Origin of the sequence: Micromonospora lutea (genome assembly GCF_016863535.1) — a bacterium.
Taxonomy (GTDB): domain Bacteria; phylum Actinomycetota; class Actinomycetes; order Mycobacteriales; family Micromonosporaceae; genus Micromonospora; species Micromonospora lutea.
On the sequence record NZ_BOPB01000002.1, the window covers coordinates 1 to 461,373 of the forward strand.

Consider the following 461,373-nt stretch of genomic DNA (forward strand, 5'->3'; position numbering starts at 1 on the left):
TCCGGCATCGGATCGGCCACGTCCGGCATCGGATCGGTCACGACCGGCACTGGGCAGGCATCGGGCGGCACCAGGTTGGCCTGGGCTGATGTCGCCAAGGGCGGTTGCATCCTGCTGGTCCTGCTCTGGCACGTGATCGTCAAGGACTACCTCCAGATCGACTGGCGGCTCGACGTGCCGGTGCCCGGTGCCTGGGGGACCTTCGGCGAGCTGCTGCTGCCGATGCGGATGCCGCTGTTCTTCACCATCTCCGGCATGTTCGCGGCGGCCGCCGTGCAGCGGCCCTGGCGGTCGGTGACCCGGCCCCGGATCACCCGCTTCCTCTACCTGTACGGCGTCTGGCTGGTGATCCACACTGCCGTGCTGACCCTGGTCCCGGATTTCCCGACCGACCGGGCGAGCGACCTCGGTGGTCTGCTGGCACAGCTGACGGTCACGCCGTCCAACCTCTGGTACCTGTACGCGCTGGCGCTGTACTTCGTGCTGGCCAAGGCGCTGCGACGGGTCCATCCGGCGGTGCTGCTGGTCGCCGCCGGCACGTTGAGCGCCATCGCCGCCGCAGGACTGCTCGACACTCCGGGTAACCGGGGCGGGCTCTACCAGAACCTGGTGTTCTTCCTGGCCGGCCTGCATCTACGCGGGTACGTCCTGCGGTGGGCCGACGCCGTCGACGGCCGACGGTTGCTGCTGGCAGCAGGGGCGTACGCCGCCGCGCTGGTCGCCGTGGCGGCGACCGGCACCGCTGCACTGCCCGGCGTGGCACCGCTGCTCTCCGTCCTCGCGGTTCTGTTCGGCATTGCCGTGGCGGTCCGCCTGGCCGCCTGGTCGACGGTCGGCGAGCCACTCGCCGCCCTCGGCCGCCAGACATTGCCGATCTACGTGATCCACATGCCGGTGCTGGCCCTGCTGCATCGACTGATCGCCGATCCGATCGCGGGTTTGGACGACCCCACCCGGTTCGGGCTGGCCCTCGGCTTTCCGTTCTCCCTCACCGTCGCTGTGCTGGCGGTCAGCCTCGGCCTGCACCGGCTGCTGCTGACAGCCCGAGCGACGTGGCTTTTCGACCTGCCTGGCCGGGGCGACGCCGCCAGACGCCCGGCACCCCGACCACTCGTCCCGAAAGCACCACCCCCGTCCGCGCCGAGCAAGCCAGAGCCGTCCGCGCCGAGCGAGCCAGAGCCGTCCGCGCCGGGAGCGCCTGAGTCGTCCGCGCCGGGAGCGCCACACCTGTCCGTGTCGGGGTCGTCAGCGGCGTCCGCGCCGACGGCATCTCGCTGATCGACGTCAAAGGAGAGGACATGTCCCACATCGATCCGTCCGGAGCCGCCCCGGCTCCCATCGACGTGCCGGAGGCAGCCCGGTGGCTGGCCGGCCGGGTGTTGCGTACCCCGGTGCTGCGCGCACCCGCCATCGACCGGTTGGCCGGCGCCCGGGTGCTGCTGAAGGCGGAGAACCTGCAGGCTGGTGGCTCGTACAAGATGCGCGGCGGGCTGTTCGCGGTGAGCCGGCTGGCGGCGGCCGGACACGCCGGGGTGGTCGCCCAGAGCACCGGCAACCACGCGGTGGCGGTGGCGCTCGCGGCTCGGCGGTTCGAGTTGGCCGCCACGGTGGTACTCCCGGTCGATGCGGCACCGACGAAGGTGGCCCGGGCCCGTGCGGCGGGGGCCCGGGTGGTCCTCGCCGGTACGACGGTCGAGGAGCGGCTGGCCGTGGCGGGCCGGGTGAGCGACGAGACCGGTCACCCGATCGTCGACGCGTACGACCATCCGGACGTCATCGCCGGGCAGGGTAGCGCCAGTCTCGAACTGATCGAGGAGGCCGAGCGGGCCGGCACCCCGTTGGACGCCCTCGTGCTGCCGGTTGGTGGCGGTGGGGGTGCGGCGGGCGCGTGTCTGGCCGCGACAGGTCGGCCCATCGAGGTGTACGGCGTGGAGCCGCGTGGTTGCGACTCGTTGGCCCGCAGCCTGGCGGCCGGTCGCCCGGTTCCGGTCACGCCCGCGCCAACGATCGCTGACGGACTGCGCCCGTCCTGCGTGGGCGAGCTGCCCTTCGCCGTCCTGCGCACCCGCCTGCGCGGGGTGGTGCGGGTGGACGACGACGAGATCGTGGAGGCGTTCCGGCTGCTTCTGCTGGAACTGAAGGTGCTGACCGAACCGTCGGGCGCGGCCGGTCTGGCTGGCGCGCTACGGCTCGCCGCTGACGGTGCGCTGTCGGTCGCCGAGCGGCTGCCAGCGGCGGCTGCCGGTGGGCAGCGTCGGCGCACCGTCGGCGTGGTGTTGACCGGCGGAAACGTGGAGGCGCAGCTGGTCGCCCGACTGGCGGCTACCGCCCGACTTGAGGAAGAGGTGGCAGTGGCATGAGCGAGCTGATCATCGTGTGGTCGGGCCGCAGGCCCGGTGACGAGCGAAGCGAGGTAGGGGCATGAGTGCACCAGTGCGGATCGGAATCCTGTTCGGCGGGCCGTCGGCGGAGCACGACGTCTCCTGCGCCTCGGCGCTCGGTGTGGCCCGAGCACTGGCCGGCGGCGGGTACCGCATCGTCGCCATCGGGGTCACCCGCAGCGGTGGGCTGCGGCTCGTCCCGGATGCGGCGTTGTCCGGATTCCTCGGTGGATCGGCCGGCTCGCGGGCCATCGACGACCGCTTGACGGTGATCGGTCCGGCGGTGGAACTGCGGGCCGGGCCGCGCCCCGGTACGGCGGTGGTGACCGGGATGGACGCTCCTGGCGCGGTGCACGCCGAACTGGACGTGGTCTTCCCGGCGCTGCACGGCCCGTTCGGTGAGGACGGGGTGGTGCAGGGGCTGCTCGAATCCCTGGGCGTGCCGTACGTCGGGTGTGGCATCCTCGCCTCCGCCGTCGGAATGGACAAGGTGGCGATGAAGCGGGCGTTGCGGGCCGAGGGGGTGCCGATCACCCCGCACGTCTCCTTCGACGCGACCACCTACCGGACCACGGAGGATCCGGAGAAGCTGGTGCTGGGACTGAACCGGCCGCTGTTCGTCAAGCCGGCCCGGATGGGTTCCTCGATCGGTATCTCCCGGGTGGCCGAGAGCGACGACCTGGGGGCGGCCATCGAGGAGGCGCTGCGACACGACACGGTGGTCGTGGTGGAGCAGGGGGTGAACGGCCGGGAGCTGGAGTGCGGGGTGCTCGGCGGTACCCGTCCGGACGCCTCAGCGGTCGGCGAGGTGCGGGTCAGCGGCGGCTGGTTCGACTACCGCCAGAAGTACTTCGGTGACATCGATCCGATGATCGTCCCGGCCCCGCTGCCGCAGGAGGTGACCGAGCGGATCCGGGAGTTGTCGGTGCGGGCGTTCGCCGCGATCGGCGGTTGGGGTCTGGCCCGGGTCGACTTCCTCTACGACGAGGACTCCGGCGAGCTGTACGTCAACGAGTTGAACACCATGCCAGGTTTCACCGCGCACTCGATGTATCCGAAGGTGTGGGCGGCGGCTGGTGTCGGTTACCGCGAGATCCTGGATCGCCTGGTCGCGCTGGCCTTCGCCCGGCACGCGGAGCGTCCCGCCGGGGGAGCCGGGCGATGATTCTCCTCTGCGATCCGCGGGTCGCGGCGGTACGCGGTGCCGACGACGGTGAGCCGCTGGTCGACCTGCGCGAGATCCCCGAGTTGCGGTTGGACGAGCGGGCGGCCGATCCGGTCGGCGCGTACGCCCGGTTGCGTCGGTCGGTGGTGGAGCGGCTGCTGATGGCGCAGCGCGCGTTGCCGGACGGGGTACGCCTGTTGATCATCGAGGGTTACCGGCCCTACCAGGCGCAGCTGGACATCTTCACCGGCTATCAGGAGGAACTGCGGCGGGCCCACCCGGAGTGGCCTCCGGAGCGGTTGCACCGGGAGACCACCAAGTTCGTCTCGCCGGTGGAGGTGGCGCCGCACAGCACCGGCGGCGCGGTGGACCTGACGCTGTGCACCGTCGACGGCGTCGAACTGGACATGGGCACCGCGGTGGACGCCACGCCGGAGGCGAGCGACAACGCCTGCTTCACCGCGTCGACGTCGATCGGTGTCGACGCTCGCCGGCACCGGCAGGTCATGGCGGATGCGCTGCTCGGGGCCGGCCTGGTCAACTACCCGACCGAGTGGTGGCACTGGTCGTACGGGGACCGCTACTGGGCGTTGTTGACCGGCTCGCCGCGCACCCGTTACGGCCCGGTATGACCGGCCCTGTCGCCGGTGTCGTCGAAGCTTGTTTCGATAAGTGTCACGACGATGAACTGGAAGGCGTTCCCCGGCCGTACCAGCCCTCGAACACAAGGGTGTGAGGACTGGAGGAACAGGTGAAGCTGCAGCGGAAGCACGTGCTGGCGGCGGGGGTGGCGGTGGTCGCTGCGGCGACGGTGGCGGTGGGCACCGGACTCGGGTTCGCGGACAGCGCACCGACCCGACAGAGCGTCTGCTCGGGATCGATCACGTTCTCGGCCGAGGAGGGCGCACCGGCCGCCACCAGCAACCAGTTCCCGGTCGGCACCCGGCTGCGGGTGACGAACCTGGACAACGACAAGTCGGCGGAGGTGACGGTGGTCGGGCCGTCGGGCAGTTGCGTACTGCTCAACGCCGCTGCCATGGAGCTGGTCCGCGAGCCGGGCAGGAACGTGATCCGGCGCAACGTGGTCGAACGGATCGGCGACGCCGTCGTGCAGCCGGGCGCGGGACGCCCCGGCATGGTCGGCGACCGGCCGGGTTCGGTCTCGCCGCCGGCGGCCCGTCCGGTCAACGGCTCGGCCTGCCAGGGCGCGATCACCTTCTTCGACGAGGCCGCCGGGCCGGCCGCGACGAGCGACCGCTTTCCGATCGGCACCCGGTTGCGAGTGACCAACCTGGACAACAACAAGACGACCACGGTCACCATCACCGGCCCCTCGGGCAGTTGTGTGCTGCTGAACTCCGCGGCGATGGAGCAGATCCGGGAACCGGGCAAGAACCTGGTGCGCAACAACACCGTCGAACTCCTGCGCTGAGCGGGTCGGCCAGCCACCGGACCGGCGAGCCGCGACGCGGTCCGGGACTGCTGACCGGCGGAGCTGCTCGGCGGGCGACGCTGACCGCCGAGCAGCCGTCGCGACGTGGCGCGGCGCACATGCGGGGTGCTCGATGGCCAGCCGAGGTCCGGCCCCGGTAGTAGCCTGACCGGCGTTCCCCCGTCGGGGGAGGAACGGTGGTTGATCATGTCGGTACGTCGGCACACGGCCCGGCTCGCAGCGGTCTGCGTGTTCCTGGGTGCCCTGGTGGCGCTCGGTGGCGCTCCCGCGCACGCCGACGAGGACCGGGTGCGGGTGCGTTCGGCGGGCAGCTTCACCGCAGGCCGTTCCGTCGGGGGTGTCACGGTGGAGGTGCGCAAGCGCACCGACGGGTGCGTGCGGGTGCGCACCGCGCTGGGTCTGAGCCTGCCCGACGTACGGTCCGACCAGGTGGCGGTGCAGGCGAACGTCGGGGGTCGCTGGGTGCCGGTGGGCGTCTCCGGTCAGACCGGACTGGTCACCACCGCACGGGTCGCCCCGGGCAAGGACGAGATCTGCAAGGGCAAGCGGGTGGCGATGCGGTACCGCGTGGCCTTCGCCGCGGATGCCCCCGGCGGTCGGCTGGTGGTGACCGGCGAGGCGACCACGGCGCGGGGTGTCGTGCTGGGCCGGGCGGCCGCGTCGTCCCGGGTGGTGGGCGGGCGAGTCTCCGCGTCGCCCTCCCCGTCACCGACACCATCGCCGTCGCCCAGCACGAAGGTGGCCGAGGAGCCGGCCGTCGAGCCGTCGCCGACCGTGGCGCTCGCCGCCGAGACGACGGGCGATCTCGCTCAGACCGCGGGTGAGTCCTCCGGCGGGTCACCGGTGATGTATTTCGGCATCGCGATGGTCGCCGCCGGTGCGCTGCTGATCGGGCTGTTGATCCACCGCTCCCGCAAGGATCGCAAGGACCGGAGACGACCGACCGGTGGGCTGGAGATCCCGCCGCCGCGCAACCCGGGCGGCACCACCTACCGTTCCGGCACCGGTCAGGGCGCCGCGCCGGTCAGCTCCGCCCCGGTACCGCCGGGCACCGTGCCGGCACCGCCACCCGACCTGGCGGGTCTGCCGCCGGCAGCAACCGGCCAGGCGTACGGGACGAGTCGGCCCAGCACACCACGGGTCTACGGCGGCGCCCCGGCACCCCGCCCCACCGGCGGTCTGTACGGTGCCCGGCCGGCCGACCCGAGCGAAGCGACCCGGCCGGGTGACCCGGCTGGTCCGCCCCGGGCGGTCCCGCCCGGCACCTCCGCCCGTGCGGCCGTGCCACCTGCGCGGCCCGTGCCGCCCACCTCTGCCCCGCCACCCAACCTGGCCGCGCCGACGTCGTGGCCGGTCGGACCGATCTCGGGCCCACCGTCCGGGTCGGCCTCCGTGCCGTCGAGTGAGCCCGGTCAGGGCGTGGTGCCCGGACATCCGGACGGGTCACCGGGCGTCGAGAAGGGCGACGAGCCGGAGTACGGGCGCGGGCTCGGCGGCTGAGCCGGGGTGAGTGTCTTCACTCCGATACGCTCAGCTTCGTTGACGACTTGCAGGCGAGGAGTGAAATCGGTGTCTGATCTGTCCCGGATCGTGAAGGCGTACGACGTTCGTGGGACGGTGCCGGAGCAGTGGGACGAGCGTGTGGCCGGTGCGCTCGGCGTCGCCTTCGCCCAGATGCTCGACGGCGTCGGCGAGCCGGGGCAGGCGGTACTGATCGGGCATGACATGCGGGCCTCCGGGCCCGGGCTGGCCGCTGCCTTCGCCACCGGCGTACGCGCCGAGGGGCGGCCCGTCATCGAGATCGGGCTCGCCTCGACCGACATGGTCTACTACGCCTCCGGTTCGCTCGGGTTGCCCGGTGCGATGTTCACCGCCAGCCACAACCCGGCGCAGTACAACGGCATCAAGCTGTGTCACGCCGGTGCTCGCCCGGTCGGACAGGACAGCGGGCTGGCCGAGGTCCGCGACCGGGCCCAGGCCCTGCTCGACAAGGACGAGCCGCTCGGCGAGCCGATCGCCCCGACGCAGCGGCGTGACCTGCTGCCCGACTACGCGGCACACCTGCGCACGCTGGTGGACCTCTCCGGCATCCGGCCGTTGACCGTGGTGGTGGATGCGGGCAACGGAATGGGTGGGCACACCGTGCCGAGTGTGCTCGGCGACGCCGCCCTGGCGGCCCTGCCGCTGCGGATCGTGCCGTTGTACTTCGAACTGGACGGCACGTTCCCCAACCACGAAGCCAACCCACTGGATCCGGCCAACCTGGTCGACCTGCAGCGCGCGGTGGTGGCGCACGGCGCGGACATCGGACTGGCCTTCGACGGTGACGCCGACCGCTGCTTCGTGGTGGACGAGCGCGGCGAGCCGGTCTCCCCGTCGGCGATCACCGCGTTGGTGGCGGCCCGCGAGTTGGCCAAGCACCCCGGTGCCACGGTGATCCACAACCTGATCACCTCCAGCGCGGTGCCCGAGATCATTCGCGAGCACGGCGGTGAGCCGGTGGTGGCCCGGGTGGGTCACTCGTTCATCAAGGCCGAGATGGCGCGCACCAATGCGGTCTTCGGTGGTGAGCACTCGGCGCACTACTACTTCCGGGACTTCTGGTTCGCCGACACCGGCATGCTGGCGGCGATGCACACCCTGGCCGCGCTCGGCGAGCAGCCACTGCCGCTGTCCACGCTGGCCGCCGAGTACGAGCGGTACGCCGCCTCGGGCGAGATCAACTCCACCGTGGCGGACCAGGCGGCGAAGGTGGCCGAGGTGCGTGCCGCCTACCCGGACGCCGAGGCCGATGAAATGGACGGATTGACTCTGCGCTTTGCCGATGGGGCGTGGTTCAACCTGCGCGCCTCGAACACCGAGCCGCTGCTGCGGCTCAACGTCGAGGCACCGACCGCCGAGCGGATGGCCGCGCTGCGCGACGAGGTGCTCGATCGGGTTCGCCGATAGGATCGCTCGGTCCGGTCGGCACCGCCGACCGGTGAAGCCGCGTACGTGGAAGGAGCCGCGCAGTGGCCCTCGACCCGCAGTTGCTGGAAATCCTCGCCTGCCCGGACACACACCATGCCCCGCTGACCTATGACGCGCAGGCACAGACGCTGACCTGCACCGAGTGCGGCCGGATCTTCGAGGTCCGCGACGACGTGCCGGTGCTGCTGCTGGACGAGGCGCGTGGCCCCGCGGAGGGATCGTGATCGACGGAACGGCCGGCGTCAGCGGACACCGCAACGCCGACGAACGGCTCCTCGACGACCCGCAGGCGCTCGCCGAGCGGGATCCGGGCGGCATGCTGCGGCACACCGCCTCGGCGGGCGCGCAGGTCCGCGAGTCGGCGGCGCTGGCCGCCGAGGCGAATCTCGCCGTCCTCGCCGACGAGGGACGCCCCCGGGCGGTCGTGATCGCCGGCATCGGCACCGCCGGGCGTACCGGTGACGTGCTGGCCACGGTCGCCGGGCCGCGCTGCCCGGTGCCGGTCATCGCGCACCGCAGCGCCGGTGTGCCGGGCTGGGTCGGCGCCGCCGACGTCGTGATCGCGGTCAGTGCCTCCGGTCGCAGCCCCGAGGCGTTGGGGGCCGCGGAGGCTGCCCACCGCCGGGGTGCCCGGTTGGTGGCGGTGGGCCCGGCCGACTCGCAACTGCACTCGGTCGCCGAGCGGGCCCGTGCCCCGTTCATCCCGGTGCCCCGGCGGGCGCCGGCCCGGGCCAGCCTCTGGGGGCTGACCGTGCCGGTCCTGCTCGCCGCCCGGGCCCTCGGGCTGGTCAAGGTGAACGAGGCGGATCTGGCGGAGACGGCGGCCCGCTTGGACGCCGACGCCGACCGCAGCCGCCCGAGCGCGGAGTCCTTCGTCAATCCGGCGAAGTCCCTCGCCCTCGGCCTGGCCGGGTCGATCCCGATCGTGTGGGGCTCGTCGCCGCTGGCCTCGGTCGCCGCCCGTCGCTTCGGCGACACCCTGTCGGCCAACGCCCGGTACCCGGTGGTCACCGGTGCGCTCGGCGAGGCGGGTCGGGGCCGGGTCGGCCTGCTCGACGGTGTGTTCGGTGGGCTGGCCGAGGGGGAGCGGGACATCTTCGCCGACCCGGACGAGTCGGACGGTGAGGGCACCCGCCTGCGGTTGGTGCTGCTGCGCGACGGCGGCCTGAACGCCGAGGACGACGCCGACGAGCCACTGGCCGTCGAGGAACGGCGCGCGGACGCGGTGCAGACCCTCGCCGAGCGTCGGGGCGTACGGTGCGACGTGGTCACCGCCGAGGGCGGTTCGGCGCTGGAGCGACTCGCCTCCCTGGTGGCGGTGCCGGACTTCGCGTCCATCTACCTGGCGTTGGCGCACGGTCTGGACCCGATGGCGGTGCCGGCGATCACCGAGATGAAGGAACTGGCCAACCAGTGAGCGCGAACGGTGGCGTCAAGGCGATCGTCGCCGCGCTGCTCGCCAACGCCGGCATCGCCGTGACGAAGTTCGTGGCCTACCTGCTGACGAGTTCGTCGTCGATGCTCGCCGAGTCCATCCACTCGGTCGCCGACGCGGGCAACCAGGCCCTGCTGCTGCTCGGTGGCAAGCGGGCGCGGCGGGCCGCCACTCCGCAGCACCCCTTCGGTTACGGTCGGGAGCGCTACGTCTACGCGTTCATCGTCTCGATCGTGCTGTTCAGCCTGGGCGGCTTGTTCGCGCTCTACGAGGCGTGGCACAAGTGGTCCGATCCGCACGGCATCACCAGTTGGCAGTGGGTGCCGGTGACCGTGCTGGTGGTGGCGATCGTGATGGAGTCGTTCTCCTTCCGGACCGCCATCAGGGAGTCGAACCTGGTCCGGGGCCGCGAGTCCTGGACCCGGTTCATCCGCCGGTCGAAGGCGCCGGAGCTGCCGGTGGTGCTGCTGGAGGACTTCGGCGCGCTGGTCGGCCTGGTCTTCGCGCTGTTCGGGGTGGGCATGACCCTGGCCACCGGCAACGGCCGGTGGGACGCGGCCGGCACCGCGATGATCGGTCTGCTGCTGGTGACCATCGCGATCGTGCTGGCGGTGGAGACCAAGAGCCTGCTGCTGGGCGAGGGAGCCGAGCCGGCGGACGTCTCGGCCATCGAGCAGGCGGTCACCGCCGGCCCCGAGGTGGAGCGGATCATCCACATGAAGACCCTCTACCTCGGTCCGGAGGAGCTGATGGTGGCCGCGAAGATCGCGGTGTCGCGGTGCGAGAGCGCCGAGGACCTGGCCCGGGGAATCGACGCGGTGGAGCAGCGGATCCGGGCGGCCGTACCGGTGGCCCGGGTCATCTACCTCGAACCGGACATCTACCGGGTCCCGGCTGAGCCCTCCACCACGTCCGGGCGTACCGGGAGCTGACCGTGGAACCGCTGCACGGGCCGATCAAGGACTACGCCTGGGGCTCCCGCTCGGCGATCGCCGAACTCCAGGGGCGGCCGGTGCCGAGCGCGACGCCCGAGGCGGAGCTGTGGCTCGGGGCGCACCCGGGCGCGCCGGCCGCCGTCGAGCGCGAAGGCCGGCGGATCGCGCTCACCGAGGTGCTCGCCGCCGAGCCGGTCGACTGGCTCGGCCAGCCGGTGCTGGACCGGTTCGGGACCCGCCTGCCGTTCCTGCTCAAGGTGCTGGCCGCGGCGGCGCCGCTGAGCCTTCAGGCACATCCGGACGCCGAGCAGGCCCGGGCCGGTCACGCCGCCGAGCAGGCCCGGCCCGGTGGGCACCGCAACTACGTGGACCCGTTCCACAAGCCGGAGCTGCTGGTGGCGCTCGGGCCGATGGAGGCGTTGTGCGGGTTCCGGGATCCTGCAGCCTCGGCGCGGTCGCTCGCCGCGCTGGGCGTACCGCAGCTGCGGCCGGTGCTGGACGCGTTGGCTGCCGGGCCGGCGGGGCTGGCCGAGGCCGTACGCCGGCTGCTGGAGTGGCCGACGGCGGAGCGTGCGGGCCTGGTGGCGGCGGCCCGGACGGCAGGCGGGCCGGACGCGGACCTGGTGGCCCTGCTGGCCGGTGCCTACCCGGCTGACCCGGGAGTGCTGGTGGCGCTGCTGCTCAACCGGGTACGGCTGGCGCCCGGTGAGGCGATCTGGATGCCGGCCGGAAACCTGCACGCCTACCTGAGCGGTACCGGCGTGGAGGTGATGGCCGCCAGTGACAACGTGTTGCGCGGCGGGCTGACCCCGAAGCACGTGGCAGTGGCCGAGCTGTTGCGGGTGCTCCGCTTCGAGGTGCTCGACGAGCCGGTGATCGCGCCCCGGAGCGTCGCCGACGGTGTGGTGACCTGGCCGGTGCCGGTGGACGACTTCGCGTTGCATCGGGTGACCGTGGGCGGTGGGCCGCGCGAGGTGACGTTGGCGGTGCCAGGCCCCCGGGTGGTGTTGTGCACCGCCGGTCGGATCACCGTGACCGACGGGGTGGCGTCAGTGGCTCTGAGCCCGGGTCGGGCCGCTGTCGGGCCGGCCGCTGGGGGTGCACTGACGGTGACCGGCGACGGTGAGACGTACGTCGCTTCGACCGGCCAGCTCTGAGCCTTTCGTGAGTCTGGCGACGGCATCAACCTCAAACTACAAGTCCGACTTTTCCGGAATAGCTTGACTCGCCTCTCGCTTAGTGTGACTCTATGAGTGCGCAGCGTTATCGCGACGATGGTCCGAGAGCGCGCGGGGGAACCAAACCGGGGGGATGCACGGGGCGGACGGAGATGGGCGGCACACGTCCACGCCGGCCGCCCCGTGCGCTGTCCGTAACCGACCCACCAGCCCGTCGGGGGCGCGCGTAAGGTGGGAGGTCGCGCAGCACCATCGTCCGACAGGAGCTTTCATGACCAGCACTCTCCCGGCGTCCGCCAGCGGCACGTCGTCCGAGGCCCGGCCGCGTACTGTCGCCGAGGGCGACTACAAGGTGGCGGATCTGTCGCTCGCCGAGTTCGGGCGCAAGGAGATTCGCCTCGCCGAGCACGAGATGCCGGGCCTGATGGCGATCCGCCGCGAGTTCGCCGACGCGCAGCCCCTCGCGGGCGCCCGCATCACCGGGTCGCTGCACATGACGATTCAGACCGCCGTGCTGATCGAGACCCTGGTCGCGCTCGGCGCACAGGTCCGCTGGGCGTCGTGCAACATCTTCTCCACCCAGGACCACGCTGCCGCCGCGATCGTCGTCGGCCCTGAGGGCACCGTCGACGCGCCGGCCGGCGTTCCGGTGTACGCGTGGAAGGGCGAGACTCTCCCGGAGTACTGGTGGTGCACCGAGCAGGTGCTCGACTGGCCCGACGGAGACGGCCCGAACATGATTCTGGACGACGGTGGCGACGCCACCCTGCTCGTCCACAAGGGAGTCGAGTTCGAGAAGGCCGGCGTCGTGCCGCCGGTGGAGTCCGCCGACTCCGAGGAGTACGCGGTCATCCTCGACCTGCTGCACCGCTCGCTGGCCGCGAACGGTCATCGGTGGACCCGGATCGCCGCCAGCATCAAGGGTGTCACCGAGGAGACCACCACGGGCGTGCACCGGCTCTACGAGATGCACCGCGCCGGCACGCTGCTCTTCCCGGCCATCAACGTCAACGACTCGGTGACCAAGAGCAAGTTCGACAACAAGTACGGCTGCCGCCACTCGCTCATCGACGGCATCAACCGCGCCACCGACACGCTCATCGGCGGCAAGATGGCCGTCGTGCTCGGCTACGGCGACGTCGGCAAGGGCTGCGCGGAGTCACTGCGTGGCCAGGGTGCCCGGGTCGTGGTGACCGAGGTCGATCCGATCTGCGCGCTCCAGGCGGCCATGGACGGTTACCAGGTCGCCACCCTGGACGACGTGGTCGAGCAGGCCGACATCTTCATCACCGCCACCGGCTGCTACGACGTCATCACCAACGAGCACATGGCCCGGATGAAGCACCAGGCCATCGTCGGCAACATCGGCCACTTCGACAACGAGATCGACATGGCCGGCCTGGCGAAGCGCTCGGACGTCACCCGGGAGAACATCAAGCCGCAGGTCGACGTGTGGCGCTTCGACGACGGTCACGCCATCATCGTGCTCTCCGAGGGCCGCCTGCTGAACCTCGGCAACGCCACCGGCCACCCGAGCTTCGTGATGTCGAACTCGTTCGCCAACCAGACGATCGCCCAGATCGAGCTGTACACCAAGACCGACGAGTACCCGATCGGCGTGTACGTGCTGCCCAAGCACCTCGACGAGAAGGTCGCCCGGCTGCACCTGGACGCGCTCGGCGTCAAGCTGACCACGCTCAGCAAGGAGCAGGCCGCCTACCTCGGCGTCGCGGTGGAGGGCCCCTTCAAGCCGGACCACTACCGCTACTGAGCATCGACACCACCTCCGGGGCCGACCCACGGCGGCCGACCCCGGAGGTGGTCGTCCGGGCTGCTCTTCGACATCCGGGACCGCTCCGCCCTACCGGGGGCGGAGCGGTCCCGGCCGAAGTGGCCCGCAGTCGGAGTCAGCGTCGACGGTGGTGGCGGGTGGGGCGGATCCAGGTCCAGAGACACCACAGCAACCAGGTCACGGAGACCAGCGCCGCCAAGGTCCGCAGCCGCAACGCGCTGAGCAGCAGCACCAGCGCGAGCACCGCCAGCCACGGCCCGAAACCCCTCATCCTGACCTCCTGGTTCGCTCAGCGGTCGACGCGGCCGGGACGCCGGACCACAGTGCCTCGGTGAGCGCGCGTTCACCGGCGAGGCGACGACGGGCCCGTCGGTGCCGCTCGGCGATGACGGCGGCCAGGTACAGAGCCGCTGGCAGCCCGGCGGGAGGCGGCGGGCTGGTCACGTCGGCGACCTGCCGCCACAGCAGCCGGGCCAATTCGCCGCGCGCCGGCTCACTGAACCCGTGGGCCCGGGCCAGATACTGCCGGACGGCCAGCGCCAGGTCCGCGTCCAACCGGCTCAGGTCCAGGGAGTACGCCCAACCGGCCAGCTGCGGCGCCGTCGCCGGAACCGCTCGCCACCTGGTCGCGGGTCGGGTGTGCACCACCAGCGTGCCCGCTGCCAGGTCACCCAGTCGCCGGCCACGGTCGTCGCTGAGCATCACGGTCAACCCGACTGCCCAGGACAGCAGTGGCAGCACCAGACCCGGCCACTCCACAGCGACCCCGACCAGCGCCCGGGTCAGCGACTGCCGGAACCCGACCGGAGCGCCGTCGACGCTGACCACGCGCAGTCCGACGGCAGCCTTGCCCGGCGTCCGGCCGTCGTTGAACCGTTCCCAGATCACGGGGTAACCGACCAGTACCAGGACGAGCCCGACGGTGAGCAGGGCCCGCTCCATCGCCGCGTCGAGCAACCCGTACGGCAGTGCGGCCAGGGTCAGCCCGGTCAGCGCGGCGAGCAGCAGACCGGCCACCAGTTGCACCAGCACGTCGATCAGGAGGGCCAGCGTCCGGGAGCCGATCCGGGCGGCCCGCACGTCCAGCTCGACCGCTTCGCCGCTGACCAGCCCGGCGTCACCCCAGCGGGGGGTGGTCCACGCTCGCGCCGCTGTGCTCACCCCGACAGTGAACACTATGATCGCGCGGTCGGAGGTGGCTGGTGGATGTCGACGCGTACGTCGCGGAGCACAGCGGACAGTGGCGTCGGCTGAATCAGCTCTGTGCTCAGCGACGGCTCGACCCGGCCGAGGTCGACGAGCTGGTCGCGCTCTACCAGCGGGCCACCACGCAACTGTCGGTGCTGCGTAGTCGCTCGCCGGATCCGGCGCTGGTCAGTGAGCTGTCCCAGGTGGTGCTCCGGGCACGGGCGCGGCTCACCAGCCGGCCCCGTCTCTCCTGGTGGACCCTCCGACGATTCCTGGTGGCCGGCCTACCCGGCGCCATCTGGCGGGCCGCGCCGTGGTGGTGTGCGGTGGCGACCGCTTTCACCCTGCTCACCTTCACCCTGATGTGGTTCGTGGCGGACAACCCGGAGACGGCGGCGGCGTTCATCGGTGACGACGATGCCGCCGAACTGGTCGAGTCCGGTTTCGCCGGCTACTACACGGAGTTCTCCGCGCCGACGTTCGCCTTCCACCTGTGGACGCACAACGCCTGGCTGGCGGCGAAGTGTCTGGCGGCGGGCGTGCTGATCGTGCCGGTCGGCTACCTGCTCTGGCAGAACGCGGTGAACATCGGCGTGGTCGGTGGGGTGATGGTCTCCTACGACCGGGCGGACGTCTTTTTCGGCCTGATCACCCCGCACGGTCTGCTGGAGCTGACCGGGGTGTTCGTCGCCGCCGGGGTGGGGCTGCGCATCGGGTGGGCGTGGATCGCGCCGCCGGAGCAGTCGACCCGGGGACAGGCGGTGGCTCGGGCCGGACGCGACGGCATCCTGGTCGCCGTCGGCCTGGTCGGGCTCTTCGCCGTCTCGGCGGTGATCGAGGCGTTCGTCACCCCCGCCCCCCTGCCGGTGGCCCTGCGCATCACCATCGGCGCCACCACCTGGCTAGCCTTCCTGACCTACATCCTGACCCTAGGCCCCACCCCCACCCGCCCGGTTGATCATGAGGTTGTTGCCCGCGACACGCCGTCCGGGTGGCAATAACCTCATGATCAACGGGGTGGGGGGGAGGGCGAGTGGGTGGGGTCAGAGTTGGGCGGTGGATTTGAGGGTCAGGTAGGCGTCGGCCAGGGCGGGAGCCAGGTGGTCGGCGGGGGCGTCGACCACGGTGACGTGGTGGCGGGTCAGCGCGGCGGTGAGGCGGTTCCGTTCGTCGAAGGTGCGCCAGGCGGCGGCTGCGGCGTACGCGTCCTCGGGACGTCGTGGCGGCGTGGCGGTGAGCCGGACCAGCACCGGGTCCTGTGCCGCGGCCACCAGCACCCGGTGCCGGGCGGCCAGCCGCGGCAGCACCGGCAGCAGTCCCTCGCCCAGCGCGCCGGGCTCCAGGGCGGTGAGCAGCACCACCAGGCTGCGTGGCCGGTGTCGCCGCAGCAACTCGCCCGCGATCAGGCGGAAGTCGGTCTCGACCAGCGCGGGTTGCAGCGGGGCCAACGCGTGCGCCAGCCGGCTCCACTGGCCCGGTCGTTCGGCACCAGCCACCGAGGCACGGGGCACGACGTCCGCCGCGAGCACGTCCACCCGGTCACCGGCCCGCCCCGCCAACGCGCTGAGCAGCAGCGCCGCCTCGATCGAGGCGTCCAGGCGGGGCTCGTCACCCACCCGGACGGCCGAGGTACGCCCGGTGTCCAGCACACAGATCAGCCGCCGGTCCCGCTCCGGACGCCAGGTACGCACCAGCACCTCCGCGCGTCGGGCACTGGCTCGCCAGTCGATGGAGCGTACGTCGTCGCCGGACACGTACTCACGTAACGCGTCGAACTCGGTGCCCGGTCCGCGTCCCCGGCCCACCTGGGTGCCGTCGATGACGCGCAGCCGCGACAGCCGCTCCGGCAGGTGCCGGCGTGCCTCGAACCGGGGCAGCACCCGCAGCGTCCACGGTGGGGTGCCGGGCCGGCCATCCCACTGCCGGAACGCCAGCCCGAGCGGCCCGAACGAGCGGATGGTCAGAGCCACGGCGGGCCGGTCACCCCGGCGGGTGGGGGTGAGGTGGCTGGGCAGGGCGAGAACCTCACCGGGGGCGGCGTGGACCACCCGGGTCGGCGGCACCTCCGGTCGGGCTCCGGCCGAGGGCACCCAGGCGTCGCGGACCCGGGCGCGCAGCGGCCGGCCGGAGGCGTTGCGCAGGTACAGGGTGACCGTGGCGGTGCCACCGAGTCGTACGGCCCGCTCACCGGCGCGTTCGACGGTCAGCGCCCCCAGCGGCGCGGCGAGCGCGAGATCGAGGCCGACCAGCAGCAGCACCACGCAGACCATCACCACCAGCCCGACGAAGGGTGCCGGCCATCCGGGCAGGGTCAACGCGCCGGCCGCCAGCAGCGCCGCCGCCCGCCAGGTCATCGCGGGATCGGCACGGTGGCCAGCACCGTGTCCAGGACCGGATCCACCTCGACGCCCTCAAGTTCGGCCTCCGGACGCAGGCGCAACCGGTGCCGCAGGGTGGGCCGCGCCATCGCCTTCACGTCGTCCGGCACCACGTGATCGCGGCCGTTCAACCACGCCCACGCCTTCGCGGTGCCGAGCAGGGCCGTCGCACCGCGCGGCGAGGCGCCCAGCTCCAGCACCGGGGTGGCGCGGGTGGCCCGGCACAGGTCGACGACGTAGCCGAGCAGGGAATCGGCGACGTGGACGCGGCCCACCGCCGCGCGCGCGGTAGCGAGATCGGCCGCGTCCGCCACCGGGCGTACGCCGGCAGCGCCCAGGTCCCGAGGATCGAAGCCGGCATGGTGGGCGCGGAGCACGCCCAGTTCCTCGTCCCGGTTGGGCAGCGGCACGGTGAGCTTGAGCAGGAACCGGTCCAACTGGGCCTCCGGCAGCGGGTAGGTGCCCTCGTACTCCACCGGGTTCTGGGTGGCGGCGACGATGAACGGATCGGGCAGGACACGTTGCTCGCCCTCGACGGTGACCTGCCGCTCCTCCATCACCTCCAGCAGTGCGGACTGGGTCTTCGGCGGGGTGCGGTTGATCTCGTCGGCGAGCAGCAGGTTGGTGAAGACCGGCCCCTCGCGGAAGGTGAACGCCGCGGTTCGCGCGTCGAAGACCATCGAACCGGTGACGTCGCCGGGCATCAGGTCGGGGGTGAACTGGACCCGTCGCGAGGTCAGATCCAGTGCGGCGGCCACGGTACGCACCAGCAACGTCTTGGCGACTCCCGGTACGCCCTCCAGCAGTACGTGACCACGGCAGAGCAGGGCGACGATCATTCCGGTGACCACGCCCTCCTGGCCCACGACCGCCTTGGCCACCTCGGCGCGTAGCCGGTGCAGCGCCGCCCGGGTGGGGTCGGCGGCGAGCGGGTCCACGGTCATCGCGGGTCGGGTCACCGGTGATCTCCTTCGGATCGGGGCTTCGGCAGCCGGGCCGGGGCCGGCGCGTCGGGGAGGGGCCGGGTGGGCGCCGGCTCGCCGGCACGCGTCACGCGGTCCAGCTCACCGGCGAGCTCCAGCAGGCCCCGGTCGGTCTGTGGCGCGTCACCGTAGAGCAGCTCGTGGATTGCCTCGGGCCGGTCGCCGGTCCGGGCGGCCACCGTGGCGGCGACCGTGCTGGGCGGCGCCTCGGTGGGCAGGTGCAGGCGTCGTGCCAGCCGGGCCAGCGTCGCGGTCCGGAGCACTCGGGCGGTGCTCTCCCGAGCCCGCGCCTGCTGGTAGAGCCGACCTCGACCGAGCACCGTCTCGGCGGCGGGGACGGCGACCGGGAGTGGTTCCGGGTTGGGCGGACCGAGGCGGCGAGCCCGGCCGATGGCGATCAGCAGCGCCGCCAGGGCGAGTTGCAGCAGCAGCGCCCAGAACCACGGCGGGAAGGCCGACCAGAGCGGGTTCGGCTCCCCGGAGGAACCTCGTGCGCCGGGGCCGGACGCTTCACCGCCCGGCCGGGCACCCGGTGCCGTCTCGCCGTTCCCCTCGCTGTCCAGGTCCTCCTGCTGGTCGGGTTCGTCGATGCCGTCGTCGCGCTCCGGGGGAGGCCGGGTGGGGGCGGGAGTGGGTTCGGGTGGCGGCGGCTCCGGACCGTCCAGGTCGAGCCAGACCACCCGGCCGGTGGTGGCGAGCAGGCCGGTGGCGAAGGTGAGGTTGTCCCATTCGTCGATCCGGCCGTTGCGGAACGGATCGCTGGCACCCACCACCACGCTCTCGGTGGTCCCGGTGAGGCGGGCCAGGCCGGCGGCGTAACAGAGGTCGACGCTGTCCGGAGCACCGGTGGGTACGTACCGCTGGCGGGCGACGGCGGCCGTGGTGGCCGGGACGACCTCGGTCAGCGGGCAGGACCGGTCGAGCTGGTGTGGTGGCACGGCCCGGGTCGCCCACCGTCGGCCGGTCGGGCGCAGTGGTAGTCCCGCGGCGGCCAGCACCCGCCGGGGCGGGTCGACCAGCACCAGCCGGGTGCCGTCGGGCAGCAGACCCAGGTGACCGACGGTTCGCGGGTGCAGCAACTCGGGTGCCGGGACGAACAGGGTGGCCGGGCCGGGCCGGGTGGCCAGCAACGCCCGGAGCGCGTTTGTCTCCCGCTGCACCACCACCCCCTGCCGGGCCAGGCTCGCGGCGAGCCGGCTGCCGCCGTGGTCACCGGTCACCGTCGGGGAGAGGAAGCCCCGGTCGGTCGGGTCCGGCTGGTCGATCTCGTGGGTGACCAGGGTGATCGTCATCAGCAGCGCCGCCGCCAGCACGGGCACCACGATCCGGTGGCGGCGTCCGCGTGCGCTCATTGGTCGTCGTCCTTGAGCTGGGTGACCGCCGCGAGCAGGTGGTCCAGCCGGCCGGCGTGGTCGCGCATGCGGTGATCATGGTCGGCGGTGGCTGGGCGTTGCGCGTACCACACCTCGGAGAAGAGGGCGGCGGCTGCGGCCAGCGGCGGTCCGGCCGGCGGATGGTTGACGGTGGCCTCGGTGACCACCTCGGCCACGGTCATGCCGGGCCGGACCCGCACCACGCGTCGGTTGCTGAGCTGGTGAAGCATGCTCCGCAACCGCTCGCGGACGGCCTCGTCGTAGCGGCCCTCGGCGGCCAGCCGATCCGCCACCACAGCCGTGCCGACCGGGCCTGCGGGCGGCTCCGGGGTGACGGGCACCGACGGTACGGTCGTCGGTTGCCGCTCGGTCGGCCGGGCGGAGCGGCGTCGGCGGAGCCGGGGCAGCCGGCGGGGGAGCCAGGCGGGGAAGGTGTACCAGGCGGTCGCGGTCAACACGGTGGTCAGGACCAGCAGCAGCGCGGCCAGCGGCAACGGCAGCTGGTCTCCGAGGGCGGCGGTGGTCTCGGTCCACCAACGGCTGAAGCTCATCCGCCGACCGCCAGCAGGTCGGTGCTGCCCGGCGGGCCGGGTGCGCGGGAGACCCGGATGTCCAGGCCCTCGCTGCGAATCCGGGTTTCCAGGTGTACGACCGCGTCCAGGCAGGCCAGCGCGGCGTAGGCGACCATGTTCACGGCTGCCCAGATGAGCATCGCCACGGCATTGGCCCAGCCCTCGGCGACCAGGTCGAGGGTGGTCAGCCCGGTGAACGCCCCCCAGCCGATCCCGACCCGGAGGATCCACCAGACGAGATACCCCAGTACCCGCAGTGCGGTGGCCCGTCCGCCCAGGCGAAACGCGAGCGTGACGGAGCGTCCGAGCGCCCGTACCGGCGCGATCCGGTCGACGACCAGGGCCGGTGCCACCGCGCCGAGCAGGGCGAACCCGAGGAACCAGACGGGGCCGAGAAGGGACGCGAGCAGCATGACCGCGCCGACCACGGGGCCGAGCAGGAGGGTGGCGCCCCAGCGTCCGCCGCGGGTACCCACCAACTGCCCGACGGTTGGGCGGCGGCCGACCAGCGCGCTGGCGGCGGCGCGGGCGGCCGGATTGCCGAGCAGCAGGATGATCACCGCTTCGGTCGCGGCACCGAGGGCGAGGATGAACCAGAAGGGGCTGAGTTCGCTCAGGCTGGACGGCCACCACAGCGGCCCGGTGGCACCCACGGCGGTGCGCAGCGGCAGCAGCAGGAGTTGTTCGCCGACGGCCAGCACGGCGGCGAGCGGCAGCAGGACCGGTGCCTGGGCGCGCAGCAGCAGTACGGCGGAGTCGAGCAGTTCCCCGATGGTGAGCGGGCGTCCGGGGAGTACGACGGTCGGGCCTGTTGCGGGCACGCGTACTCCTGGAAAGGCGGTGGCGGTGGCGCGCTGCGACGCACCCGGGGATCATGTTGACATGCGCGGTCGTCCGGGGTGCAAGTCCCGTCCCGGGGCGGCACGTGCGAGCGGTACAAACCGAGCGGGTGCTGGGCACGGCCCACCTGACGGCAGTAGCGTGCGGGTGACGCCGAGCCCACCGAACTGACGGGATGGAACCATTAACCCCATGAGAGCCCGGGTACTGGTGGTCGACGACGACCCCGCGCTCGCCGAGATGCTCGGCATCGTGCTGCGCAGTGAGGGCTTCATGCCCTCGTTCGTGGCGGACGGGGAACGGGCACTGGCCGCGTTCCGCGACAATCGGCCCGATATCGTCCTGCTTGACCTGATGCTGCCCGGAATGAGCGGTATCGACGTTGCGCGGGCGATCCGGGGCGAGTCCGGGGTGCCGATCGTGATGCTGACCGCCAAGAGCGACACGGTCGACGTCGTGCTCGGTCTGGAGTCGGGTGCCGACGACTACGTGGTCAAGCCCTTCAAACCCAAGGAGCTGGTCGCCCGGATGCGGGCCCGGCTGCGCCGGGGCGAGGACGCCGCGCCGGAACTGCTCACCATCGGCCCGCCCGGCAACCAGATCGCCATCGACGTGCCGGCGCACACCGTCAGCCGCAACGGCGAGGAGGTGAAGCTGACGCCGCTGGAGTTCGACCTGTTGGTCGCGCTCGCCCGCAAGCCGCGTCAGGTCTTCACCCGCGAGGTGCTGCTGGAGCAGGTCTGGGGCTACCGGCACGCGGCGGACACCCGGCTGGTCAACGTGCACGTGCAGCGGCTACGTGCCAAGATCGAGCCGGACCCGGAACGGCCGGAAATCATCCTCACCGTTCGCGGCGTGGGCTACAAGGCTGGTACCGGATAGCCTGGTGGCACTGTGGCCACCTCCCCGATCCCCGATCTTGACCCGACGTCCCGCCGGCGTGGTGCCGTGCGGGAGTTGTGGCGTGGGGTGAGCGGCCGTCTGGCCCGTTCGGTGGCGAGGCTGCACCAGACGTGGCGCCGCTCGTTGCAGGTGCGGGTGGTGACCATCACGTTGGTGACCTCCAGTCTGCTGGTCGGTGGCTTCGCCTACCTGATCGCCGACAAGATCACGAGCATCCTGCTGGACAATGCCAAGACCGACGTCCAGTTGCGGCTGCTCAACGGCGCGGAGTACGCGGCGAAGCAGTTCAGCCTCTACAGCCAGCCCCAGGAGGCGCAGCTCCAGGAGACGATCGACGGCACGGTCAACTACCTGGCCGGTGGTGACCCCCAGCAGAACAGCGGCGTGGTGGTGGCCCTCACCGCGGAGAACTGGCCCGGAGTGATCGAGGCGCGTACCTCGCCGTCGGCGAACGTCCGACCCCTGATCAGTCCCGAGATGCGCGCTGCGGTGGCCGATGGCAACGTGGCCAACCAGATCCGTACCGGCCGGCTCACCGCAGACGGCGAGCGGAAGTACCTCGTCTACGGCTCTCCGGTGCCGACCCGGTTCGGGCAGGTGGAGCTCTACTACTTCGTGCCGCTGACCCTGCAGGACGCCACGGCAGCGCAGGCGCGGGCCACCGTGGTGGCCACCGGGGTCGCCCTGGTGCTGCTGCTCGGCCTGCTCGCCGCGTTGGTGACCCGGCTGGTGGTGATCCCGGTACGGGTCGCCGCCCGGACCGCCCAGCGACTCTCGGCCGGCCTGCTCGACCAGCGGATGGCCGTCAATGGTGAGGACGACCTGGCGCTGCTCGCGGCCTCGTTCAACCAGATGGCCACCAACCTGCAACGGCAGATCCTGCGCCTGGAGGAGATGTCCCGGCTGCAACGCCGATTCACCTCGGACGTCTCACACGAACTGCGGACCCCGCTGACCACCGTACGGATGGCCGCTGACCTGATCTTCGCGGAGCGCGACGGGTTCGATCCGGCGGTGGCACGCAGCGCCGAGCTGCTCCAGGCCGAGCTGGACCGCTTCGAGGAGTTGCTGACCGACCTGCTGGAGATCAGCCGGTTCGACGCGGGTTTCGCGGTGCTCGACGCCGAGCCGACGGACCTGGTGCCGGTCGTGCACCGGGTGGTCGACCGGCTGGCCGGGCTGGCCGAGCGGGTCGGGGTGGCCATCGAACTGGACGTACCGACCGCCCCGGTGATCGCCGAGATAGATCCGCGACGGGTCGAACGAGTGCTGCGCAACCTGGTCGGCAACGCGGTCGAGCACGGCGAGGGACGGCCGGTGCGGATCACGTTGGGGATGGACGAGACCGCCGTCGCGCTGACCGTCCGCGACCACGGTGTCGGGCTCAAACCGGGCGAGGAGAAGCTGGTTTTCAACCGGTTCTGGCGGGCCGACCCGTCCCGGGCACGGCAGACCGGCGGCACCGGGCTGGGACTGTCGATCAGCCTGGAGGACGCCCGACTGCACGGCGGCTGGCTGGAGGCGTGGGGCGCGCCCGGGCAGGGCGCACAATTCCGGCTCACCCTGCCGGCGCGCGCTGGTGACCGGCTGACCACTTCGCCGCTGCGGTTGGTACCGGCCGACGTCGCGCTGCCGTTCAGCGGCGCGCCGGCCGGCGGACCGCTGGTCATCGAGCCCGGCCCGGCCGGCACGCTCGCCATCGGCCCGGCGTCCGGTCCACCACCGCAGGCGGAGCAACGGCGCGCGGAGGTGAGCTCGTGAGGCGCCTGCTGACCGGGCTGCTCGGCGGCGCGCTGGTGCTGACCGTCTCCGCCGGCTGCGGGATTCCCGACCGCAGTGAGGTGCAGATCGAGCAGCGCGGCCCGGCCGCGGAGACGAACTGGTCGCTGGGACGCGGCACCGAACCGCCGACGCGTGAGGCCAGCGGCAGCGACGCCGAGGCGTTCGTGCGCAACTTCCTGGCCGCGGCGGCCGGCGAGCCGGATCGGGCGTACGAGCGGGTCAAGCGGTTCATCGCCACCTCCGAACGGAGCGGGCTGCCGGAGAAACAGGGCAGCGAGGTGGCGTTGTCGGTGGTGCGGCTCACCGACGATCCGGTGATCGAGCCGGACGTCGACAGCATGAAGGTCACCATCAGCGTGCAGCAGGTCGGTCTGTTGCGGGCCAACGGGATGTTGGTGCCACCGGTGGCCACCGAGTCGACGTACGAGTTCCGGCTGGTCAGCGCCGGTCCGGTGGGTGAGGACGACGCCGGCTACTACGTCAGCGACCCGCCGAACGTGCTGCTGCTCAGCGACGACGCGCTGCGCCGGTTCTACCAGGCGGAAGCGATCTACTTCTGGAACTCCGACCGCACCCGGCTCGTCTCCGATCAGCGCTACCTCTCCTCGGCCGTGCCGGCGGAGCGTCGGGTGAGCGAGGTGATCCGGTGGTTGACCGCCGGTCCCTCGGAGTGGCTGCGGATCGGCGTCTCCGGTCTGCCCGACCGCACCGAAATGATCAACAATGCCACCGGTTCGGACGGCCGGTGGGAGGTCAACCTCGACATGCCGGGCGCTGACGAGCGTCGGCTGGAGCAGTTCGGCACCCAGCTGGCGTGGTCTCTGCGGGAGCTGCACGGCACCGTCGAGGTGAAGATCCTCAACCAGTCCCGCAAGGTGATCGACCTTGAGGAGCAGCGCCGGCTGAATCCGTTGGGCCTGATCGACGGCAACGCGCGGCGGTACTGCGTCTACGAGGGGGCGATCCATTCGCTGACCGTGGCCGGCGAAGCCGCCGGCTCGGTGCCGGTGGCACCCGAGGTGAACCGCGACATCGTCTCAGCCGAACTGCGTCGCGCCGGCGAGAACGTCCTGGCCGCCGTGGTGGTCACCGGCGAGGACGGGCGGCAGCGGCTGGCCGTGGGGCGCGGCGGTGGCGTGGTGGAGGGCCTCACCACCGGCCCCACCGGGTACGCCGCGATGAGCCGCCCGGTCTGGATCCGCACCGACGGTCCTCGCCCGGCGGGCCTGGTGGTCGCCGACGGCCGGCTCTACCGCTTCGACGACCAGGCGGCGACCCGCCAGGTCCAGCTCGGCCTGCCGGGCCGGGTCACCGCCGTGGCGGCGGCGCTGGACGGGCACCGGCTCGCGCTCATCGTCGACGGCGCGCTGCACGTCACCACGATCAACTGGGAGGGTGGGGTGCCGAGCGTGGGTCCGGCCCGACGGTTGGTCAGCTCGTTGACCGACGCCACCGCGGTGGACTGGTCGGCGGCGAACCGCCTGCTGGTGGCCGGCTCGGCCGGCCGGCCGGCGATCTACGACGTGAGCGTGGACGGTGCCGTGGAGACCCCGCTGCGGGAGGACACCGGCAGCCAGGTCGACCACCTCGCCGCGTACCCGGCCACCCCCGAGCGGTCCCCGCTGGCCGGGTCGTTCATGTACGAGGCGAACGGGGTGGCGTACCGCAGCAATCCGTTCGAGCGGATCAACCGGGACCAGGTCCAGGACGTCACACCGCCGCCGGCCGGCGTGCGTCCGGGCAACCCCACCGCGCCCGTTTTCCTCTACTGAGGCCGCCGTGGCTGGCGGGCTCTGGGCGGACCTGGCCGACCTGGTGCTGCCCACCGACTGCGCCGGCTGCCGGCAACGCCGCCCGGGGCTGCGGCACGGGGTCTGCCCGGAGTGTGTCGACGCGTTACGGGCGCTGCGTCCGGGCCCGGTGCGACCGGTTCCCGCCCCAGCGGGCCTGCCGCCCTGCCACGCCCTCGGCGCGTACGGCGGGCCGCTGCGGGAGACGCTGCTGGCGTACAAGGAACATGGCCGGCACGGCCTGGCCCGGCCTCTCGGCGCGCTGCTCGCCGAGGTCGTCGCCGCAGCAGCCGGCCCGCTCGGCCCGGTGCTGCTGGTGCCGGTGCCGGACACCCCGGCGGCGGCCCGGGCCCGTTTCGGCGATCACCTCGGGCGGCTGACCCGGCACTGCGCCCGTCGACTGCGGGCGGCGGGCTGGCCGGTGCGGGTGCAGCACGCGGTACGCGCCGCGCCCAGACCGGACTCGGTCACCCTGGACAGCGCCGGTCGGGCGGCGGCGGCCACGGCGGCCTTTCGGGCCCGGTCGGGTCACGGCCCGACCGCCGCGGGGTCGAGGGTGATCCTGCTGGACGACATCGTCACCACCGGAGCGACGCTCGCGGCGGTCAGTCGCGTACTGACCGTGCAGGGGCTGTCGCCAACCGGGGCGGCGGTACTGGCCGCGACACAAAAAAGGCACCCACGGTAACCGATCGTGTTTCCGTTTCACACCTTCGTGTATGAAGTGTGGAAAATCTCGGGACGTGTTGGCGGCCAGGGGTGACTGTCGGACTGATAAGAGTTAGCGTTTGGCTGTCGAGGGTAGGAGGGCTATCCCACCCACCCCCGGCGGTGAGAGGAGGCGTAGCCGTATTGACCGGTCGACGCCGAATGGGGCCGTCCCGGGCGCGACCGGAGTTCCGGATCGAAGACCGTCCGAACAAGGAGGTCACGTGGACATCGTGGTCAAGGGCCGTAACGTTGAAGTGCCGGATCATTACCGAGTGCACGTAGCCGACAAGCTGGCGAAGATCGAACGCTACGACCACAAACTTATTCGTGTCGATGTAGAGCTGTTCCACGAGCGGAATCCGCGCCAGGCCGATCATTGTCAGCGGGTGGAAATCACCTGCTATTCCCGTGGCCCGGTGATTCGGGCCGAGGCCTGCACCAGCGATTTCTACAGCGCTCTGGACGCGGCCATCGCCAAGCTCGACTCCCGGCTGCGTCGCGCGGCCGACCGGCGTCGGGTACACCGTGGCCGGCACGCGCCGCTGTCGGTCGCCGCCGCGACCGCCGGCCTGCCGGTGGCCGACCTCCCCGCGCTCTCCGCCCCCGCGGAGACGGCCACCGCCACCGCCGTGGCCGAACGGCCCGAGGAGGAGGAGTACGCCGACGACCAGCCGTGGCACATCGCCCGGGAGAAGGTGCACCCGGCCGAGCCGATGACCGTCGACGACGCCCTGTTCCAGATGGAACTGGTCGGCCACGACTTCTACCTGTTCCAGGACAAGGAATCCGGCCGCCCGAGCGTGGTCTACCGACGGCACGCCTACGACTACGGCATCATCTCGCTGGACATCTGACCGGTGGCGCCGGTTCGGGTCGGGACGGCCCGACCCGAACCGGCCGGCCCCGCAGTGCCTGCCGGTCAGTCAGTCAGATCCGCCGGCAGCAGGCCGTAGACGGTCGAGTCGGCCCGGTTGCCCGCCGCGCCGGGCAACTGCCCCCGCAACAGGCCCTCCCGGCGAAACCCGGACCTCTCCAGGACCCGCTGCGAGGCGACGTTCCCCGGCAGGGTGCCGGCCCACAACCGGGCCAGGCCGACCTGGTCGAAGCCCCACCGGGCGAGCAACCCCACGGCGCGGGTCGCGTATCCGTGCCCGCGCCACTGCGGCAGCAGGCTGTAGCCGAGCATCGCCTGACCGGTGTCGAGCCGGTCGGGGAGCAGGGCACAACCGCCGACGAAGCCCCCGGAGGCGGCGTCCAGGATGGTCACGGCCGCGGCGATGCCGGTCAGCCAGTGGCTCTCCGCGTCGTGGCAGCGTCGCTCAGCCCAGTCCCGGGTGGGTGGTTCCGGTGGCACCCGGGTGGCCACCACCGACGGCTCGGTGTGCAGGCGGTACGTCTCGTCGACGTCCTCCGGGCCGAGGCGGCGCAGCACGACCACACCGTCGGTGAGCCGGCCGCCGGGCAGGTCCGGCAACGGGCGCTGCCACCGTCCGGGTGGGTCGTCGGCGAGTCGTACCCAGACCGTCAGGTCCCGCCGGCCACCGCCCCGGGCCGGCGAGGCGGACCGGCGTACCCCTTCGGGCCGGAACCCGGCGGCCAGCGCGACCCGCTGGCTGGCCGCGTTGCCGACATCGGTGACCAGTTCCAGCCGGGCGATGCCGGTGGCGAAGGCATGCTCGGCCAGGGCCCGGGTGGCGGCGGTGGCGACGCCACGGCGGCGGGCCCACGGCGCGACCCAGTAGCCGATCTCCGCCTGGCCCCGCTGCGGCACCGGGTGGCTCAGACCGACCGTGCCGAGCAGCCGGTCGCTGGCCGGGTCGGCGACGGCGTACGCGGCGCCGCCACCGGCGAAGGCGGCGGGCGCCCCCTCGGTGATCCACCGGTGGCCGTCGGCGATGGTGTACGGGCTGGGAAGACCGTCGAGAAACCGCTGGGTGAGCGGGTCGGCGCAACCGGCGGTGACGTCGTCGGCGTCGTCGGGGCGGAACGGTCGCAACCGCACCCCGTGCGCCTCAATGGTTTCCGGGGTCACGTGAGGTCCTCCGCGAGCAGGGCGCCGACCCAGGCATCGACCCGGTCGCCCCGGTGGTTGAGCGCCCGGCGGGCGGTGCCCTCCAGCGTGAAGCCGGCCTTCTCGGCGACCCGGCGGGAGGCGACGTTGCCGACGTTGGCCCGCCATTCGATCCGGGCCAGGCCGAGTGTGGTGAAACCCCAGGCACAGACCGCAGCCAACGCCGCCGGCTGGTAGCCCCGCCCCCGGGCGTGCGGTGCGGTCATGAAACCGACGTCGGCCAGCAGCGGATCGGCGGCCGACAGCCGCAGGTCGATCGAGCCGGCGTACCGGTCGTCGGCGTCGGCGATGACGAAGCAGGCGCTGCTGGCGGCGGCCCAGGCGGCCCGTACGAATGCGAGGTAGTCCTCGGCGTCCGCGTACTGGTAGCCCTCCGGGACAGTGGTCCAGCGCAGCGTCTCCGGATCACGACAGGTGGCGATGATCTCGTCGAGGTCCCGCTCCTCCATCGGGCGCAGGCTCAGTTCGTGCGTGCCGGCGGTGGCGAACAGGGCGGGCTGCGCCCGGCCGAAGACGCCCGCCCGCCGCGCCTCCAGAGTGCCCGGTCCGGCCGGGCCGACCGCACCGGGTGCCGGCACCTCGCCGGGCAGCAGCGAACCGATCCAGTCGTGCCTGCCGCGCTGCGGGTCGGTGGTCCGCAGCAACCCGTCGACCCGGAACCCGGTGCGCAGCGCGACCAGCCGGGAGGCGTGATTACCCACCAGGGCCCGCCAGATCAGCCGACGTAGCCCCAACTCGTCGAAGGACCACCGGGCGAGGGCCCGGGCTGCGCGTACGGCCACGCCCCGGCCACGGGCCCAGGGAGCGGTCCAGTACCCGATCTCGCTGTTCTGGCGGGCGCTGCGGTCGATCTCGATCAGGCCGCAGGCGCCGAGCAGTTCGCCGGTGGCCGGGTCGCCGATCGCGAAGGGCGCCCCGGTGTCGTTCGCCCACTGCCGGGCGGCCGACTCGGTGACGAACGTGTGGGCGTGTTCGGGCAGGTACGGGCTGGGCAGGTTGGTCCAGCGCTGGATGTCGGGATCCTGGCAGGCTCGGTGTACCGCGTCGGCGTCGGTGGCGCGCCACGGCCGCAGCACCAGACCGTCCTCGGCGATCTCCACGGGTTCCACGCGAGCCATCGTGCCGGATCGTTCGCCCACGGCGTAACCGGATAACCGGGACGCGGAGCGGAGCGGGGAGTGTTATGTCGGTTTCGCGGAAGCCGACCACCGCCACCAGTGACCATCGGCCCGATGGAACGCCTACGATGGTTCGAGACTGTCTAGGGGAGCGTTGATCCGTGTCGATTCTGGAAAAGGTCCTCCGCGCGGGCGAGGGGCGCATGGTTCGCCGCCTCAAGGCGATCGCCGCCGCCGTCAACTCGATCGAGGACGACTACGTCAACCTCACCGACGACGAGCTGCGCGACATGACCGAGCAGTTCAGGGAGCGACTCGCCGACGGCGAGACCCTGGACGACCTGTTGCCCGAGGCGTTCGCGGTCTGCCGCGAGGCGGCGGCGCGGGTGCTCGGCCAACGGCCGTACGACGTGCAGGTGATGGGTGGCGCGGCGTTGCACTTCGGCAACATCGCCGAGATGAAGACCGGTGAGGGCAAGACCCTGACCTCGGTGATGCCGGTCTATCTCAACGCGCTGTCCGGCAAAGGCGTGCACGTGGTCACGGTCAACGACTACCTGGCCCAGCGCGACGCCGCCTGGATGGGCCGGGTGCACGAGTTCCTCGGCCTGACCGTCGGGGTGGTGCTGCCCAACCGGCCCTCCACCGAGCACCGCGCGGCCTACGAGTGCGACATCACCTACGGCACGAACAACGAGTTCGGGTTCGACTACCTGCGCGACAACATGGCCTGGTCGAGGGACGAGTTGGTCCAGCGTGGCCACAACTTCGCCGTGGTCGACGAGGTCGACTCCATCCTGATCGACGAGGCTCGTACCCCGCTGATCATCTCCGGCCCGGCGGAACACTCGGCCCGCTGGTACGGCGAGTTCGCCGCCGTGGTGGCCCGCCTCCAGGCGGGCAAGGACGGCGAGGGCGACTACGAGGTCGACTACTCCAAGCGCACCATCGCGGTCACCGAGCGGGGCGTGGCGAAGGTCGAGGACCGGCTCGGCATCGACAACCTCTACGAGTCGGTGAACACTCCGCTGGTCGGCTACCTGAACAACGCGATCAAGGCCAAGGAGCTGTACAAGCGGGACAAGGACTACATCGTCAGCGACGGCGAGGTCCTGATCGTCGACGAGTTCACCGGGCGCATCCTGCACGGCCGTCGCTACAACGAAGGCATGCACCAGGCGATCGAGGCCAAGGAGGGGGTGGAGATCAAGCAGGAGAACCAGACCCTGGCCACCATCACCCTCCAGAACTACTTCCGCCTCTACGACAAGCTCGCCGGCATGACCGGTACCGCCCAGACCGAGGCGGGCGAGTTCAACAAGGTCTACAAGGTCGGCGTGGTGACGATCCCGACCCACCGGCCGATGATCCGCGAGGACCGGGCCGACGTCATCTACAAGACCGAACAGGCCAAGTTCAACGCGGTGATCGAGGACATCGCCGAGCGGCACCAGGCGGGTCAGCCGGTGCTGGTCGGCACGGTCTCGGTGGAGAATTCCGAGGTTCTGTCCCAGTTGCTGCGCCGCCGGGGCATCCCGCACTCGGTGCTGAACGCGAAGTTCCACGCCCGGGAAGCGGAGATCGTCGCCCAGGCGGGTCGCAAGGGTGCGGTCACGGTGGCCACCAACATGGCCGGCCGAGGCACCGACATCCTGCTCGGCGGCAACCCCGAGTTCCTCGCGGCCAACGAGCTGCGCCAGCGCGGGCTCGACCCGCTGGAGAACGCCGAGGAGTACGACAAGGCACTCGAAGAGGTCCTGCCGAAGTGGAAGCAGGCCTGCGACGCGGAGGCCGAGGAGGTCGCCGCCGCCGGTGGGCTCTACGTGCTGGGCACGGAGCGGCACGAGTCACGTCGCATCGACAACCAGCTCCGTGGCCGGTCCGGCCGGCAGGGCGACCCGGGTGAGTCGCGGTTCTACCTGTCCTTGCAGGACGAGCTGATGAAGCGGTTCCGCTCCGGTGCGGTGGAGGCGGTCATGGACCGCTTCAACATCCCGGAGGACGTGCCCATCGAGTCGAAGATGGTCACCCGCCAGATCAAGAGCGCGCAGGCCCAGATCGAGGGGCAGAACGCCGAGATCCGCAAGAACGTCCTCAAGTACGACGAGGTCATGAACAAGCAGCGCCAGGTGATCTACGCCGAGCGGCTGCGCGTACTCAACGGCGAGGATCTCTCCGAGCAGGTGCGCAACATGATCGACGACACGATCGAGGGGTACGTGCGCGGAGCCACCGCGGACGGCTACGCCGAAGACTGGGATCTTGAGCAGCTCTGGTCCAGCCTCAAGCAGCTCTACCCGGTGGGCGTCACCATCGAGGAGTTGGTGGAGGAGGCCGGGTCACGGGCGAGCATCGACGCCGACTTCCTGCTCGCCCAGCTCAGGGAGGACGCGAACGCCGCGTACGACCGGCGTGAGGAGCAGCTCGGCGCCGAGGGCACCCGGCAGTTGGAGCGGATGGTGCTGCTCCAGGTGATCGACCGCAAGTGGCGCGAGCACCTCTACGAGATGGACTACCTCCAGGAGGGCATCTCGCTGCGGGCGTACGCCCAGCGCGACCCGGTGGTGGAGTACCAGCGCGAAGGCTTCGACATGTTCGCCACCATGATGGAGGGCATCAAGGAGGAGACCGTCGGCTTCCTCTACAACCTTGAGGTCCAGGTCAACGAGCCGGAGCCCGAGGCCGAGGAGGTCCAGCTGCTGGACAAGCCGGTGGAGATCCGGGCCAAGGGTCTGGGTCGTGCGCCGCAGCAGCAGGGGCTTCAATACTCCGCGCCGACCATCGACGGTGAGGCCGGTGCCGGTGGCGTCGCCGTGCAGCGTGAGGAGCAGCGCGCTCCCGCGCTCGGCATCGGCCGCCCGGATCAGGCCGCTCCGGCGACGCCGGGCCGGACGGCACCGTCCGCACCGCAGCGTCCAGCCGCCGGCCTGCGCGGGCCGGCGTTGCCGACCGGCAACGCCCGGCAGACCGCACCGGGGCAGGCGAGCGCCAGCAACGGCCCGTCCCGCAACGCGCCGTGCCCCTGCGGCTCAGGTCGTAAGTACAAGCGCTGCCACGGTGCGCCCGGCGGCACCGTGAACTAGTGCGATCCGCAGCGGGTGGCCGGACGAAGCGAAACGGCCACCCGCTGCGGCGGTTGCGCGATCTCGTCCCCCCGGTGGCTGGCGCGGGGTGAGCGCTCATCGAAGCGGTGGGATCACAGCACCCGCAGGTCGGTGCAGAGCCAGTTGCCGCGCCGCTGCTCCAGCCGCAGCGCCATCGCCCAGCTACGACCAGCCGCACCGGTGAGCACTGCGGCGGCCTCGATGGCGGTGGCGCGGGGCTCGCAGACGCGGAGTCGCCGTAGCTGCACCCCGGGGCGCGTCGAGCGTCGCCGAGGCAGTGCCCCGCGGGCGGTGGCGCGGGCCAGTTCGGGCAGCAGCACCGCGAGCCGGGCCGGGTCGAGGTGACGCCGTAGCTGCACCGGTGGTCGGAAGCCGTTGACCACCTCCAGACAGGTGGCGACGAAGCGATGGGCGACCCGGGTGGCCGCCGGGGTGGCCGTGGCCAGGGCTTCGGGCGGCAATCCCCGGGCGGACTCCTGGCCGGGGCCCGATGCTCCGGCTCCGACGGGCCGGCTCAACGCGGCAGGCCTCGGCGCACCCGGCGCGATCAGTCGGCTGCCGGAGCGCGCCGCCCCCCATGCTGGTGGCCGGGCTGCGCCGCCACCGCCGGGCCACTGGCGGTTTGCGGCGAAGAGATCAAAAGCGAGCTGGCCGTTGGCCGGGTGGGGCCAGCCGGCGGTGTCCTCCTCGACGGTAGGCGGCTCGAAGGCGGGTGCCGGTCGTAGCCGCACGGGTGGGCGGGCCGGCCCGGGTCGCCGGAGGTTGGTCATGGCTGCCCCCTGCTGTCATGCCGCTTGGTTGCGTTTGCCTTCGTTTGCTTCCGACAGCGTCGATTCTCAGGCATGGCAGAGCCGGCGGTCAATGTCGGGGTGCGGTCCTATCGCTCCTCGGGATCGCGTTCCGCCAGGGGGTTGTCGCGTACCCAGTCGGCGGTTTCCGCGTACTTACGTTGGATGTACTCCTCCAGGCGGGCCCGCTCCACCCGCCACTGCCCCCGACCACCGATCTTGATCGCGGGCAGCTCGCCGCTGCGTACCATGTGGTAGACCTGCGAATCCGACACGTTCAGCTCGGTGGCCACGTCGGACAGGAGCAGGAACCTCGGTTCCACCGAAACTCCCCGGGTTGACGTCGTTCGCCTCAGTTTGCCACCGGCTGCCTCCCGGCGGCCAATCGCTCTCGGTGGGGACACACCGGCCGCTGCCGGAACTTCCACGAAAGCGCTCCGAGGTGTATGACGGTCAGGGCGTACGGACAGGTCCGTACGCCGGCTCGGCGGTTGTCGCCGCCGGACGGAGCAGAGCGGGGGAGATCACGGTGACCGACGAGCTTGTCCGGGTCTACGTGCCGGCGACCGTGCCGATGCTGACCAGGCTGCCGGAGCACGGACTCGCCGCGACGCAGGCGCACGCGGTGACTCCGACGTTGCGCGAGTGGTACGCGGAGGGTGACGAGGAGGAGTTGGAGTACGTCGCCTTCACCCGCGCCGCGCAGGATGCCCTGCAACTGATCCGCCACGACCCCGCCGCGCCGCACCGGCGGGTGGTCGTCTCGGCGGACCTGCCCGCCACGACGGTGGGCCGGGGGGACGGGGAACTGGGTTCCAGCGTGGTGGAGTTGCCGACTCCGGTGCCGCTCGCCGCCGTCGCGGCCGTGCACGTGGACGGGGCGGACGCCACGACCGACGTCGCCGCCGCCGTCCAGGTGGTGCTGGAGGCGTTGGCCGGTGACCCCGACGCCCAGTTCACCGTCGATGGGGCCGAGGACCACGAACTGGAGTGGTACGACCCCAGCGAGCTGGAGTCACTGCTGCGGGTCGTCGGCGGGTGAGCCGAGCGTACGACCGAAGCTGATCACGGCGGTCAACGCGCCGACGAACAGCACCCAGATGGCGTTGTCCACCCGCGAGGTACCGAGCGAGGTCTGTGCGACCGCGTCCGCCTCGCTGAGCGCAGCGGCCAGGTCGATCAGCGAACGCCCACCGATCCGGATGATCACCTCGGTGAGCAGGAGCAGAAGCCCCGGCCCCGCGCCCGCCACCAGGTACGCCGGCCAACGCAGTGCGGCCTCGCCGCCGTCGCTTACGGCTCGTCGCCGCGCCCAGCTGAGGTAGCCGAAGGCCAACCCGCCGGCGATCAGCCCGGCCAGCAGGGACTCGGTCCGGGAAACCCAACTGGCCGCGTTGATCAGCGACTGCTGGGTGTCGCCGGCACCGAAGAGGTTGAACAGTGGGTCGCGGGCCAGGCTGAAGGCCACCACGAAGAGCAGAGCGCCCAGCGCGGCGGTGGTCACCGCGCCCACCACGGCACCGTTGCGGGCACCGGCGAGCGCGCCGCCGATGACGGCCGCGGCGGCCGTGGTGCCGGCGATGGTGCGGGTGGTGACGTCACCCGCGTAGCTGAGATCGATCGCGAGCGCGGCGAGCAGCCCGACCAGCAGACCGGCGCCGACCGCCGCCGCGAAGCGCAGGGTCACCCGTTCGGTCCGGCGGGCAACCGGTTCGCCGGCGGCCAGCCCGACGGCGGCGCCCGCCACCAGCGCCGCCGAGATCACGCCGGGCAGCGCGAAGGCGGAGAGGCTGACCGCGGTGACACCGGCCGTCGCCGAGCTGATCGCCTCCCGGGTCGACCAGAGCATCGCGGCCAACCAGCCGGCCGCCAGCAGGGCCAACGCCGTCGCCCCCGGAGCGGGTGCCGCACGGCCGGTGTTCGGGTGATCGTCGACCCGGGGTGCGAGGGCCTCGGACTGGTCGGGCGCAGCGGCGGTCGGCCCACCGGGCTCGTTGCTCATGGTCTCCCCTTCGCCGCCGGGCCCGACCGGGCCGGAACGTCACCGGCAACCCAGCGTACGCGGCGGGGAGCGGCGGGAGCCCGAAGCCCGCAGAGCCTGCATTTCTTCGGTTACAGGTCCGCTTCGGGTACGAATCGGTTCCCGGAGCCTGGAACCACCTCCTGATCGATGGTCGACGAGCGGCCGGGGTGTCGTTGACCGACGCTGGACGTGGGAGGATTGGCGCAGGTCCCGCCACTGCGGGTCCGGTTTCGCCACCGCTGTCGAGATCGCCAGGAGCCCTGATGGACGCCGTGTTCTCCGTACCCGAGCCGCGTAACGAGCCGGTGCGCACCTACGAGCCGGGTAGCGCCGACCGTGAACGTCTCCAGCGGCGGCTCACCGAGCTGGCCGCCGAGCGCATCGACCTGCCGATGACGATCGCGGGCGAACAGCGGATGGCCGGTGGCGAGGCGATCCAGGTGGTGCAGCCGCACCGGCACGCCCACGTGCTCGGGGTTTCCGGCCACGCCACCCACGACGACGCGCGGGCGGCGGTCAAGGCCGCCAAGGACGCCGCACCGGGTTGGCGCGCGCTGCCCTTCGAGGAGCGGGCCGCGATCTTCCTGCGCGCCGCCGAGCTGCTCTCCGGACCGTGGCGGGACACCCTGAACGCGGCCACCATGCTCGGTCAGTCCAAGACCGCCGTGCAGGCCGAGATCGACTCGGCCTGCGAGTTCATCGACTTCCTGCGGTTCAACGTGCACTTCGCCCGCAACCTGCTGGCCGAGCAGCCGATGTCGTCGCCCGGTGTGTGGAACCGGTTCGATCACCGGCCACTGGAGGGCTTCGTCTACGCGGTCACCCCGTTCAACTTCACCGCAATCGCCGGCAACCTCCCCTCGGCACCGGCCCTGCTCGGTAACACGGTGGTCTGGAAGCCGGGCCCGACCCAGCAGTTCGCCGCGCACTTCACCATGCGCCTGTTCGAGGCGGCCGGCCTGCCACCCGGGGTGATCAACATGGTGACCGGCCGGGGCGAGGAGGTCTCTGATGTGGTGCTGGCCGACCCCGACCTGGCCGGTATCCACTTCACCGGGTCCACCAAGGTCTTCCAGCAGCTCTGGCGCACGGTCGGGGAGAACATCGCCAGCTACCGGGGCTACCCCAGGCTGGTCGGTGAGACCGGGGGCAAGGACTTCGTGGTCGCCCACTCCAGCGCCGACGTGGACGCGCTGCACACGGCGCTGATCCGGGGCGCCTTCGAGTACCAGGGACAGAAGTGCTCGGCGGCCTCCCGCGCGTACGTTCCGCGCTCGCTCTGGGAGGGCGGTCTGCGTGACCGGTTGGCCGCGACCGCCGACGGGCTGGCCTACGGCGACGTCACCGACTTCCGCAACTTCGGCGGCGCGGTCATCGACGACAAGGCGTACGCCCGGCACACGGCGGCGCTGGAGCTGATCTCCTCCGACGACAGTTGCCGGATCATCGCCGGTGGCACCGCCGACGACTCGGTGGGCTGGTTCGTCCGCCCGACGATCTTCGAGTGCGGTGATTCTGCCCACGAGACGTTCACCACCGAGTACTTCGGCCCGATCCTCGGCGTGCACGTCTTCGACGACGCCCGCTTCGACGAGGTGGTCACCCAGGCCGAGGCGATCGCCCCGTACGCGCTGACCGGGTCGATCTTCGCCACCGACCGCCGGGTGGTCGACGCGGTGGCCGCGAAGATGCGGTACGCGGCCGGCAACTTCTACATCAACGACAAGCCGACCGGCGCCGTGGTCGGTCAGCAGCCCTTCGGCGGCGCCCGGGCGAGCGGCACCAACGACAAGGCCGGCTCCTGGCACAACCTGATCCGCTGGATGTCCCCCCGGACGATCAAGGAAACCTTCGTCCCCCCCACCGACCACACCTACCCCCACATGGACTGAGATGTAAGGAAGGGCACCTTCTTAACGTCTGGTGTATAGGAAGGGGCCCTTCCTAACACTCCCGCTCTCGGGCGGGGGCGGGGGCGGGGTGGGCGTGGGGTGCGGTTGGTGGACCGTCGCGCTCCGACAGTGCACATAGGAAACCCCATTGGGTGGCGAAAAGGGGAAATCCTGGACGCCGGCCCGGCAAAGTGGCAGCGTGAGGGGCATGGCGGAATCCGGAGTGAACCCCACGGCGGCGGCCCTGCTCGGGCTGCTCCACGAGGGGCCCATGACAGGTGGTCAGTTGATGGCCGCCGCCGAGCGCCGACTGGCGCCGTACTGGTCGATGACCCGCAGCCAGGTCTACCGGGAGTTGCCGGTGCTGGCCGAGCGAGGTTTCGTCCGGTTGGGTAAGCCCGGGCCGCGGATGAGTCAACCGTATGCGATCACGGCAGCCGGAAAACGGACATTCTCCCGGTGGCTCGCCGAAGATCCGGGGCGGGACACCATCCGCAACCCGATCGCCCTGCGCATCGCCTTCGGGAACCTGCACTCGCCGAGCCAACTGAAGAACCTCCAGGTCGCGGCCAACGAGTACCACACGGACGCCCTCGCCCGGGTCCGCGAGCAGGTCAAGAACGCCAAGAAGGAAGGCGACACGTACGACGCGAGCGCGCTTGAGTTCGCCGTGGCGTACCACCGTGCCGCCCTGTCCTGGCTCAAGAGCGCCGCCGTCGGTTGATCGGATGCCGGCCCGAGCTGGTTTGGCAGTACCCTTGTCTGTCGTGACTGCTGCCGACTTCGCCGAACAGCTCAAGGAACTCGACGCCACCCTGCGCCGCATCGAGGCGGTGCTCGACCTCGACCGCCTCCGCGAGGACAAGGCCCGCCTGGAGCAGGAGGCGTCCGCCCCCGACCTATGGGACGACCAGGCCCGCGCCCAGCAGGTGACCTCGCAGCTGTCGTACGTCAATGGCGAGATCGACAAGTTGGGCAGCCTGCGGTCGCGGCTGGACGACGTGCACGTGCTGCTGGAACTGGCCGAGGCGGAGTCCGACTCGGGGGTGCTCACCGAGGTGGAGTCGGAGATCGCCGGGCTGACCAAGGCCATCCAGGAGATGGAGGTCCGCACGCTCCTCTCCGGCGAGTACGACTCCCGGGAGGCGCTGGTGGCCATCCGGGCGGGTGCCGGTGGCGTGGACGCCGCCGACTTCGCCGAGATGCTGCTGCGGATGTACCTCCGCTGGGCCGAACGGCACGGCTACCCGACCGAGGTCTACGAGACCTCGTACGCCGAGGAGGCCGGTCTGAAGTCGGCCACCTTCACGGTCAAGGTCCCGTACGCCTACGGCACGCTCAGCGTGGAATCCGGCACCCACCGGTTGGTGCGGATCAGCCCGTTCGACAACCAGGGGCGGCGGCAGACCAGCTTTGCCGGGGTCGAGGTGCTGCCGGTGGTCGAGCAGACCGACCACATCGACATCCCCGAGAACGAGATGCGGATCGACGTGTACCGCTCCTCGGGCCCGGGCGGGCAGAGCGTCAACACCACCGACTCGGCGGTGCGGATCACCCACGTTCCCACCGGCATCGTGGTGACCTGCCAGAACGAGAAGTCGCAGTTGCAGAACAAGGCCTCCGCGCTGCGGGTGCTCCAGGCCCGACTGCTGGAGCGCAAGCGCCAGGAGGAGCAGGCCAAGCTGCAGGGGCTCAAGACCGACGCCGCCGGCTCCTGGGGCGACCAGATGCGCTCGTACGTGCTGCACCCCTACCAGATGGTGAAGGATCTGCGGACCGAGCACGAGACCGGAAACCCGAGTTCGGTTTTCGACGGCGACCTGGACTCCTTCATCGAGGCGGGCATCCGGTGGCGCAAGCAGCAGCAACTGGCCGGCGACCGTGCGTGATCGATCGTGGGCGGAGCGCGCCGTCGATCTCGACCTGACGTGCTGATTTGGCGACTTGCCGCGTAACCGCGGGGCGTGGGACTTGGCATGACAGTTACACGGCGTAGACTCACCACCCGTGATTCAGCTTGAGCAAGTGACGAAGACGTACCCGAAGGCGTCGCGGCCTTCGCTCGACAACGTGTCCGTGTCGATCGACAAGGGCGAGTTCGTCTTCTTCATCGGCCCATCCGGCTCCGGCAAGTCCACGATCATCAAGATGCTGCTGCACGAGGTGACCCCCAACAAGGGACGCGTCGTCGTCAACGGCAAGGACGTCACGTCGATGCGGTCCTGGAAGCGCCCGCACTTCCGTCGCTCGATCGGCTGCGTCTTCCAGGACTTCCGGCTGCTGCCCAACCGCACCGCGTACGAGAACGTCGCCTTCGCGCTGGAGGTGATCGGCAAGACCAAGGCGGTGGCCCGTCGGGTCGTGCCGGAGGTGCTGGAACTGGTCGGCCTCGGCGGGAAGGAGCACCGCTACCCGCACGAGCTCTCCGGTGGTGAGCAGCAGCGTGTGGCGGTGGCCCGGGCGTTCGTGAACCGTCCGCTGATCCTGCTGGCGGACGAGCCGACCGGAAACCTGGACCCGGACACCTCCATCGAGATCATGCGCCTGCTGGACCGGATCAACCGCACCGGCACCACCGTCGTGATGGTCACGCACGACTCCAACATCGTGAACCAGATGCGCCGTCGCGTCATCGAGATCGAGAGCGGCCGGATCGTTCGCGACCAGGCCCGCGGCGTCTACGGGTGACGGCCCTACCCACCGCACCCCGATCTGACGACGAACACCTCACGCCGGAGAGCCGGAGGAAATCCCGATGCGGATGAAATACGTCATGTCCGAGGTACTGGTCGGACTGTGGCGCAACGTGACGATGACCATCGCGATGATCATCACGATGGCGGTCTCGCTGACCATGCTCGGTGCCAGCGGCCTGATCTACACCAAGGTCGCGGACATGAAGCAGCTGTACTTCGAGAACATCGAGGTCTCGATCTTCCTGGACGCCGACGTGACGGACGAGCAGCGCAGCGCGCTTGACGCCCAGTTGGATGCCGACCCGCTGATCTCGCAGGCCACGTACGTCAACAAGGACGAGGCCTTCCAACGCTTCCAGGAGATGTTCCGGGACTCGCCGGACCTGCTCAGCGCGGTCAAGGCGGACCAGCTCCCGGAGTCGTACCGACTCAAGCTGGTCAACCCGGAGGAGTACAAGACCATCTCCGACCAGTACACCGCGGTCGAGGGAGTCGACCAGGTGGTCGACCAGAGTCAGGTGCTCGACAAGATCTTCAACCTCTTCACCGCCGGGCAGAACATCGCCCTGGTCGCCGCGATCGCGATGGCCGTCGCCGCGCTGCTGCTGGTCGCCAACACCATCCAGGTCGCCGCGTACAGCAAGCGCCGTGAGGTCGCGGTCATGAAGCTGGTCGGCGCGTCGAACTGGTTCATCCAGGCGCCGTTCGTGCTGGAGGCGGTGGTCGCCGGTCTGATCGGCTCGATCCTGGGCCTCGGCGCCCTGGTCGCGCTGAAGATATTCCTCTTCGACGGCGCGCTCAGCGCACTCCAAGGACTCTTCGCGCCGGTGAGCTGGGGCGAGGTCTTCCTGACCTTCCCGGTGATGGCCGGTGTCGGCGGTCTGATCAGCGCGGTCACCGCCTGGGTCACGCTCCGCTTCTACCTGCGGGTCTAGTCTCCCGGGCCGGAGGCTCATCCGCTTGCTCACGCTGAACAAGGGCCCTCCCACGCCGGAATAAACGGCGCGGGAGGGCCCTTGTCGTTCGGGTAGCATGATCTCCGCCTTCGACCGGCCGAGCCGGCCAGGGGTGACGACGAAAGGGAGGTGGCGCGGCGATGCCACGGGAAAAGGGGCGCAAGGTCGTCGCCTCCAACAAGAAGGCCCGGCACGACTACGCCATCCTCGACACGTACGAGGCGGGCATGGCGCTGACCGGCACCGAGGTGAAGTCGCTGCGGGCCGGGCGGGCCTCGCTGGTCGACGCGTTCGCCCAGGAACGGGACGGCGAGCTTTACCTGCACAGCATGCACATTCCCGAGTACGTGCAGGGCACCTGGACCAACCACGAGCCCCGGCGTACCCGGAAACTGCTGCTCAAACGGCTGGAGATCGACCGGCTGATCGGCAAGCTCCGGGAGAGCGGGCTGACCCTGGTGCCACTCCAGGTCTACTTCTCCGACGGCTGGGCCAAGGTGGAGATCGGCCTGGCCAAGGGCAAGAAGGCGTACGACAAGCGCCAGGACCTCGCCAAGCGGGACGCCGACCGGGAGATCCAACGGGCGGTGGGCCGGCGCGGTAAAGGAATGGACGCGTAATTCGTCCGGATCATCCTGCCCCGATACGTGGCTCCGGGCTCGGGATGAATCCGGTTGCGGCAGGCGTTACGCTTGTCGGAGCCGCCGGAACCCGGCGGCCTGTCGAGGGGGTGACTGGTTTCGACTTCGTACGTTGCGGCAGGGGAAGCGAGCCGAGGAAGCCGACGTCGTCTCGAGAATCGTTCGTCGGAAACCAATAAGCGCCAAGAACAATCGCGCTGACTTCGCTCTCGCCGCCTGAGGCGAGTAGCAAGTCTGTCGGCCTGGGAGCGCCTTCGACCCAGCTAGCCGGCATCAGCTAGAAGGCTGGCCAACCGGACCCGGTCGCGGGGTCCGTGCGGCGAGATCAATCAGCGACTGGGCCCGTCACACCGACTCGCTCGCGTGATCGGAGGGGCCGAGTAGAGGCACAGCGAGCTGCGCTCGGAGAAGCCCTGACAAGGCGGCGAAGGACCCGGGTTCGATTCCCGGCACCTCCACCACCGCACTGCGCGCCCCGGTCACCGACCGGGGCGCGCAGTCGTCTTCCGGGTCGGGGAACCGGCCGGGTGGGCGCGCCGTCTGACCGGTCATGCGCCGTACCCTCGCCCTGTTGGGCCTGCCGTTGCTGATGATGTCCGCCGGCTGCGCCCCGCCGGGCGGCGGATCAACTCCACCGGGCCTTGCCACCGACCGGCATCAGGCGTTCGAGGAGCGGGCCGCGACAGTGGCGGAGCAGTGGGCTCCGGGTGCGGCGTGGACCACCGGCTACCTGCCGCTGCAGGAGCCCACGCTGCTCGTCGGCGACCCTGAGTTCACCGAGGAGACCAAGCTGGCCTTCAACGCCGGCTGGTACCGGGAGCAGGTGCCGTTGCCGCCCGAGCGGCCGGGTGACGGCACGATCGAATTCTCCGACGGCAAACTCCGCGTGCCACTGATCACCGCTACCGAGGCGTACCGACAGATCGACCAGGGTGACCCGCCGCCCTGCCCCGGGCGGCCGAAGGACCCGGGTACGCCGCCACCGGCCAACCCGCCGGACGGGCCGGACGCTCCGGTCAGCAGCGAGTTCCAGGCCGCCTGCATCCCGCTCACCGTCACCGACGTCGAGCTGGGTCACGCACCGGTGCACACCACCCGGGGCACCGCGCAGGTGCCGGCCTGGCTGTTCACCGTTGAGGAGATCAACGCCGTGGTGGCCCGGGTCGCGGTCGCCCCCGCCGCCACCGGTGCGCTGCCCGAGCCGGTCGCGCCGTCCGCGCCCGCGCCGCCGGACCTGGTCAGCGGGCAGGACATCGTCTCCGTGGACGGTACGACGCTGACCGTCCGGCTCGGTGTCGGCAGCTGCGACACCGAGGTCACCCCACTGGTGCAGGAACACGACCACCTGGTCGTGGTCGGCGGCACAGTGGTGCGGTCCACCGATGTCTGCGACGACATGCTCAAGCTGGAACCGGTGGCGGTGACGCTTCGGGCGCCGTTGGGCGCCCGTCCGGTCCTGGACGTGGTCAACGGGAAACCACTGCGCTTCGCCGCAGGCTGACCGGCCTACCCATCAGAGGATCGGCGGCACATCGGTGCGGATCGGCACCGGCAACACCGTCGGCCCGTCGGCTCGTAGCGCCGTGGCCAGCGTCTCGCCGAGCTGATCGGGAGTCTCGACAACGGCGGTTGCGCATCCGTAGCCGCGGGCGATCGCCGTGATGTCGACGCCGGGCAGGTCCAGCCCGGGCACACCCGGCGTCTGCTTGAGTTCGGCGAACGCCTTGAGGATCGCGTACTGCTGGTTGACCGGCACGACAACGACCAGCGGCAGCCGCAACTGGGCGGCGGTCCAGAGCGCCTGGACCGAGTAGTGGAACGAGCCGTCGCCGATCACCGCGACCACCGGCCGATGGCGACCGGTGTCGCGCTGCGCCAGCGCGATGCCGACGGCAGCCGGCAGTCCGTAGCCGAGACCACCGCTGGCCATCGTGAAGTACGACCCGGGAGTGTCGAACCGCAACCGACGACGCAGCGCCGACAGGTTGGATGGCGACTCCTGCACCAACACCCCGTCCTCCGGCCAGTGCCGGGCGAGCGCGGCGAAGAGCGCGTCGGCGCTGAGCGGAACCGAATCTGCCACCGGTGACAGAACGGGCCGGGCCGGTGGCGGCGGCCGGTCCGACGGTGGCATCAGGTCGGCCAGCGCCGCGAGGGTGAGGCCGGCGTCGCCGAGGAGGCTGTCGCCGACCGGTGCTCGGGCCGCTTCCTCCGGATCGTCGGTGACGTGCAGCAACCGGGCACCGTCCGGCAGCGTCTCGCCCGGCACGTGCGGGTAGTACCGGAACACCGGTGCGCCGACCACCAGCACGGTGTCGTGTCCCTGGAGCTGTTCGGCCAGCGGGCCCATCGCGTAGGGGAGCACACCCCGGAAGTGCGGGTGGTTCTCCGGGAAGGGGGTCCGTTCGGGCGCGGGCGCCGACCAGACCGGGGCGGCCAGCCGTTCGGCGAGGGCGACCCCGGCCGCCCACGCGTGCGCCCGGTCCACGGCGGCACCGAACACCAGGGCCGGCGACCGGCTCGTCGCCAGCGCCGAGGCGAACTGACGCAGCCGATCGGGGTCGGGAGCGAACCGGGTGGCCACCGTGCGGACCTGCGGAGGCGGATCGGCGGGCTGCGCCCAGTCGTCCAGCGGGAGGGAGAGGAAGACCGGCCCGGTCGGTGGCTGGATCGCGGTGGCGTACGCCCGCATGAGCGCCGCCGGGACGTCCTGGGCCCGGACCGGTTCGTGGGCCCACTTGACGTAGGGCTGGGGCAGTTCGGTGGGATGGCGGGCGGTGAGCCGGGGTTCGAGCAGCAGCATCTCCCGGGTCTGCTGGCCGGCGGTGACGATCAACGGTGTCCGGTTGTGCCAGGCGGTGACGATGGTGCCCATGGCGTTGCCGGTGCCCGGCGCGGTGTGCAGATTGACATGGGCCGGGGTGCCGGTGACCTGTGCGTAACCATCCGCCATGCCCACCGCCGACGCCTCCTGCAGGGCGAGCACGTAGCGGAAGTCGTCGGGAAAGGCATGCAGGAACGGCTCCTCGGTGGAGCCGGGGTTACCGAAGACGGTGGTCATGCCCAGGGCCCGGAGCAGGTCGTAGGTGGTGTCGCGGACCGTTGCCATCGCCTCTGAATGTATCGGGGCGACCCGGGGGCCCAAGGGCGTTTCGGCACTGCCGGGACAGCGGGTCGCGCGGCGTGCCCGGTGGGGGCGGAGTCGACCATCAGCGCGGTCCGGTTCGAGCATTCCGAGTGTCGATCACCCGGCCCTCAGACCTTCGCCTGGGTCGGGGACGCAAGCTATGGTGCCAGGCATGGCGATGACAGCGCGGATCACCGGTTGGGCACACCGTCGATGAGTGTGACCGGTTCCGCCTTCCCGCGTACGACTGACGGGTGCGCGTGATGCAGGGAGAGGGGCAGGCGATCGGCGGGCGGGCGACGGAGTCGATGACCGGGAAGCTGCTGGTGGCGACACCGGCGCTGAAGGATCCGAACTTCGACCGTACGGTCGTGCTCCTGGTCGCGCACGAGCCCGGCGGTGCGCTCGGCGTGGTGCTCAACCGGGCCACCGAGGTGCCGGTGGCGGACGTCCTGCGCGACTGGGGCGACCTGGCCCGCCACCCGGCGGTGCTCTTCGAGGGCGGCCCGGTGCAGCCCGACTCCGCGATCTGCCTGGCTCGGATGCGCCCGCCGGTGCGTCGCCTCAAAGGCTTCCACCAGGTGTCCGGCGCGGTGGGCACGCTCGACCTGTCGGTCGATCCGCAGCGGCTGCGGGAGAACGTGCAGAGCATCCGGGTCTTCGCCGGTTACGCGGGCTGGGGCACCGGGCAGCTGGAGCAGGAGATCGAGGACGGCTCCTGGTTCGTGCTCGATGCGCTGCCCGGCGACGCGTTCGTCGACCGCCCCGACGACCTGTGGCCGATGGTGCTGCGCCGCCAGGGCGGCATGATGGCCGCGGTCGCGCACTTCCCGCCGGACGTGGCGCTGAACTGAAGGGCGTCGGCGGGGCACCCCCGCGAGATGACCATGCCGAGCGGCGTGTGTATAGTTCTTCCAGTGCCCGGGCGACCGGGCGCGAAAGTAAGGGGCCGTGGCGCAGCTGGTAGCGCACCACACTGGCAGTGTGGGGGTCAGGGGTTCGAGTCCCCTCGGCTCCACCCTTATCTACAGGAAGTCGGCATTGGTCATCGACCAGTGCCGATTTTTTGATCATCGTGCTCACACACATGCTCACACTTCAAGAACAAGAAGCCACCGTCGGCCGACATCCGCTGACATTGGACGTGATCTGTAGATCTGAATGTTGCCCGTTCGAGATGTGCTGACATCGGCCGGAATGACGTGACGGATTCGTTGCCATACTGGCATTGGAGATCGTCGTGCGGGGCAGCGTCTTATACCTGGCGCTGTTCCTTCCGCTCCGCGTCGTGCTGAAGGTCCTGGTCGCCGAAGCCGCCCAGCGCGGCATGGGGCGCGGGCCGGTACGCCTCGTCCTGAGCTCGGGCGATGTTCGTGGCCGCGATCGGGTGGCTGCCCCCCGGTCGGCGGCCCACCTCAACCGGCCAGGAGGGCGATCAGGTCGCTTCCGGTGACGATGCCCATCGGTAGGCCGTCCGGGTTGATGACCGCGACGGCGTCTACGCCTCCGGCTCGCATCAGCCGCGCGGCGTCGACCACGTGCGCCTCGGAGTTGACCACCGCCGGGTCCGGGTCCAGCGCCTGCGCGACGGTGAGCTGGGACAGTGCGGCGTTGTCATGTGCCCACGCCGCGGCGACCGCCCGGTCGGCGAGTACGCCCACGCATCGCCCGGCCGCGTCGACGACGACAAGGTGGCGACGCCCGGTGCGAACCATCGCCTCCAGCGCGTCACCGAGCCGTGTGTCGACGGAGACGGAGATGACAGGGCTGCTCATCACCTCGGTTACCGGTCGACGTACCCGTCGTGCGGCTCCGCCTTCGGCCTGGTGTCCTGATACGTAGATCGCCCGCATGATCGTCTCCAAGCGTCCTATATCGCGTGCAATCCGAGTGTCGACGTCACGTAATGCCGCCGAAGGTGCTGCGTTCGGACCATCCTTCAACGAGCTGGGTGTCGTCGAAGTCGAACCAGAGCTCGTTGACCACTTGCACGACGCCGCTGACCTGTGCGGCGAGGCGGCCGGCAATCTCCACCGAGGTCTTGCGATCCAACCGCCCACTCAACCGGACCACTCCGTCGTGCACGGTCACCTGGACGAGGCCGTCCTGCACCGCGAGGACCCGGCGCAGCACCTCCTGGACCACATCGTGGCGGATCTCGGCGTCCGAACGCAGGTGCACCAGGTCTGCCTCGGATACGACACCGACGACGTGCTGGAACCGGTCGACCACCGGCACCGCACTGACGTGCCGTTGCATGAGCACATCAACGATCTCCCGGTACGGCGTGTCGTCCTGTACCGTCGCGACGTCCGTACTCATCACGTCTCGCACCTGCCAGCTCCGCATCGCGACCTCCTCGTCCGACTCCACTGTACGAGCCTGCCGACGGACTGATCAGAGTCGGACGTCCGCAGTCGACGGGACCTGCGGCCGGCCAGTTCCGGGCGATACGGCTCTGCCCCACGGCAGAGGCACAGGACGCCCTACGAGGGCTGATGTGGCTCACCGTCCGGATACTCGTCGCCCTCTGACTTCGTTCGCCTGCACGTTGGTGCTGACGATCACCACTGAGTAGAAAGATGTAGACCTCGCTGCGACAGCGGGGCCTACGTCACACCGATGAGGGAGACTTGATGAGTACTTCGACCGAGTCCGCCGCGACCACCCCGAGGGCCGTCGGCTCGACCGTGCGGCTGCTGTCGATCCTGGTGATCGTCGCGGGCCTGATTATGCTGGTGGCAGGCGCGGCTACCTGGTTCACCGTACAGAGCCAACTGGCCGACGAGCGCATCACCGTGTCCGACGACGCGGACTGGTTCGCCGGTGAAAAAATCAACGGTCCGCTCACCGCGTACTCGGAGGCGGAGGTTATCGAGAAGCACGCGCTGGAGGCTAGCGGAGGGAAGACCTACGCCGAGATGGACCGGGAGGATCCCGCGCGAACGGTCGTGATGAACGGTTCGTTCCTGCGTGCGTCCCTGTTCACCTCGGTGGTGTCCTTCGGCGTCGCCGCCATGGCAATGGGCCTCGGCGTGGTGGTAATGCTGATCGGCTGGGCTCTGTTGGCCGTGTCGCGCCAGCTGAACGCCGTCGCGTCACCGGCGGCCTCCTAGCTGCTCCACTCGGTGCCTGGGCCGGGAAACGGCTGGGCGGCTGCGTTGAGCCGCCCAGCCGTTCGCGGTTGCGGTGCTGTCGCCGGGCCTAGGCCGTTGGCGACGAACGGCGTCGCGTGGCGGTAGAGGCCACTTGACCGACCGGAAGACCGATGGCATCGGCGGGAAGCCTTCGGCGCCGCGGTCCGTCTGCACACCGATCGGTCGCCACATCACCCTCGTACGCCCGACCTGGCCACGAGCGGGATCGTAGGTCCGGCTCGCGAGCGGCACCGCGGGACGCTGCGGGACCACTGTCCGGCGGCGAACTGGACCGGGCCCGGCGATGGCGCGCGCGGCTCGGCGTCCGGCAGACCGGTAGGCCCCAACCATCCGTCGCGTCGCGGCCTGGCCGGTCCAGTCGGTCAGGCCCGGGTGAGCACGACCTTCAGGGCGCCGGTGTCGCCGGGACGGGTGAACACGTCGTAGGCGGCCGGGAAGTCGGCCAGGGCGAATCGGTGGGTGACGAAGCGTGCCGGGTCGATCTGACCGGCAGCGACCAGTCGTAGCAGGGTCGGTGTGGAGTAGGTGTCCACCAGGCCGGTGGTGATCGTGACGTTCTTGATCCACAGGTCTTCGAGGTGCAGCGGGGCTGGCTTGCCGTGCACGCCGACGTTGGCGACGCGGCCCCCGGGGCGGATCAGCCGCGTGCACAACTCGAAGGTTTCGGGCACGCCGACGGCCTCGATGGCCACGTCGGCACCGAGGCCGTCGGTGAGGTCGTTCACCCGGGCGACCGGGTCCTGTTGTCCGTTGTTGACTACGATGTCGGCGCCGAAGTTCCGGGCGGCGTCCAGCCGGCTGTCGGCAAGGTCGATCGCGACGACGTGGCCCGGCGACAGGAGCCGGGCGGCCAGGATCGCGGCCAGCCCGATCGGGCCGGCGCCGACGACTGCGACGGTGTCGCCGGGCCGTACGCCGCCGTTGAGGACGCCGACCTCGTAGGAGGTGGGCAGGATGTCGGCGAGCATGAGCACCTGTTCGTCGCTGACTCCGGGTGGGACCGGGTAGGTGGAGTTGTCGGCGAACGGCACCCGTACCTGCTCGGCCTGGGTGCCGTCAATGCGGTGTCCGAGGATCCAGCCGCCTCCGCCCCGGCACTGCCCGTACGCCTGGTCCCGACAGTAGCGGCACCGGCCGCATGCGGTGATACAGGACACCAGCACCCGGTCGCCGGGCTTGACGTTCTTCACGCCCGCACCGATCTCGGTCACGGTGCCGACGGCCTCGTGGCCGAGGATCCGGCCGTCGGTGACCGCCGGCACGTCACCTTTGAGGATGTGCAGGTCGGTGCCGCAGATCGTCACCGTGTCGACCCGAACGACCGCGTCGGTGTCGTCGATGATGGTCGGGTCCGGCACCTCCTCCCAGCTCTTGTTGCCGGGTCCGTGGTAGACCATCGCACGCATGGCCAAATCTCCATTTCCTCGACGACGATTCCATCCTCGCAGGCTAAGAGCCGTCCCCCAGCGGAAAGGCCTCGATGTCAGCCGATACGACGCTCCGAGGTCCGAGGCCCGGCAGGTAGGCCCAACGCGGGACCCGCGGTTCTGCCGAGGGCCCCTCAGCCGCGTGTCGCCGGCTCCGCGGGCGGCGCTGCCGACACCGGCACCGGGATGACGACCACCGGGCACGCCGCGAGCCGGATGCACTCCTCGCTGACCGAGCCGAGGACGGTGTGCCGCAGCCGGCTGTGCCCGTGGCTGCCGAGCACGAGCAGGTCGGCCGTGCGGGCCGCTGCCGCGAGTGCCGGCGCGGCCCGGCCCTCGACGACTTCCCCGGCGACGGGATGCGAGGTGCCGTGCCGGGCGGCCAGTGCGGTGAGTTCGCGTTCCAGGATCGCCTCGGCGTGCCGCTTCTCGTCGGTGGGGTTGGTCGCGATGGCCGGGCCGGTCTCGATGCCGTCCCATCGCCACGCGATCACCGCCTGAACGGTGCCGCCGCGGGCGGACGCCTCCTTGGCCGCCCAGTCGAGCGCCCGACGGCCGCCCTCGGAGCCGTCCACGCCGACCACGATCAGATAGTTGCCCGTCATGGTAGGACCTCACCTTCGCCCACATCCTGCACCCAGTATCCGACCGGTCGTGGCGAATCGGGCAGAAGCCAAAGCCCTCCCCAGGAGGGCCGATAGGCCCGGCCGGCTGCTCTGCGACGAGGGCGGAGCACCGTCACCGTCGCCCGGTCGCATCCGAGCCAGGTGGGCCGAGCGGGCATTTGAGGCACAGCCTGAACTCGCCTCGCTACGCCGGACGGGTCCGGTCGTCACCGGGGCTGGATCGGGTATCGGTCAGGCGATCGTCCGTCAACTCGCCGCGGAGGGAGCCACCGTCGTCGGATGCGACGTCGACGCCGCTGGCCTGGCGTTGACGCTCGAGCTGACGGAGAAGGACGGGTTCAGCGCCACCTTCGTGATGAGCGACCCAGACCTGCGCCACGGCGTCCACGAGGATCGACGACGGGACCCGCGGTAAGAGACCTGGCACGCGCTCGCACCGGGCACCTTTTCGGATCTCCGGCGGTTCATCGGGACCTGCCGGCAAACTCGACGCGGAAGGCGGGGTAGCGCGCAGCGATTTCTTCGAACTCGGCCAGGGGTGCGTGCCGGTCGACCGGGAGGTGGGGTCGTGCTCCCGGCACCTTCTGCAGATACCGCTTCAGGATCGGCGCTCGCTGGTCGATCGGAACCGGGACCAGGCGGCAGGCCCTGGCGCGTCCATGCCGGATGGTCGCTTGGCCGTCGGCGGCGTGCACGTTGCGTACCCAGTTGCAGTTCTCGCCCAGCATGGACACCAGGTACCACTCGCCCTGCCAGTCGGCCATGCCCAGCGGAAACCGGGTGAGTCGTCCGCTACGACGCCCGACGACCTCCAGCGTCACCCAGCGCCGGGGAAACAGACCGACGCCCTGCACGGCCGCCCAGAAACGCGCAAAGCGGCGAGCCGTGGCATCACCCCGCCCTCCCGCGTACATCTTGCGAAGGTCGTCATCGGAAAAGGGCCAGCGTCCCATCGCTCCTCCATCTGGCTGCCGCGCGACCGTTGCCCGGGTCCGGCAGCCTACTCTTGCCTGCGGAGCTGTGCGGGCCCCGCCGACCTCACCCAGCCACCAGTGGAGGACTGGCGGTGCACGCCTGCTCTACCCGACGCCGGTGTCGCCGGGTGACATGCTTCCGCTGGTGTACGACCTGGATGCGTTGGCCGCCGAGGCGGACCGGAGCCTCACCGAGTCCCTCGCCGGTCTCGCGGCGCGGTACCCGGATGTGCAGGTTCAGCGGCGGCTGCTGCGGGGGTCCCCGGCCAAAGTGCTGGTAGAGGAATCGAAGATCGCTCAGCTGGTTGTCGTCGGAGGCCGTGGTCGAGGCGCGCTCAGTGGGCTGCTGCTCGGCTCGGTCAGCCACGCGGTCCTTCATCACGCTCACTGCCCGGTGGCGATCCTGCACCACGTACGGGATGCCGCAGCGGCCGTGGACAAGCCCCACCGACAGCACTCTTGATCCGGTAGGCGCAGGCGCGGTGTGGCCGGGAATGATGTGGACATGGTTCAGCCAGCGACGACGTCGGCCCCCGCGTGGTACGCACTCCCCGCCGAACGTGCTGTGCAGGAATTGGGAGTGGACCAGGCGAGCGGCCTGTCGTCGGTGGAAGCGGCCCGCCGGTTGGAGCGCTACGGTCCTAACCGGCTCGTTGAGGCAGCGCGAGAGTCTCGGCTGCGGGCATTCCTGCGGCAGTTTCAGAATGCGCTGATCCTGATCCTGCTCGGCTCGGCGATGGTGAGCCTGATCGTGAGCCGGGAGTGGGAGACACCGGTCGCGATCGCGGTGGTGGTGCTCTTCAACGCGATGATCGGCTTCGTCCAGGAGGCACGGGCGGAGGCGTCACTGGAAGCGTTGCGGCGGATGCTGGTTACGACAGCGACGGTTCGCCGGGACGGGCGACTGGTGCGGCTGGACGCCGCGCAGTTGGTTCCGGGAGACGTGGTTGAGGTGGAAGCGGGCGCACGGGTCCCTGCCGACGCTCGGCTGCTGCGCTCGGCCTCCCTGGAGGTACAGGAGTCATCCCTGACCGGCGAGGCGCAGGCGGTGGTCAAGGCGGCGGACGCGGAGGTCGACGAGCGGGCCCCGTTGGGCGACAGGGCGACTGCGCTGTTCATGAACACCATGGTGACCCGGGGCCACGCGATAGCCGTCGTCACCGCCACCGGGATGGCGACCGAGACCGGTCGCATCGCTGGCCTGCTGCAGGACGCGAAGCCGGGAGCTACGCCGTTGCAGCGCCAGATCGACACGCTCGGCCGCACCCTTGCCGTCATCGCCGGCGTGGTCATCGTGATCGTGTTCGTCCTGGGCTTGGTGCGCGGGCAGGACTTCGGGGACCTGTTCATCAGCGCGGTCTCGCTGGCGGTGGCCGCCATCCCGGAAGGGTTGCCCGCGGTGGTGGCGTTCACGCTGGCGGTGGGTACTGGCCGGCTGGCCAGACGCGGCGCCATCGTCAAGCGGCTCGCGTCGGTGGAAACGCTGGGCAGCACCTCGCAGATCTGCACCGACAAGACCGGCACCCTGACGCTCAACCAGATGACGGCCCGGGAGCTGGTGCTGGCGGGTCGGCGGTTCACCGTGTCCGGAGAGGGGTACGCCACCGAAGGGCGGATTCGCACCACCGACGGATCGCCGGTGCCCGACACGCTCGACGAAGCGTTGATCGCCATGGCCTTGTGCAGCGACGCCGTGCTGCGTGACGGCGAGCTGGTCGGCGATCCCACCGAGGGGGCGATGGTGGTGCTGGCGGAGAAGGGCGGCGTCGATGTGGACGTCCTGCGTCAGCAGCGCCCCCGGCTGCTGGAGGTTCCGTTCGACGCGGACTACAAGTTCATGGCGACGTTCCATCGGTGGACCGACGAGCACGGCCGGGACGTGGTCCGGTGCTTCGTCAAGGGTGCCCCGGACGTGTTGGCCGCCCGCGCCGACCGCTACCACGGCGGCGCGGAGGTCGTGCCGTTCGATGACGACGTCCAGGCCAAGTACGACCAGGCCAACGCGAGGCTGGCCGGGCAGGGCATGCGGGTGCTTGCCGTCGGCACGCAGGACTTCCCGGCGGATGGATTCGATCCCACTGACGACCTGAAGGACATGCTGGATCGGGTCGTCGTGGTCGCGCTGGTGGGGATCGTGGACCCGCCGCGACCTGAGGCGGGTCAGGCCATCGCCGAGTGCCGGGCCGCCGGCATCCGGGTCCGGATGATCACTGGCGACCATGTCGTCACGGCCGGCGCGATCGCCGCGGAGCTGGGCATCGCCGGACAGGCGGTGAGCGGCACGGACCTCGATCGGATTGAGGATGACGCCGAGTTGGGCCGACGACTCGATGACATCGGGGTCATCGCTCGCGTCTCCCCGGAACACAAGATCCGCATCGTTCGGGCGCTGCGGGCCCGCGGTGACGTGGTGGCGATGACGGGCGACGGGGTCAACGACGCTCCTGCGCTGCGCGAAGCGGACATCGGGATTGCGATGGGCCGCAGCGGCACCGAGGTCACCAAGGAAGCCGCAACGATGGTCCTCACTGATGACAACTTCGCCACCATCGTGCGGGCGGTGCGCGAGGGGCGCGGCATCTACGAGAACATCGTCAACTTCACACGCTTCCAGGTCTCGACCGCGTTCGGCTTCGTGTTGACGTTCCTCGTCGCGTCGCTGACCGGCGTCGCTGGCGGCATGCCGTTCACCGCCTTGCAGATCCTGTTCGTCAACCTCGTCATGGACGGCCCACCGGCTATGTCGATCGGCGTCGATCCGATTGGTGTGGATGCGATGAAGCGGTCACCGCGGCCCGGCGGGGAGCGCATCCTCACTCCGCAGCGGCTCTGGCGGATCCTGCTGGCTAGTGCCGTGATGGCCGCCGGAACCCTCGCGGTCCTGGCGCTGGCGCCAGGACCGGAGCCGCAGCCGGGGCTTGCCACCGTGGCGGGCACCATGGCGTTCGCCACCTTCGTGTTCTTTCAGGTGTTCAACCTGCTCAATGTGCGGCATTTCACTCGCAGCGTCTTCGCTCGCGAGACACTGAACAATCCGTCGGCGTTCGTCGCCACCGCGGTCGTCGTCGTGCTCTTGGCGCTGGTGGTCGAAATGGAGCCCTTGCGCCGCTTCTTCACCACCGTCGACCTCACCTCCGGCCAGTGGCTTGCATGCGTCGCGGCCGGTTCGACCATCGTGGTGGCCAGTGAACTCCTCAAGGCCCTCACCCGTGCCAGACTGCGCCGGCGGAAGGTTGCGTGGACACCTGCGACGTAGGAGACCGAGCGGGACGCACGTCCCAAGTCGGCGTCCGACGCGACGGCGGAGCAACAGCATCAATGCCCGGGCAGCGTGCTTGTGAAAGGATCGCGTTCGTGACTGCCTTTGTGAACCAGCGCGCCGCGCTCGACATCGACGATCACCTGCCGGCAGTGCTCGCACACCCCAGCGAGGAGGAGGTCGCGCAGCTGGACGCGTGGTGGCGGGCCAACAACTACCTGACGGTGGGGCAGATCTACCTGCGCGGCAACCCCCTGATGCGGGAGCCGCTCAGGCCGGAGCACATCAAGCCGCGGCTGCTCGGGCACTGGGGCACCAGCCCTGGCCTGTCATTGATCTATGCGCACGTCTCACGGCTGATCAAGCGGACCGGACAGCAGACCATCTACCTCACTGGGCCGGGTCACGGAGGGCCGGCCCTCGTGGCGGCCGGTTACCTGGAAGGCACCTACAGCGAAATTTACCCGGGCGTCTCGCAGGACGAGGCCGGCATGCTGCGGCTGTTCCGGCAGTTCTCCAGCCCCGGCGGCATTCCCAGCCACGTGTCGGTGACGACCCCCGGCTCCATCCACGAGGGTGGCGAGCTGGGCTACGTGTTGGTACATGCCTTCGGTGCGGTGATGGACAACCCCGATCTGCTGGCGGTCGCGGTGGTGGGCGACGGCGAGGCCGAGACCGGCCCGCTGGAGGGCTCGTGGAAGGGCGTCTCGTTCATCAACCCGGTCCACGACGGCGCAGTGCTGCCGATCCTGCACCTCAACGGCGCAAAGATCGCCGGTCCGACGGTACTCGCCCGCAAGAGCCGCGAGGAGGTCCGCTCACTGCTGGAGGGCCACGGCTACGAGCTGATCGAGGTCGAGGGCTCCGACCTGCCGGGCATGCACCATCGGTTCGCCGCCGCGCTGACCGCCGCGTGGGTCAAGATCAGGACCATCCAGCAGGCCGCCCGCAGTGGCGACTGGGACGGCAGCCGGCCACGCTGGCCGCTCATTGTCCTGCGCTCGCCAAAGGGTTGGACCGGTCCCGAGCAGGTCGACGGGGTGACCGTGACCGGCACGTGGCGATCCCACCAGGTGCCGCTGTCCGGCGTCCGGGACAACGCCGAGCATCTGCGGATGCTCGAGCAGTGGCTGCTGTCGTACCGGCCGCAGGAACTGTTCGACGACAGTGGCGCGCCCAGCGAGCTGGTCCGGGCGCTGGCACCCGAGGGTGAGCTGCGGATGAGCGCGAGCCCGCACGCAAACGGGGGTCTGGTCACCCGCGACCTGGACCTGCCCGATTTCCGCGACTACGCGGTCGACGTCACGCAGCCGGCGCAGCTGCGTGCCGAGTCCACCCGCAAGCTGGGTGAGCTGATGCGCGACATTTACGCCCGCAACCCCGACCGGTTCCGGCTGTTCTGTCCCGACGAGACCAACAGCAACCGGCTCGGCGCGGTGTTCGAGGTCACCGACCGCGGTTTCATGGAGCAGGTGCATCCCGAGGACACCGCGATCAGCCGCGACGGGCGGGTGATGGAAGTACTCTCCGAGCACAACTGCCATGGCTGGCTGGAGGGCTACAACCTGACCGGCCGGCACGGAATTTTCGCCACCTACGAGGCGTTCGCCATGGTCAGCGCCTCACAGACGGTGCAGCACGGCAAGTGGCTGCAGGAGGCCGCGCACCTGCCCTGGCGGGCCAAGGTGCCCAGCCTCAACATCCTGCTGACCTCGACCGCCTGGCGCAACGACCACAACGGTTTCTCCCACCAGGGCCCCGGGCTGATCCAGGTCGTGCTCAACCAGCGCGGCACCGTTTCCCGGATCTACCTCCCGCCGGACGCGAACTGCCTGCTGTCGGTCGCCGACCACTGCTTCCGCTCCCGGTCCTACGTCAACCTGATCGTCATCGACAAGCAACCGCAGCTGCAGTGGCTCACCATCGACCAGGCGATCGAGCACTGCGCCCGCGGGGCGGGTGTCTGGGAATGGGCCGGCACCGACGACGGCGCCAGCGACCCGGACATCGTGCTCGCCTGCGCCGGTGACGTGGTGACGATGGAGACGGTGGCCGCAGCGCAGATCCTCAAGCAGCGGCTGCCCACGATGAAGGTGCGCGTGGTCAACGTCGTCAACCTGATGACACTGCCGCGCCCCAAGGACCACCCCCACGGCATGAGCTCGACCCAGTTCACCGAGCTGTTCACCGACACGGTGGACGTGGTGTTCGCGTTCCACGGCTACCCCGGCGCGATCCACCAGCTGGTGCACGGCCGGCCCGATGCCGACCGGTTCCGGGTGCGCGGCTTCATCGAGGAGGGCACCACCACCACACCGTTCGACATGACCGTCCGCAACCGGGCGTCGCGCTACCACCTCGTCATGGATGCGATCAACAACGCCAAGCGGTTGCCACGCGGTGCGACGGACCTCAAGGAATGGTGCGAGGCGCAGCTTGCCCGCCACCACGAGTACGTGGTCGAGCACCTGGAGGACATGCCCGAGGTTCGCGACTGGTCACTCGGCGACTGGGCCGAGCCGGCCTGACCTTTCCGTTGGTGAGGTCGTGGTGTACCGACCTGCGGCAGCCGGCCCTCCTCCGGCACCGCGATGCGGTCACCGAACGTAATCGCTATCCGCTCAAGCGCTGGTGAGCCTGTTGCGGCAAATCGAAACCAAGCCGACCGGCACCGTAGCACCGGTCGCTCTTAGGAGAGCTTCAGTGTGGTCAGGCAGGTGGGCGCATCCTGACCGGTGGCAATCTTGGCGGTGCCGGTTCTGCCGTCGTGGGTGACCCGCAGGGTGCCCTGGATGTCCCGGGGGAGCCAGAAGCCGACGAAGCCGTTGGCGAAGGTCGTCTGGGTCCGGTCGACGAGCAGCGTGCCGGTGGTGTCATCAACGATCTCGACCTGTACGTCCGTGCCGGCGAGCTCGCCCTTGCAGGTGGTCAGCGAGTGATGGAAGCAGTCGTGGGTGCGGTTCACGTACGGCGCGACAGACAGGTAGAAGCGGTCGTCGGGGATGTCGAGGGTGAGCTCCTGCCCTGCGCCGGACAGCACCAGTTCGTGCGAGCGTACTGATGCCTTCAGGTCGGCGGGCCGATCGTCGCCGGCCAGCCGGTCAAGGTGGTCGATGATCTCGGTGGTGTTTTTGCCGGCGAGGCCGTGTCTGTCCAGCAGCGCTTCGGTGTCGGCCGATGCCGCCGATGAGGCCGCCGCCGTCGGGTCGGCGGTCTGGTCGTCTCCTCCGGTCGCGCAACCGGTCAGCAGCAGCGCTGACACCGCGGTCGTGGCGACGAGTCGCTTCATCACTTTGTCCTCCGAACCTGGCCGGGCGCCTACCGTGGGCAACCGCGTTTCCACGATCACCTGGCCGTAGCCGGCGTGCCAGGGTATTTGGTCTGGTATGGCCGGGACCGTTGGGGTGGCCGGCTGAGGGAGAGAAAGCGGCATCCTCCGGTCGATCGCACGGAGCGAAGGTCCCGTCCCCGCCGGATTCCTCGACCGGCCGGGGTTGTGGGGTGCGACGCCCGTTCGGTCTGCGACGATCTGCAGGGTGGGGGAGCCGCGGCAGTGCGTACCGGAGCAGCCGGCGCGGGCCGACCGGGGCCGCCGGTTGCTGCTGTGGGCGCCGCTGGTCGGGCTGACCGTGCTGGTGCTGGCCGGTGCGGCGGCCCGGATCGCGGGCCGGCTCGGTGTCGGCGACCTGTTGTGGGTGGCGGCCACCGTGGTGGCGCTGGTGCCGGCGGTCGTGTCGATGCTGCGGGACCTGCGGCAGCGCCGGTACGGCGTAGACGTGATCGCCGTCCTCGCGTTGGCCGGGTCACTCGGTGTCGGCGAGTATCTGGCCGGGGCGGTGATCGCGGTGATGGTGGCGACCGGCCGGGCGCTGGAGGCGTACGCCCAGGGTCGGGCGACCCGCGACCTGCGTGCGCTGCTCGCTCGCGCCCCGCGTACCGCCCGCCGGCGGACGCCGGACGGCTCCATCGAGGTGGTGCCGATGGACCGGGTGGCCGTCGGAGACGCGCTGCTCGTCGGCCCCGGTGACGTGGTGCCGGTCGACGGGCGGCTCGACGAGGCGGCCACGCTCGACGAGTCGGTGGTCACCGGCGAGTCGCGGTTGGTCCAGCGCCCGGCGGGGGAGCAGGTAGCGAGCGGCGTGGTCAACGCGGGCGCCGCGTTCGGAATGCGGGCGACGAAGGACGCGGCCGCCAGCACGTACGCGGGGATCGTCCGGCTGGCCCGCGAGGCCACCGCGCGGAAGGCCCCGACGGTGCGGTTGGCCGACCGGTACGCGGTCGCCTTCGTTCCGTTCACCCTCGTCCTCGCCGGCCTGGGCTGGCTGGTCTCCGGCGACGTCGTCCGGGCGGTGGCGGTGCTGGTGGTGGCCACACCCTGCCCGCTCCTGCTGGCCACGCCCATCGCGATCGTGTCCGGGCTGTCCCGCTCGGCCCGGCACGGCGTCCTGGTCCGCGACGGCGGCTCCCTCGAGCTGCTCGGCCGTGCCCGCACCCTGCTGGTCGACAAGACCGGCACGCTCACCACCGGGCGGCCGGAGGCGGCCGAGACGGTGACCGCGCCGGGCGTCACCGAGGACGAGGTGCTGGGCCTCGCCGCCTCGGTGGAGCAGCTCTCCCCGCACGTGCTGGCCCGCGCCCTGGTCGAGCACGCCCGCAAGCGAGGGCTGGCCCTCACCGAGCCGGTTGGCGTCACCGAGGAGCCCGGCCATGGCGTCCGCGGTCAGGTCGAGGGTCGGGAGGTGCGCGTCGGCCAGCTGGACGGCCCGCTGCCGCAGTGGGCGGAGTCGGCCTGCGCCCGCGCCGAACGCACCGGCCGGTCGGTGGTCTGGGTCGCCGGCGACGCCGGGCCGCTCGGCGCGATCCTGCTGGAGGATCCGGTACGCCCCGACGCCCCGCGCACCGTCGAACGGCTGCGGGCGGCCGGGCTGCGCCGGATCGTCATGGTCACCGGCGACCGGCCCGAGACCGCCGAGCGGGTGGCGCGCGCCGTCGGGGTCGACGATGTGGCCGCCCGGTGCACGCCCGCAGAGAAGGTGAACCGGGTCCGCGCCGAGGTCGACCGGGCGGTCACGGTGATGGTCGGCGACGGGGTGAACGACGCCCCCGCCCTGGCCACCGCGCACGTCGGCGTGGCGATGGGCGCCACCGGGGCGACCGCCTCGGCGGACGTGGCAGACGCGGTGCTCACCGTGGATCAGCTGGGCCGGCTGGCCGACGCCGTGGAGATCGCCCGGTACGCCCGGCGCATCGCCGTGCAGAGCGCCACGGTCGGGATGGGGCTGGCCGTGCTGGCCATGTTCGTGGCCGCGATCGGCTGGCTGCCCCCGGTCGGCGGTGCCTTCCTCCAGGAGGGCATCGACGTCCTGGTGATCCTCAACGCCCTGCGCGCCCTGCTCGGCCCACCCGGGCAGCGCGGTTGAGACGGGCTCGACGGGCCTGGTGGTGTCGCGGCGATTGAGCATCCAGACCACCTACTGGGGCAGCCGGCCGGAGTTGATCGAGGTGCTCGAACTGGGTGCCCGCGGGCTGGTCCGGCCGAAGGCGAGCACGTACGCGCTGGCGGACGCGATGACCGCGTACCAGCAGATGACCGAGGGCACGCTGGAAGGCCGCGCCGTCATCGTCCCCTGAGCCCTCGGGTGAAAGGAAGGGCCTTGTCAACCCACCCTCGGTAGTAAAAGGGTCCCTTCCAATCACCCCCGGGTAACGAATGCGCCCATGACGACCACGAACCAGCCGAACGCCGTGCGGAGTACGGCCTCGGGGACGCGCCCGGCGAGCCGGCCGCCGGCAAGGCTGCCGACGACGGCAGCGGTGGTCACCGCGGCCGCGAGGCTCCAGTCGATGCTGACGCTGGGCAGGTAGCCGGCCAGGCCGGCGATGGATTTCATCGCGATGACCACCAGCGAGGCGCCGACAGCCACGGGCATGGGCAGGCCGCCGAGCAGGGCGAGTGCGGGGACCACCAGGAAGCCTCCGCCGGCTCCGACGAGCCCGGTGACCAGGCCGACGACGGCGCCGTCCAGCACGACGCGCAGCAGCGGGAGTTCGCGGGACATGGGTGAGTGATGGAGGAGATTGATGGCAACCGGCGAGGCGATCACTTGCCGCGCAGGATGGGCAAGAGGCGAACCCGCAGCCAGTCCTCGCCCACCGCGACGATCGCTCCACAGACCAGGCCGGGGCGATGTGGTGACGGTGGGTGAGTCATTGCAATTGGATAAACCTCGACCATCGACAGTCACGCAAAGAAGTTGACAAGCTGCGTCGAGTGATTCGCCCCTTTGTGGTCGCCGGCATTCCGACTCGACCGGCGCTGCGGCAATCGGCCTTTCCTCGCTGTCGGTGTTGCAGATATTACGTACCGGGATCTCCGGCATTCGGGTGAAACTGCCGGCGATCGAACGGAACTGCCCAAAGCGGTGCCGCAAGCCGTCGTCGCGTTTACGCGTAGGGGCGCCGCGATGTGTCCGTGTGCGAGCAAGAACCGGCAACTCTGTCCCGATGAATCCCCGCGAAATGGCATTACCGCCGATTTTTCCGCGTAGTGGGTAGCCGTGCCGTGCCCGACTGGCGGCAGCGCTCAGGGCGCACCCGTGAGCGCTGCCGCCAGTCAGGAGCAGCCGTCGATCCGTAGCCTGGGCAGGGTGCCTGGCCTGGCCTTCATGTCACTGCTGATGACGAAACGTCGTCGTTACCCGCAGGACATCCGGCGAACATGTGTTTTTCACGGTGTGGCGCGGATTGAGCGGCCAGGTCCCTTGTCGGGTGGCGTGGAAGCGGCCTGCTCAAGAGTGGTTTCGAGCAATGCGGCGTAGTGGCTGCGCGCATTGCAGGCAGGGTCGGCCCTTGTGGGTATTGGTTTGTGCGTCGGTGGACGCGAATCGCGCTGAACCACGCGGTGAAGGCCGCTTTGCGAGAACGACAAAGCGGCGCATGTCACAACGGCCGAAGCGCTTTCATGGCCCTCGGTCTGGTGTGCGCGTATACACCCGAACTGATCTGGCGGTGGCCCATGGTAACAGGATCCTGTTCTCTTTCAACCCTGTATTCGCTCGCATTGACCTTGTACGCTCCTCCTGTCCTAACGGGAGACTCCTGCGTCGGCTATCGTTCTGATGAATGTGCTGGTCAGGAGCACTTGGCGCAGTATCGGACACACGGGGGTGGTCCAATGGTCTGTCCGTATTGACCTGTATCGCGGCGGCTGCGTAGCTCGTGAGAAACACATGGGTCGGCGGTCGTGAAAAACGCATGGATCCGGTATCCAAATTTGTGGAACCGGCCAGTAATCACTTTTTTGATGTCACTTAACGAAAAGGTTAAGCGGATGCACGACGCCCCTGCACACGCCTTGCACGCACCCGTCTCCGATGTCCCGCCACAGGTTTCGAACGGAACGCCACCCCCGGTGCTCGCCGTCGCTGATCCGGCCCGTGCTGCCGACGAGCTGTACCGCCGGCTGATCAGCACGCAGCCAGGTCGGCCACGGCGCAAGCTCATGACCGCGTTCCTGGTGGGGCAGGTGGCGGACATCGCCGGCCTCGCCGCCACCGAGATCGACGAGACCCGGCCGTTCGCGGAGCTCGGCCTGACCTCGAAGACGATCGCCGAACTCGCGGAACGCCTGCGGGTGGCGACCGGGACGGAGCTGTCGGCGACTGTCGGCTGGCGCTACCCGTCCATCGCGGCGCTGGGCGACCACGTGGCGGAGCTGATGGGTGTCCAGCTGGACCGCGCCACCGAGAGCGTCGGGCAGAAATGAGCGCGCCTCAGCGTACGGACATCGCGGTCCTCGGTGTGAGCTGCAGGTTCCCCGGCAACGTGCGGGGCCCGGAGCAGTTCTGGGAGTTCCTCCGCGCCTCGGGCGACGGCATCGTCGAGGTTCCACCGGACCGTTGGGACGTCGACGAGTTCTACTCGCCGGAATCCCAGGTCCCCGGCCGGATCAGCAGCCGCTGGGGCGGGTACCTGGACCGTGTCGACGTCTTCGACCACGAGTTCTTCTCCATCGCGGAGCGCGAAGCCCAGATGATGGATCCGCAGCATCGGATCTTCCTGGAGTCGGCGTGGGAGGCGTTCCAGGACGCGTCGGTCGATCCGACGACCCTGGCCGGCTCCCGGACCGGGATCGTGCTGGCGATGACCGGCATCGAGTACGCCGCCGAGGTCTTCAGCGACCTCGGCCGGATCTCCGCGTACTCGGCCCTGGGGACGTTGCCCAGCATGGCGGTCGGCCGGCTGGCGTACCTGCTCGACCTGCACGGACCCGCCACGGTCCTGGACTCCGCGTGTTCCTCCGCGCTGGTGGCGGTCCACCGGGCCTGCCGGGAACTGCAGACCCACGACGCGGACATGATGGTCTGCGGTGCGGTCAACCTGCTGCTGGGTCCCGAGGCGAGCATCGCCCTGTCACAGCTCAACGAGTCGTTCGTGGGCGATGGGCGGATCAAGGCGTTCGACAAGGACGCCGACGGCTTCGTCCGGGGTGAAGGCTGCGGCGTCCTGATCCTCAAGCGGCTCGAGGACGCCGTACGCGACGGCGACCCGATCCGGGCGGTCATCGCGGGCTCGGCCGTCAACCAGGACGGCAGGGGCGCGGGGCTCACCGCCCCCAACGGCGCCGCGCACCGCGACCTCATCCGCCGTGCCCTCGACGACGCGGGGTTGACGCCCACCGACGTCGGTCTGATCGAAGCCCACGGGACCGGTACCAAGCTGGGCGATCCCATCGAGGCGCAGGCCCTTGCCGAGGTGTTCGCGGGCGACAGCGGGCCGAATCTCCTCCTGGGATCGGTCAAGTCCAACTTCGGGCACCTGGAGACCGCCGCCGGCATGGCCGGCCTGATCAAGGCCATCCTCGCGGTCGAGAAGGCGTTGATCCCGCCGACCTGCAACTTCTCCGAGCTGAACCCGCGTATCGACTTCACTGGCAGTCCGCTGCGGGTCGTCACGCAGGTCGAGCAGTGGCCGGACCGGCCCGCCGGGCGGGTCGCCGGGGTGAACAGCTTCGGCCTCAACGGCACCAACGCCCACGTCATCGTCCGGGAGGCGCCGCCGCGCGTACGTCGGGAACCCGGCGAGCCGCGTGCGGTCGCCACGCTGGTGCTGTCGGCGAAGACGCCGCGGGCGTTGACCAAGACCGCCCGACGTCACCAGGTCTGGCTTCGCGACGACCTGCCGCTCGACACGCAGTGCGCCGCGGCCACCGTCGGGCGCACGCACTTCCGGCACCGCCTGGCCGTGTCCGGCCGGGACGTCCAGGAGGTACGCCGGTCGCTGGCCGAGTTCGTACGCGGTGACTCGTCCAGCCGCCTGCTGGTCGGACAGGCGGCGAAGGACCCGGAGGTGGCCTTCCTCTTCAGCGGTGCCGGCACCTACTACGACGGCGCCGCCGCCGGGCTGCTGCGGCAGGTGGAGGCGTTCCGCACCGCGGTCGCGGAGGTGGACGTCGTGGCGAGGAAACTCGCCGGCTGGTCCGTCCTCGAAGCGCTCGAACGGCCCGCGACGGCGGACGACCCGGACGCACGCACCGAGCACCAGACGCTACGCCTGTTCGCCATCGAGTACGCGCTGGCGACGACCTGGCGGTCCTGGGGTGTCGAACCGGCGGCGTTGATCGGGCACTCCCTCGGGGAGTACATCGCCGCGACGTTCGCCGGTGTGCTGGAACTGGAGCAGGGCATCGGGCTCGTCCTGGAACGCTCACGGCTGCTCGACGCCCTCGACGCACCGGGCGTGATGGTCGGCGTCTTCGCCGGTGAGGACGAGGTGACGTCGATCCTGCGCTCGCATCCGAAGACGGCCGACATCGCGATCTCGGCGGTCAACGCCCCCACGCAGCTGACGTTGTCCGGGGATCCGGAGGGAATCGAGCAGGCCACGCGGCTGCTGCGCGAGGCCGGATTCGAGGTCCGTCCGGTCGCCGCGAACCGGTCCGGTCACAGCCCGCTGGTCGAGCCGATCCTCGGGTCGCTGCGCGAGCACTGCCGGGAACTGCAGATGGCGCCTCCGGCGATCCCGCTGGTCTCCAACGTCACCGGCCGACCCATGCCGTGGGATCAGGCACCGGACCCGGAGTACTGGTGCCGCCACACCCGTTCGCCGGTGCGCTTCGCCGACGGGGTCTCCTACCTGGCGGATCTGGGGATCTCCACCTTCGTCGAGGTGGGGCCCGGCGCCGAACTGCTCGGGATGGCCCTGGGCAACTTCGCCGCCGCCGACGACGTCCTGATGGTGCCGAGCCTGCGCCGACGTCAGGACGACCTGGGTGCGATCAGCACCGCGTTGTCCCGGCTGTACGTGCGCGGCGTGGACATCGACTGGTCGGCGTTCTATCGCGGGATCGACCACCACGCGATCACCGCGCCGACCTACCCGTTCGAGCCGGTCAGGTGCTGGCACGGGATCGACTCCGCTGCTCGACGCGCGCTGGCGGACGGCGTCGCCCCGAGGGTCGACGCCCCCCGTACGGACGACGATCCCGCCGACGTCCGCGACGGCGCGACGGCATCGGCTGTCTTCGCGGTCACTCGTGACGACCTGGCCAGCCGGACGCCCAGCGAGGCCAAGGAACTGCTGGTGCAGCAGCTCACCGCGGCACTCACCGCGGCCATGGGCTTCTCCAGCACGGGGATCGACCCCGACGTCACCCTCACCGAGCAGGGAGTTGATTCGTTGATGGCGATCGAGTTGCACAACGCCGTCCAGGGCGCGCTGGCGGTCGATCTCACCATGACCGATTTCCTCCGGGACGCCACGGTCAGCGGTTTGGCATCGACCATCCTCGCCAGGATCGAGGAATCACGCAGCGACGAGCCGGCCCAGACTCCGATCGCCGTCATCGACCGCCGTCAGCTCCTGGCGGAGCAGTTGCTCAGCCGAATGGGCACCGAGGACAGCACCGGGACACGCGCATGACGCAGAGCTTCGACGAGCGCCTGGCCCAGTTGACGCCGGAGCAGCGGGCGCGCTTCGACCAGATGATGGCCGAGCAGGACCAGAGCGTCAGTTTCCCGCTCTCCGTGCTGCAGGAGGGCATGTGGTTCCTGGAGCAGTTGCAGCCGGGCAACCCCGCCTACATCGGCGTCTCGGCGGTGGAGGTCATGGGACACCGGCTGGACGTCGGCATCCTGGAACGGGCCTTCGAGGAGGTGGCGCGGGTCCACGAGGTGGCGCGGACGACTTTCGCCGTTCAGGACGGTCGTCCGGCCCAGGTGGTGTCGGCGCCGGCGAAGGTGTCGATCCCCGAGATCGACATGCCGGGTGCCGACGACCGTGCGGTCGCCGAACGGGCGTGGCAGGTCGTGGCCGCGGCGGGCTTCGACATCCAGGTGGCGCCGCCGCTGCGCTTCGCGGTCATCCACACCAGCCCGCAACGATCCGTGCTCGCCGCCGCCGCGCACCACCTGATCTTCGATCGGCAGGCGTTCGGGATCCTGCTCGGGATCCTGTCCGACGCCTACCTGGCCCTGCTCGACGGCAAGCCCGCCGACGTCGTCGCACCGCGGATCCAGTACGGCGATTTCGCCGTCTGGCAGCAGCAACAGCGGGCCGGTGGCGCGTGGACCAAGGAACTCGGGTACTGGCGACAGGAGCTCCAGGGCGCACCCGCGTCGCTCGACCTGCCGGTCGACCGGCCCCGTCCGCTGTTGCAGGGGATGCGGGGTGAGCAGGTCCCGGTCTCGCTGAGTGCGCAGCTCATGGAGGGCATCGCCGCGCGGGCCCGGGAGACGGGCGCCACCCCTTACATGGTGCTGCTGACGGCTTTCATGATCGTCCTGCGGGGTTGGAGCGGGCAGGAGGACATCGTCGTCGGCTCACCGGCGTCGAGCCGCGACCGGGCCGAACTCGGCAACCTGCTGGGGTACTTCATCAACGCGCTGCCGATCCGCGCCGAGGTCCGCCACAACGACAGCGTCCGTACCGTCATCGCCAGTGTCCGCCGGGCCTGCCTGGGTGCGTACGAGTACCACGACGTGCCGTTCGACCTGGTGGTGGCGGACCTCAACATCCCGCGCGACCTCAGCCGACCCCCGGTCTTCCAGGCGAGCTTCACCTACGGACGCGAACCCGTGCCGGGCAACGGCTTCGGGGGACGGCTCCGGCGGCTGGAGACGCCCAGTGAGGGGTCCCGCTTCGACATCGAACTCCAGGCGTTCCACCACGACGCCGACCTCGCGGGATGGATCGAGTACGACCGGGACCTCTTCGACCGGGCGACCATGGAGCGCCTCGTCCGCCACTTCCGCCACGTCTGCGCGGAGATCGTCGCCGACATCGACCGACCCGTCGGCGAGGTCGACCTCATCGACGCGCAGGAGCGGCGTCAGCTGGTGGCGGAGTTCAACCCCGTCGACACCCCGTGGACCGGGGGTCTCCGGTGGGTGGACGAGTGCTTCGCCGACCGCGCAGCCGACCAGCCAGGCCAGCCGGCGGTGGTGTTCGGCGCGGAGGAACTCACCTATGCGCAGCTCGACGAGCGGGCCAACCGCCTCGCCCACGCGCTGGTCGCCGCCGGGGCGGGCCGGGACCGGATCGTGGCACTCGCCCTGCCCCGCAGCGTCGATCTCGTCGTGGCGGTGCTGGCCGTCATCAAGGCGGGCGGTGCCTACCTCCCGCTCGACCTCGATCATCCGCCGCTGCGCATCGCGGGGATCGTGGACGAGGCACGGCCGGTGGTCCTGCTCACGCAGTCGGCGCAGGCGTCCCGGCTCACCGGCCTCGATGTCCCGGTCTGGACCCTGGACACCTGCGACGACCGGCTCGCCGCCATGCCGACGACCCGGCCGGAGGTGACCCATGCCCCGGACGACGCGGCCTACGTCATCTACACCTCCGGATCGACCGGCCAGCCCAAGGGCGTGATCAACACTCACCGTGGGTTGCGCAACCGGCTGTTGTGGATGCAGCAGGCGATGCCCATCGGCACCGCGGACCGGGTCATGCAGAAGACCCCGTACACCTTCGACGTGTCGGTCTGGGAGTTCCTGTGGCCGCTCATGACGGGCGCCGCGATCGTCGTGGCGGCACCGGACGGGCATCGTGACCCGGAGTATCTGGCCACGGAAATGCAGCGGGCCGGCGTGACGACGCTCCACTTCGTACCGTCGATGCTTCGGGCGTTCCTCGACTCGGTGGGCGAGCTGCCCGCAACGGTCCGCCGGGTCATCTGCAGTGGAGAGGCCCTGAGCGCCAGCCTGCGTGACCGGGTACTCGACTCGTCCGATGCCGACCTCCACAACCTGTACGGTCCGACCGAGGCGGCCATCGACGTCACCTGGTGGGACTGCCGCAGGGAGCCGCGTACCCCGGTCGTGCCGATCGGACGACCGATCGCGAACACCCAGGTGCACCTGCTCGACGAGCAGGGACGGCTGGTGCCGCTGGGGGCGCGCGGGGAGATCTGCCTCGGCGGCGACAATCTGGCGCGCGGATATCTCGGACGTCCCGAACTGACCGCCGAACGCTTCGTCGAGAACACCGTCGACCCGGCTCGCGGCCCTCGGCTCTACCGCACCGGGGACCTCGGCCGTCGCCGCGCCGACGGTGTCGTCGAATACCTGGGGCGGCTCGACGACCAGGTCAAGCTCCGCGGTCAGCGGATCGAACTGGGTGAGATCGAGTCGGTCGCCCTGCGGCATCCGGCCGTCTCGGCGGCAGTGATCGTCATGCGCGAGGTCCGGCCAGGGGACGAGCGTCTCATCGCGTACCTGGTCGCCGTCGGCGGCGCCGACGCCGACACCGAGTCGGTACGCGACCATCTGCGCGCGCACCTGCCCGACTACATGGTCCCGGCGCACACCGTCTGGCTGGATGCGATACCGCTCAACCGAAGCGGCAAGGCCGACCGGAAAGCGTTGCCCGCCCCGGCCCTGACCCGGGAGCCGACGCGCGACTACGTGCCGCCGGCCGACGATCTGGAGGAGCGGATCGCGACGCTCTGGGCCGACCTTCTCGGTGTCGACCAGGTGGGACGGGACGACAGCTTCTTCGACCTCGGCGGTCATTCGCTGCTTCTCACCAGGCTGCGCGATCGGCTGGCCACCGAGATCGGTCACGAGGTGAGCCTCGTGGACCTGTTCCAGAACCCGACCGTCGCCTCCCTCGCCCGCCTCCTGGCCGGCGGGGACGACGCACCCGCCGCGGTCGCGGATCGCGCGGCCGACCGGGCCGCGAAGCGCCGTGGGTCCCACGCCTCTCGTCGCGCGTCCGCGGCGCGACGGTCCGCCGCCTCCAGCACACGAGAAGGTTCGTGAAATATGCCCCAGGACACAGATCTCCCACGCGTTGCGGTCGTCGGCATGGCCGGTCAGTTTCCGGGTGCCGGCGATGTCGACCACTTCTGGCGCGGTGTCGTCACCGGCCGGGACTGCCTGACGAGGTTTGACCCCGAGTCGGCCGCCGCCGTCGAGCCGGGTCATGTCCCGGTCAAGGGCGTACTGGAAGGTGCGGATCTGTTCGACGCGGGACTGTTCGGTTTCAGCCCGAGAGAGGCTGAGGTCCTCGACCCGCAGCAGCGGATCTTCCTGGAGTGCTCGTTCGCCGCCCTCGACGACGCCGGCATCGTCCCCGCGTCCTTCGACGGTCGAGTCGGTGTCTTCGGCGGCTCATCGCTCAACACGTACCTCGTGAACAACGTGCTGCCGGATACGACGGCGATGTCCTCGTTGGGGCCCTACCAGGTGATGCAGGCCAGCGACAAGGACTTCCTGTGCACGCGCGTCGCCTACAAGCTCGGGCTCACCGGGCCGGCCATCACGGTCCAGACCGCGTGCTCGACGTCCCTGACCGCCATTCATCTGGCCTGCCAGAGTCTGCTGGCCGGCGAATGCGACGCGGCGCTGGCCGGGGGCGTGAGCATCGGTTCGCCGCTGGATCAGGGCTACCCGTACCAGGAGGGCGGCATCGCCAGTCCGGACGGGACGTGCCGGCCGTTCGACGCCGAAGCCAACGGAACCGTGCCCGGCAACGGCGTCGGCGTCGTGGTCCTGCGGCGCCTCGAAGACGCGATCGAGGACGGCGACACGATCCTCGCCGTGGTCCGGGGTACGGCGGCCAACAACGACGGCGGACACAAGGCCGGCTACACCGCGCCGAGCGTCGACGGTCAGGCCTCGGTGATCCGGGAGGCGCTCGCCGTCGCCGGGGTCCGGCCGGAGGAGGTCGGGTACCTGGAGGCGCACGGCACCGCGACCGAACTGGGCGACATGATCGAGGTCGCGGCCCTGCGTCAGGTGTTCGGCGAAACGTCACGCAAGGCCTGCGTGCTCGGGGCGGTCAAGGGCAACGTCGGTCACCTGGACGCCGCCGCCGGGGTCTGCGGCTTCATCAAGACCGTGCTGACGCTGGCCAACGAGTGCCTCGCGCCCACGGCCCACTTCACCTCGCCGAACCCCCGGCTCGCGCTCGACGCCAGCCCGTTCGAGGTGTTGGGCGAGGCACGGCCCTGGCCCCGGGGCGGCCGGCCTCGGCTCGCCGGGGTGAGCTCATTCGGTATCGGCGGAACCAACGTCCACGTCATCCTGGAGGAAGCGCCGGAGCACGGCCCGGTGTCTCCGTCCGGAAGCGACGACGGCACGCCGCGGCTCTTCGAGCTATCCTCCAGCAGTTCCCAGGCGGTCGTGGAGACCGGTCGCGGACTCGCTCGGCACCTGGAAGAACGGCGTCCCCACCTTTCGGAGGTCACGGCCGCCCTGTCGCGTCGCCGCGACCTCGACTGGCGGGCGGCCGTCGTGGCCACCGGTCTGGACGAGGCGGTCCGACGGTTGGGCGACCTGGCCACCGGTCAGGTGGTGAAGGCCCGTTCGCGCCGCCGCATGGTCTTCATGTTCCCGGGGCAGGGTGCCCAGTACCCCGGCATGGCCGCCGGGCTGCACGCCGCCGACGAGACCTTCGCGCGCGCCTTCGACGAGTGCCTCGCGGCCTTCAAGGAGCAGGCCGGCCTCGACCTGGCCGATTTGGTCCTCGGCGAACGCACACCGCAGGCCGACGAGCGTCTGGCCCGGACCGAGTTCACGCAGCCGGCGTTGTTCGCCGTCGAGTACGCGCTCGCCCGTACCTGGATGTCGGCGGGCATCGAACCGGTGGCGATGGTCGGGCACAGCATCGGCGAGTACGTCGCGGCCTGCCTGGCCGGAGTCATGGACCTGCGCGACGCCGTGCGCCTGGTCGCGGCCCGGGGACGGCTGGTCCAGACGATGCCGACGGGGGCCATGCTCGCGGTGACGCTCGCCGCGTCCGACGTGGCGAAGGTGCTCGCCGAGGAGGCCCCGGACTGTGTCGTCGCGGCGGTCAACGCACCGGAGCTGGTGGCGGTGTCCGGGCCGGCGGCGTCCATCGAGCGGTTGGAGAAGCACCTGACCTCGGCCGGCGTCGGTCACCGCAGGCTGCACACCTCGCACGGATTCCACAGCCCGGCGATGGACGGGGCGGTGGAACCCCTGACGGCCGTCGTGGCCACGACGGCGCTGCGCCCACCGCGCATCCCGTTCTACTCGAACACCAGCGGAACGTTGATCACCCCGGATCAGGCCCAGGACCCCGGGTACTGGGGCCGGCACGTCCGGGAGCCGGTGCTCTTCACCGATGCGATCGCCGATCTGCTGACCGACGACCGGACGGTGCTGCTGGAGGTGGGACCGGGCCGCACCCTGGGCGATCTCGTGCGGCTGCGTCCCGACCGGACCCCGGATCACGTCGTGCTCTCCTCGCTGCGTCACCCGAACGACCGGGTCGACGACCGGGAGACGATGCTGGTCGCAGCGGGGGCGTTGTGGGCCGCCGGTGTCGAGTTCGACCACCACCGCCTGGCGCCGGCGTCCCCGCGTCGGGCCCGGCAACTGCCGCCCCGCGCGCTGACCCGCGAGCGCTACTGGATCCACCCCGAGAGCCGGGGGACGGCATCGGCCGACGCCCTCGCGGTCGGTCCGGTCGTCGTTCCGACCTGGCGTCGAGCCGCAGTCGAACCTGCTGGTCAGGCCCGCCCCGAACAGCGGTGGGTGGTGCTCGACGACTCCGCCGGGCTCGGCCGGGCGCTCGCCGAGGCCCTCGACGCCGCCGGCCGCGCCGTCCGCCGTCTCGAGGCAGCGGCACTGGACGCAGCGTCGCTGCCGCGCCACCTCTCCGACGCCCTCGCCGACGGGGGGACCGAACTCATGGTCGTGGTCGTGCCCGGCGAGGCGACTGACGAGACCGAGGAGCGACAGCGTGCCGCGCAACGGCTGATCGACCTGTCCCTGGCAGTGGAGGCTCTCGGCCCCGAGACGCCGCTGACGGTCGCCGCGCTCACCCGCGGGGTCTTCGACGTGCTCGGCGACGAGCGGACAGTCGTCACCGACGCCATCAGCCAGGGCCTCGTCGGCGGGCTGGTGCACGAGCGACCGCGCTCTCGCCAGCTGATCGTCGACGTCCCCGGTGACGACCCCTGGATTCCGGCGGTGGTGTCGGCGCTCACCTCGCACACCGGCGTCGTCGCGGTACGCGGGCGACACTGTTGGATCCGGGAGTACGCGGCGGCAGCCACCACCCCCGGACACTCGGCACTCCGCGACGGCGGGACGTACCTGATCACCGGAGGGCTGGGTGGCGTCGGCCTGGCGTTGGCGCAGCACATCGCCTCCCGAGTAGCCAGGCCCACGCTGGTCCTGGTCGGCCGGCGCGGTGAAGTCGCCGGTGAGCTCGCGGAGCAGTTGGCGTCCGTCGCGGCGATGGCGGACGTCGTCACGCTGGCCTGTGACGTGTCCGATCCGGCGGCGGTGGCCCGCCTGGTGGACGATCTCGCCAGCCAGGGTCGCCGGCCCGACGGAGTGATCCATGCCGCCGGGGTCAGCGGCGGTGCCGTGGTGGCCCGGTCGACCGTCGACAGCGTCGACGATGTCGTCCGACCCAAGCTCGACGGCGCCCGTGCCGTGGCGTCCGCGTTCGCCGACCACCAGCTGGACTTCCTCATGCTGTGCTCGTCCCTCACGGTCACCACCGGCGGCTTCGGGCAGGGCGACTACGCCGCGGCGAACGCGACGCTCGACGCCCTCGCCACGCAGGGGTTGGCCAACCACCCGGTCGTGTCGGTCCAATGGGGACGCTGGGAGGGCGTCGGGATGGCCGCGGCGTTGCCCGTCGGCGCGCCCGGTCGGTCCGAGTCGCCGGAGCTGGACCATCCCCTCATCGGCTCCCGGGCCGTCGTGTCCGAGAACGAGGAGACCCTGACGACGATCCTGCGTACCGACAAGGACTGGGTCATCGACGACCACCGGTTGATGGGCCATGGGCTCGTCCCGGGAACGGCCTACCTCGAGATCGTGCGAGCCGCCCTCGCCGACCGCGCGGCAGGCGGAACGCTCGAGCTACGCGACATCATGTTCGTCCAGCCGGTCGTCGTGCCCGATGGTGCCGAGCGGACCATCCACACCACCGTGCGGGACGTGGGCGAGGGCAACGTCGAGTTCACCATCCGCAGCCGAGACACGAGCGGTGGGGTCTGGCAGACCCATGCCACCGGATGGGCGCGCATCGTCGACGCGAGCGGAGACAGCCGGCGTGACCTTGCCGCGGTACGCGAACAGTGCCGTGTCCGGGAAACCCTCAGGTCGCGTCAGGAGATCCTCGGACGGGCCCGCGCGGAGCGGTGGACCGACGGTCCCCTCCGGTTCCAGGTCGGCCCCCGGTGGGAGGTCCTGGACACCCTGGAACTCGGCGAGGGGCACGTGCTGGCCAGGATGGCCCTCGACGAGCGGTTCCGGGACGACGTCACGACGTACCACCTGCATCCCGCCCTTCTCGACATGGCGGTGGGCGTCTTCCGGATCGACGCCGACGACCCGAACTACCTGCCGCTGAGCTACGGCGCTGTCCGGCAGCACCACCCCCTGACACCGGTGATCTGGTGCCACGCGTGGGCAGCGGATCGGAACCGGGACTCCGTCGAGACCCTCTCCTGCGACATGGAGATCCTCGACGCCGAGGGGAAGGTGCTCGTCGAGATCACCGACTATTCGGTCAAGCGGGTGCATGACGTCGACACCCTCATGGAGCAGATCACCGGCAGCGTCGAAGCCGCCCGTGCGCTCGTGGACGGTCCAGGTGAGCCGAACGTCCTGGACGAGCTCTCCCGGGGCCTGGACCTGTCGACCGCCCGGGCCGCCTTCGACGCCGTGCTCGCCTGCCGGGACCTGCCCCGCCACGTGATCGTCACCCCGCGTCCGGTGGCAGAGATGGTGACATTGGCGGACCGGGCCACCGAGGTGCTGTTCGGGGTGGTCGACCACTCGGAGCACGTGGGCAGCCGCCACCCTCGGCCGGCACTCGACACGCCCCTGGTCGAGCCGCGCACACCGATCGAGGCGGACATCGCGGCGATCTGGGAGGAGACGCTCGGCATCGACCGGGTGGGGGTGCTCGACGACTTCTTCGCGCTGGGCGGCCACTCCATCGCCGCCGTGCAGATCGGCACGCGGGTGCGGAGCCGGCTCGGCGTGTCGTTCGACCTCAAGGACTTCTACGGGACGCCGACGGTGGCCCACCTCGCGGCACTCATCGCCGGTGCCGAGGAAGCCCCGCCGGAGGCGGTACCGCTGGTCCGGGTCGCCGACGAGATCGACGACCTGGTGACCGACATGACTCCCGAGGAGATCGACCGACAGCTGCGAGCGATGCTCGCGGAAGGGCATTGACATGGCCGCGATAGACCCGGATCAGCTCACCGTCGAAGAGAAGCGGGCACTGCTGATCGAAGGACTCCGCCGCAGCCGGCAGCGAGAGTTCCCCGCATCGTTCCCGCAGCAGCGGATGTGGTTCCTCGACCAGCTCATGCCCGGGAACACGTCGAACAACCTTCCCCGGGCAATCCGCATCACCGGTCCGCTGGACGTCGAGGCGTGGTCGAAGGCGGTCAACCGGATCGTCGAACGTCACGAGGCGCTGCGGACCACCTTCCGGGACGAGGATGGCAGCCCGATACAGGTCGTCCACCCCTGGTTGGAGCCGGAACTCGTGATCGAGGACCATCCCGAGCTGGCCGCTCCGGACGCGTGGGACGCGATCCAGGAGCGGGCCCAACGGGAATTCAACCGGGCGTTCGACATCGAGACCGGCCCGCTGTTGCGGCTGAGGTTCCTCCGGCTGAGCGCCGACGACCACATCCTGCTGGTCACGATCCACCACATCGCCGCCGACCTCTGGTCGACGACGCAGTTCCTGACCGAACTCTCGGCGCTGTACGGGGAGATCACCGGTGGCCGCCCCGCCGAACTGCCCGAGCTGCCGATCCAGTACTCCGACTACTCGCAGTGGCAACACCGTCGGGTGAAGGAGGGAGCCGCCGCGTCCGACCTCGACTACTGGCGGCAGGCGCTGGAGGGAGCCCCGGGCGGTATCGACCTGCCGGCCGACCGTCCCCGTCCGCCGATCCAGGGAATCCGGGGCTCCACCGTCCTGTTCGAGCTTGAGCCGGCCATGTTCGACCGGCTTCGCGCGTTCTGCAAGGACGCGGGGGTGACCCCGTTCATGGCCACCCTGGCTGCCTTCTCCGTCCTGCTGGCGCGGGTCAGCCGTACCGACGACGTCGTCGTCGGTGTCCCCACCGCCAACCGCGATCGCGACGAGATCAAGCACCTGATCGGCTACTTCGTGAACATGCTGCCGATGCGGGTCCGCATCGACCCTGCCGAGGGCTTCCGAACCCTCGTCCAGCAGGTGCGGTCCACCGCGCTCGGCGGCTTCGCCCACCAGGAACTCTCGTTCGAGCAGATCGTCGACGGCGTGCAACCCGAACGGGACCCCGCGCGCAGCCCGCTCTTCCAGGTGTCCTTCATCTACCAGAACATCGAGATCCCGACGTTCTCGGCCGGCGGACTGTCGCTCGAACCGCTCGACATCCCGAGCCGCACGGCCCGTTTCGATCTGGAACTCCAGGTCTTCGAGGGCGCCGGACTGACCGGCTGGTTCGAGTACAGCACCGACCTGTTCGACCAGGCGACCATCGAGCGGCTCGGGCGTGAACTCACCACGCTGATCGGCGGGCTGCTCGACGAACCCGACAAGCCGGTGTCCGCCGTCAACCTCATCGATCCGGCTGACCTCCGGGAGATCGAAGCCCTCGGACGGGGACCGCGCAGGGACTGGGACACCACCGGCCTGGCTGACGAGCTTGTCCGGCGGAGCGCTGCGGCGCACCCCGACGACGTGGCCGTGATCGGTCGTGGGCGGCTGACGTACCGCGAGTTGCTGGCCGAGGTGGACTCGCTGGCGGCTCGGCTCCAGGCACGCGGCGTGGGCCGGGGGAGTCTCGTCGGCATCTGCCTGCCCCGGGACGAGCGGATCGTCATCGCGCTGCTCGCGGTGCTCAGCTGCGGTGCGGCGTACGTCCCCATCGACCCCGCCTTTCCCGAGTCGCGGATCCGGCACATGGTCGAGGACTCCGGGCTGAGTCTCGCCATCGCCATCGAGGAGACCAGCGGGCCACTGGGCGCGCTGGCGACCGAGACGCTGGACCTTCCGGGAGCCACTCCGGCGACCGACGGCGGCGCGGTGCCCCGTCCTGTCGAGGGGCGATCCGGTACGGACATCGCCTACGTGATCTACACGTCGGGCTCCACCGGCGTGCCCAAGGGCGTCGTCGTCCCGCACCGGGCGCTCGACAACTTCCTGCGGTCGATGGCCGAGCGGCCCGGCATGTCGGCCGGCGAGGTGCTGGTCGCCGTGACCACCTTCTCGTTCGACATCTCCATGCTCGAACTGCTGCTACCGCTGACCGTCGGCGGCACGGTGGTGCTGGCCGGTCGGGACGTGGTCGTCGACGCCGTACGCCTGGCGACGCTGCTGGACGACAGCGGCGCCGACCTCATGCAGGCCACGCCGACCACCTGGCGGATGCTGCTCGACCAGGGGTGGCGTCCGGCGGGCTCGTTCCGCGCCCTCGTCGGAGGGGAGGCCCTACCACCGGCGCTGGCCGTGGAGCTGACAGCCGTCGTCGACGAGACGTGGAACATGTACGGCCCGACGGAGACCACGATCTGGTCCTCCGTCGACCGGGTGGGTGACGGTCCGGTGCGCCTGGGCGAGCCGATCGCCAACACCGACCTGCTGGTGGTGGAGCCGAGTGGCCAACCCGCGCCCGTGGGCGTTCCCGGTGAGTTGTGGATCGGTGGCAGCGGCGTGAGCCTCGGCTACTGGCTGCGCCCCGAGCTGACCGCCGACCGGTTCGTCACCCGTGCGGACCGGGAGGGGCTCTGGTATCGCACCGGTGACCTGGTGCGCCGGGACGGCAAGGGTGACCTCGAGTTCCTCGGGCGGCTCGACCATCAGGTCAAGCTCCGCGGTTACCGGGTCGAACTGGGTGAGGTCGAAGCAGCCCTGCTGGCGGACGAGGCGATCGTCGAAGCGGTGGCGGTCGTACGCGAGGACACCCCCGGCGACCAGCGGCTGGTCGGATACGTCCGCCTCGCCGACGGTGCCGGACCACTCGACCGCACCGCTCTCCAACGGCGTCTCGCCGACCGGCTGCCCGAGTACATGATCCCGCCGGTGATCGTGGAGCAGGAGCGGCTCCCGCTCACCGCCAACGGGAAGGTCGACCGGTCGGCGCTTCCCCGGCCCGGCATGGTCGAGCGCGAGTACGTCGCCCCGCGCAGCGCGACCGAGAAGGTCGTCGCGGCGATCTGGGAAGAGGTCCTGGACGTGGACCGGATCGGTGTCCGGGACGACTTCTTCGCGCTCGGCGGACACTCGCTGCTCAGCACGCGCGTGCTGGTCCGGGTACGCACCGCCTTCGGGGTGAACGTTCCGCTGCAGCGGATCTTCCGGGATCCCACGGTCGCGGGCCTCGCAACGGCGGTGGGTGAACTCGCCGACAGCCCGGAGGCGGTCGAGCGGATGGCGGAGCTGATTCTCGAGATGTCGAACCTCGGTGATGACGAGGTCGCCGCCGAGCTGCATGCTGAGGCCAACCGATGAGTCGTCGGCTGAACCTCAGTCCGGAGCGGCTCGCTCTGCTGGACAGCCGGCTGCGGTCCGAGGGTGTCCAGCGGGGGCCACGGCTGACCGTCGAGCGACGCGGTGAGCCCGCGCGCCCGGTGCTCCTCACCCCGCAGCAGCGGCAGATGTGGATCCTCGACCAGATCGTGGGCGAGGTCTCGCCGTACGTGATCCTCGGCGGGTTGCGGATCGACGGACCGCTCGACGTGGAACTCTTCACGCGGGCGTGCCGCGCGATGTCGCAACGCCACGAGTCGCTCCGGACGGTCTTCCGTGACTTCGGGGACGGGCCCTGCCAGGTGGTGCTGGACACTCTGGAGCCCCGGGTGACGGTGTCGGAGAGCCTGGGCGACCCGGTCGAGGCGGTTCACAAGCGTCAGGACGACATGGCGCTGGAACCCTTCGACCTGGCGTACGGTCCGCTGCTCCGCGTCGACGTGCTGCGTTTCGGTGCCGACGACCACGCCGTGATCTTCGGGATGCACCACATCGTCTCGGACATGTGGTCGATCGGCGTGCTGATGCGTGAGGTGATGCAGATCTACCACGGGCTCGTCCGGGGGTCGGCCGCACTCACCCCGCTGACCATCGACTACCCCGACTTCGCGATCTGGCAGGCGGCCCGGGAGGGTGACGACGAGACCGCTGACATCGCGTACTGGACGGACAAGCTCGCGGGCGCCGACCCGGAGACCGGGCTGGTCGGCGATCGGCCCCGGCCGGCGGAGAAGTCGTACCGGGGGCAGTCCGTACCGATCGCGGTCCCGGCCACGGTGTCCGCCGCGGTCACCAGGTTGGCCAAGGAGCTGGGCTGCACCCGCTTCATGGTGCTGGCCGCCGCGTTCGCGACGTTCCTCGTACGGGTCGGTCAGCACGAAGAGGTCGTGATCGGCACCCCGGTGGCGGGTCGTCCCCTGCCCGAGCTCGAAGGGCTGATCGGCTGCTTCGTCAACACCGTCGCCCTGCGCCTCGATGCCGCCGACGATCCCACCTTCGGCGAGTTCGTGACGCGGACCGCGACCACGGCGCTGGACGCGTTCGCGCACGATCGGACACCGTTCGAGAAGGTGGTGCAGAACCTCGCACCCGGCCGGAGTCTCTCGCGTAATCCCCTGTTCCAGGCGATGTTCTCGTTCCAGAACGCCCCGCTGCCGCAGTGGGACCACGGTGACCTGCGCATCCGCCCGCTCGGCGTCGAGGCGTTGACGGCGAAGTTCGACATCCAGTTGGACCTGATCGAGGACGGCGACGATCTGTGGGGTCGGCTCGTCTACAGCGCGGACCTGTTCGACGAGGCGCGCGGTGCGCTGCTCGCGGAGCAGTTCAACCGGGTGCTCAGGATCGCCGTCACCGAGCCCGGCCAGCGGCTGAGCGCGATCGACGTGCTCGACCTGGCGTGGCGGCGACGCGTCCTCGGCTGGAGCGACGGCGGTGACCCGCTGACGCCGGAAGCCGCCAACGTCTACGAACTGGTCGCGCGGGCGGCGCAGCAGCATCCCGATGTCGTCGCCGTCGCGACCCACTCCGGTGTCACGACCTACGCCCAGCTCCTCGGTAACGCCGACCGGCTGGCGGCGCGGCTCGCCGCCGCGGGGGTGACCGCTGGGGACGTCGTCGGTCTGGCGTACGAGACCGATGAACGCTTCCTCACGACGATGCTGGCGTGCTGGCGGCTGGGGGCGGCCTACCTTCCCCTCGATCCCGAATGGCCGGACGAGCGGATCGCCTTCATGCTCCGGGACTGCGGCGCGTCGGTCGTCGTCGGGGATCGCGAGCCCGGCGGGTTCGTCCTGCTGACTGCCGAGGCGGTCGAGGAGGACTCGGCGCAGGCACCGGCCGTCGACACCGACACCGGTCGGCCCGCCTACGTCATCTTCACCTCGGGCACGACCGGGCGCCCCAAGGGGGTGGCCGTCCCACAGCGGGCCCTGCTGCACTACGTCCGTAACGTTCCGCCCAGGCTCGGATGGGGCGGCACCGGGGAGAGTTACGCGCTGCTCCAGCAGGCCTTCACCGACTTCGCGCTGACGACGCTGGTCACCTCGCTGACCACCGGTGGCACCCTGCGCATCCTCGGGCGTACGGAGGCGACGGAGCCGGCCGTGGTGGCGACCACGTTGAGCGAGGTCGACCATGCGAAGCTCGTTCCGTCGCACCTGATGGCGATCGTCTCGACCGCCGGTCCGGAGGCGGTCTGGCCGCGTCGCAGCCTCGTCCTCGGCGGTGAGAGCATCGCGGCTGACGACCTCGTCCGGCTCTGCACCGAGCGGCGCGCCCGTCGGCTCGTGAACCACTACGGGCCGACGGAGACGACGATCGGTGCGCTCACCGGCCCGGTGGACGAGATCGACGTCACGCGCGGCACCCTTGCCCTCGGCCGGCCCGTGCCGGGCATGCGCGCGCTCGTGCTCGACGCGGCGGGTCGGCTCGTCCCGCCCGGGGTGATCGGCGAACTTCACCTGGCCGGCACCCAACTGAGCGAGGGCTACGTCAACCGGCCGGACCTGACCGCCGAGCGTTTCGTGCCGGACCCGTTCGGCCGTGCGGACGCGGTGATGTACCGGACCGGCGACCGCGTCTGGTGGGACATGGACGGAAGGATCCGGTTCGTCGGCCGGGTCGACCACCAGGTGAAGATCCGGGGCTACCGCATCGAGCCGGCCGAGGTGGAGATGGCCGTACTCGCCGCTCCCGGGGTGACCGCCTGCTGCGTGTGCGCCCGGTCGGACGACAACTCGGCCCGGTTGGTCGCCTATGTCACCGGCGAGCCGGGAGCCGAGGCGGTCACCCGGCGAGAGGTCCTGGATGCGGTGTCCCAACGACTGCCGGCGCACATGGTGCCCACCGATGTCGTGGTGCTCGACGCGATGCCACTCCAGAGCACCGGCAAGATCGATCGGGCGGCCCTGCCCTGGCCGGTCGCGGCAGCCGACGATCTCGCGTCGGTGGTCGCGCCGGCCGCGCCGGACGAACTGGCCATGGCCGAGGCGTTCGAGGCCGTCCTCGGCCGGCCGGTACGTGACGCACATGCCACCTTCTTCGACCTCGGTGGCGATTCCATCAAGGCGATCCACCTGGTGTCTGCGGCCCGTGAAGCGGGTTTCGCGCTGACCACCCGCGATGTCTTCCTGCACCAGAGCGTCGCCGCGTTGGCCGCAGCCAGCCCGCGATCCGAGGTGCGGGCGATCGTCCACGACCCGGGTACGGGGGTCATCCCCACCTGGCCCGTGCTGGCGCGAATGCGCTCGGCCGGCACCCGGCTGGCCGGATACACGCACCGGGTGCTGCTCCGGCTACCCCCGACGTCCCGCCCCGCGGATCTCCAGCGGGCGCTGGACGCCGTCGTCGCGCATCACCGGATCCTGGCGGCGCGTCTGGAGACCGGCAGTGCGCAGTGGCGGCTGGTCGTTCCCGACGCCGTGGCGTCCTCCGTCGAACTGGTCCTCGTCGACGCCGGCGGCGTTGCCGACGACGCCGTCGACGGGCTGATCGCGACGCACGTCGGCGCGGCCAGCGGCGGTCTGGACCCCCGGGAGGGACGTAACGTCGCGGCGGTTCTGTTCGACCGGGGTGCCGGCGAGCGGCCGCTGTTGGCCGTGGTCATCCACCATGTCGTCGTCGATGCGGTGTCGTGGGGAATCGTCCTCGGTGACCTGCGCAGAGCGTGGCAGCAGATCGCCGCGGGTGGCGCGGGGGAGTTGCCGGCGGTACCCGTGTCGATGCACTCCTGGGCACAGGCCGTCGTGGACCTGGCAGGCCGCGAGGACGTCCGCCGTCGAGCCGGGTTCTGGCGCGAGATCGGGGCCGGCACGAAGGCCGTCCTCCCGGTGCCTGACGTCGGGGCGCAGACCCACGAGTTCGTTCAGGAGATCGACACGCGACTCAGCGCACGGCTGCTCGACACCGCTGCGGTGGAGTTCGGCGTCGGTGTCGACGAGCTGTGCCTGACCGCGATGGGGATCGCCCTGTCCCGGACCTTCGAACCGGGTGTCGACGAAGCGGACGTACTCGTCGAGGTCGAAGGGCACGGCCGCGACGTGGCGGGAGCGGACACCGTCCGGACGGTCGGGTGGTTGACCGAGATCCACCCGGTACGGGTGCCGGTGCGCGCCGGGGCGACCGGTTCGGCGGCAGCGCTGGCCGACGCGGTCCGGGACACGGTGGGTGCCGTCCGCACGGTGGCGGAGGTCGGTTGGACCTACGGCGTCCTGCGTTATCTCGACCCCGCCGGGGAGGAGATGCTCGGTGCGCCGGACCCCCAGATCGTCTACAACCATCTCGGGTGGGTGGGTCAGCGTTCCGGCCAGGGCGACTGGGAGGTCGACACCAGCCGGGCGGCATCCCTTCGCGACGCCGCGCATGGTCTTGCGCCCCGATTGACTCGGGCGCTCAACCTGAACACCCGGGTCGAGGGGGACGGCGACCCCCGGGTGGTGGCCGAATGGACCTGGCCTGCCGGCGCGGTGCCGGACGAGACGGTCGACGCCGTGGCCCGGGCGTGGCGGGAGGCACTCGTCCGCCTCGCGGAGGTGGCGGAGAGCGGCGCGGGCGATATCCGGCTCGCTCCTCGACGCCCGGGTGCACGGGTCGCCCGGGTGCCCCGACGCAGGCCGATGCCGCTCTCCTTCCCCCAGCTCAACAACGCGCTTCAGCCGGCCGGCCTGGACAACCCGCATCACAACGTCGTCGTGGCCACGGTCCTGGAGGCCGCGCCGGGAGCGCCGGGGGCCACCGTCGACGTGGCGGCGCTGCGCCGCGCGCTGGTGGAGGTGGTACGCCGACACGAGGTGCTGCGTACCCGGATCATGGAAATCGACGGCGAGTGGCGGCAACTGGTGGTCGAGGAGCCCGCCTGGCCGCTGCGTGTCGTCGACGCCTCCGCCGCCGGGTCCGCGTGGTCCGTCGTCGCCGACGTCATCGCGGACGAGCAGCGGGTGGGCTTCACCATGGCCGACGGACGTCCGGTGCGCTCCGCCCTGGTGAACCTGGGCGATGGACGCCACGTCCTGGTCATGGTGCTGCACCACATCGTGATCGACCCGTGGGGGTACGCCCAGCTTCAGCGTGACCTGGCCGAGGCGTACCAGAAGGCGATCGGCGGAAAGGACCCTCGCCTCGCACCACTGCCGGTGTCCTACCTGGACTTCGCGGTGTGGCAGCAGGACCGGTTGGCCGCAGGCGAACTCGACGAGCAGGTGGCCTACTGGCGCGAGGCACTGCGTGACCTGCCCGAACCGCCGACCTTCACCGCGCCGGAGCACCAGCTCGACCGCCCGGTCGACGGCTTCACCCAGGGCTTCACCCTCTCCGAGGCGGTCACCCGGGACGTGCACGAGGTGTCCCGGCGGCTCGGCGTCACGCCGTTCATGTTTCTCCTGGCGGCGTTCGACACCCTGCACGCCTGCTACTCCGGCTCGGTCGACCTGAGCGTGACCGTGCCGCTCGCCGGCCGGGACCAACCGGAGACACAGTCGATGGTCGGCTACTTCATCAACGAGATCGTGGTGCGGGTACGCCTCGACTGGGCGCAATCCTTCGCCGATGTCACGCGCCTGGTCCGGGACTCGTTCCTGCAGGGCCAGGCGAACCAGGAGGCACCGCTTCGGCTGCTCTTCGGCGGTCAGCAGCAGCTCGACCCGATGCGGACCATGTTCAACCTGGTCAACTACGAGCCCTTCGCGCTCGACCTGGGGCCGCTGGTGTCCAGCCCACTCAAGGACGTCGGCACGGACAACGACGAGGCGATCATCCCTGAGGTGATCACGGCGATGCAGCCGTTCAACCTCGACTTCTACCTTGCCATGCACGAGCGCGACGGTGTGCTCAACGGCATCTGGCTCTTCTCTCCCGACGTCGTCGGCAGAGACGTGATGGGTGCGATGGTCGAGGCCTTTCCCCGACTGGTGTCGATGGCGGTGGCGGATCCCGAGACGGCCCTCTCCGCCCTGCGTGCGGCGGTCCTGGCCGAAACGTCACAGGAGCAGCGATGACTGCCGTCGACCTGTTCTGCCTACCGTACGCGGGTGGCAGCGCCGCACTGTTCCGGCCGTGGGCGATCGATGCTCCGTCCGGCATCGCCGTCACCGCCGTGGACTACCCCGGGCGTGGCACGCGACGGGACGAACCGCTGCTGTGGGATCTCGGCGCGCTGGTGGAGGACGTCATCCTCACCTGTCGGCGGGCATCGGGTCCGTTCGCGCTGCTCGGCCACAGCCTGGGCGGGGCTGTCGCCCTGGAGGTCGTCCGGGAACTGGCCCGTCGTGGGGAACCGCAGCCGGTCCGGCTGATCGTCTCGGCGGCCGGTCCACCGGGCACGTGGCAGCGGCCACGATCGTTGGCCCGGTCTGACGACGCGGCGGTGCTCGCCGAGATGCGCCGCATCGGCGGAACGCCCGAGGCGCTGCTGCGCGAGCCGGAGATCCTCGGGGAAGTGCTGGACGCGTTCCGCGCGGGTGTGGAGATCCTCGGCCAGATGCCACTGAAGCCGGCCGTGGTCCTCGACATCCCGGTGACGGTGCTGGGCGGGGCGGACGATCACGTCGTCCCGGTCACGACGCTGTCCGGCTGGGACGCCACCACCGTCGGCGCGGTCAGCCAAACGATCTTTCCTGGCGGGCACTTCTTCGTCGTCCAGCACCGACGGGCCGTGCTGGACACCGTGGCCCGTCAGCTCCGACAGGATCTGCTTCGCCCGCCGGCGGCCCACGCCGTCGGGTCACGCCCGGAGGGCGGCGAAGCCGCAGACATCAACGCGCCGACGAGACGGGGGGTACTGGCGTGAACGAGCCAGGCGTGGCCATCGTGACCGGTGGGAGCAGGGGAATCGGACGGTCGGTCGTCCTCGAACTGGCCCGCCAGGGGTACGACGTGGGCTTCTGCTTCGCGTCGCGGTCGGAGGCGGCCCAGAACGTGGAGGACGAGGTCCGGGCCCTCGGGCGGGAGGTCTACTCGCGGCGGGCCGACGTGTCCGACCGGGCGCAGGTCGACACCTTCCTCGACGGTGCGCGGGACGCACTGGGGCCGGTGACGTGCCTGGTGGCCTCGGCCGCGGTCGTCCGCGACACCCCGTTGCTGACGATGCGGGACGAGGACTGGCAGCGGGTGATGAGAGTCGACCTCGACGGCGTGTACCACGTCTGTCGTGGCGTCGTGGAGGAGATGGTCGGGCGGCGTCGTGGCGTCGTGGTCACCGTGTCGTCGGTCTCCGGTATCCGGGGCAACCCGGGCCAGAGCAACTATTCGGCGGCCAAGGCCGGGATCGTGGGGTTCACCCTGGCGTTGGCGCAGGAAGTCGGCAGGTTCGGTATCCGCGCCAACGTGGTGGCTCCCGGCTTCGTGGAGACGGAGCAGGTCGTCGAGCTGCCCGAGGCGTTGCGTACCGAGGCGAAACGCCGGGCCGCGCTGCGGCGCTTCGGCCGCCCGGAGGAGGTCGCGGAGGCGGTCTCCTTCCTGGCCTCGCCCCGGGCGTCGTACATCACCGGGCAGGTCCTGACCGTCGACGGCGGGTTGTGGTGACCCAGCCCGACCGTCGCCGTTGGGCCATTCTCGCCTTCGCCACGCTGGGACAGTTCGTCGTGGCGATCGACGTGACGGTGGCCAACGTCGCGTTGCCCTCGATCCAGGCCGACATCGGGCTGTCGGACCCGGCCCGTCAATGGGTGATCGCCGCCTACTCGCTGGCGTTCGCGGGGGCCCTCCTGTCGGGCGGCCGGCTGGCCGACACCGCCGGGCACCGACGGACGTTCATCGCCGGGCTGGTGTCGTTCGGTCTCGCCTCGATCGTCGCCGGTAGTGCCCAGGAGCCGGTGCTCCTGTTGGTCGGGCGGGTGTGGCAGGGACTGTCGGGAGCGGTACTGGCGCCCTCGGCGCTCGCCATCGTCTCCGCGACGTTCCCGAGGGGTCGCGACCGGGCCAGGGCGATGGGCATCTACAGTTCGGTGGCCGCCAGCGGCCTGGCCCTGGGCCTCGTCGTCGGCGGCCTGCTCACCCAGCTCCTCACCTGGCGTTGGGCGTTCTGGTTCGTCCTTCCCTTCGTCGCGGTCGCGGCGGTGGGCGGTGCGGCGCTGCTGCCCCGCGAGGCACACGCGGTACGGGTGCCCCGCCGGGATCTCGTAGGTGGTTCGCTGCTCCTGGCGGGTCTGGCCGCGCTCGCCCTCGGCGTGGCCCGGTCGCAGTCCGACGGTCTCGACACGACGGCGGTCACCCTGCTGACGGCCGGCGTGGTGTCGATCGTGGCCCTGGTCGTCGTGGAACGTCGGGCGAGCGCCCCGTTGCTGCCGCCGGCTGTGGTGGCGCAGCCAGCCCGGGTTGGGGCGTACCTCGTCACGACGTGCGTGCTGATGGGCCTGTTCGGTCTCTTCATCCTCGCGACCTTCTACCTACAGGAGGTCAAGGGGTACTCGCCGGTGGCGACGGGGCTCGCGTTCATTCCTCTGGTCGCGAGCATGGCGCTGGGGGCGATGGCGCTGTCCGGCCGGTTCGCCAACACCCATCCCCGACTGCTCATCCTGGCCGGTCTCGCCCTCGCGGTGGCCGCAGTCATGATCATGCGAGGGCTCGACCCCACCAGTTCCTACGTGACGGTGCTGCTGCCGGCGGAGATCCTCCTCGGTCTCGGGCTGGGGACGGTTCTCGTGCCGTGCACGAACATCTCGACCTACGGAGTCGGCCCTCGCCAGGCGGCCGGGGCGTCGGCGATCTACGCGGCGGTCCAGCAGGTGAGTGCCGCGATCGGCACCATCGTCCTGAACGGTATGGCGGCCGTCGGCGCGGCCTCCTGGGCGGCGGATCATCCGGACGCCGGACCGTCCGAGAGCACCATCGCCGGCCTCGTCGATGCGCTGGGGCTCACCGTGGGGCTTCTCGTCCTGGCGGCGGTCGTGGCCGTGGTGTTCATCCGACCCACCGAGCCACCAGATCCCACCCCGCCGAGCCGTTCGCCGGACTCCGGCGCTCTCGCTGTGGCCGCGCACCCGACATCCCGTACTAGCAGGGAGGAACCCTGATGACGCAGGTGACGACCGGACTCACGTCGGCCATGCGGCGGCAGATTCTCGAGCAGATGCTCATTGCCCGAGCGGTCGACGAGGAAGCGATCCTGCTGCGCAAGCAGGGGCTCATCGACCTCTGGGCACCGTGCACCGGCCAGGAAGCCCTCCAGGTGGCTGCGGCGTACGCCCTCGACGGGGTGGTCATCGTGCCCTCCTACCGCGAGGTGGCGGTGGCCCTGGTCCGAGGAGCCACCCCGGAGCAGGTCGTCGCGGGATGGTCGGGACGCTCGTTCTGCGGCTGGCAACCGCGACCGCTCCGGATGTTTCCGTTCACGCTCGTGCTCGCGAGTCAGATGCTTCCCGCGGTGGGTTATGCGCTGGGCACCCGGATCCAGGGACGAGCGGAACCGGTCGCGGTCTTCTTCGGCGACGGCGCGAGCAGCGAGGGCGATGCCGCCGAGGCGTTCAACCTCGCGGCGGTCGAACAGGCCAACGTCCTGTTCCTGAATGTGAACAACGGGTGGGCGATCTCCAAGCCCACCTCCGAACAGATGCGGACGAGCATCGCCGCGCGGGCCGCCGGCTTCGGCATCGCCTCTCGTCAGGTGGACGGCCGAGATCCCGAGATCGTGTACGACGCCGTCACCGCCGAGTTGAGGCTGCTGGCCACCGAGCCCGGCCCGCGCCTGATCGAGTTCTCCGTCGACCGGATCCTCAGCCACACCAGCTCGGACTCCCAGGAGATCTACCGCGACGAGGCGGACATCGCGGCGGCGGTCAGCCGGGACCCCGTGGCCGCCTACCGTCGGCGCCTGCTTGAGGACGGGACCGTCGACCCGGACTGGCTCGCCGAACTGGAGCGGAGGACCAGTGACCTGCGCGCAGACCTGCTGAAGGAGTACGCCCGATGACCGAATCGAGAAGCCAGACCCTGGCGGCAAGCATCAACTCCTCGCTGGCCGGGCTGATGGAGGCCGACGACCGCGTCGTCCTGCTCGGCGAGGACATCGGCCGCCTCGGGGGAGTCTTCCGGGTGACCCGTGGCCTCCAGGCCACGTTCGGCCCGCAGCGGGTGCGGGACACGACACTGGCCGAGTCCAGCATCGTCGGACAGGCCATCGGCATGTCCCTGAGTGGACTGCTGCCCATCTGCGAGATCCAGTTCGACGGCTTCTGCTTCCCGGCCGCGAACCAGATCATCACGCAGGCGGCGCGTCTCCACGGCAGGTGGGGCGGCACCGACGACCTGCACCTGGTGGTGCGGATCCCGTCGGGCGGCGGAACCCGGGGCGTGGAGCACCACTCCGAGTCGAACGAGAGCATCTTCGCTGCGGTACCCGGGCTCCGGGTGGCCTACCCGAGCACCGGCGAGGACCACCGTGCGGTACTCGACGAGGCGCTGGCCACACCCGGCCCGGTCCTGCTGTACGAGCCCATCCGGCTCTACTGGAAGCGGGTGCCACCTGCCCCGGCCGCCGTGCCACCCAGGCATCCGATGGCGGTGCGGACGGTACGGCCCGGAACAGACGTGACCCTGGTGACCTACGGCGCGATGACGCTGACGGCGCTCGCCGCCGCGGACGAGGTCGCCAGCGAGGTGGATGTCGAAGTGCTGGACCTGCGCTGGATCTCCCCGATCGACCACGACGGGGTGCTGGAGTCCGTCCGTCGAACCGGTCGGCTGCTCGTCGTCCAGGAGTCCTGCCTCACCCACGGCGTCGGCGCCGAGGTGGCGGCGACCGTGGCCGAGCACGCCTTCACCTCGCTGAAATCTCCGGTCCGCCGGATGGGCGCGCCGCACGAGCCGATGCCGCCGGCCAATGACGAATACCACCACGTCGTGCAGCACAAGGACATCGTCCAGGCCCTACTGGAGGTCGTGTCATGAGCCACGAATCGATCAAGATCTGTGTGCCCCCGTTCGGGCAGGGCCTCGAAGAGGTGCTGCTGATCCACTGGGCGGTCGAGCCCGGGCAGGAGATCCGCCGGGGTGACGCGGTGGTCGAGGTCGAGACGGCCAAGGCCACCCAGGAGGTCGTCGCCGAACGTGCGGGAGTCATCGAGTCACTGCTGGCGGAACCCGGCGCGATGCTCAATGTCGGCGATCCGCTCTACCTGCTGCAGATATCCGAAACCATCGACGAGAGCGAGAAGCCATGAAGAGCGCGGTCACCCCCGAACAGATCCACCAGGTAGTGGTCGACGTCGTGACGGAGAAACTGTCCGCCTACGACGAGCGCGCCGACGAATCGGTGCTGGACGAGCCCATCGCCCAACTCCCGTTCGACAGCCTCGACTCGCTGGAGGTCACCCACGAGTTGGAGCGCCGGCTCCACCTCCAGACCGACGCCGCGGTGGTCGCCGCATTCGAGACGTTCCGCGAGTACGTCCCGTACCTGCAGTCGTTGGTGGAGCCGTCGTGGCAGCAGGACTGACCGACATCGAGGCGTGGGTTCCCCCCAACCGGATCTCCAACGAGCACTTCTCCGGGATCTCGCTCACCGATGCCTGGATCACCCGGCGCACCGGGATCCACAGCAGAGCCTGGTTCGCCGACGAGGCCGATCTCACCGCTGCCGCAGCCGATGTCGTACGCACCGTCGTCGACCGCGGCCCGGATCCCGAGCGGATCGGGGCGTTGCTGCTCGTGAGCACGTCGAACGACGCACGGGTACCGGGACTGGCGCAGGCGGTGGCGACCCGGGCCGGTCTCCGGCCGTCCGTGCTCAGCGTCGACCTGAACGCCGCGTGCTGCGGCACGGTGTACGCGCTGACGATGGCACTCGGCCTGGTGACCGCCGGCACGGTAGCGGAGGCCCTGGTCTGCTCCGTGGAGGCGATGTCGCGGATCACCGACAAGAGCGACCGCCAGACCGCCTTCCTCTTCGGTGACGGCGTCGGCGTGCTGCGCGTGGCGGACCGGGAGCAGTTCGCGCCACCGCGCTCGGTAGCCGGCTGCGACGCCGCCTTCGCCGACCTGATGACGATGGGCCCGAACGGGGTCCAGATCCGAGGCATCGAGGTCTACGAACGCGCGGTGGCGCGGATGGTGCGGGTTCTCGCCGACGTCTCGGCGGACTACAAGCCGGACGTCGTCGTCGCCCACCAGGCCAACGGCCGGATCCTGCAGGAGGTGCGCCGCCGGCTCCCCGACCCCGCTCCGGTCTTCGTCAACCGAATCGCCGAGCTGGGAAACACCTCGTCGGCGTCCATTCCGCTCGCGCTCGCCGCCGAGCTGACCGATGGGGCTGTCGCCCGTCGGGCCCGGCTCGCCGCCGTGGCCTACGGCGCCGGAGAGGCCTACGGTGCCGTCTCCATCGACTACGACATCGACCATGAACTACCCGTCGGACCGCAACCGTTCGTGAAAGGTGAGGCGTGATGGTGACGACCGAGGCATGGGTCCTGCCCGCCGCGGCCGTGGCCCCGGACTGGGACGGCACCGCAGGCGGTGCCCTCCAGCGCACGGTCATCGAGATCGGCGACCCCGGGCCGGGCGAGGCGCTCGTCGAACCGCTGCTCGGCTCGTGGGAGGCCAACGTCGACCACGCCCTGACCCGTACCCCGATCGACGTGTGCAGCGCCCGGGGCGAGGAGTCGGTCATCCTGGGCAACCTCGGCGTCGTCCGGGTGCTGGACAGCAACCCTGTCCCGGGCGGGCCCTCGCTGGCCCCCGGCACCGTGTGCATGCTCATGCCGTTCGGGCGTCTGGACCGCCACGGCTACGTCGAGCTCGTGCACGCCTACGACTGTCCCGGCACCATGGGACTGCTCGCCCGACGCAGTGTCCTGCCGCTGGCGAACCTGCTACCGCTACCCGAATCGACGCCCTACAGCGTCGAGCAGTGGGCCACCTACGGTCGGTACTTCACGGCCTGGGACAACTGGCGGGCGGCCCTGGGTTGTTGGCGGACGCAACTGCCGGACGCCGATCCGGCCGAGCATCTGGTGCTCGGCTGGGGCGGCGGCGTGGCGCTGGCCGAGCTGACGCTGGCTGCTCGGGCAGGTTTCCGTACCGCCATGACGGTCGGTAGCGACGAGCGCCGCGAACTGGTCGAGAAGCTGGGCATCACCGCGCTCGACCGACGGAACTGGCCAGGGCTCACCGTCCCGTCCCGGGGCGCCGCGCCCGACGAGGTCGCCCGACACGAGGCGTCGACGGCCGCGTTCGTCGCCACGGTGCGGGAACTCAGCGACGGGCAGGGCGCCGCGATCCTCATCGACAACATCGGCACGCCGCTGTGGAAGCTCACCTCCTCGGTGCTGGCCCGTCAAGGCGTGATCTCGACGTGCGGATGGAAGGCCGGGATGCGGATCCCGGTGTTGCGGGGTGCCGAATGCCTGTCCCGGCACCTGCACGTCAACACGCACGTGTGGCGTAGTCACGACGTTCAGGTCATCAGGGACGTCATGGAGACGACCGAGTTCCTTCCCCCGCCGCAGGCGATCGAGGTATGGGACTTCGACGACGTCCCGTCCCTCGCGCAGGACTACAACCAGGACCGGGTGGCGTCCTACTTCGCGCTCTACCGCGTGAACGACTGATGAGCGACGAGTCCGTCGTCCGGTCAGCCCGCAGGCCGGCGACGGACGCGCTCGGCGTCGACCCGACGTCCGACCCGGCCGGCGGGCGGACCGGTACCGCTCGGATCTGGTAACCGCGGCCTCGCTCGCCGCCCCTCATCGACTGACAGGAGTCCCGATGCCCCGCAGCATGGCGCAGATGTTCCGCGACAGCCTCACCGCCCGGGAGAATGCGTCGACGTACCGTTTCCTCGACGACGGCGAAGGCCAGCCGAACGCCCTGCTCGATCGGGAGCTGGATCGACGCGCTCGGGCACTGGCTGTCGCCCTGCTGGCGAGATTCCGACCCGGGGAACGGGTCATCCTCGCCTGCCCGTCAGGCCCCGACTACCTCACCGCCTTCATCGGCTGCCTCTACGCAGGTGTGGTGGCGGTTCCCGCGTATCCGATCGAGGGCGGGAACTCCGCACGCTCGTTGGCGAAGCTGCACGGCATCGCTCAGGACTGCCAGGCTGCGGGCCTGCTCGTACCCCAGACCAGCCCGGAGCAGGAGGCCACCCACGCGACGCTTTCTCCCGTGCTCGCCACACTTCCGCGGATCAGCATGCAGGAAGTGACCGCTGACCCCGCCGACTGGCGGGAACCCGACCTGGACGGCGACGACATCGCGTTCCTCCAGTACACGTCCGGCTCGACCGGGCAGCCCAAGGGCGTCATGGTCACGCACGGGAACCTGCTCGCCAACCTGGCCTGCATCGACCGCACCTTCTTCCCACCCGAGGTGGAAGGCCGACGCATGGTGTCGTGGCTGCCACCGTTCCACGACATGGGCCTCATCGGCGGACTGCTCGAACCGGCCTTCGGTCGATTCCCGGTGACCGTGATGGACCCGATGTCCTTCCTCAAGCGGCCCGTACGCTGGCTCAGGGCGGTCAGCGACATGCGGGCGACCATCAGCGGCGGCCCCAACTTCGCCTACGAGTTGTGCCTGTCGAAGGTGACGCCGGCCGATCTGGAGCAGCTCGACCTGTCGAGCTGGGACGTGGCGTTCAACGGCGCCGAACCCGTGAAGTCCGCCACCATGGAGCGCTTCACCACCTTCTTCGCCCCGGCCGGTTTCCGCTCGTCGACGTTCTTCCCCTGCTACGGGTTGGCGGAGAACACGCTGATGGCCACGGCCTCCCGCCGTGGCGAGGATCCGGTGGTCAGCCGCTTCGACCCGGCCACCGTCGAGGAGGGGCGCGTCAGCCCCGACGAGGAGGGGCGCGAGTTCGTCAGCTCGGGAATGGTCGGCGCGGGCGGTGATCTCGCCATCGTCGACCCGGACACCGCCCGTCGGTGTCCGGACGGGCAGGTCGGAGAGATCTGGCTGCACGGACCGTGTGTCGCGCGGGGCTACTGGGGCCGCCCCGAGGAGGAGTTCGTCAGCCGGATCGACGGCGACGAGCGGGGCTGGTTCCGCACCGGTGACCTCGGGTTCGTCCTCGACGGCGAACTGTTCGTCACCGGACGGATCAAGGATCTCGTCATCGTCAACGGGCGTAACGTCCACGCCCACGACATCGAGGCATCCCTGGCCGGCGCCCACCCGTTGCTCCGGCCCGGCGTCGCCGCCTGCCAGATCGTCGAGGACGGCAGTGGCCGCCTACTCGTGGTGAACGAGGTGCTGAAGGCACCCGCGCCGGAACAGGCAGCCGAAATCGTCGCCGCGATCCGCCGCGTCGTGTCGCGGGAGCACGATCTGGCGGTCGACGAAATCGCGCTGGTGCGGCGCGGCGGGATTCTCAAGACTTCAAGTGGGAAGACCCGGCGTCGGGCGATCGCGAGCGCCTTCCTGCACGGCGAGCTCGCGTCGGTCCACACCTGGTCGAAGGGCGGCGCGCTCACCCCAGCCGACAACCCGGCGGCCACCGCCGACCAGCGGCCGGATCCGCGCGAGACGCCCACCGCCGACCAGCGGCCCGATCCGCGCGAGCTGACCACCTGGCTACGCGAGCAGGTGGCCGCCGCCGCCAGGGTGCCGGTGGACCAGGTCGACGTCGGCGCACCCCTGGCCGAACTCGGGCTGGGCTCCAGCGACCTGGTCGGGTTGGCCGGGAGCCTGGAGACCCGGGTCGGCACCGACGTGCCGGCCACCCTCATGTGGGAACACCCGACCATCGAGGCGGTCGTCGGCCACTACTGCGATGCGCCGTCGTCGACGGCGGCCCCGGCGAGCCGGCCCTCCGCGAACCCGGGCGAGCCCATCGCCGTCGTCGGCATGGCCTGCCGTTTTCCGGGCGCACGCGACCTCGACGGGTACTGGGAACTCCTGACCGCCGCGCGGGACGCGATCAGCGAGGTGCCGGCCGACCGTTGGGACGTCGACGAACTCTACGACCCGACCGGGGCGGTGCCCGGCACCATGCGGACCCGATGGGGTGGCTTCGTCGAGGGGGTCGCCGACTTCGACACCGACTTCTTCGGGATCTCGCCGCGGGAGGCGGCTGAGATGGACCCGCAACAGCGGATGTTCCTCGAGGTCGCCTGGGAGGCACTGGAGGACGCGGGGATCCGGGCCGACGACCTCGCGGGCTCGCGCACGGGCGTGTTCGTGGGCGCGTCGACCAGCGACCACGCCAAACTCGCCACCCGTGATCTGGCGTCGATCACCGCCTTCACCGGAACGGGGAACGCCGCCAGCATCATCGCCAACCGGCTCTCCTACCTCCTCGACCTGCGTGGGCCGAGCATGACACTGGACACCGCCTGCTCGTCGTCGTTGGTGGCGTTGCACCAGGCGTGCGAGAGCCTGGCCGCCGGCACGTCGTCGACGGCGGTGGCCGGTGGAATCAACGTCATCCTCGGACCGGAACTGGCGGTCAACTTCAGCCGCGCCGGGGCCATGGCCGCCGACGGACGGTGCAAGACCTTCTCGGCCGCGGCCGACGGCTACGTCCGCAGCGAGGGGTGCGGCGTGGTCGTGCTCAAGCCGCTGTCCCGAGCGATCGCCGACGGGGACCGGATCTACGCCACCGTCCTGGGATCGGCAGTCAATCAGGACGGCCGCACCAACGGCCTGATGGCGCCCAGCAGCGCATCCCAGAAGGCGGTGCTGCGGGACGCGTACACCGCCGCCGGTGTCGCCCCGGACACGGTCGAACTCGTCGAGGCACACGGGACAGGCACGTTGCTCGGAGATCCGATCGAGGTGGCCGCCCTGGCCGATGTCCTGGCGGACGGACGGTCCGTCGACAACCCGCTGCTCATCGGGTCGGTCAAGACCAACATCGGGCACCTGGAGGCCGCCGCGGGAGTGGCCGGCTTCATCAAGGCCGCCCTGGCCCTGCACCGGGGCAGCATTCCGGCCAGCCTGCACTTCGACGAGCCGAACCAGCACATCCCCTTCGCGACCCTGCACGTCGACGTCGTCACGGAGGCGCGGAAGTGGCCCGGGCCCGGTCCTCGGCACGTGGCCGGGGTCAGCTCGTTCGGCTTCGGTGGGACGAACGCGCACGCGGTTCTGGCGACGCCGCCGGTCCAGGTGGATCAGAATCTGGAGCAGGCGAGCGGCCCCCTGTTGCTGCCCCTGTCGGCCAGGACCGACGACGCGTTGCGACGGCTCGCGGGACGGTACGCGTCGATCCTCACGTCGGCCACCTCCGCGCAGGCCCGGGCGATCTGCGGGGCTGCGGCCCGCCGACGTACCGCGCACCCGTACCGGGCGGCGGGCTCAGCCGGATCCGTTCCCGCGCTGGCGGCCATGCTGAGGACGTGGTCCCAGGGGCAGGACGCGGAGGGTGTGTCGACGCGTCGTGCTCTCACCGGAGGGCCCACGTCCACCGTCGCCGTTTTCCCGGGGCAGGGAAGCCGCTGGTGGCCGATCGCGGCGGACCTGCTCGACAGCGGTGGTGCCTTCGAACAGACGCTCCACCGCGCCGAGAGCTGGTGCCGGGAGCACCTCGGCTGGTCCCTTCTTGCGGACATCTCCCAGCCGGACGGTGGGCGCATGGCGCGTAGCCCCCGTCTCGCTCAACCCGCCCTGGTGGCCACGCAGGTGGCTCTCGCCTCCTGGCTGCTCGAGCACGGTGTGGAGTTCGGGCTGGTCGTCGGACACAGCGTGGGTGAGATCTCGGCGGCCTGCGTCGCCGGTGCCCTGGACCTTGAGGTGGGCATGCGGATCGCTGCGGCCCGTGGGGAGGCGATCGAGTCGGCCGCGGTCCCGGGTGCCATGGCGATGGTCGCGCTGAACGCCCAGGAAACCAAGCTGCGCCTGGACCGCCGGCAGGTGCCCGACCTCTGGATCTCGGCCGAGAACGGCCCCGGCTCCACCATCCTGTCCGGCAGCCAGGAGGCGGTGGCGGCCTGGCTGGTTGAGGCCGAGGAGGAGGGAGTGTTCTCCCGATCCCTGGCGCAGGTCACCTTCGCCTCCCACTGCCCGATGATGGACAGTGTCCTCCCCGCCTTCCGCGCGGCCATGGGCGAGGTGTCCGGCGGCGAAGCCCGGATCCCGATGCTCTCGACCGTCCTCGGTCGCCTGGTCGACGGCGACCGTCTGGACACCGACTACTGGCTCGACAACCTCCGTCAGCCGGTGCTGTTCGACTCGGCGATCCGCGCCGCCCTGGAGCAGGGATGGCAGCGGTTCACCGAGATCGCCATGCACCCGGCGCTGACCCGGTCGGTCCAGGACCGTCTCGATGACGACCAGGTCGACGCGGCCGTCATCGAGACGGTACGGCGGGACTCACCCGCGCTTCCCGCGTTGTGGCGGGCCGTGGGTGAGGCGTTCTGCAGCGGCGCCGACATCGACTGGGGTGCGGTGCACACCGGCCGACGGATGGTTGATCTCCCGAGCTATCCGTGGAGCCATGAGCGTCACCTCGGCGTGCTGGCGGCGCGGGCGGCGCACGTACCATCCGGCGGGCACCCGCTCGTGCACACCGTGGTGGAGGCCGGCGCGGAACCAGGATTGTGGCTGGGCGTCGGCGAGGCAGGTGTGGAGCGGCTGCCGTGGCTGGCCGCACACCGGGTGGCGGGCACGGCGGTGCTTCCGGCCACCGCGATCCTCGACGCCGCGCTGACCACGGCCCGGACGGCACTGGGCCGGGACGACATCCAGCTCGAAGATGTCGAACTGTCCTCGATGATCCCGGTCGGTCAGGCGGACGAGCCCCCGACACAGCTGCGGACCGTCCTGCGCGAGCGGGCTGGTGCCATGGCCGAGGTGGAGCTGCTCTGGCGGCGAGCGGACGCGGCGACCTGGACGTTGGCCGCGCGGTGCCGCATCGGAGAATCCGTCGGCCTGGCGACGGCGTCCGACAACGTGGTGCGAGAACAACGGGCGGTCGCCCCGGCCCGGCTGTACGCGGCGTTCACCGCTGCCGGCATCGAGTACGGGGAGGAGTTCCGGGGTATCCGGTCGGCCTGGACCGCCGACGGGGCGAGCGGCGGGGTGGTGGCACACGAGGAAGGCTGGCGCTCCGGGCTGCACCCGGCCGAACTGGACGCCTGCCTCCAGCTCGTGGCCGCCGGCCTGGTCGACACGGCCCAGACCGATCCACGGGTGCCCGTCCGGGTGGGCAGGTTCTCCTGCGTACCGGTGAGCGACGGCGACCTCGATGTGGTGTGCGTCGGTTCCCCCACCGACGGCTACCTGGTCGAGGTGCGTGATCAGGCTGGCCGGATGGTGGCCCGGCTGGACGGTCTTGAACTCTCCTCGACCGGCCGGCGGGACGAAGGGCTGCCGCTGCACCAGGTGAGCTGGGAGGAGGCCACCGGCCGCCCGACTCGTCAGTCGACCGAGCCTGGTCACTGGGTGATCCTGTCGGCGGGCGCCGCGGTCGACGCCGCGGTGACGTCCGTCCTCGCGGACCGCTCGTCGGCGGTGGCTCCGCAGGATCTGGACCGGGAACGCCTGGCGGAATTCCTCCGGGCCGAGTCGCGCGAGCACGGATCGCCGGTCGGCGTGCTGCACGCCCTCGCGTTGGCCGAGCCGGCTGACGACGACGCGCTCCACGGCCTGGACCTGGTGGAATCGCTGGTGACGGTGGCACAGGCCATGCGGTCGGCGGGACCGTCGGTGGTGGCGGACCTGGTGGTCCTGACCGCGGGTGCCCAGGAGGTCCGGGGGCAGGCGCGCCTGGACAGCGGGCCGGCTGCCCTGTGGGGTGCTGCCCGGACGCTCGTGCTGGAGGCGCCGGAGCTGGGCGTACGACTGGTCGATCTGCCCGGCGGAGCGGACGGGTCGACCGGGGCGAGGCTGGACACCTTCCCCTCGGGTGCCGAGGCGGCGTGGCGGGAGGAACGATGGTGGGTGCCCCGCCTGCGGCGGTACGACCCGGAGAACCCGACCGGCTGGCCGGTACGCGAGCTGCGGACCGGTGGTGAGCGGGACTTCCGGCTCCTGGCCCGGGAACCTGGCGACCTTGCCAGCGTGTCGCCGTTCGCCTTCGGCCTCTCGGGTCCGGCACCCGGCGAAGTCGTGATCGACGTACGGGCGGCAGGACTGAACTTCAACGACGTGCTCAAGGCGCTGGGGTCCTGCCCCGGCGTGGAACCTGGTCGGGTTCCGTTGGGTGCCGAGTGTTCGGGCATCGTCGCGGCGGTGGGTGAGGGAGTGAACCGGGTCCGCGTGGGCGACCCGGTGCTGGCGGTGGCGCCCTCCAGCTTCTCCGGGCGGGTCGTGGCACCGGAGGCACTGGTCGCCCGGATCGGCGAACGGACCGATCTCACCGAGGCGGCCGGGGTCCCGATCGCCTTCCTGACCGCCGTCTATGCCCTGGACCACATGGCTCGCCTCGCACCGGGTGAGACGGTGTTGATCCACTCCGCCGCCGGCGGGGTCGGCCTCGCGGCGATGCAGATCGCCCGCCGCCGAGGGGCGACGATCCTCGCCACGGCTGGCACCGCCGAGAAGCGGGAGCTGCTGGCCTCCCGGGGAGCCGCCCACGTCTACGACTCGCGGAGTCTCGAATTCGCCGATCAGGTACGGGCGGACACCCAGGGCAGAGGCGTCGACGTGGTGCTCAACTCGTTGGCCGGGGAGGCGATGAGAGCCAGCCTGGCCCTGCTGGCGGAGAACGGCCGGTTCGTCGAGATCGGCAAGCGCGACATCTACGACGACGCCACGATGGGGCTGTCCGTGCTCGCCCGGAACCGTAGCTTCATGGCGGTCGACCTGGAGGCGTTGTTCTCCCGACGGCCGGAGGCGATCACGCCGGTGCTGGATGCCGTGGCACGGGCGCTGGACGCAGGAGAGCTGACGCCGGTGCAGACGACCGTCTTCCCGATGACGCAGGCGACGGAGGCGTTCACCACCATGGCCCGGGCCCGGCACGTGGGCAAGATCGTCCTCGTTCCGGACGGGGTCGCCGAGGTGATCGTGGCCCCAGGGTCCGCACCCGTACGCCGCGACGCCAGCTATGTGATCACCGGTGGACTCGGGGACCTGGGGTTGGAGGCGGCACGCTCGCTGGCTGAGCGGGGCGCGGGCCGGGTCGTCCTGGTGTCACGCAGCGAGCCGGCCGAGGCGGTCCGGACCCGCCTGGACGAGATCACCCGGACGACCGGTACCGCGATCATGGTGGCCAGCGCCGATGTCGCTGACGCGGACGCGTTGACCGCCGTCGTGGCCCGAGCCGGCGAAGGTGGGCTGCCGGTCCGGGGCGTCGTCCACGCTGCGGGCGTGCTGGCCGACGCCGCCCTGGACGAGCAGGACGCCGCCTCGCTGCGTCTGGTCTGGACGGCGAAGGCCCTTGGCGTGATCAACCTGGCCCGGGCGTGTGAGCGTGTCGACCTCGACTTCTTCGTCACCTACTCGTCGGCGGCCGGTGTTCTGGGGTCCCCCGGACAGCTCAACTACGCCGCAGCCAACGCGTTCGTCGACGCCTGGGGTCGCGGCGCGCGCCGCAGGGGAGTCCCGGTGGTCAACCTGGTGTGGGGTCCGTGGGGTGAGATCGGCCTCGCCTCGCGGCAGGGCAGCGACGTGTCGCTGGCCAGGCTGGGACTCAAGCCGATCGACGCCGAGCTCGGACGCGCCGTGTTCGACACCGGGACGGATGTCCCGGCCGAAATCGTCGTGCTCCCGATCGACTCTGCCGCCATCGCCCAGATGCCGGCCGACGACCTGCCGGGGCTGTTGTCCGGGCACGCGGCATCCGGGGTCGGAGGCACGGACGCGGACCCGGCCGGGTCGGGTCTCACCGACGAACTCCTGCGTCTCCCCCCGGGTCGGGCCCGTCGCGTCGCGGTCGTCGAAGCCTGCCGCAACGAGGTCGCCGCCGTGCTGCGCAGTTCACCGGAGGCGGTCGCGTCGGACCGACCGTTCTCCGAGATGGGATTCGACTCGTTGATGTCCCTGGAACTGCGCAAGCGACTGCAACGCCGGACCGGCGTCTCGCTGCCCAGCACGGTGGTCTGGCGGTACCCGAACGTCGACGCGCTCGCCGAGCAACTGGCGGCTGCCATGGGCGTCGATCTCGGCAGTCACCACCCGCAGCGCGTGGAGACGGCGCCAAAACCGGCGCCAAAACCGGCGTCGGAACCGGCGTCGGAGGCTGGGCCGGACGACGAACTCGCTGGCCTGTCGGAAAGCGAGCTGGAGACGCTACTGCGTTCGACCCTGCACGACCTGGAGAACTCGGATGGCTGAATCTGCGGCGGGATCCGGCACGGCCGAAACCCTGCGGCGTGCCCTGCGGACGATCACCGACCTGAAACAGCGCCTCGCGCAGGCGCAGCAGGCGCAACAGGCGGCACGGGCGCCGATCGCCGTGACCGGACTCGCCTGCCGGTTTCCCGGGGCGGACGGACCGGAGGCGTACTGGCGGCTGCTGTCCTCCGGAGAGAACGGGATCGTCGACATCCCGGAGCAGCGGTGGCCGGTCGATCGGTACTACGCCGATCAGCCGGGCAAGCCGGGCCGGACCACGGCCCGGCGGCTCGGCCTCGTGACCGACCTGGAGCGGTTCGACCACGGCTTCTTCGGCATCGGCGCCGACGAAGCGTCCGACATGGACCCGCAGCAACGTCTGGCGCTGGAACAGGCCTGGTTGGCGCTGGAGGACGCGGGCATCGACCCGACCCGACTCGCCGGCACCAGGACCGGCGTCTTCACTGCGGTATGCACCTACGACTTCGCCCTGTCACGGTTTCGCGACGTCTCCGGGATCACCGCTCATTCGAGTATCGGTACCGCCCACGGTGCCGTGGCAGGTCGGATCAGCTACACGTTGGGGCTCGCGGGGCCGTCGATCTCGGTCGACACGGCGTGTTCCTCGTCGCTGGTGGCGCTTCACCTCGCCTGCCGCAGCCTGCGCGACGGGGAGTCCGACGTGGCGTTGGTGGGAGGGGTCAACGTGCTGGTCTCCCCGTACACCAACATCGCGTTCTCCCAGCCGGGAATGGTCTCGCGCAGCAGCGAGTCCAGACCCTTCGACGAGCGGGCGGACGGACCGGTCATCGGCGAGGGCTGCGGTTTCGTCGTGCTGCAGCGCAGGGCGGACGCCGAGCGTGACGATCGGCGCGTCCGAGGGTGGATCCTCGGCTCCGCGATCAATCACAACGGCCGCACCGCCTCGCTCACGACGCCGTCGGTGGACGCCCAGCGTCAGGCGGTGGCCGCGTCGCTGGAGTCCGCCGGCATCAGCGCGGCCGACCTGGACTACGTCGAGGCGCACGGGTCCGCAACCCCGTACGGGGACATCATGGAGGTCGAGGCGCTGGCCGGCCTGACCGCTGACCGGAGCACGCCACTGTTCCTCGGCAGCTGCAAGGGGCACGTGGGGCACCTCCAGGCGGCCGGCGGCATGGCGGCCCTGCTCAAGGTGCTCCTTGCGATGGAACACGGGAAGATTCCCGCCACCCTCGGGTTGGAACGGCCCAACCCCGGGCTGCCACCGGGGCAGGCCGGCATCGAGCTGGTGACGACCCTGCGGGACTGGCCTGCTCGGGCGGACCGTCGGATCGCCGGGGCCAGCGCATTCGGCTTCACCGGGACCAACTGCCACATCGTCGTCGCTGCGGCGGATCCGGCTCCCCCTCGTACCGAAGCCGGATCGAGCGCGAGCTGTGTGCTCGCGTTGTCCGGCCGCGACGAGCGGGACCTGGATCGAGCCGTCGTAGCCATGCGCACGTTCCTGGCCGAGGATCCGACGCGATCGTGGCCCGACGTGGCGCGGTCGTGGAACTGCGGCCGGCCCCACTGGGGCTGGCGCACGACGGTCGTCGCGTCCGATCCGCTGGAGGCCGTCGAAGCGCTGCGGACGGCACCGGCCCACCGGCCGATGCCGTCCGCAGGGCTCGCCTTCCACCTGGGCGAATCCACGATTCCCGACGCCGGGTGGGCGGAGACGCTGCGGAGCGTGCCACTGCTCGCGGCGCTGGACGAGCAGTGCCGGGCGGCGACCGGCGGTGCGAGCGAACCGGTGATCAGGCAGTGCGTGGTCGCCCGGGCCCTGCTCGCGGTGGGTGTCGTTCCCACCGTGGTCACGGGGGTCGGCGTTGGCGAGTACGTGGCGGCGCACGTCGCGGGCGCCATCGACCTCGCCGGCCTGCTCCAGTTGGTTTCCGGCGTCGTACCCCCCACCGGTGCTGGTGCGCGAGCCCCCGAACTCCCATGGGCTCCCGCCTCGCTCGGACGGCTGTGGCCGTGGCAGGAAGTGCCCGGCACCGCGCAGTGGAAGAGCGCCATCCACGAGCCTGCCCGGTGGCCGGGCTGCTTCGACGCGGCTGACGACCTGGACACCACCGGGTGGCTCGGAATCGGAGCCGACCCGGCCGCCGACGACCCGTTCCGCAGGATGTGTCAGGAACGCGGTCACGCCCTGTGGACGGTGGGCGAGGCGCCCGGGGGCTCCGGTGACTGGTGGTGGCGAACGTTGGGATGGTGCTACGAGCAGGGTGTGTCGGTCGACTGGTCCACGGCGCTGCGCGGAGTGGGCCGTGCCGTCGGTGTGCCGACGCACAGCTTCGACCGTGAGGTCACCGTGCCGATCCGGTGACCGGGGCGACCTGGCCGGTCGGGGCCGGCGGTAGCTGCGACAGCAGAGCAGAGGAGATCAGATCCGCGATCGCCTCGGCATGGTCCAGGATGAAGAAGTGGTCACCCGGGAACACATGGTGGGTGAAGGCCCCATGGGTGACCTCGGCCCACGAGGTGGCGGAGGCCACCGGCACCGACGTGTCCTCCGCACCGTTGAGCACGGTCACCGGGCAGTGGAGCAGCCGGCCCCGGTGGTACCGGTACGTGGACAGGACACGGTAGTCGGCCCGAATCACCTGTAGTGCGAGGGCGCGCATCGCCGCGTCGTCGAAGATCCGGCGATCGGTGCCACCGAGGGCGCAGATGTGCTCGATGAGCTGGGCGTCGCTCAGCAGGTGCTGGCCGCCCTTGGGCGGCGACGAAGGATCACCCCGACCCGAGAGGTGGAGCGCCACCGGTTCTCGCCCCTCCGCCGCCAGGATGCGGGCGGTCTCCAGGGCGACGAGCGAACCCATGCTGTGGCCGAGCAGCGCGACCGGACCGTCGACACAGGTCAGGATCGCCTCCGCGGTCTTCGCCGCAAGCTCGCCGATCGAGCGGGAGAAGGGCTCCTGGATCCGGTGGGCCCGCCCCGGGTACTGGACGACCATCGTCGCCAGCCAGGACGGGCACGCCCGCACGAGCCTCAGGTACGCGGCGGCCGACCCGCCCGCGTGCGGGCAGACGACGAGACTCGCCCGCGGCTCCACAGGAGTCGGCGTCATCGTGACCAACCACGGCGACGTGGGCCGGTCGGTCTGGGATCGTGCGTCCACGCTCATCCCTTGGCGAGGTCTCTACGCCGGAACACGACAAGCGCGAGGCCCATGAGCACCACGATCACGGCGACCATTCCGGCCGACGCCGTGGCCGACCATGAATCGACCGGCACCTTGCCGGTCCACTCCACCGGCGAGATGTGCCGCAGCCCTTCGCTGAGCTGCAGCATGTCCGCCCGCAGCGCCACGACCGCAGCCCACGCGACCAGGGTCCAGGCCAGCGCGGGAAGCCGCGCGTCCAGCGACCCCAGGGCGAGCGAGAGCGCCGCTATGAGCAACGCCGCGGGGAGTTGCTGGGCGTTGCTGCGAAGGGCCTCGCCGAACCTGCTCCAGTCGTCGAGGCTGAGACTCAGACCGAGGCCGGACAGGCAGGCGAGAGCCAGTTGCGTGGTGATCACGGCCGCGAAGGCGATGACGATGCCGTTGGCTTGCCATCGCGTACGGGTCGGCAGCCCGGCGAGCACGCGTCCGGTCCGCCCGGACAACTCCTCGCGGGAGAAGGCCATGCTGACCAGCACCCCGGCTGCGGCCGCGACGATGGCGTTGAGCTGAACCAGGAGGACGATCCGGGCGGTGAGCCCGTCGGTGGCCATGTCCTTTGCGAAGAAGCCGAAGGTGAAGGCGACCGCGCCGCCCGCGAGGAGGACGGCCAACGTCGCGCCCCGGACGAGGCGGAGGAGCAGCGTCCGCGGACCGACGAGCGTGGCACCGGCCTCGCGTGGACCGGCGGAGGCGGCGAACATACCGCCGCCGAGGTCACGTTTGGTGGCGAAGAAGATCCCCAGCAGGGCTTGCCCCGCGATGGCCGCCCCGAAGAGCAGGTAGGGCCAGGCCGGCGGAGTCTCGGCGAACGGCTTGGTCTCCGCGAGCCAGGACAACGGCGTCGACCAGACCGCGTCCCAGGACCGGACGTCGATGGCGCTGCGGAGCAGGTAGAAGCCGATCACCACGGCGACGGCGGCGAAGGTCGCCTCGGCGCTGTTGCGGAAGAGCTGGCCGGCCAGCGCTCCGAGGGAGACCGCCCACAGGAAGAAGAGCAGCAGCGCGAGCGCCCACAGCGCGGAGCCCACGGTGTCGTATCCGCTGGCCACCAGCGCGGCGAAGGAGAGAACCGAGGCGAGCAGGCAGGTGAGGGCCCCGCAGCAGAGGCCACCAACGGTGGGTGCCAGCCGACTGATCGTGCCGGCGGTGATGATGTCGAGGTAGTTCTTGTCCTCCAGCCAGCGGGTGAAGCGGATGCCCACGTAGACCCCGACCAGGGGCACCAGGAACAGGATCACGACGGCTGTCTCCTGGGCGAAGATGCCCCCGATGCTCGTGAGGTCGTAGCCGCGTCCCTGGAACACCCGGACCGCGACCGAGTCGGTCACCACCTCGGCGTACGCCAGGCGGTGTGCCTCGTCCGGGTACATGTCCTGAATGGAGGCCGCAGCCGACCAGACGAGGCCGGCGATGACGACCGCCGGCACGACCACCCACAGCCACATCGTGCGGAGCAGCACCCCCGTGGTGCGCGCGAGACCCTTCACCGCGCGCTCGCCACCGGCTCGGGCTCGGGCTCGACGCCCTCGCGATAGTTCGAGAGGAAGACCTCGTCCAGGCTGGGCGGGGCGACGGTCAGACCGGTCAGCCCCGCTCCGACGAGTACGGGCATGACGTCGTTGAGCGCTGTCGGGGGCACCTGGAACGACGTCTTGGTCCGCCCGCCGACGTCCTCCGAGACCAGGTGGAGCACGTTCCCGGACTTGAGCAGCGCCTCTGGGGAACGCTCGGTGGTGGCGAGGACCTGTAGCGTCGTGCGGCCCCGTAGCTGTTCCAGCGTGTCAGACGCCACGGTCTGGCCGCGCCGGATGATGGTCAGCCGGTCACACAGGGCTTCCACCTGGGAGAGGATGTGGCTGGACAGGAGGATCGACTTGCCACTCTGCTTGATCTCGCGCACCGTCTGCTGGAAGGCCTCTTCCATCAACGGGTCGAGACCGGACGTGGGCTCGTCGAGCAGGTAGAGGTCGGCGTCTTTCGCGAACGCGGCGACAAGCGCGACCTTCTGCCTGTTGCCCTTCGAGTACGACCGGGTGCGCTTGCTCACGTCGAGTTCGAATCGGTCGACGAGTTCATCGCGACGACGGCGGTCTCCACCGCCTTGCAGACGCATGAGCACGTCGATGCTTTCGCCGCCGGAGAGCCCATCCCACAATGCCACGTCTCCGGGAACATAGGCGACCCGCCGGTGAACGGCGACGGACTCCTGCCAACAATCGTGACCGAAGATTCGGCATTCGCCGCCGTTCAGTCTCAGTTGACCAAGGAGTGCCCTGATTGTGGTGGACTTACCCGCACCGTTCGGGCCAAGGAACCCGTGCACCTCGCCGGCGGCAACTGTCAGCGAGAATCCATCGAGTGCGCGCGTCGCGCCGAACGACTTTCGAAGGTCGATGGCCTCGATTGCGAGGTGCGGTTCACTCCCCGCCTTGCCTGAAGTGTCGTGCTGCACGCATAAGTCCTAACAGGATCTGGGAGTGCGCCGTCCGGCAAACTCCAGGCTGAATGGTGACGCAGGTATCGTCGCTGGTCCATGCCACAGGATCGGTGGTCGGTGCAGCGACAGTCTAGGGGATCCGGCGCGGCTCTGTCTCTCCGCGGCGACTGTCCTGCCCGGAGTGTGCAGAAGTCCCAGTGGTGCAAGGAGTCGTGCCGAAAATGCTGGTCGGGCAAGCGAACAGCGTCCCAGGTTAAGCACTTGTGACGTGATCGGTAGTGCAAAATTCACATGTATTCAAAGCCCCGGTGGCGGTGCCGGCCTCAGCAGACCCGGGCGGGGGCGGGGACGGCGTCGGGACCGTCGTGCTGCACCGTTGTCAGGTTGGTGATGGTGGTGGCGGCGATGTTGTGCAGGCCGTCCTCGGTGAAGAACGCCTGGTGCCCGGTGATCAGCACGTTGGGAAAGGTGGTGAGCCGGGCGAAGTCGTCGTCACCGAGGACCAGTTCGGAGCGGTCCTCGAAGAACAGATCGCTCTCCTCTTCGTACACGTCGAGGCCGAGGTAGCCGATCCGGCCGCTCTTGAGCCCGTTGATCACGGCGCGGGTGTCCACCAGCGCGCCCCGACCGGTGTTGATGATCATCACGCCCTCACGGAGCAGGGCGATCCGTTCGGCGTCGATCAGGTGCCGGGTGCCCGGCGTCAGCGGGCAGTGCAGGGTGATGATGTGCGACTCGGCGAACAACTGCTCCAGCGGGACGTACTCGACCCCGGCGGCGATGGCCGCGTCGTTCGGTTCCGGATCGCTGGCCAGCACCCGACAGCCGAAACCCGCCATGATCTGGGCGACACAGACACCGATCCGACCGGTGCCGACGATGCCGACCGTACGGCCGTGCAGGTCGAAGCCGAGCAACCCGGCGAGGGCGAAGTTGTGTTCGCGTACCCGGTTGTAGGCCCGGTGGATCTTGCGGTTGAGGGCGAGGATCAGGCCTGCGGTGTGCTCGGCCACCGCGTGCGGGGAATACTCCGGCACCCGCACCACGGTCAGGCCCAGCTTGCGGGCGGCGGCCACGTCGACGTTGTTGAAACCGGCCGAGCGCAGCGCCACCACCTGGACACCCGCGTCGGCCAGCTGGTCGAGCACCTCGGCGCAGAGGTCGTCGTTGACAAAGGCGCAGACCGCGTCGGACCCCTCGGCGAGCCGGGCGGTCTGGGTGGTGAGTCGAGGCTCCAGGAAGGTCAGGTCATGACCGCCTGCGGCGTTCGCCTCGGTGAGGAACGTCCGGTCGTACGGCTTGGTGCTGAAAACTGCCACTCGCATGGGGCCACCTCCACCCCTCACGCTACGGTCGGGCGTCCGTTCGGAGGCAGGGTTCTATGGCACCTTGACACGGGCCGGTCAGGCCAGAAGGGCGTCGATCTCGGCCACCTCCTCCGCCGTCAAATCGAGGTTGTCGACCGCGGCGACGTTCGCCTCCAGCTGCGGCACGCTGCTGGCACCGATGATCAGGCTGGTCATCCTCGGGTCGCGCAGCGCCCAGGCGAGCGCGAACTGCGCCAGGGACTGGCCCCGGCGTCGAGCGATGGCGGCCAGCGCCCGGATCGTGGTCAGGCGCTGCTCGGTCACCTCGCTTTCGCTGAGGAAGACGCTGGTGCGGACCCGGGAATCGGCCGGAATGCCGCCGAGGTAGCGGTCGGTGAGCAGGCCCTGGGCCAGCGGGCTGTAGGCGATGCAGCCGGCACCGACCCGCTCCAGCGTGTCGAGCAGCCCGTCCTCCTCGGTCCATCGATTGAACATCGAGTACGCCGGCTGGTTGATCAGCAACGGGGTACCCAGGTCACGCAGGATCGCAGCGGCCCGCTGGGTCTGCTCCGAGGTGTAGTTGGAGATGCCGACGTAGAGGGCCTTGCCGGAACGGACGACGGCGTCCAGGGCACCCATCGTCTCCTCCAGCGGGGTGTCCGGGTCGTATCGGTGGCTGTAGAAGATGTCGACGTAGTCCAGGCCGAGTCGGCGCAGTGACTGGTCGAGCGAGGCGACGAGGTACTTGCGGGAGCCCCACTCACCGTACGGACCGGGCCACATGAGGTAGCCGGCCTTGCTGGAGATGACCAACTCGTCGCGGTACGGCTTGAGGTCCCCGGCGAGCATCCGACCGAAGTTCTCCTCTGCAGAACCGGGCGGCGGTCCGTAATTGTTGGCCAGGTCAAAATGGGTGACGCCGAGATCGAAGGCGCGCCGAACGATGTCCCGCTGGCCCTCGAAGGGGCGGTCCGGCCCGAAGTTGTGCCACAGGCCGAGCGAGATCGCGGGCAGCCGAAGCCCGCTGGCTCCGCTGCGCCGGTAGGCCATCTGGTCATAGCGCGAGTCAGCCGCGAGGTAGGTCACGATCATGACGATAGCCCGAGGCCGAGCCCGCGACGCCCGTCGGAGGAGGAACCCGTACCGAACGTTGCGACGGCCGCCGCGATCTGCGACGGGTAGCGTCGACCCATGCGTTACGTGCGGCTCGACACCCCGAAGCCCCTGTCCAGGATCGGCCTCGGTACGTGGCAGTTCGGTTCGCGGGAGTGGGGCTACGGCCCCGACTACGAACGGTTGGCGGCGGACATCGTCCGACGCGCCGTGGAGTTGGGCGTGACCCTCTTCGACACCGCCGAGATCTACGGTTTCGGTCGCAGCGAACGGCTCCTCGGCGCGGCGCTGGCCGCCGACCGGGACAAGGTGGCCGTCGCCACCAAGATCCTGCCGGTGCTGCCGGTCGCGTCGGTGGTGCAGCAGCGGGCGGTCGCCTCGGCGGCTCGGCTCGGTGTCACCAGCATCGACCTCTACCAGGTGCATCAGCCCAATCCCGTGATCAGCGACCAGCGGACCATGCGCGGGATGCGCGCGTTGCAGGACGTCGGCCTGGTCGCCGAGGTCGGCGTGAGCAACTACAGCCTGCGCCGTTGGCAGGTGGCGGAGGCGGCGCTGGGGCGACGGGTGCTCAGCAACCAGGTCCGCTACAGCATGCTCGACCGCAAGCCGGAGGAGGATCTTCTTCGGTACGCGGAGCAGGCGGGTCGGCTGGTCATCGCGTACAGCCCGCTGGCGCAGGGGTTTCTCTCCGGGCGGTACGACGCGAACCATCCGCCGGTCGGCGCGATCCGCCGGGCCAACCCGTACTTCCTGCCGGAGAACCTGGAACGCGGCGGCGCGCTGATCGAGACGTTGCGCCAGGTGGCCGCCGCGCACGACGCGACACCGAGCCAGATCGCCCTGGCGTACGTGCTGCGTCACCCGAACGTGGTGGCGATTCCCGGCGCGTCCAGCGTGGAACAGATGGAACGCAACGCCGCCGCCGCGGAGATCGACCTGACCGAGGACGAGTACGCCGCACTGGTCAACGCCGCTCGGGCCTTCCGCCCGATCACCGGCCTGGCCGCGGTACCGCAATTCATCCGGTCCCGTACGCGCGGCTGATCGTACGGACGAGGTCCACCGCACCCACCGGCATGATGGGGCGATGGGTCCTCGCGCTGCGCTGCGTCCACTTGTCGCCGGCACCACCTGGCGACGTGGCGTGTTCCTGCTGCTCGGCGGGGTGCTCGCGCTGCCGTACGCGCTGCTCGGGGTGGCCTTCGCGCAGTTGTTCGTCAGCTCCGGGGCGCCCCGACCGCTGGTGATGGTGCTGCTGGTGCCGGCGGCCGCCATCGCCGTCGTGCCGATCTTCCTCGGCGGTAGCCGTGCGTTGGAGATCGCGGCGGTACGCGGGTTGCTCGGGGTCGAGCTGCCCGAGCCGCTGCCGGGGCGTCGGCTCGACCGGGAGACCCGGCTGCGCGCGGCCCTCTGGATCGGGTTGCACCTGACCAGCGGCGCACTGGTGGTGGCGGCGCTGTTCAGTGCGGTGCCGATGGCGCTGGCGTTCATCGTCGCGCAGGCCGGTGTGGACGTCGGTATCACCGGGGCCGAGCGGTTCGGGCCGTTCGACGGCGGCGACAGCGGTTGGCTGACCCTCGTCGGGGTGCTCGTGCTGGTCGCTCTCGGCTACGTCGTGGCCGGGCTCGGCGCGCTGGCCGCGTCGATGGCTCCGGCGCTGCTGGGACCGGCGTCGGCTGAGCGGATCGCCGCGCTGGAGGCTCGGGCGGCACGGCTGGCCGAACGTAACCGGTTGGCCCGGGAGCTGCACGACTCGGTCGGCCACGCGTTGACCGTCGCCACCCTCCAGGCCGGTGCCGCCCGCGAGGTGCTCGACGCCGACCCGGACTTCGTCCGCCGGGCGCTGACCGCCATCGAGGAGACCGGGCGGCGAGCGATGGACGATCTCGACCATGTGCTCGGATTGCTCCGGGAGAGCGGGGAACCGGCGGTCGTCGCGCCGCAACGGACCCTGTCCGACCTGGACCGGCTGGTCGCCGACACCAGGTCGGCCGGCACGCCGGTGAGCAGTCAGGTACGTGGACCGGTGGAGAGCCTGCCGCCGGTGGTCTCTCGGGAGGGCTACCGGATCGTGCAGGAGGGGTTGACCAACGCCGCCCGGCACGGCCGAGGAGTGACGTCCCTGCGGGTCGACGTGGTACCGGACGCTCTGGAGATCGAGCTGGTCAACGCTGTCGCTCAGCCGGCGTCCGGCGGCCCGGCGGTGCCGGGTGGTGGCCGGGGACTGATCGGCATGCGGGAACGGGTGCTGCTGCTCGGCGGCCGGATCACCGCCGGAGCGGACGGAGAACGATGGCGGGTGCGGGTGCGGCTGCCGACCGGAGCGGACGGATGAGTGTGGACGTGCTGATCGTCGACGACGACGAACTGGTCCGGATCGGGCTGCGGACCATCCTCGACGCCCAGCCGGACCTGCGGGTCGTCGCGGAGGCCGCCGACGGGGCGGAGGTGCCCCCGCTGGTCGCCCGGCACCGACCGCAGGTGGTGCTGATGGACGTCCGGATGCCGGGGATCGACGGCATCCAGGCCACCCGGCACCTGCTGGCCACCTCCGCCGAGCCGCCCCGGGTGCTGGTCGTCACCACGTTCGCCAACGACGAGTACGTCTACGAGGCGCTGCGCGCCGGAGCCAGTGGGTTTCTGCTGAAGCGGGCCAAACCGGCGGAGGTGGTGGCGGCGGTGCGGGTGGTGGCACGCGGCGACTCGCTGCTCTTTCCGGCCGCGATCCGGCGGCTGGTCGGGGCGTACGGGCGGCGGGACGCCGACGGGCTGCGGGCCGCCCGGCTCACCGAACGGGAGGCGGAGGTGCTGCGGCTGATGGCCGCCGGGCTGTCCAATCCGGAGATCGCGGCGCGTCTGGTGGTCGGCGTCGAGACAGTGAAGACACACGTCGGGAACGTGTTGACCAAGCTCGGAGTGCGCGACCGCACCCAGGCGGTGATCGCCGCGTACGAGTCGGGATTCGTCGTCCCCAACGGTTGAGGCCGTCCCCCGCGAGGGGGAGACGGTTCCCCGCCGCTCGGGAGGGCAGGCCGGCTGCCTCGGTCGAGGCTGGGAAGCATGACCAACGTAGCCGTACTCGAACACCGCGACACGTCCCGCCGTCCCGGTCTGCTCGCTCCACTCGCCGCCGGCTGGCTCGGGCTGTGGGGCCTGCTCGCCCTGGTGGCGGCGCTCACCGGCACCGGCTACCCGTTCGGTGCCGACGACCCGCACCTCGATTCGACCCTGCTCCGGCTGCTCCCGACGGAGGCGGGACCACCGTTCTTCGCCGGGACGCTGCTCGCCGCCGCCGTGCTGGCCCTGGCCAGCCGGACGATCCGTCCTGCCGGACCGCTGCGGCTGCTGCTGCTCGGCTACGGCTGGGCCGTGGCGTTCGTGCTGGCCGTGGTGGTCCCCGGCATCCAGGTGCTGGCCCTGCTCGGATACGCGCCGATGCTGCTGTTCGGGGCACCCTTCGGCTGGCCACCGGTGGACTACGCCGACGTCTTCACCTGGGCGTTGGCCGTCCGGGTCGCCGCCATGGTGGGCGGCGTGCTGCTGAGCGGGGTGCTGCTGGTGTGGCAGCGACGTACCGCCGGTTGCTGCGTCGGGTGTGGTCGCGGCGGCACGGGCCAGGGCTGGGCCACCCCGGCGGCCGCCGCCCGCTGGGGTCGGTGGGCCGTCTGGGTCGCGGTGGTGATCCCCTTCGGGTACGCGCTGACCCGGTTCGCCTGGCTGGCCGGCATCCCGCTCGGTCTCGCCCGGGACGACCTCGCCGAGTTGCGGGAGAGCGGCGCTGTCTGGGCGGGGGTCGGGCTGGGTGCCTTCGCCACCGTCGGCTCGGTGTTCACCCTGGGGCTGGTGCAGCGCTGGGGTGAGCGGTTCCCGCGCTGGATGGTGGGGCTGGCGGGTCGGCGGGTGCCGGTGCGGCTGGCCGTGATCCCCGCGACGGTGGTCGCGGTCCTGGCCACGGCGGCCGGCCTGAACGCCCTGAGCCTGCCCGAGTTCTGGGAGCCGGGCCGAGGGCTCAGTGTGGCCGGCGCCCCGCTGCTGCTCTTCCCGCTGTGGGGGCTCGCGCTCGGTGCCGCCGCGTACGCGTACCACCTGCGTCGCCGGGGCGTCTGCGGGCATTGCGCGCGGGGGTGACCGGCGGGCCCCGGTCCGTCGTCCGGCACGGGGCGGACGACGGACCGGGTGCTCACAGCAGCTCGCGGGCGTAGCAGACGGAGAGCGCCTCGCCCCGGTACGGCCCGAAGTTGTCGATGCGCCGGTAGCCCTCCCGTTCGTAGAAGCGCATCGCGTCGGGTTGGCCGGTGCCGGTCTCCAGCAACAGGGTGCGCACACCGGCGTCGCGGGCGGCCTGCTCCAGGGCGCGCAGGACGGCGGTCGCGACGCCTGTGCCCCGGGCCGGCGGGCTGACGTACATCCGTTTGATCTCGGCGGATCCGGGGGCGAGGAATCGCAGGCCGCCGCAGCCGACTGCAGTGCCGTCGGTGTCGCGGGCGATCAGGAAGACGCTGACCGTCTCGGCGGTGGGCGGCGCGCCTGGCTCGTGGTCGTCGCAGCCGTAGCGGGCGTCGAGTTCGACCCGCTGGGCGTCGCGCAGCCGGAGGGCGTCGGCCGACTCCCAGGGTTCGCGATCGATGGAGAGCACCACGGCCCCTCCTCTTCAGCACGGACAGAGTTCATGATCATGCCAGGTTGGTGGGGGTCGAGGGAGACGGTTGCGCGCTAGCGTGGGCGGGGTGAGTGAGTCATCGCGTGTTTCGCCGCTCCCACCCGCCGACCTGCCCACCACGCTCGGTGCGCTGCGCGCCGCCGGGCACCGCTACCGCACCGTCAAGCAGGAGCTACGCGACAACCTGCAGGCCCGGATGCGCGCTGGCGCGCCGCGGTTCGACGGCATCGTCGGATACGACGACACCGTGCTGCCGGAGGTGGAGCGGGCGCTGCTCGCCGGGCATGACATGGTGCTGCTCGGTGAGCGGGGCCAGGGCAAGACCCGGCTGATCCGGTCGCTGGTGGCGCTGCTCGACGAGTGGACGCCGGTGATCGCCGGGTCGGTGCTCAACGAGCACCCGTTGCACCCGATCACTCCGACGTCGCGGGCGTTGGTCGCCGAGACCGGCGACGATCTGCCGGTCGATTGGCTGCACCGTTCGATGCGGTACGGGGAGAAACTGGCCACCCCGGACACCAGCGTCGGCGACCTGATCGGCGACGTGGACCCGATCCGGCTGGCCCAGGGGCGTACGCTCGGCGACCCCGAGACCATCCACTTCGGGCTGGTGCCGCGCACCAACCGGGGCATCTTCGCCGTGAACGAGCTACCCGACCTGGCCGAGCGGATCCAGGTGGCGCTGCTGAACGTGCTGGAGGAGCGGGACATCCAGGTGCGTGGCTACCAGCTGCGGCTGCCGCTGGACCTGCTGCTGGTGGCCAGCGCCAACCCGGAGGACTACACCAACCGGGGCCGGATCATCACCCCGCTCAAGGACCGCTTCGGCGCGGAGATCCGTACGCACTACCCGACCGAACTCGAACTGGAGCTGGCGCTGATCCGGCAGGAGGCCGACCTGGTCGCCGAGGTGCCGGAGCACGTGCTGGAGGTCCTCGCCCGGTTCGCCCGGGCGGTGCGCGAGTCACCGTCGGTGGACCCCCGGTCCGGTGTCTCCGCGCGGTTCGCCATCGCCGCCGCGGAGACGGTCGCGGCCGCCGCGCTGCGCCGGGCGTGCCTGCTCGGCGAGGACTCGTCGGTCGAGGACGACGTGTTAAGAAGGGCACCTTCCTCTACCGGAGACGTTAACAAGGTGCCCTTCCTTGCAGCGGTGGCGCGGGTGGGCGACGCGGTGTCGGTGACATCGACGCTGCGCGGCAAGGTGGAGTTCGAGAGCGGCGAGGAGGGCCGGGAGATCGAACTCCTCGGTCACCTGCTGCGGACCGCCGTCGCCGAGACGTTCCGGGCCCGGCTGGCCGGGCTGGACCTGTCCGGCTTCACCGCGCTGGTCGAAGAAGGCCAGACGATCGAGACCGGCGAACTGGTCTCCGCCGCCGAGCTGTTGCGGCAGGTCGGCACGGTGCCGGGGCTGGCCAAGGTGCTCGATCGGCTCGGTGCCGGCGACGCGCCGAGCACCGGGCAGGCCGCTGCGGCCGTCGAGTTCGTGCTCGAAGGGCTGCACCTGAGCCGCCGGCTGGGCAAGGACGTCACCGACGCCGGCCGTACCCGCTACGGCGGCCGGACCTGAGATGGCCGGAAACCGGTTCCGGTACGGGCAGTGGCACGGTGGCCCCGATCCGCTCGCACCCCCGTACGACGTGCAGGCCGCGGTGGACCAGGTCGGCGCGGAGGTGCTGGCCGGCGGCAGCCTCCGTGACGCGCTGCGGGACCTGCTGCGCCGGGGCCCGCAGGGGCGTGGCGGGTTGGACGAGCTGACCGCCCGTGCCCGCCGGCTACGCCGCGAGGCGCTGCGTCGGGGCGAGCTCGACGGTGCGGTGACCCGGGCTCGTGCGCTGCTCGATCAGGCGCTGGCCGCCGAGCGGGACGAGTTGGCCCGCCGCACCGACGAGGCGGCCCGGTTCGCCGAGACGGTCCTGGACGACCTGCCCCGCTCGACCGCGCAGGCGGTGCGGGACCTCGCTGACTACCGATGGGCCAGCGACGACACCCGGCGCACCTACCAGCGGATCCTCGACGGGCTGCGTGAGGAGGTCCTCGGTCAGCGCTTCGCCGGGCTGCGCGACTCGGCGCGACTGGCCGCTGACCCGGCGGTGCAGGAGCGGGTCGCCGAGATGACGCGGGATCTCAACGCCCTGCTGGTCCGACACGCCCGTGCCGAGGACACCACCGACGCGTTCGCCGAGTTCATGCGCCGCCACGGCGAGTTCTTCCCGGAACACCCACGTGACGTGGACGAACTGATCGACCTGCTGGCCCGCCGCACGGCGGCCGGGCAGCGGCTGATGAACTCCCTGTCGCGGCGGCAGCGTGAGGAACTGGCCGGGCTGATGCGCGAATCCCTCGGTGACCGGCTCGCCGGCGAGTTGGCCGCGCTGGAGGGGAACCTGCGGGCGCTGCGGCCCGACCTGCGCTGGGGGCGAGGCGAACGGATGCAGGGCGACCAGCCGTTGGGTTACGGCGAGGCGACCGGGGCGCTCGACGACATCGCCGAACTGGACGACCTGCTCGACCAACTGGGCCAGACACACCCCGGCGCGACCCTGGACGACATCGACGTCGAGGCGGTGGCCCGGACGCTGGGCCGGGACGCGACCGACGACGTACGCCGGCTGCGGGAACTGGAGCGGGAGCTGCGCCGGCAGGGTTGGGTGACCCGTGACGCCGATGGTCTGACCCTGAGCCCGAAGGCGTTGCGTCGCCTCGGCGGCACGGCGCTGCGGCAGGTCTTCGCCGAGCTGACCGCCGGCCCCCGAGGCCAGCACGACCTGCGCTCGGCCGGGGCGGCAGGTGAGGTGACCGGCGCGTCGCGTCCCTGGGAATACGGCGACGAGCAGCCGCTGGACGTGGTGCGGACGCTGACCCGGGCGGTCCGTCGAGCCGGTCCCGGGGTGCCCGTGCCCCTGGCCGTCGAGGACTTCGAGGTCGTCGAGACGGAACGACGGGCCTCGGCGGTGGTGGCGCTCTGCGTCGACCTGTCGTACTCGATGATCTCGCAGGGGCGCTGGGGGCCGATGAAGCAGACCGGGCTGGCGCTGGCCCACCTGATGGCGACCCGGTTCCCTCAGGACGCTCTGCAGATCATCGGGTTCGGCCGGCGGGCGGAGACGCTGACCCAGCAGGAACTGGCCGCCGTCGAGCCGGACATGACGCAGGGGACCAACCTTCAGCACGCATTGCGGCTGGCCGGCCGGCACCTGCGGCGGCATCCGGACGCCGAGCCGGTGGTGCTGGTGGTGACCGACGGGGAACCGACCGCCCACCTGGACCCGGACGATGGCGAGGCCCTGTTCGCGTGGCCGTCGTCGCCGGAGACGATCGAGGCGACGATCCGGGAGGTGGACCGGCTCGGCCGCTACGGTGCCACCCTGAACCTCTTCATGCTCGGTGACGACCCCGGCCTGCGCCGCTTCGTCGACGCGGTGGCCCGGCGCAGCGGCGGCCGGGTCTTCACCCCCGACGCCGACGACCTGGGCGAGTACGTGGTCAGCGACTACCTACGGTCCCGCCACGGCCGCCGTCGTCGGTGACGTACCGTCGGTCCGGCCCCGGCCGCCCTCGGCTCAACCGATGATCCACAACTGGGCCGGGTTGCCGTCGCAGGGTGCTTGGACGATGTCGGTGCCGGCCGCGGTGCCGCCGTCACGGGCCTGGGCGCACTTGCCGCTGTGCACGGCCACCACCACCACGCCGTCGCCCGCCGGTTGCAACCGCCACTGCTGGTTGCCCTCACCGTGGCAGCCGAACTGCTGCAACCGGGCGCCGTCGTCACTGCTGCCACCCTCGACGTCGAGGCACTGGTTGTGGGCGGCGTTGGTCAGCGTCACCGATTCCGGTCCGAAGGCGTTGACCACCCACTGCTGCTCCGGCCCACCGCTGCACTCGGTCAGCTTGGCGACCGCCTTCTCGCCGTCGCCGTCGAGACCGAGGCAGCGGCCCGAGCCGACCCCACGGAACACCTTCGGTCCGACGACCGCGTCCGGATCCTTGCTGGGGCTCGGTGTGGGGGAGGGTGCGGACGGCGTCGGGCCGGGCTCCGCTTCACTCTCGGTCGGGCTGGGCTGCGCCGTGCTCGGGCTCGGCGCGGCCACCGTCGGTGCCGGCGTCGGGTCGCCGCCGCCGAGCACGCCGGTCGCGAAGAGCACCCCCAGCAGTACGCCGATCAGCCCGACGGCCAACGCCGTGACCAGCAGCGGGTCGCGAGCCGGCCCGGGACGGCGGTTGCCGTAGACGGTGCCCGACCCATCGGTTTCCGACATGCCGGCATCCTGTCCCACGGCATCCGGTGTCGGTCAGCCGCCCCCGGTGGCGGTGACTGAGTCGGCAACCCGCGCGTGCTGTCAGAACGCACTTTTACCTGATCGGGGTGCGAAACGTCTCCGATGGACATCCCACCGAGCACCGGCCAGACGCGTAAAGTGATTCCATGCACGCCCTGCGTGATCATGACCAGGCGGTGGCCGAGCTGCGACGGTCGTACGCGGCGGTGCCACCCGGCCAGCCGGTGCGGCTGGCCAAGCGCACCTCCAACCTGTTCCGCCCGCGCAGCGCCCCCGCCTCCGGGCTGGACGTCAGCGGCCTCGGCGGGGTGCTGGGCGTCGACCCCGGTGCCCGTACCGCCGATGTGCAGGGCATGTGCACCTACGAACGGCTGGTCGAGGCGACCCTGCCGTACGGCCTGATGCCGCTGGTCGTGCCGCAGCTTCGCACCATCACCCTTGGCGGGGCGGTGACCGGGCTGGGCATCGAGTCGACCTCGTTTCGCAACGGACTGCCGCACGAGTCGGTGATCGAGTTGGACGTGCTGACCGGTGCCGGTGACGTGGTCACCGCCCGGCCTGACGGCACGCACGCCGACCTGTACGCGGCCTTCCCCAACTCGCTGGGCAGTCTCGGGTACGCCACCCGGCTGCGGATCGAGCTGCAACCGGTCCGCCGCTACGTGGCACTGCGCAACCTGCGGTTCACCAACCTGACCGCGTTGACCGAGGCGATCGGCGAGATCACCGAGACCCGCCACTGGGCCGGCGAGAGCGTCGACGCGTTGGACGGGGTGATGTTCACGCCCGGTGAGGCGTACCTGGTGCTGGGTAGCTTCACCGACGACGTGCCGGCCGTCTCCGACTACACCGGCCAGGAGATCTACTACCGTTCGCTGCGCCAGCGTCAACACGACGCGCTGACCATCCACGACTACCTGTGGCGCTGGGACACCGACTGGTTCTGGTGTTCGGCGGCGTTCGGCGCGCAGCATCCGGTGGTGCGACGGCTGTGGCCGGCACGGTGGCGGCGCAGCGACGTCTACCACCGCATCGTGCGCCTGGAGCACCGGCACCAGGTCGCCGCCCGGGTCGACCGGTGGCGTGGCCAGCCGCCCCGGGAGCGGGTCGTGCAGGACGTGGAGATCCCACTGGACCGTACCGCCGAGTTTCTGCACTGGTTCGCGGGCGACGTCGGGATGACACCGGTCTGGTTGTGCCCGCTGCGGCTGCGCGAGCCGACGGGCGCGGGGTCGGCCCGGTCCTGGCCGCTGTATCCGCTGCGACCGGGGCGGGACTACGTCAACATCGGGTTCTGGGGGAGTGTGCCGATCGCCGAGGGCGCCGCCGACGGCGACGTCAACCGGAGGATCGAGCACGCGGTGTCGGAGTTGGGTGGGCACAAGTCGCTCTACTCCGACGCGTACTACGACCGGGATTCGTTCGACCGGCTCTACGGCGGCGGAACGTGGCGCGCCGTACGGGACCGGTACGACCCGGACCATCGGCTCACCGGACTGTACGAAAAGGCGGTAGCACGCGCATGAGCCTCACTGACCGAAGCCAGGGAGCGGCCGGCGCTCCGGCCACGCCGCCCGCTGGGGGCCGGCGGCGTGGCGCGACTGTGGCGGACATTGTCCGAGCGGTGACCTCGGGACCCCTGCCGGTACGCGTCACCGGGTACGACGGCAGCTCGATCGGCCCGGCCGACGTCGGGATCACCTTGTCGATCCGCTCCGAGCGGGGGCTGTCGTATCTGCTCACCGCACCGGGAGATCTGGGCCTGGCGCGTGCCTACGTCAGCGGTGACCTGGGCCTGGAAGGAGTGCATCCGGGCGACCCGTACGAGGCGCTGCGGGTGCTCGCGGGGCTGCGGATGCGACCCCCGGCGCTAACTGAGGGGCTGGCCCTGGTGCGTGAGCTGGGTTGGGAGCGACTGCTGCCGCCCCCGGCTCCGCCGCAGGAGGCGCGGCCTCGCTGGAAACGCGTCGTCGATGGACTGCGGCACTCGCGGACCCGCGACAGCAGCGCCATCTCGCACCACTACGACGTGTCGAACGCCTTCTACGAGAAGGTGCTCGGCCCGTCGATGACGTACACCTGCGCGGTGTACCGCAGCTCGGACGACACGTTGGAGCAGGCGCAGGCGAACAAGTACGACCTGGTCGCCGGCAAGCTCGCGCTGCGGCCCGGGATGCGGCTGCTGGATGTGGGCTGCGGCTGGGGCGGCATGGTCCGGCACGCGGCCCGCGAGTACGGCGTCAAGGCGCTCGGCGTGACGTTGTCGCGGGAACAGGCGCAGTGGGCGCAGGCGGCGATCGAGCGGGAAGGGCTGTCCGAGCTGGCGCAGGTACGGCACCTGGACTACCGCGACGCACCGCGCGAACAGTTCGACGCGGTCTCCTCGATCGGCCTGACCGAGCACATCGGAGTCCGCAACTATCCGGCCTACTTCGGGTTCCTGCGGGACCGGCTGCGCCCGGGGGGACGGCTGGTCAATCATTGCATCACCCGGGCGGACAACCGGGCACCGCACCGCTCCGGGGCGTTCATCGACCGGTACGTCTTCCCGGACGGTGAACTCGCCGGGCCGGGTCGGGTGATCAGCGAGATCCACGATGCCGGGTTGGAGGTGCATCACGAGGAGAACCTGCGTCAGCACTACGCGCTGACGCTTGCCGCGTGGTGTCGCAACCTGGTGCGGAACTGGGACTTCTGCGTCGCCGAGGTGGGCGCGGGCACCGCCCGGGTCTGGGGGCTCTACATGGCCGGATCGCGGCTGGCCTTCGAGCGCAACGGCATCCAGTTGCACCAGGTGGTGGCGACGCGCAACGGCCCCGACGGCGTGAACGGCTATCCGCTGCGCCCGGACTGGCTGCCCTGACCGGCTGATCGAGGGACTGAGCGGGCCGCGCCGGACCTGCCGGCGCGGCCTTTCTCGACGCCATCGACAAGGCAGACGCGGCAGCGCGTCTACTACAGGTCGACCAGCGAAGGGTTCGAGGCATCACCGAGGGCACCTACCAGGCGGTCACCCGGTCGTACTGGCTCTCACCCCGCCTGGTCGGTCGGATCGGGCTGCGCCGCACCCGCGACGAGCTGAGCCCGGGCTACCTGCTCGACCTGATGGAGGAGGTCCAGGCCCGACGTCGCCGCCCTGGACCGCGCTGCTCCGGAACTGCCGTCGATCGGCGTTTCCGGCGAGATCCGCGTGCCGGCCGAACGCCGGCAGGAGTTGCGGCGCTGAACCGATGATCCTCGCTGCCCGCTTCGCCGCCAGGGTGGTCGATCTGGAGCCCGGCCGGAAGGTGTCCGTCGACTGGGGAGCGCCCGGCGTCACCAGCTGGGAACTGGCCGAGTCCGAGGGCCGCACGAAGCTCGCCTTCGTGCAGAGTGGCTTCGACGAGCAGAACCCGCCGTACGCCGCCTGGGCCGGGAATGTCTCCGGGCTGGCCGAGCTGCGCCGCTTCCACGAGGTGCCGGCGGGGCAGCCGATCTGGCTGCCCGAGGAGACCGCCACGATCGTCGGCTGAGCCCGCTACCGACATGGGCGGTCGCATCTCGACGTGCCGCCCCGACCATCCCTTCCCGACGGACCGCACGAACACCCTTAGAACGACCGGCAGTAGGGCTGGCGTGCCGCAGCCCCGCCAGCCCTATTGTCGGTCACTCTTAGTAGCAAACCCTGGACGGCGGGATCTCGCCATCGCCTCCTTTGCTCTGCTTACTCATACGCACAGGTTGCGGTGAGTGACTGAGCTGACTGCTGCGTGCTGCAGATAAGGCCAGCTCAGTCGGGGAGTGCGTATAGGTAAGCAGAGCAAAGGCGCGAAGCAATGTGGTCAGGGCGGGCCGGCTGGTGACTTTCGGTGACGACGTTGCGGTTGTCGCGCTGCGTCACGGCGGGCGGCGGTCGGGCGGGGCGGCGAGCACGGCTGGTGCTGTGGGCATGGCGGGTGCTGTGGGCATGGCGGGTGCGGTGGGCATGGCGGGTGCGGTGGGTACGGCGTGTGGGTGTGTTTGCGGCCTGCGGCCCGTGTGGGGCGTTGCGGCCGCTGCGGCCCGTGCGCGGCCGGTGGGGCTGGTGGAGCGGGGTGCGGTGGCGGGTTTGGTGGGGGGTTCGGTGGCGGCGGTTGGTGGCCGCTGGGTGCGCAAAGGTCAGCGGAACGTGATGGTTTGGCAACGGGGAACGATGGGATGTAACGGAGGGCGTGACGGGGGCGCTACGGGGAGTGGGAGAGTCGCTCGGCGGCTGGCGTGACACCAGGGTTGGTGCGCCACGACGCGCCAGGGATGTCGACTCGGGTGCGGGGTAACTCTGGCGGGGTGGTTACGGGCGTGGCTAGGCTTTCGGGGTTTGCCAGGGCCGGGTCCTCACCGTCGAGGGTGTACGCACGAGAGAGAGCCGGAGCGATCGCTGTGTCGCGGAGGGACGTCGAGCGGTCTGCCGCGCGCTCGCCCGGACGGGACCGGGTGGGCCGGGTGGGGCTGGTCGGTGCGGCTGTCGTCGTCGTGATCGAAGCTGTCTGGCTGGCGTTGCAGTTGCCCGATGGCGCGTTGGTCAGCGATCTCGGTGCGCTGACCGTGGCGGGCTGGGCGGCCGGGGCCTGCGTCGTGGCGGCCCGTCGACATCCCACGACGATGCGTCGGTTCTGGCTGCTGCTGGCCGCCACCATGGCGTTGTCGTTCGCGGGTCGAGCACTGTGGACGTCTCAGCGGCTGCTGGGGGAAAGTCTGCCGCACACCCTGCCGGTCGGGTTGATTTTCGCGGCCAGCCTGGTGACCGGGACCGCTGCGCTGTTCTGCTCGGTCACCGCGCCGCGTACCGCGGTGGGTCGGGTCCGGACCCTGCTCGACGGGGTGATCGTCGGGCTGGCGCTGATCCCGATCGGCTGGTTGCTGATCTTCCGCAACGTCAGTCTGGCCGACCTGGACGAGCCACTGCGTTCCACCGGCCTGCTCTACCCGATGTTCGACCTGATGCAGCTGACCATCCTGGTCGTGGTGGTCGGCCCACGCCGGCCGGTCTGGCGGCCGATGGCGCTGCTCGGTGTGAGCCTGACGATGCGAGCTGTGGCGGACACGTTCTACGTGCTGCTGGTGGCCGCCGGCACCTATCGGAGCGGCACCCTGGTGGACGTGCTCTGGCCACTGAGCTACCTGGTGATCGTGGTGGCGGCCCGCACGTCGCCGCCACGGGACCACAACGCTGCCGAGGAGGCCGGGCAATCACCGCTACCGCCGTGGTGGCGGGTGGTGCTGCCCTACCTGCCGGTGGGTGGCGCGATCGTGGCGACCATGCTGGCCCGCGACGCCACCGGCAACACCCCGATGCCGATCTTCCTGACGATGATGGCGCTGTTGGCGACGCTGGCTCTGCGGCAAGGGTTGGCCGCCAACGAGAACCTGCGGCTCGTGGTGCAACTGCGCAAGCTGGCCTACGTCGACCAGCTCACCGGACTGCCGAACCGGCTGGCGTTCACCCGCCGGCTGCGCGGCGCGCTGCGCGGCACCAACCGGGTCGCCGTGCTGCTGCTGGACCTGGACGGGTTCAAGCAGGTCAACGATCGGTTCGGGCACACCACCGGTGACACGCTGCTGTCCGGCCTGTCCCGACGGATGCGTCGGGCGGTCGGCGACGGCGGCATGATCGCCCGGATCGGTGGTGACGAGTTCGCCGTGCTGGTCACCGACGCCCGGCCGTTGGCACCGGAGCGGCTGGCCGAGCGGTTGCTGGCGGCGCTGCAACCATCTCCCGGTGAGGAACTGGTCGGGGTGCATCCGTCGGCCAGCATCGGCATCGCCGAGTACGGGCCGCAGCACATCTCTCACACGGATCTGCTGCGCGACGCCGACATCGCCATGTACGCGGCGAAGGCGGCCGGCAAGTCCGCGTACCGGCGGTGCACACAGGGTTTGCGGGAGTCGGCGGTGAGCCGGGCCGAGTTGATCGCCGACCTGCGGCGGGCCGTCGACGAGGAGCAGCTGCACCTGGAGTTCCAACCGATCGTGGACCTGGCCACCGGGGCGGTACGCAGCGCGGAGGCGTTGGTGCGGTGGCGCCATCCCCGGCTGGGCATCCTCAGCCCGGCCCGGTTCCTGCCGCTGGCCGAGGAGACCGGACTGATCCTCTCGATCGACCGGTGGGTCATCCACGAGGCGTGTCGGGCGGCGGCCACCTGGCAGGATCGGGTGCCGGCGGCAACGGTGGCGGTGAACATCGCCGCGTCGCATCTGCGTCGACCCGACCTGATCGCCACCGTCACCGAAGCCACCGCGGGCGCCGGGCTGGCACCACGGGCACTGACCCTGGAACTGACCGAGTCGGCGCTGATCGAGGGCAGCGACGCGGTGCTGGACCGGCTGGGGCAGTTGCGGGAGCTGGGCATTCGGATCGCCATCGACGACTTCGGCACCGGGTACTCGTCGCTGAGCTACCTGCACCGGATACCGGCGACCGAGTTGAAGATCGACAGGTCGTTCGTGGCCCGGATCTCCGAGGACGCCCGGGCGTACGCGACGGTGGAGATGGTGACCCGGTTGGCCGGCGCGTTCGACCTGACCGTGGTGGCCGAGGGGGTGGAGACCGAGCGGCAGCACGACGCGGTGGCCGCCGTCGGCTGTGTGCAGGGGCAGGGCTACCGCTACGGTCGTCCGACCGCCCTGGCCGAGTTGCGTGCCGTCTTGGCGAAGGCCAACCCACCTGCTGTGTCCGGTGTCGCAGAATCGGGCTTGACCCTCACGTGACGGCAGGCGGGACCGTGGTTCCGGAAAGGGGGAACCATGGCCCACACGGTTGGTCAGGTGGCGAAGCTCGCCGGCGTGACGGTCCGGACGTTGCACCACTACGACGAGATCGGTCTGCTGACGCCGAGCGGGCGTAGCGGCTCGGGATATCGCCGCTACTCCGAGGCGGACCTGGAACGGTTGCAGCTGATCCGGTACTACCGCGAGCTGGGGTTCCCGTTGGACGAGATTGCCGTGATCATTAACGACCCGGCGACGGGCCCCGGCGCGCACCTGCGCCGCCAGCATGAGCTGTTGACGCTGCGGATCAAGCGCCTTCAGGAGATGGTCGTGGCGATCGAATTCGCGATGGAGGCGAGCAAGATGGACATCCAGCTGACCCCGCAGGAGCGGTTCGAGGTCTTCGGAAACTTCGACCCGGACGCGCATGCCGAGGAGGCGGAGCAGCGGTGGGGTGGCACCGAGGCGTACCGGGAGTCGAACCGGCGGGCGTCGAGCTACAGCAAGCAGGACTGGTTGCGGATCAAAACGGAGATCGAGGACTGGGGGCGGCGGATCGTCGCGCTGCTCGCCTCGGGTGCGCCGGCCGACGGGCCGGAGGCCATGGAATTGGCTGAGGAGCATCGGCAGCAGATCAGCCGGTGGTTCTACGAGTGCTCGTACGAGATCCACACCGGGCTGGCCGACATGTATCTGGCCGACGAGCGGTTCACCGCGTACTACGAGGCGATGGCGCCCGGTCTGGCGGAGTATCTGTCCGAGGCGATCCACGCCAACGCGATCACCCGCGCCTGACCGGTAGCCCGGCCCGGTGCCGGAACGGCAGATGGCGATCGCCGAGGCCGAGGTGCACAGGTTCCCGGTCGGCACGGTCGATTCGTACTGAGACGCGCGGGCGCGGGGCCGGACGGGTCGGGGAGAACCCGTCCGGCCCCGCGCGGTCCGCACCTCGCCGCGAGGTCCCATCACGTCGCGCCGCCGATCGGACGGCGACCCTCATCGACTCGTACGTCTGATTGGCGTTCCGGAGGCCGGTTACGTCACAGTCCGGGCTGGGCAGCGAACGGTGCGCAACGAAACCACCAACTCGTCCTTATTGCTCCACCGTTCGGGTAATTCGCCCACTTATAGCCGTGTCCATCGCGGTGCCCCCAGCCGTTAACACTGTGACACCCCATTTGGTGGCCTGCGGTTGGTGGCATGCGCGGCGAAGGAGTCGGCGTGGCGAGGACTGATTCGACGGGTTCGACATGGCGGTACCGGTGGGCGCGCCGGCAGAACGAGCGCCGGCTGCGGTTGTTCCGCAGCGCCGAGGGAAGCTGGCGGCGACGCGACGACGAACTGCGCCGCCTGCGTACGCTCGCTGAGCAGTGCCAGGGCTCAGCCACGGCCGGCGACGGTCTGCCGCTGGAACTGGCCCCCGACGAGGTCGTCCTCCGGGTGGTGCCGGCCGCGCAACTGGTGGAGATGCGGCACGACGGCGTGCTGCCCGCCCCCGACCTGTCCGTCGGCGCGCCGACCGGTCGACTGCGCCGACGCCTTCCCGACGGGGTACGGGTCACCGACGCCGGCATGGCGGTGATCACCAACCGGCGGCTGGTGCTGCTCGGCGGGCGGGGTCGACGCGACTGGGCGTACGGCAGGATGACCGGTCTGGCGCACGACCCGCACGCGTCGGTGACGCTGATCCAGGTGCTGGACCGCCGGCGGACCTCCGGGGTGCTGCTGCGCCCGGACGTGGCGGCCGAGTTCCGGTTCGTGCTCACCCTGGCCTTCGCCGACGCCATCGAGCAGCGTCAGGCGGTCATCGACCAACTCGACGAATTGATCAACGAGCACAGCCGGCTGCGCCCGTCCCGGCCCGGCATCGCCACGCCCGGGCAGGCCCGGCTGTCGGCACTCATCCCCGGCGGCCGACGGACCGCCGTGGTCGCCGCCGCGCTCGCCGTGCTGGTGCCGGTGGCCCTGGCGAACTCCGGGCCGTCCGACCCGACCAGCACCGAAACCGCCGTGGCCGCCACTCCCGCGCCCGCCGCAGCCAGCGCCGCGACGACACCGCGCGCCACCGGCTCAGCCAAGCCACCCCCCGCCAGCCCCAGCCCCGAGCGGCGCTGCGGCGCCCCGAAAAACCCGATGGGGTACGACTTCTGCAGCGGCAAACGGATCCGTGAACCCGCCCACGAGGTGTGCGAACACTTCGACTGCGTACCCGGCTTCTGGGAGGGACGCGGCTACCTGGTGCAGTGCGACAACGGCAAGGTCAGCCTCGCCGGTGGCAGCCCCCGAGCGTGTGGCCTGCACGGCGGCGTACGCCGCACCATCTGGTCCTGACCCGTCGTGGTCAGGCGGGGGGTGGGGTGCCCTCGGCGGCGAGGCGTTCGGCCCGGCGCTGGCCCCACTCGCCCAGCGGGCCGAGTGCCTCGTTGAGTGACCTGCCGTGTTCGGTCAGGGCGTACTCCACTTTGGGCGGGACCTCGCGGTAGACCTCACGGTGGAGCAGGCCGTCCTGCTCCATCTCACGCAGATGTTGGATGAGCATCTTCTCGCTGACGCCGGGCAGGCCCCGTTTCAGCTCGCCGAACCGGCGGGTGCCGTAGTTGGCCAGCTCCCACAGGATCAGCGACTTCCACTTGCCCGACACCACGTCCATCGCGGCGTCGATCCCGCAGATGTACGGGCCACGCCTGTCGCTCGATGCCACGCCTGCGCCTCCTCGATGGCCGTTCAATACTTACCTGGAGGTAAGTATTGAACAAAATAGTGGGTACTTGCCCGGTCGGTTGTGGTCGCCAAGCATGGTGATCGGCGCGCCCGTCAGATCACCGACCAGAGCAGGGGACCATCGGATGACCGTCAACACCACCTTCCTGGGGCTGGGCGCGATGGGCAGCGCGCTCGCGACGACGGCGTGGGACGCCGGCCACCGGGTCGTCGCCTGGAACCGCACCGGCCACCGGGCGCAGAGCCTGCGTGATCGGGGCGTCGCCATCGCCGACAGCGTCGAGGAGGCGGTCGCCGACGCGCGTACGGTCGTCGTCTGCCTCTTCGACGACGCCTCCGTACGCGACGTGCTCGGACCCGTGTCGACGGCCCTGTCCGGTCGCAGCGTGATCAATGTGACCACCACGACGCCGAACCAGTCCCGTGACCTCGCCCGATGGGCGGAGGAACGCGGCATCGACCTCCTCGACGGCGCGATCATGGCCGTCCCGGAGATGATCGGCGGCCCGGGTTCGACGATCTTCTACAGCGGATCGGCAACTGCCTTCGCGAGTCACCGGCCCCTGCTCGACCTGTGGGCAGAGAGCAGCTACGTCGGGTCGGATCCGGGCATGGCGGCGCTCTACGACACGGCGATGCTCTCCGGCATGTACGCGATGTTCGCCGGCTTCCTGCACGGCGCAGCCATGGTCGGCTCCGAGGGAGTGTCGGCCGGCGAGTTCGTCCGGCGGCAGGCGCCCTTCCTCGCCGCGATGACCGAGCAGTTGGCCGGCTTCGCCGCGACGGTCGACGAGCAGGACTACCTCGGGCCGGGCCAGCAGAGCCTGCGGTTCACCGAGACGGCCCTCGCCACCGTGCGACAGGCCAGCACCGGGCAGGGCGTCACCGACGAGGTCCTCGAACCGGTGCACGACATCATCCGTCGGCAGATCGCCGCCGGTTTCGCCGAGCACGGCACCGCCCGCATGTTCGAGGAAATGAGGAGTGCCCGATGAGCGGAGATGGCGATCTCCGGTCGGTCACCGTCATCGGCCTCGGACCGATGGGGCGGGCGATGGCCGCCGCCTGGACCGCCCTCCATGAGGTGATCAAGGCAAGGCGGTGAGTCGCCGTCAGGGCAGCTCGGCGGCGTGCTCGGCCAGGCGGGACAGGGCGGGCACGGCGGCGCGCAGCCGCTCCCGGTCCGCCGGGTCGAGATCGGCCAGGGCGGCGGCGAGCAGCTCCCGGCGGTGCTGCCCGTAGGCGACGATCCGCTCGCACGCCAGCTCGGTCAACTCCAGCCGGACGGTACGCCGGTCGGCCGGGTCCCGGTTCCGGTGCAGCAGGCCGGCGGTGGTCAGCTCGCCGACCAGGGTGCTCACCGTGTTCGCGGCGGTGCCCATCCGTTCGGCGGCCTCCCGGACGCTGATCCCGGGTTGGCGCTGCACCAGCCGCAGCACCTCGACCTGTGCGTCCGGCAGAGCGGCGCGTCCGGTCCGCAGGACAGCCCGCCGACGAAGCACCCGATGCAGGTCACTGAGGGCGGCACCGAGCTGGTCGAGCGTCTCGTCGGTCACAGTGCCGCCCTTCCACGCTGCAATACCTCTGTAGGCAGAGCTATCGTAGCCGGACGCCACCGGCGGCCCCGGCCACGCCGTGGTGACGCCGACCGCCGAGGAGAACCACCCGATGCCGCAGACCGACGTGCCCGTACGCCCGCCGGAGCGCATCACCCCACCCACCGGCCGCGCCGCACTCGCGCTGCTGGTGCTGCTCGGATGCCTCACCGCGATCGGTCCGCTGTCGCTGGACACCTACCTGCCGGCGTTTCCCGGGATGACCCGCGATCTGGCCGCCAGCCAGGCACAGATCCAGCTCTCCCTGACCACCTGTCTGATCGGCATGGCCCTGGGTCAGCTCGTCACCGGCCCGCTCAGCGACCGCTGGGGCCGGCGTCTGCCGGTGCTGGTCGGTGTCGCCGCGTACGCCCTGTTGTCGCTGGTCTGCGCCGTCGCGCCGTCGGCGGAGACCCTCGCGGTGGCCCGCTTCGCGCAGGGTTTCGCTGGTGGCATGGGCACGGTCGTCGCCCGCGCCGTCGTGCGGGACCTGTATTCCGGCCGGGCCGCCGCGAAGTACTTCTCCCGGTTGGTCCTGATCTTCGGCATCGCGCCGATGGTCGCTCCCGCCCTCGGCAGCCTGGTGCTCAACATCGGCGACTGGCGTACCATCTTCGTCGCTCTCGCGCTGGTCGGCGTCCTGCTCGCCACCGCCGTCGCGTGGCGGCTGCCGGAGACCCTGCCCGCCGGGCGACGCCACACCGGTGGTCTGGCCGCGACCGCCACCGCCGGCCGCGTCCTGCTCGCCGACCGCGTCTACCTCGGGTACGCGTTGACCCAGGGCCTCGCCTTCGCCGGACTCTTCGCCTATCTCTCCGGTTCCCCGTTCGTCCTGCAGGACGTCTTCGGCCTCTCCGCCGGCATGTTCAGCATCCTGTTCGGTCTCAACGCGCTCGGCTTCGTCGCGGTCGGCCAACTCAACGCCCGGCTGCTCGACCGCTACGATCCCCGCCCACTGCTGGTCAGCGGCCTCGGTCTCAGCCTGCTCGCCGCCCTCGGTGTGCTCGCCGGGTCCCTGCTGGACAGCCTGCCGATGGTGATCGTCGCGCTCTTCGTCTTCCTCGGCTCGCTCGGCCTGGTGATGCCCAATGGCACCGCCCTCGCCCTGGACCGGCACGCCGCCCACGCCGGCACCGCCGCCGCGCTGCTCGGCGGCATTCAGTCCGTGGTCGCGGCCAGCGCCGCACCACTGGTCGGGCTCGGTGGGGAGGGCAGCGCGATTCCGATGGCCGTGGTGCTCAGCGGCGCGGCCGCCGCCTCCCTGCTGACCCTGCTCACCCTCGCCCGCCCGGCCCGCGCCTGACAGCCGTGGCTGCGTCGGCTGTTCGGGCTGCGGCTGCTCGACCTGCGCCGGCTACTCGGGCTGTGCGGGCCGCGCCGCCTACTCGGGCTGCGGCTGTTCGGGCTGCTCCGGCTCGTTGGCGAGAGTGGCGGCGAGCCGCTCCAGGAAGGCGTCGACTTGCCCCATGTCGTAACCGCGCAGCGCGACGGTGAGCGTCCTGGGGTCCAACTCCGCCCTGACCGCCTGACGCTGCGCCGCCGTCCCCGAGGCGAGCGCGTCCAAGCCCCGCTTGACCAGGTCGTCCACCGTCCGCTTCTCATAGCCGCGCAACGCCAAGTCGAAGACCGGCCCGGAGACACCCTGCTCACCTCGTCGGGCGTCGATTCGATCTTGCCGGGCATCGGTGAAGCGACCACCGCTGACCCGGTGCAACTCGGCGGCCACCTCGTCGGCCGTCTCCCGCACGTCGGCGAGGTCGAGCAGGGCCAGAGCGGGCCGGCCGTCGACCGGGCTGTGACTGGTGAGCGGCCTGTCGATCGTCGACCCGACGCCCGGAACCAGCAGCAACGACAGGGTGGGGAGTGCCGCGCCAGCGGCGCGCGTCGGCTGGCCCAGCACTATCGCGTCGATTTCAGCCCACGGCACCAGCCGGTTGAGCCCGGCGACCCGCAGGTCCAGCCCGTCGACGCCGATCCGGAACCGGAACGGCCGGAGCGACCGGGCGGTGATCCAACCACCCGTCAGTAGTGCGGCTCCGGCGACGATCCAGACACCGGTCCCGGGGGATTCCTTGCCCAGCAGTAGCGACACCCCGAACGCGAGCAGCAGGACCCCGAGGGCCAGCGAACGCCGATTCCTGCGCAGCTCCATAGCGACACCTCGATCATTTGAGCGGCCGTGCAGAGCATGGCACGCCGACGCAACCGGTGCTGACCTCACCGGCCCCGACCATCGCTGATCGCTCCCGCTCAGCCGGATTCGGTGACCTGGCTGCCCTGGTCGGGCGGGGTGCCGTGGTCGGGTGGGTTGTCCTGGTGGCGTGGGGTGTCCAGGTCAAACCAGCGGACGATCAGGGCCGCGAGCTCGTCGAGTGCCGCGTCCACAGCGGTGCGGTCGTAGCCCAGCTCATGGGTGGGCAACTCGGCCGCCCGTCGAGTGGGCTCTGCCCCTTGAACGGTCCGTCGATCGTCGAACCCGCCGCCGGCACCAGCAACAGACAGGAGGAGATGGACTTTTTCACCTCGATCGTCGGCACCTGCTGGTCGAGGATGATCGCGTCGATCTCGGCCCACGGCACCGCCCGGTTGAACCCGGCCACCCGGGCGGCCAGCCCGTTGGGCCCAATCTTGAATGTGAACGGCCGGCGTTCGGCGAAGACGATCCCGCCGCCCAGCAGCAGGGCGATGAGGCCGATGATCCACCCCAGCACGGTGAGCTCGAAGCACCCCAGCAGGACCACGCCGGCCACGAAGAAGAACAGGCCGAGCACCAACGGGCCACGGCTTCTGTGCAGCTCCACATCGACCCCCTCGAATCAGCGAGTCGTCGGAGAGAGCATGACACGGCCAGCGCCTCGTCGGTTGCCCCGGCGGCGGGCACCGGTGCCGGTGGGTCAGGGCGTGCCGAAGTCGGGGATGGTGATGGTGCCGTCCGCAGCGATCGGAAAGCCCGGATTCCAGGCGATCTCCCAGAGGTGACCGTCCGGGTCGGTGAAGTAGCCGGCGTACCCGCCGTAGGAGGTGTCGCGGGCCGGTCGGGTGACCGTGGCCCCGGCCTGGGCGGCGGCGGCCATCAACCGATCCACCTCGGCGCGCTCGCGTACGTTCTGCGCCAGCGCGACCCCGGCGAACCCGCCCACACCCCGGTCCTCGACACCGGCGTCCTCGGCCAGCGACTGCCGCGCCCACAGCACCACGACGAGCCCGCCGGCCTGGAAGAACACGGTCTGCTCGACTTCCTGGCCGTGCCAGCCGAGCTGCCCGTAGAAGTCGCGGGACCGGGCCAGGTCGGCGACGCCGAGCGTGATCAGACTGAGTCGCTGTTCCATCGCAGCACGGTAAACCGGATCTGCGACAACTACCCGAGGGGGACCCGGACGGCGACGTCGTGTTTCGGGGCGGCGCCGCTCCGCGTCGCCGGATCCGGCAGCTTCGCCAGGAAACAGCGAACTCCCGGTGCCGCGAGCGCGACACCGGGAGTTCCTGCTCAGGTCAGCTCAGCGGCGCGCCGCCGGGCTGGACCACGTTGTTCACCGTCAGGGTGTACGGCGCGTACTGCGTGACCTGCTCGGTCGGCTCGTCGTAGGCGACGATGGCGACCACCTTCGGGAAGGCGGTCAGCAACGCCGTCTGGATCAGACCGAGGGTGAAGCCGGACTTGCCGTCGACCTCGACCTGGTAGGCCAGCTTGAGCTTCTCGTCGATGCCGACGAACCGGAGGTTCCAGTTCGCCACCGGCGTCGGGTTGAGCTCCGACGGCGAGTCGAACGGCTCCAGGCTCGAACCGTCGCTGACCAGCGTGCCGCCGACCGCGACGTCGTCGATCAGCAGACCGCCCTCGTTGACCCCGCCGTCGCTGACGTACCGGAAGCTGACCAGCACGTCCTGCCCGGCGTACGCGGACAGGTCGAACGAGTGCGGCTCGAAGCCCTCGGTGGTGCCGTTCAGCGCCGGGCCGAGCGGACCGGCGACCGTCTCCTCACCGGGGATGACGGTGTAGGTCTTGCCGCCGTCGGTGGAGACACTGACGTAGCCGTAGTCGTAGCCGGCCTCGGCGCCGTACTTCGCCAGGAAGGTCAGCGTCGGGTCGGCGGCCGGCACGGACACCTCGGTGACTGCGGCGACGTCCAGGCTGTTGCCGTTGCCGGACCACAGCACCGGGTTACCGCTGCGGTCCGGGTCGTTGCTGACGACCTGCCAGGCCAACGGAACCGCCGGCAGCGTCTTCGCGCCCTGGAACTTGATCGAGCGCAGGTCACCCCGACTCAGTGGCTTGCCGTTGGCCTTCTGCAGCAGGACGTAGTCGGCACCGTTGGGTGCCGCGCCGGCAGTCTCGTACGAGGCGGGGTTGACCAGGTTCACCGTGGCGTTCAGGCTGGGCGAGGTGACCCGACGCTTGTCCACCCCGAGCGTGACGCCCAGCTTGGAGTTGCCGACGATCCGGTCCACCAGGTTCATCGTCTGGTAGTCGTGGATCACCTTGTACATGTCCTTGACGCCTTCGGCCTTCAACGCCGCCTCAAGGCTGGCGAAGCCCTGACGCTCGCCGTCGCGGTGCAGCCGTGAGATGAAGTCCAGGCCGTAGCGGTCGTACAGGAACAGGATGAACGAGTAGGCGTTGCCGTAGTCGGCGAGCACCCCGCTGGAGGTCTTGCCCTCGTTCCACAAGTTGATCGAATTCTCTGGGCCGCCGCAGTCGCGTGGATTCGTGTTGTAGTCCGTCTGGACGATGCCGAAGCCCTGGAAGCAGTGGATGTGGCTGTCCGTGCCGGGCTGGTCGACCCGGGCCCTGGCGTCGACGTACCCGGCGAGCGTCTGCACGAAGTCGGAGAGACCCTCGTTCAGCCAGACCGTCTCGAACGGGTCGGCGTAGTAGTGCGCCAGGTGCTGCCACTCGTGGATGAACGTGGCCTCGTACAGGTTCGGGCGGGCCGGCCGGCTGGTGCACAGGTCGTCGGTCGGCTCGTTCGGCGGGTTGACGCCGGTGCGGTGCGCCCAGTCGAACGCGTCGACCGTCATGATGTTGCGGTCGAGCAGCTCGTTGAAGAGCGAGAAGTGGAAACCGGCGACGTAGCTGGGGGCGGCCGGGAAGTCGTAGAAGTTGTCGTCGCGTACGTTGTCGACGAGGGTGACGGTCCGGTTGCCGGCGCCGGTGAAGTCCCCGTCGATCTGCGCGTTGCTGCCGTCCCGCTCCGGCGGGGTGCTGAAGGCGGCCGTCGACTTCGGGTACATGTTGGTGTCGAACTCGTTGACCAGGTGCGCGACCTGCTCGTCGGTGACGACCGTCGAGTTCGGGATCTGCCGGCGGCAGTCGCCCTCAGGGAACTCCGTGTCGTTGGCGACCCACACCTCGATGTTGTCGCCCACGCCGCGCAGCGTGTAGTCCTTCAGGTAGATCACACCCTGGTAGTCGTCCAGGGCGAGCCACTGCCGCACCGTACCGACCGGCGGCGTCTCGGCCGCCGCCTTCGACCGGGCCTGGGTGCGGGGCTGGTACCGGGTGGGCGCCTCCAGGCGCTGCCCGTTGAAGGTGAAGTCCTTGCGGCTCAGCTCGCGGACATCGCTGGCGACCCCGGTGGCCGGCGCCGGCACCGGCTTCACGGTCGCGGCTTCCGTGGTGGCCGAGGCCGGAGACGGCGCGGCGATGACGAGTAACGGTAGGACGATGGCGCTGGCTGCTATCCCCGCGAAGCGGCGTCGTGCCACGAAACCTCCTCATAGGTCAGGGACTCGCCCGGGGCAGGCGTGGCCGGATGTCGTGGATCCGTACCCGCCGCCCCGGGCGTCCGCTGTCCCTCGTATCCTTTGCACACGATCATCGATCAAACAACCCCCGGACGGATCGAGGTCGATGATCAAGCATCGCAGCCACCCGCACAGTCCGGTCCCCGCCCGATCCGACGCCACCCGTGTCGGTCGGCGCCGGCCGTGGTGCCGGTTTGGCCAGGGCGCTCGGCCACCAGGTGCGGCGGCCCAGGTCCAGCGTCAGCGCCGGGACGAGCAGGCTGCGCACCAGGAACGTGTCGAGCAGCACACCGACGCTGAGGATGACCGCCATCTGCACCGTCGGCACCATCGGCAGTACGCCGAGCGCGGCGAACGTGGCAGCCAGCACCACACCCGCGCTGGTGATCACGCCACCGGTGACGGTCAGCGCGTGCAGCACACCCTGCCGGTGGCCGAGCCGCACGGTCTCCTCCCGAGCCCGGGTGGCGAGGAAAATGGTGTAGTCGACGCCGAGCGCCACCAGGAACAGGAACATCTGCAACGGGGTGGCGACGAAGAGCTCCGGATAGCCCATCGCGTCGAGGATCAGCCCGGCCACCCCCAGCGCGGCCACGTAGGACAGCAGCACGCTGGCCAGCAGCAGCAACGGCGCGACCAGCGCACGCAGCAGCAGCACCAGGATGGCGAAGACCACCGCCAGGACCAGCGGCACCACCGTGCGATTGTCCCGGTCGATCGTCCGCTCCTCGTCGAGCAGGTACGCCGTGTCTCCGCCGACGAGCGCCTGCGCCTGCGGAACGGTGTGCAGCGTGTCGCGCAGCCGCTGCACGGTGGCCAGCGCCGCGTCGCTGTCCGGCGAGTCGGCCAGGACCGCGGCGAAGCGTACCCACCGGTCGTCCGGCGACAGTTCCGCCGCGCCCACCTCGGCCACCCCCGGCACGGTACGCGCAGCGGCGCTCACCTGGTCGGCGGTAGCGGCGGTGGCGAGGATCTCTGCCGGGGCGACAGTACCGCTCGGATAGTGCGCCTCGATGATCCGCTGGCCGGTGATCGAGCCGACCTCGGTGGTGAAGGTCTTCTCCCCGGGCAGGCCGATGCTCAGGTTGCCGATGCCGAAGCAGAGGACCACCAGCACCGCTGCCGTACCCAGCCACACCGGCCGAGGCCGCCGGCCGACGAAAGCGGCGATGCGACGCCACAACCCATGCTGGGCCGCCACGTCGAGCCCGGCCGCATCGGGTGAGTAACGCGGCACGAACGGCCAGAACAACCACCGCCCGAGGATGACCAGCACGGCCGGCAGCAACGTGGTCATGGCCAGGAAGGCGGCCACGATCCCCACCGCCGCGACCGGACCGAGCCCCCGGGTTGCGGGCAGGTCCGCGGCGAGCAGGCAGAGCAGGCTCAGGGCGACGGTGGCAGCCGAAGCGACGATCGCACCGTACGACCGGCGCAGCGCGACCGCCATCGCCACGTGCCGGTCGGCGTGCCGGCGCAACTCCTCCCGGTAGCGGGCGATGAGCAGCAGCGCGTAGTCCACGCCGACACCGAAGACGAGCACGGTCATGATGCTCTGGCTCTGGAAGTCCACGGCCAGGTCGGCGTGCTCGGCCAGCAGGTACACCGCCGCGCTGGCGAGCTGGTTGGCCAGCGCGACCGTGATCAGCGGGATCAGCCACAGCACCGGGCTGCGGTAGGTGATGAGCAGCAGCAACGCCACGGCTGTCGCGGTCGCCAGTAGCAGTGCCCCGTCCATGCCCTCGAACGCCTCGGAGACGTCGTTCTCGGTGGCGGCCGGGCCGGTCAGGACGGTCGTCAATCCGGCCGGTGTCTCGCCGACCAGGTGGTCCTTGACCGCCGTGACCGCCTCAGCGCGCTGCTCCGCGTCCCCGGCGACCGGGAAGGCGAGCAGCACCGCCTGGCCGTCCTCGCTGGGCGCCGGTGGGGGCACCTGGCCGCCCTCGGCGTACCGGGAGAACTTCGCCCGGTCGGCCTCGACCCTGGCCCGGTCGGCGTCGGTGATCCCGCTTTCGCGCAGATAGACGGCGACGGCGACCGCGTGTGGATCATGCGACTGCGGGAACGCCTGCTGCGTCCGCTGGATCGCCCGGCTGGTCTCGGCGCTGGTCGGCAGCGCGCCGAGGGTGTCGTTCTCCTGCGCCTCGGTCAGCTTGGCGGCCAGCGGCCCGGCGGCGACGACCAGGAGGAGCCAGAGGAGCAGCAGCGCGTACTTGCTGCGGCGTCCCGGCGTCAGCACGGTTCTCTCGGTGATCATGCCTTCGATCCTCGGTCGGCCACCGCCCACGGTCAGGAATGCCTGCTCCCGTACCCGAGGTGGTGACAGCACCACCGATCCGGCCGCGCCGGTGCCGGAGAATGAGCGTCGTGGACAGCTCCGTACCGGCCCGGATGTGGCGATGGATGCGACCCGGCGTGCTCGCCGCGGTGCAGGGCATCGTCGTGGCGTCACTCTGCCTGACCCTCAACGTGGCGCTGTTCGTGCTGTCGGTGGTGTCGCTGGCGCTGGTCCCGGTGCTCGGCATCGGGATCGTGCTCTTCCCGGCGGTGACCATGCTGGTGCGCTGGGCACTGTGGGGGCAGCGCCGGCTGAGCCGGTGGAGCCCGACGCCGATCGCGTCGCCGTACCAACCGATGCCGACCGGCGTCCGCCTCGGCACCTGGCGGTGGTTCCGGTGGGTGATCTCCGACGCGGCGACCTGGCGGGACCTGGCCTGGCTGCTTCCCGGCACGGTCACCGGCCTGCTCTGCCTGCTGGCGGCCGGGATGCAGGCGTACGGCGTCGAAGGCGTCCTGCTGGTGCCGGTGCTGCTGTACTCCCTCCTCGACTGGTACGGCTACGGCGTCTTCTGGCCGATGGAGAACCTCGCGCAGGCCTGGCTTTCCGCACCGCAGGGGTGGCTGCTCCTGCTCGGCGGGCTGACCGTTGCGCCGTGGCTGGTGCGGGCGCACTTCCGGGTCGCCGCCTACTTCCTCGCCCCGACCCGGGCGCAGGAGCTGGCGTTGCGGGTACGGCACCTCGCCGCCACCCGCGCCGACACCATCGACACCCAGGCCGCCGAGCTGCGGCGCATCGAACGTGACCTGCACGACGGGGCGCAGGCCCGGCTGGTGGCGCTGCGGATGAGCATCGGCCTCGCCGAGGAACTCATGGCCGACGACCCGGCGCGGGCGGCGCGGCTGCTCAGCGAGGCACAGGAGGCCAGCGGTCAGGCCCTGGTCGAGCTCCGTGATCTCGTACGCGGGATCTACCCACCGGTGCTCGCCGAACGCGGCCTCGACGGCGCGGTGCGGGCCCTCGCCCTGACCGTCGCCCTGCCCGTGGAGCTCGAGGTGGAGCTGCCCGGTGGCCCGCCGGCGGCGGTCGAGTCCGCGGTGTACTTCGCGGTGGCCGAGCTGCTGACGAATGTGGTCAAGCACAGCGGTGCCGGACGGGCCTGGATCCGGCTGACCCACTCGGCGGGACGGCTTCGGGCGGAGGTCGGTGACGATGGGCGGGGCGGGGCCACGGTCGGCGGGGGAAGCGGGCTGGCGGGTGTGCGCCGCCGGCTGGCGGCCTTCGATGGCACGATGACCGTCACGAGTCCGCCCGGCGGACCGACCGTCGTCACCATGGAGCTGCCGTGCGCGTTGTCATCGCCGAGGATCTCGCCCTCCTCCGGGACGGGTTGACCCGCCTCCTCGACGCGTACGGCTGCCAGGTCGTCGAGGCCGTCGCCGACGGGCCGTCGGTGCTGCCGGCGCTGATCCGGCACCGGCCCGACGTGGCGGTGCTCGACGTACGGCTGCCGCCCACCTTCACCGACGAGGGCCTGCAGGCGGCGCTCGCCGCCCGTCAACAGCTGCCCGGCCTGCCGGTCCTGGTGCTGTCGCAGCACGTCGAGCAGTTGTACGCGCGCGAGTTGCTCGCCGACCGGGGCGGCGGAGTCGGATACCTGCTCAAGGACCGGGTGTCGAACGTGGGGCAGTTCGTCGACGCGGTCCGCCGTGTCGCCGACGGCGGCATGGTGATGGACCCGGACGTGGTGTCGCAGTTGCTGGCGCGTAACGCGGGCGCGGACCGGCTGGGGGTGCTCACCGCCCGGGAGCGGGAGGTGCTGGGACTGATGGCGCAGGGTCGGTCGAACGCGGCGATCGCCGGGCGGCTCTTCGTGACCGAGAAGGCGGTCAGCAAGCACATCAACAACATCTTCAGCAAACTGGGACTACCGCAGTCGGGGGACGACAACCGGCGGGTGTTGGCGGTGCTCGCGTACCTGGACGGCTGAGGTAGGGCCCCGGCCGTCGGGTGGCGCGGGTAGCCGAAGATGTCGCCATGATGATGGCGAAAAGCCGCCGGAAGAAGCGGGGCTCCTGTCGTGACGCCGGCTGCGACGGCCTGTCCGCCTGCGACTGCTCCCTGTTCACCACCCTGCTGCTGGCCGGTGCCACCCTCGCGCAGGTCGTCCCGCCACGGCTCGCCGACAGCGCCGGCCGGGCGGCCATTCTCGGGTACCGCCGGTGGCTCTCCCCCCGCTGGCCGGGGCAGTGCCGGTACGTCCCCACCTGCAGCACCTACGGCCTCGCCGCCGTCGAGCAGCACGGCCTCGCCGTGGGTGGACGGATCGCGGCGGCGCGGATCAGCAGCTGCACCGCAGACCTGCCGCCGGCCAACCCACCCCGACCCGGAAGCTGACCCGCCGCCGGTCGGTCCACCCGACCGTCAGCTGACCCGCCGCGTCGACCCGTCGAGGCAGGACAGCGCCGTCTCCAGGTGGGCGCTGGCCTGCTGTCGGATCGGCGCGTACTCCTCCACCGGATAGCAGCGGGTGGCGTCCTCGGTGAGCAGGATCAGGTCCAGGTACATCTGGTACAGCCGCAGCCGACCGTGTTCCGCGTCGGTGAGGTGATCCCGGCCCAGGTAACCGGGAAGCAGACCGGGCACCTCCGCCGGGTCGATGAAGAGCGCCAGCGACACCAGCTCGGCGAGCGGGTCACCGTAGAAGGCCCGCTCGCCGTCGATGATCCCCTCGACGGCGAAGCCGTCGCCGTCCGGCTGGACGAAGATGTTGCCGTCCCACAGGTCGAAGTGGACCAGTGCCGGGCGGGTCACCTCGTCGAGCAGGTCGGCGTGCCGGTGGATGAGCCGGCCGATCGTCTCCGCCGGTGCCGGCAACTCCCGGTCGTAGGTCACGGCATCGGCGAGGATGTCGTCGATGATGGCCAGGAACGACGTCCGCCAGCTCGCCGAACGGGTACGCCCGTCCCGGCGCGGATAGCCGAAAAGCTGCCCGGTCACCGTGTTCAACCGGGCCGCGAGCGCGCCGATCTGGTGGCGCAGCGCCGTCACCTGCGCCGGGCTCATCGCCTCCTTGGCGGTTTCGAACGACTCGCCACGTAACCGGTCCACGATGAGGTACCCGACATCCGGGTCCGCGGCGCGCAGCGCCGGCAGCGGCAGCCCGACCTCCGCCGCCCGCCGGTAGAACTCCACCTCGGTACGCATCAACTCGACCTCGTACCGCAGCAGCGGCAGCTCCGGCGAAGGCGCGACCTTCATCACCAGCTCGCGACCGTCGGCGAGGGTCACCCCGTACGTGGCGTTGAAGTAGCCGTCCGTGAACTCCATGACGTCGCGCAGCTCGACCTGCGCCCCCAGGGCCTGCCGCAGCAGACCGGCGATCTCGTCCCGGGACAGATCGCGCTTGGTGATGCTCCGCACGCGGGGGAGCATCCCACCCGTGGAAAGACTTCCACAACCACCGATAAGTCTGTTGCTCAGCGGAGTGCGACGAAGGGGCGGTTGAGGTGCGCGGTGGCGAGCACCGCGCGCTCGCGGCGGGCCGCGTCGAGCAGGCGGTGACGGGTCAGCCGGGCCAGGTCCTGGTCCGCCTCGTACCGGTAGGCGACATCCGGGGCGGCGAGTTGGACGGCGTGGACGAGCACGTCGCCGGTGACCACCACCTGGTCGTGGCGACCCCCCTCCACCAGCACCGACTGGTGTCCCGGCGTGTGGCCGGGGGTGGGCACCACCCGGATGAGATCGCCGTGGCGGGCGGCCGGGCTGCGGCGGGCGGGGTCGCCGTTCAGCACCACCGCACCGTCCACCGGGTGCAGTCGCCCCGCCGCCCGCAACGGTCGCACCACGTACCCCAGCATCTCGCTGCCGGCCGCTTCCAGCGCGTCGATCTCGCGCTGCTGCACCACGTACCGCGCGTTGGGGAACATCGGCACCCCCTGGGCCGTGACCGTCCAGCCGGCGTGGTCCTCGTGCAGGTGCGTCAGCACCACCGTGTCCACCTGCCGTAGGTCGATGCCGCTGCTGGCCAGCAGGTGCGGTAGGGCCCCCGGCACGGGTGCCCACGCCGCGGCCGGGCTGCCCTCCGGCCCGATGCCGGTGTCCACCAGCGTGTACCGGTCGCCGGGACGGCGGATGGCGTAGCAGCGGAAGTCCAGGTGCCACGCCCGGTCCGGCCCGAACGCGGCCGGGTCGATGCGCCGCGCCGCCGCCCAGTCCCGCTCCGACGCCCCGGAGAAGGCGTCGTCGTAGGTGAGGAAGAACGGGCCGGCGGCGTCGCGCAGCGCGAGAACCTCGAAGCAACCCACCGACCGGACAGCCGGCCGCTCGGGCTGGACCTGCGCGGGTCGGGTCGCTGCGGTGCGGGCCTGCGCGGGTCGGCCTTGCGCGGGCGGGGCCTGCGCGGGTCGGCCCTGCGCGGGCGGGGCGGTGAGGACCGCGCCGCCCACCGCCGCCGCCCCGAGCAGCAGCGTCCGCCGCCCCACCGATCCATTCTGGTACGACACAGAGCCCTCCTTCGTCCACGGTCGCGTACGACGACCGGCTGGTGGCAACTTCAGGGAAGGTGTCCCTTCGTCGCGGCGGGAGGCCGCTTCTTCCCTGAAGTTGCCAGCAGATCAGCGGGGCGAGGGCGGGTGCCAAGCATTCGAGAGGCTTCTAATGTTGGCGCTGTGCTGACCCTGCACGTCGACGCGGACCGGCTCGTCCGGTCACGGTTCGCGCTGTCGCGGCTGGCGGAGGTCACCAACGCCCTGGAGGTGCTCGCCCACCCCGAGCGGGCACCGTACGCCCGCGACTGGGTGACCCACGCCCGGCGAGCCCTCGACCCCGACTCGGTCGACGTGCTGTTCGCGCTGGTCAACGCCGCCACCGGGTACATTCCCGACTTCCTGTCCCCGCTGCCCGGCAGCTACCAGCCCACCCTCGACGCGGAACTCGCCGCCGTGGCGGCCACCACCGCCGAGGACGTCCACCGGCAACTGCGGACGGCGTTCCGGATCGGCCCACCCCCGCCGGACCTGCTGGAGCGCAGCCCGACCGGACGCGACCCGCGGCCCCCACTGCCGGCCACGGTCGCCGATCTCCTCGCCCGACGTGGCGAGACGGCGCTGCTCACCCGCGTCGTCGACCAGCTCGCCCGCTTCTGGCGGCACACGCAGGCCGACCTGTGGCCGACCCTGCACCGGGTGCTCGACGACGATGTCCGCCACCGCGCCACCCGGGCCACCCGGACCGGGCTCGCCGACATCGTCCGTACCCTCGACCCGAGGCTCACCTGGGACGGCCGTCAGCTCACCCTCGACTCGCCCGCCGACCTGTCCCTCGACGCGGCGCAGGGGCTCATCCTGTCCCCGTCGGCGTTCCTGCCCCGCCCAGCGGTGTATCTCGGCGCACCCGGCCTGGTCATGGTCGGCTACCCGGCGCGGGGGCGGGGCCAGGTATGGTCGCGGCCCGCCCCGGTCGACGAGAAGACCGGCATGCTCGGCGCCCGGCGCGCCGCGCTCCTGACCGACCTGAACATGCCGCTGACCACCACCGAACTGGCGGCGCGACACCGGATCAGTCCGGCGACCGCCTCGTACCACCTGGGGCGGCTGCGCCGCGCCGGCCTCGTGGTGTCCCGGCGGGAAGGACATGAGGTGCGGTACGAGCGGACCCGCTCGGCGGTGCAACTGCTGCGAGCACTGCGCGCCGGCGACGACCGCCGCGCCTGACCTGCGCTGACGCCTGCTCAGTGCCCACCCGGGATTGTCGGAGTTCCGTTCTCGACGCTTCGATCGCGGGACGGGTGTCGCCCGGCAACCTGAAAACTGCGGTTGCCTGAGGATTGGGCGGACAACGGTGAACTCTGCTTATAGCATCAGTGCTATGGCCTGGGGTAGCGTGTCGGAGGATCATCCTGCTGACGGCGTTCCGGAAGACCACGATGCGAGAGGACCGTGAGGTTGAGCGAGCTCGCCGGGCGCTCGAGCGTTGCTTGGCTGAACGGCACACCGTGGTCGAGGGGGCAGAGTATGAATGATCGAGTGGACTGGAATGACCTGCGGGAACGCCGGATGGCCGAGCCCGGTGTGGCGGAGGCATACGAGGCGACCCGCCTAGCTTTCGAGCTCGGTCAGGAGGTGCGGCACCTCCGGGAGCGCAATGGCTGGAGCCAGAGTCAGTTGGCTCGGGCCGCAAGCATGACGCAGTCGGCGGTAGCCCGCTTCGAAGCTGGCGGCACCGTGCCGACCTTGGCGGTCCTCGAACGTCTCGCCCGTGCCCTCGACCGGAAGCTGGATGTGAAGTTCAACCCGAAGGCTGACGCCGCCTGATCAGGTAAAACTGCGGCCTCGGCGCGGTGAACCATGCGTCCATCGAGCGGTGGTGGGGTACGACCTGGCCTGATGCCAGGCTGTCAGGCGGCGATGGCGCGGGCCAGCAGGTCGAGCCGATCCGGGTCGTCCAGGTGCAGCATCCGCCCGATGGCCCGGCCCAACTCGCGGTCGTTCCGCCCGGCAAGGCTCTCGCCCGGCGAGCAAGGCAGCAACCGTGGACGTCGCTGGATCAGTGGCCCGGGGCGGCCGTGGAGGAGTGGATCACCAGCGGCGGCCGTCGCGGGGCGGTGGGCTCGACGGCGGCGGATGCCTGGCAACGCTCCCGGAGGCCGGACGCGGCCGGGTGGCGCAGGTCGTCGAAGATGTCCAGCGCCTGTCGCCAGGCGGCCAGCGCGGCCTCGCCGGCCCCGGCCAGCTGCTGGCAGTCGCCGAGGTGCACCAGCGTGTCAGCCTCGTTGTAGCGGTCGCCGACCTCCTGGTAAAGCTCGACGGCCCGCTGGTAGGTCGAAGCGGCCTCGGCATACCGGCCGAGCTTGTGGTAGGCGAAGCCGAGGCTGTCCAGGGTGTATGGCGATTCGTGGTGGCCGCCGAGCTCGGACTGCAACGCCACCGCGCGGCGGCAGTGGTCGAGGGCGCGGTGGTACTCGCCGAGCTGGGCGTGGTACCAGCCGACGATGCCCAGCGACGAGGCGTACCCGGGACGGTGGCCCGCCGCCCGGAACAGATCCAGCGCCCGCCGCGCGTGCTCCAAGGCCGCCGGATACCGGCCGCACAACTCCAGGGTCAGCGACAGGTTGAGGTGGCAGCGGGCCTCGACCGCCGGGTAGCCGAGTCGCTGGCACAGCTCGATCGCTGCCGCCAGATGAGCGCGGGCCTTGCCGTACGCACCGAGCCGGTTCTCCGCCCGCGCCAGCAGGCGGCGGGCGTGTACCTGTCCGAGCTGGTCGCCGGCCCGGGTCGCGGCGACCAGCGCTACGCCCTGTACGGCGGCCAGATCCGGCCAGTGCCCGCGCCAGTCGAGGTAGGAGGCGAGCGTCCAGGCCAGCTGCCAGGCGTGCCGGGCGAAGCCGTGGGCGGCGGCCTGCTCCACCGCGCCAACGAGCACCCGATGCTCGCTTTCCAGCCAGCGTAGGGCCTGGTCCCGGTCGGTCAGCCGCTCCGGGGTGACGTCCGGCGCGGTCGGCACCAGCGTGATCGGGTCGTCGGCGGGGTAGAGCCGCACAGCCGCCGCATACGCCGTGCTCAGGTAGTGGTCCAGGCCGCGGCGAACCGCTGCTCGCCGGATCGCCTGGCTGTCGACCCGGCGGGCCTGTTCGGTGGCGAAGATCCGCAGCAGGTCGTGCATCGTGTACCGGCCGGGCAGATGCTCGACGAGCAGGTGCGCACGGGTTAGTTCGGCCAGCGCGGACCGTACCGCCGGGACGGCGACGCCGGTGAGGCTCGCCGCGACCGCTGCAGTGAGGTCCGGGCCGGGATGGCCGCCGACGCGCCGGAACAGCTCCGCCGCCGCCGGGCGAAGCCGACGGTACGAGCCGGCGAAGGCCGCTCGCGGGTCGGCCGAGCCCGTCTCCCCGGTGAACGGGTCGAGGGTGTCCTGGGCGTCGCGGAGTTCCTCGGCGAGCGTCGACAGCGCGAAGCCCGGTCGGGCGCTCGCCCGAGCCGCCACGACGGCCAGGGCCAACGGCAGCCGGGCGCAGCGGTGGATCAGCTCGTCGACGGTCTCCGGCTCGGCCGCAACCCGCCGGTCGCCCAGCCGGCGGGCCAGCAGGTCGCGCGCCTCGCCGACCGGCAGCACGTCGAGTACGACGTGGTGCGCTCCCTCCACGGTCACCAGGCCGGTCAGCTGATCCCGGCTGGTCACCAGAGTGAAGCAGTCGGCCGAACCGGGCAGCAGCGGTCGGACCTGGTCGACGTCGCGCGCGTCGTCCAGAACGATCAGCATTCGCCGGCCGGAGACAAGGCTGCGGTACAGGCCCACCTGCGCGGCGTCACTCGGTGGCATGGTCCGCGCGGTCACCCCCAGCGCGGCGAGCAGGTCCCGCACCACCTCGGTCGGGCTGACCGGTGGCCGGTGGGGGTCGAACCCCCGAAGGCTCACGAAGAAGTGGCCGTCCGGGAAACGGTCGGCCACCCGGTGGGCCCAGTGGACGGCGAGGGACGTCTTACCGACTCCGGCGCTGCCCGACAGCACGGCGACGGTCCCGCTCGGGCCGGGTTCGGCCGACCGGGTCCGGCCGGCCCGGCACCGGACCAGATCGTCCAGTTCAGCCAGCTCCCGGCTGCGGCCGGCGAACGGGAAGCAGGCCATCGGGAGCTGTCGCGGTACCGGGGAGTCCAGGGTCCGCTTGGGGCGCCGACGGTTCTCGTGTGCGCGGTCCCGAGCGGTGGCGAGGGGGCCGCGTTCGGCCGGCGTCGCGCCGAGCAGGCTGACCAGGACGTCGAAGCGGTCTGTCGGCGGCAGGATCCGGCCACCGAAGTAGCCGGCGAGCGTACCGATCGACCAGCCGGTCCGGGCGGCCAGTTCGCGGTAGGTGAGCTCGGACCGGCCGCACTGGCGGGCCTGACGGCGGCGTAGCTGACGGAGCAACTGGGCCACCTGCTCGGTCGAGGCCGCCGTGCCGAGGTCCAGGTCCGTGACCGGGGATGGCTCTTGCGTCATGTGTCAAGACCTCCGCAGGTAGGTCCCGGTGCCCACACCGAGCCGGCCACCACTCGCTGCGAACGCCGCCATGACACTACGCAATCCTGCCGGTACGGCGAGATACCTTCTCGCCCATTGGTCAGTCCCGATCGCATCAGGACGATCGATGGGGGCCGCGGCCCGGACGCCGTCCCGAGCAACGGTGTTCAACGGTGTTCAGCGGCGTTCAGGATTTGAGGCGGGCGGTGTCCGGCAGGGCCATCATCTGGAACGGCACGCCGGCGCGCCCTACGCCGTGCGGCTGATGAGGTTCCCAGAAGGGGGAGACCGTGAGGATGGCTGTTCGCATCCCCGGCCGGACAGGCTGGTCAGCAATACCGGCCCTGGTGGCACTCCTCGGCGTGGCGCTGGTGGCCACGACCGTAGCCAGTCCCGCCCAGGCCGAATCGAAGCCGGCCGCGCCAGCGGCCGCACTGCCGCCCACACTCGAGGTCCAGATTCATTCCCGGCTGCAGAATCTGCTGAACCCGGTGCTGTCCGTAGCTGCCGACACGCAGGTGCGCACGCTGGTCCGCAATGCCGCAGCCCGCCAGTTCGACGGCGACACCAACGCCCTCTGGTCCACCGTGATTCGGGAGGCCGAGGAGAGCCGCATCGTCAACCCGAACGCTTCGAACTGGCTGGCGTTGAAGAACGCCGTGGCGCAGTTCCAGAGCATCAACGGATACGCGTACGACCCGCAGGTCTACATCCCGAACCTCGATGAGGTCATCATTCCGACGTCGAGTGTGACGCTGGCGGTGGCCCCTGCGGACGAGGCGGCGACCTCGGCCACGGGTTACCGGGTGGACCAGTACGGCAACGTCGAGATCCTGGCCACCCCGATCAACGAAGCGTACGTAGAGACCAACGAGGTCTGGGTGCTCTCGGTCAACGAGCGGATCACCCTTGGCGGCCCGCCGGTACACCTCCGTGAGGTGCCCGAGGAGAAGGAGGCGGACGGCAAGGAGGCCGAGCGGTTCGATCAGAACGTCCCCGCCGCCGGAGCTGTTGAGGCGCCGCAGGCCCAGCCGATGGCCGTCTGCAGCCCGACCGGCCTGCGCAACAATCAGGGTGAGGAGTATCTCCAGCGGTGGCGGGTGCCGGACAAGAACTCGTTCGGCGGGCTCTTCGAGGGCAAGCGGGAGATGCGGCTGTTGGTGGTCACCAGCACCGGGATTCAGGTCAAGAACTACCTGTTCCCGAAGGTGAAGCGGAAGCACATCGACTCGTGGCAGAACTCGAACGTGTTCATCACGACCTGGGACCGGGCTGTCTGGGGCGAGGTGCTGGGCTACCAGTGGTACGAACTGGACGGCGGCGACACGGTCAGCAGTACGATCAGCATTCCGGTCCAGGGCGGCGGATCGATCAGCACGACGGTGACGTCGCAGGAACGGGACGACGACGGCGGTAGCGCGGCGGTGCTGTTCTCCGAGTCGACCTACCGCGAGTACGACACCGGACGGGTCCGCTTCAACCTGTGCAGCCAGGGTGGCGACGGTGGTACCGGCACCGACAACTTCGCCTGCGGCGCGATCGCTTCGGCGTCCAGCACCTACTCGGGCTACGCGCCCGGGCGGGTGACCGACTGCAATCGGGACACCCGGCTCGGTGGCGCTTACAGCTGGGCCAACGCGCTCGGGACGTGGCCGCCGGGGAACCCCGAGTGGGTACAGGCCGACTTCGGCGTCAACCGGACGATCCGAAGGGTGGTCGTCTATACCAGTGAGGGTTATCCGATCCGCGACTTCGACGTGCAGGTGTGGAACGGCGTCACCTACGTGACGGTGGCCTCGGTGACCGGCAACACCCAGTTGGCCGTCACCGTGAACTTCTCCGCTCGGACGACGCGGATCGTCCGGATTCTTGGCCGGAGCGGGCCGAACCATCAGCAGACCTACGTACGGGTCAACGAACTGGAGGCGTACGCGGTCTAGGTGAACCGGAGCGGCGCGGGCGGGGGTGGGCCGTGGTGGCCCACCCCCCGAGCTCAAGCGGCGATGGCGCGGGCGGCGGCGTACATGTCGGCGGGCAGCGGGTGCCTCAGCTCCCAGATGATCCGCATCGGACGGTCGCCGCTGTGCTTCTGGTACGTCATCGGCCCGGCGTACAGGTAGGCCGGCGCGCCCAGGTCACGGTCCGGAATCCTCGTCTCCCGGACGAAGAGGTGCACCGTCGAGCCTTGCTTCTCATGGTTGATGTAGCGCTGCCCGGTCGGCGACGCCGATGACGTGGTGCTCTGCGACTCCCACTGGAACAGCGACTCGGTGATGGCCCGGTCGGCGTACATCGTGGTGGGGGAGTAGTGCTGCTCGGACTTGACCAGGGTGACGAAGAAGATGTCGGCCTGCGCGTCGGGCAGCCACTTCACGCCTTCGCGCAACGAGCCGGGGTTCGGCATGCCGAAGGCGGCGCATGCCTCATTGCGGCTGTACCGGGCGTGCACCCGCAGCGGCAGCCCGTCGACGGGCTGGGTGACCCGGTGGATGCGGTCCCGCAGCACCTCGGCCACCTGCCGCAGCTCCGCGCAGCGGGCCGGCTCGGCGAGCAGCCGCGCCAGCCGGGCCTCGCGCTCGGTGAGCGGCGCGTTCGGCCCCCAGAGGTCGAAGTGCAGCATGTCCCACAACCGCCCGGCCTCCGGCCGCTCGCCCGCCGCAACCCGGGCCAGCAGGTCGAGCCGGTCCGGGTCGTCCAGGTGCAGCATCCGCCCGATGGCCCGGCCCAACTCGCGGTCGTCCGGCCCGCCCGGTGAGGCTTCCAGCCCGGCGAGCCGCCGCAGCCCGGTCCACCCGCCGACGCTCGCCGACCGGTAGACGTCCTCGATCTCCACGCCGGCCTCGTGCAGGAAATCGGCCAGGCTGACGTCCCCGAGCAGCCGCAACTCCTTCGTCAGCCCGGTCTTCGAGGTCGGTACCGCCGAGCGCAGGTTGGCCAGCACGATCTCCTTGGCCACCCGGTCGAGCTGGATGTGGCAGCCGCTGGGCAGGGACGGGAAGTCGTCGCGTACCGCTTCGGTTGTCGCGCGGCGGCTGACCCCGGTCAGAGCGCGCCAGCGGAGGTCGAAGCGGAAGTTGGCGTGCTGCCCGCCGATGAAGTCGAGCACGGTCAGGCAGGGCTTGTCGTCGTCCAGGCGCAGCCCACGACCGAGCTGCTGGAGGAAGATGGTGGCGCTCTCGGTGGGCCGCAGCATCAGGATCGTGTCGACCATCGGCAGGTCGACACCCTCGTTGAACAGGTCAACGGTGAACAGCACCCTGAGCGTGCCGTCCTTGAACTGCTTGAGCAGGGCCTGCCGATCTGTGGTCCGCGACGTCACCGCCGCCGACGGCACGCCGTGCCAGCTGAACCAGTCCGCCATGAACTCGGCGTGCCCGATGCTCACGCAGAACCCGAGCGCCCGCATCCGGTCGACGTCGACGGTGTCACGTACCGCCCGCAGCACCATCCGTGCCCGCGCGTCGTTGCCGGTGTAGACGCCGTCCAACTCCGTCGGGTCGTACCCCTGCCCGCGCTTCCAGCGCAACTGCGACAGGTCCACGTCGTCGTGCAGCCCGAAATACTGGAACGGCGCCAGCAACTGTCGTTCGAGGGCCTCCCACAGGTGCAGCTCAACGGCGGCGCGGCCATCGAACCACCGCCGCACGTCGCCGCCGTCACTGCGGTCGGGGGTTGCGGTCAATCCCAGCAGTACGCGCGGCTTCAGCCGGTTCAGCAGTCGGGCGTACGTCGGCGCTTCCGCGTGATGGAACTCGTCGACGATCACCATGTCGTACGCCTCGGGGTCGATCTCCCGTCGGTGCAGTGACTGGATGGAGGCGAAGACGTGCCGCCAGTGCTGCGGCGCCCGGCCCCCGACGAGCGTCTCGCCGAAGCTGCCGTCCCCCATGACCTGCCGGAACGTCGCCAAACTCTGCCGCAGGATCTGCTCCTGATGCGCGACGAAGAGCAGCGAGTCGACGGACTTCTCCCGGTGCAGCCGGCGGTAGTCGAGCGCCGCCACGATCGTCTTGCCCGTACCGGTGGCCATGACCACCAGGTTGCGCCAGCGGCCGTGGACCTTACGCTCGGCGTCGAGGTCGGCCAGGATCTCCGCCTGGTACGGGTACGGCCGCACATCCAGGTTGGCGATCTCGATCGGTGCCTCGCCGTCGCGGCGCTCCCCGCGCAGCGCTGTGCGGAGTCGGTCGGCGTCCCTGCCGGGGTGGTAGTCCTCAAACGCCGGATCGTGCCAGTAGTCCTCGAAGGTCGCGGTGAACGTGTCGATGACGTACGGCTGCTCCATGTTGGAGATCCGGACGTTCCACTCCACGCCGTCGACCAACGCAGTCTTGGACAGGTTCGACGAGCCGACGTACGCGGTGGTGGTGCCGTTGTTGCGGCGGAACAGCCACGCTTTGGCGTGCAGGCGGGTGGTACGGGTCTCGTAGGAGACCTTGATGTCGGCGCCCAGCTCGGCGAGCCGGTCCAGGGCACGCTGGTCGGTGGCGCCTAGGTACGTCGTGGTGATGACGCGGAGCCGGCCACCACGGTCGATCAGGTCGCGGATGGCGGGCTCGATGAGACGCAGGCCGTGCCACTTGATGAACGCGCAGAGCAGGTCGACCTGGTCGGCGGAGGCCATCTCGTGGGTGACCTCGTGACCGATGCGGGGCTGGTGCCGGCCGTTGACCAGCAGCGCGCCGGTGGAGAGCGGGGTGGTGGGGCGTGACGGGAAGGCGGGGGCGGCCGGTGGGATTGGCGGGGCGGCGATGGCGTGCAGGAGGCGCTTGGCGTCGGCGACCTGGTCTCGTTCTGTTGCTGCCTGCGGGTTGAGAGTGGCGATCGCCTCGGCGATACGGTTGGCCAACTCGACCTGGTGGTGGAGCTTGTCGTCGCCGCCGACGGCGTGCAGGGCGCGGTGGGCCAGGGTGGCGATGTGCCGGGCGAGCGCATCCGGGGCGGCAGCCGGGTCGAGGTTCGCGTGCTGGATCAGCGCGGAGTCGACGTGCTGGAGCCGGTCGGCCAGGTCGCGCGTGACGATGTGCTCGTAGACGCCCCGTTCAAGATCCGTCACCTGGGAACCTGACCACTTCTCGTCATTCCTACTGCTTTCAGATATCGGCCGGGCAGGCAATTAGACACCGCAGACGATCACGCAGGGTCCAACGCCGGCAGCAAGCCGGCTGACTGCAGTCGGTTGTAGGCCAGCTTGATATGCGGGGGTGTGAAGAGGCGTGCCTTGCGGCCACTCCACCTACGAACCCGCTCGGTCAACTCGGCGAGGTCGCTGGTCGGCGGGTGCAACGTAGCCGCGTAGTGCACTGTGGCCAGCAGCTCAAGGCTGTAGGGGGCCTCGAAGCCGTCGACTAGACGGGCCAACTGGTCTAGCGCGTCAAACGATGGCGTGCCGTGGGCCGCGCACCAGTTTGCGATGGCCTCGGGGGTGCCGGCGGTGAGCCGGATCGGCTGGAGCTCCTCCACCCGTGCGGACCGGTCACCGAAGCCGGTGAGGTAGTGCCCTTCCAACCGGTCGAGGACGTGGTTGAGGTTGTCGGCGTACGGGCCGTATCGGCCGCGTCCGAATTCCAGACGTAACGGCTGCCCCAGGACCTGGAGGAAATAGGCGATCTTCTGAATTTCCAAAAGGGTTACACCGTCGCGCGGTTCGAGTGCCTGTGCTCGTTGCAGATAACGCTCGATAGCGCGCAGCAGGGTGGCGCGTCCTTCTGTCAGTCGGGGCTTCTCAGTGGCTACCGGCATGTCAGCCGGGTGCGGTGCCCCTTCCGGAGGAAAAAGCAGCACTTGCACGTCGGGTAGCGCGGCGAAGGCATGCTCGATCGCGGGCCTGACCTCGTCCCAGTCGAGCCCGCCGTTGCCGCAGCCCAGAGCGGGAATAGCTACGGACGTGATCCGGCGTTCACGCACCACGCGGACGAGATCAGCGAGCCCTGCCTGGATGTCAGACAGCTTCGAGTCGGCCCGCCAGTGCCCCTTGGTGGGGAAGTTAATTACATATCTACGGTAGCCTAGGCGGGCTGAATCAAAAACGAACATCTCGCCTAGTTTGACTCTATTTGCAGCGCACGCTGCTCGGTAAGCTGCATAATTCGCTGGGTAGGCTCGCTTGAACTGAAGGGCGATTCCCTTGCCCATCACGCCTACCGTGTTAACCGTGTTGACCAATGCTTCAGCGTCAGCGGTCAGGAGGTTGCCGTGGCCGATGATGATCATTCCTCTGCCCCCTTCCGCTTGTACCCGTAGTACCAGTTCGGTCTGACACGAACGTACGGGTCGATGATGCCAGCTGTCTGTAGGACGCACCTCAGCTGTGCTGCCCGCTGTGATGTCCGTACGGCGTAGCCGACGAGCAGGTCCAGCGGGAACTCGCGGTGGACCAGGAACTCGGCCATGCGTCGCCTGATCCGATCCTGGTCGTCGGGAAGGTTCTTCCAGATCCGCTCTCGCATCAGCGGCCAGTCCACGAGCTCCGCAAGCTCGTCCAGGGAACGACTGAAGTTGGTCAGGTGATGTGCACAGTTGCCGTCGCTCGCGACCCAGCTGAGACGGGCCTCGTGCACTCTCTCCACGGTGCTGACGAGATACACGAGTGGATCGTCCCCGTCTGGGTAGCATCCCGTCTTGCCGTCCCGGTGCTCACAGGCGATCCGGTACATCATTGGCGAGCGTTCCGCGAAGTAGAAGGGCACGTAGTCAGCCACCACACCGCCCGGTTGACAGGTGATGATGCGGTCGCGACGGCTCGCCTTGATGTCGGCGGCGCCGACGTTCGTGGCAAGTCGCGTTCCTACAACGTTGTCTGGAAACAGCCGGCCCGCTGCCAGGATGGCCGGCAGGTTGTCGATGTGCGTGAAGTGCATGATCAGGGTCGCACCAGGTCGGCTGACGTCGGTCGCCATCGATCAGTCCAGCTCGCTCGGGTCGATGCGGGCCTTCACCTCCGCGTGTTCAGCGAGCAGGTAGATCAGGTTGGAGCCGTCGATCAGCTCCAGCGGCTTGCCGGAGGCGAACTCGTACGACGCGGGCCCGTAACCACTGGTGGTCACCAGGATGCCTTTGGAAGCGCCCTCGTTCTGCACTGTGCCGAAGAGGTCTCGGACCGACGAGACGTCGACGGTGTTGCGGTAGCGCTTGGCCTGGATGACCACCTTGCCGCCGAAGATGGGCCGAGGGTCGAAGGCGACGCAGTCGACTCCGCCATCACGGGAGGGGCGGGTCTGCTTGGTGTCCAGTCCCATCTTCGCGAACAGGTTCTGGATCAGGCTCTCGAACTCGGTGGGGCTCAACTTGAGCAGGTTCGGCCGCTGGTCGAGGTCGGCCAGCACGTCGACCTCGTCGACGAAGCGTTTGTCGACCATGTCGAACTCCAGCACCGGGCGGACGGGTGCCAGCTCGGCCGGGCGCTTCGACACCGAGGCGTTGAGATGCTGCAGGCAGGAGTTGGGATCCACCATGCCGAGGTTCAGCCCGCCGAACACTTCGCGGGTGGTCCGGAGCGTCACCAGGCAGGGCTGCACGGACGCCCCGGTGCGTGGATCGGTGGTGTCGACGATGCCGTTGAAGACGATCGTGTCCACAAGCCCAGAGCGGTCGGCTTCGAAGAGTTCGTGCACGGTACGCAGCGTGAGCTGAGCCACGAGGTTCGCGTACCGCTCCTTGATTTCCTTCGCCGGCCGGGCGGCCGACGTGATCTCGTCGCGGACCTTGACGTAGCGGTACTCCCGAACCGGTGGGACGACATCAAGCGTCGGCAGGTGATACTCCACGACCAGCTGGCGGGACTCCGGGACGTACGCCAGGCGGTACTGCTGCGGGAAGTCGTCGGGGTAGACCGAGTTGCCGAGCACCATGCTGAAGTACTCGACGACCACCGCAGGCTCACCGGCGGTGAACGCGGCGGCGAATTGGTCGATCTCGGCGTTGTGCGCGGCAGCGTCCGCGTCAGCCTTGGCGCAGCGGCGCTGGTACGCCTGGTGCATCGAGGCGAGTTTGCGCTGGCGCCCGGCTTCGGCGGTCGCGTGCTCCGCCTGCGCCTGAGTAAACGCGTGCTGCGCGACGGACAGCCGCTGCTGGTATCTCGCTTCTCCCCCGAACATCTTGGCCAAGCCCCCCGGCGGTGATGGTTCGAAGCGGCGCCAATCCGGCGACGGCAGAGGGACGCCGAGCTTTCCAGGTTTGAACGGCTGATGGGTGACGCTTTTCTTCAACCGGCTGAAGTCGATGTGATCGTCAACTTCGAGAGTCGCGGCCAAGAGGTCGTCCAGCGCGTCAAGGCGAAGCTGGAGGTCCGAGTTCATGGCTGCCACCTCTGCGGCACGCGCTTCGGCGTACAGCCGCTTGCGTTCGCGTTCATTCGCAGCGGCAACGCGCTGAGCTGCCTTCTTGGCTCTCTCCGCCTCTCGCAGCAACTGCTGGTGGTGCCGGTAGGCCGCAGCCTGAGCCTGCCGCTGGGCACGCACCTGTCGTGCATGCGCCCGCTGCATCTCCTTGAGGATTCCCACGTCTGTCCTAAGGGGTAGGAAGGTGCGGAGCCGCACCCGGCCAGCAAATCAGGAGGGCGCATCCACTCGGCTGGCAGCCACACCCTCTCGCGGTGAAGCATCCGTTCATACCCGGCGACCGAGGCGCTGCTCTGTCGCGTGCCGGACAGTTCCTTCGATCTTGTCGGAGCTGTTGAGATCAACCACCTAAACGGACAGATCGCCTGCGGCTAACCGGTCGAAAACCTAATCGAGTGGGGAGCGGTGGCGGCCCGTACGGGGTTCACATCTGGGTATCACCGACAGTAGTGTTCCCGGTATCAACAATCCTGCATGTGGGGGATTGCTGGCAAACACTGGAACTTGTAGCGTGCCCGTCGTGGTGGAGCCCATCGAAGACCTCGAAGGTCGGATCGACGACCTACGGGCTGCGGTGCGACGAGCGGTGGTAGCGCGGGACACGGCTCGCGCGAAGGCGCTGCGGGCCGAGCTGCGCGCTGCCGAGCATGACTGGGAGCTGGCCATCATCGACCTCGCCGACAACGCCGAGGCTGACCTCCAGCCCGTACGTGTCGAGGCTCCCCTGGTGTCGATGCGCGACCAGGTTCACCACGCCCTCACCCTGCTCTCCGCCCCGGCCGCACCGAAGCTGATCGCCGAGGTGCACAACGCCTTCTTCGGTGCCGCTGGCCAGAGCATCGTCCCGGGCAGGCTGACCCACCTGCGTCGCGACGAGGAGCGCTCGTTCCGCACTGCCCCGCACTCCCGGCCGTACCATCTCTGCTCGGCGCTCACCGCCGAGCACCTTGTGCCGGCGCGCGGCCTGCTGGCCGTCTCGACCTGGCCGCTGGAGCGGCGCATCATCGGCCCGCTCAGCCTCCGGGTGGATTTCCTGACCGCCGCCATCAACGTCGCCGAGCAGGTGGCGCGGCTGCCCGAGCAAACCCTCACGGTGGCCCGCCTGCTCCGCCGGTTCGCCACCAGCATTCCCGGAGCCGTCGGCGGGCACGAGGCCGTAGAACCGGCGATCGTCGTCAAGGCCGCCCACGCGGAGCTGGTGATCCACGCCGACGCCGACCGGTCGCAGCGCACCGCGGCGGCTGACCGGGCCCGAGAGCAGCTCGACGAGGCGGAGCAGCTCTTCGGCAACCGGCTACGGGGCGCCCGGGGGTCGGCATGAACCTCGCCCAGCGGCTGGCTGCCATCCGAACCAGCAGCGTCGGCACCGCGATCGGCGGCGTCGCCCCGGCCCGACACAACGCCCGCACTTTCACGGCCCTCACTAGAAACTCGGGCTGCGGCTGGCGAGCAGTGTTCGACTGCGCCGGCGTCGACAATCAGCCCTTCGCCGCGTACACCGACCATCCGGCGCGGTGCGGCCCGCGCCGTACGACGACCGCGTCCCGACCGCCGAGGACGCCCAGGAGGAATGCTCGTGACTGATTCGACCAGCGAGATGATCCTCTACCGAACGGGTGACGGCCGTACCCAGATCCAGCTGCGAGCGGTCGACGGGACGGTCTGGCTGACCCAGGCGGATATCGCGACGCTCTTCGATACGACACCACAGAACATTACGCAGCACATCCGAACCATCTACGCAGACGGGGAGCATCAGGAGGAACGAACCTGTAAGCAGCTCTTACAAGTTCGCCAGGAGGGCTCTCGCCAGGTACGGCGGACAGTCCAGGCCTACAACCTCGACATGATTCTGGCCGTCGGCTACCGGGTCCGGTCGCCACGTGCCGTTCAGTTCCGGCAGTGGGCGACGACGGTGCTGCGTGAATACCTGGTCAAGGGGTTCGCGCTCAACGACGAGCGGCTCAAGGAGCCGGGCGGCCATGACTACTTCGATGAGCTGCTCGCCCGCATCCGCGACATCCGGGCCTCGGAGAAGCGGTTCTACCAGAAGGTGCGGGACGTGTTCGCGCAAACCAGCGTCGACTACGACGGCAGCAGCGAGATGGCGCGGAGGTTCTTCGCGACCATCCAGAACAAGCTGGTCTACGCGGTCACCGGCCGTACCGCAGCCGAGCTCATCGTGATGCGAGCCGACGCGGAAGCACCGAACATGGGCCTCACCAACTGGGCCGGGGCGCGCGTGCGTAAGAGCGACGTGACGATCTCGAAGAACTATCTGAACGCCGAAGAGATCGACGAGCTGAACCGCCTGACCACTATGTTCCTGGACTACGCAGAGGACCGGACACGGCGGCGCCAGCAGATCCGGATGGCGGAGTGGGTGACCCAGACCGACCGGTTTCTCGACTTCAACGAGCGCCAGGTGCTCAACAACGCCGGACGGGTCTCCCAGGCCGACATGCAGCGCATCGCTCACGAACGCTTCGACGCCTTCGACGATCAACGCCGAGCCCGTGAGCTCGCTGAGGCGGACCGGGAGGCAGCCGAGGAGTTCGCCGCGCTGGAGGCGGAGGCCCGGCGGCTGCTGGAGCCAGGGGAGGCAGATCACGTGGACGACTGGAAACCGTGATGCCGACGGCGGCACCGCGATCACCGGAGACACCACGAAGCGCTGATCCGACTGCCGTGCCACCCACCAACAGACGTTCAGATCCGTGAGGGAGCTGATATGAGCAAGTTGGGCACGATCCTCGACCAGATCGACTCCGGCACCGTGCTGCTGCCCGAGTTCCAGCGCGGCTACGTGTGGAACCGGGACCAGGTCCGTGGCCTGATGCGCTCGCTCTACCTCGGTTATCCGGTCGGTGCGCTGCTGGTCTGGGAGACCGAAGCCGACCACGGGTCGGTGCGCGGCACCAGCAAGGCTGGCGGCGGAATCAAGCAGCTGCTTCTGGACGGTCAGCAGCGGATCACCTCCCTCTACGGGGTGGTGCGCGGCAAGCCGCCGGCGTTCTTCGAGGGCGACTCGGCGGCCTTCACCGGCCTGCGGTTCAACGTCGACGAGGAGACGTTCGAGTTCTACGCGCCGGCCAAGATGAGGGACGACCCGACCTGGGTCGACGTCACCGAACTCTTCGTCAACGGCATCGAGCCGCACATCGGCAAGCTCTCGGCCGACCCGGCCACCATGCCGCACTTCGCCACCTACATGGGCCGGCTCATCCGGCTGCGCAACATCCTCGAGCGCGAGTTCCACCAGGAGAAAATCACCGGGGCCGACAAGCGCGTCGAGGTCGTCGTCGACATCTTCAACCGCGTCAACTCCGGCGGCACCAAGCTCTCCAAAGGCGACCTGGCGCTGGCGAAGATCTGTGCCGACTGGCCCGAAGCCCGCTCCACGATGCGCAAGCACCTCAGCACCTGGTCGACTGCGGGATTCCAGTTCAACCTCGACTGGCTGCTGCGCAACGTCAACGCGGTGGCCACCGGCCGAGCCCAGTTCGAGGCCCTGGAAGGGGTCGGTTCGGCCGACTTCGCCCAGGCGTTGAGCTCCAGCGAGCGCTACATCAGCGGGTTCCTCGACGTGACTTCCGGACGCCTCGGGCTCGACCACGACCGGGTGCTGATGGGCCGCTACGCCTTCCCGGTGATCTCCCGCTTCCTGCACCTCAACGGCGGCTCGTTCACCGACGCCACCCAGCGTGACCGGATGCTCTTCTGGTACGTGCACGCCGCGCTGTGGGGACGCTTCGCCGGTTCGACCGAGACGATCCTGACCCAGGACTACGAGACTGTCGCGCGCAGCGGCATCGACGGCCTGATCGCCAGCCTCAGTCGGTGGCGCGGCGGCAACCTCGTCATCGATGGTCAGGACTTCGAGGGATTTGGCCGCGGTTCGCGCTTCTACCCGCTGCTCTACCTGCTCACCCGCGTGCTCGGCGCCCGCGACTTCGGCTCCGGGCTCGAGCTCAGAGCCGAGATGCTGGGCCACCTCACGTCGCTGCAGGTGCACCACATCTTTCCGAAGGCGCTGCTCTACAAGCACGGCTACGGCCGCTCCGAGGTCAACGCCGTCGCGAACTTCTCCTTCCTGACCCAGCAAACCAACCTGGCGATCGGCAAGCGGGCGCCGGAGGACTACTTCGCCGAGACCCAGCAGAAGCACCCGGGCGCGCTCGAGTCGCAGTGGATTCCCACCGACCCGCAGCTCTGGCGCCTCGACCGCTACCGCGAGTTCCTGGCCGCCCGCCGAGAACTGTTGGCCGAGGCCGCCAACGGCTTCCTCGCCAGCCTGCGTGACGGGACCAAGCTGGCGGCCGAGCCGCTGCGGCCGGTGGTCGTGGTGGCCGAGGAGGACGACGACATCCGCGCCCGCCAGATTAAGGCGCTGGTCGAGGAGCTGACCGCGGCCGGCTGCGCCGAACCCGCGCTGGACAGCGAAATCGCCGACCCGGCGACGGGACGTGTCCTGGGGGTGGCCGAGGCGTACTGGCCGGACGGTCTCCAACCAGGGCTCGGCAACCCGGTGATATTGGAACTCGACGCCAACCCCGACCTGCCCCGCATGGAGGAGCTCGGGTACGAGGTGTTCACCTCGGTGGATGCGCTCCTCGGCTACGTGGCCCGGCGCAACGAGCAGGCCGCCGGACGGTCAGAGGACGACGACCACGTCGGCCCCGACGGCTCGACCGCCGAGGATGCGGCGCCGACGCATGATCCGGCGTCGGCGACCGTGCCGGCGCAGGCCGCGCCCGGCGGCACCGGCGCCGACTTCGACCGGGCAATGCGGCACCTGTACGTGGCGGCGCGCGACGAGGCCGGCTACAACGCCACGCTCTTCCTCAGCATGCTCGCCGAGCATGGCAGCATCTCCACCGCAAAGAAGCTGCTCGCCAGCCCGGTCGTGTCCGACGGGTTCGTGGCGCTGTGGGAACGCGGCCGCCTCGACCTGACGGTCGAGGCCCTGGTGACCAGGCCGGAGTTCGAGTGGCTGTTCGATCCCGCCGAGCTGGAGGTCGCGCGCACCCGCCTGCAGCAGTTCGAGTACGAGACGCGGTGACGCCCATGACCGTCAGCAACCTGCTGCTTCCCCGACAGCCGGCGCCATCGCCGTCGGCTCAGGCCGAGCAGGTCATCACTGCGGTCCTGGCCGACCTGCGTTCCGGCAAGCATCGTGGCGTGGTGGCCGACTCGCCGCCCGACGCCGGCAAGTCGACCCTGGTGGTCCGCGCCGCCATCGAGCTGGCCCGCACCGGCGAGCCACTGATCGTCATCGCGCAAACAACGAGCGCCGCCTTTCGGCGAACGACTACACCGCCACCGAGCGAATCAGGCGGTACGGGACGGTCCGGGTGGCCGCCAAGGTCGCCGACCTCGGTGGTCCCTCCGTCATCATCGGTACGGCAGCCAAGTGGTCGATGATGTCGGAAGGCTCCTGGCCCTGGGCGACCGTCGACGAGGCGTACCAGATGCGGTCGGACGCGCTGCTGCGCGTGGCCGGCCGGTTCGAGGGGGCGCTGTTCGTCGGCGACCCCGGCCAGCTCGACCCGTTCTCCACCGTCGAGACCGAACGCTGGGTCGGCCTCACCTGGGACTCGATGCAGTCCGCGGCCGCCGCGCTGCTGCGGCACAACCCGGATCTGCCGGTACACCGCCTGCCAGTGTCGTGGCGCCTGCCGCCGTCCGCCGCGCCGGTAGTCGCCGAGACGTTCTACCCGTTCACCGGCTTCCAGGCCGGCACGACCCTCGGCGAACGTTCACTCTCGTTCACCAGGGCCGGCTTCCGACACGGCAAGATCGACGCGGTGCTGGAAACGGCGGCGGCGACCGGCTGGGCACTCCACGAACTGCCCGCCCGGCACACGCTACGCACCGACGCCGAAGCCGCCGCCGCGTGCGCCGCCCTGGCCCGCCGGCTACTGGAACGCGGAGCGATCGCCGTCCCCGAACGCGAGCCCGGCGGAGCGCCGGTCACCCCCGACCGGATCGCCATCGGCGCCGCCCACCGCGACCAGGTCGCCGCCATCCGCGCCCACCTCGGTGAGGCCGAATCCGGCGTCACCGTCGACACCGCCAACCGCCTGCAAGGCCGGGAGTACGACGTGACGATCGTGCTGCACCCGCTGTCGGGGCGGCGGGATGCGACCGCGTTCCACCTGGAGTCGGGGCGGCTCTGCGTGCTCACGTCCCGGCACCGACAGGCTTGCATCGTGGTGGCGCGGGCGGGCATTGCTGAGCTGCTGGACGCCCACCCGTCGGCCGAGCCGGTGCACCTAAACGTGCCGGTCAAGTTTCCCGATGGCTGGGAGGCGAACCAAGCCGTCCTTGCCCGTCTCTCGCCCAATCGAGTAGGCCGGTGACTAAGGTTTGGCTTTGCTCATCAAAGCCGCAAGAGTCTTTGTTTTGTCGGGTTCCGGACATTCTGTGGTGCTGATGGAGGCAGGAAGATAAATTCTTGGTCCGTCTGTGCTGCTTCGCGATCGGGCTCCAATGGAGACAATCGGATGTCGGGCACCGCTAAGCGGATCCACTGGAGTGGCTAGGGAAAGTGGGGCGTGGATATTGCCATCGAGCTGGAATTCGGCTTTGGTGTCAGGAAGCCTCGCGCTCCTACTTGTTCTGGTTGGATTGATCGCATTTATGATGGCAATGTACTTGCTTGGCTCTGCCCGAGGTGGTCAAAATCCGAATGAAGAGCAGCTGCGAGTCGCATGCATGCGTGATCACTCAAGGGACCTCGAACGATCTCTGAATCTTGCGCTTGGTGAATGCCGGTATCGAGCTGGAAGCAGCGCGGCGCCTCAAGTGCGACTGGATGCCGCTTGGCGCGTTAGGCCCAAGGATTTCCAGGGTGCAACTCGCGATATCGCCGAGGTGATTAAGTCTCGTCGCGTCGTGTCCATTGATCTATCGCTGATGCAGCCTTACGAGGCAGCCCGGCTAATCGACTACTGCCATGGGTTGGCTGCTTGCTCGGAGGCGTGGATTTTCCGCTTGGCGGAAAGTGTAATCGTCATCTCTCATGATTCCTGACGGAGGCATTTTGCCAGCCGCAAGCCAGCAAGAAAACTTGTTGCTACTGAATCACAGGATTCGACAGACGGAGCAGGCGCTGGAGTACGCGCGCCGGCGGCGAAAGCTGTCTTATGTGAGCATGGCTTTCGGGCCGATCTTGATCGCTGCTGTCTACGCAGCCATATGGCTGCCGTGGTGGGGCGGTGAGTCGAAGAAGATTGTCCTGATACCCACTTTCTTCGTGGCGCTGTGTTTTGGTGTGGCTGCTTTTAGGCTGACCAAAGATCCGGGTGGGCCTATCGATAAAGAGCGGTCCGATAAGCGGCCGTCCGAGCCGGAACTGGAACTTGCGCTTGCTCGGCTTCGGGATGAACGGAAGCTCGTAGTTGCCGGAATTCAAGGCGACTTGAAGGTGCGCCGCGTGGCGTATAAGGAGGACGCCTATTCTGATATCGACCAGCTAAGAACGGAGAGTAGGAAATACAGGGTAGTAAATAACGCCCTCCAGGGCTTCTTGATCATCGGATCCCTCGCGGCCACGGGGATTGCCGGAATTGCGGATAGAATGACCTGGGATCGATGGACGATCCTCGGGCTCACTTTCCTTGTGGGTGTCACTAGCGGCTTCATGGGTTACTTTAAATATAAGGAGCGGAGTTTCTACCTACAGCAAACCGCTGATGCCATTGAGTCGGAGTGGGAAGCTGTCGAGGTTGGAGTGGGGAGATACAAGAGAATTCCCAACGAGGAGGATCAGCTTGCTGAATTTGTCGAGGAGGTGCATCGACTGAAGACTGAGCAGAAAAAGCGGCAGCAGAACCTCGAGCAACCGCCGGAATCCCGGAACTCTGGTGATTAATTTTGGTCAATGGCGAGTCTCCGGCGCCTGTGTAAAGACATGGCAGCTCGAACTCTTCCGAGGCGGAGTGCACCTCACTGACGTTCGCCTACCTCGACATCCTCACCTGGAAGCATGGGGGTGGCGGACGGCTCGATCAACCCTTGCCGTCGCATGCAACTGCCCGGCCTGAGTCCTTTTGTTGCGGCCGTCGCCGGGGGACCAAGGTCCCGTGGTCCAGTGACATGGACCCTGCCGGCGACGGTCCGGGCAGGAGCAGGCTGAAGATGACCGGTTCGGCCCCCGTGAGCCGTACCGCTGGTGCCGTCGTCAGGAGGGCACGATGACCGCGCAGCTTGCTACCCGCGCACCGCAGCGACCGCCGATTCACCGGCAGTCGCGTCTGCTCGCCTGGGCCCTGGCCGCCACGGCCGGTGCGATCGCGGCAGCGGCGCTCGTCGGCCCGCTGGGGCTGGGTTTGATGCGGTACCGCACCTCGGACACCACCCTCAACCAGCTGCTGGGCAGCGACGCGGCCGCGCTCTTCGTCGTCGCTCCGCTGGCGCTCGTGGCGGCACTGCTCGCCGCCCGCCGGCACCCGGTGGCGCCGCTGCTGGCGACCGGCGTCGGCGGGTACGCCGTCTACACGTACGCTCAGGTCATCATCGGTCAGGAGTACCTGCGCCTGCCCGGCAACGTCGAGCGTTTCTTCCCGCTGCTGCTCACCGTGTTCCTGCTCGCCGAGGCGTTGCTGGTCCTCGGCTGGCGGGGGACGCCTGCCCACCTGCCGCCACCGTCACCGCGGCTGGCTCGTACGGCCGGCGTGACGCTGCTGGTGTTGGCGGCCTTCCTGGTGTTCGGCCAGCACCTGCGTCCGATGCTGATCGCCTGGCAGGACCCGTCCCGGCTGACCGAGTACGCCTCCAGCCCCACCCCGTTCTGGATGGTCAAGCTGATGGACCTCGGCATCATCGTCCCGGCCGCCGTCGCCACCGGCATCGGCGTGCTGCGGCACGCCCCTTGGGCGCGTCGAATGATGTACGCGCTGCTCACCGGCTACAGCTGCCTCGCTGTCTCGGTCGCGGCGATGGCGGTGGTGATGATCGCCAACGGCGACCCGGACGCGTCCCCCGCGCTGGCGGTGGGGTTCGGGCTCTTCGCCCTGCTCTTCGTCACGCTGACTGCAATGCTGTACCGCCCCCTGCTCCGGCGGAGAGTAGACGACTACGACGGGCCGTATGCAGCCGCCGACGAGTAGCCTCCCGTGCATGCCTGACTCCATGGTCGACAGTTTGCTGGCCGGCTTCACCGCGCCGCGGCCCTACACCAAAGAGGTCGTCGCCGACGCTCCTCGCGCGCCTGGTGTGCACGTGGTGATCGATGGCGGCGCCGTCCTCTACGTCGGCCGGACGGGAAACCTGCGCAGGCGACTCCAGCAGCACCTGACCGGCAACCGCGAGTCGTCGGTGCTGCACCTCCAGGTCGGCGAGTTGCTCGACCGGCAGGGGCCGGCGGCCACGGCGGAGGGCATCGCCGGCTGGCTGGGCCGCCGCGAGGTCCGCTGGCTGGAAACCGACAACCCGGAGGGTACGAAGGACGCCCTGGTCCTGGCTCTCAAGCCCCGCTTCAACCGTCAGGTGCCGAAACCCCGGTGACGGGCGGGATCAGCCTCCGTGGAGTTAGCCGAGCTGCTGGTTGCCGTCGGGCCCGGTCGCTCATTGGCAGCAACCGGGCCTCCTCCGTCCACAAGCCAGGTGTTTTCGGGAATGCCGCCTGGGTACCACATCCTCCGATCGGTAACAGATCTTGTACGCAAGGCGGCATCCACGGCACGGCACCTTGCGGTTAGCGTCGTTGTTCGCACACCCGATCCTGGCCCCCGGAGTCATGTTGGTGACGAGCCGGCCGGCGGCCTGTCTGGAGGTCTGTGTATGGCCAGCGGCCAGCCCAGGAGACTCGTCAATGCCGTCCAGCGGGCGTTGCAGGCGGGGCCGGTGTCCCAGGACGAGCTGATCACGAGCTTGCATCAGGCTGGAATTCGAGTGGACGTGGGCGTGCTGTGGGAGACGTGCCGTACTCACGGCTTGGCCGATCTTCACGGCGACCAATGGGTGCCGAGGGGGTGGGCGGCAGCCATCAACGAACGTCGCGACACCGCTGGGTCGGCTTCGGCGGGTGGCCTGGGGCCGGGATTGCCGGCGCAACGAACCAGGGCGGGTCCGCCTACGCAGGATCGCCTGGCACGGCGCGCGGACGCGCAGGTACGACGGCTGGCGGACTCGGTCGGACTGGGGATGCCGGAACCCGTACCGCCGGTCGGGCCGGTGCCGGCCGGCTGGAACGAGGTGGCGCGGGGTGCATGCCGGGCGCTGGCCGACGAGCTGGCGAAGGTCACCAGCCGGCGCACCGAGACGGATGTGCCGCTCATGGATGGCCAAGAGACGGGCCAGACCGCCACGCGACGGTTGGTGCGATTCGAGGCGCAGAGCGAGATCGGCACGGCCGAGGGAACCCGCGGCCTGCTGGTCGTGCAGGAATTGCAGATCGAGGTCGAGGTGATCTCAGTCTTCGGCGCGGTTGTCACCCTCTCGTTGCCGTCCGACGCTCCGGTGACACGCGAGGCGACGCTCCGGCTCGACATGTCATGGCTGTTGAACGTCCAGAGCAGGCGGCTGCGGGAGCTGATCGACGGAGGTCCCGGCTTTGATGCTGCGGCTGCCCTGGCGGTTGTCACGCCCGAGAAATCGGCCGCCACGCCGACCTCGCCACCTGCTGGGGCACGGCTTCGGTCCGCCGAGGTTGAGGGCCTCAACGAGGGCCAGCGCCGAGCCGTCGAACTGGCCCTGACGCATGGAGTCACGTGGTTGTGGGGACCACCTGGTACGGGCAAGACCACGACGGTCTCTGCCCTGGTAGCTGCCTTGGCGGCACGGGGCAAGCGGGTGCTGCTGGCTGCACCCACGAACGCGGCGCTGGACGTGGCGGTCACGTCCCTGTTCGAACGTGCGCCGCAGCTTGCCGAGAACGGAACACTCGTCCGGCTGGGCCAACCCACCGACAGGCTTCTAAGTCATCGCGCCGGCAACGCAGTCCTGGTTGATGTTGTCGCCGCGCAACGCGGCGCCCTGCTTGCCGCCGAGCGTGTGGACGTCGGGCGTCGGCTGCAACAGGCTCGGCACGATCTGGCCGAGCTGCGGCGCGTCAAGGGACCGCTCACCGATGAGCAGCAGCAGAGGCGTTCCGAGCTGGAGAGCGAGGCGGCTGAACTCGCGTCGGTGGCAGAAGGGCTGGATCGCCTCCTAGCGCAGTTTCGCCGCAAGATCTGCCGGGAGGCGACGATCGTGGCCGCCACCGCTCACCAGACCGTGCTCGAGACGCTCAAGGAATTGACGTTCGACGTGGTGGTGCTCGACGAGGCGAGTATGACCACCGCTGTGCTGGCCATGCTGGTGGCCGGCGCCGGGCGAGGGCACACCGTCATCGCCGGCGACTTCCGGCAACTTCCGCCGGTAGCCGTCGCCGATACGCCCGCTGCCAGGGAGTGGCTGCACAAGAGTCCCTTCGAGAAGGCCGGCGTGGCACGCGCCGTCAAGGAGGGTCGTCTCCCAGATCGGCTCGCGGCGCTGACCACCCAGTACCGGATGCGCCCCGCCATCGGCCACGTCGTCAGCACAGCCTTCTATCGGGAAAGCCCTCTCATCACTGGCGACTCGGTCCCCGGACGCAAACGGGGCAGCCGGATTCGCTGGGCCAGCGGCGAGTTGCTGGTGCTGGATACCTCACGGCTTGCCGCCCGCACCGCCCGCCGGCAGGGCAGCACCTCGCGGTACAACCTCATGCATGCTCAGGTGATCGCCGCATTACTTGGCAGCGCCACCACCCAGACCCGCGACCTGGCGATGATCACCCCGTTCACAGCGCAGGCGCGGCTGCTGGAGTCGCTACTGATCGACTTTGGCCTAGACGGGTGGGCATCCTCAACGGTGCACCGCTTTCAGGGCGGCGAGCGCGACATCGTCATCTACGACACGGTGGACACCGGACGCGGCGTGGCCAAGCTCCATTCCTGGTTCACCGATCTTGATCCGGACAGTACCGGCAACCGTCTGCTCAACGTGGCGGCGAGCAGGGCGAAGGATCACCTCGTCGTGGTGGGCGCGTTCGATCAGCTTCACCGCACTGGCTCGTCCGTCGATCCGCTGTGGCGGTTCTTCGCTCACCTGCTCGACCAGGCGGTCCACTTGTCGTGGCAGGAGGCCATCGATCTTTCTGACGGGACCACGGAGCACGTCCCGTCCACGGATGTGTTGCCGCGGCTTCGCGAGGACATCGCCGACGCGACCGCAGTCGACATGTGGCTACCTTCCGCTCCGCTGGTCGGTCTGCCGAAACTGCTGCCGGCCCTGCGATCGCTACCGACACCCCACGGCGAAATTCAGTCCAACACGATCTGGGTGGGGCCAGACGGAGACGGGTACCTCCCAGCGGAGGCGCTCCATGCCCGGCGTGAAGGCGTCAACGTGCGTCCCTGCACACCGATCCTGGAGTCCAGCGCTGTGGTAGGCGACGTCGTCTGGTCGGCCGGGTCGTCACTCCTTGGTCCCGACCCAGGGGTGGTCCTGCGCACGGAGAGCCCCGGGTTCGCCGACCTGGTGCGTCGCACCCAGCGTCGGAGACGATCGGCGGCGGTACCGGGCACCGGCCAGCTCGGCGACGAATGCGGGCGCTGCCAACGGATGCTCGTCCGCCTGGAGCTGCCTCGCCGAGGCGCGCCGGACGTGCGCTACGAGTGCATGTTGTGCGACCGGTCGCCCAGACGAGAAAGAAGACGGTGACAGCCAGGACGGTCCGGATCGCGCGAGGACGGCTGGATAGGTTCAGACGGGACTGCCCGAGCGTCGCCGCCGGCAGCGGTCACCGGTCTGGTTGACCCCCGGCTGAATTCAAGACCATCATGACCCAGCGGCCAGGCAGGCCGCATGACTACACCTGACACCTAGCGGTGCAGGAGACAAGTCCGTCCCGAAGGCAGGTGGCATGAGATCACGTCGCGTGAGCCTGACGTCTGGCGAACTTATAGACAGGTCGGACTTGCGCACTCCCCGTGATCCTCTTGGCAGTTCGTCCTCTCGCACCTCTCTGCCTACGAAAGAGAGCGAGATCCGGTACCGCTTGGATGTGAACCTGACGAACCTCGTCGCCGCGATGCAGGCCGGCAGAGAGTCATCCGCACGGGAGCTGCTACGGGAGGCGCGAGCCCTGGTTGCTCGGCTTCCCCGAGGCTCTTGCGCACCTCAACGCCGCAAGATCGAGGCCGCTGCCCTTGTACTTCGCTCCCCCGTTTGGCGCCAGGAGGCCGCCGCTAGAAGACACGGCCAAAGTAGGTGGCAAAACACTTAGGCGCTGTCTGAGGGAGGTTTCGCCGGCTGCAGCCGGGGGCCGAGGCGCCGATGAGGCAGCGGCGTCACTGTCCGCCGATTTGTCGTTGGCTGTGTCAGCTCGACGAAGGGCGTCCACTGGGCGTCAGGCTCGTCGCTCTTGATCGATCGGAGTCGGGTCGCGAATTCAGCCGCCACGGCCTCCGAGCTGGCTAGGAGCGGTGCGGCAGCGGCGATCATCTTTAGCTCCCGTGCTTCGCGCAGTAGTGGCCAGTCCGGGTCGGTGGTGACGTCGTGGCCGTATGCGGCTGCCAACGCCGCATGCAATCCGCTCCCGCCGAAGCGAGCTTCACCGACGGCGACCGCAGCGAGGTCGACCTGCCAGGGGCCGACACACGTGGCGTCAAAATCGCAGAGCACAACCAGACCGGACGGGTCGCGTAGCAGGTTGCCCACGTGGGCATCGCCGTGGACGAGCCCTCCTGCGGCACGCTGTCTGAGATCGCTAACCCGTGGTTCGAGGCGGTTGCACCAGTCGAGCAGGTAATCACGATCGTTCTCGGCGAGTCCTTCGGCGTCGGCGATCCGCCGGCGAGCGTCTCCTACCGGGTCCCATGGCGCTAGCGGAAGCGGGGGAGTGCCGTGGGCGTGGAACTCCCGTAAAACCTGGCCGAGTTCGTTGACGGTTGGAGCTGGGGGCGTGGGTGGGATGTAGGTCCACACGGAGGCGAGCAGGTCACCCACGACCAGTGGTTCCGAAGCTGCCGGGGCGAGCCGGATCGTGGGGGCGTTGATCAGCGCAAACCAGCGTGCCAGTTCGATGACCTTTGCCACCCGGTCGTGGAGCCGATGGGTCCGCGCAATCCGGATGACCAGTTGCGCCTCGGGAAGGGCGAATACGGCGTTGTTCGTGAGCTGTAGCAGTCGGGCATCGCCGGCCGGGACGGCAAGATGGGCGGCAATCTGCCGCATGGCGTCGGTCATCGCCTCCTCGGTGAACCGGCCTGTGGCCCGCATACTCACGCCCCGAGTTTGAAAGTGGCGAGGTCCTGCGCAAACCTGGCGACTTCTGGGAGGTCCCGGTGCCATACCAGATCACGGCGCAGGTTGGCGACCCGGTCGATTACCCGCGCCGATCGGATGCTCTGGGCTCGCCGCAACACGCGGTGCCCAACGGTCAGCGCCTGCTCAGGCTCGTCGGCGAGGAAGAGCGCGCTGCACAGCCCGACCTCGTTGAGCATGCTGCTACGCACGTTTCCGGGACGGAAGGCGTCGATCGCGTCGGTCACGAAGCGCACCGCTGCCGGCCCGTGCTTCTTGTCCTGCCGAGCCTTGTCCCGGTATACACGGCCGTACTGGGCGAGCAGCTCGCCACGGTCGTAGAACGCCATCCAACTCGGTTCTCGCTCTGGGCAGATTCGCTCGAACTGCGAACTGGCCTCGCCCAGCGTTCGCTCCGCAGCTCGCTGATCGCCGACTGCCGCGAGCGAGGCTGCTTCCGCGCCCAGTAGCAGTGCTTCGACTGCTGGCGTGGCCTGCGATCCGAGCTGCCCACGAGCGAGCTGCAAGGCTGCCAGGGCGTCGCGATTGTGTCGCAGGTGTTGCAGCTGCTTGGCCTGCGAGTACCGGATCATGGCGGTCAAAGGGCGGTCGTCGGCGGCCAGCGCGGCTCGTTCACCGGCGACGAAATGCCGCTGGGCCTCCGAGTGTCGGCCCGCGTCCAAGGCGGTCCAGCCAGCCAGCTGTCGAGCCGCAGCTACGGCGGCGACAAGCTGCGGTGTCAAGCTGGCAGGGTGCGACCAGTCGAGCATCCGGTAGACCGACTCTGCGAACCGGGTCACCTCCTGGTACAGCACGCCGCCGCCGCACTCGTAGTCGACCGACCGGTACAGCTCGAGCACGGCGTTCAAGCGCGCGACATCAGCGGTGCCGATACGTCGGGACTGTAAGCCGGTGCTGCCGCAGAAAAATCCCGCGCCGGCAGCGACAGCAGCGATACCGGCCAGCAGCGTCCGCCGGCTCTCATCAGGACCCTTCGCCGCCATGGCGGTTCGAGGAGCCGATCTACTCACGGTACGGCGTTCCCCTCCCACCATGTCGAACCACAGGTGCTCTGACGGAACACGCAACAGTGTCGCCCAATGCGAGAGCCGGTCGAGGTGGACCAGCGGCGGGCCGTTTTCGACCCGGCTGAGCTGTGCTTGCGTGATGCCCAGCCACCCCGCCACCACGGCTTGCGGCAACGCGGCCCGTCCGTGGTAGGGGTGGTGCCGGTACGCCCGGATGACGCGCCCGAGATGGCGCTCGACCAGGGCCGCCCGCAGCGGCGGGTGCGACCAGAACGACGCCGGTACGTCCGGCGGCGCGCTCAGGCGGTCGCGTTCGGCGGACTGGCAGGGCGTGCAGCGTCCGCTGTCGTTGTCACGGGCCAGGCGGCCCCCGCAGCGGGGGCAGTTCGCAGGTGTCACCGGCAACCTCGCCGTTCGCGGGTGGCTGTGTCCGTCGCGCTCCGTCGAGCGTATCCATTCAAGCCGTTACGCGGGCTCGCGGTATACGTGCCACGTATATCGACGATTCTCGTGGCGTCATTCGGGCCGAGCGCGGCCGGGCGCAGCCTGCGGTGAGGGACCATCCGACGAAAGGATCAGGATGCTCACCATCGACCGGGTCAGCACCGGCCGGGCGCTCGTCTCCGACGAGCTGTTCGCCCAGCTGACCGCCCGCATCGCCCGCGACCATCCCGAGCTGGCCAGCGATCTGCCGGCCAGGATCATGGACCAGGCGCTCGCCTTCCTCGCCGCCTGCGCCACCGCCGCCGAGCCGCTCGGCCCGAGCGACCTGGTGGACATCGGCTGGCACACGTTCATCCTGCACACCCGCGAGTACGCCAACTTCTGCCAGCGGATCGCCGGCCGGTTCATCCACCACCAGCCCGATCCGCCGCCCGACGAGACCGGCCCCGCCGCTCCGGAACCGCTCGGGGTGCCGATCTCCCGGGCAGTAGCCGCGATCCGCGCCGCCGGCTTCGCCATCGACCAGGCGCTGTGGGGCGGCGCGGCGCAATGCCAGTCAAAGTGCAACCAGTGCCACGCCGGCTGCCACGACAGCCCGACGCGCTGACCCCTTCGGACGGCGGTCCCGGGCATACGCTTGCCGGGATCGCCGTCCGGAAGGGCTCACCGATGCCGCCCCACCGCCACCATTGGCACGACCTTCCCCGGGCGGTGCGTCACGAGGTCGAACAGCACACCGGCGGGATCATCCGGGCCGAGTCGCTGCCGGACGGGGCTTCCTGCGAACTCGCCCTCACCCTGCACACCGCCACCGGCCCGGTCTTCTGCAAGGGCGGGCAGTCGGATGGCCGGACCGCCTGGCTCTACCGCAAGGAGGCCAGGGCCAACCGGTGGCTGCCCGACGCCGTACCCCGCCTCCGCTGGACCGTCGAGCGCGACGGCTGGCTCCTGCTCGGCTTCGAGCACGCGCCCGGCCGCCATCCGCGCCTGGAACCCGGCTCCCCGGACCTCGACGCCGTCGCCGACCTGCTGGCCACGCTCGCCCGGAAGCTGACACCCTGTCCGCCGGTCGAGGTGCAGCCGTTCACCGAGCGCTGGCGTGGGCTCATCGCCCCTGAGCTGGTCGACGGGGACACCTTGCTGCACACCGACATGACGCCCCGGAACTTCCTGCTCGGCGACCGGCTCCGGCTGGTCGACTGGTCCGCCCCTTGCCGGGGCGTCGCCTGGATCGACACCGCGTTCATGCTGGTCCGGCTTGTCCGTGCCGGACACAGCCCGGCCGAGGCCGAGCGCTGGGCCGCCCGCATCCCCGCCTTCGCCGCAGCCGACCACGAGGCGGTCACTGCTTTCGCCGACGCCCTGGTCCGCCTTTGGGAGCGGAGGCAACGCCGCGCCCCGGCACCACATCGCGAACCGCTCCTCGACGCCGCCCGTCAGTGGCACACCCACCGCCTGAACCGGCAGCCAAGCGCCACCTGACCAGCGTCCGGGCGTATACGGATCGTGCATCCGTATCACGATCATCGCGGCATACCGGCACCTCCGCTCCGGGTCGACCGTGGACGCAAGGCCCGGGGCGGGTGCTGGGCTCCGGTGGGCGTCGACCGGTGAGACGTGTCGCCGTCCCCGCCCGTCTCGGTGCCGCAACCGAGCCAGGGAGGGGACATGGACGCGATCGACCAGGTGCTCGGCGAGTTGCCGTTGCCGCCGTACGTGACCGCCGAGGACGTCGGCTTCGCCGTCAAGGCGCTGACCGTGCACGCCGCCGAGCAGGAGGTGACGCAGCGATGCTCTATCTGACCGGGGAACGGCTGCATCCGCACCACGTCCGGGCCGCCACCTTCGACCGTCGCTGGCGGGGGATCGACCCCGCCCAGGTGTACGACTACCTGAGCCGGGTCGCCGACGAGATGGACCGCCTGCACCGGGAGCTGATCACGGCGAACACCGAGGCCGAGCGGATCCGGCAGGCGTTGCGGCAGTGGCAGGCCCGGCAGCACAACAGTCGCCCCGCGGGGCGGCCGGCGGGGGAGCGTCGGTGAGCGTGGAGGCGGTGACCCGGTGGCTGCGCCTGATCGAGGAGGACGCGGAGCTGTCGCCGTACCTCATCGGGGTTGATCTGGATCGGCTCACCGCGCACCTGACCCGGCAGCTCGCGGCCGGCGGCCCGGTGTTGGACGGATGGCCGGGGCTGCCGGAGGCGCAGCGACGGCGGGCGGCCGACTACCTGATCGGGGTCCTCGCCACGGACGGCCAGGGGGTGATCGATGGGGCCGCCGCCGAGTTCCGGGCGGGCTTGGCGGGACGCTGCCCGCTGCCGGCACCGGTGACGGCGCTCGTCGTCGCCGCGCTGGCCCGGCTGGTTGGCGGTGGTACCGACCGGGCCGGGCGGTTGGCGTTGCTGGCGGTGCTCGGCCGGGTCCACCGCCGGTACCGGCTGCGACCCGAGCATGGCCCGCTGATCGGTGCCGCGCTGGCACCGGTCGCGCCGCGACTGTGCCCGCCACAGGTCGGCTGGGAGCGACGGTGGCGGCGGACCTGGGCGCTCATCGAGCGGGCCGCCGGGCTCGTCGGCGACGGGCCGGCGTTCTGGCCGGCCGAGGTGGTCGGCCGCGACCTGCCCGCCGAGGGCATCGCCATTCTGACGGTACGCCCCTGGCGGCGGCTGCCGTTCCGTCCCGGTCAGGCGGTGCCGCTCTGCCTGCCGCAGCACCCGGGCCGGTGGCGCTGGTACTGCCCGGCCAACGCCCCGCGCCCCGACGGCACCGTCGAGCTGCACGTCCGCGCGGTGGCCGCCGGCACCGTCTCCCGCACCCTCGTCCACGAGGTACGCCCCGGCGACCTGCTCCACCTCGGCCCACCCGTCGACGTCGGCCTGTGCCTGCCGTCCAACCCGGAACGTGCCGGGTGGCCCGCCGTCGCGCGGCCGGCCGGTGCGACTCCGGTCGGCTCGGGCACCACCCCGGTCGACTCGGGCGCGGTCGGCGGGCGGGATCTGCTGCTGGTGGCCGGCGGGACCGGGCTGGCGCCGCTGCGGGCCCTGGTCGAGCAGGTCGCCGCCGCGCCGGACGGCCGCCGGGTGACGCTGGTCGTCGGCGTACGCACCTTCGCCGACCTGTACGACGCGATCACCCTCGACAAGCTCGACCGGGCCCATCGCTGGCTGACCGTGGTGCCGGCGTTCTCCCACGACCGGTGCGTCGCCCCCGCCGAGCAGGGCGACGCGCTCACCCTCGCGCTCTACCACCACCGCCCCGGCCAGAACGTGCACGTCTGCGGCCCACCCGCGATGCTCGACGTTGCCCGACACCGACTCCCCGCCGCCGGAATACCCGCCAACCGCATCCACCTGCCGGACCGGATCCCCTGGCGATAACCGCCCCCCGAGTCCCCACTCCCCCGAGTCCCCACTCCCCCGAGTCCCCACTCCCGCGATCATGCAGTTGTGGCTCCTGAAACGAGGTGTTGTGTCCTGTTTGTTTGGTGCCACAACTGCATGATCGACGAGGGCGCGGGGGCGGGGCGGGGGCGCGGGGGCGGGCGCGGGGGAGGGGGAGGGGGCGTAGGTTGGGGGTATGGGATTGACGGGTGATTACGAGCCGAGTGCGTTGGAGTGGGTCCGCGAGCAGGTCGAGCAGATCGTGCGTACCGGCACCACCGACGGCGTCACCATCGCCGGCCGGCCCATCGTGCTGATGACCTACCGGGGTGCCAAGACCGGCAAGCTGCGCAAGACGCCGGTGATGCGGGTCGAGCATGAGGGACAGTACGCCGCTGTCGCATCCATGGGTGGCGCACCCAAGAACCCCCAGTGGTACGCCGGCCTGGTCGCCGATCCAGTCATCGAACTGCAGGACGGCACGGTGACCGGGGAGTACCGGGCCCGTGAGGTGTTCGGAGACGAGAAGGCGCTCTGGTGGGGCCGGGCGGTCGAGGCGTACCCGGACTACGCCGACTACCAGCGCAAGACCGACCGCCAGATCCCGGTCTTCGTCCTCGAACCGATTGCAGCGACACCCTGACCCGTCGCACGAAATCAGGCATCCCGGATGCGTGACCTGCTACGAACGGGAGCCGGCCAGCGACTGAGCCTGCCCGAGTACGAGGCAGACTTCTATGTCACGGTCGAGTCCGTGGATGGACCGATTCTCAAGACGGAGCGGATGCAGACCTTCCGTGCGCCGGGCAGCCCGAGTTGGGGGGCGTTCGCGGTCGGCAGCCGGGCGGTTTACGAGGTCCGCTACGACGAAACCAGGCTCGCGCTCGGAGCGGACAAGTTCGTCGCCGAGCGGTGGTGGACGTGTGCCGGCCAGATCACTTCCAGCACGCGATCTTGGTCACCGAGCGCCCCTCCGGGGGCCTCGCGCGTCCAAGGTCTAGTTCGGTGGGGGTGACTTTCGGGATATATCGGGCGAGGTAATCGGTCTAACGGTCAGATCGCCGTGGAATGGTGGGGTGCGCGATCCCAGCCCCAGCCCTACAGGAGGGTCTCTGCCGGGCTCTAGCATGGGCGGCGCTCAACGAGCGGCTCGGCGCCGGCACCTACCTCGCCCTGCCCCCGATGTCGGCCACCGTTGCGGTCTTCGGCGGCGGCTACGCGGTACGTGCCCTGGCCCCGCTGTCCTGGCTGCACGAACGTGAGCTGAGGTGCTGGGGTGACATCGGCACCCACGGTTTCGCGATTCTCGATCGGCTTCGCCAGGTGTTTCCGCATACCGCTCCGTCGTGGAGAAGATGCTGACAGGTTGACCCGCTACTCGCCGACGCGGGTCGAGGGCCTACGCGTTCGTGTCGCCGTACTCGCGGACGCCGTCGACGTCGAGGGTGATCCGGCTGTTGTCGGCCCACCCGCCGGTGGCCTGCTGCCAACTCCTGTCGTCGCGTTCGTCGATGGCCGACCAGTTCGGGCGGTGGTGACGGAGGTAGATGGGGCCGGTCGACTCGCCGGGGGCCAGGTACCTGCCGGCGAAGGTCAGCTCGATCCAGCCGGGAATCGGTGTTCCGGGCGGTGGGAAGACGGTCGGCGTGGGCGTCGGGGTCGGTGGTGGCGAGACCGGCGGCGGTCCCGGTGGCAGGGGTGGCGGGAAGAACTGGATGTGCCGCTGCACCCTGGCGCAACCGATCGCCGCCCAGTCACAGTTGGTGACCAGCGACGTGTTCCCACCCTCGAACGTCAGGTGGTAGCGCACCCGCACGTAGGCCAGATCCAGCGGCGCGGTCCCGGTGTTGACGACTTCGAGGGCATGCTGAATCTGGCTGTCGGTCGGCGACCAGCTCAGGTTGAGGTAGCTCACCCGCGCCTTCCCGTACGCGGTGCGGACCGGAGTCACGGGCGAGTCGAGAGAGTATCCGCCGTTGACGTACGCCCAGACGGTGAGCCGGTACTCGGTGCCCGGCGCGAGGTCGGTCAACGTCAGGCTGGTGCCGGTGGTGGTGCCGAGGCTGCGGTAGACGTTGGGGCCGATCCACGCCCGGACCTCGTGCCGGATCGGCGGCGTGCCCGGCTCACCGATCCAGTCCGACGGCGTCCAGGTCAGGCTGAGCAGGTGCGGCTCGTTTGTCACCACCACCGGCACGCCCGGGGTGGTCAGGACCGGGTCGTCGGCCGCGTGAGCGACAGCCGTTCCGGAAAGCCCGAGCGTGGCGGCGAGAAGCAGGACGAGAGTGACGCGACGAGCACTCATGGTGCGCATGTTAATGGGAACATGCACCCTGATCAATGACCGAAGGTCCTTGTTGTATGCGGTCCGAACGGTCCCGGCCGGCCGTTGCTCGGCAGTGACTTCCCGTCGCCGGGATATCCGCTAACCGGGCCTGTTTGTCGAGAATCGTGTGGTGATGGTCGAGGACTTGCATTTCGGCAATTGCTTGGAGGTCGGCAATTGAGGCAATTTGAGAATGGTGATGAGCTGATCGGAGGGCGACTCCTGGTGATCTGAGCTGGCCGTTTCCTACGCTGGATTGGGGTAGCCGACATCTCCGTGAGTGGGACGTCGGCTCGCTTATCCGGACTGAGATCCGGCGTCGAAGCTACGCTGCGGGGGGTTCAGATGTCGATCACCTTTCCTTTTCGGGTGCTGTTTGCGCCGATTGTTGCCGTGCTCGTCGTCGGGGGGACGCTGCCCGCGCCGGCCCTGGCCGGGACGCCGGCGCGGGTGGCGGTGCGCGAGGAGCTGACGCGGTACCTCGCAGCCCACCCAGGTGGCACAGTGCTCAACGACAACGAGATCAGCTACCAGGGCGGTGAGGTGATCGTCACCCTCGACGCTCCGGTGGGCACCTACGGGGTGGCCGACTGCCCCTCGGGGTGGTTCTGCTTCTACGAATGGCCGCACTACGGTTACCCGCGCGGCAAACTCTCTTCCTGCGGCTGGCAGAATCTCTCCAACTGGAGCTGGCAGTTCCGGGTGGAGTCGGCGCACTACAACCTCGGCAGCGGTCATGTCGGCTTCTACTACCACGACCAGGAGCTCTTCCGGGTCAATCCGAGCAAGCGGGTCCACAGTGATGCCGGCCAGTGGCGCAACTGGGCGAACCGCGTCTACCGGTCCTGTCTTTAGAACGATCCGCTAAAGGCAGGGTTCGTCCATCGTGTCCGTTCGGGTGGCGTGGATCAGGTGATGTCGGCTGAGAAGCAGGTCGCCTTGGGTGAGGTCGTGCCGGAGTAGTCGGCCGTTGCTGTCGAACAACAGCGTGTCCCGCCGGCCATCCCGGTCCTCCGCCTGGAAGGCCACGCCAGGCTCACCCTCGTCATCCGTGTAACTGCCCGCGAACTCGATTCCCGACATCGCGGCGAGTTCCTCCAGCAGGACGGCGCTCTGCGCGGGGGTGAGCGGGTGATGCAGGAAGATCCGGGCGACGATCTGCAGCATGCCGTTGGTGGTACGCAACTCGGGCACCAGTTTGTCCCACTCCCGCCACAGTTGGACGCGCAGGGTCTCCGGGTTCTCCTTCGGCACCGGGCTGACCTCGGTCATCTTGCCCGAGGTGAACGTCGTGGTGACGGCACGTCTCGATCCGGTCGGGCCGAACTCGGTCACCACTCTTCTGCCCGCACGCTCGGCCGTGAACCACAGCTCGTAACGGTGGCGGGTGAGCTTTGACCGGCCCTCACCGTGCTCCCAGGACAACACCTCGTAGCGGGTGCACGCGTACCTGCCTGGCGGTGTCTCTCCGACCAGGTTGGCGACGTACTCGGCGAATTCGCCGAGGTCGTTGGGGAGCACCGGGTCGCGTTCGGCGCTGCGTCCGGGGGCCGACGGGACGTCTCGCGTGGGGGTCACCGTGACGGTCCGGGTCGGCGCGGTCAGCTCATCCCGTCGTTCGGGCAGCATGACGAGATACGCACTTCCGACCAGTCCCATACCGGCCAGGGCGGCGGCCACCACCGTGCGTAGGCGGACCGACGGCAGGCGCAGTCGATTCCCACCTGCCCGGCCCAGGTTCGCGGAGTCGTCGTGTAATGAGTTACGGCGGTGGGCTGCCCGGCCACGCTCCTCCGGCCTGTCGGCGACCGGTGTCACGTTGGCAGGCCAAGGGGAGGGCGCGTCACGCCGGGTCTCGGCCGCGGCGTCAGGGGGGCGGGTTGCCGGGTCACTGGCTGGTGAGAGGGGGACGCTCCAGAGGTGACGACGCGACCAGGGGGTCAGCCACCGCTGGTCGAAGCGGGCACCCGGATCGTTGGTGTGCCGGCGATCGGCACCCGGCGTGGAGGACGCGATCAGCGGCGGTCGCAGGGCCAGCATCACCGTGTCGTCCGCCCGTGACAGCGGTGGTCGCGGCGTCGGCAGCGTTGCGGTCTCCGCCCGCGACGGCGGTGGCTCAGGGGCCAGCGCCGCAGGGCTTGCATTGACCAGCCTCAGGTACGCCTCCCACGCCTTCGCCGCCAACCGCAGACACCAGCGGTGTCCGGCTTCGCCGATGTCGTCGAAGGTGAGGTAGACAAGGGCCTGGCTGGCCACTTCGAGGCACCACTGCTGGCGCCAATCCGACCCGTAGTTGGCCTTCTTGGCGTGGTTCAGCCCGGCGCGGTGTACACGCTCGATGAGTTGGGCGAGACCCGGCAGCAGCTTGCCCGGTCGCCGGGTGTCCGGATCGACGAGGCAGCAGATGATGGCGTCGGCCTGATCGTGCGGAAGCACCTCGGCCGGGCCTCCGACGGGCGAGCGCGGTGCGACCGTCCTGAGTAGCGTGCTCAGCAGCACGAAGACCGCGTCTCGGGTGAGCGGACCGTCAGACTGGTAGCCGCCGAGATCGACGAGCAGGAAGGCCCCGTAGCAGGGTTTGCCCCGCTCGTAGGGGATGAGGACGTTGCCGCCGTTGAGGTCCCCGTGGGTGTGACCGACGAGGCAGTCCATGGTGCGCCGGGCCAGCCGCGAGTCGCAGTGGGTAAGGAGAGCGAGGAGATTTGGTACGCCGTCGAGGTCCGGCACCGGACCGACGTTGTCGGTGACGCCGAGCCGGGCGGCGGCGGCCAGCACCGAGCCCACGGAGGCCAGCTGCGCGACCTCCTGCTGTACGAACTCGCCGACGGTGGTCTCCCGGGTTCGCAGGCGGACGCCGCGTCGACCGGTGTCGGGGGTGTTCCAGTCGTTGATGAGCGCGTCGACGATCCGTGGGATGGCGTCCTGCCGGTCGTCGTCGCTCAACGCGGCCAGGCTCACGACCGCGTCACCGCCGTTGGCGACCTGCTGGATCAGCAGCCGGCGGTGGCTGTCCACCCGGTACCAGTCCGGCTGCTTGACGATGTGCCGATCGGCGAATCCGGGCGGCTGGGAACGCTGCGCCCTTTCATGCCCGGCGATGAGTTCGTCTGCGGTCTCCGCCGGAACCACCTTGACGATGTACTTCTGCTTGGTCGACCCGTCGTCGTCCCGCCAGGTGACTGACACGCAGTAGAGCTGGGCGTCCGACTTGTGTGGGTCGGGAGCGAACTCCGGCACGATCTGGACGTCGGTCGCGTTGGCCCACTCGCGTACGGCCGAGAGGACGACGGTGTCCGGTGCCGGGTGCCCATTGGCGACTCTGTAGCCCATGTCCTTCGTTGGACCTTCCAAAGGGGTGCAAGCGGACGGGCCACCCACAGATCGCCCGCCCAGAGGGGTGGCACGCTTGCTTGTGCGCCGGCTCAATCTAGCTGACTGTTGGACCAATCAGTGAGTCTTTCCTATGTCGCCATAAGAGCTACCAAAAGGTAACTCGCGTAGCTTGCTGCCCGTGTGCGTGATGCAGCCGAGAGTGACAATTGGTGATCTTGATTTAGAATCGGTTACCGGACCCGGGAGGCCGTAGTGACCGATCCCGCCACGTCCCTGCTCAGCCGACAGACCGAGCCCGAGATGATGACCCTGCTGCGGGCCATGTCCGTCTGCCATTCGCGGGCGCAACGACTCGACAACCTGCGGATGATCCTGTCGATCCTGCTCGGCGTCGCCGGCGCGGCGGTAGCCCTCACCGGCGTGTCGTCCACACTGGTCACCGCGCTCGGAGCGCTCTGGGCACTGATGAACGCGGTCGGACTGGGCACCTGGTCGCGTGGCCAACTCAGTCGTGGCGCCGTGCTCCAGGAAATGTTCGACGTCCGGCTTTTCGGTCTGCCGTGGAACGCTGTGGCTGCCGGGGCCGAGGTGAGCGCAGCTGAGGTCAGCCGTCTGGACCGGGCCTATCGGGGCGACGAGCGGTACCTGCGCGACTACTACGAGGTGCCACCCCTGCCCACCCCGTACGACGTGCTCGCCTGCCAGCAGCAGAACCTCGGCTGGGGTGCCCGGGTGCGCCGCCGTTACGCCTATGTGGTGCTCGGCGGCACGGCGGCCTGGAGTCTGCTCGGTGTCGTCTTCGGTATCAGTGCCGGGCTGACCGTCCTGCAGCTACTGCTTCAGTGGTACGTCCCGTCGCTCGGCGCGCTTCTGCTGGGCATGGAGATCTACCGCAGTCAGCGGGACGTCGCGAACGACCGGGAGCGCGCACTGGCGGTGATGCAGGAGCGGATTACCGCTGCGGTCGAGCGGCATGGTGTGGACGCCTCGGCTGAGCTGCTCGCCCTGGCCCGGCAGGTCCAGGACCTGATCTTCCGTAGTCGGCAACGGCAGTCCCGCGTACCCGACTGGTTCTTCCGGCGGTTCCACGCGGCGGACCGACACGATTTCCAGGTCGCCATGGCCGCTCTCACCCGCATCCTTCAGGATGCCCGGCTCGTGGCCCCCGCTCCCAGGGAGGGGCCGGTCACCTGACTCGACCTCGGCGACGAACGCCGAGGTGAGGCAGGGGAGCCGATGGTGGGATTACTCAGCGGGACTCGATCCGGCCCAGCGAACCCGGATCCACCTGCGACCAGGCTGGGTCGTCCGGGTTGAACACGCTGCGCAGGTACGCCGTGGTGACGTGCTGGATCAGGGCCACGCGGTCCGGGCTCTCGTCGGTGGTCTCGGTGACGCCGTGGCCGGGGACGCCGCCCAGGGAGTGCTCGCCGCCGAAGACGGTGAGCAGGCTCTTCGGCCCAGGGCTCAGGTGGTACGGGTCGGTGAACCAGTCTGGTCCCCGTACCGACAGCGGTGACGTGTCCTGGTCGCCCGCGACGACCAGGGCGGGCGTCGTCATCTCCGCGAAGCTCGGACTCATGAACGGGAAGTGCTCGGCGGCGAACGGCGTCAGGTCGGCGCCGCCGGTGCCGGTGGTGGCGAGCAGCACGCCTGCGGTGACCCGGGGGTCGGACAGATCCTCGCCCGGGGTGCCGTCGGCGTCGAGTACCCGGGCGCCGAGCAGCAGGCTCGCCGTCTGGCCGCCCCACGAGTGACCGGCCACCGCGACCCGCTCGTGATCGATCCGCCCGGCGAGTCCGGGGACGTACGCCTCGATCGTCTCCATCGAGTCGAGGAGTTGTGTCAGGTCGGCGGCTCGGATGCGCCAGATCACCGGGTACCGAGGATCGTCCGGGCCGACGGCCAGGGTCCGCGAGTCGAGATGGGTGGGCTGAAGCACCGTGAAGCCGTGGGCTGCCCAGTGCTCGACCAGGGGCGCGTACATGTCCATGTTTCCGCCGAAACCGTGCGCGAAGACGACGACTGGCAGCTCGGTGCCGGAGACCGGGGCGGTGACCCGCACCTGCAGGTCCGTGCCACGCGTCGGCGCGGGCAGCACCACCGGCCGCACCGAGATGACCGGGCTGGGCTGTTGCTCTGGGACGCTCATTACTGTTGCTCCTCGATGAGGGAAGACAGACGATAGAAGCGGAACCGCGTTCCGCCTAGACGATACGGAACCTGGTTCCGTTTAGCATCCATTGTGACGGAGGCCACAGGAACGTGCCGGCTCGTGACACCGACCCACCAGCTCCTCGGAAGAGGGCCGACGCCGAGCGCAACAAGCAGGCGCTGCTTGAGGCCGCCGCCGCAGCCTTCGTCGACTCCGGCGTCGATGCTCCGGTGCGTGACATCGCCGTCCGGGCCGGCGTGGGCGTCGGTACGATCTACCGCCATTTCCCGACTCGCGCCGACCTGATCGTCGCCGTCTACCGGCACCAGGTGCAGTCCTGTGCGCAGGCCGCACCGGCGCTGCTGGCGAGCAGCCAGACCCCGCACCACGCGCTCACCGCGTGGATCGACCTGTTCGTCGACTTCCTCATCACCAAGCACGGCCTGGCCGAGGCGATGCACTCCGACGCCGCCGCCTTCGAGCCGCTGCACGCCTACTTCCTGGACCACCTGCTCCCGGCGGTCACGCTGCTGTTGGACGCTGCCGTCGATGCCGGCCAGATCAACCCGATCGACCCGCTGACCCTGCTGCAGGGCGTCGGCAACCTCTGCATCGGCGCCTCAGCCAACTCCCCCTACAACCCCCGCCCCCTGGCCGCCCTCCTAATCCGAGGCCTCCAAACCACCCCCTCCTAACAGCTCCTAACCCACCCCCCGCCCCCAGCTCCCCCCACCCCCCCCAGCTCCCGCGATCATGCAGTTGTGGCACCGAACAAAGAGGACATAGCGCTCCGTATCGGGAGCCACAACTGCATGATCGGCGAGGCGAGGCGAGGCGAGGCGGGGCGGGGCGGGGCGGGGCGGGGTGGGGTGGGAGTAGGGGTTATCCCGGATTGTGGTGTGGGTTGATGTCGTTAGCCTCGGTGGGTGCGAATTGACCGGGCACAGTCGACACCACGGGGAGAACGTCGCATGAACAGAGCTGTCCGATGAGGATGCGACGGGTTGTCGCGGCGTCGATCACCACCGTCCTGGTCGCGGCGGGTCTCGCCGTCACCGGCGGGAGCGCCGTCGCGCACGGCAGGGGCTACTCGGCGCTGATCCAGCGCGCATCCCACGGCGTACCGCACATCACCGCTCGCGACTTCGCCAGCCTCGGCTACGGCGTCGGGTTCGCGCAGGCAGAGGACAACATCTGCCTGATCGCCGAGCAGATAGTCACCGTCCGCGCTGAGCGGTCCCGCTGGTTCGGTGCCGACATCGCGAACATCAGCAGCGACCTGTTCCACCAGAAGTCGCTCGACGGCCGGGCCGCCGAGCGCTGGCTGGTCGGCCCGCGCGACGGCGTCCGCGCGCCCTCCAACGAGGTACGCGACCAACTGCGCGGCTTCGCCGCCGGATACAACGCCTACCTGCGGGACGGAAAGAAGAAGATCAACGACCCGGCCTGCGTCGGGAAGGAGTGGGTGCGTCCGGTTACCGAGCTGGACCTGTGGCGGGTCAACTGGGCCAGGATGGTCCGGGCCAGCTCCGGCGCGCTCGCCGACGGCATCGTGGCCGCCGCACCCCCTGCCGGCGCCGCACCAGACGCGCGTACCTCGAAGGTCGACGTGAGCCCGGTGGGGACCGAATCGACGCGGGGCCGCGCCGGGGAGCTGACCGGGTCGGCGGGGGAGCTGACCGGGACACTGCCGGCGCCCGGGGCGGCGGCCGTGGTCGAAGCCCGCGACGGCGCGCCGGCCGGGGTGGGCAGCAACGCGTACGGTCTCGGGCGCGACGCCACCACCAGCGGCGCGGGCATGCTGCTGGCGAACCCGCACTTCCCGTGGGACGGCGACGAGCGCTTCTACCGGATGCGGCTGAAGGTGCCCGGGCGGTACGACGTGGAGGGTGCGGCTCTGGTCGGTGACCCGCTCATCGAGATCGGACACAACGGCAAGGTCGCCTGGTCACACACCGTCTCCACCGCCCGACGTTTCGTCTGGCACCGGCTCTCGCTGGTGCCCGGGGACCCCACCAGCTACCGCTACGACGGGCGGACCCGGAAGATGACCGTCCGCACGGTCACCGTCGGGACTCCCGGCGGGCCGGTCAGCCGTGCCTTCTACGACACCCACTTCGGCCCGGTCGTGGTGGTGCCGGGCCGCTTCGACTGGACCACCGACACGGCGTACGCGATCACCGATGTCAACGCCACCAACAACCGTGCGTTGGACGGCTGGCTCGCCATGGGGCGGGCGACGTCCGTGCGTGACCTGCGGTCGGTGCTGGACCGGCGGCAGTTCCTGCCCTGGGTCAACGTGATCGCCGCCGACCGGGACGGGCGGGCGCTCTATGCCGACCACTCCGTCGTGCCCCGGGTCACCGACTCCCTCGCGGCCGCGTGCATTCCGGCTCCCTTCCAGAGTTTGTACGCGACCAGCGGCCAGGCCGTCCTCGACGGCTCCCGCTCCGCCTGCGAGCTGGGCCGGGATCGCGATGCCGCGGTACCCGGCATTCTCGGGCCGGCGAACCTGCCCACGCTGGTCCGCGACGACTACGTGACCAACTCCAACGACAGCTACTGGCTGGCCAACCCGGACCGCCCGCTCGTGGGGTATCCGCGCATCATCGGCGACGAACGGACGGTCCGCAGCCTGCGGACCCGGGTCGGCGTGCATCAGGTGCGGCAGCGCCTCGCCGGCACCGACGGACTGCCCGGTCGGGGGTTCACCACCGGCAGGCTGTGGGACGTGACGCTCGGCAACCGGGTGTACGGCGGCGAACTGGTCCGTGACGACCTGGTACGGCTCTGCGAGGCTCAGCCGATGGCCACCGCCTCGGACGGCACCACCGTCGACCTGACGGCTGCCTGCGCGGCGCTGCGTCGCTGGGACCTCCGGGTCAACCTGGGCAGTCGGGGCTCCCACGTGTTCACCGAGTTCGCCCGGGCCGGTGGCATGCGTTTCGCCGATCCGTTCGACCCGGCTGCCCCGCTGACCACGCCGAGTCGACTCGCCATCGACGATCCGGCGGTACGCACGGCACTCGCCGACGCCGTTCGACTGCTCGACGGCATCCCGCTGAACGCCCGACTCGGTGACATCCAGACCGAACCGCGCGGCACCGCACGCATCCCCATCCACGGTGGCTGGCCGGAGACCGGTGTCTTCAACATGATCATCAACCAGGTGCAGCCGGGCGTCGGCTACCCGAAGGTTCGGCACGGCACGTCGTACCTGATGGCAGTCGAGCTGGGCCGCGGCGGGCCGTCGGGTCGGCAGCTGCTCACCTACTCGCAGTCGGCCAATCCGAACTCACCCTGGTATGCCGACCAGACCCGGCTGTACTCAGCCAAGGGCTGGGACACGGTCAAGTTCACCCCGAAGCAGCTGCGGAGCGACCCGAACCTGGTCACCTACCGGGTAGGGGAGCGTCATAGCTGACGGTCCAGCCCGACCGGGTCACGGAGCCGGCGGGTGGTAGGAGATGGGTAGCCGGACGGCGGCGTCGATCTCCGCTGCGGTCAGCAGCGGCACGATACGGGCATCGACGCCGCCTGCCGCCCGTACGGCGATGCCGAGTGCGGCAGCGGTCAGGTTGTCCGGCACCTCGCAGAGCACGTACAGGTCGACCTCGCCGAACGCGTAGTAGACGGCCTCCACCTGCCCACCGGTGTTCTCGATGAGGGACTTGATCACCTCGGCCCGGGCCGTCCCGCCGTCCTTGGCCAGCCCGGCCATTCCCGGAATTGTGTAGGACGCCGTGACCAGGAACTTTGCCACGCTGGCACCGCCTTCCCCACCTCAGCCCCAAACCTTGACCGCGCGTACCCGTTTACGGCCCTGGCAAGCCTCTTTACGGCCCTGGCACGCCTCGCGTGGCAGAGCCACCGTGGGCGTGCTCACACAATGCTCTGCTGATGGCAAAACGGGCGGCGAAGTGTCCTTGCCGGGGGCTACTGTGCCGTGCGGGCTTGACCGCCGCGTCGCGCCGATCATTGGGCGCCATGTCGGCCACCACCGCTCGTCCTTCGGACAGATCCGACAACGGGAGACCTCGTGACACAGCCACCTGTGGCGGCATCTCAGCCTGTGCCGACCTCGGACAAGCTCGACGCTGCGGTGCTCAAGGTGGCCGGCGTTGTCGTGCTCGGCGCGCTCATGTCGATCCTCGACGTGACGGTGGTCAGCGTCGCCCTGCCGACGTTCCAGAGCGAGTTCGACGCGTCGTACGCCCGCGTCGCCTGGACGATGACCGGTTACACGCTCGCCCTGGCCACGGTCATCCCGCTCAGCGGGTGGGCCGCCGACCGGTTCGGCACCAAACGCCTCTACATGATGGCTCTGGCGCTGTTCACCATCGGCTCGGGCCTGTGCGCCACCGCCGACACGATCGGTGAGCTGATCACCTACCGGGTGTTGCAGGGGCTCGGCGGCGGCATGCTCATGCCGATCGGCATGGCGATCATGACCCGGGCGGCCGGACCGAACCGGATCGGCCGGCTGATGGCCGTGCTCGGCATCCCGATGCTGCTGGGCCCGATCGGCGGTCCGATCCTGGGCGGCTGGCTGATCGACGTGGCGAGTTGGCACTGGATCTTCCTGATCAACCTGCCGATCGGCGTCGTCGCGCTGGTCTACGCCCAACTCGCCCTGCCGAAGGACAGCCCGCAGCCGTCCGAGTCGTTCGATTTCCTCGGCATGCTGATGCTCTCACCAGGTCTGGCCCTCTTCCTGTACGGCGTTTCCACGCTGCCCGAGGCCGGCACCTTCGCCGACTCCGAGGTGTGGGGGCCGATGCTGATCGGTGCCGTGCTTGTGGTGTCGTTCGTCCTGTACTCGTTCAAGCCCCAGCACCCGCTGCTCGACCTGCGGCTGTTCCGTAACCGCAGGCTGACCATCGCGGCGTTGACGCTGTTCGTCTTCATCATCGCCTTCATGGGCGCCGGGCTGCTGTTTCCGAGTTACTTCCTCCAGGTGCGTGGTGAGTCGACGCTGCACGCCGGCCTGCTCATGGCCCCGCAGGGCATCGGTGCCATGGTCACGATGCCGATCGCCGGCATGCTCGCCGACAAGGTGCCGGTCGGCCGGACGGTGCCGTTCGCGCTGCTGTTCATCCTCGCCGGGTTCTTCACCTTCACCCAGCTCGACGCGGACACCTCGTACGTGCTGCTCTGCGGCTCGCTGTTCGTGATGGGCCTGGGCATGGGCGGCACCATGATGCCGATCATGACCTCGGCGCTGAAGACGCTGAGCGGGCCCGAGGTGGCCCGAGGTTCCACGTTGGTGAACATCCTCCAGCAGATCGGCGGTTCCGTCGGCGCCGCGGTGATGTCAGTGATCCTCACCAACGAGCTGAACAGCTCCCGGCCGATCCCCGGCCTCACCGACGAGAGCGGCAATCCGATCACCGAGGCCGGCCTGGCGATCGCCGCCCAGCAGCGGCCGGAGCTGGCGCAGCAGGTTCCCGATCCGTCGCTCATCGAGCGCGGGCTGGACTTCGCCGCCAACTCCTTCGCCACCACGTTCTGGGTGGCCTTCGCCCTGGTGGCGGCGACGCTCATCCCGGCGGCGTTCCTGCCGAGGCGGCGGGAACGGTCGCACCTGCTCGACGACCAGCCGGGAGACCAGCCGAGGACGCCGGTCATCGTGCACTGACCCGGCCCGGTCCGGTCGACTCGGCTGGCAGCACCGCTGGGCGCCGCTGAATCGCGCGGAAACGGTGTCAGCCCGGTCCGCTACCGTCGGTGGCTATGAGGGGGCAGGCGGGCGGATTCATGATCGGACGGGATCATCCGGCCAGTCTGTTGCGGGCCGAGGTCGACCGGGCCAGCGCCAGCCACGGCGGCTTGATGCTGGTCGCGGGGGAACCCGGGATCGGGAAGACGATGCTGGTGACCGCCGCCGCCGACGAGGCCCGCCGACAGGGCGCGCTGGTGCTCAGCGGTGCCTGCTGGGATTCGGCGAGTGCCCCCGGCTACTGGCCGTGGACGCAGGTGCTGCGCCGGCTGCGCCGGTCACCGGAGGACTGGGCGGTGGCTCGGGAGTCCGCCGAACCGGCGCTGGCCCTGCTGCTCGGCGAGGGTAGCGCTCCGACGCCGGCCGCCACCCACGGTGAGGGCAGTCTGCTGGCATCGGCCGCCACCCACGGTGAGGGCAGTCTGCTGGCATCGGCCGCCTCCCGCAGTGGCGGCGACGCCGAGCAGGAGGCGTTCGCCCTCTATGACGCGGTCACCACCGCGCTGGTCGCCGTCTCGCAGCGTCGGCCGGTCATGGTTGTCCTCGACGACCTGCACTGGGCTGACGCGGCGTCGATGCGACTACTGCGGTTCGCCGCCCAGCACACCTGGTTCGAGCGGCTGTTGCTCGTCGGCACGTACCGCGACGCCGAGGTGGAGGCCGTCGATCACCCGCTCCGGCCGCTGCTGATGTCGCTGGTGGCCAAGGCCACCACGATCAGCCTCGCTGGTCTGACCCGGGACGAGGTCGGCGCGCTGATGACCCGCACCGCCGGTAAGGCGCCCGATCCGAACTGCGTCGACGATGTTTACCGGCGCACCGGCGGCAACCCCTTCTTCGTGGAGCAGACCGCCCGGCTGTGGCACGCCGACGGCGCGCTCGCCACCATCCCTCCCGGCGTACGGGAGGTGGTACGGCGGCGACTGGACCACCTGCCCGCCATGGTGACGGACGCGCTCACTGTCGCCGCGGTGCTGGGGCGGGAGTTCCACGGTGAGGTTCTCGCGGCCGGTGCGGGGCTGCCGCCCGCCCGGGTCGGCGAGTTGCTGGATGTCGCGGTCACCGCGCGACTGCTGCTCAGCCTCGGCGACGGCCGGTACGCCTTCGTGCACGACCTGGTCCGCGAGACGCTCTATGACGCGCTGACCGACGACGACCGGAGGGCTCGGCACGCCGCCGTGGTGCGGGCCGTCGAGGAGCACGACGCGCTGGACCAGTTGCTGATCCCAGCCGACGTGGCCCGCCACGCCTGGCTGGCCGGCGCACAGCTGGACGCGTTCCGCGTCACCGAGTTGCTGCTCGAAGCCGCGCAGGACGCGAGGTGCCGGCTGGCGCTCGAAGAGTCCACCGTCCACCTCAGACGGGCGTTGGAGGTGGCACGGGACGACGTCCAGCGGATCAAAATCATGACCGCGTTGACCGACCAGCTCTTTCACGCCGGTGGCCGGGAGGAGGCGCGTCGACTGCTCAGCGACGCCACCGCGCTGGCTCTGGCGGGCGACGATCCGGCGGTGCTGGCCAGGTTCGCGCTCAACGTGCGTCGTCACTGGCAGCTCGAACCCGTACCCGGCATCGACGGCGAGGGACTCCTGCGTGAGGCGTACCGGCGACTCATCGGCGAACCGGACGACAGTGTCGGGCTGACCGTCCTCGAAGCGGATCTGGTCACCGCCACCGAGACGCTGGCCCGGTCGATGCGGGACGACGAGGCGCTCACCATCAGTCTGTGGGTGCGACACGACTCCACCTGGGGGCTGGGTACCGCTCCCGAACGAGCCGCCCTCACCGGCGAGATCCGCGATGTCGCGCGCCGCAACGGCGACCGGGAGACAGAGCTGTGGTCCACCTCGCTGCGCTGGGTCGCGTTGCTTGAACTCGGCGATCCGCACTATTTCGACGAACTCACCGCCTTCGTCACCGGGGGCCGACAGACCGGCAAGCCCCGGCATCGGATGGCGGCAGCCATCGACGGCGGCATCGTCGGCGCTTTCCGCGGCGACTTCGCCGGCGCTGAGGTCTGCTACGCCGAGCTCGGCGAGCTGGACGACTGGGACCAGGCCGATCATGCCTTCCTCGGTCGCCACCTACGCTGGGCGTTGCTGTTGCTGCACGGTCGACTTGACGAAGCCGCCGCCCTGCTCGACGAGCTCACCGCAGCTGACCATCCGCATCTCAGCCTGCTGCGGGCGATCACCGCTGCCGAAGGCGGTGATCACCGCACGGCGGCCCGTCTCGCTGCGGACCTCGAAGCCGCGGGCACCCGGTTCACCGGGTCGATCTCGCCGATGTGGTTGCGGTTGCAGGCCCAGGCCTCGATCGCCGATCCGACCCGCTGCGCGGAGGTCCGTCAGGCCCTGTCGCCGTACCGGGGCCAGTGGCTCGTCTCGCTGTACGGCTGTGACCTCGGCGGCCCGGTTGATCACTGGCTTGCGGTGGTCGACGCCGTCGAACAGCGTTGGGACGACGCCGTCGCCGGTTTCTCCGCCGCTCGCGCCGCCGCTGACCGGATGGGTGCCCGGCCGTGGTCGCTGATCGCTCGGGCCGCGCTCGTCGACGCGCTGACCGCGCGTGGTCGCCCGGGTGACGTTACGAGCGCCGCCGCTCTGCGCGCCGATGCCGACCGGGAGGCGCGCGAACTCGACATGCCGCAGGTCCTGGCCCGACTCGCCGCCGCTCCGATCACCGACGCGCCGGAGGGGTCCGTCGAGACCGGCTCGGCGTACGAGTTCCGGCGCGATGGTGCTGTCTGGCGACTCACCTTCGATGGCAGCACCGCCCACCTGCCCGACGCCAAAGGGCTCCACGATCTGCGTCTGCTGCTCAGTCGACCGGGCGTCGACGTGCCGGCGGTCGAGTTGCTCGACCCGGCAGCCGGGCCAGAACTGGTCGCCGCCCGTCGGATGGGCGGCGACCAGGTGCTCGACGACGAGGCGAAGAGCCGCTACCGGCGTCACCTTGATCGACTCGACGACGAGATCGACCTCGCGGCCGGGCGTGAGGACGGGGTCAAGGTGGCGGCGCTGGACGCCGAGCGGCAGGCGCTGATCGACCAGCTCCGAGCCGCCGCCGGGCTGGCTGGACGTACCCGTCGGCTCGGTGACGAGGCGGAGCGGGCTCGCAAGACGGTCACCGCCCGCATCCGCGACACCCTGCGGCGTCTCGACCAGCGGCACCCACCGCTCGCCGCCCACCTGCGCGTCAGCGTCTCCACCGGCGCCGCCTGCCGCTACCTCCCACCCACCCCCCTCCCCTGGCACCTCTAACCCCACCCCCACCCCCCCACCCCCAGATCGGAAGCGTGATCATGAGGTTGTTGCCGATATCGATCTCCCTGAGCGCAATAACCTCATGATCAACAGGGCGGGGGGTGGGGTGGGTGGGTGGGGTGGGTGGGTGGGGTGGGTGGGTTAGCGGCGGTTGTAGCGGTGCATGGTTAGGGTGCCGAAGATTAGGATGAACGCGGCGCTCCAGAGCACGATCCAGATCATGGCCGAGGAGTCCGTGGCGCCGGCCATGGCCGCGCGTACCGACGACACCAGGTGCGTGATCGGGTTGGCCTTGACGAACGCCTGGAGCCAACCGGGCATCGTGGACGGGTCGACGAAGACGTTGCTCAGGAAGGTCAGCGGGAACAGCACCATCATGCTGACCCCCATCACCGACTTCTCACTGCGCAGGACCAGCCCGAAGAACGTCCAGACCCAGGAGAAGGCGAAGGAGAAGACCACCAGCAGGCCGATCCCGGCGAGGACGCCGAGCACGCCGCCGTCGGGGCGGAACCCGAGCACCAGCCCAACGCCGAGGATCACCAGCGCGGCGAGGACGTAGCGCAGCACGTCGCCGACGATCATGCCGACCAGCGCGGCGGGTCGCCACACCGGCAGCGTCCGGAACCGGTCGAAGACGCCCTTCTCGATGTCGGTGTTCAAGCCGACACCGGTGTACATGGTGATCATCACGACGCTGGTCACCATGATGCCCGGCAGGAAGAACTGCAGGTAGTCACGGGGACTGTCGGCGAGCGCGCCGCCGAACAGGTACGTGAACATCAGCACCATGATGATCGGGAACGCGGTCACGTCGAACAGCTGCTCGGGTACGTGCTTGATCTTCAGCAGGGCGCGCCAGCTGAAGGTCAGCGACGCCGACAGCGGGCTTGGCCGCGGCGGCCGTGCGCCTGGTGCGAGGACCGTCGCGAGCGCCTCGGACGAGGGTACGTAGACCGTCGGCGCGCGACCGGTCGAGGTGGCGGTGTCGCTGCTCATCGGGCTGCCTCCAGCTCGTCGTCCCGCTCGTCGGTGGCCGGCCCGGCGGGACGGTCGGTCAGGGCCAGGAAGACCTCGTCCAGGCTCGGCTGGCCGAGAGAGAAATCGTCGACCACGATGCCGGCGCGGGACAGCTCGCCCAGTGCCCGGGCGGCCTGCGCGCTGGCATCCAGTGCGCTGCCGTCGCCGCCGACGCGGGCGGTGATCGCCACCGGGTCGGCCTCCAGCTGAACCGGCACGCTCAGCGTCGTCTGCAACAACCGCTCGGCCTCGGGGCGCTGGTCCGCGTTGCGGAGCCGCAGGTGAACCGTGCCGGAACCGACCGATGACTTCAACTCACCCGGGGTGCCCTCCGCGATCACCCGGCCGTGGTCGACCACCGCGATCCGGCTGGCCAGCTTGTCGGCCTCGTCCAGGTACTGCGTGGTCAGCAGCACGGTCGTGCCGTGCGCGACCACCGCTCGGACGATCTCCCAGACCTGGTTACGGCTGCGCGGATCCAATCCGGTCGTCGGCTCGTCGAGGAACAACAGATCGGGGGTGTTGAGGATGCTCGCCGCGATGTCGATGCGTCGCCGCATGCCACCCGAGTACTTCTTCACCTGCCGTCCGGCCGCCTCGGTCAGCCCGAACGCGGCCAGCAGCTGCTCGGCCCGCTGCCGGGCGGCGGACTTGGGCAGCCCGAGCAACCGACCCAGCAGGATGAGGTTCTCCGTGCCGGTGAGGTCCTCGTCGACCGAGGCGTACTGGCCGGTCAGGCTGACCCGGGCGCGTACCGCGTCGGCCTCGGAGAGCACGTCGTGGCCGAACACCCGGGCCTGCCCGCCGTCCGGGCGCAGCAGCGTGGCCAACACGCGTACGGCGGTGGTCTTGCCGGCCCCGTTCGGACCGAGAAGCCCGTACACGGTACCGGCCGGAACCTGCAGGTCCATGCCGGCGAGCGCGCGGGTCTCGCCGAACGACCGGGTCAGACCCTCGGCCTCGATGGCGAGGCCGGAGGTACGTCTACTCATGATTGCGAAGTGTCCTTCCATTCGTCATGCCGGTGAGCCGGGACGCCGCGACCCGGCGGCCCACGACACCCCATGGGTACGACAGAATTCGCCCTTTCCATGTCGCCCGTCAGCTACAACGACGGTGGCTGGCGTCAGGTCGGCTCACTCCACAGGCGCGAGACGGCGGACAGCCGCCGCTAGACCAGACCTAGCGGCGGCTGTCCTGACGCCCGCGGCACGGTTCGTACACCACCTGTCGGCAGTTGTCCGGGGCCAACCCGCGTTAGCAACCAGCTCGCGGTGTGGCCGGCCCCGTCATGCTGCCGGCCTCCGTTACCAGGCGGTGTCGAGCCGGTGCCGTTGCTCGGGCGTCAGCTTCAGGTCCACGGCGGCGAGGCTCTCGTTGAGCTGCGCGACCGAGGAGGCTCCCACCAGCGGGATGGTGGGGACTTCGCCGTCGATCAACCAGGCCAGCACCACCTGGTTGGGCGTCGCACCGGTCTGCTGCGCCACCTCTCGCAGCGCGGCCAACCGCACCGGCGCGCTCGGCAGGTCGTACTCCGGGCCCAGCGGCTTGTCCGGACGTACGTAGGCGCCCCACAGCAGTGAGCCGTACGACACCAGGGTCAGGTCGGGCTCGGCCCGCAGGTAGCTGATCAGTTCACCGCTGGCCGCGCCCACGTTGCCGTCGGCGTCGAGGTCGTTCGGCCCGTCCAGCCGGGCCGGCAGGTAGCTACGGTGGTACTGGAGCACCTCGTACCCGGGCAGACCGGCCGCGGCGGCCAGTGCCCTGGCCCGCTCCACCCGCCAGGTTCGGTGGTTGCTCGCGCCGAGCAGCCCCACCGTGCCCTCGGCGACCAGTTCGGCGAAACCCTCCACGGTCTCCCGGATCGGCACCTGGTGATCCTCGATGTGGGCGTAGAGCAGGTCCAGCCGCTCCACGCCGAGACGTTCTCGGCTGCGCTCGGCGGACTCCCGGATCACCGTGGCCGACAAGCCCTCCGGGTTGTCCAGGTAGCTGGTGCCGGGAGCCAGTGGCCGCGCGCCGAGCTTCGTGGCGATGACGATCTCGTCGCCGATGCCGCGGCTGCGCCGCCACCGGCCGAGCAGTTCCTCGCTCTCGCCGCCCTGCCCGCCGGTCATCCAGAACGCGTAGTTGTCCGAGGTGTCGATGAAGGTGCCGCCGGCCTCGACGAACCGGTCCAGAATGGCGTACGAGGTGGCCTCGTCGGTCTTCGTGCCGAACAGCATCGCGCCGAGGCTGAGCACGCTCACCTCGCGGCGGGTACGCCTGTCGCTGCCGATCGTGCGGTACCGCATGGAAACTCCTCTCGTGCGTCCGAACAGGTGGACGCGGCACCAGCCTGCGACTTGGAGCGCACTCGAGGTCAACCCCGAGCGAGGCGTCAATTCGGATCGCCGTGCGGTGCGTTCCGCAACCCATGGGGTCCGCCGCATTCGACCAAAGGTCCAATGTCTACGGCACCTGAGCCCGGTGCGCAGCGGCACACCCACCCATACGGTGTGTTCCTGCCCGCTCTCACTGCGTAGAGGAGCCGCCTCGTGCCACAGTTGCCGGACCTGCCCTTCGGCCTGGAGTACGCGGCAGTCGGGGTCTTCCTGTTGGCGGTGCTCGTCGCGGTGATCCAGCAGTTCTTCGCCGACTGGATCAAAGCCCTGCTGGCCCGGCTCTGGGGCCGCGTAGCCGGCCGGCGACGCGGCATCCGGGCCGACGAGTGGCGCCGCTACCGTGCCTGGGTCGCCCGCACCTACAACCGGATGGAACTCGGCTTTCTGCGGGATGTCTCGGTCACGCTTGACGAGGTGTACGTGCCGTTGGAGTACGTGCAGAACGGCCGGCGGATCGACATCTACCGCGACGTCCAGGGCCGCCGCCGTACGGTGATCCTCGGCGCGGCCGGAGCGGGAAAGTCCATGCTGCTGCGGCACTCGATGGTGCGCTGGGCGGCGGCGCCCGAGCGGTTCGAACGGGTACCGGTGCTCGTCGAACTCGCCAGGTCCAACCGGGACGGACGTACGATCCGGCAACTGATCGCGGAGGCCTTCGGCCGGTTCGAGGAGGAACCTGGGCGTCATCGTCGCCACCGACGCACCCGTCCGCTGGTCGCCGACGCGGAGCAGGTCGTCGAGGTGGCGCTGGCCAGTGGCCGGCTCTGTGTGTTTCTCGACGGGCTCGACGAGGTGGTCACCGAACGCCGGGGCGCGGTCGCCGAGGACATCAAGGAGTTCGCCGAGCGTCATCCGACCACGCAGATCGTGGTGACCTGCCGGGACGCGGTCTACGACGGTGACCTGCGACCGGTCTTCGACCGGGAGATCCGGGTGGCCGGCTTCGACGACGCCGGTATCCGGCACTTCCTGCGCCTCTGGTTCACCCGCCGTCGGTCCGCCGGTGCGGAGCAGCACGCCGGGCAGGACCGTGACGAGGTGTCCGCCGACCGCCGCCACCTCGTGGAGCAACTCCTCGCGGAACTGCGGTCCAGCCCGACGGTGATGAGGTTGGCCCGCAGCCCGCTGATGCTCACCATGATCACCACTTTGTACGAGGCAGACGCCGGTGCGGGGCCGATGTTGACCAACTCGCGGGCCGAGTTCTACCAGCAGGCCGTCGAGCACCTGCTCCGCCGGGACCGGGATCTGGGCCGACACCGCAACCTGGCCCGCTACCAGGCCGGCCACAAGCTGATGGCGTTGCGCGCCATCGCACTGGCCGCCCAGGGCGGTCGGTCCCAGGGCACCGACCGCCGGGTGATCGGCGAGGCGGAGGTGTACGCCGAACTCGCCCGTATCCTGCCCCGGTTCCGCCTGGCCGAGGAGCACCTGCCACGCATGGTCGACGAGATCGTGGAACGCAGCGGGCTGTTGATCCGCATCGACGACAACAACCTGCTCTACGAGTTCGCCCACCTGACGCTGCAGGAATACCTGGCGGCGGTGGAACTCGCGGATGATCCCGACCGGCTGCTTCGGCTGTACCGGGAAAACCCGAGCAGGTGGCGGGAGACGGTGAAGCTCTGGTGCGCCGGTGCCAACCGCGACGCCTCCGACGTGGTCCGACAGGTTTTCGCCGGAGATGACCGGGACAAGCTGCTCGCCCTGGAGTGCGTCGCCGAGGCCCGGCAGATCGACGAGATTCTCGCTTCGATCATCGTGGACGACCATGTCCGGCTGCTCGGTACGCCGGTCGCCGACAAGCACCTGGTGCTGGCGGCGCTCGGGGCGGTGGCCGGCAATCCGGGGCCGTTCGGTCAGCGGCTCTTCGACAGCCTGGCGCAGCAGGCACGGTCCGGCGGCCCGGTGGCCGAGGACGCCGTGGTGGTCCTCGCGGAGTCCCGGCGTCGCGAGGCGATCGAACTGCTCAGCGAGATGGCGGTGCGGGTACCGGCGGCCCGTACCGCCTTGCGGGCCACGGGTGAGCTGGCCATCCCGACGCTGGCCGCCCGGGCCGGCGCAGGCTCGGTGGCCGCCGTCGACGACCTGGCCGCCGTCGGCACCCCCGCCGCCGCCGTGGCCCTGGCGGAACAGTTGTGGGCGAGCGACCCGCAGGTCGCCGTACGCGCGGCGTGGCGGCTGGCCGTTCTGGTCGGCGCGCCGGACGTGGAGAACGAGCTGCGCACCTTCGACCCCGCGGCCGTGGAGGCCGCGTCCGTGGCCGCCGAGGCGGTGCGGTTGGCCGACCGGCGGTCGGGACGACTACCGGGCGCGGACTGGTACGACTGGCTGTGGGCTCCCTTCGAGCCGGGTACCCCGCTGGCCCGGACGATGGGCCGCCTCGGTTGGTTGATTTCCAACTCGGAGGGCGACGCCCCGAGCGATCTCGGCACTGTCGACGTACGTCTCGCGGTCGGCCTCATCGCGCAGCCCGGTGTGCTCGTACGGCCCGGCATGTTCAACACGGGCAAGGTGTCCAAGGAGCTGACCGAGGAGCTGAGTCGCAAGGCACACGGTTTCGGTCACAAACGGCTGCTCTCCGGTGCCTTCGGCCCGTACGAGATCCGCATCATGCTCGACCTGGTGGCCCGGCGGGAGCCCGAGGCCGCCCGTGAGATCGCGATGCGGGCGCTGGCGCCTCGGATGCCCGGCTGGCGGGCGGCGGTGCTGACCAGCCTGCCGACGCCGGTACTGACGGAGCTGGCAAGTCGGCTGTGGAGCAGCACCACCCTCGACGCCGACCTGCGGGACTGGCGGACGCTCAACGAGCGGCCGGAGTCACCCACCGTCCTGACCTTCCTGCGCAACGTCGCGGTAACCCTCGGGGTGCTGGCCGGCGTGGCCCTGATCGGCATTGCCATCACCCGCTCGATCGGCACGGGGCTTGGCTGGTGGGCATGGGGTCCAACGGGGCTCGCCGGGCTCGTGGTGCTATGCGCGGTGGCCGGGGCGGCGGCCTTCATCGTCGGAGTGATCATGTCGGCTGACAGCGACCGGTTGTGGATGCCCGCCGTCGTCTTGCTCATCAGCGCGGTGGGACTGGTCGGAACGGGTGCGCCGGTGGCTTTCGCCACGGTGGCCGGTTGGTTGGGAGTCACGGTCACGGTGGTGGTGGGTGTGACGTTGGTGGGCGCGATCGTCGTGCTGGCGCGCTGGACCAGGCACCGCGAACGGGCCTTGCGAAATCCGTATCGGGCCCTGTTGGATCGGGCACCGTCGGTCCGCACCGCCGAACAGACCGTGATCGGCCGGCAGGCCACCGGTGGCAGCGGCCGACCACGTCAGGCGGCCAACACCGGCGGCTGAGGCATACCGGTGCCGGATCAGCGGCGGCGCAGCGCGGTGGAGGCGAGCCGGTAGCCGATGGTGTGCTCGACCAGCCGCTCGACCAGGTCCGCCTTGCGCAGCCCGCCGACGCCGCGCAACCCCAGCTCCGCAGCCAGCTCCCGCAGGTCACGAAGCGGCCAGGGGGCCAGGTACGCGGTGCCCTCGGCGCGGCTGGTCATCGTCGCCAACTGCCCGGCCGCGCCGGTCACGTCGCCCCGACCGCTCATGCCGGCTGCCGGTCCGGTTGCAGGTGGTCGAGGAACTCGGTGGCGAGGTTACGCAGTTCGTCGCGGACGGCGGGCACCGTGACCCGGTCGCGCAGCACCACCGGTACGCCGCGCGGGGTGTTCGTCGCGTAGAGGGTGACGTTCTCCCGGAGTGCGGTGGGGAAGACCGGCAGGCCCAGGTTGCGGACCTGGTCCATGTAGCTCTGATGGGTGGCGATGGGTCGCTGCGACAACAACTGGATCATCGTGAAGACCACACCGGCCACGCCGGGCGCGACCTTCTGGTGCCGGCGTACGGTGGCGAACCGGCGGGCGTCGGCGTTGTACTGCTCGACCAGTTCCCGCACGTTGCCGTGCAGGTAGTCGATGCCCAGCGTGCTCAGGTAGTCGGCCCTGGCCGGAATGACCAGGTGGTCGCTGGCGATGATGGCGGACTGGGTGACCACGTTGAAGTTCGGCGGGCAGTCGATCAGCACCATGTCGTACGGGTCGAGCCCGTCGGCGAGCAGTCCCTCGGCGAGGGAACCACGGACCCGGAACAGTTCGGCGTCGTACTCTTCGCCACCGGCGACGCTGCGGGCCAGGGCCAGGTCGATGTCCACCAGTTGCAGATGAGACGCGATCAGGTCGAGGCGTCCGGCGCCGGTGAGCCGGGCGTTCGCCGGGCCGGGCGACACCACCAGATCACCGAGGGTGACCGATGGGCTGCCCTCGCGCAGGCCGTCGTACCAGCGTTTCACGGTCCGGTTGTCGCGCAGCCGTTCCCGCCAGTCGTCCGGGTCGTAGAAGCCGAAGGTCAGGCTCGCCTGCGGGTCGAGGTCGATGAGCAGCACCTTCATCCCCCGGTTGGCCAGTTCGGCACCGAGGTTGGCGGTCACTGTGGTCTTGCCGACCCCACCCTTGTAGTTGATCACGGACACGATGTACATCGACGTACCTCCCCAAGACGACTGACGGTAGCGGGCCGTCCGGCGGAAAGTCGATCATCCTGCTGCGCGTACCACCATCACCACCGCCCGTGGCCGTCGTGGTCCGTGGCGGCTGCGACCACGACGGGCAATCCGGTCGAGTCGGGCAATTGCCGACGCCGGGTGCAGCCACGGAGAGTAACGACCAAACGTCGTTTCGTATCGGCTGATCAGGCCCTTTGCGCTGGCATAGAGATGTATCAGGATAGCGGGACGTCCGGCGTACGGGGGTAAGGGAGCCGGACATCCATAGAGGAAGGACGTGGCACATCGTGGTGCCTTTCTCCGGTAGGAAAGTGCTCGCCGCCATCGCAGCCGGCACGCTCTTGGGCACGACAGCGCTGGTAAGCCCGGCGTTGGCCAGCCCGAACAACAACTCGGTCAAAAAGCTGACCAAGGCGGTGACGGTCAAGGGGGTGCTCAAGCACCTCGACAAGTTCCAGGCCATCGCCGACGCCAACGCCGGCACCCGCGCCTCCGGCACCCCGGGCTACGACGCCAGCGCCGACTACGTGGCCAAGCTGTTGAAGAAGGCCGGCTACCAGGTGACCCGGCAGCAGTTCGACTTCGCGTTCTACGAGGAGTTCGGTTCGTCGTTCGCCCAGGTGGCACCGAACGCGACCACGTACACCGACGGCGTCGACTACGAGTTGATGGACTACTCCGGTGACGGCACCGCGGAGGGACTGGTCGTCCCGGTCGACCTCGCTCTCGAACCGCCGCGCGCCTCGTCCTCCGGCTGCGAGGCGACCGACTTCGACAACGTCGACGTCACCGGCAAGATCGCGCTGCTGCAGCGGGGCACCTGCGCGTTCGGTGACAAGGTCGTCAACGCCGAGGCCGCCGGTGCCATCGGCGCGATCATCATGAACCAGGGCAACGGTACGCCGGAGGCCAACGCGGACCGCTACGACCTGTTCGCCGGCACCCTCGGCGCACCGGTCGGCATCCCGACCGTCTCCGTGTCGTACGGCACCGGTGAGCAGTTCGCGGCCACCGCCGGCCTGGTGGTGCGGATCGAGGCCGACACCACGTCGGAGATCCGTAGCACCGAGAACGTCTTCGCGCAGACCCGGCACGGCCGGACCGACAACGTGGTCATGGCCGGCGCGCACCTCGACTCGGACCCGGCCGGGCCGGGCTACAACGACAACGGCACCGGCAGCGCGGCGCTGCTTGAGGTGGCGCTGCAGATGGCGAAGGTGAAGCCGAAGAACGCCGTCCGCTTCGCGTGGTGGGGCGCGGAGGAGGCGGGCCTGGTCGGCTCGCAGTACTACGTGGACAGCCTGACCGAGCAGCAGATCGCGGACATCGCGCTCTACCTCAACTTCGACATGGTCGGTTCACCGAACTACGTGTTCGGGGTGTACGACGGCGACGACTCGGCGCAGGAGGGCTCCGGCCCGGGTCCGGAGGGCTCGGCGGAGATCGAGAAGGTGTTCGAGCGGTTCTTCGCCTCTCGCAAGCTGCCCACCGTGGCGTCCGACTTCTCCGGCCGCTCGGACTACGGGGCGTTCATCGCCGCCGGTGTGGATATTCCGGCCGGTGGCCTGTTCACCGGGGCTGAGGGCGTCAAGACGGAAGCCGAGGCCGCGCTCTTCGGTGGTTTGGCCGGGGTTGCCTACGACCCCTGCTACCACCAGGCGTGCGACAGCCGTACTCCAGTCGCCGACGGGGCCGACGCCGCGACCTACCAGGCGTTGGGCAAGAAGTACAAGCTCCAGGGCAACGTGAACGTCTACGCGCTGGACGTGAACTCCGACGCGATCGCCGCCTCGGTGATCACCTTCGCGTACGACACCTCGAAGGTGAACGGTGTGACGACGCCCGGCAAGGGCAAGGGCAAGGGCAAGCACGGCCACGGCCACAAGCACGGTCACGGCCACAAGCACGGCCACGGGCACCACTGGCGGTAATCAGCCATCCGCCAGGCGGGCCGGACCCCTGTTTCCGGGGTCCGGCCCGTTCGGGTCAGTCGGGCAGTGCGGCGCGGCGGGTCAGCCGGACGTGCTGCCGCTTGCCGGCGTCACGGACCACCACCCCGTAGCGGGACAGTTCCTTCCGCAGTTCCCGGACCTCATCGTTCCGGTCACGCTCCAGCGCCTCCCGCCGGGCACGCAGCAACGCGTCCGCGCCGGCCGGCAAGCCGGGTAGGTCGGGCACCCAGAGCCGGTACGCCTCGCCGTGCGGATCCGCCTCCGCCCACGGCCAGCCGTGCTCCCGGAAGGCTTCGGCCAGCCGCTTGGCCGGCAGGTCGTTGGGTTGCCGAACCAATTCGGCGTCGTCCGCGTCGAGCAGCACCAGGTTCTTGCCGTCCAGGAACACCACCCGGGTGTCCCGCCGGCTGATCACCCGCTCGGAACTGCCCTCCCGGACCTGGACCTCGGTGCCGGACACCGTCACGGCTACCCGCTCGTTGGTGCCGATGACGGCGATCACCAGCCCGACTAGGACGCCGACGCCCACTCCGCCGGGTATCGCGTACTGGTCGGGTAGCCCGTCAACCGCACGGAACAGGCCCTGCGCCGGTGCCCACGGCAGGCCTGCCACCCAGCCTGCCCCGGCCACCAGCAACCCACCCAGCGCGCCGCCGAGCAGCGGGATCCCGCCCCAGAGCACGACCAGTTCGGTGAGGCCACCGCTGACCACTGTCGGCTTCCCGTACGCCCTCACGCCACCTCCCGCCGCATGGTGCGGATCATCCCGGCGACCAGCGGCACGACCATCCACAGCAGCAGCGACACCGCGAGTCGTTGCCATTGTCCGGCGGTCACCTCGGCGGTGAACAGCGGCTCCATGGTTCGGCCGGTGTCCAGCCACTCGGCCGCGCGGTGCAGCGGCCGGACCAGTTCCCCGACGATCGACCAGACGATCGGCAGCACCAGGTAGGCCACGATGGCCAACGGGGTGTTCAGCAGCAGCAGTCCGAACGCCGCCCCCATCAGCACGCTCGCCACCTGGAACACCACGCTGTGCGCCACCAGGGCCCCCTCGACCTGCCAGGTGCCCGCGCCTCCCGTGGCGCCGGCGATCGCCGTGCCGGCGGCGGCGAACGCCAGGCTGGCCAGGACCGCCCCGAACGCCGCCAGCACCACCGCGACGAGCTTGGCGGCGATCACCCGCTCCCGCCGGGGTACCAGGGCGAATGTGGTCAGCGCGGTGCGTTGCGACCACTCGCTGGTGATCGACAGGATGCCCAGCACCGGCAGCAGCACCCCGACCGGCAGCAGCGCGGTGACGTAGAAGGTGGTGAAGGTCTGTTCCGGCGCTTCGGCGTACACCAGGAGGAGCGCGACGACGGCGGCGCTGAGCAGGCCGATGATGATCAGCAACCAGCGCCCGGCCCGGGTGTCGACGAGTTTGCGCAGTTCCACGACGGTCAGCCGGGCCAACGACGGCTGGGGCGCGCCCGAGCGGTGCCCCGGGGTGGTCTCTGGTGCGGTGCTGACGATGGTCATCGGACGACCTCCCCGGCCGGCTCGGCGATGGCGGTGGCGGGCGCGGCGGCGGTCAGGGCGAGGAACAGCTGCTCCAGGCCACCTCCGCCAGCCGGACGCAGTTCGGTGAGGGCCACCCCGGCGGCCAGGGCGACCTCACCGACCGCGTCGGTGTCGGCGCTGACCAGCAGCCCTTCGGAGTTGTCGCTGACCGTCAGGCCGGCTCGGTGCAGCGCGGCCCGCAACGCGGCACCGTCGCGGGCGCGTACCACGGTGCCCGCGCCGGCCAGCAGGTCGTCCTTGTCTCCCTGGGCCACGATCCGGCCGCCCCCGATCACCACCAGCCGGTCCGCGACCGCCTCCACCTCGCGCAGCAGGTGGCTGGAGAGCAGCACGGTGCCGCCCCGGTCGGCGAAGTCTCGGAGCAGGCCGCGCATCCAGAAGATGCCCTCCGGGTCCAGCCCGTTGGCCGGCTCGTCGAGCACCAGCACCCGAGGGTCACCGAGCAGCGCGTGTGCCAGGCCGAGCCGCTGTCGCATGCCCAGCGAGTAGGCGCGCACCCGGCGTCGGGCGGCGGCCGGCCCCAGCCCGACCAGGTCGAGCACCTCGTCGACCCTGCGTCGGTTCACGCCCATCGTGGCGGCGGCCACGGTCAGCGTCTCCCGGCCGGTCCGGCCGGCATGCTGGGCGGAGGCGTCCAGGAGTACGCCGACCGTGCGGCCAGGGTTGGGCAGTTGCCGGTAGGGGCGGCCGTCGACCGTGGCGGCACCGGAGGTCGGCGGGGTGAGCCCGCAGATCATGCGCATCGTGGTGGACTTGCCAGCCCCGTTGGGGCCGAGGAAACCGGTGACCGTGCCCGGCTCGCAGTGGAACGACACGTCCTCGACGGCGGTGTGCCGTCCGTACCGTTTGGTGAGCTGCTGTACGGCGATCATAGGGGCAGCGTGTCCGAGCCGGCCGGCCATCCGCAGCGGCCGTCGGTCTGCCGCCGCTCGACCAAGGTCGACGTTCAGGTCTCGACTTTGGTAGCTGGTCGGTCACCCCGGCGGCTGCCTACCATTACGCCTGTGACCAGCGTCGTCGTCCTTGATCACCCGGGTCTGCTGCCCGGGGCGCTGGGCACCACCGGGCAAGATCGACGACCCCGACGCACCACCCGCGACTGGCTGGTCGACAGCTTCTGCTTCCTGGCTTCACTCGCCTGGGTGACGCTGGTCACCTTCGACGCCGCCAGCCCGGCCCCGATCCTCGCCGAACGGCTGCCGTACGAGTGGATGATCCTCGCCGACGCACTGCTCGGCCTGGCCTGCGTGGTGGCGCTCTGGTGGCGGCGGCGCTGGCCGGTGGGGCTGGCGTTGGTGACGCTGCCGCTGACGATGTTCTCGATGACGGCCGCCGTCCCACTGCTGATCATCTACTTCACGGTGGTGGTGCACCGCCGGACGGCGATCGCGCTGGCGATCACCGCGGGCGGGCTGGTCACCAACATGTTCTTCGCCCTGCTGCGGCCCGAGCCTGGCAACCCGTACTGGGTCTCCACCGCCTGGGGCGTGGTTTTCACCCTGCTGGTGCTGGCCTGGGGGATGTTCGTCCGGGCGCGCCGGCAGCTGGTGCTGTCGCTGCGGGAGCGGGCCGAGCGGGCCGAGGCCGAGCAGCAGCTACGGGTCGCCCAGGCCCGACAGTTGGAGCGCACCCGCATCGCCCGGGAGATGCACGACGTGCTCGCCCACCGGATCTCGCTGCTCAGCCTGCACGCCGGGGCGCTGGAGTTCCGCCCCGACGCCCCCGCGCAGGAGGTGGCTCGGGCGGCCGGGGTGATCCGGGGCAGCGCCCACGCCGCCCTCCAGGACCTGCGCAAGGTGATCGGCGTGCTCCGGGCCGAGATCTCCCTCTCCGACGAGCCGGAACGGCCCCAGCCCACCCTCGACGACCTGCCCGGGTTGATCTCCGAGTCCCGGGCCGCCGGGGTCCGTGTCGACCTGCGCGAGCAGGTCCGCGCACCGGACCTGCTGCCGGTGGCCGTCGGTCGCAGCGTCTACCGGATCGTCCAGGAGGGGCTCACCAACGCCCGCAAGCACGCTCCCGGGGCCGCCGTCACCGTGGAGATCGGCGGTGCTCCCGCTGACGGGTTGAGCGTGGAGATCCGCAACCGTTGGCCGGTGGGCGAGCCCGCCGCGTTGGCCATCCCGGGCACCGGCACCGGCCTGATCGGCATCGGGGAGCGGGTCACCCTGGCCGGTGGCCGGCTGGAGCACGGACGCGACGAGCGGGGCGACTTCCGACTCGCCGCCTGGTTGCCGTGGCCGGCGACATGACCGGCCCGCTGCCGGCCGCCGGCGCTGAGAGCGGTGTGGCGCCGGCCGCCGGTACAGGGTCGCCGGCGAACGAGGAGCGTCCGGTCCGGATCCTGATCGTGGACGATGACGCGCTGGTACGCGCCGGACTGTCGATGATCCTCGGCGGCACGCCTGATCTGGACGTGGTCGGCGAGGCGGCCGACGGCATCGAGGTCGTCCGGGCCGTTGCCGCGTGCCGGCCGGATGTGGTGCTGATGGACATCCGGATGCCCCGGCTGGATGGGCTGGCCGCGACCGAGGCACTGCGTGCGCTGCCCCAGCCGCCGGAGGTGCTCGTGCTGACCACCTTCGACGCCGACGAGCACGTCCTGCGGGCGCTGCGGGCCGGTGCCAGCGGGTTCCTGCTGAAGGACACCCCGCCGGGGGAGATCGTCCGGGCGGTGCGCCGGGTGGCGGCCGGCGAGGCGACCCTGTCGCCGACGGTGACCCGGACGCTGATCGAGCACGTCACGGCGGGACCGGTGGCTGATCCGCGTCGGGACCGGGCCGCGCGGCTGATCGAGGGCCTGACTGAGCGGGAACGGGCCGTCGCCCTGGCTCTGGGCATGGGGCGCACCAACGCCGAGATCGCCGCCGAGTTGTACATGAGCGTGGCCACCGTCAAGGCGTACGTCTCCCGACTGCTGACCCGTCTCGGGCTCAACAACCGGGTGCAGGTGGCGCTGCTCGTACACGACGCCGGGCTGGTTTGAAATCGGTTTTGAACCATCCCGCTCCGGTGGCCGTACCACTGCTTGAGGTGCGGTGCTCAAGCGCACCGCTACCGGAGCTGCGGGAGGTCTGGCCGTGCGAGTTGATGAGCAGTCGACGGATCCCATCGATCAGATTCTGGGCGAGTTGCCGGTCCCGACGCCGTTGACCCCTGAGGACGTCCGGTTGGCCGTCCGGGCGGTGGTCGTGCACGCGGCCGAGGAGTGGCCGTCCGGGGCGCTGTGCCGCAACGACGGTGCCCGGTTCCCCTGCCGGCTGCATCGTTGGGGTCGGCGGGTGCTGCTGGACCACGGGCTCAACGAGCGACAGCTCGACGCCCTGATCCGGCACGGCAATCCGTTCGTGCACGTGCCGTTCCCGTTCCTGATCAACGGGCCGTCGACGGGACGTACTCCTGCCGCGCGGCCGGCGGGCGCCGACCGTGCCGCCGGGTACCCCCCTCGGGCCGCCGGTCATCCGACCCGACCCGATCGCGTCGCCGGATACCCGGCGCGGGGCCCGGTGCCCCGAGTGGCCGCCCCCGCCGCGCGTACCGGCGTTCGGGCGCCCGGTTCCAGCCGGCCGGTGGCACCCCCCGCCACCGCGCCGCGCTGGCCGCGGGCGAGCTGAGCGGGCTCGCCCGACGGTACGACGCCGGCCCGGAATGCGCGGTCCTTCCCCCGCCCACGCCCGGGCCGGCGTCGCGATGCGTCGTGCCTCAGCGGTTTCCGGCCGGGATTCCGCAGTCGGGTGCCGCCCAGTAGGTGTTGTTCGTGCTGCGGTCCTGGTTGTTCTCCCGCCGCGAGTCGACGTGGACGTGGGTGTTGTGCCCGGCCACGCCGGGCCCGATGATGCCGCTGAAGCCGTGGTTGCGGGCCTGGCGAGCGATCTGGCACAGCGACTTGTCGCGTGAGACGAGGTCGGCGGCGTTGCCGTAGAGGTGCTGGCTGTCCGACGCCCCGCCCACCTGGCTGTTGCAGGCGCGGCTGCGGAATCCGCTGGTCACGATCAGCGGTTTGTCGCCGAGGCTCTTGCGCAGCGCTTCCAGCTTCCACATGGTGCGCAGGGCGCTCTGGCGGGTCTGTGCGGCGCTCAGGGGGCCGCCGTTCCACCCACTGCCGCCGCAGCCGTCGTCCATCTCGCGGTAGCTGAAGTGCCGGGGCGTGCAGTTGTCGTCCTGGATCTGGTACAGCTTCCGGAACGTCTGTGGCCCGGCGATTCCGTCGACCCGGATGCCGTACGCGGCCTGGAAGCGGCGGACCGCGGCGGCGGTCTTCGGGCCGTACCGCCCGTCGAGTTCCACGATGTTGTTGTTGCCGGCCCAGCCGGCCATCCGTAGTTGCAGCTCACGTACGTCGCTGCCGGAGCGCCCCTGGTAGAGGGTTCGGTCCCAGGTGTAGCAGCCGTCGGCATGGGCCGCTGGCGCGGCGACCACCGAGGCGATCGCGGCGCCCGGCAGGGCCAGGGCGAGGGCGACGACTGCCCGTTTCAAGGTGTGTACGCGCACAGAAGTCCTCCCGATAGGAGAGTGAATGGGGTGGCATCCGGGACTTCGACCGGGCTGTCCCGTGGATCCACCCTCGCACCGGAGCAGTCGGTTGGCGGCGATTAACGAGAATTGTCCTCACAATTCGCTGTACCTGAGCATTACCTGAGAATTAGGGGCGTTTGCGAATCCGGCAATCGGCGGCGAGGCGCCCTAGACGAGCCATTCCGGCGCGGAATGTCGCAACTGGTGACACGGAGGGTGATGTTCTCCGGGCCTGGCGGCCCGGTAACGTCAGCGCGGGCGACGACGGGGAGGTCGACGTGGCGCGTGGTGGCATCTTCTGTGTCGAGGGTCAGTGGCACCGCGATCTCAACGAGCGCGGATCCGTGCTGCCCACCCTGGAACTGCTCGAACGGCTGGGCAAGGTCCGCTTCATCCACAAGGACGCGGCCACCCGGGACGAGCTGTTCTACTTCATCGACCGTTGGCTGCTGAAGCAGTACGCCGATCACCGACTGGGCTTCTTCGCCATGCACGGCGAACCGAACCGGCTGTGCCTGACTGACTGGCACTCCGTGGAACTCGCCGAGGTGGCCGACCTGATGGCCGGGCGCTGCGAGGGGCGACGCCTCTACTTCGGCAGTTGCTCGGTGCTGCGCACCCCGGAGTCAGTGCTGCGGGACTTCCTCGACGTCACCGGGGCCGCGTTGATCTGCGGCTTCACCCGAGAGGTGGACTGGGTCGAGTCGGCGGCGTTCGAGACGGTCCTGCTCGACGTGCTCGCCAACGGCCGCCGGCACAACGCTGCCGAACTGCGGATGGGCTCGGCGCACTGGGCACCGCTCGCGTCGTACCTGGGTTTCCGGATCATCTACGCCAACGGCCGCGCCTGGCGACCGTCGATGCGCCCCCGCGTGCCCAGCCAGCCCTCCGCCGGCCAGCACGTCTGAACGCCGACGGAAACGGCCGGCGACCTGCCCGGAGCCCGTACCGCCTTGACCGGGTGTGGGGCGCGGCCGGTGCCGCGCCCCACCCGGGATCAGCGCCGGGCCGTCGCGTACGTGGCGCAGCCGATCAGTTCCATCGACACCTGGAGCCGTTCCAGGCTGATGTTCTTGGCGATGGTGTCCTCCGGGCTGTGGTACGGCGGCTCCAGCAGCGCCGGTGACTCCTCACCACGCCAGGAGAAGTTCGCGCTGGCGATGCCGACCTCCTGGAACGACTGGTGGTCGCTGGCGCCGCGCTGGGTGACCGGCGAGATCTGCGGCTCGTAGCCGAGCCGCCGGGCGGCGGCGGTGACCTCGTCGGTGGCCCGGTTGCTCTCGCCGGTGAAGGACAACAGCCAGTACCGGGTCGCCGGGTCCCAGCTGGTGGCGACCATGTCGTTCTGGTAGACGGCGATAATCCGGTCCCGCTCGGGCTGCGGCAACTGGGCCACGTAGTAGCGCGAACCGATCAGGCCCTGCTCCTCCGAGCCCCACAGGGCGAACCGCACCGTGGCGTCGATCGGCACCGCCTTCAGCACCCGAGCCAGTTCCAGGCAGAGCACCGTGCCCGAGCCGTCGTCGTTGGCGCCGGGTGCGCCGATGACCGAGTCGTAGTGGGCGCTGACCATGACCACCGGACCGTTGCCGCCCGCGCGACCGCGTCGCTCCGCCAGCACGTTGTGCGAGGTCAATCCCCGGTGGGCGGTGGTGGCGATGGTCAGGGTGAGGGGGCCGGCGGCCAGCAGCGCGCGCAGCCGGTGCTTCTGCGCCTGGGCCACCCCGACGACCGGGATCGGCAGCGGCGCGGCGGCCGAACCGGGCAGGGTGGGGGAGAACGCCGAGGCCCGACGAGGCTCCACCAGGTCGGCCGGGAGGAAGACCACTGCCGCTGCTCCGGCCGCCACGGCGGTGGCGGCGAGCTGCTCGCGCTGGGCCGCGACATAGTCGACCAGCACGATCCTGCCGGTGACGTCCGCGGGATAGTCGCCGGGCGTACCCGCACCGACGTCGACCACGGTCGCGGTGACCCGGGTGTCCAACGCGGCCTGCCCGCTCGCCCCGGCCTGCCAGTTCAGGTCCGTGGGAAGCCCGGCCGGCGAGCTGAGCTGGGCGAGGAACTTGTCCGCGACGGGAAAGGGTTGCAGGGTGGTGTCGTAGCGCAGCTTGTCGAGCTGGCCGGCGAGGTAGTGCGCGGCCCGGCGCTCCGAGTCGGTGCCGCCGATACGTGGCCCGATGTCCTCGGAGAGCACCTTCAGGTGTTGCAGGGCGCGCCTCGCCGACAGCTGCGCCACGACGACCCGGTCCGGTGGGGTCAGGGCCGGCGGCCGGTGTGCGCCCGGGCGGTGGTCGTCGGCCGCCCAGACGGGGGCGGGCAGGGCCACGGTGGCGGCGCCACCGAGGGCGACGGTCAACATCCGCCGCCGGTTGAGTGAGCCTGATCCAGTGCGGCGGGACGATTCGTGCGGTGAAGTCACGGTGTCGTCGAACGAAGCCAAGACGGCGCCCTCCTGATTCGAGGTCCGATCCGGGCGTCAGGGGTGTGACGCCCGGATCACAGAGACTCGAATCTATCCGGCTAGTGCGGTGTCCAGGAACGTGGGCGGTGTCGCGGCCCGGTGCGGCCCGGTGAACGTTTCTGGACACCGCACTGGCTGCCCTTGCTCAAGATCAGAGATCAGTACGCGGCGGTGAAGCGCATGTTCCGGAAGCGTCCGTTCTCGATCTCGTCGACCACCGCGACCGCGAGATCCTCGTAGCTGAGCACGCTGCGGCCCTGCGGGTCGGTCACCGGCTGATCGGTGCCGGTGCGGTACCGGCCGGTGCGTTCACCGGGGTGGAACTCCAGCGGTGGCGGCGAGAGATACGTCCAGGTCACCCCGTCGGCCGAGGAACGGTAGAGGTCCAGGGCCGCCGCCTGCCCCAACGCGGAGTCGCGGTACTCATCGGGAAAGTCCGGTTCGTCCAGCAACCGGGTGCCCGCGGGAGTGAGCAGGGTGGCACCGCCGCCGACATGGATCACCCGGGGCGCCGCCGGCATCCCGCGCAACGCGTCGAGCACCGTCCGCGCCGCGTCGGCCCACAGCGTACGACTGCCGCCGCCGATCGCCAGCACCAGCGCGTCCGCCTCCGGGGCCAGCTCCCGCACGCTCCGCGCACTTGTCGCGTCCCCGGTGACGACCCGAATCCCGGCCGGCAGGTACGACGCGTCCGCCTCGGGGCGGCGTACCGCGGCCACCACCCGGTGCCCGCGGTCGAACGCCTCTTTGGCGATCCGCGAACCTGCGGTGCCGGCCGCACCGAACACGACGATGTCACTCACGCCGCCGCCCACTCCGCGCTGCGTCGGCGCGAGGCGCCCGCCGCGGCGCTTGCTGGTTCGCCCGCTCGCTCACGCCTCCCAGGCTAGGGAGCGCGCCCGCCGGTCGTCGGTGGAACGGGAATCCCGGCGCTCAGTCGACCAACGCCGAGTAGACCAGTTGGCGTAACTGTGGGCGGATGGGCCAGGTGCTCGACGGCATCAGCTGGGTGAAGAACATGGCGGTGATCTCTTCGACCGGGTCGACCCAGAACGCCGTGCTCGCCACGCCGCCCCAGTAGTACTCGCCGACGCTGCTCGGCACCCGGCTCGGTACCGGGTCGTCGACGACCGCGAAGCCGAGGCCGAACCCGATGCCGTCGAGGTTGGTCTCGGCGAACCCGCCGGTGGACAGGGTGCCCAGGTCCCGGTCGGCGGGCAGGTGGTTGCGCGTCATGAACCGCACCGTGCGGGGACCGAGCAGACGCGTGCCGTCCAGCTCACCCCCACGCAGCAGCAACTGGGTGAAGCGGTGGTAGTCGGCGGCCGACGAGATCAGCCCACCGCCGCCGGAGAGCAGCGCCGGTTTCTCGTACGCCAGCGCGCCGAGCGCGTCGTGACGCACCGCGCGACCGGAGGTCGGGTCCGGTACGTAGAGCGCGGCCAGCCGCTCGGCGTCGGCGCCCTCGACGTGCCAGCAGGTGTCGGCCATGCCCAGCGGACGCAGGATCCGTTCGGTCAGGAAGGTGTCCAGGCGTTGCCCGGAGACCACCTCGATCAGCCGGCCGAGCACGTCGGTGGCGACCGAGTAGCCCCAGGCGGTGCCGGGCTGGAACAGCAGCGGCAGCTCGCCGAAGACCCGGCATGCCTCGGCCAGGTCGACCTCGGCCGGCGGATAGAGGTCGTAGCCGGCGGCCCGGTACAGCCCGTCGACCACCGAGGTCTGCATGAAGCCGTAGGTCAGCCCGGCGGTGTGGGTGAGCAGATGCCAGATCCGGATCGGCTCGATCGCCGGCACGGTGTACGGCTTGAGCGTCGAACCCTTCGCGTAGACCCGCATCTCGGCGAACTCGGGCAACCAGCGCCCGATCTCGTCGGTCAGCTCGAAGTGGCCCTCCTCCCACAGCATCATCGCCGCGACCGAGGTGATCGGCTTCGTCATGGAGTAGATCCGCCACAGGGTGTCCGGCTGTACCGGCGTGCCAGCCTCGCGGTCCCGCAGGCCGTACGTCGAACTGTGCGCGATCTCCCCGCGTCGGGTGACCACCGCCTGCCAGCCGGCCAGCCGGCCGGCGTCGACGTATCTGGCGAAGTGTTCGTCGATCCGGGCCAGCCGCGTCGGATCGAATCCGACCTGCTTCGCCTCGATGCGGGGTGCGATGTTCACCCCAGGGAACCTACCGGCCGGTATGCGCGGCGGGAAGGCGTCTTGTCGGGCTCACTGGTTACCCTGCGGGCATGCCGGAGTTGACCGAGGACGCCACCTTCCGGGACGAGGACTGGTATGCCGAGGACCTGGCCGACCGACACTTCGTCAACTGCAGCTTCCACCGGGTGGATCTCACCGAGGCGACCAGCCGGGGTGCGGTCTTCGAGGGCTGCACCTTCGGCGACGTGGCGTTCAACGTCTCCCGGCACACCGACTCGGCCTTCACCCGCTGCGTCTTCACCCGGTGCAACCTCTTCGAGGCGGAGTTCACCGGCTGCAAGCTGGTGGGCAGCACCTTCGACCGTTGCGATCTGCGGCCGTTGACCGTGGCCGGGGGTGACTGGTCGTTCCTCACTCTCGCCGGTGGCGACCTGCGCGGCGCGCGGTTCACCGGCGTACGAATGCGCGAGACCGACCTGTCCGGGGCCGACCTGACGGGTGCGGTGCTGACCGGGTGCGATCTGTCCGACGCGCAGTGGCGCGGAGCTCGACTGTCTGGTGTGGACCTGCGGGCCAGCGATCTGACCGGGCTGGACCCGACCACGGTGCACCGCGCCGAGACGGTCATTGACATGATGCAGGCGGCGACCATCGCCCGGGCCCTCGGCTTCGACATCCGCGACTGAGCCGTCCGCACCGTGCACCTGCGGCGGCCAGGGACTTCGACCCGCGCCCTAGCGCGGGGGGCCCCGGCGATGCCAGGGTGAGGCGTCCACGCATCCGGGGCGCAGCGTGCCGGTGCGAGTCCGGTCCGGCAGAAGTGGAGAGTCGGTGGCGGAGGAGAACCCCCCACGGGCAGCTCGCGGCCGAGCCCCCGGGCACCGCGTACCGGCGATCCGACAGCCTTCCGGCGAGGACCAGGAGACCCGGGCCGCCCGTCGGCTGGCCCGGACCCGCAGGCGTCGCCGCTGGGCCGTGGAGGGGATCGCCGCCCTGGCCGGCCTGCTCGCCCTGGTCGGGTACGTGCACTGGTGGTCGGAGCCGACACCGGAGCAGCCGGCCGAGCCGGATGGCCTGCCCGCGGTGGTCGGACGCCCGAGCCTGCCCAGCGGCGGGCCCAGTGCGCCGGCCGTGCCCGGCTTGCGCCCCCGGGAACGCTCACCGAGCCCCAGTCCGGTCCCTACGCCCAGCCGCACCTCCGCCACCCCACCTGCCGCGTCGATGCTGCTCACCGTCGATCGGTCGGACATCCCGGAGACGGTGAACCTGACCCGGGTCGGTGACCGCGACTGGGTGCACTGGGGACTGCGCGGTGCCCGGACAACGGTGCGCAAGCGCAACGGCACCGCCGAGATCCGTGACCTGGACGTTCGGGGCGAGCGGAGCGGCTGGGACGGCAACCAGGAGCTGTTCCGGTGGCGCGACGGCACGCCGGTGCGGTCCACCGACGCCACGCCCGACGGGGTCTACACCTGCGGGGAGGGCAACGGCTTCAGCCTCGCGGTCGTCGCCGACGGCCAACCGCGTACGGTCATCGTCTACCTCGGTGTGTGGATGGCCCGGGGCCGGCTGGAGGCGCGGCTGGGCGACGGCGGCCCGCGCCGCACCCTGCGGCTGGAGGAACGGCACACCAGTCAGTCCACTGGCGCGACCATCCGGTTCCAGGCTCCGAGGGGCACCCGACTGCTGCTCAGCTGGACGGTGGAGGAGAGCTTCACCCCGCACTGTGGCAACGTCGGCCTCCAGGCCGTCGCGTTACGCTGACGGCGGGCGGAAGAGCAGCCCGGTGGCTGACCGGTCGGTGGCGTTGCCCGACTGCGACGGACGGGACGATGTCGGGGAGGACGAAGGATGCCTGCCTTCGCACTGGCGCATCTGCGGAACCCGCAGATCAACGAGGACGTGTTGACCTACCTGGAGCGGATCCAGGCCACCCTGGAGCCCTTCGGTGGCCGGTTCCTGGCGCACGGCCCGGAGGTGGAGGTACGCGAGGGCGAGTGGCCGGGCAGCGTGGTCGTCCTTGAGTTCCCCGACCGCCAGCAGGCGCACGCCTGGTACGACTCGCCGGCGTACCAGGAGATCCTGCCGCTGCGGACGCGGCACATCGACGCTTCGGCGATCATCTTCGACGGGGTGGGCCCGGGCTTCGAGCCCGGCCAGAAGGCGGCGATGCTGCGGGCGCAGGCGGCCACCGGCTGACTCCTCGGGACAGTTTGTCCGTCACCCTGGGTCCATCGAGTCGTAACGTCCTGCTGTCCGTGTTCGACCGTCCAGTGTGGAGGTCAAGCCGATGAACAGCAGGAGCAGTACCGTCCGTCCCGGCCCGCGGCCGGGCGAGCGGGCCGGGACGGGGCTGCGGGATATTCCCCTGCCGCCCTACGTGACCGCCGAGGATGCCCAGTTCGCCGTACGCGCTGTCGTGGTGCACGCGCCACGAAGCTGGTCGGGGGGCACGATCTGCCGCAACGACGCCAGCCCGCATCCGTGCCGGCTGCATCGATGGGGGACCCGGGTGCTCGCGCTACGGGGTCTGCACGACGCCGACATCGCCGCACTGATCGAACGGGGTGATCCCGCGGCCCCGCTGCCGCCGCGGTCCCCGGCCTGAGACGCAACCGGTGCGGATACCCGCGCAGCGCGCCGTCATGCCGCGAATCGCGCCGGTATCCGTCTATTTGACGGACTCCTCGACAGCGGGCACCGTGGAGGGCTGGAGGGGCTTTGAGCTGCCCCGATGCGGCCCTGGAGGCAGTGCCCAGGAGCCCAGACATCCACGAGGAGTCCCACCATGCTCACGATGACCGACAACGCCGTCCTGGTGATCCGTGATCTCGCCGCGCAGCAGGACGTCTCCGAGGGCGGCGGCGTACGCATCGCCGCGGACACCATGGCCGGCTCGCTCACCGTCGAACTGGTTCCCGCCCCGGTCGAGGGCGACCACGTGGTCGACAACCAGGGTGCCCGGATCTTCCTCGATTCGGACGCGGCCGACCTGCTCGGTGACGCCTCGGTCGACGCGTCCGTCGACGACGAGGGCGTCGTGCAGTTCGGGTTCACCGAGAAGGAATAGCGCGGGCGGGACGGGCCAGCGCGTCCAGTACGTGGGCCAGATGGTGCGAGGTGCTCCACGCCATCCAGTTGGTTGCCGAGCCCGCCCCGGCACCCCGCCGAGCCCGACGCGAGATCTCCTGGTCGCCCCAGGAGAAGCTCGCACCCGTCGCCGGCCAGTGCGGCCCCGACACCAGCGTGCGGCACAGGTCGGCGACCCGCTGGTCGCCCTGGCCCCGGCGTCGGGACCAGCGGTGGACCCACCAGGCGCCGTTGCCGGTGTAGGTGACCGTCAGGTGTCGGTCGGCGGTCGGTTGGGCGGGGATCGCGGCCGGGGCCACGCCGTAGTCGCCGAAGGCGACGCCCAGATCGGTCAGCCGTTGCCAGAGCAGCCAATCCCAGCGATTCACCCGTACCGGCTCGTCGACGGGCAGTCGGGACAGGGCCGGCGGGATGCCACCGGCCACCACACTCACCGAACGCCAGGCGTGCCGCCGGGCCCAGCACAGCACCCGCCGGACCCGGGGCTCGGCCAGCCGGACGTCCGCCGGGCAGCACACGTCACCGCAGTCGACCACCAGGTCGCACTGCTCAGGCCCCAGCCGTGCGTGCCGCCCGATCCGCTCCACAGCCGTGGTGGTGGCGTCGGGACCGGCCCGGTCCTGACGGAGCCGTAGGCGTACCACGGCCCGGTGGGCGTGTGCCCGGGCCGTGTCACCGTGCGCCGCCAACCGCCGCTCACCGTCCGTCAGACCGATCACCGGCATCAGCGGTACGCCCCAACGGGCCAACGCGGCTGCCGTCGTGTCCGGTAAAGCGCCGATGTCGACGGCTGGGAGCAGCCCGGGCGGCAGTCGGGCCAGGGAATCGATGACGGGCCGGTCGATGGTGGACAATTCCAGGATCGGGCTGAGCATGGGGGTGTGGGCGTCGTCGAGGTGGCTGAGCGCCTCCAGCTCCCCGCGCCGTGCGGCGAGGACAGGACGATAGACCAGCTCCTCCGCCCGACCTGCGGGGGCGGGCACCATAATTCAATGTAGCCAGACGATTACCCACCTCCCAGGGCGGGGCAGCGGGAATTCGCGGGACAGGTGTCAGCTCCCCGACTATCCTCGCGCGGTGTCCGACACACCGCGCCGGTACCGGTCCGCCGAAGAGGACAGCGCCCGTTGGCGGGGCTTTCCCTTCCGTCCCGGGGACATCGTGATCAGCACCCGCTCCAAGAGCGGGACCACCTGGATGCAGATGATCTGCGCGCTGCTGGTGCTGCGTACGCCGGAGCTGCCGGCACCGCTGATCGAGCTGTCACCCTGGCTCGACTGGCTGGTCGAGCCGCAGGAGCGGGTGTACGCCCGGTTGGCCGCTCAGCGGCACCGTCGCTTCGTCAAGACGCACACCCCACTGGACGGAGTGCCGAGCGACCCCCGGGTGCACTACGTGGTGGTGGCCCGCCACCCGCTCGACATGGCGGTCTCGCTGCATCATCAGGGCGCCAATCTGGATCGTGTCCGCCTCGCCGAGTTGACCGGCAGGCCGGCGCCGCCGGCGCCGGACGGCCCTCGGCCGTCAGTCGAGCAGGCGCTCGTACGCTGGATCGACGCTGATCCGGATCCGCACGCCGAGCTGGACTCACTGCCCGGCGTCATGTGGCACCTGGGTGACGCCTGGGCCCGCCGGCATCTGCCGAATGCGCACCTCGTTCACTACGACGACCTCCAGGCCGACCTGGCCGGGCAGATGCGGCGGCTGGCCGAGCGGCTCGACCTCGAACCCCCGAGCGCCGATCTGGTGGAGGCGGCCACCTTCGCCCGGATGCGGGCGCGCGCCGACCGCCTCGCGCCCGACTCCGCCGGCGTCATGAAGGACCGCAACGCCTTCTTCCGCAGCGGTCGGTCCGGTCAGGGCAACGCACTGCTCGACGAGGAGACACGGACCCGCTATCACTCCCGAGTGGCCGCCCTGGCACCGTCGGACCTGCTGGCCTGGCTGCATCGCGCCGAGGCGTGAAACGTCGGCACCCCCGCAGCGGGGGTGCCGCTGCGGGGGTGCCGGTGGGCCGTCACCGGCCCGAGAAGCTCGGGTCAGTCGTTGTCCCGGTCGTCGTCATCGTCGTCATCGTCGTCATCGTCGTCGTCGTCATCGTCATCGTCATCGTCGTCGTCCACCGGCTCCTGCTCGGCCTTGACGATCTCACCGGACTGCCGGTCGATGTCGATTTCGTGTTCGGTGTCGCCGTTGACGATCTCGACCTCCCAGACGTCCCGGCCGTCCTCCCGGTCCCGGTCGGTCTCGGTGATCCGTCCACCACCGGCGTGTGCCAGCGCGATCTCGCCAGCCCGCTCGCGGCTCACCGCATCACCCTCCGCGGGCGGTTGGCTCTGCTCCGCCGGCACACCGGTCGGGTCGGCAGTGGTGGTCACGGTCGGGTCGGCGGGGGTGGCGGTCACGGTGGGATCGGCCGTGGTGGCGTCACTCGGGGCGGCGGTCGCCGCGGTCAGGGTCGTCTGCCGCGCCTGATTGCCGTCCGCCGCCGCCACGCCGAGGAACACCCCGACCGCCGCGAGCACCGCCGCCGTACCGCCGACCGACGCCAGCATCAGGGGGTTGCGTTTCATCGTCTGCACCTTTCCTCGGTTGTGGTATCGAGGATCGGTCAGGCCACGATAGCGGCGCGCTGTCCGAACCCTAAGCCCCGGTTAAGACTCGATTCGGAGCTCAAGCGTCACGCCGACCGAGCCGGAGCGTGACTTCGGCCCCGCCGCCGGGTCGTTCGCCCAGCTCCAGCCGCCCGCCGCTGGCCTGGGCCGCCCGGCGGGCGATGTCCAGCCCGAGTCCGGTCGACCCGGCCTGGCTCGCTCCCCGGCGCACCGAGTCGGCCGTGAGGCCAGGGCCCTCGTCGGCCACCGTCAGTACCACCTGATCGTCGAGGGCGCGGAGTCGGACGGCGAAGGGGGTGCCGTCCGGGGTGTGCGCGAAGACGTTGCCGAGCAGGGCGTCCACGGCGGCGGCCAACTCGTCGGCCGCAACGCCGACCGGAACCGGGCCGGGTGCCAGGTCAAGGTCGACCGCACGGCCGGTCTCCTCAGCCAGCACCGACCAGAAGGCGACCCGGTCCGCCACGGTGTCGACGGCATCGGCGACCACCGCGCCATCGGTGGGGGTACGCCAACGGGCCTGCCGGATCAGCCCGGTGACCGCCCGTTCGAGTCCGTCCACCGCGTCGATCACCCGGGCGGCGTCCTGCGGGTCGCGGAGCGACTCGGCCTCCAGGCGCAGCGCGGTCAGCGGCGTACGGAGCCGGTGCGACAGGTCGGCAACCTGTTCCCGCTCCTGCACCAGCAACTCCTGGATCCGGCCGGCCAGGTGGTTGAGGGCCCCACCCACCTCGCGCAGCTCGACCGGCCCCGACGGGTTCACCCGCGCGTCCAACTCGGCGTTGGCCAGCCGGTGCGAGACCTCGGACAACTCGCTGATCGGGCGGACCAGCGTGTGGGCCAGCCGATCGGCGACGGCCAGGGCGATCAGCACCAGCAGCGCGCCGAGCATGGCCAGCACCAGCCAGGCACGACCCACCCCGGCGTTCATCTCCGCCTGCGGCACGACGGTGCGGATCACCGCGGTGCCGTCCGTGCGCCCCTGCACCGCGATGACCACCTCCCGGCCGCCGGCCGTCTCGGCGGTCAGGCTCTGCCCACGCCCGGCCAGCTCCACCGCCGGGGTACGGGTGGTGTCCGAGCCGAGCACCGTGCCGTCGGGCAGGAAGACGCTGACCGGCCGCGCCGATTCGGCGGCGAGCTGTTCGACGGTCAGCCGTACGGTCTCGACGTCGGCGGTGCCGACCACGGAAGCGAGGCCCTGCGCGTCGGCGGTGGCCCGCACCGTCGCCCGGTCCTCGGCGGCGGTGCGCAGCAGCAACGCCAGTGGCACCAGGAAAGCGATCACGATGAGGACGCTGACCGCGGCCACCAGCAGTGCCAGGCGCGCCCTCACCCGCCGGCCTCCGGAGTCACCAGCCGCACCCCGACCCCGCGTACCGTGTGCAGGTAGCGCGGACTCTGGGCGCTCTCGCCGAGCTTGCGACGAAGCCAGGACAGGTGCACGTCGACGGTCTTGTCCGCCCCGCCGTACGGGATCTGCCACACCTCGGTCAGCAACTCCCGCTTGGTCACCACCTCGCCGACCCGGCTGGCCAGATGCCGCAACAGGTCGAATTCGCGCGGGGTCAGTTCGACCGGCTCCCCGTCGAGGCTGACCTGCCGGGACCGGGGGTCGATCCGCAGCCCACCGATCACCATCGTCGGGTCCTCCTCGGCCGGCCCGCCTGGTCCACGGCGCAGCACCGCGCGAATCCGCGCGTCGAGCTGCGCGGCGGTGAACGGCTTGACCACGTAGTCGTCGGCGCCCGCGTCGAGCACCCGGACGATCTCCCGCTCGTCGTCGCGGGCGGTGGCCACGATGACCGGGACGGCGCTGACCGCCCGCAGCATCCGCAGCAGCTCACGACCGTCGAGATCAGGCAGCCCGAGATCGAGTACCACAAGATCGGGGCGGTCGTCGAGCGCGTCGCGCAACCCGGTCATCGCGGTGGAGGCGGCGGCCACCGCATGTCCCCGCTCGCGTAACGCCCGTACCAGCGGAGTGCGGATGGTCAGGTCGTCCTCGATCAGCAGCAGGCGGGGCACAGCAGGCAGCGTATCCGCACGGCCTGTCGCCGGCCGGGTTCGTTAACTGTCCCTTAGCGTTGCCCGAAGGTCGCCCCAACCGAAGATCGGGGATAGTCGGGTGATGGGCCGTCGCACCTTCCTCGTCGTGGCCGGATGGCTGGCCACCGCAGTCGTCGCCACCCTGATCGGGCTCGCCGCGATCCGCTTGGTCGGTGAGAGCCTGACCGGGACGCCGGGCGGGGTCCGCAGCCAGGAGGAGATCGCCCGTGCGCTCGCCGAGCCGGTGCCGAGCGGCACCACGGTGGCCGGCGGTGCACCGACCGACGCCTCGACACCCGGCACCGACCCGAGCGCAACGCCGGCGAGCCCGGTGTCGCCGGCCGGTCCGAGTACGGCGCCGCCTGATCGGCGCAGCTTCTCCACGGTGGGTGGCAGCGCGGTGGCCGAGTGCCGGCCGGGCGGCGTGTACCTCGTCTCCTGGTCGCCCCGACAGGGATACCGGGTCGACGACGTCGATCGTGGCCCGGACGACGACGCGGACGTGACGTTCGTCGGCCCGAGCGGCGAGTACGAACTGTCGGTGCGGTGCGTCGGCGGGGTGCCCATCCTCGACCCCGACGACTGACCCTCGCGCACGTTGGAGGCGTCGTCGCAGGTCAAAGCCTTGATCGACAACTCGGATGTCCATGATCGGACAGTCCTTTGCCTGGCTGACGACAGGGAACGCGACATACGTTCGAGGCACAAAGGGGTCTGATCGGTGCTGATCCCCCATTAGTCGTCGCAAAACAAGTCAACACGCCAGAGCCGCTCGGCCGGGCTGAGAGGAGAGCGATGTCCAGCGCGAGAGCCAGGAGCAGAGGCGAACCCCAGCCGGTGCCGGAGGACGAGGCCATGGCGCACGCCGACGCTGAACACACCACCTGCGCCGGGGCGGGCATGCCGTTGACCGCGAGAGTTCTCTTCGCCGTCGTCAACGCCGACGGCCTGCTGGTCCGAGGGCTGGGCGCGGCGGCGGCGAGCCGGCTGCGGACCGGGATGTACCAGGTGATCTTCGACCAGGATGTGACGGGTGCCAGCCTGGTCGGGACCGTCGGCCTGGTGGGCAGCGCCGGCCTGGCTCCGGCCGGCCAGATCACGGTGGCTGGTCGTACCGGCATTCCAAATGCCGTCTTCGTGACCACCTTCGACGGTGCCGGGTCGGCCGCCGACCGCCCCTTCCACCTGGCCGTGCTCTCCTGAACAACCCCGTCCTGGAGAGGTCGGCGCGCACGAGCGCGCGGCGCCGTTGACCCGAGGGTCGAAACCGCGCCGCGCTCGACCGTCTCCCACCGCCGCAGCCGTACGGCGGTACGTCAGCGGGGACCTGGCATGACCGGTCGCACCGGTCGCTGGTGTCGATCCCCGATCGGCAGTGGTCCAAACCCTCCGACAGTGGCCAGTTCCACCATTTGCGAAGCGCGGCGTGGACGGGCCTGCGTTGGGGTATGTGTCAGGCATGGAGCACTTCACTATCGCGACCGTTGCCGAGAAGAGCCCGGACTTCCGGCGGGTGCTGTGGACCGGGAAGCACACCCAGTTGGTGATCATGACGATTCCGCCCGGTGGTGAGATCGGTGAGGAGGTCCACGAGGACATCGACCAGATCCTGACCTTCGTCAGCGGCACCGGTGAGGCACGAGTGGCCGGGGAGAAGCGTGAGGTGGTGCAGGGCGACCTGGTGGTCGTACCGGCCGGCACCCGGCACAACTTCGTCAACACCGGGCCGAACCCCCTGGTGCTCTACACCGTCTACGGGCCGCCGGAGCACGCCGACCAGGCTGTCCACCACACCAAGGAGGAGGCCGAGGCCGCCGAGGCCGCCGGCAAGGACGAGCCGCCGACCTCCTGAGCTGGTCCGCCGGCCCGGCCCAGCCGAGGCCGGCGGCACCGCGTGGGGCGTGATGAGCCCTGAAATCGCGGGTACGCCGATCGCATGGAGCAGCCGGCGATCTCCGACTACGGGTATCTCTCCGACTGCCGCTCCGGTGCGCTGGTCAGCCGGACCGGCTCGATCGACTGGTGGTGCCCGGACCGGTTCGACTCGCCCTCGGTCTTCTGTCGACTGCTCGACCCGGACGGCGGCGGTCACTGGCGACTGGCACCGTCGGCCGTGGGGTATCCCGGACACCGGGTAGAGCGTTCGTATCAGCCGGACACGCTGGTGCTGCGTACCGTCCACCACACCCCGGAGGGAAGCGTCGCGGTCACCGACGCCCTCGCCGCCGAGCCGGGTGCCCGCGCCCACGACTTCGGCCTGCGCTCGCCGGCCGTGCTGCTCCGCGTTGTCGAAGGGCTCTCCGGGCGGGTGCCGATGGCCCTGGACTACCGCCCGCGACCGGAGTACGGCCTGCTCACCCCGTACCTGCGGGAACTGCCCGACGGTGCGGTGGTGGCCGTGGCCGGCCCGGTGGAACTGGTGCTGCGTTGCGCCGGCCTACCCCTGCGCGCCGAGCACGACCGGGTGCGGCACACCTTCACCGTCGAGGAGGGCCAGGTCCTCGGCTTCGACCTGGCCTACGCGTCGGGGTACGGCAACCCACCGGCACGGCTCGACCCGGTCCGGGCGCTGGCCGACACGATGCTGGCCTGGCGGTCGTTCCGCGAGGACCACCGGTACGACGGACGCTATCCCGAAATGGTGCGACACAGCGCCACGGTCCTCACCGGACTCACCTACGCGCGCAGCGGCGCGATCACCGCCGCATCGACCACCTCGCTACCGGAACGGATCGGCATCGACCGCAACTACGACTACCGCTTCTGCTGGCTGCGCGACTTCGCCATGACGATGCGGGCCTTCTGGGTGGCGGCCTGCCCGACCGAGGCGTCCCGGCTGTTCGAGTGGGCGGCCCGTTCGATCGGCCGGGTCGGCCCCGATCCGGTGCCCGTGCTGTTCGGCCTCGAGGGGGAGCGAGACGTCTCCGAGCACTCCTGTCCGCACCTGCGTGGATATCACGGCTCCGGCCCGGTACGCATCGGCAACGACGCCTGGCGGCAGCGACAGCTCGACGTGCCGGGGGAGGTCATCTCGGCGGTGTGGCGGTTGCGCAACCGCCTCGGCGACCAACTCGCCGCCGAGGTACGCGACATGGTGGTCGGTCTCACCGAGCAGGTGGCGGCCACCTGGCGACTGCCCGACCGGGGCATCTGGGAACCGCGTGACCGTGAGCGGCACTACCTGTCGTCCAAGGTGCTCTGCTGGGTGGCGATGGACCGGGCGGTACGACTGGCCCCGCAGTTGGGCGAGGGGGCGGACGTCCGGCGCTGGGCCGCCGTCCGGGACGAGATCCGGGCCACGGTGCTCCGGGACGGTTTCGACGAGCGCAGGGGCGTCCTCACCGGTGCCTTCGGATCACCGGAGCTGGACGCCGCAGCCCTGTACCTGCCGGTGGTGGGGTTCCTGCCGGCCACCGACCCCCGGATGCGGGCGACCATCGACGCGGTCGAACGGGAACTCGGTAGCGCGGACGGCCTGATCCGCCGCTGGGACGGTGACCCGGCCGGCTTTGTGCTCTGCTCGTTCTGGCTGGTGGAGTGCCTGATGCTGGCCGGTGAACGGGAGCGGGCCGCCCGACTGTTCGACCGGATCTCCGGGCAGGCCAACGACGTCGGGTTGTTCAGCGAGCAGATCGACCTGGCCACCGGGGCGCACCTGGGCAACACGCCTCAGGCGTTGTCCCACATCGGCCAGGTCAACGCCGCGTGGCGGCTGACCGAGCCGACCGCCGAGTGACGCGCAGGCACCGGATGCCGCCCCGGTCGCCGCCCGTCAGCGCGGCAGCACCGGTACGCCGGAGACGTCGATCGTCTCCGGGTACTTCACGCCCGCGCCGGTGTTGAGCACGACGACCCGTTCGCCCGCGCGGATCCACCCGCAGGCCCGCAACCGACGCGCGGCCGTCAGACAGGCCGCGCCCTCGGGGCAGAGCAACAGGCCTTCCCGGGCGGCGAAGTCGCGCAGGTCGGTCAGGATCTCGGCGTCGTCCACCGCGATCGCGGTGCCGGCGGTGGCCCGCAGCGCGGCGAGGATCAACTCGTCACCCAGCGGTGCCGGAACGGTGATGCCGAACGCCACCGTGTGGGCGTCCTCCCACGGCCGTGCCCGGTCGTCCCCGGCGGCGAACGCCCGCACGATCGGCGCGCAGCCGGTGGACTGCACCGCCACCAGCCGGGGCAGCTTGTCCTCGACCCAGCCCAACTCCCGCAGTTCGCCGAGGGCCTTGTGGATGCCGATCAGCCCCACCCCGCCACCGGTCGGATAGATGATGACGTCGGGCACCTGCCAGCCCAACTGCTCGACGATCTCGAATCCCATCGTCTTCTTACCTTCGAGGCGGTACGGCTCGCGCAGCGTACCGGCGTCGAAGACGGTGCCGTCGGAGGCGGCGACGAGGGCGGCCACCTGACGCCCGGCGTCGCCGATCAACCCGTCGACCAGGCGCAGGTCGGCACCGGCGGCCAGACACTCCTGGCGGCAGATGGTCGGCGCGGACAGCGGCATCACGATGGTGGCGCCGAGCCCTGCCCGGGTCGCGTAGGTGGCCCAAGCCGCACCCGCGTTGCCGTTGGTCGGCATGGCGATCCGTCGGACGCCCAGTTCCCGGGCCCGGCTGACACCCACGGCCGCGCCACGCGCCTTGAACGAGCCGGTCGGGGTCAACCCCTCGTCCTTGACCAGCAGCTCGTCGATGCCGATGTCAGCCCCGTACGCCGGCACCCGCAGCATCGGCGTCCATCCTTCGCCGAGCGTGGTGACATTTCTCGGGTCGGCCACCGGGAGCAGTTCCCGGTAACGCCACAGATCGGCCGGGCGTAACCCGAACCGCTCCGGTTCGACCACCCGCGCCGCAGCCGCGAGGTCGTAACGCGCCAGCAGTGGCGAGCCACATTCGCAGAGGTTCTGCAACACACCAGCGTCGTGTTCCCGGCCGCAGCGCGGGCATTCGAGGTGGGTCAGGTACACGCCGCTCCTCGCCGTCTCAGCTCGTGTCCACGCTGCGCCACGCGCGGCTGCGGCGGCCCGGCTCGTAGGCGGAGTCCAGCCGCTTCGCCACCACCCCGGGCAGGCCCTGTTCGCGTGCCGCGCGCATGGTTTCGGCACCGGCGCCGGGAAACCACGGCGGAGTCTGCCAGTGTGGCCCGGCCAGCGCCAGCGAGTCGAGCAACTCGCGGCGCTGTGGGTACGGCAACTCCAGGCTGCTCACCCCCTCCAACCAGAGCAGGTCGACCAGCAGGTACTGGGCATCGACGGTGCTGCGGCCACCCCGAGCCGGCCGGACCTGCCCGGCGCGGTCGATGCGGACCAGGACGCCGTCCAGCACGACCTCCGTCGGGGCCAGGGCCTCCGCCATCGGCCGCAGCCACGGGTACGCTCCGGTGATCTCCTCACCGGCGTCGGAGAGCAGCCGCAACCGTCCGCCGGAGACGTACGCCACCGCGCGCACTCCGTCCCAGCGCAGCTCGTACCCCCAGGTGGCCTGGTCGGTGGGGAGCCGGCGGCCCGGCGTGGGGTGCATCGGTGCGACCAGCTCGGGCATGGCGGTCCAGCCCGGCGGCGGCGGGTCGGTGCGTCGCACCATCCAGTCCCGGCCGTCGCGACCGCCGGTGGCGAAGAGCACGTACCGTCCGCTGGTCCGGGTGCCCCGTAGCTCGACCACCACCTCGCGGTCCTGCCACTTCTCGCAGCGATAGGTGCCCTGATCGTGGATGACCATGCGACCGCCGCCGTACTCGCCGGCCGGGATCTCACCGGAGAAGTCGAGATACTCCATGGGGTGGTCCTCGGTGTGCACGGCGAGATGGTTACGCCCCGGATCACGGGGCAACCCGCGCGGCACCGCCCAGGAGACGAGCACCCCGTCGCGCTCCAGCCGCAGATCCCAGTGCAGGCTGCGGGCGTGGTGCTGCTGGATGACGAAACGGGCCCGGTCGCCGGCCCGGGACCGTCGGGGACGCTCGGCCGGCACCGGCTCCGGGGTACGCGCAGCGTCCCGCTTGCGCCGGTACTCCTCCAGCCGGTCAGCCACATCTGGCATTCTCCGGCACATCACGCCGTCGCGCCGGACAGCGGCGAGTCGACGCGCCTGATCCCGCGCATGCCGAGCACCATCGGGGGTAGAACGGTCGGTATGAACCACAGTGACCACCCCACCGCCCTTCTCCCCGGTGACGTCCGGATACCCCTGCTCGGCTTCGGCACCTGGCAGGCGACCGGGGAGGAGGGCTACCAGGCCGTGCTCGCCGCGCTCGAGGCCGGCTACCGGCACATCGACACGGCCACCATGTACGGCAACGAGGAGGAGGTCGGCCGAGCGATCCGCGACAGCGGGCTGCGGCGGGAGGACGTCTTCGTCACCACCAAGCTCCCGCCCGAGCGGGTCGGTCGGGAACGGGAGACGATTGAGGAGAGTCTGCGCGCCCTCGGGGTCGACCACGTCGACCTCTGGCTGGTGCACTGGCCGCCGAGCGACCCCGGCGACCTGATTCCGGTCTGGCGGGAGATGCTCGCCGCCCGCGACGCGAACCTGACCCGGGCGGTCGGGGTCAGCAACTTCAGCACCGCACAGATCGACGAACTGATCCAGGCGACCGAGGAGAACCCGGCGGTCAACCAGATCAAGTGGGGGCCCCGCCTCTACGACCGGCAGCGGCACATCGAGCACCGCGACCGTGGGGTGGTGCTGGAGGGCTACAGCCCGTTCAAGACCACCGACCTGTCCGACCCGGTGCTGACCCGGATCGCGGAGGCGCACGACGTCTCGCCCGCCCAGGTGGTGCTGCGCTGGCACCTCGACCACGAGATCGTGGCGATCCCGAAGTCGGTCACGCCGGAGCGGATCCGCGCCAACGCGGACGTCTTCGGCTTCTCGCTGAGCGCCGAGGAGATGAACGACGTCGACGCCCTCGGCCGTTTCTGACCCTGGCGACGATCAGCCCGTCTCACCGGTGACCGACGCCGATGGTGCCGAGAGGTTGTTGCGGAAGCCGGTCAGCAGCGCGGCGGCAGTGGTCGTGTCGAGGTGGTCCGGCTCGTAACTGAGCACCGCGGTGTCGGTGGCGTCGGCGTACCCGCTGCCGGCCGGCCAGACCTCGGTCATGGTCCGGTTCGCCAGCGCCGGGTACGGGGTCCGGACGAACCGGGTCCGTATCCCGGGTAGCTCGATCCGTGGTGGCGGATTGTTCTGCAGCGCGAAGACATGCTCATGGAGGTGCCGGGCGGAGCCCGCCGCGCGTACCACCTCCTCGAAGACGAGGTCCTGGCTGGACAGCGCGGCGGTCCAGGCGGCCGTGGCGGCGGCCACGTCCCGGGACGGGTCGGCACCGACCGGCAGCGTGATCCGTACCGGCAGCATCTCGACGAAGTTGCCGACCACCAGGTCCAGCCCGGCGGCACCCCGGCGGTTCACCGGGACCGCGAAGGAGACGTCCCGCTGCCCGGTGACGGTGTGGACGGCGCGGACGTAGGCGGCCAGGACGACTGGCATGGCCGTAACCGGCGGCAGTGCGGTGGTGCGCACGATCGGTGCCGTGGCCGGCTGCCGTCCGGCGCGGATGGCGCTGGCTCCGGGGAATCGCAGTTCGGGGGCGTCGTGCAGGGCGGCGCGGATCCGATCGCGCTGCCGGTCCAGGTCTCCGGCGGCGCGTTGCCGGCGGTAGGACCTGTTTGCCGTATGGCCGTCCGGGACGGTCGGCCAGTCGATCGGACGCCGGTCGAGGCGGGCCCGGTACGCCCGGCCGAGATCGGCAGCTATGACACTCTCGCTGTAGCCGTCGAACGCGACGTGATGCGCGACCATGCCGATGACGACGCCGGTCGGCGTACTGACGACCACTGAGCGGAAGACGTCACCCGCCGTGGGTCGCAACGCCACGGTGAGCAGTGGCTGGCAGCGTGCCAGCGCCTCGGCCGTCGTCTGCGCGACCAGCCGGACGGGGGCGACCGGCGGGCCTGCGGGCACCGCGCCGCCGGACAGGGTGTACGCGCAACGCAGCAGTTCGTGACGCCACTGCACGTCCATGATCGCTTCGGCGAGCCGATCCGCGTCGACCGGACCGTCCAGGATCCAGAGCAGGATGCAGTTGCCGGCGGTGTCGGTCGGGGAGACGAGCTGACGGAGCAGGCAGCCGCGGGCCAGTGAGGTCAGCGGAATCCCGCCGCCCGTCGCCTCGGGTACGGTCGGCACGCCGCCGTTGCGCCAGTGCTCGGCCAGCGCGGTGACAGTCGGTGCCGTCATCGCGTCGGCCAGGGAGAGGGTGATCCCGGTCCGTCGCTCCAGCTCACCGCAGACCCTGAGCATGTCGAGGGAGGTCACCCCGAGCCGGCTCAGCGAATCGTCACCCAGCACCGTCGTGCCCAGTACGGCATCGACGACCGCGTCGACCCGGTCTGTCGGATCATGACGTATCGACATCTCACCTCCTAGCGGGCCACGGGCTGCAACGGCCTCGCTGCGGCGGCGAGCCGGTCGCGGACGATTCCGGCCAGCGCAGGTCGGTCGAGCTTGCCGGCCGCGTTCTGGGGCAGCCGGTCGAGCAGGACGTACCGGTCGGGACACATCGCGCCCGGCAGGGTCGCCGCGACGGCCTCACGCAGCGACCTGATCAGGTGCGGGTCCAACTGCCCGGTCCTCGTGGTGACACAGGCGACCAGGAACGTCGCCGGACCCACCTCGCCGAGACACACCCCGGCATCGGTGACCAGGTCGGTTCGGCGCAGCACCACCTCGATCTCCTCCGGTTCGATGCGGTAGCCGCGCACCTTCAGCTGTTGATCGAGGCGGCCGAGGTGTTCGAGCGACCCGTCGGGCAGTCGCCGGCCGAGGTCGCCCGTCCGGTACGCGGGCGAGCCGTTCCACGACACGAAACGCTCGGCGGTCAGCTCCGGCCGGTTCAGGTAACCCAGGCCGACCGTCTCGCCGGTGATCCAGAGCTCACCGGTCTCCCCGGTTGGCACGGCGCAGCCGTCGGGGCCCACCACGACGACACCGGCCCTGGGCAGCGGATGGCCGATCGGTGACCGGACCCCGGACCGCAGGTCGGCCTCGGTGATCTCCTTCGTGGTCGCGAAGACCGTGGTCTCGGTCGGGCCGTACATGTTGACCACCGCCGGCACCGGGTCGTCCACGACCTGGCGGAGCTGGGCTACCAGGTCCAGCCGGATCGCCTCGCCGACCGAGAACAGGTACCGCAGGGCCAGCTGCGTTGCCGGGGATCTGGCGTGGCCACGCCGGGCGAGCGCCGGCAGCAGATACTGCAGCGCGGACGGGACCTGCGACACGACTGTCACCGCCGCGTCGCCCAGCAGCCGCGCGAAGACCGCCGGATTGCGCAGCGCCGGCTCCGGCACCATCACGGCAGCTCCACCGGTGGCCAACGCTCCCCAGAGTTCCCAGACCGAGGCGTCGAAGGCCAGCGAATGGAAGACGGTCCAGCGGTCGTCCGGGGTCAGGTCGAACAGCGACACTGTCTGATCGAGAAACGCCAGGACGTTGTGCTGAGTGATCAGGCAACCCTTGGGCCGCCCGGTCGAGCCGGACGTGTAGGCGAGGTAGGCCAGGTCGGTCGGTAGCGGGACGCGGCGGGACGCCACCGAACCGGTGACCGTCGGCCGGTCCGTGTCTTCGCAGCTCTCCACGATCAGGCCGATCTCGGCGTCCGCGCGGATGAAATCGATCCGGTCGGCCGGATAGGACGGATCCAGGGCCACGTAGGCGGCTCCGGTCCGCAACACGCCGAGGATCGTCGCGATGGTCTGGGCGTTGCGGCCGACCTTGATGCCGATCAGGTGGCCGGCCCCGGCACCAGCGGCCACCAGCTCGTCAGCGATCGCTCCGCTGGTGCGGCGCAACTGCTCGTAGGTCATGGTCCCGCCGCGGTCCACCACGGCTGGCCTGTCCGGGTGCTGGCGGGCCACCTCGTCGAAGCGGCGGGCGAGCGCGCCGGTCATCGAGCCGTCTCCAACGTGGCATCGAGAGCCGCAGCCAGCGCTGCCGGTGTGCGGTGGTCGAAGACCTGCTCGGGGTCGATGGTCAGCCCCGCCTCCTCGGCCTGGATCACCATCTCGATGAGGAGCAGCGAGTATCCGCCGTGGTCGAAGAAGTCGTCGTCGGGCCCGATGGTCGTGGCGAGCAGGCGGCTCCAGATTTGGCAGATCAGGGTCACGTTCGCTGAGGTCATGGCAAGTCTCCGTGGACAGTGGCAGCGGTGGGACGGGGTTGCCCGTACCGGTCAGAGCGGCGCCGCGCCGGTCAGGGCGGCTATCCGGGCGACCGGGACGGGCCCGGTCGCGGCGGCGAGCAGCAGGCTCTCGATGCCATGCAGGAGCTGTTCGCTGCGGGCCGCGGAAAACAGGTGGGAGTCCGTCACGAGTAACACGTCGTACGCGCTCGCGGCCGAGGTGATCCGGACATAGAACCGCATGTCGTTGTCATCGAGCCCGTCGAGCCGGGTGAGCACGCTGCCCGGACTGGCCGATCGGCCCCGGCGCCGCGGCGGCTCGACCGGCCGACCGTCCGGATGCATGGTGCGGGCGTCGTTGAAGTAGGCGGTGAGATCGAAGGTGCTGCTCGACGCCGCCTCGATGCGGGCGCGGAGGCGGTCGAACTCGGCAGGCGGGTAGCGCGAGTGGCAACACGCGATGGTCGCCGACCGGTACGCCAGCCGTACCGTCTCGTCGAAATCGGTGTCACCGAGCGACACCACCGCGAGCGCGTCCTGCGCCATCGCCGCCGCGAGAGAACGGAATCGCGGGACGAACCGGTTGGAAGCGATGATCTTCATTGGGACCTGCCGGTCGCCGCAGGAGGTGGCGAGCGCCGCGGCGCTCGCCGCGAGGAGGACCGCCGCGGTCGACGTCCCGCACCGGTCGGCGATCGTCCGTGTGGCGGCGACGATCGCGGTCGAGCGCAGCTTGTGCGCGTGGAAACGCGGCGATCGTGCCTCGCCGGTCAGCGGGGCGAACACCGCAGGCCGCACCGACCCCAGGCACCTCTCGAGGTACGCCCGCGTGCTGGGGCTGATGCCGACGCTCTCGTGGCGGACGTGCTCGATCGGCCCGTACCGTTCCGGTCGCAGCCGGTGCCGGCCGTCCAGGCAGTCGAGCAGGTCGGCGAGGAGCCGATCGGTTGCCCAGCCGTCCAACGCGATGTGCGAGGCCACCAACACCACCCCGGTCACCTCATGCCGCTGGACCAGCAGACCGAACCGGACCGGCCACTGGCGGTCCAGGTCGATCCGGACGGCGGCCATGTCGGCCGTGGTGCGTACCGCCGTTCGGCGGGCCTGGGGGCGGCGTACCGGGATGACGGAGACGTGGTGCGTCCCGTCGGTGGCGACGTGCTGGCGGGGACCATCCGCACCGGCGACGAAACGGGTACGCAGCACCTGCCGCTGCTCGATCAGTATCCGGATCGCTTTCACCGCCCGCGCCAGGGGCACCGGATGGGACAGCAGACGCCAGCGCGGCAGGTTGAACCGCTCGGCCGCGCCGCCCAAGCGCTGCACCGCACGCCACATGTTGGCCTGCCCCCAGGTCAGTTCCGCGGTGCCGCCGGCACAGTCGCTGAACGGAACCGCGATCGTCGTCGCCTCACTCATCGGCCACCCCCTGGCCCTCGTCGGGTCACCTCGACGCTATGGCGGTGGTCGATCGCCGGCGTCCCTGCAGAGTGGTATGTCCGGCTACCCCTGTGGGGGTAGTGAGCCGCCGGTGCCGGAAGCCGGGCCGCTATCGTCTGGCCGTGCGGATGCTCCTTCGTTCCGTCCCGGTGGACGTGCTGTTGGCGGTGACGCTCACCGGGCTGACGGTCGCGACGGTGATCGGGCAGCGCGACGGCGCACCGCACTGGGCGGTGGTCGTTCTGGCCGCGCTCACCGTCGTCCCGATCGCGCTGCGGCAGCGTTTTCCCGTGCTCACCATGGCCGTGATCCTGGCCGCGCTCACCGGGCTGAGCCTGTTGCGCTACGACGACATCCCCAACGGCGGGATCGGGCTCCTGATCGGGATGTTCACTGTCGCCACCATGCGTTCGCGCCGGGTGGCGGGCCTCGTGTTCCTGGCTGCGGTGGCGGTGACCGCCTTCGCCTACTGTGTGCAGAACACCGAGCAGGTCTACTGGTCGCAGGTGGCCCAGGTGACGCTGATCGTGCTCGGGGCGTGGGCGCTCGGCGAGAGCACGAAGATGTGGTCACGACGCGCGGAGCGGCTCGCCGCCCAGGCGGCCCGGGCTGCGTCCGACGAGCGGATGCGGATCGCCCGGGAACTGCATGACATCGTCTCGCACCACATGTCGGTCGTCTCCTTGCAGGCGGGCCTGGCCGAATGCGTCCTCGACACGGAGCCGGAAACCGCGCACACGGCGATCACGACGGCCGGTGCGGCGAGCCGCCAGGCCATGCTCGAACTGCGCCGCCTGCTCGATGTGCTCCGGACCGAGCCCGGCCGCGATCCCGGGGACCGTTCCCAACCCGGCCTCGCGCATCTTGAGGAACTGGTGACCAGCACCCGCAGGGCCGGGCTGCCGGTCCATCTCTCGGTGGCGGGCGACGCGTTTGCGCTGCCCCCCGGGCCTGACCTCTGCGCCTACCGGGTGGTGCAGGAATCGCTGACGAACGTCCTCAAGCACGCCGGTCCGGCGATCGCCAAGGTCGACCTGGACTACGGAGCGAGCGCGCTCACCATCCGGATAAGCGACAACGGGACGCGGACGGAGCCACCCCGTCAGCCGCCGCCCACGTCCTACGGGATCCGGGGGATGCGGGAACGCGCCGAGTTGTACGGGGGCGTCCTGACCGCCGGGCACGCCGAGAACGGCGGCTTCACCGTCCTGCTGCGCCTGCCGGTGGAGGGACGCGCTGGTGAGTGAGCCGATCCGGGTGCTCGTCGCCGACGACCAGGCGCTGATCCGCGCCGGGCTGGTGTCGCTGTTGCGGACTGCACCGGGCACGGAGGTCGTGGGCGAGGCGGCCGACGGGGCCGAGGCCGTGGCGCTGGCCGCCCAGACCCGGCCGGATGTCGTCCTGATGGACATTCGTATGCCGGTCCTCGACGGCATCGCCGCCACCCGGCGGATTCTCGACGGCGTCGGCGAACAGCAGCCGCGCGTCGTCGCCCTCACCACGTTCGACCTCGACGAGTACGTTTACACGGCGTTGCGGGCGGGCGCGTCCGGATTTCTGCTCAAGGACATGCCGCCACAACGGATCATCGCAGCCGTGCACACCATCGCCGGCGGCGACATCCTGGTCGCGCCGCAGATCACGCAGCGGCTGATCGCGGCGTACGCCAGCCGGCACCGGGCCGCCGACGCGGGCCGGGAGCACCTGCGGGAGCTGACCGCCCGGGAGACCGAGGTACTGCGGTTGGTTGGTACCGGTCGGTGCAACTCCGAGATCGCCGACCACCTGGTGCTGAGCGAGGCGACGGTGAAGACACACGTCAAGCGGGTGATGGCGAAGCTGGGCCTGAACAGTCGGGCGCAGGCGGTGGTGGTGGCCTACGAGAGCGGACTGTGCGTGCCGTCGGCTCAGCGGCCAGGTTTTGGCTGGCGTGCTGAACCATGACCGGAGGCGCGGCGACCGCCGCGCCTCCGATCAGCCGTTCGTCAGGAGCGGGAACAGGCGGTGCCGTTGAGGGTGAAGCTGGTGGGGTTGGAGTACGACCCGCTCAGCGTGCCCTGGTAGCCGAAGCTGGCCGTGCCGCCGGGGGCGATCGTGCCGTTGTGGCCGACGTTGCGGGCGGTCACCGACGATCCGCTCTGGCTCACCGTGGCGTTCCAGGAGTTGGTCACCTGCTGCCCGGAGGGCAGCGAGTAGGCCAGCGTCCAGCCGTTGATGGTGCTCGACCCCCGGTTGGTGATCTGCACGTCGGCGGTGAAGCCGTTGTTCCACGAGTTGGCCGTGTACTTCACCGCGCAGGAGCTGTTGCCGGAGGGCGGCGGGGTGGTGGTGGGCGGCGGAGTGGTGGGCGGCGGGTTGTTGTTGCCGCCGCCGTTGACCGAGGCCGAGAAGTTCGTCACGGCCAGACCGACACCACCCTGCCAGGGCTCGAAGCCGGCCTGGATGCTGGTCAGGTACCAGGAGTTGGTGATCGCGCCGCGGTTACGGGTGTCGTTGATGAACGCCAGCAGGTTCAGGTTGGCGCTGCTGATGGCCGACGGGGCGACGTAGGAGATGACGTTGTTGGAGCCGTTGCTGCCCCGCCAGACCTCCCAGTTGCGCCCGTCGATGTTGGCGTTGCCGACCGGGGAACCGATGGGCTGGATGGAGCCCTGCCGGTTGAACCAGATCATGATCTCCATCTGGTTCACCCCGTCCCGCTTCGGCGACGGGTCGAGCCAGATGTCGTACGAGGCGTTGTAGATGCCGTTGCTCACGTACCGGTAGTTGATGCTGCTGGTCGCGCTGCTGATCTGGCTGACCTGAATCGGCAGGTTGGTGCCGGGGGAGCAGTTGGTGTAGTGGCAGCCGAAGAAGACCGACGGGTACGCCGTCGGGGCGCCGTTGGTCGGGTTGCTGCCGTTCTGGGTGGTGATCTCGAAACCGCTGCTGGTGACGTTGATGCACTGCTGGGCGGTGGTGCCCCACTTGTTGTTCTGCACCACGTAGCGGTTCTGGATAACCGTGGAGCCGTACTGCTCGCAGATCTGAGTGTCGGCGGAGGCGGTGCCGCCGAGGGCCACGGCGACAATCGAGCCGGCGGCGACCAGCCCGATGGCCATGGTGGCCCGCAAGGTACGTCTCATGATGCTCCTAGCGCTGCGGCGTCGCCCGGACGCCTCTCACGAATGCGGACGGAGCGGTCGGGATCGCCAACCAACGGTGCGGGAGCGCTCCCATGCTCATCGTCACATTTACATCCTTGAAACAATGTGCGCAACTGGTGCGGGTGATTGGCGTCAATTGCGTTGACTGTCACGGACGCCACCATCGGGCAGTCGACCGGCTCTGGCCGGCCGGTGGCCGGCGCCGACAGGTGGATACGACGATGCCGAGGGATGTCGGGGGTGAGCCGGTTGCCTCTGGTGTGTGCCGATTGCGCCGAGTAGTCTCTTGCCTTCAACGCGTGCCGAACCCTCCGGAGGCGTACACCCCCATGCGTGGCTCCCCCCTGCGCATCCTCGTCGTCGGCGCGGGCATCGCCGGGCTCGCCGTGGCCCGCGCGCTGCGCCTGGCGGGCTTTCGGCCGGACCTCACCGACAAGGCTCCGCCACACGACCTCACCGATGTCGGTCTCTACCTTCCCGGCAACGCCGCCCGCGCGCTGCGCCGGCTGGACCTCGACGACCCGGTCCGCCCATACGGCAAGGTCATCCACCGGCAACGGTTTCTCGACTCGACCGGCGCGCCGCTGTGCGAGGTCGACCTCGACACGCTCTGGGCCGGGGTCGGTGAGTGTCGGGCGATGGCCCGCTCCGACCTGCACCGGGTCCTGCTCAGCGGTGCCGGTGGCGCGGTCCGGCACGGCGCGGAGGTACGCACCATCGATCTGCTGCCGAACGCCGTCGGGGTCACCTTCGTCGACGGCACCCAGACCGAGTACGACCTGGTGATCGGTGCCGACGGGCCGCGATCCTCGATCCGAGCGCTGGCCGCGCTCGGCGGTCCACCCCGCCCCGCCGGGCAGGTGGTCTACCGCAGCGTCGTACGCGACGGCCCGGCGATCGACGAGTGGACCGCCCTGCTCGGACGGCGCTGCGGCTTCCTCGTGGTGCCGATCGGCGCTGGACGGTTGCACTGCTACGCCGACGAGGCCGGCACCGACCTGCCGGCCGACCCGCTGGCCCGGCTGCGCGAACTGTTCGGCGAGTACGGCGGACCGGTCCCGGAGGTGCTCGACGCCCTTCCCGGGGTGTACGCCACCACCACCGACGAGGTCGAACTCGGACGCTGGTACCGGGGTCGGGTGCTCCTGATCGGCGACGCCGCCCACGCCACCGCACCGACCCTGTCCCAGGGGGCCGCGATGGCCCTGGAGGACGCGGTGGTGCTGGCCGAGTCGTTGCACGCGGCGGGCAGCGTCGAGGCGGCGCTGACCGCGTACGAGAGCCGCCGTCGGCCGCGTACCCGCTGGGTGCAGGACCGGACCCGGGACCGCAACCGCACCCGCGACGTGCCGCCCGCGCTCCGGGACCCGCTGCTGCGCGGACGCGGCGACCGCATCTTCGGGGAGCACTACCGGCTGCTTCTCGGTCCGCTGTGATCCACCTCCGGGCGACCCCACGCGGTGCTCCCACCTGCCGGGGACTATCCTCCTTGCGGATGACGGCCCGCCGATACAGCGCGTGCCGAGCGGGACAACCCAGAACCGGAGGCCCCTCGTGACCACCGTCGCACCCAAGCCGGTCGTGACCCGGCCCTGGCCGGTCCGGGAGCCGGTCAAGGGGTCGGCCATCGCGCGGCTGCTGCGGACCACGGACGCGAAGCAGATCGGGATCATGTACATGGTCACCGCGTTCGCGTTCTTCATGATCGGTGGCCTGATGGCCCTGATCATGCGGGCCGAGCTGGCCCGGCCCGGGCTGCAGTTCCTGTCGCCCGAGCAGTACAACCAGATGTTCACGATGCACGGCACGATCATGCTGCTGTTCTTCGCGACGCCGATCGTGTTCGCGTTCGCCAACTACCTGGTGCCCATCCAGATCGGTGCTCCCGACGTCGCCTTCCCGCGGCTGAACAGCTTTGCCTACTGGCTGTACCTGTTCGGCGGCACCCTGGCCACCGCCGGCTTCATCACTCCGGGTGGGGCGGCGGACTTCGGCTGGACCGGGTACACCCCGCTGGCCAACGCCGAGCACTCGCCGGGCGTCGGCGCCAACATGTGGGTGATGGGCCTGGTCATCTCGGGTCTGGGCACCATCCTCGGTGCGGTCAACATGATCACCACGGTGCTGACGCTGCGCGCGCCCGGCATGACCATGTTCCGGATGCCGATCTTCACCTGGAACATCCTGGTCACCAGTCTCCTGGTGATCCTGATCTTCCCGCTGCTGGCCGCCGCGCTGCTCGCGCTCGCCGCCGACCGGCTGCTCGGTGCCCAGGTCTACAGCGCGGACACCGGCGGGCCGATGCTCTGGCAGCACCTGTTCTGGTTCTTCGGCCACCCCGAGGTGTACGTCGTCGCGCTGCCCTTCTTCGGCATCGTCAGCGAGATCATCCCGGTCTTCTCCCGCAAGCCGATCTTCGGCTACAAGGGTCTGGTCGCCGCGACCATCGCCATCGCCGGCCTGTCGATGAGCGTCTGGGCGCACCACATGTTCGCCACCGGTCAGGTGCTGCTGCCCTTCTTCAGCTTCCTGAGCTATCTCATCGCCGTGCCGACCGGCATGAAGTTCTTCAACTGGATCGGCACCATGTGGCGGGGGCAGATCAGCTTCGAGACGCCGATGCTGTGGTCGATCGGCTTCCTGGTGACGTTCCTCTTCGGTGGTCTGACCGGGGTGCTGCTGGCCAGCCCGCCGCTCGACTTCCACCTGCACGACTCGTACTTCGTGGTGGCGCACTTCCACTACGTGCTCTTCGGCACGATCGTGTTCGCGGTCTTCGCTGGCATCTACTTCTGGTTCCCGAAGATGTTCGGCCGGATGCTCGACGAGCGGCTCGGCAAGATTCACTTCTGGCTGACCATGATCGGCTTCCACACCACCTTCCTGATCCAACACTGGCTGGGCAACGAGGGCATGCCCCGGCGGTACGCGGACTACCTGCCGAGCGACGGCTTTACCACGTTGAACATGATCTCCACGATCGGTGCCTTCATCACGGGCATCTCGACGTTGCCGTTCATCTACAACTGCTGGAAGTCCTACAAGGCCGGCCCGGTGGTTGAGGTCGACGACCCGTGGGGCCACGGCAACTCGCTGGAGTGGGCGACCAGCTCGCCGCCGCCGCTGCGGAACTTCGACCGGATGCCGCGGATCCGCTCCGAGCGGCCCGCCTTCGACCACAAGTTCCCGGAGTTGGCTGCCGGGCAGACCCTGGCCGGTCCGCCCGAGGGCGGTGCCAAGCCGCTGACCAGCGAATCCGACGGTGGTGCCAGCTACACCGAGGATGTGGCCAGCGACATCGACCGCCGCTGACCCACCGCGTCGCACGACGGGCGCCGATCCCTCACCAGGGTCGGTGCCCGTCGTCGTTGCTGTCCACCGACCTGCCCTCCACCGACCTGCCCTCCACCGGCGGCCCTCGCTCTCCGTAGCGAGCACCCCTGTGCCCTCGGCAATGACTCTGCGTGATATCTCGGGGCTAACTGCCTGTTGTCCCTGCGCCCCCTTTGCTCTGCTTCAACCCACGCACTGGTGCCTGACCTGCGCAGACGCGACGGTTCGATGAAGAGATGTTGGCCAGGCAAGCACGGTGCGTGATTTCGTTGCGTCCGTGTAAGCAGAGCAAAGGGAGCGTGGGGAAGGGGTGGGGTGCCGGCGGACGGTTACCCAACGCGTACGCCGGGTCGATGTCGCGCCAGGCGAGTAGGCGCGGGCGGGACGGCTGGCAGCGCGGTGGGGCGAGGTCAGGAGACAGTCGGGGCGAGGGGCGTGGGAAGGCGCTCGTCGCCGTCTCGGGCGGCGGTGGCCGCGACGTCCGCGCGGCGGTGGCGAAGCTCGATCGGCAGTACCACCAGGGCCACCAGGGCACCGATCGCGCCGGTGACCGCGAACCCCCACAGCGGTGCCGAGGCGTCGATGACCGCACCGGCCAGCGGGGCGCCGACCGCGATGCCGACGGTGACCGCGGAGCCGTGCATGCCCATCGCCTCGCCGCGCACGCTGGCCGGGGCCAGCCGACTGACCGCGTCCGAGGTGGCCGCGATGGTGGGCGCGCAGAGCAGACCGGCCGGGATCAGGGCGAGGCAGAGCAGCCACCAGTGTGCCCCGCCGAGTCCGACCGGGATGGTGCACAGGCCCAGCGCGCCCACCAGCGCCACCGGAGAGAACGAACGGTGCACCGCCCCGTACGTGAAGCCGCCGACCAGTGACGCCACCGCCCAGATGGAGAGCACCGCGCCGGTGAAGCCGACATCGCCGTTCTCCCGGAGCACCGCGATGACCGCCACGTCGGTGCCGCCGAGCACGAGGGTCGCCGCGGCGCTGACGGCGAACACAGCGACCAGTCGTGAGGTGAGCCACTGCCGCCGGGCGACGCGCGGCTGAGGACCGGTCGACGCCTCGGCGGCGCTGCGTACCGCTGGGTTCAGCAGCCACAGCGCCACTCCGGCGACGACGATGCCGGCACCGACGAGATAGAGCGTGAGGCGAGCGGAGATCGTGGTGACCCCCACCGTGGCCAGCGCAGGACCGATCATGAACGACAGCTCGACCGACATGGAGTCCAGCGCGTACGCCGGCCGGCGCTTCTCCGCCGGCACCAGCGCGGCGATGGACTGCCGGATCACCGAGAAGATCGGCAACGCCAGCAGGCCGGCCAGGAACGCGGCCGGCAACAGCAGGTAGTACGACAACATCGGCGCGGTGGACCAGAAGGCGGCCTCGGCGACGGTGGTGAGCACCAGCACGGGCCGCAGGCCGCGACGATCCACCAGGCGCCCGAGCAGCGGGCCGCCGACCGCCGCACCGACGGTGATTGCCGCGCCGACCAGGCCCGCCGCACCGTAACCGCGCCCGAGATCCTGTACGACGTAGAACGTCAGCGTGACGCCGGTGGCGGTCAGCGGCACCCGGGCCAGCACCGCCACGAGCAGCAGCGACCGCAGACCGGGCAGAGCGAGCGCCGCCCGGTAAGGTTTCATGTTCACGTCGGTCCGTACCTCCGCCGGACATCCTTGACCGGCGGGGCGACGGCTGCCAACGAATTAGCGGCTCATGCGGCTTTGCTCACAGGGGCGCCGACCGTGGTGATCCCGGCACCCTCGAAAGCCCGCAACGCGACATCGGTGGTGTCCGGCGCGACGGCCGCCGTCAGGTCCAGCAGGACGGTGGTGGCGAAACCCTCCCGAGCGGCGTCCAGGGCGGTGGCCCGTACGCAGTGGTCGGTGGCGATGCCGACCACGTCGACCCGGTCCACGCCGTGTCGCCGCAGCCAGTCGACCAGGCTCTCGCCGCCCTCGGCCTGCCCCTCGAACCCGGAGTACGCGGCGGAGTACTCGCCCTTGTGAAAGATCGCCTCGATCCGGTCGGTGGCCAGCTCCGGGTGGAACTCGGAACCGGGGGTGCCGACCACGCAGTGCCGGGGCCAGGTGCTCACGTAGTCCGGCGAGTCGGCGAAGTGCGTGCCCGGATCGATGTGGTAGTCCTTCGTCGCGACGATGTGATCCCAGCGGTCCGGTTCGTCGGCCAGCAGCCGGGAGATCCCGGCCGCGACACCCGCCCCGCCGGCCACCGCCAGCGAACCGCCCTCACAGAAGTCCTTCTGTACGTCCACGATGATCAGCGCGTTGCTCATCGACTCCACTCCTCTCACTCGGCGGGTACCACGGTCACCGGGATGGCCGGGTCGCCCGCGGAAAGCTTGAGACCCTCCCAGGGGATCGAGATGAGGCACTGTCGCAGGTGCTCCCGCGACTCGTCCAGCGTCGGCAGGCTCACCGGCTCGCCGTCCACGACGTACGACCGCTGCAGCAGCCGGTCGTTGGGGCGGTGATCCGGCACACCCTGCGGGACGACGATCTCCTCGGTGGCGGTGCCGGTCGGCTTGTGCCGGCGGACGGCGACCTTGCGCCCACCGATGGTGGCCTTCTGCTCGGACCGCTTGACCACCGGGCGGCCCGCCACCTCCACCAGCTTGTAGACCAGCCCGGCGGTGGGTGCGCCGGAGCCGGTCACCACGGCGGTGCCGGCGCCGTACATGTCCACCGGCTCGGCGGCCAACGCCGCGATGGCGTACTCGTCGAGATCGCCCGAGACGATGATCTTCGTCTCGGTGGCACCGAGCGAGTCCAGCAGCTGCCGGGACTGCTGAGCGATGACCGCCAGGTCGCCGGAGTCGATACGCACCGCCCGCAGCTCCGGCCCGGCCACCTCGATCGCGTTCCGGATGCCCTGGCTGATGTCATAGGTGTCGACCAGCAGCGTGGTCTCCTTGCCCAGCGTGGCGACCTGGGAGGCGAACGCGGCCCGCTCGTCCTCGTGCAACAGGGTGAAGGCGTGCGCGGCGGTGCCGGCGGTGGGAATGCCGTACCGCTGGCCGGCGGCCAGGTTGGAGGTGAACCGGAAGCCGGCCAGGTAGGCCGCCCGGGCCGCGGCGACCGCCGCCTCCTCGTGTGCGCGCCGCGACCCCATCTCGATCAACGCCCGGCCGCGCGCGGCGGTGACCATCCGGGCTGCGGCGGCGGCCACCGCGCAGTCGTGGTTGAGCACCGACAACACCAGTGTCTCCAGCACCACGCACTCGGCGAAACCGCCGGAGACGGTCAGGATCGGCGAGCCGGGAAAGAAGAGTTCACCCTCGGCGTACCCGTCGATCTCGCCGCCGAACCGGTAGCGGGACAGCCAGTCGGCGGCGGGATCGTCCACCACACCGGTGCGGCGCAGAAACTCGATGTCGGCCGGGTCGAAGCGGAACTCGCGGATCAGGTCGATCAGGCGTGCGGTGCCGGCGACCACGCCGTACCGGCGGCCGGCGGGCAGCCGTCGGCTGAACACCTCGAACACGCAGGGCCGGTCAGCCGTACCGTCCCGGAGGGCGGCACTGACCATGGTCAGCTCGTAACGGTCGGTCAGCAGTGCGGGACGAAGGCTGTGCACCCCCTCAGACTAGGGTTCACGTCGTCGTCGTGCCGTCATGCCCCGGGATCGTGCCGAGGGCCACCCTGAGCTCTGCCCGGCTGGTCACCCCGAGCTTGCTGTACACGCGCTGCAGGTGGTTCTCCACCGTGCGGGCGGAGAGAAAGAGCTGCTCAGCGATGGCGCGACTGGTGCCACCATCCGCCGCGAGCCGAGCCACCTGCCACTCCCGGTCGGTCAACGTCGGAGTGGCCGCCTGCAGCGCGGGAGTGTGCACCATGTCACAGCAGGCGAGCAGCGCGCCGAGGCGTGCTCGGGCGTGGGCGACCTCGGGCGAGCGGCGTTGCCGCAACAGCTGCACGGCTTCGGCCGCGGCCTCGGCGGCCAGCAGATCGAGCCCGCGCTCTGCGAAGTCGTCGGCGGCGGCGAGCAACCCCTCCGGCACACCGTCGGCCGATGCCCTCGCGTGCCGCGCCAACAGCGGCGGCAACTCTCCGTCGACCTGCTCGGACAACTCCGTCATCCGCTGCGCGATGGTACGGCGGCTACCGTCGGAACACCTCGGCCCGGTCGGCACCCCGGCCTGCCCCAGCCGCACCAGGTCGTGCAGCGCCAGGGCCTCGTGCCCGGCGAAACCGTCAGCGCGGAGCCGATCCACCAGACTGTGCAGCCGGCTCACCGCTGTGGACAGGTCACCGGCGGCGGCCAGCGTCGCCACCCGGGCCTGTTCCAGCCACGGGTACAGCACGGCCATGCTCGGTGAGTGGAGACGGTCCGCCTCGGCCATCGCCTCGGCGGCCTGCCGCGCGTCTCCGCGCAGCGCGGCGGCCTGGGCCCGCTCCGACTGGGCCAGCCCCGCGTAGACCCGGCTGGTCGCCAGGACCGCACAGGCGCTGAGCGCGGCCTGCAACGCGGTGTCGCTGCGTCCGCGCAGCCGAGCCGCGTACGCCCGCAGGATAGCCAGGTAACCGGTGCCGAGCCGGAAGTCTCCCGCGTCGGCGAGGTCGGCGAACTCCTCGGCGACCAACGCGTCGATGCCGACGAGATCGCCGGAGAGGGCCAGCCGGGTGCCCCGGGCCAGCTCCACCGCCAGTTGCAGGTACGGCATGTCCGCCCGCCAGCTGGCCACCTTCGCCTGCACCAGGTCCACCGCCGCCGCACTGCGGCCCAACTGTCCCTGCACGGCCTGCAGGTGCGCGATCGTGCAGCGCGCCAGCTCGCGAGCGGCGATGCTGGCAGCCGGCCGGTCCAACACGCCCTGCGCGAGCCGTAGCGCGGCCGGCGCCTCCAGCCGGTGCAGCCGCATGATCGCCTCGAAGGCGCGGACCCGGGCCTGAGCGGCGGCGTCACCCAGCTTCGCGCCCTCGGCGGCGATCTCCTCCACAGTGGAGGCCTGGCTCAACCCCCAGTAGCTGACCATGCCGCGCACCGTCAGCCAGCGGCTGAGCCGTTCCTCCTGGCCGGCATCGGTGGCGACGGCATCGAGCACGCCGAGCGCCTCGGCGGGCCGGTCGGCGAACATCAGAATGGTCGCCAGCAGCTCGGCCGCGTCGAACCCGCCGTCGGTGTCGAGCGCCGCGCGGGCCAGCCGGGTCGCCAGGGGCACGTCGTAATGCGCGAACGCCTCAGCGGCCGCCGCGATCAGCATCGCCGGGTCCTGTGCGGTGCCGGAGGCCAGTCGCCACCTCGCAACCCGGAGCAGATCCTCCCGCCGACGCTTGCCGACCTTCTCCAACAGGTCCGCCAGGTTCGCCTGCAACCGGCGGGTCCGACTCACCGGGCACTGCCGGCGTACCACCTCGCCGTAGAGCGGATGCGCCAGTCGGACGTCGAGCCGCCGGTCGGACTCCACCATGGTGATGAGTCCACGTTCCTCGGCGTACTCCACGTCGTGCTGTTCCACGGCCTGATGCAGGAGCCGCAGGCCGAGCGGCTCGCCGAAGGCGACCAGCTCGACCACCGCCCGCACCCCGGGGGTGAGCTGACCGATCCGGATGTCGATCAGCTCGGTCAGGCTGGGTGCCAGATCCAGCCGGCCGGTCCAGGTCCAGACGCCGTACCTCTCGACGAGTTCACCGCTGTTGGTGGCCGCGTACACCAGCTCGCGCAGCAGCAGCGGGTTGCCGGCGCTGAGCCGACCGAGGCGGTCGGTGGAGCCGCTGTCCACCTGACCGCCGACGATGGCGTTGAGCATGGCGGCTGTCTCGTCCGGCGTCATCGGGCCCAACTCGGCCCGCTCGACCAGTCCGTCGGTCCACAGTGCCCGGATCGGCAGGGGGATCTGCTCTCCGTCGCGGAGGGTGCCGACCACGGAGGCGTTCTCGGCCCGGGCCACCAGATGCACCAGCGCGGCCGACGGTGGATCGAGCAGGTGGGCATCGTCGACCGCGAGGACGATCCGCCGGCCGGCGGCCTGCTGTTGCAAGACGTCGACGGCCCACCGCAGGATGCCGGCCGGGGACAGGCCCTGGGGCTGCTCCGGAAGCACCTGGACCAGCCCGCCGAAGGCCATCGCGGATGTGGTGGCACTGGCCGCGATGCGCCAGACGGCGTAGTTGTCGCCGGGCAACGCGTCGACGCCCTCGTGCAACAGCCGGCTCTTGCCGATGCCGGCGCTGCCGGTGAAGAGGATGCCGCGGCCGTGCACACCGGCCACCGCCACCCGGAGACGGTCGAGTTGCTCAGCCCGGCCCACGAAGCTCCACCGACTCATTCGCGCAGCATATCGATGGAACCGCGGCCCGCACGGTGGCGCGCGAGGGCCAACTTGAGTAGTCGCGGAGTTACCCGTGAGTATCGCAATTGTCCCGTTCCTGACGCTCGCACCCTTACTCTTCCGGAATCCGAATGTCGTCACCGGATGTTCACTGCGGCCGGTTCACCGGTCGCCCTGCCTCGGAGGCCGCGACTGATGAAGCCGGGCCCACTCCACCACCTCGGTACGCCTGACAACTCAGCGGGGCCACCTGGTCGCCGACCCTTTCCGGAGCGGCTCGGCGTGTCGACGACCGACGGGCGGGAGCCGATCGCCGTGGTGGCAGCCGGGCCGGCCAACGCTGGACGGACCGCCGTACTCGCCGCGCTACTGGAGATCGACTCGGGACTGCTCGCCGTGCCGGACGGTAGCTGGCTGGTGGTGCGGCACAGCGCCACGTCGACCCGGGCCGCCTACGTGCCCGGCTACCGCACGCCGCACTCGTACCGGCCCGACCTGCCGACGGCGGGGCCTGCGCTCGCCAGGCCGCCGCGCCGGGTCGAGCTGAGCCTGCCCCAGCCGTTGGTGAAACGCTTCGTGCTGGTCGACACGCCGGACATCACCACGCTGGGTGCAGCCGGGTGCGGCGTCCTGCTCGACGCGGTGGGCCGGGCCGGCGCGCTCCTGTTCGTGATCGCGGCTGACCAGTCGTTCGGCGCCGCGGAGCTGAACCTGTTGTCCGACCTCGCCGGGACCCCGGTGCGGGTGTTCTTCGCCGTCACGCCAGGCATCGACGGCTGGGCGGCCGGGGAGGGCACGGCGGCGGTGCGGGGTTCGGGGGAGTCCGGTGCCCCGGCGGTCGATCCGGTCACGGTCACCGTCGAGGCGCACCGGGCCGCGCTGCTCGCCGCCGTGCCCGGGCTGTCCGATGCCCGCTGGTTTCCCATCGCCACCGACGGCGCGACCGACGTGCGGCGGGCACTGGCGGACTGGGCCGCCGACGAGGAACTGCGACGGGGCAGCCTTGAGCCGCCCGAGTTGCCGGGCGAAAGTGGCCGGGTGCCGGTGCTGGCCGCACCGGACGAATGGTCGGAACACCTCGACCGCCAGGCTCGCACGGCCGCGCGTCGAATCCGCCAACACCTCGCCCTGGAACTGGCCAACATGCACATGCGGACGGTGCAGCAGATCGTCTTCGGCGTCGGCTGTGCCGGCCTGCCGCAACTGCTCGATCGCGAGATGGCGGCGCTGTCACTGCTGGCCACCGCGCAGTGCGACCACCATGCCGGCGAACTCGTCGATGACGCCGCCGGGCGGCTGTTCGGCGCGCCGTTGCCCGAAGGGGTTCGCCGGCGAATCGACAAGGCGGTCCGCTGGGGCCTGGTCGACGACGCCACCGGGCAGGAGATGGAGCGGGCGTTCCTCGTCACCAGTGCTGCGGGCGTGGCGACGCTGACCGGTGCGGCGGCGATCGACATGCTGTCCGCCTACCCCGCGCCGTCCCGTACGGCGGTGCTTCCGCCGGTGGCCGTGGCGTTGTCAGGAGGTTGCTGGCAGCACTGGCGTTCGCCCGGCAACAACGATCCGAGCGCGGCGCGGGCCTGGGCGCAGCGGGCGTTGCGGGAAATCGAGTTGGAGCTGTCACGGGAGGTCGCCCGCCGCTTCGAGGCGGTCCGCCTCTCGCTCGGCACGGTGCTGTCCGATGCTGCCGAACACGGCACCCTGCTCGCCTGACCGGGCCGCCGTCCACCCCGCCGGCAGGGCCGGTGGGGGGTCCGTCCATGCCCGGGACGCGACCGGCGGTGGCGACGACACGGCCGTGGGTGGCGATCCGGGCTGGTCCGGCGTTCCGGTTCCTCGATTCCCCGGATCCGGTGGCACGATGGGGGGCATGGCGGCTCCGCAGGTTGCACCGGTCGAGACTCCGGACACCCATGAGGTGCCGGCGGCTGACCGACCGTGGGTGACGATCGTGTGGGACGACCCGGTCAACCTGATGACCTACGTGACCTGGGTCTTCCAGAAGCTCTTCGGGTACAGCCGGGAGAAGGCCGAGGAGCTCATGTTGGATGTGCACCACAAGGGCAAGGCGGTGGTCTCCAGCGGGGCCCGGGAGCGCATGGAGCACGACGCCTCCCAGCTGCACGCGTACGGTCTCTGGGCAACGGTGGACCGGTCGTGAGCATGTTCCGACGCCGGGGTGACCGGTACGTCGCCACCTTCGCGGTCGACGAGGTGCGGGTGCTCCGTAAGGTTGCCTCCGAGGTGGTCGGCCTGCTCACCGACGGTTTCGACCACTCCGACCCGGTTGTCTGCCGACTCTTTCCGGAGGCGTACCCGGACGACGCCGCCGGCACCGCGGAGTTCCGCAGGTACACCGAGGGTGATCTCAAGACCGCGAAGATCGATCAGGCCGGCGCGATCCTTGCCGCGTTGCCCGGCGACAGCGGCGGGGAGGTACGCCTCGACGCGGAGGCGGCCGAGGCATGGTTGCGCGCACTCAACGACGCCCGGCTGGCGATGGGCGTACGGCTGGAGATCAAGGACGGGACGGACCTGGGCGCGGAACTCGACGACGCGGTCGCCGATGATCCGAGTTCCAGCCGCGTGTTCCAGCTTTCGGTCTACGCGTATCTCGGTTATCTCCAGGAGTCCCTGCTCAACGCCCTGATCGACTGACTGTGACCGGCACCGCCTCGCCGTCGGCCGCAATCTGACGCTACCCTTGGCCACGTGCTGAGCATCGACCGGTCGATCGTTGACGCGATCGTCGCCCACGCCCGTCGGGACCACCCCGACGAGGCCTGTGGCGTGGTTGCCGGTCCCGTCGGCAGTGACACGCCGACCCGGCACATTCCCATGGAGAACGCCGCCCGCTCGATGACCTTCTACGAGTTCGACTCGATGGAGCATCTGCGGGTGTGGCGCGAGATGGACGACCGGGACGAGGAACCCGTCGTCATCTACCACTCGCACACCGCCACCGAGGCGTACCCGTCACGGACGGACATCTCCTTCGCCGGCGAGCCCGGCGCGCATTATCTGCTCGTCTCCACCCGAGAGCCCGACACGGAGGAGATTCGCTCCTTCCGGATCGTGGACGGCGTGGTGACCGAGGAGCCGGTGCGGATCCTCGACGCCGGGGTGGATCCGCACGCCGTGCAGTCATACATGTTCGGGCAGAGCCCGGCGACGGTCGACTACGAGTGTTCGGGCCGCTGATCACCCTCAGCCCCGGTTCGCCCTTTCCCGTCACCGAGCACCACACCCGATCGAGGAGTACGACAACATGGCCATCGAGGTTCGCATCCCCACCATCCTGCGCAGCTACACCGGCGGCGCGAAGGTCGTCGAGGGCAGCGGTGACACGCTGAACGACCTGCTCGCCGACCTGGACTCCCGGCACGGCGGGCTGCGTGACCGACTGGTCACCGAGGCCGGTGCGCTGCACCGCTTCGTCAACGTCTACGTCAACGACGAGGACGTCCGATTCCTCGGCGCGTTGGACGCCAAGCTCAACGACGGCGACAGTGTGACCATCCTGCCCGCGGTGGCCGGCGGCGCGTTCGGGTTCGCCGCCGCGGCGGCAATGGCGCAGCACGTCGCGGTCGCGCCGGCAGCGGGCCGGGCGCGCGTCACCGCGAGCTGAGGCGGCCGCGATGGCGCGGTACGACAGCCTGTTGGACGCCTGTGGCGGGACACCGCTGGTAGGGCTGCCCCGACTGTCGCCGACGGTGCCCGAGGGGGCACCGCCGGTGCGGCTCTGGGCGAAGCTCGAGGATCGCAACCCGACCGGCAGTGTCAAGGACCGGGCCGCCCTGTTCATGGTCCGGGCCGCCGAGGCTGCCGGCCGGCTCCGGCCCGGCGACACCATCCTGGAGCCGACCAGTGGCAACACCGGCATCTCCCTGGCCATGGTGGCCAAGCTGCGGGGGTACCGGCTGGTCTGCGTGATGCCCGAGAACGTCTCCACCGAGCGGGTGCAGCTGCTGCGGATGTACGGCGCGGAGATCATTTTCTCGCCGGCGGCGGGCGGCTCCAACCAGGCGGTGGCCACGGCCAAGCAGATCGCCGGCGAGCATCCCGACTGGGTGATGCTCTTCCAGTACGGCAACGAGGCGAACGCCCGGGCGCACTACGAGACGACCGGGCCGGAGCTGCTGCACGACCTGCCGACCGTCACCCACTTCGTGGCCGGGCTCGGCACCACCGGGACCCTGATGGGCACCGGGCGCTACCTGCGCGAGAAGGTCGAGGGCGTCCAGATCGTCGCCGCCGAGCCGCGCTACGGCGAGCTGGTCTACGGGCTGCGCAACATCGACGAGGGATACGTTCCCGAGCTGTACGACGCGACCGTGCTGACCCGTCGCTTCTCCGTCGGCACCCGCGACGCGGTGCTGCGGACCCGGCAACTGGTGGAGGTGGAGGGGCTGTTCGTCGGATTCTCCACCGGCGCGGTGCTGCACGCGGCGCTGGCCGTGGCGCACGAGGCGGTGCGTGCCGGCCGCCGTGCCGACGTGGCGTTCGTGGTCAGTGACGGCGGCTGGAAGTATCTGAGCACCGGGGCGTACGGCGGGACGCTCGCCGACGCGGAGGAGGCGCTGGAGGGCCAGCTCTGGGCCTGACCTGCGACACGTTCGACGTGTGACGAGGCCATCGGCGTTCTGCCGGTGGCCTCGTCACGTCGGCTCGTCCGATCCGGCCACTTCGGTGACGGGTGGTCGATCGGACGGGCGAAACCGGTGTCACGTTGGTGACAACTTCCAGCAGATCATTCTTGCCCTTGCACGCGCGGGCGTAGGCTGCCCTGCGTGGCGTACGCGTCGGTAGTGATCACCGCCGGAGCGGCGGCCGGCACGATCACTACCTACCGTGACAGCGAGACAACTCGATGCGACTGACCGTCCTGGGCTGTGCGGGCAGCTTCCCCGGACCCGAGTCCCCCTGCTCCGCCTATCTGGTCGAGGCCGAGGACTTCCGGCTCCTGATCGACTTCGGCTCGGGCTCACTGTCGACCCTGCAACGCTACGCCGGGCTGCACGCCCCCGACGCCATCCTCCTGACCCACCTGCACTGCGATCACATTCTCGATGCCGCGACCTACGTGGTGGTGCGGCGCTACGCCCCGGACGGGCCGTACCCGCCGTTGCCGGTGTACGCGCCGGCCGGTGCCCCGGACCGGCTGGCCGCCGCGTACGGGCAGGAGGACAGCACCGTCGAGGACGTCTACCAGTTCTACGCGCTGCAACCCGGCACCTTCCCGATCGGCCCGTTCACCGTCACCGTCGACCGGGTGCTGCATCCGGTGGAGACCTACGGCGTACGCCTGGAGCACGGCGGCCGGGTGCTCTGCTATTCCTCAGACACCGCTCCCTGCGAGGCGTTGCTGCGTCTGGCCCAGAACGCCGACGTGTTTCTCTGCGAGGCCAGCTACCTCGACGGCGTCGACAACCCACCGGATCTGCACCTCACCGGCAGCGAGGCGGGTGAGGCGGCAGCCAAGGCCAACGTGGGGCGGCTGCTGTTGACCCATCTGGTCCCCGCCTGGGGCAGCGAGGCGCTCACCGTGGCGGCCGCCGCCGCGGCGTACACCGGCCCGTTGGAAGTGGTCCGCCCCGGCGCCAGCTACGACGTCTGATCCACCTCAGCGCGGCTTCGCGCCGTCGCCGCGGAGGAGCGGACACCCGGGGAGGGTTCGATCAGCGCACCACATAGGGTGCAGGCATGGCGCGACCTGACGGGCGGCGACCCGACCAACTTCGACCGGTGACCCTGACTCGTGGTTGGAGCACCCACCCCGAGGGGTCGGTGCTCGTGGAATTCGGTGGCACCCGGGTGCTCTGCACCGCCAGCGTCACCGAGGGGGTGCCGCGCTGGCGTCGTGGTTCCGGGCTGGGCTGGGTCACCGCGGAGTACGCCATGCTGCCCCGGGCCACCAACACCCGTTCGGACCGGGAGAGCGTCAAGGGCCGCGTCGGTGGGCGTACCCACGAGATCTCCCGGCTGGTGGGCCGGAGCCTGCGCGCCGCGATCGACCTCAAGGCTCTCGGTGAGAACTCGATCGTGCTCGACTGTGACGTCCTGCAGGCCGACGGCGGCACCCGGACCGCCGCGATCACCGGTGCCTATGTGGCGCTGTACGACGCGGTGAACTGGCTCGCCGGCCGCAAGGCACTGACCGGGAAGCCGGAAAAGGTGATGCACCGGTCGGTGGCGGCGGTCAGCGTCGGTGTGGTTGACGGCGAGCCGCGGCTGGACCTGTGCTACGACGAGGACGTGGCCGCCGAGGTCGACATGAACGTGGTCTGTACCGGCACCGGCGACTTCGTCGAGGTGCAGGGCACCGGCGAGGCGGGGATCTTCGCCCGCGAGCAGCTCGACGCCCTGCTCGACCTGGCCGTGGTCGGCTGCCTGGACCTGGCCGAAGCCCAGCGGAAGGCGCTCGCCCTGTGAGCGCGAGGAGTGAGCTTGCGAGCCCGCAGTCGCGAACGAAAGGTAGCTCAGCGTGAACAAGGTGCTGCTCGCCACGCGGAACCGCAAGAAGCTGATCGAGTTGCAGCGCATCCTGGACGGGGCGCTGGGCGCGCATCGGATCGCCCTGGTCGGGCTCGATGACGTCGAGGCGTACCCGGAGTTGCCCGAGACCGGGTTGACCTTCGGCGAGAACGCGCTGATCAAGGCCCGGGAGGGCTGCAGGCGTACCGGGCTGCCGACCATCGCCGACGACTCCGGGCTGGCCGTCGACGCGCTGAACGGGATGCCGGGGGTGTTCAGCGCCCGCTGGGCTGGGCGGCACGGCGACGACCAGGCCAACCTGCAACTGGTGCTCGACCAGATCGGCGACGTGCCGGACGAGCACCGGGCCGCCTCCTTCGTCTGCACCATCGCGCTGGTGCTGCCCGGTGGCAAGGAGCACCTGGTCGACGGCCGGCAGCCGGGCCGCCTGCTGCGCGCCCCGCGCGGCGACGGCGGATTCGGCTACGACCCGATCTTCCTCGGTGACGGCCAGGACCGCACCAACGCCGAACTGACCCCGCAGGAGAAGGACGCCGTCAGTCACCGCGGCAAGGCGCTGCGCGAACTGGCCGCCCTGATCGCCAAGGTCCTCTGACCGCCGCCGAGCCTGAGCATCAAGATCTTGGTACGACACTGCCCCTCGACGGGCACTTTCGTACCAAGATCTCGTTTCGCGTCGATCCACCGCACTAATCGAGGGTGCCGATCGCCTGCTCGATGGTGGTGCGGAGGGTGGGGGTGGCGACCACCTCGCGGGCGGCTTCCATGAGCGGGGCGAGGAAGACATCGGGGCCGGGCTCGCCGGCGATCTCGCCGAGCGCGGCGATGGCCGCCCGGCCGGCCGGCGACGGGGTGAGTGGCGCGCGTAGTTGCAGTCCGCGTACGGCGGCGAGCAATTCCACCGCGAGCAGGCTGGTCAGGTTGTCCAGCACGGTACGCAGCTTCTTGGTCGCCGCCCAGCCCATCGAGACGTGGTCCTCCTGCATACCGCTGGTGGGCAGCGAGTCCACCGAGGCGGGTGCGGCCAGCCGACGGTTCTCCGCGACGATCCCGGCCGCCGTGTACTGGGCGATCATCAGCCCGGAGTTGACCCCCGCGTCGGGGGAGAGGAACGCCGGCAGGTCCCGGGACCGGGTGACGTCGAGCAGCCGGTCCACCCGACGCTCGGCGATCGCGCCCACCTCGGCGGCGGCGATGGCCAGGAAGTCCGCGGCGAACCCGAGCGGGGCGCCGTGGAAGTTGCCTGTCGACTCGACCCGGCCGTCCCGCAGCACCACCGGGTTGTCCACCACCGAGACAAGTTCCCGGGCGGCGGTCGTCCGGACGAACTCCAGGGTGTCCCGGGCCGCGCCGGCCACCTGCGGGGCACACCGCATCGAGTAGGCGTCCTGCACGGCGTGGTCCACGTCGTCGCGGTGCGAGTCCATCACCGCCGAGTCCTGCAACAGCCGGTGGATGTTTGCCGCCGAGCGGCCCTGCCCGGGATGGGGGCGGATGGCGTGCAGTTCCGGTAGGAACGGCCGCTCCGAGCCGAGCATCGCCTCGATCGCCAGGGCGGCGGTCACGTCGGCCATGGTGAACAGGTGGGCGGCGTCGTCGATGGCGAGCAGCAGCATGCCGAGCATGCCGTCGGTGCCGTTGATCAGCGCCAGTCCCTCCTTGGCGGCCAACTCGACCGGGGCGAGACCGGCCCGGCGCAGCGCGTCGGTGGCGGGCATCCGGTCGCCGTCCGGGCCGAGCACCCAACCCTCACCGAGCAGCACCAGCGCGCAGTGCGCCAGCGGTGCCAGATCACCGGAGGCACCCAGCGAACCGTGTTCCGGCACCCACGGCGTGACCTCGTGATTGAGCAGGTCCACCAGGGCTTCGGCGACCAGCGGACGTACCCCGGAGTGGCCGAGGGCCAGCGAGCGGACCCGCAACAGCATCATCGCCCGTACCACCTCCCGGGGCATCGGAGCGCCGACCCCGGCGGCGTGCGACCGGATCAACGCGTGCTGCAACTCGGCGCGGCGCTCGGGAGCGACGAAGGTGTTCGCCAGCGCCCCGAAACCGGTCGACACGCCGTACACCGGACGGCCGGCGGCCTCGATGCCGTCCACGATGGACCGACTGGTGGCCATCGCGTCGATGGTGGCCGGGGCGAGGACCACCTTGGCACCGCCGCGCGCCACAGCGAGCACGTCGGCAACGGTGATTCCGGTGGGCTGGATGGTGACGGTCATCGCGGTACTCCGTTGTGCAGGACCTGGCGGACGAGAGGCACTCCGGGCCGGTAGGCCAGGTGCAGGTGAGACGGTGCGTCGAGGATGATCAGGTCGGCCCGGGCGCCGGGCCGCAGCACACCGATGTCGTCGCGGCGCAGCGCCCGCGCGCCGCCGGCCGTCGCGGCCCAGAGCGCCTCCGCCGGCGTCATCCCCATCTCGCGTACGGCCAGTGCGATGCAGAACGGCATCGACGAGGTGTACGACGAGCCGGGGTTGCAGTCGGTGGCCAACGCCACGGTGACGCCTGCGTCGAGCAGTCGGCGAGCGTCCGGGTAGGGCGACCGGGTGGAGAACTCGGCACCGGGCAGCAGCGTCGCCACGGTCGTCGTGCCGCCGTCCTCCTCGCCGACCCGGGTCGAGGCCAGCGCGTCGACATCGGCGTCGGTCAGGTGGGTGCAGTGGTCCACGCTGGCCGCTCCCAACTCCACCCCGAGCTGGACGCCCGGCCCCGGCCCGAGCTGGTTGGCGTGTACCCGTACGCCCAGACCGACGGCCTGCCCACAGGTCAGGATCGCCCGGGTGTGGTCGGCGTCGAAGGCCCCCCGCTCGCAGAACACGTCGATCCAGCGGGCGTGCGGCGCGGCGGCGGCCAGCATCGGCCCGCAGACCAGCGACACGTAGTCGTCCGGACGGGTGGCGTACTCGGCCGGGACCACGTGCGCGCCGAGGAAGGTGGTCTCCGCGCTGACCTCGGCGGCGATCCGCAGCGACCGGGCCTCGTCGACGACGGTGAGGCCGTACCCACTCTTGATCTCGATGGTGGTGGTGCCCTGCCGCAGCGCCTCCGCGCGCAGCCGGCGCACGGTGGCCCGCAGTTCGCCGTCGGAGGCGGCGCGGGTGGCACCGACCGTGGTGCGGATACCGCCACCGGTGTACGGTTCGCCGGCCATCCGGGCGGCGAACTCGGCGGCCCGGTCCCCGGCGAAGACGAGATGGGCGTGGCTGTCCACGAAACCGGGCAGCACCGCCGAGCCGACAGCGTCGATCCGGTGATCGGCGGCCGGCGCGTCGGCGGTCGGGCCGATCCAGACCACCTCGCCGTCCTCGACGAGTACCGCGACGCGTCGCCGGATGCCCAGCGGCCCGCCCTCACCCCGACCGGCTTCGTTGGTGACCAGTTCGCCGATGTTGTCCACCAGCAGGCTAGGCATCGGTAACTCCCCTGATCGCGCTCGTCAGCTCCTCGGGAACGTCCACGCGGACGTGCCGACCGTCGCGCACCAGCACCCGGCCGTCCACCACCACCTGCGCGACGTCGGCGGCGCTGGCCGCGAACCAGACACCCGCCGGGATCACCCCCGCCGTGCGTACGCTGTCCAGCCGTACCGTCACCAGGTCGGCCCGGTCACCGACCGCGATCCGGCCGGCATCGGTCCAGCCCAGCGCGGCATGCCCGGCCGTGCTCGCCGCGGCCAGCAACTCGGCCGGAGTGAAGTGGCCGCGTCGCCGGGTACGCAGCCGCTCGTCCAGCTCGACCGCCCGTGCCTCCTCGAACAGGTCGATCACGGCGTGGCTGTCGCTGCCCAGGCTGAGCGGAATGCCGGCGTCGGCCATCCGGCGGACCGGGCCGATACCGTCGGCGAGATCCCGCTCGGTGGTGGGGCAGAGGCAGACCCCGGTACGGCTCTCGCCGAGCAGACCCACGTCGGCGCTGGTCGGATGGGTGGCGTGCACCGCCGTGGTGGCCCGGCCGAGCACCCCGTGGTCGGCGAGCAGACGGGTCGGGGTGCAGCCGTGAACGGCCCGGCAGGCGTCGTTCTCGGCGGGCTGCTCCGACAGGTGCACGTGCAGTGGCGCGTCGCGGCGGCGCGCCCAGCCGGCGACGGTGGCGAGCTGCTCGGCGGGCACCGCGCGTACCGAGTGGATGGCCGCACCGAGACGCGCGTGCCCGCCGTCCGGGGTGAACGCGTCCAGCCGCTCCGCCCAGCGCAGCGCGTCACCGTCGCCGAACCGCTGCTGCGGCCCGACCAGTGGCCGGCCGTCCACCGAGGCGGTCAGGTAGCAGGTGTCCAGCAGGGTCAGCCGGACGCCCGCCTGGGCGGCCGCCTCGACCAGCGCGGCGCCCATCGCGTTCGGGTCGGCGTACCGGCTGCCACCCGGCCCGTGATGCAGGTAGTGGAACTCACCCACGCAGGTGACCCCGGAGAGCGCCATCTCGGCGTACACCGCCCGGGCCAGCGCCAGATACGAGTCCGGGTCCAGGCGGGCGGCGACGGCGTACATCTGGTCGCGCCAGCTCCAGAAGTCGCCGCGCCCGGAATGGGTGCGCCCACGCAACGCCCGGTGGAACGCGTGCGAGTGGGCGTTGGCCAGTCCTGGCAGCGTCAGTCCCGGCAGCCGCACCGCGTCGGCCAGCACGTCGACACCGGCGTCCGGCCCACCGTCCGGCGTGAGTGGGGTGACCCCGGTGATCCGGTCGTGCACCGTCTCGATCAGCACGTCCGGGGTCGGTGCGGCCTCGCCGGGAAGCCAGGCGTACTCCGCGAGCCAACGGGTCGAGGTCATCAGGCGCGCCCCCTGTCGAGCTGAACCGTTCGTGCTCTGCGGCGCTCGTCGCCCGCGCTCAGCGGCATGCCAGCTCCTTCAAAACCCGGGCCAGGGCGGTCACCCCGGTCGCGCAGTCGGCGTCGGTGGCCGACTCGGCGGGGGAGTGCGACACCCCGGTCGGATTGCGGACGAAGAGCATCGCGGTCGGCAGGTGCCCGGCCAGAACTCCGGCGTCGTGGCCCGCGCCGGTCGGCAGTACGGGCGCGTCGAGCAGCGTGGCCAGCCGGTCGGTCAGCCCGCCGTCGAAGGCCACCAGCGGGGTTGCCGACTCCTCGGTCAGCGTCACCTGCGTACCGTCGCGCCGGGCCCGCTCCGCGACCTTGCCGTGGACCGCCTCGACCAGCGCGGCGAGGGCCGCCGGCTCGGCCGCGCGGGCGTCCAGCCAGCCGGTCACCCGCGCCGGGATCGCGTTGGTGGCGTTCGGCTCCACCGCCACCCGGCCGACGGTGGCGTGGGCGGCGCGCAGCCGGGCCTCCTTGTTGGCGGCGAGCACCGTGAACGCGTACGTGAGCATCGGATCCCGCCGGTCGGCCATCCGCGTCGTACCGGCGTGGTTGCCCTCGCCGGTGAAGTCGAAGCGCCAGCGGCCGTGCGGCCAGATGGCGCTCGCGACGGCGACCGGCGCGTCCCGCTCGACCAGCGCACGGCCCTGCTCGACGTGCAACTCCACGAAGGCGGCGAAGCGGCCGATGAGCTCCGGCCGGGCACCCGCCGGCCGGGCACCCAGCGCCTCGGCGAAACTCACCCCGTCGGCGTCGCGCAACCCGGCCGCGCGCTCGACCTCCAGCGCGCCCGTGAGCAGCCGGGACCCCAGGCACGGGACGCCGAACCGGGCCCCCTCCTCCTCCACGAACGCCACCACCGCCACCGGCCGGGTGGGCGTGACGTCCGCGGCGCGCAGCTCGTCGACCGCGAGGAAAGCGCTGACGATGCCGAGCGGCCCGTCGTACGCGCCACCGTGCGGCACCGAGTCGAAGTGGCTGCCGGTCAGGATGGCGTCACCGACCTCCGGATCACCCCACCAGGCGAACAGGTTGCCGTTGCCGTCCTCGGTGACCGGCATCGCCCGCTCGTCGGCCTGCGCCCGGAACCACTCCCGCAACCGCAGCTCCGGCTCGGTCAACGCGTACCGCAGGTAACCGCCGCTGCGCTCGTCCCGCCCGATCGGCGCGATCTGGTCCCACAAGGTGCGGAACCTGTTAGGAAGGGCCCCTTCCTCTACCGTATGCGTTAACAAGGTGCCCTTCCTCACTCCGCCATCGGGATGCGGACGTCGGTGTGGGGGGTGGGATAACCGGCGTCGACGTGCCGGATGACTCCCATCGCCGGGTCGTTGGTGAGCACCCGTTCGATCTTCTGCCCCGCCAGCGCGGTGCCGTCGGCCACACAGACCTGGCCGGCGTGGATGGACCGGCCGATGCCGACCCCACCGCCGTGGTGGATGGACACCCAGGACGCCCCGCTGGCGGTGTTGACCAGCGCGTTGAGCAGCGGCCAGTCGGCGATCGCGTCGGAGCCGTCGGCCATCGCCTCGGTCTCCCGGTACGGGCTGGCCACACTGCCGCAGTCCAGGTGGTCGCGGCCGATCACCACCGGCGCGCTCAGCTCACCAGAGGCCACCATCTCGTTGAACCGTACGCCTGCCTTGTCGCGTTCGCCGTAGCCGAGCCAGCAGATGCGCGCGGGCAGGCCCTGGAAGGCGACCCGCTCACCGGCCAGCCGGATCCACCGGGCCAGGGACTCATTCTCCGGAAACAGCTCCAGGATCGCCCGGTCGGTGGCGGCGATGTCCGCCGGGTCGCCGGAGAGCGCCGCCCACCGGAACGGGCCCTTGCCCTCGCAGAACAACGGCCGGATGTACGCCGGCACGAAGCCGGGGAAGTCGAACGCCCGCTCGTACCCGCCGAGTTTCGCCTCGCCCCGGATCGAGTTGCCGTAGTCGAAGACCTCCGCACCCGCGTCGAGGAACCCCACCATCGCCTCGACGTGCCTGGCCATCGACGCCCGAGCCCGGTCGGTGAACTCGGCCGGTTTGGCTGTCGCGTACTCCCGGGCATCGGCCAGTTCGACCCCCTCCGGCAGGTACGACAGCGGATCGTGCGCGCTGGTCTGGTCGGTGACGATGTCGATCTCGACGCCCCGGCGCAGCAGCTCGGGGAAGACGGTGGCGGCGTTGCCGACCACGCCGACGCTGAGCGCCCGCCGGTCCCGCTTCGCGGCCAGCGCCCGCTCGACCGCGTCGTCGAGCGAGTCGGCGATCTCGTCCAGGTAGCGGTCGTGCACCCGGCGCGCCAGCCGGCTGCGGTCCACGTCCACGATCAGGCAGGCCCCGCCGTTCATGGTCACCGCGAGCGGCTGCGCGCCACCCATCCCGCCGCAACCGCCGGTCAGCGTCAGCGTGCCGGCCAGCGAGCCGTTGAACCGCTTTTCGGCCACAGCGGCGAAGGTTTCGTAGGTGCCCTGCAGGATGCCCTGGGTGCCGATGTAGATCCACGAGCCGGCGGTCATCTGCCCGTACATGGTGAGGCCGAGCTGCTCCAGGCGGCGGAACTCCGGCCAGGTCGCCCAGTCGCCGACCAGGTTCGAGTTGGCCAGCAGCACTCGCGGCGCCCACTCGTGGGTACGCATCACACCGACCGGGCGACCCGACTGCACCAGCATCGTCTCGTCGTCGCGCAGCTCGGTGAGCGTCCGCACAAGGGCGTGGTACGAAGGCCAGTCCCGCGCGGCCTTGCCGGTGCCGCCGTACACGACGAGGTCGTCGGGGCGCTCGGCCACCTCAGGGTCGAGATTGTTCATCAACATCCGCAGGGCGGCCTCCTGCGGCCAGCCCCGAGCGGTACGTTCCGTGCCGCGTGCGGCGTGGATGCTGGTTCCGGGGCCGGGCGTGGCCTGGGCGGATCGCGTCATCGTGATTCTCCTCCTAACCGAGGAACAACTGTCGACGGGCCGCCGAGGCTTCGAACGCCTCCAGCCGCCGCTGGGTTTCGGCCGGAGCGGCGTCACAGATCGCCTGGAGCAGCACCATGGCCAGGGTCATCGGAGCGGTGTGCAGGTCGAAGACGAGTTGCGCGCCGACGGCGGCGGAGAGCACCACGTCGGCGTGCTCGGTCGCCGGGCTCACCGGCGAGTCGGTGATCGCCACGACCGTCAGATTCGTCGCGCGGGCCTCGCGCAGCGCCTCCAGCGTCTCCCGGGGGTAGCGCGGCAGCACGAACGCCAGCAGCGCCCGTGCCCCCGCCTCGGCGGCCTGTTCGAGGCGGTCGGTGAGCAGGCTGCCCCCGTCGTCGAGCACCCGCACGTCGGGGTGCACCTTGGCGGCGAAGTACGCGAAGTACGCGGCCAACGGTGCGGCGGACCGCAGGCCGAGCACCGGCAGTGGCCGGCTGGCCGCCAACAGCTGCCCGGTCTCGGCGATCCGTTCCCGGTCGGCCAACTGCCCGGCCAACCGGTCCAGGTTGCCGATCTCGGCGCGTACCGCCTGTTGAAGCTCGTTGCCGGCGGGAGCCGGGCCGGGCGCGGCGGAGGTCAGCTCGCGCAGCCGGCGGCGCAGGGCCGGGTAGCCGTCGTGGCCCAGCGCCACCGCGAACCGGGTGACCGACGGCTGGCTGACCCCGGCCAACTCGGCCACCTCGGCGGCGGAGAGGTAGCCGATGGCCGGGGCGTGCTGCACCAGGCAGTGCGCGATGCGTCGCTGCGTCGGGGTGAGCCGGACCCCGTCGAAGAGCCCGACGACCCGCTCCGATGACGCCGTGGTAGCTCCCTCATTCACCCAGTGACTCTATGCATAAAAACTTTCACCTGGCAAGCTGATCTGCTGGTTCTACTGTGGACGTCTGCTGGTCTGCGGTTTCGGGACGGTTATCGCGGAGAGGGTGACCGGCGGGCAGCTAGGGATGCGGCCGGTGGATAGGATCCCGCACGGCGGTCGAGCAGAGGAGTTGCCATGCAGCCGGACGGCCCCTACCGGTACACCCATCTGCTGGGCGGGTCGCCGGTCGGTAAAGCGTGGGCTGCCGTGGACGGGCAGGGCCGCTTCGTCACGGTGGCCGTGCTGGATCCCACCGTGGCTGCCGCGCAGGGCTGGCGTGAAGCCTTCGCAGCGATCACCAACAATCTCGCCCAGACGGGCGGCATGCCCTTCGTCTATGCGGACTTCTCCGCCGCCGCGCCCTGGGTGGCCTACCCCGCGGAGGCGGGGCCGGGCGCGGAGCGGCTCTTCCGAGCCCTCGGCGTGGACTACCAGCCGGTGCCGACCACCGCTCCGGCCCTCCCCGCCCCTCCCCAGCCCGTCTCGGGTCCACCTCAGCCCGTCTCCGGAGGGCCCCAGCCCATTTCCGGTCCTCCGGTGCCAGTGTCGGGTGGACCTCAGCCCGTCTCGGGTGCTCCTGGTCCGGTGTCGGGCGCTCCGCTTCCGGTTTCCGGTGGACCTGGCCCGGTTTCGGGTGCCCCCGCCTCACCCGGCTTCGAGACGTCCTTCGATGATGCGCCGCAGCACGACCCGTTCACCGCGCCGGTACGCCGGATCCAACCCTCGGCACCGCCTCGGCGTCAGACCGGCCTCTGGGTGGCGATTGCCGCGCTGCTCCTGGTGGCTGCCATCGGTGGTGGAGCCGGTGTCTGGGCCATTTCGGCCAGCGGGCCGGACTCCGTGCCACCGACGCCGGCTCCGACCGTCACCCCGCCCACCCCGGGTCTCAAGCCGTGGGCGGCGGCCGCGCCTCGCAGTGACCAGGAGCGGGCCCTCGCCATCGCTGCGCCGTCGATGGTGTTCCTGGAGGCGATCGTCACCGGTTACGTGCGCGGCAAGCAGAAGAACGACCTACTGCATCCGGATCCGTTCACCTTCAGCCGCCGCTGCAGCGGCGTCGTGGTCAATGACGACGGGCACGTCATCACCAACGCCCAGTGCGTGCAGCCGACCCCGGACATCCTGCTCGAACACGCACTCCGTGAGCTGGCCAAGATCCGCGTTGCCAAGGGCGACCTCAAGACCGGGGATGTTCAGGGATATGTCCGCGCCCGAATGACGACCACCAGCTTCACCGGCTCCGAGGCAGGCACCGAACCCGAGGCCAGCCTGCAAGGGCAGTTGAATGTGGCTACCGGTGACCTGACCAGCGCACCCGCGATCTCCGGCAGCGTCGTCCGGGCCGTCACCCTCGACGAGGGCAACCTGGCACTGGTCAAGCTCGACCAGGGGAACCTCCCCGCTGCGGAGCTGAACGCCTCCGCGACGATCGCTGCCGGAACGGGGTTGCAGGCGCTCGGGTACGGCACCACCGACACCGACTACCGATCCGCCACCTACACGATCCAGTCCAAGCCGGCGCAGGTGACCGAAGTTGACCTGGAATCCTCGACCTACCGCATCAACGACGACGTCGGGGCCTCATCTCGTGGCGGAGTCGTCATCGACCCACAGGGCAGGGTGGTCGGCATCCTCGACAACGACGTGCTGCAACCTGAGCGGCCGAACCGCCTGGTGGTGCCGGTGTCGCGGGTGAACGGACTGCTCAGCGCCGCCGGAGTCGACAACGCTGTCGGTGAGCCGGGCCAGATCTACCGCGATGCCCTGGACGCGTACTTCGACGGCGACGAGGCGCAGGCCGCCGCAAAATTCGCCGAGGTCGTCGACCGGTCGCCCACGAACGCGCTGGCCGAGGCGTACCGGGAGGCCGCTGTCGCCGCTGGCGGTGACGAACCTTCCCGCCGTGGCTGGGCCGTTCCGGTGCTCATCGCCGCAGGCGTCGCCCTGATCGGCGGTATCGCGGCGTTGGTACTGGTGCGGATACGCCAGAAGAACACCTAGTCGGTCGCGTAGTCGGTCGCGCCACCGAGGATCGGTGCCAGGACCTCGCCGAACAGTGGGGTGAGCTTGCGGGCGTACTCAGCCGTGATGTGGTTCCCATCACGACGGACGATGACCCCGCCGACGAAAATCGGGCATTTGCCGGAGTCACAGAACCAGTCGGTCGTCGTGATGTGCCAGGAGTTCCGCCCACCCCAGGCCCTCCGTTCAACCTCGGCGTACGAGCGATAGTCCGCGGAGAGCGTCGAGACGCAGTCGCGTGGAGCGGAGAGACGGGTTATGCAGGACTTCGGATCCGGACCCAGGGGTGGCGGTTGCAGGGCGACGACCCGACCAGCGGCGGCGAGCCACTGCTCCCGGGCGGTACGCGCGGCCTGCTCATAGTGGACCTGGAACGAGGCGCCGCCGGTCCTGACGAACCGTTGCTGGTAGGCGTTGCTCACGATAGCCAGATCGGGTCTGCGGTCCTCGATGACGGCGCGTACCGTCCGCCGGTGTCCGGGACAGAACCGGGTGATCTCCTCGATCGGGGAGACGGTTTCCGAGGCAAGGAACGGGCAACCGGCATAGGTCAGATCCTGAACCACCCAGCCGGCCGGTTCCAGAACGGAGCGCACCAGCGGCAGCCAGGCGGTTCCGATGGAGTCGCCGACGACGACAGCCAGTTTCCGGGGCCGTGGTGTCGTCACGGCACATTCGTTGCCGTCCGGGACCGCCGGGCGACATCCCCGCCCCTCCCCGGAGGAGAAGCTCACCGCACCCAGATCCCCCAGGGGCGGCGCCAGCACCGGCCAGCCGGTCGTGTCGAGCGCCGTACGGATCTGCTCCGCCAGCTCAGACCGTGAGGTGACGGTCCACGTGCCGGCAGGTGTCTGGGATGACGGCGTACGGACGGCGATGGTGGTGGTGATGACCACGGCAACCGTGGCGACCAGCGCCACCAGCACTGCACCCCGGCGGGTAAGCCTCGCCCGGCTCCGGTGCGGCGTACCTCCCGGCGGCTGCCGCTCCAACCAGGACGACCGCCGGATCGGATCTTCGACCAGGTGGTAGGAGAGCACCGAGAGCAGTGCGGTGCCGCCGAGCGTGAGCACCACTGTGGCATGCCCGGCGGCGGGAAGCGCGACGCCGATCAGGATGAGTAGCGGAAAGTGCCACAGGTAGAGGGAATAGGAGATGTCTCCGACGTAGCGCACGGCCCGGTTCGTCAGCGGCGCCATCAGCCGTTGTCCACCGACACCGCCGGCGATCACCAGAGCTGTCGAGATTACCGCCAGGAAGGCGCCCGGAACCGGGAACGGGGTCTGCGCGTTGATGGCGAAAACCGAGATCACCAGCCCGACCAACCCCAACCACTGGTACGCGGGACGAACCGCAGCCGGGATGCGGGCCAGTAGCGGTGTGGCCACTGCAAGGAGCGCACCGATTCCCAACTCCCAGGCGCGGGAAACGGTCGAGAAGTACGCCACGGTCGGCCGGTGTTCGACCTCCCAGAGCGCGAACAGGATCGATCCGAGGACGATCACGCCCAAGACCGCGCCCACCGCCCACCGGGTCGCGTATCGGTGTCGAATCCGGCGGGTCAGGTAGCCCAGAATCAACCCGAGCACGATCGGCCACACCAGGTAGAACTGCTCTTCCACGGCCAGCGACCAGTAATGCCGCAGCGGCGAGACCGGTCCATCGGTCTGCCAGTAGTCGGTGCCGGCCGCCGCGAACCGCCAGTTGGCCGTGAAGAGCGCCGCGTACAGGGTGTCCCAGGCCGTCGAGCGGACCCGCTCACCGAGGAACAGCAACGACGATGCGAGGTACGTGGTCACCAGGACCAGTACCGCCAGGGGCAGGATTCGCCGAACCCGCCGTCGGTAGAAGTTCGCGAAGGAGATGCGTCCCGTCCGGCCATGTTCGTTCATCAGCAAACCGGTGATCAGGAAGCCGGAGATGACGAAGAAGACGTCAACGCCGACGAACCCGCCGGCGGGCCAGTGCAGGACGTGATCGAGGATCACCACCACGACCGCGAAGGCTCGCAGTCCCTGGATGTCGGGGCGGAAACCAGACCGCCGACTGCTCGACGCCCCGGGGGTGGCATCCCGAACCGGCATCGCGAGGGGGCCTGACGACATCGGGTCCTTCCTCATGCCAGCGGATCCGCGTCTGCGCGAACCCTGCTCAGTGTGGCTCGACGATCCTTCGCGCTCAGCTTCGCGTGTCCGCAGTGGCCCGGCGAGTGCCCTGACCGATCAGTCGACGCAGCCCGATCAGCCTGCTCGGTCGGGCGACGTCCGCCACTCGGTCGACCGGGTCCATGTCGGTGGGCGTCAGCGCTGATGTGGTCAGCACCAGCAGGGCGAAGATCCAGGTGAGACCGTCGACGGAGAGCGGGTTCCAGACGACCTCGGTGAATGAGTAGATCACGAAGAGCGCCACCGGAGCCTTGGCGGAGAGAACCCGACCGTCGACGACGGGGGACCGCAGCAGGGCGACGAGGACGAGTCCCCACAGCGCCAGTGCCACGAAGCCACCGGAGAAAATGGCCAGCACGTAGCCGGAGTGGAAGAAGTGGTGCGGTGCCTCACCAAGGTCCCGCAACTGGTACCACTTCGAGACACCGACGCCGGTGATCTCCGCCCCGGCGATGTACTCCCGGGCATGGATCCAGATGTTGCCCCGATTGCTCAGCGTCGTCCGGGACGCGCTCCAGGTCAGGTAGGCGGCGGTGGTCGCGGCTCCGGCGACAAGCGCCGCGCAGAGAGCGAGGTGGATCCGAGAGTACTGCCGCCGCTGCTCGATCAGCAGTGCCCCGACCACCCACACGCCCACGGCGGCGAGTGCCAGGTAGCTGGTCCGGGAGCCGGTGGCGACGATGACCAGCAGGCAGAACCCGGCGGCGGCCCACCGCTGCGCGCCGCGCAGCGCGCAGACGGCGGCGACCAGCGTGAACGAGGTGACCAGCGCGATGTAGTTCTCCGACTCGTAGATGCTCTTGAACAGCGCTCCTGCCAACGAGCACTTCTCCAACTGCCCTGAGGTGCAGGACCGCCAGGCCTGCCCGTAGAGGGCGGTCGGGATGGTCAGCAGCGACAGCACGGCCAACCCGGCGTACGCCATGGCAGCGACACTCACCGCGCCGGCGCCGCCGGCCAGCCAGACCGCGAGCAGCAGCAGCGCGGCGGTGCCGTACGCGGGCAACCTCGACCCGTACACGCCCTCGCCGGTGAACACGTCCACGCTGACGCACCAGACGAGCACCGCCCCGGCCAGTGCCAGGCAGACCTGGCGCCACATGTCAGGCGGACCGGTCAAGCGCCCACGTCCGGCGACGAGTAGCCAGACGACCAGAGCGAGCACCAGCACACCGATGAGTGCGGACGAGCGATCGCCGGCGATGACGGGCGCTGCGTTCGCCAGTACCGCGAAACCGATCAGTGCGAGGGCGTTTCCACCGCCGCCGAAGGCGGCCGAGACGGGCCGCCGAGCGCGGATCAGCCAGGCGGCCACCGCGAGGCCGCCCAGGCTCAGCAGGACACCGAAGAGTGTGGTCACCTCAGACCCTTTCCATGGGACGTGCCGAGGCGGATGTGTCGGCCGGGTCGCGGCGGACCGAGACGGCGAGGCATCCCCAGAGCAGTATCGCGAGCAGCGCGTCGCACACCAGGCTTGAGACGATAGCGCCCTGCCATCCGTAGGCCGGGATGAGCCACAGGTTCAGCAACGCGTTGGCCACGCCGATGCCGATCTGGAACATCGTCCGTCGGCCCTGCATCCGGGCACCCGACAGCGCGTCGGCCGCGAGGTAGTGCAGCGACTTCAGCACGAGGAGCACGCTGAGCCACTGCAACGCCGGTACGGCGGTCGCGAAGTCGGCGCCGAACACCAACGGCATCAGCCAGGCGAAGGCGATCAGCAGCAGGCTCATCGGGGCGCTGAATGCCAGGAAGCGCGGCAACAGACGGCGTGCCAGCCGCAGGGTCTCCCGCGGGCCACTCCGCCCGGCCTGGAAGAACCGCGGATAGGCGATGGCGCTCATCGAGCGGGCCGGCGTGTACGCGAGGTCGACCACCCGGTAGGCAGCCGCGTAGATGGCGGCGTTCTCCGGCGTGCTCAGGCGGGACAGCATGACCTTGTCGCTGTCGTTGTAGACGGACTGGGCCGAGAGACCAACGGCGAACATCATTCCGGTCCGCGCCTGGGCGAGCGACCCTGCGAACTTCAGTGATCCGGGGTGAGCGCCGCGCAGCCCACCCAGGATCACGGGCACGCACACGACGGTTGAGACGACCGCCGAAGCCACCGCCCAGTCGTGCAGCACGATCGGTCCCGGCGACATGGCCAGCACCACCGCGCCGGCCAGCCGGCAGAGATGCAGCAGAGCTGGTACGAGTGCGGCGAGCAGGATCCGGCCACGGACCTGGATCGAGGCGGCCACCGCCTCGATGAGACGCCAGGCGACCAGGTCAGCGAAAGAGAGACAGAGCAGATCGACGAGCCCGACGTCGGCACCCCAGATGGCGAGACCTGCGACTGTCACCAGCACCGTGGCGGCGCAGCCGAACACCGTGGACACGAAGAGGCCACGGGCCAGGTGACGGTCCCACTCGTCCGGCGAGTCCGCATGGTTCTGCATGATGAGGCTGGGCGCGCCGGCCGATGCGAAGGGGGACACCACCGCGACGAGTGCCGTGACACCGACGAACAGGCCGTAGGTGTCAAGCGCCATCTCGCGCGCCAACAGCACGAACAGAGCGCCCTGGGCGAGGGTACGCAGCAGCGTTCCGGTGAAGAACGTGCCGGACTTTCGCAGGAATCCGTCGCCTCGACCGGCATCGACCGGGCGTCGCGGCTGCGGTTCGTCATGGTCGGGCGTAGGGCGGCCCGTTTCGTCGGGAACGCGTGTCACGACAACGCCACCACCCACCGCCTGCTCACCTCGGCCGGGTCCAGCGTCGCGCGTCGGGCGTGCCAGGCTTTCTCGAAGTCTTCGACGCCGGGGCGTTCGTTCCCGGTCAGACGCAGGATCGCGTCGGCGAGCGCCGGCGGCGAGGTGTCCGCCGCCAGGATGCCCGGCACGAACGTCGGGATCATCTCGTCCAGCGTCGGCACCGGCAGAGCGGCCACGGGCAGGCCGGCCTCGGCGGCCTCCACCAGGCTGAACCCGAATGTCTCGGCACGGGATGGATGCACCAGTAGGTCAGCCTCGGCGAGGAGTTCCGCCACCCCGGACACCCAGCCAAGGAACGTCACCCGGTCCGACAGCCCGAGGCTCCGCGCCTTGTCGTGGAGCACCTGGCGCTCCGCGCCGTCACCGGCGAGAGTCAGATGGTACGTCCCGGGCAGCAACGCCAACGCTTCGAGCGCGCAGGAATGGTTCTTGCCGGGGCGGAGCGCGGACGTGGTCAGCAGCCGTACCCGATCGAGGTGCGTGACGTCGCGTGGGGCGACGAACGGACGGGTCGGCACCGGATTGGCAATCGTCGTCACCGGCTGCCCGGGGGCGAGTTGCCGCACGGTCCGCGCGACGCCGTCGGAGACGGCGACGACGAGTCGCGGCCGTAGGCCCCGGATCCGGGTCAGCCGGGCCAGCGTGCGGACGCGGGCGTCGGTGCGGAGCCGTTCCGGCAGCAGCGAGTGCTCCCAGGCCACGTAGCTGCGGCCCGATCCGGCCAGAGCCGCGCCGACCGGCACGCTGCCCCACAGCCCGCTCGCCACGATCCGCACGTCCGGAGCAAGTTCCTTCAGCCGTCGTCGGAGCGGCGGGGCCGCCTCCACCAGCCGGCTGATCCGAGTGCCAAGGCCGAGGGTGTCGATCGTCAGATCCTGCAGCGACGCGGGAACCGGGCCGGACACCACCGTCGCCGAGACCTCGACACCGTGGGCCAGCAGGGATCGCATCAGCAGCGCCGCAGCGACTTCCATGCCGTACATCGGTTCCAGTTGAGGGAGCACGAAGTGCAGACGCATCAGCGGGAACCGCCCTTCGGAACCGCCGAAGCGTCGCCTGACCGACGCATCGCGACGCGTTCGAGTGCGGCGCGCGGTACGAGCCCGAGCGCCGCGAGCAACGAGTTGCGGGCCGACGGCGGGGCGTTGCGTCGGATCGCGCGCACCATCTCCCTGACCCCGGTCAGGTCGCGCGCCTGCAACGCGTACCGGAGGGTCTGTGCGGCGATGAAGTCGGAGAAGGTCTCCGCCGCCCAGACCCCTTCCCAGCGTCGGGCCCATTCCCAGGAGGTTCGCCAGTCGGCGCGGGCGGAAATCGAGTCGGGGCTTCCCACGGTGTAGATCGCGGTCGCCGCTTCGATCTGTGTGATCTTCACCTGGGGAATCCGGGCAGCCCGGATCAGCCAGTCCCAGTCCTGATGGCGGGGCAGCGACTCGTCCCAGGGACAGCGCTCAGCGAGCTCTCTGGTGGTCAGCAGCGTCGATGTGGGCAGAGACTGACGCCCGATCCCCACCTGCCGCCGGCGGAAGAGATAGTCCTCGGGAAGCTGACCGTCACTGATCAGTGTGGCCGGTACGGCGGACGGCAGCGGATCTCCGCCGACGATGCGTTGCAACGTACGTGACGACACCACCGGCAGCCAGTTCTCGCTGGCCAGCCGTTCCAGGACCGGCAGTTGAGCGGCCAACTTGCCCGGCAGCCAGGCGTCATCGTCGTCGAGAAAGGCCACGTGACTGTCGGGGTCGGCATGCCGGACGCCGAGATTCCTGGCGTGGGAACCTCGCCGCCCGCCGCCGGTGCAGACAATCTCGTCGATCTGGTCGCGGAGCGCCGCCACGCTGTCCGGTACGCGGGCAAGGTCGCAGACGACCACCACGCGTACGGAGACACCGACCTGGGCGCGGACGGATCCGACCGCCTCGGCGAGGCTGGGCCTGCCCGTCGTCGGGATGACCACCGAAACGTCCGGCATCGGGATACTCCAAGCAGTTCGACTGGTACCCCGGGTCGCGGATCATCGGTACGTCCGGACTGGACGTCGGGGCACGCCGAGAGTCGGGGATGGACCTGCCGCCCGTTGGTCGGGGCGGCGAAGTGCTGACAGGTCGCTCAGCGGCCACCGCCACGGAACACCTCGGACACCGTCCGCAGCAGTACCTTGGCGTCCAACCAGAGGGACCAGTTCTCGATGTAGTAGTTGTCGAACCGGGCCCGGTCGGAGATCGGTGTGTCCCCCCGCAGACCACTGACCTGAGCCAGACCGGTCAGGCCCACCGGCACCCGATGACGCATCGCGTAGCTCGGGTACTCCGCCGAGAACTTCTGGACGAAGTAGGGCCGTTCCGGCCGTGGCCCGACGACGCTCATATCGCCCTTGAGGATGTTCCACAGTTGAGGGAGCTCGTCCAGGGACGTACGGCGCAGGAAGCGCCCGATGGGCGACACCCGCCGGTCGTGCGCGATCGACCAGTTCGTCTGGGACTCGTGCTCGTCGAGTGGCCGCATGGTACGGAACTTGATGATGTTGAAGGGTCGTCCGTGCCGACCGATGCGTTCCTGACGGAAAAAGACGCCGCGACCACCATCCAGGAAGGCGAAGATCGCGCAGAGCAGCAGCACCGGGCTCAGTATGAGCAGAGCCGCACCGGCGAACACCACATCCGAGGCACGCTTGAGTGCCCAGCGCGGCCCAGACAGCGTCGTGTCGCCCACCCGCACGATGGGAATGGCCCCGATGTGGTCGCCGTGCGAGCGTGACCCCCAGAGCCGGGGCACCGCCCAGAGGTCGCAACCAGCCACCGCCGGGTGGCGGAGGATGTCCATCAACGCGGGTTCGGAACACTGCGGGTCGGCGATGATCAGAACGTCGCACTCGGCCAGCCGTACCAGCTGGGGGAGTTGGTCGAGCGTGCCGATGGTCGGGACGGGCAGCGTGTCCATCGGCGCGGGACTGTCGACGTGCCCGACGAACCGCAGTCCGTAGCGGGGGTAACGGCGCAGCAGCCGAGCCAACTCCACAGCGGTGGCGCCAGCGCCGATGAGGATCGCGTTGTGCTCCACCCAGCGGCGCCGGCGGGCGAGGGTGGCGATCTCCCGGGTCAGAAGTCGCCCGACGATCACCAGAACGGCGGCCATGGCCACGCCACGGATGAATCCGACCAGGTAGGCGGGCGAATCGTGGCGCAGCGCGGCGATGATGGCCACCACCGCCGCAGTGGCCAGCAAACGACCGCAGAGGCTGGGCAACTCGTCGAGGATGCTGACGTGACGACGGGCCCGGTAGAGCCCGCCGGTGGCGAAGGCGCCCACGGTCAGCACCGTCATGGCGAGGGTGCCGCGCCAATGCTGCTGGGTGACGACCAGTGGGGACAGCAGCGCCGCGACGTCGACGGGCGCCGTCAACATCCACGCACGAAGGGCACGGGTCCGGGTGGAGGCGCGCGAACCGGCGTACGGCAGCACCGCCGTCACGTCGAGACCAGGGCGTCCGCCGCCGATGTCCGGATCGACGCCCGCTCCGACGGTCGTGCCGAGCTGCCTGGCGGGGATGTCCTCACCGGACTCGGTACTGCTGCTACGGCCCGCCGGCGGCGACGTCCCGAGGCCTTCCCGTTCGCTCGTGGTCGGGTAACCCACGACAGGTTGCCTCGACATCTACCGTCCTCCCCCGTAAAGCGACCCCGCTGGCACCTGAGGAAAGGGGCACCGGAGCGATCGAAGGATACGACCGCGCCGGTGACGGCCGCCAGAGCCGCAAGGCCAAATCAGCTCCTACTTTCCAGTGCGGAGGATCTCGTCGACCTCGTCCCGGCGCACGGCCTCGTAGAAAAGCGCCGCCTTGTCCGGGTCGGCGAAGACCACGCTCTCGCTGCCGACTCGTCCCGTTCCCTTGGTCGGATTGGTGATGAAGGTCAGGTCGTTACCCCGCAAGCTCCGTAACTCCATCGCCATGTCCACAAGCGACATGCTCCGATCCACCGAGACGGCACTCGACGTGGCACGTACGAAAGAATTGAGTCGGGCGGGATTTGTCAGGATGCCGCCGGACGCTGCCTTGTCCAGAATCGCCTTGATCACTTGCTGCTGATGCTTGATCCGGGTGAAGTCGCCGTCGGCGAACTGTTTGCGCTGCCGGGAGAAGTCGAGCGCGGCAGCGCCGTCAAGCCGCTGCTTTCCCTGCTCGAAGGTACGGAACGGAGGGTGGATCGAGGTGAACCGCTTTTCCGAGGTGATGTCGATGCCGTCGAGAGCGTCGATGATGTCCTTGAATCCGGCGAAGTCCACCAACATCACGTGATCGATCCGCACCTTGGTGTACTGCTCCACGGTCTGCACCATCAGCGACAGGCCGCCCCAGGCGTACGCAGCGTTGATCTTCGCGTCACGGCCGCCGCGGCCCTCGTTCGACCGAGGCACGGCGACCCAGGTGTCCCGAGGGATCGAGACGAGTTGCGCACTTGAGCGGTCCTTCGGTACGTGCGCCAGGATGATGGTGTCGGCGCGCGAGCCACCGGTGCTCTCCGGGTCGCGGGAGTCGCTGCCCAGGATGAGAATGTTCAACGCACCCTTGGCGACCACCTCGGGTCGGGTCTCCTCCGGCACGTTGTCGAAGGCGTCGACCCGTTCGATGTCAGACTCGACCGACTTGAGGTAGAAGCCGCTCGCCACCACGGCACCCACCCCGACCAGGGAGAACACCAGCAGCACGATCAGCGTGATCCGCAGCCACCGTCGGCGCGGCTTCGCGGCCGGCCCGTCGGTCTGCTCCGAACCGTCAGTGTCCCCCGCCGGCAGGACCTCTTCCGGGGACACCGTCCCCGCCTGCTCACCACTTGACATGGCGGTGATGCTACTGACTTCACGTTTCGGGCGCGTGCCCCTGTCCAGGCGCATCGAAGCGTGCGTTGTTACTCCGCTGTATCCGTTGGTCTGGTAGAACGCAGCGGTGGATCCCGTCAAGCTGCGTCGGGCGATCGCCCGTACCCGCCTCGCCCCCGTCGCCGCCTTTCCCAAACGCCTGGTCGCGGTCGCCCGGCACGACGCCAAGGTGTTGCGCACCTCGGCCCGCTGGCTGGTCGCCTCGCGGGAGCATCACAACTACACGTACGAGCTGACCAAGCTGAGCCGCAGCCACCTTGCCTGGTTCGTCAGCGTCGTCTGCGAGCTGCCGGTCAAGCAGGTCCGTGGGTACCTCACCGAGATCGAGTCGGACGAGGCGCTGCGGGAGCACATCAGCTCGGCCATCGCGGGCGCGGCGCGGCGTGGTCTGGCCGACAAGCAGGTCCGGTACGCCCGCCGCATCGGCTGGTACGCGATCGTCCGGGCCCGGCGGCCGAAGCACATCGTGGAGACCGGCGTCGACAAGGGGCTGGGCAGTTGCGTCCTGGCGGCCGCGCTGCTGCGTAACGCCGCCGAGGGGCACCCGGGGCGGGTCAGTTCCATCGACATCAACCCCGAGGCCGGCTACCTGGCCCGTACCGCGCCCTGGTCGGAGGTGATCGACCTGGTCATCGGCGACTCGGTCGAGTCGATCACGGCGCTGGACCGGCCGGTGGATCTGTTCCTGCACGACAGTGACCACAGCCGTGCCTACGAGCGGCGCGAGTTCGCCGCGGTCGAGCCGAAGTTGGCCCCGGGAGCGATGCTGCTCACCGACAATGTCACCCACACCAATGTGCTGGCCGAGCACGCCGAGCGCACCGGGCGGCGGTTCCTCGCCTACCGGGAGACCCCGGCGAACCACTGGTACCCGGGTGACGGCATCGGCGTGGCATGGTGACCCGGTGCGGCTGAGCGGGATCAGCACCTACCCGGTGAAGGGCTGTCGCGGTCTCGACCATGACGAGGCCGGCGTACGACCGTGGGGCCTGGACGAGGACCGACGCTGGATGGTTGTCGACGACGAGGGGATCGGCATCACTCAGCGTGAGGTCACGTCGCTGGTCCGGGTGCATGCCCGGCCGCGCTCCGGCGGGCTGCTGCTGCGCGCTGACGGCCACCCCGAGCTGGTGGTGCCCGAGCCGGTCGACGTCCCGCCGGTGCCGGTGCGGACGTTCCGTCGGCGGGTGCTGCGGGTCGACGCGCTGCCGGCCGGCCCGGCCGCCGACGCCTGGTTCACCGAGGTGCTCGACCGACCGGTCCGGCTCGTCCGGCTGGCCCGGCCGGCCCGGCACATCGGGCGGGGGGAGAGGGAGCACGACCCCGGTGACCAGGTCAGCTTCGCCGACGCGTACCCGGTGCTGCTGACCAACACGGCTTCGTTGGCCGCGCTCGACCACTGGCTCGACGCGAGCGGCGCGCCGCCGGTACCGATGATCCGCTTCCGGCCCAACCTGGTCATCGACGGTGCTCCTGCCTGGGCGGAGGACGGCTGGGTCGGGCGCGGGCTGCGCGTCGGAGCCGTCCGGTTTCGTGCGGCCAGCCTCTCGGACCGCTGTCTGGTCGTCACCACCGATCAGGAGACCGGGGTACGCGGCCGTGAGCCGTTGCGTACCCTCGCCCGGCACCGCAACATCGACCGTAAGCTCCTGTTCGGACTCAACCTGGTGCCGTTGGAGGCGGGGCGGGTGAAGCTCGGCGACCCGGTGGAACTGGTCGACTGACCAGGTGGACACGGCCCGGCGACGACCGACGGACAGCTCTTGCCGATCGAGGACGCGCTGCGCAGTCACCCGGACGCCGTGGAGCCGCTGCGCCGGCTGGTCACCACCGGCCAGCCGAGATGGATCCCGTCTTAGCTTTCGCTTAGCTCGCTTGTCCGGGCGGTCGAGTCTCCGGCAGCATGTCTGCACGTGACCGACGGAGTCGACGGCCCCGTCGGCCAGACACCGGCTCAGTGTTCCGCGCTGCGTCGTTGGCTGGCCGGCGGGGCCGTGGCCACCCTCGCCACGCGTAATCCAGGGGCCTTTCGCAGCACCAGCAGGCTGCGGTACCCGCCGACACGGCCGTCGGGCCCGCGCCGGTCTTCGGCGCGGGCCCTCAGGGTGAGAAGGTCAGCAGGCTCCTAGGTCAACCCAGACGCCGTACTGACCGGTGGTGCCCGGCTCCTGGTTCTGCGTCCACCACTGGGCACGCCAGCGGTGGCCGTTGTGCGACACCACGTCGTTGGTGTTGTAGATGGCCGTGGGGCTCCACGCCGGGTCCGTGCACACCGGGGCCGGCGCGACGGTCAGCGGCAGGACCGCCCGGCTGGTCCCGAGCGCCACCGTCACCTGGCCCGCCAGCGGATCCGAGTGGACGAAGGCGTTCAGGTTGCCGGTGAGAACGAGGCCGATCTGACTGCCGGCGGGGAAGACGTAGTCCTTGGGCTCCAGCAGGACGGTGCCGGTGGCCGGCTGCCCCGGAGTCAGGGGAGTGCCGGTGGTCAGCGACAGGCGGTTCTTGGCATCGAGCGAGCCGCGTGCCACCACACGGGTGACCGATCCGCCGGTGTAGTGCACGAGCAGCGCCGTGAGCGGGGTGCTCGTGGTGGCCGAGGTGAACGCCACCTCGATCCGGGCGGCGCCGGAGAGCCGGCTCGCCGAGGTGAGGGTCGGCCCGAGGTACGCCAGCCGGTAGCTCTGCACGGTGCCGGGGCTCGCCAGCATCGTCGACTCCGCCACCGCACCGGAGCTGGTGAACTGCTGGCTGCCCGTACCCGCGCTGGTGGTCAGGCTGCCGGCGCCCCCGTTGCCGGCCGGGCCCAGGTACAGCGAAGTGTCCGTGGTGCTGGCCGGCGGCCACACGGTCTCGGTCACCCGGGTGCCGTCCGGTCGCGCGATGGTGGCCTGCGGCTCGTCCATCACACCGTTGGCGATGCCGTACAGCCAGTGGTCCATCCACCGGCCGACCGGATCCTTGGACTCGTTGCCGAACGGGTCGACGTGCTCCCCGTCGTGCAGGTACACCTTGCGCGGCACGTCGTGCGCGACCAACTCGTCCCAGTAGCGACCCCACTGGGTGGTCTTGACGTTGTCGTCACGCTGCCCGTGTACGAGGAACACCGATGCCTGGACCTGGTCCACGTCGTCGCGGTAGTTGCGCGCCGCGAAGAACGGGCTGTAGTCCCACTCGGCCAACGTCTCCCCGTCACCGATGGCCTGGTACTGCGCCGTGCAGTTCACCAGGGACTGGGCGTTGGCCCGGCGGGAGGTGAACCCCTCCATGTACCGGACGCTCCAGCTGCGATACCCGATGCCCTGGGCCCGGGTGTAGTCGTACCAGCTGGAGATGGCGCCGACCGGCACGATCGTCTTGAGCCCGTCGATGCCCGTCTCGGCCAACTGGATGGCCAGCGTGCCGTCGTACGAGACCCCGTACATGCCCACGTTGCCGGTGCTCCACGACGCGACCGCGGCGGTGCCGTTCGCGTACGTTGCGGTGGTGCGGCCATTGAGCCAGTCGACGACGGCGGCCACGCTCCGCTCGTCCGACTCGCCACCGACCGACAGGCACCCGTCGGACGTGCCGGTGCCGGCGATCTCCACCTCCAGCACCGCGTAGCCTCGCGGCACGAAGTACTCGTCCAACCAGCCGCCCCAGTGGGTGTCCGGGTCACCGATCGGGTCGATCACCGTGCTGCGGCGGGCCCCCGGGCTCTGGACCGTCCAGTACGGACTCGCCTTGACGATCGATGCGACCTGTAGGCCGGTGGCCGTCTCGGCCGGCCGGATCAGCTGGACGGTGATGGTGTCGAGCTGGCCGTCACCGTCGCTGTCCATGTCCGACTCGACATGCACGGTCTCGTTGATCGCGCTGGCCAGCGAGAAGACCGGCTGGGTGGCGCCGTCCTCGACAACGATCCCGGGTGGGGCCGCCGCCGCCTGACCGGGTGCGAAGAACGCGCCCGCCGAGGCTGCCAGTACCGCGGCGAGAACGCCTGCCGACCGCCTTGTTCGTGCGTGTGCAGACAATGATCATCCTTCGGTCATGTGCCACCCACGCCCTTACCCCCGCGTGGATGGCATTCCTGTCGATTACGGAATGCGCATCCACGGACACCGTGTCAGGGATGCGGTCCGCCGAGAACCCGTTTGTGATCAGTGTCCAATTCGGAGTTTGGCCCTTCCGGCGGGCGCACCGGCATGGTTCGCTGTGGGAACTGCGGGTGGGTGTTGCCCAGGCTTAGAGCGACCGGCAATAGGGCTGGCGGGGCTGCGGCGCGCCATGGCACTTCGGCTGGCGGCGCTGTCGGTCGCTCCTAGTTTTCGGTTAGCTCGCTTGTCGGCGAGCCCGTCGGTCCGGCAGCATCGGTCGTCATGATCGACGCCACCGCCGCGGACGAGCCCGGGATGCCTGCGTCCCGTCCTGGCCTGGGCCGCTGGCTCGCCGGTGGGAGCGTCGCCGCGCTCGCCGTACTCCTCGGGGTCACCTTCGCGGTGCGCTCGGGCACCGCGCCCGCCTGTGCCGCGCTCCCCGCCGTTGGCGGGCTGCTGGCGCCGCCGGCCGCCGGGCCCGAGTACAAGGGCAAGGCGACCTTCTACGACTCGCGTGGGGCCGGCGGGAACTGCTCGTACCCGGCGGCCCCCGCCGACCGGCTCTATGTGGCGCTCGGCACCGACGAGTACGCCGCCGGTGCGGCCTGCGGGGGATACCTGGACGTCACCGGGCCCAGAGGCAGCGTCCGGGTGCTGGTCATGGACCGGTGCCCCGAGTGCGCGCCCGGTCACCTCGACCTGTCCCGGGAGGCTTTCGCCCGCATCGCCGACCCGGTGCAGGGCATCGTCAAGGTCAGCTACCGGCTGGTCGCCGATCCGCCGCTGTCCGGCCCGCTCACCTTCCGGATCAAGGAGGGCGCGTCGCAGTGGTGGTTCGCGGTGTTGGTCGCCGGCCACGGCAACCCGCTGCGCTCGGTCGAGGTGCGGCAGGGCAGTTCGGGCCAGTGGCGGGCGGCCGCTCGGGAGAGCTACAACTACTGGTTGATCGACTCCGGCGCCGGACCCGGCCCGTACCAGATCCGGGTCACCGACACCCGGGGTCACCGGGTCACCGCGACCGGCATCCGGATGGCACCCGGCCAGGTGCAGCGCAGCTCCGTCCGGATGTACGGGGGCAGCTCAAGCGGCTCGGTCACGTCCACCGGAACCCCGTCGGCGCGTGCGAAACCGTCGGCGAGCGCGTCGCCCCGTGCCTCGGCCCGGCCGACGCCGTCGGCCGCGGTGACGATCGACGCGACCGCGTCGGTCGCGCCGACCGCCGCCGAGGCGTTCGCAGCCGCGCCGCTCGCCGAGCCGTCGCCCCGCTGTAGCTGACCGAGCCTCGACCGGTCGGCGGCTGACCGAGCCTCGACTGGCCGTCGGCTGACCGAGCCCGCTGCGGCTGGCCGAACCTCGGCCGCTACCGGAGCGGCCGTCGGGGCTGGTCAGCCGGGCCGGTGCCCGCTCAGGCCGAGCCACATCAGGATCTCGTCCCGGTCGTCACCGGGGGCCACGCGCAGCGCTCCGGGCCAGCGGCCCACCTCCCGGTACCCGAGCCGCCGGTAGAACCGGTCGAGCCCGAGCCCATCGCGTACGGTCACGTGCAGCGCGGCCAGCCCGAGGCGGTGGGCCACCCGCTCGGCCTCGCGCATCAGCGCCTCGCCGATGCCACGCCCCTGTGTGTCGGGATGCACCATGACCCGGGTGAGCACCCGTAGGTGCGGCTTCAGGTGGAACCGGGGATCGGTGAAGATCGCCATGGCGACCAGCCGATCGTCGTCGTAGCCCAGCAGTAGCCGGTCCGGGCCGTCGGCGATGCCGGCCAGCGTCGGGTCGGCGATGGTACGGACCTCGTCGGCGGTGACCGGTGCCACGAAGCCGACCGCGCCACCGGCGTTCGTCACGTCGACCCAGAGCGCGACGATCCGTTCGCGCAGCTCATCGGTCAGTTCCGGGTCGAGGACGAAGCGCAGACTCACACCCGTCATCCTGACCTGCCGGGCGTGCTCGCCGCCCGTGATGGTGACGAGCCCGACAGCGCTTCGATCCGCGCCGGATGGGAACCGTTTGCTGGTGCGGGAGGGGGGACTTGAACCCCCACGCCCTTTCGGACAATAGGACCTAAACCTATCGCGTCTGCCGTTCCGCCACTCCCGCTGGCCTGAGTGATTCTAGAGCGACCCCTGGCCGTGTCGAGCCCGGCCTCGCTCTCAGTCCAGGCCGAGGTCGCGGCGCAGCTTGGCGACGTGACCGGTGGCCTTGACGTTGTAGAGCGCCCGTTCGATCCGGCCCTCCTCGTCGATGACGAAGGTGGAGCGGATCACCCCGGTGACGGTACGGCCGTACATCTGCTTCTCGCCGTACGCGCCGTAGGCGGTCAGCACCGCCTTGTCGGTGTCGGCGACCAGCGGAAAGGTGATCGCGTCCCGCTCGCGGAACTTCGCCAGCTTCTCCGGCTTGTCAGGCGAGATGCCCACCACCTCGTATCCGGCGGCCTGCAACGAGGCCAACGAGTCGCGGAAGTCGCAGGCCTGCTTGGTGCAGCCGGGCGTCATCGCGGCGGGGTAGGCGTACAGGACGACCTTGCGGCCGCGCAGGTCGGCCAGGGCGAGCTGCCCGCCGTCATCGGTGGGCAGGCTGAACCCGGGTGCCGGGTCACCGGGGGATAGGCGAGCGGGTGCGGTCATGGCACGACCCTACCGCCGCGCGGCGTCGACCCAGCCGGCACGGCCCGGCGTACGGAGCCATGACGCTGTTGCAAGCTCTTGGCAACAGCGTGGTACGGGAAATAGGCTCACTCTGCCGGCGGGCACGGGCCCGTCGACACGTGGGAGGTCACGTGGAAACCCTGGCGATGCACATCTCCAACGGCATCATCAACGGTCCGGTCGCCGCGGTCTTCGCCGTGATCGCCCTGGCGGCGATGGCGTACTGCGTCAGGCGTGGCCGGCAGGATCTGGACGACCGGCTGGCACCGATGGCCGGCCTGGTGGCCGCGTTCATCTTCGCCGTACAGATGCTCAACTTTCCGATCTTCACCGCCGGGGTCAGTGGCCACCTGCTCGGCGGCGCGCTCGCCGCCATGCTGGTCGGGCCCTGGGTCGGCGCGCTCTGCGTCGCGGTGGTACTCGTGGTGCAGGCCCTCGTCTTCGGCGACGGCGGCGTGGCCATGCTCGGGCTCAACATCACCAACATGGCCGTCATCGGCCTCGGGGTGGCGTACCTGCTGATCGCGCTGCTGCTCCGGGTGCTGCCGCGCACCCCGGCCGGGTTGGCGATCACCGCCTTCGTTTCCGCGCTGGTCAGCGTGGTCGTCGCGGCGATGGGCTTCGTGTTGCAGTACCAGCTCGGTGGCACCACCGATCTCGGCGAGAACCTGGCCGGCCTGGCCGGCACCATGGCCGTGTCCCACCTGTTCATCGGCATCGGCGAAGGGCTGATCACGGCCACCACAGTGGTCACTGTGGCGAAGGTCCGCCCCGACCTGGTGTACGCGCTGCGCGCCCTGAAACCGGCCGCGCCGGCGACCGTCCCGACCGTCGGAGGTGTCCGGTGAAGAAGTGGGGCTTCATCGTCGGTGGGCTCCTCGTCGCCCTGCTCCTGGCCGGTGTGGTCAGCAACTTCGCCTCGTCGCATCCCGACGGGCTGGACTCGTCGCTGCGGGAAGGCTGCACCTTCGACGCCGACGACGAGATCACCGGCGGCAGTTGCCCGGCGCAGCAGGAGCGGGAGCACGAGATCGGTGGGCCGCTGGCCGATTACGGGATCGCGGGCCTGGACAACGAATTCCTCAGCACCGGGCTCTCCGGTGTGCTGGGCGTACTGCTGACCTTCGCCGTGGCCGGTGGCGCGTTCTGGCTGGTCCGCCGCCGGGACCCGGCGGCGGAGAACGCGGCCGGGGCCGACCGCGCCGACCCGGCCACCACGAGCAGGGGGTAGACCGAGGTGGGGGCCGGTCACGCCCACGTGCTGTACCGCGAGACCGACTCGCCGGTGCACCGGCTGCCGCCGGAGGTCAAGATCGCGGCGATGGTGGCGTTCACCATCGCCGTGGTCGCCACCCCCCGCGAGGCGCTCTGGGCCTTCGGCGCGTACGCCCTGCTGGTCGCGGCTGTCGCGGCGCTGGCCCGGGTGACGGCGGGCTGGCTGCTGCTGCGATCGACCATCGAGTTGCCGTTCGTGCTGTTCGCCGTGGCCCTGCCGTTCATCGGCGCCGGTGAGCGGGTGGACGTGGCCGGCGTGCAGCTGTCGGTCGATGGTCTCTACGGCGCGTGGAACATCGTCGCCAAGGGCACCCTGGGTGTGTGGGCCTCGCTGCTGCTGGCGGCGACCACCAGCACCCGTGACCTGATCGTCGGGCTGGACCGGCTGCGTTGCCCGCAGATCCTCATCCAGATCGCCACCTTCATGTTGCGCTACCTCGACGTGCTGGTCGGGGAGGCCCGGCGGATGCGTCTCGCCCGGATCTCCCGTGGCGACGACCCCCGTTTCGTATGGCAGTTGCGTGGCTTCGCGGCCGGCATCGGAGCGCTGTTCCTGCGCGCCTTCGAGCGCGGCGAGCGGGTCTATCTGGCGATGCTGTCGCGCGGCTACACCGGTCGACTGCCGACGGTGTGGCAGGGCAGCGCGGCAGCGACGACGGGGCAGTGGCTGATCGCGGCCACCGTTCCGGTCATGGCCGCCACCGTCGCCGCCACGGCCGCCGTCCTGACATGATCGAGGCGTGCAGCCCACCCCGCCCAGCCTGGACGTCCGTGGCGTCCGGTACGCGTATCCGGACGGCCACGTCGCACTGCACGGCGTCGATCTGACGGTGACCAGGGGCGAGCGGGTCGCACTGCTCGGCCCCAACGGTGCCGGCAAGACCACGCTGGTGCTGCACCTCAACGGCCTCCTGACGCCCACCGAGGGCCACATCGCGGTCGGCGGCCTGGCCGTCGGCCCGGACCGGGCGACGCTGGCGGAGATCCGCCGCCGGGTGGGCATCGTCTTCCAGGACCCGGACGACCAGCTCTTTCTGCCCACCGTCGCCGAGGACGTGGCCTTCGGGCCGGCCAACCTCGGGCTGCGTGGGCCGGAACTGACCGCCCGGGTGGACGAGGCGCTGGCCGCGGTGGGCATGTCCGAGCACCGTGACCGGACCCCGCACCACCTCTCCTTCGGTCAGCGTCGCCGGGTGGCGGTGGCCACCGTGCTCGCGATGCGCCCGGAGATCCTGGTGCTCGACGAGCCGTCGTCCAACCTCGACCCGGCGGCGCGGCGCGAACTGGCCGGCATCCTGCGCACCCTGCCGGTGACCCTGCTGATGGTCACCCACGACCTGCCGTACGCGTTCGAACTCTGCGACCGGTCGGTCATCCTCGACGGTGGGCGAATCGTCGCCGACGGGCCGACCCCGATGCTGCTGGACGACGAGGAACTGCTCGCCCGGCACCGCCTCGAACTGCCCTACCCGTTCCGCCCCACCTCCGGGCGCACCCCGACCGGGCAATAGCAGCCAGCGCGCCGACCGGGGAGTGACAACCGGCGCACGCCGGTCAGGCAGTGGCAGCCGGCGCGCGTCGAGCAGCGGCGTGCAGGCGTAGCAACGCGGCGGCCAGCGCCCCGACGCCGGCCACCACGACGAGGACGACCAGTATCCGGGTGACGGTCGGCGGCCACGGTGTCGGAAGCACGGCACGGGCGAACCCGGCGACGTTGCTCACCCCGGCGAACAGAGCCAGGCAGGTGCCGGCGAGCGCCACCGTGAAGTCGGCGTGGGAACGTTCGGCGGTCAGGATCCAACCACCGGCGACGATCGCGCCGAGCCCGGTCAGCAGGGCCCACACGGGCCCGGTCAGCAGACCCAGCAGGACTCCGCCTCCCTCGGCCCCGGCGTCCACCGCCCGCCCGACAGCGAGCGCCACCGCCGCCACCCCACCGACGGTCAGCACCCCGCCGAGGGCGACCAACGCCCGCCGACCGGGGGCGGAGGCGGCCGGCAGCACACCGAGCGCACCGACCGCCAGCGCACCGACGATGGCCACCACCCACCAGGTGTACGCGTCCGGCGGCGGCACCCAGTCCAGGGTGCCGCGGATCTCCGACGGGCCGCCGGCGTCGCGCAGTGGGACCACCCAGTCCCGTACCCGGTGCTCCCGGTCAGGCGCGGCGCGGACCTGGGCGGGCGGCTGCGCCTCGCGCCACAGTGCCCGCTGGTCGTGCCAACGGACCGTCGTCCCGCCGTCGACGCGACGCCACTGCGGCTCGGCGGCGGGGTCGACCTCGGCCGGCAGGGTGGTGTCCCCGGCGATCGTGCGGTTGAGGTACGTCGCGGGCGACCGGGAGTTCTCGTACACCCCGTCCGGTCCGACCCGCAGGTACGGCTCACCCGAGTAGCCGATCACCTCGACCGGTGTGTCGCCGGTGTTGGTCAGTTCCAGCCGGGCACCCGCCTCGATCACCCGTACCCGCAGGTCCGCGCGGTCGGCGGTGACCCCGGTGACGGCCACCCGGTAGTCCGTGCCGTTCGGCGCGTCCGCGCCGTGTGCGAGGGCGGGGGTGGCGGTCGCGAGGAACGCGGTGATCGTGCCGGCGAGCAGCAGCCCGGCCCGGGCGAGCAGGGTCACTTGCCGGCCGCCTCCACCGCAGCGGTGATGTTCTCCGGCGACCAGTCCCGCACCGGCTTTCCGTCGACCAGGATGCTCGGCGTACCGGTGATCTTGGCACGGTTCGCCTCGTCGCTGACGTGCGCGGTCCATGACCGGTACTTCCCGTCGCGGACACAACTGCCGAAGGCGTCGCGGTCCAGCCCGAGCCCGGCACCGATCTCGATCAGCTCGTCGTTGCTGAGGCCGGCGCCGCCCTCCGCCGGCTGCCGCTCGAACAGCGCCTTGCTGAACTCGGTGAACCTGCCGCCCTCCGCGGCGCAGCCGGCGGCGGCCGAGGACCGGGTCGAGTACTGGGTGCTGGAGTAGCGGTTGAGATAGGCCACCGGGTGGTACACCACGCGCACCTTGCCGTCGCTGACGAGCTGTTCGAGGGTGGCACCGCTGGTCTGCTCGAACTGCTTGCAGGCCGGGCAGAGGTAGTCCTCGTAGACGTCGATGGTCACCGGCCCGGAGCCGACCACGATGCCGGTGCCCGCCTCGTTGGCACCCGGCGGGGCGGTGTAGTCGTCGGGCGTCTGGCTCGACCAGGCGGCCCAGCCGATCAGACCGGCGATGACCAGCACCACCACCGCGCCCAGCGAGATCCACAGGGTCCGCTTGCGGCGCCGCTCCCGGGCCAGCTGTTCCCGGACCACTCGGGCCGCGTCCTTGCGCCCCTTGCGACTACTCATTTTCGTCCTCCACCGGTTCGCCCGTCAGCGCGCCGTCTGCGGAGACGGCGGTGCGGGGCCAGATCAGCAGGAACCCGGCCAACGCCAGGAAGCCGATGTCCCGGAGGATCTCCGGGAGATAGCTGGGGCTCTCCCCGGCGGGCAGTTCGCCGCCCACCCCGAAACAGCCGCAGTCGATGGCCAGCCCCCGCGACCAGGCGGAGACGATGCCCGCGATGAAGACCAGCAGCAGCGCCGCGGAGACCCCGGCGACCAGCCGGGTCGCCAGTCCGAGCACCAGCAGCAGGCCCAACGCCAGCTCGACGAAGGGCAGCGCCGCGCCGACCACCATCGCCACGTCGTACGGCAGGATCTGGTAGGCGTTCACCGCGCGGCCGGAGGCGGCCAGATCGCCGACCTTCGACCAGCCGGCCCACAGCCAGACGGCGGCCAGGCCGAGCCGGACGGCGAGACCGAGCCAGGGACGCCAGGCGCGCAGCTTGGTGTTCATCCGGCCAACGCCTCGCCGACCGCGTCGACCAGTTCGGCCCGGGCCCGTGCGACGCGGGAGCGGATGGTGCCGACCGGCACTCCCTCCACCGCTGCGGCCTCGGCGTACGACAGGCCGAGCAACTGGGTCAGCACGAATGCCCCGCGCCGCTCGGCGGTCAACCGGCGGACCAGGTCGGTCGTGCCGAGCTGACCGGCCGGGTCGGGGTGCGGCACGTCGGTGTGCGCGTGCGCGCTGAGACGTTGATCGAGTCTCCGACGACGTACCACGGTGCGCAGGTGATCGGCGCAGGCCCGCCGGGCGATGCCGAGCAGCCAGGTGCGCGCGCTGGAGCGGCCGGCGAAGGTGGGCAGCGCGCGGAACGCCCGCAGGTAGGTCTCCTGGGTGAGGTCGTCGGCGCTGTCCGGATCGATCAGCGCGGCGGCGAACCGCCACACCTCGGCCTGCGTGGCGCGCACGAAGGCGGCCTGGGCGGCCGGGTCACCGTCCCGGGCGGCCAGCGCCCACCGGGTGGCCGGGTCGACGGTCGGCTCGGACCCGCTTGTCGCTCCCGGCTCTCCCTGCTGCGACATCCGGGCAGGCCGCTGGTGTCGGACGTCGGCACGGTCCGCGCCGACGGTGTCGGCGATGGCGGGAGTGTCGCGCGGCACGGGGATCACGACAACCCAGGTTACGCTGCGGCGCGGTGAGCAGCAGAGTCCTTCGGCCCTTCCATGGGGTGCGCCACTCCGGGAACTTATCCGGCGTAACGACCGACTATCTGCCTATGACCTCCCGCCCGGTGTCCGCGCGCCCGCGCTCGATCCTGGGTAATCGGTGTCAATCGATGGGGTGGACTCGCCGGGAACGGGTGTCGTCGGCGAACATGGGCGTCATGACTGCCGTCCATCGCCGCCGGTTCGCCCGGCTGGCCGCGACCGCCGGCCTCCTGGTCATCGTCGCGGCCCTGCTGCTCGTCCCCGCCAGCCCGGCCAGCGCCCACGCCGTGCTGTCCAGCAGCAGCCCGGCCGCTTCGACCGTGGTGCCCGCCCCGCCGGCCGAGGTGGTACTCACCTTCAGCGAGACGGTACGCAAGGTGCCGGACCGGATCCGGGTGATCGCGCCCGACGGGTCACGCGCAGATCGGGGCGAGCCCACCTTCGCCGGCAGCGTCGTCAACATCCCGGTCGACACCGGTCGCGGAAACGGCACCTACCTGGTCACCTATCGGGTGATCTCCGCTGACAGCCACCCGGTCTCCGGTGCGTTCACCTACTCGGTGGGCGCGCCCTCCGAGCCACCGGTGGACAGTGGTGACGACGGCCGGGCCAACCCGGTGGTCGGTAACGCCGTCAAGGTCGTCAAGTTCGTCGGCTACGCGGGACTGCTGCTGGTCATCGGACCGGCGCTGGTGCTCGCGCTGCTCTGGCCGCGCCGGCTGCCCCGAGGCGGACCGGCCCGGCTGGCCTGGACCGGCCTCGCGCTGGTGACGCTGGCCACGGTGGCGGCGCTCCTGCTCCAGGTGCCGTACACCAACGGTGGCGGACTCTTCGACATCACCGGCGAAGGGCTGGGCCTGGTACTCGGCAGCGCCTTCGGCGCCGCTCACCTGGTGCGCCTCGGGCTGCTGGCCGCAGCGGCGTTGCTGCTCCGGCCGCTGCTGGCCGGGCCGGTCGGCCGGACGGACCTGGTGATCCTCGGTGTCCTCGGTGCCGGCGCGCTGGTCACCTGGCCACTGTCCGGGCATCCGGCCGCCTCACCCGCCCCGGCGGTGTCGGTGCTCGTCGACACGGTGCACCTGGGCGGCATGGCCGTCTGGCTGGGTGGGTTGACGATGCTCGCCGTGTTCCTGCTGCCCCGGGCCGATGAGCGGGAACTGGGGGCGATCCTGCCGATCTGGTCACGGTGGGCCGCGCTGGCCGTCTCGGCGTTGCTGCTCGCCGGCACGGTCCAGGCGTTGATCGAGGTGGCCACCCCCTCGGCGCTGGTCAACACCGCCTACGGGCGGCTGGTGCTGGCCAAGATCGGTCTCTTCGTGCTGGTCATCGCGGTGGCCGCGTACTCCCGCCACCTGGTACGCAGCCGCGTCGCGGCCAGCCGGCCGGCCCCGGTCCGCCGGGCGATCTGGGTGGAACTGGCCATCACCGCGATCGTGCTGGGTGTGTCGGCGACCCTGGTCCAGACGACCCCCGCCCGCAGTGTGGCCACCGATGTGGCCGGCGCCGACAGCGGTTACTTCAGCACCACGGCGACCAGCTCCCTCTACTCCATGCAGATCGAGGTGTCCCCGGCACGTCGGGGCAACAACTCGGTGCACCTGTACGCGTACACGCTGGAAAACCAGCCCCAGCCGGTCGTCGAGTGGCAGGTCACCGTCGCCCTGCCGGCGGCCGGGATCGAACCGATCCAGGTGCCGTTGCTGCCACTCACCGACAACCACGCCACCGGCGAGATCAGTCTGCCGGCGGCGGGGGAGTGGGAAATGCGGGTCACCGCGCGTACCACTGAAATCGACCAGGCCACGGTGACCGCCACCGTGCCCATCCGATAGAGAGGTCCCACCGATGTTCCGTCACCGGCGTTTCGCAGCCACCGCTGCCGCCCTGACGCTCGGCGCTGTCGCCACGGCCGTGTTCGGCTTCGTGGCTCCGGCGTCGGCGCACGTCACGGTCAACCCGAGGGAGGCAGACCAGGGCGGCTACGGGCGCTTCGCGTTCCGGGTGCCGAACGAGAGCGACACCGCGTCGACGACCAAGTTGGAGATCTTCCTGCCGGAGAACGCACCGGTCGGCTCGGTGTCGACCATGCCGGTGCCCGGCTGGACGGTGGCCGTGGAGAAGCGGCAGGTCGACCCGCCGGTGCAGGTGCACGGCAGTGAGATCACCGAGGTGGTGTCGAAGATCACCTGGACGGCCGGGGAAGGCGCCGCCGTCGCTCCCGGCACCTTCCAGGAGTTCCCGGTCTCCATGGGCCCGCTGCCCGAGGTCGACCAGATGGTCTTCAAGGCGCTGCAGACCTACTCCGACGGCGCGGTGGTGCGCTGGATCGACGATCCACAGCCCGGCGGTGAGGAGCCGGCCGCCCCGGCACCGGTGCTCACCCTCGCCGCCGCGTCGGCCGACGCGCCGACCGGGGAACCGGCCGACTCGCCCGCTGCGGCACCGTCCAACGACAACGACGGCGAGGACGGCAATGGCCTGGCCGTCGGCCTCGGCGTCGCCGGGCTGCTCGCCGGACTCGGTGGGCTGGTGCTCGGTGGGCTGGCCTTCGCCCGCACCCGACGCGAGGGCGGTGCGGCCGCGAGCGACGAGGCGGCGACCTCGACCTCCTGAGCGTCATCACCGCACAGGCCCGCCGGGTGATCCCGGCGGGCCTGCCCGCTTTCTGTGCCGGTGCCGTGGATATCCGCTGATTGGCCGGTCGGCGTAGGTAAGGTCGGCCGGGTATCTGGCTACAGAGGGGAACTGAGCGCATGCGTTTCGTGTGGACGCTGACCGGAATGCTGCTGCTGACCGTCGGTACCACCGCGCTGCTGGGCGCGGCCGCGCTCGGTCTGTTGACCGGTCACGCCGGCCCCGACGGGGCGTTCACCGCCCGGTTCGAGACCGTGCAGACCCCCGGTCACGCGGTGGTGGTGAGCGACCTCGACGCTCTGGTACGCCAGGAGGTGCCGTTCGCCCGGGGCGGGCAGGCCCGGTTGCGGCTGGACGCCCGGACTCCAGACGGGCCGGCCTTCGTCGGGCTGGCCCCGTCTGAGGAGACGCAGCGCTGGCTGGCCGGTGCGCCGCGCGCCGAGGTCCTGCGGATGTCGCTGGCCCGAGGTCCGCTGCCGGTCCGGCTGGAGCAGGTCCCTGCGGCCGGGACACCGCCGACCGTCCCGGCCGCACCCGTCGCGCAGACCTTCTGGGTACGCGCAGGCTACGGCGTGCTTGAGTGGAGCCCCGAAGACCTGACCGGGCAGCGGCTGAGCCTGGTGCTGATGCGACCCGACGGCGCGGCCGGAATGACCCTCGATCTACGGGCGGAACTTCGGGCCGGCTGGATCGCCCCGGCCACCTGGGGCTCACTGACCGGGGGAACGCTGCTGGTGATCCTCGCCGCACTGGTGCTGCTGCGGCCGGTCCGCCCCCGCGAGGTGGTCTTCGTGGTCGAACCGGACCAGGTGCCGGTGCTCGCCGGGCGACTCGGGGTCAGCTCGCTCACCGGCCTGGGGGCTCCGACGCCACCGGGCCCTCGTCGACTGCCCGAGCGTCAACTCGTCTCGATGGCCGCCGCGACCGGTCGACCCGCGATCGGCCCCGTCCCGCGCCCGACCACCCTCGCCGACATCCCCAACATCCCCAACATCCCCAACCCTTCCACCCCACCCCGCCCCCTCCGCCCACCCACCCCACCCACCCCACCCACCCCCTGAATGCACGCGATCATGCAGTTGTGGTCGTTACAGAGCGGCATAAAAGCCGCACATCGACAGCCATAACTGCATGATCGATAGGGACGGGCGGGCGGCCCTCCGTGCTGCCGACGCGGAGGGCCGCCCTTCACCGGGGGATATCGGTGCCTATGGGGATTTGGGTGCCCTGGTCAGATTACCGATGAATGGGTGCCCCGGGAAGAGTGTCCGAATTTGTTGGGCAGCCGCCTTGACGGCCGAGCACGGGCCGGCACCGGCAGGACGACCAGCAGGGCCAGGCAGAGCCACACGTACGCGTTGCGGAGCAGGAACTCCCACGGGCTGTCGGTGGGCGACGGCTTGATACCCCAGTCGTAGAAGGACACCACCCCGTACACGATGATCGCGATGACGGCGACGGCGAGGATCACCAGCCGGCGGCGTCGGCGGGCCCCCGTGGCGGTGCGTGGGTCGGTGCCCAACGCCGCGTCGACCAGGATCACCACCGCCGGGATGAACCAGTAGATGTGGTGCGTCCAGGTGATCGGACTGATCAGCGCCGCCGCCAGGCCGGTCAGGGTGAGCCCGGTCAGCGCGTCACCGGCCTGCGATGCCCGCACCGCCCGCCACAGCCCGTACCCGATGACCACCGCGACGCCCAGCAGCCAGACCAGCCGGCTGGGCTCCTCCGGGGCGGTGAGCCGGCTCAGCAACCCGAACAGCGACTGATTGCCGGTGTAGTCGGTGCGGCCGACCCGATCGGTGGCCCACAGCTCGTGCGTCCAGAACCGCCACGAGTCACCCGGCGCGACCGCCGCGGCGAACAACGTCGCCCCGGCCGCGGTCCCTCCCGCCACCACCGCCGCCCGCCACCGCCGGGTAGCCAGCAGGTAGATCACGAAGATGGCCGGGAACAGCTTGAGCGCCGCCGCCAACCCGATCCCCACCCCGGCCCAACGGCTGTCACGGGGTACGGCGAACAGCAGGTCGGCCAGGATCAAGACCACCAGCAGCATGTTGATCTGCCCGAAGGTGATCGTCTCCCGGGTGCTCTCCACGGCGAGCACGAGCAGCACACCCACCACGAGGGTGAACAAATGGGGCAGGCGGTGTCGACGGATCACCGGGTCCAGCAGCCACTTCGTGGTGACCACCACGCCGAGCAGCGTCAGCCCGGTGAAGATCGCCACGGTGGCACCCAGCTTCAACCAGGAGAACGGCAGCAGCAGCAGCGCGGCGAACGGCGGGTAGGTGAAGTACAACTCGCCCTGCACCCGGTCCGGCTGCACGTAGTCGTAGAGCGGGTTGCCAGCCGTCCACCAGTCCATGGCCGCCATGTAGATCTTCAGGTCGAAGAAATTGTGGATGGTCCCGGGCAGGTAGAGGGCCGGGAGCACCGCCGCCAGCGCCATTGCCCCGACGAACCGGCGAGCCATACGGCTACCCGGGTCGTCCAGGTCGACGCTGGGTGGTGTGGCGGGTTCGGCGGGCACGGGGAAGACCCTAGCGGTCGGTGACCGTGGCGGCGCGCAGCCACGATACTTGGGCTGAGCGTAGGCTGTGCCGATGGCTGATCTTCTCGTCTGGATCGACTGTGAGATGACCGGGCTGGACCTCCGTGGCGACAAGCTGATCGAAGTCGCCGCGCTGGTCACCGATCCCGATCTCAACGTGCTCGGCGACGGTGTCGACGTGGTGATCCACACCGACGACGCCGCACTGGACGCGATGCCCGAGGTCGTCCGGACGATGCACGGCAAGTCGGGGCTGACCGACGAGGTACGCCGCTCCACAGTCACCCTGGCCGAGGCGGAGGAACGGGTACTCGAATACGTCTCCCGCCACGTCAAGGATCCGCGTACCGCCCCGCTCTGCGGCAACTCGATCGCCACCGACCGTGGCTTCATCGCCCGAGACATGCCCCGCCTCGACGCCCACCTGCACTACCGCATGATCGACGTCTCCTCGATCAAGGAACTGTGCCGCCGCTGGTACCCCCGCGTGTACTTCGGCCAGCCGCAGAAGGGCCTGGCGCACCGGGCCCTGGCCGACATCCGGGAGAGCATCCGGGAGCTGGAGTACTACCGGCGCACGATCTTCGTTCCCCTGCCCGGACCCGACGTGGAGACCGCCAAGGCGATTGCCGGAGAACTCTGACCGCTCCGGGCGGCTGTGGCGTGCTCCACGTCGACGCGTGGCGCCCCGACGCAACCCGCTGGACGAGGTCGGCGGTGGTGGGGGTATGATTTCAGCGCACCCGCACCGGGCGTTCGACCGGGCGCGGAGGCATGGTGGCTGTAGCTCAGTTGGCAGAGCACCGGGTTGTGGTCCCGGTTGTCGTGGGTTCAATTCCCATCAGTCACCCCACCGGTCAGGCCCCCTCCACGGAGGGGGCCTGACGCGTATGCGGACCCGACCGGTTATCCGACGGCGGCCTCCCACCAGGGGAGATCGCCGTCGTGACGGGTTCAGGCGGTCGGGGTTTCGCTGACTGAGATGCCCGGGTCGTCCGCCTCGGGCTCCGCCGGCTCGTACGGCAGGGCGCTGCCCTTGACGTACTCCGCCCAGCTGACGTTCCAGTCGGTCCAGCCGTTGCCGTTCGTCAGCTTGCGCTCGGTGCCCTTGACGACGATCGGGTCACCGACCTTCGTGTTGTTGAACAACCAGGCACCGTTGGCCATCGAGACGTTCACACAACCGTGCGAGACGTTTGTCGTGCCCTGCTGCCCCTCCGACCACGGTGCGGCGTGAATGAACTCACCACCCCAGGTGAGCCGCTGCGCGTAGTCGATCTTCGTCCGGTAGCCGTCCTCGGGGCCCAGCTCGTCGTACGTGTCGAAGACGGTCTTGCGCAGTTTCTCCATCACCACCATCGTGCCGCTGGACGACGGGGTGCTCTTCTTGCCCAGGCTCACCGGAATCGTCTTGATCGTCTCGCCGTCCCGGGTCACCGTCATCCGCTTGGTCCGGTTGTCCACCGTCATGAGCAGCTTCGGTCCGATGGCGATGTCGACGCTCAGGTCGGCCCGGCCGTACCAGCCGTCGCCGAGCGGCAGCCCGCCGGCCTGAACCCGATAGGAGACCTTGCTGCCGGCCTGCCAGAACTCCTTCGGCCGGTACCGGACCTCGGTGGGGCTGACCCAGTGCCAGACGCCCTCCTGGACCGGCTCTGAGGTGACCGTCATCCGGCGTTGCAGGTCGGCGCGGTACTGCTCCGGAATGGCCCGGCCGAACTTCACGATCAGCGGCATGGCCACCCCGACCGTCTGGTCGTCACCGAGGAAGCTGATGATGCGTACCTGCTTCTCCGGCTTCTTCATCACGGTGAAGTCGCTGGTCGCGGTCGCCGGAAGGCCGTCGTCGCCGGTCGCGGTGACGGTGGCGGTGTACGCGGCGCCGTAGGTCAGCGCCTTCGACGGCAGCCAACTGCGGCCATCGTCGGCGAGACTGCCCTCGACCACCTCACCCTCGGCATCGGTCAGCTTGACCTCGACGTCCTCGGCCTGCTCTGCGGCGAAGGCGATCGCCGCCGACGCCGGCACGTCCTTGGCACCCGCCGCCGGCTCGCTGATGTTCACCGACGCCTTCGCGGCCGGCTGATCGACTCCGTCCTGCCAACCCGGCCCCTTGTCGCCCTTTCCGCCGGTGCAGGCGGAGGTCAGCGCCAACGTCACGGCGAGCAGGCCCGCCGCGAGCACCTCCCGCCGCCGGTTGCGCTGGTCCCGAACTCGCATGGTGTCCTCACAGTCGTGGTCCGCTGCCCCGTCCACATCACTGACGCACCAGTTCACGTACCCGTTGCGGCAGGTGAACCGAAACACGTGGAGCAGGATGTCCGGATAGTGACATATTTCGTCCGGTCATACCGCCGGACCGGCGCCACCATCCGGAACTGGCAGCGCACTGCCCTTGACGAACTCCGACCAGCTCAGGTTCCACGCGGTCCAACCATTGCCCGCCGCCAGCTTGCGCTCGGTGCCGGTGATGGTGATCGGATCTCCGATCTTCGTACGCTTGAAGAGCCAGCGGGCGTTCGCCATCGAGACGTTCACGCAGCCGTGGGAGACATTCTGCCGCCCCTGGACGTGCTCCGACCAGGGCGCCGCGTGAATGTACTCGCCGCCCCAGGTGAGTCGCTGAGCGAACTGGATGTCGGTCACGTACCGGTTCTCCGGATCCGGGTCGTCCATCGTGTCGAAGACAGTGGCTTCCTTCTTCTCCATCACCACGAGGGTGCCGCTGGACGAGGGAGTCTTCTTCTTGCCCAGGCTGACCGGCAACGTCTTGATCAGCTGACCGTCCTCGTACACCCGCATCTGCTTGTCGGAGTTGGTCACCTTCATCTCGAAGGCCGAGCCGATCTTCGCGGTGGCGTTGCGGTCGACGTTGCCGAAGCGGCCGTTGCTCAACGGAATGCCGGCCAGCGCGATGCGTACGGTCAGCTTGGTGCCGGCCTTCCAGTACTCCGGGGCGCGGTAGTACGCCTGCGTGCCGTTGCTCACCCAATGCCAGGCGCCCGGCTGCGGCGGGTCGGTCTGTACGAACATCCGCTTCTGCACCTTGGCTCGGTCCTTCTTCGGGATGCCCGGATGGAACTCCGCCACCACGGGCATCGCCACCCCGTACGTCCGGTCATCGAACAGGTACAACCCCGAGGTGATCATCGAACCCGGCTTGGCCATCGTGGTGAACGTGCTGGTCCCCTCGCTGACCGTGCCGTCCGGCCCCTTCGAGGAGACGATGGCGGTGTAGCGGGTCGACCACTTCAGCGGGGCCGACGGAACCCACGAAGATCCGTCCGTACGCAGCTTGCCCTTGACCGACTTGCCATCCTCGGTCTTGAGCGTGACCTGCGACACCTGGCCGCCCTCCGGCAGCTTCGCGCCGATCTCCACGCTGACCGGCCGGTCCTTCGCCCCGTCGGCCGGGCTCACCGCCAGCGGCGGGCCGCTCGGCACCTGCGGTGTCTCCGGCGTGCCCGCACCTGTCGCTCCGGGTTTCTCACCGGGTACGAACTCAGCCGCCGTGCGCTCCTCACCGCAGCCCGACAATGCCAGCGACGCCACCAGCCCCAAGGCGCTCAACAACGCCCCGGCCCGCGCGAACCTGCCCATCCCCACCCCTGTCGTTGCGCACCTGGCGGACATCGTGCCGTATCGCTGTCGCCCGGCATCACCTCGGTCCCACCCTTTGCAAGGGATTTTCGTCAAATGTCTGGAAAGCTCGACCGAAGGGAGGACCCGGGTATCGGATTGGAACCCGGTTCAGGGCGCGTGCTACTGTTCACCCCGTTGTCAGCGAGCGCCGCTAGCTCAACTGGCAGAGCAGCGGACTCTTAATCCGCGGGTTCGGGGTTCGAGTCCCTGGCGGCGCACCAACGAACAAGGCCCTGACCTGGTAGAACTCTGCCGGTCGGGGCCTTTTTCGCGTACGCCGGTGGTCGGTGGTGGCTCGGTGGGTGCTCGGGAGCCGTTGGACCGAGGCGGCTAACGGTGGACGCGGTGCGTGGCATGGCCACCGGGCTACGTGCGACCCGGGCATGTCCGGACTGCGATCAGCCGTGGCCAGCCGTGGTTGAACGATCCGCATGGGCAAGTCCGGTTGCCGTCTTGAACGCCGTCGTCCAGGGGAAGGCGCGCCGATCCCCGCCGCCGGTCCGGGGCTCGGCATCGTGGGCGGTGCGCGCCGCACACGTGACAGTGGCGTTCATAGTCGGCCTTCCTTGTCTGCCGGAGCACGAAGTCGGCCCGCAGCGTGTGCGCCGCGGGCCGATCGGGTCGCCGTATCGGGAAAAGGCAGGGAGAGGCCGCTATCGAAGAGCGGGGAATCTCTGGCACGGACCTCGTCCGCGAGCCGGCACCGGTTAGCCAGTGAGCACGCCTCATGGCTCGGCCAAGACGACATTTCAAGCTTCATCGACACCATCGCATGAAATCCGGCGACTCGGCCGGAAGGGTTATGAGTTCGGATCTCGACGACTTCGCTGTCGAGCAATCGGGCCTGCGTGCTGAGGGTCGAGGCGGAGGATCGTCAAAGTCCGCGGCGTTGCGGTGTGCCGGCACGTCAAGCATTGACTCTGATCATGCCATCCGGCACACTTTCCGGAGTCGCCTCGGTGCGGCCGGTAAGCCCTTTGTTGCAAGGTTGTTTCGACAGTCAACGTAGACAGGTCCGGATCCCCACAATGGCGTTGGGGACTGCGTAGATCCTCATACCAGTATTTGGGCGTCGATGGCTTTCTAGCCTGCCGGTCGCGCATGCCTTCGGCGCAGTTATGCCGCTCGTGCGTCGCGGTTCTGGACTCGTCTCTTAAAGCCGGGTGGCGCATTCGTGGCCGGTGCGGCTGATTCAGGCCCAGATCTGAGTCGGCTTGTTCGTTTTCCCATGGATCGGAGATCTAGTGCGCATCGCCTTCCTCACCACGACTCAGCATGGCCACCTCAACCCGTACATTCCGGTGGTCAATGCGCTCCAAGCCGCCGGCAACGAGGTTGTGCTGCTGTTGGTGTCGGCGGACGGTGGCGTGCTCGGCGAGCAGCGTCGCAAGGCCCTGGGCGCGGCGGAGGTCCACATGGTCGGGCAGGTCCAGATGGCGCCGTGGAGCGACGATCCGGCAAAGATCGGTCCGATGCTCGAATCGTCACCGGTGGTGGACCAGGTGGCTGATGCGCTGCGGGCGACGGCGCCGGACTTCGCGCTGCTCGATTCGTTGCCGGTATTGGCGGCAGCGATGGCGGGGGCCCAGGCGTCCGGTGTGCCGTACGGGATGATCTGGGCAAACCTGGGCGGAGTATGCCCGAAGGAGCGTCGGCAAGGTCGCTGGCTGTACGACGAGCAGGTCGGCGACTATCTGACCAGGCGCGAGGTGTTGTGGTCGACCCGGACGCATTCGGCGCGTTCGCCGATTCTCAATGTGATGCCGACGATTCCCTCGCTCGTCGGGGATGAAGCGGTCACCGACGACGGCGTGCAGCTGGTTGGGTTGCCGGGCGCGGCAGGTATCCGCGGCGACGAGGTCGCCTTTCCCGGCCTGGAGGAGATCGAACCCGGCCGGCCGCTGGTGTTCGTCTCCTTCGGCACGATCTTCTACAGACGGCCCGAACTCCTACGCACGGTGATCATGGGGGCGGTGAAGACCGGTGCGCAGGTGATCGCCTCGGTGGGAGATCTCGCTGAGGAACTCGCGCTGCCCGCCGACGTGCTTACCGCCCCGTACGTGCCCCAACGTGAGGTGCTTGAGCGCGCCGACGTGTTCATCACCCATGGCGGCTACAACTCGGTGGCGGAGTCGATCCGGGCGGCGACACCGATGCTGGTGATCCCGCTGGCCGTGGATCAGCCTATCCAGGCGTACTTCGTGGAAACCGCGGGCTTCGGGACGGCATTGGAGCCGGCCGACGTCTCAGAACAGGCAGTCGCTGACGCTGTGACCAATTTGCTTGATCCCGGCCGGGACTACCGGGCGCGGCTGCGCGCGGCGCAGCCCGAGTGCGGTGATTCCGCCGCGCGCACGGCAGAAATAGTCGGCAGCATGAGCGAGAAGCTACAGCGAAAGGGGGAGCAGTGACGATAGAACTGCAGCGGCCGGTGGACGGCCAGATCGTGTTCGACGATCCCGAAAATTTGTCGTTCCGGGTGGACCGTCGGGCCTACACCGACGACGACGTGGCCGCACAGGAGATGACCAAGATCTTCGATCGCTGCTGGTTGTACGTCGGGCACGAATCGGAGGTGCCCGAGCTGGGCTCCTATGTGTCACGTGACGTCGGAGGGCGCCCGGTGGTCATGGCGCGCGGCTCCGACGGGGTGATTCGAGTGCTTGCCAACAGCTGCCCGCACCGCGGGGCTCTGATTTGCTCGCAGTCAGCCGGGCAGGCCAGATCGTTCCGGTGCCCTTACCACGACTGGACATTCTCCAACCAGGGTGACCTGGTCGGGGTTCCACTCCCGGACGGGTATGGCCCAGGCTTCCGCAAGTCCGACTTCGGCCTGGCGCGGCACCGTAGCGACAGTTACCGGGGTTTCGTGTTCGCGACCTTCGATCCTGAGCAGCCACTCACCTTGACCGAGCATCTGGCGGGCGCGACGGAGTACCTCGATCTGATCGCCGACCAGTCCGAAGTAGGGATGGAGGTGATCCAAGGCGCGCAGTTGCACGGGGCTCGGGCCAACTGGAAGCTCATGATGGAGAACAGCGTCGACATCTACCATTTCCGCGCCCTGCACAAGCGTTACGTGAGCTACATCGAGTCGCTGGGGACGATGGCACCGCGACGACGAGGCGGCTTCGCTCGCGCTCTCGGACGAGGGCATGGCGCCAATGAGTTGGTACCGGCGGCAGCCCGGCCGCTCGCCTACTGGACGCCGATGTTTCCTCCCGAGGTCAAGTCACGGATGGAGGCGACGGCCGCCCGGTTCGTCGAACGGTTCGGCGCCGAACGCGCCCAGCGAATCACCGGCGCCAACCGGGCGTTGATGATCTTCCCCAATCTGATGATCATCGACGCCATCGGGATCACCATCCGCAAGATCGACCCGGTCAGCGCCGGCCAGATGTCCATCACCTCAGTCGCGCTGGCCCCCCAGGACGAGGATCCGGACATACGGGAACTGCGTAAGAGTCACTACCTGACCTTCCTCGGTCCCGCCGGCTTCGCCACCCCCGACGACATCGAGATCATCGAGTCCTGTCAACGGGGCTACCTCAATCGCACACTCCGCCACTCGGACCTGTCACGCGGTATGGCCAAGGAGGTCCCCGAGACCACCGACGAGCTCCCAGCCCGGGAGTTCTGGCGGCAGTGGGACCGGTTGATGCACGACGGCGACGACCGCGAGGAAAATCACCACCTCACTCAGCGGGCTGAAAGGCAAGGGGGGCAACGGCGATGACCACCGACACGATCAACACCGAGCCGGCGGTCGACGAGACGGCCCAGATGCGGTTGTGGCACCGGGTGAGCCAGTTCCTCTTCCGCGAGGCGCGGCTGCTCGACGAGTGGCGCCTGCGCGAGTGGTACGACGAGATGCTGACCGACGACATCCGCTACCTGGTGCCGGCCACGGACGTCCGGGGCGAGCCGGCCGACGCGCTCGGGCTCATCGACGACAACGCCGCCCGGCTGCGCCAGCGGATCGAGCAGATCCTCAACGGCGAGGTGTGGTGCGAGAATCCCCGCTCGCGGACGAATCGGATGATCAGCAACGTAGAGATTGTGGCTGATCGGGGCACGCACCTCGATGTGGCGGCGAATGTCGTCGTGTACCGGTTCGGGCACGGGCGCTCTGACTGTTACGTCGGAAAATTTCGGCTCGAACTCGCCGTCGAGGGCGAGTCGTTCCGGGTCCGGAGACGTCTCGTGGTGCTCGACCACGAGAGTCTTTACGAACACGGAAAGCTCAGCATCATCCTCTGAGATCTGACCGGGACACGGCCCTCCTCGCGCTTCGGGCGCGGGGGTGGGTCTGGTCAGGCTGCGCCGGTACCTGCCGCGCTGATCGACGATGCCGGCGGCGGGGCCTCGGCGGCGTTGCCGCCTTCTCGCTGGTACCGACATCTGCGCCCCCGTCGCTGCTCGTCGCGTTCGAGGCGACGTAGAAGTTCCTCACTGTCCGACAGGCCACCTGGCACCACCAAGGAGTGATCGATGAGCCAGCCGCTTGCCCGACATGAGCGGGGTGAGGCCATGTTCAAGCACGTCTTCGGCCGCGAACCCCGCCCAGGCTCCTACCCCGACTTCCTGAAGCTCACCATCGACCACTTGTTCGGTGAGATCTGGACCCGCCCGCACCTGAGTGTCGAGGAACGCGAATTGATCGCGCTGACCGCGGTCGCACTGGCCCGGACCGACTGGGAGCTGCGCGGCCACATCGGTGCCGCCCTCCACCTCGGGATGCCACGAGAGAAGATCGTCGAAATCATCATCCAGCTCGCCTACTACGGGGGTTGGCCGGTCGCCAACAACGGGCTGCGCATCGCCCAGGAGGTATTCGCCGAGCTTGACACCGGCAAGGACACCGACCATGACCAGTGACCCTGCTCCCCTCGACCCCACCGTCAAGGTCGACCTCTGGCGTCAGCGGTTCTTCGAGGCCCAGGCGGCCGCCGAAGAGTTCATTCTCGGCATGCACGGTGATGAAGGCGTATCCGCGTGGATTCAGGCGAACTCGCGCATCACCGCGGACCTACTGCGATCGCAGCGGCCCGCCGGAGAGTCTGCCACCGCCCACTTCATGGCCCGGCTGCAGCGCCAACTGCTGCTTTACGACTCGGCGGTGACCAGCGAGCCCCAGCCCTCCGGCACCGTCCTGCGCAACACCGAATGTGGGATCCTGCGGTACCGCAAACTGGCCGCCGGTGCCGGCGTCAAACTGACCTTCGCATCACCATGCCAGTACTGTCAGGAACTCAACACCGCCATCGCCGCCCGCTACGTCGAATCGGACGTCACGGTGTCGTGCGAACAGGCAGGCGACGGGTGTACCTGGCGCGCGGAATCCCAGCAGGCCTCAGGGGACGGCGCGGCCGGGTCACCTGACCGTGGCGGTACGTAGATCGTACCGGCGGCAACGCCGTCGATCGTCGGCTAGTCGCACTTGGAATTTCGGTTCTTGCTCTGGGACGGAGACCTCCGATGAAGGCATCAGTGGTTGTACCGACATTCAACTCGTCCGTCTTGCTGGACAGATGCCTTCGCACGTTCCGTTCACAGAGTCTGGCTGTCGACGATTCCCTCGAAGTGCTCATCGTGGATGACGGATCGACTGACTCGACAGCAGAGACGGTGCAGCGTCACGTGATGGCGGACTCCCGGTTCCGCTACCTCCATCTGCCTCGTTCTGCAGCCTCGTCCAGAAGTGCCGCAAGAAATCGCGGTGCGGAGGAGTCGACCGGCGACATCCTGATCTTCGTCGATGGTGACCAACTGGTTCCGCCCACCTTTGTTGATGGGCATCTTCGCCACTACCGAGTTGCTTCCGCGAAGAAGGCCGTCATCGGCTTCAGGAAATATCTGCGAGCACCGGAAGCGTTCGATGAGCGCTTTCTTGAGGACGGTGCCGAGGAATTCCTCGGCGGTGTGATAAAAAGCGACATCAGGCTGGACCTGTTGAGCCGCCTGAGCGATATCGGTGGTGGCCTGAAGACGTCGTGGCATCTCTTCTTCACCTGCAACGTGTCTGTTCCCAGTGTCGACTACAAGCACGTCGGTGGGTTCAACGAAGAATTTCGGGGATGGGGCCTGGAGGATTCCGAGTTGGGGTACAGGCTGGAGCGCTTCGGCACGCAGTTCGTCTTCGACGACCAAAGCTTCGCCTACCATCAAGGGCCGCCGCTGAGCCCCAACACCCGTGTCTATGAGGGCTGGCTGAAGAACTTGAGCCTATTCATCGCGCTACACAAGGAATCTCCTGAGGTGATCCTTCAGGCCATGCTTGCGCCAATCTTCAATCCGGCGGTCGGCGCCTACTGGACCGATCTCTACGAGCGGTTCGAAATGTGTGCCAGGTCGACCCCCGCAGCCTTTCCCGGGTCACGTGTCGAGGTCAAGGAAGGTGATGTTCCTGTCGCTCTCGTATAGGCGGAGTTGAGGGACGGGTCCGAGACGTCCACTGGAGGCGCTTGGTGGTGAGGATGCACGAGAGGTCTGTGTGGGCGGAACTTGTCGACGGCCACAGATCGCGCCGCGACGGGCGAATGAGGATCCTGCACCTGGTGCCCAAGGCTGGCTGGTCGCTGGTCTCGTCCGCCGTGCTGGTGCAGATCGCCGCAGGGATCCTGCCGGTCGCGTTCATCCTCGCCACCTCAGCCGTGGTCGCCCGAGTGCCGGACGCGGTAGCCGGCGGGCTCGGGTCGACGGCCTGGAGCGATCTTCGGACCAACTTGATCCTCGCGGCGGCCGCGTTCTTCGGAGTGCAGCTGCTGCTGCCGGTACAGGAACTGCTCGGCAACCTGATCCGCCGCCGCCTCGACGACCTCGTCCGTGACCGGTTGATGGCGGCCTCCCAAGCGAGCGGCGGCGTGGCCGTCATGGAGGATCCGGAACTGCTCGATCACGTCGCCGACGCCAAGGACCGGCTGCGGACCGAAATGTGGTCGCCGGGTGCCGCGGGTGCCGGTCAGATCGCGCTGATTTCGCGGTACCTGCAGACCGTGCTCGCCGCCGGGGTCACGTCGGTCGCCTTCGTGTGGTGGGCCGGGCCGGCTCTGCTCGTCGCGGCCCTGACGATCCGTTTCGGCTACCGGCTCGGCCTGTCGGTGTTCACCGAGGTTTTTCGGAGCACCGCCCGGCTGCGGCGCCGCAGCGAGTATCTCCGCACCATGCTGCTCCAACCCGCGGCGGCGAAGGAGTTGCGGGTCTTCGGGCTCTTACCCTGGCTGAAGCAGGAGTACACGACCGCCGCCATGGACGCCGCGCTCCCGGTCTGGCGAGCCCGGCGCCGGCTGTTCTACGGCCCCTACATTCTCTACGTTCTTGTTGCCTTTGTGCTGCTGGGCGTGCTGCTGACGGGAGCGGCTCAGGCAACGGCGGCCGGACTGCTCGGCCTGGGCGGGTTGATACTCGTATTCCAGGCGTCCCTGGCAGCCATGAGGATCGGCGGGTTCATCGCCGAGTCCGATGTGGCGACTGAGCAGGGCCTCAATGCCTACCGGTCGGTGGAGCGGATCGAGAGGATGAGCGAAGCCGACGCCCGCACCACCGAGAGCGGCAGGGGTGATCCGGCTGGACTGCCCAGGACAGTGCTGCGATTCGACAAGGTGTCCTTCGCCTACCCGGGCGGGCCACCGGTGCTGAACGACCTCGACCTCACCATCGAGGCGGGCCGGTCGCTCGCGATCGTCGGCCTCAACGGCGCAGGCAAGACCACCCTCGTGAAGCTGTTGGCCCGGCTCTACGAGCCGACGACCGGGGCGATCACCGCTGACGGCGTCGACATTCGGACCTTTCCGGCCACCGCCTGGCAGCGCCGGGTAGCGGCGATCTTTCAGGACTTCACCCACTTCGAGTTGCCGGTGCGCGACAACGTCGCCTTCGGGGCGATCGAGATGCTCGCAGAGCCGGAGCGTGCCGACAAGGTGGTCCGGGCCGCCCTGGAAAGGGCCGGCGCGGCGGATTTCGTCAACCGTCTCCCCCGTGGCCTGGAGACTCCACTGTCGCGGCGATACGCCGGCGGCGCCGAACTGTCCGGCGGGCAGTGGCAGCGCATCGCGATCGCCCGTGCTCTCGTCGCAGTCGAGGGTGGCGCCGGCATTCTCGTCCTCGACGAGCCGACCGCCAACCTGGACGTGCGGTCGGAGGTGGCGTTCTTCGAGCGGTTCCTCGACCTGACACGGGGAGTCACCAGTTTAGTCATCTCGCACCGATTCTCCACGGTGCGCCGTGCCGACCGGATCGTCGTGCTGGAACACGGTCGCGTCGTCGAGGAGGGTACCCACGAGGAGCTGCTCGCCCTCGACGGTCGCTATGCGGAGCTTTTTCGGTTGCAGGCTGCGCGGTTCACCGAGGAAGAGGTAGAAGGCTGTGAATAGCATGCTGCGCAGCGTCGGCGCGACGCTGGCCTCGGCGTGGCGGCTCAGCCCGGGGAGGCTGATCACCGCCGCCCTGTTGATGATGCTCGGTGCCGTGAGTGGGCCCCTGCTGGCGCTCTTTCTGGGTGTGGCGGTCGACGCGGCCCTCGACGGACGGACCGATGTCGCCGTCTGGACGGCGGCGGCCGCCGCCGTGAGTGTCCTGCTCAGCTTGACGATGGAGCACTTCGCCCACATCTTCTTCTTCGAACTCGGTGATCTGCACAAGCAGGACACCGAACGTCAGCTCGGCGACCTGGCGCACGGGCCGGTCGGGCTAACGCTGCACGAGCGGCGCGACGCCGCAGATCGCTTCGAGCTGCTCCGACAGCAGTCGTGGACGCTGAGTCAGAGCGTGCAGACCGTCCTGACGATCGGGGTGCTACTCACCCAGATCACCCTGACCGCCGTGCTCCTCGCCCGCATCGAGCCGTGGCTGCTCCTGCTGCCGATCTTCGGTGTCCCCCCGCTGATCGCCGGGCGGCTGGCCGAGAAGCGGCTGGAACGTGCCGAACTCGTGACCGCCGAGTCGGCCCGCATGAGCTGGCACCTGTTCGAGCTGGCCCTCAGCTCGAGAGCCGCCAAGGAGATTCGGCTCTTCGGGCTCGGCGGAGAGCTCCGCCGCCGCCATGGGGTGGTCCGCCGCGAGGTGGACAGCCGACTGCGCCGGGCTGAATGTGTCGGCGCAGCCCTGCGGTTCACCGGTCAGCTGATCTTCGCGCTCGGGTACATCGGCTCCATCGTCCTGGTCGTCCGCGCCGCAATCAGCGGCGAGCGCACCGTCGGCGACGTTGTCCTCGCCATCACGCTGGCCGTGCAAACTAACGCGCAGGCTGCCGGTGCCGTCGCGCTCGCCCAGGCGCTGCAACGCAACGCCCGCGCCTTCGGCTGGTTGAGCTGGATCCGCGATGCCACGCCGCCGGAACCCGGGCCGCCGGCTGACCAGACACCGCCCGCCGTCCTCACCGACGGCATCGAGCTGCGTGACGTCGCGTTCCGCTACCCGGGCACCGATGTCGACGTGCTGCAGGGCCTCAGGCTGCGCATCCCTTCCGGCACGATCGTCGCCATCGTCGGCGACAACGGTTCCGGCAAGTCCACCCTGGTCAAGTTGCTCTGCCAATTCTACCGGCCAACCGCAGGCGAGATCACCATAGATGGTGCCGACCTGCGGCGGCTCGACCCGCTGGGATGGCGCCAGCGGATCTCCGCCAGCTTCCAGGACTACCTCCGGCTGGAGCTGCGGGCCCGGAGCAGCATCGGCCTCGGTGACCTGCCTCGACTCGACGAGCCGGGCGCGGTGGAGCGGGCAATCCGGCGAGCAGACGCCGAGGAGGTGATCGACCGGCTGCCGGCCGGCCTGGAGACCTACCTTGGCACGTCCTACGACAACGGCAGTGAACTGTCGGGCGGGCAGTGGCAGCGTATCGCGTTGAGCCGGTCGATGATGCGCGATGATCCGCTGCTGCTGTTGCTCGACGAACCCGCCGCCGCCCTGGACCCGCTGACCGAGCACGCCTTGTTCGACCGGTACGCCGACGCGGCGCGTGACGTGGGCATCCGTACCGGCGGAGTCACCGTCTTTGTGTCACACCGGTTCTCGACCGTCCGGATGGCTGACCTGATCCTGGTCGTGTCGGACGGGCGGATCGTAGAGTCCGGCAGCCACGACGAGTTGCTGGCGCTCAACGGTATGTACGCCGAATTCTTCAGCCTGCAGGCGGCCGCATATCGCTGATCGGGTCTCGTGAACAGTCGGAACGAGTGGGGGTGGGCCCGGCCGGCCGGGCCCACCCGTGTCACGTCCAGCGGGCTGGCAACCGGCCCGCCGCTCCGACTACTCGGACTTGCCGAACGCGTCGACGCCGGTCAACTCGGCCGAGAGCGCCCAGAGCCGCTCGGCCGCCTCGCGGTCGGCGGGGCCGTCGAAGGTCTTGGCCACCGTGCACGCCTGACAGTAGCCGCCGCCCGCCTCCGCCAGTCGCGGTGACGTCGCGGCCCAGACCTGGGTCGCGGCGCCCTGCTCGGGTGCCCGGAACTCGGGCAGCAGGGCCGTGCCGTTCTCGTCGATCCAGCCGGCACCGACCATCTCCTCCTTGGAGAGGTGCCGCTGCAACGGGGTGAGGATGTAGCCGGGGTTCACCGAGAAGGCCCGTACCCCGGCTGCCCGGCCCAGCCGGTCGAGTTCGGCGGCGAAGAGGATGTTGGCCGACTTCGACTGGCTGTACGCGGCCCACTTGTCGTAGCCGTTCTCGAAGTGCACGTCGTCCCAGTTGATCCGCGGCGTCTCCCCGGCGCCCGAGGCGGTGACGACGACGCGCGCGCCGCCATCCGCGGTGAGCGCCGGCCAGAGCCGGTTGACCAGGGCGAAGTGCCCGAGGTGGTTGGTCGCGAACTGAGCCTCCCAGCCATCACCCACCCGGGTCAGCGGAGTGGCCATGATGCCCGCGTTGTTGATCAGGATGTCGATGGGACGACCCGATTCGAGGACGCGGTCGGCGAAGTTCCGGACGCTGTCGAGGTCGGCGAGGTCGAGTTCGTCGACCTCCACGCCGGCGATCCCCGCGACCGCCTCCCGCGCGACGTCCGTACGGCGGGCCGGAACGAGGACCCGGGCACCGGCGGCGGCGAGGGCCCGGGTGGTCGCCAGGCCCAGGCCGGAGTATCCGCCGGTGACGATGGCGAACTTACCGGAGAGGTCGATGCCGGCGAGCACCTCCGTCGCTGTGCTGTCGATCCCGAAACCCTGGTCGTCAGGCTGATCAGAAAGAGTCATGTTCAACTTTCCGGTCGGGCACCGCTATTGCTGGCGCGCGGGTCAGGCGGGGTTCTCGACGCGGTAGAGCCGCCGCGTCATTCGTGGGAACAGCAGTCCCTGCAGAATGCCGAGGCTGGCCGCCACCGCCGAGGTGAGCGTCACCAATAGGTGAAGCACCGTGAATTGTAGTCCAAAAAGGACTCCGTGGTGACGATAGGCGTAGCCGTAGGTGCGCTTGTCGAGCCCGATGCTGATCCCGGTCAGCACCGCGGCGGCGAGGAGCGCCCAGGGGCCGAGGATCGCCGCCGAGGCCAGCGCGATCACCGCCGCGAGCAGGAAGGCGCTGCCCAAAGCCCGATATCCGGTGCCGGCGCCACCCGGAAGCTTGTTCAGCCGCAGCCAGTTCGGCGCGCCGAGCCGGGTGCGGTTGAACACCTTGGTCAGCATCACCCGCAGCGTACCGTCGTGGTCGTGCCGTCCCCGGATGGTGGGTACGGCTTTGACCTCGTACCGGGCGTTGAGCCGGAAGCCGTAGTCCTGCTCCTCGGTCCAGCGGAGCCGGTCGTTGAACTCGCCGATTTCCAGGAACGTCTCCTTCTTCATCGCGAAGAGCGCCGAGTGCAGACCCGGGATGGCGCCCTCGATCTCGCAGAACCAGACGTACTGCTGGATGGCGCGGTAGCGCTTGACCAGGCTGTCGGGAAACATCGGCTCGGCCCGGTACATGCCGCAGATCGCGCCGAGTTGCGGCTCTTCCCGCAGGTGGTCGACCGCCCGCTCGACCGCGTCGGGGTCGAGCGCGACGTCGGAGTCCACAAAGAACAACACCTCACCCTTGGCGTGCCGGGCGCCCAGGTTCCGCGCCGTGGAGACGCCGCTGTTGACCGGCACCTGCAGCACCGTGACGTCGAGCGCTCTGGCGATCGCCACCGAGTCGTCCGTGCTCGCGTCGTCGGCCACGATCACCTCGACGGCCGGGTACGTCTGGTTCTGCGCCGCTCTGATGCACTCGCCGATGGTGCTGGCGTAGTTGTAGTTCGGAATGATCACGGAGACGAGTGGCTGCTCATTCATCGGGCTCCAACCTTTCTTTTGTCTCATCGGTGTTACCGTGCCGCGGTGCGTCCGCGAAGGGTGGTGAAGAGAACCTCGTACGCGTCCAGCGACGCCGCCACGGAGAAACGCGCCCGTGCCGCCCGGGCCTTCTGCTCCTTCCAATGCCGCGGCACCGCCGCCAGTTCGGAGATGGCCCGCTCCAGCGCCTGTGGATCCCGGGGCGGAACCACCCGACCGAAGCCGGTCGCGGCCACGGGGTACCGGTTGCCGGGGAGATCGGTCGTCACCGACGGAATGCCGCTCATCATCGCCTCGGCCAGTACGGTGCCGAACGAACTGGCGACCGCCGGCAGCGCGAACACGTCGACCGAGGCGTAGAAGTCGTTGACCTCCCGGCCGCGCAGCTCGCCGAGGATCCGTACCCGACTGTCCCGGTCGATCTCGGACTGCACCGCCATGAGATCGCCACCGGCCACCTCGTGGTAGTTGCCCGCGATCAACAGCCGGGCGGCGGGGTCGACGATCCGCTGGAACGCCCGGACCAGGTAGCCGACGCCCTTGTCCGCCACGATCCGGCCCAGGAAGCCGACGTGCAGGCCGCCGGTCTCCCGGTATCGGGGCTCACCGCCCCGCCGGTCCAGGCACGGCGGCGTGATGGGGGTGAAGTTGCGGTTGCGGATGACCGGCCAGAACCGCGAGGCGTGCGCCTGGTCGTGGCTGCTTGCCACCACTGCGGCGGAGCGGCGGATGGCCGCTCGGGAGGCGACGTCCGAGGCCCGCGCGAAGGCCCGGCCCGACCAGCCTGCCGGCAGGTGCGGGTCGCTGTGCAGCATGCTCACCACCGGTACGCGGCGGGCCAGCGGCATCAGCAGGGCCGCCTCCGGCATCGGCAGGTTGACGTGCAGCAGCGACGAGCTGCGCGCCAGCTGACCGGCCAGGATCGGGTAGCGGGGGGCGACGATCGCCCGGCTCGCCCTCATCAACACCGGGGAACGGTAGATGTCCACCCCGCCGACGGTGTCCCGCAGCGGCAGGTCGGGGTCGTGCTGGGCGGTGACGACGGCGACCCGCCAACCCCGATTGGCCATTCCTTCGGCGATGCTGCGTGCGGTCTGCGTGAAGCCACTGACGTACGGCTCGTAGTGGGTAGCCGCTAGCGTCAGATCGTATTTCCTGTCCGGCATGGGTACCGCATTCTCTGAGGTATCGCTACGGCCGATTACCTAACTTCTGAGCACGTTAGTGGTTTGCCTGTGGCCATATTCTTGGCGATTTCTTGGGAACCGATGGCACGGCATTCGTGTGCTCCGGACCGGTCGCCACCGCCACCGTGGGCACGGTGGGAACCGCCGCCGCCGGGCGTCGCCGGATGATGGCCGCGGCCACCGCCAGGCCGACCCCCGCGGTGGCGAGCTCACTCAGCGTCACCACCACCCGGCTGACCAGCGCCACCACGCCGGCCACCGGAATCGGCAGGATGACACTGAGGGCGGCCGTCACGACCACCTCCCGAACGCCGATGCCGTCGGGGGCGAACACGGCGATCACCCCGGCCACCGCGCCGAGGCCGAACGCGCCGAGGCAGAGCGGCAGCGCGCGCAGCGGCGGGGCCCCCATCGCCACGGCGAGGATCCACAGGTGGGCGCCCCCGATCACCCACGCCAGCAGTTGGGCGACGACCGCCTGCCGGATGCCGGTGCCGCAGATCGCCGTCGACGGCTCGGGTCGGCGGCGCAGCCGGCCGAGCAGGGTCGCGGCCCCACCTACCAGACCGGGGCGGACCAGGACCGCGGCCACCGGCAGGAGGGCCAGCAGGAGCCAGCCGGACGACGCGCCGAACACCTCCGGCCCGGCGGCCAGCCCCACGGTGGCGCCGGTCAGCAGGCTCACCACCAGGGCCAGCAGCCAGGCCGCGCTCATCCGGCCCGCCGGTACCCCGATGGCCCGGCCCATCTCGACGCTGACCAGGAAACCCATCACCTTGCCGGGCACGTACTTGACCAGCTGTCCGAAGTAGAAGATCCGGGCCGCGTCCACGGCGGGAACCCGCTCGCCGACGCCGGCGAGCATGGCCCGCCAGGAGACCATCGTGGCGACCAGACCGGCGGCGTTGGCCAGGACGGCCAGCGTCGTCATCGTCAGGACGAAGCCGGGTCGCTGACCGCGGAGCGTGCCGGCCACCGTGGACCAGTCCTGACCGCGCAGCGCGAGCACGATGAAGACCACGGTCACCGCCAGCAACAGGCTCATGAGTACCCGGCGGGCCACCGTGTGCCAACGCTTCCGGGGCACGGCGGTCACCGGTACGGCGATTTCCGGGAAGGCCTGCGGTGCGTCCAGTTCTTTTGTTGACACGCGCACCTTCTCCGATCGTGGAAAGGAATCGAGCTGGTGGCTCACGCTAACCGCGAACCGCTTGCTTCTTCCTTGTCCGACGGTTCGCCGGTCATTTCTGTCTCGGGCCAGGCGAAGCGTTCCCGGGCGTACAGCCGCAACAGTTCCCCCATTCGGTAACTGCCCGGGGTCGAGGTCTCCAACAGCTGCGCGTCGACCAGCCGCTCCAGGATGCGTTCGGTGTGCGCCTCCGAGCGGGCGAGCACCCGAGCGGCGGTCGACCGGCTGAGTTCGGTCATCGGCGACGTGCCCAGCAACTTGAACGCCTCGGCGATGGCGCGCTGGGAGCGGTCCGGGCTGCCGGAGAGACGATCGTAGGAGCCGGCCAGGCTGGCCCGCAGGCCGACACCGTCGAACTCGAGGTTGTCCAGCCGGCGGCGCTCGTCGGCGAGCCGGTCGCGCAGCTCGGCGAGCGGCCAACCGGGACGTGCCACGAGGCGGGCACCGACGATGCGCAGCGCCAGCGGCAGGCACTCGCACCACTCTGCGATGGCGGTCGCGGCCTCCGGCTCCGCCGCGACCCGTTCCGCCCCGACCCAGTGGCTCAGCAGCGCGATGGCGTCCGGGATGGTGAGCGGTCCGACGCGCAGCTGGCGCACGTCGCTGAGCCCCGCCAGCGGCTGGCGGCTGGTCACCAGCGTCCCGCATCCGGCGCCGCTGGGCAGCAGCGGGCGCACCTGGGCGGCGTCGACGGCGTTGTCGAGGACCAGTAACAGCCGCCGCCCGGCGACGACCGAGCGGAACAGGGCCGCCGCCTCGTCGACCTGCTCTTGGTCGCAGCTCATGCTGACCCCGAGGGTGCGCAGCAGCCGGGCGAGTGCGTCGACCGGCGTCAGCGGCTCGGCGTCCACGCTGGTGCCGCGTAGGGCGATGTACAACTGGCCATCCGGGTAGCGGCTGGTGAGCTTGTGCGCGGCGTGGATGGCCAGGGTGGATTTTCCCACCCCGGCGGTCCCGTAGATCGACACGACCGGGGCCGAGTCACTTGTGCTGGCGGGCATCAGCCAGTTCATGACCGGCGCGAGATCGTCGTGCCGGCCGGAGAATCGGGCGATGTCGGCGGGTAGCTGCCGCGGCATGTGCCGGATCGGGGTGGTGACCGGGCCGACGTTGCCCGGGTACGGCTCGTCGAGTTCGCCGCGGAGTATGGCGACGTGCAGGTTGCGCAGCTCGGGGCCGGGCTCGGCGCCGAACTGCTCGACGACCTGCGCGCGGGTGTCGACGTAGTACTGCAGCGCCTCGGGGGTACGCCCCATCGCGCAGAGCGCCCGCATCTGCAGCGACACGAGCGGTTCGGCGAGCGGGTACGAGCCGAGGATCCGGGCCAGCCGCTCGGCCACCGCCTCCGGGTTGCCGAGCCGTAGCTCCTCGGCGCCCCAGGCGCCGGCCAGGCTGATCAACTGCGATGCCACGCTGCGCCTCACCCGGTTGGCCCAGTCACTGGAGAGGGTGGCGAGTGGGTCTCCTCGCCACAGGTCCATCGCCTCGCGCAGGGCGGCGACCCGCTTCTCGTCATTGATCCCCGTCGCCGCGCGACCGGTGTCGATGAGACGGTTCAGCCGGTGCAGGTCCACCTGCTGGCGCTCGACGTCGAGCACGTAGCCGTCCCCGTGGCGACCCAGGCCGATGGTTCTGCCGGAGCCGTCATCGGCCTGTGCCAGGGCCCGACGCAGCCGGGCGACATGGGCGTAGAGGGCGCTGCGGGGCGCCTCCGGAGCCGCCGGCCCCCACACCCGTTCCGTCAGGGTGTCGATCGACACCGGTGTGCCGGCGTCCACGGCCAGGGCTGCCAGGACTGCGCGACGCTGACGTGGCCCCACGTCCAGCGGGCCATCCGCCGATTCCACCTCGATGGGCCCCAGTAGTCGGATCCTCACATGCTCTCCCCGTGATCACGGCGGACGTCGGCCGGTGTGCTAGTGGACGCCGGCCGGCGTCTGGTACCTCTGTCGGAAGCGCGCGTCGAGCACGTAGCGCAGGCCACCACTCAACGCGCCCGCGGAAATCGCGAGACTGTACAGAAAACTGAGTAGCGCGCTTGGCGGGACCATCCGCCAGCCTGCGGTACGTCGGACGTAGTTCAACAGGGGGAGGTCGACGCCGATGAACCACGTCAGGAAGGCGACCGGAACGGCCGCCAGGTAGGGGGAGACCAGCACCAGGGGGAGGCTGGTGGTGGCCAGGAAGGCGGCCGCGACCTCGGCGGGCCGGTGCGTGGCCTCCCGCTCGGGCTTCAGCTCGCGTTGCTTGAGAACCAGGGGAACCAGTGAGCCGGCCCGCCGATAGAGCTTCCGCAGGATCGAGGACAGCTGGTCGTCGTCGTCGTGGTAACCGACCACGGACAGGGTGCGGGTGACCGGGTAGTGCTCCGCGATCCGGAGGCTGAACTCGTGGTCCTCGTTGGCGTACTGGCCGAGCAGCCGCTCGTCGAACGCCCCGATGTCGTCGATGACCCGGCGGGGTACGGCGCCGCTGGCGAAGTGGCCGGTCCGGGCCGGCCCGAGCTTGCGGGTGGCGCGGTAGTGGCCGTAGAGCACCTGCACCCACTCCACCACGCCGTCGTCGACCAGAGGGCGGTCGCCGTAGACGCCCCAGACGGCTCCGTAGGAAGGGTTCTCCTCGAAGATCTTGACGGCGTTGGCGACCGCGTCGGGGGCGAGGGCCACATCCGAGTCGAGGAAGAAGAGGATGTCGCCGCTGCTTGCGGCTATGCCGCGGTTGCGGGCGGGGCCGGCACCGACATTGTCGGTCAGTTCGATGAGCGTGCAACCAAGTTTTCTGACGATCTCCGGTGTGTCGTCGGTGCTGGCATCGTCGACGACGATGACCTCGATCGACGGGTGGGTCTGGTGCAATGCCGAGAGCACGCTCAGGGCGATGGTCTTCCGGCTGTTGTGACAGGGGATTACCACTGACACCAGTGGCGTGTGGGCGGGCTTCATTGATGCTCCTCGGGCAGGAATTCGGCTGCGCTGGGAGGTGGACGACGCACCTGCTCGTCGGTTTCTCGTCGTCGAGAAGACCCGTCGACCACCTTAGTGCCTGATCGACATCGGTAGACAACTGCCGATCGGTTTCATGCTGGTTAAATGCTCGGGATGCCCCGCCACCGCGTGTTTCGCGCCAATGTGACGCTCATCTCGTCAGGGTGCCGAGATGACGAACTGCTGGGCCTTGTGGTCGGACAGGCCATTGGGGAGGGTTAAATCGTAACTGTGCACCTTGATGTCCGGAGTGGTGAAGAGCCAATCGATACGCCACATTCGCGGCTTGTCGCCCACCGGCCAGGTGACCGGGTAGAGCGAGGAGAGCGCCCTGCTCTGGTCGACCAGCCGGTCGGAGACCATGTCGAGGAGATTCATCGACGGTGACGTGTTCAGGTCACCGGCCATCACCGCCCGGTTCGGATTCTTTTCCAGGTCGGCGGCAATGGCCTGGTAGCTGGCCTGCCGGATCTCGAAGTTGAACCGGTCGATCTCGAACATGTTGCGGTCATCGTCGCTGCGCAGCAGCAGGATCCGGACCGGCGGCTGGAAGATGTGCGAGTTGTAGAACGACACGACCTGGCCGTTGACCCGGATGTCGGTACGCAGCGCCTGTGACGTGTAGAAGAGCGGCCGGTCGACGAGGGCCGGCGGTACCGGCTTCAGGTCGTCCGGCAGGTACGGCTGCGAGTCGAGCCACGCATGCCCGACCACCGGCAGCCGGGTGAGCGTGACGTTGCGCCCCTCGCGGACGATCGTGTAGCCGGGGAACGCGGCCTTCAACTGCGCCGTCTGGTCGATCTCGTACGCCTGCGCGAAGATGTCGACCAACGAGTCGTCGACGTTGGCGTACTCGTGCAGCATGTAGACGTCGGCGTCCATCTCCCGCAGGAAGTCGTAGAACTGCGCCGTGGTGGTGCGCTGCTCCCCGCCGTTACGCCGGTCCTGGTCCCAGTACTCGGTGTTCCAGGTCACCACCTTGATGGCGTCGGCGGGCGCCGGTGGCGGGGTGTAGAACACCGTCGCGAAGTTGATCCCGCTGTAGCCGACGCCGAGCACGAGGGCGAGCAGTGCCGCCCCGACCAGCCGTCTGCGCATCGGTCGCGCCAGCCAGGCGACGGGTAGCAGCATCACCGGGACCGCCGCCCAGACGATCGGCGGGAGCAGGTCCACCGGGCCCCACACGTACGTCCGGGCGCTGAGCAGATGGTGCAGCACGACGACGACCAGCCAGCCCACGCAGGCCACGGCCGCGAGGCGTACCCCCCAGCGGGCCCGCCGAGACCGGCCGGAAGGCCCCGGCGACAGCTCCGGATCCTTTTCGTCCATTATTGCGGTCGTTCTTGCCGCCGCTTCCGTCATCGCAACTCCTTTACGTGGCGCCGGTTCCCGCCGAGGTCGGTACCGGCTGGCAAAAGGTATCGATCGGCACCTTGCTCGAAGCTTGTTCCGGACACCAAGGAGGGGGCAATCGTCGCTCACTAGCGTCACGAGTGCTAATACCGGATTCACCACCGAGGACGGAGCCGCCGGATGGAGCATGCGCAGCCTATCGACGCTCGCACGGAGCCGGCGTCGGCGCGGCGCGGCTGGTCGGTCCGGTATGCGACTTGCCGGGCATTTGGCGGACCGGCCCGATTGGTCGGCAACGGTGACCGATGGATGGTCGGTCGGTAAATATCCAATGACGGTGAATGCCGGAAACGTCGCCGCTGCGCAGTCGTGACACTGCCGTCGACAGCGCGACATTTCTTCGAAACGGGAGATGGAAGTGCACGTTGTGGTGACCGGAGCCGCCGGCATGTTGGGCACCGCGTTGTTGGCGCGCCCCTGGCCGGGAGTGACCTGGACCGGAGTGGACATCCGTCCACTCGCGCCCCGGGTACGAGGGCGGGCGAGCTTCGTCCGGGCTGACGTCCGGGATGTCGAGGCGATGACCCGCGCCTTCCGCTGCGCGGACGTGGTCATCCACTCCGCCGCCGCGTTGCCCAGCCACCGGGCGGCGGAGATCCGATCGGTGGACGTGGAGGGCACCGGGGCGGCGTTGGCTGCGGCGCGGCGGGCCGGTGTGGACCGGTTCGTGCACATCTCGTCCACCGCCGTCTACGGGCTGCCCCGGGACTGCCCCACGCCGGAGGACTACCCGTGCGAACCGGTGGACCCCTACTCGGCGGCGAAGCTCGGCGCCGAGACCGCCGTGCTCCGGCAGCGCGAACAGGGCCTCTGCGCCCCGATCGTGCGGCCCAAGACCTTCCTCGGCGAGGAGCGTCTTGGTCTCTTCGCCATGCTCTTCGAGTGGGCCGACGAGGGCCGGCACTTCCCGCTGATCGGCGGCGGCGACGTCGCCACCCAGATGCTCGACGTCGAGGACCTCTGCGCGGCGATCCAGCTGATCTGCGAGGCGCCCGACGACAAGGCCAACGACACGTTCAACATCGGCGCGCGCGAGTTCCGCACCCTACGGGAGGACTTCCAGGCCGTCCTGGACGCCGCCGGCCACGGCCGGCGGGTCCTGGCCATGCCGGTGGGGCCCGCCGTCACCGTGCTGCGCGTGCTCGCCGCGACGCGCCTCTCCCCGGTCTACAAGCGACTCGTGCACAAGCTCACCCGGGACTCGTACGTCTCGATCGACCGAGCGACGCAGCGGCTCGGGTTCAACCCGCGGTTCAGCAACGAACAGGCGCTGTTGAAGACGTACCAGTGGTGGCGGGCGAACGCCGCCGGGGCGCGGCGCAGCGCCGGACGTACGCACCGCGACCCCTGGAAGCAGGGCGCCCTGAGCCTGGCGAAGGCGCTGTTCTGACACTCCACGGAGCAAGGAGAGGTCCGCCATGAATCACGCCCTGGAAGCACCGACTCCCACCTCGCCGGACCTGCCCGTGGTCTCCGTCGACCCGGCCGTCGCCGTGCAGGCACTGAAACCGCTGGCCCGCGTCACCGGACTGTTCGTCCTACTGCGACCCCGCCAGTGGGTCAAGGGCAGTCTGGTGCTGGCGGCGCCGCTCGTCGCGGCCCCCGGCGCCACGGTGACCCATATCGTGCCGCTGCTCGGCACGCTGTTGAGCTTCCTGGCCGCCGCCTCGGCCGTGTACGTCTTCAACGATCTGAGGGACCGGGAACGCGACCGCCTACACCCGGTCAAACGAAACCGTCCATTGGCCAGCGGGCGGGTGAGCACGACCGCCGCGGTCATACTCCTCATCGGCCTGCTCACCGTCACCGCCGCCCTGGCCATCCTGCTACCCGCCCTGACGGGCGTGGTCGTCGCCGGCTATCTCGCCCTCAACCTCTGGTACTGCCTGGCACTCAAGCACCAGCCACTGGTCGACGTGTCGGTCGTCTCCATCGGATTCGTCCTGCGGGTGCTCGCCGGCACCATCGCCGTCGGCGCGGCCGTCCATCCGGCGCTGCTGATCGGGGTCTACTGCGCGTGCCTCGCGCTCTCCCTCGGCAAGCGACGCCACGAACTCGCCGCCCTGTCGGCCGCAGGCGGTGAGGCCGGCGAGCACCGGCCGGCGCTGCGCGCGTACTCGGTGCACTTCCTGGACCAGATGGTGGTGGTGAACCTGGTGGCGGCGCTGATCGGCTACGTCGCCTTCGTCTGGACCCAGACCCCGCCGTACGGGCCGGTCACCGCCGGGCTGACCTTCCCGTTCGCCGCGTTCGCGGTACACCGCTATCTGCAGATGATCGCCATGGGCGGCTCCCGTGGCGATCCGGTCGAGGACCTCGTCCGGGACCGCGCGCTGCTGGTCAATCTCGGCCTCTGGGCCGCGGTGCTGGCGCAGGCGATGCTGGCCGACACCTGGCACGTCTGGTAACCGATCGACACCCCCTTGGAGAAGAGCGTGAGCAGCAAAGACTCCCACGAGTACGACCTCTGCGTCGCGGTCAACTACTACTCGCCCTACGTCAGTGGGCTGACCGAGGTGGCCCGGGTGCTCGCCGAGGGCCTTGCCGGGCGGGGCTGGCGGGTGGCGGTGGTCGCCGTCCGGCACGACCCGACGCTTCCGCTGCGGGAGAGCCGCAACGGCGTCGACGTCTACCGCAGCCCGGTGGTCGCCTCGGTCGGTCGTGGTCCGGTCAGTCCCGGCTTCCCGGCCCTGGTGCGCCGGGTCGCCCGGCGTTCGCGGGTGGTCAACCTGCATCTGCCGATGCTGGAAGGAGCGTTGATCACTGCCCTGCCGCTGCGGGTGCCGGTGGTGACCACCTACCACATCGACCTCTGGCTGCCGCCCACCCTGGTGACCCGGGCGGCGATGGCCGCGGTGCGGGTGTCGTCGCGGGTCACGCTGCGCCGCTCGGACGCCGTCGTCGTCAACAGCGACGACCAGGCGCGGTACTCGGAGCTCTGGTCGATCCTGCGGTCCAGCCAGCGGTCCGCGATTCCGGCACCCTGCCTCGACCGGCGCGGTGGGGAGGCGGCATACCGGGAGACCGGCGGCCCGCACATCGGCTTCCTCGGCCGGATCGTGCCGGACAAGGGTCTGGACTACCTGGTGGCCGCATTCGCCGAGATCCCGGATCCCGAGGCGCGGCTGCTGCTCGGCGGCGACTATCTGACCGTCGCGGGCGGAAGCGTGATCGACCGGATCCGGGCGGCCGCCGAACGGGATCCCCGGATCCGGATTCTCGGGCTGCTCCGTGGCCGGCAGATCAACGATTTCTACGCCTCCATCGACGCCTTCGCCCTGCCCTCCGTCGCCGAGTCCTTCGGCATCGCGCAGGCCGAGGCGATGATGTGCGGTATCCCGTCGGTCACCACCGATCTGCCCGGCGGTCGGTATCCGGTCCTGGCGACCGGGATGGGAAGGGTCGTCCAGCCGCGGGACCCGGCCGGACTACGGGTGGCGCTGCTGGACGTGCTCAGCTGGGACGCCGACACCCGGCGCGAGGGGGCCAAGCGGGCCCTGGAGGAGTTCGGTGTGGACGGATGTCTGGACCGGTACGCGGCGCTGTTCCGGGTCCACGGGGCGCGGGCCGGCGCATTGATGTGAGCGGCGTTCCGATCAGTAGAATGGCAGCCACGTTCCGTCACGGAGGTGCAGATGCACAGCAGGAATTTCGGTCGTCTCGGCACGGTCAGCGCGCTCACCCTGGGCGGTGGCGGGATCGGCGGTGTGTGGGGGGCAACCGACCACGCCGAGGCGGTGGCGACCGTGCGGGCGGCCGTCGACGGTGGCGTCACGATGCTCGACCTGGCCCCGACCTACGGTGACGGCTACGCGGCCGAGAACGTCGCCGGTGCCGCGCTGCGCGGCATTCCGGCCACGGACGTCCTGGTCACCAGCAAGATCGAACTGCCCGAGCAGGACGGCGGGGATCTTCCGGCGAAGATGATCCGCAGCCTGCACGCCACCCTGGAGCGTCTCGGCCGCGAGCAGCTGGATCTCTTCCTGCTCCACTCTCAACTGCACCCGCAGGGCTGGACCGGCCCCACTCCCCGAACACTCGGCTGGGACCTGTACCGAGACCAGGTGGTGCCCACCTTCGAACGGCTGCGCGACGAGGGCAAGATCCGGGCCTGGGGGTTGACCGGTGTCGGCCACCCGCAGACCGTGATCGACGCCATGCACCAGCAGCCGCGCCCGGATGCGGTGCAAGCGGTGGTGAACGCCCTTGACCTGAGTGGCGACATGTGGCTGCTCGGCGCGTCGGCCGAGCCTCGGAACGACGAGATCCGCCGAGCCGCGGTCGCCGACGGCGTCTCGGTGATCGCCATCCGTGCCGTGGCGGCGGGAGCGCTCACCGGCGAGATCGACCGGTCCGTGGCGGACGACGCCCCGGTCGCGGTCGACTTCGCGGCGGCGGAGCGGTTCCGCGCGCTCGCCGCCGAGTTCGGTGAGTCGCCCGCCTCGTTGGCCCACCGGTACGCCCTGAGCGTCCCCGGTGTGGCGACCGTGGTGCTCGGCGTCAAGAACCGCACCGAGCTGGCGGAGTGCCTCGCCGCCGAGGCCCGTGGTCCGCTGACCGAGGTCGAACGGAAGGCCCTGCTCGACCTGCGGAGCTGAGCGAACGGCGAGCCGGGCAGCGTGCCGGACAGGCCGGCGGCACAGACGACGATCTGCGGTGCCGCCGGCCCTCGCCCAGGTTCAGCGGTTCGCTGGCTCGCTGCTCGGAGCCGGTTGGACGCGCTCGAACCGTACCCGGCTCAGCCATCCCGGCAGGTCACTGAGCACGTACAGTTCGCCGTGCACGTCGGCGTCGATCGCGGTCGGCTGGATCGGGAAATTGCCGATGATGGCGGACTCGTAGCCACCCCGCGGCTTGGGGCGTACGGCGAAGGCGGTGGTCGAGCAGTAGTCGCTCGCGACGTAGGTGCCCCATGCCTCCGGGGTGGCGGAGCCTCGGTACACCACACCACCGGTCACCGAGCAGCTCTCCGTCATGTAGTGCTCGTACTCGAAGACCGGATCGGTGTACTTCACGCCCGGCCGGCACTGCTCCGGGTCGAACACCGGGGTGCCCTCCCGGCAGGACCAGCCGAGGTTCGCCCCACCCTGCCACGGGCGGATGTGGTTGATCTCCTCGACCAGGCCCTGGCCGACGTCACCGATCCACAGTGAGTTGTCGATGTCGATCGAGAACCGCCACGGGTTGCGCAGCCCGTAGAGCCAGATCTCCGGACGCGCGTCGCGCTTGCGGACGAAGGGGTTGTCGGCGGGTACGCAGTAGGGCTTCGCCCCGCAGCTGCGGTTGACGTCGATCCGCACGATCTTGCCGAGCAGGGTGCTGAGGTCCTGGCCGGCCTTGTACGGGTCGTTGGCGTGACCGCCGTCGCCGAGGGACCAGTAGAGGTAGCCGTCGCGGCCGAATGCCACCTGTCCGCCGTTGTGGTTGTTGTATTCGGCGTGCTCCTGGGTGAGCAGCACCTGGAGCCGCTCAGGAGCGTTGATGGGCAGCCGCGCCAGGGTCAGTGCGCCGGCCGGGAGGCTCGTGTACGCCACGTAGAGCATCCCGCTCCGCGCAAAGTTCGGCGCGGGCGTGATGCCGAGCAGGCCGCGCTCGTTGCCCGAGGTGTCGACCAGGGCGGTCAGGTCGAGCACCGGATCGGCCGCCAGGCCGGTGTCGGGGTGGTAGGAGCGGACGGTGCCGTTCTTCTCCGCGATGAGCATCCGGCCGTCCGGCAGCCCGGTGAGCGCGATCGGACGCTGTAGACCGAAAGCCACCTGTTCGTACGCCACGGTCAGTTCGGTGAGTGGGACGACCCGGCTGGAGCGTGGCCCGCCGGCCGTGGCGGGATCCGCCACCGAGGGCGGTGGTACCAGCAATGCGGACAGGGCCAAGACGAGCAGTCCGGCCAGTACGGGGGCAGAGCGCCAACGCCGTCGCGACATGTCTTCAGCTCCTCGAGCAGGTTGGACGGGGTACGCAGTCTGGGAGCGTTCCCACCATACATCAGCAAAGATCGATGTCAAACGGCTCGTCCGGTTCTCGGAGTTGCTCAGGCGGCCGTGACTCGGGTCGGGATGTTTGCGTGCACATTGGAGGCCGTGATCGGCGGGTCAACCGATGCTATCCACCGCTGTGGATCTCTGAACCACGGGTTTCTGTAGCCGGCACGACGCGTCCGATCCGCCAGTCAGCCGCAATGACCTTGATAAACGCCGCATTGTTCGGGTCGAGGCAGTGAACTTCTTGAGTGCCTCGTAACTTTGTGGCAATCTCGGTTTCATCGATGTGTAGCGTTCTCCCGTTGCCTGTGGTCTGCCCGCCGTGCACCTGAGCCGACCGGTTGTGTTAGCGCTAACCATCGAACTGACGCGACTCTGGAGGTGCGGTAACACATGAGCAATCTCGTACATCCGAACGGTTCTCCGCGACGACGGTGGTCCACCGGAGCGACGATGCGTGCGCTGGCGGTCGGGTTGCTGGTGGCCGGCACGGTGCTGGCGCCCACCGGTGCCGCCAACGCGGGCACCACGCTGGGCGCCTCCGCAGCGGAGAAGGGCCGCTACTTCGGTGCCGCGGTCGGGACGTACAAGTTCAACGACAACACGTACATGACGGTGTTGAACCGTGAGTTCAACAGCCTCGTCGCCGAGAACGAGATGAAGTGGGACGCGACCGAGCCACAGCGGGGCGTCTTCAACTACAGCGGCGGCGACCGCATCGTCAACCACGCCCGCTCGCGCGGAATGAAGGTACGCGGGCACACCCTGCTCTGGCACGCGCAGCAGCCGGGTTGGGCACAGAACCTGTCCGGTGGCGACCTACGCAACGCCGCCATCAACCACGTCACCCAGGTCGCCACCCACTTCCGGGGGCAGATCTACTCGTGGGACGTGGTGAACGAGGCGTTCGCCGACGGTGGCAGCGGCGCCCGGCGCGACTCGAACCTGCAACGCACCGGCAACGACTGGATCGAGGCGGCGTTCCGCGCCGCGCGGGCGGCCGACCCGGGCGCGAAGCTCTGCTACAACGACTACAACACCGACGGCATCAACGCGAAGTCGACAGGCGTCTACAACATGGTGCGCGACTTCAAGTCTCGCGGCGTACCGATCGACTGCGTCGGCTTCCAGTCCCACCTGGGCACCACGCTCCCCGGCGACTACCAGGCCAACCTCCAGCGCTTCGCCGACCTGGGCGTCGACGTGGAGATCACCGAGCTGGACATCACCCAGGGCGGCAACCAGGCCAACATGTACGGCGCCGTCACCCGCGCCTGCCTGGCAATCTCGCGCTGCACCGGTATCACGGTGTGGGGCGTGCGGGACTGCGACTCCTGGCGCGGCGGCGACAACGCCCTGCTCTTCGACTGCGCCGGCAACAAGAAGGCCGCGTACACGGCGGTCCTCGACGCCCTCAACGGCGGCACCAACCCGAACCCGACCGGCAACAGGTTCCGCAACGAGGCGTCCGGCAGGTGCCTGGACGTGAACGGTGCGAGTTCGGCAAACGGCGCTCAGATGATCATCTGGGACTGCCACAGCAATGCCAACCAGCAGTTCACCCAGAACGGGCGGGCGTTGCAGGTGATGGGCAAGTGCCTGGACGTGCCGAACAACGCCGCCGCCGGCACCCGGGTGCAGATCTACGACTGCCACGGCGGGACGAACCAGCAGTGGGTGATCAACAGCAACGGCACGATCAGCAATGCGCAGACCGGGCTGTGCCTGGACGTCAACGGCGCCGCCACCGCCAACGGCTCCGCGGTCATCGTGTGGAGCTGCCACGGCAACGCCAACCAACGTTGGTCACGGGCCTGAGCTGACGAGCCCGGCAGTCGGCACCGCAGAGAAGGAGAACGACAATGGCCATGTCCCGCTCACATCGTCACCTGAGCCGGGTACTCACAGGCGCCCTGGCCGCTCTCCTTGCGGTGCCGACCGCCGTGCTGGGTGGTGTCTCGCCCGCTGCTGCGGACACCACCGGGTTCCGGGGGGTCAACTGGGCCAGGTTGGGTGACAACTTCCACGGTGGACCGCTGGTCCTGCACGGCCTGAGCAGCTCCGACAGTTACGCGACGGTCGTGGCCAAGGCCAACGCGATCTACACCGGCTTCCAGAACAACCTGGGGGCCAACACGGTCCGGCTGCCGATCAACACCTACACCGTCGGTACGAGCTGGTGGAACGCGTACACCGGAGCGATCGACGCGGCCACGGCGAAGGGCCTCAAGGTCGTCCTCTCCTACTGGGACGACGGGGTAGCCGCCAGCGGAGGCCGGATCGTCAACACCACCGCCTTCAACACCATGTGGAACACCGTGGTCGCGAGATACGGCACCAACGCCCTGGTGTACTTCGAGCCGATGAACGAACCGGGCGGGCACAGCGCCGCCGACTGGGCCAACGTGGTCAACGACTGGCTCAACGCCCGTCCGTCGATCCCCCGTAACCGGGTCTTCGTCAGCGGTGCCGGGCTGAACACCGACATCAGGTCGATGTGTGCCGACCGTCGGCTCGACGGGACGCTGGTGTCGCTGCACCACTACACCTTCTTCAGCGGTGCGAAGACCTATGACCAGTGGGTGACGTTCCTGCGCGACGCGATCGGCTCCTGCGCCGCTCGTACCGTGATGGACGAGTTCGGTGCGCCGATGGACACCGGGCTCAACTACCACGACGCGAGCAGCACGGACAACTTCGTACGCTACTTCCGGGCCACCGCCGACGTGCTGCGGGAACTGCGGATCGGCTCGATCTACTGGCCGGGCCTGGGTGGCAAGGTCACCGCTGGTCAGGGCGACGACTGGTACGCGATGCAGAAGCTGCACGGCAGCGGCACCAACCTCACCCTGAGCACCCCCAACGCGAGCGGCCTCAACCGTCTCCGGCATGCCTGGGGGCTGGGTGACGGCGGTGTCCCCCCGGATGAGATCAGCCTGCTGCGCAACGTCGGCACCGGACAGTGCCTGGACCTCCCCGGCGCCACCACCGCCAATGTCCAGGTCCAGGTGTACCCCTGCAACAACACCGCCGCCCAGCGGTGGACGTTGACGGCCGGCGGGCAGATCACCGCCCTCGCCGGCCAGCGGTGCCTCGACGCGTACAACCGGGGGACCTCGAACGGCACCGTCGTCGGCACGTACGCGTGCAACGGCGGCGACAACCAGCGCTGGACGGTGGGCGGCGACGGCACGATCCGGGGCGCGCAGTCCGGCCTCTGCCTCGACGTGAACACCTCGACGTCCAAGGTCCAGCTCTGGGCCTGCTGGGGCGGTGACAACCAGAAGTGGCAGGTGCAGAAGCAATGACCCGACGCACCTGACTTCGACGCCGCATGGCGAGGCACGTCCGTCGACGGAAGTAGAGGGAGCCAGAAGTGAGATTACTCGTCCAAGGAAGAGGTTCCTTGGCTGCGCTGGCGGTGTTCGTCTCCGCCGTGCTGCCGGCCGTGGTCGCAGATCAGGCCCCGGCTCACGCCGCGGTCCAGGAGACGCTGTACGTCGCACCGAATGGAAACGACGCCAACCCCGGCACGTTGGCGTCACCGTTCCGGACCCTCCAGCGTGCCCGAGACGTGGTCCGCACGAAGACCGCGACCATGACCGGCGACATTCAGGTCTACCTACGCGGTGGCAGCTACCCGGTGAGCAGCACGATCGAGTTCGGGTCGAGCGACTCCGGCACCAACGGCCATCGGGTCGTGTACGCCGCGTACCCGAACGAGACGCCGATCCTTGAGGCCGGTGTGCAGGTGACCGGCTGGACCCAGCACAGCGGGAACATCTGGAAGGCACCGCTGGACCGGGCCAACAAGCTGCGGGCGCTCTACGTCAATGGCCAGCGCGCCCACATGGCCGCCAAGACGATCAGCTCGGCGGGGTGTCACGGGACGTACAACATCACCGCGGGGCAGGCCGACTGGGCCTGGGAGTCAGGCTCGCAGTGCGCCGGCGCGAGATACAGTACGGCCGATTTCCCGGCGATCTCCCAGAATCAGGACGACATCGAGATCGAAACGGCCACGACCTGGACCACGGCCATCGTGGGAGTTCGGCAGGTGACCACCGAAGGCGGGAGCCGGGTCGCGCTGTTCCAGCAGCCGGGTGCCGCCATCGCTCAGGGTGCGTTCAACGGCAACGCCCAGATCAACGGTAGCCACAAGGTCATGAACGCCTACGAGTTCCTGGACACGCCGGGCGAGTTCTACTTCGACAAGTCCAGTCGGACGCTGTACTACTACAAGGCTGGCGCCGACAACATGTCCACCGCGACGGTTTTCGCGCCGAACAACGTGACGACGGTGCTCCGGATCGCCGGCACCTCGACCAGCAACCACGCTCGCAACATCACCTTCTCCGGCCTCACCGTGCGGCACTCCGACTGGAACCTGTTCAACGTCGCCGGCTCCGTCTACAAGCAGGCCCAGCAGGGCAATCTTGGCGCGCAGGCGTACGCGAAGGGCAACTTCCACGTCTACTACTACCGCAACGTCGACGTCACGCCCGGCATCATCCACCTGCAGAACGCCGACGGGATCCTGCTGGAGCGAAACCGGATCGAGCACACCGGGGCCGACGGGATCAACATGGTCAACGACGTGGTGAGTTCACAGCTGATCGGCAACTACACGAACGACATCGCCGGAACGGCGATCAGTGTGGGCCACCCGCAGCACGTCTACGTCGGCGACCACACGTCGAGCAACCGGGAGAAGTACCCGGCCCAGGTCGAGGGGCTTCCGAAGAACATCGAAATCAAGAACAACTACATCCACGACAGCGCGGTGTTGTTCAACGGGCACGGCGCGGTCGCGGCGTACTTCGCCGACTCCCTGACGGTGCAGCACAACCGCATCGAGAAGGCGCCGTGGGCGGGCATCACGATGGGCTGGGGATGGTGGAACTTCGACGGATCCTCAGGGTCGATCGCGCCCAACCGGCCCACCACCACGGCGAAGAACAACACGATCAGCCACAACCACATCATCGACACGGTGCAGCGGCTCAGCGACACGGCTCCCATCTACACGCTGGGCAGCCAGCCGGGCACCACGATCCACAGCAACTATCTCCAGGGCGTTCCGGCCGGCCACAAGTACGGACTCCACCCGGACGAGGGCTCGGCGTACATGACGTTCCGGGACAACGTCCTGAGCGTCGACAAGAACATCACCTGGATGATCAACTCCGACGACTTCGGACGTAAGCACGACCTGAGCATCACGTCCACGTACGGCCCGATCAACAAGGTCTCGAACAAGAACCTGCCCAACAGCACCATCCACGACATCCTCGTCTCCTCCGACTACGTCTGGCCGGCGGCGGCCTACGGAATCGCGGTCAATGCCGGACTCGAAGCCTCGTTCCGGGACATCACCCAGCCGCGCAACCTGCCCATGCAGGACTACGTCCTACCGGCCAGCACCTTCGTCGGCAGCGGCACGTCCTCGATCCCGGTCCGCAGCAGCGGCGACCCGACCAGGTCGCTCTGGCTGGCGCCCTCCGGCACCACCACCTTCACCGCCGGGCCGACGATGACCAGGGCGGACGGTAACGCCACGTCGATTGCGGTGCCGACGTCGTCGGGTGACTACCGCCTCTACGTCATCGACGCCCAAGGCAACCGGTCGGCTCAGTCGACCTCGATCGTCAGGCGGCAGGGCGCCGGCAGCACGCAGGACGCCCAGATCGTGGGTGGCCAGTCCGGCCGGTGCGTCGAAGTTCCCGGCGCCTCCACCACCAACGGCGTTCAGACGCAGCTGTGGGACTGCTCCGGCGCCACCCACCAGCGGTGGGCCTACACCGCCAGCAGGCAACTGACCGTGTACGGCAACAAGTGCCTCGATGCGAGCGGAGCCGGCACCACCAACGGCACCACGGTCATCATCTGGGACTGCCATGGTGGACTCAACCAGCAGTGGAACATCAACGCCAATGGCACCATCACCAACGCCCAGTCCGGACTCTGCCTCGACGCCAACGGTGCCGCCACCGCCAACGGAACAAAGATCATTCTTTGGTCCTGCAACGGCGGCGCGAACCAGCAGTGGAGTCGCCGAGCCTGAGATCGTCGGCCCGGGGCCAGGGCATCCCCTGCCTGGCCCCGGGCCGGCCCGGCATGTCCAAGCGCGCCGTACAACTGCTGCCGGGTCGAACGACGACCGGCCGTCCCTGTCCCAGCTGTTCACCGGTGGCCAGAAATGTTCACCGGGCCGCACCGGGCCCAGCCGACGACGCGTTCGCTATGCCCTGCGGTTTGGTCCCCGCGCCTCCCGGCGGTAGTGCACCGCTGAACCAGAAAGGGCCACTGTGCCCGGCTGGCTCGGGGCGGGCACGGTGTGTGTGGGGGGGCCATGATCCGTAATGTCAGCGTCCTGACACTTCCATTGTCTGATCCGCGCATTGTGGGGATCGCCCGATGGCGGTCGCCTGTGTCCGTGTGGGTACCTCCTACTGTCCTGGAGCCCCCACCTGTGCACTGGCCGTATACGAAAGGCCGACGCGTACGAGGATGTGGTGACGACGGCGGGACCAATAGAGTTCCAGCCGTCAATATTTTCTTCGGACGAAGTTGCCTGACCGCCTTCCCGTAAGGGCGTGGTCCATCGAGATGAGGAGGGCGATGACTCGTCCATTCTTGGATCTTGTTGCGTCCGATGAGGTGAAGGGTCTCCTCGCGCTCGGCGTCGAGCGTCGGTACCCCTCCCGGGCCACTCTCTTCCATCAGGGTGAGCCCACCCAGCACGTGGCACTGCTGCTGTCCGGTTGGACCAAGGTCTTCGCAGAGTCGCGCCGGGGGGACGAGGTGCTGCTGGCGATCAGAGGGCCCGATGACATTCTCGGTGAGCTTTCCGCAATTGACGACCGACCTCGCTCGGCCACGGTTACGGCGCTGGTGCCGGTACGCGCACGAATCATTCCAGAACAGCGCTTCCTCCAGCACCTACAGGACTTTCCCAGGGTCATGTTCGCGATGCTGCAACACGTCACCACTCGCCTGCGGGAGTCCGATGCCGAACGCCTGCGATACGTCTCCACGTCGAGCTCGGGCAGAGTTGCCGCGCTGTTGCTCGATCTCGCCGAGCGGCAGGGTCGGCGAACGCCCGACGGGGTCGTCATCGACCTGCCCCTGACGCAGCAGGAGTTGGCCAAGGCGGCGGCAACGTCTCGCGAGGTGGTGGCCCGTACGCTGCGCGTCCTGCGTGACCGTGGGCTGGTCCGCACGAGCCGGCAGCGCATCGTCCTGGTGCAGGTGGCCGTGCTGCGATCCCTGGTCGACTCTGTGTCGGATGACGCATAGGGGTGTGTCTGGAGCCGTCGAACTCCGGCCCGGAAAGGCGGAGCCTGTCCAGTATGGAAGAGCAGCGACTCGCCGAGCGACTCCTCGTGCACAACCGGGAAGAGATCGATCGGGCAGACGGTAAGGCTGTCCATGGCTTGGCCATCGCCGGGACGGCGGTGGGCGCTGCCGTCGGCTTCGTGCTCGGAGGTGCCGGATCGCGGCAGCACCTTGGGCCGGTGGACACCTGGTGCTGGTGGGTCGCGGGTGCGCTGTGGATTGTCGGGACGGTGAACCTGCTGCTGGCTCTCTACCCACGGCTGCGCGGTGAGCACGGCGACGACCAGATCGCCTTTTTTGGACACGTCGGGGCGATGGATCGTCAGCAGCTGGCACACGCGCTACGGCAGGCGGCAGCTCAGCCGCTCGTCGGCCTGGTCAGCGAACTCTACTGGACCAGCCGGATCGTGATCGTCAAGTACCGCTTCATCAGGGCAGGTCTCGCCTGCCTGTGTCTGTCGTTCGTGAGTCTGGCCGCACTCGCCTTCTGAGGAGTATCTGCCCGGCGAATCACCCGTCCGTCACGAACAAGTGTCGAGAGCCGATCGCCCTCGGCTGCGTCGAAGCATGGAGAAAGGAAGCAGCGGATGTACCGTCCTGCCCGATCGTATTCCGTTATATCGATCGATATCGTGAATTCGAGTCCCGGTGGCTCCTGGCGTCACAACCGGCTCGTCAGCGACCTGCGTGCCACCGTGGCGGCGACGCTGGAGGAGTGCCCGCTCGGTAGCCAGTGGGTGCTCCGCAAGGACGGTGACAGCATGACGATCGCCGTGCCGTCCGCAGTCAGCAAGGAGGAGGTCATCGGGGAGTTCCCGCCCCGGCTGGACCGGTGGCTGCGCAGGTCGAATGCTGGTCGGACACCGGAAACTCAACTCCGGGTCCGAATGGCTGTCACGCACGGCGACGTCATCGTCGAGGAGAACGAGTTGGTCGGCGGCCCTGCGCTGGTCGAGGCGGCACGGATCCGGGACATCGCACCACTGCGTCGGGCAATGACCGCCGCACCGGACGCGTTCGTCGGTCTCGTGCTCGCCGACCATGTGTACCGAAACTCCGTACGTGATGGCGACCCTGCCTTGATGCCGCGTGCCTATCGGGAGGTCGTCGCGGAGGCGAAAGGCTACCGGGCGCCGGCGTGGATCCGGCTGTGGGGCGTCGAACATCCGACGGAGGATGCGAGCGCCGACCGGGGTACCGATTCGTCCCATCCAACCCCGAAGCCGGTCGCCGCGGACGCTGAGGAGCGCAACGCTGGCCCGCCTTCCGGAGGCGACACGTACAACACGTCTGTCGGGAGCGTGACCGGTTCCCTAGCCATAGGCAAGGGCGCCACGTCCTACACGGGGACCTCCGATGGCCGACGATGATCGCATCGACGAGGAGGGCGTAGCGGCGCCGGCACCGACGCCCGCCGCGACCGACGATGTCAGCGCCGCCCCGAAGAGGGGCGAGGCCAGGACTGCCGATGGGGAGGACCAGGACGGCCGCCCCAGATCGCCATCTGGCGTCCGGCCAGAGCCGGCGATGGAGGACGCAGCTGCGGCCCGGATCGAACCGGCCGACGGGGGTACGGCTACCGCCGAGGGCCGGAGGCCGGAGACCCTGCACGAGCTGCTGCCCAAGCAGCAGATGGGCAAGGCACCGCCGTCGGGCACGGCGCATCACGAAGCGGAGCCCGCACCGGACGACTTCAACCTTCAGCGGGGGGATTGGTACAAGACCCGTGTCGAGACTGTCCACGGACCGGCGGCTGTCGGAACGAATTCGGTGTCGGTCCAGGTCAACCTGGGCGGTCAGCAGGTCACCCTTACCCGATACGAGCTGACGATCGCCGACCTGCAGCAGCATGGCCGGCGGTACGTGCGAGGGGCGAACTTTCCGCTGGCCCTCACCACGCTCCGTACCGAAGGTCTGATGATCATCCGTGGTCCTGACGGCAGTGGTCGGCGGGCTGCGGGACACGCCCTCCTGGAGCGGTTGTACGCCGAGAAACGGATTTCTGCTGTCGGCGGGCTGGTGATGCCCGACGGTGTCGTCGCAGGCGACGTGTTGTCCCAGTCCGAGGTGTTCTTTCCCGACCGCTGGGGCCTGGTTCTGGAGCTCCGTGACGGTGCGGACCTTGCCGACGAGTCGACCGTAGAGGCCTATCGAACGGCGGTGGGGCATGGAGCCCGCGGATATGTCGTACTGATCGGACCGCCGGCCAGCGAGGCCGAAGCCAGCCGGTACACCGTCACGCACGACTGGCCGGACCCGGCTGCGGTGCTCGAACGCTACCTGGAGACGGAGCTGGTGGAATGTCCTCCCGATGAACTGCGGGTGATCACCACCGATGAATCGACCAAGGACTACCTTGCCAACAACCGCCGTCCCGCGCAGGTGGTCAAACTGGCTCGGGCGTTGGTCGAGGGCCTGCGACAGCGAAAGACACCGGCAGCGGTGGTCGCCTCGCTGGAGCCGGACTGGCGGACGGTGGCCCGGCGGGCATTCGAGGACGCGCTTGGCAGCTCGTCGGCCTCCGACCCCTTCGGCGGTCCTCGGCGACAAGCGTTGCGTACGGCGTACGCGATCTTTGACGGCATCGAGTTGGTCGACGTGTTCGTCGCCGCCGAGCAACTGCTCGGCATGTTGCGGCTCATCGAGGCACCGGACTCCACACCTGCCCGGCCGGTTTTTGACGACGGGCTGGACAAGCTCTTCTATCCGGACATGCTGGGCGATCTCAGTACCGGCAAGGAGCAGTCGCCGCGCCGTGCACAGCTACGGAACGCCGCGCTGTCGGACGCCTTCCTCGACGTGGCGTGGAACGACTACGACACGACCCGGGAGGTGCTGCTGTACTGGCTGGACCGGGTCGTCACGAGTGGCCGTCCGGCCATGCGGCTGCGTGCCGCCCAGGCTGCGGGAAAGCTGGCCGTGTACGACTTCGACAAGGTCATGGCCGATCTGATCCGGCCATGGGCGCTGGACACCAATGGCATGCGCAGGCAGGCGGCGGCCTGGGCGCTGGAACAGGTCGGCCGCCACGAACGATTCGTCATCCGGGTGCGTCGGCGGGTCAACGACTGGGTGCTGAGCAACGATCCGGAGCTGCACGACACGGCGGCCAGGATCTACGGCACGGAACTGGGCGCGGCCATCCCGGGCGCGGCCTTGCACGACCTCCGGCTCATCGCCGCCGATCCGCGGCAGCGGGCGTACCGAAGCGTCGGCCATGCGGTCGCGAGCATCTACCTGGCCGGCTCGGCAGATCTCATCTTCGAGCAGGTCGATGCCTGGTTGGACGATGCCTCGTCGGACGTCAGCGCCCATGCCACCTGGGCGGTTCTCTTCCTTGCCCGCCTGCTTGGCACTGACCGCCTCGACTGGCCGCAGCTCCTGGTCGACGCGACCGCCGTACCCGAACGGCTGCCGGTGCTGGTCCGGATGTGGACGGCCGCCCTCGCCAATCCCACGACCGCCTACCCGGCCTGGGACCTGTTGCGCCAGTGGTTGGCACTGCCCTATCGCCCCGGTGGCCCACACGAGGACCTGACCGGCGCGCTCTCCGATCTGGTGCGGGAGACGCTGGTCGACCCGCGGCTGCGTAGGCGCGGCCTCTGGCATCTACGGCTGTGGCATGGCCGCCGTCCCGAAGATCTGCTGCTGAAAGAACTCATCGACCGACTGACGGAGGACCGAGCCCGATGACGACGTACGAATCCGACCAGAAGCCCGGCTTCTGGCGCCGAATCTGGAACCGGCTGATTGGACGGCGTCCTGAGCCACGTCGGGAACAGCCGACTGCACCAGTTGCCAGCGCTCCGGTTCCGCCGCTGACCGAGTCGATCGATGCCGGAGCACCGTTGGCGATCCCGGCGATGGGCGAGGCGTACGACTTCCAGGTGCAGGTGGAGGCGACCTGGTCGGCCGCAGCGAGCGACCTGAGCGACCTGAGGGCCCGCGCGGACCGACACACCGAGAGCGTCCGCCGAGCGGTGCGCGACGTGGTCTGGCAGGTGGGACGGGACTTCGCCCCGCACCGGGCGCTCGACGCGGAGCGGGCCATGGCCAAAGCGCTGCCCGCTGATTTCTGCTTCACCGACGCCGGAGTTTCGCTGCGATGCCAGGTGAAACTGCGGGTGCGTCCGGACGCGCGAGTTGTGGAGGTCCTGCTGCCGTACTCACTCATGCGGGTGCGGGCGGACAACGTGGAGGCGGTGGCGGTCCGGTGGCGGGAGATCCTCACGGAGTTCGCCGGCCAGGAGGTCGGGGACCTGGTTCTGCCGTACGCCGCCCAACTGGCCGACAAGCCGTTCGCGACGTCGGTGGCCGGGTTGGAGGACGCCCGTCACCAGGCCCGTGCCGACCTCGCGAACGTGCTCGACCGGGCTGCCAAGTCTCACACCCGCGTCGGCCTGTTCGAGTTCGCCGAGTCTTACGAGGCCGCGCTGCACGCATTTCGGCGCAGTCAGGGACTACCTGTCGAGAGTGGTGACGGCTCGTGATGCGGCCAGCTCGCCACCGGCGCGTACTGGTGATCGTCGCCCTTCTGACGACACCGATGCTGGTCGGGTGTGACGGGATCACAGCACCCGAGGGCCCGAAGCCCTGCGGGTGGATGGACAAGCCAGGGGAGGCGAGCGGACGGACGGCGATCCTGGTGGACGTCAGCAACTCGACCCGGGCCGCCGGCGGTCTCGGTGCGCCGGACTACCGCCACGCACTCGGCGAGTTCATCCGGCAAGCGGTCGGGGACCGGGACACCGTGGCCGTTGCCCCATTCAGCGGCACCACGACGGCCCTGTCGTGGACCGCCTTCGAGCACTCGACGGACTGGAAGAGGGACGACGACAACCCGGACAACCAGAAGGACCGTGAGCAGGAGGCCGAGAGGTGTGTCGGGGATGCGGTCGACGCGGCTCAGGCGGCGGCTCCGACCACTCCGGGCACCGACATCCTGCGGCCCGCCGCCGCTGCGGCTGACTGGCTCTCCCTGGGCGAGGGTGCCAAGCGCCTGGTCATCGCAACCGACGGCCTCGTCACGCAGGGCTGCGCCAGTCTGGTGAAGTCGGACTTCAGCGGCAGCGAGGAGATCGCCGCACTGACCGCTGCCTGCTCGGCTGAAGCGGCGCAGGAACTCCGGCAGGGGGTGTTCGACGGCATCAGGGTGACGTTCGTCGGCATCGGCCATCCCGCCGCGAGTCAACCGGTGCCGCTCCCGGCTCAGGCGCAGTGGCTCAATCGCCTGTGGAAGGAGTTCTGCGAGTTCCAGGATGGCGACTGCGAGGTCCGGGCCACCTCGATCGGCCGTAACCCGGAGAACCCGGGACCGGCACCTGTGGCCGAGATCAGCGATCCACTGGTTCGGTACGGCAACACACGACAGCGGTACAGCCTTCCGGCAGCCGCGCTCTTCGACACGGACCAGCCTGTTCTCCGGCCGGACGCCGGGCCGATGCTCACCGAGTTGGCGGTGACGCTGCGGACCGGCACCACGGTGCGGGTACAGGTGGTCGGCTTTGCGGACCCGCGCGGTGACGACGCCCACAACCGGGACTTGGCCCGGGACCGTGCGGCGGCGGTCGCCGAGTTCCTCCGTACGGAAGGCGTGTCGAACATCGAGGTCGAAGGAAAAGGCGAAACCAACATGTGCGCCGACGGGAGCAGCTTTCCCGTCACCGCAACCTCTGACGAAGTGACCCAGTGTGCTCGGCGGGTCGACATTTTGGCCTTTCGAGCGTGAGGAGCGACAACGCAATGGACGAATTAGCGAACAACGGTCGACGTTGGCAGGCGCCGACTCCATGTCCGGCCTCCACCGTTCTGCTCGGCAACCCCGTTCTGCCGGTGGGGGAGCCGCGTCTCGAGGACATCGAGGCGGCTGCCCTGTTGCGCGCTTTCGGCAGTGGCAACGCGGCCCTGGTTGCGGCTCAATCCGCTCTGCACGAGTCCGGCGACCGGGTGGTGGAGCGGTACCACGCGGCGCAGGCGGCGATCGGCGAGATTGACCGATTCGTCGCTCGGGAGCACGTCGCCGGTGCCCGGCGCGCGGAGCAGGCGATAACCCAGTTCCATGCGAACGACGGCGCGGAAAGCCTTCGACGGCGGTTCCTTCCGCCCTGGGTGGTGTGGGGCGTCCTGGCGCTCGCGGCGGTCTTCGACGTGGCGTTCGTGGGCAACGTCGTGCAGCGGATATTCGGGGCCGGCCCGTCCGATCTTGTGTACTGGATCGCGTACCTGCCTGGTATCGGCATGGCTCTCTGCCTGCTGGCCGCGGGGCACAGCTTGGCGGAGCACCTGTTCAGGCACCGGATCTGGGTAACCCGTTCCCGCCGTCGCGGGCCGCTCAACCCGTGGTTGCTGCTGCGGCGGGTGTTCTGGCACTGGCGTCCCGAGGAGCAGACCCGGCAGGAGCACGATCTCCCCTGGGCCCGGCTGGCCGGACCTGTCGTCCTCGCCGTCCTGACCGTCGGCGTGCTCGCCGCAGGTGCTTACGTACGAGCCACTCAGGCGGAGTCCTTCAGCGCTCTGGCCAGCTTTCAGTTGGTCTTCGTGGGTCTCCTGGTGTTGTTGAGCGTCTCGGCTCTCGCCGTCAAGGTCCTGTCCCACAACCCGTACGCGGACCGGTCGGACGAGGTAACCAGGTGCATCAGTGACCTGGAGTCGCAGTCCAAAGCGTTGACCGACGCTGCCCGCATTGAACTGGTGGCGCACCGGAAGGCATGGAACAACCTTCAAGCCGCGATCGTCTCGGCCGAGAGTGAGGCGGTGCGAACTGTCGAGGAGGCATGTGCCCGCATACTCGACGACCGCGGACGTCGCGGTATGGAGGGACCGCTCCGATTGCCGCTCAGTGTGCTGCGGTGGCCCGAGGAGGGTGCGGAGCCGACGGCGGAGCCGGTGCTGCCTGCGCTTCGTCTCGACATCATCGAGCATGCTCGCGACCTGGCCTCGCGGCACGACCCGCAGACGTTGCAGGATGCGTTCGATGCGGTGACGGCTGCGCTCAGGCAGCAGTTCCAGCCGTCGGCGGCCGCTATTACGCGCTGAGACGGGGGTGACGAAGTGCGGCCCGTGCTGAAGTGCGGCCTAGGATCGGCCCGTGGCCCGATCCCTTGATCGCATCGCCCTCATCTCCGATGTCCACGGCAACCTGATCGCGCTGGAGGCCGTGCTGGCCGACATCGACACGCGCGGCATCGAGCGGATCTTCAACCTCGGTGACTATGTCGGCAAGGGGCCGCGCGGCCGGGAGGTGATCGAGGTCTGCCAGGCGCGCTGCGAGGTCAACATCCTCGGCAACTGGGACGACTTCCTCCCCGACCCGGATCGGACCTACGACAGCGAGGCGATTGCCTGGTGGCTGACGCAGTTGGCCGACGGTCAGGGGGAGTGGCTGCGTGGCCTGCCGTTCTGCCACGACTTCTCGCTGAGCGGCCGGCGGGTGCGGCTCTTCCACGCGTCGGCGACCAGCGTGCACCGGCGGGTGCGGTTCGATCACGACGAGGTTGAGCTGGCCGTGGCGGCCCGGCTGGGCATGCCCGAGCTGGAGGGGTACGCCTCCGAGTTGCGGCACGGCATCTACCGAGGTGAGATGCACGCGCCCGGCGGGCCGAAGTACCACCGGCGGCCGTAGTCGTCGAGCATTCACGGCGAGAGAGTGGCCTCCAGCATCTCGATGAGGCGTTCGGCTGCCGCCGCCGTGTCGTAGTCGGGGTCATGGAGCTGCTCGGCGACGATCGCGTCGATGCCGCCACCGACGATGATCGCCGTCGTGCGCGCGTCGATGTCAGCACTGCCGCCACGCGCGACCCGGGCGGCGCTGACGAGCTCGGCCAGAGGGCGCCAACGGGCGGCCGGATCGTGGTCGCCGTCGTCGTGCACCATCGCCTCGATGATCATGCGAGTGTGCCGGGGATGCTCCCGCAGATGCCCCACCATCGACCTGACGTAGGCGGCGGGCCGGTGCGCGACGTCGGCGGCCTCGACCGCACCGGCGACGTCGCCGACGAGGGCGGTGAGCGCGTGCTGGTGTGCTGCTCGTACGACTGCGGCCTTGGTGGGGAAGTGGTAGAGCACGGCGGCCTTCGTGATCCCGGCGCGCTCGGCGATGGCGGCCAGTGAGGCGCCGCCGTAGCCCCGGTCGGCGACCAGCTCGATGGTGACCTCGATCAGTTGGGCGCGACGGGCACGTTCGATCAAGGTCAGTTCGGCGGTGCCCTCTCGTTTCCTTGTCACACCCAGGATTCTACCGTACGGTCGAAAAATCTACCGCTCGGTTAGGAGGTGTGATGGGTACCTGGTTGAAGAGCGTCCTCGCCCGACTTCGCCCCAGGTCACGACGCATGCGCGTGCTCCTGGTGCTGCTCGGGCTCAGCGCGCTGGTGGTGGTCTTCGTCATGCGTACGCCCGCGCCGGTCGGCCACTGGGACAGCGCCGAGGGTCAGGACCGGTTCCTGCGGTCCTACACGGAGGCCTTCGCCGCCCTGCCCGCCCCGGCGGACACCATCGACGTACGCACCGACTTCGGCATCGTGCGCGTCTACCGTTTCGCCAGCACCGGAGCCGGCACCGGAGACGAGGCCGCAGGCGGCAGGACGGTGCCGCTGGTGCTGCTGCCCGGGCGGGCCTCGGCCACACCGGTCTGGGCCGACAACGTGCCCCTGCTGTCGACAATCAGCGACGTCTACACCATCGACCTGCTCGGCGAGCCGGGCATGAGCGTGCAGGACCGCCCGATCGAGAGCGACGAGGAGCAGGCGGAGTGGTTGCACCAGACCCTTCGGGCGCTCCCGTCGGACGAGTTCCACCTGGTCGGTCTCTCGATCGGCGGCTGGACCGCGGTCAACCTCGCCCTGCACCGGCCGGACCACATCGCGTCGATGACGGTCATCGACCCGGTGTACGTCTTCGCCGACATGCCGCTCGGCACCATCGTGCGCTCCATCCCCGCCGCGCTGCCCTGGCTGCCGAAGTCGTGGCGGGACAGCTTCAACTCCTACACCGCCGGCGGCGCCCCGGTCGAGGACGAGCCGGTCGCCGAGATGATCGAAGCCGGCATGCAGCACTACCAGCTCCGGCTGCCGCAACCCACGCGGATCAGTGAGGAGCGGCTCAGTCGACTGGATCTGCCGGTCCTGGCGATCATCGCCGAGGAGTCGGTGATGCACGACGCGCGGTCGGCGGCCGAGACCGCGCGACGCAGCCTGCAGCGTGGCACCGTCCGGCTCTACCCGGGCGCTTCCCACGCCGTCAACGGTGAGCAGCCCGAACAGCTCGCCGCCGACATCGCCGATTTCATCGCCTCGCACCCATGACCGCTTGATCGGACCCCTGGGCGGCTGCCATTTATCCGTGGAAGTTTCATCTTTGTCCGGCGGTTAGGGTGCGCCTGCCTTCGTCATTCATGCGGTGTCGATAGTCCACTCTGTACCGGATGGCGGAGTGCGCCCACCGGGTGTGGAGAGTTTCTGTGCGGAAGCGGGTGGCGTAGCGGGCATCGGCCGGAGTAAGGTCTGCGTCTGCCGCAGAGCGGCCTCCGGTTCAAACGCAGCCTGTTGTCCGCTCGCGAGATTCGTCTTTGTGTGAACCACTCCACGATTCACCCCTTTCGGCTTGTGCAGGAGTTTCCGTGCAGCAAGACGCGGTGCAGCCATCCAACGATGAGCAGAATCAGATAGCCGACAATTCTTCGCCGCCCCGGCCACAACCGGTCGTACCAGAGGACGATCTCGCCCGACCACATTCGAGTCCCGGGCGGCTGGCCAACCGTCCGCCCGGCTATCCGAACGCGGTCGTCTGGCTGCGGGTCGGCATCCTGCGCGACTGGCGTGGTGTGCTGGGTGCCTTCATCGCCGCCTGGTTCTACGTGCCGATGGCACTGTTCACTGCGGTGGTGTTCGCGGTGGTCGCGGCTCTCGTCCTGTCGTTCGCCGGCGGTGCGGTGCTCGTCGACCAGGTTCCCGACCCGATCCGCGACGCCCCGGTTCTCGGGCGACTGATTAGTTCCTTCCTCGAACAGTCCGGTGGGGCGATCGGCGCAATCGTCGGCGCTGCGCTCGCGTTCCTCATCGGTTTGCTGATGCTGCCTGCCCTCCGGTTCGCTGGCGTGGACAGTGGCGTTTCCGTGCTGACCCAACTGGCGGGGATAGCGGCGGCGGCCATTGTGGTGGGCGTGCTCTACACCCTGTATCGGGTACTGCTGGAGGATCGACTGCTCCGGGTGTCGGGTGCGCGGGATCTCAGCCGCCGGGAGAAAGAACTGATCATCCCGATTCTGCACGAGTGCGCGGAGCGGCTCGATCTGCCGGGAGTGCCGAGACTGCTGATCGAGGACGACGTGGTCAGCACGAATGCGCGGACGTACGCCCGGCACATTGTCGTCACCACCGCGCTGCTCACCGATCCACGCGACGAGATCGCCGCGCTGTTGAGCCACGAGTTGGTGCACTGGCGTACCGGCGACGAAATCACCTCGGCCTTCGTCCGGGGTGTCGGCCTGCCGCTCGTGCTGGTACACGCCGTACCGACCTGGCTGATGCGCAGGTTTCCGCACCCGGCGACGAACCTGTTCGTCTTCCTGTTCTTCTGGCCGGTCCTGCTGACCATGAAGTACCTGGTCCAGCCGTTGCACCGGGCGGACGTCCGGGCTGCGGAATACCGGGCGGACCTTGGCGCGGTGGTCACCGGGCACACCGAGGGCCTGCGAGCCGTCCTCGAGCGTCGAAAGTCGTTCGAGAGTGGACGCAGTGGCTGGGACGAAGCCGTCTGCGCCGAGCATCCGCCGAACGAGCTGCGCCTGGAACGGCTGGAATCGGTCCGGGCCGGTGACGACGTCGTCGCACCGGAGACCGCGCTGCGTCGGGTGATCGACACCCGGGAACTCTTCGGCGGCGACGACCCGGTCGACCTGCGTCGCCCTGCGGTCATCGGTGGCGTCGCACTGCTTTCCTTCTGCCTGCTCTCCAGCCTGCTCGCCGTCGTGCAGTGGGGATTCTTCCGGCCGGAGACCGCTGTCGAGGGGTACTTCTCCGCCCTGGCCGACCGCGACGTGGACGACCTTGCCGGATGGCTGAGCCCGGGGGCCGGCGCGGCCGTACGCGGCGACAACCTCCTCGCCGAGTCGATCAGGTCGGCCGACTACCAGCCGCCCACCGACATCGACATCCGTTCGATTGAACGGGAGGACGACGACGCGACCGCCACGGTCTCGTTCGTGCTGGCCGGTAGCCGGATGGAGGCGGAGGTGATGCTCCGTCGTGACGAGGAGTCGACACTCGGCGTCTTCAAAGGATGGCACGTCGTCGGTGGTGTCTCGACCCTCTCGGTCGTCGCCGGCCAGCAGGGGCTGATGATCAATGGGGCGTCGGTGCCGGAGAGCCCGCAGGAGCAGACGGTGCTCTCGGTGCCCGGTGCTCATCTCGTGACCGCTGCCGTCAACCCGCTCAGCGAGGTGGCACCGCAGCACATCACCCTGTTGCCCGGGGCTGGGAGCGACACGCCGATCCAGGCGGTCCCGCAGCTGCGGCACACCGCCCGGGCAAGCATCGACGCGCAGGTGAAGACGTACCTGGACGAGTGCGCGCGGCAGACCGTGGCCGCACCGTCGGGTTGTCCCTTCCGGCTGTCCGGGTACCAGGAAGCCAAAGACCTCAAGTGGACGATCAACAAGTATCCCGTCACGCAGATCGACCTGGTCGGACCGGGGGTTGCCGAGGTCTCGACGCCGTACGACGGGCTGGGCGAGGTGCGGCTGACCGGTACCTACCAGTCCTTCTTCGGCAAGGAGAAGTTCATCGAGAGTTACGTCGTCGACGTCACCGGTGTCGTCACCGTCACCGGCGACGAGCTTTCCTTCGCACCCGGCGTCGACGAGTGAACAGGAGCATCGGGTGACCGACACGTTTCCGGTGGCGAGACAGCCCGTACGGCTACAGATGATCACCGACCGGCGGCAGCCCGCCTCGGTCTCGCTGGTCGACTGGATCCACCGTCGCCCGGAGTTCCGCGCCGGCGTGCGGGACCTGGGCGGACGCACCGGCGGCCGGACCGGCTTCAGCGAAGCTGTGATCATCGCGGTGGTGGCGCAAAGCCTGCTGCCCGGCCTCTTCGCCCTGCTCCAGACCTGGCTCAGCCAGCAACCAAGCGGTGCCAGCATCCGCATGCGCGTCGGTGAGTCGGAGGTGGAGATTCAGGTGACCGGGCGAACCGACCCCAGGCAGCTGCTGGATCAGGTCACCCGAACCATTCAGGAGAACCGTGGCCCGGAACCGCCGCACCCGGACGGGACGACATCGGGCGGCTCCTGACCGGATGATCGGCGGGGCAGTCAGAAGAGGGTGGCGGGCTCGACCGGGATCGGCTCAGGCAGCGGCGCCAGTCCGGGTACGCGGGCGCGTACCTCGTCGTGGAAGCGACGGGCCAACCTCGGCGCGTCGGCGTTGTCCGGGGTGTGGATGAAGACGGTCGGTGACCGGCCCTCGCGTAGCCAGTTCGCGGTGACGTCCAGCCATGGCTGCCAGCCTTCGACGGTGCGGGCGGGGTCGTCACGACCGAGGTAACGGATGATCGGCCGGTCGGTGAGCGCGTCGGTACGCAACGGCATCCTCGGCTTCTTCGTCCAGGCGTCCCGCTCCGCGTCGCTGGTCGGGGGCTCGGTGAAGAAGGCGGTGGTGTCGAACGGAATCCATTCGGCGTCGGTCTCGGCGAGCGCCGTCTCCAGCAGCCGGGTGGCGCGGGCGTCGGTGAAGAAGGCCGGGTCGCGGACCTCCACGGCGGGTCGGTGAGCGGCGGGTAGGCGGCGCAGGAAACGAGCGAGCGTGGGTACGTCGTCCGGGCCGAACGAGCCGGGCAACTGGACCCAGAGGGCGTACGCCCGCGAGTCGAGTGGCTCGATCGCGTCGAGGAAGGCGCGCATCGGCTCATCGACGCCGGTGAGGCGGCGTTCGTGGGTGACCACCTTCGGCAGCTTGACGACGAAACGGAAATCCGGATCGGTCTGCTCCGCCCAGGAGGCGACCGTCTCGCGGGCCGGCGTGGCGTAGAAGGTGGTGTTGCCCTCGACCGCGTCGCACCAGCCGGCGTAGTGCCGTAGCCGTTCCTGCGCCGGCAGGGGGTGGGGGAACAGCCTTCCCTGCCACGACCGGTGGGTCCACATCGCACACCCGACGTGCAGCCGCATGACCATGCCGGCCCCTCCCGCCTCGGTACACCACACTCGGTCCCGCTGAGCAGCGGCAGCCGGACGTACCGTATCCGGAGCCAGGATGCCGGACGGCGGGCGGGCGTCGGGACGAGCCCGGTGCGGGTCGCCCGACGCCGCCGTGCCGTCACTGGCCGGGCTGGTCGCGTCCGACGGCGTCGTCCGACGTGCGGCCGGCGATGAAGTCGAGGACGCGCCTGTTGACCAGCTCGGGACGCTCCAGCGAGAGACCGTGACCAGCACCGCGCACGATCTCCGTCCGTACCGAGGGAATCAGCGCCTGGGCCCGGGCCACCGCCTGCCGCGGTCGCAGCAGGGAACTGCGCTCGGCCACCAGGAGCAGCACCGGTACCGGGATCGCCCGCAGCTCGTCGTCGTCGAACCGGCGGGCCGCGGGACGCCGGGTCCGCCAGTGCCGTGCGGCGATCATGACGGGTGCCAGTTGCTCGGCAGACTCGATGAGCGCGTAATTGGCGAGCCGGTGGGCGAACCAGGCCCGGGTGCGGCGCGGCGCCAACGTGGCCAGGGCACCCGCGAGGACGTTGGCGTAGAACTTGACCGGGACCTTCTGGAGGCCGCCCGGGTCGAGCAGGGTCACCGACGCCAACCGGTCGGGTCGGTGCACCGCCATGGCCAGTGCCAGAAAGCCGCCGTAGGACATCCCGACCAGGTGGATGCCGCTCAGGTCGAGGGCGGTGAGCGTCTCGTCGAGCCAGGCGGCGCTCTCGGTCGAGCCCACCACCGGACGTCGTTGCACGCTGCGTCCCGGGTCGTCGATGGTGTCCAGCGCATACACCGGGTGGTGCTCGCCGAGTGCGGCGACCTGGGGATACCAGTTCGAGGAGTTGCCCTGGGCGCCGTGCAGCAGCACCACCGGTGCGCCCTGCCCGGCACCGTGGCGGTGCACGTGCACGGTGCCGAAGCTCGTCTCGACGTCGACCTCCTGTCGGGCCTGCGGCCAGGACCGCATCGCCACGTCGTACGCCTGGAGGAATTTCTCTCTCGCCTGGTCGTTGACGAACCGTCCAACGCGAAGATCTCTGGTGGCTGTCACAGGGCCTCCCCACCGGTTTTGATAGTACGATCGTACAGTACAGTCGTACTATCAAAGCGGGAAGGGTGATGTGGCGCATGCCGAAGCTGGCCGACCACGAGGAACGGCGGGCCCGGATCGTCGCCGCGCTACTGCGCATCGCGGCGAGTCGAGGCCTGCACGCCGCGAGCATGCGGACGGTCGCGGCCGAGGCGGGCGTCTCGGTCAGTACCGTGCAGTACTACTTCGGGACCAAGGAGCGGCTGCTCTTCGCGGGGCTGCAACACCAGGCCGAGGCGGTCGGTCGACGGATCGAGGCCGGGTTGGCAGCCAACCCTGGGGGCAGTGTCCGCGACAGCCTGTACGCCTGGCTGGTGCAGCTCATCCCCGTCAACGAGCAGCAGCGGGCCGGTTACACGGTCTTCGCCGCCTACCACGCGCTCGCCCTGACCGATCCGGCGTTGGCCGAGCAGTCCTACACCAGAGGTTCCGACGAGCTGGAAGTGGTGCTCCGCGCACTGCTCGCCGACGCGCAGCAGGCCGGTGAGCTTTCCTCGGGCCGGGACGTCGGCGCGGAGGCGGGCAACCTGCTGGCATTGGCGACCGGCCTGGCCGACAGCGTGATGGCGGACATGCGTACGCCGGAGGCCGCGACCGCCCTGCTGAATTATCAGCTGGATCAGTTGTTCGTCGCCGCGTCCTCGACGTCACCCGCTGCCGCTCGACGTCCCTGATGGACGATGTCCGGCGAGGCTGAGCTGGCGTGCCGCCGCCACCGGAGGCTCAGCCGGCGTCGGTGCGGTCGACGGTGAGGGTGGCGACGCCGCCGGTGGCGTCGATGTCGTAGCGGTCCGTCGCGGATTTCCACTGCGGCGGGGTGAAGATGGTTCCACCGGCCACCCCCGAGTGGGTGACGCCGTCGACGGTGACCGAACCGGCACCGCCACCGGCGCGTACCTGGACGGGAGCGTCGCCGGCCAGTCGGACGAGGACCTGGTTCGCCCCGCCACCGAGCAGGGTCCGCTGCGTCCCCTCCGGTGCGGGCAGCGTCAGTTCGATCCGGTCCGCACCGGCGGTGAACTCGACGTCATCGAGGCGTGCGCCGCGTAGGTCGAGGTGCTGTTCCTTCGCGCCACCGCTGAGTCGCACGTGCCAGCGGAGCGACTCGGCCAGCACCACCTCCACCACCGCCGGGCCGTCCCGGCCCGTGTCGCGCAGGCTGGTCAGCAGGTTTCCGTCGGTGCGGGAGACCGCCGGGCGGACGCTCGCGTCGCGGGGCGTGGACACCCGGTACGCGTCGTCGCCGAGGTCGGCGGTAACCACCCGGACCACGTCGGCGCCGTCGAGCAGGACGAAGGTGGCCTCCCGCAGATCGCCGGCGGCTCCGGTGACGACGTGTCCGCGTCCGTCGTTGCGGACCGTCACCCACGTCCAGGTGGCGACCACCACGACGACCACGACCAGCAGGATCGCCCCGAGCAACCACCACAACCGTCGCCCGCCGGCCGTCTGAGCGTCGTCCACGTCGCCTCCAGGTGTTCGCGTCTCCGTACGGGCTGATACCCATCGCGCCCGTCACCAACTCTCACGCGCAAGACACCGCGTGGGCTCACCGCCGAACGACGGTGAGCCCACTGTGGATCTCAGTTGGTGGGGATCAGGCCCGAGCCCACTTCTGGTTGGGGGTACCGCTGCAGTCCCACAGCTGCAGCCGGCCGCCGTTGTTCGGATTGTTGTCGCGTACGTCGACGCAGCGGTTCGCGTTGAGGTTGACCAGGTCACCGGCGGCGTTGAGGGTGAAGCGTTGCGCCGGGTTGCCGTTGCAGGTGACCAGGTTGACCTCGGTGCCGTTGGCCGTGCCGGCCCAGGCCGGGTCCATGCACTTGCCCATCGCGCGGATGGTGCCGTCGGCGGCGAAGGTCCACGCCTGGGCGGCGGTGGTGTTGCAGTCCCAGACCTGCAACGGCGCGCCGTCGACCGGGTTGGCGCTGGGGATGTCGATGCACCGACCGCTCTGCTGACCCCGGATCCGGGTGGTGCCGGTGTTGCCGTCCGGGACGTAGCCGTGGACACGGACGTAGTCGACAAGCATCTGCTGCGGGAACTGGGTGCTGCCGTCGGGGTAGCCGGGCCAGTTACCGCCGACCGCCACGTTGAGGATCATGAAGAACGGGTGGTCGAAGACCCACCGGTTACCGCCGAGGCGGCCCGGGTCGACCCGGAAGAACTCCGATCCGTCGAGGTACCAGCGGATGCTGTTCGGTTCCCAGTCGACCCGGTAGGTGTGGAAGGTGTCGGCCAGCGGCTGCCCGATGGTGCGGCTGCCGCCGATCCCGCCGCCGCCGGAGTAGCCCGGCCCGTGGATGGTGCCGTGCACGGTGTTCGGCTCCCGCCCGACGTTCTCCATGATGTCGATCTCGCCGGAGGCGGGCCAGCCGACGTTGCCGAAGTCGTTGCCGAGCATCCAGAAGGCCGGCCAGATGCCCTGCCCTCGGGGGATCTTGATGCGCGCCTCGAACCGGCCGTACGCCTGACTGAAGGTGGCCGCGGTCAGCAGCCGGGCCGAGGTGTACTCACACCGGCCGTAGTGGCACTGGTAGTTGGCCGGATTCTCCCGGCGGGCGGTGATGACCAGGTTGCCCTGGCCGTCGTGCACCGCGTTGCTCGTGCTGTTGGTGTAGTACTGCCGTTCGTTGTTGCCCCAGCCGTGGCCGCCGATGTCGAAGCGCCACTTGGACTGGTCGACCGGAGTGCCGGCCGGCAGGTTGAACTCGTCCTGCCAGGTGATCCCGCCGATCGCGGCGGCGGCCGGTGTGGACTGGACGGATAGCAGAAGTGTGCTGGTGATCAGGGCCGCGCCCAGGGCGGCGGCCGCGCGCCGGAGGCCGCGGGAGATGGCGTACACGATGGATCTCCTCGGGGGTGATGGAGGGGATGCGCTGGCAAGGCGGATGGAGAGCGCTCTCTAAATCCGAGTCTGTCGATTTCACGACAATCAGTCAAGGTTGTTAACAGTGCGACGCCGGTCGAGTGCGGATTGTTCGTCAACCTCGGGTTGACGAAGCGGTGCCGTCAACCTACGGTTGACGCATGACCGAACCCGTGAAAATGAGCAATCCCGTCCGGCTCGACGATCTGATCCAGGCCATCAAGCGGGCCCACTCCGACGCGCTCGATCAGCTCTCCGACGCGGTGATGGTGGCCGACCACATCGGTGAGGTCGCCGACCATCTGATCGGCCACTTCGTGGACCAGGCCCGCCGCTCCGGTGCGTCCTGGACCGAGATCGGCCGCAGCATGGGGGTGAGCAAGCAGGCCGCCCAGAAACGCTTCGTGGCCGGGACGATGGACCCGCAGGAGGGCTTCCAGCGGTTCACCCCACGCGCTCGTAACGTGGTGATGGCCTCGCAGAACGAGGCGAAAGCCGCCGGCAACGCCGAGATCACCCCGGTCCACCTGGTGCTCGGCCTGTTGGCCGAACCGGAGGGGCTGGCCGCACAGGCGCTCGCCGCCTGCGGCGTGTCGGTCGAGGCCGTGCGCGAGGCCGCCACGGCGGCGCTGCCCCCGTCGTCGGACGAGGTTCCGGACCTGATTCCGTACGACACCGCGGGCAAGAAGGCGCTGGAGTTGACCTTCCGCGAGGCGCTGCGACTCGGGCACAACTACATTGGCACCGAGCACATCCTGCTGGCCCTGCTGGAGCAGGAGAACGGCGAGGGTGTGCTCACCGGCCTCGGCGTGAACAAGACCGCCATCGAGGTGAACATCGCGGCGACCCTCGCCAAACTGCGGACGTTCGAGTAGGCGATCAGGGCTCGACGGGGAAGCCGTACCGGGCGGCGTGCTCCGGGTCGGCCGGATCAATCTGGCGCAGCCCGGCGTCGGCGAGACGCTTGTTCACCTCGTCGAGTCGCTCGCGCACCAGCCTGGCCTCCTCCTCGGTGACCCGCCCCCGGTGCGGCCGACCCGCGTGCTCGATGGTGCCGTAGTCGATTTTTTCTGCGCTGCGGCGGGTCTTCGGTGGGCGTACTCGCTCGGCGGTCTTCAGCAACTGTGCCATCGGCACGTCGGTGGCCATCGCGTCGAACTCGCTCGCGGTCAGCACCACCCGACGCGGCTCGCCGTGGCCGTGCCGGTCGTGGATCTCGACCACCGCCACGTCCAGCGCCGCGTCGTCGATACTTTCCACCTCCACCGGGGTGGCGTCCAGTTGCACGGGCCCGGCCACCAGGTCAGGGTGCTCGAGAACGACGATGCGGACGGCCTCGTCGTCGGCACCCAGCACCGTGCCGCTGAAGTCGGAGACGTGAATCGTCTTCTTGCCCATGGATGTGCCAGCTCCTGTCGTGACCCGTCGAAGGACCAGCAGACGTTACCCGACAGGTGTGCGAAAGCGCGCGCTGGCTCGCCGCTCCAGCCGCTTCCTCGATGCATCAGTGCGGGTTTCGGTGGTGACGCGCCGCGCCGACCGGCAGGCTGTTCAGCTCGCGCCAGGAGAGAGCGCCGGGACGGGTACGGTGATCCCGGTACGGTGCCTGGGCCGGAAAGCGGCCGGTGCGCCCCAGGTCGCCCCAGGCGTGCTCGGTGTCCTGCTGAAAACGGTCCTGCGGATGTTTCGGCATGCCCCCACCGTCCCAAAGAAAGTTGTCCATGTATGGAAATGGATATGACGGTCGGTCGATTGATCAGGTTCCCCGGATCGCGCCCGCCTATGCCTCGAGCTCATCGCGGCGTCGTACGGTGAGCGACGTCGACGGCGACGGACCCGGAGGTGTTGATGCTCGACCGGCGGCTCCACCTGCACCTGGCGACCTGGCTGGGACAGTGGCCGGCCGGCCCGGGCCTGCACGTGGTCGGGTCCGGGCGGCGGAACCGACCCGCCTGGGACGGTCGACCGCGACCCGCCATCGCGGTCCACGCCGGGGGCAGCGGGGTGCTCTCCGTGTCGCCCGACCGGGTCGCGGACGTACGTGAGCTGGCACGGCACCGGGACGACCTGCTGAACACGCTGCCCACGGCGGTCGGATACCCGGGCTGGGCGGTGCACGACGACGTGTTCCGGTGGAGCGTCGCGCCGGCGGCACTGTCGGACGTCGGTGAATGGGTGCCCCCCACCACCGCCGGCCTGCCCTCCTGGCTGCGGTTGTTCGACCGGTCGGTGCTCGTCGTGCGCGATCACCGGGGCCGTTATCTGGCCGGCGTCGGGATCAAGCGGCATGACCAGCATGGACACGAGTTGGCGGTGGGCACCGTGCCGGCGGCTCGGGGGCGCGGGCTGGCCCGGCGACTGGTGGCGCAGGCTGCCCGTCGGGTGCTCGACGACGGAGCCGTACCGACCTATCTGCACGACCGGCGCAACGGCGCATCGGCGCGGGTGGCGGAAGCCGCCGGTTTCCCGGATCGCGGCTGGCGGTCGTACGGCGTCTACCCGAGCTGAGCGCGGACCGGCAGGGCGCGGACCGTGGATCCCGGGCCGGATCCACGGTCCGCAGCCTCCCCCCAGGTCCGCGTACGGCTTCAGTGCCGATCACGCTACGTATTCAGAATCAGCTCGGCAAGCCGCCGCCGCTGTCGCTTTGCTGTCCAATAGTGGACTTGACCTGGGGTGGAGCGTCGTCCCCCGCTCAGCGCGGTCAGTGACGCAGGGTGTGAATCAGACTGACGACCTGTTGGGTCACCGGCCGCAGCACGCGCAGTCGCGACAGCTTCACCAGCCGGTCGACCAGCGGCACCGCGCCGTCGATCAGCTGGCGGGTGCGGGCCTGCCCCGGAGAGCGGTCATACACCCAGAAGAGCACCACGCCCATGTAGGCGAGCCAGAGCAGCTCGGGGAGATGGGGGCGCAGTTCCGGGTCGACCTTGGCGGTGGAGCCGGTCAACACCTCGGCGTAGAGGTCGATGGCGGCGTTGCGGGGCCCGGAGGACTCGGGAGAAAAGGGACTCAGCGGCGAGGTGGGTTCCGCGGCGGTCTTGAAGAAGGTCGCCGCGAAGTCGTGTGAGGGGGTCAGCACATCGATCGCCGCGTGCAGCACGCCGGCCAGCCGGGCGGCGAAGTCGGTCTCGCGTTCGAGCACCGGTTGGGCCGCGGTCCGGTGCTCCCTCTCCGTCCGGGCGTAGAACTCCTGGATCAGGTGTTCCTTCGACTGGAAGTAGTAGTAGGCGTTGCCGACCGCGACCCCGGCCTCCGCCGCGATGGCGCGCATGGTGGTGCGCGCGTAACCGCGTTCGCGGAACAACCGCATCGCGGTTTCCAGGATCAGCTGTCGCGTCTGCTCGCCACGGCTGGTCGCCGCCTCACCCGCAGCGGTCGTCGGCACAGTCTGGTCGGTCATTCCGGTCACCGTATCCCGCCGCACCGCCAATCGGCTCCGGCGACTGGTCGCGGACCCGCTCGCGTACCGCGGAGGCGGCGGCCACCATCCTGCGGGCCAGCGGTAGCAGGTGCGGGCGGGCCAGGCGGTGGGCCAGATCCCGGTGGTCGGCCAGTGCCCACAGGCAGGCGAACCAGGCGCCGTCGCCCGCGTACACCTCGCCGGTGTCGGCGATCACCGTGAGGTCGCGCAGCGTCGCGTCGTGGTCGAGGCCCGGGAAGCGCAGCCGGGCCGCCGCCGAGCCGGCCGGCAGGAACTCCAGGGGTACGAGCTGCCCGCGCGACGCCAACCAGTCGCGCGCGGCTCGGCACAGTGGGCAGTGCGCGTCGTAGAGAACGGTCAGGCTCCGGATGCCACCGCCCCCGTTCGCGGTGGCATCCGGGAGCCCTTCCGTCCCGGTTCGGTCCGGCGCGGTCATCGGGCCGGCGGCGTGGGCGGAGCTGGCGGGGTGGCTTGTCCCGGGGCGACCGGCGGGGTGGCTTGTCCCGGGGCGACCGGCCCGGCGCGGTGGCCGGGCGCGGCTGGTGCCCTGCCCGGCGGGTGCGGCATGGGCGGGTAGGCGTGCTGGATCGGCAGCCGGCCGACCGGGGCCAGTGGTGGGTGGGTGGCGAGCTGGCGCAGCCGGTTGCGCCGGTAGCGACCCAGGGCGAAGACGTTGAAGAAGTGCAGCGCGCCGAGCACGAGCAGCACCAGCCCGATCTTGATCGAGAGTTCCTCCATCGCGACGCTCGTGGAGTCGACGGACCCGGAATGCCGCATCGCCACCGTGACGTAGCCGAGGTTCAGCAGGTAGAAGCCGACCACGAGGAGGTTGTTGACCGCCCGTGCCAGCCGTTCGTCGGCGAACACCTCGTCGAGGAAGACCAACCCGTTACGAGTGAGAGCCCGTGCCACCCAGATGGTCAGACCGATGCTGACCGCCAGGTAGACCAGGTACATCCAGACCTTGATGTCCATGTGATGATCCTGTCTTGAACACGTTCAATTCGACGGACGTCAGCGTACGCCTGAAGTTGAACGCGTTCAAGACAGGTCAGTCTGTGAGGCCCAGCACCTCGGCGGCGGCCCGGCCGTTGGCATGGCTCGCGCCGTAGGTGCTGACGAAGGCGCGGACGCCGTCGGGTCGCCAGGCTGCCGGCCAGCCCATCTCCACCACGGCCACCGGATGCGCGGCGGCCAACGCGTTGGCCAGTGCTGGGCCGCCCGGTAGCCGGTGCAGGTGGCGGGCGACCAGGACGATCGGACGGTCACCAGCGCGTCGGCGCAGGTGGGCTGGGTCCGTCTCGGCGGCCACCACCCGGATCTGCTCGGTGCCGTCGAGGTGTGGCCCGAGCCCCCAGGGCACCCGGCCTTCGGCGATGGTGGAACTGGCCTGCAGCTGCACCACGAGCGACCGGTCCAGCCCGGTCAGCACGCCCTCCACCCGGACCGCCCGGCGGGCCGCCGCGTATCCCAGGTCCCTCGGGTCGGCGGCGGCCCGCTCGGCGGTCCGGGTCCAGGCCGCGAGCTCGGCGGTGCGGCCGGCGGCCTGTTCGACGCGGGCCCGCTCCAGCCGGCCGTCGTCGAGCGCGGCCACGATCTCGGCGGCCACCTGCTCGACCAGGTCGGCGTCGACCTTGGCCCCGATGCAGAGCAGGTCGGCGCCGGCCGCCAGGGCACGGACCGCGCCGGGGGCGATGCCACCGGCGGCCAGGGCCGCGCCCTTCATCTCCAGCGCGTCGGTGACCACGACGCCGTCGAAGCCGTACTCGTGGCGCAGCAGGTCCACCAGCACGGCGCGGCTGAACGTGGCGGGACCGTCCCCGGTCAGCGCGGGTACCCGGATGTGGGCGGTCATCACCGCCCTCGCCCCGGCGGCGACCACCGCGGCGAACGGGGGCAGGTCCCGCTGTCGCAGCAGCTCGGGTGTGACGTCCACGGTGGGCAGTTCGTGGTGGGAGTCGGTCACGGTCGCCCCGTGACCGGGGAAGTGCTTGGCGCAGGCGGCCACTCCGGCGGCCTGGAGCCCGGCGGTCGCGGCGGCGGCCTGCGCGGCGACGTGGACCGGATCGGCACCGAAGGACCGGGTGCCGATGATCGGGTTGTCGTCGGCGGTGTTGACGTCGACTGTGGGCGCCAGGTTGAGCGTGATGCCCAGGCTGGCCAACTCGGCTCCGATGGCCTGATAAACCTGGCGGGTGAGCGCCACGTCGCCGATCGTGCCGAGCGCGGCGTTGCCCGGGTACGGGCTGCCGGTGGCGTGCGCCAGCCGGGTGACGTCACCGCCTTCCTCGTCGGTGGCGATCAACACGTCGGATCGGCCGTCGCGCAGCGCCGCCGTGCTGGCCGACACCTGCGCCGGTTCGTGGATGTTGCTGCCGAACAGGGTGTGTCCGGCGAGCCCCTCAGCGACCAGGTCGACGGCCCAGTCGGGCGGGACGGGTCCCGGGTACGCGGCCAGCAGGGTGCCGAGCGCCAGGCGGCGCAGTCCCGGATCCTGCCCCATGGGTTCTCTCCTCTCGATGCGGCCCGAGCGGATCTCGTACCGGGTTGGCGGAGGTTCGCGTTCCCACCTGGCCGATACGCTACGGCTTACCCGTTCGCAGGTCGGGCTAGAGCAAGCTTGAAGTAAGCAAAGTTAACTAATATTGAGGGACAGATGGCATGAGTGCGACCCGGCTGCCCGGCACCCCACGTCTGTTGCGGGCTCTCAACGACCGCGCGGCGCTGGAACTGCTGCTGGAGCGCGGGCCACTGACCCGGGCCCGGATCGGCGAGCTGACCGGCCTGTCCAAGGTCACCGCCTCGCAGCTGGTGGAGCGGCTGGAGGAACGTGGGCTGGTCACCCGGGTCGGCGAGCAGGCCGGCGGTCGGGGGCCGAACGCCCAGCTCTACGCGGTACGGCCCGGCAGTGCCCACGTGGTCGGTGTCGACGTGGGCCCGGAACGGGTGGTGGCCGCCTGCGCCGACATCACCGGTGCGGTCATCGGCCGGGTCGAACAGTCCACCCAGGACACCGACGACCCGGTCGGCGTGGTGCACAACGCGGTCGTCCGGGTGGCCGGCAGCGCCGGAGCGCAGCTGTCGAGCGTACGCCGGATCGTGCTCGGCACCCCCGGTCTGGTCGACCCGGGCACCGGCGACATCACCTTCGCGTACAACCTGCCTCGCTGGCATCGTGGGCTGCTCGCCGCGCTCCGCGACGACCTGGACACCCCGGTCGTCTTCGAGAACGACGTGAACCTCGCCGCGGTGGCCGAGGCGCAGTCCGGCGCGGCCCAGGGACTGGCGGACTTCGTCCTGGTCTGGGTCGGTGCCGGCGTCGGCCTGGCGATCATGCTGGGCGGGCGGTTGCACCACGGCAGCAGCGGTGCCGCCGGTGAGATCGGCTACCTGCCGGTGCCCGGCGCACCCATCCCGCGCGACGTCTCCCGCCGGGCGAAGCCGGCCTTCCAGCAGTTGGCCGGCGCGGACGCGATCCGCGCCCTGGCCCGCGAGCACGGCTACCCGGACGGCGTCGCTGCCGAGGCGGTGCGGGCCGCGATCGCCGACGGCACCGCCGGTGGGCCGATGCTCGACGAGGTGGCCCGCCGACTCGCCCTCGGCGTGGCGAGCACCTGCGTGGTGCTGGACCCACCACTGGTGGTGCTCGCCGGGGAAGTCGGCCAGGCCGGCGGGGCCGCGCTTGCCGAACGGGTGCAACACGAGGTCGCCGCCATCACGCTGGTACGCCCCCGGGTGGTGCCCACCGGCCTCACCGAGGAGCCGATCCTGCACGGTGCCCTCCGCACGGCACTCGACGCCGTCCGCGACGAGGTCTTCGGCTCCACCATCACCTGACCCACCCACCCACCCACTCGCTCACCCACGCCCTCTGGTTGATCATGAGGTTGTTGTTCGCAGTGAGCGCTCTCCCGGACAACAACCTCATGATCAACGAGGTGAGGGGTGGGACGGCGTGGTCAGATGAGGTCGCGGCGACGGAAGAGAGCGAAGGCTGCGGCGCTGAGTCCGGCGGTGAGCAGCCCCAGCACCGCCAACGACGTCTGCCAGGTCAGGGTGTAACTGCCAGTGCAGTAGCCGTCGGTGACGGTCCGGCAGGCGCTGCTGTCCCAGAAGCTGATCTCTCCGGTCAGCCACGCACCGACGTAACTGGCGAGCATGAGCTGGTCCGGTCGGGCCGCGTCGAGGATCTCCAGCACGATCCGCCCACCCAACTCCCACACCACCAGGTACGCGGCCACCGCGCCCAGCGCCGCTGCGGTGTGCCGTCCTATCGTCGCGATGGCGAAGCCGACCGCCGAGGCGAGCAGCACCAGGATCAGCCCGCGACCCCAGATCGCGCCCAACTCGGCCCAGAAGGCCCCGTTGGTCGGGCCCGGATAGCCGGCGATCTGCGCGATGGCCCAGAAGGTGACGAGATAGGTCAGGGAAGCAAGCACCGACACGGTCAGCACCGCCCCGAGCAGGGTGCCGAGTTTGGCGCCGAGCACGGTCAGCCGGCGTGGTCGCCACAGCAGCAGATTGACCACTCCGCCGGAGTTCAGGTCCGCGCCGATGTAGGACGCGCCGACCAGGAACCCGAAGAGCACCAGGTACGCCACCAGGAAGTAGAGCAAGGGCTCGGCCTGGCGGGTGAAGGTGAACACCCCGGTCAGGTAGTCGGCGGCCACCGGCAACCGGTCCCGCAGCGCCGGATCCAACTCGGAGCAGTCCTGCGGCAGGTAGAAATTGCGGTCGCCGGGGAACGGTTCGCCCCGATCCCGGGCCAGGCATCGCGCGTGCTGCAACTCCATGTTGCGCAGGTTCGCGGTGGCCTGCTGCTGCGCCTTGGCCAACTCGGCGGCAGTGGGCTGGTGCGAGCCGGCCAGGGTGGTCGCCGCGGTCACCCCGAACGCCAGCATCAGCAGCACGATCATCAGCTGTACGAAGCGGCGGGCACCCAGTCGCTCCACCTCGGCACGGATCAGGTTCACGCGTCCACTCCCCGCATTCCGAGGTCGATCTCCTGGCCGTCGGCCGATTGGTCCGGTGCCCAGCCGTCCACCTGCCGGGGGACCGCCGGGTGCGTCGGAGTGCCGGTCAACTCCAGGAAGACGCTCTCCAGATCCGGCCGCAACGGGGTCAGCTCGCGGACCCAGATGCCCTGCTCACCCAGGGTCCGGCTCACCGTGGTCGGATCCGGCACACCGCTGACCACCAGGTGATCGGGGTGCCCGGCCACGGTGAGCCCGGCGGTCCGCAGCAACTCCTCGGCCCGGGCCAGGTCGTCAACGCGGACCAGGTGCTCGTTGTCGTCGAAGCCGGACAGCACCTCCGCCACCGGGCCGGTGGCCACCCGCCGGCCCTGCGAGATGATCGTGACGTGGTCACAGATCAGCTGGATCTCGGCGAGAATGTGGCTGGAGATCAACACCGTCACGCCGTTGGCCGCCAGCGCCCGGACGAGATCCCGCATCTCCCGGATGCCCGCCGGGTCGAGCCCGTTCGCCGGCTCGTCGAGAATCAGCAGCTCGGGTCGCTTGAGCAGCGCCGAGGCCACCGCCAGTCGCTGCTTCATGCCCAGCGAGTAACCCTTGACCCGCTCGTCGCCCCGGTCGGCCAGCCCGACCTCCTCCAGCACCTCGTCGACCCGGTTGACCGGTACGCCGCCAGCGAGAGCGAGCAGCCGCAGCGTCCGGTACCCGGTGAAGTTGCCGAAGAACTGCGGACTCTCCACGATCGCACCGACCCGGCCGGAGACCTGGGGCAGTTGCTCCGGCGCGTTGGCACCGAGCACGCGCATCCGGCCGTCGTCGGCGCGTACCAGCCCGAGCAGCGCGCGCAGGGTGGTGGTCTTGCCCGAACCGTTCGGCCCGAGGAAGCCGTGCACCTGACCGGCCTCCACCAGCAGGTCGAAACCGTCGACCGCGACCCGTCGCCCGCGACGCACGCTGTGGAAGGTCTTGCGGAGACCCTCGATCTCGATGACCCCACTGGTCATGGGCGTCCTCCGGGTGGGGTGAGCAACAACACGGCGCCCCACCCTAACGGTGGCGGCGCCGGCCCGTGGGGGCACGTCGGCGGTGCGTGGTTGGATGGGCTGGTGACTGGTGACCTGATCCCTGGCGCCGCCGGCGCCGCACCCGCCCCCTTGCCCGTGGACGCGGATCTGGTGGTCAGCCTCGACGGCGTCGCCGTACGCCGGTCCGGCACCGCCTTGCTGCACGACGTCGACTGGCGGGTGGAACTGGACGAACGTTGGGTGGTGCTGGGGCCCAACGGTGCCGGCAAGACCACCCTGCTCAACCTCGCGTCCGGGCGGTTGCACCCGACCACCGGCACGGTGCACGTGCTGGGCGAGCGGATCGGCCGTACCGACGTGATGGAACTGCGCACCCGGATCGGCCTGACCACCGCCGCCCTCGCCGAGCGGCTTCCCGCCCAGGAACGGGTCGTCGACGTGGTGATGACCGCTGCCTGGTCCGTGGTCGGCCGCTGGCGGGAGAGCTACGACTCGGCCGACGAGGCCCGCGCCCGCATGCTGCTGGACCAACTGGGCGTCAGCGGGTTGGCCGACCGGTCCTACGGCACCCTGTCGGAGGGCGAACGGAAGCGGACGCAGATCGCTCGGGCGCTGATGACCGATCCGGAGCTGCTGCTGCTCGATGAGCCGGCGGCCGGGCTGGACCTGGGCGGCCGGGAGGATCTGGTGGCCCGCCTCGCTGCCCTGGCGCAGGACCCGGACGCTCCGGCGATGGTGCTCGTCACGCACCACGTCGAGGAGATTCCGCCCGGCTTCACCCACGCGCTGCTGCTGCGCGACGGGGCCGTGATGGCGCAGGGCCTGCTCCAGGACACCCTCACCGCCGACAACCTCACCAAGACCTTCGGGCTGCCGCTGCTCGTCGAGCGCAACGGCGACCGCTACACCGCCCGCGCCGCCTGAGGCGTAAGGAAGGGCACCTTGTTAACGCCTGGTGTATAGGAAGGGCCCCTTCCTAACCACTGCAGCCCGCAGGAGGATCCCGTGCGACAGACCCGCGTGGCAGTGGTGGGCAGCGCGAACATGGATCTGGTCGCCACCGCCGAGGCACTGCCCCGACCGGGGGAGACCCGACTCGGCACCGATTTCGTCACCGTGCCCGGCGGCAAGGGCGCCAACCAGGCCATCGCCGCCGCGAGAGCGGGCGCGGCCAGCGTCTTCCTCGGCGCGATCGGCTCGGACGCGTTCGGGGTGACCCTGCGGGCCCGGATCACCGCCGCCGGGGTCGACGCCAGTCAGCTGCGTACCACCTACGGGGCGTCCGGGGTGGCCCTGGTGATGGTCAACGCCGAGGGTGAGAACGCGATCCTGGTGACGCCGGGGGCGAACGCGTCACTCACCGACCTGACCGAGGCCGAACTCGCCGCCGTACGCGACGCTGACGTCCTGGTGGCGCAGCTGGAGATTCCGGTGGAGACGGTGACCGCCGCGGCGGTGGCGGCCCGGGCCGCCGGCACCCGGGTGGTGCTCAACGCGGCGCCGGCCGTGCCGCTGCCACCGGAGCTGCTCGCCGCCGTGGACCTGCTCGTGGTCAACGAGAACGAGGCGCAGGCGTACACCGGACGGGGCCGGGAAGATCCGCACGCGCTGCTCGACCTGGTGCCGCGCGCGGTGTTGACCCTCGGTGCGGAGGGTGCCTGGTACGGCGACCGGGACGGCACGGCGGTACACGTGCCGGCGGTCAAGGTGGACACGGTGGACTCGACGGCTGCCGGGGACGCCTTCACCGGCGCGCTCGCGGTCGCCTGGGGTGAAGGGCGTGACCTGGTGGACGCGGTTCGCTGGGCCTCGGCCGCCGGTGCGGCCTGCGTACGGCGGCTCGGCGCGAGCGTCGCGCTGCCCCACCGGAGCGAGATCGACCAGCTGTACGTACCCGCCGGATGAACACCTCAGCGGCGCTCGGCTCGCCCGTCGTGGCCCGGTCCGGGGTCGCAACCGGCGCGGAAGGCGCGACGGTACGCCGACGGTGAGGTCCGCATCGCCCGGGTGAAGTGGTGACGGTAGGTCACCGGGGCGTCGAAACCGACGGCCGTCGCGATCTGTCCGACCGGCGCGTCGGTGGTTTCCAGCAGCGTCAGGCTGGCCCGGATCCGTTGCTCGACCAGCCATCTGATCGGGCTGGTGCCGGTGGCCCGCGCGAAGTGCCGCAGGTAGGTGCGGGGTGACATGTGTGCCTGCCGGGCCAGCCGGGCCACGGTGAGCGGCTCAGCCAGATGTGCCAGGGCCCAGGCGATGCTGCCGGCGATCCGGTCGTCGTCCGGATCGACCGCCACCGGTGCCTCGATGAACTGCGCCTGACCGCCGTCGCGATGCGGCGGGATCACCAGCCGGCGGGCCACCGCGTTGGCGACGGTCGTGCCGTGGTCACGTCGCACGACGTGCACGCAGAGGTCGAGTCCGGCGGCGCTGCCGGCGCTGGTGAGGATGTCCCCGTCGTCGAGGTACAGCACGTCGGCGTCCACCGTGACCTGCGGGTACCGGCGGGCCAGCAGGTCCGCGTACCGCCAGTGGGTGGTGGCCCGCCGGCCGTCGAGCAGCCCGGCGCCGGCCAGGGCGAAGGCGCCCGAGCAGATGGACATCAGCCGTGCACCGGCCCGGTGTGCCCCGCGCAGGGCCGCGACCAGCTCCGGCGACGGTGACCCGTGGACGTCGGGTACCCCGGGAACGATGACGGTCGCGGCGGCGGCCAGCACGTCGAGCCCGTACGGGCTGTGCAGGCTGGCGCCGCCGAGCAGCGGAACCGGACCGGGTCGCTCGGCGCAGAGCCGCAGGTCGTACCAGGGCACGTCGAGCTCCGGCCGGGGCAGCCCGAAGACCTCCGCGACGATCCCGGTCTCGAAACCCGACATTCCGGGGTACGCGAGCACCGCCACGCTGCGGTCGACCGGATTCATGGCGGGATGTTAGCGGAGTCCGGCGTGGCCGCCACTCGTCCACCGGTTCGGCTCGGTCGACGATCGAGGACATGACACGAGCCTTCGCCGTACCGGCTGCCGAGCCGTCCACCGCCGTCGCGCATTTCCTCGCCCGGCTGCGCTTCGAGACCGACGTGGCCGACGTGTACGCCGACCTCACCGCCGGAGTACCCGACCTGGTCGTGGTCGACTCGCGCGGCGACGCGGGCTGGGCGCAGGGCCACCTGCCTGACGCCGTGCACCTGCCCACTGCCCTGATCGCCGAACGGGCCGCCGAGGTGGTGCCGCCCCGCGCGCGGGTGGTCACCTACTGCTGGGGTCCCGGTTGCGACGGTGCCACCCGGGCGGCGCTGGCATTCGCCCGCCTCGGCTACCCGGTCAAGGAGTTGCGCGGCGGCTACGAGTACTGGATTCGGGAGGGACTGCCCGTGATGACCGCCGCGGGACTCGTCCACCGGCCGGTGGACGACCTGACCGCACCGGCGACCTCCGCCGCCTGCGACTGCTGACCACCCGACGCGACGGCTTGCGGCGCGGGTCAGCAGGCGTCGTCGTTGAGCTTCTCGCCCCGCCTGCGCAGCATCGACAGCCCGGGGATGCCCGCCACCGCGAGTTTGAGGTCCCGGGTCACGTCGAGCAGGTCGTGCAGGTCCGGGCCGACCCGGTCCAGGGTGGCCAGGATCGGCAGGACGTCGGCGGTGAGGTGCTGCCGCAGCTTCGGCAGCTCATCGACGAGTCGAACCGCCGCGGTCACCTCCTCGTGGCTGAGCTGCTCGACGAAGTGGTTGGCCATCGGGGCGGCCCGCCGCAGCGCCGGTTCGTACGCCGACAGCAGTTCGGCGGCGGTGGCGGCGGCCTCAGCCGCCGTGCCCACCGTCTCGGCGGCCCGCCCGGCCACCGACCTCGCCGACTCCACGACGACGGCCGCCGCGGCGGCCACCTTGGTGGCGTTGTCCACGGCGGCGGTGGCGGCGGCGCTGATCACCGCGACCTCACGGACCGCCACCTCAGCGTCGGTGACCATGCGGTCGGTCCGGTCCAGGGTCTGCTCGACCCGGTCCACCACCCCGTTGATCCGGGCCAGCAACGCCTCCACCTCGTCGAGCACGGTGAACGCGCGGGCCGGGAGGGCGGCGAGGGACGCGGTCTGGTCGAGGGCGGAACGGGCGAGGCCGAGAACCGCGGTCGGCCGGGGTAGGGGGAGTGCCATGGGGTCAAGTGTGCGACGCGCGGGCCAGGGCCACCCGAGGCGGGTCAATGACCGCTCTGCTCGACGGCGCGCTGGACCGCCCGGTAGATCTGCCCGAAGCGTAGGGCGTCCGGCGTGCGCAGCACCATCACCTCCTGCCGGCGGTACTGCACCCACAACTCCAGGACCCGGTTGCCGCGCTCGTAGGAGCGGTCCAGCCAGCTGAGGGGTATCTCCAGGAACGGGGCCAGGGCGAGCGGGATGATCACACAGGCGGCGAGTACGACCAGCGCCGGCAGCCACTCGCCCCGGTCCTGTGCGGACCAGGCCAGTGAGAGCACACAGATCAGCGCCACCAGTGGGGGCAGGGACAGCAGCAGGACCAGGACGCCCCGACCGAACACCCGGCCTCGTACGGCGAGTGTGGTGCGGCCCTTCGCGTGCCAGACGTAGGTGACTTCGGTGATGGGAATGACGTGCCCGCCGACCTGGATCGCCTCGGAGGTGACCTGCACCGTGTCGTCCTGGTAATAGAGCGCCATCACTAAGCTTAAGCACTGATGGGCAACTCCGTGCTGTCGGCTGGTCGCTCAGCGTCGGCGGGGCGGTATCGGTCGGCCGGCCTCCATGGCTCGTTGCACGGCGCGGTAGATCTGACCGAAGCGCAGCGCGTCCGGGGTGCGGAGCAGCTGCACCGGGTGATGCCGCCAGCGGATCCAGACCTCCCGCTGCCGGCTGCCCCGGGCGTAGGACCGGTCGAGCTGTTCGAAGAAAAAATCGGCGACCGGCCCGACGGCGAGTCCGACCAGCACGGACGCCCCGATGATCGCGATCGTGACGGTGGCCGAGCGGTCCAGCCAGACGGCCAGTGCGACTCCGGCGGCGGCGGCCACCAGCGGGGCGACCATCGCGGCGCCGATGGCACCCCGCCCGGCCAGGACCCGCCAGGAGAGGGTGCCGTGCTGGTGCCAGATCTCGCTGATCTCGGCCAGGGGATAGACCCGACCCTCGACGGTCACGGCGGCCGAGGTGACCCGCACCAGCCGGTCGTCGTAGTAGGTGACCACGGGACGTCTGTCGACTCGCCCGTGCACCCGGCCAGGGTGGGCGGCCGCGGCACGGCCACCGCGCGGCTCAGGTTGCTGAGGGTTCATCGTGCGACTCCCGGTTGACGGGCTGGCACCAGACTAACTACCCCAACGAGCCGGGTCGTAAGGTTGGCACGCGACTTCGACGAGGAAGTGAGGCTCAGCGTGGGCGAGTTCGTGCGGCTGGAGACCCGGGACGGCATCGGCACCATCCGGCTGGAGCGGCCGCCGATGAACGCCCTCAACACCCAGGTGCAGGAGGAGTTGCGCGCCGCCGCGACCGCCGCCACCGCTGACAGCGGCGTCCGTGCCGTCATCGTGTACGGCGGGGAGAAGGTCTTCGCCGCCGGCGCGGACATCAAGGAGATGGCGGACATGTCGTACGTGGACATGGCCGAGCGGGCGGCCGAGCTGTCGAGTGCCCTCGGCGCGATCGCCCGGATCCCCAAGCCTGTCGTCGCCGCGATCACCGGCTACGCCCTCGGCGGCGGCTGCGAGCTGGCGCTGGCCTGCGACTGGCGGGTGGTGGCCGAGGACGCCAAGCTCGGGCAGCCGGAGATCAAGCTCGGCATCATTCCCGGCGCCGGGGGTACCCAGCGGTTGGCCCGGCTGGTCGGCCCGGCCCGCGCCAAGGATCTGATCATGTCGGGGCGGATGGTCGACGCGCAGGAGGCGCTGCGGATCGGCCTGGCCGACCGGGTCGCCCCGGCGGCCGAGGTCTACGACGCCGCGGTGGCGATGGTGCAGCCGTATCTGAACGGGCCGGTGCAGGCGCTGCGGGCGGCGAAGCTCGCCGTCGACGGCGGCCTGGACATGGATCTGGCTTCGGGTCTGGCCTGGGAGAGCCAGCTCTTCGCGGCGTTGTTCGCCACCGACGACCGGCGCGAGGGAATGGCGGCGTTCGTGGCGAAGCGGAAGCCGGACTTCACCGGACGCTGAGCGCGAGAGCAGTTCACATTCCTCCTACCGGCCAGTAGCGTGTGACTCCGGTCAGGCGACGAGAGGGAGCGGGAATGACGGAGCGGATCGAAGGCCACGGTGGGGAACTCGCCCTCGCGGCGCTGCGCGCGTACGGGGTGCGGGAGATGTTCACCCTCTCCGGCGGGCACGTGTTCCCGCTCTACGATGCCGCGCACAAGACCGACTTCCCGATCTACGACGTGCGGCACGAGCAGTCCGCCGTCTTCGCCGCCGAGGCGGTGGCGAAGCTTCAGCGCCGACCCGGGCTGGCCGTACTCACCGCCGGCCCCGGCGTCACCAACGGCATCTCCGGGCTGACCAGCGCCTTCTTCAACGCCTCGCCGGTGCTCGTGCTGGGCGGTCGGGCACCACAGTTCCGTTGGGGATCGGGCAGCCTCCAGGAGATGGACCACCTCCCGCTGGTCGCCCCGGTCACCAAGCACGCGGAGACGGTGTTCAGCGCGGACGACATTCCCCGAGCGGTGGCCGCCGCGCTGACCACCGCGCTCACCCCGCACCGGGGGCCGGTGTTCCTCGACTTCCCGCTGGAGGCGATCTTCTCGGTCGGCGACGCGGAGCTGCCGGCCGGCCCGCAGCTCAGCCCGCTCGACGCCGATCCCGACGAGGTGGCCCGGGCCGCCGGCCTGATCGCGGGCGCGGCCCGTCCGGTGATCATCGCCGGTTCGGACGTCTGGACCGGCGATGCGGTGGATGAGCTTCGGGCTGCGGCCGAAGCGCTCACCGTGCCGGTCTTCACCAACGGCATGGGTCGCGGTGCCCTGCCGCCGGAGCATCCGTTGGCCTTCGCCAAGGCGCGTCGGGTGGCGCTGTCCAACGCGGATGTGGTCGTGGTGATCGGCACTCCGCTGGACTTCCGGCTCTCCTTCGGCGACTTCGGTGAGGCCCAGGTGGTGCACATCGTCGACGCGCCCAGCCAGCGCGCCGGCCACGTACAGCCCGCCGCCGCCCCCGCCGGTGACCTGCGCGGCATCCTCACCGCCCTGGCCGAGCACTCCGGCGACCGGGTCGATCACGACGACTGGGTGGCCCAGTTGCGGACCGCGGAGGACGCCGCCAAGGCGCGCGACGCCGAGGAGATGGCCGCCGAGACCGATCCGATCCGCCCGGCCCGGATCTACGGCGAACTGCGCAAGGTGCTCGCCCGCGACGCGGTCACCATCGGCGACGGCGGCGACTTCGTCTCCTACGCCGGGCGCTACCTGGAGCCGGCCCAGCCCGGCACCTGGCTCGACCCCGGCCCGTACGGCTGCCTCGGCACCGGCATGGGCTACGCGATGGGTGCCCGGGTCACCCACCCGGACCGGCAGATCTGCGTGCTGATGGGCGATGGCGCGGCCGGCTTCTCGCTGATGGACGTGGAGTCACTGGCCCGGCAGAAACTGCCGGTGGTCATCGTGGTCGGCAACAACGGCATCTGGGGTCTGGAGAAGCACCCGATGCGGGCCATGTACGGCTACGACGTGGCCGCCGACCTCCAGCCCGAGCTGCGCTACGACCAGGTGGTGGGCGCGCTCGGCGGGGCGGGCGAAACGGTCGCCAAGGCCGCCGATCTGGGTCCGGCCCTGCGACGGGCCTTCGACGCCGGGGTGCCGTACCTGGTCAACGTGCTCACCGACCCGGCCGACGCGTACCCCCGCTCCTCGAACCTGGCCTGAACCGGAGCCCCCGCCCCGGCCGCTACACCTCGGGGCGGGGTTCCTCGCGCGGCGGCTCGCCCTCGCGCTTACGCAGGTCGTTCTCGCGCCGACGAAGGTCCTCCTCCCAGCGGCGGAAAAGTTCCTGGTCCTCTTCGCGGGAGCGCTTCTCGATCGAGCGGAGGAACTCCGGGTCGTCGTCCGGCGCGAGCGGCCGGGGGCGTTCGGCCGGGCGTGCGCCCGGAGCCCAGGACGTGGGCCCGCCGACGGCCTTGCGCTCCCGCCCGGCGACGAACCAGGCGATCGAGCCGACCAGTGGGAAGAACAGGATGATCAGCAGCCAGCCGATCCGGGGGAGGTGGCGGATGCCGTTCTCCTCGGCGGAGAGGCAGCTGATCAGGGCACAGACGGCGAGGACGACCTGCACCAGGAAGAGGAGAATGTACAGCCGGGCCATGTCACCATCATGACCTACCTTGCGTAGCGGTCACAGCCCGCGGAGCACCAGCAGCGTTCCGATGAGCGCGAATCCGGCGGCGGCCAGCCCTACCAGGGCAAGGTGTCGACCGCCGGTGCGGGACACGCCGCTGCCGGTGGCCCGGCGCCAACAGAGCGTGACGACAGTGCCCCAGCCGAGGAGGGCCAGCACCGCCGACCCGGCCGCACTCCGGCCACCGGTGAATGCGAGCCGTACGGTCAGCAGCGTCACCACGGTCAGCGCGAGCAGGGTGCGTCGCCAGGCCAGCCGGGTGCGTTCGGGTTGCAGCCCCGGGTCGCGGACCGTGGTCACTGGGTCATCGCGCCGGCCAGCACCGCCACCATCAGCGCCAACGCGCCGAAGCCGACGATCAGGGCGAGGACGGCCGGGAAACGGGAGGCGGGCAGTTCCTCACCGAGCCGGATGGCCCGTTCGGTGCGCGACCAGTGGTCGACGGCCCGGATCGCGACCGCGCCACCGAGCAGCAGCAACGCCACGGCGATCGCCTCGCGCAGGTGGACCAGCGACAGGGTCGGCAGGAACTGCGCCGCGGCGAGTCCTCCGGCGATCAACGCCAGTCCGGTACGCAGCCAGGCCAGGAACGTGCGCTCGTTGGCCAGGGAGAAGCGGTAGTCGGGGGTGACTCCCACCGACCGCAACTCCTGCGGGTCGAACCAGTTCCTGATCATCTGCCACACAGTGGTGATTATCCGGTGTCGAGCGGGAATAGTTGGGCAGCATGACGGATCTTGACGCGACCACCCTGCGTGCGACGTACGACGCTCAGCTGCGGCCGGATCTGCCGCGCCCGGTGCCCGAGGGCGTGGTGGTGGAGCCCGACGGTCCGTTGTTCCGGGTGCTGGGCCTCGATCAGCGGGGCATGGTGACCTACCGCGACCTCGGCGGGCTGACCGGTGCCGACCTCGACGAGTTGATCACGCGGCAGGTGGCGGTGTCCCGCGAGCGGGGCGAGCCGATCGAGTGGAAGCTGCACGGCCACGACGACCCGGCCGACCTGCCGCAGCGCCTGCGCGCCGCCGGCTTCGTGCCGGAGGATCAGGAGACCGTCGTGGTCGGCCCGGTCGCGCCACTGGCCTCCACGCTGCCGGTGGTGCCCGAGGGCGTACGCCTGCGGGAGGTGACCGGGCGCCCGGACCTGGACCGGATCGCGGAGCTGAAGACGCAGGTGTGGGGGCGTGACCTGTCCGCGTTGGCCGACTCGTTGGAACGGGAGATCGCCGCCGATCCGCAGGCGATCGCGGTCGTGGTGGCCGAGGCCGACGAGACGATGGTGAGCGCCGGCTGGGTGCGGTTCCCGGCGGACAGCACCTTCGCGACGCTCTGGGGTGGCTCGACCCTGCCGCAGTGGCGGCGTAAGGGCATCTACCGCGCGTTGGTCAGCTACCGGGCCCGGTTGGCCGGGTCGCGTGACCGGACGTTGCTGCAGGTCGACGCCGCCGATGGGAGTCGCCCGGTGCTGGAACGGCTCGGGCTCGTCCCGGTCAACACCACCACGCCCTACGTCTACACTCCGTGATCATGGGCCAGCGGCTGACGGACGACGAGAAAATGACCCTGAAGACCGGTGCCTTCGGTGCGGTGCTCATGGTCTCGAACGCCGACCCGGGGTTGTTCGCGCTGTTCCGGGAGAGCTTCGCGGCCTCCGGGGCGATCGCCGGCGCCAGCGGCATGGTCAAGGAGGCGTTGACCAGCGGGCCGCTGCCGAAGCTCCCTCGCGACTCGGCGCTGGAGGTGGAGTCGCTGGTGCTGCCGGCGCTGCGCCGGGGGATCGAGATCCTGGCCGAGAAGGTCCCGCAGGACGTCCCGGTCTACCGGGCCGTGGTGCTGGCGGCGGCCGATCGCGCGGCCCGCGCCCACAATGGCGTCAGTCCGGCCGAGGCTGAGGTCATCGCACGAATCAGGGGCGTGCTGGGCGCGGATGCTACTGGCAGGTAACATGGGTGCCGTGGGCAACCGCACAACAGCTCATGGTTGACCGGACGGCGCCGCCCGCGCGAGGCTGCGCCCAGATCGGGGCGAAAAATCACATACCCACAGCAGGAGGGTCGTCGCAGGCGATGAACATCGTCGTACTCGTCAAGCAGGTGCCTGATTCGGGCGCGGACCGCAACCTGCGTACTGACGACAACACAGTCGACCGCGGTTCGGCGAACAACGTGATCAACGAGATGGACGAGTACGCCATCGAGGAGGCCTTGAAGATCAAGGAGGCGCACGGCGGCGAGGTGACGATCCTGACCATGGGTCCGGACCGGGCGACCGAGTCGATCCGCAAGGCGCTGTCGATGGGCCCGGACAAGGCGGTGCACGTGGTGGATGACGCCCTGCACGGCTCCTGCGCCGTCGCCACCTCGAAGGTGCTCGCCGCCGCGCTGGGGCAGCTCAACGCCGACCTGGTGCTCTGTGGCTCGGAGTCGACCGACGGACGGGTGCAGGTGATGCCCCACATGCTCGCCGAGCGGCTCGGCATCGCGGCGCTGACCGGTGCGCGCAAGCTCACGGTCGACGGGGCCACGCTGACCGTGGAGCGGCAGACGGAGGAGGGCTACGAGGTGGTCACCGCTTCGACGCCGGCCATCGTCTCCGTGTGGGACACCATCAACGAGCCCCGGTACCCGTCGTTCAAGGGCATCATGGCCGCCAAGAAGAAGCCGGTGCAGTCGCTCTCCCTGGCTGACCTGGGAGTGGCGACGAACGAGGTCGGCTTCGACGGGGCGACCAGCGCCGTGCTGGAGCACAGCACGCGTCCGCCGCGTTCGGGTGGCGTCAAGGTCACCGATGAGGGCTCCGGCGGCACGCAGCTCGTCGAGTTCCTCGCCACCGAGAAGTTCGTGTGAGGGGTGTGGGACATGTCTGAGGTTCTCGTCGTCGTCGAAGCCACCGCGGAGTTCGGCGTCAAGAAGGTCACCCTGGAGATGCTCACCCTCGCGCGTGAGCTGGGCGCCCCGTCGGCGGTGGTGCTCGGCGGCACCGGCGCCGCCGAGGCGCTGGCGGGCAAGCTGGGCGAGTACGGCGCGGAAAAGATCTACGCCGCCGAGGGTGAGGAGATCGACGGTTACCTGGTGGCACCGAAGGCCACCGTCGTCGCCGACCTGGTCAAGCGGGTGCAGCCGGCTGCCGTGCTGCTCGCCTCCTCCCAGGAGGGCAAGGAGATCGCTGCCCGGCTGGCGGTCAAGCTCGACAACGGCATCCTGACCGACGTGGTGGCCCTGGCCGCCGACGGCACCGCCACCCAGGTGGCCTTCGCCGGCTCGACCATCGTGAAGTCCAAGGTCACCCGGGGTCTGCCGCTGGTCACCGTCCGGCCGAACTCGGTCAACCCGACGCCGGCCGCGGCCACCCCTGCGGTCGAGCAGCTCACCGTCGCCGTCACCGACAGCGACAAGCTGGCCAAGGTCGTCGACCGGGTGGCCGAGCAGAAGGGTTCCCGTCCCGAACTCACCGAGGCCGGCGTGGTCGTCTCCGGTGGTCGCGGCGTCGGCAACGCGGACAACTTCAAGCTGGTCGAGGAACTGGCCGACCTGCTGGGCGGTGCCGTCGGCGCCTCCCGGGCCGCGGTCGACTCCGGGTTCTACCCGCACCAGTTCCAGGTGGGTCAGACCGGCAAGACCGTCTCCCCGCAGCTCTACATCGCGCTGGGCATCTCCGGCGCGATCCAGCACCGGGCCGGCATGCAGACCTCGAAGACCATCGTCGCGGTCAACAAGGACGGCGAGGCACCGATCTTCGAGCTGGCCGACTTCGGCGTGGTCGGCGACCTGTTCAAGATCGTCCCGCAGGCCGCCGAGGAGATCCGCAAGCGCAAGTGAGCCGTACCCGAACAGCCGCCGCACCGGGGTTCCGGGCGGCGGCTGTGTCGTCCGGAGGCGAGGGAGCTGACCGACGGGCCGGGGAGCTGAACCGGCCCGTCGATCAGCCCGTCAGGGAGCCCCTCAACAGGCTGTCGCCGGAGTGTGCGGTGTCGTTGTCGAACTGCTCGGCCGAGACGTCGATGACGGAGTACCGCTCCAGGTCGACGTTTGGTGGCAGCGGCAGCAACACGTCGGAGCCGCCGCCGAGGACACCGACCGAGAACATCTCCATGCTCTGCGGGTTGATGAGCCAGACCTCGTAGTACCCCGGAACGGCCGGGAGATTCGCCACGTGCAGGTGCAACTCACCGGTGCCCAGCACCCGGGCGTCACCTCGGGCGGCAGGAGGAGTCGACCCGTACGCCGCCAGCGGGGCGCTGGCCACCACGGTCTGCTCGGCGGGCGGGGCCTCGCGCAGTACGGCGGCGGTGCCGACCACACCGACGGTGGCCGCGGCGACCGCCGTGACCGCTGTCGTGGCGAGCCGTGACCACCGCCCGCGCCGCGACCCGCGCGCGACCGGCGGGCTGCCGCTGCCGACCGGGACGACCGGGTCCGGCCGCTGCCGGTCGGCGGTGAGCCGGGGCAGTTCCTTCGCCGCCGTGATCTCGGACATGATGCCCTGCCAGACGTGTTCCGGCGGGTCGGGCAGATCACGCAGCCGCTGACTGTCGGCGCCGAGGCCGGCGACGTGACGCAGGCTCGCCAACTCGGCCCGGCAGTGTGGACAGGCGTCGAGGTGGGTGCGGTCGGCAGTGTCCACGTCGCTCTCACCGAGCGCCAGAAAGACCAGCCGATCGTGCTCCAGGTGCTGCACCGTCCACCTCCCATCTGCGCTTCAGACTGGCCATGCCACGCCGGATGTGACTCTTCACCGTGCCGAGCGGCACCCCGGTCACCGTCGCTATCTGCTGGTGGGTCAGGTCGTCGAAGAAGGCCAATTCCAGCATGCGTCGCTGTTCGTCCGGCAGACGCGCCAGCTCGTCGGCCACCACCAGCCGGTCGACCACCGTGTCCGGGTCGCTGCCGGAGGGCACCGGGTCGGGTAGCTGGCGTACGGTCTCGACCACCCGGTTGTCCCGCGCGACGGACCGGAGCCGGTCGATGACCTTGCGCCGGCCGATTCCCAGCAGCCAGCCGACCAACGAGCCCTTCGCCGGATCGAAGGTCTCCCGGCCGAGCCAGGCGGCGACGAAGGTGGCCTGGGTCGCGTCCTCCGCGTCGCTGCGGTTCACCAGCGTGCTGGTGGCCAGGTGGAGAACGGCCCGACCGTAACGGTCGTACGCCTCGCGCAGCGCCTGCTCGTCGCCGGCGCGGAAACGGTGGGCAAGCTCGTCCTCGGGTGTGCCCGGTTGTTGCCGGATCCCGGTCACGGGACGGTTTGCCTGGTTGAGGGCATGCCCGACTGTAGCCCGCACCGGTGCCTCCCCCTCTTTCCGCCCAGCGTTTCACCAACCCCTCTTCGTCCGTCCGGGGCCCGCTGGATGCGGTTCCGGCCGGAAAAAGAAAAACCCCGCCGCCCGCATCCGGGCGGCGAGGAGCCGGCGTAACTCGGGGTGCACAGCAAGCATGACGAAGTGCCATGAATCACCAGGAGGTAGACATGCAGTTCGCGCACCTTCGCCGCGTCGCCGCAGGTGGCGCGGTGGCCGCGCTCACCTTCGCCGGAGTCGGCGTGGCGACGGCGACCCCGGCGTACGCCGCCAACTCGAAGGTCTCCGTCGTGCACGGCATTCCGGACACCCCGGTCGACGTGTACGTCAACGGGGAGAAGACCCTGGAGAACTTCGCACCCGGTGACGTGGCCGGGCCGCTGGACCTGCCCGAGGGGCAGTACGACATCGCCCTGACCAAGCCGGGCGAGCCGATCGGGCAGGCCATCCTCACCGCCGACGACGCCGAGGTTCCCGGCGGGGCGAACATCAGCATCGCCGCCCACCTCGACGCCGACGGTCAGCCCACGATCACTCCCTTCGTGAACGACACCGCGAAGGTCGACGCGGGCAAGGCCAGGCTGATCGTCCGGCACACCGCCGCCGCGCCGGCCGTGGACGTGCGAGCCGGCGGTAGCCCCGTCTTCGAGGACCTGACCAATCCGAACGAGGCCAAGGGTGACGTGGACGCCGGCAACGTCTCGGCGGACGTGGTGCTCGCCGGCACCGACACCGTGGTGATCGGGCCGGCCGACCTCAACCTGCGGGAGGGCACGGCGACGATCGTGTACGCCACCGGTTCCGCCGAGGCGGAGAACCTGGCCGTCGTGGCGCAGACCATCGACGGCCTGCACTCGGCGCCGTCCGGCGTGCCGAGCGGCACCGGCGGGCAGGCCGACACCGGTCTCGGCACCTGGTGGTACGCGCTGGCGGGCACCGGGCTCCTGCTGCTGGTCGTGGGTGGGGCGCGGGTGGTTGTCGTCCGGTCGGGTCGCCGGTGACCGTCGTCAACCGTGGGGCGCTGGCGGCTGTGGCCGCCGGCGCCGCCGCGCTCGCCGTCGCGGCCGTGGTGGCCGTCGTGTCCAGGCCGGCGGGAGACGTCGGCGCCGAGCAGGCCGCCGCGTTGGCCAGCCCCACCCCGTCGACCAGCGGACCCGCCGTGCCGGTGGCCCCGGGGACGCTGCCCGACGATGCCGAACCGGTACGCCCGGTCGGGCTGCGGATCCCCTCGATCGAGGTCACCGCGCGGGTCGACCCGGTCGGTGTCGACGAGCGAACCCAGGAGTTCGACGTGCCGCCCAGCGTCGACCAGGTCGGCTGGTACCGCTACGGGCCGGGGCTTGAGGCCGAGTCCGGCTCGGTGGTGATCGCTGGTCACGTCGACAGCGCTGAGCAGGGCCGGGGCGCCTTCTACCGGCTGCGTGAACTCGCGCCGGGCGACACCGTGACGGCCACCGGCGAGGACGGGACCGAGCGGACCTACCGGGTGGTGGCTCGGGAGGAGTACGACAAGACGAAGATTCCGCTGGAGCGTTACTTCGCCCGCGACGGTCGACCCCGCCTGACTCTGATCACCTGCGGCGGGCCGTTCGACGCCGACGCCCGTCGTTACCGGGACAACATCGTGGTGACCGCATCACCGGTCTGACGTCCCGCCAGGCAATCCGGACTGCGGTCGGAACCGGAGTGGTCGTTAGGCTGGACCGTGATGGCTTACCTGGATCATGCCGCGACCACTCCGATGCTCGACGAGGCATTGGAGGCGTACGTCGCGACCGCCCGCGAGGTCGGCAACGCGTCCTCCCTGCACGCGTCCGGTCGGCGTGCCCGTCGCCGGGTGGAGGAGTCGCGGGAGCGGGTGGCCGCCGCGCTGGGTGCCCGACCGTCGGAGGTGATTTTCACCGGTGGTGGCACCGAGAGTGACAACCTCGCCGTGAAGGGCATCTCCTGGGCGCGCCGGGCCGTCGACGCCGGGCGGATCCGGGTGATCTCCAGCGCCGTCGAACACCACGCCGTCCTCGACGCGGTGGAGTGGCTGGAGCGGCACGAGGGCGCCGAGGTGGGCTGGCTGCCCGTCGACGGTGCCGGCCGGCTGCACCCGGAGGCGCTCCGTACCGAACTGGCCGAACACGGCGACCGGGCGGCGCTGGTCACCGCGATGTGGGCCAACAACGAGGTCGGCACCATCCAGCGGATCGGCGAGCTGGCGGCCGTGGCCGCCGAGTACGGCGTGCCGTTCCATACCGATGCCATCCAGGCGGTCGGTCAGGTGCCGGTCGACTTCGCCGCCAGCGGCGTCGCCGCGCTCACCGTGACCGGTCACAAGCTCGGTGGTCCGGTCGGGGTCGGCGCGTTGTTGCTGGGTAGGGAGGTGGCGGCGGTGCCGCTGCTGCACGGCGGGGGACAGGAGCGGGACGTGCGTTCCGGCACCCTCGACGCGGCCGGCATCGTCGCCTTCGCGGTCGCCGTCGAAGCGGCCGTCAAGGGCCAGCAGGAGTACGCCGCCGGGCTGGCCGCGCTCCGCGACGACCTGGTGCGACGGGTCCGCCAGGCGGTCCCCGAGGTCGTCCTCAACGGCGATCCGACCGATCGGCTCCCCGGCAACGCGCACTTCTCCTTCCCCGGTTGTGAGGGGGACGCGCTGCTGCTCCTGCTGGACGCCCAGGGCATCGCCTGCTCGACCGGCTCGGCCTGCTCGGCCGGGGTGGCGCAGCCCTCCCACGTCCTGCTGGCGATGGGCGCGGACGACGACCGGGCCCGTTCGTCACTGCGGTTCTCCCTCGGTCACACCAGCACCACCGCGGACGTCGACGCGCTCATCGCCGCCCTTCCGGGGGCCGTGGACCGGGCCCGGCGGGCGGCGGCGCCGCGTACTCCCCGCTGAGCCGGTGCCGGGCGGAGATAGGCTCGGTGGGAAGGGAGAGTGGTCCGGGTGAGGGTGTTGGCGGCGATGTCCGGCGGCGTGGATTCCGCCGTGGCGGCGGCGCGGGCGGTGCAGGCTGGGCATGACGTGACCGGCGTGCACCTGGCGCTGGCCCGCAACCCGCAGACGTACCGCACCGGTGCCCGGGGCTGCTGCACCCTGGAGGACTCGCGGGACGCCCGGCGGGCCGCTGACGTGCTCGGCATCCCGTTCTACGTCTGGGACATGGCCGACCGTTTCCACGCCGACGTGGTCGACGACTTCGTCGCCGAGTACGCGGCGGGGCGTACCCCGAATCCGTGCCTCCGCTGCAACGAGAAGATCAAGTTCGCGGCGGTGCTGGACCGGGCGGTGGCCCTGGGATTCGACGCGGTGGTCACCGGTCATCACGCCCGGCTCGGCCCCGACGGCCTGCTGCGTCGCAGCGTCGACGAGGCCAAGGACCAGTCGTACGTGCTGGCCGTGCTCACCCGCGAGCAGCTGGACCGTTCGATCTTCCCGCTCGGCGACTCGACAAAGGCTCAGGTCCGGCAGGAGGCCGCCGAGCGTGGGCTCGCCGTCGCCGACAAGCCGGACTCGCACGACATCTGCTTCATCGCCGACGGCGACACCCGGGGCTTCCTGGCCCAGCGCCTCGGTGAGACGCCCGGAGACGTGGTCGACGCGACCACCGGCGCGGTGGTGGGACAGCACGCCGGCGCCTACGCGTACACCGTCGGGCAGCGGCGCGGACTGCACCTGGACCGGCCGGCCCCGGACGGCCGACCCCGCTACGTGCTCTCCATCACACCGAAGACGAACACCGTCACCGTCGGCCCGGCGGAGGCGCTGGAGGTCTCCACGGTCCGGGCCACCCGTCCGCTCTGGACCGGTGGCCCGCGCCCCGACGGTCCGATCGAGTGTGAGGTCCAGTTGCGCGCCCACGGCGTCGTGGTGCCCGCCGCCGTCACCGTCGACGGCGACACCCTCCACGCCGAGCTGCGTCGCCCGGTGCGCGGCGTGGCCGCCGGCCAGGCCATCGTCGCCTACCGCCCCGATCCCGCCGGTGACGTCGTCCTCGGCTCCGCCACCATCACCGGCTGATCCTCACGGGTACGCTTCGGCCGTGACTGATCAGGTCTGGCCGTGGGCGGCGGGCGCGGCGACCGGTTTGGGCTCGCTGCCCGGCACCGACATCGCCGAGGCGCAGCGGATCGTCCTTGGTGAGCTGCCCGCCCTGCCGCATCTTCCGGAGCTGCCGGCCCGAGGGCCGGGTGCCGACGTCATCGGGCGCACCGGCGGTCTACTGGTGGAGCTGCCGATCGAGCTGTACGCCGCACGCTGGCGGGTGGCCCCGCGTCCGGGCCGCGACCTGCGCCGGGCCCGCGACCTGATGGAACGCGACCTGGACCAGCTCGCCGAGCAGGCCGAGGAGTACGCCGGCCCCATCAAGCTCCAGGCGGCTGGCCCGCTGACCCTGGCCGCCTCGATCGAGCTGCCGATCGGCGGTCGGATGCTGCGCGACCCAGGTGCGCTGCGTGACCTGACCGGCTCACTGGCCGAAGGGCTGCGCGGCCACGTCGACGCGGTGCGTCGTCGATTGCCCCGCGCGTCGGTGCTGCTTCAGCTCGACGAGCCGTCGTTACCGGCGGCGCTGACCGGTCGGGTGCCCACCGAGAGTGGCCTCGGTGCCTACCGGGCGGTGGAGTCGGGCGACGCCCGCACCCTGCTGGGCACGGTGATCGAGGCGGTCGGGGTGCCGACCGTGGTGCACTGCTGCGCCCCGGAGGTGCCGCTGGAACTGCTCCGCTCCACCGGGGCGATCGGCGTCGCGCTCGACCTGAGCCTGCTCACCGACCTCGACCCGCTCGGCGAGGCGCTCGACGCCGGGTTCGGGCTGCTGGCCGGTGCCGCACCGGCGACGCCGACCGGTCGCGCCCCGACCTCAGCCGACCTCGCAGACCGGGTACGCACCCTCTGGGACCGCCTCGGGTTTCCGCGCCGTCAGCTTGCCGAGCAGGTGGTGGTGACTCCCGCCTGTGGCATGGCCGGGGCCGATGTGGCGTACGTCCGGGCGGTCCTCGCGGCCTGCCGGGACGCCGGACGCCGGCTCGCCGAGGAGTGAGGTTTCTCGTCGTACCCACGGGGCAGGATGCTCGTCATGATTGGACAGCTGCGTTCGACGGTGATCGACTGCCCCGATCCGCGTGCGTTGGCCGGCTTCTACTCCGAGCTGCTCGGCCTGCCGCTGATCGAGGACAATTCGGACGGTAACGACTGGGTGGTGCTCGGCGGGCCGCCGAACCACCAGCCACGGCTGGCCTTCCAGCGGGCACCCGACCTGGTTCCGCCGGCCTGGCCCGATCCGGGACGGCCCCAGCAGTTCCACCTCGACGTGACGGTGGACGACATCGAGGCGGCGGAGCAGGCGGCTCTGGCCCTGGGTGCCCGCCGGCTACCCGGCGACGGTGAGGGTTTCCGGGTCTACGCCGACCCGGTCGGCCACCCGTTCTGTCTCTGCTGGGACTGAGCATCAGGCCCCGCCCGCCGGATGGTGGTGGCCCGATCGGAGGCTGCGCGGCTTGCGGCCGGCAGGCATCATCGCGTTCATGATCAGTCCTGCATCGCGTCGCGCTGCCGGTTCGCTCTTCGGCCTGGCCTACGGTGACGCGCTCGGCAAACCCACCGAGTTCCTCACCGTCGCCGAGATCGACAGGCGGTTCGGTCCGACCGGCCCCCGGGAACTCGTCGGCGACCCGGCGCTGGTCACCGACGACACCCAGATGGCGCTGGCGGTGGGCTGGGCGCTGCACGACGCGCCGACGTACACCCCGGGGGCGGTGGAGCCGCTGCTGCGCCGTCGCTTCCTGGACTGGGCGACCAGCCCGGACAACAACCGTGCGCCGGGGATGACCTGCCTGCGGGCCTGCGCCGAACTGTCCCGAGGGCTGCCCTGGCAGCAGGCCACCGAGGCCGGCTCGAAGGGGTGCGGGGCGAACATGCGGGTCACCCCGGTCGGGCTGCTCGACGTCGACCTGGACACCCTCGCCGGGCTGGCGCAGCTCCAGGCCGGTCTCACCCACGGCCATCCGACCGGCCTGGCGGCGAGCGAGTTGACCGCGTACGCGGTGCGGCTGCTGGTCGACGGTGCCGCCCTGGCCGACCTCCCCGACCTGCTCACCGCCCGGGTCGACGAGCAGCGCCGGGTGTACCGGGCCGACTGGTTGGGCGACCTGTGGAAACGGTCGGGAGTACGGGCACCGGAGGAGTTCATCTCCCGGGGCTGGCAGGAGTGCGAGCGGGCACTGGCCCGACTCGACGTGGCGCTGGCCGCCCCGGACGACGGCGGGGATCCGTGCCGGCTCACCGGTGAGGGCTGGATCGCCGAGGAGGCCCTCGCGGCGGCTCTGTACTGCGCCATCCGGCACGCCGACAGCCCGGTCTATGCGCTCGTCCGGGGTGCCCGGACCGCCGGTGACTCCGACTCGATCGCGGCCCTCGCCGGAGCTTTCGTCGGCGCGGCCCACGGCATGTCCGGCTGGCCGAGCGGATGGGCCGAGCGGATCGAGTACGCCGACCAACTCGCCGCGCTGGCGGCAGCACCCGACTGACCCGGATCGCGCAGCCGGGCCCGGTCGTGCACCACGCGGTCGCTCGGCCGGGTTTCTGGCATGTCAGGCCGGGTGGCGGCACCGTTGTCCCACCCGGGCACTACCGTGCGGGGGTAGCACGATCACGGGAGGTCGACGACGGTGTCCGAAGGCGGCAGGGTGTCCGAGGAAACGGTTCCCCAGCAGGTCGATGCGGCGCAGGAGGCCGCCGGCCCCGAGCCGACGCCGCAGGTGCGGGAGCGGCATGCCACGCTCAGCCAGGAGCTGACCGAACATCAGTACCGCTACTACGTGCTCGACGCACCGACCGTCTCCGACGCCGACTTCGACCGTCAACTGCGTGAGTTGGAGGCGCTGGAGACGGAGTTTCCCGCGTTGCGTACCCCGGACTCACCGACTCAGCGGGTCGGCGGCACGTTCTCCACCGACTTCACCCCGGTCACCCACGCCGAGCGGATGATGTCGCTGGACAATGCCTTCGCCGACGAGGAACTGGCAGCCTGGGCGGAGCGGGTCGAGCGGGATGCCGGCGGCCCGGCGCCATACCTGTGTGAGCTGAAGGTCGACGGGCTGGCGATCAACCTCACCTACGAAGGTGGTCGGCTGGTCCGGGCGGCCACCCGCGGCGACGGTCGTACCGGCGAGGACGTCACCGCGAACGTACGCAGCATCCGGGACGTGCCCAGCCGGCTGACCGACTCGGCCGACTTCGGGCCGCCTCCCGAGTTCATCGAGGTACGCGGCGAGATCTACTTCCCGGTGGCCGCCTTCGCCGACCTCAACGCCAGCCTGGTGGAGCAGGGCAAGGCACCCTTCGCCAACCCACGCAACGCCGCAGCCGGCAGCCTGCGACAAAAGGATCCGCGGATCACCGCCTCCCGCCCCCTGCGCCTGGTGGTGCACGGCATCGGCGCCCGCCGCGGCTTCCAGCCCATCGCCCAGTCCGAGTCGTACGCGGCCTTGGCGGCGTGGGGGTTGCCCACCAGCGACCGTTGGCGGGTGGTGCCCGACCTGGCCGGCGTCCGGGACTACATCGCGTACTACGCGGAGCATCGGCACGACGTCGAGCACGAGATCGACGGTGTGGTGGTGAAGGTCGACCCGGTGCCCATCCAGGGTCGGCTGGGTTCGACCAGCCGGGCACCTCGCTGGGCGATCGCCTTCAAATACCCGCCGGAGGAGGTCAACACCACCCTGCTCGACATCGAGGTCGAGGTCGGCCGGACCGGTCGGGTCACCCCACGGGCGGTCCTCCAGCCGGTCCGGGTGGCCGGTTCCACCGTCGAGTACGCCACCCTGCACAACGCCCGCGAGGTCGAGCGCAAGGGGGTCCTGATCGGCGACACGGTGGTGATCCGTAAAGCCGGTGACGTCATCCCCGAGGTGCTCGGACCGGTGGTCGACCTGCGTCCGCCGGACGCCCGCCCGTTCGTCATGCCAACCACCTGCCCGGCCTGCGGCACCCCGCTCGCTCCCGCGAAGGAGGGCGACGTCGACATCCGGTGCCCCAACTCGCGCAGCTGCCCGGCACAGTTGCGGGAACGGGTGTTCCACCTGGCCGGGCGTGGTGCCTTCGACATCGAGGCGCTCGGCTACAAGAGCGGCGCGGCGCTGCTCGATGCGCAGATCATCACCGACGAGGGAGATCTGTTCGCGCTCGACGCCGAGCGGCTGGCCCGCGCGCCGTTCTTCGTCAACAAGGACGGCAGCCTCGGCAGCAACGCCGTCAAGTTGCTCGACAATCTCGCCACGGTCCGGCAGCGGGACCTGTGGCGGGTGCTGGTGGCGCTCTCCATCCGGCACGTCGGGCCGACCGCCGCGCAGGCGTTGGCCCGGCACTTCCGCTCGATCGAGGCGATCGACAAGGCGACTGAGGAGGAACTCTCCTCAGTCGACGGTGTCGGCCCGACCATCGCCGCCAGCATCCGCGAATGGTTCGCCGTCGACTGGCACCGCGAGGTGGTCCGCAAGTGGGCCGAGGCGGGTGTCCGCATGGCGGAGTCGGCGGTACAGGAGGGGCCACGTCCGCTGGAAGGGGTGACGGTGGTGGTGACCGGCACGCTCGACGGCTTCTCCCGAGACCGGGCCGCCGAGGCGATCCAGTCCCGGGGCGGCAAGGTCAGCGGCTCGGTCTCGAAGAAGACCGGCTTCGTGGTGGTGGGCGACAACCCCGGGTCCAAGGCGGACAAGGCGGCGAGCCTGAAGGTGCCCGTGCTCGATGAGGAGGGCTTCCAGGTGCTGCTCGACGCCGGCCCCGAGGCAGCCCGGCAGGTGGCCCGCGTAGCGGAGTAACGATCTTTAGAGCGGCCGCTCTTAGGACACTCTGCTGGATACCAACTTAATTACGACTACGACCGATTCGTGACTGTCGCGACGGGTAAGTGGGTGGTGGGGGCGTTTCATTGGGGCACGGCACGTGGACCCACGGGCCGTTCTCGTGCCGGGAGGTGTGATGGAGTCGCCCGATCCACGCAACCTCGTCCCGCCCGGGCGGACGGCGCAGTTCTCGACGTTCGTCGCGGCCGTACTCCTGGTGGCCGTGCTCGTCTCGGCGGACGGGCTGGTGTCACTCGCGTCGGCCCTGCCCGACCTGCCGGCGGCGTTCTGGACGATGGCGGTGCTCGCCGTGGCCTGCGACGCGCGCCCTTTCCTGCCGCCCGGGCGCGGGCAGTCCTCCTCGGCCGTCTTCCCCTCGACCTGCTTCACCTTCGCGATTCTGCTCGGCTGGGGGCTCGGCCCCGCGGTTGCTGTGCAGGCGGTCGCCGTGGTGGTGTCCGGGATCAGGATGCGGCACGCACCCTGGCGGACGGCCTTCAACGCCGGTCAGTACGCCTGCTCGCTGGCCGCCGCGTACGCGATCACCCGGCTCGGGCCCGGCGGCATCTTCGCCGGCGGTGCGCTGGGGTGGGCCGACGTCGCCGCCATCGGTGGTGCCGGCATCGCCTGGTTCGCCGTCAACTACGGGCTGGTCACCGCTGCCGTGCGGCTGCGATTCGGCGAGCGGTGGTGGCCCAACGCGTGGCACGGGCTGCCCTTCGAGTTGCTCTCCACCGGGTCGCTGCTGCTGCTCGCGCCGGTGCTGGTCACCGCCGCGAGAGCCAGCGCCGCCCTGGTGCCGCTGGTGCTGGTCCCGCTCTTCGCGGTGTACCGGATGGCCCGGCTCACCGTCGAGCAGCACCAACTGGCCGCACTCGACCCGCTCACCGGGCTGCCCAACCGCAAGGCGCTGCTCGCGGAGGTCAACGAGCAGGTGCACCGGCACGCCGAACGAGCGGCCCGAGACGAGCCCGGTGCCCGGCTGGCGCTGCTGCTGCTCGACCTGGACCGCTTCAAGAACGTCAACGACGCGCTCGGACACGCGGTCGGCGACCGGCTGCTGGTGGAGGTGAGCGCCCGGCTGACCGACGTGGTCGCGCCGCCGCAGATGGTCGCCCGGCTCGGCGGTGACGAGTTCGCGATCGTGATGACCGGGCTCACCGATGTCAGCGAGGCCCGCGCGCTGGCCGACCAGGTCGTCCAGGCGCTCGCCGAGCCGGTGCCGCTGGACGGGTTGCCGTTGGATGTCGGCGGCTCCATCGGCATCGCCCTGTACCCGGAACACGGCGAGGACTTCGCCACCCTGATGCGGCACGCGGACGTGGCGATGTACGACGCGAAGCACCGCAACGACACCGTCGCGGTCTACACCGCCGAGTCCGACCACAACTCCGCTGAGCGGTTGGGCCTGCTGGCCGACCTGCGCCGGGTGCTGGAGGTCGGCGCGGCGGGCCGGGGCGACGGATCCGGCCCGGCCGACGTGACCACCGTTCGAGGCGGGGACGGCGCGGTGTTGCCCATTCCCACAGCACTGCGCGAGTCGACCGACGCCCGATGGTGGAGCCGGCGACGCCGCCGTCCCCGGGCGGTGGATCACGACGACGAACTGATTGCCCGGATCATCACCGGTGCGGACCCGACCCTGCGCCGGGCGGCCCGGCACGCGGATGCCGATGATGCGACGACCGGCGGTGCGGTGTGGTCCGAGACGCGTGCCGGTGCCCCGCCAGGTCTCAGGGGCGACGGAGCGGATCCCACGACGTCGACCGCCGACGACCGCCCCGGCGCCGAGCCCAGCATCGATGCAGGCGAGATCATGATGTACTACCAACCGCAGGTCGCCATCGCCACCGGAGAGGTGGTCGGGGTGGAGGCGTTGCTGCGCTGGCGACACCCACGGCGGGGGATGGTCGACCCGGAGGAGTTGATCCGGGTCGCCGAGCAGAGCGCGGTGATGCGTCTGCTCACCCGCCGCGTGGTCGACGACGTGGTGGAGCAGCTCGCCAAGTGGTCGGCGGCCGGCCTCGCACTGCGGGCGGCGGTCAATGTCAGCGTGCGGGACCTGCACACCGGCGAGATCGCCGACCAGATCGCCGACCGGTTGGCCCGCTACGGCGTGGCTCCGGAGCGGCTGCAACTGGAGATCACCGAGGGCGCGTTGATGGCCGATCCGCGCCGGGTGCTGACCACCATCACCCGCCTGCACCGGATCGGGGTGGGCATCGCGCTGGACGATTTCGGCACCGGTTACTCCTCGCTTCAGCACCTGCGCCGGCTGCCGTTGTCGGAGGTGAAGGTCGACCGTTCGTTCGTCCTCGGCATGACCGAGGACACCGACGACGCGGCGATCGTCCGCTCGACGATCGAGCTGGCCAAGGCGCTCGGGCTGCGGGTGGTGGCCGAGGGGGTGGAGGACGAGCGGACCTGGCGAATGCTGCACGCGGCTGGCTGCGACGCCGCGCAGGGCTGGTTCTACGCCCGGCCGATGCCGGCCGAGGAACTGGTCGCCTGGCTGGCCCGGTACCGTCCGCTACGGCCGTTCGGCGGCCACGACGACGCGGAGGTGCCGCGCCGGCACGCCCGCTGATCCTGACGGTCGCTCCAGACAATAGACTCGCTGCCGTCACCGCGCGTCGCGTAACCGGCCGCGGTGGACGCAGGTCAGGCAGACGTAGCACAGCCACGAAGGGGGCACCGATGGCCGCCATCTCCCGCGAGGAGGTCGCGCACCTGGCGCGACTGTCGCGGCTCGCCGTGACGGAGGAGGAGCTGGGCACCTTCGCCGGTCAGCTCGATGTGATCCTCCAGGCGGTCGCGCAGGTGGGCGAGGTCGCCGCCGCGGACATTCCGCCGACCTCCCACTCGGTGCCGCTGACCAACGTGCTCCGCGAGGACGTCGTGACGCCGTGCCTGACACCCGAGGAAGCGTTGTCGGGTGCCCCCGACGCGGAGGAGCAGCGGTTCCGCGTACCGCGGATCCTGGACGAGGATGTGGCCTCATGACCGACGTCACCGCAATGACCGCGACGCAGATCGCGGGGCTCGTCGCCACCGGTGCGGCCTCCGCCGTCGAGGTCACCCAGGCCCACCTGGACCGGATCGCCGCCGTCGACGGCCGGATCAACGCCTTCCTGCATGTCGACACCGAAGGCGCGCTGGCCGCCGCCCGCGACATCGACGCCCGCCGGGCGGCCGGCGAGGAACTGGGCCCGCTGGCCGGTGTGCCGGTCGCGGTCAAGGACGTCCTCACCACCAAGGGCGTGCCGACCACCGTCGGGTCGAAGATCCTTGAGGGCTGGCATCCGCCGTACGACTCGACGATCGTGGAACGGCTGCGCGCCGCCGGCACGGTCATGCTCGGCAAGACCAACATGGACGAGTTCGCGATGGGCTCCTCCACGGAATACTCGGCGTACGGGCCGAGCCGTAACCCGTGGGACACCGACCGGATCCCGGGCGGCTCCGGTGGGGGGAGCGCGGCGGCCCTGGCCGCGTACGAGGCACCGCTGGCCATCGGTTCGGACACCGGCGGCTCGATCCGCCAGCCCGGCGCGGTCACCGGCACCGTCGGCGCGAAACCGACCTACGGCGGCACCTCCCGGTACGGCCTGGTGGCCTTCTCCTCCTCGCTCGACACTCCCGGCCCGTGCGCGCGTACCGTGCTCGACGCGGCGCTGCTGCACGCGGCGATCGGCGGGCACGACCCGCGTGACTCCACCTCCATCCCGGCGCCGGTGCCGGACGTGGTGGCCGCGGCGAAGCTCGGCGCTACCGGCGACCTGAGCGGGGTACGGCTCGGCATCGTCACCGAGTTCGGCGGCGAGGGCGCGGAGCCCGGCGTCACCGCCGCCTTCAACGAGGCCGTCGCCACGTTGACCAAACTCGGTGCGGAGATCGTCGAGGTCTCCTGCCCGCACTTCCGCTACGCGCTGCCGGCGTACTACCTGATCGCACCGAGCGAGTGCTCCTCCAACCTGGCCCGCTTCGACGGCGTGCGCTTCGGCCTGCGGGTCGGCGACGACGGCAACCGGTCGCTGGAGGAGGTCATGTCGCTGACCCGGGAGGTCGGTTTCGGCCCCGAGGTCAAGCGCCGCATCATGCTCGGCACGTACGCGCTCTCCTCCGGCTACTACGACGCCTACTACGGGCAGGCGCAGAAGGTGCGTACGCTGATCACCCGCGACTTCACCGCGGCGTTCGAACGGGTCGACGCGCTGATCTCGCCGACCACCCCGTTCGTCGCCTTCCCCCTCGGCGCGCGGACCTCCGATCCGTACCAGATGTACCTGGCCGACCTGTTCACCATCCCGACCAACCTGTACGGCGGGCCGGGCATTTCGGTGCCGTGCGGGCTCTCCGACGGGCTGCCGGTCGGACTTCAGGTGATGGCACCGACGCTGGCCGACGACCGGATGTACCGGGTCGCCGCCGCGTTGGAGAGCGCCGTCGGCACGTTCACCCCACCGGCACTGTGAGGCAGGAGCACCGATGACCACGACACTGCCCGCGTACGACGAGGTCGTCGCGCGCTACGAGCCGGTGATCGGCCTGGAGACCCACGTCGAACTGGGCACGAACACCAAGATGTTCTGCGGCTGCCCGACCGACTTCGGCGGCGAGCCGAACACCCGGGTCTGCCCGGTCTGCCTGGGGCTGCCCGGCTCGCTGCCGGTGGCCAACAAGGCGGCGATCGAGGCCACCATCCGGATCGGCCTCGCGTTGAACTGCTCCATCGCGACGTGGTGCCGGTTCGCCCGGAAGAACTACTTCTATCCGGACATGCCGAAGAACTTCCAGATCAGCCAGTACGACGAGCCGCTCTGCGTCGACGGCTACCTGGACGTCGAGGTCAACGGCGAGACGGTGCGGATCGGCATCGAGCGGGTGCACCTGGAGGAGGACACCGGTAAGACGCTGCACGTCGGCGGCGCCACCGGTCGGATCCACGGTGCGACCGAGTCGCTTGTCGACTACAACCGGGCCGGCATTCCGCTGGTGGAGATCGTCACCAAGCCGATCCCCGGCACCGGCGCGCTGGCGCCCGAGGTGGCTCGCGCGTACGTCACCGAGCTGCGTGACGTGCTCCGCTCCCTGGGCGTCTCCGACGTACGCATGGAGGAGGGCTCCCTGCGCTGCGACGTGAACACCTCGCTGAACCTGCCGGGCCAGGAGTGGGGTACGCGGACCGAGACCAAGAACGTCAACTCGCTGCGTTCGGTCGAGCGGGCGGTCCGCTCCGAGATGCTGCGCCAGGCCGCCGTCCTCGGCGCGGGTGGGCGGATCACCCAGGAGACCCGGCACTTCCACGAGGACACCGGGGACACCACCCCCGGCCGGTCCAAGGAGACCGCCACCGACTACCGGTACTTCCCCGAACCGGACCTGGTGCCCCTCGCGCCGGACCCGGCCTGGGTGCAGGAACTGAAGGCCGCCCTGCCGGAGCTGCCCCGGCTGCACCGCCGCCGGCTCCAGCAGGCGTGGGGTCTCTCCGACGCGGACATGCAGTCGGTGCTCAACGCCGGCGCGGTCGAGCTGATCGAGGCGACGGTGGCGGCCGGTGCGACACCGGCCGCGGCCCGCAAGTGGTGGCTCGGTGAGCTGTCCCGGCGGGCCAACGAGACGGGCGTGGAACTGGCCGACATCGGCGCCACCCCGACCCAGGTCGCCGAGCTTCAGGGCCTGGTCGACGCCGGGAAGCTCAACGACAAGCTGGCCCGTACCGTGCTGGAGGGCGTGGTCGCCGGTGAGGGTTCGCCGACCGAGATCATGACCAACCGCAAGCTGGAGGTCGTCTCCGACACGGGCGCGCTGACCGCGGCGGTCGATGAGGCGATCGCCGCCAACCCGGCCATCGCCGACAAGGTCCGCTCCGGCAAGGTCGCCGCCGCCGGCGCCCTGGTCGGCGCGGTCATGAAGACTACCCAGGGTCAGGCCGACGCCCAGACCGTCCGCGCCCTGATCCTGGAACGCCTCACCCCCTGACGTGCAAGGAAGGGCCCCTTCTTACCGCCTGGTGTAGAGGAAGGGGCCCTTACTAACATCCACCCGGCCACCCCCCGGTGGCCCGCACCACCCCTCGCGAGGGCGTCAACGGAGACGCCCGGATGGAGTTGATCGTGAACCAGCGCGACCTCGATGTCCTCGACGAGATCCAGCGGCGGGTGCTGTGGCTCGCCACGCGGATCGTGGACGCGGCCAACCACGATCGCGGCACCGGTGACGGGGTGAAGGTTGGCGGGCATCAGGCGTCCAGCGCCTCGCTGGTCACCGCGATGACCGCGCTGTGGTTTGCCCACCTGGACGCCGAGGACCGGGTCGCGGTGAAGCCGCACGCCTCCCCGGTCTTCCACGCCATCCAGTACCTGCTGGGCAATCTGGACCGGTCGTACCTGCCCCGGCTACGGGCGCGAGGTGGACTCCAGTCGTACCCGTCGCGGACGAAGGACCCGGACGAGGTGGACTTCTCCACCGGCTCGGTGGGGCTCGGCGCGGCCGCGCCGCTGTTCGCCGCGGTGACCCGCCGCTACGTCGACGCCCACTTCGGGGCCCGCCCGCACTCCCGGTTCATCGCCCTGATCGGTGACGCCGAGCTGGACGAGGGCAACATCTGGGAGGCCGTCGCCGACCCGGCCACCACCGGCCTCGGCAACGTGATGTGGGTGGTCGACTTCAACCGGCAGTCGCTCGACCGGGTCGTCCCCGGGGTGCGGATCGACCAGTGGCGCGGCCAGTTCGAGGCTGCCGGCTGGCACGTGGTCGAGGTGAAGTACGGCCGCCGGCTCGCCGAGGCGTACGACCGGCCGGGCGGGAGCGCGTTGCGCGACTGGATCGACGCGATGCCGAACGAGCAGTACCAGTCGCTGTTCGGGCTGACCGGCCCGACGCTGCGCAAGCAGTTCCTCGACGGTGCCCCCGAAGGCATCGCGGCGTTGCTGGCCGATGTTTCCGACGAGGACCTGGGCCCGCTCGTCACCGACCTGGGCGGGCACGACCTGGCGGCGCTGCTGGACGCGTACGCCCAGTGCGACGCGGTGACCGACCGCCCGAGCGTGGTGTTCGCGTACACCGTCAAGGGGTGGGGTTTGCCCATCGCCGGCAACCCGCGCAACCACTCGGCCCTGCTGACCAGCGAACAGGTCGACGCGTTGCGCGCCGCGCAGGGGTTGACCCGCGACACCGAGTGGGACCGTCTGGACCCGGCGTCGCCGGCCGGGATCCGGGCCGGGCAGCGTCGGGAGGCCCTGTCCCGCGCGCCCCGCGAGCGGGCGCTCGGGGTCACCGTCCCGCAGAGCACGGCGGTACGCGCCAACAAGCCGATCTCCACCCAGGAGGTCTTCGGTCGGGTGCTGGTCGACCTGGCCCGCGATCCGCAGGTCGGCCGGTACCTCGTCACCACCGCGCCGGACGTGGCCACCTCCACCAACCTGGCCGGGTTCATCAACAAGACCGGGGTGTTCGCCCCCACCGCCCAGCGCTCCTGGTCGGAGGACCGGATGCTGCGCTGGACGGAGAGCCCCGAGGGCCAGCACATCGAGCTGGGCATCTCCGAGATGAACCTGTTCCTGCTGCTCGGCCAGCTCGGCCTGGCCTGGGACCTGTCCGGGCAGCCGCTGCTGCCGGTCGGCACCGTCTACGACCCGTTCGTGCTGCGCGGTCTGGACGCCTTCCTCTACGGCACCTACTCCGGTTCCCGGTTCGTCGTCGCCGGCACCCCGTCCGGAATCACCCTCGCCCCGGAGGGCGGTGCCCACCAGTCGACCATCACCGCGAGCGTGGGCCTGGAACTGCCCGGGGTGACCTTCGTCGAACCCGCGTACGCGGCCAGCCTCGACTGGCTGCTCTGCGACGCCTTCGGGCACATCGCGGGCGCGGTACGGCCGACGCCGACGGCGGTGCCGGCCGAGGACGGGGCGTACTACTTCCGGCTCAGCACCCGGCCGATCGACCAGGCGCCGTTCGAGGCGGCTCGGGCCCGGCTCGGTGACGCGGTGCTGCGCCGGCAGGTGCTCGCCGGGGCGTACCGGCTGGTCGACGCCCACCAGGCGTACCCGCACCTGGCCGACGCGCCGACGGTGCAACTGGCCGCTTCCGGGGCGGTGCTGCCGGAGGTGCTGGCCGCCGCAGCCGAACTGGCCGACGAGGGTGTCGCCGCCCACGTCGTCGACGTGACCAGCCTGGACCGCCTCTACCGGGCCTGGCAGCGCACCCTGCGTCAGGGCGTACGCACAGCGACCGTGCCGAGCGTGCCCGGCGCGCTGCGGTCCGCCTTCGCCGACCGGGTGCCGGTGGTGTCCGTCCACGACGCCGCCTCGCACGCCATGGCCTGGCTCGGCTCGGCGGTCGGCGCACCCGCCGTGCCGCTCGGCGTCGACGAGTTCGGCCAGTCCGGCACCGTCTCCGACCTCTACGACCTGCACGACCTGCTCCCCGGCAGCATCGTCAACGCCGCCCTAGCCGCCCTAGCCCTCCGCTGACCCCCCGGCTCCCCTCCCACCCCACCCCTCGCCCCACCCCTCGCCCCACCCCTTGCCCCACCCCTCGCCCCACCCTTCGCCCCACCCTTCGCCCCACGCCCCGGTGATCGCCCCGGTGATCATGAGGTTATTGCCAGTGGAGAGCGCTCTCCGAAGCAACAACCTCATGATCATCGGGGCGAGGGGAGGAGGGGAGGAGGGGAGGGGGAGGGGACGGTGGGGGTTAGCGGGTTGGGGTGGGGGTTGGGGTGATGGGTGGGGAGGGGGATGGGGTTGGGGTTTGGAGGGGGGTGGGGGGTGGGGCGATGACGGTGCGTTCCAGGTTGACCTGGGCCTGGCCGGTGCCGCCGACGGTGATGTCGTCGTACGCCTGGAGTCGTTTCTCCTGGTCGAAGTAGAGCACCGTCATCGCCAGTGGAGTCGGCTCGTCACTCTCCAGCCCGCGCAGCCCGGCACCGCCGGTGGAGCCCTGCACCATCAGCGTGGTGGTCTGCTGGCCGGGCACCTCCGGCAGCGTGTTGACCCGCCGGTCGTGGGTGTGCCCAGCGAGCACCAGCGGACAGGTGCCCGACAGGGGGCCGGCGGCGGAGGGGTCGTGCACCAGCGCGATGTCGACCGGTCGGGGCGAGGTACGAATCGTGGCGGCGAGTTTCTCGCCATTGGTGATCAGCTCGTTGGCGGTGGGTTGGCTCAGCCCACCGCTGGCCGGCGAGGTGCTCTTGTCCGGAGTGAAACGGGGATCGCCAATTCCGGCGATGGTGAGCCCGGCGACCGTGGTCGTGGTGTTGTCGAGCACTATCGCGTTGGGCTGACGGGCCACCGCCGCCGCCGTACGGCCTGAGTCGTGGTTGCCCCGGACGTACACGTACGGCTTCTCCAGCAGACTGATCGACCCGACGTAGGAGGCCTCCGGCTCGCTGCCCCAGTCGGTGATGTCGCCGGTGTCGACCACCACGTCGATGCCGAACTGCTCCGTCACGGTCCGGATGAGTTGCCAGGCGCTCGGGTTGAGGTGCAGGTCGGAGATGTGCAGCACCCGGGTGGTGCCCGGCTCCGGCTCGTACACCGGCAGTGCCGACACTGTCGTGTAGAGCTGGGTGACGTTGCCGATGAGCCGCTGGAGCTGCTCGGCGTACCGGGTGTAGTCGTCGGCGATCTTGCGTACGTCACCGACGATCGCCGGGGCGTTCACCAGCAGCCCTTCGTACCGGGGCTCCTCGATCGCCTGGGGCCGGATGGTCGCCGCCGCGGTGCCCAGACTGCCGACCGTGATCAGCAGCGCCAGGCCGCCGGCCCAGGCGGCCCTGCGGGTGTCCCGGAACACCAGCAGCGCCAGCACCAGGGTGGCGAGCACGGCGGAAGCGATCGTGCGGAGCCCGAGCCGCAGCACCCCCTCCCGGACCTCGTCGACGGCGGACTGGGTGGCCCGGTTGAGGCTCGCCGGGTCGTCGAACAACGCCTCGACCCGGCTCTGGTCCAGCGCGCCCAACTGCACGGTCAGGTGGGTCGGCCCGCTGTGGCTCTCCAGCAGCAGCGAGCCCAGCGGCGGGATGTTGACGGTCGTACCGCCGGTGGTCGCGGGCGACACGGAGAGCCGGGCCTGGAACGGCCCGATGTCGGTGCTCACGTTCCCGCCCGCCATGACACCGGCGAGCACACCGATCAGCGCGACGACCAGGACGGCCCCGGCGACGGCCAGCCGACGCAGCCCGCGGTGCCGCACTTCGCCACCATCCGGTACGGCGGAGCGTCGCATCGATGGAAAGCGGCGGGCGCGACCAGTGGGGGTCTCCCCGTCCCGATCGCGGCGCGGCTCCTCGTTCTGCTGACCGTCCATGTTGAGATTCTGACCTGCCCGACGAAAGATCTTGGCAAACCTGGGATGACGGGTCGCGCGGCCGATTCAGCCGCGCCCGGCACCGCCACCGGCGAAGACGAGACGCAGCAACCGGTCGTCCTCGGGAGCGGGCTGGCCGCGCCCGTCGTGGTTGGAGGTGCTGACCCAGAGCGAGCCGTCCGGCGCGGCGGCGATCCCGCGCAGTCGCCCGTACCGCTCGGTCAGCAGGTCCTGCGGTTGGCCGAGGACCGTGCCGGTCTCGGTCAGCTCGACCAGCCAGAGCCGCTGACCGCGCAGGCACGCGGTGGCGAGCATCCGTTCCGTCGCGGCCAGGCCGGAGCAGGACGCCTCGTCGGTGGACCACTGCACGATCGGGTCGACGTACTTGTCGTCGTCGCCGCGCCCCTCGACCTCGGGCCAGCCGTAGTTCTTGCCCTTGGTGATCTGGTTGATCTCGTCCCAGGTGTTCTGGCCGAACTCGACGGCGTACATCCGTTCGCCGACCCAGGCCATGCCCTGCACGTTGCGGTGACCGAGGGACCAGACCGGGGAGTCCGGGAAGGGGTTTCCGGGAGCCGGCTTCCCCTCGGGCGTGATCCGCAGGATCTTGCCGCCGAGCTGCTTGACGTCCTGCGACTGGTCGGTCTTCCCGGCGTCGCCGGTGCTGGCGTAGAGCTGCCCGTCGGGTCCGAACGCCAGACCGCCACCGTTGTGGATGCCCGCCTTGGGGATGCCGGTGAGGATCGGGGTGGGCTCCTCACCGAGCCGCATCCGAGCCACCCGGTTGTCCCGCTCGGCGGTGTAGTAGACGAAGACCGTCCGGTTCTGGGCGAACTCCGGGGAGACCGCGATGCCCAGCAGTCCGCCCTCGCCCGAGGCGACCACGTCGCCGATGGTCTGCACCCCAGCGATCTTCAGACCGTCCGCGGTCGACTCCGGCCCGACCTGGACGATGCGACCACTGTCACGTTCGGTCACCAGTGCGCCGCCGTCGGGCAGGAAGGCGATCCCCCACGGGACCCGCAACCCCTGCGCCAGCACGGTGGCGACGATCTCCTTGTCGCCGTCGCCCGCGGTGACCGTCGGGCGGGGCAGGTTCGGTGGCTCGCCCGCCGGGTCGGGCTCCGGGTCACCGAGGCTGCAACCACTGGCGATGAGCAGCAGCGTCGCGCAGGACGCCACGAGGGCGGCACGGACCTGACGGGCGCGGAGGTACGAGGGGGCGCTCACCCGCCCCAGAGTAGCCCGCCCGGGCGGTCCCCGTGGAAGGCGAGGCGGGCCGACCCCCATCGGCTGGTCGGCCCGGGGCGACGCCTATCGTCGGCGAGGTGAAGGTATGGATCCCGCACGAGGTCGGCCACGCACTTCTCGGCGAGCTGCCGCCGGAGGTCACCGTCGAGACGATGGAGGACCCGGCGAAGCTGCCCTCGCCGGTGGCCGGCGTCCGGTTCTGGGTACCGCCCTTCCCGACCGTTGGGGACGCGGTGACGCTGCTGCACGAGCTGCCCGACCTGGCGGTGGTGCAGCTGCTCACCGCCGGCGCGGACGCCTGGGTGGGGCGGGTACCGGCCGATGTCACGCTCTGTGACGCCCGAGGGGTGCACGACCCGTCCACCGCCGAGTGGGTGGTCGCCGCGATCCTGTCCCAGTTGCGGGCCTTCCCGGTCATGGCGCGGGCGCAGGCCCGACGGCAGTGGGCGTACGACGAGGTGGCCCCGACCGACGAACTGGCTGGCAAACGGGTGCTGATCGTCGGTGCGGGTTCGATCGGCACCGCGTTGCGGGACCGACTGACGCCGTTCGAGGTGGAGTTCGTGCTGGTGGCCCGGACCGCTCGACCCGAGCAGGGCGTACACGGCGTCGACGAGCTGCCGCGACTGCTGCCGCAGGCCGATGTCGTGGTGCTGCTGGTGCCGCTGACCGAACAGACCCGTGGGCTGGTCGACGAGACGTTCCTCGCCGCGATGCGGGACGGCGCACTGCTGGTGAACGCCGCCCGGGGCCCGGTGGCCCGAACCGACGCCCTGGTCGCCGAGCTCGCCACCGGACGGATCTCCGCCGCGCTGGACGTGACCGATCCCGAGCCGCTACCCGTCGACCATCCGCTCTGGGAGATGCCGAACGTGCTGATCACTCCGCATGTGGCCGGCTCGGTGCGGGGGCTGCTGCCCAGGGCGTACCGCCTGGTCGGGGAGCAGATCCGACGGTTCGTGGCGGGCGAGCCGCCGCGCAACGTGGTGGTGGACGGCTACTGATCCGACTCGGCGGCGTCGTGCCCGGCTGCCGCCACCAGGCGGGGCAGGTCCGCACCGCGTACGGCGGGGAGCATGAACCACCGACCGTCGTCGAGTCGGGCCACCGCGCGACCGCGTGGATCCGCCGTCAGCTCCACCACCTGGTCCCAGGGGATGCGGAGTTCTCCGGCGAGCGCCCGGACGCGCAACCCCTGTACGTCGGCGTCGGTGCCGGCCCGCCAGGCCCAGACGGCCACCGCCAGCGGCACCGCCAGCACCGGCAGCAGATAGGTGCGGGCACTGGCCAGCGGGAGGGCGCCGATGGTGGCGACGATCGCCCCGACCAGGATGGCCTGGTTGTGCCGGAATCGTGCGGTGTCGGTGCGAGGCATGACCAGATGATCGCACCCGAGCCGGAACGGCCGGCGGTGGGCCGAGGTCACGAACGGCACGACCACCCGAGCGGGGCCCACCGGTACGCGTTCGCGCGCCGATCGGGACGCTCAGTTGTGGTGACCTGACTCACTGTCGATTCGCCGTCACTTAACGCCGGACCGCTCGTTCATCGATGGTGGGCGGTGGACCATGTCCACCGCCCGCGTACCGCCCCCGTGCCCCCTCACGAAGGCGACCGTCGTGCCCGTCGCGTCTGTGTTCCGTGCCGCACCGTCCCGTGTCACCGGCCACCGTCCGCTCCTGCCGGAGAGCTGCGTACTCGCGTTCACCGCCGTGCTGACCGCCCTCGGTGCGGCCGGTCCATTGCCAGCCCTCGCCGTGGTGGCGCTCACCGGCGCGGCCGCCTCCACACTGGCCGGGGCGCGGTTGTCCCGGCTGACCCTGATCCCCGACTCGACCACCGGCCCGCCCGTCGGACGGCTGGCCCGCCGTCGGGCGGCGCGTCCGCGCCGGGCCGCCGCCCTGCTGCACGCGGCGGTGGTGGCCGCCGGACTGACGGCTGCCGTGCTACCGCTGGCCTCCGCCGGATACCGACCGGCGGCCGCGGTGGCCGGGCTCGTCGGGACCGCGGCGCTGCTCGGCGGGGGCCTGCTCAGCCTGCCGCACCGATCCCGTCCGTCGGTCCGGGGTCGCCTGCATCGCCTACTCGACCAGGCCGCGCCGGGTGTCTGTCTGGTGCTCACCGCCTGGTTGCTGCTGCCGTACGCCGGGGTGACGGCCCCGGTGCGGCTGGCGGTGGCGGTGGCTCTGGGCCTGCTCGCCGTCGACGCGTTGGCCGTGCTGACGGGGCCGGACCGCCACAGCGGGAGCGCCCGCTGTCGTGGTGGCGCGATGCTGACCCTGCTCGCGCTGGTGCTGGTGGCCGCGCTGCCGGCCGGTCCCGCTGCCGGGCGTGCGGCGCTGCTGGCAGTACCGCCACTCGTGGCCGGTGTGCTGCTGGTCGCCGCCGGGGGCCGGCAGGTGGCCCAGGTCGCGCCGGCCCGGCAGGCCACGCTGCGCTGGCCGCGGGCGGTGCTGCCACCGGTCGCCGTGGTGTTCGCGGTGGTCCACCAGTTGCAGGCCGGCCTCCTACCCGACCGTACGGCGGTGCTGCTCGCGCTCGCCGCCGTCCCGCCGCTGGTGATGCGTGAGCTCGTCGGCGTCGCCTCGACGTCGACGGACGGGCCGACCGGCACCGACCCGGCAGCGACCGCCGTCGACCCCGTTCCGGAACCCTCGACGGCACCGGCGGTCATCGATCCGGGTGGCCCGACCGGTCGCGTCGCCCTGCTGCGGGCGTTGGCGTCCCGTCCCGAACCGGCCTGCGGTGCCCTGCTCGTGGTCGACCTGCATCTCACCGAGCTGCCCGGCCGGCTGGTGCGCGACGACGTGGCCGCCGAGGCCGTGCGCCGGGCCCGGGCCGTGGCAGCCGACGAGGACGAGGTCTTCGATCTGGCCGGAAGCGGACTCGCGGTGATCAGCGGATCCGGCCCGGTGCTGGCGTACGCGCTGGGTGCCCGGCTGCTCACCGCGCTGAGCCGGCCCTACGAGGTCTCCGGGGCGGTGCTGCGGTCGCGGCCCAGCGTCGGGTTGGCCGAGCTGGGCAGAGGGTGCCCGGAGGATCTGTTCCGCCAGGCGGACCTGGCCCGTCGGCGCGCGGCCCAGCTCGGCCGGGACCGGGTCGAGTGGTACGACGCCTACCTGGAAGAGCAACTGGTCCGTCGGCTGGACCTGGAGCGGGAGTTGCCCGGCGCGGTCGCCCGGGGCGAGTTGGATCTGGTCTACCAGCCGGTGCTCGGCCTGGCCGATCGGGCTCCGGTCGGTACGGAGGCGCTGCTGCGCTGGCGCAACCCGGTGTTGGGCACCGTGTTCCCGGCGGAGCTGCTCCCGGTGGCCGAGGATCTCGACATCGTGGGTGAGCTGGGGGTGTGGGTGCTGGACCGGGCCTGTCGCCAGTTGGCCGACTGGACGGTGGGCGGGCGACGGCTGTGGATGGCGGTCAACGTGACCATTCGGGAACTCACCTCACCGGACTTCGTACCCCGCACGGCGGCGGTGCTGGAGGCGTACGGGATCGGACCGGACCAGTTGGTCATCGAGGTCGCCGAGCCCAAGGTCGCCGCCGAACTGCCGACGGTGGTGGCCCGGCTGGCGGGGCTGCGCTCCATGGGCATCCGCACCGCCCTGGACGACTTCCGGGCCGAGCAGGCCTCCCTCACCCAGCTCCGGCGGCTGCCGATCGACCTGCTCAAGGTCGGGCCGGAAGTGGCCACGGTCGGTGGCGACCCGCACCGTCCCCTACTGGACGTGGTGGTCACGGTGGCCGAGCGGCTGGGCCTGGAGGTGGTGGCCGAGGAACTGGAGTCGGCTCACCAGGTTGATGCGGCGCATCGGGCGGGTTGCCGGTACGGCCAGGGGTTCGAGCTGGCCCGGCCGGCGACCGCGGAGCGGGTCGAGGCGTTCTTCGAGGAGTTTCCCTCGACGTCGCGCTGATCACCGGGATTGCTTAACCGCTTCATCAGGTGGCGGTGGGCCGGTGCTGCCGCGCGGGGTCAGGTGGGGGGTCTCGTCCTCCAGCCCGACTGTCGGGGCTCCCTCGATGAGCTGGAGCAACTGGCGCGCCGCGTGTGCCCCGTAGGCCGGGATGTCCCGGCCCAGCGCGGTCAGCGGCGGGTGCACCAGCCGACACAGCGGGGAATCGTCCCAGGCCACGATGGACAGGTCGGCGGGGACCACGAGTCCCATCTCCTGGGCGACCGACAGCCCGGCGATCGCCATCACGTCGTTGTCGTAGATCACCGCGGTGGGCCGGACCCGGGAGCTGAGCAGCCGCCGGGTGGCCCGTGCGCCTTCTTCGCCGGTGTAGTCGGAGGAGGCGGTCACCGCGTCGGCGAGGCCGAGACGCCGGCACACCTCGGTGAACGCCTGGGTGCGGATCGCGGTGTGCTGCAGCTCGGGCAGGCCACCGACCCTGGCGATCCGCCGATGACCGAGGGCGTAGAGGTATTCCACGGTCTCCACCAGTGCCGCCGCGTCGTTCGACCAGACACTGGGCAACCCGCCGGTGCCGGTCGGACCGCCGACCACCACGGCCGGCAGGCCCAACTCCTCCAGCACCGGCACCCGCCCATCGTCGGTCCGCAGGTCGCAGACCAGCACGCCGTCGACCCGTCGCTCACCCCACCATCGCCGGTAGACCGCGATCTCGGCGCTCTGGTCGGCCACCACCTGGAGGGTCAACGCGTACGACCGGGCGGACAGCTCCGCCTCGACGCCGCTGATCAACTCCATGAAGAAGGGTTCGATGCCGAGTGTGCGGGCCGGTCGGGCGAGGATCAGGCCGATGGCGCGGGCGGTCGCGCCGGACAGGGCACGAGCGGCGCTGCTCGGGTTGAACCCGATCTCGGCGGCGATGGCGAGAATGCGCTGCCGGGTCGCCTCGGAGACACCCGGCTGGCCGTTCAGCGCGTACGAGACCGCGCCCTTGGAGACCCCCGCCCGCCGGGCGACGTCCGCGATCGTGGGTCGCTTCACCGGGGTGTTCCTCCTGAACCAGTTCGTCCTGCCGGCCGCGTCGTTGGCGGGGCCAGCGTGGGACACGCTACCCGCCCAGCAGCCTGCGGACGTTATCGGGCGGGTCGACACCGGCCGGTTCCGAGCTTGTTCGGTTCAGCCTATGAGGGCCGGCTCCCTGATCGGGTGTCGGAGCTGGCGTCGACTCGTCGTTGACACACTGGAAGAGCCCCCGTACGGTGGCTGCACTTATCCGGTTCAGTCGATGTTCCTCGATTCTTGGAGGGTCTCCGATGGTCTCGGAGGATGGGTTCACGCCTCGTTGGCTGCGGGTCGTAGCCGTAGCTCTGGCGGTCGGCGCGGTGCAATCTTGAGCGATGCGCGGGGAAACCGCCCCGTCCGGCTGGCGCTGCACGACGGGTGGACCATGCGGGCGGTGCCCGACCAGCAGGTGCCACCCGAGGTCGACGGGGCGACGGTGCCGGCGACCGTGCCAGGCTGTGTGCACACCGACCTGCTGGCGGCGGGGCTGATCCCCGACCCGTACCTCGACGACAACGAGACCGCGCTGGCCTGGATCGGGCGCACCGACTGGGCGTACGAGACCACCTTCGACCGGCCGGCCGGCGAACACACCCGCCTCGACCTGGTCTGCGCCGGCCTGGACACGGTCGCCACGATCACGCTCAACGGCGTCGAGGTCGCCCGCACCGAGAACATGCACCGGGGTTACCGTTTCGACGTCACGGCCCTGCTCCGCGCCGAGGACAACAACCTGGCCGTACGCTTCGACTCCGCCTACCGGTACGCCGAGGCGCAGCGCGACCGGCTCGGCGACCGACCCAACGCGTACCCGGAGCCGTTCCAGTTCATCCGCAAGATGGCCTGCAACTTCGGCTGGGACTGGGGACCGACGCTGGTCACCGCCGGCATCTGGCAGGAGATCGCCCTGCACGGTTGGTCGGTCGCCCGACTGGCGGTGGTACGCCCCGCAGTCACCGTCGACGGCGACACCGGCCGGGTGCAGGTGCACGTCGACGTGGAACGGGCCGCCGATCGGCCACTCACCGTGCGGGCGCAGGTGGCGGGCGAGCACGCCGAGGTGACCCTCCCGGCGCGGCGATCCTCCGCGCTGCTGACCCTCACCGTCCACCGGCCGGAACTCTGGTGGCCCCGGGGCCACGGGGCTCCGCACCGCCACGAGCTGACGGTCACCCTGCACGACTCCGACGGCGGCACACTCGACGAATGGCACCGCCGGATCGGCTTCCGGTCGGTACGCCTGGACACCACCCCCGACGAGCACGGCGCCCCGTTCGCGTGGTACGTCAACGAGGTGCCGGTCTTCGTCCGGGGCGTCAACTGGATCCCCGACGACGTCTTCCCCAACCGGGTCACCCGTCAGCGTCTGGCCCACCGGTTCGACCAGGCCGAGGCCGCCAACATCAACCTGCTGCGGGTCTGGGGCGGTGGCCGGTACGAGTCGGCGGACTTCTACGACCTGGCCGACGAACGCGGTCTGCTGGTGCAGCAGGATTTCCTCTTCGCCTGCGCCGCGTACCCGGAGGAGGAGCCGTTCGCCACGGAGGTGGCTGCCGAGGCGAGCGAACAGGTGATCCGGCTCGCGCCCCACCCCTCACTGGTGCTGTGGACCGGCAACAACGAGAACATCTGGGGCTGGCACGACTGGGACTGGCAGGCACCGCTGGCCGGGCGCAGCTGGGGGCGGGGCTACTACCTGGAACTGCTGCCCCGCATCATCGCCACGTTGGACCCGACCCGACCGTACTGGCCGGGCAGCCCCTGGTCGGGCCGCGAGGAGATCCACCCCAATCACCCGGCCTACGGCACCACGCACATCTGGGACGTGTGGAACACCGACGACTACGTCACGTACCGGGAGTACCTGCCCCGGTTCGTCGCCGAGTTCGGTTACCAGGGACCACCCGCGTACGCGACGTTGCGCCGGGCCCTCTCCGACGAGCCGCTCACCCATGACTCGCCCGGCATGGCACACCACCAGAAGGCTGCCGACGGGGACCGGAAACTGCGCCGGGGCCTGGAGGCGCATCTGCCCGAGCCGCGCGACTTCGACGACTGGCACTGGCTGACCCAACTCAACCAGGCCCGGGCCATCGCGCTCGGGGTGGAACACTTCCGCTCCCACCGGGGCCGGTGCATGGGCGCCATCGTCTGGCAGCTCAACGACTGCTGGCCGGTCACCTCCTGGTCCGCCGTCGACGGCGACGGCCGCCGCAAACCCCTCTGGTACGCGCTGCGCCGCGTCTACGCCGACCGGCTGCTCACCGTGCAGCCCCGCGGCAGTGGGCTGGCCCTGGTCGCGGTCAACGACAGCGGGCAGCCGTGGCGGGCATCGGCCATCGCCTCTCGGCTGACCCTGACCGGTGAGCCGAAGGCGAAGTCCACGCTGGAGCTGGAGGTGCCCGCGTACTCGGCGGTGACCGTGGCGTTGCCGGACGAGCTGGCGCAGCCCGACGACGCCCGGAACGAACTGCTGGTCGCCGAGACCGGTGACCGGACCGATCGGGCGTGGTGGTTCTTCGCCGAGGACCGCGACCTGACGTGGCCGGCGGCAGCCTTCGACGCGACGGTGGAACCGACTGAGGGCGGTCAACGGGTGCGGGTCACCGCCCGCACCATCCTGCGCGACGTGACCCTGTACCCGGACCGGCTCGACCCGTCCGCCGAGGTCGACGCGGCGCTGGTCACCCTGCTCCCCGGCGAGTCGGCCACGTTCACCGTGCGGGCCGACGCCCCGCTGGACGCCGCCGCGCTGACGTCGCGCCCGGTGCTCCGCTGCGTCAACGACCTGCAAGGAAGGGCCCCCTTTTAACGCCTCAGGTAGAGGAAGGGCCCCTTCCTAACACCACCACCAGAAGGGGAAGCCGATGAGGAAGAGACTGGCCGGCGTACTGCTGGCCATGGCTGGCCTGCTGGCGACGGCGGGTGCCGGGCCGGCGGTGGCCGCAGCTCCGGTGACGGATGCCGCGCCCGAAGTGGTGACGGCGGCAGTCGGTGGCCGGGACCAGGGATTCGTGGTCCGCAGGGGCGACCGGTTGTTCGCCGACGGCAAGCCGTTCCGGTTCGCCGGGACGAACAACTACTACCTGATGTACAAGTCCCGGACGATGGTCGACGACGTCTTCGCCGACGCGAGGGCCGCCGGGTTCACCGTGCTGCGGCACTGGGGATTCCTCGACATCGGCACCCCGGGCGGCTCCGACTCGGTGCACGGCCCCGTCGACGGTGTGTGGTTCCAGCACTGGGAGCGAAGCCCGTCGTCAACGACGGTCCGGACGGCCTTGAGCGCCTCGACTACGTGCTGTACGCCGCCCGCCGGGCCGGTGTCCGAGTGGTGATCCCGTTGACCAACAACTGGCGCGACTTCGGCGGCATCGACCAGTACGTGCGGTGGCGCGGCGCCGAGCACCACGACGCCTTCTACACCGACCCGGTGATCCGCGGCTGGTACCGCGACTGGGTGTCGCACCTGCTCAACCGGGTCAACACGCTGACCGGGGTGGCGTACAAGGACGACCCGACCATCATGGCCTGGGAACTGGCCAACGAGCCGCGCTGCAAGGGCTCCGGGGTCTACCCACCGTCGCCGCAGTGCACCACCGACACCATCACCACCTGGGCCGACGAGATGAGCCGGCACATCAAGTCCGTCGACCGCCGGCACCTGGTCGGCGTCGGCGACGAGGGCTTCTTCTGTGACGGCCCCGACGCCGGGCACTGGACGGTCAACTGCGGCGAGGGCGTCGACTCGATCGCGTTGAGCCGACTGCCCGCGGTCGACGTGCTCGGCTACCACCTGTACCCGGATCACTGGGGCACCGACGCCGACTGGAGCGTGCGCTGGATCGAGCGGCACAACCGGGAGGCCAGGCGGATCGGCAAGCCGGCCGTGCTGGGCGAGTTCGGCTGGCACGACAAGGCCACCCGCAACCCGGTCTACCAGCGCTGGACCGACACGTTCATCCGCACCGGCGGCACCGGCCTGATGCACTGGATCCTCTCCGGTATCCAGGACGACGGCACCCTCTACCCGGACTACGACGGTTACACCGTCTACTGCCCGAGCCCGGTCTGCACCACCCTGAGCAACGCGGGGGAGACCATCCGGCGCGGCTTCCGGCCCCGCCCACCGGTCGCCGACCACGACACGTCGATCACCGAGGCCGGCACGCCGGTCACCCTCACCCCGACGAGCAACGACATCGCGTACGCGGCAACCGTCCGGCCGTCCACCATCGACCTGGATCCAGGCGTACGCGGACAGCAGCGCACGATCTCCGTCACCGGCGGCCGGTTCGCGCTGGGCCGCGACGGATCGGTCGTGTTCACCCCCGCCGAGGGGTTCCAGGGCCGGGCCGTCGCCTCGTACACCGTTGCGGACAGCGCCGGTCGGCGGTCGAACGTGGCCGAGCTGACCGTCACCGTCAAACCCGCGCCCGGTGCTCCGATCGTGCTGGCCTCGTGGGAGACCGGCGTGGAGGGCTGGGCGCCCGGCAACTGGCAGTCCGACGCCGGCACCCTGGCGCAGACCGATGCCTTCGCCACCGACGGCGCGTACGGGTTGCGGGTGACCGCGACCGGCGGCGGGTGGTTCGGGGTGAGCCTGCCCGAGCCGGTGGACCTGTCGACCAAGAGCGTGCTCCGCTATGACATGCGCACCTCGACGGGCACCTCCACCTCGATCGCGGTGCAGACCGGTGCCGGGTGGGCCTGGTGCCAGTCGGAGTTCGGCTGGGCCGGCGAGGGCACGAACAACACCGTGACGATCGACCTGATGACGCAGATGTCCTGCGACACCTCGGCCCTCGCCGACGTCCGCGGCATCCTGATCTGGTTCGGCCCCGGCGTCCACGACCTGGACCACCTCCGCGCCGAGTAGACCGCGCAGCGGGCTGTGGAGGTGACCGGGTCGGCGCGTGGTCCCCCGACGCGCCGGCCCGGTCACGCCTGCCGGTCCTGCTCGCACCGCAGGGCCGACATCGGCGGCTGTCAGGCGCAGACTTCCTTCTTGATCTTGTCGCCGGCGGGGGTGTCCACCCGGCCCACCGCACACACCACCATGTTCCAGCCGTAGAGCTGGTCGCTGTAGTACTGCTGACCGAAACCGCGGGTCTTGACCGTCTTGGTGGCTCCTCGGTACGCCCACACCCGGACCTCGTTCTGCGGGCTCACCCGGTTGCTGATCCGGCCCCAGTTCGTACGGCAGCTCGGGCTCCACCGCAACTCCAGCACCGCCACGACGACCCCGTTGTGCATGATGTCCGTGACATTCGCGTTCTGGGCGTCTGCGGAGCATCCGGTGCTGGCCGGATCGGTGCCGTCGCAGCTGGTGCCGCTGCACGTGGCGGCGTTTGCAGGGGTGGCGACCAGGAGGCTGCTGGCGACGAGGACGCCCGCAGCGGCGGTCGACATCAGACGTTGAAGGGCGCGGGGGATGGTCATGGTTCCTCCGATTGGTGGGCTGCCGAGGTCTGCAGGACCGGCCACTCATCTCTACCGTCCGTCGACCCTGATCTCTACGCTGTGTCGCGTCAGACAATGAATCCCGGTTCTGGTCAATCAATTCGAGGAGCGGCTCATGGCCCGGGCGGAACGTCCCCTGGACCCCACCGCTGATCCCCTCCAGGCGTTCGCGGTCGAGCTACGCAGGCTGCGCGACGCGGGTGGACGCCCCACCTATGAGGCGCTGGCCCGCAGGGCACACCGGTCGGCAAGTTCGTTGTCCGAGGCTGCGGGCGGGCGGAAGCTGCCAACCCTGGACACCACCCTGGCGTACGTCCGAGCGCTCGGCGGTGACGAGGCCGAGTGGACCGAACGGTGGCGGAGAACCGTCGCCGTGACGACCGCCGCGACGACTGCCGCCGCGACGGCGACGGCCGGGACAACTGCCGAGGCGACGACAGCGACGGCCGGGACAACTACCGCCGCGACGGCGACGGGCGGGGCGACGACGACCGCCGGCGCGGTGACGCCTGGCGCCATGGCGAGCCGACCGGTTGACGATGCTCCGGTGAGGGCGCATCGGGCCGATACCGGGCTGCCGGAGAGCGACGCGGGCGCACCGCAGCGACACGGCCGGCGTACGAAGGCCGCGCTGGCGCTGGCCGCCGTGATGGCGGCGGGGTTCGCGATCCTGCCCTGGCTGGCTGGGGGATTTCGCTCGGGTGACGGACCGACGGCGACGGCACCATCGGCGTCACCGACGGAGGGACCGGAACCCGCTGTGGGTGCCGGAGAGTTGCGTGACGGTGCCGATCCGAAGGACACCGGCTGCGCCACCGATCCTGCGGTGACCACCGTCGACAGTGCCGCCGTGCTGGTCGATGAGCGGGTGATCGGAATGGTCGAGCTACGCTACGCGCCATCCTGCGGAGCGAGTTGGCCGCGGTTCATGCCGGTGCCCGCAGCCGTGGAGGTGCCTCGGCCCGCCCGGATCCAGCTCACCGTGGTCGACGGCGACGACGCCGGCCGGAAGGCCGACTTCGCGATGGACTACGCCGGCATCTCCACCTTCGGCAACTTGCTGACCAGTACGCGTACCTGTGTCTGGGCCCAGGTGCAGCTCTCCGGCCGGGGCTGGGCCTCGCCCCTGGCCCGGACCGGATGCTGGCGGGGTGCCACCCAGGTGAGACCGATCCCCTGACCGCTCACCGGCGTCACTCCGGCGCTCGCGTGGTGCCGATCACTGACCCGAAAGGGTCTCGCTCCTAGTTGAAGAATTTCGCAAGTGCTAAACTCTTCAGTGTGTTGCCGGGGCGGTGGCACGTTGACGTGGAGGAGTGAGGCGTGTCCGTGCCGCTGTACCAGGCGAAGGCGGAGCTGTTCCGCACCCTCGGGCACCCGGTCCGGATCCGGGTGCTGGAGCTGCTCCAGGACGGCCCCAAGCCGGTGCGTGACCTGCTGGCCGCCATCGACGTCGAGGCGTCGAACCTCTCCCAGCAGCTCGCCGTGCTGCGCCGGGCCGGCATGGTCACCTCGTACCGGGACGGTGCCCTGGTGATGTACGCGCTCAGCACCCCCGACGTGGCCGACCTGCTGGCCGCCGGCCGGCGGATCCTCGGCGCGGTGCTCACCGACCGGGACGCCCTGCTCGACGAGTTGCGCGCCGGACCGGACCGATGACGGCCACCGACACCCGGCCGACCAGCCCGCCCCTCTCCGCCGCCTGGCGTCGGCTCCGTGACCTGCTACCGGGTCGCGCCGACTGGCAGGCGGTACGCCGTTCACCCCGCCGCGACCTGGTCGCCGGGCTCACCGTGGCCGTGGTCGCGCTGCCGCTGGCGCTCGCCTTCGGGGTCACCTCCGGGCTCGGTGCGGAGGCCGGGCTGATCACCGCCGTGGTCGCCGGTGCGGTCGCGGCCGTCTTCGGCGGCTCGAACCTCCAGGTCTCCGGCCCGACCGGCGCGATGACCGTGGTGCTGGTGCCGGTCGTCGCGCAGTTCGGGGCGGCCGGGGTGCTCATGGTCGGCGCGCTGGCCGGGCTGATCCTGATCGCCCTGGCGCTGGCCCGACTCGGCCGCTACGTCCGCTACCTGCCGGTGCCGGTGATCGAGGGCTTCACCGCCGGCATCGCCGTGGTCATCGCCCTGCAACAGGTGCCCGCCGCGCTCGGGGTCACCGACGCTCAGGGCGAGAAGGTGTGGGCGGTGGCGGCCGACGCGGTCGCCCGTTTCGTCGTACACCCCCGGCCGGCCGCCGTCGCGGTGGCCCTCGGCGTCGCGGCGGTGATGCTGCTCGGCGCCCGGTGGCGTCCCGGGCTGCCCTTCTCGCTGCTGGCGGTGGCCGCCGTCACGCTGTTCGCCGAGTTCGTGCCGGTCGACCTGGTCCGGATCGGCGCGCTGCCGCAGGGGCTGCCCGCGCCGTCGCTCGATTTCCTCGACCTCGGGGCGGTGGGGGTGCTGCTGCCCGCCGCGCTCGCGGTGGCGGCGCTGGCCGCGCTGGAGAGCCTGCTCTCGGCCACCGTCGCCGACGGGATGACCGTCGGCCAACGGCACGACCCGGACCGGGAACTCTTCGGTCAGGGCCTGGCCAACCTGGCCTCCCCGCTCTTCGGCGGCATCCCGGCCACCGCCGCCATCGCCCGTACCGCCGTCAACGTGCGGGCCGGAGCGACCTCGAAACTGGCGGCGCTGACCCACGCGGTGGCGCTGGCCGTCATCGTGCTGACCGCCGCCCCGCTGGTCGGCCGGATCCCGCTCGCCGCCCTGGCCGGCGTCCTGCTGGCCACCACCGTACGCATGGTCGAGGCGGCGTCGCTGCGGGCACTGGCCCGATCCACCCGGGGCGACGCGCTCGTGCTGGTGCTGACCTTCGCCGTCACCGTGATCTGGGACCTGGTCACCGCGGTGGCCGTCGGCGTCGCGGTGGCGATCGTCGTGGCGCTGCGCGCCATCGCCCGCAGCGCCAAACTCGAACAGGTGCCGCTCGACTCCAGCGAGCACACCGCCGAGGAGCAGGCCCTGCTGGCCGAGCACATCGTGGCCTACCGGCTCGACGGGCCGCTCTTCTTCGCCGCCGCGCACACCTTCCTGCTCCGGCTCTCCGACGTCGCCGATGTGCGGGTGGTCATCCTGCGGATGTCCCGGGTCTCCACCATCGACGCCACCGGTGCCCACGTCCTCGGCGACGCCATCCGCCGGCTCCAGGGACGCGGGATCACCGTGCTGCTCTCCGGCATCATGCCCGGCCACGACCAGGTGCTCGACGCCCTCGGCGTGGCCGACCAACTCCGTCGCGACGGGCTGATCTTCCCCGACACCCCGGCCGCCATCGCGTACGCCCGGGGCGTCGCGCTGCCCGCGACGGGCGATCGCATCGCGGCGGCCAACCGCTCCTGACCCGCCGCCGTGTGGACGGTGGTCATACAATGCGAGGCGATGTTGAACGTGTTCAAGAGCGGTCGCCACGCGGAGGAGGAGCTGTGAAGGTCGTCATTCCCGGCGGGACCGGGCAGGTCGGCACCATCCTGACCCGGGCGTTGACCGCCGAGGGCCACGACGTCGTGGTGCTGACGCGCGCACCGAGGGGCGAGCGTCAGGTCCACTGGGACGGCGCCACGCTCGGCGACTGGGCCACCCAGATCGACGGCAGCGACGTGGTCATCAACCTGGCGGGGCGCAGTGTGAGCTGTCGGTACACCGCGCAGAACCTCGAAGCCATGATGAGCTCCCGGGTCGATTCGGCGCGGGTCGTCGGCGAGGCCATCGCCGAGGCGGCCAGGCCGCCCGGGCTGTGGTTGCAGATGAGCACCGCGACCATCTACGCACACCGCTTCGACGCGGCCAACGACGAGCACAGCGGCGTGATCGGCGGTGGCGAACCCGGTGTACCCGGATACTGGGCGTACAGCGTCAAGATCGCGCGCAACTGGGAGGCCGCGCAGGAACAGGCGGTGACCCCGGGAACGCGGAAGATCGCGCTGCGGTCGGCCATGGTGATGAGCCCCGACCGTGGTGGCGTGTTCGACGTGCTGAGCTGGCTCGCGCGGCTCGGGCTCGGCGGACCGGTCGCGGGCGGTGGGCAGTACGTCTCGTGGATCCACGACCGGGACTTCGTCCGCGCCATCCGGTTCCTGATCGAAGGAGACGACCTCACCGGCGCGGTGAACCTGGCCGCACCCGGTGCGTTGCCGCAGCGGGAACTCATGCGAGAGCTGCGCGCGGCCTGGCGGATGCCGATCGGCCTGCCGGCCACCCGATGGATGGCCGAGATCGGCGCCTACGCGCTGCGGTCGGACACCGAACTGCTCTTGAAAAGCCGGCGGGTCGCCCCGGGACGGCTCACCGATGCCGGCTTCACCTTCGACCACCCGCAGTGGCGGACCGCAGCCGCGGACCTGGCGTCCCGCCGCCGAGGCTGATCGCGGTCCGAGACGTTCAGGTGCACTGATGTTATGCGGAGGAAAGGCGGGGAACCTCTCCGAAACTGACTACTCGGACCGTCGGGGGGCGTCTGAGCATGGGAAGACTCAAGGACAAGGTCGTGCTGATCACCGGTGCATCGTCGGGATTCGGCCGGGCGAGCGCGGTGCGTTTCGCGCGCGAGGGTGCCAAGATCGTCGTTGCTGACCTCACCGAACAGGCACTGTCCGGCGGCTTCGAAGAGAATCTCGAAGAGCCGACGGCGCAGGTGATCGCCGCCAATGGCGGAGAGGCCACGTTCGTCACGTGTGATGTCACGAAGGCCGACGCCGTCGAGCGAGCCGTGCAAACCGCCGTCGACACCTACGGCCGGCTGGACGTCATGTTCAACAACGCGGGTATCTACCGTGGTGGGAAACTCATGGACGAGTTCACCGAAACGGACCTGCAAGCCTGCTTCGACGTCAACGTCAAGGGCACCTTCTTCGGTACGCAGTCCGCGGTGCGTCAGTTCCGCCGCCAGGGAAGGGCAAGCAACGGGATGGCGGGGACGATCGTGAACCTGGTCTCCACCGCCGGCCTCCAAGGGCACCCGAAGCAGTCGGTCTACAACATCTCCAAGGGCGCGCAGGCCAACCTCACCCGCTGCGCGGCGATCGAGTACGGCCATGAAGGCATCCGGGTCAACGGCATCTGCCCGACGTACGCGAAGACCGCGCTGACCCGGGAACTCTTCGACAACATGGAGTTCATGCAGACCTTCGCCGAGAGTGTGCCGCTCAAGCGGTGGGGCGAAGTCGACGACATCGCGGAACTGGCGCTCTACCTCGCCAGCGACGAGTCAAGCTACGTACACGGTGCCCTGATCAGGATCGACGGCGGCGAAACGCTGTCCCGCTACTCGGTCTAGTCCGGTTGCCGGCACCATCGATGCCGGCGTGAACCCTGCACCCGGGACTTGTCCGCCCATCTGTGGCACGACCGGGCACGATCGCCGGCCCGCGCTCCGCCGACGGCTCGATTCCCGCCTCGGACTTCAACGGCGTCGGCGTCCGGTTCCCCGGCTGACGGAGAAGCTAGGCGCGGCGACGCAGGTCCCGTACCTCAGGATCTTGTTGGAAGCCGGCCGATCGGTAGGTGGCGACGGCGCCGGCGTTGGCACTCTCGGTGCACACGATCGCGCTCGACGAGCCCATTTCCCGGAGGGCGACCGCCGCAGCGATGGTGATCGCCCTGCCGTACCCGTGGCCGCGATGCGCGCGGTGTACGCCCATCGGTTCCAGCAGTCCGGGCTTGCCCGGACCGGCAGACCACACCGTCGCGGCTGCTACCGCGGTGCCCTGGTCGTCGTAGGCGACCAGGCACCGGGCGTCGGCGTACGTCGGTCCGGCGGCCATCGCGTGCCAGCGTTCGTCGCTGAACGTCGACTTGTCGAACGACGCCCGCTGGACGGCGGAACGCACCTGCGCCCCCTCCGGGCCGGTCACCTCGACCCGCACACCGCAGCCCGCCAACGGCTCGGCGAGGTCGCGCCGCAGCGGTGTCCAGGGCTGGTCGAGTTCCCACCCGCCGTCGAGAAGCAGTCCTCGGAACAGGGTGCCAGACCGTGCTTCGAGGTAGGCGTTCCCCTGCGGCAGGACGCCTACCTCCGGCCGGGTCACGTCAGCGGCCATCCGGTGGGCGAGTTCCCCGTCGGGTTCGGCGTCTGGCGCGATTGCCAGTCGCAGCAACCCGGGACCGTCGACCAGCCCGACAGCGAGAATCCGTCCGTCCCGGCGCCAGGTCCGAACCGCCTCGGCCGTCGCCTCCGCGCCGAACCGCCAGTACCAGCCCAGGTCCCCCGGATGCAGCTGCAACGGCGCCCCGTCGTACTGCCACTCCCGCAGCGCGCGCACCGCCTCGCCCAATCCGTCGACTCCTGGCCTGCTCAACACGACTGCCACACCTTGATCGAAGCCCGCCGCGACGTCAGGCGGCAAGGGATTTTGACTACGCCTCGGTCCGTGCGGCTCGCTCGACGCCGGCCTGTTCACCTTCGCTGAGGACGCCGTCGTCGTCCTGTGATCGCCAATCTTGGACACTTACCGTTCGGCTCGAACGGTAAGTGTCCAAGATTGGCCGTCCTTGTTCCTCCAGTCGCGGCGCGCCACCGCGCGAATCAGGTCGCTGAATTCCGTCCGTACGCTCACGGTGATGTAACCGTGCAGCGGCTCGAAGGTGATCCCTGGAACCAAGGCCGCAACTCAAGGGGGCAGGTTTGGCAGCGCCAGCGGTGGCAAACATTGCGCTGGCCTATTCCCGTTGGCGCATGAAATTCTCTGGACGAAAATTCACGTATGATGGCCTAGATCAATTTGTGTGCGATCTTGGTGCGCTGCTATCTAGGTTCGGTGCATTACGTCAGAGGTCACTACCGGAACGGGCGATGGGTGCGTCCGCACTATCGCCGCAACGGGGGCGCCGCCCCCTTGATCAGCGAGGATGCGCAGGTGCGTGTTCGCCGCCACCAGCGCGCTGATGGAACGTGGGTGCGTTCGCACTACCGTCACCGCACAACGACGCAGCCGGACAGTGAGGACGATAGCAACGTCGGTTTCCTGGTCGCTGGCATGCTGCTGCTCGTGGTTTTCCTTGTGATCGTGTCTTCGCAATCCTGATGGATCATGGCGGCCTGCCGCCAGAGGCTTGCCGGGTGTGGCTTATGGAGCCACACCCGCTGGCGTCGATCAAGTGCCGGGTTTCGACTTGAGAAAGGTTTCGCTTGCAGAGGTAAGCGGAGCCTCGCCAAGGTCTTGAAATCTCGCAGACGGCCGCGCCTCGAAGAGGTCAGTGGTGCTTGCGGGTCGCCGCGAGGAAGGTCGTCCAGGCGGTGGGGGTGAAGGTGAGGGCGGGGCCGTGTGGGTCTTTGCTGTCGCGTACGGCGACCACGCCGGGCAGGTTGCCGGCGACCTCGACACACTCACCGCCGTTGCCGCCGCTGCGAGTGCTCTTGCGCCAGCGCGCGCCGGTCAAATCAACCACGATGAACCTCCCCGATGATCTTGTCGATCAGTTGCCTTGATTGTTCCTCATCAAGGGCGAGCCTGAGCAGGCTCGACCATGCTTTCTCGTAGGCGGCGAACTCAGACGGTCGGTCCAGGTACAGCGCGCCGGTCCACGACTCGCAGTAGACGACGGAGGGCTCGGGAGTGGCGCGGTTGCCCAAGGGAAAGTCGAGCAGCACGAATTCGCCGCCGACCGCTCCGAGGTGCGGGCCAGCGGCGAGCGGCAGGAATCGAATCGAGACATTCGGCAAGCCGCTCAACTCCTGCAAGTGCTTCAACTGCTGAGCGGTGACGGTCGGCGTGTCGACCGGTCGGAGTAGGACGGACTCGCAGAGGACGACCTGCACCTGGGGTGCCTTGGGCAGGCGGCGGGTCAGCAGCGACTGGCGTTGTAGACGAAGGTCGACGGCGCGTTCGCGGTCGTCGTCGGTCATGTCCGGCTGGTCGATCCGGTAGATGCCCCGGGCGTAGTCCCGAGTCTGAAAGATGCCCGGCACGAGGCTGTTCTTATAGAACCGCAGTCGAGATGCGGCGGATTCGAGGCCGACGTACAGCTCGAACCAGTCGGGGATGGCGTCGCCGTAGGCGTGCCACCAGCCTTTCGCCTTTGTCTCGGCGGCCAGTGCGGTGAGCGCCCGGGTCAGGTCGCCGCGTGCGCCGTACAGCTCGCACATGGCTCGGACGTCGACGCCGCGCACGGAGCCGAGGCCGCTCTCGATCCGCCACACCTTCTGCCGGCTGCACTCCAGCGCCTCGGCGGCGGCGTCGAGCGTTATCCCGGCCTCGGTGCGCAGGTCACGCAGGGTCCTGCCGAGTTGGCGTCGGGGCACTGTCGACCCCATGTCTTCGGCCATCGCACCCTCCCTCCTGTTGTGTTTTGCAACATCCTGGCGGCGAATATGGAATCCGAAAAGGGTGTGCGCGAGCAGTGAAACGGTATGACGCGACATCCATTGTGGCGGTGTTTCCGACCCTACAAGATGGGGCTGACAAGGGCCATGACCGTGGAATTCCCGGCCCCGTCAAATTCGAATTCATCTGTCCCGCACCGAAGGGGTGGTGCCGACCCGTGCGCGCATTCAGTCAATCGCCAGGCAGCAGCGCAGACCGGGCAGGTGAGCGGTGACCGTCGTGACCTGCCCCGACTGTGACGGGTTGACCTTCCAGTTGTCGCCGTGCCGGTGCACCAACTTGGGGGACCGGTTCCTGGCCGACGAGGCGGCCACGCCCACCCGACCGGAGGCGTACCGCGAGTGTGAGCAGTGTCGGGGCGTGGGCAAAGCGGCGTACCCCTGTCATCGCTGCGAACGGCGCGGGCGGCGGCGGGCGCAGCTGGTGCTCAGCGTGGCCAACCTGGACACCGGCGCGGTCGCCTCCCACAATGTTGTGCCCGGCGGCCTCGATCCGGAGCCGACCCCGACCGGGTGGGTGGTTCGGCTCCGCGACCGGGTACGCGAGTTGGCCGCCAGCGTCGGTGCCAGCGTGACCGGCGGTGTGCCGGAGCTGTGGTTGCCGTCGCAGTGGCGGCCCGACCTGCCGGCCCTGCACCGATTGGAGCTGGAAGCCCAGGCGATCGTGGGGTGGGACAGCACGCCCTGGCGGCTGTTCGTCGGGAGGTGCCAGCCTGCGCCGCCGGTCGATCCGGCCGATCGGCTGGTGCGGCTCTGTGCGCTGGCCGACCTGCTCCTGCTCGACCTGGTTGTCGAGGTACGTCGGCAGGGGCAGGGCTGGACCGTCCGGTACGAGGTGCCCGGATCGCCGGTGCCGCAAAGCGCGATCGGTCGTCGCGACCTGCCGGAAGCCCTGGCCGCCACCGACGTGGCCGACGCGCTCGCCGGGCTCGCCGAGCGTGGCCGGGGCGTCGCCGCCCGGCTGGTGCAGCCCGACCGGACGCGCCCACCCGCCGTGCCGGCGGTCGACGTGGACCAGCTCGAACGCCGCATCCTCGCCGACTGCGTCGACCCGGTCGACGGTGTCGAGCTGCCCGGAGCGCAGGCGATCTGGCGGGACGGGTGCTGGTGGCACACCAGCCTGCGCGACGGCGAACCGGTCGAGGACCTGGTCGAGCAGCCCACCGGGCAGGTGCTGCGCCGGACGCGGGTGCCGTTGCGGCGCGGCTTCACCCCGCCCGACCCGTCCTGGCTCGGTGCGGAGATCGGTTGGCGGCCCTGCCCGGACTGCGTGCCCGGCAGCCGGCTGCGTAGCTGCGACTGCCGCCTCGGTGGCCGTACCGCCGATGTTGGCTGCCCGCACTGCCGGGGTGCCGGCCTGCGGCCCTCGGCGCTGGCCTGTTTCAGCTGCGATGACACCCACCGGCTCTACGACGCGGTGGTGATCACGCTGAGCGACCTGCGGCACCGGGTGGTGCACCTGGCCTGGCACACCGGCACGTCGGAGGAGGTCACGCTCGTCGCCACGCAGCCCGGCGGCAAGCCGGTGGTCCGGCTGCCCGACCGCTACCGGCTCGCGGCCTGGGCACCCATCCTCGGGGTACGACCCGAGGACCTTGCCGAGGCCGACGGCGGGTACGACATCGAGGCGGATCTGCTCGGCGGGTACGTCACGCTGCCCTGGACCGGGGCCGACCCGGTGGCCGAGCAGGTGCGCGCCGCCGGCCGGGGCCAGCCCGCCGGCCGGTTGGTCGTGTCGGCGGTACGCCCCGACGCCCCACCCCTGCCCGAGCTGATCCGGCTCGCGCTCGGCCTGGACCTGGCGTTGGAGGTGAACGTCTGCGACCTGCGGCGCAACGCCGGTGACCCGCTGCTCGTGAGCGGGCTGCGCTGGTCGGTCCACCTGCGCAACCGCGACGCCCCGGTGAGCCCGGACGAGTGGCCGTACCGGCCGACCCTGGAGGCGGCGCTCGCCGGGTGCGTCGAGTACCTGGCCGACACCGTCGTCGAGGCCGTGCCGGTCGACCTGGCGGTGCCGATCCCGGTGCCTGCCGCCGCGCCGAGCGACGTGACCGCCGACCCGGTGCCGGTGCTGCTGCGGCTGGCCGCCCGGCACGCCGGGCAGACCCTGACCGTCCGCTTCACCCGCGCCGGCTGCACCCTGCACCTCCATCACGACGAGGGCGTGCACCTGCTCGCCGAAGCCACCGACCTGCACGAACTCCGGTTGACCTAACGGTCTGATGCGCTGCGTCGGGGCACCAGCGCCAGCCCGGCGAGGCGGGTGAGCGCGACTGCCACCGCAAGCCCGGCAACGGCGCCGATGACCTGCGCCACGTCGGGCATCCACAGGGAAACCTGACCGAGCCCGTCGGCTCCCTTGAGGGCCGGGACCCCCCACACCACCGTCGCGGCCAGCCCACCGCAGCCAACGACCCAGCCGAGCGTACGGACGGTCTCGCGACGGTCGCGGACGGCTCCCGAGCGGCGTCGGCGGACCACGCGGACGAGCGCCCAGACCAGCGCGACCACCAGGAGCGCAGCAAGACCCATCAGCCCGACCAGGCCTCCGGTCAACAACGGGTCCGGCCCCGCCTCGGCGGTCGGCGCAGCGTGCAGTATCCGGGCGATGTTGAACGCCGCCGAGACGAGCAGCGGGTCCATCGCCAGGCTGTAGGCGTTGGCCAGGACGACCACGCCGATCCTGGTTTCCGGCACCAACACCAGGTGGCTGAAGTATCCCGGCGTGGCGCCGGCGTGCCACACGATGCGGGCGTCCGGTCCCGTGAGGGTTGTTTCTCGCCAGCCCAACCCGTACCGGCCGCTGCCACCGGTCGACACCTGACCGGTCTGCATCCGCTGGATGGTGTCGGCGGACAGCAGGGTCGTGTCGCCGTACCGGCCGCCGGCGAGTTGGGTGGTGGCGAACCGGGTGAGGTCGTCCAGGCTCGCCGTCAGGTAACCGTACGGCACGCCGGAGGTGTCGAAGGGCGAGTCGAACCGCTGCGGACGGCCGAAGTAGTACCGGTGGCCAGCCGGCAGTCCGATGGCCTGCGCCTCGTCTGCCGTGGTGGCGACCTGCCGTGTCCCGAGCGGGTCGAGGACGGCCTGCCGGAGGTAGCCGCCGAACGGCAGCCCGCTGACGGCCTCCACCAGCGCACCGAGGACCAGGTAGTTCGCGTCGCTGTACTCGTGCCGCGTACCCGGGGCGGCGACGATGCGCAGCTTCGCCAGGTTCCGCACCGCGCGGGTGAGCGCGCCGGGCGCGTTGTCGAAGCGGTCGGTGTAGTCCGCCCTGCCCGCGACCTGGGGCATCCCGCTGGTGTGGGTCAACAGGTGCCGGACCGTGATCTGTTCGGCCGCTGACTCGTCGGCCAGCCGGAACCACGGGACATACCGGCGCACCGGTTCGTCGAGTGCGACCCGGCCGGCCTCGACCAGCGCAAGGACCGCGACGGCGGTGACGGGTTTGCTCACCGATCCGATCAGGAACGGGGTCTGTGGGGTCACCGGGGCGCCGTCACCGTCGACTCCCCGCCCTTCCCGGTACGCGACCTGCCCGTCCCGAATCACCGCGACGGCCAGACCCGGGATCCGGGCCTCGGCCTGGTATCGATCTACCAGTGCCGTCACCTGTGCGATCTCATCGACGTCCGAGCCGGTCGCCGCAGCGGCCGGCAGCGCCACACCGGGCGGCAGCACCGCTGGCACCGTGACGGCGACGACCAGGGCCAGTGCCGCCAGCATCCGTCGCCAGCCGGTCACCGCCCGATCCGGTTCGCTGAACATCGCCCGCATCCCGTTGCTCAGCCGATCTGGCTGAGCAGCCGTTCCAGGTTGGCCAGGCGTTCCTTGACCTCGGCGATCTCGGTACGCGTCGTGTGCAGCTCCTCGCGGATTCCGTCGAGGGCGGTAGCGGTGGTCCGGCTGTGCTCGACGAACCGCGTCTGGGCGTCACCGGCGTGTTCGGCCAGTTGCCGGTACTGCTGCTCCCGTGCCGCGGAGTGCCGGGCCCGGTAGATCCCCATTGCCACGAACGCGACGATCACCATCAACGCGACCAGCAGCACGGTCGATGTGATCATGGCGATCTCGGGGATGTTGTCGTCGGCAGCCACGATGCTCGTCATTGTTTTTCCTCATCCTTCTGCCCGGGAACGGTCAGCGTCGGTACGGCCGTCGCGATGGTCTGCGCAGTCAGCGTCAGCGCGAATGGAGCGAGGTCGAACCACTTGACCGAACTGCCGTCCGGGGCCGTCTCCAGGGTGCCGACGACCAGTTCGGCGGCCTCCAACTTCTGTAGGTGCATGTAGAGCAGGGGCCGGTTCATCCGCAGCCGGCGGGCCAACTCGCTGACGTAGCTGCGACCCTCGGCGAGCGCGGCGACGATCCGCAGCCGGTGCGGACTGGCCAACGCCGCGAGCATCGCCAACAGCTCGTCGCCGGTCGGCGTCTCACGACTCATGCTCTGGCACCCTTCCACCACACTGGGTGTCAGAAACTTCTGACGCCCCCTGTCAGAGAATACTGACAGTCTGGTGGGCGGTCGTCAAGCAGCCGTGACGCGATCGGTCGGGTTCGGAACCGACCCGGTTGGCACGGCAACGACCGGACGTGGCACGGTGAGCGGGGAGGTGGCGGTGAGCAGGGCGGTGGAGGAGACGAACCGGGCGATGTTGCGGGCCCGGGACGCCATGGACCGGGCGTACGCCCAGCCGCTCGACATCCCCAGCCTGGCGCGGATCGCGCACGTCTCCGAGGCGCACTTCATCCGCACGTTCCGGGCCACCTTCGGTGAGACGCCGCACCGCTACCTGCAACGGCGTCGGGTGGAGCGGGCGATGGACCTGCTGCTGAACACCGGCCGGGATGTCACGGACATCTGCACGGCGGTCGGGTTCGGCAGTCTCGGGACGTTCAGTCGTACCTTCCGGCAGATCGTCGGTGAGTCGCCCACCGACTACCGCAGGCGGCGGACGGCGCCCGCAGCGCCGGTGCCGAGTTGCTTCACGAAGGCGTGGACCAGACCGAGCAGTTTTGGATAAGCAGCAGCTCAGAGCGTTGCACTAGCGTTCCCGGCATGACGATGAACGCGATCAGCCGCTCTCAGATCTACGTCCTCGACCAGGACGAGGCACTCGACTTCTACATCGGCAAGCTCGGCCTGGAGCTGCACACCGACCAGGATCTCGGGTTCATGCGCTGGCTCACGGTCAACATCCCCGGTGACCGGCAGCGGGAGATCCTGCTGGAGAAGCCGGGCCCGCCGAACCTCGACCCGGCCACTGCCGAGCAGGTCCGCGAACTGCTCACCAAGGGCGCCGCCGGTGGCTTCCTCTTCATGACCACCGACGACGCCCACAAGACGTACGAAGACCTGGTCGCCAAGGGCGTCGACATCACCGACGAGCCGGTGGAACGGCCGTACGGCATCGACTTCGGTGTCCGCGACCCGTTCGGCAACCGGATCCGCATCGGCCAGATGTTCGATGCGGCGGGGTGAGCCGTGGCCGGGTCGTCAACCGTCGCGTCTGGACGGAGTCGATGTCGATCAGACTTCGTGCAGCGTGGCGGTGACGGCGCGGGCGGGGTCGGCTGTGCTGAGCACCTCGGTGCTGTCCACGAACTGGTCGACCGCGCCGATGTAGGGCGGCAACGCCAACACCTGTGGGTCCGTGATCGTACGGCGGGTGGCCTCGACGAACCGGTCCGCCGCCAACACGCGGAACGGCCGGTCGTGGAACGGACGCACGGTCGGCGCGACCGGCTCACCGAGGCCGAGATCGTTGTGGGCGCGGGCGAGATGCTCGTACGCGGCGCAGAGCGCATCCTCGCGATGCGGCCAGTCGGTGGCGGCGAGGGCTTCGGCGAGCAGCGGTTGCAGCGCCGGGGCGCAGCGCAGCCGGGCGAACGCGGTCCCCAACCACTTGTTGTAGGGCGGGTAGCGACGCTCGATGAGCATCGCCAGGCGCATCAGGTCGCGGACCAGGCGGCCGGCGACCAGCCGGGCGCCAAGGTCGTCGCCGCTCTCCGCGCAGCGGCCCGGGAAGGCTTCTTCCTGAGCGATACGCCGCCACTGGCAGGCCAGCAGATACCGCCAGACGTCATCCGGGTACCACGCCAGCGCGGTCCGGACGGGTTCGAGCTGGCCGAGCCCGTCGTGGAAGACGGCCCCCTCGGTGACCTCCAGCAGCAGCTGGGTCGGGATGGCCAGCCAGTCGCGGGCGCGCATGCCGTCGCGCGGGTCGACGCCGATCCGGTCGACCAGCCAGGTGTCGAGGTCGTGCAGGTCGACGCGGTGTTCGACCGGGGCGTCGCCGACGGGTTGCAGAGTCCGTGACCGTCCGGGCTCGGGTGAGCTGAAGTTCGTGCTCCAGCCGCGCACCGAGGCGGGCATCCGCTCGGCGAGCACCCTGCTGACCTGGCGGGCGTGCCGACGGGCGTCGGCGGGGTGGAGAAAGAGCAGCAGACGCGGCCCCCAGTCGTGGTCGGTCGAGCGGGCGGTGTCGAAGCCGAGCACCTCGGAGCCCGGGCCCAGCAGTGCCGCCGAGTGCGCCAGATCCGGGAAGGCGGCATCGAGGATCGGTCGCACCGCCTCGCGGTACGTGCTGGCGGCCAGTGACAGGCCGGGTACGAACGTCGGCACGGTTCATCGCCTCCCCAGCAGCGGACGAGGGATCACAGTGGCCCCAGGACGTCGTGCGGGTCCGCGTCCAGGGCGAGCGTGTCGAGTACCGCCAGTAGCTGGCGTTCCTCGTACCGGAAGTGGCTCTCCATGATTGCGGCGATGCCCTCGACGTGGCGGTCGAGTTCGGCCGGGGAGGCGGCCCGCTCCACGGCAGCCTGCAATCCGCCGAGCAGGTGCGCGATCATCGAGTGGTCCTGCCTCAGGTGCCGCAGGGTGTCGCGCAGCTCCGGATGGGCGGCGGCGATCGCGGGGAACAGGTCGCGGTCCTCGCCCTCGTGGTGCTCGGTCAGCGCGACGCAGAAGCCATGGCAGAACAGCAGCAGATCGCGGGTGGCTGTTGCCGCGGCGTCGCCGCTGGCCAGCGCGCTGCGGGTCACCTCCAGCGCGCCGCGCAGCCGATCGTGCACGCGGCGCAGTTCGTGGCTCCAGGCGACGAGCCTGGTCTCCTCGCCCTCAGTCACAAGAGGGCGAAGGCAACGACTGTGTCATCGTCGTGGTCCTTTGTGTCCGACGCCTCCATGTCTGACACGGCCTGCCACCGACACGCGACGCTGGGGTGAGGCTACCCGACGACGTCGGCGGCGGCAGCCCTGATGGCCCGGCGCCGGAGGGCCGGGCCATCAGGCCGGTCACTCCGGGACGCGGCGGTAGGCGCCGTCGCTGGCAGAGGTGGCCATCGAGGCGTACGCACGCAGCGCCGCCGACACCGGGCGTTGCCGGTCGAGCGGGGTGTAGGGGCGGTCCCGCTTCTCCTGGGCGACCCGGCGGGCGTCCAGCACGTCGGTCGGCACGTTCAGCTCGATCGAGCGTGCCGGGATGTCGATGACGATCTCGTCGCCGGGCTCGACCAGCGCGATCAGCCCACCGGCGGCGGCCTCGGGGGAGGCGTGGCCGATCGACAGGCCCGAGGTGCCACCGGAGAAGCGGCCGTCGGTCAGCAGCGCGCAGGCCCGGCCCAACCCCCGGCCCTTGAGGAACGAGGTGGGGTAGAGCATCTCCTGCATGCCGGGCCCGCCCTTCGGCCCCTCGTAGCGGATCACCACCACGTCCCCGGCGACGATCTCCTTGGCCAGGATGGCGGTCACCGCGTCGTCCTGCGATTCGTAGACCTTCGCCGGGCCACGGAAGGTCAGGCACTCCTCGGGCACCCCGGCGGTCTTCACCACGCATCCATCCGGGGCGAGGTTGCCGTACAGGATGGCCAGGCCGCCGTCGGCGGTGTACGCGTGCTCGCGGTCGCGGATGCATCCATCGGCGGCGTCGGTGTCCAGTGCGGACCAGCGGTTGGTGGTGGAGAACGGCTCGGTGGTGCGCACCCCGCCGGGTGCGGCGTGGAACAGCTCGACCGCCTCGGGCTTGGCGGTTCCGCTCCGCACGTCCCAGTCGGCCAACCAGCCGTCCAGGGTGGGGGAGTGCACCGCGTGCACGTCCCGGCGCAGCAGGCCGGCGCGGTTGAGTTCGCCCAGGATGGCCGGGATGCCACCGGCGCGGTGCACGTCCTCCATGTGGTACTGCGGCGAATTCGGGGCGACCTTGGCCAGGCACGGCACGCGACGGGAGATTTCGTCGATGTCGGCCACCGAGAAGTCCAACTCGGCCTCGCGAGCGGCGGCCAGCAGGTGCAGGATCGTGTTCGTCGATCCGCCCATCGCCACGTCCAGCGCGACGGCGTTCTCGAACGCGGCCCGGGAGGCCACCTCGCGGGGCAGCACCGAGGCGTCGTCGCCGTCGTACCACCGCTTGGCGATCTCCACGGCGGTGCGGCCGGCTTCGACGAAGAGCGACCGGCGGGCGGCGTGGGTGGCCAGCACCGAGCCGTTGCCCGGCAGCGCCAGCCCGATCGCCTCGGTCAGGCAGTTCATCGAGTTCGCGGTGAACATGCCGGAACAGGAACCGCAGGTGGGGCAGGCGGACCGCTCGATCTCGCCGAGTTGCTCGTCGGTGACGCTCTCGTTCGAGGAGGCGATCATCGCGTCGATCAGGTCGATCTTGCTGTGCACGATCCCCTCGATCGCCACCGTCTTGCCGGCCTCCATCGGGCCGCCGGAGACGAACACGGTGGGGATGTTGAGCCGGAGCGCGGCCAGCAGCATCCCCGGAGTGATCTTGTCGCAGTTCGAGATGCAGACCAGGGCGTCGGCGCAGTGCGCGTTGACCATGTACTCCACCGCGTCGGCGATCAACTCTCGGCTGGGCAGGGAGTAGAGCATGCCGCCGTGGCCCATGGCGATGCCGTCGTCGACCGCGATCGTGTTGAACTCCCGGCCCACCCCGCCGGCGGCGGCCACCGCGTCGGCCACCAGACCGCCCATGTCCTTGAGGTGTACGTGGCCCGGCACGAACTGGGTGAAACTGTTCGCGATGGCGACGATCGGCTTGCCAAAGTCGTCGTCGGTCATCCCGGTGGCCCGCCAGAGGGCCCGGGCACCGGCCATCGTCCGACCGTGCGTGGAGGTCTTCGACCGCAGCTCAGGCATGTGTACCAGTCTTACACCGCCGGGACGGTCCGGACACGGGCCTCGCGCCGTGTCCCAACAGATGCACACCCGACCCCCACAGCGGCCGTCGATCCGGCAGAGTTGAGGGCGTGCACACACCCCCGGCCATGATCGGCGCTGCGGTGCTGAGCACGCTGATCGCCCTGACGGCCGGCGTGTTGCTGGGCGTCGCCGTCCGCCGCCGGGCCGCACCCCACCGTCTGGTGTACGCGGTACTGGCCGTCGGCGGCGCGCTCGCCGTGGTGACCATGCTGGTCGGGGTGGCGGTCACCCTGACCACGAACGAGCACTGGGCGCACGAGCAGCAGCAGCGCACCAGCTGGGCCACGCTGGTGGCGCTCGGCATGGCCCTCAGCGGCCTGCTGTTCTGCTTCAGTCTGCTCCGGTTGCCCGGGGTGACCGGTTCGGTGCCCTCGGCGGCCCGGCTCGCGCTGGACGGCGTGATCGTGGGCACCGCGCTGTGGTTCGTCGGCTGGGTGTTGTTCTCCGAGCCGACCCGGGTGCTCGGCGACGCGACGCCGATGGCCTGTCCGTCGATCCTGCTCGCCTCGGTCAGCGCGGCGTTGAGCACCGGTCTCTCCGCGATCATGGTGCTCCGGGCACCCGCGCCCCGACGGTGCCTCGTCGTGCTGGGTACCGGGATCACCGCCGTGTCGGTGGGTGGGCTGGGGGTCGCGGCCGGGCTCTGCCAGGCCGGGCCGGGGCTGGCGTTGATCGGCGCGGTGGTGCTCGCCACGGGGCTGCTCACCGCCGCGATGGCGGCCTACCGCATCGACCCGCCGGGCCAGCTCGCCATCGACGTGATTCGCCGCGACGGCGAGTACGCCTTCGTGCCGATGGTCGCGATGGCCGCCTCCGCGATATACCACCTCCTCCAGGACGGCCGGTTCGACGGCTTGGCCATCGCCGCCGGCAGCGTCGAGGGGTTCGCCCTGGTCGCCCGGCAGTACCTCACCCTGCACGACGTGCGGGCCTACGCCCGCCGACTGACCGACCGGGAGGCGCACTTCCGGCAGCTCGCGCACACCGACGCGCTCACCGGCCTGGCCAACCGTCGCGGCCTGCTCCAGGCCCTGCACCGCGGTGCCGAGGAACAGGTGCCGTGCGTACTGCTCGGCTTGGACCTGGACGGCTTCAAGAACGTCAACGACATGCGGGGCCACGACGTCGGCGATGCGGTTCTCGCCGAGGTCGGTCGGCGGCTGCGGAACAACCTGCGTCCCGGTGATCTCGCGGCCCGGCTCGGTGGTGACGAGTTCGCGGTGCTCATGCACGGTGGCGCGGCGGAGGCGGGGGTGGTCGCGGAGCGGCTGCTGAAGGTGCTCGGTGGCGCCTACGAGCAGCCCGAGGCTCCCGTCTTCCTCTCGGTCAGCATCGGCCTGGCCGGCTGGGCCGACGAACCCGACGTCGAACTGCTGCTGCGGCACGCGGATCTGGCGCTGCGCTACGCCAAGCAACGCGGCAAGAACCGGATCGAGCGCTACGACGGCGCGTACGACCGGCTGTTGCGCCGCCGTACCACGCTGGAGCACGAGCTGCGCGGCGCGATCGAGCGCGACGAGTTGCGGCTGGTGTTCCAGCCGGTGGCCTCGCTGCCGTCGGTGCGCCCGGTCGGCGCGGAGGCGCTGCTGCGGTGGCATCACCCGGAGCTGGGCAACGTCCGGCCGGACGAGTTCATCCCGCTCGCCGAGGAGAGCGGGATGATCGCCAAACTCGGCGCCTGGGTGCTGCACCAGGCCTGCTACCAGCTGTCCCGCTGGCTGGCCGAGGGTCACGACGTCTGGGTGTCGGTCAACGTCTCCCCGCGTGAGCTGCACGCCCCCGAGTACGTGGTGCAGGTCGCCGAGGCGCTGCGCGCCCATCACGTGCCGCCGCAGCGGCTGGTGCTGGAGGTCACCGAGCACGCGGTCGCCACCGACCTCGACGAGCTGATCCGGCGGCTGACCGCGCTGCGGCTGACCGGGGTACGGATCGCCCTGGACGACTTCGGGGCCGGTTACTCCTCGCTCAACCAGCTCCGCCGGCTCCCGATCGACATCCTGAAGATCGATCATGGGCTGGTGGCGGAGCACGAGCCGGTCCGGCCGGTCGGGCGTGACGGCCCGGCCTTCGCCCCGATGGTCGACATCGTGATGCGGCTGGGCCACCAGTTCGGCCTGGAGGTGATCGCCGAAGGGGTCACCACCCCCACGGAACTGGCCGCGGTGGTGGCCGCCGGTTGCCGGTTCGGTCAGGGTGCGTTGTTCGGCTGGGGCGTACCGGCGGAGCACCTGGAGGCGATGCTGGAGGCGGCGACGTCGCCGGGTGCCCGCCCGGCCCGTCCCGCGACCGAGGTCACCTCACTCCCGCAGCCTGTCGCCCCGCCCGTCCAGCGCCGGGCCGAGGGCGTCTCCCAGCAGGTCAGACCCGGTCCGTACGGCGCGTCCGGTGGTGACGCGCCGACGTCCGTTAACCAAAATGTGGGATCAGTTGACTCATCGCATGAGATGCGTCAGTCTTGAGCTCATGTCGTCGTACCGGTCGCTGCGAGTACTTACCTGAGCGCACTCTCCCTGACTGAGAGTGCGCTGGCCCCGTGCATCTGGCACGTGGGCCTTTTTCTTGCCGTCGAACCAATCGAACGCAGGCCCCGCCCGCGTTTCCCAGTGTGAGCAGCCCCACCCACTCCAGCCAAAGGCCAACCGCCATGACGAGACCCACGCCCGAGACTCTCGCCCACTCCGCCCGGCGCGCCCGCACCGCCGCCGAGGCGCCGGGCGACGCCGATCACACCCGCGCCGCCTCGCCGGCCGTACCAGCGACGCGGCCGGCTCCGGCCCAGGTGTCCGGTGCCGGCTCCCTGGTGCGCTCCCTGGAGGCACTCGGTGTAGACGTCGTCTTCGGTATTCCGGGCGGCGCGATCCTGCCGGCGTACGACCCGCTCTACGACTCGACCGTGCGGCACATCCTGGTCCGGCACGAGCAGGGCGCCGGGCACGCCGCCACCGGCTACGCCCAGGCCACCGGGCGGGTCGGGGTGTGCATCGCCACCTCCGGTCCGGGCGCGACGAACCTGGTCACCCCGATCGCCGACGCGTACATGGACTCGGTGCCGCTGGTGGCGATCACCGGTCAGGTGGCTCGCCCGTCGATCGGCACGGACGCCTTCCAGGAGGCGGACATCCAGGGCATCACGCTGCCGATCACCAAGCACAACTTCCTGGTCCAGGAGGCCAGTGAGATCCCCCGGGTGCTGGCCGAGGCGTTCCACCTGGCCTCGACCGGGCGTCCCGGGCCGGTCCTGGTGGACATCCCCAAGGACGTCCTCCAGGCGCCGACGACCTTCGCCTGGCCGCCCGCGCTGGACCTGCCCGGTTACCGGCCGACGCTGCACCCGCACGGCAAGCAGATCCGGGAGGCGGCCCGGCTGATCAACGGTGCCCGCCGGCCGGTGCTCTACGTCGGGGGCGGAGTGCTCAAGGCCGGTGCCACCGAGGGCCTGCGCCGGTTGGCCGAGCTGACCGGCATCCCGGTGGTCACCACGCTGATGGCGCTCGGCGCGTTCCCCGACTCACATCAGCAGCATCTGGGCATGCCCGGCATGCACGGCACCGTGGCCGCCGTCTACGGGCTGCAGAAGGCCGACCTGATCGTGGCGTTGGGCGCCCGGTTCGACGACCGGGTCACCGGCAAACTGGACTCCTTCGCACCGGACGCCACCGTGGTGCACGCCGACATCGACCCGGCCGAGATCGGCAAGAACCGGCACGCGGACGTGCCGATCGTCGGGGACGCCCGGCATGTCATCGACGAGCTGGTGGCCGCGGTCACCGCCGAGCGGGCGGCGGGACGCACCGCCGACATCACCGACTGGTGGACGCAGCTGGACGACCTGCGCGAGCGCTACCCGCTGGGTTACGAGGAGCCGTCCGACGGCACCCTCTCCCCGCAGTACGTGATCAAGCGGCTGGGGGAGATCGCCGGGCCGGACGCGATCTACGTCGCCGGGGTCGGCCAGCACCAGATGTGGGCCTCCCAGTTCATCTCGTACGAGAAGCCGCAGACCTGGCTCAACTCCGGTGGCCTCGGCACCATGGGCTACGCGGTGCCGGCGGCGATGGGCGCCAAGGTCGGCCGACCGGACACGGTGGTCTGGGCCATCGACGGTGACGGTTGCTTCCAGATGACCAACCAGGAGCTGGCCACCTGCGCGCTGGAAGGCATCCCGGTCAAGATCGCGCTCATCAACAACGGCAACCTCGGCATGGTCCGCCAGTGGCAGACGCTCTTCTACGGCGAGCGTTACTCCAACACCGACCTCGGCACCCACAAGCACCGCATCCCGGACTTCGTCAAGCTCGCCGAGGCGCTCGGCTGCGTGGGACTGCGTTGCGAGACCGTTGAGGACGTGGACCGCACCATCGAGATGGCCATGTCCATCAACGACGCACCGGTGGTCATCGACTTCGTGGTCGGCAAGGACGCCATGGTCTGGCCGATGGTCGCCGCCGGCACCAGCAACGACGAGATCATGTTCGCCCGCGGCGTCCGCCCGGCCTTCGACGAGGATGACCTGTAATGACCATTCACACTCTCTCCGTTCTGGTGGAGAACAAGCCTGGTGTGCTGGCCCGGGTCTCCGGGCTGTTCTCCCGGCGCGGGTTCAACATCGACAGTCTCGCGGTCGGCGAGACGGAGAACCCGGACGTCTCGCGGATCACCATCGTGGTCAACGCGGAGTCCTCGCCGCTCGAACAGGTCACCAAGCAGCTCAACAAGCTGGTGAACGTACTCAAGATCGTCGAGCTGGATCCGACCACCTCGGTGGCTCGGGAGCTGCTGCTGGTGAAGGTGCGCGCGGACCGCAACGCCCGAGGTCAGGTCCTGGAGACGGTGAACCTGTTCCGGGCCCGGGTGGTCGACGTGGCCGCCGACACCCTCACCGTCGAAGCGACCGGCACCCCCGACAAGCTCGACGCGCTGCTGCGCGACCTTGAGCCCTTCGGCATCAAGGAGATGGTCCAGTCGGGCCTGGTGGCGATCGGGCGCGGCTCGCGTGCGATCACCGCCGGCCCGGCGCTGCGGGCCGCCTGATCCCCACCCCGGCCCCGGTCCGCGTGACCGGGTCGGTCACAAGCCACGACGCGCCGCTGCGGCCGCCGTACGAAAGGGAAGTCATGAGCGTTGAGGTGTACTACGACGACGACGCCGACCTGGGCCTGATCCAGGCGAAGAAGGTCGCCGTGATCGGTTACGGCAGCCAGGGACACGCGCACGCGTTGTCGCTGCGTGATTCCGGCGTCGACGTGGTGATCGGTCTGCCGGAAGGCTCGAAGAGCCGGCCGAAGGCCGAGGAACAGGGGCTGCGGGTGCTCACCCCGGCCGAGGCGGCGGCCGAGGCCGACGTGATCATGGTCCTCGCCCCGGACACCGCGCAGCGTCACATCTACGCCGAGTCGATCGCGCCGAACCTCAGCGCGGGCAAGGCGCTGTTCTTCGGGCATGGCTTCAACATCCGGTACGGCCTGATCAAGCCGCCGGCCGGGGTGGACGTGGCGATGGTCGCACCGAAGGGCCCGGGCCACCTGGTCCGCCGGCAGTACGTCGACGGCAAGGGTGTGCCCTGCCTGGTCGCCGTGGAGCAGGACGGCAGCGGTAGCGCGTTCGCGCTGGCTCTTTCGTACGCCAAGGGGATCGGCGGTACCCGGGCGGGCGCGATCAAGACCACCTTCACCGAGGAGACCGAGACCGACCTCTTCGGTGAGCAGGCGGTGCTCTGTGGCGGTGCCGCGGCACTGGTGCAGACCGGCTTCGAGGTGCTCACCGAGGCCGGTTACGCGCCCGAGGTGGCCTACTTCGAGTGCCTGCACGAGTTGAAGCTCATCGTGGACCTGATGTACGAGGGCGGCATCGCCCGGATGCGTTACAGCGTCTCCGACACCGCCGAGTACGGCGACCTCTCCCGTGGGCCCCGCGTCATCGACGGCCGGGTCAAGGAGGAGATGCGCAAGATCCTCGGTGAGATCCAGAACGGCGAGTTCGCCCGTGAGTGGGTGGCCGAGGACGAGGCCGGCCGGCCCAACTACAACAAGTGGCGCAACGAGGGCGCGGCCCACCCGATCGAGGCGACCGGGAGCAAGCTGCGCGGCATGATGAGCTGGGTGGACCGGCCGATCACCGAGACCGCCTGAACGCATTTCCCAACGGCACCCGGGCCCGGCGTTCTCCCCGACGCCGGGGCCGGGTGCCGTGTTGTCACCTGCTGGCTAACGATCGTTAACACGCACGTCACGGCGGGGTTGTGAGGGCACTCACCCCACACTCCAGGGCGCGTCGGGCGGCCCGCGCCCTACGATCGCGGGTAGGTGCTCCAGGCGGCACCTGACGGCCATGGCCCGGAGCGCGCCGGGCGCAGCGCAGCGCCCAGCCCCCGGCCGACCGCTCTGACGACATCTACGAGGACCAATGACTCCTGTCGTACTGATCGCCGAAGAACTCGCTCCCGCCGCCATCGAGGTGCTCGCCCACGACTTCGACGTCCGGCACGTGGACGGCACCGACCGCCCGGCCCTGCTCTCGGCGCTCTCCGAGGCCGACGCCGTCATCGTCCGCAGTGCCACCCAGATCGACGCCGAGGCCATCGCCGCCGCCCCCCGACTCAAGGTCGTCGCCCGGGCCGGTGTCGGACTGGACAACGTCGAGGTACCGGCCGCCACCGCGCGGGGCGTCATGGTCGTCAACGCACCCACCTCCAACATCGTCTCTGCTGCTGAGCAAGCCGTCGCGCTGCTGCTCGCGGTCGCCCGCAACACCGCCAGCGCCAGCGCGGCCCTCAAGGCGGGGGAGTGGAAGCGGTCGAAGTACACGGGTGTGGAGCTCCAGGGCAAGACGGTCGGCGTGGTCGGCCTCGGCCGCATCGGCGTGCTCTTCGCCTCCCGGATCGCCGCGTTCGGCACCCGGCTCATCGCGTACGACCCGTACATCCAGCCGGCCCGGGCCGCGCAGCTCGGGGTACGGCTGGTCGGCCTGGAGGAGTTGCTGCGGGAGAGCGACTTCATCTCGATCCATCTGCCGAAGACCCCGGAGACCGTGGGTCTGATCGGTGAGAAGGAACTATCCATCGTCAAGCCGGGCGTACGGATCGTCAACGCTGCCCGGGGCGGGCTGATCGACGAGCAGGCACTGGCTGACGCGCTCGCCGAGGGACGGGTCGGCGGTGCCGGGGTGGACGTCTACGCCAAGGAGCCGTGCACCTCCTCGCCGCTGTTCGCCTTCGACAACGTGGTGGCCACCCCGCACCTGGGCGCCTCCACCGCCGAGGCGCAGGACAAGGCCGGTCTGGCGGTCGCCAAGAGCGTGAAGCTGGCCCTGCAGGGCGAGTTCGTGCCGGACGCGGTCAACGTACAGGCCGGCGGCGTGGTGGCCGAGGACGTCCGGCCGTTGCTGCCGCTGGCGGAGAAGCTCGGTCGCGCCTTCACCGCGGTAGCCGGCGGAGTCGCCGCCAGCGTCACCGTGGAGGTACGCGGTGAGATCGTCAACCACGACGTCTCGGTGCTCAAACTCGCCGCCACCAAGGGCCTGTTCAGCTCGGTGGTCGAGGAGCAGGTGACCTACGTCAACGCGCCGCACCTGGCAGCCGAGCGCGGCGTGGAGGTGTCGCTGAGCACCCAGACCGAGACCGTCGACCACCCGGTCCTGGTCACCGTGCGTGGTGCGCTGCCCGACGGCCGTACGGTCAGCGTCTCCGGCACCGTCACCCAGGCCGGCGCCCGTGACGTCATCAAGCTGACCGAGGTGGACGGCTTCGATGTGGAGATCGGCGCCGAGGGCATCCTGCTCTTCCTGCGCTACGCCGACCGGCCGGGTGTGGTCGGTATCGTCGGCACCCTGCTCGGTGAGGCCGGCATCAACATCGCGGCGATGCAGGTGGCCCGCCGGGAGGCCGGCGGTGAGACGCTGATGACCCTCACCGTGGACCAGGCGCTCGGTGCCGACCTGCTCACCTCGGCCGCCGACTCGATCGGTGCCATCTCCGCCAGCGCCGCCGACCTGCGCGACGAGTAGCCCGCGCGGACAATCCAGGCACGCCACGGAGGGGCCCGGCCATCGGCCGGGCCCCTCGTCGTCCGATCGCCGGGCAGGTGGCGGTCGGGTACCGCGTCCGCACCTGCCGCCGGGTTCGCCCCCCGGCGCCTGGCGGGTCGGTCAGCCGGGCAACCGAACCCCGGGCGGCGGGTAGACCGAGCCGTCCTGGGCGTCGAAGAGCATCAGCCGGTGCTCGCCGGCGAGCCGCTCGATGTCGAGCAGCACCTGGTCCGGGCAGGCCGGATCCAGGTTCAGCTCGATGTGATCGGCCGCTTTGTGCAGTGGCGCGACCGCCCACGGAGTGTTCGGGCCGGCCGGCTGCTCGGGGTAGCTGGCGGTGATCGCCCGATAGAAGGCGACACACCGCGGGTCCGGTTGACGCTCGTGGTGCCGGCCGTTGCGGCACTGCTGCACCGCCGCTCGTACGTCCTCGGGCGTCGCCCCATCCGCCAGGGCCCACACGCTCAGATCGAAACTCACGGCGGACAGCGTGCCATCTGCGATTCACCTTGTCGAAAACGCCCCCGCCGCAGGCAGACCGCCCGGTACCAGGATCACCCAGATGCTCCCCTGTGGAACCCTTGCCGCGAAACGCGTCAATTCGATAACGTACGGATGCGGTCACCTGCCGAGCACGTGGCGCCGGCCCGTCTTCGGGTGGCGAGGTCGACGTCCGGCCGAGCGGTCCGCACCCCTCGATTGCGCGAGCCACGCGCACTCGTCGCCGACCGGCCTCCACGGTCGTTGCCGCGACCGTGGAGGCCGATCGCTGTTCCCACCACGCAGTGGCCGCTCGACATCCACATGCCGTCGACGTTCACGCAACGTCCGCGGTCATGCACGCAGTGGCCGACCCGCCGGTCGTGCCGCTACCGTCCGGGATCGCGCGGGTCAGCGGTGCGCGGCGAAGAGCACCCGGTAGTCGGATCCGGGGCGGAACCAGTCCAACCCGGCCGCTCCGGCGGCGTACAACGCGGTGGCGTAGGCGTCCGCCACCGCGAGGTCGGGACCGACCACGGTCGCGGCGACCAGTTGCCCGGCCGGCTCACCGGTGTGCGGATCCACCACGTGTCCCTGCCGTCCGGTCACCCCGGAGGTGCCGACCGCGCCGGCCGTCATCTCCAGCAGCAGCGGTGCCCGGCCCCGATCGGTGGGGTGATGCACGGCGACCCGCCACGGGCCACCGTGTGCGGCATGGCCGCGTACCACCAGGTCGGCGCCGCAGAGCACGGCGTAGTCGTGGATGCCGGCGTGGCGCAGCCGGGTCGCGGCCCGCTCGACCGCCCATCCGCCGAGCAGCCCGCCCGGGTCGAAGCCGCCCGGCACCGCCCAGGCGTCGAACCAGCCGTCGGTGGCCGCGCGCATCGCGGCGCACCGGTCCACCAGATCGGCCAACGGCGGGTACGACTCGGCGCTGATCTCGCCCCGGCGTAGCCGCGACACCAGGCTCTCCGGGCGGTTCGGGCCGTAGGTCAGGTCGATCGCCCGCAACTCGGCCACGGCGTCCCGCAGCGCCTCGCCGGTGCCGCGCCGGCCCAGCCAGTCGGGGGCGTTGAGCAGCAGGGTGTACTCCGCTGTCGAGGTGCGGACGGTGTGCCGGACGGCGATCCGGTCCCCGGCGACCACGGTGGCGCGGTCCGGCTGTTGCTCCCCGTGGCCCAGTCGCAGGTCGGCCCGGCGGAAGCGAAAGACCGCCGGGTCCACCCAGCGGGTTCGTGGTTGCTCGTCGGTCCACATGTGCGCCCCCTCCTCGGCGTGTGCCGCCCCCGTCGCGGCGCCTCGCCCGGCCTCATGGACCGTCGCGTTCACGCTAGGCAGCGGAGATGACCGGGCCATGAATGCCGCCTGGGAACCTGCTGTGCGTACCAGCCTTCCCGAAAAGTGGAACACTCGTACCGGGGGGCGGGACGGCGGCGTACCGTCGAGCCATTCGAGCGAAGGAGCTGACGGACGTGGCACGGATCGCGGTGGTGGCCGGGGACGGGATCGGACCCGAGGTGGTCGGTGAGGCCCGCAAGGTCGTCGACGCGGTGCTGCCCGGAGTCGAGGTGACCGAGTACGACCTCGGCGCGGCACGCTACCACCGCACCGGCGAGGTTTTGCCCGACTCGGTGCTCGCCGAACTGGCCGGGCACGACGCGATCCTGCTCGGCGCGGTCGGTGACCCGACGGTGCCGCCCGGCGTGCTGGAGCGGGGTCTGCTGCTGAAGCTGCGCTTCGCCTTCGACCAGTACGTCAACCTGCGCCCGTCGCGACTCTGGCCGGGAGTGGCCAGCCCGCTCGCGGCGGTCAAGCCGGGCGAGGTCGACCTGGTGGTCGTCCGGGAGGGCACCGAGGGCCTGTACGCCGGTGCCGGCGGTTCGCTGCACCGGGGCACCCCGGCCGAGATCGCCACCGAGGAGAGCCTGAACACCCGGCACGGGGTGGAGCGGGTGATCCGGGACGCCTTCGCCCGCGCCGCTCGGCGCGAGCGGCGCAAGGTGACCCTGGTGCACAAGACGAACGTGCTGACCCACGCCGGTTCGCTGTGGTCGCGCACCTTCGAGGTGGTCGCCGCCGAGCATCCCGACATCGCCACCGAGTACCAGCATGTCGACGCCGCGGCGATGTTCCTGGTCACCCAGCCGCAGCGGTACGACGTGGTGGTCACCGACAACCTCTTCGGCGACATCCTCACCGACATCGCCGCCGCCGTGACCGGCGGCATCGGACTCGCTGCCAGCGGCTCCATCAACCCGGACGGGACGTACCCGTCGATGTTCGAGCCGGTGCACGGCTCCGCGCCGGACATCGCCGGCCGTGGCGTCGCCGACCCGGTCGCCGCCGTACTCTCGGCGGCGCTGCTGCTTGACCAGCTCGGGCACGCCGACGTCGCCGCCCGGATCACCGCCGCGGTCAGCGCGGAGCTGGCCGCCCGGAGCCCCGAGGTAGCCGTACGGACCGCCGAGGTGGGCGACCGGATCGCGGCACAGGCCGTCGGCTGAACCGTACGCGTCCCACCGGCCGGCGAGGCTCCGTCGGCCCTGCCGGCCCGGGGTCACGACGGCCACTCACCGGTGATGTGCCACCTGTACACCGGTGGACCTATCCGCTGAACGACCGTTCGGGGTAGGTTTTCTGGCACAAAACATGTTTCCGGCGTGCGGTCGGCGCATGCCGTGATCCCCCAGGGAGGTCAGCGCGATGAGCGGTGGTGACAAGATCGACTTCGAGATCCGTCCGAACCCCGCACCGGTATCCGCCGCAGACCGGGCTGCGCTGCTGGTAAACCCCGGGTTCGGCCGGGTGTTCACCGACCACATGGTCACCATCCGCTACGCCGACGGCAAGGGCTGGTACGACGCCCGGGTCGAAGCACGCGCGCCGATCCCGATGGATCCCGCCAGCGCGGTGCTGCACTACGCACAAGAGATCTTCGAGGGCATGAAGGCGTACCGTGCGGCCGACGGCGGAGTGACGATGTTCCGTCCGTACGCCAACGCGGCCCGGTTCAACATCTCCGCCGCCCGGATGGCCATGCCGGCACTACCGGAGCAGACCTTCGTGGACTCGCTGCACCGGCTGATCGAGATCGACCGGGAGTGGATTCCCGACGGCGACGACGGCGGCAGCCTCTACCTGCGGCCGTTCATGTTCGCCAGCGAGGTCTTCCTCGGCGTCCGCCCCGCCAACGAGTACCTCTACTCGGTGATCGCCTCGCCCGTCGGGGCGTACTTCTCCGGCGGGGTCAAGCCGGTGACGGTCTGGGTCTCGCCCGACTACACCCGGGCCGCGCCCGGCGGCACCGGCGCGGCCAAGTGCGGCGGCAACTACGCCGCCTCGCTGGCCGCCCAGGCCGAGGCCCTGGAGCACGGCTGCGACCAGGTGGTTTTCCTCGACGCCGTGGAGCGCCGGTTCGTCGACGAACTGGGCGGCATGAACGTCTTCTTCGTCTACGACGACGGGTCGATCGCCACTCCGCCGCTGACCGGCACGATCCTGCCCGGCATCACCCGTGAGTCGGTGCTCACCCTGGCCTCGGCGGCCGGGCACCGGGTCGAGGAGCGTCCGGTGAGCTTCGACGACTGGCGGGCGGACGCCGCCAGCGGCCGGCTGCGCGAGGTCTTCGCCTGCGGTACCGCAGCGGTGATCACCCCGATCGGGCAGGTGCGTTCCCCGGACGGAGAGTTCGCCGTGGCCGGCGGGGAACCGGGCGAGGTCACCATGGCGCTGCGACAGCAGTTGGTGGACCTCCAGCGGGGCAAGGCCGAGGACCCGCACAACTGGGTCCACCGCGTCTTCTGAGCGGTAAGGAAGGGCACCTTCTTAACGCCTGGTGTATAGGAAGGGGCCCTTCCTAACGCTTGCGCCCGGGTCGAGCTAGTCGAGCAGGTGGGTACGCAGGGCGGTGAGCTGGTCGTCGGTGACTCCCGCGCCGCGCAGGTAGTTGTCGACGGAGCCGTGAGCGGCACGGATCTCGGCGAGGAAGAGCAGCATCGTCTCGGCCGGCGAGGACAGGAACGGCGACGGGATTTCGGCGGCGTCCGGGAAGGTGGCGGCGGCCCAGGCGGCGAACCGCTGCGACGCCTCGGTGCTCAGCGCGTAGTTTGCCGCGATCTCGCTGTCGTCGACCCCGAGGACGGCGAGGGTCAGCCCGCAGACGATTCCGGTGCGGTCTTTGCCGGCGACGCAGTGCACCACCACGGGCGCGTTCGCCTCGTCGGCGATCAGGCCGATCGCCTCGGCCAGCCCGGCGGTGCCGGTGCGGGCCAGGTCGGCGTACCGGTCAGCAAGGTAGCGGGCCAGGTCGTCACCGGGTTGGTACGGCCGCTCACCCCACTCCGCGTGCTCCGGGTGGATGTGCCGGTAGGTCAGACCGTCGAAGTCGGGAACCCGGCCGTCGCGTTCGACCTCGTACGGGCGGCGCAGGTCGATGACGGTCCGCACGCCGAGGGCCGCGAAGGTGTCCCGGTCGTGGTCGTCGATGCGGTGCAGCGAGTCGGAGCGGAACAACCGGCCGGTGCGTACCTGGCGGCCGTCCGGGACGCGGTAGCCCCCCACGTCCCGGAAATTGAAGGTACTGACGAACGGAATCCTGCGGTTGATCTCGATCGAGTCCACCCTGCCACGGTAAACGGCCGGTGGGCCGATGCCCACCGACCGTTCAACCGGTCCGCGTCGGGTTACCGCAGCCCGTCACCGCGCGGGGTGGCGGTGTACGTGTCGTTGTAGTAGCCGCCGAGCTTCTCCCGGTAGGCCGGGTCGGTGGCCGTCTCGTCGTACTCCGGTGCAGCCTTGATCTGGTCCTTGGTGCGGTCGACGTAGACCTTCTGCTCCTCGTGGTCGACGTGGTTCACCGTCCCGGCGGGGAGCATGACCTTCTTGCCGAAGATCCACGGTCCGGTGTCCACCACCAGGTAGCTGGCGTTGACCTCGGTGCTGTCACTGTCGATCTTTCCGATGGAGCCGTCGCTGGCCTCCACCTTGTAACCGATCAGGGTGCTGCCGGCCACCCCGGCCTCATCCCGGTAGCTCCAGGGGTCGAAGGCACCGGCGGGGGTGCCGCCGGCGACGACGCTCTGGTCGACCGCGCGCAGCTCCGGATCCGGCGTGGCGTTCGTGGTGTTCGGGTCGAGCCTGTCCATGGGATGTCTCCTGCCCCGGCTGTGCTCAGCCGTCTCGGAGGAACGTGTTTCGTTGTCCCGAAAACTCCTACCCGTTGACGGACGCTCTACACGCGTCCCAAGAAAACCATCTGACACGCGCGCCACCGGTCGTCCCGAGATGTGGATTGTGCCTCCCAGAAACGGCGGCGAGGTGGCAGAGTACGGATCGTGACCAGCACCGCCCGCATTATTGGCAACTAGCGCGCCGGCTTCCCCTCGCCGAGCGCGCAGACCTCCCGCATCCGCGGGGGGTCTTTTTGTTGCGCTGGCCGGTGCCTGACGAAGGGATCCCCATGACGTTCCAGGTCTACGACACCACGCTGCGCGATGGTGCGCAGCGCGAGGGGCTCAGCTACTCGGTGATCGACAAGCTCGCGGTGGCCCGGCTGCTCGACGAGTTCGGTGTCGGGTTCATCGAGGGCGGTTGGCCGGGTGCGGTGCCCAAGGACACCGAGTTCTTCCGACGGGCGCGTACCGAACTCGATCTCAAGCACGCCGTGCTGGTCGCCTTCGGCGCCACCCGCCGGGCCGGTGCGGTGGCCGCCGACGACCCGCAGGTGCGGGGGCTGCTCGACGCGCAGACCCCGGCGATCGCCCTGGTCGCCAAGGCCGACCTGCGCCACGTCGAGCGGGCGTTGCGGACCACCGCCAAGGAGAACCTGGCGATGATCCACGACACGGTGACCCACCTGGTCGCCGAGGGCCGCCGGGTCTTCGTCGACGGCGAGCACTCCTTCGACGGGTACCGCCACGACGCGGCGTACACCGCCTCGGTGGTGGAGACCGCGCTCGCGGCGGGTGCCGAGCGGTTCGTGCTCTGCGACACCAACGGTGGAATGCTTCCGTCCCAGGTGACCGCCACCATCGCCGACCTCACCGACCGGATCGGCGTCGCGCCGGAACTGCTCGGCATGCACGCCCAGAACGACACCGCCTGCGCGGTGGCCAACACCATCGCCGCCGTCGAGGCCGGGGTGCGCCACGTGCAGGGCACCGCCAACGGGTACGGCGAGCGGCCCGGCAACGCCGACATCTTCGCGGTCGTCGCGAACCTCCAACTCAAGCTCGGGCTGCCGGTCCTACCGGAGGGCTGCCTGGAGCAGATGGTGCGGGTCTCCCACGCCATCGCCGAGATCGCCAACATCGCCCCCGACACCCACCAGGCGTACGCCGGGGCCGCTGCTTTCGCTCACAAGGCGGGGCTGCACGCGAGTGCGATCAAGGTGGATCCGCTGCTCTACAACCATGTGGAGCCCGAGGTGGTCGGCAACGACATGCGGATCCTGGTCACCGAGATGGCCGGCCGAGCCAGCATCGAGCTCAAGAGTCGCGAGCTGGGGCTGGACCTGGCCGGCCATCCGGAGACGCTGTCCCGGGTCACCAACCGGGTGAAGGAGTTGGAGGCCGGCGGATGGTCGTTCGAGGCCGCCGACGCCTCGTTCGAGCTGCTGGTCCGCTCCGAGCTGCCGGACGCCGCGCCGGCGCGGCCGTTCGCCCTGGAGTCGTACCGGGTGCTGGTCGAGCACCGTGAGGATGGCGCGGTCGTCTCCGAGGCGACCGTCAAGATCCGGGTACGCGGGGAGCGGGTGATCGCCACGGCTGAGGGCAACGGGCCGGTGAACGCGCTGGACGAGGCGCTCCGGGTCGGCCTCGGCCGGCACTATCCGGAGCTGCAGGACTTCGAGCTGGCCGACTACAAGGTGCGGATCCTGGAGGGCAGCCACGGCACCGGCGCGGTGACCCGGGTCCTCGTCGAGACCGCCGACGGCCGGGGCGGTGGCTGGACCACGGTCGGCGTGCACCCCAACGTGGTCGAGGCGAGCTGGCACGCACTGGTCGACGCGCTCACCTACGGCCTCGACCGAGCCCGGGTCTGAGCGGGCGCTGTCGTAGGGCGCCAAGTTGCCCGGCGGCCACGATCGTGCCCGCCGGGCAACTGTTCGGCTGCGGTCAGGTCCCAGCCGCAGAACAGCTCAGCTTTCCGTGCCGGTAGGTCTTACCACCATCTGGTGCACCTGTACCCGGGGGACGTTGCACCCGGCGAGAAGCAGGCCCGGGCCTCCAGGTCGGCGTCGTTGACCATGGCGGTCCAGAGGCTGTCTGCGGAGTATTCGGTCATCGTGGTGCGGTGGTTCCCGTTGAGGTGCCGGCTGTCCACCTTGAGCGTGAGGGTACGCCAGCCGGGGGTTCTCGCCCATGCGGTGCGGCATCGTGGGCTGTAGCGTAGCTCGACCTCGCCCGTCACGTCGGATTGGTAGTACGTGTAGCTGCCGGACTTCGGGGTGATGGCGTCCTCACTGCAGGTGTAGTAGTTGCCGTAGCTGGTGTAGATCTTGAAGGTTTGCGGGTTCTTGCCGTCGCAGACGGAACCGCAGCCGGTTGCGGCGAGCGTCACCTCGTCGATCATGGCAGCCTCGCTGGCAGCGATCTCCGCCTCAACGTGGGCGGCCGCCTCGGCGGCGGCGCGGTCGGGTGCGGCCTGGGCTGAGGCGGGTGCCACGAGCAGGCTCAGAGCGAGGGCGGAGGCGAGCCCGGACATCCGTAACAGTCGCTTCATTGTTTGCTCCTGTGAATAGGGGACGACCGCAGTATGGCGAGCGTCATCATCACGCTCTCATCAGTTGACCATCGCTTTGAGTGAGCATTCGGCCTGCCGTTCGCCAGGGCGTGGGCGACCACCCGGCGAATCGGTTCAGCGCTGCGCCGGCAGGCGTAGTTCGGCGAGGACCATGCGGTGGTCGCTGCCGGGCAACGGGTGGACCGTCACGTCCCGTACGGCGATGCGGCGGTCCACCAGCACGTGGTCGATCACCACGGGCGGGATGAGGTCGCCGTCGTACGGCCCCCAGGTGCCGACGAGCCCGGCGCCGACCGATGCGGCGGCGTCGACGTATCCGGTGTCGAGCAGGGTGCGCAGTGGACCGTGGTCGAGGGTGGCGTTGAAGTCCCCGGCGAGGATGCTCAACGGCCCGTCCGGGGTGGCGGCCGGCTGGGCGGCCAGGTCGGTCCGCCAGGAGCCCACCTGGTCGATCGCGTACGGCGCCGCCGGGTGCGCCGACTCGACGCGTACCGGGGGTGCGCCGGGCACCGCGACGGTCGCGTACGCCTGGGTGAAGCCCCACGCGCCGCGGAGTTGGCGGATGCCGCCGTCGCTGATCGGATGGCGGGCGTAGAGCCCGGAGCCGGGAGTGCCGACGACCGGATTGAGCTGCCGGTGTGCCAGTAGCTGGTCGAGGCCGAGCCGATCCAACTCGGCCGCGGCGGTCGGGGTGAGCTCCTGCACGAGCAGCAGGTCGACCTGCCGGGTGCGTACCAACTCGACCACCGTGCTCGGATCGGCGGCACCCGCGAGCAGGTTGGCGGTGAGGATCCGCACCGTGGGCCCGGCGGTGTGTGGCTGCGACGCGGGCAGTGCGCGGGGCGCGACCAGCGCGACCAGGACCAGGGTGGTCAGCGCCGCGACGCCCGCCGGACCGCGCCGCCGCAGTGCCAGCGCGAGCACCAGTGGGACCAGACTCCCGAGCGTCACGTACGGCGTGAACGCCAACGCCTGCACCAGCGGCCCCCGGTCCAGACCGACCGACCGCACCAGCGTCCACCCGGCACCCGGCGCGACTGCCAGCCAGCAGAGCAGGGTGACGCTTGACGGTCGCCAGGTCCGGCGACCGATCGTGATCTCCACGGCCCTCACCCTACTGAGCCGTGCCAGGTGCGCAGATACCGCGTCGCGGCGCCGGGCGCCGCCAATCGGCGCGTGAGCGTGCCAGCCGACACCTGCCTGTCGAATTGTTTTCGTGAATCGACAACGGCTTCACTTTCGCGATTTCTGGCGTTGATCCGACAACTCGCCGACGTCATTTTCACTATTGACCAGCAGCATTTTTCGGTGCTACGTTTCAGCTGCTCGGGAGGCTGTGTTTAGCCAAGTATCCCCAGCTCAGGGCGCATGACAGTCGATGAGGCGGAAACGTCTGCGGGATGCGCTCCCGGACGGGGTGCGCGGGCGGTGCCCGTTCATTGCCACCCGACTCGAAAAAGGAAAGAAACCGCCCCGTGTGCCACGGGCCGGCCGTATCTCCACGCCTGGACAAGGGAGAACCGTCATGACCAGATTATTCCGACGTAAGACGGCTGCGGTGGCGATCGCGGCGCTGGCGCTGGCGTTGGCCGGCGGCGGAATCGCGGTAGCGAAGCCGCTCGCCGAGTCCGCCCAGCCTGCGGCCCGCACCGCCCAGCAGCCGGCCGTCACCACGGCCTCGCTGAACAGCGCGAAGGCTGCCCTCGCCAAGGGCGAAGGGATGAGCACTCAGGCGGTTGCCGGCTTCTACGCCACGGTGGTCAACGCCAACGGCACCAAGGCCCGCGGCGACGGAGTCGTCATCAAGTACGGCGTCGGTGAGTACGAGGTGCAGTTCGGCACCAACGTCACCAACGGCGTCTACGTGGCGACGATCGGCCGGCCGGACTCGTGCTGCATCCCACCGGCTGGTGAGATCTCGGTCGCGCGGCGGTTGCTGACCCCGAACGCGGTCTTCATCCAGACCCGCAACTCCGCCGGAGCCCCTGCCGACCTGCCGTTCTACCTCCTCGTGCACCGCTGAACCGTCCACTGTCACCGGCCCCCGTCGCATGACGGGGGCCGGTGTCGTGTCGGATGCGGGTCGAGCGGCTCTGCGGGCGGTGCCCGGTAACGGCGTTCCTCGTCCGGTCTGGGCAGCGTAAGGCCGTAAATTCCGACGTTTGTCCGCCGGTCGCCTCGGGAAGCAAGCACCGTGACGGACATCTCGGACACCATGGCCAGCCTGCCCAGCCCGGCCGATCCGGACGCGACCGCGGCCGAGTTGGACCAGACGCTCTTCGAGGTCAAACGCGTGATCGTCGGGCAGGATCGGCTCGTCGAACGCCTCCTGGTCGCGCTGCTGGCCGACGGGCACTGCCTGCTGGAGGGCGTACCCGGGGTGGCCAAGACCCTCGCCGCGCAGACCCTCGCGACGGTGGTCGGTGGCAGTTTCTCCCGCATCCAGTTCACCCCCGACCTGGTCCCCTCCGACATCGTCGGCACCCGGATCTACCGCGCCTCCAAGGAGAGCTTCGACGTCGAACTGGGCCCGGTGATGGCGAACCTGGTGCTGGCCGACGAGATCAACCGGGCACCGGCGAAGGTGCAGTCAGCGTTGCTTGAGGCGATGGCCGAGCGTCAGGTGTCGATCGGTGGGCGCAGCCACCCGGTGCCGGAGCCCTTCCTGGTGCTGGCGACCCAGAACCCCATCGAGTCGGAGGGGGTCTACCAACTGCCGGAGGCGCAGCGGGACCGCTTCCTCATGAGGATCGTGGTCGGCTACCCGGACGCCGCCGACGAGTTGGCCATCCTCTACCGGATGAGCGCCGACCGTCCCCGGGCACACCGGGTGCTCGACCCGGAGCGGTTGCGCGAGTTCCAGCGTCAGGCCAGCCAGGTTTTCGTCCATCACGCCATCGCCGAGTACGTGGTCCGGCTCATCCTCGCCACCCGTGATCCGGGCCGGTTCGGGGTGCCGGAGATGGCCGGGTTGCTCGCCTACGGTGCCAGTCCGCGCGCCACGCTCGGCCTGGTCGCGGCGGCCCGTGCACAGGCGCTGCTCCGGGGACGGGGCTACGTGCTCCCCGACGACGTCCGGGAACTCGCCGTGGACGTACTGGCTCACCGGCTGGTGCTCTCCTTCGACGCGGTCGCCGACGGGGTGAGCGCCGAGTGGGTCGTCCATCGACTGGTCGAGTCGGTCCCGCTGCCCCGGGAGGCCACCGCCAGGGTGGAGCACATGACCGACCTGGCGGTCGCCTGATGGGCCGCCGCAGCCCCACCCCATCGTTGGCGGCGGACCCGACACTCACCGACCTCACACCGGACCAGCGGCTGCGGCGGCTGGAGCTCACGGTGACCCGGCGTCTTGATGGACTGCTGCACGGTGAGCGGCGCGGTCTGCTGCCCGGGCCCGGTAGCGAGCCGGCGGGCAGCCGCGAGTACCGGCCCGGTGAGGACGAGGTGCGCCGGATGGACTGGTCGGTCACCGCCCGTACCGCGGTGCCGCACGTGCGGGAGGTGGAGGCCGACCGCGAGTTGACCACCTGGCTGCTGGTCGACGCCAGCCCCAGCATGGAGTACGGCACCGCGGAGCTGGACAAACGGGAACTGGCGGTGGCCGCGGTGGCCACCATCGGTTTCCTCGCCGCCGGGCCGGGCAACCGGCTCGGCGCGCAGGTGCTCACCCCGTACGGGCTGCGCCGGGTGCCGGCCCGCAGCGGGCGTACCCACCTGTTCGGGCTGCTCCGCGCGTTGCTGGCGGCACCCCGGGCCGGCGACCACGCCGGGTCCGGGGCCGTGCCCGCCGTCGGGCTGGCCGACGCGCTGGCCGAGGTGCGCCGGGTCGCCCACCGGCGTGGTCTGGTCGTGGTGGTCTCCGACTTCCTCGACGGCCTGCCCGACGATCCAGGGTTACCGGCGCACTGGGAACGCCCGCTGCGGCAGCTCTCGGTACGCCACCAGGTGCTCGCGGTCGAGGTCACCGACCCCCGCGAGCTGGAACTGCCGGACGTCGGTCTGATCACCCTGGTCGACCCGGAGACCGGCGAACACCGCGAGGTGTGGACCGGTGACCGGCACCTGCGGGAGCGCTACGCGGCGGCGGCGACCGCCCAGCGCGACCAGGTCCGGCACGCGCTGCGCCGGGCCGGCGCGAACCATCTGGCGCTACGCACCGACCGGGACTGGACCGTGGACATCGTTCGGCACGTGCACGCCCAACGTCGGCTGGCCGCCATGGCGGTCCCGTCGGGCCGTGGAGGTGCGGCGTGATCTGGCAGTCACCCGTTCGGCTCTGGCTGTTGCTCGGGGTGGTCGCAGTGGCCGTGGCGTACCTGGTGGCGCAGCGCCGCCGCAGCCGGTACGCGGTCCGTTTCACCAATCTGCGGCTGCTGGACCGGGTGGCACCCCGGCGTCCGACCTGGCGTCGACACCTGCCGGCCGGCCTCTTCCTGGCGATGCTGGCCCTCCTCGTGGTCGGCTTCGCCCGTCCCACCGCCGAGGTCCGGGTCCCCCGGGAACGCGCCACCGTGATGGTGGCGGTGGATGTCTCCACCTCGATGCTCGCCGGTGACGTGGAGCCGGACCGGCTCAGCGCGGCCAAGAGCGCCGCCCGGCGGTTCGCCGACGGTCTGCCCGACGAGTTCAACGTGGGACTGGTCGCGTTCGCCGGCAGCGCGGCGGTACTGGTGCCACCGGGTACCGACCGGGAGGCGCTGCACGACGGGATCGAACGGCTGGCCGAGGGGGCGACCGGGGTGCAGGGCACCGCGATCGGTGAGGCGATCAGCACCTCGCTGAGCGCGGTGAAGGCGCTCGACGGCAAGGCCGCGACCGAGCCGCCGCCGGCCCGGATCATCCTGCTCTCCGACGGGGCGAACACCTCGGGCATGGATCCGATGGAGGCCGCGGCCGAGGCGGTCGCCCTCGACGTGCCGGTGCACAGCATCTCCTTCGGTACGCCGAGCGGCTTCGTCGATCGCGGCGGACGACCGATCCAGGTGCCGGTGGACGGGGAGACGCTGCGGGCCGTGGCCGAGGAGACCGGGGGCGGTTTCCACGAGGCCGGTACGAGCGCCGAACTGCGGGCCGTCTACGACGACATCGGCAGCTCGGTGGGTTGGCGCACGGTACGGCAGGACGTCTCGGCCCGGTTCATCGGGCTCGGGTTGGTGTTCGCCATGGGCGCGGCGGTCGGCTCGATGCGCTGGTTCTCCCGCCTGCCCTGATTCCGACGGCCCGATCCGCGACAGCGGCCACCGCCGGCCGCGCACGTGAGGAGCGTACGTATGGCAGTGCAGACCGGACTGGGCGAACCGCGCGGACCCTGGTTCGTCTCACCCGATCTCGACCCGGACGGGCGGGGCGGATCGGACGGGCCGTCGCAGGCGGGGGAGGGGTTGCTGGGCGGCTGGCGACGCCGGCTGCTGGCGGGGGTGGCGATGGTGGCGATCTCGGCCGGGTCGGGGGCGCTGGCCGGCGGTTGGGCGGCCGGGCGTGACGGCGTACCCGGCCCGGCCGCGGCATCCGCGGCCCCGGTACCGGCCGAGTTGGTGACGGCCGCGGCGAAGACCGTGCCCGGTGTGGTGTCGGTGCTGGTGGGCGGCGGTGCGGGAGGCTCGGCGAGCGGCTCCGGCTTCGCGGTCGACTCCGAGCAGCACATCATCACCAACGACCACATCATCGCGAAGGGTCGTGGTGGCCCGGTGACCGTCGAACTGCCGGACGGCCGGCGGTTCGCGGCGCAGGTGGTGGGTCGGGAGCCGGAAAGTGACCTCGCGGTGCTCAAGGTGCCGTCGTCGGCCGGCCTGACGTCGTTGCCGTTGGCCAAGCCGGGGTCGACCCGGGTGGGCGAACCGGTGCTGGCGGTCGGATCGCCACTGGGGCTGCCCGGCACGGTGACCGCCGGCATCGTCAGCGCCCTGGACCGCCAGGTGCGCCTCGGTGACAACCGGCACCGGGCGGTGCAGACCGACGCTTCGATCAACCCCGGCAACTCAGGCGGACCACTGGTGAACGCCCGAGGCGAGGTGGTCGGCGTGAACACGGCGATCGCGACCATCGACGGCAACGGTTCCATCGGCATCGGGTTCGCCATCCCGATCGAGCAGGTGCAGCAGACCGCCGACACGATCATCGGGAAGGGCGGCTGATCACCCAGAGCCACTGTCCGATTACAGAGAGATTGGGGCAACTGTCGGATTCCGGCGTTCAACGATCGGACAATGGAAATATGACGCTCCGTATGGATACTGGCGTGGGTGGAGCGTCCTCTCATCACGGTCCTCCTGCTGGTGGGCCTCATCATCGGAAGTGGCGTCGGGTCGTCGTACGCGCGCGCTCGGCGGGGCTGGAACGACTACCAGGCGGCGAAGAAAACAGTTCCCGGAGCGCGTCGCGCGGCCTGGATGCTGATCAAGGTGGTGACCACGAAGGTCGGCATCATCGCCCTGCTCCTGGTCGGAGCGGTCGCGTACGCCGCCGTCGGTGGTAGTGACGAGCCGGCTCCGACGGAACCGACGCCGAGCAGCAGCGCCGACGAGCGACCCGCCCGCTGACGTCCCGGGTACCGGGCTCGATGTGCGCTCGCGGGATCGGCGTGAACAGGTTCCGGATCCCGCGCTAGCCTCAGGGCGTGGACGACGGGCTACGGGTGACCGACCGGTGGGTGGTGCCCGCCGCTGAGCTGCGGGAGCGTTTCTCCCGGTCGTCCGGACCGGGTGGGCAGGGAGTCAACACCGCCGACTCACGGGTGGAGCTGAGCTTCGACCTGGCCGGCTCACCGAGCATCCCCGAGTCGCTGCGCACCCGGGCACTGGACCGGCTCGCCGGACGGCTGGTCGACGGGGTGCTGACAATTGCCGCCAGTGAGCACCGGGCACAGCTGGCCAACCGTGAGGCGGCCCGGGATCGCCTGGTGTCGTTGCTGCGCGAGGCGGTCGCCCCGCCACCACCGCCACGCCGCCCGACCCGCCCGTCCCGGGCGGCCAAGGAGCGTCGGCTGGCCGAGAAGAAGCGTCGCGGGCAGCGCAAGCGCGACCGTCGGGTGGACGGCGAGTAGCCGTCAGGCCTTGGCGCGCGCCCCTGGTTCGACCTGCGCCAACAGCGCCGAGCAGACCTCGATCAGCCGGGCCCGCAACTGGCCCGCCCGGTGGGCGAACTCGCGTTGCCGCGCCACGTACTCGGCCTTGCCCTCCGGCGTCTCGATGGCCACCGCCGCCTCCCCGTACGAGGAGAAGTCGTACGGCGACGCGCGCATGTCGAGCAGCCGGATGTCACCGGCCAGTTCGAAGCAGTCGAGCGCCAGGTCACCGGGGACGGCCGGACCCAGCTTGGTGGCCCACTTGTGGCAGTCCATCGAGGCGTGCAGGCAGCCCGGCTGGTCGAGGTCCACCTGACTGTCCCGGGTCGGACGGAGGTGGTTGAGGCCCACCGCCTCCGAGGTGAAGAACCGGTACGCGTCGAAGTGGCTGCACCTGATCTGGTGCGCCTCGACCACCGCGTCGGTGCCTTGCTGGCCGAGCCGCAGGGGAAGCGGATGCCGGTGCTCACGCTGGCGGTAGACCATCGCCCACTCGTGCAGGCCGAAACAGCCGGTGAAGGCGGGTCGGGACGCGATCGCGGTCAGCAGCCGGTGGATGAACCGCACCGAGTCGCCCCGGTCGGCGAGGAACGCTCCGGTGTCGAGGCGTACCGCCCCGTCCGGGTCCGTCGCGTACCAGCGCCACCGGTGGTGCGGTGCCGGGCCGTCCGGGCCGGCTTCCAGGCGGACATCGACGCCCGGGTGCCACCGTCGCAGCACCGAGGGCCGGGTGCCGTAGTAGTCGTACAGGAAGTCGTCGATGGCGTGGCGCTCCCCGGTCGCCCGGCGGGCCCGGTGTCCGGCGGTCAGCGCGTCGGCTCGCTGTTCGTGGCTCGCCAGCAGGGGCTGCCAGACGGCTGCGGGGAGGGCGGTCACGGCCCCAAGGGTACGACCGCCGTCCGGCCGCCGGTCAGGGCACGTCGACCCGTACGCCGGCGGAGAAGACACCGCTGCGCAGCTCCAGCCGCTGCGGCGCCTCCCGCCCGTTGATCGTGAAGACCAACGGCAGCACCAGGCGGCTGCCGGCGGCCACCGGGTCGGCGAACACGTCGCGTCCCTGGTTCGCCCGGCGGGTGGCCGACTCGTCGGTGGTGACCCAGTTTCCGTTGGCCAGGTACGCCCGTTGCAGCTTGCCGTGCCAACTCTGGTGCTCCCGAGTGAGGTTGCGAACCCCGACGGTCGCCTGGCACTGCCGCGCGCCCCGGCCCGGTTCACAGGTCATCCGGTAGACGGTGAACTCGAACGCGTCCTCGCGCAGCGGCATCCCCAGCACGCCGCTGGCCCCGGTGCCCTTCCAGGCACCGTTGGTCGGCTGGCTGTCGGTGTCGATGGCGGTGACCTGGCGGGTGGCCGACCACGCGGCGGCACCCACCGTGCCGGCCAGCACGGTCGCGGCCACCGGAACCACCAGCCACACCGGCGGTTTGCGACGCCGTACCGACGGTCGGGGGGCGGCCGGGCGGGGATAGATCGTGCCGGGCCCGTCCGAGGCCAGCGCCGCCGCCACCGGCCGTCGACGGCGTCGCCAGGTGATCAGCCCCACCAGGCCCAGCACCAGCAGCGCGACCCCGGCGGCCAGCAGCGCGGGTGCCTGGCGACGCCAGCCCGTGGGCTCCTGCGTCTGGGTGGCCGCCGCCCCTGACGCCGCCCAGGTGGCGCTCGCACAGTCGTACGGCTGTTGACCGTCACTGGCGAAGGCACAGGTGGGCGCGGTCACCGGCGCTCGGGAGGCGGTGGTGAGCGTGGTGCCCAGCGTGGTGGTGCCGCCCGGCGGCAGCTTCAGCTGCCAGGTCACCGCGGTCGCCGCCGACCCGCTGGGGCGTACCACCCGGCCTCCGTCACTGACGCTGGTCGCCGAGACGCCCTGGGGCAACTCCTGACGGACCGTGGTCTCCACCGGAGTTCTGCCGGTGTTTCGGACCTCGATCCGGTACCTGGGTGCGGCGCTCTGTTCCGGCGCGACCCGGACGCTCACCTTCGGCCTGGCGGCCGGCTCGACCACCCGGGTCGGCGTCGGTACCGCCGGTGGCGCCGCCGGCATGCTGGGATCGGGTGTGGCTGCCGCCGGCTGAAGTGGCCCGGCCGGCGGCGCGTTCGGGACGGTGGCCGCCGGCAGCACCGGCAGGGCGGTCAGCAGACCGATGCAGTGCACGATCGCCGCGAGGGCCTTGTGGTGTCGTGTCGATGCAGGCATACGAACGAACCTCCGAAGCCGACGCTAGGTGCGGGCGTGCGTCGTGCGGGTACGAAGCGGTGAATCCGGCCCCGGCCCGCAGTGGCGCGGGTAAGCTGCCGCGGCCGTCCGCTGACCGCACTACATTGGCCTGGTGCGTATCGCTCGTTTCGCTCATGCCAAGGGAATGTCGTTCGGTGTCGTCGAAGGGGAAGCGGAGGCGGGCCCGCAGGGGCTCACCATCGCCGAGATCTCCGGCCACCCGTTCGGCCAGATCACGTTCAGCGGGGTCCGCTGGGCATTGTCCGACGTCCGGCTGCTCTCGCCGATCCTGCCCAGCAAGGTGGTCTGCGTCGGCCGCAACTACGCCGAGCACGCCGCCGAACACGGCGCGGAGGTGCCGAAGGAGCCGCTGTTGTTCCTGAAGCCCTCGACCTCGGTCATCGGCCCCCGGGACGCGATCCGGCTACCGGAGTTCAGCAAGCAGGTGGAGCACGAGGCCGAGCTGGCGGTGGTGATCGGCGCGCCCGGCGCCCGCCGGGCGGACCGTGCGGCGGCGGAGCGGGCCATCTTCGGTTACACGTGTGCCAACGACGTCACCGCCCGGGACCTGCAGCGCTCGGACAGTCAGTGGACCCGGGCCAAGGGGTTCGACTCGTTCTGCCCGATCGGGCCGTGGATCACCACCGGGCTGGACGTCACCGATCTGGAGATCCGCTGTGAGGTCGGCCGCGACCCGGAGGAGATGGAGGTACGGCAGCTCGGCCGTACCGGGGACATGGTCTTCGACGCGCCGGCGCTGGTGTCGTACGTCTCACACGTGATGACGCTGCTGCCCGGTGACGTGGTGTTGACCGGTACGCCAGCGGGGGTTAGTCCGCTCACGGACGGGGATACGGTGAGCGTCCGGATCGAGGGGATCGGCGAGCTGTCGAACCCGGTCGTGTCGGCGGCCTGATCGCCGTTTTGGCAGCTCAGGCGCGCTTTGGGGAAGTCGATTTGGCCTGTCGGTGCCGGGAGGGTAGAGTTTGTTCCCGGCGCCGCAAGGGGCCAATGGGGTATGGGGTAATTGGCAGCCCGACTGATTCTGGTTCAGTTAGTCTAGGTTCGAGTCCTGGTACCCCAGCGCAGCCTCGATTCGTGGTGAATCGAGGTCGCTGGATTCTGGTTGGAGTTTCGCGTCGAGGCACCGTAAGGGACTCGGTCGCGAGGTCTGGTAGAGTTCGGCGGCACCGCCTCGCAGGTGGTGCCGCGATGTGTTCTGGCCCCGTCGTCTAGCGGCCCAGGACGCCGCCCTCTCAAGGCGGTAGCGCCGGTTCGAATCCGGTCGGGGCTACAGGTGTTCACGGCTCGTTCCGCTGAGGCGGAGCGGGCCGTCTCGCTTTCCGGGGCGGTCCGTTCCCGGCCGCCACCACCCCTGTGCGGGCTGCCCCAAACGCGCCGCTAGACTACTGCCGCACCGCCCGCAGGGGCCGGTGAATCAGGAAAGTACCTGGCCCCGTCGTCTAGCGGCCCAGGACGCCGCCCTCTCAAGGCGGTAGCGCCGGTTCGAATCCGGTCGGGGCTACCACTCCTCCCTCCCTCCCTCCCTCCCTCCCTCCCTCTCCGTTGATCATGAGGTTGTTGCCTCGCCACGCCGGACGGGGCGGCAACAACCTCATGATCAACCGAGGGGTCCGGTGTTCGGGGTGGGTGGGTTAGAGGCCGGAGAGGCGTTGGCCGGCTCGGACCACGGCCATGGCGTGGCGTTCGCCGGGGCGACGGCCGAGGCGTTCGATGGGGCCCGAGATGCTGATCGCGGCGATGACCCTGCCGGTGCGATCGCGGATCGGGGCTGAGACGCTGGCCACGCCGGCCTCGCGCTCGGCGACGCTCTGCGCCCAGCCGCGACGGCGGACCTCGGCCAGGGTGCGCCCGGTGAACTTGGACCGGGGCAACAGCGGCATCACCGCCTCGGGCGGCTCCCAGGCGAGCAGGATCTGCGCCGCCGATCCGGCGATCATCGGCAGCACCGAGCCGACCGGCACCGTGTCGCGCAGCCCGCTGGCGCGCTCGGCAGCGGCCACACAGATCCGCTCGTCGGCCCGTCGCAGGTAGAGCTGGGCGCTTTCGCCGGTCGCGTCCCGCAGCGCGGCCAGCAGCGGCTCGGCCGCGGTCAGCAGCACATCTGGCGCCGCGTTCGCCAGCTCACCCAGGCGTGGACCGGGACGCCAGCGACCCTGGGTGTCCCGGACCAGCATCCGGTGGATCTCCAGCGCCTGCGCCAACCGGTGCGCGGTGGCCCGGGGCAGCTTGGTGCGTTCAACGAGTTCGGCCAGGCTGGCGCCGTCGACGCAGGCGGCCAGGATGACCACCGCCTTGTCGAGAACGCCGACACCGCTCATACTGTGTCCCACAAGCCGAAATTTACCTCCCAGAATTTAGGATGTCCAGATGGTGGGAGTCACTCCTGAGCCGAGGACCTTGGCCGAGAAGGTCTGGGACGCACACATCGTCCGGTCCGCCGATGGTGAGCCCGATCTGCTCTTCATCGACCTGCACCTGCTGCACGAGGTGACCAGCCCGCAGGCGTTCGACGGCCTGCGCATGGCGGGCCGCCGGGTGCGGCGTACCGACCTCACGCTCGCGACCGAGGATCACAACACCCCGACCGGGTACGCCGATCCCTCGTTCCAGCAGCGTCGTGGCGACCTGCTCACCATCGCCGACCCGACCTCACGTACGCAGATCGAGACGCTGCGCCGCAACTGCGCCGAGTTCGGGGTGAAGCTGCACCCGCTCGGCGACGAGAACCAGGGAATCGTGCACGTCATCGGCCCGCAGCTCGGTCTCACCCAGCCCGGCATGACCATCGTCTGCGGCGACTCGCACACGGCCACGCACGGGGCGTTCGGCGCCCTGGCGTTCGGCATCGGCACCAGTGAGGTCGAGCACGTGCTGGCCACCCAGACGCTGCCGCAGGCCCGACCGAAGACGATGGCGGTCACCGTCAACGGTCGACTCGGCCCCGGCGTCACCGCCAAGGACCTGGTGCTCGCTCTGATCGCCAAGGTCGGCACCGGCGGCGGGCGCGGGCACATCGTCGAGTACCGGGGCGAGGCGATCCGGGCGCTGTCCATGGAAGGGCGGATGACGATCGCCAACATGTCCATCGAGTGGGGTGCCAAGGCCGGCATGATCGCGCCGGACGAGACCACCTTCGCGTACCTGAAGGGGCGTCCCAACGCGCCCAGCGGTGCGGCCTGGGACGCGGCGCTGGAGTACTGGCGGACACTGCCCACCGACGAGGGCGCGACCTTCGACGCCGAGGTGACGCTGGACGCTGCCGAGATCACCCCGTTCGTGACCTGGGGCACCAACCCTGGGCAGGGCGCACCGCTGGCCGCGACCGTGCCAGATCCGGAGGAGTTCGTCACCGAGCCGGAGCGGGCCGCCGCCCGCCGGGCCCTGGCCTACATGGACCTGACCCCCGGCACCGCGCTGCGGGACCTCTCCGTCGACGTGGTCTTCGTCGGTTCGTGCACCAACGGACGCCTGGAGGACCTCCGCGCTGCCGCTGACGTGCTGCGCGGTCACCAGGTGGCCGACGGGGTACGCATGCTGGTGGTGCCCGGATCGGCCGCGGTGCGGGAGGCCGCGGAGGCGGAAGGGCTGGACAAGGTCTTCACCGACGCCGGAGCCGAATGGCGCTTCGCCGGCTGCTCCATGTGTCTGGGCATGAACCCGGACACCCTCTCTCCGGGGCAGCGCGCCGCCTCGACCTCCAACCGGAACTTCGAGGGCCGCCAGGGCCGGGGCGGGCGTACCCACCTGGTCAGTCCGCCGGTGGCCGCCGCCACCGCCGTCGTCGGCCGGCTGGCCGCTCCCGCCGACCTGTAGAAGGGCTGCGACAGATGGACAAGTTCACCGTGCACACCGGCACCGCCGTGCCGCTCCGTCGGTCCGACGTGGACACCGATCAGATCATTCCCGCCGTGTACCTCAAGCGGGTGACCCGTACCGGATTCGCCGACGGGCTGTTCAGTGCGTGGCGTGAAGACCCGGCATTCGTGCTCAACGATCAAGCTTATTCGGGAGCGTCGATTCTGGTCGCCGGCCCCGAGTTCGGCACCGGATCATCGCGGGAGCACGCCGTCTGGGCGTTGCGTGACTACGGCTTCCGAGTGGTGATCTCGCCGCGCTTCGGTGACATCTTCCGGGGGAACGCGCTCAAGGAAGGGCTGCTTCCCGTAGAGCTGGAATTGAAAGCCGTCGAAGAAATCTGGCGGACGGTCGAGGCGGAACCGACCACCCGAATCGTCGTCGACCTGACCGCGCGCGAGGTGCGGGTCGACACCGCCACCTGGTCGTTCCCGCTCGACGACTTCAGCCGCTGGCGGCTGATGGAGGGCTTGGACGACATTGGACTCACCCTCCGGCACGAGGACCGGATCAGCGCCTTCGAGGCCGACCGGCCGGCCTTCCTGCCCCGGGTCGCGTAGCCCGCTCACCCCGATCTCCAGCCGATTTCGCCCCCACCGGTGCCACCGGTGGGGGCGAATCCGTTACGACACAAGGGCTTTTTTCCACCGAATGTTTGTGTCCCGCCAGCACAGGGCATACCGTGCGCGCAGAATGGCTCGCGTCGAGTCAGTTGCACAATCAGGAGGAAGTCGTGAACAAGGCCGAGCTCATCGAGGCGCTCGCCGTTCGCCTGGGGGACCGGAAAACGGCGACGGCCGCGCTCGACGCGGTCCTCGCTGAGGTCCAGGCGGCGGTCACCAAGGGCGAGAAGGTGGCGATCACCGGTTTCGGAGCGTTCGAGAAGCGGGTGCGGGGGGCGCGAACAGCCCGGAACCCGCGTACGGGGGAGGCGGTGAAGGTCAAGAAGACCTCCGTGCCGACGTTCCGCCCCGGCGCCGGGTTCAAGGAGATGGTGGCCAGCGGCAAGGTGCCGAAGGCCACGGCTGCGGCGAAGAAGACCGCCGGAGCCACCGCCAAGACCACTGGTGCCAAGGCGACCGCGCCGAAGAAGACGACCGCGGCGAGGAGCACCGCAGCCAAGAAGACCACGGCAAGCAAGAGCGCGGCGGCCAAGAAGACCACCGCGACCAAGACGACCGCCAAGGCCGCTCCGGCGAAGAAGGCCGCCACGAAGAAGGCCGCCACGAAGAAGGCCGCCCCGGCGAAGAAGACCGCGGCGACCAAGTCGACGACGGCCCGGAAGACCGCGACGGCCAAGAAGGCACCGGCGAAGAAGGCGCCGGCCAGGAAGGCGACGACCCGGCGCTGAGCCGGTCGTACGACGAGGGCGTCCGCCGACACGGTGGACGCCCTCGTCATGTTCACCTGACGGTCCACCGCCATGGCGGGGAACCGTTGACCGGCACGGGACACGGCCAGCAGAATCGCCGCACCACCCCTCGCCGGAAAGAGAATCGTGTTGAGTCAGCGTCGTCTCGGCACCGCCGTCCTGGCCCTGGGACTCGTCGTCCTGACGGACGTGCTGCGGGTCTTCCTGCCGTCGGTCATCACCATCTTCGGACAGGCCGCCTCGACCCCGGCCGAGCTGCTCGGCGCGTTCGCGCTCGGCTGGTTCGTGCTGGCCCTCGCCGCGCCGCCGCTCGTCGCGCGGGTAGGTGCCGACCTCGTCGGTGTCGCCGCGGTGCTGGTGCTCGGCGTCGCCCGGCTCGCCCTCACCGCCGCGCCGGGTGGTCAGACCCAACTGTGGTTGGCCAGCGCCGGCCTGCTCGCCGGCCTGGTCTGGCTGGCCGCCACCGCCGTCCGGATCGCCCACCCGGTGCCCGGCCTGGTGCTGGGACTGACCGCGAGCGCGCTGAGCCACGCCCTGTTCGGCACGTACGACCTGGTGTGGTGGGGGCGCTGGCCGGCGTGGGTGGTCAGCGTGGCGGTGGTGGCGGCGTTGCTGGCCGCCGAGATGGCGTTCGGTCGCGGCCGTCGCGCCGCCCGGCGGGCCGACGACGATGCGCCGCCGGCCCGGCGGGCCTGGTTGCTCGTCGGGCCGGTGCTGTCGCTCGGCGGCATGGTGGCGCTCTCACCCGCCGTCGCGATCGCCGCCTCGTCCTACTGGTACGGCGAGGCGGGCACCGGCACGACGCCGCTGTTCGCGCTGGCACCGCTGGCCGTAGCGGTGCCGTTGTTCCTGCTCGGCGTGCTGAGTCCGCCGCACCCACGGTGGCGTGCGGTGCCGCCGGTGCTGGTGGTGGCCGGCGCCCTGCTGTTCGGGTACGGCCCGCCGAGACTGCTCACCGTCTCCATCCTCGGCGTCGCGGCGGGGCTGGGTGGCTGCCTCGGCCTGGTCGGTGCCGGGCCGTCGCCGGGACGGGCCACCCGTACCGGCACCGGCTCGGCGTACGCGGCGGTGGGCGGAATGCTCGTCTTCGCTGTCGCCGCGATGGTGTACTACGCCGCCTACGACATCGGCTACCCCAACGAGTGGGTGCCGGCCGTGGTGGCCGTGCTGACCGGGCTGGTCGCGATGCGAGGCGCATCCGACGGGATCCGGGCACCGCAGACCGGATCCGGGCCCGGACTTCCCCGGTGGCGGATCACCGTGCTGGCCGTCGTCGTCGCTCTCGCCGCTACCGGGCTGCATGGGCCGTGGCTCACCGCGACCAACCGGGATAGGCCGCCGGAGCAGGTGCGGCTGGTGGCGTACAACATCCGGATGGGCTTCGGCCTCGACGGCCGCTTCGACCTCGACGCCCTGCACCGGGCGGTCGACCGGGCCGACGTGGTGGTGCTCAGCGAGGTCGACCGGGGCTGGCTGCTCAACGGCGGCCACGACACGCTGGGCCTGCTCGCCGCCCGACTGGGGATGCCCTACGTCTTCGCGCCGGCCGCCGATCCGCTGTGGGGAGATGCGGTGCTCAGCCGCTGGCCGGTGCAGCGGGCCCGCACCCGGACGCTGCCCGCGGTGGGCGCACCCACCGGGGCGCAGGCGCTCGGCGTGACGGTCGATTTCGGTGCCGGCGTACGCCTGGCCGTGGTGAGCACCCACCTCCAGCCGCCGCCCGGTGCGGACCCGGTGGTCCAGGCCCGCGTCGTCGCGGACTTCGCCACCGGGTACGCCGACGGCGTGCCGCTGGTGGTCGCCGGTGACTTCAACACCGAGCCGGGCGATCCGGCGTTCACCGCGTTCACCGGTGCCGGTCTGGTCGATGCTCTCGCCGCCGCCCGTCCGCTGCCGACCAGTCCGGCGGACGATCCGCGTGAGCAGATCGACCACGTATTCGTCTCATCCGACCTGGGCGCTGCGGACGCGGTCGCGGTGCCGGGCACGGCCAGCGACCACCTGCCGGTCGCCGTCACCCTCACCCTGCCTGACCGCTGAGGCGCAGGTCGGGTCAGAGGCGGTCAGCGGCGACGAGGCGGTCACCGGCGAAGGCGAGCAGCCAGCCGCCGCCCTTGCCGGTGACGTAGTCACCGCATCGCCCCGCCAACCGCTCCAGGGCGCCCGGAATCACCTTGCCCTGACTGCACAACGCCGCCGGTTCACCGGCGGCGGCCAGCGCGGCCAGGCGTGCGGCGGCGGCCAGCACACACTCGTCGGATTGCTGGCCGGCGCGCGGCTCGTCCAGGTCGCCGCAGACCTCGATCGGCAGGTCCAGCAAGGCGGCGGTCGGGTCGAGGGTCTGCACGCACCGGCGCGGCGACGCGGAGAGCAGCCGTGCCGGTCGGATCAGCCCGATCAGCGGTGCCAACGCGTGTGCCTCGGACCAGCCACGGGCGTCCAGCGGTCGCCCGGTGTCCGGGCCCGGCCAGGCCAGCCGCTTACCGGCGTGACCGTGCCGGATCAGCATCAGGGCCGCGGTGACCGGCGGCAGCGCCGCGAACGCGGCGAGCACCTCCATGTCGTGCGGATAGCTGACCAGCTTCACCGCGTCGTCGACGGCCAGCCACCGGACGTCGTCGACCTCCGTGTCCGGCTGGAATCCGCCGGTGCCCACCGCCCGCATCGACCAGTAGTCGACCACCTTGGGCAGGCCCTCGCTGCGGTAGCGCACCGAGGGCAGCCGTACCTGCGGCGCGGCCTGCGCGTCAGCCTCCTCGGCAACCTCCCGGGCGGCGGCGAGCAACGGATGCTCGCCCGGCTCCAACTTGCCCTTCGGCAGGGTCCAGTCCCCGTACCGGGGTCGGTGTACCAGGCACACCTCGACGGCATCGGCGCCGGCTGGCCGCCACACCACGCCGCCGGCCGCTCGGATCGTGGTCACGTCAGCCACCGCGGGCGGTGTCGTCGGCGGGCTGGCGAGGCCGGCACGGCGGGGAAGGGGTCGGGTTGCGCCCCTTCGACATCCACCGTGAGCGTCCGTTCCTCTTCGACCATCTGCTCAGCCTATTACCGCCCGCTCAACTGGCCGTGCTGCCGACGCGACGCAGCAGCAGGTCCTGAAGATGACTCCGGACCGTCTCCGGCCGGCCCGTACGGCGGGTCCAGGTGCCATCGCCGGCCAGTTCGAACGAGTCCACGTCCGGGCTCATCGCCGCGCTGAGCACCTGGTCCAGTTCGGCCCGCGCCACCGGGTCGGCCACCTGCACCAGTGCCTCCACCCGACGGTCCAGGTTGCGGTGCATCAGGTCGGCGGAGCCGATCCAGAACTCCGCGTCGCCGTTGTTGCCGAAGCGGAAGACCCGGGAGTGCTCCAGGAAACGACCGAGGATCGAGCGCACCCGGATGTTCTCCGACAGCCCGGGCACCCCAGGTCGCAACGTGCACATCCCTCGAATGATCAGATCGACGTGCACACCGGCCTGGGAGGCCCGGTACAACGCGTCGGTGATGTCCTCGTCGACCAGCGAGTTCACCTTGAACTGGACGAGCCCCGGCATGCCCAGCCGGACGTGGGCCTTCTCCCGTTCGATCCGCTCGATCAGGCCGCTGCGGATGCCCTGCGGGGCCACCAGCAGCCGCCGGTACGCGGTCTGCCGGCTGTACCCGGTGAGCACGTTGAACAGGTCGGTCAGGTCGGCGCCGACTTCGGGATCGGCGGTGAGCATGCCGAAGTCCTCGTAGAGCCGGGCGGTCTTCGGGTGGTAGTTGCCGGTGCCGATGTGGCAGTAGCGGCGGATCTGGTTGCCCTCCTGACGTACCACCAGGGCGGTCTTGCAGTGGGTCTTGAGACCGACCAGGCCGTAGACCACGTGGCAGCCGGCGCGTTCCAGGGTGCGGGCCCAGCCGATGTTGGCCACCTCGTCGAAGCGGGCCTTCAGCTCGACCAGCACCACCACCTGCTTGCCGACGGCGGCGGCGTCGACCAGCGCGTCCACGATCGGTGAGTCGCCGCTGGTGCGGTAGAGCGTCTGCTTGATGGCCAGCACGTTCGGGTCTGCGGCAGCCTGCTCGATGAACCGTTGCACGCTGGTCGCGAAGGAGTGGTACGGGTGATGCACCAGCACGTCGCCGTCGCGCAGGGTGGCGAAGACGCTGCGCGGCACCTCACCCTCGGCGAGCCGGGGGTGGGTCGCCGGGACGAACGGTGGGTCCTTCAGGTCGGGCCGGTCGGCCTCGTCGTAGAGCTGCCACAGCGCGGAGAGATCCACCAGGCCACGGACCCGCAGCACGTCCTGGGTGTCCATGTCCAGTTCCCGGACGAGCAACTCCAGCATGTGGTCGGAGATCGAGGCGGCCACCTCCAGCCGTACCGGCGGGCCGAAGCGGCGGCGGGCGAGTTCCCGTTCCAGCGCCTGGAGCAGGTCCTCGTCCCGGTCCTCGTCGACCTCCACCTCGGCGTTGCGGGTGACCCGGAACAGGTGACACTCGACCACCTGCATGCCGGAGAAGAGCTGACCGAGGTGCACCGAGATGAGGTCCTCCACCGGCAGCATCCGGACTCCGGGCCGGTCCCGGTCGACCCGGACGAAGCGGGGCACGTTGTTGGGCACCTTCACCCGGGCGAACAGCTCCGGCCCGCCGTCCGGGTCACGCACCGCGACGGCCAGGTTGAGCGATCGGCCCGAGATGTACGGGAACGGGTGGGCCGGGTCGACCGCCAACGGGGTGAGCACCGGGAAGATCTTCTCCCGGAAGTAGGTGCGTAGCCGTTCCCGCTCGGCGTCGCCCAGGTCGGACCAGCACAACACCTGGATGTCCTCGGCGGCGAGCTTCGGCAGCAACTCGTCGACGTAACAGGTGGCCTGTCGGGTCACCAGTTCGGCGGCCTTCTCCGCGACCAGGGCAAGCTGGGTCCGCAGCGGCAGCCCGTCGCCGCCGCGTACGGGTAGCCCGGCGGAGAGCCGACGCTTCATCCCGGCGACCCGCACCATGTAGAACTCGTCGAGGTTGCTGGCGAAGATGGCCAGGAACTTGGCGCGTTCCAGCAGCGGGGTGCGTTGGTCCTCGGCCAGAGCGAGCACCCGGGCGTTGAAGTCGAGCCAGGACAGCTCCCGGTTGAGGAACCGGTCCGCCGGCAGCGGTTGGATGGGCTCCGGTGTGTCGGTGGGCGGAGACAGGACCGGTGCCGAGACCGGGTCCAGCACCTCCTCCAACCCGGCGGAGTCCGCCGCCGCGTCACTGCCGCCGACGGTGTTCAAGGTCGAGTGGTCGCTGCGGAACCGCCCGTCGGGTCCCCGGCGGCGACCGCCCCCGGTGCGGTCGGTGGTGTCATGGGTGGCGGTGGCAGGGCTGGCGGGACGTTCGCGAGGGGTGCTCACCAGCTCATAATCACCCGAACACGGTTGACGTAAAACGAACTTCCGGTGGCTTGTCAGGACATCGTCGGCAACGTGACGCGTACGACGTCGCCGGAGGCGTCGGTTTCCACCCGGACCCGCTGGCCGAGGCGGAGCAGGCGCAGCCCGGAGGCGTCGAACGCCCGGGCCGGGAAGGACAACTCGGTGCCGTCGTCCAGCAGCAGCAGCCCGCTGCGGGTAGCCGCGTCGAAGGTTGCCACCGTGCCCTGCATGCCAGCACCGTACCGCGCCCGGCCGGCGCTACGGCAACAGGTTCAGGTGGACGAGGATTCAGTGAGGCAGCCGGCGACCAGCGCCGTGGTGCGCGGACCGAGCCCGATCCGCGCTGCGGCGGCCAGGTCGTCGGCGGTGTCCACGTCGCGCCGCAGGCTCGGCCAGTCGCCGGCGAGCGGGCGGGCGCCGCTCGCCGCGTGCGCGGCGGCCGAACCGGGTCCGAAGCGCGGGTCCAGGGGTACGCCCGGCGGGGCGGCCAGCAGCACGGTGCCGGTGCCCGGGGCGTCGGCCACGAACCGGCGTGCCCCCGGCGGTCCGGTCAGTGCCGTGTGCAGCGCTGCCGCCAGTTCGGTCGGTCGCAGGGCGGGCAGGTCGGCGGTGAGGCCGGCCACCCATCCGGCGATTCCCGCCGCGCCGTGCCGGAATGCGGCGTTGAGTCCGGCGTCCGCGATGTCCGGCAGGACCTCGGCTCCTCCGGAGCGGGCCACGCTGGCGACCCGGGGGTCGTCGGTGACCACCCGCACCTCGGCGACCGCCGGACAGGCCCGCACCGCCGCCAGGGTGTCGGCGGCCAGGGCCAGGGCCAGGTCCTGGTGGGGTATGCCCGGCAGCCCGCCACGCAGCCGGCTCTTCGCGGCTGCCAGGCGCTTGACCGGCACCACAAACGTCCAGGACTGCGTCACGCCTGTCATCCTGCCAGCCGGGCGACGGTACCCTCACTGGCCCGTACCCGGGGCGAACAGGCATGATTTCGGCTGCGGACCTCACCGGGTTCTCCGGTGAGCGGGTCGGGGCGGGCACGAGGAGGCACGGTGGGTCGGCGGAGGCTGGGGTTCTGGCAATGGTTCGCCGTGGTGCTGGTGAAGCCGGTGATGATTGTCTGGACCCGGCGTACCTGGCGTGGCCTGGAACATCTGAACCAGGGCGGCCCCGTGATCATCGTGCCGAACCACATCTCGCACGCCGATCCGCTGGTCTCCGCCCACTTCGTCTACGACGCCGGGCGGTGGCCGCAGTTCCTCGGCAAGGCGAGCGTGTTCAAGGTGCCGGTGCTCGGCTGGATCCTGCACCGGTGCCGGCAGATTCCGGTCGAGCGGGGCTCGGTCGATGCGGCGAAGTCGCTGGACGCCCTGGTCAAGGCGCTCGACGAGGGCGGCGCTGTGATCATCTACCCGGAGGGGACCACCACCCGCGAGCCCGACCTGTGGCCGATGAAGGGCAAGACCGGCGCGGCCCGGCTGGCGCTGGCCACCGGCGCTCCGGTGGTGCCGCTGGCGATGTGGGGACCGCAGCGGATCTTCGATCCGCGTCGTGCCCGGATCAACCTGCGGCCCAGGATCCCGGTGACCGTGGTGGCCGGACCGCCGGTCGACCTGAGCCGCTGGGCCGGTGCCACCCCGACCCGTCAGGTGCTGGAGGAGATGACCGACGTGATCATGCTGCGGCTGCGGGACATGCTCGCCGAGATCCGAGGTGCGACACCACCGCCGCTGTGGCAGCGCGTCACCCGCCCGCGCACCGACCGTCAACGCCCGGAGACGGCGGCATGAGCGAGCGTCAGCGAGTGAATCATCGGTGCAGCGCGGTGGTGCCTCATGGCGGCACGGAGCGTCAGCGGAGTGCCGGCATGAGCGAGCGTCAGCGAGTGAATCATCGGTGCAGTGCGGTGGTGCCTCACGGCGGTGGCGACCGTAGGGAGGCGGCGGCGTGAGCGGGCAGGTGGCGGTGCTGGGGGCGGGATCGTGGGGCACGGCGTTCGCGAAGATCCTCGCCGACGCCGGCCGGGACGTGACGCTCTGGGCGCGACGACAGTCGATCGCCGACGTGATCCGCGCCGAGCGGCGTAATCCGGAGTATCTGCCCGGCGTGGTGCTGCCGGAGCGGATCACCGGGACCGGGAACCCGGTCGACGCGATCAAAGGTGCCGAGATGGTGGTGTTGGCGGTGCCGTCGCAGACCCTGCGCGGCAACCTGGCCGAGTGGGTGGAGCACCTGCACCCCGAGGCGACCCTGGTGTCGTTGATGAAGGGGATCGAACTCGGCACCACCAAGCGGATGAGCGAGGTGATCGTCGAGACCGCCAAGGTCGCGGCGGACCGGGTGGTGGTCGTCTCCGGCCCCAATCTGGCGCCGGAGATCGCCGCGGAGCAACCCGCGGCCACCGTGGTCGCCTGCACAGATTCCGAGCGGGCGACGCTGGTGCAGCGGTCGATCACCACACCGTACTTCCGTCCGTACACCAACGACGATGTCATCGGCTGCGAGCTGGGCGGGGCGGTCAAGAACGTGATCGCCCTGGCGTACGGCATCGCCACGGCGATGGGTTTCGGCCACAACACCCGGGCGATGCTGGTCACCCGAGGGTTGGCCGAGACCGCCCGGCTCGGGGTCGCCCTCGGCGCGGATCCGCTCACCTTCGCGGGGCTGGCCGGCATGGGTGATCTGGTGGCCTCCTGCTCGTCGCCGTCGGCCCGCAACCGCACCTTCGGTGAGCACCTCGGCCGGGGCGCAACCCTTGAGGAGGCGCGGGTGGCCACCCGGCAGACCGCCGAAGGGGTGAAGAGCGCGCTGGCGATCCGGGATCTGGCCCGCGCGCACGGGGTGGAGATGCCGATCACCGAGCAGGTCGAGCTGGTCTGCCACGAGGGGGTGGATCCCCGGTTGGCGGTCCAGGCCCTGATGAGCCGTACCACGAAGCCGGAGTGAGCACCGTGGACGACTACCGGTTGCCCTCCCCGGAGCAGGGGGACGGCACCCGCTGTGTGCACGCCGGCCTGCCCGAGCCCACCCCCGGCGCGCCGTTCCTGCCCGGGCCGGTGCTCGCCGCGCCGTACCATCTCGATCCGTGGCAGGGGCCGCCGGCGGCCCCGAACGGGTACGGGCGTCCGGACAATCCGACCCGCCGGCTGCTGGAGGCCGCGGTCGCTGAGCTTGAGGGCGGCGACTGTCGGGTCTTCGCCAGCGGTCAGGCGGCGATAACCGGGCTGCTGCTGGCGGTGCTACGGGCGGGGGACACGGTGGTGCTGCCCACCGACGGGTACTTCCCGGTGCGCGCGTTCGCCACCGACACCCTCGCCGGCAACGGCGTACGGGTGCTGTTCGCGCCGACCGCCGGACCGTATCCGGCCTTCGACGGGGTGCGGCTGGTGCTGGTGGAGACGCCGGCGAACCCGGGGCTCGACGTCGTCGACCTACCGGCGCTGGCCGAGCGGGCGCACGCCGCCGGAGCGCTGCTGGCCGTGGACAACACCACCGCCACCCCGCTCGGGCAGCGTCCGCTGGACCTCGGCGCGGACGTGGTCGTGGCCTCCGGCACCAAGGCGCTGACCGGGCACTCCGACCTGCTGCTCGGCTACATCGCCACCCGGTCACCGGAACTGTTGTCGACGCTCACCGCCTGGCGTACCGCGACGGGCGCGGTGCCCGGCGGGTTCGACGCCTGGCTGGCCCACCGGTCGTTGGCCACCCTCGACCTGCGTCTGGCCCGGCAGACGGCGAACGCCGAGGCGCTGGCCCGGCTGCTGGTCGAGCGCGCCGATGTCAGCGGGCTGCGCTGGCCCGGCCTGCCGGACGACCCTTCGTACCCGGTGGCGGTGCGACAACTACGGCGGATACCGGGCGTGCTCTCCTTCGATCTCGGCAGCGCCGAGCGGGTCGCCCGTTTCCTCGACGCGTCCCGGCTGGTCGCCGCGGCGACCTCCTTCGGCGGCCTGCACACCACCGCGGACCGCCGGGCGCAGTGGGGTGACGACACCACGCCAGGTTTCGTGCGGCTCTCCTGCGGGGTGGAGGACACCGCCGACCTGGTCGCCGATGTCACGGCCGCGTTGGACGCCGCCGCCTGATGGGCACGCCGGTCTTCCCGGTCGGGTACGACGTCCTGGTCAGCCGGTTGCGGCGGGCCGGCTGCGTGTGGGCCGAGGAGGAGGCCCGCCTGCTCGTGGCGGCCGGCGGCGGTCCGGAGAAGCTGGCGGAACTGGCCGACCGGCGGGTCGCCGGTGAGCCACTGGAGTACCTGCTGGGCTGGGCCCAGTTCTGTGGCGAGCGGATCGAAGTGGACCCAGGTGTGTTCGTGCCCCGGGCGCGTACCGCTCTGCTGGTCTCGACCGCTGTTCGGGTGACCGGGCCGGCGGCGACCGTGGTGGAGCTCTGCTGTGGCTCGGGCGCGGTCAGCCGGATACTGGCGCGTCGGCTCACCGCGCCCCGGCTGGTGGCCGCGGTCGACGTGGATCCGGCGGCGGTGGCCTGTGCCCGGCGGAACCTGGCCGACCTGGGTGTGCCGGTCCTCTCCGGGGACCTCTTCGATCCGCTGCCGGCTGCCTGGCGGGGCCGGCTCGACCTGGTCGTGGCGAACGCGCCGTACGTGCCGACGGCGGCGATGGTCCTGCTACCGCCGGAGGCGCGCCGGTACGAGTCTCCGGCGGCGCTCGACGGTGGGCCGGACGGGTTGGCGGTGCTGCGCCGGCTGGCTGCCGCCGCGCCAAGCTGGCTCGCGCCGGGCGGACATCTGGTGGTGGAGGTCGGCCAGGCGCAGGTCGAGCGGTTCCAGGCGGTGCTGAGCGAGGCCGGGCTGGTGCCGTCGGCGGTGCGCGACGACGCCTCGGACGCGACCGCGATGATGGGCCGGTGCCCGGTCGGCATGACGGGCCGACGGCACGAGAACTAGCCTCACGTCAGTGTGGCGGTGGGAGGTGGAGCTCGGGTGGACAGCGCAACGGTGGTCGTCGGGATCGACAACGGTGGCACGGCCAACAACGCCACCGTGCTCACGTTCGACGGGCGGTTCCTGGTCGATCGCCTGGTGGAGACGCCCAGCCGGGTGCAGGACGGACCGCAGGCGGCGGTGGCGGCGATGGCGGAAGCCTTCGACGGCGTGCTGGCCGTCACCGGGGTGACGCGCGACCGGGTCGCCGCGGTCGGTCTGGACACTCCCGGTCCGGCCAGTGCGGACGGCGTCATCTCGTCGAAGGGTTCCACGAACTTCTCTCAGCCAGCGTGGCGTGGCTATGACGTGCGGGGTGCCCTCGAACGTCGGTTGGGGTTGCCGGTGGTCTACCACAACGACGGCAACGCCGCCGCGCTCTACGCCCATCACGTTCATTTCGGGACCGACGCGATGCGGCGCTCGTCGGTGTCGGCGATCGTCGGCACCGGACTGGGCGGTGGCCTGGTCGAGAACGGCCGGGTGGTCTCCGGCGCGGCGGGCATGGCCGGCGAGCTGGGGCATGTGCATATCCCGTTGACCACCGTGCTGGCCCCGGGGCAGCCGGTGCCGACCTGCGCCTGCGGTTTCGACGGTGACGTCGAAAGTGTCGTGTCGCTCACCGCGATCGAGCACAACCTGTTGCCGTACTGGCTGACCCGTTTCCCGGGGCATTCGCTGGCCGGTGAGGCACCGGAGCGGGCGGCGAAGCTCGTGCGCGGCTACGGCGAGCGGGGTGACGAACTGGCCCGGGAGATCTTCGCCCAGCAGGCGAGGGCGCTCGGCGCGCTCTTCACCATCGCGGCGAACTTCACCGATCCGCACGCGTACTTCGTGGGCGGTGGGGTGGTGGAGACGGACGCGGAGTTCCGCGACTGGTTCCTGGCCGCCGTGCGGGAACACACCAGGCTCCGGGTGGAGCAGGCGGCCCTGGCCACCTTCGCGTTGGTGCCCGATCGCGACATGGCCGGCGCGCGGGGTGTGGCGCTGGCCGCGCTGGAGGCGGTCAGGGCGCTGCCCGCGCCCCCGCCGCTGGTCGGCGACTGAGGACCGGCCACCCTCGCCCTGCGGTCAGCCGACGGCAGCGGAGGAGCTGACCGGGCCGGCGGTGCCCTTACCGGCCCGGTCAGCGGCACTGGGTTGCGGTTCCTCCGGGGCTCAGCGGGTCGGCGGAGCCTCAGCGAAGGCGGTCCACGCCGACGGTGGGAAGGTCAGCAGCGGACCGTGCGGGTCCTTGGAGTCGCGTACGGCGACGATGCCGGGAACGACCGCCACCTCGACGCAGGCTCCCTCGTCACCGCTGTGGCTGCTCTTGCGCCACCCGGTCATGGTCACCGCCGCGTTGGTCGTCGGTGTCATCGCTTTACCGTCCCTTCAGGAGTTTGAAGATTTCCTCGCGGCTGGCCGTCGGACTGAGCGCGACGGTGCGCAAGTGCTCCATGATCTTGGTGCAGGTTCGCAGCTCACCGGGACGGTCGAGGATCATCTGCCCGGCCACCGTTTCCACGGAGGCGATGATCGGGTCCTCCGGGTCGGCGAATTCGAGGATGTGCAGGGAACCCCGGGTGCCCCGGTGGTAGCCGGCGGCCAACGGGATCACCTGGACCGTGATGTTCGGCAACTCGCTCATCTTGAGCAGGTGGCTCAGCTGACCCTGCTGCGCGGAGTCGTCACCCACCGGGCGGAGCAGTGCGGCCTCGTCGAGGATCGCGTCGAAGATCGGCGGGTCCTCCTCGAAGACCCGCTGCTGCCGGTCCAGCCGCATGCGTACCCGCTCCTCGACGTCGTTGTCGCTGAGGGTGTGTGGCCCGCCCCGCATCACGCCGCGGATGTAGTCGGCGGTCTGCAGCAGCCCCGGCACCACCGACGGCTCGAAGTTCGCGATGGCGATGGCTTCGGCCTCCAACGCGATGAAGTCGATGGTGCGTCGGTCGAGCAGGTACGAGTAGGACACCCACCAGCCCGGCTTGCGCGCGTCCTTGGCGAGCTCGACAGCGGCCACGACCTCGTCCGCCGCGACACCGTAGAGGGTGAGCAGGGCGCGCACGGTGGCCGGACTGACCAGGGTCTGCGCGTTCTCGTAGCGGGAGAGCGTGCTGCGGGTGCTGTTGATCTCGTCCGCTGCGGCCTCCAGGGTCAGGCCGGCGGCCTCTCGGTGATGTCGCAGGGCGATGCCCAACCGACGGGCGCGTGCGGTCTTCGGAGCCATGTATAGATGGTCGCATGTATTTGGGAATCTGTACATGAGAGAACGTCGGTGAGAGTTGCATTCATGCCCATGGAGGTGTCAATCTGTTAGCGCGTCCTCACCGCCGGTTGTCGTGGCGACGGTGGTGGTGAGCGACCGGAGGGGATGGGGCGCGCGGCGGTCGGGTTTTCCCCCGTACCCGACCGCCGCGTGCCGCGCCAGTTGGTCGGCCACCGGAAGGGAATCGACGTGCGAACTGGTCAGCGGATTTTCGGCGAGCGCCGGGGTGGCCGGCGATGACACGTTTCCTGGTGGTGCTGACGGACGTCCGCCCGTACGACGTGGAGGGCCGCAACGAGCGGGTGGCGCCCGAGCGCCGCCGCCAGGTGGTCGGTGCGAGCAGTCGCGAGGCGGCCGAGCGGATCGCCGGTGCGTTCATGGCGCTGGGCATGGTGCGGGCCGGTCGGCAACGGGTCAAGGTCCTCGCCATCGGTCGCCGGCACGCGTACGGAGAACGGGAGTTGGCGGGCTGACCTCCGTACCGTCCGATTACGTTCCGTATACTGCTCGTTGACCGTTTGCGGCGGGCCCGTGTTGCCGCAGGGTATCGACCACCCACGCCCGCCACGCACAGTAAGGTCATCCGGGAGAGCGCCAGCAGCGCGTCCCGGAAAGGTGACCACAGTGACCACCCCAGGCAAGACCCGCGTGGCGATCGTCTTCGGCGGCCGCAGCCCGGAACACGGCATCTCGTGCGTCAGCGCCGGCAGTGTTCTCGGCGCGCTGGACCCGGACGAGTTCGAGGTGGTGCCGGTGGGCATCACCCGGGCCGGCCAGTGGGTGCTCACCAGCGACGACCCCGGCCACTTGGCGATCAGTGCCCGCCAACTGCCGGAGATCACTGCGGCGTCCGGCACGGACGTCGTGCTGCGGGCCGACCCCACCGGCGGCGGACTGCTGGTGCTGGACCCGGCCGAGGGGCCCCGCGCCCTCGCCGACGTGGACGTGGTCTTTCCGGTGCTGCACGGCGCCTACGGCGAGGACGGCACCATCCAGGGCATGCTGGAGATGGCCGGCATCCCCTACGTGGGGGCGAAGGTGTTCGCCTCGGCCGCCGCGATGGACAAGGAGTTCACCAAGAAGCTCTGCGCCGCCGAGGGCATTCCGGTCGGCCCGTACGCGGTGCTGCGCAGCGGAGTGACGTTGAGCGAGGCGGACAAGCAGCGCCTGGGACTGCCGGTCTTCGTCAAGCCCTCCCGGGCCGGTTCCTCGTTCGGCATCACCAAGGTCAACGACTGGGCGGATCTCGACGCGGCCGTCGCCACCGCCCGTGAGATCGACAGCAAGGTGCTGGTCGAGGGTGCCATCGTCGGTCGGGAGATCGAGTGCGGCGTGCTGGAGGGCGAGGCCGGTGGCGCGCCGGAGGCGTCCGTGCTCGCCGAGGTCCGGCTGGTCGGGGACTACGACTTCTACGACTTCGAGGCCAAGTACATCGACGCCGAGGCGGCCTGCGAGTACGACATTCCGGCCGACCTGCCGGATCGGGTCACCCGGCAGGTACGCGACTACGCGGTGCGCGCCTTCACCGCGCTGGACTGCGCCGGTCTGGCCCGCGTGGACTTCTTCGTCACGCCCGAACTCGACGTGTACCTCAACGAGATCAACACGATGCCCGGTTTCACGCCCTCGTCGATGTTCCCCCGCATGTGGGCGGCGGCCGGCCTGGAGTACCCGAAGTTGGTGGACCGGCTCATCCGCACGGCGATCATCCGCGGGACCGGGCAGTACTGAGCGCCGCTCCGGCGCCGGTGTTCCGGTGTGTCAGGAGGTGCAGCCGGACGGTGCCGCCCCGGACGACGGGATCGACTCGACGATCGTGGCGGAGACCGGGGAGGCCCACTGCAACGCCTCGCCGTAGAAGTGCGGCACCCGCAGGGTCACCGGGGTCTTCCGGTCGACCGTGGTCAACTCGGTGGCATCGGGTCCTTCCACCGCGTACCAGCAGACCGAGTTGACCAGGTAGAGGTGGTCGTCGGGTTTGACCGACGGCTCGTCGCCACCACAGGCCACGGTGATCGCCGGATCGCCGTAGGCGGCGTTCTGCTCCGGCCCGGCGCTGACCGGCCGTTGCGGCAGGTCGCGGTACGAGTCGGGCAACTGGGACAACAGGGCGCGGCAGAATACGGTCGGGCGTTCGCCGAGCTGAGGCGCGGCCATCTCGACCGGCGCGGCGGAGACCGGGCCAGGCGTGGTCGCCGATGGCTGCGGCGCGGCGGCCGGCTCGTCCGGCGAGACGTTGCTCAGCGCGAACGCACCCACCAGCAGGGCCACCGGCACCGCCACCGCCGTGGCGATCAGCGCCGCGCTGCGGTTGGTACGGTCGGGTGCCGTGGTGCCCGGGCGGTCGGCCTGGGGGTCGGGGGATTCAGCGTGCTCGTCCACTTACAGGCGCACCACCGAACAGGTGAGGGTGCGGGTGATGCCGGGCACCATCTGCACCTTGCTCACGATGAGTTTGCCGAGCTCGTCGACGGTGTTCGCCTCGGTGAGCACGACCACGTCGTACGGCCCGGTGACCGCGTCGACGCGGACCACACCGGCGAGATCCGCGATGAGACCGGCCACGTCACGTGCCCGGCCGACCTCTGTCTGGATGAGGATGTACGCCTGTACCACGACTCGACCTCCCTCCGTCGCCGCCGCCAAGCGGCCCGAAGGGAGAAAGTACCTTACGGACCAGGGCAGATCCCTATCGGTGGCCAAGGAGAAGCAATGAGCGAGGACAGTGAGTGGCCGGCGTGAGCGTCGCGGGTGTCGGGGAGTTCGGGCTGATCGACCGGGTGACCGCCCGGCTCTCGTACGGCTCCACGGTGCTGTTGGGCCCCGGTGACGACGCCGCGGTGGTCGCCGCGCCGGACGCTCGGGTGGTCGCCACCACCGACGTGCTCGTCGAGGGGCGGCACTTCCGGCGGGACTGGTCCGGTGCGTACGACATCGGCCGGCGGGCCGCGGCGGCGAACCTCGCCGACGTGGCGGCCATGGGTGCCGAGCCGACGGCCCTGCTGGTGGCGCTCTGCGTACCGGCGGATGTCGGCACCGACTGGATGGAGGAACTCACCGACGGGCTCGGTGCCGAGGCGACCGGTGTGGGGGCCAGCGTGGTGGGCGGAGACATGTCGGCCAGCCCGACGCTGACCATCGCGGTCACCGCCCTCGGCGACCTGGGTGGTCGGCCGCCGGTGACGCGGGCCGGTGCCCGTCCCGGTGACCTGCTCGCCCTGGCCGGGCGCACCGGATACGCGGCGGCCGGGTTCACCGTGCTCTCCCGGGGCTTCCGTACGCCCCGACTGCTGGTCGAGGCGTACCGGCGGCCGGAGGCGCCGTATGCGGCCGGACCGCAGGCCGCCCGGCTCGGCGCCACCGCCATGATCGACGTTTCGGACGGGTTGCTCGCCGACCTCGGGCACGTGGCGAAGGCCAGCGGCGTGGCCGTCGACATCGCCCGGGACGCCTTCGAGGTGCCACCGCAGATGCGTGACGCCGCGCAGGCGCTCGGCGTCGACCCGTACGCCTGGCTGTTGGCCGGTGGCGACGATCACGCGTTGGCCGCGACATTTCCCCCGGCGACGGCCCTGCCGCCGGGTTGGCGGGCGATCGGCCGGGTCACCGAGGGTTCCGGTGTGACGGTGGATGGCCGCCCGTTCGACGGCCCACCGGGCTGGGACCATTTCCGCTGACCACCGGCCGCCCGACGGTGCCCCGTCGATCGGGTCGTACCCTGCACAGGTGCACGAGATCCAGATCCAGCAGGTGCCGTTCGACTCGCCGGTCGCCCAGCGGTTGATCACCGCGACCCTGGCCGACCTGGCGGCCCGCTACGGCGGCAGCGGTGACGCGACGCCGGTCGACGCGCACGAGTTCGTACCACCGGCCGGGGCTTTCCTGGTCGCCCAGATCGACGGGCAGGCGGTCGGGTGTGGCGGCTGGCGCAGCCACGGCGAGGCGACCGCCGAGTTGAAGCGGATGTACACCGCACCGGAGGTCCGGGGGCGGGGCGTGGCGCGCACGCTGCTGGCGGCCATCGAGCGCTCGGCTCGTGAGCACGGCCGCCGGCGGCTCATCCTGGAGTGTGGCGATCGGCAGCCCGAGGCGATCGCGCTGTACAAGGCGGCCGGCTACGAGCGGATCCCCAACTTCGGCTTCTACGCCGACGAGCCCGGCTGCCTGTCGTTCGGCCGTACCCTCTGAGCAGCACACACGCTGCGGACACGACGACACCGGCGGGCCCGCTGGGCCCGCCGGTGATGACGGTCGTGAGGTCTGTTGTTACCGCGTCAGGCGCGGGCGACCTTGCCTGCCTTGATGCAGGACGTGCAGACCTTCAGCTTCTTGGTCGTGCCACCACCGGCGGGGGTGCGCACCGACTGGATGTTCGGGTTCCAGCGGCGGTTGGTCCGCCGGTGCGAGTGGGACACGTTGTGGCCGAAGCCCGGCCCCTTGCCACAGACGTCACACACGCTAGCCACGGGATACTCCTGGGATTGAAACGTTCATGAAGTCGCCGCCAGGCGCAGCCCGGGCAACCTGGCCAGGGTACCCGATCGGGGAACCGTCCGCCCAACCGGGCTCGAGCACCGCCACGGCCGTCGGTAGGCCCACCGACAGAGGCGGGCAGAGCGGGTGCCCGCGCGGAAACCGGACGACGCGGGACCGCCGGTGCCGGGCAAGTGTCAGCGTACGCCAGTAGGCTGCCACCGTGCTGGACACCCTCGACGCCGCCGCTGTGCGCCGCTGGTGCGCCAGCGGACTGGCCGCGCTCAAGCGGCACCAGGGTGAGATCGACGAGCTGAACGTCTACCCGGTGCCCGACGGTGACACCGGCACCAACCTGGTGCTCACCCTCACCTCCGCCCAGCAGGCGCTCGCGATGGATCTGGACACCCACGCCGACGGCATCTCCACCGCGCACGGGCACGCGTTGCGCCTGATGGCCCGGGGTGCCCTGCTCGGCGCGCGGGGCAACTCCGGGGTGATCCTGTCGCAGATCCTGCGCGGCCTCGCCGACGCCCTGGCCGCCACCCCGCAGGTGCACGGCCGGGAATTGGCCGTGGCCCTGCGGGAGGCGACCGACGCGGCGTACACGGCGGTCGTCCGTCCGGTGGAGGGCACCCTGCTCTCCGTGGTCTCGGCCGCCGCCGGCGGGGCCGAACAGGCCGGCAGCGACGAGCTGTACGTGGTGGCCCGGGCGGCGGCGAACGCCGCCGCCGGCGCGTTGGCCCGCACCCCCGAGCAGTTGCCGGCGCTGGCCCGGGCGGGGGTCGTCGACGCCGGTGGCCAAGGGCTGTGCCTGCTGTTGGACGCCCTGGTCGAGGTGGTCACGGGGGAGAGCCCGGAGCGGCCGGCGCCCAGCCTTCCCCCGGTGCGACCGCCGGTCACCGTCGCCCGCGAGACCGGCTCGGCGGAGTACGCCTACGAGGTGCAGTTCCTGCTCGACGCCGACGCGGCGGCGGTGGAGCGGATGCGGGAGTCACTGGCCGCGATCGGCGACTCCCTGGTGGTGGTCGGCGACGCCGGCACCTGGCAGGTTCACGTGCACGTCAACGACGTCGGCGCAGCGATCGAGGCGGGCGTGGAGGCCGGCCGCCCGTACCAGATCGCGGTGACCCGCTTCGCCGACCAACCGGCGCCCGTGTCGCCCCGATTGTCCGACGGACGTGCCGCCGTGGTGGTGGCCGCCGGTGCCGGGATCGCCGAGTTGCTCGCCGCCGAGGGGGCGGTGGTGGTGCCCGGCAACCCCTCGGTCGGGCAACTGCTGGACGCGGTACACGCCACCGGCGCGGCTCGCGTGGTGGTGCTGCCCAACGACCCGGACGCGCAGGCGGTGGCGAACCAGGTCGTCGAGGAGGCGCACCGGCTGGGGGTGGAGGTCGCCGTGGTGCCAACCCGTTCACCGGTGCAGGCGCTGGCGGCGCTGGCCGTACGCGACCCGCGGCGGCGGTTCGCCGACGACGTGATCGCGATGGCCGAGGCGGCGGGCGCCTGCCGCTACGCCGAGGTGTGCCGGGCCGGCCGCGAGGCGCTGACCGTCGCCGGTCCGTGCCGTGCCGGCGACGTGCTCGCCCTGGTCGAGGGTGAGGTGAACCTGATCGGCGCCGACCTGGTGGAAACCTGTGTCGCACTGGTCGACCGGATGCTCGGCGGTGGCGGTGAGCTGGTCACCCTGCTCGTCGGCGCCGACGCGCCCGACGGGTTGGTCGACGCGGTGCGTGCGCACATCGCGGCCCGGTGGCCCTTCGTCGAGGTGCAGGCGTACCCGGGTGGGCAACCGCACCATCCCCTGCTGGTCGGTGTCGAATGACGGTCGAGCCGTCCGACCTGGACACTCCGCTGAAGAAGCTGGTCGGTGAGAAGACCGCCAAGGCGCTGGCCGGCCACCTCGACCTGCACACCGCCGGTGACCTCATCTACCACTTCCCCCGTCGCTACGACGAGCGCGGCGAGCACACCGACATCCGCTCGTTGGACGTCGGTGAACAGGTCACCGTGCTGGCCCAGGTGCAGCGCACCGCCGTACGCCCGATGCGTCAGCGCCGGGGAAACCTGTTGGAGGTGACCGTCGGCGACGGCTCCGGGGGCAGTCTCACCCTCACCTTCTTCGGTAACCAGGCGTGGCGCGAGCGGGAACTGCGGCCCGGCCGGTGGGGGCTGTTCGCCGGAAAGGTCACCGAGTTCCGGGGCAGGCGGCAGCTCAACGGACCGGAATACGTCCTGTTGGGCGAGCAGACCGACACCGAGGCTGCGGCCAGCGAGCAGATCGAGGAGTTCGCGGGGGCGCTCATCCCGGTCTACCCGGCCGCCGCGGCGGTGCCCACCTGGGTGATCGCCCGCTGCGTACGGGTGGTGCTGGACACGGTGGCGCCGCCGGAGGATCCGTTGCCGGCGACGGTGCGGGCCAGCCGGAACCTGGTCGGCCTGGGCACCGCCCTACGGGAGATCCATCGGCCGTCCAGCCGGGAGGAGCTCTACCGGGCCCGTCGGCGACTGAAGTGGGACGAGGCGTTCGCGGTGCAGGTGACCCTGGTCCGCCGCAAGCGTGCCGCCGCCGCGTCGCCCGCGCGTCGCCGGCCCGGGCGCTCCGGTGGTCTGCTCGACGCGTTCGACGCCCGGCTGCCGTACGAGCTGACCGCCGGCCAGCGCGAGGTCGGTGTCGAGATCGCCGCCGACCTCGCCACCGGTCATCCGATGCACCGCCTGCTGCAGGGCGAGGTTGGCTCCGGCAAGACCGTGGTGGCGCTGCGGGCGATGCTCCAGGTGGTCGACGCGGGTGGGCAGGCCGCGCTGCTGGCCCCGACCGAGGTGCTCGCCGCCCAGCATCACCGGGGCATGCTCGACCTGCTCGGCCCGCTCGCGCAGGCCGGTGAGCTGGGTGCCGCCGAACACGCCACCCGGGTGGAGCTGGTGACCGGTTCGCTGGGCGCGGCGGCTCGCCGTCGGGCGTTGGCCGAGGTCGCCAGCGGCGCGGCCGGCATCGTGCTCGGCACCCATGCCCTGCTCTACGAGGGGGTCGACTTCGCCGACCTCGGTCTGGTCGTGGTCGACGAGCAGCACCGGTTCGGGGTCGAGCAGCGGGACGCGTTGCGGGCCAAGGCGGAGCAGCCGCCGCACGTACTGGTGATGACCGCGACCCCCATCCCTCGTACGGTGGCCATGACGGTCTACGGCGACCTGGAGATCTCCACTCTGTCTCAGCTGCCGCGTGGTCGTTCACCGATCGCCTCGCACGTGGTGCCGGCCGCCGAGAAACCGGCCTTCCTCGATCGCGCCTGGCGTCGACTGCGTGAGGAGGTCAACGCCGGTCACCAGGCGTACGTGGTCTGCCCACGGATCGGGGAGGACACCTCCGGTGCCGACGAGGAGCCGCCAGCGGTCGACGACAACGGCCGCCGGCCGCCGCTCGCGGTGACCGATGTGGCGCCGTTGCTGGCCGACGGACCGCTGAACGGTCTGCGGATCGGTGTCCTGCACGGCCGGTTGCCGG

At 70.4% G+C, this 461,373-nt stretch carries 391 protein-coding genes, 7 tRNA genes, 1 other RNA gene and 4 pseudogenes (1 of these 403 only partly in view); 241 read left to right on the forward strand and 162 right to left on the reverse strand.

What is annotated here, in order from left to right:
• From Vlu01_RS01550 to ahcY, 12 genes are all read left to right on the forward strand, one after another.
• On the forward strand, positions 1 to 1,278 hold a 1,278-nt coding region (locus Vlu01_RS01550; protein ID WP_373307235.1), incomplete at its 5' end, for an acyltransferase family protein.
• A gap of 20 nt (positions 1,279 to 1,298) precedes the next feature.
• Positions 1,299 to 2,360 (forward strand): threonine ammonia-lyase, encoded by a 1,062-nt coding sequence (locus Vlu01_RS01555; protein WP_239095631.1) that lies wholly within the window; start codon positions 1,299 to 1,301, stop codon positions 2,358 to 2,360.
• A gap of 61 nt (positions 2,361 to 2,421) precedes the next feature.
• Positions 2,422 to 3,546, forward strand: a complete 1,125-nt coding sequence (locus Vlu01_RS01560; protein WP_203991659.1) for a D-alanine--D-alanine ligase family protein — start codon at positions 2,422 to 2,424, stop codon at positions 3,544 to 3,546.
• Entirely contained in the window at positions 3,543 to 4,178 is a 636-nt protein-coding gene (locus tag Vlu01_RS01565) for a M15 family metallopeptidase (protein WP_203991663.1), read from the forward strand. The genes Vlu01_RS01560 and Vlu01_RS01565 overlap by 4 nt, the downstream gene beginning before the upstream one ends.
• 119 nt (positions 4,179 to 4,297) lie before the next feature.
• Positions 4,298 to 4,978, forward strand: a complete 681-nt coding sequence (locus tag Vlu01_RS01570) for an RlpA-like double-psi beta-barrel domain-containing protein (RefSeq protein ID WP_203991666.1) — start codon at positions 4,298 to 4,300, stop codon at positions 4,976 to 4,978.
• A 207-nt stretch (positions 4,979 to 5,185) separates the two neighbouring features.
• A complete protein-coding gene (locus Vlu01_RS01575) occupies positions 5,186 to 6,499 on the forward strand; it encodes a hypothetical protein (RefSeq protein WP_203991669.1) in 1,314 nt (437 codons plus the stop codon).
• A 69-nt stretch (positions 6,500 to 6,568) separates the two neighbouring features.
• A complete protein-coding gene (locus Vlu01_RS01580; protein ID WP_203991672.1) occupies positions 6,569 to 7,948 on the forward strand; it encodes a phosphomannomutase/phosphoglucomutase in 1,380 nt (459 codons plus the stop codon).
• Positions 7,949 to 8,010: 62 nt separating this feature from the next.
• Positions 8,011 to 8,193 (forward strand): Trm112 family protein, encoded by a 183-nt coding sequence (locus Vlu01_RS01585; RefSeq protein ID WP_203991675.1) that lies wholly within the window; start codon positions 8,011 to 8,013, stop codon positions 8,191 to 8,193.
• On the forward strand, positions 8,190 to 9,386 hold the full coding sequence (locus tag Vlu01_RS01590; RefSeq protein WP_203991678.1) for an SIS domain-containing protein: 1,197 nt from the start codon (positions 8,190 to 8,192) through the stop codon (positions 9,384 to 9,386). Before Vlu01_RS01585 ends, Vlu01_RS01590 begins: the two co-directional genes overlap by 4 nt.
• On the forward strand, positions 9,383 to 10,336 hold the full coding sequence (locus Vlu01_RS01595) for a cation diffusion facilitator family transporter (protein WP_203991682.1): 954 nt from the start codon (positions 9,383 to 9,385) through the stop codon (positions 10,334 to 10,336). The genes Vlu01_RS01590 and Vlu01_RS01595 overlap by 4 nt, the downstream gene beginning before the upstream one ends.
• Before the next feature lie 2 nt (positions 10,337 to 10,338).
• Positions 10,339 to 11,496 (forward strand): mannose-6-phosphate isomerase, class I, encoded by a 1,158-nt coding sequence (manA, locus tag Vlu01_RS01600; protein ID WP_203991684.1) that lies wholly within the window; start codon positions 10,339 to 10,341, stop codon positions 11,494 to 11,496.
• Between the two features lie 292 nt (positions 11,497 to 11,788).
• Entirely contained in the window at positions 11,789 to 13,288 is a 1,500-nt protein-coding gene (gene ahcY, locus Vlu01_RS01605; RefSeq protein ID WP_203991687.1) for an adenosylhomocysteinase, read from the forward strand.
• 136 nt (positions 13,289 to 13,424) lie between these two features.
• Here the strand turns inward: ahcY and Vlu01_RS01610 are convergent, their stop codons facing one another.
• Both Vlu01_RS01610 and Vlu01_RS01615 read right to left on the reverse strand, forming a co-directional pair.
• Entirely contained in the window at positions 13,425 to 13,580 is a 156-nt protein-coding gene (locus tag Vlu01_RS01610) for a hypothetical protein (RefSeq protein WP_203991692.1), read from the reverse strand.
• A complete protein-coding gene (locus Vlu01_RS01615; RefSeq protein ID WP_239095632.1) occupies positions 13,577 to 14,470 on the reverse strand; it encodes an RDD family protein in 894 nt (297 codons plus the stop codon). Before Vlu01_RS01615 ends, Vlu01_RS01610 begins: the two co-directional genes overlap by 4 nt.
• A gap of 41 nt (positions 14,471 to 14,511) precedes the next feature.
• Here Vlu01_RS01615 and Vlu01_RS01620 point away from each other — a divergent pair, with 41 nt between their 5' ends.
• Positions 14,512 to 15,498, forward strand: coding sequence for a stage II sporulation protein M (locus Vlu01_RS01620; protein WP_203991695.1), 987 nt, complete (start codon positions 14,512 to 14,514; stop codon positions 15,496 to 15,498).
• A gap of 42 nt (positions 15,499 to 15,540) precedes the next feature.
• Here Vlu01_RS01620 and Vlu01_RS01625 read toward each other — a convergent pair whose 3' ends face one another.
• The 5 genes from Vlu01_RS01625 to Vlu01_RS01645 are packed head-to-tail and all read right to left on the reverse strand — an operon-like array spanning position 15,541 to position 20,624.
• Positions 15,541 to 16,851 carry a DUF58 domain-containing protein gene (locus Vlu01_RS01625; protein ID WP_203991698.1) on the reverse strand — a complete coding sequence of 437 codons (1,311 nt, stop codon included), beginning with the start codon at positions 16,849 to 16,851 and terminating at the stop codon, positions 15,541 to 15,543.
• The gene (locus tag Vlu01_RS01630) at positions 16,848 to 17,819 is read right to left on the reverse strand and encodes an AAA family ATPase (protein WP_203993408.1); all 972 of its coding nucleotides are present in this window, start codon (positions 17,817 to 17,819) and stop codon (positions 16,848 to 16,850) included. Before Vlu01_RS01630 ends, Vlu01_RS01625 begins: the two co-directional genes overlap by 4 nt.
• A gap of 11 nt (positions 17,820 to 17,830) precedes the next feature.
• A complete protein-coding gene (locus Vlu01_RS01635) occupies positions 17,831 to 19,210 on the reverse strand; it encodes a DUF4350 domain-containing protein (protein ID WP_203991703.1) in 1,380 nt (459 codons plus the stop codon).
• Complete coding sequence (locus Vlu01_RS01640) at positions 19,207 to 19,782, reverse strand: DUF4129 domain-containing protein (protein WP_203991718.1); 576 nt, start codon at positions 19,780 to 19,782, stop codon at positions 19,207 to 19,209. The genes Vlu01_RS01635 and Vlu01_RS01640 overlap by 4 nt, the downstream gene beginning before the upstream one ends.
• Positions 19,779 to 20,624 (reverse strand): hypothetical protein, encoded by an 846-nt coding sequence (locus tag Vlu01_RS01645; RefSeq protein WP_203991721.1) that lies wholly within the window; start codon positions 20,622 to 20,624, stop codon positions 19,779 to 19,781. Before Vlu01_RS01645 ends, Vlu01_RS01640 begins: the two co-directional genes overlap by 4 nt.
• 211 nt (positions 20,625 to 20,835) lie before the next feature.
• On the opposite strand from Vlu01_RS01645, the gene mtrA reads away from it, so the two are divergent.
• The 5 genes from mtrA to hpf all read left to right on the forward strand — a co-directional run bounded on the left by mtrA (position 20,836) and on the right by hpf (position 26,683).
• Complete coding sequence (mtrA, locus tag Vlu01_RS01650; protein WP_093406568.1) at positions 20,836 to 21,525, forward strand: MtrAB system response regulator MtrA; 690 nt, start codon at positions 20,836 to 20,838, stop codon at positions 21,523 to 21,525.
• A 12-nt stretch (positions 21,526 to 21,537) separates the two neighbouring features.
• On the forward strand, positions 21,538 to 23,307 hold the full coding sequence (gene mtrB / locus Vlu01_RS01655; protein WP_203991724.1) for an MtrAB system histidine kinase MtrB: 1,770 nt from the start codon (positions 21,538 to 21,540) through the stop codon (positions 23,305 to 23,307).
• On the forward strand, positions 23,304 to 25,100 hold the full coding sequence (locus Vlu01_RS01660; RefSeq protein ID WP_239095633.1) for an LpqB family beta-propeller domain-containing protein: 1,797 nt from the start codon (positions 23,304 to 23,306) through the stop codon (positions 25,098 to 25,100). The genes mtrB and Vlu01_RS01660 overlap by 4 nt, the downstream gene beginning before the upstream one ends.
• 43 nt (positions 25,101 to 25,143) lie before the next feature.
• Positions 25,144 to 25,806, forward strand: a complete 663-nt coding sequence (locus tag Vlu01_RS01665; protein WP_203993413.1) for a ComF family protein — start codon at positions 25,144 to 25,146, stop codon at positions 25,804 to 25,806.
• 244 nt (positions 25,807 to 26,050) lie between these two features.
• Entirely contained in the window at positions 26,051 to 26,683 is a 633-nt protein-coding gene (hpf, locus tag Vlu01_RS01670; protein ID WP_203991737.1) for a ribosome hibernation-promoting factor, HPF/YfiA family, read from the forward strand.
• 65 nt (positions 26,684 to 26,748) lie between these two features.
• Here hpf and Vlu01_RS01675 read toward each other — a convergent pair whose 3' ends face one another.
• Together Vlu01_RS01675 and Vlu01_RS01680 are read right to left on the reverse strand one after the other, a co-directional pair.
• Positions 26,749 to 27,861 carry a GNAT family N-acetyltransferase gene (locus tag Vlu01_RS01675; RefSeq protein ID WP_203991739.1) on the reverse strand — a complete coding sequence of 371 codons (1,113 nt, stop codon included), beginning with the start codon at positions 27,859 to 27,861 and terminating at the stop codon, positions 26,749 to 26,751.
• Positions 27,858 to 29,018 carry a GNAT family N-acetyltransferase gene (locus tag Vlu01_RS01680; RefSeq protein WP_373307241.1) on the reverse strand — a complete coding sequence of 387 codons (1,161 nt, stop codon included), beginning with the start codon at positions 29,016 to 29,018 and terminating at the stop codon, positions 27,858 to 27,860. Before Vlu01_RS01680 ends, Vlu01_RS01675 begins: the two co-directional genes overlap by 4 nt.
• Before the next feature lie 161 nt (positions 29,019 to 29,179).
• Here Vlu01_RS01680 and secA point away from each other — a divergent pair, with 161 nt between their 5' ends.
• Entirely contained in the window at positions 29,180 to 32,101 is a 2,922-nt protein-coding gene (gene secA / locus Vlu01_RS01685; protein ID WP_203991756.1) for a preprotein translocase subunit SecA, read from the forward strand.
• A 113-nt stretch (positions 32,102 to 32,214) separates the two neighbouring features.
• Here secA and Vlu01_RS01690 read toward each other — a convergent pair whose 3' ends face one another.
• Together Vlu01_RS01690 and Vlu01_RS01695 are read right to left on the reverse strand one after the other, a co-directional pair.
• A complete protein-coding gene (locus Vlu01_RS01690) occupies positions 32,215 to 32,892 on the reverse strand; it encodes an Rv3235 family protein (RefSeq protein ID WP_203991760.1) in 678 nt (225 codons plus the stop codon).
• 107 nt (positions 32,893 to 32,999) lie between these two features.
• Positions 33,000 to 33,233: a helix-turn-helix domain-containing protein gene (locus Vlu01_RS01695; protein ID WP_203991763.1), complete on the reverse strand. Its 234-nt coding sequence runs from the start codon at positions 33,231 to 33,233 to the stop codon at positions 33,000 to 33,002.
• A gap of 206 nt (positions 33,234 to 33,439) precedes the next feature.
• On the opposite strand from Vlu01_RS01695, the gene Vlu01_RS01700 reads away from it, so the two are divergent.
• On the forward strand, positions 33,440 to 33,952 hold the full coding sequence (locus tag Vlu01_RS01700; RefSeq protein ID WP_203991765.1) for a DUF6912 family protein: 513 nt from the start codon (positions 33,440 to 33,442) through the stop codon (positions 33,950 to 33,952).
• Here Vlu01_RS01700 and Vlu01_RS01705 read toward each other — a convergent pair.
• Positions 33,926 to 34,912 (reverse strand): hypothetical protein, encoded by a 987-nt coding sequence (locus Vlu01_RS01705; RefSeq protein ID WP_203991767.1) that lies wholly within the window; start codon positions 34,910 to 34,912, stop codon positions 33,926 to 33,928. The two genes, Vlu01_RS01700 and Vlu01_RS01705, sit on opposite strands and share 27 nt — an antisense overlap.
• A gap of 284 nt (positions 34,913 to 35,196) precedes the next feature.
• Between Vlu01_RS01705 and pruA the strand changes: the two genes are divergently transcribed.
• The 8 genes from pruA (at position 35,197) to Vlu01_RS01745 (ending at position 42,619) form a co-directional block, all read left to right on the forward strand.
• Positions 35,197 to 36,825, forward strand: coding sequence for an L-glutamate gamma-semialdehyde dehydrogenase (gene pruA / locus Vlu01_RS01710; RefSeq protein ID WP_203991769.1), 1,629 nt, complete (start codon positions 35,197 to 35,199; stop codon positions 36,823 to 36,825).
• A gap of 208 nt (positions 36,826 to 37,033) precedes the next feature.
• Complete coding sequence (locus Vlu01_RS01715) at positions 37,034 to 37,549, forward strand: PadR family transcriptional regulator (RefSeq protein WP_203991770.1); 516 nt, start codon at positions 37,034 to 37,036, stop codon at positions 37,547 to 37,549.
• A 43-nt stretch (positions 37,550 to 37,592) separates the two neighbouring features.
• Positions 37,593 to 38,714, forward strand: a complete 1,122-nt coding sequence (prfB, locus tag Vlu01_RS01720; RefSeq protein WP_203991772.1) for a peptide chain release factor 2 — start codon at positions 37,593 to 37,595, stop codon at positions 38,712 to 38,714.
• A 118-nt stretch (positions 38,715 to 38,832) separates the two neighbouring features.
• A complete protein-coding gene (gene ftsE, locus Vlu01_RS01725; protein WP_013731749.1) occupies positions 38,833 to 39,513 on the forward strand; it encodes a cell division ATP-binding protein FtsE in 681 nt (226 codons plus the stop codon).
• A 67-nt stretch (positions 39,514 to 39,580) separates the two neighbouring features.
• Positions 39,581 to 40,456 (forward strand): permease-like cell division protein FtsX, encoded by an 876-nt coding sequence (ftsX, locus tag Vlu01_RS01730; protein WP_203991774.1) that lies wholly within the window; start codon positions 39,581 to 39,583, stop codon positions 40,454 to 40,456.
• A gap of 161 nt (positions 40,457 to 40,617) precedes the next feature.
• Complete coding sequence (gene smpB, locus Vlu01_RS01735) at positions 40,618 to 41,097, forward strand: SsrA-binding protein SmpB (protein ID WP_203991801.1); 480 nt, start codon at positions 40,618 to 40,620, stop codon at positions 41,095 to 41,097.
• A gap of 106 nt (positions 41,098 to 41,203) precedes the next feature.
• Positions 41,204 to 41,579, forward strand: a transfer-messenger RNA (tmRNA) gene (gene ssrA / locus Vlu01_RS01740).
• A gap of 89 nt (positions 41,580 to 41,668) precedes the next feature.
• On the forward strand, positions 41,669 to 42,619 hold the full coding sequence (locus tag Vlu01_RS01745) for a hypothetical protein (protein ID WP_203991804.1): 951 nt from the start codon (positions 41,669 to 41,671) through the stop codon (positions 42,617 to 42,619).
• Positions 42,620 to 42,631: 12 nt separating this feature from the next.
• On the opposite strand, the gene mdlC is transcribed toward Vlu01_RS01745, so the two are convergent.
• Positions 42,632 to 44,227: a benzoylformate decarboxylase gene (mdlC, locus tag Vlu01_RS01750; RefSeq protein ID WP_203991818.1), complete on the reverse strand. Its 1,596-nt coding sequence runs from the start codon at positions 44,225 to 44,227 to the stop codon at positions 42,632 to 42,634.
• Positions 44,228 to 44,508: 281 nt separating this feature from the next.
• On the opposite strand from mdlC, the gene Vlu01_RS01755 reads away from it, so the two are divergent.
• From Vlu01_RS01755 to Vlu01_RS27880, 3 genes and pseudogenes are all read left to right on the forward strand, one after another.
• Positions 44,509 to 45,099 carry a YqgE/AlgH family protein gene (locus Vlu01_RS01755; protein ID WP_093406609.1) on the forward strand — a complete coding sequence of 197 codons (591 nt, stop codon included), beginning with the start codon at positions 44,509 to 44,511 and terminating at the stop codon, positions 45,097 to 45,099.
• A 91-nt stretch (positions 45,100 to 45,190) separates the two neighbouring features.
• Positions 45,191 to 45,263, forward strand: a tRNA-Ala gene (locus Vlu01_RS01760).
• A 201-nt stretch (positions 45,264 to 45,464) separates the two neighbouring features.
• Positions 45,465 to 45,584: pseudogene (locus Vlu01_RS27880) on the forward strand (DUF421 domain-containing protein); the annotation flags it as partial.
• 76 nt (positions 45,585 to 45,660) lie between these two features.
• Here the strand turns inward: Vlu01_RS27880 and Vlu01_RS01765 are convergent.
• Together Vlu01_RS01765 and Vlu01_RS01770 are read right to left on the reverse strand one after the other, a co-directional pair.
• The gene (locus tag Vlu01_RS01765; protein WP_203991822.1) at positions 45,661 to 46,020 is read right to left on the reverse strand and encodes a CBS domain-containing protein; all 360 of its coding nucleotides are present in this window, start codon (positions 46,018 to 46,020) and stop codon (positions 45,661 to 45,663) included.
• A gap of 124 nt (positions 46,021 to 46,144) precedes the next feature.
• On the reverse strand, positions 46,145 to 46,594 hold the full coding sequence (locus tag Vlu01_RS01770) for a CBS domain-containing protein (RefSeq protein ID WP_203991834.1): 450 nt from the start codon (positions 46,592 to 46,594) through the stop codon (positions 46,145 to 46,147).
• 287 nt (positions 46,595 to 46,881) lie between these two features.
• Here Vlu01_RS01770 and Vlu01_RS01775 point away from each other — a divergent pair, with 287 nt between their 5' ends.
• Positions 46,882 to 47,361: an aromatic ring-opening dioxygenase LigA gene (locus tag Vlu01_RS01775; RefSeq protein WP_203991838.1), complete on the forward strand. Its 480-nt coding sequence runs from the start codon at positions 46,882 to 46,884 to the stop codon at positions 47,359 to 47,361.
• Between the two features lie 404 nt (positions 47,362 to 47,765).
• Here Vlu01_RS01775 and Vlu01_RS01780 read toward each other — a convergent pair whose 3' ends face one another.
• Both Vlu01_RS01780 and Vlu01_RS01785 read right to left on the reverse strand, forming a co-directional pair.
• Complete coding sequence (locus Vlu01_RS01780) at positions 47,766 to 48,809, reverse strand: zinc-dependent alcohol dehydrogenase family protein (RefSeq protein ID WP_203991841.1); 1,044 nt, start codon at positions 48,807 to 48,809, stop codon at positions 47,766 to 47,768.
• Positions 48,810 to 48,964: 155 nt separating this feature from the next.
• Positions 48,965 to 49,435 carry a universal stress protein gene (locus Vlu01_RS01785; RefSeq protein ID WP_203991844.1) on the reverse strand — a complete coding sequence of 157 codons (471 nt, stop codon included), beginning with the start codon at positions 49,433 to 49,435 and terminating at the stop codon, positions 48,965 to 48,967.
• Between Vlu01_RS01785 and Vlu01_RS01790 the strand changes: the two genes are divergently transcribed.
• Entirely contained in the window at positions 49,434 to 49,871 is a 438-nt protein-coding gene (locus tag Vlu01_RS01790; RefSeq protein WP_203991861.1) for an SDR family NAD(P)-dependent oxidoreductase, read from the forward strand. The genes Vlu01_RS01785 and Vlu01_RS01790 overlap by 2 nt on opposite strands.
• A gap of 49 nt (positions 49,872 to 49,920) precedes the next feature.
• On the opposite strand, the gene Vlu01_RS01795 is transcribed toward Vlu01_RS01790, so the two are convergent.
• Positions 49,921 to 50,409 carry a nitroreductase/quinone reductase family protein gene (locus Vlu01_RS01795; protein ID WP_239095634.1) on the reverse strand — a complete coding sequence of 163 codons (489 nt, stop codon included), beginning with the start codon at positions 50,407 to 50,409 and terminating at the stop codon, positions 49,921 to 49,923.
• Positions 50,410 to 50,533: 124 nt separating this feature from the next.
• On the opposite strand from Vlu01_RS01795, the pseudogene Vlu01_RS01800 reads away from it, so the two are divergent.
• The 3 genes and pseudogenes from Vlu01_RS01800 to Vlu01_RS01810 form a co-directional block, all read left to right on the forward strand.
• Positions 50,534 to 50,893, forward strand: a pseudogene (locus Vlu01_RS01800) (universal stress protein); the annotation flags it as partial.
• Between the two features lie 42 nt (positions 50,894 to 50,935).
• On the forward strand, positions 50,936 to 53,686 hold the full coding sequence (locus tag Vlu01_RS01805; protein WP_203991864.1) for a cation-translocating P-type ATPase: 2,751 nt from the start codon (positions 50,936 to 50,938) through the stop codon (positions 53,684 to 53,686).
• Between the two features lie 62 nt (positions 53,687 to 53,748).
• The gene (locus Vlu01_RS01810) at positions 53,749 to 56,217 is read left to right on the forward strand and encodes a phosphoketolase family protein (RefSeq protein WP_203991867.1); all 2,469 of its coding nucleotides are present in this window, start codon (positions 53,749 to 53,751) and stop codon (positions 56,215 to 56,217) included.
• Between the two features lie 161 nt (positions 56,218 to 56,378).
• On the opposite strand, the gene Vlu01_RS01815 is transcribed toward Vlu01_RS01810, so the two are convergent.
• The gene (locus tag Vlu01_RS01815) at positions 56,379 to 56,978 is read right to left on the reverse strand and encodes a CueP family metal-binding protein (RefSeq protein WP_203991885.1); all 600 of its coding nucleotides are present in this window, start codon (positions 56,976 to 56,978) and stop codon (positions 56,379 to 56,381) included.
• 247 nt (positions 56,979 to 57,225) lie between these two features.
• Here Vlu01_RS01815 and Vlu01_RS01820 point away from each other — a divergent pair, with 247 nt between their 5' ends.
• Positions 57,226 to 59,109 (forward strand): heavy metal translocating P-type ATPase, encoded by a 1,884-nt coding sequence (locus Vlu01_RS01820; RefSeq protein WP_203991888.1) that lies wholly within the window; start codon positions 57,226 to 57,228, stop codon positions 59,107 to 59,109.
• Positions 59,110 to 59,143: 34 nt separating this feature from the next.
• A complete protein-coding gene (locus Vlu01_RS01825) occupies positions 59,144 to 59,320 on the forward strand; it encodes a hypothetical protein (RefSeq protein ID WP_203991891.1) in 177 nt (58 codons plus the stop codon).
• A gap of 74 nt (positions 59,321 to 59,394) precedes the next feature.
• Here Vlu01_RS01825 and Vlu01_RS01830 read toward each other — a convergent pair.
• Positions 59,395 to 59,751: pseudogene (locus Vlu01_RS01830) on the reverse strand (sulfite exporter TauE/SafE family protein); the annotation flags it as partial.
• A gap of 1,268 nt (positions 59,752 to 61,019) precedes the next feature.
• On the opposite strand from Vlu01_RS01830, the gene Vlu01_RS01835 reads away from it, so the two are divergent.
• The 17 genes from Vlu01_RS01835 (at position 61,020) to Vlu01_RS01915 (ending at position 101,156) form a co-directional block, all read left to right on the forward strand.
• On the forward strand, positions 61,020 to 61,454 hold the full coding sequence (locus tag Vlu01_RS01835; RefSeq protein WP_203991894.1) for an acyl carrier protein: 435 nt from the start codon (positions 61,020 to 61,022) through the stop codon (positions 61,452 to 61,454).
• Positions 61,451 to 64,609 (forward strand): type I polyketide synthase, encoded by a 3,159-nt coding sequence (locus tag Vlu01_RS01840; protein WP_203991897.1) that lies wholly within the window; start codon positions 61,451 to 61,453, stop codon positions 64,607 to 64,609. The genes Vlu01_RS01835 and Vlu01_RS01840 overlap by 4 nt, the downstream gene beginning before the upstream one ends.
• Positions 64,606 to 67,947, forward strand: coding sequence for a non-ribosomal peptide synthetase (locus Vlu01_RS01845; RefSeq protein ID WP_203991899.1), 3,342 nt, complete (start codon positions 64,606 to 64,608; stop codon positions 67,945 to 67,947). The genes Vlu01_RS01840 and Vlu01_RS01845 overlap by 4 nt, the downstream gene beginning before the upstream one ends.
• Positions 67,948 to 67,950: 3 nt before the next feature.
• Complete coding sequence (locus Vlu01_RS01850; protein ID WP_275409212.1) at positions 67,951 to 73,359, forward strand: type I polyketide synthase; 5,409 nt, start codon at positions 67,951 to 67,953, stop codon at positions 73,357 to 73,359.
• A 1-nt stretch (position 73,360) separates the two neighbouring features.
• On the forward strand, positions 73,361 to 76,639 hold the full coding sequence (locus Vlu01_RS01855; RefSeq protein ID WP_203991918.1) for a non-ribosomal peptide synthetase: 3,279 nt from the start codon (positions 73,361 to 73,363) through the stop codon (positions 76,637 to 76,639).
• Entirely contained in the window at positions 76,636 to 82,650 is a 6,015-nt protein-coding gene (locus Vlu01_RS01860) for a non-ribosomal peptide synthetase (protein ID WP_203991921.1), read from the forward strand. Before Vlu01_RS01855 ends, Vlu01_RS01860 begins: the two co-directional genes overlap by 4 nt.
• Entirely contained in the window at positions 82,647 to 83,441 is a 795-nt protein-coding gene (locus tag Vlu01_RS01865) for a thioesterase II family protein (protein ID WP_203991925.1), read from the forward strand. The genes Vlu01_RS01860 and Vlu01_RS01865 overlap by 4 nt, the downstream gene beginning before the upstream one ends.
• A complete protein-coding gene (gene fabG, locus Vlu01_RS01870; RefSeq protein ID WP_203991928.1) occupies positions 83,438 to 84,175 on the forward strand; it encodes a 3-oxoacyl-ACP reductase FabG in 738 nt (245 codons plus the stop codon). The genes Vlu01_RS01865 and fabG overlap by 4 nt, the downstream gene beginning before the upstream one ends.
• Positions 84,172 to 85,665, forward strand: coding sequence for an MFS transporter (locus Vlu01_RS01875; protein ID WP_203991930.1), 1,494 nt, complete (start codon positions 84,172 to 84,174; stop codon positions 85,663 to 85,665). The genes fabG and Vlu01_RS01875 overlap by 4 nt, the downstream gene beginning before the upstream one ends.
• Positions 85,665 to 86,561, forward strand: a complete 897-nt coding sequence (locus Vlu01_RS01880) for a thiamine pyrophosphate-dependent dehydrogenase E1 component subunit alpha (protein ID WP_203991945.1) — start codon at positions 85,665 to 85,667, stop codon at positions 86,559 to 86,561. The genes Vlu01_RS01875 and Vlu01_RS01880 overlap by 1 nt, the downstream gene beginning before the upstream one ends.
• Positions 86,558 to 87,538 carry an alpha-ketoacid dehydrogenase subunit beta gene (locus Vlu01_RS01885; RefSeq protein WP_203991948.1) on the forward strand — a complete coding sequence of 327 codons (981 nt, stop codon included), beginning with the start codon at positions 86,558 to 86,560 and terminating at the stop codon, positions 87,536 to 87,538. Before Vlu01_RS01880 ends, Vlu01_RS01885 begins: the two co-directional genes overlap by 4 nt.
• Positions 87,535 to 87,810, forward strand: a complete 276-nt coding sequence (locus Vlu01_RS01890) for a biotin/lipoyl-containing protein (RefSeq protein ID WP_203991951.1) — start codon at positions 87,535 to 87,537, stop codon at positions 87,808 to 87,810. Before Vlu01_RS01885 ends, Vlu01_RS01890 begins: the two co-directional genes overlap by 4 nt.
• Positions 87,807 to 88,085 (forward strand): acyl carrier protein, encoded by a 279-nt coding sequence (locus tag Vlu01_RS01895; RefSeq protein WP_203991954.1) that lies wholly within the window; start codon positions 87,807 to 87,809, stop codon positions 88,083 to 88,085. Before Vlu01_RS01890 ends, Vlu01_RS01895 begins: the two co-directional genes overlap by 4 nt.
• A complete protein-coding gene (locus tag Vlu01_RS01900) occupies positions 88,070 to 89,032 on the forward strand; it encodes a 3-oxoacyl-ACP synthase III family protein (protein WP_203991957.1) in 963 nt (320 codons plus the stop codon). Before Vlu01_RS01895 ends, Vlu01_RS01900 begins: the two co-directional genes overlap by 16 nt.
• Entirely contained in the window at positions 89,032 to 90,195 is a 1,164-nt protein-coding gene (locus tag Vlu01_RS01905) for a zinc-binding dehydrogenase (RefSeq protein WP_203991961.1), read from the forward strand. The genes Vlu01_RS01900 and Vlu01_RS01905 overlap by 1 nt, the downstream gene beginning before the upstream one ends.
• A 157-nt stretch (positions 90,196 to 90,352) precedes the next feature.
• Complete coding sequence (locus Vlu01_RS01910; RefSeq protein ID WP_203991976.1) at positions 90,353 to 98,806, forward strand: type I polyketide synthase; 8,454 nt, start codon at positions 90,353 to 90,355, stop codon at positions 98,804 to 98,806.
• The gene (locus Vlu01_RS01915; protein ID WP_203991979.1) at positions 98,799 to 101,156 is read left to right on the forward strand and encodes a beta-ketoacyl synthase N-terminal-like domain-containing protein; all 2,358 of its coding nucleotides are present in this window, start codon (positions 98,799 to 98,801) and stop codon (positions 101,154 to 101,156) included. Before Vlu01_RS01910 ends, Vlu01_RS01915 begins: the two co-directional genes overlap by 8 nt.
• Here the strand turns inward: Vlu01_RS01915 and Vlu01_RS01920 are convergent.
• The 5 genes from Vlu01_RS01920 to mgrA form a co-directional block, all read right to left on the reverse strand.
• Complete coding sequence (locus tag Vlu01_RS01920; protein ID WP_203991982.1) at positions 101,137 to 101,901, reverse strand: thioesterase II family protein; 765 nt, start codon at positions 101,899 to 101,901, stop codon at positions 101,137 to 101,139. The two genes, Vlu01_RS01915 and Vlu01_RS01920, sit on opposite strands and share 20 nt — an antisense overlap.
• Before the next feature lie 53 nt (positions 101,902 to 101,954).
• The gene (locus tag Vlu01_RS01925; protein ID WP_203991985.1) at positions 101,955 to 103,484 is read right to left on the reverse strand and encodes an efflux permease Rv1217c-related protein; all 1,530 of its coding nucleotides are present in this window, start codon (positions 103,482 to 103,484) and stop codon (positions 101,955 to 101,957) included.
• Positions 103,481 to 104,449: an ABC transporter ATP-binding protein gene (locus tag Vlu01_RS01930; RefSeq protein WP_275409214.1), complete on the reverse strand. Its 969-nt coding sequence runs from the start codon at positions 104,447 to 104,449 to the stop codon at positions 103,481 to 103,483. Before Vlu01_RS01930 ends, Vlu01_RS01925 begins: the two co-directional genes overlap by 4 nt.
• Positions 104,450 to 104,757: 308 nt before the next feature.
• Positions 104,758 to 105,759, reverse strand: coding sequence for a 2-hydroxyacid dehydrogenase (locus Vlu01_RS01935; protein WP_203991988.1), 1,002 nt, complete (start codon positions 105,757 to 105,759; stop codon positions 104,758 to 104,760).
• Between the two features lie 78 nt (positions 105,760 to 105,837).
• A complete protein-coding gene (gene mgrA / locus Vlu01_RS01940; protein WP_203991991.1) occupies positions 105,838 to 106,833 on the reverse strand; it encodes an L-glyceraldehyde 3-phosphate reductase in 996 nt (331 codons plus the stop codon).
• 99 nt (positions 106,834 to 106,932) lie between these two features.
• On the opposite strand from mgrA, the gene Vlu01_RS01945 reads away from it, so the two are divergent.
• The 4 genes from Vlu01_RS01945 to Vlu01_RS01960 all read left to right on the forward strand — a co-directional run bounded on the left by Vlu01_RS01945 (position 106,933) and on the right by Vlu01_RS01960 (position 110,985).
• A complete protein-coding gene (locus tag Vlu01_RS01945; protein ID WP_203992010.1) occupies positions 106,933 to 107,901 on the forward strand; it encodes an aldo/keto reductase in 969 nt (322 codons plus the stop codon).
• A gap of 43 nt (positions 107,902 to 107,944) precedes the next feature.
• Positions 107,945 to 109,192 (forward strand): sensor histidine kinase, encoded by a 1,248-nt coding sequence (locus Vlu01_RS01950; RefSeq protein ID WP_203992013.1) that lies wholly within the window; start codon positions 107,945 to 107,947, stop codon positions 109,190 to 109,192.
• Positions 109,189 to 109,839 (forward strand): response regulator transcription factor, encoded by a 651-nt coding sequence (locus tag Vlu01_RS01955; protein ID WP_203992015.1) that lies wholly within the window; start codon positions 109,189 to 109,191, stop codon positions 109,837 to 109,839. Before Vlu01_RS01950 ends, Vlu01_RS01955 begins: the two co-directional genes overlap by 4 nt.
• A 78-nt stretch (positions 109,840 to 109,917) precedes the next feature.
• A complete protein-coding gene (locus tag Vlu01_RS01960; RefSeq protein WP_203992018.1) occupies positions 109,918 to 110,985 on the forward strand; it encodes a hypothetical protein in 1,068 nt (355 codons plus the stop codon).
• A gap of 52 nt (positions 110,986 to 111,037) precedes the next feature.
• Here the strand turns inward: Vlu01_RS01960 and Vlu01_RS01965 are convergent, their stop codons facing one another.
• On the reverse strand, positions 111,038 to 111,496 hold the full coding sequence (locus tag Vlu01_RS01965; RefSeq protein WP_373307251.1) for a GNAT family N-acetyltransferase: 459 nt from the start codon (positions 111,494 to 111,496) through the stop codon (positions 111,038 to 111,040).
• 88 nt (positions 111,497 to 111,584) lie between these two features.
• Here Vlu01_RS01965 and Vlu01_RS01970 point away from each other — a divergent pair, with 88 nt between their 5' ends.
• Entirely contained in the window at positions 111,585 to 113,084 is a 1,500-nt protein-coding gene (locus Vlu01_RS01970; protein WP_373307253.1) for a magnesium chelatase ATPase subunit I, read from the forward strand.
• A gap of 1 nt (position 113,085) precedes the next feature.
• Complete coding sequence (locus tag Vlu01_RS01975) at positions 113,086 to 115,044, forward strand: vWA domain-containing protein (RefSeq protein ID WP_203992021.1); 1,959 nt, start codon at positions 113,086 to 113,088, stop codon at positions 115,042 to 115,044.
• Positions 115,045 to 115,077: 33 nt separating this feature from the next.
• Here the strand turns inward: Vlu01_RS01975 and Vlu01_RS27700 are convergent, their stop codons facing one another.
• A complete protein-coding gene (locus Vlu01_RS27700; protein ID WP_203992024.1) occupies positions 115,078 to 115,773 on the reverse strand; it encodes an RICIN domain-containing protein in 696 nt (231 codons plus the stop codon).
• A gap of 167 nt (positions 115,774 to 115,940) precedes the next feature.
• Between Vlu01_RS27700 and Vlu01_RS01985 the strand changes: the two genes are divergently transcribed.
• From Vlu01_RS01985 to Vlu01_RS02010, 6 genes are all read left to right on the forward strand, one after another.
• Positions 115,941 to 117,320, forward strand: coding sequence for an FAD-binding oxidoreductase (locus Vlu01_RS01985; RefSeq protein ID WP_203992029.1), 1,380 nt, complete (start codon positions 115,941 to 115,943; stop codon positions 117,318 to 117,320).
• On the forward strand, positions 117,317 to 118,657 hold the full coding sequence (locus Vlu01_RS01990) for a class I SAM-dependent methyltransferase (RefSeq protein ID WP_203992041.1): 1,341 nt from the start codon (positions 117,317 to 117,319) through the stop codon (positions 118,655 to 118,657). Before Vlu01_RS01985 ends, Vlu01_RS01990 begins: the two co-directional genes overlap by 4 nt.
• A gap of 367 nt (positions 118,658 to 119,024) precedes the next feature.
• Positions 119,025 to 119,306, forward strand: coding sequence for an SRPBCC family protein (locus tag Vlu01_RS01995; protein WP_239095636.1), 282 nt, complete (start codon positions 119,025 to 119,027; stop codon positions 119,304 to 119,306).
• An 886-nt stretch (positions 119,307 to 120,192) separates the two neighbouring features.
• Positions 120,193 to 122,520 (forward strand): putative bifunctional diguanylate cyclase/phosphodiesterase, encoded by a 2,328-nt coding sequence (locus Vlu01_RS02000; protein ID WP_203992044.1) that lies wholly within the window; start codon positions 120,193 to 120,195, stop codon positions 122,518 to 122,520.
• Positions 122,521 to 122,556: 36 nt separating this feature from the next.
• Positions 122,557 to 123,315, forward strand: coding sequence for a MerR family transcriptional regulator (locus tag Vlu01_RS02005; protein ID WP_203992047.1), 759 nt, complete (start codon positions 122,557 to 122,559; stop codon positions 123,313 to 123,315).
• Between the two features lie 426 nt (positions 123,316 to 123,741).
• Positions 123,742 to 124,851, forward strand: a complete 1,110-nt coding sequence (locus tag Vlu01_RS02010; RefSeq protein ID WP_203992050.1) for a hypothetical protein — start codon at positions 123,742 to 123,744, stop codon at positions 124,849 to 124,851.
• A 10-nt stretch (positions 124,852 to 124,861) separates the two neighbouring features.
• On the opposite strand, the gene Vlu01_RS02015 is transcribed toward Vlu01_RS02010, so the two are convergent.
• Positions 124,862 to 125,221: a winged helix-turn-helix transcriptional regulator gene (locus tag Vlu01_RS02015; RefSeq protein ID WP_275409215.1), complete on the reverse strand. Its 360-nt coding sequence runs from the start codon at positions 125,219 to 125,221 to the stop codon at positions 124,862 to 124,864.
• A gap of 145 nt (positions 125,222 to 125,366) precedes the next feature.
• On the opposite strand from Vlu01_RS02015, the gene Vlu01_RS02020 reads away from it, so the two are divergent.
• Positions 125,367 to 126,236 carry an NAD(P)-dependent oxidoreductase gene (locus Vlu01_RS02020; protein WP_239095637.1) on the forward strand — a complete coding sequence of 290 codons (870 nt, stop codon included), beginning with the start codon at positions 125,367 to 125,369 and terminating at the stop codon, positions 126,234 to 126,236.
• Positions 126,237 to 126,353: 117 nt separating this feature from the next.
• On the opposite strand, the gene Vlu01_RS02025 is transcribed toward Vlu01_RS02020, so the two are convergent.
• The gene (locus Vlu01_RS02025) at positions 126,354 to 126,797 is read right to left on the reverse strand and encodes a MarR family winged helix-turn-helix transcriptional regulator (protein WP_203992057.1); all 444 of its coding nucleotides are present in this window, start codon (positions 126,795 to 126,797) and stop codon (positions 126,354 to 126,356) included.
• A gap of 112 nt (positions 126,798 to 126,909) precedes the next feature.
• Here Vlu01_RS02025 and Vlu01_RS02030 point away from each other — a divergent pair, with 112 nt between their 5' ends.
• Positions 126,910 to 128,139, forward strand: coding sequence for a multidrug effflux MFS transporter (locus tag Vlu01_RS02030; protein ID WP_203992060.1), 1,230 nt, complete (start codon positions 126,910 to 126,912; stop codon positions 128,137 to 128,139).
• Between the two features lie 78 nt (positions 128,140 to 128,217).
• Here Vlu01_RS02030 and Vlu01_RS02035 read toward each other — a convergent pair whose 3' ends face one another.
• The 6 genes from Vlu01_RS02035 to Vlu01_RS02055 form a co-directional block, all read right to left on the reverse strand.
• Positions 128,218 to 128,988 carry a DivIVA domain-containing protein gene (locus tag Vlu01_RS02035; RefSeq protein ID WP_203992062.1) on the reverse strand — a complete coding sequence of 257 codons (771 nt, stop codon included), beginning with the start codon at positions 128,986 to 128,988 and terminating at the stop codon, positions 128,218 to 128,220.
• A 98-nt stretch (positions 128,989 to 129,086) separates the two neighbouring features.
• A complete protein-coding gene (locus Vlu01_RS27705; RefSeq protein ID WP_275409216.1) occupies positions 129,087 to 129,221 on the reverse strand; it encodes a hypothetical protein in 135 nt (44 codons plus the stop codon).
• Positions 129,188 to 129,637 (reverse strand): hypothetical protein, encoded by a 450-nt coding sequence (locus Vlu01_RS02040; protein ID WP_203992065.1) that lies wholly within the window; start codon positions 129,635 to 129,637, stop codon positions 129,188 to 129,190. The genes Vlu01_RS27705 and Vlu01_RS02040 overlap by 34 nt, the downstream gene beginning before the upstream one ends.
• Positions 129,638 to 129,730: 93 nt before the next feature.
• On the reverse strand, positions 129,731 to 130,165 hold the full coding sequence (locus tag Vlu01_RS02045; RefSeq protein ID WP_203992082.1) for a VOC family protein: 435 nt from the start codon (positions 130,163 to 130,165) through the stop codon (positions 129,731 to 129,733).
• A gap of 163 nt (positions 130,166 to 130,328) precedes the next feature.
• On the reverse strand, positions 130,329 to 132,542 hold the full coding sequence (locus Vlu01_RS02050) for a choice-of-anchor J domain-containing protein (RefSeq protein ID WP_239095638.1): 2,214 nt from the start codon (positions 132,540 to 132,542) through the stop codon (positions 130,329 to 130,331).
• A gap of 109 nt (positions 132,543 to 132,651) precedes the next feature.
• The gene (locus Vlu01_RS02055; RefSeq protein WP_203992096.1) at positions 132,652 to 134,838 is read right to left on the reverse strand and encodes an MMPL family transporter; all 2,187 of its coding nucleotides are present in this window, start codon (positions 134,836 to 134,838) and stop codon (positions 132,652 to 132,654) included.
• Between the two features lie 110 nt (positions 134,839 to 134,948).
• Between Vlu01_RS02055 and Vlu01_RS02060 the strand changes: the two genes are divergently transcribed.
• The 3 genes from Vlu01_RS02060 to yidD are packed head-to-tail and all read left to right on the forward strand — an operon-like array spanning position 134,949 to position 137,256.
• The gene (locus Vlu01_RS02060) at positions 134,949 to 136,253 is read left to right on the forward strand and encodes a sensor histidine kinase (RefSeq protein ID WP_239095639.1); all 1,305 of its coding nucleotides are present in this window, start codon (positions 134,949 to 134,951) and stop codon (positions 136,251 to 136,253) included.
• Positions 136,205 to 136,849: a LuxR C-terminal-related transcriptional regulator gene (locus Vlu01_RS02065; protein ID WP_203992099.1), complete on the forward strand. Its 645-nt coding sequence runs from the start codon at positions 136,205 to 136,207 to the stop codon at positions 136,847 to 136,849. Before Vlu01_RS02060 ends, Vlu01_RS02065 begins: the two co-directional genes overlap by 49 nt.
• Positions 136,850 to 136,896: 47 nt before the next feature.
• Entirely contained in the window at positions 136,897 to 137,256 is a 360-nt protein-coding gene (gene yidD, locus Vlu01_RS02070; protein WP_203992102.1) for a membrane protein insertion efficiency factor YidD, read from the forward strand.
• A gap of 27 nt (positions 137,257 to 137,283) precedes the next feature.
• On the opposite strand, the gene Vlu01_RS02075 is transcribed toward yidD, so the two are convergent.
• Both Vlu01_RS02075 and Vlu01_RS02080 read right to left on the reverse strand, forming a co-directional pair.
• Complete coding sequence (locus tag Vlu01_RS02075; protein ID WP_203992105.1) at positions 137,284 to 138,282, reverse strand: phosphotransferase family protein; 999 nt, start codon at positions 138,280 to 138,282, stop codon at positions 137,284 to 137,286.
• Between the two features lie 56 nt (positions 138,283 to 138,338).
• On the reverse strand, positions 138,339 to 139,364 hold the full coding sequence (locus Vlu01_RS02080; RefSeq protein WP_239095640.1) for an MBL fold metallo-hydrolase: 1,026 nt from the start codon (positions 139,362 to 139,364) through the stop codon (positions 138,339 to 138,341).
• Between the two features lie 165 nt (positions 139,365 to 139,529).
• On the opposite strand from Vlu01_RS02080, the gene Vlu01_RS02085 reads away from it, so the two are divergent.
• Together Vlu01_RS02085 and Vlu01_RS02090 are read left to right on the forward strand one after the other, a co-directional pair.
• Positions 139,530 to 140,573: a DUF5937 family protein gene (locus tag Vlu01_RS02085; protein WP_203992108.1), complete on the forward strand. Its 1,044-nt coding sequence runs from the start codon at positions 139,530 to 139,532 to the stop codon at positions 140,571 to 140,573.
• Between the two features lie 312 nt (positions 140,574 to 140,885).
• Complete coding sequence (locus Vlu01_RS02090; protein ID WP_239095641.1) at positions 140,886 to 141,173, forward strand: helix-turn-helix domain-containing protein; 288 nt, start codon at positions 140,886 to 140,888, stop codon at positions 141,171 to 141,173.
• Between the two features lie 83 nt (positions 141,174 to 141,256).
• On the opposite strand, the gene Vlu01_RS27710 is transcribed toward Vlu01_RS02090, so the two are convergent.
• Both Vlu01_RS27710 and Vlu01_RS02095 read right to left on the reverse strand, forming a co-directional pair.
• The gene (locus Vlu01_RS27710; RefSeq protein WP_275409217.1) at positions 141,257 to 141,388 is read right to left on the reverse strand and encodes a hypothetical protein; all 132 of its coding nucleotides are present in this window, start codon (positions 141,386 to 141,388) and stop codon (positions 141,257 to 141,259) included.
• Positions 141,389 to 141,405: 17 nt separating this feature from the next.
• Positions 141,406 to 143,835 carry an ATP-binding protein gene (locus Vlu01_RS02095; protein ID WP_203992114.1) on the reverse strand — a complete coding sequence of 810 codons (2,430 nt, stop codon included), beginning with the start codon at positions 143,833 to 143,835 and terminating at the stop codon, positions 141,406 to 141,408.
• A gap of 317 nt (positions 143,836 to 144,152) precedes the next feature.
• Between Vlu01_RS02095 and Vlu01_RS02100 the strand changes: the two genes are divergently transcribed.
• Positions 144,153 to 145,796, forward strand: a complete 1,644-nt coding sequence (locus Vlu01_RS02100; RefSeq protein ID WP_203992117.1) for a discoidin domain-containing protein — start codon at positions 144,153 to 144,155, stop codon at positions 145,794 to 145,796.
• Between the two features lie 53 nt (positions 145,797 to 145,849).
• Here the strand turns inward: Vlu01_RS02100 and Vlu01_RS27715 are convergent, their stop codons facing one another.
• The 4 genes from Vlu01_RS27715 to Vlu01_RS02120 form a co-directional block, all read right to left on the reverse strand.
• Positions 145,850 to 148,912 (reverse strand): DEAD/DEAH box helicase, encoded by a 3,063-nt coding sequence (locus Vlu01_RS27715; protein ID WP_203992119.1) that lies wholly within the window; start codon positions 148,910 to 148,912, stop codon positions 145,850 to 145,852.
• A gap of 77 nt (positions 148,913 to 148,989) precedes the next feature.
• Positions 148,990 to 150,069: a type II toxin-antitoxin system antitoxin DNA ADP-ribosyl glycohydrolase DarG gene (gene darG, locus Vlu01_RS02110; protein WP_203992131.1), complete on the reverse strand. Its 1,080-nt coding sequence runs from the start codon at positions 150,067 to 150,069 to the stop codon at positions 148,990 to 148,992.
• On the reverse strand, positions 150,066 to 150,755 hold the full coding sequence (gene darT, locus Vlu01_RS02115; protein WP_203992134.1) for a type II toxin-antitoxin system toxin DNA ADP-ribosyl transferase DarT: 690 nt from the start codon (positions 150,753 to 150,755) through the stop codon (positions 150,066 to 150,068). Before darT ends, darG begins: the two co-directional genes overlap by 4 nt.
• A gap of 3 nt (positions 150,756 to 150,758) precedes the next feature.
• Entirely contained in the window at positions 150,759 to 151,952 is a 1,194-nt protein-coding gene (locus Vlu01_RS02120; protein WP_203992137.1) for a restriction endonuclease, read from the reverse strand.
• A gap of 90 nt (positions 151,953 to 152,042) precedes the next feature.
• Here Vlu01_RS02120 and Vlu01_RS02125 point away from each other — a divergent pair, with 90 nt between their 5' ends.
• The 10 genes and pseudogenes from Vlu01_RS02125 to Vlu01_RS02170 all read left to right on the forward strand — a co-directional run bounded on the left by Vlu01_RS02125 (position 152,043) and on the right by Vlu01_RS02170 (position 164,885).
• Positions 152,043 to 152,375, forward strand: coding sequence for a hypothetical protein (locus Vlu01_RS02125; RefSeq protein WP_203992139.1), 333 nt, complete (start codon positions 152,043 to 152,045; stop codon positions 152,373 to 152,375).
• Positions 152,376 to 152,715: 340 nt separating this feature from the next.
• The gene (locus Vlu01_RS02130) at positions 152,716 to 153,516 is read left to right on the forward strand and encodes a hypothetical protein (RefSeq protein WP_203992142.1); all 801 of its coding nucleotides are present in this window, start codon (positions 152,716 to 152,718) and stop codon (positions 153,514 to 153,516) included.
• Between the two features lie 255 nt (positions 153,517 to 153,771).
• Positions 153,772 to 154,827, forward strand: coding sequence for a virulence RhuM family protein (locus tag Vlu01_RS02135; RefSeq protein ID WP_203992145.1), 1,056 nt, complete (start codon positions 153,772 to 153,774; stop codon positions 154,825 to 154,827).
• A 99-nt stretch (positions 154,828 to 154,926) separates the two neighbouring features.
• On the forward strand, positions 154,927 to 157,257 hold the full coding sequence (locus Vlu01_RS02140) for a GmrSD restriction endonuclease domain-containing protein (protein ID WP_203992148.1): 2,331 nt from the start codon (positions 154,927 to 154,929) through the stop codon (positions 157,255 to 157,257).
• A gap of 5 nt (positions 157,258 to 157,262) precedes the next feature.
• Positions 157,263 to 158,557 (forward strand): annotated as a pseudogene (locus Vlu01_RS02145) (AAA domain-containing protein).
• 355 nt (positions 158,558 to 158,912) lie between these two features.
• Positions 158,913 to 159,230 (forward strand): cell division protein SepF, encoded by a 318-nt coding sequence (gene sepF / locus Vlu01_RS27885; protein WP_373307266.1) that lies wholly within the window; start codon positions 158,913 to 158,915, stop codon positions 159,228 to 159,230.
• Complete coding sequence (locus tag Vlu01_RS02155) at positions 159,220 to 160,071, forward strand: SLATT domain-containing protein (RefSeq protein WP_239095642.1); 852 nt, start codon at positions 159,220 to 159,222, stop codon at positions 160,069 to 160,071. The genes sepF and Vlu01_RS02155 overlap by 11 nt, the downstream gene beginning before the upstream one ends.
• A 322-nt stretch (positions 160,072 to 160,393) precedes the next feature.
• Positions 160,394 to 161,308: a hypothetical protein gene (locus Vlu01_RS02160; RefSeq protein ID WP_203992155.1), complete on the forward strand. Its 915-nt coding sequence runs from the start codon at positions 160,394 to 160,396 to the stop codon at positions 161,306 to 161,308.
• A gap of 10 nt (positions 161,309 to 161,318) precedes the next feature.
• Positions 161,319 to 161,705: a GIY-YIG nuclease family protein gene (locus Vlu01_RS02165; RefSeq protein ID WP_203992158.1), complete on the forward strand. Its 387-nt coding sequence runs from the start codon at positions 161,319 to 161,321 to the stop codon at positions 161,703 to 161,705.
• A 276-nt stretch (positions 161,706 to 161,981) separates the two neighbouring features.
• The gene (locus tag Vlu01_RS02170; RefSeq protein ID WP_203992161.1) at positions 161,982 to 164,885 is read left to right on the forward strand and encodes a DEAD/DEAH box helicase; all 2,904 of its coding nucleotides are present in this window, start codon (positions 161,982 to 161,984) and stop codon (positions 164,883 to 164,885) included.
• Positions 164,886 to 165,446: 561 nt separating this feature from the next.
• Here the strand turns inward: Vlu01_RS02170 and Vlu01_RS02175 are convergent.
• Both Vlu01_RS02175 and Vlu01_RS02180 read right to left on the reverse strand, forming a co-directional pair.
• A complete protein-coding gene (locus Vlu01_RS02175; RefSeq protein ID WP_203993488.1) occupies positions 165,447 to 166,445 on the reverse strand; it encodes a phosphotransferase in 999 nt (332 codons plus the stop codon).
• A 2-nt stretch (positions 166,446 to 166,447) separates the two neighbouring features.
• Positions 166,448 to 167,896, reverse strand: coding sequence for an NsdA family TPR-like regulatory protein (locus Vlu01_RS02180; RefSeq protein WP_203992166.1), 1,449 nt, complete (start codon positions 167,894 to 167,896; stop codon positions 166,448 to 166,450).
• Positions 167,897 to 168,077: 181 nt separating this feature from the next.
• On the opposite strand from Vlu01_RS02180, the gene Vlu01_RS02185 reads away from it, so the two are divergent.
• The 7 genes from Vlu01_RS02185 (at position 168,078) to Vlu01_RS27725 (ending at position 172,685) form a co-directional block, all read left to right on the forward strand.
• Positions 168,078 to 168,548 (forward strand): glycine-rich domain-containing protein, encoded by a 471-nt coding sequence (locus tag Vlu01_RS02185; RefSeq protein ID WP_203992180.1) that lies wholly within the window; start codon positions 168,078 to 168,080, stop codon positions 168,546 to 168,548.
• A 62-nt stretch (positions 168,549 to 168,610) separates the two neighbouring features.
• On the forward strand, positions 168,611 to 169,423 hold the full coding sequence (locus Vlu01_RS02190) for a hypothetical protein (RefSeq protein ID WP_203992183.1): 813 nt from the start codon (positions 168,611 to 168,613) through the stop codon (positions 169,421 to 169,423).
• Positions 169,424 to 169,609: 186 nt separating this feature from the next.
• Positions 169,610 to 169,744 carry a hypothetical protein gene (locus Vlu01_RS27720; protein WP_275409218.1) on the forward strand — a complete coding sequence of 45 codons (135 nt, stop codon included), beginning with the start codon at positions 169,610 to 169,612 and terminating at the stop codon, positions 169,742 to 169,744.
• Complete coding sequence (locus Vlu01_RS02195) at positions 169,732 to 169,986, forward strand: DivIVA domain-containing protein (RefSeq protein ID WP_203992186.1); 255 nt, start codon at positions 169,732 to 169,734, stop codon at positions 169,984 to 169,986. The genes Vlu01_RS27720 and Vlu01_RS02195 overlap by 13 nt, the downstream gene beginning before the upstream one ends.
• A complete protein-coding gene (locus tag Vlu01_RS02200; protein WP_239095643.1) occupies positions 169,983 to 171,320 on the forward strand; it encodes an FAD-binding oxidoreductase in 1,338 nt (445 codons plus the stop codon). The genes Vlu01_RS02195 and Vlu01_RS02200 overlap by 4 nt, the downstream gene beginning before the upstream one ends.
• A 199-nt stretch (positions 171,321 to 171,519) precedes the next feature.
• Positions 171,520 to 171,966, forward strand: coding sequence for a nitroreductase family deazaflavin-dependent oxidoreductase (locus Vlu01_RS02205; protein ID WP_203992189.1), 447 nt, complete (start codon positions 171,520 to 171,522; stop codon positions 171,964 to 171,966).
• 425 nt (positions 171,967 to 172,391) lie between these two features.
• A complete protein-coding gene (locus Vlu01_RS27725; protein WP_275409219.1) occupies positions 172,392 to 172,685 on the forward strand; it encodes a Wadjet anti-phage system protein JetD domain-containing protein in 294 nt (97 codons plus the stop codon).
• A gap of 37 nt (positions 172,686 to 172,722) precedes the next feature.
• Here Vlu01_RS27725 and Vlu01_RS02215 read toward each other — a convergent pair whose 3' ends face one another.
• A complete protein-coding gene (locus Vlu01_RS02215) occupies positions 172,723 to 173,628 on the reverse strand; it encodes a cellulose binding domain-containing protein (RefSeq protein WP_203992195.1) in 906 nt (301 codons plus the stop codon).
• Between the two features lie 366 nt (positions 173,629 to 173,994).
• Between Vlu01_RS02215 and Vlu01_RS02220 the strand changes: the two genes are divergently transcribed.
• The gene (locus Vlu01_RS02220; protein WP_203992198.1) at positions 173,995 to 174,504 is read left to right on the forward strand and encodes a hypothetical protein; all 510 of its coding nucleotides are present in this window, start codon (positions 173,995 to 173,997) and stop codon (positions 174,502 to 174,504) included.
• Positions 174,505 to 174,513: 9 nt separating this feature from the next.
• Here Vlu01_RS02220 and Vlu01_RS02225 read toward each other — a convergent pair whose 3' ends face one another.
• The gene (locus tag Vlu01_RS02225; protein ID WP_203992201.1) at positions 174,514 to 176,979 is read right to left on the reverse strand and encodes a hypothetical protein; all 2,466 of its coding nucleotides are present in this window, start codon (positions 176,977 to 176,979) and stop codon (positions 174,514 to 174,516) included.
• A gap of 255 nt (positions 176,980 to 177,234) precedes the next feature.
• Here Vlu01_RS02225 and Vlu01_RS02230 point away from each other — a divergent pair, with 255 nt between their 5' ends.
• Positions 177,235 to 178,176, forward strand: coding sequence for an S-4TM family putative pore-forming effector (locus Vlu01_RS02230; RefSeq protein ID WP_203992203.1), 942 nt, complete (start codon positions 177,235 to 177,237; stop codon positions 178,174 to 178,176).
• 55 nt (positions 178,177 to 178,231) lie between these two features.
• Here the strand turns inward: Vlu01_RS02230 and Vlu01_RS02235 are convergent, their stop codons facing one another.
• Positions 178,232 to 179,134 (reverse strand): alpha/beta hydrolase family protein, encoded by a 903-nt coding sequence (locus Vlu01_RS02235; protein ID WP_203992205.1) that lies wholly within the window; start codon positions 179,132 to 179,134, stop codon positions 178,232 to 178,234.
• Positions 179,135 to 179,247: 113 nt separating this feature from the next.
• Between Vlu01_RS02235 and Vlu01_RS02240 the strand changes: the two genes are divergently transcribed.
• Together Vlu01_RS02240 and Vlu01_RS02245 are read left to right on the forward strand one after the other, a co-directional pair.
• On the forward strand, positions 179,248 to 179,832 hold the full coding sequence (locus tag Vlu01_RS02240; protein WP_203992207.1) for a TetR/AcrR family transcriptional regulator: 585 nt from the start codon (positions 179,248 to 179,250) through the stop codon (positions 179,830 to 179,832).
• Positions 179,833 to 180,125: 293 nt separating this feature from the next.
• A complete protein-coding gene (locus tag Vlu01_RS02245) occupies positions 180,126 to 182,561 on the forward strand; it encodes an acylase (protein ID WP_203992209.1) in 2,436 nt (811 codons plus the stop codon).
• Between the two features lie 18 nt (positions 182,562 to 182,579).
• Here the strand turns inward: Vlu01_RS02245 and Vlu01_RS02250 are convergent, their stop codons facing one another.
• The gene (locus tag Vlu01_RS02250; RefSeq protein ID WP_239095669.1) at positions 182,580 to 182,858 is read right to left on the reverse strand and encodes a GYD domain-containing protein; all 279 of its coding nucleotides are present in this window, start codon (positions 182,856 to 182,858) and stop codon (positions 182,580 to 182,582) included.
• 318 nt (positions 182,859 to 183,176) lie between these two features.
• On the opposite strand from Vlu01_RS02250, the gene Vlu01_RS02255 reads away from it, so the two are divergent.
• Positions 183,177 to 184,775 carry a DHA2 family efflux MFS transporter permease subunit gene (locus Vlu01_RS02255; protein WP_203992225.1) on the forward strand — a complete coding sequence of 533 codons (1,599 nt, stop codon included), beginning with the start codon at positions 183,177 to 183,179 and terminating at the stop codon, positions 184,773 to 184,775.
• 95 nt (positions 184,776 to 184,870) lie between these two features.
• Complete coding sequence (locus tag Vlu01_RS02260) at positions 184,871 to 188,119, forward strand: ATP-binding protein (protein WP_203992239.1); 3,249 nt, start codon at positions 184,871 to 184,873, stop codon at positions 188,117 to 188,119.
• 144 nt (positions 188,120 to 188,263) lie between these two features.
• Here the strand turns inward: Vlu01_RS02260 and Vlu01_RS02265 are convergent, their stop codons facing one another.
• From Vlu01_RS02265 to Vlu01_RS02275, 3 genes are all read right to left on the reverse strand, one after another.
• Positions 188,264 to 189,121 (reverse strand): ABC transporter permease, encoded by an 858-nt coding sequence (locus Vlu01_RS02265; RefSeq protein WP_203992242.1) that lies wholly within the window; start codon positions 189,119 to 189,121, stop codon positions 188,264 to 188,266.
• Positions 189,118 to 190,134, reverse strand: coding sequence for an ATP-binding cassette domain-containing protein (locus Vlu01_RS02270; protein WP_203992267.1), 1,017 nt, complete (start codon positions 190,132 to 190,134; stop codon positions 189,118 to 189,120). Before Vlu01_RS02270 ends, Vlu01_RS02265 begins: the two co-directional genes overlap by 4 nt.
• Before the next feature lie 315 nt (positions 190,135 to 190,449).
• A complete protein-coding gene (locus Vlu01_RS02275) occupies positions 190,450 to 191,436 on the reverse strand; it encodes an aldo/keto reductase (RefSeq protein WP_203992279.1) in 987 nt (328 codons plus the stop codon).
• Positions 191,437 to 191,679: 243 nt separating this feature from the next.
• Here Vlu01_RS02275 and Vlu01_RS02280 point away from each other — a divergent pair, with 243 nt between their 5' ends.
• The gene (locus tag Vlu01_RS02280) at positions 191,680 to 194,874 is read left to right on the forward strand and encodes an NACHT domain-containing protein (protein WP_203992304.1); all 3,195 of its coding nucleotides are present in this window, start codon (positions 191,680 to 191,682) and stop codon (positions 194,872 to 194,874) included.
• A gap of 17 nt (positions 194,875 to 194,891) precedes the next feature.
• Here the strand turns inward: Vlu01_RS02280 and Vlu01_RS02285 are convergent, their stop codons facing one another.
• Entirely contained in the window at positions 194,892 to 195,122 is a 231-nt protein-coding gene (locus Vlu01_RS02285) for a Rho termination factor N-terminal domain-containing protein (RefSeq protein ID WP_203992307.1), read from the reverse strand.
• Complete coding sequence (locus tag Vlu01_RS02290) at positions 195,119 to 196,051, reverse strand: ParA family protein (RefSeq protein WP_203992310.1); 933 nt, start codon at positions 196,049 to 196,051, stop codon at positions 195,119 to 195,121. Before Vlu01_RS02290 ends, Vlu01_RS02285 begins: the two co-directional genes overlap by 4 nt.
• Before the next feature lie 311 nt (positions 196,052 to 196,362).
• Here Vlu01_RS02290 and Vlu01_RS27890 point away from each other — a divergent pair, with 311 nt between their 5' ends.
• Positions 196,363 to 198,006, forward strand: a complete 1,644-nt coding sequence (locus tag Vlu01_RS27890; RefSeq protein ID WP_373307256.1) for a M28 family metallopeptidase — start codon at positions 196,363 to 196,365, stop codon at positions 198,004 to 198,006.
• A 55-nt stretch (positions 198,007 to 198,061) separates the two neighbouring features.
• Here Vlu01_RS27890 and Vlu01_RS02300 read toward each other — a convergent pair whose 3' ends face one another.
• Genes Vlu01_RS02300 through Vlu01_RS02310 form a run of 3 tightly spaced genes read right to left on the reverse strand, consistent with a single transcriptional unit; the run spans position 198,062 to position 200,462 of the window.
• On the reverse strand, positions 198,062 to 198,763 hold the full coding sequence (locus Vlu01_RS02300; protein ID WP_203992312.1) for a YqeB family protein: 702 nt from the start codon (positions 198,761 to 198,763) through the stop codon (positions 198,062 to 198,064).
• Positions 198,760 to 199,548: an ABC transporter permease gene (locus tag Vlu01_RS02305; RefSeq protein WP_203992315.1), complete on the reverse strand. Its 789-nt coding sequence runs from the start codon at positions 199,546 to 199,548 to the stop codon at positions 198,760 to 198,762. The genes Vlu01_RS02300 and Vlu01_RS02305 overlap by 4 nt, the downstream gene beginning before the upstream one ends.
• A complete protein-coding gene (locus tag Vlu01_RS02310; RefSeq protein ID WP_203992328.1) occupies positions 199,545 to 200,462 on the reverse strand; it encodes an ABC transporter ATP-binding protein in 918 nt (305 codons plus the stop codon). Before Vlu01_RS02310 ends, Vlu01_RS02305 begins: the two co-directional genes overlap by 4 nt.
• A 132-nt stretch (positions 200,463 to 200,594) precedes the next feature.
• Here Vlu01_RS02310 and Vlu01_RS02315 point away from each other — a divergent pair, with 132 nt between their 5' ends.
• From Vlu01_RS02315 to Vlu01_RS02325, 3 genes are all read left to right on the forward strand, one after another.
• The gene (locus Vlu01_RS02315) at positions 200,595 to 201,842 is read left to right on the forward strand and encodes a sensor histidine kinase (RefSeq protein WP_203992330.1); all 1,248 of its coding nucleotides are present in this window, start codon (positions 200,595 to 200,597) and stop codon (positions 201,840 to 201,842) included.
• Positions 201,818 to 202,576 carry a response regulator gene (locus Vlu01_RS02320; RefSeq protein ID WP_373307267.1) on the forward strand — a complete coding sequence of 253 codons (759 nt, stop codon included), beginning with the start codon at positions 201,818 to 201,820 and terminating at the stop codon, positions 202,574 to 202,576. Before Vlu01_RS02315 ends, Vlu01_RS02320 begins: the two co-directional genes overlap by 25 nt.
• A gap of 94 nt (positions 202,577 to 202,670) precedes the next feature.
• The gene (locus tag Vlu01_RS02325) at positions 202,671 to 203,204 is read left to right on the forward strand and encodes a hypothetical protein (RefSeq protein WP_203992332.1); all 534 of its coding nucleotides are present in this window, start codon (positions 202,671 to 202,673) and stop codon (positions 203,202 to 203,204) included.
• Positions 203,205 to 203,292: 88 nt separating this feature from the next.
• Here the strand turns inward: Vlu01_RS02325 and Vlu01_RS02330 are convergent, their stop codons facing one another.
• Positions 203,293 to 204,081 carry a D-Ala-D-Ala carboxypeptidase family metallohydrolase gene (locus Vlu01_RS02330; protein WP_203992340.1) on the reverse strand — a complete coding sequence of 263 codons (789 nt, stop codon included), beginning with the start codon at positions 204,079 to 204,081 and terminating at the stop codon, positions 203,293 to 203,295.
• Positions 204,082 to 204,383: 302 nt separating this feature from the next.
• Between Vlu01_RS02330 and Vlu01_RS02335 the strand changes: the two genes are divergently transcribed.
• Positions 204,384 to 205,013: a DUF6642 family protein gene (locus tag Vlu01_RS02335; RefSeq protein ID WP_203992343.1), complete on the forward strand. Its 630-nt coding sequence runs from the start codon at positions 204,384 to 204,386 to the stop codon at positions 205,011 to 205,013.
• A gap of 89 nt (positions 205,014 to 205,102) precedes the next feature.
• On the opposite strand, the gene Vlu01_RS02340 is transcribed toward Vlu01_RS02335, so the two are convergent.
• The 3 genes from Vlu01_RS02340 to Vlu01_RS02350 form a co-directional block, all read right to left on the reverse strand.
• Positions 205,103 to 206,464 (reverse strand): M20/M25/M40 family metallo-hydrolase, encoded by a 1,362-nt coding sequence (locus Vlu01_RS02340; RefSeq protein WP_239095644.1) that lies wholly within the window; start codon positions 206,462 to 206,464, stop codon positions 205,103 to 205,105.
• Positions 206,465 to 206,724: 260 nt separating this feature from the next.
• Positions 206,725 to 207,369, reverse strand: a complete 645-nt coding sequence (locus Vlu01_RS02345) for an NAD(P)-dependent oxidoreductase (RefSeq protein WP_203992345.1) — start codon at positions 207,367 to 207,369, stop codon at positions 206,725 to 206,727.
• A 130-nt stretch (positions 207,370 to 207,499) separates the two neighbouring features.
• On the reverse strand, positions 207,500 to 208,732 hold the full coding sequence (locus tag Vlu01_RS02350) for a serine hydrolase domain-containing protein (RefSeq protein ID WP_203992349.1): 1,233 nt from the start codon (positions 208,730 to 208,732) through the stop codon (positions 207,500 to 207,502).
• Between the two features lie 71 nt (positions 208,733 to 208,803).
• Here Vlu01_RS02350 and Vlu01_RS02355 point away from each other — a divergent pair, with 71 nt between their 5' ends.
• The 5 genes from Vlu01_RS02355 to Vlu01_RS02375 all read left to right on the forward strand — a co-directional run bounded on the left by Vlu01_RS02355 (position 208,804) and on the right by Vlu01_RS02375 (position 211,784).
• A complete protein-coding gene (locus Vlu01_RS02355) occupies positions 208,804 to 209,400 on the forward strand; it encodes a pentapeptide repeat-containing protein (protein WP_203992352.1) in 597 nt (198 codons plus the stop codon).
• A gap of 145 nt (positions 209,401 to 209,545) precedes the next feature.
• The gene (locus tag Vlu01_RS02360; protein ID WP_239095645.1) at positions 209,546 to 210,478 is read left to right on the forward strand and encodes a hypothetical protein; all 933 of its coding nucleotides are present in this window, start codon (positions 209,546 to 209,548) and stop codon (positions 210,476 to 210,478) included.
• A gap of 87 nt (positions 210,479 to 210,565) precedes the next feature.
• On the forward strand, positions 210,566 to 210,913 hold the full coding sequence (locus tag Vlu01_RS02365; RefSeq protein ID WP_203992355.1) for a DUF1330 domain-containing protein: 348 nt from the start codon (positions 210,566 to 210,568) through the stop codon (positions 210,911 to 210,913).
• Between the two features lie 91 nt (positions 210,914 to 211,004).
• Positions 211,005 to 211,322, forward strand: coding sequence for a hypothetical protein (locus Vlu01_RS02370; protein WP_239095646.1), 318 nt, complete (start codon positions 211,005 to 211,007; stop codon positions 211,320 to 211,322).
• Between the two features lie 180 nt (positions 211,323 to 211,502).
• Positions 211,503 to 211,784, forward strand: coding sequence for an adhesin (locus tag Vlu01_RS02375; protein ID WP_203992358.1), 282 nt, complete (start codon positions 211,503 to 211,505; stop codon positions 211,782 to 211,784).
• Here the strand turns inward: Vlu01_RS02375 and Vlu01_RS02380 are convergent.
• Positions 211,768 to 212,790, reverse strand: a complete 1,023-nt coding sequence (locus Vlu01_RS02380; RefSeq protein WP_203992360.1) for a beta family protein — start codon at positions 212,788 to 212,790, stop codon at positions 211,768 to 211,770. The genes Vlu01_RS02375 and Vlu01_RS02380 overlap by 17 nt on opposite strands.
• Positions 212,791 to 212,881: 91 nt before the next feature.
• Between Vlu01_RS02380 and Vlu01_RS02385 the strand changes: the two genes are divergently transcribed.
• Positions 212,882 to 213,769, forward strand: a complete 888-nt coding sequence (locus Vlu01_RS02385; protein WP_203992364.1) for a sulfotransferase domain-containing protein — start codon at positions 212,882 to 212,884, stop codon at positions 213,767 to 213,769.
• Between the two features lie 74 nt (positions 213,770 to 213,843).
• On the opposite strand, the gene Vlu01_RS02390 is transcribed toward Vlu01_RS02385, so the two are convergent.
• The 3 genes from Vlu01_RS02390 to Vlu01_RS02400 form a co-directional block, all read right to left on the reverse strand.
• Positions 213,844 to 214,377 carry a PepSY domain-containing protein gene (locus Vlu01_RS02390; protein ID WP_203992379.1) on the reverse strand — a complete coding sequence of 178 codons (534 nt, stop codon included), beginning with the start codon at positions 214,375 to 214,377 and terminating at the stop codon, positions 213,844 to 213,846.
• Between the two features lie 100 nt (positions 214,378 to 214,477).
• Positions 214,478 to 215,752, reverse strand: a complete 1,275-nt coding sequence (locus tag Vlu01_RS02395; protein ID WP_203992382.1) for a HAMP domain-containing sensor histidine kinase — start codon at positions 215,750 to 215,752, stop codon at positions 214,478 to 214,480.
• Positions 215,749 to 216,444 (reverse strand): response regulator transcription factor, encoded by a 696-nt coding sequence (locus tag Vlu01_RS02400; protein WP_203992385.1) that lies wholly within the window; start codon positions 216,442 to 216,444, stop codon positions 215,749 to 215,751. The genes Vlu01_RS02395 and Vlu01_RS02400 overlap by 4 nt, the downstream gene beginning before the upstream one ends.
• A gap of 103 nt (positions 216,445 to 216,547) precedes the next feature.
• Here Vlu01_RS02400 and Vlu01_RS02405 point away from each other — a divergent pair, with 103 nt between their 5' ends.
• The 4 genes from Vlu01_RS02405 (at position 216,548) to Vlu01_RS02420 (ending at position 220,201) form a co-directional block, all read left to right on the forward strand.
• Positions 216,548 to 217,051, forward strand: coding sequence for a septum formation initiator (locus tag Vlu01_RS02405; RefSeq protein WP_203992387.1), 504 nt, complete (start codon positions 216,548 to 216,550; stop codon positions 217,049 to 217,051).
• 209 nt (positions 217,052 to 217,260) lie between these two features.
• Entirely contained in the window at positions 217,261 to 217,668 is a 408-nt protein-coding gene (locus tag Vlu01_RS02410) for a hypothetical protein (protein WP_203992390.1), read from the forward strand.
• 256 nt (positions 217,669 to 217,924) lie between these two features.
• Positions 217,925 to 218,317 (forward strand): cupin domain-containing protein, encoded by a 393-nt coding sequence (locus tag Vlu01_RS02415; protein WP_203992395.1) that lies wholly within the window; start codon positions 217,925 to 217,927, stop codon positions 218,315 to 218,317.
• 84 nt (positions 218,318 to 218,401) lie between these two features.
• Positions 218,402 to 220,201 (forward strand): glycoside hydrolase family 15 protein, encoded by a 1,800-nt coding sequence (locus Vlu01_RS02420; protein WP_203992399.1) that lies wholly within the window; start codon positions 218,402 to 218,404, stop codon positions 220,199 to 220,201.
• A gap of 36 nt (positions 220,202 to 220,237) precedes the next feature.
• Here the strand turns inward: Vlu01_RS02420 and Vlu01_RS02425 are convergent, their stop codons facing one another.
• Both Vlu01_RS02425 and Vlu01_RS02430 read right to left on the reverse strand, forming a co-directional pair.
• Positions 220,238 to 221,431: a threonine synthase gene (locus Vlu01_RS02425; RefSeq protein ID WP_203992402.1), complete on the reverse strand. Its 1,194-nt coding sequence runs from the start codon at positions 221,429 to 221,431 to the stop codon at positions 220,238 to 220,240.
• Positions 221,432 to 221,447: 16 nt separating this feature from the next.
• On the reverse strand, positions 221,448 to 222,494 hold the full coding sequence (locus Vlu01_RS02430) for a DNA polymerase ligase N-terminal domain-containing protein (protein ID WP_203992405.1): 1,047 nt from the start codon (positions 222,492 to 222,494) through the stop codon (positions 221,448 to 221,450).
• A gap of 102 nt (positions 222,495 to 222,596) precedes the next feature.
• Between Vlu01_RS02430 and Vlu01_RS02435 the strand changes: the two genes are divergently transcribed.
• Complete coding sequence (locus Vlu01_RS02435; protein WP_203992408.1) at positions 222,597 to 223,385, forward strand: aldo/keto reductase; 789 nt, start codon at positions 222,597 to 222,599, stop codon at positions 223,383 to 223,385.
• Positions 223,386 to 223,397: 12 nt separating this feature from the next.
• On the opposite strand, the gene Vlu01_RS02440 is transcribed toward Vlu01_RS02435, so the two are convergent.
• From Vlu01_RS02440 to Vlu01_RS02455, 4 genes are read right to left on the reverse strand one after another with little or no spacing between them, the layout of a single operon-like run.
• The gene (locus tag Vlu01_RS02440) at positions 223,398 to 224,879 is read right to left on the reverse strand and encodes a condensation domain-containing protein (RefSeq protein ID WP_203992411.1); all 1,482 of its coding nucleotides are present in this window, start codon (positions 224,877 to 224,879) and stop codon (positions 223,398 to 223,400) included.
• Positions 224,880 to 224,887: 8 nt separating this feature from the next.
• Positions 224,888 to 226,414 (reverse strand): amino acid adenylation domain-containing protein, encoded by a 1,527-nt coding sequence (locus tag Vlu01_RS02445; protein WP_203992414.1) that lies wholly within the window; start codon positions 226,412 to 226,414, stop codon positions 224,888 to 224,890.
• Positions 226,411 to 226,644 (reverse strand): acyl carrier protein, encoded by a 234-nt coding sequence (locus Vlu01_RS02450; protein ID WP_203992417.1) that lies wholly within the window; start codon positions 226,642 to 226,644, stop codon positions 226,411 to 226,413. The genes Vlu01_RS02445 and Vlu01_RS02450 overlap by 4 nt, the downstream gene beginning before the upstream one ends.
• Before the next feature lie 51 nt (positions 226,645 to 226,695).
• Complete coding sequence (locus tag Vlu01_RS02455; RefSeq protein WP_203992420.1) at positions 226,696 to 228,063, reverse strand: condensation domain-containing protein; 1,368 nt, start codon at positions 228,061 to 228,063, stop codon at positions 226,696 to 226,698.
• A 149-nt stretch (positions 228,064 to 228,212) separates the two neighbouring features.
• Between Vlu01_RS02455 and Vlu01_RS02460 the strand changes: the two genes are divergently transcribed.
• The gene (locus Vlu01_RS02460; RefSeq protein ID WP_203993519.1) at positions 228,213 to 229,331 is read left to right on the forward strand and encodes a sensor histidine kinase; all 1,119 of its coding nucleotides are present in this window, start codon (positions 228,213 to 228,215) and stop codon (positions 229,329 to 229,331) included.
• On the forward strand, positions 229,324 to 230,028 hold the full coding sequence (locus Vlu01_RS02465; RefSeq protein WP_203992423.1) for a response regulator: 705 nt from the start codon (positions 229,324 to 229,326) through the stop codon (positions 230,026 to 230,028). Before Vlu01_RS02460 ends, Vlu01_RS02465 begins: the two co-directional genes overlap by 8 nt.
• A gap of 41 nt (positions 230,029 to 230,069) precedes the next feature.
• Here the strand turns inward: Vlu01_RS02465 and Vlu01_RS02470 are convergent, their stop codons facing one another.
• A complete protein-coding gene (locus tag Vlu01_RS02470; RefSeq protein WP_203992439.1) occupies positions 230,070 to 231,209 on the reverse strand; it encodes a glycoside hydrolase family 12 protein in 1,140 nt (379 codons plus the stop codon).
• Positions 231,210 to 231,559: 350 nt separating this feature from the next.
• Here Vlu01_RS02470 and Vlu01_RS02475 point away from each other — a divergent pair, with 350 nt between their 5' ends.
• Positions 231,560 to 232,666, forward strand: coding sequence for an FAD-dependent monooxygenase (locus tag Vlu01_RS02475; protein WP_203993536.1), 1,107 nt, complete (start codon positions 231,560 to 231,562; stop codon positions 232,664 to 232,666).
• Between the two features lie 118 nt (positions 232,667 to 232,784).
• Positions 232,785 to 234,542: an aa3-type cytochrome oxidase subunit I gene (gene ctaD, locus Vlu01_RS02480; protein WP_203992442.1), complete on the forward strand. Its 1,758-nt coding sequence runs from the start codon at positions 232,785 to 232,787 to the stop codon at positions 234,540 to 234,542.
• A 431-nt stretch (positions 234,543 to 234,973) separates the two neighbouring features.
• On the opposite strand, the gene Vlu01_RS02485 is transcribed toward ctaD, so the two are convergent.
• The 4 genes from Vlu01_RS02485 to Vlu01_RS02500 form a co-directional block, all read right to left on the reverse strand.
• The gene (locus tag Vlu01_RS02485; protein WP_203993539.1) at positions 234,974 to 236,209 is read right to left on the reverse strand and encodes an MFS transporter; all 1,236 of its coding nucleotides are present in this window, start codon (positions 236,207 to 236,209) and stop codon (positions 234,974 to 234,976) included.
• A 71-nt stretch (positions 236,210 to 236,280) separates the two neighbouring features.
• Positions 236,281 to 236,862, reverse strand: coding sequence for an isochorismatase family protein (locus Vlu01_RS02490; protein WP_203992446.1), 582 nt, complete (start codon positions 236,860 to 236,862; stop codon positions 236,281 to 236,283).
• Positions 236,863 to 236,876: 14 nt separating this feature from the next.
• Positions 236,877 to 238,163, reverse strand: coding sequence for a nicotinate phosphoribosyltransferase (locus Vlu01_RS02495; RefSeq protein WP_203992476.1), 1,287 nt, complete (start codon positions 238,161 to 238,163; stop codon positions 236,877 to 236,879).
• A 16-nt stretch (positions 238,164 to 238,179) separates the two neighbouring features.
• Positions 238,180 to 240,855: a LuxR C-terminal-related transcriptional regulator gene (locus Vlu01_RS02500; protein WP_203992480.1), complete on the reverse strand. Its 2,676-nt coding sequence runs from the start codon at positions 240,853 to 240,855 to the stop codon at positions 238,180 to 238,182.
• A gap of 285 nt (positions 240,856 to 241,140) precedes the next feature.
• Here Vlu01_RS02500 and Vlu01_RS02505 point away from each other — a divergent pair, with 285 nt between their 5' ends.
• The 9 genes from Vlu01_RS02505 (at position 241,141) to rdgB (ending at position 247,948) form a co-directional block, all read left to right on the forward strand.
• Entirely contained in the window at positions 241,141 to 242,571 is a 1,431-nt protein-coding gene (locus tag Vlu01_RS02505; RefSeq protein ID WP_239095647.1) for a P-loop NTPase family protein, read from the forward strand.
• 157 nt (positions 242,572 to 242,728) lie between these two features.
• A complete protein-coding gene (gene clpS, locus Vlu01_RS02510; RefSeq protein WP_203992486.1) occupies positions 242,729 to 243,019 on the forward strand; it encodes an ATP-dependent Clp protease adapter ClpS in 291 nt (96 codons plus the stop codon).
• A gap of 2 nt (positions 243,020 to 243,021) precedes the next feature.
• Complete coding sequence (locus tag Vlu01_RS02515; protein ID WP_199172393.1) at positions 243,022 to 243,516, forward strand: DUF2017 domain-containing protein; 495 nt, start codon at positions 243,022 to 243,024, stop codon at positions 243,514 to 243,516.
• A gap of 54 nt (positions 243,517 to 243,570) precedes the next feature.
• A complete protein-coding gene (locus Vlu01_RS02520) occupies positions 243,571 to 244,059 on the forward strand; it encodes a M67 family metallopeptidase (RefSeq protein WP_093401918.1) in 489 nt (162 codons plus the stop codon).
• Between the two features lie 67 nt (positions 244,060 to 244,126).
• Positions 244,127 to 244,486 (forward strand): MoaD family protein, encoded by a 360-nt coding sequence (locus Vlu01_RS02525; protein WP_203992489.1) that lies wholly within the window; start codon positions 244,127 to 244,129, stop codon positions 244,484 to 244,486.
• Between the two features lie 10 nt (positions 244,487 to 244,496).
• Complete coding sequence (locus tag Vlu01_RS02530; RefSeq protein ID WP_203992492.1) at positions 244,497 to 245,462, forward strand: PLP-dependent cysteine synthase family protein; 966 nt, start codon at positions 244,497 to 244,499, stop codon at positions 245,460 to 245,462.
• A gap of 266 nt (positions 245,463 to 245,728) precedes the next feature.
• Positions 245,729 to 246,475: an MBL fold metallo-hydrolase gene (locus Vlu01_RS02535; protein ID WP_203992495.1), complete on the forward strand. Its 747-nt coding sequence runs from the start codon at positions 245,729 to 245,731 to the stop codon at positions 246,473 to 246,475.
• A gap of 86 nt (positions 246,476 to 246,561) precedes the next feature.
• Positions 246,562 to 247,290: a ribonuclease PH gene (rph, locus tag Vlu01_RS02540; RefSeq protein WP_203992499.1), complete on the forward strand. Its 729-nt coding sequence runs from the start codon at positions 246,562 to 246,564 to the stop codon at positions 247,288 to 247,290.
• 52 nt (positions 247,291 to 247,342) lie between these two features.
• Positions 247,343 to 247,948: an RdgB/HAM1 family non-canonical purine NTP pyrophosphatase gene (rdgB, locus tag Vlu01_RS02545; protein ID WP_203992518.1), complete on the forward strand. Its 606-nt coding sequence runs from the start codon at positions 247,343 to 247,345 to the stop codon at positions 247,946 to 247,948.
• A gap of 94 nt (positions 247,949 to 248,042) precedes the next feature.
• Here rdgB and hutH read toward each other — a convergent pair whose 3' ends face one another.
• From hutH to Vlu01_RS02575, 6 genes are read right to left on the reverse strand one after another with little or no spacing between them, the layout of a single operon-like run.
• Positions 248,043 to 249,578: a histidine ammonia-lyase gene (gene hutH / locus Vlu01_RS02550; protein ID WP_203992532.1), complete on the reverse strand. Its 1,536-nt coding sequence runs from the start codon at positions 249,576 to 249,578 to the stop codon at positions 248,043 to 248,045.
• The gene (hutI, locus tag Vlu01_RS02555) at positions 249,575 to 250,771 is read right to left on the reverse strand and encodes an imidazolonepropionase (RefSeq protein WP_203992535.1); all 1,197 of its coding nucleotides are present in this window, start codon (positions 250,769 to 250,771) and stop codon (positions 249,575 to 249,577) included. The genes hutH and hutI overlap by 4 nt, the downstream gene beginning before the upstream one ends.
• A complete protein-coding gene (locus Vlu01_RS02560) occupies positions 250,764 to 252,125 on the reverse strand; it encodes a formimidoylglutamate deiminase (RefSeq protein ID WP_203992538.1) in 1,362 nt (453 codons plus the stop codon). The genes hutI and Vlu01_RS02560 overlap by 8 nt, the downstream gene beginning before the upstream one ends.
• Before the next feature lie 58 nt (positions 252,126 to 252,183).
• Positions 252,184 to 253,404: an allantoate amidohydrolase gene (locus Vlu01_RS02565; protein WP_203992541.1), complete on the reverse strand. Its 1,221-nt coding sequence runs from the start codon at positions 253,402 to 253,404 to the stop codon at positions 252,184 to 252,186.
• Positions 253,405 to 253,415: 11 nt separating this feature from the next.
• Positions 253,416 to 255,077 (reverse strand): urocanate hydratase, encoded by a 1,662-nt coding sequence (gene hutU / locus Vlu01_RS02570; RefSeq protein ID WP_203992544.1) that lies wholly within the window; start codon positions 255,075 to 255,077, stop codon positions 253,416 to 253,418.
• 13 nt (positions 255,078 to 255,090) lie between these two features.
• On the reverse strand, positions 255,091 to 255,939 hold the full coding sequence (locus tag Vlu01_RS02575; protein WP_203992547.1) for a MurR/RpiR family transcriptional regulator: 849 nt from the start codon (positions 255,937 to 255,939) through the stop codon (positions 255,091 to 255,093).
• Between the two features lie 174 nt (positions 255,940 to 256,113).
• On the opposite strand from Vlu01_RS02575, the gene Vlu01_RS02580 reads away from it, so the two are divergent.
• A complete protein-coding gene (locus tag Vlu01_RS02580; protein ID WP_203992550.1) occupies positions 256,114 to 257,979 on the forward strand; it encodes a trypsin-like peptidase domain-containing protein in 1,866 nt (621 codons plus the stop codon).
• Here the strand turns inward: Vlu01_RS02580 and Vlu01_RS02585 are convergent.
• The 7 genes from Vlu01_RS02585 to Vlu01_RS02615 form a co-directional block, all read right to left on the reverse strand.
• On the reverse strand, positions 257,976 to 260,105 hold the full coding sequence (locus tag Vlu01_RS02585; RefSeq protein WP_203992553.1) for an acyltransferase family protein: 2,130 nt from the start codon (positions 260,103 to 260,105) through the stop codon (positions 257,976 to 257,978). The genes Vlu01_RS02580 and Vlu01_RS02585 overlap by 4 nt on opposite strands.
• Positions 260,106 to 260,178: 73 nt before the next feature.
• Positions 260,179 to 261,525 carry an O-antigen ligase family protein gene (locus tag Vlu01_RS02590; RefSeq protein ID WP_203992556.1) on the reverse strand — a complete coding sequence of 449 codons (1,347 nt, stop codon included), beginning with the start codon at positions 261,523 to 261,525 and terminating at the stop codon, positions 260,179 to 260,181.
• Between the two features lies 1 nt (position 261,526).
• Positions 261,527 to 262,879 (reverse strand): lipopolysaccharide biosynthesis protein, encoded by a 1,353-nt coding sequence (locus Vlu01_RS02595; RefSeq protein WP_203992560.1) that lies wholly within the window; start codon positions 262,877 to 262,879, stop codon positions 261,527 to 261,529.
• The gene (locus tag Vlu01_RS27420) at positions 262,876 to 263,940 is read right to left on the reverse strand and encodes a glycosyltransferase (RefSeq protein ID WP_239095648.1); all 1,065 of its coding nucleotides are present in this window, start codon (positions 263,938 to 263,940) and stop codon (positions 262,876 to 262,878) included. The genes Vlu01_RS02595 and Vlu01_RS27420 overlap by 4 nt, the downstream gene beginning before the upstream one ends.
• Complete coding sequence (locus Vlu01_RS02605; RefSeq protein ID WP_203992563.1) at positions 263,940 to 264,893, reverse strand: glycosyltransferase family 2 protein; 954 nt, start codon at positions 264,891 to 264,893, stop codon at positions 263,940 to 263,942. Before Vlu01_RS02605 ends, Vlu01_RS27420 begins: the two co-directional genes overlap by 1 nt.
• 137 nt (positions 264,894 to 265,030) lie before the next feature.
• Positions 265,031 to 266,575 (reverse strand): sugar transferase, encoded by a 1,545-nt coding sequence (locus Vlu01_RS02610; RefSeq protein WP_239095649.1) that lies wholly within the window; start codon positions 266,573 to 266,575, stop codon positions 265,031 to 265,033.
• A 117-nt stretch (positions 266,576 to 266,692) separates the two neighbouring features.
• Complete coding sequence (locus Vlu01_RS02615) at positions 266,693 to 267,760, reverse strand: LCP family protein (protein ID WP_203992565.1); 1,068 nt, start codon at positions 267,758 to 267,760, stop codon at positions 266,693 to 266,695.
• A 106-nt stretch (positions 267,761 to 267,866) separates the two neighbouring features.
• On the opposite strand from Vlu01_RS02615, the gene Vlu01_RS02620 reads away from it, so the two are divergent.
• Positions 267,867 to 268,700 carry an O-methyltransferase gene (locus tag Vlu01_RS02620; protein WP_203992568.1) on the forward strand — a complete coding sequence of 278 codons (834 nt, stop codon included), beginning with the start codon at positions 267,867 to 267,869 and terminating at the stop codon, positions 268,698 to 268,700.
• A 4-nt stretch (positions 268,701 to 268,704) separates the two neighbouring features.
• Positions 268,705 to 269,523: an MOSC domain-containing protein gene (locus tag Vlu01_RS02625; protein WP_203992571.1), complete on the forward strand. Its 819-nt coding sequence runs from the start codon at positions 268,705 to 268,707 to the stop codon at positions 269,521 to 269,523.
• Between the two features lie 390 nt (positions 269,524 to 269,913).
• Here Vlu01_RS02625 and Vlu01_RS27425 read toward each other — a convergent pair whose 3' ends face one another.
• On the reverse strand, positions 269,914 to 271,812 hold the full coding sequence (locus Vlu01_RS27425) for a CocE/NonD family hydrolase (protein ID WP_239095650.1): 1,899 nt from the start codon (positions 271,810 to 271,812) through the stop codon (positions 269,914 to 269,916).
• Between the two features lie 345 nt (positions 271,813 to 272,157).
• On the opposite strand from Vlu01_RS27425, the gene Vlu01_RS02635 reads away from it, so the two are divergent.
• Positions 272,158 to 273,150, forward strand: a complete 993-nt coding sequence (locus Vlu01_RS02635; protein WP_239095651.1) for an expansin EXLX1 family cellulose-binding protein — start codon at positions 272,158 to 272,160, stop codon at positions 273,148 to 273,150.
• Positions 273,151 to 273,260: 110 nt separating this feature from the next.
• Here Vlu01_RS02635 and Vlu01_RS02640 read toward each other — a convergent pair whose 3' ends face one another.
• The 3 genes from Vlu01_RS02640 to bcp all read right to left on the reverse strand — a co-directional run bounded on the left by Vlu01_RS02640 (position 273,261) and on the right by bcp (position 274,502).
• The gene (locus Vlu01_RS02640; protein ID WP_203992574.1) at positions 273,261 to 273,794 is read right to left on the reverse strand and encodes a GNAT family N-acetyltransferase; all 534 of its coding nucleotides are present in this window, start codon (positions 273,792 to 273,794) and stop codon (positions 273,261 to 273,263) included.
• 92 nt (positions 273,795 to 273,886) lie between these two features.
• Positions 273,887 to 273,972: transfer RNA gene (locus Vlu01_RS02645), tRNA-Leu, on the reverse strand.
• A gap of 53 nt (positions 273,973 to 274,025) precedes the next feature.
• A complete protein-coding gene (bcp, locus tag Vlu01_RS02650; protein ID WP_203992578.1) occupies positions 274,026 to 274,502 on the reverse strand; it encodes a thioredoxin-dependent thiol peroxidase in 477 nt (158 codons plus the stop codon).
• 152 nt (positions 274,503 to 274,654) lie between these two features.
• Here bcp and Vlu01_RS02655 point away from each other — a divergent pair, with 152 nt between their 5' ends.
• Genes Vlu01_RS02655 through Vlu01_RS02670 form a run of 4 tightly spaced genes read left to right on the forward strand, consistent with a single transcriptional unit; the run spans position 274,655 to position 277,309 of the window.
• Positions 274,655 to 275,371 carry an energy-coupling factor ABC transporter permease gene (locus Vlu01_RS02655; protein WP_203992588.1) on the forward strand — a complete coding sequence of 239 codons (717 nt, stop codon included), beginning with the start codon at positions 274,655 to 274,657 and terminating at the stop codon, positions 275,369 to 275,371.
• Positions 275,368 to 275,754 carry a PDGLE domain-containing protein gene (locus Vlu01_RS02660; RefSeq protein ID WP_203992590.1) on the forward strand — a complete coding sequence of 129 codons (387 nt, stop codon included), beginning with the start codon at positions 275,368 to 275,370 and terminating at the stop codon, positions 275,752 to 275,754. Before Vlu01_RS02655 ends, Vlu01_RS02660 begins: the two co-directional genes overlap by 4 nt.
• 6 nt (positions 275,755 to 275,760) lie before the next feature.
• Positions 275,761 to 276,531: a cobalt ECF transporter T component CbiQ gene (cbiQ, locus tag Vlu01_RS02665; protein WP_203992593.1), complete on the forward strand. Its 771-nt coding sequence runs from the start codon at positions 275,761 to 275,763 to the stop codon at positions 276,529 to 276,531.
• 7 nt (positions 276,532 to 276,538) lie between these two features.
• On the forward strand, positions 276,539 to 277,309 hold the full coding sequence (locus Vlu01_RS02670) for an energy-coupling factor ABC transporter ATP-binding protein (protein ID WP_203992597.1): 771 nt from the start codon (positions 276,539 to 276,541) through the stop codon (positions 277,307 to 277,309).
• Positions 277,310 to 277,352: 43 nt separating this feature from the next.
• Here the strand turns inward: Vlu01_RS02670 and Vlu01_RS02675 are convergent, their stop codons facing one another.
• Genes Vlu01_RS02675 through Vlu01_RS02690 form a run of 4 tightly spaced genes read right to left on the reverse strand, consistent with a single transcriptional unit; the run spans position 277,353 to position 280,285 of the window.
• Complete coding sequence (locus Vlu01_RS02675; RefSeq protein WP_239095652.1) at positions 277,353 to 278,423, reverse strand: hypothetical protein; 1,071 nt, start codon at positions 278,421 to 278,423, stop codon at positions 277,353 to 277,355.
• Positions 278,420 to 279,136 (reverse strand): DsbA family protein, encoded by a 717-nt coding sequence (locus Vlu01_RS02680; RefSeq protein WP_203992601.1) that lies wholly within the window; start codon positions 279,134 to 279,136, stop codon positions 278,420 to 278,422. The genes Vlu01_RS02675 and Vlu01_RS02680 overlap by 4 nt, the downstream gene beginning before the upstream one ends.
• Positions 279,129 to 279,626, reverse strand: coding sequence for a MauE/DoxX family redox-associated membrane protein (locus Vlu01_RS02685; protein WP_203992604.1), 498 nt, complete (start codon positions 279,624 to 279,626; stop codon positions 279,129 to 279,131). The genes Vlu01_RS02680 and Vlu01_RS02685 overlap by 8 nt, the downstream gene beginning before the upstream one ends.
• Positions 279,623 to 280,285, reverse strand: coding sequence for a sigma-70 family RNA polymerase sigma factor (locus Vlu01_RS02690; protein WP_373307258.1), 663 nt, complete (start codon positions 280,283 to 280,285; stop codon positions 279,623 to 279,625). Before Vlu01_RS02690 ends, Vlu01_RS02685 begins: the two co-directional genes overlap by 4 nt.
• Positions 280,286 to 280,500: 215 nt before the next feature.
• On the opposite strand from Vlu01_RS02690, the gene Vlu01_RS02695 reads away from it, so the two are divergent.
• The 3 genes from Vlu01_RS02695 (at position 280,501) to Vlu01_RS27895 (ending at position 284,019) form a co-directional block, all read left to right on the forward strand.
• Complete coding sequence (locus Vlu01_RS02695; RefSeq protein WP_373307259.1) at positions 280,501 to 282,156, forward strand: copper resistance CopC/CopD family protein; 1,656 nt, start codon at positions 280,501 to 280,503, stop codon at positions 282,154 to 282,156.
• A 13-nt stretch (positions 282,157 to 282,169) separates the two neighbouring features.
• Positions 282,170 to 282,937: a YcnI family copper-binding membrane protein gene (locus Vlu01_RS02700; protein WP_203992610.1), complete on the forward strand. Its 768-nt coding sequence runs from the start codon at positions 282,170 to 282,172 to the stop codon at positions 282,935 to 282,937.
• Between the two features lie 140 nt (positions 282,938 to 283,077).
• On the forward strand, positions 283,078 to 284,019 hold the full coding sequence (locus Vlu01_RS27895) for a hypothetical protein (RefSeq protein WP_373307260.1): 942 nt from the start codon (positions 283,078 to 283,080) through the stop codon (positions 284,017 to 284,019).
• A gap of 170 nt (positions 284,020 to 284,189) precedes the next feature.
• Here the strand turns inward: Vlu01_RS27895 and Vlu01_RS02710 are convergent, their stop codons facing one another.
• On the reverse strand, positions 284,190 to 285,491 hold the full coding sequence (locus Vlu01_RS02710; RefSeq protein ID WP_203992626.1) for a glycosyltransferase 87 family protein: 1,302 nt from the start codon (positions 285,489 to 285,491) through the stop codon (positions 284,190 to 284,192).
• Between the two features lie 67 nt (positions 285,492 to 285,558).
• Here Vlu01_RS02710 and orn point away from each other — a divergent pair, with 67 nt between their 5' ends.
• Together orn and Vlu01_RS02720 are read left to right on the forward strand one after the other, a co-directional pair.
• Entirely contained in the window at positions 285,559 to 286,155 is a 597-nt protein-coding gene (gene orn / locus Vlu01_RS02715; protein ID WP_203992629.1) for an oligoribonuclease, read from the forward strand.
• A gap of 134 nt (positions 286,156 to 286,289) precedes the next feature.
• Positions 286,290 to 286,365: transfer RNA gene (locus tag Vlu01_RS02720), tRNA-His, on the forward strand.
• 101 nt (positions 286,366 to 286,466) lie between these two features.
• Here Vlu01_RS02720 and Vlu01_RS02725 read toward each other — a convergent pair.
• Together Vlu01_RS02725 and Vlu01_RS02730 are read right to left on the reverse strand one after the other, a co-directional pair.
• Positions 286,467 to 287,732 carry a L,D-transpeptidase gene (locus Vlu01_RS02725; protein ID WP_203993570.1) on the reverse strand — a complete coding sequence of 422 codons (1,266 nt, stop codon included), beginning with the start codon at positions 287,730 to 287,732 and terminating at the stop codon, positions 286,467 to 286,469.
• Positions 287,733 to 287,858: 126 nt separating this feature from the next.
• A complete protein-coding gene (locus tag Vlu01_RS02730; protein ID WP_203992632.1) occupies positions 287,859 to 289,112 on the reverse strand; it encodes a L,D-transpeptidase in 1,254 nt (417 codons plus the stop codon).
• 187 nt (positions 289,113 to 289,299) lie between these two features.
• On the opposite strand from Vlu01_RS02730, the gene Vlu01_RS02735 reads away from it, so the two are divergent.
• The 9 genes from Vlu01_RS02735 (at position 289,300) to Vlu01_RS02775 (ending at position 299,303) form a co-directional block, all read left to right on the forward strand.
• A tRNA-Lys gene (locus Vlu01_RS02735) sits at positions 289,300 to 289,375 on the forward strand.
• A 1,023-nt stretch (positions 289,376 to 290,398) separates the two neighbouring features.
• Entirely contained in the window at positions 290,399 to 291,565 is a 1,167-nt protein-coding gene (locus tag Vlu01_RS02740; RefSeq protein ID WP_203992634.1) for a nucleotide disphospho-sugar-binding domain-containing protein, read from the forward strand.
• A complete protein-coding gene (locus Vlu01_RS02745) occupies positions 291,562 to 292,890 on the forward strand; it encodes an aromatic ring-hydroxylating oxygenase subunit alpha (RefSeq protein ID WP_239095653.1) in 1,329 nt (442 codons plus the stop codon). The genes Vlu01_RS02740 and Vlu01_RS02745 overlap by 4 nt, the downstream gene beginning before the upstream one ends.
• Positions 292,887 to 293,414 (forward strand): aromatic-ring-hydroxylating dioxygenase subunit beta, encoded by a 528-nt coding sequence (locus tag Vlu01_RS02750; RefSeq protein WP_203992637.1) that lies wholly within the window; start codon positions 292,887 to 292,889, stop codon positions 293,412 to 293,414. The genes Vlu01_RS02745 and Vlu01_RS02750 overlap by 4 nt, the downstream gene beginning before the upstream one ends.
• A 231-nt stretch (positions 293,415 to 293,645) precedes the next feature.
• Positions 293,646 to 294,032, forward strand: a complete 387-nt coding sequence (locus Vlu01_RS02755; protein WP_203992640.1) for a carboxymuconolactone decarboxylase family protein — start codon at positions 293,646 to 293,648, stop codon at positions 294,030 to 294,032.
• On the forward strand, positions 294,022 to 294,552 hold the full coding sequence (locus Vlu01_RS02760) for a hypothetical protein (RefSeq protein WP_203992643.1): 531 nt from the start codon (positions 294,022 to 294,024) through the stop codon (positions 294,550 to 294,552). Before Vlu01_RS02755 ends, Vlu01_RS02760 begins: the two co-directional genes overlap by 11 nt.
• Positions 294,553 to 294,632: 80 nt before the next feature.
• Complete coding sequence (locus tag Vlu01_RS02765) at positions 294,633 to 295,577, forward strand: glycosyltransferase (RefSeq protein WP_203992645.1); 945 nt, start codon at positions 294,633 to 294,635, stop codon at positions 295,575 to 295,577.
• Positions 295,578 to 295,693: 116 nt separating this feature from the next.
• Positions 295,694 to 297,526 (forward strand): ABC transporter ATP-binding protein, encoded by a 1,833-nt coding sequence (locus Vlu01_RS02770; protein WP_203992648.1) that lies wholly within the window; start codon positions 295,694 to 295,696, stop codon positions 297,524 to 297,526.
• A gap of 1 nt (position 297,527) precedes the next feature.
• Positions 297,528 to 299,303, forward strand: a complete 1,776-nt coding sequence (locus Vlu01_RS02775) for an ABC transporter ATP-binding protein (protein WP_239095672.1) — start codon at positions 297,528 to 297,530, stop codon at positions 299,301 to 299,303.
• A 99-nt stretch (positions 299,304 to 299,402) separates the two neighbouring features.
• On the opposite strand, the gene Vlu01_RS02780 is transcribed toward Vlu01_RS02775, so the two are convergent.
• From Vlu01_RS02780 to Vlu01_RS02810, 7 genes are all read right to left on the reverse strand, one after another.
• Positions 299,403 to 300,341: an oxidoreductase gene (locus Vlu01_RS02780; RefSeq protein ID WP_203992663.1), complete on the reverse strand. Its 939-nt coding sequence runs from the start codon at positions 300,339 to 300,341 to the stop codon at positions 299,403 to 299,405.
• Between the two features lie 42 nt (positions 300,342 to 300,383).
• The gene (locus Vlu01_RS02785; RefSeq protein WP_203992666.1) at positions 300,384 to 301,397 is read right to left on the reverse strand and encodes a glycosyltransferase family 2 protein; all 1,014 of its coding nucleotides are present in this window, start codon (positions 301,395 to 301,397) and stop codon (positions 300,384 to 300,386) included.
• A 32-nt stretch (positions 301,398 to 301,429) separates the two neighbouring features.
• Entirely contained in the window at positions 301,430 to 302,563 is a 1,134-nt protein-coding gene (locus Vlu01_RS02790; RefSeq protein ID WP_203992669.1) for a glycosyltransferase family 4 protein, read from the reverse strand.
• Between the two features lie 55 nt (positions 302,564 to 302,618).
• The gene (locus Vlu01_RS02795) at positions 302,619 to 303,734 is read right to left on the reverse strand and encodes a lysylphosphatidylglycerol synthase transmembrane domain-containing protein (protein ID WP_203992672.1); all 1,116 of its coding nucleotides are present in this window, start codon (positions 303,732 to 303,734) and stop codon (positions 302,619 to 302,621) included.
• A gap of 41 nt (positions 303,735 to 303,775) precedes the next feature.
• Positions 303,776 to 305,650 carry an AfsR/SARP family transcriptional regulator gene (locus tag Vlu01_RS02800; RefSeq protein WP_203992675.1) on the reverse strand — a complete coding sequence of 625 codons (1,875 nt, stop codon included), beginning with the start codon at positions 305,648 to 305,650 and terminating at the stop codon, positions 303,776 to 303,778.
• A gap of 39 nt (positions 305,651 to 305,689) precedes the next feature.
• On the reverse strand, positions 305,690 to 306,715 hold the full coding sequence (locus tag Vlu01_RS02805; RefSeq protein WP_203992678.1) for a glycosyltransferase family 2 protein: 1,026 nt from the start codon (positions 306,713 to 306,715) through the stop codon (positions 305,690 to 305,692).
• Positions 306,716 to 306,916: 201 nt separating this feature from the next.
• Positions 306,917 to 308,086, reverse strand: a complete 1,170-nt coding sequence (locus Vlu01_RS02810; RefSeq protein ID WP_203992681.1) for an endonuclease/exonuclease/phosphatase family protein — start codon at positions 308,084 to 308,086, stop codon at positions 306,917 to 306,919.
• Between the two features lie 442 nt (positions 308,087 to 308,528).
• Between Vlu01_RS02810 and Vlu01_RS02815 the strand changes: the two genes are divergently transcribed.
• From Vlu01_RS02815 to Vlu01_RS02830, 4 genes are read left to right on the forward strand one after another with little or no spacing between them, the layout of a single operon-like run.
• Positions 308,529 to 309,560 carry an NAD-dependent epimerase/dehydratase family protein gene (locus tag Vlu01_RS02815; protein ID WP_203993586.1) on the forward strand — a complete coding sequence of 344 codons (1,032 nt, stop codon included), beginning with the start codon at positions 308,529 to 308,531 and terminating at the stop codon, positions 309,558 to 309,560.
• 28 nt (positions 309,561 to 309,588) lie between these two features.
• Complete coding sequence (locus Vlu01_RS02820; RefSeq protein WP_203992684.1) at positions 309,589 to 310,578, forward strand: UbiA prenyltransferase family protein; 990 nt, start codon at positions 309,589 to 309,591, stop codon at positions 310,576 to 310,578.
• Positions 310,579 to 310,605: 27 nt separating this feature from the next.
• Positions 310,606 to 311,754, forward strand: a complete 1,149-nt coding sequence (locus Vlu01_RS02825) for a glycosyltransferase family 4 protein (protein ID WP_203992687.1) — start codon at positions 310,606 to 310,608, stop codon at positions 311,752 to 311,754.
• Between the two features lie 51 nt (positions 311,755 to 311,805).
• Entirely contained in the window at positions 311,806 to 312,768 is a 963-nt protein-coding gene (locus Vlu01_RS02830) for an aldo/keto reductase (protein ID WP_203992690.1), read from the forward strand.
• 81 nt (positions 312,769 to 312,849) lie between these two features.
• Here the strand turns inward: Vlu01_RS02830 and Vlu01_RS02835 are convergent, their stop codons facing one another.
• Positions 312,850 to 314,094: a PQQ-dependent sugar dehydrogenase gene (locus Vlu01_RS02835; RefSeq protein WP_203992706.1), complete on the reverse strand. Its 1,245-nt coding sequence runs from the start codon at positions 314,092 to 314,094 to the stop codon at positions 312,850 to 312,852.
• A gap of 510 nt (positions 314,095 to 314,604) precedes the next feature.
• On the opposite strand from Vlu01_RS02835, the gene Vlu01_RS02840 reads away from it, so the two are divergent.
• From Vlu01_RS02840 to Vlu01_RS02890, 11 genes are all read left to right on the forward strand, one after another.
• Positions 314,605 to 315,969, forward strand: coding sequence for an endo-1,4-beta-xylanase (locus tag Vlu01_RS02840; protein WP_203993589.1), 1,365 nt, complete (start codon positions 314,605 to 314,607; stop codon positions 315,967 to 315,969).
• Between the two features lie 44 nt (positions 315,970 to 316,013).
• Positions 316,014 to 317,459, forward strand: coding sequence for a ricin-type beta-trefoil lectin domain protein (locus Vlu01_RS02845; RefSeq protein WP_203992708.1), 1,446 nt, complete (start codon positions 316,014 to 316,016; stop codon positions 317,457 to 317,459).
• Positions 317,460 to 317,566: 107 nt separating this feature from the next.
• The gene (locus Vlu01_RS02850) at positions 317,567 to 320,215 is read left to right on the forward strand and encodes an RICIN domain-containing protein (RefSeq protein ID WP_203993592.1); all 2,649 of its coding nucleotides are present in this window, start codon (positions 317,567 to 317,569) and stop codon (positions 320,213 to 320,215) included.
• Between the two features lie 557 nt (positions 320,216 to 320,772).
• Complete coding sequence (locus Vlu01_RS02855; RefSeq protein ID WP_203992711.1) at positions 320,773 to 321,450, forward strand: Crp/Fnr family transcriptional regulator; 678 nt, start codon at positions 320,773 to 320,775, stop codon at positions 321,448 to 321,450.
• Between the two features lie 53 nt (positions 321,451 to 321,503).
• The gene (locus Vlu01_RS02860) at positions 321,504 to 321,980 is read left to right on the forward strand and encodes a Pycsar system effector family protein (protein WP_203992714.1); all 477 of its coding nucleotides are present in this window, start codon (positions 321,504 to 321,506) and stop codon (positions 321,978 to 321,980) included.
• Positions 321,981 to 322,121: 141 nt separating this feature from the next.
• Positions 322,122 to 322,859 (forward strand): hypothetical protein, encoded by a 738-nt coding sequence (locus Vlu01_RS02865; protein WP_203992717.1) that lies wholly within the window; start codon positions 322,122 to 322,124, stop codon positions 322,857 to 322,859.
• The gene (locus Vlu01_RS02870) at positions 322,846 to 325,182 is read left to right on the forward strand and encodes an NACHT domain-containing protein (protein WP_203992731.1); all 2,337 of its coding nucleotides are present in this window, start codon (positions 322,846 to 322,848) and stop codon (positions 325,180 to 325,182) included. Before Vlu01_RS02865 ends, Vlu01_RS02870 begins: the two co-directional genes overlap by 14 nt.
• Positions 325,179 to 325,979: a hypothetical protein gene (locus Vlu01_RS02875; protein WP_203992734.1), complete on the forward strand. Its 801-nt coding sequence runs from the start codon at positions 325,179 to 325,181 to the stop codon at positions 325,977 to 325,979. The genes Vlu01_RS02870 and Vlu01_RS02875 overlap by 4 nt, the downstream gene beginning before the upstream one ends.
• 113 nt (positions 325,980 to 326,092) lie before the next feature.
• Positions 326,093 to 327,217 carry an OmpA family protein gene (locus Vlu01_RS02880; protein ID WP_203992737.1) on the forward strand — a complete coding sequence of 375 codons (1,125 nt, stop codon included), beginning with the start codon at positions 326,093 to 326,095 and terminating at the stop codon, positions 327,215 to 327,217.
• A 14-nt stretch (positions 327,218 to 327,231) separates the two neighbouring features.
• Positions 327,232 to 328,524, forward strand: coding sequence for a hypothetical protein (locus Vlu01_RS02885; protein ID WP_203992741.1), 1,293 nt, complete (start codon positions 327,232 to 327,234; stop codon positions 328,522 to 328,524).
• 52 nt (positions 328,525 to 328,576) lie between these two features.
• Entirely contained in the window at positions 328,577 to 329,110 is a 534-nt protein-coding gene (locus Vlu01_RS02890) for a metallophosphoesterase family protein (RefSeq protein ID WP_203992744.1), read from the forward strand.
• Between the two features lie 11 nt (positions 329,111 to 329,121).
• Here Vlu01_RS02890 and Vlu01_RS02895 read toward each other — a convergent pair whose 3' ends face one another.
• Positions 329,122 to 329,712: a TetR/AcrR family transcriptional regulator gene (locus Vlu01_RS02895; RefSeq protein ID WP_203992747.1), complete on the reverse strand. Its 591-nt coding sequence runs from the start codon at positions 329,710 to 329,712 to the stop codon at positions 329,122 to 329,124.
• Between the two features lie 107 nt (positions 329,713 to 329,819).
• Here Vlu01_RS02895 and Vlu01_RS02900 point away from each other — a divergent pair, with 107 nt between their 5' ends.
• The 3 genes from Vlu01_RS02900 (at position 329,820) to Vlu01_RS02910 (ending at position 333,782) form a co-directional block, all read left to right on the forward strand.
• Positions 329,820 to 330,791 (forward strand): alpha/beta fold hydrolase, encoded by a 972-nt coding sequence (locus Vlu01_RS02900; protein WP_239095654.1) that lies wholly within the window; start codon positions 329,820 to 329,822, stop codon positions 330,789 to 330,791.
• A gap of 314 nt (positions 330,792 to 331,105) precedes the next feature.
• Positions 331,106 to 333,352, forward strand: a complete 2,247-nt coding sequence (locus tag Vlu01_RS02905) for a M48 family metalloprotease (RefSeq protein WP_203992763.1) — start codon at positions 331,106 to 331,108, stop codon at positions 333,350 to 333,352.
• 13 nt (positions 333,353 to 333,365) lie between these two features.
• Entirely contained in the window at positions 333,366 to 333,782 is a 417-nt protein-coding gene (locus Vlu01_RS02910) for an effector-associated constant component EACC1 (RefSeq protein WP_203992765.1), read from the forward strand.
• A 20-nt stretch (positions 333,783 to 333,802) separates the two neighbouring features.
• Here the strand turns inward: Vlu01_RS02910 and Vlu01_RS02915 are convergent, their stop codons facing one another.
• Together Vlu01_RS02915 and Vlu01_RS02920 are read right to left on the reverse strand one after the other, a co-directional pair.
• Entirely contained in the window at positions 333,803 to 334,654 is an 852-nt protein-coding gene (locus tag Vlu01_RS02915) for a DUF72 domain-containing protein (RefSeq protein WP_505839411.1), read from the reverse strand.
• Between the two features lie 148 nt (positions 334,655 to 334,802).
• Complete coding sequence (locus Vlu01_RS02920; RefSeq protein ID WP_203992767.1) at positions 334,803 to 335,729, reverse strand: alpha/beta fold hydrolase; 927 nt, start codon at positions 335,727 to 335,729, stop codon at positions 334,803 to 334,805.
• Positions 335,730 to 335,806: 77 nt separating this feature from the next.
• Between Vlu01_RS02920 and Vlu01_RS02925 the strand changes: the two genes are divergently transcribed.
• On the forward strand, positions 335,807 to 336,442 hold the full coding sequence (locus tag Vlu01_RS02925) for a TetR/AcrR family transcriptional regulator (protein WP_203992770.1): 636 nt from the start codon (positions 335,807 to 335,809) through the stop codon (positions 336,440 to 336,442).
• A gap of 49 nt (positions 336,443 to 336,491) precedes the next feature.
• On the opposite strand, the gene Vlu01_RS02930 is transcribed toward Vlu01_RS02925, so the two are convergent.
• Complete coding sequence (locus Vlu01_RS02930) at positions 336,492 to 337,232, reverse strand: hypothetical protein (RefSeq protein ID WP_203992773.1); 741 nt, start codon at positions 337,230 to 337,232, stop codon at positions 336,492 to 336,494.
• A gap of 133 nt (positions 337,233 to 337,365) precedes the next feature.
• A complete protein-coding gene (locus tag Vlu01_RS02935) occupies positions 337,366 to 338,613 on the reverse strand; it encodes a glycoside hydrolase family 16 protein (RefSeq protein WP_203992775.1) in 1,248 nt (415 codons plus the stop codon).
• Between the two features lie 185 nt (positions 338,614 to 338,798).
• Here Vlu01_RS02935 and Vlu01_RS02940 point away from each other — a divergent pair, with 185 nt between their 5' ends.
• Positions 338,799 to 339,512, forward strand: coding sequence for a Clp protease N-terminal domain-containing protein (locus Vlu01_RS02940; RefSeq protein WP_203992778.1), 714 nt, complete (start codon positions 338,799 to 338,801; stop codon positions 339,510 to 339,512).
• A 4-nt stretch (positions 339,513 to 339,516) separates the two neighbouring features.
• Here Vlu01_RS02940 and Vlu01_RS02945 read toward each other — a convergent pair whose 3' ends face one another.
• The gene (locus tag Vlu01_RS02945) at positions 339,517 to 340,035 is read right to left on the reverse strand and encodes a hypothetical protein (protein WP_203992781.1); all 519 of its coding nucleotides are present in this window, start codon (positions 340,033 to 340,035) and stop codon (positions 339,517 to 339,519) included.
• 106 nt (positions 340,036 to 340,141) lie between these two features.
• Entirely contained in the window at positions 340,142 to 340,360 is a 219-nt protein-coding gene (locus Vlu01_RS02950) for a microtubule-associated protein 11 (RefSeq protein ID WP_239095655.1), read from the reverse strand.
• Between the two features lie 125 nt (positions 340,361 to 340,485).
• Between Vlu01_RS02950 and Vlu01_RS02955 the strand changes: the two genes are divergently transcribed.
• Entirely contained in the window at positions 340,486 to 341,145 is a 660-nt protein-coding gene (locus Vlu01_RS02955; protein ID WP_203992796.1) for a GNAT family N-acetyltransferase, read from the forward strand.
• A gap of 196 nt (positions 341,146 to 341,341) precedes the next feature.
• On the opposite strand, the gene Vlu01_RS02960 is transcribed toward Vlu01_RS02955, so the two are convergent.
• The 4 genes from Vlu01_RS02960 to Vlu01_RS02975 form a co-directional block, all read right to left on the reverse strand.
• Complete coding sequence (locus tag Vlu01_RS02960; protein ID WP_203992799.1) at positions 341,342 to 342,040, reverse strand: TetR/AcrR family transcriptional regulator; 699 nt, start codon at positions 342,038 to 342,040, stop codon at positions 341,342 to 341,344.
• Positions 342,003 to 342,497 carry a thiol-disulfide oxidoreductase DCC family protein gene (locus Vlu01_RS02965; RefSeq protein WP_203992802.1) on the reverse strand — a complete coding sequence of 165 codons (495 nt, stop codon included), beginning with the start codon at positions 342,495 to 342,497 and terminating at the stop codon, positions 342,003 to 342,005. The genes Vlu01_RS02960 and Vlu01_RS02965 overlap by 38 nt, the downstream gene beginning before the upstream one ends.
• Positions 342,494 to 343,036, reverse strand: coding sequence for a hypothetical protein (locus Vlu01_RS02970; protein ID WP_239095656.1), 543 nt, complete (start codon positions 343,034 to 343,036; stop codon positions 342,494 to 342,496). The genes Vlu01_RS02965 and Vlu01_RS02970 overlap by 4 nt, the downstream gene beginning before the upstream one ends.
• A gap of 76 nt (positions 343,037 to 343,112) precedes the next feature.
• Complete coding sequence (locus tag Vlu01_RS02975) at positions 343,113 to 344,564, reverse strand: glycoside hydrolase family 3 N-terminal domain-containing protein (RefSeq protein WP_203992805.1); 1,452 nt, start codon at positions 344,562 to 344,564, stop codon at positions 343,113 to 343,115.
• A 158-nt stretch (positions 344,565 to 344,722) separates the two neighbouring features.
• On the opposite strand from Vlu01_RS02975, the gene Vlu01_RS02980 reads away from it, so the two are divergent.
• Positions 344,723 to 345,898 carry an ROK family transcriptional regulator gene (locus tag Vlu01_RS02980; protein WP_203992808.1) on the forward strand — a complete coding sequence of 392 codons (1,176 nt, stop codon included), beginning with the start codon at positions 344,723 to 344,725 and terminating at the stop codon, positions 345,896 to 345,898.
• 122 nt (positions 345,899 to 346,020) lie between these two features.
• On the opposite strand, the gene Vlu01_RS02985 is transcribed toward Vlu01_RS02980, so the two are convergent.
• Together Vlu01_RS02985 and Vlu01_RS02990 are read right to left on the reverse strand one after the other, a co-directional pair.
• Positions 346,021 to 347,034: an ABC transporter permease subunit gene (locus tag Vlu01_RS02985; RefSeq protein WP_203992811.1), complete on the reverse strand. Its 1,014-nt coding sequence runs from the start codon at positions 347,032 to 347,034 to the stop codon at positions 346,021 to 346,023.
• Complete coding sequence (locus tag Vlu01_RS02990) at positions 347,031 to 348,041, reverse strand: ABC transporter ATP-binding protein (protein ID WP_203992826.1); 1,011 nt, start codon at positions 348,039 to 348,041, stop codon at positions 347,031 to 347,033. The genes Vlu01_RS02985 and Vlu01_RS02990 overlap by 4 nt, the downstream gene beginning before the upstream one ends.
• Positions 348,042 to 348,140: 99 nt before the next feature.
• Here Vlu01_RS02990 and Vlu01_RS02995 point away from each other — a divergent pair, with 99 nt between their 5' ends.
• Positions 348,141 to 348,986: an ABC transporter ATP-binding protein gene (locus Vlu01_RS02995; protein ID WP_373307268.1), complete on the forward strand. Its 846-nt coding sequence runs from the start codon at positions 348,141 to 348,143 to the stop codon at positions 348,984 to 348,986.
• 81 nt (positions 348,987 to 349,067) lie between these two features.
• Complete coding sequence (locus Vlu01_RS03000; RefSeq protein ID WP_203992832.1) at positions 349,068 to 349,967, forward strand: ribokinase; 900 nt, start codon at positions 349,068 to 349,070, stop codon at positions 349,965 to 349,967.
• 5 nt (positions 349,968 to 349,972) lie between these two features.
• Here Vlu01_RS03000 and Vlu01_RS03005 read toward each other — a convergent pair whose 3' ends face one another.
• Positions 349,973 to 350,977, reverse strand: coding sequence for a helix-turn-helix domain-containing protein (locus Vlu01_RS03005; RefSeq protein ID WP_203992835.1), 1,005 nt, complete (start codon positions 350,975 to 350,977; stop codon positions 349,973 to 349,975).
• A 71-nt stretch (positions 350,978 to 351,048) separates the two neighbouring features.
• On the opposite strand from Vlu01_RS03005, the gene Vlu01_RS03010 reads away from it, so the two are divergent.
• On the forward strand, positions 351,049 to 351,507 hold the full coding sequence (locus tag Vlu01_RS03010; protein WP_203992837.1) for a rhodanese-like domain-containing protein: 459 nt from the start codon (positions 351,049 to 351,051) through the stop codon (positions 351,505 to 351,507).
• 29 nt (positions 351,508 to 351,536) lie between these two features.
• Here Vlu01_RS03010 and Vlu01_RS03015 read toward each other — a convergent pair whose 3' ends face one another.
• The 3 genes from Vlu01_RS03015 to Vlu01_RS03025 are packed head-to-tail and all read right to left on the reverse strand — an operon-like array spanning position 351,537 to position 353,254.
• Positions 351,537 to 352,208 carry a hypothetical protein gene (locus Vlu01_RS03015; protein WP_203992840.1) on the reverse strand — a complete coding sequence of 224 codons (672 nt, stop codon included), beginning with the start codon at positions 352,206 to 352,208 and terminating at the stop codon, positions 351,537 to 351,539.
• 44 nt (positions 352,209 to 352,252) lie between these two features.
• Entirely contained in the window at positions 352,253 to 352,729 is a 477-nt protein-coding gene (locus Vlu01_RS03020; protein WP_203992843.1) for a DUF6232 family protein, read from the reverse strand.
• A gap of 48 nt (positions 352,730 to 352,777) precedes the next feature.
• Entirely contained in the window at positions 352,778 to 353,254 is a 477-nt protein-coding gene (locus tag Vlu01_RS03025; RefSeq protein ID WP_203993600.1) for a DUF6232 family protein, read from the reverse strand.
• A gap of 186 nt (positions 353,255 to 353,440) precedes the next feature.
• Between Vlu01_RS03025 and Vlu01_RS03030 the strand changes: the two genes are divergently transcribed.
• Complete coding sequence (locus Vlu01_RS03030) at positions 353,441 to 354,214, forward strand: enoyl-CoA hydratase-related protein (protein ID WP_203992846.1); 774 nt, start codon at positions 353,441 to 353,443, stop codon at positions 354,212 to 354,214.
• Positions 354,215 to 354,288: 74 nt separating this feature from the next.
• Positions 354,289 to 355,911, forward strand: coding sequence for an acetolactate synthase (locus tag Vlu01_RS03035; RefSeq protein ID WP_203992849.1), 1,623 nt, complete (start codon positions 354,289 to 354,291; stop codon positions 355,909 to 355,911).
• Positions 355,912 to 355,933: 22 nt separating this feature from the next.
• On the opposite strand, the gene Vlu01_RS03040 is transcribed toward Vlu01_RS03035, so the two are convergent.
• The 3 genes from Vlu01_RS03040 to Vlu01_RS03050 are packed head-to-tail and all read right to left on the reverse strand — an operon-like array spanning position 355,934 to position 357,066.
• Positions 355,934 to 356,347 carry a PLD nuclease N-terminal domain-containing protein gene (locus tag Vlu01_RS03040; RefSeq protein ID WP_203992852.1) on the reverse strand — a complete coding sequence of 138 codons (414 nt, stop codon included), beginning with the start codon at positions 356,345 to 356,347 and terminating at the stop codon, positions 355,934 to 355,936.
• Between the two features lie 30 nt (positions 356,348 to 356,377).
• On the reverse strand, positions 356,378 to 356,680 hold the full coding sequence (locus Vlu01_RS03045) for a DUF202 domain-containing protein (protein ID WP_203992856.1): 303 nt from the start codon (positions 356,678 to 356,680) through the stop codon (positions 356,378 to 356,380).
• On the reverse strand, positions 356,677 to 357,066 hold the full coding sequence (locus Vlu01_RS03050) for a YidH family protein (protein WP_203992859.1): 390 nt from the start codon (positions 357,064 to 357,066) through the stop codon (positions 356,677 to 356,679). The genes Vlu01_RS03045 and Vlu01_RS03050 overlap by 4 nt, the downstream gene beginning before the upstream one ends.
• Before the next feature lie 41 nt (positions 357,067 to 357,107).
• Here Vlu01_RS03050 and Vlu01_RS03055 point away from each other — a divergent pair, with 41 nt between their 5' ends.
• The 4 genes from Vlu01_RS03055 to Vlu01_RS03070 all read left to right on the forward strand — a co-directional run bounded on the left by Vlu01_RS03055 (position 357,108) and on the right by Vlu01_RS03070 (position 360,198).
• Positions 357,108 to 357,905 (forward strand): GNAT family N-acetyltransferase, encoded by a 798-nt coding sequence (locus Vlu01_RS03055; protein ID WP_203992862.1) that lies wholly within the window; start codon positions 357,108 to 357,110, stop codon positions 357,903 to 357,905.
• Positions 357,902 to 358,324: a hypothetical protein gene (locus Vlu01_RS03060; RefSeq protein WP_203992865.1), complete on the forward strand. Its 423-nt coding sequence runs from the start codon at positions 357,902 to 357,904 to the stop codon at positions 358,322 to 358,324. Before Vlu01_RS03055 ends, Vlu01_RS03060 begins: the two co-directional genes overlap by 4 nt.
• Positions 358,325 to 358,446: 122 nt before the next feature.
• Complete coding sequence (locus Vlu01_RS03065) at positions 358,447 to 359,226, forward strand: electron transfer flavoprotein subunit beta/FixA family protein (RefSeq protein ID WP_203992868.1); 780 nt, start codon at positions 358,447 to 358,449, stop codon at positions 359,224 to 359,226.
• Between the two features lie 12 nt (positions 359,227 to 359,238).
• Positions 359,239 to 360,198: an electron transfer flavoprotein subunit alpha/FixB family protein gene (locus Vlu01_RS03070; RefSeq protein ID WP_203992871.1), complete on the forward strand. Its 960-nt coding sequence runs from the start codon at positions 359,239 to 359,241 to the stop codon at positions 360,196 to 360,198.
• Positions 360,199 to 360,301: 103 nt separating this feature from the next.
• Here Vlu01_RS03070 and Vlu01_RS03075 read toward each other — a convergent pair whose 3' ends face one another.
• Together Vlu01_RS03075 and Vlu01_RS03080 are read right to left on the reverse strand one after the other, a co-directional pair.
• Positions 360,302 to 361,057: an anti-sigma factor gene (locus Vlu01_RS03075; RefSeq protein WP_203992874.1), complete on the reverse strand. Its 756-nt coding sequence runs from the start codon at positions 361,055 to 361,057 to the stop codon at positions 360,302 to 360,304.
• Positions 361,011 to 361,613, reverse strand: a complete 603-nt coding sequence (locus tag Vlu01_RS03080; RefSeq protein WP_203993603.1) for an RNA polymerase sigma factor — start codon at positions 361,611 to 361,613, stop codon at positions 361,011 to 361,013. The genes Vlu01_RS03075 and Vlu01_RS03080 overlap by 47 nt, the downstream gene beginning before the upstream one ends.
• Positions 361,614 to 361,843: 230 nt before the next feature.
• Between Vlu01_RS03080 and Vlu01_RS03085 the strand changes: the two genes are divergently transcribed.
• From Vlu01_RS03085 to Vlu01_RS03145, 13 genes are all read left to right on the forward strand, one after another.
• A complete protein-coding gene (locus Vlu01_RS03085) occupies positions 361,844 to 362,674 on the forward strand; it encodes a DUF4397 domain-containing protein (protein WP_203992877.1) in 831 nt (276 codons plus the stop codon).
• On the forward strand, positions 362,671 to 363,321 hold the full coding sequence (locus Vlu01_RS03090) for a class F sortase (RefSeq protein ID WP_203992880.1): 651 nt from the start codon (positions 362,671 to 362,673) through the stop codon (positions 363,319 to 363,321). Before Vlu01_RS03085 ends, Vlu01_RS03090 begins: the two co-directional genes overlap by 4 nt.
• Positions 363,322 to 363,381: 60 nt before the next feature.
• Entirely contained in the window at positions 363,382 to 364,557 is a 1,176-nt protein-coding gene (locus tag Vlu01_RS03095; protein ID WP_203992883.1) for a cysteine desulfurase family protein, read from the forward strand.
• Positions 364,558 to 364,605: 48 nt separating this feature from the next.
• Entirely contained in the window at positions 364,606 to 365,679 is a 1,074-nt protein-coding gene (gene mnmA / locus Vlu01_RS03100; protein ID WP_203992886.1) for a tRNA 2-thiouridine(34) synthase MnmA, read from the forward strand.
• A 22-nt stretch (positions 365,680 to 365,701) separates the two neighbouring features.
• On the forward strand, positions 365,702 to 366,700 hold the full coding sequence (locus tag Vlu01_RS03105) for a methionine synthase (RefSeq protein WP_203992889.1): 999 nt from the start codon (positions 365,702 to 365,704) through the stop codon (positions 366,698 to 366,700).
• 36 nt (positions 366,701 to 366,736) lie between these two features.
• Complete coding sequence (locus Vlu01_RS03110; protein ID WP_203992892.1) at positions 366,737 to 367,105, forward strand: VOC family protein; 369 nt, start codon at positions 366,737 to 366,739, stop codon at positions 367,103 to 367,105.
• A gap of 79 nt (positions 367,106 to 367,184) precedes the next feature.
• Complete coding sequence (locus Vlu01_RS03115; RefSeq protein ID WP_203992896.1) at positions 367,185 to 368,186, forward strand: ADP-ribosylglycohydrolase family protein; 1,002 nt, start codon at positions 367,185 to 367,187, stop codon at positions 368,184 to 368,186.
• 141 nt (positions 368,187 to 368,327) lie between these two features.
• Complete coding sequence (ligA, locus tag Vlu01_RS03120; protein WP_373307263.1) at positions 368,328 to 370,478, forward strand: NAD-dependent DNA ligase LigA; 2,151 nt, start codon at positions 368,328 to 368,330, stop codon at positions 370,476 to 370,478.
• A gap of 160 nt (positions 370,479 to 370,638) precedes the next feature.
• Positions 370,639 to 373,089 (forward strand): putative bifunctional diguanylate cyclase/phosphodiesterase, encoded by a 2,451-nt coding sequence (locus Vlu01_RS03125; protein WP_203992902.1) that lies wholly within the window; start codon positions 370,639 to 370,641, stop codon positions 373,087 to 373,089.
• A gap of 110 nt (positions 373,090 to 373,199) precedes the next feature.
• Positions 373,200 to 373,505 carry an Asp-tRNA(Asn)/Glu-tRNA(Gln) amidotransferase subunit GatC gene (gatC, locus tag Vlu01_RS03130; RefSeq protein WP_203992906.1) on the forward strand — a complete coding sequence of 102 codons (306 nt, stop codon included), beginning with the start codon at positions 373,200 to 373,202 and terminating at the stop codon, positions 373,503 to 373,505.
• On the forward strand, positions 373,502 to 374,977 hold the full coding sequence (gene gatA, locus Vlu01_RS03135; protein ID WP_203992909.1) for an Asp-tRNA(Asn)/Glu-tRNA(Gln) amidotransferase subunit GatA: 1,476 nt from the start codon (positions 373,502 to 373,504) through the stop codon (positions 374,975 to 374,977). Before gatC ends, gatA begins: the two co-directional genes overlap by 4 nt.
• Positions 374,978 to 374,990: 13 nt before the next feature.
• Positions 374,991 to 376,484, forward strand: a complete 1,494-nt coding sequence (gene gatB / locus Vlu01_RS03140) for an Asp-tRNA(Asn)/Glu-tRNA(Gln) amidotransferase subunit GatB (RefSeq protein WP_203992912.1) — start codon at positions 374,991 to 374,993, stop codon at positions 376,482 to 376,484.
• A 134-nt stretch (positions 376,485 to 376,618) separates the two neighbouring features.
• Positions 376,619 to 378,976, forward strand: coding sequence for a thiamine pyrophosphate-binding protein (locus tag Vlu01_RS03145; protein ID WP_203993606.1), 2,358 nt, complete (start codon positions 376,619 to 376,621; stop codon positions 378,974 to 378,976).
• A gap of 223 nt (positions 378,977 to 379,199) precedes the next feature.
• Here Vlu01_RS03145 and Vlu01_RS03150 read toward each other — a convergent pair whose 3' ends face one another.
• Together Vlu01_RS03150 and Vlu01_RS03155 are read right to left on the reverse strand one after the other, a co-directional pair.
• Positions 379,200 to 380,813: a metallophosphoesterase family protein gene (locus Vlu01_RS03150; RefSeq protein ID WP_203992915.1), complete on the reverse strand. Its 1,614-nt coding sequence runs from the start codon at positions 380,811 to 380,813 to the stop codon at positions 379,200 to 379,202.
• 66 nt (positions 380,814 to 380,879) lie between these two features.
• The gene (locus Vlu01_RS03155; protein ID WP_203992930.1) at positions 380,880 to 382,103 is read right to left on the reverse strand and encodes a PQQ-dependent sugar dehydrogenase; all 1,224 of its coding nucleotides are present in this window, start codon (positions 382,101 to 382,103) and stop codon (positions 380,880 to 380,882) included.
• A gap of 38 nt (positions 382,104 to 382,141) precedes the next feature.
• Between Vlu01_RS03155 and Vlu01_RS03160 the strand changes: the two genes are divergently transcribed.
• Positions 382,142 to 383,068, forward strand: coding sequence for a 2-hydroxyacid dehydrogenase (locus Vlu01_RS03160; protein ID WP_203992933.1), 927 nt, complete (start codon positions 382,142 to 382,144; stop codon positions 383,066 to 383,068).
• On the opposite strand, the gene Vlu01_RS03165 is transcribed toward Vlu01_RS03160, so the two are convergent.
• Positions 383,062 to 383,439, reverse strand: coding sequence for a PH domain-containing protein (locus Vlu01_RS03165; RefSeq protein ID WP_203992936.1), 378 nt, complete (start codon positions 383,437 to 383,439; stop codon positions 383,062 to 383,064). The two genes, Vlu01_RS03160 and Vlu01_RS03165, sit on opposite strands and share 7 nt — an antisense overlap.
• A gap of 244 nt (positions 383,440 to 383,683) precedes the next feature.
• Here Vlu01_RS03165 and Vlu01_RS03170 point away from each other — a divergent pair, with 244 nt between their 5' ends.
• Positions 383,684 to 385,975 (forward strand): bifunctional diguanylate cyclase/phosphodiesterase, encoded by a 2,292-nt coding sequence (locus tag Vlu01_RS03170; protein ID WP_239095658.1) that lies wholly within the window; start codon positions 383,684 to 383,686, stop codon positions 385,973 to 385,975.
• On the opposite strand, the gene Vlu01_RS03175 is transcribed toward Vlu01_RS03170, so the two are convergent.
• On the reverse strand, positions 385,976 to 387,016 hold the full coding sequence (locus Vlu01_RS03175; RefSeq protein WP_203992942.1) for a LacI family DNA-binding transcriptional regulator: 1,041 nt from the start codon (positions 387,014 to 387,016) through the stop codon (positions 385,976 to 385,978). It abuts the gene before it with no gap.
• Positions 387,017 to 387,422: 406 nt separating this feature from the next.
• Here Vlu01_RS03175 and Vlu01_RS03180 point away from each other — a divergent pair, with 406 nt between their 5' ends.
• The 3 genes from Vlu01_RS03180 to Vlu01_RS03190 are packed head-to-tail and all read left to right on the forward strand — an operon-like array spanning position 387,423 to position 391,916.
• Positions 387,423 to 389,849: a glycoside hydrolase family 2 protein gene (locus Vlu01_RS03180; RefSeq protein WP_203993609.1), complete on the forward strand. Its 2,427-nt coding sequence runs from the start codon at positions 387,423 to 387,425 to the stop codon at positions 389,847 to 389,849.
• Between the two features lie 55 nt (positions 389,850 to 389,904).
• A complete protein-coding gene (locus tag Vlu01_RS03185; RefSeq protein ID WP_203992946.1) occupies positions 389,905 to 390,375 on the forward strand; it encodes a hypothetical protein in 471 nt (156 codons plus the stop codon).
• The gene (locus tag Vlu01_RS03190) at positions 390,267 to 391,916 is read left to right on the forward strand and encodes a cellulase family glycosylhydrolase (protein ID WP_203992949.1); all 1,650 of its coding nucleotides are present in this window, start codon (positions 390,267 to 390,269) and stop codon (positions 391,914 to 391,916) included. Before Vlu01_RS03185 ends, Vlu01_RS03190 begins: the two co-directional genes overlap by 109 nt.
• Before the next feature lie 110 nt (positions 391,917 to 392,026).
• Here Vlu01_RS03190 and Vlu01_RS03195 read toward each other — a convergent pair whose 3' ends face one another.
• Complete coding sequence (locus Vlu01_RS03195) at positions 392,027 to 392,479, reverse strand: DUF2690 domain-containing protein (RefSeq protein ID WP_203992953.1); 453 nt, start codon at positions 392,477 to 392,479, stop codon at positions 392,027 to 392,029.
• 136 nt (positions 392,480 to 392,615) lie between these two features.
• On the opposite strand from Vlu01_RS03195, the gene Vlu01_RS03200 reads away from it, so the two are divergent.
• The 5 genes from Vlu01_RS03200 (at position 392,616) to Vlu01_RS03220 (ending at position 397,807) form a co-directional block, all read left to right on the forward strand.
• Complete coding sequence (locus Vlu01_RS03200) at positions 392,616 to 393,680, forward strand: helix-turn-helix domain-containing protein (protein WP_203992956.1); 1,065 nt, start codon at positions 392,616 to 392,618, stop codon at positions 393,678 to 393,680.
• Positions 393,681 to 393,823: 143 nt separating this feature from the next.
• Entirely contained in the window at positions 393,824 to 394,159 is a 336-nt protein-coding gene (locus Vlu01_RS03205; RefSeq protein ID WP_203992959.1) for an ArsR/SmtB family transcription factor, read from the forward strand.
• Positions 394,156 to 395,874, forward strand: a complete 1,719-nt coding sequence (locus Vlu01_RS03210) for a SulP family inorganic anion transporter (RefSeq protein ID WP_203992962.1) — start codon at positions 394,156 to 394,158, stop codon at positions 395,872 to 395,874. The genes Vlu01_RS03205 and Vlu01_RS03210 overlap by 4 nt, the downstream gene beginning before the upstream one ends.
• Before the next feature lie 83 nt (positions 395,875 to 395,957).
• A complete protein-coding gene (locus Vlu01_RS03215; protein ID WP_203992965.1) occupies positions 395,958 to 396,896 on the forward strand; it encodes an epimerase in 939 nt (312 codons plus the stop codon).
• Positions 396,897 to 396,994: 98 nt separating this feature from the next.
• On the forward strand, positions 396,995 to 397,807 hold the full coding sequence (locus Vlu01_RS03220) for an SDR family NAD(P)-dependent oxidoreductase (protein WP_203992968.1): 813 nt from the start codon (positions 396,995 to 396,997) through the stop codon (positions 397,805 to 397,807).
• Between the two features lie 166 nt (positions 397,808 to 397,973).
• Here the strand turns inward: Vlu01_RS03220 and Vlu01_RS03225 are convergent, their stop codons facing one another.
• From Vlu01_RS03225 to Vlu01_RS03235, 3 genes are all read right to left on the reverse strand, one after another.
• Complete coding sequence (locus tag Vlu01_RS03225) at positions 397,974 to 398,831, reverse strand: GNAT family N-acetyltransferase (RefSeq protein ID WP_308440920.1); 858 nt, start codon at positions 398,829 to 398,831, stop codon at positions 397,974 to 397,976.
• 892 nt (positions 398,832 to 399,723) lie between these two features.
• Positions 399,724 to 399,918, reverse strand: a complete 195-nt coding sequence (locus tag Vlu01_RS03230; protein ID WP_203992974.1) for a DUF397 domain-containing protein — start codon at positions 399,916 to 399,918, stop codon at positions 399,724 to 399,726.
• Positions 399,911 to 400,795 carry a helix-turn-helix domain-containing protein gene (locus Vlu01_RS03235; RefSeq protein ID WP_203993611.1) on the reverse strand — a complete coding sequence of 295 codons (885 nt, stop codon included), beginning with the start codon at positions 400,793 to 400,795 and terminating at the stop codon, positions 399,911 to 399,913. Before Vlu01_RS03235 ends, Vlu01_RS03230 begins: the two co-directional genes overlap by 8 nt.
• Before the next feature lie 268 nt (positions 400,796 to 401,063).
• On the opposite strand from Vlu01_RS03235, the gene Vlu01_RS03240 reads away from it, so the two are divergent.
• Complete coding sequence (locus Vlu01_RS03240; protein ID WP_203992977.1) at positions 401,064 to 403,067, forward strand: hypothetical protein; 2,004 nt, start codon at positions 401,064 to 401,066, stop codon at positions 403,065 to 403,067.
• On the opposite strand, the gene Vlu01_RS03245 is transcribed toward Vlu01_RS03240, so the two are convergent.
• From Vlu01_RS03245 to Vlu01_RS03255, 3 genes are read right to left on the reverse strand one after another with little or no spacing between them, the layout of a single operon-like run.
• Positions 403,064 to 404,620 (reverse strand): serine hydrolase domain-containing protein, encoded by a 1,557-nt coding sequence (locus Vlu01_RS03245; protein ID WP_203992981.1) that lies wholly within the window; start codon positions 404,618 to 404,620, stop codon positions 403,064 to 403,066. The genes Vlu01_RS03240 and Vlu01_RS03245 overlap by 4 nt on opposite strands.
• A gap of 17 nt (positions 404,621 to 404,637) precedes the next feature.
• Positions 404,638 to 404,961: a hypothetical protein gene (locus Vlu01_RS03250; RefSeq protein WP_203992984.1), complete on the reverse strand. Its 324-nt coding sequence runs from the start codon at positions 404,959 to 404,961 to the stop codon at positions 404,638 to 404,640.
• Positions 404,958 to 405,296 carry an ArsR/SmtB family transcription factor gene (locus Vlu01_RS03255; RefSeq protein ID WP_203992987.1) on the reverse strand — a complete coding sequence of 113 codons (339 nt, stop codon included), beginning with the start codon at positions 405,294 to 405,296 and terminating at the stop codon, positions 404,958 to 404,960. Before Vlu01_RS03255 ends, Vlu01_RS03250 begins: the two co-directional genes overlap by 4 nt.
• A 157-nt stretch (positions 405,297 to 405,453) precedes the next feature.
• Between Vlu01_RS03255 and Vlu01_RS03260 the strand changes: the two genes are divergently transcribed.
• Together Vlu01_RS03260 and Vlu01_RS03265 are read left to right on the forward strand one after the other, a co-directional pair.
• Positions 405,454 to 405,876 (forward strand): helix-turn-helix domain-containing protein, encoded by a 423-nt coding sequence (locus Vlu01_RS03260; protein ID WP_373307264.1) that lies wholly within the window; start codon positions 405,454 to 405,456, stop codon positions 405,874 to 405,876.
• Between the two features lie 35 nt (positions 405,877 to 405,911).
• Entirely contained in the window at positions 405,912 to 406,334 is a 423-nt protein-coding gene (locus Vlu01_RS03265) for a VOC family protein (RefSeq protein WP_203993003.1), read from the forward strand.
• Positions 406,335 to 406,382: 48 nt separating this feature from the next.
• On the opposite strand, the gene Vlu01_RS03270 is transcribed toward Vlu01_RS03265, so the two are convergent.
• From Vlu01_RS03270 to ilvD, 3 genes are all read right to left on the reverse strand, one after another.
• Positions 406,383 to 407,477: a DUF4037 domain-containing protein gene (locus Vlu01_RS03270; RefSeq protein WP_203993008.1), complete on the reverse strand. Its 1,095-nt coding sequence runs from the start codon at positions 407,475 to 407,477 to the stop codon at positions 406,383 to 406,385.
• 32 nt (positions 407,478 to 407,509) lie between these two features.
• On the reverse strand, positions 407,510 to 407,980 hold the full coding sequence (locus tag Vlu01_RS03275; RefSeq protein WP_203993011.1) for a hemerythrin domain-containing protein: 471 nt from the start codon (positions 407,978 to 407,980) through the stop codon (positions 407,510 to 407,512).
• A gap of 168 nt (positions 407,981 to 408,148) precedes the next feature.
• Positions 408,149 to 409,996 (reverse strand): dihydroxy-acid dehydratase, encoded by a 1,848-nt coding sequence (gene ilvD, locus Vlu01_RS03280; protein WP_203993014.1) that lies wholly within the window; start codon positions 409,994 to 409,996, stop codon positions 408,149 to 408,151.
• A 110-nt stretch (positions 409,997 to 410,106) separates the two neighbouring features.
• On the opposite strand from ilvD, the gene Vlu01_RS03285 reads away from it, so the two are divergent.
• From Vlu01_RS03285 to serA, 5 genes are all read left to right on the forward strand, one after another.
• Positions 410,107 to 412,518, forward strand: a complete 2,412-nt coding sequence (locus tag Vlu01_RS03285) for a putative bifunctional diguanylate cyclase/phosphodiesterase (RefSeq protein WP_203993017.1) — start codon at positions 410,107 to 410,109, stop codon at positions 412,516 to 412,518.
• A gap of 185 nt (positions 412,519 to 412,703) precedes the next feature.
• A complete protein-coding gene (locus Vlu01_RS03290) occupies positions 412,704 to 414,575 on the forward strand; it encodes an acetolactate synthase large subunit (protein WP_203993020.1) in 1,872 nt (623 codons plus the stop codon).
• A complete protein-coding gene (gene ilvN / locus Vlu01_RS03295; protein ID WP_099847218.1) occupies positions 414,575 to 415,090 on the forward strand; it encodes an acetolactate synthase small subunit in 516 nt (171 codons plus the stop codon). The genes Vlu01_RS03290 and ilvN overlap by 1 nt, the downstream gene beginning before the upstream one ends.
• 83 nt (positions 415,091 to 415,173) lie before the next feature.
• Positions 415,174 to 416,187, forward strand: a complete 1,014-nt coding sequence (gene ilvC / locus Vlu01_RS03300) for a ketol-acid reductoisomerase (protein WP_203993023.1) — start codon at positions 415,174 to 415,176, stop codon at positions 416,185 to 416,187.
• Positions 416,188 to 416,461: 274 nt separating this feature from the next.
• Entirely contained in the window at positions 416,462 to 418,060 is a 1,599-nt protein-coding gene (serA, locus tag Vlu01_RS03305; protein WP_203993026.1) for a phosphoglycerate dehydrogenase, read from the forward strand.
• 141 nt (positions 418,061 to 418,201) lie between these two features.
• On the opposite strand, the gene Vlu01_RS03310 is transcribed toward serA, so the two are convergent.
• Both Vlu01_RS03310 and Vlu01_RS03315 read right to left on the reverse strand, forming a co-directional pair.
• Positions 418,202 to 418,561: a hypothetical protein gene (locus Vlu01_RS03310; RefSeq protein WP_203993040.1), complete on the reverse strand. Its 360-nt coding sequence runs from the start codon at positions 418,559 to 418,561 to the stop codon at positions 418,202 to 418,204.
• A gap of 411 nt (positions 418,562 to 418,972) precedes the next feature.
• On the reverse strand, positions 418,973 to 419,818 hold the full coding sequence (locus tag Vlu01_RS03315; RefSeq protein WP_203993615.1) for an FAD:protein FMN transferase: 846 nt from the start codon (positions 419,816 to 419,818) through the stop codon (positions 418,973 to 418,975).
• 215 nt (positions 419,819 to 420,033) lie between these two features.
• On the opposite strand from Vlu01_RS03315, the gene Vlu01_RS03320 reads away from it, so the two are divergent.
• Positions 420,034 to 421,065, forward strand: a complete 1,032-nt coding sequence (locus tag Vlu01_RS03320) for a 3-isopropylmalate dehydrogenase (protein ID WP_203993052.1) — start codon at positions 420,034 to 420,036, stop codon at positions 421,063 to 421,065.
• A 199-nt stretch (positions 421,066 to 421,264) separates the two neighbouring features.
• The gene (locus tag Vlu01_RS03325) at positions 421,265 to 422,365 is read left to right on the forward strand and encodes a branched-chain amino acid aminotransferase (RefSeq protein WP_203993055.1); all 1,101 of its coding nucleotides are present in this window, start codon (positions 421,265 to 421,267) and stop codon (positions 422,363 to 422,365) included.
• Between the two features lie 75 nt (positions 422,366 to 422,440).
• Here the strand turns inward: Vlu01_RS03325 and Vlu01_RS03330 are convergent, their stop codons facing one another.
• Together Vlu01_RS03330 and Vlu01_RS03335 are read right to left on the reverse strand one after the other, a co-directional pair.
• Positions 422,441 to 423,211 (reverse strand): tyrosine-protein phosphatase, encoded by a 771-nt coding sequence (locus Vlu01_RS03330; RefSeq protein ID WP_239095673.1) that lies wholly within the window; start codon positions 423,209 to 423,211, stop codon positions 422,441 to 422,443.
• 32 nt (positions 423,212 to 423,243) lie between these two features.
• Positions 423,244 to 423,705, reverse strand: a complete 462-nt coding sequence (locus Vlu01_RS03335; RefSeq protein ID WP_203993060.1) for a PRC-barrel domain-containing protein — start codon at positions 423,703 to 423,705, stop codon at positions 423,244 to 423,246.
• Positions 423,706 to 424,019: 314 nt separating this feature from the next.
• On the opposite strand from Vlu01_RS03335, the gene cimA reads away from it, so the two are divergent.
• Positions 424,020 to 425,603: a citramalate synthase gene (cimA, locus tag Vlu01_RS03340; protein ID WP_203993063.1), complete on the forward strand. Its 1,584-nt coding sequence runs from the start codon at positions 424,020 to 424,022 to the stop codon at positions 425,601 to 425,603.
• Between the two features lie 119 nt (positions 425,604 to 425,722).
• Here cimA and Vlu01_RS03345 read toward each other — a convergent pair whose 3' ends face one another.
• Together Vlu01_RS03345 and Vlu01_RS03350 are read right to left on the reverse strand one after the other, a co-directional pair.
• On the reverse strand, positions 425,723 to 426,283 hold the full coding sequence (locus Vlu01_RS03345) for a DUF2690 domain-containing protein (protein ID WP_203993066.1): 561 nt from the start codon (positions 426,281 to 426,283) through the stop codon (positions 425,723 to 425,725).
• A 135-nt stretch (positions 426,284 to 426,418) separates the two neighbouring features.
• On the reverse strand, positions 426,419 to 427,402 hold the full coding sequence (locus tag Vlu01_RS03350) for an endonuclease/exonuclease/phosphatase family protein (RefSeq protein ID WP_239095674.1): 984 nt from the start codon (positions 427,400 to 427,402) through the stop codon (positions 426,419 to 426,421).
• 427 nt (positions 427,403 to 427,829) lie between these two features.
• On the opposite strand from Vlu01_RS03350, the gene Vlu01_RS03355 reads away from it, so the two are divergent.
• The 7 genes from Vlu01_RS03355 to arfB all read left to right on the forward strand — a co-directional run bounded on the left by Vlu01_RS03355 (position 427,830) and on the right by arfB (position 433,346).
• A complete protein-coding gene (locus Vlu01_RS03355; protein WP_203993069.1) occupies positions 427,830 to 428,327 on the forward strand; it encodes a hypothetical protein in 498 nt (165 codons plus the stop codon).
• 171 nt (positions 428,328 to 428,498) lie between these two features.
• The gene (locus Vlu01_RS03360) at positions 428,499 to 429,548 is read left to right on the forward strand and encodes an AAA family ATPase (RefSeq protein ID WP_203993070.1); all 1,050 of its coding nucleotides are present in this window, start codon (positions 428,499 to 428,501) and stop codon (positions 429,546 to 429,548) included.
• Positions 429,549 to 429,574: 26 nt separating this feature from the next.
• Positions 429,575 to 430,558: a DUF58 domain-containing protein gene (locus Vlu01_RS03365; protein ID WP_203993619.1), complete on the forward strand. Its 984-nt coding sequence runs from the start codon at positions 429,575 to 429,577 to the stop codon at positions 430,556 to 430,558.
• Positions 430,555 to 431,514 carry a VWA domain-containing protein gene (locus Vlu01_RS03370; RefSeq protein WP_203993073.1) on the forward strand — a complete coding sequence of 320 codons (960 nt, stop codon included), beginning with the start codon at positions 430,555 to 430,557 and terminating at the stop codon, positions 431,512 to 431,514. Before Vlu01_RS03365 ends, Vlu01_RS03370 begins: the two co-directional genes overlap by 4 nt.
• Before the next feature lie 60 nt (positions 431,515 to 431,574).
• Entirely contained in the window at positions 431,575 to 432,438 is an 864-nt protein-coding gene (locus tag Vlu01_RS03375; protein WP_203993077.1) for a S1C family serine protease, read from the forward strand.
• Positions 432,439 to 432,546: 108 nt separating this feature from the next.
• Entirely contained in the window at positions 432,547 to 432,843 is a 297-nt protein-coding gene (locus Vlu01_RS03380; protein WP_203993080.1) for a hypothetical protein, read from the forward strand.
• 77 nt (positions 432,844 to 432,920) lie between these two features.
• The gene (arfB, locus tag Vlu01_RS03385; protein WP_203993083.1) at positions 432,921 to 433,346 is read left to right on the forward strand and encodes an alternative ribosome rescue aminoacyl-tRNA hydrolase ArfB; all 426 of its coding nucleotides are present in this window, start codon (positions 432,921 to 432,923) and stop codon (positions 433,344 to 433,346) included.
• Between the two features lie 3 nt (positions 433,347 to 433,349).
• Here arfB and Vlu01_RS03390 read toward each other — a convergent pair whose 3' ends face one another.
• Complete coding sequence (locus Vlu01_RS03390; protein ID WP_203993086.1) at positions 433,350 to 434,243, reverse strand: 3-methyladenine DNA glycosylase; 894 nt, start codon at positions 434,241 to 434,243, stop codon at positions 433,350 to 433,352.
• Between the two features lie 34 nt (positions 434,244 to 434,277).
• The gene (locus tag Vlu01_RS03395) at positions 434,278 to 435,561 is read right to left on the reverse strand and encodes a hypothetical protein (RefSeq protein ID WP_203993089.1); all 1,284 of its coding nucleotides are present in this window, start codon (positions 435,559 to 435,561) and stop codon (positions 434,278 to 434,280) included.
• Between the two features lie 133 nt (positions 435,562 to 435,694).
• Here Vlu01_RS03395 and Vlu01_RS03400 point away from each other — a divergent pair, with 133 nt between their 5' ends.
• From Vlu01_RS03400 to Vlu01_RS03415, 4 genes are all read left to right on the forward strand, one after another.
• Entirely contained in the window at positions 435,695 to 436,498 is an 804-nt protein-coding gene (locus Vlu01_RS03400; protein ID WP_203993091.1) for a fumarylacetoacetate hydrolase family protein, read from the forward strand.
• Positions 436,499 to 436,594: 96 nt separating this feature from the next.
• Positions 436,595 to 436,666: transfer RNA gene (locus tag Vlu01_RS03405), tRNA-Gln, on the forward strand.
• A 137-nt stretch (positions 436,667 to 436,803) separates the two neighbouring features.
• Positions 436,804 to 436,876, forward strand: a tRNA-Glu gene (locus Vlu01_RS03410).
• 158 nt (positions 436,877 to 437,034) lie between these two features.
• Positions 437,035 to 437,110 (forward strand) — tRNA-Glu (locus tag Vlu01_RS03415).
• A 127-nt stretch (positions 437,111 to 437,237) separates the two neighbouring features.
• On the opposite strand, the gene Vlu01_RS03420 is transcribed toward Vlu01_RS03415, so the two are convergent.
• Positions 437,238 to 437,924: an IclR family transcriptional regulator gene (locus Vlu01_RS03420; RefSeq protein ID WP_092373513.1), complete on the reverse strand. Its 687-nt coding sequence runs from the start codon at positions 437,922 to 437,924 to the stop codon at positions 437,238 to 437,240.
• 49 nt (positions 437,925 to 437,973) lie between these two features.
• Between Vlu01_RS03420 and leuC the strand changes: the two genes are divergently transcribed.
• From leuC to Vlu01_RS03440, 4 genes are all read left to right on the forward strand, one after another.
• Entirely contained in the window at positions 437,974 to 439,419 is a 1,446-nt protein-coding gene (leuC, locus tag Vlu01_RS03425) for a 3-isopropylmalate dehydratase large subunit (protein ID WP_203993093.1), read from the forward strand.
• A 14-nt stretch (positions 439,420 to 439,433) separates the two neighbouring features.
• The gene (leuD, locus tag Vlu01_RS03430; protein ID WP_203993095.1) at positions 439,434 to 440,021 is read left to right on the forward strand and encodes a 3-isopropylmalate dehydratase small subunit; all 588 of its coding nucleotides are present in this window, start codon (positions 439,434 to 439,436) and stop codon (positions 440,019 to 440,021) included.
• A gap of 173 nt (positions 440,022 to 440,194) precedes the next feature.
• A complete protein-coding gene (locus Vlu01_RS03435) occupies positions 440,195 to 440,812 on the forward strand; it encodes an HU family DNA-binding protein (protein ID WP_203993097.1) in 618 nt (205 codons plus the stop codon).
• Between the two features lie 147 nt (positions 440,813 to 440,959).
• On the forward strand, positions 440,960 to 442,873 hold the full coding sequence (locus tag Vlu01_RS03440; RefSeq protein ID WP_239095659.1) for an endonuclease/exonuclease/phosphatase family protein: 1,914 nt from the start codon (positions 440,960 to 440,962) through the stop codon (positions 442,871 to 442,873).
• Between the two features lie 13 nt (positions 442,874 to 442,886).
• Here the strand turns inward: Vlu01_RS03440 and Vlu01_RS03445 are convergent, their stop codons facing one another.
• From Vlu01_RS03445 to cofC, 4 genes are all read right to left on the reverse strand, one after another.
• Positions 442,887 to 443,765, reverse strand: coding sequence for an NUDIX hydrolase (locus Vlu01_RS03445; RefSeq protein ID WP_203993123.1), 879 nt, complete (start codon positions 443,763 to 443,765; stop codon positions 442,887 to 442,889).
• A gap of 127 nt (positions 443,766 to 443,892) precedes the next feature.
• A complete protein-coding gene (locus Vlu01_RS03450) occupies positions 443,893 to 446,193 on the reverse strand; it encodes an RNA degradosome polyphosphate kinase (protein WP_203993128.1) in 2,301 nt (766 codons plus the stop codon).
• A 53-nt stretch (positions 446,194 to 446,246) separates the two neighbouring features.
• Positions 446,247 to 446,444 carry a cold-shock protein gene (locus Vlu01_RS03455; protein WP_099847193.1) on the reverse strand — a complete coding sequence of 66 codons (198 nt, stop codon included), beginning with the start codon at positions 446,442 to 446,444 and terminating at the stop codon, positions 446,247 to 446,249.
• 42 nt (positions 446,445 to 446,486) lie between these two features.
• Positions 446,487 to 447,128: a 2-phospho-L-lactate guanylyltransferase gene (cofC, locus tag Vlu01_RS03460; protein ID WP_203993131.1), complete on the reverse strand. Its 642-nt coding sequence runs from the start codon at positions 447,126 to 447,128 to the stop codon at positions 446,487 to 446,489.
• Between the two features lie 129 nt (positions 447,129 to 447,257).
• On the opposite strand from cofC, the gene Vlu01_RS03465 reads away from it, so the two are divergent.
• The 5 genes from Vlu01_RS03465 (at position 447,258) to Vlu01_RS03485 (ending at position 452,194) form a co-directional block, all read left to right on the forward strand.
• On the forward strand, positions 447,258 to 447,995 hold the full coding sequence (locus Vlu01_RS03465) for a lysophospholipid acyltransferase family protein (RefSeq protein ID WP_203993134.1): 738 nt from the start codon (positions 447,258 to 447,260) through the stop codon (positions 447,993 to 447,995).
• 157 nt (positions 447,996 to 448,152) lie between these two features.
• Positions 448,153 to 449,151 (forward strand): NAD(P)H-dependent glycerol-3-phosphate dehydrogenase, encoded by a 999-nt coding sequence (locus Vlu01_RS03470; protein WP_203993136.1) that lies wholly within the window; start codon positions 448,153 to 448,155, stop codon positions 449,149 to 449,151.
• A gap of 20 nt (positions 449,152 to 449,171) precedes the next feature.
• The gene (locus Vlu01_RS03475) at positions 449,172 to 450,290 is read left to right on the forward strand and encodes a cystathionine gamma-lyase (protein ID WP_203993622.1); all 1,119 of its coding nucleotides are present in this window, start codon (positions 449,172 to 449,174) and stop codon (positions 450,288 to 450,290) included.
• Positions 450,290 to 451,111, forward strand: a complete 822-nt coding sequence (locus Vlu01_RS03480; RefSeq protein ID WP_203993138.1) for a putative protein N(5)-glutamine methyltransferase — start codon at positions 450,290 to 450,292, stop codon at positions 451,109 to 451,111. The genes Vlu01_RS03475 and Vlu01_RS03480 overlap by 1 nt, the downstream gene beginning before the upstream one ends.
• Positions 451,112 to 451,147: 36 nt before the next feature.
• The gene (locus Vlu01_RS03485) at positions 451,148 to 452,194 is read left to right on the forward strand and encodes an ROK family protein (RefSeq protein ID WP_239095660.1); all 1,047 of its coding nucleotides are present in this window, start codon (positions 451,148 to 451,150) and stop codon (positions 452,192 to 452,194) included.
• A 111-nt stretch (positions 452,195 to 452,305) separates the two neighbouring features.
• On the opposite strand, the gene Vlu01_RS03490 is transcribed toward Vlu01_RS03485, so the two are convergent.
• Both Vlu01_RS03490 and Vlu01_RS03495 read right to left on the reverse strand, forming a co-directional pair.
• Positions 452,306 to 452,506 carry a DUF397 domain-containing protein gene (locus Vlu01_RS03490; protein WP_203993140.1) on the reverse strand — a complete coding sequence of 67 codons (201 nt, stop codon included), beginning with the start codon at positions 452,504 to 452,506 and terminating at the stop codon, positions 452,306 to 452,308.
• Between the two features lie 4 nt (positions 452,507 to 452,510).
• Positions 452,511 to 453,356 carry a helix-turn-helix domain-containing protein gene (locus tag Vlu01_RS03495; protein ID WP_203993142.1) on the reverse strand — a complete coding sequence of 282 codons (846 nt, stop codon included), beginning with the start codon at positions 453,354 to 453,356 and terminating at the stop codon, positions 452,511 to 452,513.
• A 275-nt stretch (positions 453,357 to 453,631) separates the two neighbouring features.
• Here Vlu01_RS03495 and Vlu01_RS03500 point away from each other — a divergent pair, with 275 nt between their 5' ends.
• Together Vlu01_RS03500 and Vlu01_RS03505 are read left to right on the forward strand one after the other, a co-directional pair.
• Positions 453,632 to 453,868, forward strand: a complete 237-nt coding sequence (locus Vlu01_RS03500; protein ID WP_203993144.1) for a hypothetical protein — start codon at positions 453,632 to 453,634, stop codon at positions 453,866 to 453,868.
• A gap of 151 nt (positions 453,869 to 454,019) precedes the next feature.
• On the forward strand, positions 454,020 to 455,126 hold the full coding sequence (locus Vlu01_RS03505; RefSeq protein WP_203993146.1) for a D-alanine--D-alanine ligase family protein: 1,107 nt from the start codon (positions 454,020 to 454,022) through the stop codon (positions 455,124 to 455,126).
• Between the two features lie 30 nt (positions 455,127 to 455,156).
• Here the strand turns inward: Vlu01_RS03505 and Vlu01_RS03510 are convergent, their stop codons facing one another.
• Both Vlu01_RS03510 and Vlu01_RS03515 read right to left on the reverse strand, forming a co-directional pair.
• Positions 455,157 to 455,777 carry a DUF3515 family protein gene (locus tag Vlu01_RS03510; protein WP_203993189.1) on the reverse strand — a complete coding sequence of 207 codons (621 nt, stop codon included), beginning with the start codon at positions 455,775 to 455,777 and terminating at the stop codon, positions 455,157 to 455,159.
• Positions 455,778 to 456,011, reverse strand: a complete 234-nt coding sequence (locus Vlu01_RS03515) for an Lrp/AsnC ligand binding domain-containing protein (protein ID WP_013284547.1) — start codon at positions 456,009 to 456,011, stop codon at positions 455,778 to 455,780.
• A gap of 122 nt (positions 456,012 to 456,133) precedes the next feature.
• Here Vlu01_RS03515 and Vlu01_RS03520 point away from each other — a divergent pair, with 122 nt between their 5' ends.
• Both Vlu01_RS03520 and Vlu01_RS03525 read left to right on the forward strand, forming a co-directional pair.
• Positions 456,134 to 457,072, forward strand: coding sequence for a thiamine-phosphate kinase (locus Vlu01_RS03520; RefSeq protein ID WP_203993628.1), 939 nt, complete (start codon positions 456,134 to 456,136; stop codon positions 457,070 to 457,072).
• A gap of 49 nt (positions 457,073 to 457,121) precedes the next feature.
• Complete coding sequence (locus tag Vlu01_RS03525) at positions 457,122 to 457,583, forward strand: GNAT family N-acetyltransferase (RefSeq protein WP_239095661.1); 462 nt, start codon at positions 457,122 to 457,124, stop codon at positions 457,581 to 457,583.
• An 86-nt stretch (positions 457,584 to 457,669) separates the two neighbouring features.
• Here Vlu01_RS03525 and rpmB read toward each other — a convergent pair whose 3' ends face one another.
• A complete protein-coding gene (gene rpmB / locus Vlu01_RS03530) occupies positions 457,670 to 457,861 on the reverse strand; it encodes a 50S ribosomal protein L28 (protein ID WP_093401721.1) in 192 nt (63 codons plus the stop codon).
• A 230-nt stretch (positions 457,862 to 458,091) separates the two neighbouring features.
• Here rpmB and fakA point away from each other — a divergent pair, with 230 nt between their 5' ends.
• Both fakA and recG read left to right on the forward strand, forming a co-directional pair.
• Positions 458,092 to 459,693: a DAK2 domain-containing protein gene (fakA, locus tag Vlu01_RS03535; protein WP_203993194.1), complete on the forward strand. Its 1,602-nt coding sequence runs from the start codon at positions 458,092 to 458,094 to the stop codon at positions 459,691 to 459,693.
• Positions 459,690 to 461,373: the 5' portion of an ATP-dependent DNA helicase RecG gene (gene recG / locus Vlu01_RS03540; RefSeq protein WP_203993219.1), read on the forward strand. Its footprint extends 521 nt past the window's final position; 1,684 of the gene's 2,205 nt are visible here — the first part of the coding sequence; the start codon lies at positions 459,690 to 459,692; its stop codon lies off the right edge, out of view. The genes fakA and recG overlap by 4 nt, the downstream gene beginning before the upstream one ends.

What these genes read in the sequence shown, in the direction of transcription:
- Vlu01_RS01560 (WP_203991659.1), top strand. Translation starts at nt 2,422, where the DNA reads ATGAGTGCACCAGTGCGGATCGGAATCCTGTTCGGCGGGCCGTCGGCG.
- Vlu01_RS02700 (WP_203992610.1), top strand. Translation starts at nt 282,170, where the DNA reads ATGTTCCGTCACCGGCGTTTCGCAGCCACCGCTGCCGCCCTGACGCTC.
- mtrA (WP_093406568.1), top strand. Translation starts at nt 20,836, where the DNA reads ATGAGAGCCCGGGTACTGGTGGTCGACGACGACCCCGCGCTCGCCGAG.
- Vlu01_RS02980 (WP_203992808.1), top strand. Translation starts at nt 344,723, where the DNA reads ATGAGTGCGACCCGGCTGCCCGGCACCCCACGTCTGTTGCGGGCTCTC.
- Vlu01_RS02415 (WP_203992395.1), top strand. Translation starts at nt 217,925, where the DNA reads ATGGAGCACTTCACTATCGCGACCGTTGCCGAGAAGAGCCCGGACTTC.
- Vlu01_RS03395 (WP_203993089.1), bottom strand. Translation starts at nt 435,561, where the DNA reads ATGCCTGCATCGACACGACACCACAAGGCCCTCGCGGCGATCGTGCAC.
- Vlu01_RS01780 (WP_203991841.1), bottom strand. Translation starts at nt 48,809, where the DNA reads ATGCGTGCGATGGTCTACCACGGACCCGGCAACAAGAGCTGGGAGGAG.
- Vlu01_RS03375 (WP_203993077.1), top strand. Translation starts at nt 431,575, where the DNA reads ATGGCAGTGCAGACCGGACTGGGCGAACCGCGCGGACCCTGGTTCGTC.
- Vlu01_RS03235 (WP_203993611.1), bottom strand. Translation starts at nt 400,795, where the DNA reads ATGGCCGAAGACATGGGGTCGACAGTGCCCCGACGCCAACTCGGCAGG.
- Vlu01_RS01610 (WP_203991692.1), bottom strand. Translation starts at nt 13,580, where the DNA reads ATGAGGGGTTTCGGGCCGTGGCTGGCGGTGCTCGCGCTGGTGCTGCTG.
- rph (WP_203992499.1), top strand. Translation starts at nt 246,562, where the DNA reads ATGGCGCGACCTGACGGGCGGCGACCCGACCAACTTCGACCGGTGACC.
- mgrA (WP_203991991.1), bottom strand. Translation starts at nt 106,833, where the DNA reads ATGATCGTGACCTACCTCGCGGCTGACTCGCGCTATGACCAGATGGCC.
- Vlu01_RS02285 (WP_203992307.1), bottom strand. Translation starts at nt 195,122, where the DNA reads ATGAGCGGTCGGGGCGACGTGACCGGCGCGGCCGGGCAGTTGGCGACG.
- bcp (WP_203992578.1), bottom strand. Translation starts at nt 274,502, where the DNA reads ATGACCGCACCCGCTCGCCTATCCCCCGGTGACCCGGCACCCGGGTTC.
- Vlu01_RS02455 (WP_203992420.1), bottom strand. Translation starts at nt 228,063, where the DNA reads ATGAGTGAGGCGACGACGATCGCGGTTCCGTTCAGCGACTGTGCCGGC.
- hutU (WP_203992544.1), bottom strand. Translation starts at nt 255,077, where the DNA reads ATGACGCGATCCGCCCAGGCCACGCCCGGCCCCGGAACCAGCATCCAC.
- Vlu01_RS02250 (WP_239095669.1), bottom strand. Translation starts at nt 182,858, where the DNA reads ATGGCCGGGCTGGCCAAGGACGGCGGGACGGCCCGGGCCGAGGTGATC.
- Vlu01_RS02195 (WP_203992186.1), top strand. Translation starts at nt 169,732, where the DNA reads ATGCTCTATCTGACCGGGGAACGGCTGCATCCGCACCACGTCCGGGCC.
- Vlu01_RS02055 (WP_203992096.1), bottom strand. Translation starts at nt 134,838, where the DNA reads ATGATCACCGAGAGAACCGTGCTGACGCCGGGACGCCGCAGCAAGTAC.
- Vlu01_RS02975 (WP_203992805.1), bottom strand. Translation starts at nt 344,564, where the DNA reads ATGGGGCAGGATCCGGGACTGCGCCGCCTGGCGCTCGGCACCCTGCTG.
- Vlu01_RS03195 (WP_203992953.1), bottom strand. Translation starts at nt 392,479, where the DNA reads ATGACCATCCCCCGCGCCCTTCAACGTCTGATGTCGACCGCCGCTGCG.
- Vlu01_RS02485 (WP_203993539.1), bottom strand. Translation starts at nt 236,209, where the DNA reads ATGAAACCTTACCGGGCGGCGCTCGCTCTGCCCGGTCTGCGGTCGCTG.
- Vlu01_RS02165 (WP_203992158.1), top strand. Translation starts at nt 161,319, where the DNA reads ATGCCTGACTCCATGGTCGACAGTTTGCTGGCCGGCTTCACCGCGCCG.
- Vlu01_RS03165 (WP_203992936.1), bottom strand. Translation starts at nt 383,439, where the DNA reads ATGCCTCGCACCGACACCGCACGATTCCGGCACAACCAGGCCATCCTG.
- Vlu01_RS03125 (WP_203992902.1), top strand. Translation starts at nt 370,639, where the DNA reads ATGGAGTCGCCCGATCCACGCAACCTCGTCCCGCCCGGGCGGACGGCG.
- Vlu01_RS02785 (WP_203992666.1), bottom strand. Translation starts at nt 301,397, where the DNA reads ATGAATGAGCAGCCACTCGTCTCCGTGATCATTCCGAACTACAACTAC.
- Vlu01_RS03255 (WP_203992987.1), bottom strand. Translation starts at nt 405,296, where the DNA reads ATGAGTCGTGAGACGCCGACCGGCGACGAGCTGTTGGCGATGCTCGCG.
- Vlu01_RS03155 (WP_203992930.1), bottom strand. Translation starts at nt 382,103, where the DNA reads ATGGGGGTCGGCCCGCCTCGCCTTCCACGGGGACCGCCCGGGCGGGCT.
- Vlu01_RS02820 (WP_203992684.1), top strand. Translation starts at nt 309,589, where the DNA reads ATGAATCACGCCCTGGAAGCACCGACTCCCACCTCGCCGGACCTGCCC.
- hutI (WP_203992535.1), bottom strand. Translation starts at nt 250,771, where the DNA reads ATGCCTAGCCTGCTGGTGGACAACATCGGCGAACTGGTCACCAACGAA.
- Vlu01_RS02770 (WP_203992648.1), top strand. Translation starts at nt 295,694, where the DNA reads ATGAGGATCCTGCACCTGGTGCCCAAGGCTGGCTGGTCGCTGGTCTCG.
- Vlu01_RS02120 (WP_203992137.1), bottom strand. Translation starts at nt 151,952, where the DNA reads ATGTTCGGGGGAGAAGCGAGATACCAGCAGCGGCTGTCCGTCGCGCAG.
- Vlu01_RS02260 (WP_203992239.1), top strand. Translation starts at nt 184,871, where the DNA reads ATGAGGGGGCAGGCGGGCGGATTCATGATCGGACGGGATCATCCGGCC.
- Vlu01_RS03015 (WP_203992840.1), bottom strand. Translation starts at nt 352,208, where the DNA reads ATGGCACTCCCCCTACCCCGGCCGACCGCGGTTCTCGGCCTCGCCCGT.
- Vlu01_RS02370 (WP_239095646.1), top strand. Translation starts at nt 211,005, where the DNA reads ATGAACAGCAGGAGCAGTACCGTCCGTCCCGGCCCGCGGCCGGGCGAG.
- Vlu01_RS01575 (WP_203991669.1), top strand. Translation starts at nt 5,186, where the DNA reads ATGTCGGTACGTCGGCACACGGCCCGGCTCGCAGCGGTCTGCGTGTTC.
- leuD (WP_203993095.1), top strand. Translation starts at nt 439,434, where the DNA reads ATGGACAAGTTCACCGTGCACACCGGCACCGCCGTGCCGCTCCGTCGG.
- Vlu01_RS02790 (WP_203992669.1), bottom strand. Translation starts at nt 302,563, where the DNA reads ATGCCGGACAGGAAATACGATCTGACGCTAGCGGCTACCCACTACGAG.
- Vlu01_RS02270 (WP_203992267.1), bottom strand. Translation starts at nt 190,134, where the DNA reads ATGAGTAGACGTACCTCCGGCCTCGCCATCGAGGCCGAGGGTCTGACC.
- Vlu01_RS02840 (WP_203993589.1), top strand. Translation starts at nt 314,605, where the DNA reads ATGCGTGCGCTGGCGGTCGGGTTGCTGGTGGCCGGCACGGTGCTGGCG.
- Vlu01_RS27420 (WP_239095648.1), bottom strand. Translation starts at nt 263,940, where the DNA reads ATGCGTCTGCACTTCGTGCTCCCTCAACTGGAACCGATGTACGGCATG.
- Vlu01_RS02680 (WP_203992601.1), bottom strand. Translation starts at nt 279,136, where the DNA reads ATGAGTAGTCGCAAGGGGCGCAAGGACGCGGCCCGAGTGGTCCGGGAA.
- Vlu01_RS02305 (WP_203992315.1), bottom strand. Translation starts at nt 199,548, where the DNA reads ATGACCATCGTCAGCACCGCACCAGAGACCACCCCGGGGCACCGCTCG.
- Vlu01_RS03250 (WP_203992984.1), bottom strand. Translation starts at nt 404,961, where the DNA reads ATGACGAGCATCGTGGCTGCCGACGACAACATCCCCGAGATCGCCATG.
- Vlu01_RS01905 (WP_203991961.1), top strand. Translation starts at nt 89,032, where the DNA reads ATGGTGACGACCGAGGCATGGGTCCTGCCCGCCGCGGCCGTGGCCCCG.
- Vlu01_RS02730 (WP_203992632.1), bottom strand. Translation starts at nt 289,112, where the DNA reads ATGGGCAGGTTCGCGCGGGCCGGGGCGTTGTTGAGCGCCTTGGGGCTG.
- ilvD (WP_203993014.1), bottom strand. Translation starts at nt 409,996, where the DNA reads ATGCCTGAGCTGCGGTCGAAGACCTCCACGCACGGTCGGACGATGGCC.
- Vlu01_RS02780 (WP_203992663.1), bottom strand. Translation starts at nt 300,341, where the DNA reads ATGACTCTTTCTGATCAGCCTGACGACCAGGGTTTCGGGATCGACAGC.
- Vlu01_RS02450 (WP_203992417.1), bottom strand. Translation starts at nt 226,644, where the DNA reads ATGACCTCAGCGAACGTGACCCTGATCTGCCAAATCTGGAGCCGCCTG.
- Vlu01_RS02500 (WP_203992480.1), bottom strand. Translation starts at nt 240,855, where the DNA reads ATGAGTCGGTGGAGCTTCGTGGGCCGGGCTGAGCAACTCGACCGTCTC.
- Vlu01_RS02470 (WP_203992439.1), bottom strand. Translation starts at nt 231,209, where the DNA reads ATGAGACGTACCTTGCGGGCCACCATGGCCATCGGGCTGGTCGCCGCC.
- Vlu01_RS02190 (WP_203992183.1), top strand. Translation starts at nt 168,611, where the DNA reads ATGCCGCCCCACCGCCACCATTGGCACGACCTTCCCCGGGCGGTGCGT.
- Vlu01_RS02885 (WP_203992741.1), top strand. Translation starts at nt 327,232, where the DNA reads ATGGACGAATTAGCGAACAACGGTCGACGTTGGCAGGCGCCGACTCCA.
- Vlu01_RS02610 (WP_239095649.1), bottom strand. Translation starts at nt 266,575, where the DNA reads ATGTCGAGGCAACCTGTCGTGGGTTACCCGACCACGAGCGAACGGGAA.
- Vlu01_RS03085 (WP_203992877.1), top strand. Translation starts at nt 361,844, where the DNA reads ATGCAGTTCGCGCACCTTCGCCGCGTCGCCGCAGGTGGCGCGGTGGCC.
- Vlu01_RS02835 (WP_203992706.1), bottom strand. Translation starts at nt 314,094, where the DNA reads ATGTCGCGACGGCGTTGGCGCTCTGCCCCCGTACTGGCCGGACTGCTC.
- smpB (WP_203991801.1), top strand. Translation starts at nt 40,618, where the DNA reads ATGCCACGGGAAAAGGGGCGCAAGGTCGTCGCCTCCAACAAGAAGGCC.
- Vlu01_RS02220 (WP_203992198.1), top strand. Translation starts at nt 173,995, where the DNA reads ATGTCGATCACCTTTCCTTTTCGGGTGCTGTTTGCGCCGATTGTTGCC.
- Vlu01_RS03325 (WP_203993055.1), top strand. Translation starts at nt 421,265, where the DNA reads ATGAGCGGTGGTGACAAGATCGACTTCGAGATCCGTCCGAACCCCGCA.
- Vlu01_RS02140 (WP_203992148.1), top strand. Translation starts at nt 154,927, where the DNA reads ATGAGCAAGTTGGGCACGATCCTCGACCAGATCGACTCCGGCACCGTG.
- Vlu01_RS01840 (WP_203991897.1), top strand. Translation starts at nt 61,451, where the DNA reads ATGAGCGCGCCTCAGCGTACGGACATCGCGGTCCTCGGTGTGAGCTGC.
- Vlu01_RS02375 (WP_203992358.1), top strand. Translation starts at nt 211,503, where the DNA reads ATGCTCACGATGACCGACAACGCCGTCCTGGTGATCCGTGATCTCGCC.
- Vlu01_RS01860 (WP_203991921.1), top strand. Translation starts at nt 76,636, where the DNA reads ATGAGTCGTCGGCTGAACCTCAGTCCGGAGCGGCTCGCTCTGCTGGAC.
- Vlu01_RS02750 (WP_203992637.1), top strand. Translation starts at nt 292,887, where the DNA reads ATGACCACCGACACGATCAACACCGAGCCGGCGGTCGACGAGACGGCC.
- Vlu01_RS02245 (WP_203992209.1), top strand. Translation starts at nt 180,126, where the DNA reads ATGAGGATGCGACGGGTTGTCGCGGCGTCGATCACCACCGTCCTGGTC.
- ftsX (WP_203991774.1), top strand. Translation starts at nt 39,581, where the DNA reads ATGCGGATGAAATACGTCATGTCCGAGGTACTGGTCGGACTGTGGCGC.
- Vlu01_RS02265 (WP_203992242.1), bottom strand. Translation starts at nt 189,121, where the DNA reads ATGAGCAGCGACACCGCCACCTCGACCGGTCGCGCGCCGACGGTCTAC.
- clpS (WP_203992486.1), top strand. Translation starts at nt 242,729, where the DNA reads ATGGCGGCTCCGCAGGTTGCACCGGTCGAGACTCCGGACACCCATGAG.
- Vlu01_RS02940 (WP_203992778.1), top strand. Translation starts at nt 338,799, where the DNA reads ATGACCGAACCCGTGAAAATGAGCAATCCCGTCCGGCTCGACGATCTG.
- cimA (WP_203993063.1), top strand. Translation starts at nt 424,020, where the DNA reads ATGACGTTCCAGGTCTACGACACCACGCTGCGCGATGGTGCGCAGCGC.
- Vlu01_RS02125 (WP_203992139.1), top strand. Translation starts at nt 152,043, where the DNA reads ATGGGTGACGCTTTTCTTCAACCGGCTGAAGTCGATGTGATCGTCAAC.
- Vlu01_RS02355 (WP_203992352.1), top strand. Translation starts at nt 208,804, where the DNA reads ATGCCGGAGTTGACCGAGGACGCCACCTTCCGGGACGAGGACTGGTAT.
- sepF (WP_373307266.1), top strand. Translation starts at nt 158,913, where the DNA reads ATGCGTGATCACTCAAGGGACCTCGAACGATCTCTGAATCTTGCGCTT.
- Vlu01_RS01835 (WP_203991894.1), top strand. Translation starts at nt 61,020, where the DNA reads ATGCACGACGCCCCTGCACACGCCTTGCACGCACCCGTCTCCGATGTC.
- Vlu01_RS03290 (WP_203993020.1), top strand. Translation starts at nt 412,704, where the DNA reads ATGACGAGACCCACGCCCGAGACTCTCGCCCACTCCGCCCGGCGCGCC.
- Vlu01_RS02440 (WP_203992411.1), bottom strand. Translation starts at nt 224,879, where the DNA reads ATGTCGATACGTCATGATCCGACAGACCGGGTCGACGCGGTCGTCGAT.
- darG (WP_203992131.1), bottom strand. Translation starts at nt 150,069, where the DNA reads ATGATCATCATCGGCCACGGCAACCTCCTGACCGCTGACGCTGAAGCA.
- Vlu01_RS01630 (WP_203993408.1), bottom strand. Translation starts at nt 17,819, where the DNA reads ATGACCGTGGACCCGCTCGCCGCCGACCCCACCCGGGCGGCGCTGCAC.
- Vlu01_RS01995 (WP_239095636.1), top strand. Translation starts at nt 119,025, where the DNA reads ATGATCCTCGCTGCCCGCTTCGCCGCCAGGGTGGTCGATCTGGAGCCC.
- Vlu01_RS02685 (WP_203992604.1), bottom strand. Translation starts at nt 279,626, where the DNA reads ATGAACACCAAGCTGCGCGCCTGGCGTCCCTGGCTCGGTCTCGCCGTC.
- Vlu01_RS01715 (WP_203991770.1), top strand. Translation starts at nt 37,034, where the DNA reads ATGGCGGAATCCGGAGTGAACCCCACGGCGGCGGCCCTGCTCGGGCTG.
- Vlu01_RS03245 (WP_203992981.1), bottom strand. Translation starts at nt 404,620, where the DNA reads ATGTTCAGCGAACCGGATCGGGCGGTGACCGGCTGGCGACGGATGCTG.
- Vlu01_RS02410 (WP_203992390.1), top strand. Translation starts at nt 217,261, where the DNA reads ATGTCCAGCGCGAGAGCCAGGAGCAGAGGCGAACCCCAGCCGGTGCCG.
- Vlu01_RS02160 (WP_203992155.1), top strand. Translation starts at nt 160,394, where the DNA reads ATGACCGCGCAGCTTGCTACCCGCGCACCGCAGCGACCGCCGATTCAC.
- Vlu01_RS03480 (WP_203993138.1), top strand. Translation starts at nt 450,290, where the DNA reads ATGGGCACGCCGGTCTTCCCGGTCGGGTACGACGTCCTGGTCAGCCGG.
- Vlu01_RS02235 (WP_203992205.1), bottom strand. Translation starts at nt 179,134, where the DNA reads ATGAGCGTCCCAGAGCAACAGCCCAGCCCGGTCATCTCGGTGCGGCCG.
- Vlu01_RS01895 (WP_203991954.1), top strand. Translation starts at nt 87,807, where the DNA reads ATGAAGAGCGCGGTCACCCCCGAACAGATCCACCAGGTAGTGGTCGAC.
- Vlu01_RS01705 (WP_203991767.1), bottom strand. Translation starts at nt 34,912, where the DNA reads ATGAGCAACGAGCCCGGTGGGCCGACCGCCGCTGCGCCCGACCAGTCC.
- Vlu01_RS02925 (WP_203992770.1), top strand. Translation starts at nt 335,807, where the DNA reads ATGCCGAAGCTGGCCGACCACGAGGAACGGCGGGCCCGGATCGTCGCC.
- Vlu01_RS02775 (WP_239095672.1), top strand. Translation starts at nt 297,528, where the DNA reads ATGCTGCGCAGCGTCGGCGCGACGCTGGCCTCGGCGTGGCGGCTCAGC.
- Vlu01_RS03185 (WP_203992946.1), top strand. Translation starts at nt 389,905, where the DNA reads ATGAGGAAGAGACTGGCCGGCGTACTGCTGGCCATGGCTGGCCTGCTG.
- Vlu01_RS02830 (WP_203992690.1), top strand. Translation starts at nt 311,806, where the DNA reads ATGCACAGCAGGAATTTCGGTCGTCTCGGCACGGTCAGCGCGCTCACC.
- Vlu01_RS01960 (WP_203992018.1), top strand. Translation starts at nt 109,918, where the DNA reads ATGACCAACGTAGCCGTACTCGAACACCGCGACACGTCCCGCCGTCCC.
- Vlu01_RS02805 (WP_203992678.1), bottom strand. Translation starts at nt 306,715, where the DNA reads ATGAAGCCCGCCCACACGCCACTGGTGTCAGTGGTAATCCCCTGTCAC.
- Vlu01_RS01745 (WP_203991804.1), top strand. Translation starts at nt 41,669, where the DNA reads ATGCGCCGTACCCTCGCCCTGTTGGGCCTGCCGTTGCTGATGATGTCC.
- Vlu01_RS03150 (WP_203992915.1), bottom strand. Translation starts at nt 380,813, where the DNA reads ATGGACGGTCAGCAGAACGAGGAGCCGCGCCGCGATCGGGACGGGGAG.
- Vlu01_RS01885 (WP_203991948.1), top strand. Translation starts at nt 86,558, where the DNA reads ATGACCGAATCGAGAAGCCAGACCCTGGCGGCAAGCATCAACTCCTCG.
- Vlu01_RS01765 (WP_203991822.1), bottom strand. Translation starts at nt 46,020, where the DNA reads ATGAGCAGCCCTGTCATCTCCGTCTCCGTCGACACACGGCTCGGTGAC.
- Vlu01_RS03115 (WP_203992896.1), top strand. Translation starts at nt 367,185, where the DNA reads ATGATCAGTCCTGCATCGCGTCGCGCTGCCGGTTCGCTCTTCGGCCTG.
- Vlu01_RS02965 (WP_203992802.1), bottom strand. Translation starts at nt 342,497, where the DNA reads ATGACCGCGCCGGACCGAACCGGGACGGAAGGGCTCCCGGATGCCACC.
- Vlu01_RS01990 (WP_203992041.1), top strand. Translation starts at nt 117,317, where the DNA reads ATGAGCCTCACTGACCGAAGCCAGGGAGCGGCCGGCGCTCCGGCCACG.
- Vlu01_RS02605 (WP_203992563.1), bottom strand. Translation starts at nt 264,893, where the DNA reads ATGCCGGACGTTTCGGTGGTCATCCCGACGACGGGCAGGCCCAGCCTC.
- Vlu01_RS02405 (WP_203992387.1), top strand. Translation starts at nt 216,548, where the DNA reads ATGGGCCGTCGCACCTTCCTCGTCGTGGCCGGATGGCTGGCCACCGCA.
- Vlu01_RS01920 (WP_203991982.1), bottom strand. Translation starts at nt 101,901, where the DNA reads ATGACGCCGACTCCTGTGGAGCCGCGGGCGAGTCTCGTCGTCTGCCCG.
- Vlu01_RS27725 (WP_275409219.1), top strand. Translation starts at nt 172,392, where the DNA reads ATGGTGGGGTGCGCGATCCCAGCCCCAGCCCTACAGGAGGGTCTCTGC.
- Vlu01_RS02420 (WP_203992399.1), top strand. Translation starts at nt 218,402, where the DNA reads ATGGAGCAGCCGGCGATCTCCGACTACGGGTATCTCTCCGACTGCCGC.
- Vlu01_RS02390 (WP_203992379.1), bottom strand. Translation starts at nt 214,377, where the DNA reads ATGAAACGCAACCCCCTGATGCTGGCGTCGGTCGGCGGTACGGCGGCG.
- darT (WP_203992134.1), bottom strand. Translation starts at nt 150,755, where the DNA reads ATGGCGACCGACGTCAGCCGACCTGGTGCGACCCTGATCATGCACTTC.
- Vlu01_RS03495 (WP_203993142.1), bottom strand. Translation starts at nt 453,356, where the DNA reads ATGGCTCCGAAGACCGCACGCGCCCGTCGGTTGGGCATCGCCCTGCGA.
- Vlu01_RS02155 (WP_239095642.1), top strand. Translation starts at nt 159,220, where the DNA reads ATGATTCCTGACGGAGGCATTTTGCCAGCCGCAAGCCAGCAAGAAAAC.
- Vlu01_RS02340 (WP_239095644.1), bottom strand. Translation starts at nt 206,464, where the DNA reads ATGTTGACCGTCGCCCTCGGTGGCGCCGCCACCGTGGCCCTGCCCGCC.
- Vlu01_RS03315 (WP_203993615.1), bottom strand. Translation starts at nt 419,818, where the DNA reads ATGTGGACCGACGAGCAACCACGAACCCGCTGGGTGGACCCGGCGGTC.
- Vlu01_RS02580 (WP_203992550.1), top strand. Translation starts at nt 256,114, where the DNA reads ATGCAGCCGGACGGCCCCTACCGGTACACCCATCTGCTGGGCGGGTCG.
- Vlu01_RS01850 (WP_275409212.1), top strand. Translation starts at nt 67,951, where the DNA reads ATGCCCCAGGACACAGATCTCCCACGCGTTGCGGTCGTCGGCATGGCC.
- Vlu01_RS03035 (WP_203992849.1), top strand. Translation starts at nt 354,289, where the DNA reads ATGACGGAGCGGATCGAAGGCCACGGTGGGGAACTCGCCCTCGCGGCG.
- Vlu01_RS02810 (WP_203992681.1), bottom strand. Translation starts at nt 308,086, where the DNA reads ATGGACGAAAAGGATCCGGAGCTGTCGCCGGGGCCTTCCGGCCGGTCT.
- Vlu01_RS01910 (WP_203991976.1), top strand. Translation starts at nt 90,353, where the DNA reads ATGCCCCGCAGCATGGCGCAGATGTTCCGCGACAGCCTCACCGCCCGG.
- Vlu01_RS02365 (WP_203992355.1), top strand. Translation starts at nt 210,566, where the DNA reads ATGCCTGCCTTCGCACTGGCGCATCTGCGGAACCCGCAGATCAACGAG.
- Vlu01_RS03210 (WP_203992962.1), top strand. Translation starts at nt 394,156, where the DNA reads ATGACGGCCACCGACACCCGGCCGACCAGCCCGCCCCTCTCCGCCGCC.
- Vlu01_RS02225 (WP_203992201.1), bottom strand. Translation starts at nt 176,979, where the DNA reads ATGGGCTACAGAGTCGCCAATGGGCACCCGGCACCGGACACCGTCGTC.
- Vlu01_RS02615 (WP_203992565.1), bottom strand. Translation starts at nt 267,760, where the DNA reads ATGTCAAGTGGTGAGCAGGCGGGGACGGTGTCCCCGGAAGAGGTCCTG.
- Vlu01_RS02460 (WP_203993519.1), top strand. Translation starts at nt 228,213, where the DNA reads ATGCTCCTTCGTTCCGTCCCGGTGGACGTGCTGTTGGCGGTGACGCTC.
- Vlu01_RS02695 (WP_373307259.1), top strand. Translation starts at nt 280,501, where the DNA reads ATGACTGCCGTCCATCGCCGCCGGTTCGCCCGGCTGGCCGCGACCGCC.
- Vlu01_RS02960 (WP_203992799.1), bottom strand. Translation starts at nt 342,040, where the DNA reads ATGACCGACCAGACTGTGCCGACGACCGCTGCGGGTGAGGCGGCGACC.
- Vlu01_RS02095 (WP_203992114.1), bottom strand. Translation starts at nt 143,835, where the DNA reads ATGACGCAAGAGCCATCCCCGGTCACGGACCTGGACCTCGGCACGGCG.
- yidD (WP_203992102.1), top strand. Translation starts at nt 136,897, where the DNA reads ATGATGATGGCGAAAAGCCGCCGGAAGAAGCGGGGCTCCTGTCGTGAC.
- Vlu01_RS01680 (WP_373307241.1), bottom strand. Translation starts at nt 29,018, where the DNA reads ATGGCTCGCGTGGAACCCGTGGAGATCGCCGAGGACGGTCTGGTGCTG.
- Vlu01_RS02030 (WP_203992060.1), top strand. Translation starts at nt 126,910, where the DNA reads ATGCCGCAGACCGACGTGCCCGTACGCCCGCCGGAGCGCATCACCCCA.
- Vlu01_RS02535 (WP_203992495.1), top strand. Translation starts at nt 245,729, where the DNA reads ATGCGACTGACCGTCCTGGGCTGTGCGGGCAGCTTCCCCGGACCCGAG.
- Vlu01_RS03335 (WP_203993060.1), bottom strand. Translation starts at nt 423,705, where the DNA reads ATGGACAGGCTCGACCCGAACACCACGAACGCCACGCCGGATCCGGAG.
- Vlu01_RS01985 (WP_203992029.1), top strand. Translation starts at nt 115,941, where the DNA reads ATGCACGCCCTGCGTGATCATGACCAGGCGGTGGCCGAGCTGCGACGG.
- ahcY (WP_203991687.1), top strand. Translation starts at nt 11,789, where the DNA reads ATGACCAGCACTCTCCCGGCGTCCGCCAGCGGCACGTCGTCCGAGGCC.
- Vlu01_RS02970 (WP_239095656.1), bottom strand. Translation starts at nt 343,036, where the DNA reads ATGGACATCAAGGTCTGGATGTACCTGGTCTACCTGGCGGTCAGCATC.
- Vlu01_RS02035 (WP_203992062.1), bottom strand. Translation starts at nt 128,988, where the DNA reads ATGGAGCTGCGCAGGAATCGGCGTTCGCTGGCCCTCGGGGTCCTGCTG.
- Vlu01_RS27700 (WP_203992024.1), bottom strand. Translation starts at nt 115,773, where the DNA reads ATGTCGGAAACCGATGGGTCGGGCACCGTCTACGGCAACCGCCGTCCC.
- Vlu01_RS02445 (WP_203992414.1), bottom strand. Translation starts at nt 226,414, where the DNA reads ATGACCGGCGCGCTCGCCCGCCGCTTCGACGAGGTGGCCCGCCAGCAC.
- Vlu01_RS03500 (WP_203993144.1), top strand. Translation starts at nt 453,632, where the DNA reads ATGACACGTTTCCTGGTGGTGCTGACGGACGTCCGCCCGTACGACGTG.
- Vlu01_RS01950 (WP_203992013.1), top strand. Translation starts at nt 107,945, where the DNA reads ATGGGTCCTCGCGCTGCGCTGCGTCCACTTGTCGCCGGCACCACCTGG.
- Vlu01_RS01640 (WP_203991718.1), bottom strand. Translation starts at nt 19,782, where the DNA reads ATGAGCTTCAGCCGTTGGTGGACCGAGACCACCGCCGCCCTCGGAGAC.
- Vlu01_RS01855 (WP_203991918.1), top strand. Translation starts at nt 73,361, where the DNA reads ATGGCCGCGATAGACCCGGATCAGCTCACCGTCGAAGAGAAGCGGGCA.
- ilvC (WP_203993023.1), top strand. Translation starts at nt 415,174, where the DNA reads ATGAGCGTTGAGGTGTACTACGACGACGACGCCGACCTGGGCCTGATC.
- Vlu01_RS01815 (WP_203991885.1), bottom strand. Translation starts at nt 56,978, where the DNA reads ATGAAGCGACTCGTCGCCACGACCGCGGTGTCAGCGCTGCTGCTGACC.
- Vlu01_RS02005 (WP_203992047.1), top strand. Translation starts at nt 122,557, where the DNA reads ATGGCCCACACGGTTGGTCAGGTGGCGAAGCTCGCCGGCGTGACGGTC.
- Vlu01_RS01690 (WP_203991760.1), bottom strand. Translation starts at nt 32,892, where the DNA reads ATGACCAACCTCCGGCGACCCGGGCCGGCCCGCCCACCCGTGCGGCTA.
- serA (WP_203993026.1), top strand. Translation starts at nt 416,462, where the DNA reads ATGACTCCTGTCGTACTGATCGCCGAAGAACTCGCTCCCGCCGCCATC.
- Vlu01_RS02880 (WP_203992737.1), top strand. Translation starts at nt 326,093, where the DNA reads ATGGACAAGCCAGGGGAGGCGAGCGGACGGACGGCGATCCTGGTGGAC.
- Vlu01_RS02205 (WP_203992189.1), top strand. Translation starts at nt 171,520, where the DNA reads ATGGGATTGACGGGTGATTACGAGCCGAGTGCGTTGGAGTGGGTCCGC.
- mdlC (WP_203991818.1), bottom strand. Translation starts at nt 44,227, where the DNA reads ATGGCAACGGTCCGCGACACCACCTACGACCTGCTCCGGGCCCTGGGC.
- Vlu01_RS03220 (WP_203992968.1), top strand. Translation starts at nt 396,995, where the DNA reads ATGGGAAGACTCAAGGACAAGGTCGTGCTGATCACCGGTGCATCGTCG.
- ilvN (WP_099847218.1), top strand. Translation starts at nt 414,575, where the DNA reads ATGACCATTCACACTCTCTCCGTTCTGGTGGAGAACAAGCCTGGTGTG.
- Vlu01_RS02845 (WP_203992708.1), top strand. Translation starts at nt 316,014, where the DNA reads ATGGCCATGTCCCGCTCACATCGTCACCTGAGCCGGGTACTCACAGGC.
- Vlu01_RS01845 (WP_203991899.1), top strand. Translation starts at nt 64,606, where the DNA reads ATGACGCAGAGCTTCGACGAGCGCCTGGCCCAGTTGACGCCGGAGCAG.
- Vlu01_RS03265 (WP_203993003.1), top strand. Translation starts at nt 405,912, where the DNA reads ATGACGATGAACGCGATCAGCCGCTCTCAGATCTACGTCCTCGACCAG.
- Vlu01_RS01555 (WP_239095631.1), top strand. Translation starts at nt 1,299, where the DNA reads ATGTCCCACATCGATCCGTCCGGAGCCGCCCCGGCTCCCATCGACGTG.
- Vlu01_RS03345 (WP_203993066.1), bottom strand. Translation starts at nt 426,283, where the DNA reads ATGAAGCGACTGTTACGGATGTCCGGGCTCGCCTCCGCCCTCGCTCTG.
- gatA (WP_203992909.1), top strand. Translation starts at nt 373,502, where the DNA reads ATGACCGACGTCACCGCAATGACCGCGACGCAGATCGCGGGGCTCGTC.
- Vlu01_RS02955 (WP_203992796.1), top strand. Translation starts at nt 340,486, where the DNA reads ATGCTCGACCGGCGGCTCCACCTGCACCTGGCGACCTGGCTGGGACAG.
- Vlu01_RS03040 (WP_203992852.1), bottom strand. Translation starts at nt 356,347, where the DNA reads ATGGCCCGGCTGTACATTCTCCTCTTCCTGGTGCAGGTCGTCCTCGCC.
- Vlu01_RS03065 (WP_203992868.1), top strand. Translation starts at nt 358,447, where the DNA reads ATGAACATCGTCGTACTCGTCAAGCAGGTGCCTGATTCGGGCGCGGAC.
- Vlu01_RS02310 (WP_203992328.1), bottom strand. Translation starts at nt 200,462, where the DNA reads ATGATCGCCGTACAGCAGCTCACCAAACGGTACGGACGGCACACCGCC.
- Vlu01_RS02020 (WP_239095637.1), top strand. Translation starts at nt 125,367, where the DNA reads ATGACCGTCAACACCACCTTCCTGGGGCTGGGCGCGATGGGCAGCGCG.
- Vlu01_RS01865 (WP_203991925.1), top strand. Translation starts at nt 82,647, where the DNA reads ATGACTGCCGTCGACCTGTTCTGCCTACCGTACGCGGGTGGCAGCGCC.
- Vlu01_RS02950 (WP_239095655.1), bottom strand. Translation starts at nt 340,360, where the DNA reads ATGGACAACTTTCTTTGGGACGGTGGGGGCATGCCGAAACATCCGCAG.
- Vlu01_RS02855 (WP_203992711.1), top strand. Translation starts at nt 320,773, where the DNA reads ATGACTCGTCCATTCTTGGATCTTGTTGCGTCCGATGAGGTGAAGGGT.
- Vlu01_RS02900 (WP_239095654.1), top strand. Translation starts at nt 329,820, where the DNA reads ATGCGCGTGCTCCTGGTGCTGCTCGGGCTCAGCGCGCTGGTGGTGGTC.
- Vlu01_RS01805 (WP_203991864.1), top strand. Translation starts at nt 50,936, where the DNA reads ATGGTTCAGCCAGCGACGACGTCGGCCCCCGCGTGGTACGCACTCCCC.
- Vlu01_RS03355 (WP_203993069.1), top strand. Translation starts at nt 427,830, where the DNA reads ATGACCAGATTATTCCGACGTAAGACGGCTGCGGTGGCGATCGCGGCG.
- Vlu01_RS02525 (WP_203992489.1), top strand. Translation starts at nt 244,127, where the DNA reads ATGGCCATCGAGGTTCGCATCCCCACCATCCTGCGCAGCTACACCGGC.
- Vlu01_RS27895 (WP_373307260.1), top strand. Translation starts at nt 283,078, where the DNA reads ATGCGTTTCGTGTGGACGCTGACCGGAATGCTGCTGCTGACCGTCGGT.
- Vlu01_RS01565 (WP_203991663.1), top strand. Translation starts at nt 3,543, where the DNA reads ATGATTCTCCTCTGCGATCCGCGGGTCGCGGCGGTACGCGGTGCCGAC.
- Vlu01_RS03095 (WP_203992883.1), top strand. Translation starts at nt 363,382, where the DNA reads ATGGCTTACCTGGATCATGCCGCGACCACTCCGATGCTCGACGAGGCA.
- Vlu01_RS02755 (WP_203992640.1), top strand. Translation starts at nt 293,646, where the DNA reads ATGAGCCAGCCGCTTGCCCGACATGAGCGGGGTGAGGCCATGTTCAAG.
- Vlu01_RS02380 (WP_203992360.1), bottom strand. Translation starts at nt 212,790, where the DNA reads ATGGTGCCCGCCCCCGCAGGTCGGGCGGAGGAGCTGGTCTATCGTCCT.
- Vlu01_RS03455 (WP_099847193.1), bottom strand. Translation starts at nt 446,444, where the DNA reads ATGCAGGGCACGGTGGCAACCTTCGACGCGGCTACCCGCAGCGGGCTG.
- Vlu01_RS02185 (WP_203992180.1), top strand. Translation starts at nt 168,078, where the DNA reads ATGCTCACCATCGACCGGGTCAGCACCGGCCGGGCGCTCGTCTCCGAC.
- Vlu01_RS03070 (WP_203992871.1), top strand. Translation starts at nt 359,239, where the DNA reads ATGTCTGAGGTTCTCGTCGTCGTCGAAGCCACCGCGGAGTTCGGCGTC.
- Vlu01_RS02490 (WP_203992446.1), bottom strand. Translation starts at nt 236,862, where the DNA reads ATGAGCAACGCGCTGATCATCGTGGACGTACAGAAGGACTTCTGTGAG.
- Vlu01_RS01945 (WP_203992010.1), top strand. Translation starts at nt 106,933, where the DNA reads ATGCGTTACGTGCGGCTCGACACCCCGAAGCCCCTGTCCAGGATCGGC.
- Vlu01_RS02215 (WP_203992195.1), bottom strand. Translation starts at nt 173,628, where the DNA reads ATGAGTGCTCGTCGCGTCACTCTCGTCCTGCTTCTCGCCGCCACGCTC.
- Vlu01_RS01975 (WP_203992021.1), top strand. Translation starts at nt 113,086, where the DNA reads ATGGCCGGAAACCGGTTCCGGTACGGGCAGTGGCACGGTGGCCCCGAT.
- gatB (WP_203992912.1), top strand. Translation starts at nt 374,991, where the DNA reads ATGACCACGACACTGCCCGCGTACGACGAGGTCGTCGCGCGCTACGAG.
- Vlu01_RS03490 (WP_203993140.1), bottom strand. Translation starts at nt 452,506, where the DNA reads ATGACACCGACGACCAACGCGGCGGTGACCATGACCGGGTGGCGCAAG.
- Vlu01_RS01775 (WP_203991838.1), top strand. Translation starts at nt 46,882, where the DNA reads ATGAGTACTTCGACCGAGTCCGCCGCGACCACCCCGAGGGCCGTCGGC.
- pruA (WP_203991769.1), top strand. Translation starts at nt 35,197, where the DNA reads ATGGACGCCGTGTTCTCCGTACCCGAGCCGCGTAACGAGCCGGTGCGC.
- Vlu01_RS27720 (WP_275409218.1), top strand. Translation starts at nt 169,610, where the DNA reads ATGGACGCGATCGACCAGGTGCTCGGCGAGTTGCCGTTGCCGCCGTAC.
- Vlu01_RS02870 (WP_203992731.1), top strand. Translation starts at nt 322,846, where the DNA reads ATGGCCGACGATGATCGCATCGACGAGGAGGGCGTAGCGGCGCCGGCA.
- Vlu01_RS03420 (WP_092373513.1), bottom strand. Translation starts at nt 437,924, where the DNA reads ATGAGCGGTGTCGGCGTTCTCGACAAGGCGGTGGTCATCCTGGCCGCC.
- Vlu01_RS02290 (WP_203992310.1), bottom strand. Translation starts at nt 196,051, where the DNA reads ATGTACATCGTGTCCGTGATCAACTACAAGGGTGGGGTCGGCAAGACC.
- Vlu01_RS03005 (WP_203992835.1), bottom strand. Translation starts at nt 350,977, where the DNA reads ATGAATCCGGTCGACCGCAGCGTGGCGGTGCTCGCGTACCCCGGAATG.
- Vlu01_RS02725 (WP_203993570.1), bottom strand. Translation starts at nt 287,732, where the DNA reads ATGCGAGTTCGGGACCAGCGCAACCGGCGGCGGGAGGTGCTCGCGGCG.
- Vlu01_RS01625 (WP_203991698.1), bottom strand. Translation starts at nt 16,851, where the DNA reads ATGACCTGGCGGGCGGCGGCGCTGCTGGCGGCCGGCGCGTTGACCCTG.
- hutH (WP_203992532.1), bottom strand. Translation starts at nt 249,578, where the DNA reads ATGACCGTCACCATCCAGCCCACCGGAATCACCGTTGCCGACGTGCTC.
- gatC (WP_203992906.1), top strand. Translation starts at nt 373,200, where the DNA reads ATGGCCGCCATCTCCCGCGAGGAGGTCGCGCACCTGGCGCGACTGTCG.
- Vlu01_RS03110 (WP_203992892.1), top strand. Translation starts at nt 366,737, where the DNA reads ATGATTGGACAGCTGCGTTCGACGGTGATCGACTGCCCCGATCCGCGT.
- Vlu01_RS02100 (WP_203992117.1), top strand. Translation starts at nt 144,153, where the DNA reads ATGGCTGTTCGCATCCCCGGCCGGACAGGCTGGTCAGCAATACCGGCC.
- Vlu01_RS02175 (WP_203993488.1), bottom strand. Translation starts at nt 166,445, where the DNA reads ATGCGGGCCACAGGCCGGTTCACCGAGGAGGCGATGACCGACGCCATG.
- Vlu01_RS02635 (WP_239095651.1), top strand. Translation starts at nt 272,158, where the DNA reads ATGATCGACGCCACCGCCGCGGACGAGCCCGGGATGCCTGCGTCCCGT.
- Vlu01_RS03180 (WP_203993609.1), top strand. Translation starts at nt 387,423, where the DNA reads ATGCGGGCGGTGCCCGACCAGCAGGTGCCACCCGAGGTCGACGGGGCG.
- Vlu01_RS01795 (WP_239095634.1), bottom strand. Translation starts at nt 50,409, where the DNA reads ATGGGACGCTGGCCCTTTTCCGATGACGACCTTCGCAAGATGTACGCG.
- Vlu01_RS01935 (WP_203991988.1), bottom strand. Translation starts at nt 105,759, where the DNA reads ATGCGAGTGGCAGTTTTCAGCACCAAGCCGTACGACCGGACGTTCCTC.
- Vlu01_RS02275 (WP_203992279.1), bottom strand. Translation starts at nt 191,436, where the DNA reads ATGCGGTACCGCACGATCGGCAGCGACAGGCGTACCCGCCGCGAGGTG.
- Vlu01_RS02990 (WP_203992826.1), bottom strand. Translation starts at nt 348,041, where the DNA reads ATGACCAGTGGGGTCATCGAGATCGAGGGTCTCCGCAAGACCTTCCAC.
- Vlu01_RS01755 (WP_093406609.1), top strand. Translation starts at nt 44,509, where the DNA reads ATGCAGGGAGAGGGGCAGGCGATCGGCGGGCGGGCGACGGAGTCGATG.
- Vlu01_RS02875 (WP_203992734.1), top strand. Translation starts at nt 325,179, where the DNA reads ATGACGACGTACGAATCCGACCAGAAGCCCGGCTTCTGGCGCCGAATC.
- Vlu01_RS01915 (WP_203991979.1), top strand. Translation starts at nt 98,799, where the DNA reads ATGGCTGAATCTGCGGCGGGATCCGGCACGGCCGAAACCCTGCGGCGT.
- Vlu01_RS02585 (WP_203992553.1), bottom strand. Translation starts at nt 260,105, where the DNA reads ATGTCGTCAGGCCCCCTCGCGATGCCGGTTCGGGATGCCACCCCCGGG.
- Vlu01_RS02475 (WP_203993536.1), top strand. Translation starts at nt 231,560, where the DNA reads ATGCGTGGCTCCCCCCTGCGCATCCTCGTCGTCGGCGCGGGCATCGCC.
- Vlu01_RS02860 (WP_203992714.1), top strand. Translation starts at nt 321,504, where the DNA reads ATGGAAGAGCAGCGACTCGCCGAGCGACTCCTCGTGCACAACCGGGAA.
- Vlu01_RS03200 (WP_203992956.1), top strand. Translation starts at nt 392,616, where the DNA reads ATGGCCCGGGCGGAACGTCCCCTGGACCCCACCGCTGATCCCCTCCAG.
- Vlu01_RS02435 (WP_203992408.1), top strand. Translation starts at nt 222,597, where the DNA reads ATGAACCACAGTGACCACCCCACCGCCCTTCTCCCCGGTGACGTCCGG.
- Vlu01_RS02765 (WP_203992645.1), top strand. Translation starts at nt 294,633, where the DNA reads ATGAAGGCATCAGTGGTTGTACCGACATTCAACTCGTCCGTCTTGCTG.
- Vlu01_RS01785 (WP_203991844.1), bottom strand. Translation starts at nt 49,435, where the DNA reads ATGACGGGCAACTATCTGATCGTGGTCGGCGTGGACGGCTCCGAGGGC.
- Vlu01_RS02045 (WP_203992082.1), bottom strand. Translation starts at nt 130,165, where the DNA reads ATGGAACAGCGACTCAGTCTGATCACGCTCGGCGTCGCCGACCTGGCC.
- Vlu01_RS02515 (WP_199172393.1), top strand. Translation starts at nt 243,022, where the DNA reads ATGTTCCGACGCCGGGGTGACCGGTACGTCGCCACCTTCGCGGTCGAC.
- Vlu01_RS02560 (WP_203992538.1), bottom strand. Translation starts at nt 252,125, where the DNA reads ATGACCTCGACCCGTTGGCTCGCGGAGTACGCCTGGCTTCCCGGCGAG.
- Vlu01_RS02945 (WP_203992781.1), bottom strand. Translation starts at nt 340,035, where the DNA reads ATGGGCAAGAAGACGATTCACGTCTCCGACTTCAGCGGCACGGTGCTG.
- Vlu01_RS02760 (WP_203992643.1), top strand. Translation starts at nt 294,022, where the DNA reads ATGACCAGTGACCCTGCTCCCCTCGACCCCACCGTCAAGGTCGACCTC.
- Vlu01_RS02915 (WP_505839411.1), bottom strand. Translation starts at nt 334,654, where the DNA reads ATGCGGCTGCACGTCGGGTGTGCGATGTGGACCCACCGGTCGTGGCAG.
- Vlu01_RS02170 (WP_203992161.1), top strand. Translation starts at nt 161,982, where the DNA reads ATGGCCAGCGGCCAGCCCAGGAGACTCGTCAATGCCGTCCAGCGGGCG.
- Vlu01_RS01635 (WP_203991703.1), bottom strand. Translation starts at nt 19,210, where the DNA reads ATGAGCGCACGCGGACGCCGCCACCGGATCGTGGTGCCCGTGCTGGCG.
- Vlu01_RS01790 (WP_203991861.1), top strand. Translation starts at nt 49,434, where the DNA reads ATGGTAGGACCTCACCTTCGCCCACATCCTGCACCCAGTATCCGACCG.
- Vlu01_RS03020 (WP_203992843.1), bottom strand. Translation starts at nt 352,729, where the DNA reads ATGGCGCTCTATTACCAGGACGACACGGTGCAGGTCACCTCCGAGGCG.
- Vlu01_RS01890 (WP_203991951.1), top strand. Translation starts at nt 87,535, where the DNA reads ATGAGCCACGAATCGATCAAGATCTGTGTGCCCCCGTTCGGGCAGGGC.
- Vlu01_RS03010 (WP_203992837.1), top strand. Translation starts at nt 351,049, where the DNA reads ATGACACGAGCCTTCGCCGTACCGGCTGCCGAGCCGTCCACCGCCGTC.
- Vlu01_RS02530 (WP_203992492.1), top strand. Translation starts at nt 244,497, where the DNA reads ATGGCGCGGTACGACAGCCTGTTGGACGCCTGTGGCGGGACACCGCTG.
- leuC (WP_203993093.1), top strand. Translation starts at nt 437,974, where the DNA reads ATGGTGGGAGTCACTCCTGAGCCGAGGACCTTGGCCGAGAAGGTCTGG.
- Vlu01_RS03055 (WP_203992862.1), top strand. Translation starts at nt 357,108, where the DNA reads ATGACGGATCTTGACGCGACCACCCTGCGTGCGACGTACGACGCTCAG.
- Vlu01_RS01880 (WP_203991945.1), top strand. Translation starts at nt 85,665, where the DNA reads ATGACGCAGGTGACGACCGGACTCACGTCGGCCATGCGGCGGCAGATT.
- Vlu01_RS01955 (WP_203992015.1), top strand. Translation starts at nt 109,189, where the DNA reads ATGAGTGTGGACGTGCTGATCGTCGACGACGACGAACTGGTCCGGATC.
- Vlu01_RS01770 (WP_203991834.1), bottom strand. Translation starts at nt 46,594, where the DNA reads ATGCGGAGCTGGCAGGTGCGAGACGTGATGAGTACGGACGTCGCGACG.
- Vlu01_RS01810 (WP_203991867.1), top strand. Translation starts at nt 53,749, where the DNA reads ATGCCCGGGCAGCGTGCTTGTGAAAGGATCGCGTTCGTGACTGCCTTT.